Source organism: Rhodococcus sp. YL-1 (assembly GCF_001942025.1).
In the GTDB taxonomy this organism is placed as follows: domain Bacteria; phylum Actinomycetota; class Actinomycetes; order Mycobacteriales; family Mycobacteriaceae; genus Rhodococcus_F; species Rhodococcus_F qingshengii.
This window is the reverse complement of record NZ_CP017299.1, coordinates 3683083-4065000: the sequence shown is the minus strand read 5'-3', so window position 1 is coordinate 4065000 and position 381918 is coordinate 3683083. Positions and strand designations below refer to the sequence as shown.

Genomic DNA, 381918 nt, shown 5'->3' with positions numbered 1-381918 from the left:
CACAGGTGAATTACTGGTTGGCAGAGACCGTTTCGGACACGATGTTGTCCGGCGGTTGCTCGTGGGTGGATCGCTGACAAACTTGATCGTCGTACGGTTTCTCCTCTGTGGGAAACCGACGAACAATATATCGACATACTGTTGGGTCCTGAGAGAACACGCGAGTGTTTCCTCTCTAGGAAGTAACGACAAATGACTGCTGCAGTCATACCGCAAGAATTATTCGTGAGAGTGGTTTTTGTTGGTGTCTGCGTGAGGTGGTTGTTTGTGTGTTGTTTGAGAACTGCACAGTGGACGCGAGCATCTTTGTTGTAAGTAATGAAGAGCGTACGGTGGATGCCTTGGCACCAGGAGCCGATGAAGGACGTAGGAGGCTGCGATAAGCCTCGGGGAGCTGTCAACCGAGCTGTGATCCGAGGATGTCCGAATGGGGAAACCCAGCACGAGTGATGTCGTGTTACCCGCGCCTGAATATATAGGGCGTGTGGAGGGAACGTGGGGAAGTGAAACATCTCAGTACCCACAGGAAGAGAAAACAACCGTGATTCCGTGAGTAGTGGCGAGCGAAAGCGGAAGAGGCTAAACCATGGGTGTGTGATAGCCGGCAGGTGTTGCATTCGTGGGGTTGTGGGGTTCATTTTGTCAATACTGCCGTGTTGGCCAACAGTAAGAAATCACAGGGTTAGTGGAAGTGGTCTGGAACGGCCTGTCGTAGAGGGTGAGAATCCCGTACACGAAAACTTTGTGACTGTTGTAATGGAAACCCAAGTAGCACCGGGCCCGTGAAATCTGGTGTGAATCTGTCGGGACCACCCGATAAGCCTGAATACTCCCTGGTGACCGATAGCGGACTAGTACCGTGAGGGAAAGGTGAAAAGTACCCCGGGAGGGGAGTGAAATAGTACCTGAAACCGTGCGCTTACAATCCGTCAGAGCCTTCGAGCAGTTTACTGCTGGGGGTGATGGCGTGCCTTTTGAAGAATGAGCCTGCGAGTTAGTGGCATGTCGCGAGGTTAACCCGTGTGGGGTAGCCGTAGCGAAAGCGAGTCCGAATAGGGCGATCGTAGTGGCATGCTCTAGACCCGAAGCGGAGTGATCTACCCATGGCCAGGTTGAAGCGACGGTAAGACGTCGTGGAGGACCGAACCCACTTAGGTTGAAAACTGAGGGGATGAGTTGTGGGTAGGGGTGAAAGGCCAATCAAACTCCGTGATAGCTGGTTCTCCCCGAAATGCATTTAGGTGCAGCGTCGCGTGTTTCTCACCGGAGGTAGAGCTACTGGATGGTCTAGGGGGCCCACAAGCTTACCGAAATCAGCCAAACTCCGAATGCCGGTGAGTGAGAGCGCGGCAGTGAGACTGCGGGCGATAAGGTTCGTAGTCGAGAGGGAAACAGCCCAGATCGCCAGCTAAGGTCCCTAAGCGTGTACTAAGTGGAAAAGGATGTGGGGTCGCGAAGACAACCAGGAGGTTGGCTTAGAAGCAGCCACCCTTGAAAGAGTGCGTAATAGCTCACTGGTCAAGTGATCCTGCGCCGACAATGTAGCGGGGCTCAAGTACACCACCGAAGCTGCGGCATTCACGCAATAGCCCCCCTTCACTCTGCGGAGTGTTGGGCAGGTGTGTGGATGGGTAGGGGAGCGTCGTGTGGCCATGGAAGCGGCAGGGTGACCTAGCCGTGGAGGCCACACGAGTGAGAATGCAGGCATGAGTAGCGAAAGACGAGTGAGAAACTCGTCCGCCGAATGACCAAGGGTTCCTGGGCCAGGTTAATCCGCCCAGGGTGAGTCGGGACCTAAGACGAGGCCGACAGGCGTAGCCGATGGACAACGGGTTGATATTCCCGTACCCGTGTGAACGCGCCCATGGTGAATCAGTGATACTAACCATCCTGAAGCCACGAGAAGACCTTCGGGTCTCGAGTTGGTGGATGCATGGGACCTGATCTGGTAGTAGCCAAGCGATGGGGTGACGCAGGAAGGTAGCTGAGCCAGTCAGTGGTAATACTGGTGTAAGCGTGTAGGGCGTGACCTAGGCAAATCCGGGTCGCATACAAGCCTGAGACGTGATGCGTAGCCGATTGAGGCGAATTCAGTGATCCTATGCTGCCGAGAAAAGCCTCTAGCGAGCTTTCACACGGCCCGTACCCCAAACCGACACAGGTGGTCAGGTAGAGAATACTAAGGCGATCGAGATAACTATGGTTAAGGAACTCGGCAAAATGCCCCCGTAACTTCGGGAGAAGGGGGGCCCTGTCTGGTGACGACATTTACTGTCTGAGCTGGGTGGGGCCGCAGAGACCAGTGAGAAGCGACTGTTTACTAAAAACACAGGTCCGTGCGAAGTCGTAAGACGATGTATACGGACTGACGCCTGCCCGGTGCTGGAAGGTTAAGAGGACCGGTTAGTTCCTTCGGGAGCGAAGCTGAGAATTTAAGCCCCAGTAAACGGCGGTGGTAACTATAACCATCCTAAGGTAGCGAAATTCCTTGTCGGGTAAGTTCCGACCTGCACGAATGGCGTAACGACTTCTCAGCTGTCTCAACCGTAGACTCGGCGAAATTGCATTACGAGTAAAGATGCTCGTTACGCGCGGCAGGACGAAAAGACCCCGGGACCTTCACTACAGCTTGGTATTGGTGTTCGGTTCGGTTTGTGTAGGATAGGTGGGAGACTGTGAAACGGTGACGCCAGTTATCGTGGAGTCGTTGTTGAAATACCACTCTGATCGAATTGGACCTCTAACCTCGGACCATGATCTGGTTCAGGGACAGTGCCTGGTGGGTAGTTTAACTGGGGCGGTTGCCTCCCAAAATGTAACGGAGGCGCCCAAAGGTTCCCTCAGCCTGGTTGGCAATCAGGTGTCGAGTGCAAGTGCACAAGGGAGCTTGACTGTGAGACTGACAGGTCGAGCAGGGACGAAAGTCGGGACTAGTGATCCGGCACCGGCAAGTGGAAGCGGTGTCGCTCAACGGATAAAAGGTACCCCGGGGATAACAGGCTGATCTTCCCCAAGAGTCCATATCGACGGGATGGTTTGGCACCTCGATGTCGGCTCGTCGCATCCTGGGGCTGGAGTAGGTCCCAAGGGTTGGGCTGTTCGCCCATTAAAGCGGCACGCGAGCTGGGTTTAGAACGTCGTGAGACAGTTCGGTCTCTATCCGCCGCGCGCGTTAGAAACTTGAGGAAGGCTGTCCCTAGTACGAGAGGACCGGGACGGACGAACCTCTGGTGTGCCAGTTGTTCCGCCAGGAGCACCGCTGGTTAGCTACGTTCGGAAGGGATAACCGCTGAAAGCATCTAAGCGGGAAGCCTGTTCCAAGATGAGGTTTCTCACCCCCTCGAGGGGGTAAGGCCCCCGGCAGACCACCGGGTTGATAGGCCAGAACTGGAAGTGCAGTAATGCATGCAGGTGACTGGTACTAATAGGCCGAGGACTTACCACAAAGAAGCTACGCGTCCACTGTGCGGTATCTGAAACAACACACAGATACTGATGAGAAACCCTGTTTTCTCCATCCCCCAACACCAGAAACTGGTGTTGACGGGTGGTGAAACCAGGTGATCAGAAGAAGGTTACTGTGACAGTTTCATAGAGTTACGGCGGTCATAGCGAAGGGGAAACGCCCGGTCCCATTCCGAACCCGGAAGCTAAGCCCTTCAGCGCCGATGGTACTGCACTCGACAGGGTGTGGGAGAGTAGGACACCGCCGAACACACATTAGAGAAGCCCCCCAACCAGTACTGGTTGGGGGGCTTTCTCGTACCCAAAACACCCCACCCCGCCAACACCCGAATGCACCGCCGCCGGCACCCCCGACTTCGAGCGAACGGCACTTTCGTCGCCTCAGATCGACCGAACGTACCGTTCACACGATCAGGGGCGGGCACGCCGCCGGCACCCCGGCATGGAGTGAACGGCACTCTCACCCTCTTCAGCGAGGGGAACGGTACGTTCACACCATCAGGGGCGGGAACACGACTGAGGACGACAGGCGCTTTGCCCGGATCAGTCGATGCCGTCGGCGGTGGCAGTCGCATACTTCGGCCGGCCAGCCGGCAGATACCTCTGAATCGTCACGCCCTTTGATGTGGCTCGCGATTCGGCCAGCTCGAGTGCGATGTCCGGTCCGGTGTCGGGAAACAGTCGCGTGCCCTGGCCTACCACCACCGGAACGATCAGCAGGATCATCTCGTCGACAAGATCGTTCGCGAAAAGCCAGCGGCACAGGTTGCCACTGCCGTGCACCTGAAGCTCACCGCCGGGTCTGGCTGTCAGTTCGCCGAGAGCGATGGCGGTGTCACCTGAAAGGGCTGTCGTGTTCTTCCATTCCGGATCGGTGAGCGTCGTCGACGCAAGGTACTTGGGCCGCGAATTCAGTGCGCTTGCAATGGGGTTGACGTCGGGATTCTCGAACGCGCCCCAATAGCCGGCGAAGATCTCGTACGTGTGTCGCCCGAACAGGAACGCGTCAGCTCGCTGGTAGACCTGGACGAGATAATCCATGGCTTCGGTGTCCACCAATGGCGCGGACCAGCCGCCCCGCTCGAATCCACCTCGCCGATCTTCGTCCGGCCCACCGAGTCCTTGCATCACCCCGTCGAGAGTGACGATGGTAAAGGTCGTCAGTTTCATAGTCGTACCCATCTCCCAGGCGTCGTCGGATTTCCGCTGTGCCGATATAGACCGTCGAGAAGCGGGAAAGTCATCGAGCGAACGTGGCGTTGATCGCCTTGGATCGACCGAACGTGCCGTTCGCTCAGGGGGGCGGTGGGGTCAGGGCTGAACGGGCACGGAGTCTGACGGGCTGGTCTCGGACTCCAGGGCGTCGCGCGGAATCGCGAGCTCGGTCTGTTCGAGGCGGCCGCGAAGGGTGATGTTCTCGGTGATCGACCACTGTGCAGCCTCGGCGCTGTCAGCGGCAGCCACAGCCCGTCCGGATGCGGCGACGTTACCCGGAACCGTCTTGGCGACCTCGGACAGTCGCGCCGCTTCGTTGACGGGATCACCGATGACGGTGTACTCGAATCTCTCTCGCGCACCGACGTTCCCGGCTACGGCAACACCTGCGGCGACGCCGATTCCCGCGCTCACTTCCGGAACCTCGGCACGCAGGCGCTGCTGAATCTTGCGGGCAGCGGCGAGTGCGCTGCCGGCGTGATCGTCTAGTGTCGTCGGCGCTCCGAAGATCGCCAGCGCTGCGTCGCCCTCGAACTTGTTGACGAATCCGCCGTGTGCGTCGACCTCGTCGACGATGACGTCGAAGAAACGGTTGAGTAGAGCGACCACCGCCGTAGGGGAGTTGGTGGCCGCGATGGTGGTCGATCCGATGACGTCGACGAAGAGTACGGCAACGTCACGTTCTTCACCGCCGAGTTCCGGGTTTCGGCGAACCGCGTTTGCGGCAACCTCGTGTCCGACGTGGCGCCCGAAGAGGTCGCGTATTCGCTCTCGCTCGCGCAGACCCTCGGCCATGCGATTGAAGCCGGCCTGCAGTAGTCCCAGTTCCGTTCCGTCGTACACGACGACGGACGCGGTGAGGTCGCCACGGGTGACTTGTTCCATGCCTCGGCGTACGGACCGAATGGGAGCCGCGGCTGATCGGATGTTGATGTACGTCAGCCCGAGTCCGACGCACAGGGTGATCCCGCCGATGACGAGGATCGCGGTCGCGAGGGCTTGCCACGAAGCAGGCCGGATGAAGCTGAAGACCGCTACGAGCATCAAACCGGTGACGGGGACTCCGCTTCCGAGCAGCCAGACGAGGATTGTCCGGCCGGTCAGTCCGAGAACGGCAGCCTTGCGGGGTGCTCCGGATTCGAGTGCACGCGCAGCAATCGGGCGGAGTGCGAACTCGCTGAGCAGGTAGCAGAAGGCGCACGTGGTGATACCGCTGAAAGCCACGGTGAACAGAACTTTCGGAATGGTGTTGGGGTCGACGATTCCGTACATGGTCGTGAAGGTGATGAGCGCGGCCGTCCACAGGACGGCTTGCACTCGGGTCAGTCGCCACGGCCCGCGCAGCGCCGCGCGTTGATTCTGCTCTGTCGGTGGGTGATCCTCGGTGGCCCATCGAAGATCCCACATCAGCCGTTTGGTGCCCCACAGAAGTCCGATGAGAAAGACACACCCGATGAAGACGGGCACGGCAATGAAGTTGATCCATGCGAATTCGGGGTGGATGATCCCGGGGCCGGGAACCACGAATCCGATGAGCACGATCGCCAGTACCGCTCCGATCAGGTTTGTGACCAGGAGGGGGGCGGTGAGTAGTGCCTGGACGCGGATTCGACGGCGCCTGGGGCTTTCGTCGGTGGATCCGAGCAGCCACGACCCCAGGGGCGCACTCGGGACACGGCTTCGCTGCATAGTGTGTCGAGAGTAGTCGTAATGATCGCTTAGGGTGGTCCGGTGCGCCTAGTTATTGCTCGTTGCCGTGTCGACTATGTGGGACGCCTGACCTCCCACCTCCCTACCGCAAGACGACTGCTGTTGGTCAAAGCCGACGGCTCGGTCAGTATCCATGCCGACGATCGGGCGTACAAGCCGCTCAACTGGATGAGTCCGCCGTGCTGGTTGGTCGAGACCACCGGGGACAGCGACGACATCCTGTGGGTCGTCACCAACAAGGCGGGCGAGGAACTGCGGATCACTCTGGAAGAGGTCGAGCACGATTCGTCGTATGAACTCGGTCTCGATCCGGGATTGATCAAGGACGGTGTCGAGGCACACCTTCAAGAACTTCTGGCGGAGCATGTCGAGACGCTCGGCCCCGGCTACACGTTGGTGCGACGTGAGTACATGACGGCCATCGGGCCGGTCGACCTTCTGGTCCGAGACGCGGACGGTGCATCGGTGGCGGTGGAGATCAAGCGTCGCGGCGAGATCGACGGCGTCGAGCAGTTGACGCGCTACCTCGAATTGCTCAACCGCGATCCGCTGCTCGCGCCGGTCACGGGAGTTTTTGCAGCGCAACAGATCAAGCCGCAGGCAAAGACTTTGGCCAACGACCGTGGGATCCGTTGCCTGGTCCTTGACTACGAGGCCTTGCGGGGCACCGAAAGCACCGAGTTCCGTCTCTTCTGACGCTGTTTAGACTCGAACCATGCCGCGCCGCAAACCTTCGCCGAAGCAAACCCGTCGAACGGATACTCGGCGTGCTCGGGATTCGAGCGCGGAGTCGGCGTCACCAAGCGGTGTGTTGTTCGGCGGGGCGCTGGTCCGGGAGGAACCCGGGCCGGGCGGTGAAATGTACATGGTGAGGCCGATACCCGGCTTCAACGCGACGAAGTTCTATCGATGCCCCGGTTGTGATCACGACATCAGACCCGGCGTCGCTCACGTGGTGACGTGGCCTTCGGAACCGGGCGGCGCGAACGAGCGTCGACACTGGCATACCGGATGCTGGTCAGGCCGCGGTACGCGCAGCCTGACCAGACGGTGGTCCTGAGCGTCGATCAGTTCCTGGACTGGGCTCGCTGCTCGACGGCGCGGGTGTCGATCTCGGCGGTGTTCGTCTCGTCCGAGTCCTCGAGAACGTCGTCTTCGTCGATACTCGGTTCTGATTTGACCGGTTCTGCGTCGACCTTATCTGCGTCGGCCTTCTTGTCTTCGATCTCGAGATCTTCCTCGGCTTCGACGATGACCGGAGCGGGCGGTGCATCGAGGAGTTCGCTCTCCCGGTTGACCGATGCGAGCATAGCCGGAACCGAATCGAGTTGTCCGCGAATACCCAAGAGCTGAGCCAGGATTCGGCCACGGAGAACGCGCAGTTCTTCGGTGAGTTCCTTCGCGTGAGCGATCTTGCGCTCGGACTGATCAGTGGCGGCCTGCAGCCTGCGCTGAGCCTCGTGCGACGCATCGGCGAGTCGACGCTCGGCCTCTGCTTTGCTCGATGACTCCAGCTCGTTGACGGCGGCGACGACCTTGGCGCGGCGCTCCGACATCGAGATGTCGAAGTCTTCGCGGATCTGAGTGCGCTTGGCCTCGGACTCGGCAGCCAGTCGATCCCGCTCGGCCTGCGCGGCTTCGACGATCCGGGCGGCTTCGGTACGGGCCTGCGCCATGGTCTGCTCGTGCATGGTTTCCATCGCGTTGCGACGGTCCTCGAGTTCGGCGATCAGCGACTCGTAGTGACCACGAAGGCGGGCGCCGTCCTGTTCGGCGATGGAGGTCATCTCGGCTGCGTCGGCCTCGGCCTTCGCGCGCACCTCCGAGGCCTCGTCGGAGGCAAGGCGCAGCATGCGGCTGATGCGATCGCTCATGCCCTCCGCAGTGGTGGGCGGTACCGAGAGGCGGTCGACGTCCTTGCGGAGGTCGTCGATGTCGTCGCGTGCATCGTCGAGCTGCTTGGCGAGGTCACGGGCCTGCGCAGCGGCAGCATCACGATCTGCCGCGGTAACTCGCAGCTCCGCGTCGAATCGCTCGAAGTAGTTACGTACCTCGTCGCGGTCGTATCCCTTCCGTGCGATCTGGAACGGAAGTTGGATCGAACCGCGGTCCTGCTCGTATGCCATGGCGACAATCTACCTGGCATACGAGCTGGAGTCGGGTCTGCTAGTGGCTCGCGTCGGGTTCGACCAGTTCCACCAGGACGCCGCCGGCGTCCTTCGGGTGGATGAAGTTGATGCGCGAGTTGGCCGTACCGCGTCGGGGAGCGTCGTACAGCAACCGAACCCCGCGGTCGCGAAGCTCGGCGGAGATGGCGTCGATGTCGGTGACCCGGTAGGCGAGCTGCTGGAGTCCGGGGCCGCTTCGGTCGATGAACTTGGCGATGGTCGAATTCTCGTCCAGAGGCGCGAGCAGCTGAACGGCAGTGGATCCGGCGGGGGAGCCGACGACGGAGAGCATGGCCTCACGCACGCCCTGCGATTCGTTGATTTCCTCGTGGGTCGACACCATGCCCAGGTGCTGCGTGTACCACGCGATTGCCACGTCGAGATCGGGCACCGCGATTCCGACGTGATCGATCGCGACGACGAGGTCGGACGACAAAGGTGCGAGTGCAGAACTGGGGGAGGTCTGTGTCATACCTTTCACGGTAGCGCTACCGTTTGAGGAGTACACGTCGGGATGTGACTTGGCTCTTAGGCCGCACGGAACCGACGACTATCTCTCTTTTGCAGCCGGAGGAAATCGTGACCAGTTCTGTGATTGTTGCGGGAGCTCGTACCCCGATGGGTCGACTCCTCGGATCGTTGAAAGACCTCTCCGGGTCCGACCTCGGCGGCATCGCCATCAAAGGCGCCCTCGACAAGTCCTCAGTCGCCCCCGAACAGGTCGACTACGTCATCATGGGACAGGTCCTCACCGCCGGCGCCGGCCAGATGCCCGCCCGCCAAGCCGCCGTCGCCGCCGGCATCCCCATGAACGTCCCCGCCCTGAGCATCAACAAAGTGTGCCTCTCCGGCATCGACGCCATCGCCCTCGCCGACCAACTCATCCGCGCCGGCGAATTCGACATCGTCGTCGCCGGCGGGCAGGAATCGATGTCCCGCGCACCCCACATGCTCGAAAAAAGCCGCGAAGGCTTCAAATACGGCGACGTCACCCTCCGCGACCACATGGCCTACGACGGCCTCCACGACATCTTCACCGACCAGGCCATGGGCCTGCTCACCGAACAAGTCAACCAACAAGAAACCGCCCACATCACCCGCGCCGAGCAGGACGCCTTCGCCGCCGCCTCACACCAGAACGCGGCCCGCGCCTGGAAAGACGGCCTCTTCGACAACGAAGTCGTCCCCGTCTCCATCCCCCAACGCAAGGGCGAGCCCATCGTCTTCGCCCAGGACGAAGGCATCCGCGCCGACACCACCACCGAATCCCTCGGCAAACTGCGTCCCGCGTTCAGCAAGGACGGCACCATCACCGCCGGCTCCGCCTCCCCGATCTCCGACGGCGCCGCCGCCGTGATCGTGATGAGCAAAACCAAAGCCGAAGAACTCGGCCTGACCTGGATCGCGGAAATCGGCGCCCACGGCGTCGTCGCCGGACCCGACTCCACCCTCCAGTCCCAACCCGCCCGGGCCATCGCCAAAGCCTGCGCGAAGGAAGGCATCGACCCCACCGACCTCGACCTCGTCGAAATCAACGAAGCATTCGCCGCCGTCGGGATCGCCTCCACCCGCGAACTCGGCCTCGACCCCGCCAAGGTCAACGTCAACGGCGGCGCCATCGCCGTCGGCCACCCCCTCGGCATGTCCGGCGCCCGCATCGCCCTGCACCTCGCCCTCGAACTGCAACGCCGCGGCGGCGGCATCGGCGCAGCCGCACTCTGCGGCGGCGGCGGACAAGGCGACGCACTCATCGTCCGCGTCCCCAAGGCCTGAGTGTCTAAATACACCTGAACGAGCGCTCTCGCTCTGCGACGCCCCGTGGTTTTGCTCACACAACTACGGGGCGTCGTAGTTGTTCGGGCACAATGGCCTCATGGCGAACATCTTTGACGTATCCACTCCCGCGAAACGCTTCCGTGTGGTGGCGTGGTGGGAAGCTGTGACCTGGGCGGCCTTGCTGGTTGCCATGTTCTTCAAGTGGGTCCTCGGACACGAAGAAGCGATTCGCATCCCCGGAATGGTCCACGGAACCGCCGGCTTCCTGGTGTTCATCGTTGTTGCACTCCTGACCGCGTGGTCGCTCAAGTGGGACGTCAAGACCACGATCCTTGCGCTGATCTCGAGCGTTCCGCCCTTCGGCACCGTCATCTTCGAACGCTGGGCAGTGCGAAACGGCAAGCTCGGTGAGCTGTCCACGGAGTTCGAGGCGTCCAAGGGCAACGCGGCGCTCGTCTGAGTGCTGCATCCCTCTACGTAGCTTCTCGCAACTCGTGACAAACTGGGAGCCGTGACTCGACCAGGTTCCAGGCCCCCCGCGCGTTCGTCCGCAGTTGCTGCCGCCATGAGCGGCGCAGTCGACTTGTCCGCCTTCAAAGAGCGGGCCACGGCCCCACCACCGCCGCGTAACACCAGCGGCGACGGGGCCGTTTCTGCTGTCTCCGGGGCAGTGATCGAGGTGACCGAGGAGAACTTCGAAAGCGAAGTCCTGCTGAAGTCGAGCCAGGTGCCGGTGATCGTCAACATCGGTGGCCGCGCATACGAGCCCTCGGTCGTATTCACCGAAGTTCTCGAATCATTTGCAGCGCGAGCCGGCGGCAAGTGGATTCTTGCCAACGTCGACGTCGACGTGAGTCCTCGCATCGCGCAGGCTTTCGGCGTCCAGTCGGTGCCGACGGTTGTTGCCGTCGCGGCCGGTCAGCCGTTGGCCGATTTCCAGGGCGCTCAGCCGGAGGCGCAGCTCAGCCAGTGGTTCGACGCAGTCCTCCAAGCTGTCGAGGGCAAGTTGAGTGGGCCGGTCTCCGACGCGGACGAACCGGTGGAGGAGGTCGAGGATCCTCGCTTCGTGGCCGCTGAAACCGCGCTGGACGAGGGCGATCTCGACGCCGCCATCGCTGCGTACCAGGAAATTCTCGACGCCGAACCCAACAATGCGGAGGCCAAGAGCGCTGTCCGCCAGGTGAAGTTCATGGCTCGGGTTCAGGGTGTCGATCCCGAGTCGATTGCGGCCGCGGATGCTGATCCGTCCGATCTCGAACTGCAGTTCGCTGCGGCCGACCTGGAAATGTTCGCCCAGCAACCCGAGGCGTCGTTCGCGCGCTTGATCTCGGTGGTCTCGCGAACTGCCGGCGACGACAAGGCTGCCGCTCGGACGCGCCTGCTCGAACTGTTCGAACTGTTCGACCCGGCAGAACCGATCGTCATCGCGGCCCGTCGTAAGTTGGCTTCCGCTCTCTACTGACGTGTGGACCGGCAGTCGCTACTCCGTGTAGCGGCTGTCGCACACTTCCCGGCCACCGAGAACGCCGGTTCGGAACGCGTCGACACGTGCGAACCCGCTCGGAACCGTCTCACCGTTGACGTCACTGGCAGCCAGGCCGTCGGTCAGCAGCCCCGATACGGCTTCGTCGAGGTCGCCGGGGGAGAGTGTGACCTGTGCTCCGGACGCCGCGGCGTTGGTGGGACTGAGCGCTGCGGTGATGACGCCGGACAGGCAGGCGGCGCGCAGGGCAGTCTGCGGAGTGTCGAGCGATTGGCCGTTCTCCTTCTGCATCGCGAGGGTGTACCTCGACGCGAGCAGGACATAGGCGTTGTAGTCACCGGTGATGTTGGTCTGGATCAACTCGCGTCGCCCGACGCGACCCGGCGTGCCGCGCTCGGCAAGGTCGTCGACGCTGATTCCGATGGTGTTCGTCGACGGGCAGTACGAGACGGGTTCGGTCGCAACGGCATCGCTGCACCCGGTGTCTGCGCCGGTGAACACGACCTTCGGCGGCTCGGGTAGATCGAAGATCGCTTGGAAGGTCTTCACGAACTCGTCGAGAGTTGCCTCGGTGACGGGCAGTTCTCCGGAATCGTTGCCTTCGGCGAACTGCTGCGGGAGGTCTGCACGTCGTGACTCGATTTCGTCGGCGTCCATCTTCGCGCACGCACCGGCGCCGTCGGTGAAGCCGATCTGAGTGGCGGTGACGCGCTCGAACGCCGAACCATGGTGGCTCTCAGGATCATTAGGGTCTTCGTCGCGGATGGCGACCGCCGACGCCAACACCTTGTTGAGTCCGTCGGAGGTGTTCATCGTGAAGTGCGCGGCCTTGTCCTCGGCGACGTGCCGCAAGAAGGCGCCACCGAAACAGTCGGCTTGCTGTTCGCGCACCAGGGCTGCGTCTCGTTTACCGCCGACGATCCCGGCCTTGCGTTGAACGGCATGGCCGTACTCGTGCGCAAAGATGAACGCGACGGCCACATCACCGAACTTCTCCCGCACCTCGGGCAGCAGCAATTCACGATCCCAACCGATGGTGTGATCGATGCTGCAGTACCCGGCGTTGATGAGTTCTTCGGTGGTCTCCTCACAGAAGTCCGGGCCGTTCGATTCGGTGGGGTCCCACGAGATCAGCTCGTCGACCGGTTCGAAGGGCTTGTCGAACAGAGCCGGGTACTCGGCGGCCCAGTAGGTTTCGATGTCTGTGATGGCGTTGGCTGCCAGCGCGTCGATGTCCCCGCCGTCGGTGCCGGTGATTGCTCGGTCGGCGTTGGGGGCTCCCGGACGCAACCCACTTGGTCCTGCCGTTGCGTCGAGTCCGGCGACGCGGAAGGGATCGTGATAAATCGAGACGGCGTGGCCACTCGTTCCCTGGGCACAACCGGCGAGCAGTGCTGCCACTGCCAACAGTGACGACGTGACAATGACTACTCGCCGGCCGACCATCAACGCTCCAGACTTATCCAAATCGCTCCAGCAGCTGGCAGCGCCACCTGTGCGGAGGCTGGCCGACCGTGCCACGAATGCGACGTTGCTGTGACCGCTCCGAGGTTCCCGACTCCGGAGCCGCCGTACACCTCGGCATCGGTGTTGAGAATTTCCACCCATCGGCCGGGCTCTGGTAGCCCGACGCGGTAGCTCGAGTGCTCACTGCCCGAGAAGTTGAACAGGCAGGCGACAATCGAACCGTCAGTACCGTAACGCAGAAAACTGAGGACGTTGTTCTCGGTGTCGTTGGCGTCGATCCAGGAGTATCCACCGGGCGAGGTGTCGAGGGTCCACATGGCCGGATGACGTCGGTACGCGGAGTTGAGATCGCCGACCAGTCGCTGGACGCCGCGATGGAGAGTGCCGGTGTACTGATCGTCGAGCTGCCACCAGTCGAGGCCGCGTTCTTCCGACCATTCCGCACTCTGACCGAATTCCTGTCCCATGAACAGCAGTTGCTTGCCTGGATGCGCCCACATGTATGCAAGCAGTGAGCGCAGGCCGGACGCCTTGGCGAAGTCGTTCCCGGGCATCCGGGTCCACAGAGTTCCTTTGCCGTGCACCACTTCGTCATGGCTGATCGGTAGCAGGTAGTTCTCACTCCACGCGTACATCAGTGAGAACGTGATCTCGTGATGGTGGTAGGTCCGGTGTACCGGGTCGTGACCGAGGAACCCGAGGGTGTCGTGCATCCACCCCATGTTCCACTTCATGTTGAATCCGAGGCCGCCGACATTGGTCGCCCGAGTGACTCCGGGCCACGCCGTCGACTCCTCGGCGACGGTGACGACTCCTCGATGGTTCTTGTGGACGGTGGCGTTCATCTCCTGCAGGAACGCAACGGCTTCGAGATTCTCGCGGCCGCCGTGAATGTTGGGAGTCCATCCACCTTCCGGGCGTGAGTAATCCAGGTACAGCATCGATGCGACGGCGTCGACGCGCAGTCCGTCGATGTGGAACTCCTCGAGCCAGAAGAGCGCGTTGGCGACGAGGAAGTTTCGGACCTCGCGGCGACCGAAGTCGAATACGTATGTGCCCCAGTCCAACTGCTCGCCGCGACGCGGATCGGCGTGCTCGTACAGGGGAGTTCCGTCGAAACGAGCCAGGGCCCACTCGTCTTTGGGGAAGTGTGCAGGCACCCAGTCGACGATGACACCTATCCCTGCGGCGTGCAGGTGGTCGACGAACCAGCGGAAGTCGTCCGGGGTGCCGAAGCGGGAGGTCGGTGCGTAGTACGAGGTGACCTGGTATCCCCACGATCCACCGAACGGATGCTCGGAGACGGGCAGCAGTTCGACGTGGGTGAATCCGGTTTCGGTGACGTAGACGGCGAGTTGCTCGGCCATCTGCCGGTAGTCGAGCCCGGGACGCCACGATCCGAGGTGCACCTCGTACACGCTCATCGGGGACTGCGAAGGATCGACACCGGCGCGGGTTTCGAGCCAGGCCGCGTCGTTCCACTCATGCGAACTGGTGGTCACTCGCGATGCAGTCGCCGGCGGGACCTCGGTACCGAATGCCATGGGATCGGCCTTGTCGCGAACGGAGCCGTCGTGGCCGTGGACCCGGAACTTGTACAGCGAACCGACTGCGATGTCGGGCAGGAAGAGTTCCCAGACCCCAGTGGATCCGAGGACTCGCATGGGGGCGAATTGCCCACTCCACCCGTCGAAGTCGCCGACGACGGTCACGCCGCGGGCGGCCGGAGCCCAGACGGCGAACGAGGTGCCGTCGACGGGTCCATCCGGTGTCTCGTAAGAACGCGGATGTGCACCGAGGATGTCCCACAGTCGTTCGTGCCGACCTTCGCCGAACAGGTGTAGGTCGAGTTCACCGAGAGTAGGCAGGAACCGGTAAGGGTCGGCTGCGAGAACCGTGTGTCCACCCGGGTACGTCACGGAATAGCGATAGTCGATCAGGTCGGGGTAGGGGACCAGAGCCGCGAAGATTCCGTTCGAAACATGTTCGAGAGGAAAGTTTTTGCCGCCGATGACGGCGCTGACGGACTCGGCGTTGGGACGCAACGCTCGCAGAACGGTGCCGTCGGCGTGGGGATGGGCGCCGAGGACACTGTGCGGATCGTGATGTTCACCGCGCGCCAACAGCTCCAGATCGTGATTGTCCGGTGCGATACCCGAAGGGAACTTCTCGGTTGACATCACTTGCCTCCACCTGCGCGGTGCGCATTGCGTGCTTGGTAGGCCAGAGAGATCCGGGCCGGATACGGAACGGGTGGGAGCGCGAGGATGTGCGCCACCGAACGCCAGGGCTCGAGGCGGACGAAATTGGCTTGGCCCCAATTGAACTGCTCACCGGTTACCTCGTCGAGCACGGTCATGTGGTCGTGCCATTCGCGTCCGAGCGCCGGCATGTCCAACCAGACGGTGCCCTCTTCTGCAGCGAACGGGTTGAGGTTGATCACCGTCAGGACGGCGTCACCGGTCGAGGCGTCGAACTTCGAGTAGGCGATCAACGCGTCGTTGTCGATGTGGTGAAAGTGCAGGTTCCGCAACTGCTGCAGGGCCGGGTGTGCACGCCGGATGCGATTGAGTGCGGTGATCCACGGCTCGAGAGATTCGCCTCGCGCTGCTGCTTCGGCGAAACGGCGCGGCCGAAGTTCGTACTTCTCGGAGTCGAGGTATTCCTCGCTGCCGGGGCGAACGGCTTGGTGTTCGTAGAGTTCGTAACCGGAGTAGACGCCCCACGTCGGCGCCAGGGTGGCGGCGAGAGCTGCTCGTAGAGCGAACATTCCGGGCCCACCGTGCTGGAGGGACTCGTGCAGGATGTCCGGCGTGTTCACGAAGAGGTTCGGTCGGGCTTCGTCGGCCTTCGCCGCCAGCTCGTTACCGAATTCGGTGAGTTCCCACTTCGCAACTCGCCAGGTGAAGTACGTGTACGACTGCGTGAACCCGCGCCGGGCAAGGCCGTACATGCGCGCCGGACGAGTGAATGCCTCGGCGAGGAACAGGACGTCGGGGTCGGTCTTCTTGACCTCAGAGATCAGCGTCTCCCAGAAGTTCGGCGGCTTGGTGTGTGGGTTGTCGACCCGGAAGATCTTGACTCCGGCACTGATCCAGTGTCGGACGACTCGCAGGATTTCCTTGTCCAGACCGCGAGGATCGGTGTCGAAGTTGATCGGGTAGATGTCCTGATACTTCTTGGGCGGGTTCTCGGCGTAGGCGATGGTGCCGTCGGGAAGGACGTTGAACCACTCCGGATGCTTCTTGGCCCATGGATGATCCGGGGCGCACTGCAGCGCGAGATCCAGTGCCACTTCGAGATCGAGCTTGCGGGCCGCCGCGACGAAGGCCTTGAAGTCCTTGAGCGTGCCGAGTTGCGGGTGAACAGCGTCGTGCCCGCCGTCGACCGAGCCGATGGCCCACGGCGAGCCGACGTCACCGGGTTCGGGAGTGAGAGTGTTGTTGCGTCCCTTGCGGTTGATCTCGCCGATGGGATGGATCGGCGGAAGGTAGACGACGTCGAAACCCATTGCGGCGATGCGGGGTAGGTCTTCGGCCGAGGTTCGGAAAGTACCGTGTTGCGGCACCCCGTTCTCGTCCCAACCGCCCGTCGAGCGGGGGAAGAACTCGTACCACGATCCGAACAGTGCACGGTTGCGATCGACGACGACGGGGTGGGACTCGCCCTTGGTGACCAGTTCACGGAGCGGAGTGGCGCGGAGCAGTTCGGCGACGTCGGAGGCGAAGGCCGGCGCGACGCGAGCAGTCAGCGCCTGATCGCTGCGCAGCGACGCCGTGACGGCCTCGAGCCTGGACCTGTTGCCCCGCGGTACCTCGTGCGCGGCCTGTTCGAACAGGCGCGCACCGATTTCCAGGTCGTTGGCCAACTCGGCCGCCCCTTGCCCGACGGCGAGCTTTGCTTCCACGGCGTGCTTCCAGGTGGCGATGGGATCGCTCCACGCCTCGATCCGGAACGACCACATGCCTTCGGCGGACGGCGTGAACACCGCGTCGACGGTGTCCGGTTCGGTCCCGGGATCCATCGGAATGCGCAGCGGCTTGGTACCGCGCGGACCACGCACGACAAGAGTGGCGGAAATGGCGTCGTGGCCTTCTCGCCACACGGTGGCGTGCACTGGGAAGACTTCACCGACCACGGCCTTTGCCGGATAGTTACCCGAGATCTCGGGTACCACGTCGTCGATACCGAGGCGTCCTGACACGGGAAGCTCCATTTCTGGTGATGGATCGCGGTAAAACTTTCTTTCGCCGGGTTCAACCGTAGTGGGTGCGGCGCTGGAGTGCTGATAACGACGAATTCGGGTCTGTCGGTGGTCAGGTCGGCTCGGGCGTTCGGTTCCACCGGACAGAGTGCGAGGAACTCGACTAGGGTTCGCGGGGTGAAAGCCTTGCGTCGGTTCACTGTCCGAGCCCACCTTCCGGAGCGCCTCGCCGCGCTCGGCCCCCTGTCCACCAACCTTCGGTGGTCGTGGCATCCCGAGACACAGGATCTGTTCTCGCGACTCGACCCCGAACTCTGGCAAGCAGTCCAGTTCGATCCGGTCCGCATGCTCGGGGAAGTCGACCCCACCCGTCTCGACGAACTCAGCAGTGACGAGGCATTTCTCGGTGACCTCGACACTGCAGCAGCCGATCTCGATGCTTATCTGAGCACCCCGCGCTGGTACCAATCCCAGCAGGCCAAGGGCACATCGTTAGCCGGCGGAATTGCGTACTTCTCCATGGAGTTCGGAGTCAGCGAAGTTCTGCCCAACTACTCCGGTGGATTGGGCATCCTGGCGGGCGATCACCTCAAGGCCGCGTCCGACCTCGGGCTGCCGCTCATCGGCGTCGGACTGCTCTACCGATCCGGCTACTTCCGCCAGTCGCTGACCGCCGACGGTTGGCAGGCCGAGCACTACCCGCCGCACGACCCTCAAGGGTTGCCTCTTCGTTTGCTGACGGACGCAGGCCCGGCTTCCGAAGACGGATCGCCGGTCGTCATTCACGTCGCCATGCCCGGTGGCCGGGTGCTGCGCGCGCGAGTGTGGATCGCTCAGGTCGGACGAGTGCCGTTGCTGCTGCTCGATTCCGACATCGCCGAGAACGACGCGGATCTGCGCGGCGTCACGGACCGTCTCTACGGCGGGGACCAGGATCACCGCATCAAGCAGGAGATCCTCGCGGGTATCGGCGGCGTCCGCGCGGTGCGCGCCTACACCGCGGCGTACGGATTGCCCGATCCCGAGGTGTTCCACATGAACGAGGGGCATGCCGGATTCCTCGGCATCGAACGGATTCGGGAACTTGTCACCACCAGCGGTCTGGACTTCGATTCGGCTCTGGCCGCGGTCCGTGCCGGAACGGTCTTCACGACGCACACTCCGGTTCCCGCCGGAATCGACCGCTTCCCGGCGGATCTGGTCCGTCACTACTTCGGCGGAGCGAACGGCGAGAACGAATCGAGTCTGCTTCCCGGCCTGACCGTCGACCGCATCGTCGGGATGGGGCGTGAAGCCGATCCGTCGATCTTCAACATGGCGCACATGGGTCTTCGCCTGGGCCAGCGAGCCAACGGCGTCTCGAAGTTGCACGGCATCGTCAGCCGCGACATGTTCAACGGTCTCTGGCCGGGCTTCGACGCCGACGAGGTGCCGATCGGTTCGGTCACCAACGGTGTTCACGCGCCGACGTGGGCGGCGCCGGAGTGGATGGACGTGGCCAGGCGGATCGTCGGTCAGGAGCAACTCGAAGAAGCACGCGGGTGGGAGCGCCTGCACGAGTTGTCGGCAACCGAACTGTGGGAAACACGTAATGCGTTGCGCGGCAAGTTGGTCGACGAAGTTCGTCGTCGCGTCCGAGCGTCCTGGCTCGAACGCGGCGCGACCGAGGCCGAACTCGGCTGGACCACTGGAGTATTCGATCCTAACGTCTTGACAGTCGGATTCGCGAGGCGCGTTCCGACGTACAAGCGGTTGACGCTGATGCTGCGTGATCCCGAGCGTCTGCGTGCGATGTTGCTCGACGAGAAACGTCCGGTGCAGTTGGTGGTGGCCGGCAAGTCGCACCCCGCCGACGACGGCGGTAAGGCACTCATCCAGCAGGTCGTGCGGTTCGCCGACGAAGCGGATGTGCGTCACCGCATCGTCTTCCTGCCTGATTACGACATGTCGATGGCCCGCTACCTGTACTGGGGCTGCGACGTGTGGCTCAACAACCCGCTTCGCCCACTCGAGGCGTGCGGTACTTCCGGCATGAAATCCGCGCTCAACGGCGGCCTCAACCTCTCCATTCGCGACGGATGGTGGGACGAGATGTACGACGGCGAGAACGGGTGGGCCATTCCGACGGCCGACGGTGTTCTCGACGACGTGCGGCGTGACGATCTGGAAGCCAGCGCCCTCTACGAACTTCTCGAGCACGCGGTACTGCCGACGTTCTACGACCGTGATGCAGCCGATCTGCCGACGCGCTGGGTCGAGAGGGTTCGCCACACCCTCGAGAATCTGGGCCCGAAGGTGTTGGCATCACGCATGGTTCGTGACTACGCCGTCGACTACTACGCCCCTTCGGCGGAATCAGCTCGAGCGGTAGTGGCGGACGATTTTGCCGGCGCGCGTGAGGTGGCCGAGTTCCGTCGCCGTATCGAGTCGCAGTGGCCGTCGGTCGCCGTCGAGCAGGTTGACGGTTCCGGCCTGCCGGACACCCCGGAGATCGGTGCGACCATCTCTTTGAAAGCCAAGGTCCGCCTCGGCGGCTTGTCGGTCTCGGATGTGGAGGTTCAGGCAGTCCTGGGACGCGTCAGCCCAGGCGAGGAACTCACCGACGTGGTGACGTTCCCGATGACACATTTCGGAACCGAGGACGGTGCCGAGATCTTCGAAGCCGAGGTTGCGCTTCCGGTCTCCGGCTCCGTGGGTTACACCGTGCGGGTGTTGCCGCATCACCGGTTGTTGGTCGATGCCTCCGAACTCGGGTTGGTGACCACTCCGAGCGTCTGACGTAATACATTCTGCCCCGGTCCGTTCGGTCGGTACCGGGGCAGAATTGTGCCCGCGTGAGAACTGGGTCAGGGACGTGAGTCGCGGATGCGGGTGAGTGCCTTGCGGACGACTTCGGGGTTGGTCGTCTCCCAGAACGGAGGCAGTGATGCGCGAAGGTAACCCGCGTATCTCGCCGTGGCCAGACGCGGATCGAGCACGGCCACCACGCCCTTGTCGTCGGTGCTTCGAAGCAGGCGACCCACGCCCTGTGCCAGGAGCAGCGCCGCGTGATTGGCCGAGACGCTGAGAAAGCCGTTACCGCCATGGGATTCGATGGCTTGTTGGCGAGCCATCAACAGTGGGTCGTCCGGGCGTGGGAACGGAATCCGGTCCAAGATGACGAGGCTCAGCGATGGGCCAGGGACATCGACGCCCTGCCACAGGGACAACGTGCCGAACAGTGACGTGGGTTCGTCCTTGGCGAAGGCCTTGACGAGGGTGCCGGTGGCGTCGTCGCCCTGGCACAGGATGGGGGTGTCGAGGCGTTCGCGCATCGCCTCCGACGCGGCTTTGGCGGCGCGCATCGAGGAGAACAAGCCGAGGGTGCGTCCGCCGGCGGCCTCGACGAGTTCGGCGATCTCGTCGAGATAGACAGGGGAGAGGCCGTCGCGGCCGGGCGTGGGCAGGTGGCGGGCAATGTAGATGATGCCGGCCTTGGCATGGTCGAAGGGCGACCCGACGTCGAGTGAGTTCCAGCGGAAAGCCGAAGCGTCAGAAGGTGCTTCGGTGCCGATGGCGGTAGCCGAGTCGGGGCGCGCGGACGATTCCGCAGGAAGACCCCAGTTGACGGCGAGACCGTCGAACGATCCGCCGACGGTCAGTGTCGCGGAAGTGAGAACGACGGTGGATTCGGCGAACAGTCGCGAGCGCAGCAATCCGCCGACCGAGAGCGGAGCCATCCGGACGGAGCGCCGCACCGATCCGCGGAACTCGTCCGAGGACAGCCAGACGACGTCCTTGCGCTTGGCCGGGTCGGGTTCGTCGAAAGCGGTGAGAATACGCACTGCACTGTCGTGGACGTCGTCGACGGACGAGAGTGCGGCGTTGCGGGCCGCAGCGGCTTCGGGATCTGCAGCAGCCATACCCGGTTTGGCCGGACCGATAGCGGTGCGCAGCGACCAGGCCGCGTCGCGGATCGCAGCCAGTGCGGGTGCCGCCCCGTCCGGGAGGCCTTCCCAGCGACCTGGGCGCAATTCCTCGAGGAGTCCAGCCCACCCCTCGCCGGCAGCTTCGAGGCGATCGGCATCCTGTTCTTCGGCGATCTTGCCGCAACGCCGGGCCGCGGCACTGATCGAGGCGGGAGTGAGATCGGCCGTGGCGACGCCGGTGACGCGGTCGACCAACTCGTGGGCCTCGTCGATCACCACGACGTCGTGGTCAGGCAGGATCTGGATGCCGGTGATGGCGTCGATCGCGAGCAGTGCGTGGTTGGTGACCACTACGTCGGCCTTCGACGCCTCGACTCGGGCGCGCTCGGCGAAGCAGTCCTCACCGACCGGGCACTGGTTCTTACCGATGCATTCGCGGGAGGTGACACTGACCTGCCGCCACGCCTGATCGGATACGCCCGGCACCAATTCGTCCCGATCACCGGTTTCGGTGTCTGAGGACCATTCGGTGAGGCGGACGACCTCCCGGCCGAGACGCGAGACCGTGAACGGATCGAACAACTCGTCCTCGGGTGGCTGCTCGGACGCGCCGGTATGGATCTTGTTCATGCACAGGTAGTTGTTGCGGCCCTTGAGGATTGCGAACTCTGCGCGTCGGCCGAGTGGCTTCTTCAGGGCATCGGCGAGCCGAGGCAGATCTCGGTCGACGAGCTGACGCTGCAGCGCGATGGTGGCGGTGGACACGACCACGGTGCGTCCCGATTCGACCGCGTGGCGCAGGCTCGGAACGAGGTAGGCGAGCGACTTACCGGTACCGGTGCCGGCCTGGACGGCCAGATGCTCGCCGGTGTCGATCGAGTGCGCCACGGCGGACGCCATCGTCAGCTGACTGGTTCGTTCGGCACCGCCGAGCGACCGCACCGCTGTCTGGAGCAGTTCGGGAACGTTCGGGAGTTGATCGGCCACCCACGAAGGTTAATGGATCCCTACGTCAGAAACGTCCACGGATGATTCCCGGGGTAGTTCACCGGCATTCGAGTCTTCTTCCGGCGACGCCTCGTCTCGCCCGATCAGCTGCACTCCCGCCTCCCGCATCTGCACCAATGCCGACTCGATCGTGGCGGTCGACACACCAGCGGTGAAGGGGAGAAGGACAGTCGTGGCGAACCCCGCGCGCGCGGCATCGACGGCCGTGGCCTTGACACAGTGATCCGTGGCAATTCCGATCACGTCGACGTCGGTGATCTCGTGGGCGCGGAGCCAGTCCTCGAGCGTCGTTCCGTCCTCGGCTGCTCCTTCGAAACCGGAGTAGGCCGCGCTGTAGGCGCCCTTGGAGAAGATCGCCGACCCGGCGACGGAAGCGTCGAACGCCGGATGGAACTCGGCGCCGGCTGTCCCGACGACGCAGTGAACCGGCCAGCTGTCGATGAAGTCGGGATTCTCGGAGAAGTGCGCCCCAGGGTCGATGTGGAAATCGCGAGTCGCGACTACGGCGTCGTACTCGTGGGAGTTGACGAAATCGTTGACGGCTCCCGCAACCGCAGCGCCGCCGTCGACCGCGAGAGCGCCACCTTCACAGAAATCGTTCTGAACGTCGACAATTATCAGTGCTTTTGCGCTCACTGGTGCTCACCTCCGGTGAATCGAACGGGCACAGCCGAGTCTCCGCGCGAGAGTTTGAGGCCTTCCCACGGCAGGCTCACGAGCCCTGCCTTCAGAACTGCTCTGCTCTCTTCGAGCGTCGGCGCGCTGTCGACGACCTTGCCTTCGCGAACCAGCGGGATCAGCAGTTCGGTCGCGCCGTCCGCCTCGGAGACAGGTGACGGTGATCCGGCGGGGTAGATGACTTCTTCGACGATCGTTCCGGTCGGACGTACTACGCGCAGTGCCTTCTTTGCGCCGCCGCGAGATGCCTTGTTGGTGCTTCTCTTCTCGACCGCGATTCCGTCGACCTCGACAAGTTTGTAGACCATGCCGGCGGTGGGGGCGCCTGATCCGGTGACCAGGGAAGTGCCGACGCCGTACGAGTCGACGGGTTCGGCGCGCAGAGCCGCGATCGCGTACTCGTCCAGGTCGCCGGAGACGACGATGCGTGTTTTGGTAGCACCGAGATCGTCGAGTTGTTGGCGTACCTGACGAGCAAGAACGCCGAGATCGCCGGAGTCGATGCGAACCCCGCCCAGCTCGGGACCGGCAACGGCGACAGCCGTTTTCACACCCTCGGTGATGTCGTAGGTATCGACGAGCAACGTGGTGGATACGCCGAGTGCCGCGACCTGACCGCGGAATGCCGCTGCCTCGTCCGGACCGTCTTCGGTGGTGTGCAGGAGAGTGAAGGCGTGCGCGCTGGTACCTGCACTGGGTACGTCGTGACGCCGCGCGGCTTCGAGGTTGGAGGTGGCGTCGAAGCCGGCGAGATACGCGGCACGTGAAGCGGCGACGGCGGCCTGTTCGTGTGTACGACGCGAGCCCATCTCGATCATCCGTCGACCGCCCGCTGCGCTCACCATGCGGGCTGCGGCCGAAGCGATCGCGCTGTCGTGGTTGAGGATCGAGAGAATCAAGGTTTCGAGGATGACGCACTCGGCGAACGTTCCGCGGACCGAGAGGATCGGTGATCCGGGGAAGTAGAAATCTCCCTCGCGGTAGCCGTCGATGTCACCGGAGAATCGATAGTTGCGCAGCCACTCGACGGTCGTGTCGTCGAGAAATTTTGCAACGATCGCCAGTTCCGGTTCACCGAACCGGAACTGCTCGAGTGCGTCGAGAAGGCGCTCGGTACCGGCGACGACGCCGTAGCGACGACCGTCTGGCAGCCGCCGTGCAAATACCTCGAAACTGCAGTTGCGGAAGGCAGATCCGTCGGCGAGAGCCGCCGAGAGCATGGTCAGTTCGTACTGATCGGTGAGCAGTGCGGTGCTGGCACCGGCGTCGCGGATGTCGGAAATTTGCGTAGGCACGCACACAACTCTATGCGCGAGACGACGTGGGTGGGTGTTGTCGCCTCTCGTCGCGCCGTACCCTGGATACATGGTTTTCGGCGGCGCGACCGTGTCCGGCACTTACTCGGCGAACGTAACGATGAGAGGCGCTACGGCTTCTTCTCCTCAAGCCACGCCCGAGCAGTCGGAGGCTGTTGCGACCATCGAAGCCGCAGATCGGCCCTGGGTGACCATCGTCTGGGACGACCCGGTCAATCTCATGCATTACGTGACTTACGTGTTCCAGAAGTTGTTCGGCTACAGCAAAGCCAAGGCCACCGACCTGATGATGCAGGTCCATTCGGAGGGCAAGGCCGTGGTCTCGAGCGGTTCGCGCGACAAGATGGAGGCCGATGTTCGTCGCCTCCACGCTGCCGGTCTCTGGGCCACGATGCAACGCGACGACACCTGAGAAAAGCACTTTTTCGACCGATTTGTTCGCCTAACTCGTAGACGGGAGTCCGACGCGTGCGGACGTGGAGTAGGAAGAGTTCACTCGGCGGAGTGAAGTTCAAATCCGAGATGGACGGCCACGAGGCGGCGGTTCTGCGCTCGCTCGTGGAGTCGGTGACCGGGCTTCTCGACGAGCGCGCGTCTTCGGCGCCGCAAGACGAGCTCGCCGCGCTGACGGGTCTTCGTACCGGAAATTCGGAGCCGCCCGACAATCCGGTGTTGGCGCGTTTGCTTCCCGACTTCCAGCGCACCGATCCGGACAAGGTCGCTCCGGACAGTGACGATCTCGACGACGCCGGCGCCAATGTCAACGGCGCGCTGCGCAGTTTGCACGAACCCGAGATCATCGACGCCAAGCGTGAGTCCGCTCGCATGTTGTTGGCTTCGCTTCCGGAGGCCGGCGGCAAGGTCGTTCTCACGCAGGAACAGGCCGACGCCTGGCTGTCCTCGCTCAACGACGTCCGTCTCGCGCTCGGAACCAATCTCGGCATCGACGCCGACACACCGGAGAGCCTCGAACCCGACGACCCGCGAGCCCCGCATCTCGACGTCTATCACTGGTTGACGTGGATGCAGGACTCCCTCGTCCAGGCGCTCATGCCATGACCACAACGCGGACCGGGCCCACTGATTCACTGACAGATGTCGCCGGCCTCGCCGTCGGTCATCACCACAAGCTCGACGAGGGAGCCACTCTCGGAAGCGGCGCAGCCACCGGCTGCACGGTCGTGCTCGCGTCGGCCGGTGTGGTCGCCGGAGTCGACGTCCGGGGCGGCGGTCCGGGTACCCGCGAGACCGATCTGCTCGACCCGAGCCATTCGGTCCAGCAGGTCAATGCCGTGCTGTTGACCGGCGGTAGTGCCTACGGACTTGCCGCGGCCGACGGAGTGATGCGCTGGCTCGAGGAACACGATCACGGGATCGCGATGGGCGCTCCCGGCCAGGTGGTACCGATCGTGCCCGGCGCCGTGATCTTCGATCTGCCGGTGGGGGACTGGACCGTTCGTCCGACCGGCGATTTCGGATTCCTCGCTGCCGACACTGCTTCGCGCGAATTCGCCACCGGCACGGTCGGCGCGGGGGTAGGTGCCAGAGCCGGGGCGCTCAAGGGTGGGGTGGGAACGGCCAGCGTCGTGATCGTCGACGGCCCCGCCGAGGGGGCGACGGTCTCCGCCTTGATCGTGGCGAATCCGGTGGGTTCGGTCTTCGACCCCAGAACAGGCCTGCCGTGGGGCGTCGGCTCGGACGGCGCGGAGTCGTTCGGCCTCAGGCTCCCCGACGCGTCCGAACTCGCGGCGGCCAACGCCGTTGCAGCCAAGGGAACCGTCCTCAACACCACGATCGGTGTGGTCGCCACTGACGCCGCCTTGACGAAAGCCGGGTGCCGACGCGTCGCCGTCGCAGGTCATGACGGCCTGGCCCGAGCGATTCGGCCCGCACATTCGCCGCTCGACGGCGACACGATCTTTGCGCTCGCCACCGGTGATCACACTCCGAATTCGGAGATCACGGTTCCGGACGCTTTCCCGAACGATCTGCCGATACTCGACGCGGTGTGCGCGGCTTCGGCCCAGGTGGTCGAACGTGCGATCGTCACAGCGATTCTCGACGCCACGTCGGTAGCCGGAATCCCGAGCTACCGCGAACTCTTCCCGTCCGCATTTCTCTAGGCAGCACTCCTGGAATCGGCGGTAATCTCGAATTGAGCCTGGTCGCGAGTGACCGGATCAGAAGACCGGATCGACGGTGGAGGACGCACACGATGACGATGGATTTCAACAGTCCGGACTTCGGCACCCGGACGCCGGCACCGAAATCCGGTCCGCCCTCGGTGTGGAAGCAGTCGGCCGTGTTGGTGGGCGGCTTCGCGATCCTGCTCTACGTGATCGAGATCGTGGATGTCATCTCCGGTCAGAATGTCCAGAACGCCGGCGTCACCCCGCGCACGCTCGACGGCCTGTGGGGAATCCTGTTCGCCCCGGTGCTGCACGACGACTGGGGTCATCTGATCGCCAACACCATTCCGGTGCTGATCCTAGGATACCTCGTGCTGGTGTCGGGAATTGCGCGAGGACTCGCGGCGACCGGCATCATCTGGGTGATCGGCGGCGTCGGGACCTGGTTGTTCGCCGGCTCGAACTCGAATCACGTCGGTGCGTCCGTGCTGATCTTCGGCTGGGTCACCTACCTGTTGGTGCGCGGGTTCTTCACGCGGAGCTTCACACAGATCCTGATCGGCGTTGCCGTCTTCGTCGTGTACGGCGGAGTGCTGTGGGGCGTTCTGCCGAGCGATCCACGGGTTTCCTGGCAAGGACATCTGTTCGGAGCGATCGGCGGCGTGGTGGCCGCCTGGGCGCTCACGTCGGGGGAGAGGGCCAAGCGCGCCGGGTCGGCGCCGGCCGTTCGACCACCGAGTTTCTGAACGGACGTGGGTCACACCCTCACTGCGGTGTGACTTCGACGCGCCAAAACCACCAAGAGCTTTTTCCCAGACGGGTAGACGTGGCAGCATGACCGGTATGCGCATGACCGTCCTGGGGTGTTCCGGCAGCGTCACGGGTCCGGATTCACCGGCTTCGGGATACCTGCTCACGGCACCGGGAACTCCGCCGCTCGTGATCGACTTCGGCCCGGGAGTTCTTGGGGCGTTGCAGCGATACGCCGATCCGGGCGAGGTGACGATCCTGCTTTCGCACCTTCATGCGGACCACTGTCTCGACATGCCCGGCCTGCTCGTCTGGCGTCGCTATCACCCCAACCCGCCGGTCGGCCGTGCTCTGGTTTACGGCCCCACCGACACCGCGTGCCGCATCGGAGTGTCCTCCGCCGAGTGCGCCGGCGAGATGGACGACATCTCCGACACCATCGACGTCCGGCTCTGGGCCGAGAACGAGCCGGTGACGTTCGGTGAACTGAGCGTCGTCGCCCGCCGGATGAATCATCCACCCGAGGCTTACGGTTTCCGGATCACCGGCGCCGACGGCCGTGTCCTCGTCTATACAGGCGACACCGGTATGTGCGACAACGTCGTCGAACTCGCGCGTGGTGCAGACGTGTTGCTCTCCGAAGCGTCGTGGACCGACAGTCCGGATCGCCCCGAGGGAGTTCACCTCTCCGGTAAGGAAGCCGGCCGTGTGGCTGCGCTCGCCGGCGTCAAGGAACTTCTCCTCACGCACATCCCGCCGTGGACATCGCGTGAAGACGTGATCGCCGAAGCGAAATCCGAATTCTCCGGACCGGTCCATGCCGTCTCCGCCGGAAGTGTCTACGACATCTGATTCCCCTCACATTCGGTGCAGCGCTCACCGGGCGACCGCTAGGCTCACGAAGGTGACTACACGAGAAGACGGTAGGGCGGACGACGAGCTCCGCACGGTCAAGATCACCCGCGGGTTCACCAGTCACCCGGCCGGATCCGTTCTGGTCGAGTTCGGGAACACTCGCGTCATGTGCACGGCCAGCGTCGAAGAGGGTGTACCCCGCTGGCGCAAGGGCTCCGGCTTGGGTTGGCTGACAGCCGAATACGCGATGCTTCCCGCCGCCACGCACACACGCAGTGGCCGCGAATCGGTCAAGGGCAAGGTCGGCGGCCGCACGCAGGAGATCAGTCGACTCATCGGCCGATCACTTCGAGCGTGCATCGATCTCGCGGCAATCGGTGAGAACACCATCGCCCTCGACTGTGATGTCCTCCAAGCCGACGGTGGCACTCGCACCGCGGCAGTGACGGGGGCATACGTGGCCCTGGTCGACGCCGTGACGTACCTGCGCGCAGCCGACCTGCTCTCCGACCCACAGCCCATCTCGTGTGGCATAGCGGCCGTCAGCGTCGGCGTCGTGGACGGACGAGTGCGTCTCGACCTTCCGTACGAAGAGGATTCGCGTGCTGAGGTCGACATGAATGTCGTGGCCACCGATACCGGCACGCTGGTGGAAATTCAGGGAACCGGTGAGGGCGCCACCTTCCCACGCTCGACGCTGGACAAGCTGCTCGACTCCGCTCTGGCTGGTTGTGAGCAACTTTTCGAGATCCAGCGTCAAGCGTTGGCCGAGCCGTATCCCGGGGTGCTACCCGAACCGAAGAATCCGGAACCCAAGAAGAAGTTCGGTGCCTGAGCTGTGAGCGTACGAGTACTGGTTGCCAGCCGAAATGCCAAGAAACTGAAGGAACTTCACCGGGTGCTCGACGCCGCCGGAGTGAGCGGAATCGAACTGGTCGGGCTCGACGAGGTCCCGCCGTTCCCCGAAGCCCCCGAGACCGGAGCGACGTTCGAGGAGAATGCGCTCGCCAAAGCGCGTGACGGAGCAGCTGCAACCGGAATGCCCTGCATCGCAGACGATTCCGGTGTCGAGATCGACGCACTCAACGGTATGCCGGGTGTGCTGTCCGCGCGGTGGTCGGGTACTCACGGAAACGACGGCGCCAACACGGCTCTGGCCCTGGCTCAGCTGGGAGACGTGCCGGACGAGCGTCGAGGCGCGGCGTTCGTCTCCGCCTGTGCACTGGTGATCCCCGGCGGCGACGAGACCGTCGTGCGCGGCGAATGGCGCGGGGTGATCGGCCGCGAACCAGCCGGCGACGGCGGCTTCGGATACGACCCCATCTTCCGTCCGGACGGCGACACCCGCTCGGCCGCAGAACTCACCCCGGCCGAGAAGGATGCGGCGTCACATCGAGGGCGCGCGCTCGTACAGCTCGTTCCGGCTCTGGCGGCACTGGCCGGCTGAACCGAATCCGAAAAGTAGAGCCCTGAACGCGTCTGCGTTCAGGGCTCTACTTTTCGGAACTCTCAGAGCTGGTAAGCCTGCTTCACCTGGGCGGTTCGCTTGTGCTCGAACACGAACGACAGGAACGGGATCGTGCCGGCGAGCGCGGTGGCAACCGTCGTACCGGGCTTCCACCTGGCCTTGATCGCCAAGTCGATCGTGAACACGAGATAGAGCATGTAGAACAGGCCGTGGATCTGGCCGATGTAGAACAACCACGAGGGTGCGTCCGCCGAATTGTCGAGAATCAGGTACTTGTAGACCATCTCACCGGTCAGGAACAGCAGCCAGAGGCCGGTGATCCAGGCGAGAACGCGGTATCGGACCAGCGCCGACGCAACCTTCTTCTGCTTTTCTGCGTTGACCGCGGGGGTAGCGATGCTCGCTTCCGAACCGGTACTCACGTCGTGCTCCTATCGGACTCGCGAGCGGCGAGCTGCGCAAGGTAGTCGTTGTATTCCAGCATTTGGCGGGCTTCAGGGTCGTCGACGTCGAGGTTCACATCGTCGAACTCGGCCCGCGGGCGTTGCGGCAAGAGGTCGGCGGGAATCTCACGCGGCTCCGCGGCGGCTTCCTCGGCTTCGGCCTCTTCGGGGTCCACGTCTTCGAGCTGAACGAACTTGCGATACGCGTACACGACAAACGCCGCGAACAGCGGCCACTGGAACGCGTACCCGAGATTCTGTCCCGAGCCTCCGACGGCTTCGAAGCGCTCCCACTGCCACCAGCCGAGCGCGAGGCAGCCGGCAGCTGACACGATGACCAGCAGAATCAGCGCAGGTCGGCGTTTAGTAGCGTTCTTGGACACACTAAGACGGTACCTGAGAGCTATAGTGCCTCGCCCTGCGATCTCCGACACGGTGTCGTAGAAGCCGTTCCACAGCACCTGTGCGCTATGCCCATCCTCACCCGCAACGCCAGGGCTCTGAACACATTCTCCCGGCTGTGCTGCATCGATAACCTCGGCGCGTATTCGAAAGCAGGGGAGTGTTTCATGCACATCAGAGTGATTCGCCCGGTCATCGACACCACACTGACTCCGGCGGTGACAGCCGAGGTGGAGCACTGGGCGGCGCCCGGCACGACGGTCGACGTCGTTTCGCTGCCTACCGGTACGGTGAGCATCGAGTCCGAGTACGACGAGGCACTTGCCGGCCCCGGGATCGTGCAGCGGGTCGAGGAAGCGGCAGTCGACGGCGTGGACGGTGTGTTCATCACATGTTTCGCCGATCCCGGACTGCATGCCGCCCGAGAGGTCATCGACGCACCGGTGGTCGGCGGCTTCGAGCCGTCATTTCTGACAGCGATGAGTCTGGGCGATCGCGTCGGTGTCGTGACCATCCTGCCGAACGTCGTGCCGATGCTCCGATCGCTCACTCGGCGGTATGGGCTGGACAATCGGCTGGGCAGTATTCGAGTCGTGGACATGCCGGTGCTGGGCCTCACCGATCGGGAGGAACTGATCGATCGACTGGCCGCTCAGGCGTCTGCGGCAGTGGAGAACGGTGACGCCGACTCCGTCGTTCTCGGTTGCACCGGGATGCTCGGTGTGACCAGTGCGGTCCGAGACAGGCTGCATGGCAAAGGGATTCACGTTCCGGTTGTGGATCCGACGGCCTCGGCGATCACCTGGTTGGAGAGCTCGGTCCGTCTGGGGCTGACACCGAGTCGGACGACGTACATGACTCCACCGGTCAAGGATCGAAAGCGCTGACCTTGCTCACGAGAACCGAAAAAGCCCCGCCGGATCAGATCCGGCGGGGCTCTTCGTTGTGCGCGAGGGGGGACTTGAACCCCCACGTCCTGAGACACTGGAACCTAAATCCAGCGCGTCTGCCAATTCCGCCACTCGCGCGCGGAATTCAAAGGATACGCGAGTGGAATCGCTCGCGGGCACACCACCCTGGTCGGGATGCGCCCGCCCGCTCTCAGGCCGTTTCGGCGAGTGGATCCGCTGCGGGCGGCATGGTGGATTTCTTCGACCGGCGAGGTTGCTCGGCCGTGCGTTGATATCGCCACGCAGCGTGGGTGAGCGTTTGAACATCGACATCGAGATGTTCGGCAACCGCAACGAGCAACTCGGCTGCGTCGGTGCTCGACAACAATTTCTCGCTACTGCTTGCTTCGGTGGCGAACCGTGCAAGTAGATCTATCGAAGTTACCGTCAACTTCCCGGACAGGAACACCAGCGTCTCGAAGGTCCTGGGGCCGAGCCCCGGAACGGAGACAACTGCCGAACGGAGGCTTTCGGTGTCCTCGACGTCGGCACTGGACCGGCAACCGGATTCGACGAGCGCCTTGGCCGCGCGAGCCGCACCCTCGGCTTTGGTGAAGTAGTTGCCCGGCACGCGCTGGCGATTGCCGAGAATCGTTGAGAGCTCGTCGCCACGGTCGGTGAAGGCGGCGAGAGCGGGCAAGCTGTCGAGGCGATCGTCGGCGGCTACCGAGCGGTGTGTGCGCCAACGGTCGACGACGGCGCGGACTCCGGTCTTCGGTGTTCCATAGGCGGCGCGCGACGAGAAGATCGCATCGAGAAGGGCGGCTTCGGACTCGCGCGGCCATCCCTGATTCCAATGCGGCCACGCCTCGCGCGGAAGCTCGGCGCCGATGAATTCGGCCGCTCTGACTACGTCTGTGTCTTTCATGATTTCTCCCCCCGAGAAGTTGTCCGGTGTGGACGCGCTGAACGTAGCGAGGGAGTCCGACAGATTGTGGCCCGGAACGCACGGGATCGACCGTCCGTCAAGGAGGTCACGAATTGGTAACAATAAATATGAGGGGTTCCTCAGGTTTCTGAAAATCCCGGTAACAGTCCCAGGCAGGGCGTTCGCGACCTACTCGCGAGTCACTTTCTCGAAGTCTCGTGAGGAAGATCACGGCCCCGAAAGTCCAGATTTCCAGGGTGCCGACAAACGTGAGGAAATCCTCATGATTCTGTGTAAACCTTGTCTTGCACGAACGCCCTGACTCCGTCGATTCTCTCGACGAATTCGCGAGCACTTCAGCCGGGCAGCACACCGCAAATCCCACCTCGCCGCAGAGGTGACCAGGAGAGGACGTACGCGTGACGATCGATGACACGACACCTACAGGAAACGGACGCGACTCGAAGGGTGGACGCCGTTTCGGCGTCGATGGGGGACAGTCCCGCACGACCAGCAAAGGTGCCCTCGTCGATTCGCTGAACAACGGCGTTTCCTACGCAATCGCTTTCGGTGGACAGGGCGCTCCCTGGCTCACCTCGCTCGAGGAGCTCAGCCGTGACAACGGCCTGGAGCCCGTTCTGACCGATCTGGTCAATGACGCAGCCGCACGCCTCGCGCCCGTCGCACAGGATCTCCTCGTGGTTCGCCCGGTCGGATTCGATCCGATCGCGTGGATGCTCGAAGCCGAGATCGTCGACGAAGAAGAAGGTGAGAAGTCGGCCGGGCCTTCCGCTGCCGCGCTCACCGCAGCTCCGGTGTCACTCCCCGGCGTCTTCCTCACGCAGCTTGCGGCGTTGCGTGCACTCTCCGCTCAGGGTCTGGATGTAGCCGGTAACCCGCCGGCTGCCGTCATCGGCCACTCGCAGGGCCTTCTGGCCACGGCTGCCGTAGCCGCGCAGGGCAAAGACGACGGTGAACTCCTCGCCGTCGCACAGCTCGTCGGTGCTGCTGCCAGCTTGGTCGGCCGTCGCCGCGGCGTCATCGCCGGCGCCTCCGCGAAGCCGATGGTTGCGGTCTCGGGCGTCGATCCCGAGCGTCTCGCCGCCATCGTCGCCGAGCTTGCCGAGGGTGTGGCGCCTGAGCGCGCGGCTGTCCTCGCCATCCGCAACGGCCGTCGCCGCGTCGTTCTCGCCGGGCCGCCTGCTCAGCTGGCACGCGTGCAAGAGCGTTGCGAGCAGATCGAAGCCGAGGAAGCCCGCGAGCGTGAGGGTAAGAAGCGTGGCGGTTCCGTCTTCGCGCCGTCCTTCGATCCGCTCGACACCGAAATCGGCTTCCATCACCCCGCATTGACCGAGGCCGTCGAACTCGTCGGCAGCTGGGCGACCCGTTGCGGTCTCGACGCGGACCGTGCGCGCGAACTTGCGCAGGGTGTCCTCGTCGATCCGGTCGACTGGGTCGAGGCTGTCGACGGCGCAATCTCCGCCGGCGCCAAGTGGATTCTCGATCTCGGACCCAGCGATCAGCTGACCCGTATGACGTCCTCTTCGCTGCGTGGACAGGGCATCGGCATCATTGCCGCAGCCACCCGCGGCGGACACCGCAATCTGCTCACCCCCGGTGCAGCACCTGAGGTCTCACGTTCGTGGTCCGAGTTCGCTCCGAAGCCCGTTGCGCTTCCCGGCGGCCGTATCGGCGTCGAGACCGCGTTCACGAAGCTGACCGGTCGTTCACCCATCCTGCTCGCAGGTATGACGCCGACGACGGTCGACGCCAAGATCGTTGCCGCGGCAGCCAATGCCGGTCACTGGGCCGAGCTTGCCGGTGGCGGGCAGGTCACCGAAGAAATCTTCGAAGACCGTGTCGCAGAGCTGAAGATGCTGCTCGAGCCGGGCCGCGCGGTCCAGTTCAACTCCCTGTTCCTCGACCCGTACCTGTGGAAGCTGCAGCTCGGTGGCAAGCGCCTCGTGCAGCGTGCCCGTACCGCCGGTGCTCCCATCGACGGCGTCATCGTCACCGCCGGTATCCCGGAACTCGAAGAGGCTGTTGCCCTCATCGACGAGTTGTCCGAGATCGGCATCACCAACATTGCATTCAAGCCCGGCACCGTGGCGCAGATCCGCTCCGTGATCCGCATCGCCAACGAGGTTCCGAATTTCCCGGTCATCGTCCACATCGAAGGCGGCCGCGCCGGCGGACACCACTCGTGGGAAGACCTCGACGACCTGCTCCTCGACACGTACGCCGAGCTGCGTACACGCCCGAACCTGGTCATCTGCGTCGGTGGCGGCATCGGAACACCCGAGCGCGCAGCCGATTACCTGACCGGTCGCTGGTCTGCCGCAGCCGGTTTCCCGGCCATGCCCGTCGACGGCATCCTGGTCGGCACCGCAGCCATGGCGACTCTCGAGGCCACCACCTCTCCCGAGGTCAAGCAGCTCCTCGTCGACACACCCGGTACGCCGGACTGGGTCGGTGCAGGTACCGCTGAAGGCGGAATGGCCTCCGGCCGTAGCCAGCTCGGTGCCGACATCCACGAGATCGACAACGCGGCTTCGCGTACCGGGCGCCTCCTCGACGAGGTTGCCGGCGATTCCGAGGCAGTGGCCGAGCGCCGCGACGAGATCATCGCCGCCCTCGACGTCACCGCCAAGCCGTACTTCGGCGACGTCGAGACCATGACGTACGCACAGTGGCTGCGCCGCTACCTCGAGCTGACCGTCGGCATCGACGCGGCGAAGGAATTCGACTGCGGCGCCGATCTTCAGGACGCCATCGTCGAGGCGACGTCGAGCCCGTGGCTCGACATCACCTGGCGTGCTCGCTTCGGCGAGATGCTCCAGCGCACCGAGGCGCGTCTGCACCCGGTCGACCGCGGCCCGATCCCCACGCTGTTCGCTGACGCCGAGACCCTCGAGCGCCCCGAGGCTGCGATCTGCGCACTGCAGGCGTCGTACCCGGACTACTCGACCACCGTTCTGCATCCCGCAGACGTCTCGTTCTTCATCTCGTTGTGCAAGACGCCGGGCAAGCCGGTCAACTTCGTTCCCGTCGTCGACGGTGACGTGCGTCGTTGGTGGCGCAGCGACTCCCTGTGGCAGGCACACGACCCCCGCTACACCGCCGATCAGGTTTGCGTCATCCCCGGCACCGTTGCCGTCGCCGGCATCACCCGTGTCGACGAGCCGGTCGGTGACCTGCTCGATCGCTTCGAGAAGGCGACCTACGACGAATTGGTTGCTGCCGGAACCACTCCGGTTGCACTCGCGAGCCGTCGCCACCAGGATTCCGCACCCGGACTTCTCGACGCCGTTCTCTCGGCTCCTGACCTCCAGTGGGCCGGCCGCCTGACCCAGAACCCCGTCCGTCGTCTCGGCGACCTCGACGAGTGGAGTGCAGAGTCTGCCGACAAGGCAGTTCACGGCACCACCGGTTCCAGTCTGACCGTCGTCGATTCCTCGCACGTGCTGCTTTCGGTTCCGTTGGTGGCAGGCAAGTCCGTCGACATCACGATCACGATCCCCGAGTCCGTCGTCGACGGCGGCGCTCCGGTTGTCACCGAAGCCGATGCCGAAGGTGCGATGTCCGCGCTCCTGGCAGTTGCTGCCGGACAGGAACTTCCGACAGTCAAGAACGGCAAGGCTCGCCTCAACGTCGCGTGGGTTCCCGATCGCATCGCCGATCACGCCGGTGTCACCGGTTCGGGTCTGCCCACCACGCTCAGTGTCAGCGGCAAGGCTGTTCCGGACGTCGTCGTCGGAGCATGCTGGCCTGCAGTGTTCGCAGTCCTCGGCGCAGCCAAGCTCGACAGTCTTTCCGTTATCGAAGGCATGCTCGACCTGGTCCACCTCGACCACACCGTCGACTTCGTCGGTGAACTTCCCTCCGAGACAAGCATTCTCGTGGTCAATGCCGAGGTCGCCTCGGTTCTCGACACCGACCTCGGTCGTGTCGTCGAGGTCAAGGTCGAGGTCGGTGCCATGCTCGGCGAGGGCCTCGACGCCCCCGCAGTCGTCACCATGACCGAGCGTTTCGCGATCCGCGGACGCACCGGTGCAGGCGAACTCGCCGACCCGGCTCGCGCCGGTGGATCGATCAGCGATGCGGCTGTCGACACCTCGCGTCGTCGTCGCCGTGACGCGAAGATCCTCGCTCCGGTCAGCATGGGCGCGTTCGCTCAGGTTTCCGGTGACCACAACCCGATTCACACCTCCGACAACGCCGCTCTGCTGGCCGGCCTCGGAACCCCGATCGTGCACGGCATGTGGCTCTCCGCCGCAGCGCAGCAGGTAGTCACCGCAGTCGACCCGGCCGAGACCCGCGTCCCGCCGCGCCGCCTGACCGCCTGGACCGCCCGCTTCCTCGGGATGGTTCGCCCCGGCGCCGAGATCGACGTCCGCGTCGACCGTGTCGGCATCGACCAGGGCGCAGAAATCGTCGAGGTCGGCTGCCGCATCGACGGCGAACTGGTCATGGTCGCCACCGGCCGCACTGCCGCACCGAAGACCGTCTACGCCTTCCCCGGCCAGGGCATTCAGCGCCCGGGCATGGGCCTCGACGCTCGCGCACGCTCCAAGGCCGCCCGCGACGTCTGGGAGCGCGCGGACAAGCACACTCGTAAGGCACTCGGATTCTCGATTCTCGCTGTCGTGCGCGACAACCCGGTGACCGTCAAGGCCCGTGGTGTGGAGCACAGGCATCCCGACGGTGTCCTGCACCTGACTCAGTTCACCCAGGTGGCCATGGCCGTTCTCGGTGTTGCCCAGGTTGCCGAGCTGCGCGAATCCCGAACCTTCATCGAGGATTCCCTTCTGGCCGGTCACTCGGTCGGTGAGTACAACGCACTCGCTGCTGTCGCCGAGGTTTTCCCGCTCGAAGCACTTCTCGAGGTCGTCTTCCAGCGTGGCTCCGCCATGCACCAGCTCGTTCCCCGTGACGAAGCCGGACGCTCCGACTACCGCATGGCCGCTATCCGCCCGTCGCAGATCGGTGTTTCCGACGACGACGTGCAGGGCTTCGTCGCCGGTGTCGCCGAGACCTCCGGTGAGTTCCTCGAAATCGTCAACCTGAACCTGCGCGGCAGCCAGTACGCCATTGCCGGTTCGGTAGCCGGTCTCGACGCACTCGAGGTCGAAATCGATCGTCGCCGAGCAGAATTCGGTGGCAAGCGGGCATACATCCAGGTTCCCGGCATCGACGTGCCGTTCCACTCCACCGTCCTTCGCGGTGGCGTGGCGGACTTCCGCGTGTGCCTGCAGGACTTGCTCCCGCACGACATCGACCCGGACATCCTGATCGGCCGCTACATCCCGAACCTGGTTCCGAAGCCGTTCTCGCTGCGTCGTGACTTCGTTCAGGAAATCGCCGACCTGGTGCCGTCCGAGCCGCTGCAGGAAGTCCTCGCAGACTTCGACAGCTACGCAACGCGCACTCACGAGTTGTCCCGCATCATCCTGATCGAGCTGCTGGCTTGGCAGTTCGCCAGCCCGGTCCGTTGGATCGAGACGCAGGACCTGCTCTTCGGTGACGAGTCCGAAGGTGGACTCGGGGTCGAACGCTTCGTCGAGATCGGTCTCGGCGCTGCCCCGACCGTTGCAAACCTCGCGTCGCAGACCCTCAAGCTGCCGGGCCGCTTCGGCTACCCGGTCGAGGTTCTCAACGTCGAGCGCGAAGCCGCGATCGTCTACGGCACCGACGTCGACCCCGCTGTCGATGACGACGACGAGATCGAAGCGCCTGCCGCGCAGGCTGCTCCGGCCGCCGCGGCCGCTGCTCCGGTTGCCGCTGCCGCGCCGGCTGCACCTTCGGGTGGACCGCGTCCGGACGACCTCACCTTCAAGGCGCCCGACGCCACGAAGGTCCTGATCAGCCTGTGGACCAAGCTCCGTCCCGATCAGGTCGGCCCCGCGGACACGATCGAGGCACTGTGCGACGGCGTTTCCTCGCGTCGCAACCAGCTTCTGGTCGACCTCGGCTCCGAGCTCTCCCTCGGTGCCATCGACGGGGCCGCAGACGCCGACATGGGCTCCCTGGGGGCAACCGTCGACAAGCTCGCCCGTACGTACAAGCCGTTCGGACCGGTGCTCTCCGATTCGATCAACGATCACCTGCGTAAGGTCTTCGGCCCCTCGGGCAAGCGTCCCGGCTACATCGCCGACCGCGTCAAGAAGGTCTGGGAACTGGGCGACGGCTGGGCACACCACGTCACCGCAGCAGTGGCTCTCGGTACCCGTGACGGCGCCAGCATCCGCGGCGGCGACCTCGGTGGCCTGAGCTCCGGCGCACTGGCCGACGCTGCAGCAGTGGACGCAGTCATCGACAGCGCAGTTGCCTCGGTCGGGTCTGCTCGCGGAGTCAGCGTCTCGTTGCCGGCTACCGGCGGCGGAAGCGGCGGAACCGTCGACGCAGCCGCTCTGGGTGAGTTCACCGAGAACATCACCGGTCGCAACGGCGTTCTGGCCTCGGCCGCACGCCTGGTACTCGAGCAGCTCGGACTGAACGAAGAAACGGCAGTCGCGACGGTCGAGGACACCGAACTGGTCGACCTGGTCTCGGCTGAACTCGGCTCCGACTGGCCGCGTCTGGTTGCTCCGGCATTCGACGCGCAGAAGGCCGTTCTGCTCGACGACCGCTGGGCAAGTGCGCGTGAGGATCTCGCTCGCATTTGGCTCGGTGACACCGCGTTGTCGGTCGAGAACTTCATCGGTGCCGGCTCCACCGTCGCCGCACAGGCGAAGTGGTGGGCCACCCGTGCAACCGACGAAGGCCGCACCGCACTCGCCGAGGTCTACACCCGCATCGCTGATGCGGCTGCTGCGGCAGAATCCGACGCACCCGAGTGGGCAGGCGAGGTCGCAGTAGTGACGGGCGCCAGCAAGGGTTCCATCGCGGCAGCGGTCACGGGCAAGCTTCTTGCCGGTGGCGCAACGGTATTCGTGACCACCTCGCGACTCGACGGTCAGCGTCTCGGCTTCTACCGCGACCTGTACCGCGAGAACGCTCGCGCCGGTGCCGCCCTCTGGGTGGTTCCCGCGAACATGGCGTCGTACACCGACGTCGACGCACTGATCGACTGGATCGGCAACGAGGCCACCGAGAACGCAGGCGGCGCAAAGAAGCTCATCAAGCCGGCCATGACGCCGACGATGCTCTTCCCGTTCGCAGCTCCGCGTGTCGGCGGCGAACTCTCCGACGCCGGCGCTCGCGCCGAAATGGAAATGCGCGTGCTGCTCTGGTCGGTGGAGCGCCTCATCGGCGGTCTGTCGAAGATCGGTTACGACAGCGACGTCGACACGCACCTGCACGTGGTGCTGCCCGGTTCGCCGAACCGCGGAACGTTCGGCGGCGACGGTGCTTACGGCGAGGCCAAGGCTTCGCTGATCGCCGTGGTCAACCGCTGGAAGGCCGAGCGCAACTGGGCCGAGCGGGTCACGTTGGCACACGCGGTCATCGGTTGGGTTCGCGGAACCGGACTCATGGGTCACAACGATCCGATCGTCGACGCGGTCGAAGCTGCGGGCGTCCGCACCTGGTCCACCCAGGAGATGGCGACCGAACTGCTGAAGACGGCAACCCGCGAGTCGCGGCGCGCTGCAGCAGAGGCCCCGCTCGAGGTCGACCTGACCGGCGGACTGTCCGAGGCCAACCTGGATCTGGGTGCTTTGGCCAAGGAAGCTGCCGAGGTTGCCGAGATCGCCGAAGCTGTCGACGAAGCAGTGGACGAGTCCAGCATCCTGGCGCTGCCCGCGCCGGCTCGCATCGACGACTCGGTCAAGGCTCCGAGCTGGCCCGAACTGGACGTCACCCCCGCGGACCTCGTGGTCATCGTGGGTGCCGGAGAGCTCGGACCCTACGGTTCCTCGCGTACCCGCTTCGAGATGGAGGTCGACGAGCAGCTCTCTGCCGCAGGCGTTCTCGAATTGGCGTGGAACACCGGACTCATCGTCTGGGAGAACGACCCCAAGCCGGGCTGGTACGACGTCGAATCCGGTGACCTGGTACCCGAGGCGGAAATCGCCGACAAGTACCACGACGCAGTCGTCGAGCGTTGCGGCATCCGTCGCTACGTCGACGAGGGCGCGATGATCGACAACACCGCTCCGCTGCTCACCTCCGTGTTCCTGGACAAGGATCTGAGCTTCGTGGTCGGCAGTGAGGCAGAGGCTCAGGCCTTCGTCGAATCCGATCCGGAGAACACGACGGCGACGGTTTCCGCCGAGTCCGGAGACTGGACGGTCACCCGCCGCGCAGGCACCGAGATCCGCGTCCCGCGCAAGATGAAGCTGACTCGCAGTGTCGGCGGCCAGATCCCGACCAACTTCGACGTCACCAAGTGGGGCATCCCCGCCGACATGGCAGATTCGGTCGACCGCGTCGGCCTCTGGAACATCGTCGCAACGGTGGACGCCTTCCTCACCGGCGGCTTCACTCCGAGCGAACTGCTCCGCTGGGTACACCCGAGCCTGGTCGCCAACACGCAGGGCACCGGCATGGGCGGCATGACCTCCATGAGGAGCCTGTACATCGACACGCTGCTCGGCGAGAACCGTCCGAACGACATCCTGCAGGAAGCGCTGCCGAACGTCATTGCAGCGCACGTCGTTCAGTCGTACGTCGGCGGTTACGGTGCGATGGTTCACCCCGTCGCCGCCTGCGCCACGGCAGCGGTATCCGTCGAAGAAGGCGTCGACAAGATCCGACTCGGCAAGGCGCAGTTGGTTGTTGCCGGCGGGTTCGACGATCTGAGCACGGAAGGCATCATCGGCTTCGGCGACATGTCGGCCACTGCCAAGACCGAGGACATGCATGCCAAGGGCATCGAGGATCGCCGCTTCTCGCGGGCCAACGATCGTCGCCGCGGCGGATTCGTCGAGTCGGCCGGCGGCGGAACGATTCTCCTCGCTCGCGGTGACCTGGCACTCGAGATGGGTCTTCCCGTCCTCGGTGTGGTCGCCTGGGCCGGATCGTTCGCCGACGGTGTCCACACCTCGATCCCGGCACCGGGACTCGGAGCACTGGGCGCCGGACGTGGGGGAGCGGATTCACAGCTTGCACTCTCGCTCAACGCTCTCGGCGTGAGCGCCGACGACATCGCCGTGATCTCCAAGCACGACACCTCCACTGCCGCCAACGATCCCAACGAGGCAGAGCTGCACGAGCGCCTCGCCGGGGCATTGGGACGCAGTGAAGGCGCGCCGATGTTCGTGGTCTCGCAGAAGAGCCTGACCGGTCACGCCAAGGGTGGTGCCGCAGCCTTCCAGCTGATCGGGCTCTGCCAGGTACTGAGCCAGGGCATCGTCCCGCCGAACCGCAGCCTCGACTGCGTCGACGACAAGATGGCCGAATTCGAGCACCTCGTGTGGGCACGTCAGCCGCTCAAGTTCGGTGAGCATCTTCCGCTGCGCGCGGGCCTGCTGACCAGCCTCGGCTTCGGTCACGTCTCCGGACTGATCGCAGTCGTGCACCCGCAGGCATTCGTCGAGTCGGTTCCGGCCGACAAGCGTGACGCCTATGTTGCTGCGGCCCAGCAGCGGACGATCGACGGTCAGCGTCGCCTCGCGAAGGCGATGTGCGGTGGCGACAGCCTCTACGAGCGCCCGGCGGATCGTCGCCTCGGTGCCGACGGAACGCCGGCCAAGGCGTCGCGTCAGCTAGAAGCGGACATGCTGCTGAGCGAGGACGCACGACTCGGCGCAGACCAGGTGTACCGCTCGAATCTGCCCGGCTGCAAGTAGTAGTCACGGTATGGGAGTTCTGGGTATCGGTTTCGACCTCGTGACGGTGTCGGAGTTCGCCGAGCAATTGAACAGGCCGGGAACGGCAATGCTCGACAACTTCACACCGGGCGAGCGTCGAGACGCCGCTACCCGGAGCTCCGAACCGGCACGACATTTCGCCGCCCGGTGGGCTGCGAAGGAAGCAGTGATCAAGGCATGGTCAACTGCTCTCTTCGCCGGCCCACCGGTGCTGGGGGAAATGATCCACAATCAGATCGAGGTCGTCTCGGACGCCTGGGGGCGCCCCGGCATCCGGCTTCGCGGTGACGTGGCCAAACACCTGACCGGAGTGAAGATTCATATTTCGCTCACGCACGACGGGGACATGGCGGGCGCTTTCGCGGTCATCGAATCCGACCCGGAGTAGCACTGCCGCACACGAAAGAGCCGGTCTCCCAAGGGGAGACCGGCTCTTTGTCGTTCGACTAGTCCTTCGTGCGGGATTCCTTCTCGGCGACGAGGAGATACGCGATCATCAACCTTTTCAGTTCGGCGACGGCGTCGGCATGCGACTGACCGTCCTGAACCGAGAAATTGAGCATCGAATACACCACGTGGACAAGAACTTCCGCCATCATCAGGCGACGATCTCGCCGCGTACGAGGCGTCAACGGGCCGAGCATTTTCGCTACGGTCTCGGCGAACTGCTTTTCGTGAATGACTCCGGTTGCCCGCGTGGACGGCGTCGACTGCATCGCCAGCCAGACCTCGCGGCGCGACGGATCAGACGTCCACAGCCCGGCCATGTGATCGACGAAACTGTTCAGGAACCGCAACCAGTCGAGCGAGGGTACTTCGCCGCCGAACTGAGCAAGCTCGTGCTGGACCCCGACGAGGTCCTGGCGGTTCAATTCGCACACGATGACGTACTTGTTCGCGAAGAACTGGTAAAGCGTCCCAATCGGGACGTCAGCACGTGCCGCGACTTCTTCACAGGTGAACGATTCGAAACCGACATCGGTGAGGAGTTCCCGTGACGCAGCCAGGAGTGCGTCGAATTTACGCTGGCTGCGCTCTTGCGTCGGACGCTTGCGCGGCAGCAGTTCCTGCGGTTCTTCGAGGCTCTGGGGATTCTCCAGTGCTGGGTCGACTCGTCGCCGCGCGCGGTGACGAGTCGTGGGCTGCACGTCTTCCAGGCTATCGGTGTTTTCTGTCGAATTTGGGACTTGTGCATTATCCGGTGTCATCGGCCACCTACTTCGGCGGTCGTGATCGGTCGAAACGCACCGCGCAGGTGCGCGCACACGAGTCCCGATGCTGTTGCCACACCTCGATACTAGGTGACCAACTGTCCAGTAGCCGAAGAGGTTGCTGCGCGGTGTGGCGCAACGGCGATCCTGGCGCCTGCCTACGTCCGATTCGGGCAGACTGAGATTCTTCGGGCACACCGAGATTCGATGCCGAGGAGAGGGAGACGATGACGGAAGAACTGCGAACCGCGGTAGGTGAACTCATGCCGCGTGCCCGTGAGGATCTGAGTGCACTTGTGGCGATGAAGTCCGTTGCCGATGCACGGCAGTACCCGCCGGAAGAATGCGCGGCCGCTGCGCATTGGGTCCTGGAGGCATTCCGGGCTCAGGGTTTCGCCGATATCGAGGCGATCGAGACCTCCGACGGTTCGGCCGCGGTTGTCGGGCGTCGACCAGGCCCGGGCGGTGCTCCGACCGTTCTGCTGTACTGCCACTACGACGTTCAGCCGCCCGGAAACGAAGAGCTCTGGGGCTCCCCGCCTTTCACGCTCACCGAGCGCGACGGACGGTGGTACGGACGGGGCGCTTCCGACTGCAAGGGCAACGTCGTCATGCATCTGACAGCTCTGCGAGCGCTCGCCGCAGCCGGTGTGGATCCGAGCGTCCACCTGACGCTCGTCGCCGAAGGATCCGAGGAGATGGGCACTGGCGGTCTCGAGGATCTGGTGCGAGAGCGGCCCGAACTTTTTGCAGCCGACATGATCCTGATCGCCGATACCGGCAACACCGAAGTCGGGGAGCCGACGATCACGACGTCATTGCGCGGGATCGCGAACGTTGTGGTCCACGTGTCGACGCTCGAGGGTGAGATTCACTCCGGTGTCTTCGGTGGACCGGCGCCCGATGCGATCACCGCGCTGGTGCACATACTCTCGACGCTGCACGACAGCGCCGGAAACACCACTGTCGAAGGCTTGACCAACGACCAGGAGTGGGCGGGTGTCAGTTATGACGGCGATCAGTTCCGCTCCGACGCCGGGGTGCTCGAAGGGGTGCAGCTGACTGGTTCCGGTTCGGTCGCCGAGCAGGTGTGGGCTCGTCCGGCGCTGACCATCCTGGGTATCGACTGCCCGCCGGTCGTGGGTTCGGCGGCGGCGATCACGCCCCGCGCGTCGGCGCGCCTGAATCTTCGTGTCCCGCCTGGCACGGATCCGGCGCAGGCACAGAAGTTGTTGACGGACCACCTCCGCGCGGCGGCGCCGTGGGGCGTCCACATCGAGGTCGTTCCGGAATCGACGGGATCGCCGTTCTCGTCCTCGACGGAGGGTGCAGGTTTCGCGCAGCTGAAGTCCGCGCTCACCGATGCCTACGGCCGCGAAGTCGGATTTGCCGGCCAAGGGGGATCGATACCGCTGTGCAGTGCACTGGCCGAGCAGTTCCCCGACGCGGAGATCGCGTTGATCGGCGTCGAGGAACCGCAATGCCGCATTCATGCGCCCGACGAAAGCGTCGACCCGTCGGAGATCGAGAATCTCGCTTTCGCGGAGGCTCTGTTCTTGAGCCGGTACGGGAGTTAGACCGACAGATCGCGTCGTAGCTTGGCGACGTGACCGGTGGCCCGGACGTTGTACTGGGCCACCTCGATCTTGCCTTCCTCGTCGACGAGGAACGTCGAGCGGATGACGCCCTGGACGGTCTTGCCGTACATCTTCTTCTCACCGAACGCGCCCCAGGCTTCGAGCGTCGCCTTCTCGGGATCGGAGAGCAGCGGGAAGGTCAACTCTTCGGTATCGCGGAACTTCGCGAGTTTTGCGGGCTTGTCCGGCGAGATTCCGATGACTTCGAGGCCGGCGCCGTTCAGCTCGGCGAGGCTGTCACGGAAGTCGCAGGCCTGCTTGGTGCACCCCGGGGTGCTGGCCGCCGGGTAGAAGTACACGATGACCTTGCGGCCGCGGTAATCGTGAAGGGAAACCTCGTTGCCATCGGCGTCTGGGAGCGTGAAATCCGGCGCGACGTCGCCGGCGGACAATCTACTGTTCTCGGTCACGGGAATCGAGGTTAGTCGAGAAATTGCGCGGCAGGTGGGCGCGAGGGCATTCTGCTCCTCTACGGTAGAGCGAAGTGTCGGCGCGCTGCGTCCGCACAGCAGACCCGCACACAGAGCAGCAGAACACAGACAAGTTGGAGGACACGTGCCCAGGGACACCGAGAGCATCGAACGCGAGATCGAGAAGGCGCGTAACCAGCTCGCGAGCACACTCGACGAACTGACGGTCCGCACCAACCCGAAGCGGCTGGTCGAGAACACCAAGAAGACGGTGCTCGCCAAGCTCAACGAGCCGGCAGTGAAGTACGCGCTGATCGCAGTCGGTTCAGTGGTGGGACTACTCGTGGTCCGGAAGATCATTCGCTGACCCGAGTTGTCGAAGACAGAACATGAAGAAGGCCCCCACCTGGTGAGGTGGGGGCCTTCTTGCAAGTGCGCCCACAGGGACTCGAACCCCGGACCCAGTGATTAAGAGTCACTTGCTCTACCAACTGAGCTATAGGCGCTCGCTCTTGCGAGACAGAACATTAGCCGACAGGCTCAGGAGTTTGCAAAACGCGTGTTCATCGTGGTGACGATGGTTACATCGCTTCCGGAATTCACGAGTGTGGAGGGTGCGAATCCGGCCAGCGGACGGTGCTTTCCAACTGCTGTGCGACGGCGAGAATCGTCGGTTCACCACCGCTGCGCCCGACCAGTTGGACGCTCAGGGGGAGTCCGCGTTCGGAGAACCCGGCGGGCACAGCGGCCGCCGGGTTGCCGCAGACATTCCAGATCGAACAGTAGGCGGCGATCGGCAACGCCTTGCGGACTGCTGACAGAAGGCCGGTTCCTTCGAGTTGTCCGATCGGGCGTGGCAGCGCGGGCGTGGTCGGCATCAGGACCAGGTCGAAGGTGTCGAAGACCTGGTTGACCGTCGCTGCGATTCGCTCACCTTTGCGGTAAGCGAATTTCCCGACGCGCGCGGGAGCGGCTATCCGGCCGATCGACGCGAGTGCTCGTGTGCGCTTCTCGAGGAGCGCCGGATGATCGACGCGCAGTGCTTCGTCGCGGACGCCGCCGAGCACCTGGGGGAGAAATGCTGCAGTTGCGTCCGGGTACTCGGGATCGTGCTCTTCGACGTGATGTCCCAACGCGCTCAACATCTCTGCGATCGAATGCACCGCGGCAACGACCTCCGGGGACGGGCGGACGCCCCGGACCGGACTCCGGGTGGACACTGCAATGCGAAGCGGCCCGGGCGCCGACGCGGCTGACTCGGCAAAGCTGGTGCGGAGCGTTTCGGCTGTGTAGTCGTCGATCCCGGTGGTACCGGTTATCACGTCGTACACGAGCGCGCTGTCCTCGACGGAACGAGTGAGAGGCCCTAGTGTGCCGAGTCCGCGCCAGAGGTTTCGGTTCGGCGCGGTGCTCACCCGACCGCGCTGCGGTTTGAGTCCGAACAACCCGCAGAACGCCGAAGGCAGTCGGATGGAACCGCCGCCGTCGCCGCCGATTGCCGCTGCGACCATGCCCGACGCGACGGCCGACGCAGATCCTCCGCTCGATCCGCCCGTGGATACGCCGGTGTCCCAAGGGTTTCTGGTGTAGCCGTTTGCAGCAGTCTCCGTGAAGGGCCAGATGCCGAACTCGGGCATCGTCGTCTTGCCGACGATCACCGCGCCGGCCTCGCGCAACCGCCGGACGACCTCTGAATCGGCCGATGCGATGCGAGTTGCTGCCGCACCGCCGTACGTCGTCGGCGTTCCGGCGACGTCGTTCTCGTCTTTGATCGCGATCGGGACTCCGTGCAGTGGGCCCAGGCTGTGGCCGTCGGCCTGGCGCTGATCGAGACGTGTCGCTTCGTCGAGCGCTTCGTCTGCGAGAACCCGCACAAAAGCATTGAGCGTCGAATCGAGGCGTTCGATACGGCGAAGTGTGTTCTCGGTGAGCTCGCGGGCCGATAATTCTCCGGACCGGATCAGAGCGGCCTGACCCGCAACCCCGGCAAATGCCAGCTCGCTGCCCGGTGTGGTTTCGCGCTCGGTCATCAATCCTCCAGGCCGTGGTTCCGATAACTGTGAAGTCTATTCACCACAACCTGTCCACCACGACACAAAGAAAAATCCCCACCTTCCGAAGAAGGTGGGGACCTTTGCAAGTGCGCCCACAGGGACTCGAACCCCGGACCCAGTGATTAAGAGTCACTTGCTCTACCAACTGAGCTATAGGCGCTCGCTCTTGCGAGACAGAACATTAGCCGAATCGCCGGTTCGGGAGCAAATCGCCAGGTGGAGGCGTCACCGCTGTAGTCCGATCGGAGGAAATCCGCTGAAAGCGGTAACAAAACGGACGGTTCGGAGCGATTGATACTTGAACGTTACTGACGGCGTGGCCTTTCATGACCGTTGGTAACGAGCGCGCCTGGCATCATTGGTGCAGCGCAGTCATACCGCAAGTCCCACTTGCCTTCCGGTAAGTGGGATTCGCATGTGACGCGGAAGTTAGTCGGAGAAATTGTGAAGCGGAGTCGAACGATGAGTCGTCAAAGGTGGGGTCTGTCCGTGCGCGGGGGGAACGGTCGAGCGTCGAAGGGCGCGGCGATGATCGCGGCGTCTCTCGGTGCTCTCGTTCTGATGACCGCGTGCACGTCGGGCGGCAAGGACGTCAGTACCGAAGGGTCGGCGCCGATCGATTCCAATCCGCTCACCGAACTCATCAAGCCGAAACTCACCTCGACCGCTGCCGACGGCGCTGTCGGCTTCTCGCCGGGCGACCCGGTCAAGATCAACGTCGCTGACGGCGCTCTGTCCGACGTGACGATGGTCAATCAGGACGGCAAGGCAGTTGCCGGCGCGATTGCTGCCGACGGTGCGTCGTGGACCACCACCGAGCCACTCGGCTACAACCGCAAGTACAAAATCGAGGCCCGCGCATTCGGATTGGGTGGCGCCAGTACGACGGTCACGTCCTTCACCACCAGCGCACCCGGCAACGTCACCAAGCCGTACGTCTTGCCCAACGAGGGTGACGTGGTCGGCATCGGTCAGCCCATCGCGGTGCAGTTCGACGAGAACATCCCCGATCGCAAGGCTGCCGAAGCCGCGATCACCGTCACCACGACTCCGGCCGTCGAAGGTGCGTTCTACTGGGTCAACAATCGTGAGGTCCGTTGGCGTCCGGAGAACTACTGGGCACCGGGCACCAAGGTCGACGTGAGCGTCAACGTGTACGGGCGCAATCTCGGCAAGGGAGTCTTCGGGCAGGAAGACGCGAAGAGTTCCTTCACCATCGGTGATGCCGTCATCGCCACGGCGGACGACAACACCAAGCAGGTCACTTTCCAGGTCAACGGTGAGACCGTCATGACCATGCCCACCTCCATGGGCAAGGACAGCACTCCTACCGACAACGGCGTCTACATCATCGGTGACCGCTTCGCGAACATGATCATGGACTCGTCCACGTACGGCGTCCCGGTCACCTCGGCGCAGGGTTACAAGACCCCCGTCGACTGGGCGACCCGAATGTCCTACAGCGGCATCTTCTTCCACTCGGCGCCGTGGTCGGTCGGGCAGCAGGGCTACTCCAACACCAGTCACGGCTGCCTCAACCTGAGCCCGTCCAACGCCAAGTGGGTCTACGACAACACCAAGCGTGGGGACATCGTCGTCGTCAAGAACACCGTCGGCGGCACTCTCTCCGGCACCGACGGCCTCGGTGACTGGAACATTCCCTGGAGCGTCTGGAAGACCGGCAACGCGGACGTCTGAGTGCGTCCCTGAAGCCTTGAACGGCAGAATGCCCCCGACCGTCCGGTTGGGGGCATTCTGCATCTGTACACCTTTTGTGAGCGAAAGTGCCTCTCGGTCTATCTGAGGCGACGGGAGGTACGTTCGCTCGGTGTCAGCGTCGACCGAACGCGTCCACTCCGGTCATCTCAGCGGACAGTGTCCACAATCTGCGTGCGTCGGCGGGATCGGTAGCCCAAGGTTTCACTCCGCCGACGCTCATGTCATCGGTCTGCGCGACGTCCGCGATGTTGCAGTCCTGGAGATACGCGCCGGAGTGATCGGCGAGTATCGGTGCCGTCGCTGCCCACACCGTTGTAGCGGCGCCCTGGGAGGGAGTCTTGAACCCCGGCACGGCGTCGCCATTCGACGTCGTCCATCCGAGATCGTGTTTCTCCAATGTGGAGAAGTGACGTTGAAGCGGAGTGAGGATGCTCCCGGGATGGACGGAGAACGCACTGATACCGCGTGAAGCACCGGAGCTCGCCAGCTGTACAGCGAATAGAGCATTTGCAGTCTTGGCTTGACCGTACGCAAGCCAGCGGTCGTAACCGTTGCGGAAATGTATGTCATTCCAACGCACTCCCGACAGAAAATGTCCCGCCGACGAGACCGCTACGACGCGAGAGCCGTTTGCGGGCATGGCTGGCACAAGCAGGTTCACCAGTACAAAGTGCCCGAGGTGATTGATCGCGAATTGTGATTCCCAGCCGGAGCCGACACGGAGTTCCGGGCAGGCCATGACCCCCGCATTGCAGATGATGATGTCCGGAGTGATCCGGGATTCGAGAATTTCTCGCGCACACGATCTGACACTGCTCGGGTCCGACAGGTCGCACGCTCGCACTTCGATACCCGGAAGGTCGGCCACCGCGCTCCGTGCCTGTTCTGGTCGGCGGGCAAGAACTACAACTCGCGCCCCGACCGAAGAAAGTGACTGCGAAACCTCATATCCGAGTCCGGAGTACCCGCCAGTGACCAAAACCGTAGTGCCCGTTAAATCTTGTCCGGCAAGTACGTCGTCGGCAGTGGAGACTCGGGAGTATCCGGTGTTGATTTTGCGCTGGATGGAATTCATGACTGCGACCGTAAAATCTGGAGTGCACTCCAGGTCAAGGAAAGGTCGCCAGGCAATGCGCGAACTGTCAATCGGTGACGTCGCTGTCCAGACCGGAATCAGTATCGATTCCCTTCGATACTTCGAACGTGAGGAATTGCTCGTTCACGAGGTGGCGCGCTCGGCAGGTGGGCGTCGGGTGTACTCCGACAGCGATGTCTCTTGGTTGAAGCTGTGCAATCGCTTCCGAGACTCGGGTATGCCGATCGCCACGATCCGCGAATTCGCCGCTCTCGTCAGGTCAGGTCCAGGAAACGAGAAGGAGCGGCTTTCACTTCTACAAAAGCATGAGGAGTTGATTCGATCCAGGATCGCTGCGATGCAGGAAAACCTGAACGTCATCCACGACAAGGTTTCGGCATACGAGCGACACGTTCGCGAGGGGACCGTCGTAGGTGTCTGGGAGCCGGAACCGTCGCCCGAGTGATCGTCGGGTGGGTGATTTGCGGCCATTCCGGCCGCCCCGATGTAAGCGAAAGTGGCTTTCGGTCTATCTGAGGCGACGAGAGGTACGTTCGCTCAGCTCGGGCACGGGTTGCTCGGGAGCGCGCGATTTGTCGCGGTCGCCACCCCACCCACTTCGGGTGAACGTATCGCTGCCCCCGTCAGAGAAGGGGAGCGATACGTTCACCCGACTGTGGAAGGGGAGATTGCGGCTGGCGCACAAACCAAAAGAACCCCCGAAAATGTCTTCCGACATTCTCGGGGGTTCCGCTTGGGTGAGCGACGGGACTCGAACCCGCGACAGCCAGGATCACAACCTGGTGCTCTACCAACTGAACTACGCCCACCATTGCCTCGGCCACCGGTTTGACCCGGCTGCTTTGACGAAAGAGATACTAGCGCGAAAGTCGGTCAGGAAGCCAATCGGCAGGTCAGGCGGGACCCAAGCCCTCTACGACGGCTGCAATCTCTGCGCTCGACGGTCCGGGCGCCGCGACGAATGCAGTGCCGCGGTAGTACTTGAGTTCGCGGATGGATTCCTTGATGTCGGCGAGTGCCCGGTGGGCGAGACCTTTTTCGGGCTGGCCGAAGTAGATTCGCGGGTACCAGCGGCGGGAGAGTTCTTTGATGGAGCTGACGTCGATCATCCGGTAGTGCAGGTATGTGTCCAGCGCCGTCATGTCCCGCGAGATGAATCCGCGGTCGGTGGCGATTGAATTACCCGCCAAGGGAGCCGTACCGGCGACGGGAACGTGCTTGCGGATGTACGCGAGCACCTCTTTCTCCGCCTCGGCGAGGGTGACCGTCGACTTACGAACCTCTTCGGTCAGTCCCGACTTTGCGTGCATCTTCTTCACGACGTCGGGCATTGCAGCCAACGCGTCGTCGTCGGCGTGGATGACGATGTCCACACCTTCGCCCAAGATGTTCAAGTCGCTGTCGGTCACCAGAGCCGCAATCTCGATGAGTTTGTCCGACTCGAGTCGCAGCCCGGTCATTTCACAATCGATCCATACCAATTTGTCCTGCACCAGGAACACAGTAGTGCGCGCGGGCGCGGGATAAGGTCTGCGGTGGAAACTCGACGTGTGTGAGACGGCGTTCGGGTGATGACAAGAACTTCGCCGCATTGCAACGAGGAGGGCTTTTCGATGACCGTGGATCCGAAGGACGGAGCAGCGCCGCTGACGCCGGCGGAGAAGGCGAAAGCTGCCAAGGCTGCCGCTGCCGAAGCCGCTCGGATTGCAGCTGAAGCCGCGGCAGCAGCTGAGGAAGCAGAGAAGGAAGCGGCTGCCGCTGAGGCCGAAGCATCGGCCGGAGCCACCCCCGCTGCTCAGGCGCCCTCGGGTGCTGCCGCTGAAATCGCGGCGGGCTATTCATCTGAGGGGCGGGCACTCGAGCTCGGCTCGGTGGTGATCGACGGTGTGGCAGATCCCACCGCGCGGGTGCGGATTCCGTTGGCGACGATCAACCGTCACGGTCTGATCGCCGGTGCGACGGGTACCGGCAAGACCAAGACGTTGCAGGGCATCGCCGAGCAGCTGTCCGCCGCGGGTGTGCCGGTTGTGATGGCCGACGTCAAGGGCGATCTCTCGGGTCTGTCGAAGGCGGGGGATCCGAGCGAGAAGATGAAGTCTCGCGCAGTCGAGACGGGCGACGATTCGTGGACTCCCGCTGGGATGCCAGTCGAGTTCTTGTCGTTGGGAACGGACGGAATCGGTATCCCGGTGCGCGCGACCATCACCAGTTTCGGGCCGATCCTGCTCAGTAAAGTGTTGGGCCTCAACGAGACCCAGGAATCGACACTCGGGCTGATCTTCCACTGGGCCGACACTCAGGGCCTCGCCCTGCTGGACCTCAAGGATCTGCGTTCGGTCATCGCCCACCTGACGAGCGCTGAGGGCAAGGCCGATCTGAAGGGTATCGGCGGAGTTTCCTCGGCGACGGCGGGAGTGATTCTGCGCGCGTTGGTCAACCTCGAAGCAGATGGTGGTGACACCTTCTTCGGTGAACCAGAACTCGAAACCGAGGATCTGCTGCGTGTCGTCGGCGGTGCCGGTGTGATCACGCTGTTCGAACTCGGTGCCCAGGCGGCGCGCCCGGCAATGTTCTCCACCTTCCTGATGTGGGTGCTCGCGGACCTGTTCCAGACGCTGCCCGAAGAGGGAGATCTGGACAAGCCGAAGCTCGTGTTCATCTTCGACGAGGCGCACCTTCTGTTCGCGGACGCGTCGAAGGCCTTCCTGCAGCAGGTCGAACAGACGGTCAAGCTCATTCGTTCCAAGGGCGTCGGCGTGTTCTTCTGCACACAACTTCCGACCGACATTCCGAATTCGGTGCTGTCACAGTTGGGTGCGCGGGTTCAGCACGCCCTGCGTGCATTCACGCCCGACGATCAGAAAGCCCTCAACAAGACCGTCCGCACGTACCCGAAGACCGAGCACTACGACCTGGAAAAGGCACTGACTTCACTCGGCATCGGTGAAGCCATCGTGACCGTACTCTCGGAAAAGGGTGCGCCGACGCCGGTGGCCTGGACCAAGATTCGTCCTCCGAGGTCGCTGATGGACACCATCGGCAACGACGCGATCAAGGCGGCCGCGTTGTCGAGTCCCCTGAATCAGAAGTACGGCCAGACCATCGACCGCGAGTCGGCGTACGAGAAGCTGACGGCCAAGGTGGCCGGTGCTCCGACAGCGGATCAGTCCCTGGATCTTCCGTCGCTGCCCGATCTGCCGCCACCGTCGCCGGCCGAGCCGGAGGGCCCCAACATCGCCGAGCAGATCTTGGGCAACTCGGCTGTCAAGAGTTTCCTGCGCTCGGCGGCTTCGGCTGCGGGACGCGAGATTTCGCGAAACATCTTCGGCACCGGTAGTCGCCGCAGGCGCTGAGGCTCAGGCGCCCGCGAGGTCAGATGCCGACCTCGCGGGCCAGCAGGTCGTTGATCGATTCGCGCCTGATCAACGGCCGCGCAATCCCGCCCAGCACGGCGACGACCGGCGGCCGGCCGACGCTGTTGTAGGTGGAGGCCATGCTGTGGTGGTATGCGCCCGTACACGGCACTGCCAACAGGTCACCTTCATGTAGGTCGGCGGGAAGCCTTGCTCCGACGGCAATTTCGTCGCCCGATTCGCAGTGTCGCCCGGCGACGGTTACTTCCTGGAGCGGTGCGCGCGAATGCCGGTTCACCAGTTCGACGTCGTAGTGGCTGTCGTACAACGACACCCGAGGGTTGTCGCTCATCCCGCCGTCGACGGAGACGAAGGTTCGTCCCCCGCTGATCGACTTGATGTTCTGTACGCGATAGAGCGTGACTCCGGCCCGCGCAGCGATCGCTCGGCCAGGCTCGAGCACGATTTCGGGGCGAGGGAAGCGGTTTCGGGTGCACGCGTCGTCGAGAGTTTCGTCGATGACGTGAGCGAGGCGGGTCAGATCCAATTGGGCATCTCCCGGCACGTAGGCGATCCCATGGCCACCGCCGAGATCGAGTTCGGTGAGGATGATTCGATGCGTGCGTCGTATGTCGTCCATCTGTGCGATCATCGTCTCGATCGCGGGGCGGAAGAGTTCGGGATCGGTGATCTGGGAGCCGAGATGGCAATGCAGGCCGATGAGCTGCAGGTGCGTCGCGTTGGCGACGACGGATACCGTATGTTCCAGTTCTTCGGAAAACGCTGGTAGGCCGAACTTTTGGTCCACGATGCCCGTGGACACTGCCTTGTGTCCGTGTATGTCGATGCCGGGTGTGACTCTGACCAACACCTTCTGTCGGTGGGTGCACACCGACGCGAGCCGTACCGCTTCGCTGGGGGAGTCGAGGACGATCCGGCCGACACCCGCGTTGACCGCCGCCCTCAGTTCGGAAACCGATTTGGCATTGCCGTGCAGGATGATTCGGTTGGGGTCCACGCCCGCGGCAAGCGCGACGGCGAGTTCACCGGCGGAACAGACATCCACCCCGAGTCCCTCGTCGGAGACCCAGGTAGCCATCGCTCGAATCATCAGTGCCTTGCCGGCGTACACGATCTCCGAGTCGGGGAAGATCTCTCGATACGTGCGGCAGCGGTGCCGCACGTCCGCCTCGTCGACGACGTACGTCGGTGTGCCGTACTGGTCCGCGATCTCTTCGAGGGAGACGTCGCCGATGCAGACACGCCCGCTGTGGTCGTGGCGAGTACTGATGGGCCACAACGCAGGATCCATACGCGGTGTCATTGCGCCGCGTAGGGAGGGGAAGATTTCGAGTAGCGTCACGTCGATCTCCTGAAGGTGACCCGCCGTGTTGCGGGCTACTTTCAGATCTACTCCCGAAGATCACCGGTGGGGCGGATCTTGACGCTTACTTGACGCGCCGCCGAACGAGGTTGACGCGGCTCTGACGGCCTCGGCACTGTGCCCGTGGACTCACTGTGCCCGCCGCCGCCTCCATCCGAACCAACCGAGCACCGCGAGCAACGCCACCGCGGCGCCTCCGCCGATGACCGTCGATCGGTCGGCGGACACACCGACGGACGGAGTTCCGCCGGCACTCGGGGCGTAACCGGCGCCGTACACGGACTCGACCGCCGCTTGGATGTCGAACCCGGTTTCGGTAGCCGGCCCGCAGCTGTGCCCCTCGTGCTCGGCGTCGACGTCGTACGGCGCAGAAACGAACATCAGCTGCTCGGTGCCGAGCACGTAGCTTGTGCCACAACCGTTCCCGTTCGCGAGTGTCCCCACCGACGTCACCGATGCCAGATCGCCTTTGTAGACCCGGCTGACGTCGAACAGGTAGGTGTCCTCGAACCCGTCCGAAGTTTTCTCCGTCGGAGTCCCGAGGAAAACGGTGCTGGAGACGCTCACGGCTTCTTCCGGGGTAGCCGATGATGCGCACGAACATGCATTCGCTGCCGAGGGCAGCAGTAAGGGCAACCCTCCGGTCAAAAGAAGGATTGCCCCGACTGCCAGTGTTCTTCGCATCGCCATTAACCGACTATATGGTCTGCTATGGCCTGCTCTGAGAAGTTTGAGTGAATCAGCCGCCGAGCTTCTTGTAGAACGTGCCCACGATCGGCGCAACGACGGCACGCGGGCTGTAACCGCCCGCGACGGACATCGCCTTGCTCAAGATGCCCGGTACGACGCGCATCTTGTTCTCGGCCAGGCCGTCGAGCGAGACCTTGGCGGTGTACTCGCTCGAGATCCAGAAGAAGTCCGGGACGAGCTTGTCGACGATCGACGCTTCGGCCGGGTCCGGGGTTTCGGTGCGAACGGGGCCTGGCGCGAGCAGGGTGACGTTCACTCCGGTGCCCTTGAGTTCACCTCGCAACGATTCCGCGAAGGTGTTCACGAACGCCTTGGTGGCTGCGTACGTCGCGTTGTTGGGGATCGGCATGTTGCCGGCCGCGGACCCGACCATCAGGATGGCTCCGGACTTGCGCGCGAGCATGCCGGGCAGCACGGCCAGCGTGAGATCGTGCACTGCAACGGCGTTGAGCTCGACCTGGTCGCGCTCGTAGGCCGGGTCCAGCTCGGCGATCGGCCCGAAGGTGGCGATACCGGCGTTGTTGCACAGGATGCTGATGTCGCGGCCACCGAGTTCCTCGACCAGAACGGCACGCGCCGCGCTGTCGGAGAGGTCCGATGCACGGACCTCCACCTCGACGCCGTGCGCGGCGCGAAGCTTCTCGGCGAGGGCCTCCATGACCTCGCCACGACGGGCAACGAGGATCAGGGAGTGTCCGCGTGATGCCAGATCAGCGGCCAGTGCCTCTCCGATGCCGGAGGAGGCGCCGGTCACTACGGCGCGGGCTGTGGTTGTGGGTGTCGGCAGGCTCACGATCAGTCAGCGTAGCCGGTCAGATCTTCGCGGCCAGTCGTGTGCCCTGTTCGATGGCACGCTTGGCGTCGAGTTCTCCAGCGACATCCGCGCCGCCGATGATGTGGGTCACCACACCCGCGACGGTCAGTTCGTCCACGAGATCGCGAACCGACTCCTGCCCGGCGCAGATGACGATGGTGTCGACCTCGAGAAGTCGGGGCTTCTCGTGCTTCTCACCGAAGGTGATATGCAGGCCGGCGTCGTCGATGCGCTCGTAGTTGACGCCCGAGAGCTCGTGAACGCCCTTGTTCTTGAGGGCCGCCCGGTGGACCCAGCCGGTGGTCTTCGCGAGGCCGGCGCCGATGCGTCCTGGCTTGCGTTGGAGGAGGTAGACCTCCCGCTCGGAGAGCTCTGGTACCGGAGTGGTGAGAGCGCCCGGGGCCATTTCGGGTTCGGTGACGCCCCATTCCTGCTTCCACTCCTTGAGATGAAGAGTGGGGGAAGTGGGGTGCGTGAGGAATTCGCTCACGTCGACGCCGATGCCGCCGGCACCGATGACGGCGACGGACTTGCCGACGGGCTTGCCCTCTCGGACGACCTCGGCGTAGGTCAGCACCTTCGGGTTCTCGATGCCGGGGATCTTGGGAACCCGCGGCGTCACGCCGGTGGCAACCACGACTTCGTCGAAGGAGCCGATGAGATCTGCCGGTGCGACGCGGGTTTCGAGCTTGACCGTCACTCCGGCCACGTCCAGCATGCGGGTGTAGTAGCGAATGGTCTCGGCGAACTCTTCCTTACCCGGAATGAGCTGTGCGATCCCGAATTGCCCGCCGATCTTGTCCGAGGCCTCGAACAACGTGACCGAATGACCACGCTGAGCAAGATTGAGTGCTGCGGAAAGTCCGGCAGGACCGGCGCCGACGACGGCGAGATTCTTGGTCCGCCGAGTGGGGGAGAGGATCAGCGTGGTCTCACGGCCCGCGCGCGGATTGAGCAGGCAGGAGACCTGCTTGTGAACGAAGGCGTGGTCGAGGCAGGCTTGGTTGCAGGCGATGCACGTGTTGATCTCGTCGGACGCTCCGCGCTCGGCCTTGTTCACCCAGTCGGGATCGGCGAGCATCGGCCTGGCCATCGAAATCAATTGTGCGTCACCGCGGTTGAGGATCTCTTCGGCAGTCTCGGGCATGTTGATCCGATTCGAGGCGGCTACCGGAATGTCGACGTGCTTCTCGAGTTTGCCGGTGATGTCGACGAAGGCTGCTCGGGGAACCGAGGTGACGATGGTGGGCACCCGTGACTCGTGCCACCCGATGTCGGTGTTGATGATCGTGGCGCCGGCAGCTTCGACTTCCTTTGCCAATGAGACGATTTCATCCCAGGTCTGACCGCCCTCGACCAGGTCTGCCATCGACAACCGGAACACGATGATGAAGTTCGGGCCGACGGCCTTGCGTGTGCGTCGCACGATTTCGACTGCCATGCGTCGACGGTTCTCGGAACTGCCGCCCCACTGGTCGGTGCGCCTGTTCGTGCGCTCGCAGAGGAACTGGTTGATGAAGTAGCCCTCACCGCCCATGATTTCGACGCCGTCGTAACCCGCGGACTTGGCCAGACGCGCGCAGCGAACGTAGTTCCGGATCTGCCAACGCACCCCACGGCCGGTCAGCTTGCGCGGACGGAACGGATTGATGGGCGCCTTGATCGACGACGCGGAGACACTGAACGGCTGGTAGCTGTAGCGGCCGGCGTGCAGGATCTGCATGGCGATCTTTCCACCCGCGTCGTGAACCGCCTTGGTGATCCGGCGGTGACGGCGCGCTTCGATGCGGTTGGTCAGCTTGGCACCGAAGGGCAAGAGCCAACCGGTGCGGTTGGGCGCGTAGCCGCCGGTGATGATCAAGCCGACTCCGCCACGGGCACGTTCGGCGAAGTACTCGGCCAAGCGGTCGGTGTCCTTCGCGCGATCTTCGAGGCCGGTGTGGATCGATCCCATGACGACGCGGTTCTTCAGCGTCGTGAATCCGAGGTCGAGCGGTTCGAGCAGGCGGGGGAACTGTGTATCCGTCATGACTGAAGATGTCCTTCCGTGGCGTACTCGCCAGTGTCTTCGGTGGCGTACTCGCCAGTGGGCAGTGCGTCCAGAACTTCCTGGCACCAGTCGGTGAATCCTTCCTCGACGCGAATGCCGCCGCGAAGTACGAGGTACTGGTGCAGCGAAGAGCCGGAAAGCGCTGCTGGATTGGGGAAGTCACGCTTTTCGATGAGTCGGTAGACGTCGAGGCGGGCGGCGTGGCCGTCGCGGTGGCGAGCGACTTCGCGTCGTAGAGCGGGGAGATCGGCGTGCGCAGCGGCCCTGATCTTGATGGCCAACTCGTTGCGCAGGTGGTTCGGTTCGGACGGCTCTGCGATCCATCGGGTCAGTTCGGCGCGGCCGGCATCGCTGACGCGGTACATCTTCTTGTCCGGTCGGCCGTCCTGCGCGATGGCCTCCACCTCGACCCAGCCCGCCTCGTCCATTCGCTTGAGGACTCGGTAGATCTGCTGGTGCGTCGCGCTGTGGAAGAAGCCGATCGACTTGTCGAACCGGCGTGTGAGGTCGTATCCCGACGCATCCTGTTCGGACAGGGAGACGAGCAACGCATGTTCGAGTGCCATGGAAAAAGTATCTATGCACTCAGGTGCGTATGCAACTAAGTGCGTACTAACTCGGGTGCATAGAACGTCTTGTATGTCGACTTCGGAGAGAGACGCCGAGTCGCCCGCGCGCAGTTAGGCTTCGCCGTATGAGCGCCGAGTCCACGAGCACGCAGGCAGAGCCACCCGCAGGCATCGGCGGTGCGGCCACGAAGAGTCAAGTGTTCGCATGGGGGCTGTGGGATTGGGGTTCGGCCGCATTCAACGCAGTGATCCTCACGTTCGTCTTCTCGGTCTATCTCACCGACGCGGTCGGTGACGACCTTCCCGGCACGATTTCGGCAACTACGTGGCTCAGCTGGGCGCTCGGAATCGCCGGCTTCTTCATCGCGATTCTCGCTCCGATCACCGGACAACGTTTCGATGCGTCGGGTAAACGTAAACTCTCGCTCGCGATACTGACCGGCATCACCGTGCTCTCGATGGCGGGCCTCTACTTCGTCGAAGACAACTACCGCTATCTGTGGCTCGGATTGGTTCTGCTCGCAATCGGTTCGGTGATCTTCGAACTTGCCGGCGTTCCCTACAACGCCATGATGCGGCAGGTGTCGACACCGGAGAATCTGGGTAGAGTCTCCGGCTTCGGCTGGGCCATGGGATATTTCGGCGGAATCGTGCTGCTGTTGCTGTGCTACTTCGGGTTCATCGTCGGCGACGGCGACACTCGGGGATTCCTCGGATTGACCACCGACGGCGGCATGAACATCCGGATGGTGGCACTGCTGGCTGCAGTGTGGTTCGCGGTCTTCGCGATTCCGGTGTTCTTCAAGGTTCCCGAGTTGCCCAGCCCCGCGGTCGATCCGGGAGCGTCGAAGGCCGGGTTCCTCGACTCCTATCGGGTGTTGTGGCGCGATCTGCGCGAACTCTGGAACGTCGACAGGCGCACGATCTGGTACCTGATTGCGAGCGCACTCTTTCGTGACGGTCTGGCGGGCGTGTTCACCTTCGGGGCCGTGCTGGCTGTCAACGTCTACGGAATCAGCGCTGCCGACGTCCTACTGTTCGGTGTCGCGGCCAACGTGATTTCCGCAATCGGTGCATTGGTGGCCGGACGCTTCGACGATCGGATCGGACCGAAACAGGTCATCACCGTCTCGCTGGCGTCGATGATCGTGGTCGGCGCGATATTGATCGCGGTGTCAGGGCCGGTGATGTTCTGGATCTTCGGTCTCGCGCTCTGCCTCTTCGTCGGGCCCGCTCAGTCTTCGGCACGAACCTTCCTGGCGCGCATCACCCCGCCTGGGCGTGAAGGTCAGATGTTCGGCCTGTATGCGACCACAGGCCGAGCAGTGTCGTTTTTGGCACCGACACTGTTCGGCCTGTTCGCATGGCTCTTCGGTGCAGACCGTGCCGGCATCATCGGACTGCTGGTGGTTCTCGGCGTCGGTCTTGCCGCATTGTCGATGGTGAAGGCGCCGGAAGGGGACAGTGCGCTTCCCGTCAATCCTTGAAGTAGACCAACTGGTGTGTCGTAGCGAGCAATGCGCCGTCACTGCCCCAAATTTCGGCCGACTGATCGAAGTACCCGTTGCCGAACCGTTGGGTCCGCGCGGTTCCCAGCACGGAATTGTCTGCCTGTTCGGTCAGCGTCTGAGCGTCGGCGTGGAAGTAGATGGTCATCGAGACCGTCCCAGCCGGTGCCATCTTGCCTCGGCGCAAGAAAACTCGTGGGAAGAAGACATCGCACAGTGCAGTCAGCGACGTGAAGTCGAGAGCGCGAGCCGGCCGATCGCGCACCCAGAGCGTCGTGGTCGAGTCGGGATGCTCGCCCGACTCCAGGTCGGGGATTGCACCTTCGACAAAGCGCATCTCGTAGTTCTGTGCCCAGGCGATGAACTCGGGGAACGGCAGCAGCGCAACGTCTTCGGCCGACGGAACCTCCGGCATCGTGATTTCGGTCGACGACCAGGTTTCACGCCTGGTACCGAACACTGCCGTCGCGGTAGTGGCGACGGTTCCGTCCTGAGAAAGTTCGATGGACCAGTGTTGCGTCGAGCGGTTGGTGCGCACCGGCCGGGCGGAGATCTCGAAGGCGCCCTCGGTGATCGGACCGGCAAAGTTGACGGTCAACGACAGCGGATCGCCGAGGCGTTCGGGGTGCTTCAGTACGGATTCGAGCAACGTGGCAGCGGTGACGCCGCCGAACGGCCCGACCATGTTGTTGTACGCCGGATTGGTCTCGCCGGTCGACAGGCCGGCGGTGAGTGGCGTCAATCCGACAGCAGCGTCGAAAGGATGGGGTGGTGCAACGGTCTCGGTCATCGCAGAACTCCTGGTGATGGAATCAATTCGGCTCTATGTATGACAACATACATAGAGCCGAATTCGTCGCGGCGATCAGGATCCTGCACGTGCGAGGATCGCCTCGGCCAACTCTTCGGCTCGCTCTTCCGGAATCCAGTGACTTCCGCCGTCGAGCACGACGAACTCGTAGGGGGCGTCCACGAATTCGCCACAGCGTTCTGCGCCTGCGCGGCCGAGCGCTGTGTCGCCGGTGCTCCAGACGTACGTAGTCGGCACAGTGGTGCGATCGATGTCGCCGAAGTCGCGGGTCATCGCGCGGTACCAGTTCAAGGCGCCGGTCAGCGCGCCCTCCCCGCTCAGGACACGAATGTGCTCGTCGGCGAATTCAGGATCGATCTGGCCGTCGAACATGGCACGCAGCCGGCGAAAGTTGTCCTCCGACAACACTTCCTCGGCTTTTCCCTCCTGTCGGAGAAGTCCGATGTAGGACGAGCGTTGCTTCTGGTCCTCGTCCTCGCGGAGTGCCCAACCGAAGGCGGTGGGGTGGGGGACCGAGATCGCCGTCAGGCTGCGGATCCGGTTCGGATGGCGACCGGCGACCTGCCAGGCGACCGCCGAACCCCAGTCGTGACCGACAAGATGCGCGTCGGACAGGCCGAGCGCGTCGAGCAATCCGACGACGTCGGCTACCAGGTGCTCGATCTTGTAGGCATCCACCCCTTCGGGGCGTGCGCCGGCGGAGTAACCGCGCTGATTCGGTGCGATTACGCGGTAGCCCGCTGCGGTGAGTAGTGGTGTGACCTTGCCCCAGGATGCGGCGCTCTCCGGGAAGCCATGCAGCGCTACCAGCGGAATGCCGTCGTCCGGGCCCGAGATCAGTACGTCGAAGGTGAGGTCGCCAACGGGGATTTCGTATGTACTCGTGGAAGACATGACTCTCACCGTACGTCGAAAAGGTGAACCCGAGGTCAGTTTCGAGGTGGATTCCAGGTGGCCATTCCGAGCATGATGACTCGCAGTTGCTTCTCGGCTCGTGTGATGACGGCGGCTTCGTCGCGATACCCGGCGGTCCCGGCGTCCAGCAGTTCGACGACAGCACTGAACATCGTCGAGACGATCAGGTCGGCAGCCATTTCCAGATCGTCCGACGACCAGCTTTCCAGTCCGGCAATTCTGGAGAGGTCGATGGTCAGTTCGCTGACGAACAACCGCATTTCAGTGGCGATCGCACGTCGTACCGCACTGACGCCGCTGTAGCGTTCGCGGCAGAGGAACCGAAACTGTCGCTCGTGTGTATGCACTTGTCGCACAAGGATGCCCAGGGACGTAGCGGCGTCCTTGGTGCTGGGATTACGCCTTGCGTCGCGCAGCATCTGGCGCAACATACGCATGCTCTCTTCGACGAGGACGACACCGACGTCCTCCAGTGAAGCGAAGTGGCGGTAGAACGCCGTCGGAACGATCCCGGCTTCCCTGGCTACCTCTCGCAGGCTGATTCCGGCGAAGCCGCGATCGGCCGAGAGGTCCATGGCAGTGTCCAGGAGCGCTTGGCGTGTGCGTTCCTTCTTGGCGGCACGACTTTCCGGTTCCCTGTTGTCGGGCTCCCTGCGCTCTGGGTTCCCCGGTCCGGCCTTCGTCACGACGTCGAGTGTATGTACAGGCATTCCGGCTCCTTTCGGCAACTCGTGTAACTCGGATCACATTCTTGTTGACATGTACTTGTGTGCACCTGTCACACTATCTTCGGTGAACATTTGTACACTGAATTCACGCAGTCGGGGGAAGCTAGCCCAGCAATCGATACACCCGGCAATCGAAGTACGAGGAGGGTCATGACAATCGCATCTGCTCCTGAGAACACGACACCGAAGTCCGCACCTCGGCGCGGACTGTCCTTGGTGGGACTGATCGAAGCCATGGCTGCTCCACATCAGATCGATCGGTACCTCGAGCTGGTCAACCCGATGGCGACGGTTCGTGACATCCGCGCGCAGGTTGTCGCCGTCGACCATCCGACGGCTGACTCCGTCACTCTCACGCTGCGCCCGACTCGCCAGTGGCGCGGTTTTCAGGCGGGCCAGTTCGTGCAGTTGGGCGTGGTGATCGACGGTGTTCGTCACACTCGCTGCTACTCGCCGGCCGGGGGTGCGTCTACGCGCAGTGGGCTGATCGAGCTCACCGTGAAAGCGCATCCGGGTGGCCTGGTGTCGCAGTATCTGTACGCCAACGCGGCACCCGGACTCGTTGTCAGCCTCTCGCAGGCAGACGGCGTGTTCTCCCTTCCCGTCGACCGCCCGCGTCGGGTGTTGTTGATCAGTGGCGGCAGTGGAATCACCCCGGTCATGTCGATGCTTCGGACGCTGGTGGAGGAGCAGCACTCGGGCGAGATCGTGTTCGTGCATTACGCGAACACCGATGCCGACGTGGCGTACACGCGCGCGCTGAAGACCATCGCCGAGCAGAACCCGAACGTGAAACTGGTACTCGTGTACACCGAAAGCGGTGGAGGTGACCTCGAAGGTTTCTTCGATCGCGGGCACCTCGACGCGGTGGCTCCTTGGATCGCCGATCCGGACACGATCGACGCCCAGGCTTATCTCTGCGGACCTCCCGGACTGATGCGGGGAGTGCGTGAGGTGTTCCGTGAGGTCGACGTCGAGCACTTGCTCAACACCGAGGAGTTCGCGCCGGCGGTGGCCGAGCCGGGGGAGGCCGGCGGCGAGGTGTCATTCACCAAAAGTGGGGTGGCGGCCGAGAACTCCGGCGAAACACTTCTCGAACAAGCAGAAGCTGCGGGCCTCAATCCCGAGTACGGATGCCGGATGGGAATCTGCTTCTCCTGCACCTCCGTCAAGAAGGCGGGCCGTACCCGAAACGTGCGCACCGGTGAGACAGACGACGAGCCGGACAAGAAGATCCAGCTGTGCGTCAGTGCTCCCGTCGGCGACGTCACCGTCGACATCTGAAGTCCCATTTTCCACACGACTGTCTGGAGACCGACATGTTTGGACTTTCACTTCCCACCCTCCCGTTCCTCGGCAACGGTTCCGATGCGAAGGACGACGCTCCCGTCGTCCTGACGTACGAGCAGGTCGAGGAGATCGGCCGCGAGTTGGACGCATTGCGCGATCGCACCGTCGCCTCGCTCGGAGCGGAGGATCGGGAGTACATCTACAAGATCATCAAGGCTCAGCGCGGGTTCGAGGTCGCAGGTCGCGGCTTGATGTACCTCGGCTTCCTGCCTCCGGTGTGGCTCGCGGCAGTCGGTGCATTGAGCGTGTCCAAGATCCTCGACAACATGGAGATCGGCCACAACGTCATGCACGGTCAGTACGACTGGATGCGTGAACCAGGGCTCAATTCCGAAGTCTTCGAATGGGATACGGTGTGCCCGGCCGACCAGTGGCGTCACTCGCACAACTACATGCATCACACGTACACCAATATTCTCGGCAAAGACCGTGACATCGGATACGGCATCCTGCGTATCGACGACGCGCAGAAGTGGAACCCCTATTACCTCGGTAATCCGGTCTGGGCCTTCGCCTTGATGGTGCTCTTCGAGTGGGGCGTGATGATGCACGATCTCGAGATCGAGAACGTCATCCAGGGCAAACGCAAGTGGCACGACGTCAAGCCGCTCCTGAAGGGCTGGTGGAACAAGGCGGGCAAGCAGGTCCTCAAGGACTACGTCATCTTCCCGGTTCTCACGGGGCCGCTGTTCGTGACCACTCTCGCGGGGAATGTCACCGCCAACCTGGTCCGGAACGTGTGGACGTACTCGATCATCTTCTGTGGCCATTTCCCCACCGGTGTCCAGAGTTTCACCGAGGACGAGACGGCCGACGAGACTCGCGGGCAGTGGTACGTGCGTCAGATGCTCGGCAGCGCCAACATCGAGGGAAGCCCGCTCTTCCACATCATGTCCGGCAACCTCTCGCACCAGATCGAGCACCACCTGTTCCCGGACCTGCCTGCGCATCGTTATCCGGAACTCGCTCCCCAGGTGAAAGAATTGTGCGGGAAGTACGGTTTGCCGTACAACACCGGTGGGTTCTTCAAGCAGATCGGTTCGGTATGGGGCAAGATCTTCAAGCTCGCTCTTCCGCCCGGTTTGGTCAAGTCGACGACCCCTCCCGGTGTTATCGTCGAGCGCCAGCGAACTGCAGCCTGAGAGGCACACACTGATGGTCGGGAAATTCGAACGCCGCAAGGACACGGTCCAGGAACTGACCGAAAGTGCAGCCAACCACGTGGGCTCGATCGCGATGATCATCGCCGGGGCCGTTCGAGACGTGACGCGCGAGATCGGCGACTGGGTGTCCGACGGAATCGAGATGCGTGAAGCAGCGAAAAAGGCTGCAGCTGACGATCGTTCGGAGTCCGTGACCATCGAGCACGACGACAGCGATCCACCTGAAGACTGGCGTTGATTCACCGCGGCGGACGGCCTGATCGCGCAACCGCGAGCCGTCTCGCCTGAACGACCGCGTTGCCCTCCGTCACAGGTGACGGAGGGCAACGCGGGTTTCGTGGACTGCCTCGGCGGCCGAAGACGCGGATCGAACGCCGATCACAAGTGAGGTCCTAAGCAGCGCTGCCGAGGCTCGCCGAGTCGAAGCTGCCGAGCCCGGTGCTACCGAGACCGCTGCTACCGACTCCGCCCAGTGCGAGTGCATTGCTGCTGCCCGCGCTCAGTAGCTGGACGATGATGTTGATGACGATGGGGTCGCCGGTGAGCGGAATTGTAGGCACAGGGGGACCTGCTTTCTGTTTCGAGATGTGGTGAGAAGGTGAGCGGCGACGGGATCGTCGACGTGGTCAGGCGGGCTGTTTCAGCCACTTCCGGTGCTGCCGAGCGACACGATGGAGCCGTTGCCGAAGCCGAGTGCTCGGGAGAGTGAGCCGAAGTCGATGACCAGGCTGCCCAGGGTGTGCTGGTTTATCACGGTGGTTCCTGTCTGTGCCGCGACTGTGTGATGCGAGCGGGTAAGTCGATCAGGGAGCAGGCGTCGTGGGAGTTTCGCCGCCGCCGCCAATCGGAGAGTTGTCGGTGTAGAGGAAACTGCTGCCGGCGTTGAACATCTGTAGGACGGTGTTCAAAACGACGGCCAAAGCGCCTGTGGTTGGTGCGGCGATCATGTGCTTGCTCCTGGTTTCAGCGGTGGCGACGTGGTGGTCACCGTGGTCACCGCCATCACAGTGTCAGGCGGCTTGGAGCGGGCCCTGTGCGAGAGATTCTCTCGCACAGGGCCCGAGATTCGTCCTAGGAGACGCCGCCGCCATCCGTCGAGCCCGTGCCGGTGCTGCCCGCGTTGAAGAGCTGCAGGATGGTGTCGAAGAAGGCACCGAGGAGAGCGTTATCCTGGCCGTTGATCATGTGTTTCCCCTTAATTGTTACTGGTTTGCGCGGTGATTCGCACCACACTTTTATAGCCCGGTTCGGAGCGGAAAAGTGGGGTCCAGGCGCCACACGTGGACAGCTAATAGCGAGGATGTGAGTGTTCACATTTTCGCTGGACGATTGTCCACATCAGTGCTTGCGAAGGTCAGCGAGATCATGGCAGCGCGCAGTTTGAGCAGTTCAGAGGGCAGGGCCGGATCCAATCCGGTCAGGGTTGCGATGCGCTTGATTCGATTGTCGACGGTGTTGGTGTGCAGGCCGAGCGCCGACGCGGTGCGCTGACGATGCTGGCCGTTGGCGAGATGTATGGACAATGTCTGCAGCAGTTCCGGATTGCCGTCGAGTGGCTTGAGAAGATTGATCAAGCTGTCGCGGCCTGCGCCACCCCGAGTGAGTTGATACTCGAGCGCGAGGTCTTCCATTCGGTAGGACCGCGCCGGCAGTCTCAGGCGCCGCACGAGTTGCGCCAATTCGTGAGTGGTTGCTTGGGCGGCGGCGATATCTCGTACCGCGGCGTTCTCGGCGATTGCTGTGATCTCCACCCCGACCGTTGCGCGTGCGCGTTGGATGACCTCGCACACTGTTCCCCAGTCGGGTGTGCCCTCGATCAGGACCAGACCACGTTGCGGTGCAGGAGCTTCGAGCAGCGCCGACCCGAAGTGGGCCGCGATTTTCGATTGAGCGACGGAGAGGTCACGGTAGGCCTGTATGCGCTGGTGGTTGCCGTTGCGTGCTCCCGGGCGGATGGGCGGCAGGTTCACCAGGAGCCGCAGGACGAGATAGCGGGGTGCGAGTTCAACGCCCATCTGCAACGCAAGCTGGGTGGGATCGTCGCCGTCCAGCATGGCCTTCACGAGGGCGCCGGCGGAGTATTCCCCGAGTTGGGAACCGGCTGGAAGAGCCGAGAGATAGCTGATCGAGATGAACGAGTGAAGCCGCTGCGCAAGTGCGAACAAGAACTCGTTGAGATCCCCGAGATTGGCGGAGTCCTCGGCGTCGGCCCGGCTGAGGATGAGGGTGCGAAAAGTGCTGATGCCCTCGTTGGTCAAGTTGAGGATCGCGCTGAGTGGCACGCCTTTCAATGCTTGTTGGACGGTCATCGTGTGAATGCCGTCCAACTCTTGGTCGGTGGGAAGTTTGCGGTGATCCAGCAGCTGGATCCCCACTTGGAGCCCCTGCACGATCACCGCAATCAGTTCCCGACGAACTGCCTCCGTTTGGAGGGAAGTCAACGTCGGGTTGGCACGGGACAGGTGATCTACGAGATCGCTTGCCAGTGGGATGACGTCGTTGACCGCTGTGGAGGCGGGCTTGCCTCCCAACATGAGCGGTCCCGGGTTGTTCAGCAGCGCTGGGGACATGGGTGGCCTCCTCTAGACAGGTGCGTCGCCTGGCACAGGCACCCGGAGGCTCGGCGCGTTACGAAGCGGGGTACACGCTGAGGCCTTGTTCGGGGGCATACTCGCCGCTGAAATTTGCGGATCGAATTGCGCCAGGCGTTGTGATTTCTACCACATGAACGATCGTCCAACTGTGAAATGGACAAATGTGAAGATAAGTCCATATGCCCCACGCGCTGCGGACCTAAACAATCGTCCACTTACGGTGTTTTTCGACGTCAGAGCGGAAAACGGATTCGGAGGACACCACGAGTTCCGTCTGGGATCATTGCCGGCGCCTACGGTGCTCGTCGCGGGCGATTTGCTCAGATCAAGCTCGAGGGCCCTGGGTCCTCGCGGACCCAGGGCCCTCGAGGCCTAGGTATTGATTCGACCAGTCCGATGTACGGGAACCGGTTCAGGGTGAAATCACCCCTTTTTGTACTGCTGTCTGTGGTGCGGAAATCTCTAGATGACGCCCAGTGAAATCATGGCGTCGGCTACCTTCACGAAGCCGGCAATGTTCGCGCCGTGCACGTAGTCGCCGGGCTTTCCGTACTCGGCAGCGGTGTTGATGGTGCGCTTGTGGATGCCGCGCATGATTCCGGCGAGACGCTCGTCGGTGTACTCGAAGCTCCAGGAATCACGCGAAGCATTCTGCTGCATTTCGAGAGCGGAGGTTGCAACGCCACCGGCGTTGGCCGCCTTGCCGGGTGCGAAGGCTACGTTCGCGTCACGGAAGAGCTGGATGCCACCGGGGGTGGTGGGCATGTTCGCGCCTTCGGCAACGGCCTGAACGCCGTTGGCGATCAAGGTCTTTGCGGCATCTTCGTCGAGCTCGTTCTGAGTCGCGCAGGGGAGTGCGACGTCGCACGGCACGTCCCAGATGGAACCGTCGGCGATGAACTCGGCATGCGTAACTGCGTCGGCGTACTCGCTGATGCGGCCGCGGCGAACTTCCTTGATCTCCTTGAGGAGGTCGAGATCGATGCCCTTCTTGTCCACGATGTATCCCGAGGAATCCGAGCAGGCGATCGCGACGCCGCCGAGCTGGTGGATCTTCTGGATTGCGTAGATGGCGACATTGCCGGATCCGGAGATCACGACGTTCTTGCCTTCGAGGCCTTCACCCTTCGCCTTGAGCATTTCGGCGACGAAGTACGCGACGCCGTAGCCGGTGGCCTCGGTGCGAACCTGCGATCCGCCCCAGGTGATGCCCTTGCCGGTGAGGACGCCCGACTCGTACGTGTTGGTCAGCCGCTTGTACTGACCGAACAGGTAGCCGATCTCGCGACCGCCGACGCCGATGTCGCCGGCCGGAACGTCGGTGTATTCACCAATGTGACGCTGCAGTTCGGTCATGAAGGACTGACAGAAGCGCATGACCTCTGCGTCGGAGCGGCCCTTGGGATCGAAGTCCGAGCCACCCTTGCCGCCGCCGATGGGCAGGCCGGTCAGTGAGTTCTTGAAGATCTGCTCGAAGCCGAGGAACTTCACGATGCCCAGGTTGACGCTGGGGTGGAAGCGCAGGCCGCCCTTGTAGGGGCCGAGTGCACTGTTGTACTGAACGCGGAAGCCACGGTTGACGTGAACGTTGCCCTGGTCGTCGGTCCACGGCACGCGGAAGATGATCTGGCGTTCCGGCTCGCAGAGCCGCTCGATGAGTCCGGCGTCGGCGTAGCGGGGGTGGCGTTCGAGCACTACGTGAAGAGACTCGAAGACCTCTGCGGCGGCCTGATGGAACTCGGGCTCTCCTGCATTGCGAACCAAAACCTGATCGTAAATCTGCGCTACGCGGTCACGTACGGACACCGCTCACCTACCTCGTTGTGAGAACTCTTTTACATTTCCGTTACATACTAGGCGCCTTTATTGCTGTATCGGACAACTGTCCTGTGAAGGTGAAATCGGACACAGCTGTCACTTGTGTCAGTTGAAAGGGCGATTTATAACAATTTGCTCAGCTTTCACTCTCTTAACACAGTCCAAATGGTTTGCTTCTGCGGTCGGGGATCACTGTGCCTGTGGTCCGAACGGGAGTCGAAATGATCAGAGGGGCTGCACGTGCGTAAAAAACACTCCATGTCGGCGATGTTGTCGATAGGCGTCGTCACGATTGCCGCGACGATTGCCGCAGCACCGTCTGCGTCGGCGATCGGCGGACCGTGTGGGTCGGGAGGAAGTGGTTCCGCCGGATCGATGACGGGTTCGCTCGGCTCGCTGACCGGATCGCTCGGCAGTGGTTCCGCCGGTACCGGCTCCCTCGCCAACGCGCTGCCTTGGATCACCGGCGCCCCCAACGGTGCTCTGCCGGTGCTGACCGGCCGGACCAAGGCGATCGAAATGGTCACTGGCCCAGGCAGTCCCAACAACACCATCGAGCGGTTCAACGTGTCGGGTACCGACCTCGGAATCATGTGGGACAACGGTCTTTCGGGGCCGGATCACGACGTGCTGATGGCATTCGGCGACACGGTGGGCGACTGCGACACCCCGGGTGACGACTGGCGCAGCAACGTATTGTTCCGCAGCAACGACACCGCCATTGCCGACGGGATGAAGATCGACAGTTCTCCTTTGGACGGCCCCAATCATTCCAAGGAGATCATTCCGGGATTCGGCATTCCGGGTGAGTTCACCACCATCCCGACCGCTGGAATCTCTTACGGTGGTGTGCAGTACATCAGATTCATGTCCGTTCGGTCGTGGGACGAACCTGGAGCCTGGACCACCAACTACTCGGCTCTGGCTTTCTCCACGGACAACGGTGAGAACTGGGAACTCGATCCGGCGACAGTTCGCGCCAATACCGAAGGACTTGGCATTCCGGGGATTCCGGCAGTATCGCCGATCAATTCCAACTTCCAGCAGAGCGCCTTCCTCGACGGTCGGGACGGCTACATTTACGAATACGGAACTCCCTCAGGTCGTTTCGGTAAGGCGATCCTGGCGCGAGTGGCCGGCGCCGACATCAGAAATCTCGGCGCCTACGAATACTGGGACGGCTCCGGTTGGAGTCCGCGAGATACCGATGCCGTTCAGGTCATCAAGGCACCGGTCAGTGAACTCGCAGTGCAGTGGAACGACTACCTGAACAAGTACGTTGCCATGTACACCAGTGCCGAGGGCAACCTGGTGATCCGTCAGGCCGACCAACCGCAAGGCCCGTGGAGTGGTACGCAGACCCTGTTGAGTGGAATCACGTTGCCCGCGTTGTACGGCGGATTCATGCACCCGTGGGCGAGCGGACAGTTCCTCGAATTCGTCGCCACCACGTGGGACCGTTACAACGTCATCTACATGCGGACCGATTTGAACGGACTCCAGATGGCGTCGTCGGATTCGCGCGATCGTCCTGACCCCGCGACCACCGGTGAGGCTCGCGTACTCGAAGTCACGATGCCGGAAGACCGCTAGCCGAGCAAGATTCGACAACTATGGCCTGCAACTCGATCGAGTTGCAGGCCATAGTTCTGTGGGTAGTGATATTCGGGTGATACTCAGAGAATGAAGAGCATTTCCTGATACGTCGGGAGTGGCCAGTGATCGTCGGCGACGATGGTTTCGAGGAAGTCGGCCGCTGCACGTACCTCTGCCATGGCGGGCAGGAGTGCGTCCTGTGCGTGCTTGGCCTGATCGAATGGCGACTCGCCGGCGTCGGTGTCGATTGCTACGCGCAGGGCCGCGAGCGCTGTGCGCAGAGCCGCAACGGGCGCCGACACTTCTTCGAGCGGTGCTGAATCCGGTTCGAGGCCGGCGGACTTCAGTGCGACGAAGTTCTGCGCAACTTCCGTCTGGTGGCGCACTGCGGCCGGAAGGATCAGCGTCGTACCGATTTCGGCGGCCAGGCGTGCCTCGACGCCGATGCTCAGTGCGTACTGTTCGAGTCCGACCTCGTAGCGACTGTGCATCTCCCGGTGGTTGAAGACCTTGTACTTCTCGAAGAGTTCCATCGAGGACTCGGTGATCAGTTCAGGAAGGGCGTCCAGCGTCGTGCGAAGGTTCGGCAGGCCGCGAGACTCGGCCTCGATCTGCCAGTTCTCCGAGTACCCGTCGCCGTTGAAGACAACCGCACCGTGGTTGGTGATGATCTCGGTGAGCAGATTCTGGACGGCGGTGTCGAAATCGGCGCCGTCGGCGACCGCGGCCTCCAGTTCGGTGGCCATGTAGTCCAAGGCCTCGGCCATGATCGTGTTGATGGTGACCATCGGGCCGTTGACTGTTTGCAGCGATCCTGGCGCGCGGAACTCGAAACGGTTGCCGGTGAAGGCAAATGGGCTCGTGCGGTTGCGGTCGCCCGGGTCGGTCGGTAGGACGGGAAGGGTGTCGGCTCCGATCATCATGGTGCCCTTGTCCTTCGACGATGTCGCTGCGCCCTTGGCGATCTGCTCGAAGACGTCGGCCAGCTGATCGCCGAGGAAGATCGAGATGATGGCCGGGGGAGCCTCGTTGGCACCGAGACGGTGATCGTTGGTTGCCGATGCGACCGACGCGCGCAGGAGGCCGGCGTATTTGTGGACGGCCCGGATGACTGCGGCGCAGAATACGAGGAACTGGGCGTTGTCATGCGGATTGTCGCCGGGGACAAGCAAACTGCCGAGTTCGGAGTTGCCCAGCGAGAAGTTGACGTGCTTGCCGGAGCCGTTGACACCGTCGAACGGCTTCTCGTGGAACAGACATTCCATGCCGTGCTTCTTGGCGATTGTCTTGAAAGTGGTCATCAGCAACTGCTGGTGGTCCGCGGCGATGTTGCCTCGCTCGAACATCGGGGCGATTTCGAACTGGCCGGGCGCAACCTCGTTGTGCCGCGTCTTGGCGGGGATACCGAGTTTGAAAAGTTCCCGCTCGGTGTCCATCATGAATCCGAGCACACGTTCCGGGATCGCCCCGAAGTAGTGGTCGTCGAACTCCTGGCCCTTGGGCGGCTTTGCGCCGAAGAGTGTTCGGCCGGCGTTGAGGAGGTCGGGGCGGGCGAGGAAGAAGTGTCGATCGATCAGGAAGTACTCCTGCTCGGGTCCGCAGAACGACACGATGTGCTCGGGATCGGTATGGCCGAACAACTTAAGGATTCGTTCGGCGTGGAAACCCATTGCCTGTTGTGAACGCAGCAGGGGAGTCTTGTGGTCGAGCGCTTCGCCGGTCATCGAAACGAACACGGTCGGGATACACAGTGTGTTGCCGTTGGGGTTTTCGAGAACGTAGGCCGGGCTCGTGACATCCCAGCCGGTGTATCCGCGAGCCTCGAACGTGTTGCGCAGCCCGCCGTTCGGGAAACTCGAAGCGTCGGGTTCACCTTGGATCAAGGTTTTGCCGGCGAACTCCGCCAGTGCACTGCCGTCGCCGACCGGCTCGAGGAAGCTGTCGTGCTTCTCGGCGGTCAACCCGGTCAGTGGATAGAAGACGTGAGCGTAGTGGGTTGCGCCTTTCTCCAACGCCCAGTCCTTCATCGCCGACGCGACCGCGTCGGCGACCATGGGATCAAGCGGTTTGCCTTGCTCGATCGTCGCCATCACCGATTTGTAGACAAGCTTGGGCAGTCGCTTCTGCATGACCACCTTGTTGAAGACGTTGGCTCCGAACACCTCTCCGGGTGTCTCGTCGGTCGTGAAACTGACCACCGGAGGTGTGTAGGCCTCGACGTCCTTGATCGCTTGCAAGCGAACTGCATTTCCACTCATGTGCTTACCCCTCGCCCGGGCCCAGGGCTGCGCTGCTGATTGCGAGCCCGACTTCGGCAAACCCTACGAACCTCCGGTATCGGGGGTGTTTCGTAGATATTGCGCCTGTCCGCAAACTTCGAGTCACAACGGAAATGTCGATCTGTCGGAGGTCTACGGCAGAATTCGAGCGGAGGGGTCAACGCGGGTCAGACGAATCGGAGAGTCTTTGTGATCAGGGTTTTGGTGCCAACCACAGTGGAGCAGGGCGATCTCGCGGAAGTGCTTCGGTTGTACGACGAACTTGTCACCGAGACCCGAAAAGAGGTCGGCTGCATCAATTACGAGTTACTGCAGCGCACCGACAATCCCTGCGAGCTCGTGTTGGCGGAGGAATGGGAATCGCAGGAGCACCTCGACGCCCACACTCATACCGAGCACTTCGTCAGGTTGGTTGAGGCGCTGGACAAGCTCGAGACGGCAGCGCCGGCGCAGATCTTCACGAAGGTTCTGTAGCGGCGGGATCAGGGCTCAGCGCCTGCTCATCTTGTAGACGCGAACGAGCGTGCCGTCCAATTCGGGGGCCACGGTGCCGCAGTGAAAGCTGTGGGTTCGTCGAGGTACTGGACCCCGTGCCTTCCGCCGTGAAAAGAAGTTTGAATCGAATAACAGGCGGCTGTGACGTCGACTTCGAGTGAACCGTCGACCACTGACAACACCCAGGTGTCGAATTCTTCGAGCAGTACAGCGGACCCCCTGTCGCATCCGTCGCAGGCACAGTCAGGAATGGACGCCATCGCCACAGCCGGGTTGCCCGCGGCAATCGTGACATTGAACGGGTGGGCGCTGTCGACCGGAGTGTGCGTGGTCAGCACGAGCGGAACCGCACCGTCACTCGAAGGCTCCAAAACGGTGTCGGCCCCGCCGGACTCCAAGGGACGGAGCGCCCATCGCACAGGCGGTACTTCTCGTGCCCAGCCGCGATCGACGAGGACCTTTGTCCACGCTCGAGCTCTTGCCACCACGATCAGGAACTTCTCCGGATCGCTACAACGCTCGTACGAGTCCTTGCGGGGTTGGACGTCGCCGCTGTATGGGCTCAGCCACCCTGGTGTCTGCGCGCCCGTGATGGCGAACGCGGCAGCGACGTCATCGAGTAGGTCGCATAGTTCGCGAGAGAGCCTGGAATCGTCTTCGCTCCAGCCATTTTCGCGGGCGGAGAGGACGTTGTTGTTGTAAGTCTCCCACCACGGCCTCGTCGGGTCCGTAATCATGACGGCAACGCTACTGGCAACTCTGACGATCAGTCTCCGATATATCCGGTCTCCGGGTTGACCTTGCTGAGGAAGTCGCGGATCGACGCACGGTGTTCATCGATAGTTTCGGGCTGAATTTCGTTCGATGGACTGTTCGCTCGGTCGAGGACACTGTAGTAGGAAACACGGTGAAAACTGGAAAACCCGTACCCCTCGTTCGGCCCCGATTTCCAGTCGTAGTCGGACGCGCCCGGCTCCCCGGGGCGGACCGTCACCGTGAAGATTTCTCCATCGACTTCCAGCGTGAATGGCCCATCATCTGCGATCGGACGGCTTTTACATGTCGACTCGTCCTGTTCCTCGCACGTCATGTGTCGACCCTGTCACAAGGGAAGGGCTACAACGATTGGTCGGGTCCGGTCAACGAGGCGGGACCGGTAGTCGGTTGGTGTGCGCCGGTGAACCGCTCGACGACGGATACAACGACGATCGCGAGTGCCAGGATTCCAACGGTCCGGGCGAGTGACTTCAGGGTCTTCGGAAGTGCCTTCTTCATGCGAGGCAGATTACTGCGGACGGCACGTAATTTGTGGGCTAGGTTTCGGTCCGTATCGGACTGCTCTGCCCAGTGGCCGCTCGTCCACGCAGTGTGACTATCCGTGAATCAAATCTTGTGGTGCCCCCGGCAGGATTCGAACCTGCGACCAAGAGATTAGAAGGCTCTTGCTCTATCCCCTGAGCTACGGAGGCGCGTGGAACATCATACTCGAGGGTTCGGGATGTGACGCGCGCCGCCCAACTCCGACGCGTTGTCGTAGTCGGTTCGCGAAGGTCCTACCCTTGAGGTATGGCTACACCCGACCTCGCGCCGACAGATTCCCCACCGGAGTCCACACAGCACAGCGGTGCACCCGCTTCTTCGACCGCGATATTCGTGGTCAGCGGACTCATCGCAGGGCTCACTGCAGCCATCGTGGTGGGATTCTCCGCGTCGCAGGCACTGACTCTTCTGGGTATTCCGGATCCAGGCCCGATCACCACGTACGGCCTGCCCGCGATGCGGGCACTGGGGGAGATCGGCGCGGTCATCGCGATCGGGTCACTGCTGCTGGCCGCGTTCTTCGTGCCGCCGCAGAAGTCGGGCGTCCTCGACGTCGACGGCTATCGGGCAGTCCGAACTGCATCGCACGCCGCGATCGTGTGGGCGATCTGTTCGTTCATGATGGTGCCTCTGACGCTCTCTGACACGTCGGGTCAGCCGTTTGCCGAAGCGATCAAACCGGCGAACCTGTGGTCGGGACTCGATCAGGTCGAGATCGCCGGCGCTTGGCGTTGGACTGCGATCATCGCGGTTGTTCTGGCGATCTTGGCCCGACTGACACTGCGCTGGTGGTGGACCCCGCTACTGCTGCTGGTCGGTCTTCTCGGACTGATGCCGCTCGCTCTCACCGGTCACTCGTCTTCGGGCGGGTCGCATGACATCGCCACCAACAGCCTGATCCTGCACCTCGTGGCGGCTTCGCTCTGGGCCGGCGGCTTGTTCGCGCTACTGGCACACGCGCGGCGCGGCGGCGATTACACCGACGTAGCAGCCCGACGCTTTTCGACGGTCGCATCCATCTGCTTCGTCGTCATGGGATTCAGCGGCGTCATCAACGCGATTGTCCGTCTGCCTCTCGACGACGTATTCACCACGACGTATGGACGATTGATCGTCGCGAAAACAGTTGCACTGATCATCCTCGGGTTCTTCGGTTGGGCTCAGCGGAGTCGGGCGCTACCGGCGCTGGCGGAGAATCCGAAGAGTCGCTCTGCCCTGATTCGATTTGCCGGCGCTGAAGGCATCGTGATGGCGGCAACCATCGGCCTCGCGATCGGCCTCGGTCGTACCCCGCCGCCCCCGCCGCTGTCGATTCCCTCGATCCCCGAGGTCGAACTCGGTTACAACCTTCCGGACCCGCCGTCGTTCATGGCCTTCGTGACGGACTGGCGATTCGACCTCATGTTCGGCACCGCCGCGATCGCCGCGGCGATTCTGTACGGAATCGGTCTGCGCAAGCTGGCCAAGCGTGGGGATTCCTGGCCTGTCGGCCGAACCATCGCCTGGATGAGCGGTTGTGCGGTGCTCCTGATCGCCACGTCTTCGGGCGTCGGCAAGTACGCGCCGGCAGTATTCAGCGTTCACATGGGTGCGCACATGGCGCTGTCGATGTTGGGCCCAGTCCTGCTGGTTCTGGGTGCGCCGATCACTTTGGCTCTGCGGGCCCTGGATCCGGCAGGCAAGGACGGCGTGCCCGGCATTCGCGAGTGGATTCTGACCGCTCTGCACAGCCCGTTCTCGCGATTCATCACCCACCCGATCGTGGCGGCAGTTCTCTTTGTCGGCGGTTTCTACGCGCTGTATCTCGGCGGAATCTACGGTGCGACGGTCGACTCGCACAGCGCTCACCTGCTGATGAACCTGCACTTCATCCTCAGCGGCTATCTCTTCTATTGGGTGGCGATCGGAATCGACCCGTCACCACGTCAATTGCAGCCAGTGACCAAGCTGGCAATGGTCTTCGGCTCACTTCCGTTCCACGCCTTCTTCGGCGTGGCATTGATGAGCACCACCGCCGTCATGGGCGGCGCGTACTTCCGTTCGCTCGGCCTCGGCTGGAACAACGACCTGATCGGCGATCAGCAGCTGGGCGGCAGCATCGCGTGGGCGACCGGCGAGATCCCGCTCATGGTGGTCATGCTCGCGCTACTGGTTCAGTGGTCGCGCAGCGATGGCAGGACAGCGCGCCGAACCGACCGTGCGGCCGAGCGCGACCACGACGCCGACCTCGCCGCGCACAACGCGATGTTCGCCGAATTGGCCAGGCGAGACCGCGAAGGGTGGAAACCCCGTGAGGCTGCTGACGCGGAGACTGCAAGCGAGGACTCTGCGGACGAGACACCCAGCGAGAAGAAATCCGACGAATCCTCCACTAGCACTTAGCTCCGACACTGCCCGGGCCGTTTGGCTCGGGCAGTGCTGTTTCTCCACAGCTGTTCCACCGATGCACAGGTGGAAATCGAAGATCCCGAGCCACGCGTTTGTCGTTCCACAATCGAAACTGCCGACGCAGTGATCGGCCCCGCGGCAGTTGGCGGGTTCTGGAGTTCGAAGGGGGATCGGACATGTACGAAACGCATGCAACGGTTGTCGGAACCGTCATCACCAATCCGGTGAAGCGGCAGACCACCAATGGCGAAGAGGTGCTGAGCTTTCGGATGGCGAGCAACACGCGTCGCAAAGACGCGGTGACCGGAGAGTGGACGGACGGAGCGACCCTCTATCTCACGGTCAGCTGCTGGCGGCGGTTGGTCACCGGCGTCGGCGCATCCATCATGAAGGGTGATCCGGTCATGGTGGCGGGGGAGTTGCGCACCAACGAGTACACGACCAAAGAGGGTGTGCCTCGTTCCGATCTCGAGCTACGGGCGACTGCGGTAGGCGCGGACCTTGCTCGTTGCATCTCGAAGATCGAGCGTCAGAGCAAGCCGACGTCGGCGGAGAATGTCGAGGACGCAGTCGACACCGTCGCTGCGTGAGGACTCAGACCGAAGGTTTCGGGCAGTCGCGGGGCCGCGAGTCGTGCCCCGCGTCCACTCGCTCGAGAAGTTCGGTGAGAGTTGCTCGCTCCGATTCGTCGAGGTCGTCGAACACATCCGAAGATTCGCGTCGTTGAGCTTTTGCGACGTCGGCAGCGAGGGTAGCGCCGGCGTCGGTGAGCTCGAGTAACACGGCTCGCCGATCGTTCGGATCGGGAGTGCGGCGCACCCATCCGGCCTCTTCGAGGGAATCCACGACGTCGGTCGCCGACCGCGGAACGATGCGCAATCGCTCGGCAAGAAACCCGAGTCGAACCGGCTCGCCCACTCGGGTCAGTACTCGCAGCGCTCGGCTTTGCGACGGCGAGAGACCGAATGGTTCCAGCGCTGCCACCTGACGTCGGCGGATGAGCCGTGCCACGGACATCACGACGTCGGTGAGTTCGCGCTCTCGGGAATGCATAGCGTCAGTCTAGCGTTGTTGGTGTCAGCCTCATAGTGAGGTAACCTCATCAATATGAAACTAGGGTGAGAAAGCCTCCAGGAGGTAGAACGTGAAACCAGATCACATGCGAAACATCGAACGATCCGCTGTCGAGATCACTCCGGCGGAATCCGTACCGGCAAAACGCGTACTCGGACTGTTCGCGCCGTATCGAACTCAGATCGCCATCGTCACCGCGGTCATCACACTCAGTGCGATCGTGGCGCTGGGCAGCCCGCTGCTCCTACGCGAAATGCTCGACAAGGCGATCCCGGACAAGAACCTCGGACTCGTGAGCGTTCTGGCCATCGGCATGATCGCCATTGCCGTGATCACGAGCTGTCTCGGCGTGGCACAGACCTGGATGTCCAACAGCATCGGCCAGAAACTGATGCACCAACTGCGCGTGCGGGTCTACTCGCATCTGCAGAATCAGTCGCTCGGATTCTTCGCTCGAACCCGAACCGGAGAAGTTCAGTCGCGTATTGCCAACGACATCGGCGGTATGCAGTCGGTGGTCACCAACACGGCAACGTCCATCGCGCAGAATGCAACGACCGTGGCAGCCACCATTGTTGCTCTGTTCCTTCTGGATTGGCGGCTTGCCATCTTCTCGCTGGCGATCTTGCCGGTGTTCATCCGTATCGCACGCAAGATCGGTGACGAGCGCCGCAAGATCTCGGGTAAGCGGCAGAAGCTACTCAGTGATCTGTCGGTCCAGGTGGAGGAATCTCTCTCCGTCAGTGGCATTCTCCTCGGCAAGACGACCGGCGCGAAGTCGGCTCTGACGGATCGATTCACCGAGCGTTCAGCGGAAGTCGCAGACGTCGAACTCCGGGCCATGATGGCCGGCAAGTGGCGCATGGCGACCATGTCGATCACCTTCGCAGCCATGCCTGCACTGGTCTACTGGTTTGCCGGTTTCACTCTCGATCACGGCAACACCATCACCGTCGGCACCCTCGTCGCATTCACCACGCTGCAAACACAATTGTTCCGCCCCACCATGATGCTGCTCAACACGGGCGTCGAGGTGCAGAGCTCGATGGCACTGTTCAGTCGCGTGTTCGAGTACCTGGATCTGCCGATCGACATCGCGGATCCGGAAGAGTCGAAGAGCTTCGACCGCACCAAGATGTCCGGCGAACTTCGGTTCGACCACGTCGACTTCTCGTATCCAGGAACCGACAGCAAGACCCTCGACAACATCGACCTCACGGTCCCGGCCGGCGGAACCTTGGCGCTTGTCGGCTCCACGGGTTCGGGCAAGACCACTCTCGGATACTTGGCCGCACGTCTGTACGACCCGACTGCGGGATCGGTGAGAATCGACGACGTCGATCTGCGGGACCTCGATCTGGCGACGGTCTCCGACCTGGTAGGTGTGGTGTCGCAGGAGACGTATCTCTTCCACACGACGATTCGTGAGAACCTTCGGTTCGCGAAACCCGACGCCACGGACGCCGAGATCGAGCAGGCAGCGCGCATCGCGCAGATCCACGAGTTCATTTCCGGTCTCGACGACGGGTACGACACCATGGTCGGCGAGCGCGGCTACCGATTCTCCGGCGGTGAGAAACAGCGCATAGCGATCGCGCGCACAGTCCTGCGGAATCCGCCGATCCTTGTCCTCGACGAGGCGACGAGCGCCTTGGACAATCGCACTGAACGTGCGTTGCAGGACGCGCTCGACGAGCTGATGGTCGGACGCACCACTCTTGTTGTGGCGCACAGGCTTTCCACGGTTCGAGATGCGGATCTCATTGCGGTCCTCGACCAGGGCGTGGTTGTGGAAAAGGGCACCCACGACGAACTTGTGCAACAAGGTGGGCGATACGCACAGTTGCTTGCGGCCTCGGGTAGCGACGCCGTCGAACTCCCGTCGGAACTGCAGACCGTGTGAGTGTAAGAAATGTCGGCCATTTCACTTCCGCAAGTTTCTAGAACGTGTTCTACTTTAATGGTCGTTGGTCGACTATCAATGGAGGCGGAAGATCATGGGTCAGGTTCTGGACAACATCTCACAGTTCGCCGACGAGATCCGCGCCGACGGGGTCGAGGGCGACAAGCTGATGCGCTTGACGGACGGCAGCGCGAAGCGTTTGCGCGACGCCGGCGTCATCCGGATGTTGCAGCCGAAGGAGTTCGGAGGCCTCGAGGCGCATCCGCGTGAATTCGCCGAGACGGCAATGGCTATCGGTGCGATGGATGGTGCCACGGGCTGGGTCAGCGGCATCGTCGGTGTGCATCCGTGGGAGCTTGCGTTCTTCGACCGCAAGGCTCAGGAAGAGGTGTGGGGAACCGATCCTGATACGTGGATGGCGTCGCCGTATGCGCCGATGGGTGTGGCGAGGCCGGTCGAGGGTGGGTACATCCTCAACGGTCGTTGGTCGTTCTCCTCGGGTACCGATCATTGTGACTGGATCATGATCGGTGCGATGGTCGGTGACGAGTCCGGTAAGCCGTTGATGCCGCCGAAGATTCTGCACGTGTTGTTGCCGCGTTCGGATTACGACATCGACCAGGACAGCTGGAATGTCGTGGGTCTGCGCGGTACGGGGTCGAAGGATCTGATCGTCAAGGATGCGTTCTTGCCGACGTATCGGACTCTTGATGCGGGAAAGGTTTTCGACGGGACGGCGTGGAAGGAAGCGGGCCGTACGGAGACGTTGTACAAGTTCCCGTTCTCGTGCATTTTCCCGTTGGGGATCACTTCGTCGTTGATCGGTATCGCCGAAGGTGCGTTGGCGTGCAACATGGCGGCGCAGCGTGAGCGTGTGACGGTCAGTGGTGTTCCGATCAAGGAAGATCCGTACGTGCTGTTCGCGATCGGTGAGGCGGCGGCCGAGATCGCTGCTTCTCGGGCTGCGATCTTGGAGACGGTGGATCGTTTCTGGGACATGACGGAGAAGGGGCAGGAAGTTTCGTTCGAGCTTCGTGCGATCGGTCGCCGTACGCAGACTGCTGCGGCGTGGCGTGCGGTGCGTGCGGTGGACGAGATCTTTGCTCGTTCCGGTGGTGGGGCTTTGCAGTTGAACACGCCGATGCAGCGGTTCTGGCGTGACGCTCATGCCGGTCTCGCGCACGCGATCCACGTACCCGGTTCCATTTTCCATGCGTCGACGCTCTCGCAGCTCGGTGGCGAGCCGAAGGGCATCCACAGGGCAATGATCTGAGCCGTCCTGGGGACACCCGGAGGTGTCCCCATCGCGGTTTTCGTGGGGGTCGATGAGCATGTCGACGAATCTGGTCGATGACCTCGGACTGTCCGCAGAACCCGCATCGGTGTGAGCGCCAACGCGCAATGTGGGTTATAGGACAAACACCGATAGGCTGGCGGTCATGGCTGAGTTCATTTACACGATGAAGAAGGTGCGCAAGGCGCACGGTGACAAGGTCATCCTCGATGACGTCACGATGAGCTTTTACCCCGGCGCGAAGATCGGTGTCGTCGGACCGAACGGCGCTGGTAAATCCAGCATCCTCAAGATCATGGCCGGACTGGACCAGCCGGGCAACGGCGAGGCATTCCTGGCCCCGGGCGCGACCGTCGGCATCCTCATGCAGGAGCCGGAGCTCGACGAGACCAAGACCGTTCGCGAGAACGTCGAGGACGGTCTCGGAGAGACGATGGTCCAGCTCAAGCGGTACAACGAGATCGCCGAGCTGATGGCTACGGATTACTCCGACGAGCTCATGGAAGAGATGGGCGAGCTGCAGGAGAAGCTCGATCACGCAGATGCGTGGGAGATCGACTCGCAGCTCGAGCAGGCTATGGACGCCCTGCGCTGCCCCCCGCCGGAAGAGATGGTCACCCACCTCTCCGGTGGTGAGAAGCGACGCGTTGCGCTCTGCAAGCTGCTGCTGAGCAAGCCCGACCTCCTGCTCCTCGATGAGCCCACCAACCACCTCGACGCCGAATCTGTCCTGTGGCTCGAGCAGCATCTCGCTGCTTACCCCGGCGCAATCCTCGCCGTGACTCACGATCGCTACTTCCTCGATCACGTCGCGCAGTGGATCTGTGAAGTCGACCGCGGACGCCTGTACCCGTACGAGGGCAACTACTCCACCTACCTGGAGCAGAAGGCTGCACGCCTCGAAGTTGCCGGCAAGAAGGATCAGAAGCTGCAGAAGCGCCTCAAGGACGAGCTCGCATGGGTTCGTTCCGGCGCCAAGGCCCGCCAGGCCAAGAACAAGGCTCGTCTCGATCGCTACGAGGAAATGGCGAACGAAGCAGAGAAGACGCGCAAGCTCGACTTCGACGAGATCCAGATCCCGGCACCGCCGCGCCTGGGTGACGTGGTCGTGGAGGTCTCGAACCTCGACAAGGGCTTCGACGGTCGCGTGCTGATCAAGGATCTCTCGTTCACGTTGCCGCGCAACGGAATTGTCGGCGTCATCGGCCCCAACGGCGTCGGTAAGACGACGCTGTTCAAGACCATCGTCGGTCTCGAGGAGCCTGACGCCGGTGAGGTCAAGATCGGTCAGACGGTCAAGCTGAGCTACGTCGACCAGAACCGTTCCGGAATCGACCCCAAGAAGACGGTCTGGGAGACCGTGTCCGACGGGCTCGATTTCATCGTCGTCGGCCAGACCGAGTTCCCCTCGCGCGCGTACATCAGCTCGTTCGGTTTCAAGGGCCACGATCAGCAGAAGCCGGCCGGCGTCCTCTCCGGTGGTGAGCGCAACCGCCTGAACCTGGCGATGACGCTCAAGCAGGGCGGCAACCTGATCCTGCTCGATGAGCCCACCAACGACCTCGACGTCGAAACCCTCGGCTCGCTGGAGAACGCTCTCGAAGAGTTCCCCGGCTGCGCCGTCGTGATCTCGCACGATCGCTGGTTCCTGGACCGGACCTGTACCCACATCCTCGCGTGGGAAGGTGGCTTCGGCGACAACGAGGCAGCTTGGTACTGGTACGAGGGCAACTTCGAGGGCTACGAGGCGAACAAGGTCGAGCGACTCGGCCCCGACGCCGCACGCCCGCACCGCGTGACTCACCGCAAGCTCACCAGGGACTGATCCGGTGTCCGACGTATACACGGCGCAAATCCAGGTCCGGTGGGGCGATTCCGACCGGTTGGGTCACGTCAACAACACGCGTTACGTCGAGTACATGCAGGAAGCGCGCATCCAGTTCCTGGAAGCGAAACTGGCGCCGCTCGGCGGCCGGCCGGGATACCTCGTGGTTCGAAAGATGACCGTCGAGTTCCTCAAGCCGGTCACCGATCGGTCCGGTCCCTTGAATGTGGAGATCTTCACGACTCACGTCGGGACTTCCTCGTTCACGGTTCGGCACGTCATCCGTGACAACGCGGGTGTCGAATGCGCTTTCGGCGACGCGTTGATGGTCGGATTCGACACGGTGTCCGAAAAGTCCAGACCGCTGGCGGACAGCGAACGCGCGGTGCTCGAAGCATCGCTTGTTCAGATGACGACATCGTAGATTTCGTTTCTCAGTTCACCCTAGGTACTGGTTGCCGCGGCTAGTCTCGAGTCAGAGATTGGTCGCGGCGATCAGAACCCACAAGGATGTGAGCCAGCAATGACAGACCGTGTACGGCAGCAGGGCACAGGCCTCGACGAAGCGACGTTGTTGACGCGTCTTCGCGAGGCCTTTTTCACGCATATCGACGAGGGTGACAGCGACGACGTCATCAACGGTCGATCGGATCGAGTCCTGCTCGCGCATCTTGCGCTCGGGAGGCAGCGGACCCCGGGCACGGCCGTATGGCGTGTGTACCGCCCGTCAGGATCCGAGGGTCTCGGCGCTGCCGTCCAGATCGTCACCGACGACATGTCGTTGCTCGTCGAGTCCGTTACCGCGATGCTCAACCGACAAGGTGTGGGAATCAGTCAATTCGCCCATCCGATCCTGACGGTTGAACGCGATGACTCGGGCAATCTGATGTCCTTGGGCGACAGCGGTATCCAAGAATCCTGGATGCACGTCCAGTTGGACTCCGAAGTCGAGGATTCCGCTCTCGACGCGATCGAAGCACACCTCGGCAAGGTGCTCGCAGACGTCCGCCAGGTGGTTGGTGACACCCCGGACATGAAGGCGTTGCAACTGCGCGTTGCCGACGAGTTGGAGAGTGCCGCAGAAACTGCCTCCGGGAGGATCACCCCCGAAGAATTCTCCGACACCGCCCGGCTGCTGCGGTGGATGGCGGACGGAAACTATGCCGTGCTCGGATACCGGCGATTCGAGGGTACGAAGGACGGTTCACGCACGGTCGCCGGCAGTGGACTCGGCGTGCTGCGCTCCGACGCGGTCACCGAAGGCCCGATGAGTTTGCCTCCCGTCGCAGATCTCCCGGATCGACCGCTTCTGGTCCTGACGCAGGGATCGTTCCCCGCCACGGTGCACCGCGCCGTCTACCCGTACTTCGTGGGTGTCTCGATCCTCGACGACGAGGGAAACATCGTGGGGGAGCACAGATTCCTGGGTGTGTTCACCGTGGTCGCACTCCACGAGAACGTCCTCGCGATTCCTCTGATCGAGCGCCGCGTCCGCGAAGTCATCGCGCGTGCCGGTGTCGACCTGCATTCGTACTCCGGACAGGCGATGCTCGAGGTCATCCAGTCGTTCCCACGCACCGAGTTGTTCTCGAGCGACGCCGAGACCTTGTTCGAGACCGTCCACGCCGTGCACAGCATCGGGCTGCGTCGACAGGTGCGACTCTTTGTCCGCGAGGACACGTTCGGACGGTTCGTATCCTGCTTGGTGTACCTACCCCGCGACCGGTACACGACGCGGGTGCGACTGGCGATGCAAAACCTGCTGTGGCGCGAATTCGGACCAGGCACAGTCGATTACACCGCCCGGGTTACCGAGAACGATCTTGCGCTGTTGCACGTGACGATCCGGCGCGATCCGGACAGTGAGCCGGTTCATCTGGATGTCTCCGAGGCCAACCGCGAGCGAGTTCAGGCTCTGTTGACCGAAGTCAGTCGTAGCTGGGACGACCGCATCAACGACCTTGTTCGTGAAAGTCCAGGTGTGGATCCGGAACTGGTGCAGCGGTATTCGCGGGTGCTTCCCGATGGATACAAGGAGGACTTCGAACCGTCACGCGCGTTGGCCGACATCGCCAGACTCGAGGCGTTGGCGCCAGGCGCGATCGACGTACTGCTCTATCGTGCTGTGGACTCCGCGCCCGGTGCCTGGCGCTTCACGCTCTTCGTCGGCGGCGACGGTATCTCGTTGAGCCAGGTGCTACCGGTGCTGCAGTCACTCGGCGTCGAAGTTCTCGACGAGCGGCCGCACGTCGTGCAGCGACTCGACGGCGTTCAGTGCTGGATCTACGATTTCGGATTGTCGGTACCGGCGGATCTTCGGGCGTCGGTCGAGATCGACCTCGATGCGCAGGTGCCGCTCGAGACCAGTACCGCCCCGCTGACCGAGGTCCAGAAGCGATTCACGGCTGCATTCGGTGCAGTCTGGTTCGGCCGGGCCGAAGCTGACCGATTCAACGAGTTGGTGCTGCGGGCCGGAATGTCCTGGCGGCAAGCCGTGGTGCTGCGTGCTTACGCAAAGTATCTGCGCCAGGCCACATTTCCATACAGTCAGTTCCACATCGAAGGAATCGCGCTTACACACCCGCAGACCGCGTTTGCATTGGTGCAGTTGTTCGAGGCGATGTTCGACCCCGAGAAGCAGGACGACATTCGCGTCGCCGAATTGGACGAGCAGTTGCGTGCGTCCATCGACGAGGTACTCAGCTTGGATGCCGATCGCATTCTGCGTGGAATGTTCTCCTTGGTGAAGGCGACCTTGCGAACCAATTTCTACGTCGTCGACGCCGATGGCCGCTCTCGCGACTACCTGTCGGTCAAGCTCGATCCCTCACGGATCAGCGAGTTGCCCAAGCCGCGGCCGGCTTTCGAGATCTACGTGTACTCGCCCGAGGTCGAAGGCGTCCACCTGCGATTCGGCGCAGTCGCGCGCGGCGGGCTCCGCTGGTCCGACCGGCGCGAGGATTTCCGCACCGAGGTGCTCGGCTTGGTGAAGGCTCAGGCCGTCAAGAACGCGGTGATCGTGCCGGTCGGCGCCAAGGGCGGCTTCGTCGTGAAGAATCCGCCTCTGCCGACGGGTGATCCGGCCGTTGATCGAATGGCGACGCTGGAAACCGGCAAGGCCTGCTACACCACGTTCATCTCCGGATTGCTCGACATCACCGACAACGTGCACGCGGCTACCGGCGAAGTTGTGACGCCGGATCGAGTGGTGCGCAAGGACGATCAGGATCGCTACCTGGTGGTCGCCGCGGACAAGGGCACGGCGACGTTCTCGGATCTCGCCAATTCGGTTGCCGCCAAGTACGACTTCTGGCTCGGCGACGCGTTTGCCTCCGGTGGCTCCGTGGGATACGACCACAAGGGCATGGGTATCACCGCTCGCGGCGCCTGGGAAAGCGTCAAGCGGCACTTCCGCGAACTCGGGGTCGACACGCAGACGCAGGATTTCACGACGGTAGGCGTCGGCGACATGAGCGGAGACGTGTTCGGCAACGGAATGCTCCTCAGTCGGCACATCCGTCTGGTGGGCGCGTTCGACCATCGACACATCTTCCTCGATCCGAACCCGGATGCAGCGAGCTCGTTCGTCGAACGTCAACGACTTTTCGAGTTGCCACGGTCGTCATGGGCCGACTACGACAAGAGCCTGATCAGTGAAGGTGGCGGCGTCTGGGACCGCACGGTCAAGTCGGTTCCGATCGCCGAAAGCGTCCGGATCGCACTGGGTCTGGCCGAGGGGGTCACGAAGCTCTCGCCGCCGGAATTGATGCAGGCGATTCTGTCGGCACCGGTGGATCTGCTGTGGAACGGCGGAATCGGTACATACGTCAAAGCGTCGACCGAGACCAATGCGCAGGTTGGCGACAAGAGTAACGACGCCGTGCGTGTCGACGGTCAAGATCTGCGGGTCAAGGTGATCGGGGAGGGCGGCAACCTCGGCGTCACTGCTCTGGGAAGAATCGAGTTCAGCGCCAGCGGCGGTCACATCAACACCGACGCCATCGACAACTCGGCCGGCGTCGACTGCTCCGATCACGAAGTGAACATCAAGATTCTTCTCGATTCGCTCGTGCGTTCGCAGTTACTGCCCACGCAGGAACGGAATCCGTTGCTGGCGTCGATGACCGACGACGTGGCGGCGCTGGTGTTGGCGGACAACATTGCTCAGAACGCGCTGCTCGGAATCTCCCGCGTGACCGCTTCTCAGATGCTCGGTGTTCACCGCCGTCAGTTGACGGATCTGACCAAGGCACGTGGCCTTGACCGCAAGCTCGAGGCGTTGCCGACCGACAAGGAGATCGAGCGTCGACTCGAGGCCGGTGTGGGTCTGACGTCGCCGGAATTGGCGACGCTGACGGCGCACGTCAAGCTTTCACTCAAGGACGATCTGCTCGCAACCGAGTTGCCGGACAACGATTTCTTCGCCCAGCAGATCCCGCAGTACTTCCCGACCGCTGTTCGCGATCGGTTCGAAACGGAGATCAAGGCACACCCGTTGCGGCGGCAGATCGTCGCGACGATGCTCGTGAACGAAGTGATCGACAACGGCGGAATCACGTACGCCTACCGCTTGGCCGAGGAGACCGGAGCGAGCAGTACCGACTCGATCCGTGCCTACGCCGCTGTGCGAGAGGTGTTTGCGCTCGACGAGGTGTGGTCGCGAATCCGCTCGGCGGGCGTCAGTGCAGAGATCGAAAACGAGCTGATCGTGGAGTCGTGCCGCTTGCTCGACCGCGCGTCGCGGTGGTTCCTGGCCAATCGGCCCCAGCCGATCGCCGTCGGCGCCGAGGTAGCGCGTTACTCGGCGGCGTATCGGGCGACGGCACCTCTGGTTCCGGGGATGCTTGCGGGCCATCAACTCGACGATCTGCTGGTGCGGGCTCAATCGGTGATCGATCGCGGGGCTCCGGAAGCGTTGGCGCTGGACGTGTTCCGACTGCTCGACGTCTACTGCCTGCTCGACATCGCGGATATCGCCGACATCGCAGATCACGACATCACCGAAGTCGCGGAGCTGTACTACGCCTTGGACGCGCATCTGGGAATCGACTGGTTGCTGAGCGCTGTCTCGGGACTCGAGCGCGGCGATCGATGGCACTCGCTCGCGAGGCTCGCGTTGCGAGACGACCTCTACAGTTCGCTTCGGCAGCTGACGATGGAGGTTCTGGCCGGCGGCGAGCCGGGGGAGTCGCCGCAGGAGAAGATCGACGAATGGGAGTCGACCAACGCCTCGCGTCTGAGCCGGGCGAGGGCAGCTCTCGTCGAGATCTTCGAGTCTGGGACGCTTGACCTCGCGACGCTCTCGGTGGCGGCGCGTCAGGTTCGTAGCATGGTGCGCAGCATGGGCACCCGATCGGAGGTAGGACGTTGAGCGAAGGATTCCACGCCGAAGTTGTGGTTCGGTGGTCCGACATGGATGCCTTCCAGCACATCAACCACGCACGGATGGTGACGTTGCTCGAAGAGGCGCGGATTCCTTGGTTGTTCGAAGACTCGCGCCCGACGGTCACCCTGCGTGACGGGGCCGTGATTGCCGATCTCCATGTGCGGTACCGCGGCCAACTGCGGCACGACGATTCGCCGCTCGACGTCTTCATGTGGGTGGAAAAGGTGCGCGCGGTGGACTTCACCATCGCGTACGAGGTTCGCCCCCGCGGTGCGGATCTCAGTGTCCCGCCGTCCATCGTGGCGTCGACTCAGATCGCGGCCTTCGATATCGACACTCAACGTTTGCGTCGCCTCAGCGGGCCCGAGCGCGAGTACTTGGAGAGCTGGCAACGTGCATGAACGTGTACTGACCGTGCCCGAGGAGGCCGAGCGAAAGAACTTGGCCGGCTTCATCGGTCATGCCTTGCGTTTGGACGAGTCCACGGTCATCCGGATGCGTCGACGCGGAGATGCTCACCTGAGCGTTTGGGCGTCAACGGGTTTCGACGCTCTCGCTACGCGAACCGTGGCGGGCACCATCAACCCTGACGACACCTCGGCTGCCGGCGATCAGTTGCTCTCGGCGGTGGAGCAGGCGACAAGTGAGCTGATCGATCCGGGGTTCGCCATGGATTCGGCGTGGCGTGGGGCGTTGCCGCCGATGGACGGCTTCGAGCACCTGGACGACGTACCCGCCCGGGTGCTGATCGAACTGGCGCAGCGGGGCAACGCCTTGGCACTGGAGCATGGAAGTAGTCACGGTCCGCCGGCGTCGTTGCTCGATCAGGACGTGCTCGAGGTCAGTGGTCCGTCCGGCACGGTCGGGATCTCGATGCGGGTTATTTTTGCCTTGACCGCAATGGGATTCGTTCCGCACGCCGGGTCCGAGGCGATGACCGCCGACATCGACCTCGAGCAGATCGACGCCTCGGAACTGGTTCGGGTGCGGGCGAGCAAATCCTGGGTGCGGCTCGATGCACGGTTCGGTTCGATCTACCGTCACCGCGGTGGTTCGATACCGCTGATGGTCGCACGATAGGAGTTCAGGTGGCGGGTGCGTGTTCTCTCAGATCAGCCACGCCGCAGCGTTGACGGGTAGTTGACCGTCGACGAGTGGTGCGCTGCTCAACAGCAGCTGCCCGTTCGGCAGTGCGATCGGCACCTCCGTGGTGTTGAGAGCACAGATCAGACCACCGCGTCGACGGAAAGCGAGGCAGCCGGGGGGACTGCCGTACCAATCGATGTCGGCGCCGGAGAACTCCGGCCTGGCGCTACGAAGTTCGAGGGCGGCGCGATAAAGCGAGAGCATCGAGTCGACGTCCTCGATCTGCGCCTCCACCGTGAGTGTCGACCACTCGCGTGGCATCGGCAACCAGGTGCTCGCACCGGTGGTGAATCCGAACGGGGGTTCGCTTCCTTCCCACGGAAGGGGCACTCGGCAGCCGTCGCGTCCTCGCTCGGCATGTCCGGATCGTTCCCAGACCGGGTCCTGTAGTGCCTCGTCGGGCAGGTCGACGTTCGGCAGGCCGAGTTCGGCTCCGTTGTAGATGAAGCTCGCGCCCGGAAGCGCCAGTTCGACGAGGATCATCGCCCGTGCGCGTTGGGTTCCGATCTCACCCCCGCCGTAGCGCGTGACTTCACGTTCGACGTCGTGATTCGACAGCGTCCACGTGGGCACACCCCCGACCTCGGCGACGGCCGCAAGAGAGTTCTCCACGGCCTCCCGGACGGACTCGGCGGAGAATTCGGTTTCTGCAAGTCGGAAGTTGAATCCGAGATGCAGTTCGTCTGGCCGGATGTATTCGCCGAACTTCTGGTTGTCCTTCACCCAGATCTCGCCGACGGTCATCGCCTCCGGGAACTCGTCCATGACCTTGCGGATGCCGCGGTGGATTTCGTGAACTGCCGGGTTGTTGAACCGCGGGTCGTCGTCGGAATTGCGCATGAGCTCGTTGAGCTCCCAGTCGTGGTCCGGCAAACCGTCGGGCTTGGCCATTCCGTGGGCCACGTCGATGCGGAATCCGTCGATTCCGCGCTCGAGCCAGAAGCGCAGAGTCTTGGCGAGGTCGTCGAAGACCTCGGGGTTGTCCCAGTTCAGGTCGGGCTGTTCCTTGGCGAAGATGTGCAGGTACCACTGGCCGGGTGTTCCGTCGGCTTCGGTGACACGGGTCCACGCCGGGCCGCCGAAGATGCTCGGCCAGTTGTTCGGCGGTTCGTTGCCGTTCTCACCTTTGCCGTCTCGGAAGATGTAACGGGATCGCTCCGCCGAATCGGGCGCCGACGCCAGGGCTGCCTTGAACCACTCGTGCTGATCACTCGTGTGGTTCGGGACCAGGTCCATCGTGACCTTGATTCCGCGTTCGTGGGCTGACGTGATCAGCGAATCCATCGTCGCCAGATCGCCGAACAGGGGATCGATGTCGCGAGGATCCGAGACGTCGTAGCCGTGGTCTGCCATCGGTGACTTCATCACCGGGCTCAACCAGATTGCATCGATGCCGAGCAGTTCGAGGTAGCCGAGTTTCTCCTCGACTCCGCCGAGGTCGCCGATACCGTCGCTGCCCGAATCGGCAAAAGAACGCGGATAGATCTGATAGAAGACCGCCTCGTTCCACCACGGGGCTTCGGGCCGGCTTACAGAGGACGAATCCGCGGGGGTGCTCACAGCAGTTCATAGTGCCAAACGTCTGGCACTCTCACGACTTGGACACGGCAAAAGCGTGACTCTTTACCTAGCCTTGGTGTACTTTGCATTCACGCGGTGACACCATGTGGCAACTTTGGTGTTACTGCCGGGGGAGAAGTATTCGGGAATTCAACCAAGGGGGCTTGGCCTTGACTTTGTCGGCAATCGAAGCGGTCAGTTTGGATCATGTACTGCTCGAAGATGATCCCATCAACCGCGACTGGATAATCTTCGGCACACCGGTTGCACGGTCGGCGCAATGGTCGGCGAGTAAAGACGGGACCACGACTACACACGTCTGGGATTGCACGAAGGGGCGCTTCCGCTGGTACTTCCACGCGGACGAAATCGTGCACATCATCGAAGGGTCGGTCACCGTTCAGGCCGACGGAATCGCCGAGCGAACCCTGAGTGTCGGCGATGCCGCACTCTTCCGTGCGGGCAGTTGGTCGGAGTGGGAGGTCGAAGAGTACGTGCGCAAGCATGCAATCTTGAGTTCGCCCCTGCATCCCACGGTGTCGTTCGGGGTACGAGCAGTCCGCCGGGTCGCGCGCGTGGTCAGGCCGAAGGCTAGGTAGACGGTCAGATAGCGGAGTTCACCATGGACGCGGCAGCCATCTCCATGTAGTCGATCAACTGCTTGCGGTGCACCGGGCTCAGAGTCTTCTCGTCGATGGACGCGATGGCGACGTGCATGCACCGCAGCCACGCATCACGCTCGATCGGGCCGATCACGAATGGATTGTGGCGCATCCGCAGACGCGGGTGTCCACGCTCCTCCGAGTACGTGTGCGGTCCGCCCCAGTACTGCTCGAGGAACATCCGCATCCGCCGCTCGGCCGGGCCGAGATCGGCCTCGGGGTAGAGCGGGCGCACAACCTCGTCCTTCGCGACCTCTTCGTAAAATCGCGCGGTGAGCTTGTGAAACGTCTCGGCTCCGCCGACGGCGTCGTAGAAGGTCTGCTGCACGTCGTGCTGTACGTCATTCATGGCAAGTTCCATTGTGCCTGACGGCCGTAGTGGTCGGTTTCCGGGTCGACGACGGTTGTATCGAGTCGGAGTGCGTACCCATTCACCGGAAATTCACCGGCCGTCCTGGCAATTTTGTTCGAAATGGGAGTGCGTAACGCGATCATCCGTGGTCAACTTGGGGGCAGTCTCCCGGAGGTCGTATGAAGAACCGACATGCTGCACGCAATCACCGACAACTCCAGCCCACTAGCGCGCGGAACGACCACGCGTTAGGGGCTGTTCTGGAAGTTGTTCCTGACGGGTTCGCGCACACTACCGACCCACTCTTTTCCGACGCGCATTCTCACCTCGAGATGTTCCCTCCCGATCGCGTCGTCCCCGAGTGGGTGAAACGTCGGGTGCTACTGCTCAACGTCACGTACGAACCGCTGACCGCCCTTCCTGCCAGGCGCGCGGTCGTACTGATGGCCTGCGGCAAGGCCGATACCGTCCACGAGGACGAACAGGGCCCGGTAGTCCATTCCGCGGACTGGTCGGTGCAGGTTCCCTCGGTCATTCGATTGCGCACCTACGTGCGCGTTCCATATCGCGCCCGCATCCCCATGACTCGTGCCGCGCTGATGCATCGTGACCACTTCCGATGTGCGTACTGCGGAGCCAAAGCCGAAACCATCGACCACGTCGTTCCTCGCAGCAGAGGTGGCGGGCATTCGTGGGAGAACTGCGTCGCGTGCTGTGCCCCCTGCAATCACCGCAAGGCAGACAAGATGCTCAGCGAACTCGGATGGACCCTCCGTGCGGAATTGGTCCCGCCGTCAGGACCTCACTGGCGTCTGCTCGCGGCGACCAAGGAATTGCATCCGGCGTGGATGCCGTATCTCGGCGTGGGCGCAGCCTGAGCAATGTGTCGGCGTGGGCGCAGCCTGAATTGAGTTCTAGCGTCACCGAAACGAAATTGCCCGAGAATTTGTGGCCCTGACGCTTTCCTTCCTGGCGTTCTGGGCTACGTTATCTGGTGTGAGCATTCTCGAGGTAGTACTGATATACGTTGGGATTCCGGCCTTGATCACCGCGTTCTTCGCGGCTGCGTCCTTCCTCGGGAAGAAGACGCCGGGACCGGTTCCGCCGGCGTTCCATCTCGGTGAGTCGTGGGATCACGCTCCCGTGCTGTGGAGTGCTGTCGACGAGGTCACCGTTCGCGGTGGCCATCACGGCAGTGCACACGCAATCGAAGCCGGTTCGGCTGATCTGATCGGAGGGTCCGCAAGTGGCAAGTGGTGATCATTCGACCGCGCTCGCAGTAGCGCCCGAGGACCTGCCCGTCGGCAGCGTCGTCACGTCCAGTGGACGCGTATCCGGTGTGCATCGCATCGGCGAGCCGTTCACCGACGATCTTCCGTTCGAGACCATGGATCTGGTCGCGCTCGACGTCGCGATGACCGAAGCGACGCGGGCCACCAAGGTGCGGTTCAACGCGTACGTCGGTGATCTCGGTTCTGATCCGGCAGCGGGTGCCGACGCATTGTTCCCGACCACGCCCGAAGCCGAGCGTTCCGTCCTGATCGCCGTTTCGCCCAACCAGCGCACCGTCGAGGTTCGCAGCGGTCGGGCAATCGCCGATCGGGTCACCGATCGTGTTACCCAGCTCGGAGCAACGGCAGCTGTTGCATCCTTCAGTGAAGGCAACCTGATCGACGGACTGATCAGTGCCATCCGCGTTATGGCAGCCGCAATTTCAGCGCCGTAACTGTTTGTCAGACGCAGGCCGGTGCCCGCGCCGATTCGTGAGAATCGACGCGGGCACCGGCCTTTCGCATGTCAGCTCGCGTCGAACTTTCGTGCTGCGAGTGAACGAACCACGCCGGCCTGGCCTTCGACGACCAGGCGACGCAACGCGGGAGGGATGTCGCCTTCGAGGAACCGGTCTGCTGCCGCTACGGATTCGTCCGAGATCGACCACGACGGGTACAGCCCGATGACGACCGTCTGTGCCACTTCGCTGGAGCGTCGTTCCCACACCGCCGCGATATCGGCGAAGTAGCGGGAGACGAAGGGCTCGAGCAATTCGTCCTGGCCTTCGCGAGCGAACCCGCCGATGATCGATCGCGCGGTGATGTTGGGCACGGAGTCGTCGCCGACGACCTTTGCCCAGACCTCTTCCTTGACAGCGACCTGCGGACGTCCGGCCGCGGCCGCCGCGGCTTGACGAGCGCCCGCAGCGGTCGGGTCACGCTGAGCTTCGGCGTCGATGAACGGAGTTGTGGTTCCTTCGGCGTCGATCTCACCGGCGGCCGCGAGTGCCCCGACGATGCGCCAGCGCAGGTCCGTGTCGACGATCAGGCCGTCGAGCCCAACGGTGGAGGGATCGGCGTCGAGCAATTCGCGCAGTACCTCGGTGTGCCACGGGGAGAGTGCTGCGCCGGTGAGTGCGTTGACGAATGCCAGCTGGTGGTCGGACCCGGCCTCTGCCTCACGTGCGAGTTCGAGCAACCGATTGGCGAAGCTCGCCGCGCCTTCGGCCTCGGCCCAGGCCGGATCTGCGTAGGAGCCGATGGCGGTTTGGGCTTGGAGCAAGAGACGTTGCACCACACCGACTTCGGTCTCCGAACTGATGCCGCGCTCGACCAGCGCGACGAAGTCGCGTGCCTTCAGTTCGGCTTGACGGGTCATTTCCCACGCCGCCGACCAGACCAGGGTGCGGGGGAGTGAATCGGTGATGTCGCCGACCCGCTCGATCGCCGTCGCCAACGATTCGGGATCGAGTCGCACGGAGCCGTAGGTGAGATCGTCGTCGTTGACCAACACGAGTGCACCGCGGGCGACGCCGACAAGTTCGGGGACATCCGTGCTTTCCACAGCATCGAGGTCGAGTTCGACGCGATGGCTTCGCACCAACTTGCCGTCGACGTCGTCGTAGATGCCGATGGCGATCCGGTGGATTCGACGCTCGCCGGCGCCTGGTGCAGCACCGTCCTGCAGGACGGCGAAGCGGGTGAACTTTCCGTCTGCGTCGACATCGAAGTCGGGGCGCAGGATGTTGAGGCCGGTGGTCTTGAGCCACTGCCGACCCCAGTCGGAAAGGTCACGGCCCGAGGACTTTTCGAGTGAGCCCAGCAGATCGTCGAATGTTGCGTTTCCGAATGCGTGCTCACGGAAGTACTCACGCAGTCCGGCGAGGAACGGCTCGAGTCCGACGTATGCCACCAACTGCTTGAGGACGCTCGCGCCCTTGGCGTAGGTGATGCCGTCGAAGTTGACCTCGACGGCGGCCAGGTCCGGAATGTCCGCGGCAATCGGGTGCGTCGACGGCAACTGGTCCTGGCGGTACGCCCACGACTTCTCGACGTTGGCGAACGTCGTCCAGGCGTTCGTGTACTCCGTGGCCTCGGTCTGGCACAGGACCGAAGCGAAGGTCGCGAACGACTCGTTGAGCCACAGGTCGTCCCACCACGCCATCGTGACGAGGTCGCCGAACCACATGTGCGCCATTTCGTGCAGGACCGTTTCGGCGCGACGTTCGTACGAGTAGCGGGTGACCTTGGAGCGGAAGACGTAGTCCTCGAGGAATGTCACGGCGCCGGCATTCTCCATCGCGCCGGCATTGAATTCGGGGACGAAGAGCTGGTCGTACTTACCGAAGGCATAGGGAACACCGAAGTTGCGGTGGTAGAAGTCGAATCCCTGCTTGGTCTCGGTGAAGAGCCGCTCCTCGTCCATGAACTCGGCCAGTGAAGCGCGGCAGAAGATTCCGAGCGGGATGTCGCCGTGCTCGTCGGAGTAGTTGTCGGTCCACTGCGCGTAGGGACCGGCGATGAGCGCCACCAGGTACGTGCTCATCTTCGGGGTGGTCCGGAAAACGTGCTTGCCGGGATCGGCGGCGAGGGTCTCGACGACCGCGGAGTTGGAGATGACCTTCCACGACGTGGGAGCGGTGACGCGGACGTCGAACGTGGCCTTGAGATCAGGCTGATCGAAGCACGCGAACATGCGCTTGGCGTCAGCCGTCTCGAACTGTGAATAAAGGTAGACGGCGTCATCGGTCGGGTCGACGAATCGGTGCAGCCCTTCGCCGGTGTGGGAGTAGATGCAATCGGCCTCGATGACCAACTCGTTGTCGGCAGCGAGGTCCGGCAGGCTGATGCCAGTCGACTCGTCGTAGCCGGAGACGTCGAGCGCGGTGCCGTTGAGGACCGCGGAATGGACTCTGGCCGCGACGATGTCGATGAAGCTGCTTGCTCCGGCCGTGGCGGTGAACGTGACGGTGGTCTTCGAGGAGAACGTCTCCTCGCCGGGTGCGTCTTTGCCGTCGGTGAGATCGAGTTCGATCAGGTAGTTCTCGACGGTCAGGATTGCTGACCGTTGCGCTGCGGTTTCGCGTGTCAGGTTCGGTGCGACCACAAAGATCTCCTCGTAGATGGTGCGGATCTATTACGTCCATCCCATCACGAAGAGAACGACTTCACTCAAGCGGACACTTCTGCCAGCGGAATCTCCGGGTCGGCCAACCGCTCCGGATCGACGGGACGCGAAGACGCGACCAATTCCTTGATGGCGTCACCGGCATCCCAGATGTTCACGTTCATGCCGGCGAGCACCTTGTTCGCGGAATCGAGCCAGAATGCCAGGAACTCGCGCTTGTCGACGTCGCCGCGAGTGACGACACTCGAGTAGCCGCCGTGCGGTGCGTGACCTACGTATTCCATTCCGAGGTCGTACTGATCGGTGAAGAAATACGGCATGCGGACGTACTCGGCGGGCCGTCCCAACATGGTCTCTGCGGCCGTCTCGGGTTGGTTGAGTGCGTTTGCCCAGTGCTCCACCCGAATTCGTGCATTCAGAATCGGATGCTGTGCGGCCGCGATGTCACCCACTGCGACCACGTCGGGGTCGCTGCTCTGCAGACCGGCGTCGACGAGAACCCCGTTCTCGACGTCGATACCCGCCTCCGATGCCAACTCGGTGTTCGGCAATGCGCCGACAGCGATCAACACGGCGTCGGCCGGAATCACGGTTCCATCGCTCAAAGTGACGCCCGAGGCGTGACCGCCGTCGACAGAGATTGCAGTACCGTCCGTGCCGGTGCGTAAGTCCACCCCGTTCTGGCGGTGCAGCGCGGCGAAGACCTCACCCATTTCCGGGCCGAGGGTCGATTCGAGCGGAAGGCCGGCATGTTCGAGCACGGTGACCTCGACGTCGAAACCGCGAGCCGACGCGGCAATTTCGAGGCCGATCCAGCCGGCACCGACCACGACGAGCTTCTTGTCGGCGGCCAGGGTGCGCAGCAGCGCGGCGGCCTGATCGACTGTTCGCACGTAGTGAACGCCCTCGGCGTCGGATCCCGGGATGTCGAGGCGCCGCGACCGCGAACCGGTGGCCAAGGCGAGCTTGTCGTAGCTGATCGTGGAACCGTCCGGAAGTGACACGGTGTGCGCAGCGGGGTCGATGGCCGTTGCCGTCGTTCCCGGGCGAAGATCGATGCGATGGTCGCGAAACCACTCGCCGTCGTGGACGGTGAATTCGGGGAGTGTCTTCTTGCCGGCGAAGAACTCTTTCGACAGCGGCGGACGCTCGTACGGGAGGTGGTCTTCTTCACTCAATACGGTGATCTCACCGTCGAAATCTCTGTCACGCAGGGCTTCTGCGATCTTTGCGCCCGCGAGCCCGCCGCCGACGATCACGAATCTCCGGTTGGTGCTCATTACTGAACCACTCCTTCGTACTCGTTTCTTTTCGACACTACTGCGATCGGGAGGTGGTTCGGGGGAAAGCGCGGGAAGGATTGCGGGTTCATGATTGTTGGCAGAACGGGAGTATGTCCCCGAACTGATATGACCTGACCGACATGAACTGATAGGGAGTTTCTTCGTGAGCGCAACCTCGAGCAAGACCACGGACACTGCTGACTTCTGGTTCGATCCGCTCTGCCCGTGGTGCTGGATCACCTCACGCTGGATTCTCGAGGCCCAGCAGGTACGCGACATCGAGGCCAAGTTCCACGTGATGAGCCTTGCGGTTCTCAACGAGGGCCGTGACCTTCCCGACGAGTACCGGGAGATGATGACCAAGGCCTGGGGCCCGGTCCGTGTCGCCATCGCTGCAGCGCAGCTGAAGGGTGACGAGATCCTGCTGCCGCTGTACACGGCTATGGGGACGAAGATTCACAACGAGGGCAACAAGGACTTCGCCGACGTCATCAAGTCGTCCCTCGCCGAGGTCGGCCTGCCACCTGAACTGGCCGAGGCCGCCGACACCGACAAGTACGACGAGGCTCTGCGCGAGAGCCACCACAAGGGCATGGACGCCGTCGGACCCGACGTCGGAACCCCGACGATCCATGTCAACGGCGTGGCGTTCTTCGGCCCCGTGCTCTCACGCATCCCGCGCGGCGAGGACGCAGGCAAGGTGTGGGACGGCGCAGTCGCGCTGGCCGGCTACCCCCATTTCTTCGAGCTCAAGCGGACCCGCAACGAGGATCCTCAGTTCGACTGAGCGGCAGTGAGCGCCGGATTTCGGTAGAGCTGACCCGGCCGGAAGAACAGAGGCCCTGAGTGCGTGCGGTTGCGAAGTGCAGCCGCACGCCAGGTCAGCACCGGATGCGACGACAAGATGTTGACGAACCACGGGAAAAACCCGGATTCGAGTGTCGCCCGATCGGCCAGTTCGTCGAACCCGACCAGACCCACCAGATACTTTCCCGCGCCGAGGACGCCCATCGCGCCCGGTGCACCCTGCGGACGCATGTGAAAGCCGAAGTTGTCCGCCGTGTACTCCATGGAACGCGACAGTGAAGACCCGATCACCGGAATGTAGTTCGACGCGAACTGTCCCCACTGGCGCCAGTACGACGCATGCCCGGCAGCGATGTGGCCGACCTCGTGGCCGATGATGAATGCGAGCGCATCGGGCTCGCGTGCCTGCCCACCGACTTCGAACAGGTCGCTGTAGACGACGACGAAACGGCGAAATCCGTGCCCCGACGCGAACGCGTTGATCCGTCCGTTCCCCAGCACGACGTAGGCATCCGGCGGAGTTTTCATGCCGAACCGTGCCGCAGCCTCGGCAACCAGCTGATACCCCTCCGGAAACTGTGAAGGCGTCATCTTGATTCCGTTGACCTGTTGCGATCCGTACAGCTGACCTCGCGCGAGGAACAGCAGGATCGGAGCCGCGAGCACCACGAGGATCCACGTCGACAGATCACCCGCAGCGATCAGAACGATCGCCACCACATAAGTGACGACCGTCGTCAGCACCGCGAGCACGAGTAGCGGGATTTCCCACGGGTGGCGAACGGCGTCACTGCCCGGTGACACACGGAGGGCGGGTGCAGCGGCCTGGCCGTTGACGGGGTACATGGGCACCACGATAGGTGTGCTCGCGCGGCGATGCGTGTTCCTGAAAGTGTGACGTCGACCCGGGTGCGCCCGGCTGGTCGGGCCTGAGAGAATTGTCGCCATGCGCGTATACCTGGGTGCCGACCATGCCGGATTCGAACGTAAGAACGAGATCATCGAACACCTGAAAGCGAACGGCCACGAGGCCATCGACTGTGGTGCTCACGAGTACGACGCCGTGGACGACTACCCGGCTTTCTGCATCGAAGCCGCAAAGCGCGTCGTCGCCGACGAGGGCAGCCTGGGAATCGTCCTGGGTGGCAGTGGCAACGGCGAGCAGATCGCAGCGAACAAGGTTCCCGGCGCACGGTGCGCTCTCGCTTGGAGCGTCGAAACGGCGAAGCTGGCCCGCGAGCACAACAACGCTCAGCTGATCGGCATCGGTGGACGTATGCATTCCCTGGAGGAATCGCTTGCCATCGTCGACGCTTTCCTCGCCACCGCATGGTCGGGTGAAGAGCGCCACCAGCGTCGTATCGACATCCTGTCCGAGTACGAGAAGACCGGCGTCGCACCGGCTCTGCCGCAAGCCTGATCCGAAAGTTGTTTCGTGCCTGAAGGTCATACCCTGCACCGGCTGGCACGGTTGCATGCCCGCAAGTTCGTCGGTTCACCGGTCCGCGTCCTCAGTCCGCAAGGCAGATTCGCCGAGGACGCGCGCCTGGTGGACGGACACGTACTCACGTCCTCGGAGGCCTGGGGAAAGCACCTCTGGCACACGTACGACAACGGTCTGACAGTTCACGTACACCTCGGGTTGTACGGAAAGTTCACCGACGCCACCCTGCCGATGGAAGAACCGGTAGGCCAGGTCCGGATGCGAATGGTCGGTGCCGACTTCGGCACCGACCTTCGTGGTCCCACCGCCTGCGAAGTCCTGCTACCTCCTCAGGTCGCCGCGATCGAGGCCAGACTCGGGCCGGACCCACTGCGCCGCGACGCGGATCCAGAGAAGGCCTGGTTGCGAATCTCCAAGTCCAAGAAGGCAATCGGCGCCCTGCTGATGGACCAGGCGGTCCTGGCGGGTGTCGGCAACGTCTATCGCGCCGAACTTCTCTTTCGTCACGGAATCAACCCTGAACGACCGGGGAATCTCGTTTCTCACGGCGAGTGGACCGCCATGTGGGCAGACCTAGTCGAATTGATGAAAGTCGGCGTCAGACGGGGGAAGATGCACGTCGTTCGCGCCGAGCACGACAACGGAGATCCGGCGTACGCGAAGGATCGTCCGCGTACCTATGTCTACAGAAGAGCAGGATCGCCGTGCCGCGTGTGCGGCACACCGATCCTGCATTCCGTCATGAAGGCACGAAACCTGTTCTGGTGCCCGGTGTGTCAGTCGGCTTAGAAGTCGAAGCCGCCGAAGTCCCCGCCGCCCCCGAAATCCATTCCGCCTCCGTCGCCACCAGACCAGTCGCTTCCGCCGTCAGCGGTGTAGTCCGTGTTGTCGATACTTCCTTGGTCGGCGCCGGGATCACCGGCGTCCATACCCTGATCTCCCGAGTCACCGGAGCCTGTGTCGGCGCCGGGATCGCCACCCTGGGCGAAAGCCTCTGCGCCGTAAGGAACCCCGGCCATGCCGGAGAACATGGTCGAGAACAGCATCATCGAACCCAGACCCCAGGCGCCGGCGACGAGTGCAGGCTTCCACCAGGGTTCGGAGTACCAGCCGGCCGGGACCGGGCGTCCGGCGACTCGGCCACCGGGGTAGTAGTTGGGTGTGTGCGACGACGGATTGGGTGATGCGGCGACCTTGCGGCCCTCGAATTCGACCTCACGGTCTTCGGTGACCGAACCGGCAGCCTTCTGTCCGTCGATGGAAGGAACTTCCGGTCCCGGATCCATGCCCATCGCCACCCGTGCCGCGCGGATGTAGTAAAGCCCTTCCAGTGCAGTCTGTTTCGCGAGACGTGCTTGGACCGGCGTTGCGGCCTGATCGATCTGCGAGCCTGCGGCGTTGTACCGTTCGGCCGCGTCGGCGAGGGCTTGGCGCGACGCGTCGTCACTGCCGGTCAGGTTGTAGACCTGACCGCCGAGGCGTTCGATCGCCTGCCGGGCATCGGCTTTCGCATCGTCGAGTTGTGTTGCGCTGTGGCCGGAACCGCGTTGCTGGCTTTTCATGACCAGAAATACGACTACGGCCAGAACGACGAGTATGAGAAGAATCGTGGTCACGAGTGGCCTCCCGAGCAGAATCGATCCGGACAACTCCAGGATACGGACCGCAGGGGAGTGGTCTGAGTGGACAAAGTCGGAATACAAAAAATCCGCACCGGCTGGGCCGATGCGGATCTTTTGTGGAGTTTCCCTCCTGATGGAGGGGATGACGGGAATCGAACCCGCGTGATCAGTTTGGAAGACTGAGGCTCTACCATTGAGCTACATCCCCGTGCATACGACAACTCGGGATCGCCGTGTTCGTCGTCTGCGATACGAAACTGTACCCAATGCCCCACCGGATTTCATAATCGGGGGGTCGGAGAAGTTCGAGACCGTCGTTCACCTGGGGAATTGGCGAATTGCTCGGCGAGTCGGGGTGTCTCGGCCGCAGGCGCGACTTCTGATTCCGGCTCTGAATGGCAGTTGAGGCAAGGCTGTATGTGGCTGCCGTATGTGGCTGCCGTCGGATGACATACTGACGGGGTCGACAGCCGGGCCGTGTACAAATGGCGGTCGGGTTCGTGAGAGAGTAGTGAGCGCGATAGGGTTGTGCGCGGTCACCGATGGTGGCTGCCTTTGTGGCCCGCTGTCTTAGTGGCCTCGGATGGCCGTATCGTGTGTTTCATGTGATCGGAAACGGGATGTAGCGCAGCTTGGTAGCGCATCCGCTTTGGGAGCGGAGGGTCGCAGGTTCAAATCCTGTCATCCCGACAAGTACGTACATGGCACTTCACCTCCAGTAAGTCCGGGAGTGAAGTGCCGCGCCAGACAGCAGTACCGAACACACAGCACTACCGAACACACAGCAGTACCGATTCAACACAAGTTGTGAGCAAGACCAGACGAAGGAGCGAAGTTTCGTGAAGAGCACCGTCGAGCAGCTCAGCCCGACGCGAGTCCGTATCAACGTTGAGGTGCCCTTCGCGGAACTCAAGTCTGATTTCGACAAGGCCTACAAGGCCCTCGCGCAGCAGATTCGTCTCCCCGGCTTCCGTCCCGGCAAGGCTCCGGCCCGCCTCCTCGAAGCGCGTGTCGGTCGCGGCGCTGTGCTCGAGCAGGTCGTCAACGACGCTCTGCCGTCGCGTTACTCCGAGGCTGTCACCAGCGCCGGCGTGAAGGCCATCGGCCAGCCCGAGATCGAGGTCACCAAGATCGAAGACGGCGAGCTCCTCGAGTTCACCGCCGAGGTCGACGTGCGCCCCGAGATCGAGCTCCCTGACTTCAGCTCCATCAACGTCGAGGTCGATCCGATCGAGATCACCGACGAAGCTATCGAAGAGCAGTTGCTTTCGCTGCGTCAGCGTTTCGGTACCCTCACCGGCGTCGACCGCGCAGTCGAGGACGGCGACTTCGTCTCCATCGATCTGTCGGCCACCGTCGACGGCGAGAACGTTGCCGACGCAACCGCGAGCGGACTGTCGCACGAGGTCGGTTCGGGCCAGCTCATCGAGGGCCTCGACGAAGCCATCATCGGCCTCAAGGCGGGGGAGTCCAAGGACTTCACGTCGACGCTGGTCGCCGGCGAGTACGCAGGCAAGGAAGCTGTTGTCACCGTGACCGTGCAGACGGTCAAGGAGCGCGAGCTTCCGGCTGAGGACGACGAGTTCGCTCAGCTCGCCAGCGAGTTCGACACCCTGGAAGAACTGAAGGCTGACCTCCGTGAGCGCGTCGCACGCGTCCGCAAGGTCGAGCAGGCCGGTCAGATCCGCGACAAGGTTCTCGAGCAGCTGCTCGAGACCGTCGAGGTTCCGTTGCCGGAGGCTGTCGTCAAGGCTGAGGTCGACGCTGCACTGCACGACGCCGTTCACGGTCTCGATCACGACGAAGAGGCACTGAACAAGCTCCTCGAAGAGCAGGGCAGCAGCCGCGAAGAGTTCGACAAGGATGCACAGGAAGCCGCTGAGCGCTCCGTCAAGACGCAGCTCTTGCTCGACTCGATTGCCGATGCGGGCAACGTCACCGTCGGTCAGGACGAGCTCACCGAGCGCATCCTGTTCCAGGCGCAGCGTTACGGCATGGCTCCTGAGCAGTTCATCCAGCAGATCCAGCAGGCCAACCAGCTCGGCGCCGTCTTCGCAGACGTCCGTCGTGGCAAGGCTCTCGCGTCCGTCGTCGAGTCGGCTGGTGTCAAGGACACCTCCGGCGCAGTTGTCGACACCGCAGAGCTGTTCGGCAGCAGTGAGGCCGAAACCGAAGCGGACGAGTCTGATTCCGCCGAGAGCGAAGACAAGTAAAAACGCAGGCGGACGGGTGTTTTCACCACGATCGACTGCACTGAGTTTTCCGCTTTGAGCGAAGTAGGGCGGCACCGGGACTCCGGTGCCGCCCTACTTCGTTACTGTCTGTGTCAGTAGAAGTGTTTCGCATAGACGATCCACCGCACAAGTAGATCCACATAGAAGGCAGGTACCGTGACTTCCAATCACCTGGAGACTTTGCAGAGTCCCGCCATGACTTCAGCGACCGCTGGGTTGAACCTCAGCGACTCGGTGTACGAGCGCTTGCTGCGAGAGCGCATCATTTTCCTCGGTACCCAGGTCGACGACGACATCGCCAACAAGCTGTGCGCACAGATCCTGCTGCTCTCGGCCGAGGACCCGACGCGAGACATCTCGCTCTACATCAACTCGCCCGGTGGATCCGTGACCGCAGGTATGGCGATCTTCGACACGATGCAGTTCGCCGAGTGCGACATCGCCACCTTCGGCATGGGCCTTGCGGCGTCGATGGGTCAGTTCCTGCTCTCGGCAGGCACCAAGGGCAAGCGCTACGCACTGCCTCACGCCCGCATCATGATGCACCAGCCGTCCGCCGGCATCGGTGGTTCCGCCAGTGACATCGCGATCATGGCCGAGCAGTTCAAGCACACCAAGCGCGAAATGGCCGAGCTGATTGCTCAGCACACCGGCCAGACGGTCGAGCAGATCACCGCGGACTCCGATCGTGACCGTTGGTTCACGGCGAAGGAAGCTCTCGAGTACGGCTTCGTCGACCACGTCGTCTCCCGTGCGAATCAGGCCGGCGGCACCGGCAACTGAGCCGGTTCGCCCATCCTTTCGCTGCCCAATTCATACTTTGGAGAACTGATGACCAATCTTTTCGGAGCTAACTCGCTGGGCGGCCAGGCGCCGTCGGGCCCCCAATCGCGTTACATCCTGCCCCAGTTCACGGAGCAGACCAGCTACGGCGTCAAGACGTCCGACCCGTACAACAAGCTGTTCGAGGAGCGCATCATCTTCCTCGGCTCGCAGGTCGACGACGTGTCCGCCAACGACCTCATGGCGCAGTTGCTGGTTCTCGAATCGCAGGATCCGGACCGCGACATCACGATGTACATCAACTCGCCCGGTGGTTCTTTCACCGCGCTGATGGCGATCTACGACACGATGCAGTACGTCCGTGCCGACATTTCCACCGTCTGCCTCGGTCAGGCTGCTTCGGCAGCTGCCGTGCTTCTGGCCGGCGGTACGCCGGGCAAGCGCTTCGCGCTCCCCAACTCGCGCATTCTGATCCACCAGCCGGCTACGGGCGGCATCCAGGGTCAGGTTTCCGATCTGGAGATCCAGGCTGCGGAGATCGAGCGTATGCGTCGGCTCATGGAGAGCACGCTGTCGCTGCACACGGGTAAGGATCCGGAGACCATCCGCGTCGACACCGATCGCGACAAGATCCTCACGGCCGAGCAGGCCAAGGAGTACGGCATCATCGACGACGTGCTGGCTTACCGGAAGCTCAGCGCACAGAAGTAGTCGATTTCCGCCTCGTGTCGAGGATCTGTTACCCGATTCCCGACACGAGGCGGACACGTCGAGAAGTGCCTGGTGGAGCGCTTGTCAGGCTGAAATCTCGACTCTTTTCTTTTTTATCCGCAGACGAAACGCCGAGAACAGGTCGACCCCGTTCGGGATCTGCGGGTACCGTCACTTCACGGGCTGGTTCTCGACCGGCGTTCTGCGATTGTTCGACCAGATTTGTTCGATCAGTTTGTCTGATCTGACAACTACCGAAGTACTGCGGAGCGTCTCGACCGATCGAGTGGCGGCGAGTGCACGTACATGATGGAAAGTAGGGACCTCACGAGATGGCACGCATCGGCGACGGCGGGGATCTGCTCAAGTGCTCTTTCTGCGGTAAGAGTCAGAAGCAGGTCAAAAAGCTCATTGCAGGACCCGGGGTGTACATCTGCGACGAGTGCATCGACCTCTGCAACGAGATCATCGAAGAGGAATTGGCCGAATCGAGCGAGGTCAAGCTCGACGAGCTTCCCAAGCCTGCGGAGATCCGAGAATTCCTCGAGAACTACGTCATCGGTCAGGACTCCGCCAAGCGGACGTTGGCCGTGGCCGTCTACAACCACTACAAGCGCATTCAGGCCGGCGACAAGGGCCGTGACGCGCGGGGTGAGACGGTTGAGCTCGCGAAATCCAACATCTTGATGCTCGGCCCCACCGGCTGTGGCAAGACGTATCTCGCTCAGACTCTCGCGAAGATGCTCAACGTCCCGTTCGCCATCGCTGACGCGACGGCGTTGACCGAGGCCGGTTACGTCGGTGAGGACGTCGAGAACATTCTGCTCAAGCTGATTCAGGCTGCCGACTACGACGTCAAGCGCGCCGAGACCGGAATCATCTACATCGACGAGGTCGACAAGATCGCCCGTAAGAGCGAGAACCCGTCGATCACGCGTGACGTGTCCGGCGAAGGTGTTCAGCAGGCGTTGCTGAAGATCCTCGAAGGTACGCAGGCAAGCGTCCCGCCGCAGGGTGGCCGTAAGCATCCGCACCAGGAATTCATTCAGATCGACACCACGAACGTGCTGTTCATCGTCGCGGGCGCTTTCGCAGGTCTCGAGCGGATCGTCTCCGATCGTGTCGGCAAGCGCGGTATCGGTTTCGGCGCCGAGGTTCGGTCGAAGGCCGAACTGGATACGGTCGATCGTTTCGCCGAGGTCATGCCGGAGGATTTGATCAAGTTCGGTCTGATTCCCGAGTTCATCGGCCGTTTGCCGATGATCGCGTCGGTGACCAACCTCGACAAGGAATCGCTCGTTCAGATCTTGTCGGAGCCCAAGAACGCTCTCGTCAAGCAGTACCGTCGCCTGTTCGACATGGACGGCGTCGAGCTCGAGTTCACCGAAGAAGCGCTCGACGCTATCGCCGATCAGGCGATCTTGCGTGGAACCGGCGCTCGTGGCCTGCGCGCCATCATGGAAGAGGTTCTTCTTCCCGTGATGTACGACATTCCCAGCCGTGACGACGTCGAAAAGGTGGTCGTCACCGCGGAGACCGTCAACGACAACGTACTTCCGACCATCGTTCCGCGTAAGCCGGAACGTGGCGAGCGTCGCGACAAGACGGCGTAGAACTTCAAAACGACTGTGGCCCGGTATCTCTCGCGAGATGCCGGGCCACAGTCGTTCGCGCAACACAGTGGTTCGTGCAACACAGTGGTTCGTGCAGGATGTCTGTCGGGTATTCGGCTAGATCGGGTTGCCGAGTTCCTTGAGGGGAGTGCGGAACGTCTCCTTGGCGGTGAACGCCGAGAGCGCGCAGATGACGCAGGCCACCGAAGTCAGAATGGCAACGGGCATCCAGTGTGTCTTGTCGCCGCCCATGAGGGCGTTGCCGATGGCGGGGGCAAAGCCTGCGAGGGCGAAGCCGACCTGGGTGCCGATCGCAATGCCCGAGTAGCGGACCTTGGTGTTGAACATCTCGGAGTAGAACGACGGCCAGATGGCATTCGGGGCAGCGTAGAAGACGGACATCAATCCGATTGCGGCGAGGAAGATCATGGGAACGTTGCCGCTGGCGATTGCGCCGAAGTACACGTAGATGAACACCGCGCTACCGAGGGCGCCACCGATGAACAGCGGCCTGCGACCGATCCGGTCGGAGAGCATCGCCCAGGCGGGCTGACTGAGCAGGGCTACGGCGTTGGCTGCGATGGCAACCCAGAGCATGGTCGACTTCGGAATCCCCACTTCTTCGGTGGTGGCGAAAGCGAGACCGAAGACGGAGAAGATGGTCGAGACGACGGCGATGAAAGCGCAGCAGATCACGCGAATCAGATTTGCGCTGTGGGTGCGAAGAAGATCGGCAACAGGCAATTTGGCGACGGTCTTGGATTCCTGCTGCTCGGTGAACTCTTCGGGCTCTTCGAGCTTGAGACGCATGATGTATGCCGCGACCAGAACGATCAGGCTGCCCCAGAACGGGATTCGCCAGCCCCACGTGTAGAGGATGTCGTCGGGGAGCGCGGCGATGGGCAGGAATACGAGGCTGGCGAGGATGAAGCCGGCCTGGGTGCCGTTGAGGGTCCAACTGCAGAAGAACGCGCGTCGGCCTTCGGGGGCATGTTCGAGCGTCAGTGAGCTGGCGCCACTCTGTTCGCCAGCGGCGGAGATGCCCTGAGCGATTCTCATCAGGACAAGAAGGATCGGTGCAAGAACTCCGATCGAATCTGCGCTGGGAATACATCCGATGAGGAACGTTGCTGCGCCCATCATGATGAGCGTGAGCAGCATGATCTTCTTGCGGCCGACGCGGTCACCGAAATGACCGAGGACTACAGCGCCGAGGGGACGCGCGACGTACGCGACACCGAAGGTGGCCAGCGAAAGCAGAGCCGCATGTCCGCTGTCCGGGAAGAACACCGTGGGGAAGATGAGCGCAGCGGCGGAGGCGTAGATGTAGAAGTCGTAGTACTCGAGCATGCTGCCGAGAAACGACGATGTTGCGGCGCGCTTGACCTTGGTCGTATCCGGCCTTGCCAAGGATCCCGCCTCGGGCCCGGACGGTGTAACCGTGCTAGCTGACATGCTCATCTCCTGGGTGGAAGCGTCGTGGAGGCTCTACATCCGCCGATTGTGTTCGTATAAAGAACGTCTGTGCGGAGAGCGATACAAGGAATGTAACCGACGCCACAGCAACTACACAAGATTATTAACCAAATAGTTCATAAAAATCTACTGGCGGTCACTCCGCTCGTCGAAACCGCAGTTCAGGGAGTTAGGAGGCCGGCTGTGCTGCGGCCGCCACCAACTGCTCCACCTGTTCCTCGGTGATCCCGAGGCCGAAGGTGGCGAGTTTTCCGAGCGGCATCGAGCCTGCGAGTGCCATCATCTCGGGGCTGACCGCCTGTGCACCGTCGCCCGCTGCGGCAGCCATGGCGGCGCCGAGAACTGCGCTGCCGACGGGATGGGCGAGCCATTCGCCGATGGTCGACATGGCGTCGAGCGTGCCGACACCGACGTTCCCGGCCAGGGTGATCGTGTCGGTGGTTGCGATGTCCCGAGACGAGAAGCCGACGCGGATCTCGTAGTCGCCGACCTCGATCGCCCAGTCCTTTTCCGTGACAGACCAATAGGCAAATGCCCTGCTGTCGAGCGTGATGGTCACAGTCGCGGATTCGTCGGGGTCGAGGTGGACTTTGGCAAAGCCTTTCAATTCCTGCGCGGGTCGATCGATGCTTGCCGAGGCGTCGTGGACGTAGACCTGAACGACGCTGCTGCCCGATCGGTCGCCGCTGTTGCGCACGGTGACGGTCACTTCGGCGGAGTTTTCACCGGCCTCGACGGAGGTATCGGTGATGTCGAAGGTGGTGTAGCTCAGCCCGAACCCGAACGGGTACGCCACTTCGCGCAGCGCGGAGTCGTAGTAGCGGTATCCCACGTACAGGCCTTCGCCGTAGCGGACGTGCTGCTGTGATCCCGGGAAATGCAGATACGACGGATTGTCTTGGAGGCGAAGCGGAATGGTCTCCGTCAGGCGGCCGGACGGATTCGTGATGCCGAACAGAAGATCGGCAATCGCCGAGCCGCCCGCCTGGCCGAGTAGCCAGCCCTCGAGGATTGCGGCGGCATGATCCTTCCAAGGCTCGATCGAAACCACGCCGCCGTTGGCGAGCACGACGACCGTGTTCGGGTTCGCGCCGTGGACCGCTTCCAGCAGGGCGATCTGGTCAGCCGGCAGTTCGATGTCGGTTCGGTCGAATCCTTCGGATTCCGTGGCGGACGGTAGTCCGAGGAACAGCACCGCGACGTCGGCGCGGCGTGCGGCGTCGACAGCCTCGGTGACCATGTCGTCGTCCGGAGTGCCGTCGAAGGTGAAGCCCGGTGCGAAAGTGACGCGGTCGGCGCCTTCGAGGTCGAGGATTGCGTCCAAGGCATTGTCGAGCTTGGTCGGGACCACCTGTGAACTGCCGGCTCCCTGGTACCGCGGGCTGCACGCGAATTCGCCGATCACCGCGACGGTTTGCCCGCCGGGGGTCAGCGGCAGTAGTTCTCCGTCGTTGGCCAGCAAGACAGCGGACTCCGCTGCAGCGGTCCGTGCCAGTTCGTGGTGACGCTCGACGTCGTACGTGTGGCCCTCGGTGCGCGCGGCGGCGGTGCGTGCCACCAGCGTCGCCAGGCGCTCGGCGGCAGTGGTGAGCACTGATTCGTCCAGGTCGCCGCCGCGCACGGCGTCGACGATCTGGGTATCGGTTCCGGTCGGCGGCATTTCCAGGTCGAGGCCCGCGGCGAGTGCCGCCACGCGGTCGTTGACCGCTCCCCAGTCCGAAACGACGAGGCCGTCGAAGCCCCACTGTTCGCGGAGTACCTCGGTGAGCAGCCAATGGTTCTGGCTCGAGTACACACCGTTGATCTTGTTGTACGAGCACATGACCGTCGTCGGGGCCGCGGTCTTGACGGCGTATTCGAAGCCGGCCAGATAGATCTCGCGCAGCGTCCGTTCGTCGACGTCGGCACTGACTCTCATCCGGTCGTGTTCTTGGTTGTTGGCAGCGAAGTGCTTGAGCGAGGTTCCGACGCCGCGAGACTGGATGCCGGTGATCAGCGCTGCCGCGACGCGGCCGGAGAGGAATGGGTCCTCGGAGACGTATTCGAAATTCCTGCCACACAAGGGTGATCGTTTGATGTTGATGCCTGGGCCGAGGAGGACCGAGACCTGTTCGGCTTTGGCCTCGTCGCCCAGAGCCTCACCGACCTGGCGGATGAGGTCGAGGTTCCACGACGAGCCCAACCCGACCGCCGGTGGGAAACATGTCGCTGGAATGCTGTGGCCGAGTCCGAGTGCGTCGCCGCCCTCGGGTTGTTTCCGGACTCCGTGCGGACCGTCGGTCAGGAGTATCGATTCGATTCCGGGAACGGACTGGCTGTGCCAGAAATCCGAGCCCGACGTCAACGACGCCTTCTCCTCGAGTGAAAGCCCGTCTACGTAATTCTCGGTCACGTCATTCCTCCCGGTGGCAGCTGTGAGTTCCACTCACCACCGTAGGGGGATTTTTCGGACTTCGGGGTGGGTCAGGACGGCGCCTTCGAGGTCAAGAACGCAACAACCATGTCGCCGAGCATTGTTCGAAGATGCTCACGATGCGTCGAGTCGGTCAGGTCGCGGTCGAAGAGCGCTTTGAAGGTGTAACGATTGGCGATACGAAAGACGCAGTAACTGCTGATCAACATGTGAATATCGAGAGCATCTACGTCGGAGCGGAATGCTCCCGACTGCTGTCCGTCGTGGAGGATCTGCGAGACCAGGTCGGCGGCGGGGGCGCCGAGACCGCTGAGTAGCTCGGATTTCTCGATGTGCTCACCGCGGAGCATGTTCTCGTTGGCTACCAGCCGAATGAAGTTCGGGTGTTGTTCGTGGTGGTCGAAGGTGAGTTCGGCCAAGGCGCGGACTGCTGCCGTGGGTTTCAATCCCTCGAGGTCGAGTTCACGTTCCTGCGCACGAATGACGCTGTACGCGTGTTCGAGGACGGACTTGTACAGCCCTTCCTTGTCGGTGAAGTAGTAGTAGATCATGCGCTTGGTGGTGTGAGTCTTGGTTGCGATCTCGTCCACTCGGGCGCCGGCAAAGCCTTTGTCGGCAAACTCCTCGGTGGCGACGGCGATGATGTTCACCCTGGTCAGATCGCTGTTTCGGCGTCGTTTCTCCGGCTTCGACACCATGGAGTTCACTGACTGCTCGGAAACCATGTGCTCACTCTATCTGTCAGCGGTTTGTCGACTTTGCTTGTCGAGTTCGCGTCGGGGGAGTAACGTCCAGTGAACTAACTCACTAGTTCGTACATTAGTTTCGAGCGTCAACCCCGAGGTGCCCCTGATGACTCCATCTCTACCGGTTCTGGTCCTCAACGGACCCAACTTGAATTTGTTGGGCCAGCGCCAACCGGAGTTCTACGGGAGAGACACCCTGGACGACGTCGTTTCCCGCTGTGAAGCGGCGGCCGAGAAGTTCGGAGCGGTGGTCGAGGCAAGGCAGTCGAACCACGAGGGTCAACTGATCGATTGGGTCCACGAGGCCAGGGGAAATGTCGCGGGCATCGTCATCAATCCCGGTGGGTACTCGCACACCTCCGTTGCGTTGCGCGACGCTCTGGTCACACTCGATGCCCCCGTCGTGGAGGTGCACATCAGCAACATCCACAGTCGCGAAGATTTTCGTCACCACTCGTATGTCTCCGGCATCGCCGACGCCGTCATCTGTGGATTGGGAATCGACGGATACAGCGCCGCAGTCGAATTCGTCTGCATCCGTGAAGGGAAGAACTGATGAGCGATTCGATGCTCTGCGGTCTGATCGGCACCGGAATCGGAGCCTCTTTGACTCCGATCATGCACGAGGAAGAAGGGCGCAGGCAGGGTCTTCCGTACGTCTACCGCATCCTCGATCTCGACGTGATGGGCATGGCGCCGTCGGACATCGGTGAACTTCTCACCTATGCACGACGTTTCGGGTTCCGCGGCCTCAACATCACTCACCCGTGCAAGCAGTTGGTGATCGAGCACCTCGACGAGCTCTCGCCGGATGCGAGCCGGCTCGGAGCGGTGAACACGGTCCTCTTCGACGCCGGCAAGGCGATCGGACACAACACCGATTGGTCGGGCTTCGGCCGAAATTTCGACGACGGACTTCCCGGAGCACAGCTCGATCGCGTCGTGCAGCTCGGTGCCGGCGGAGCCGGTGCGGCGGTTGCCTATGCCGCGCTCACCCGTGGCGTCGGGACACTGACGTTGGTCGATTCGAGCCTGCCTCGCGCGCAGGAACTTGCACAAACCTTCGCGCAGCAGTTTCCGGCGCAGGTTGTCGAGGCGCGGCACACGAGCGACCTCGCCGAAGTGCTCGGCAAGGCAAACGGATTGATCCACGCGACGCCGATGGGAATGGCGGCTCATCCCGGAATGGCATTCTCGCCAAATCTGCTTCGCCCTGATCTGTGGGTGGCCGAAATCGTCTACCGCCCACTCGAAACCGAACTGTTGCGTCAGGCAAGGCTGATCGGAGCCCCGACGCTCAGCGGAGGCGGAATGACTGTCTTCCAGGCCGTCGACGCGTTCCGGATCTTCACGGGCATCGAGCCCGACAGTAAGCGGATGCTCGCGCACATGACGGAACTTGTACACGGCGAACAGACTGCGGCAGCGCTGTGAGTGCCCCGGTCCGGACGTCGATCGCGACGGTATCGCTCAGTGGCACTCTCGAGGAGAAGCTCGACGCCATCGCTGCTGCCGGCTTCGACGGCTTCGAGGTGTTCGAGCCGGATTTTGTTGCTTCGCCGTGGTCCCCGAAGGAATTACGAACGAGGGCTGCGGATCTGGGCTTGACCCTCGATCTGTATCAGCCGTTCCGTGACTTCGACACGGTGGACGAGGCCCAATTTGCTCGGAATCTTGTTCGAGTGCAACGCAAATTCGAGCTCATGGATCAACTGGGGTGCGAGACGCTCCTGGTGTGCTCCTCGCCCCTGCCGACCGCAAGTCACGACGACGGTCAGTTGACAGAGCAATTCGGAGCTCTCGCCGAACTGGCGTCCGAGCACGGCAAGAAGGTTGCCTATGAGGCGCTCGCGTGGGGTGCCCACGTCAACACGTACGGCCATGCGTGGCAGATCGTCGAGGGCGTCGACCATCCTTCGCTCGGTACCTGTCTGGACAGCTTTCACATCCTCTCGCGCGGTGACGATCCCGCCGGAATTCGCGAGATTCCCGGCGAGAAGATCTTCTTCCTCCAGTTGGCGGACGCTCCATTCTTGGCGATGGACATCCTCCAGTGGAGCCGGCATCACCGAAACTTCCCGGGGCAGGGCAGCTTCGATCTCAATGCGTTCGCTCAGCATGTCTACGCCACCGGTTACGACGGACCGTGGTCGCTCGAGATCTTCAACGACGTATTCCGCCGCGCCGACACCCAGCGGACGGCAATCGACGCTCATCGGTCGCTCCTGCATCTGGAAGAACAGGTCGCCGCCGCGAACCCTGCCGCCGGTGGACCCACGCTGTTCACCGCCCCGGAGCGCACACCGCTCGAAGGAATCGTGTCTCTGCGAATCGCGGCGGGTCCGGCGAAACAGGACCAGGTGCACTCGATGCTCTCCCGCGTCGGTTTTCATCTTGTCGGACGGCACCACGATCACGATTTGCAGTTGTGGCGGCACGGACCGCTCACCGTTGCCGTGGATGCGACTGCGGGCACGGTGTGGACGGCGCCCGGGCTGCCTGCGGATCTACCGGTTCTCACTCAGATCGGCATCCGGGCAACCGAACCCGAGGTGTGGGGAGAGCGCGCTCTGGCTCTCGAAGTGCCGGCGACGCGCGTGCAGTTGCCGGGGTCGAGCGACGAGAACTCCGAGGTACCGGACGTCGTACGCCTGAAGGTCACCGATGCGACATCGATCGACCTTCGTGGCCCCGGCAGCGCTGCAGCGTGGGAATCGGCATTCGAGATCTACCCGCTACCCGCCGAGCGCAATCGTGAACAGGGCGCAGTGTTCACCGGGATCGACCACGTGGCACTGGCAGTTCCGGCGGAGAGTTGGGACGGCATCATGCTGCTCCTGCGGTCCGTGTTCGAGATGCAACCGCACGAGGGGCAGGACGTCACCGATTCGGTCGGACTCATGCGGAGCCAGGCACTCACGCTCGTTCAGGACGGTGACGGACATACCCTGCGGATCTCACTGAACATGGTGGAGGGCAGTCGAAGCGGGCTGCCGACGGTCCGCCGCGGCGGCGTCAGCCACGTCGCTTTCGCGTGTGAGAACATCTTCGGTGCCGCTGCGTCCATGCAGGACTGGGGCTTTGCTCCGCTACCCATTTCCCCGAACTACTACGACGATCTGGACGCACGTTTCGGTCTGAATTCAGAACTGCTCGACCGGATGCGCAGCGCCGGAATCCTTTACGACGCGGACGCTCACGGCGAGTTCTTCCACCTGTTCACCCCGACCGTCGGGGGAGACCTGTTCTTCGAGGTCGTGCAGCGGGTGGGTGGATACGAGGGCTACGGGGAAGTTAACTCCGCTGTGCGACTGTCGGCTCAGTTGCGCGCGAGTTCGACGTGACCTCGACTCGGTGCGGGTGCGAGTAGATATTCATCGAATCGCCGCGGATGAAACCGGCGAGAGTCAGCCCGGACTCCTGCGCTAGTTCCACGGCCAGCGACGACGGCGCGGAGACAGCACCGAGGATCGGAATGCCGGCCATGACGGCCTTCTGGACGAGTTCGAACGACGCCCGACCGCTGACGATCAAGATCGTGTCGTAGAGGGGCACTCGGCCGTCGGTGATGGCCCAACCGATCACCTTGTCGACGGCGTTGTGACGGCCGACATCCTCGCGCAGTGCCAGGAGTTCGCCGGTGGCGGTGAACAATCCGGCCGCGTGCAGGCCACCGGTGCGCTCGAAGATCCGTTGGCTCTCCCGCAGTGTGACCGGCATGGCCGACAGGATGGTCGAGGTGACGGAAGTCGTGTCACCGACCAGCGGATGTCGCGTCGTGGTTCGGACGGCGTCGAGCGAGGTCTTGCCGCACACGCCGCACGCGGAACTGACGACGGTGTTCCGATCGGTGGTGTGGTCGGGCAACGGCACTCCGGGAGCGAGAGCGATGTCGAGGACGTTGTACGTGTTCGCACCGGATTCGTCGACGCCGTCGCAGTAGCGGACGACGCTCACGTCGTCGCGGGTGGCGATGACACCTTCGCTGAGAAGGAATCCGTGCACGAGGTCGACGTCGTTGCCGGGGGTCCGCATCGTCACTGCCAGCACCTGACCGCCCACTCTCATTTCGAGTGGTTCCTCGACGGCCAGCGTGTCGGGGCGCGTGACGACCCGATCACCCGAGATTCGAACGACCGGTGTTCGTGCGGTGACTCGTCCCATCTCAGGCGCCCGATGCTTCGAGTCGAACGGTGACGGCCTTCGACACCGGCGTGTTCGACTTGGCCGCAACGTGTTCGAGGGGAACGAGCGGATTTGTCTCCGGGTAGTACGCCGCAGCATTGCCGCGCGGGGTGTCGTAGGAGACGATGCGGAATTCCGTGACCCGACGCTCTTCGAGTGTGCCGTCGGGTGTTGTCCACTCGGACACGATGTCGACGAGATCGCCGTCACGGAATCCGAGCGCGGTGATGTCTTCGGCGTTGACGAGGATGACTTTGCGTCCGCCCTTGATGCCGCGGTATCTGTCGTCGAGGCCGTAGATCGTGGTGTTGTACTGGTCGTGGCTGCGCATCGTCTGCAGAATCAGGCGCCCACTCGGAGTGGGTATCCAGTGCAGGTCGTTCACGCCGAAGTTGGCTTTGCCGGTGTGCGTGCGGAACTCACGCGAGTCACGCGGCGGGTGGGGGAGTTGGAATCCGTCTGGCTCTCGAACGCGGGAGTTGTAGTTTTCGCAGCCTGGCACTACCCGTGAGATGGAATCGCGGATCAGGTCGTAGTTGCCCTCGAAGGCCGACCAGCGGACGGAGTGATCGTTGCCGAGTAGTTCGCGGGCGAGTTGGCAGATGATGGCGACTTCGCTACGCAGGTAGGGGCTGACCGGTGTGAGGCGTCCGCGCGACAGGTGCACCATGGACATCGAATCCTCCACGGAGACAAGCTGCTTTCCGCCGGCTTGGACGTCGAGGTCGGTGCGTCCGAGGGTGGGGAGGATGATCGCGGTCTGCCCGTGGACCACGTGACTGCGGTTCAGCTTGGTGGACACCTGCACGGTGAGTTCGCATTGACGCAACGCTGTTTCGGTCGCTGCGGTGTCCGGGCTTGCCTGGATGAAGTTGCCGCCCATCGCCATGAAGAAGCTTGCCTTGCCTGCGTTCATGGCGCGGATTGCGTCGACGGTGTCCCATCCGTGCTTGCGGGGACTCGAGATCGAGAACTCGGTGTCGAGCGCGGCCAGGAACTCTTCCGGCATCTTTTCCCAGATGCCCATCGTGCGGTCACCCTGGACATTGGAGTGTCCTCGCACCGGACAAACGCCGGCACCGGGTTTGCCCATCATTCCACGCATGAGCAGCAGGTTGACTGCTTCTTCGATGGTGGCGACTCCGTGTGTGTGCTGAGTGATCCCCATGGCCCAGCAGGTGACGGTTCGCTCGGATCGGGCAAGTGCGGCCGCCGTTTCCTCGAGCTGTGCCATCGACAGACCCGTTGCCTCGAGTACCGTGTCGAGATCGACCGCGCGGATGTGCTTCTCGTATTCGTCCCAACCGGCGCAGTACCGGTCGACGAAGGCACGGTCGACGACCGTCCCGGGAGCGCGATCTTCCTGCTCGAGCAGCAGCTTCCCCAGGCCTTGGAACAGCGCCATGTCGCCGCCCAGCCGGATCTGCAGGAACTCGTCCGCGATGTCGACTCCGTGCCCGATCACGCCGGACACCTTCTGTGGATCCTTGAACCTGCGCAATCCCGCCTCGGGCAGAGGATTGATGGCAATGATCTTGGCGCCGTTGCTCTTTGCCTTCTCCAGCGTCGAGAGCATTCGAGGGTGGTTGGTGCCGGGGTTCTGTCCGGCGATGAGGATGAGATCGGCGTTCTCGAGGTCGGGAACCGTCACCGAGCCTTTGCCGATGCCGATGGATTCGGTCAGTGCGCTTCCGGACGACTCGTGACACATGTTGGAACAGTCGGGCATGTTGTTGGTGCCGTAGCTGCGAATCATCAACTGGTAGAGAAACGCGGCTTCGTTGGACGTGCGACCGGAGGTGTAGAACACCGCTTCGTCCGGCGATGCGAGGCCGTTCAGATGTTCGGCGATCAGTGCGTACGCGCCGTCCCAGTCGATCGGCCGGTAATGGGTTGCTCCCGGCGTCAGGACCATCGGGTGCGTCAGTCGCCCCTGCTGTCCGAGCCAGTAGTCGGTCTTGCCTTCGAGATCGGCGATCGAGTGCTCCGCGAAGAATTCGGGTGTGACGGTGCGAAGCGTTGCTTCCTCGGCGACAGCTTTCGCTCCGTTCTCGCAGAATTCGGCGGGCTTGCGATGTCCGGGAGTCTCCGGCCACGCACACCCCGGGCAGTCGAAGCCGTGTCGCTGGTTGAGTCTGGTGAGCGTTCGGGCGGTCCGCAAGGCTCCCATCTGCTCGATTCCTCGTTGCAGCGACACCAGAACGGCCGGAACTCCGGCGGCGTAGTCCTTGGGGTGCGTGACTTCGAGATCCGATTCGTCGATGTCCTTCGAGGGGCCCTGGCGCGTCATGTCTCCATAGTGGCCCGAACGGCGCGGTACTGCCATCGAATGGGCCGGTCGAACTAGCCGGAATGAAGCTTTCATCGGCTAGCCTTACCTACCGAACCAGCAGACTTTAAGGGGTAGGAACATGGATCGAACGGACGCAGGTCGGCTGACCCGGCGCGGATTTCTGATCGGCACGTCGGGAGCGTTGCTGGCATTCGCCGCAGCCTGCTCCAGTTCGAACGACGAGGACACACCTCCCAGCGGTGACTCTGCGGAATCGATCACCCACAAGTTCGGGGCTACGGAGTTGCCCAAGGATCCGCAGCGGATCGTCAGTGTCGGATACAACGATCAAGATGCGATCCTGGCGCTCGGTGGGACCTTGGTCGGAACCTTCGACTGGTACGGCGATTACCCCTACGGAGTGTGGCCCTGGGCGCAGCCGCTGCTGAACGGGGCGACTCCCGAGATCATCGGAACTGCGGGCACCACCATTCAGATGGAGAAGGTCGCTGCCACGACACCCGACCTCATTGTCGGCACCTACTCCGGGCTCACTCAGGCGCAATACGACAAACTCAGTGCCATTGCGCCGACGGTGGCGCAGCCCAAGGAGTTCGCGGATTACGGAATCCCCTGGCAGAACCAGACGACCATCATCGGCGAAGCGTTGGGGCAGCAGGGTAAGGCCACCGAGCTGATCGCCGGCGTCGACCAGAAGTTCGCCGACGTGAAGACGGCCAATCCGGCGTTTGCCGGCAAGACCGTTCTGGTCGGCGCGTTGAAGGGGCCGGGGCAGTTCGGGGTCTACGGACCGGAAGACCCGAAGGTGCGGTTCTTCACCGAACTCGGATTCGTGAATCCGCCTGTCACCGATCAGATCACGGGTAACTTCGCCGAGATCAGCACCGAGCAACTCTCGCTCGCGGACGTCGATGTACTCGTCTGGTACGCCGGTGGCGGCTACGGCGACAAGCTTCGCGCGGAGCTGGACAAGACCCCGATCTACCAGGAACTCGACGTCGTGAAGGACGGCCGCGCGATCATTCTGGAAGACGCTGCTGCCGAAGCCATGACGTGGAGCACCGTACTGAGCTTGCCGTACGCGCTCGAACAGATTCCGCCGCGGATTGCGGGCTTGCTCGTCTGATCGGTTCAAGGACAGCGCTGTTCAAAGTCCAGTGATTCGGACAGTCGGCGGTACTCTCGCCTCATGGGTGTACACGTACGGCCGGCTGTCCGATCCGATATTCCGGCACTGTCGGCAGTGTTGGCCGAGGCGTTCGAAGATGATCCCTTGATGGCGTGGATGTTGCCGGACGAGGCCACCAGGGCTGATCGCCTGACGAAACTGTTTGCCGCAGAAGCTCGTTACCACCACCTCGCCGGGGGCGGCGTCGAGGTGGCCACCGACGACAACGGCCTGATCGGCGGGGCAACTCTGTGGGATCCGCCGGGGCGGTGGAAGCAGTCGTGGATTTCCGGGCTCGTGAGCCTGCCCGCAATGGTGCGTGTCTTCGGCAGGGGGCTTCGACACGCGGCCGAGGTCAGCTCCGTTCTCGAAGGAGCACACCCGAATTCGCCGCACTGGTATCTCGCGACCGTCGGGACCGGCAGCGCGGCGCGCGGTGGGGGATACGGCAAAGCGCTGCTGAACTCTCGGTTGGAGCGTTGTGACCGTCAACATGTCGACGCTTACCTCGAGAGCAGCAAGGAATCGAACATCCCGTACTACAACCGCTTCGGTTTCGAAGTGACCCGTGACATCGTCATGCCAGGCGGCGGGCCGACGATCTACGCAATGATGCGTCAACCGCGGGGCGCGTGATACGAACTAGTGGTGACCCAGATTCCCGAGCTCCACGCAGGCACACCGTTCGACGAACTCGACGACTACATCGCTCTGGCCAGGTTGTCCGGCCTGGTGTTGTCACCTGACGGCTCGCTGCTGATCTGCGCGCGCGCCGTTCTCGACGACAAGAGCGCCGAATACGTGTCCTCGTTGTGGGAGATCGACCCGGAAGGCCGGCGTCCTGCGCGTCGGTTGACCTGGGGTTCGACCAGCGAGTCCGGTGCTGCCTTCGCGTTCGACGGCGACGTGCTCTTCACTGCCACGCGAGCCGTGCCGGGCGAGAGTGATCCGCAACCAGCACTCTGGCGCCTACCAGCGGCGGGCGGAGAAGCTCAGCTGCTGATCTCGCGTCCCGGTGGTGTCTCGTCGGTATCAGCGGCGAAGGCGGCGCCGACGTTCGTGGCCCAGACGTCGGTCATGGCTTCGGCGATCAGCCTCGACCAGGACGATCAGGTGCGATCGGCGCGCAAGGACAAGAAAGTCACGGCGATGCTGCACACCGGTTATCCGGTGCGCCACTGGGACCACGACCTGGGCCCCGATCATCCGCATCTGGTTGTGGCCGAGACGGATTCGAAGGAATCCGTCGAGTTGCGGGACATCACACCGACGGCAGGCGCAGCGCTGCGGGAGACGTCGACCACGATTTCCGACGACGGTCTCTTCGTCGTGACCACGTGGACTGTCGGCGATGCGAGTGCCGCCCGCCGATCGACGTTGGTTCGGATCGACACGGTGACCGGTGACCGAGTCACGCTTGTCGACGAGGCCGACGCGGACGTCTACAACCCGGTGCTCTCGCCGGACGGAACCAAGCTCGCGTTCATCCGGGAGACACTCACCACACCGGAGTCCGCACCACGAATGACTCTGCAGCTCTACGACTTCGGATCCGGTGCCGTGACCGGCGTCGCCGACGGCTGGGATCGCTGGCCTACCTCACTTGCCTGGCTACCCGACGGATCCGGGCTGGTCGTCACCGCTGACGACGGCGGCCGCGGTCCGATCTTCACCATCGACCTGTGGGGCCAACCAGTGCGCCTGACAGCCGACGACGCGGCGTACACCGACCTTCGAGTGGCGCCGGACGGTGAGTCGATCTACGCGTTGCGAGCCTCGTACGAAGCGCCCCCGCACGTGGTGCGGGTCGATCTGCGATCAGGTGAGATCACCGCACTTCGTGGGCCCGACACTTTGCCGGAGCTGCCGGGAACACTGACCGAGATCACCGCGCGTGCCGAGGACGGTTCGACGGTGCGTAGCTGGTTGGCGCTGCCGACGGGCGCCGCGCCGCATGCACCGGTGCCATTGCTTCTCTGGGTCCACGGCGGCCCACTCGGTTCGTGGAACACCTGGTCCTGGCGGTGGAATCCGTGGCTGCTCGTCGCCAAGGGCTATGCAGTACTGCTACCAGATCCCGCGCTCTCGACCGGATACGGCCAGGACTTCGTCCAGCGGGGGTGGGGTCAGTGGGGCAAGGCGCCCTTCACCGATCTGATGGCGATCACCGATGCTGCTGTCGCCCAGCCCGAGATCGACCCCAAGCGAACCGGCGCGATGGGTGGTTCGTTCGGTGGTTACATGGCCAACTGGATTGCCGGACATACCAACCGTTTCGACGCCATCGTCACCCACGCGAGTCTGTGGGCACTCGATCAATTCGGCCCGACGACGGACGCTGCCTGGTACTGGCAGCGCGAGATGTCGCCTGAGATGGCCGTCGAGAATTCGCCGCATCTGTACGTCGCGGACATCACGACTCCGATGCTGGTCATCCATGGCGACAAGGACTACCGGGTTCCGATCGGTGAGGGCTTGCGACTCTGGTACGAACTGCTTGCCGAGTCAGGTCTGCCCGCCGACGACGACGGGAAAACGGACCATCGCTTCCTCTACTTCCCCGACGAGAATCATTGGGTGCTCAAGCCGCAGCACACCAAGATCTGGTACGAGGTGGTCACCGCGTTCCTCTCCGAGCACGTTCTCGGCGAAGATGTCGCGCTACCGGAGATTCTGGGCTGAACCCGCGCGTGCCTCGTTCGGATGAAACACCGAACGAGGCACGAGCGTCTTCGCGTGGATCCGGACCGGAATCAGGCGCCGGGGCAACGAACGGTGTACGACCACTCGGTGTGGTCAGGGCCCGTGACGCGAACCAGAACGGACGACGCCCCACCGGCGGGCACGTTGACGACAGCTGAACCAGTTCCCTCGTTGATGTTGTCGCCGATGTATCCGGTGCTGTGGATCAACCGACCTTCGTAGTACACCTCGATCAGGTCCGGGACGTTTTCGGTCTCGTAGCCGAGCACGAACGAGGTCGGGCCACCGCGGCCGAGTTCGTGCTTGGTGCTGGTGATTCCTGCGCCGCCCGAGACGGTCGAGGCGTCGCAGCGCTGCGTGGGCGCAAACGATCCGCCGCCGCCGCTGCCGCTGGCCAGGCCACTGAGAATGTCCCTGACGTTGCCACTGGCCAGGCCGTTGACGATGTCCGTCGCGCTGGTCGAGCCGGCGTTCAGGCCGCCGAGGACGTCGTTGAGGTTCCCGGTGGCGATCCCGCCGACGATGTCACCCACGCTGCCGCTGGCGATGCCGTTTGCGATGTCGTTCCCGATATCGCCGACGCTTCCGTTGATCGTGGCGCTGCCACTGTCGATGCTTCCTTGCACACTTTCTTCGATGCCGGGGGCAGCGGACGCAGTCGCCGGAAGCACGAGGGCAACCGCCGCTCCGATCGTCGCGGCCGCCGCCAAGGTTCGAACGCCGGGACGGCGAGAACTCCAGTTGTTCAACATATTTGCTCCACGGGTAGTTGGTCGGTCGTCCTTCAGAGCGATCCTGTCAGCCGAGCGGATCGGTGAATATCGTTTGTTCGGCTGACCCCGGACCGCGGGGCAGTCGTTCGTGTGCGCCGCGGCGGCCGACGGGCGAATTCGTTCACGACGGGGGAGTCATTAGGATCAAGTGGTGACCAGTGCAGCTCCAGAGAACCCCCAGACCCCCGCCGACGCCCTACCCAAGAGCTGGGACCCCAGCGCGGTAGAGGCCGATCTGTATCAAGGCTGGGTAGACGCCGGGTACTTCCAGGCCGACGCGACCAGCGACAAGCCCGGCTACTCCATCGTGCTGCCGCCCCCGAACGTCACCGGCAGCCTGCACATGGGCCATGCCCTGGATCACACCCTCATGGACGTGCTCAGCCGTCGCAAGCGGATGCAGGGCTACGAGGTGCTGTGGCTGCCAGGCATGGACCACGCCGGTATCGCCACGCAGTCCGTCGTCGAGAAGCAACTCGCTGCCGACGGAAAGACCAAGGAAGATTTCGGCCGCGAGCTGTTCATCGACAAGGTCTGGGACTGGAAGCGCGAATCCGGTGGAACAATCGGTGGCCAGATGCGGCGCATCGGTGACGGCGTCGACTGGAGTCGTGATCGTTTCACGATGGACGAGGGCCTCTCCCGCGCCGTCCAGACCGTCTTCAAGCGCATGTTCGACGAGGGCCTGATCTACCGCGCCGAGCGTCTCGTGAACTGGTCGCCGGTGCTGCAGACCGCGATCTCCGACATCGAGGTGAAGTTCGAGGACGTCGAGGGTGAGCTGGTTTCCCTGCGCTACGGCTCGCTCGACGACAACGAGCCGCACGTCATCGTCGCGACCACTCGCGTCGAGACGATGCTCGGTGACACCGCAGTAGCGGTCCATCCCGAGGACGAGCGCTACAAGCACCTCATCGGCACCACTCTCGATCATCCGTTCACCGGGCGTCAGATCCCGATCATCGCCGACGACTACGTCGACCCCGAGTTCGGAACCGGCGCTGTGAAGATCACGCCGGCTCACGATCCCAACGACTTCGAGATGGGCCTGCGGCACAACCTGCCGATGCCCACAATCATGGACAAGACCGGCAAGATTGCCGACACCGGAACCGAATTCGACGGAATGGACCGCTTCGAGGCTCGCGTCAAGGTTCGCGAAGCTCTCGCCGAGCAGGGACGCGTCGTCGCCGAGAAGCGCCCGTACCTGCACAGCGTCGGGCACTCCGAGCGCAGTGGCGAGGCCATCGAGCCTCGTCTCTCGTTGCAGTGGTGGGTCAAGGTCGAGACGCTCGCCAAGGCTGCGGGTGACGCGGTTCGCAACGGGGACACCGTCATTCACCCGGCGAGCCAGGAGCCACGCTGGTTCGACTGGGTCGACAACATGCATGACTGGTGCATTTCCCGTCAGCTCTGGTGGGGTCACCGCATTCCGGTCTGGTACGGCCCCGAGGGTGAAGTTGCGTGCTTCGGTCCTGACGAAACGGCGCCGGAAGGCTGGGTCCAGGATCCCGACGTCCTCGATACCTGGTTCTCCTCCGGACTGTGGCCCTTCTCGACGATGGGCTGGCCGGACAATACGCCCGAACTCGAAAAGTTCTATCCCACCAGCGTTCTCGTCACCGGCTACGACATCCTGTTCTTCTGGGTCGCCCGCATGATGATGTTCGGCACCTACGTGTCCGAGGACGAGTCGATCACCGCCGGTCCGGGTAAGTCCGGCGCGCAGATGCCGTTCAAGGACGTGTTCCTGCACGGACTGGTCCGCGATCAGTACGGCAAGAAGATGTCGAAGTCTCGCGGCAACGGTATCGACCCACTCGACTGGGTCGATCGTTTCGGCGCCGACGCCCTGCGATTCACACTTGCACGCGGCGCCAACCCGGGCAGCGACCTGTCCGTCGGTGAGGATTCGGCGCAGTCCTCGCGCAACTTCGCGACCAAGTTGTTCAACGCGACCAAGTTCGCTCTGATGAACGGCGCTGCTCCCGCGCCGTTGCCCGCTCGAAGCGAACTGACCGACGCCGATCGTTGGATCCTCGACCGTCTCGACACGGTCCAGGCCGAGGCGGACGCCGCATTCGATCGCTACGAGTTCAGCAAGGCGTGCGAAGGCCTGTTCCACTTCGCGTGGGACGAGGTCTGTGACTGGTACCTCGAACTCGCCAAGGTGCAGTTCGCCGCCGACGAGGCCGTCGCCGCGAACACCCGCGCCGTGCTCGGCAACGTTCTCGATGCACTGCTCCGCCTCCTGCACCCGGTCATTCCGTTCGTGACCGAAACCCTGTGGAAGGTGCTCACCGGCGGCGAGTCCGTGGTCGTCGCCGAATGGCCCGTGTTGTCCGGTGAGGCAGTCGACGCCCAGGCCGCAACCAGGATCGAAGACACGCAGAAGCTGATCACCGAGGTGCGACGATTCCGAAACGATCAGGGACTCAAGCCTTCCCAGAAGGTCCCGGCTCGTGCGTCCGGGCTCTCGGAGGCCGGCATGGACGGCCAGTTCGCCTACGTGGCGGCGCTGGCCAAGCTGACCGAACCCGAAGAGGGATTCACCGCGTCGATCTCCGTCGAGGTGCGCCTGAGCCAGGGCACCGTCACTGTCGACATCGACACCTCGGGCACCATCGACCTCGGCGCGGAGAAGAAGCGGCTCGAAAAGGACCTCGCGGCAGCGCAGAAGGAGCTCGTCACCGCTGACAACAAGCTGGCGAACGAGGCCTTCCTGGCGAAGGCGCCCGACGCCGTCGTCGACAAGATCAAGACACGTCGCCAGATCGCCGTCGAAGAGATCGAGCGCATCACGGGACGTCTGAAGGAGTTGGCCGACAAGTGAGTTCGTACGAACCGTCCCAATTCGACGCTCAGAGTTCGGTTCCGACTCCGGTCGACATCGCCGAACTGGCGCTGGTGGAAGCAGAACTCGACAAGCGTTGGCCCGAGACCAAGATCGAGCCGTCACTGACTCGTATCGAGGCGCTCATGGATGTCCTGGGCTCGCCTCAGCACAACTATCCGTCGGTGCACGTCACGGGAACCAACGGTAAGACGTCGGTGACGCGCATGATCGATTCGTTGATGACGGCTCTGCATCGTCGCACCGGGCGAACCACCAGCCCTCATCTGCAGATCGCGACCGAGCGGATCAGCATCGACGGTCATCCGATCTCGCCGCGGCTCTACGTGGACACGTTCCGCGAGATCGAGCCGTACGTGCAGATGATCGACGCACAGTCGGAGGAAGCCGGGGGACCGGCGATGAGCAAGTTCGAAGTGCTCACCGCCATGGCCTATGCGGCCTTCGCGGAGGCGCCGGTCGACGTCGCCGTGGTCGAGGTCGGCCTCGGCGGACGCTGGGACGCCACCAACGTGATCGACGGGCAGGTTGCGGTGATCACCCCGATCAGCCTCGATCACGCCGAGTACCTGGGCACCGACCTGGCCGGGATCGCGGAGGAGAAGGCCGGGATCATCAAGAAGGGCCGCGAGGACCTGGTTCCGGTGGACACCGTCGCGATCATCGCCGAGCAGACTCCCGAAGTCATGGAGGTATTGCTGCGGCGTGCTGTCGAGGTGGAGGCCGCGGTCGCTCGTGAAGGCTCGGAGTTCAAGGTGCTTGCTCGCCAGATCGCGGTGGGCGGACAGCAGCTCGAACTTCAAGGCTTGAGCGGTGTGTACACCGACATCTTCCTCCCCCTTCACGGTGAGCATCAGGCGCGCAACGCCGCGCTCGCGCTCGCTGCCGTAGAAGCGTTCTTCGGTGCCGGTCCGGATCGACAACTGGATCAGGATGCAATCCGCAACGGGTTCGCCTCGGTCGTCAATCCCGGTCGCCTCGAACGTGTTCGGAGTGCGCCGACGGTCTTTCTCGACGCCGCCCACAATCCAGACGGTGCTCGCGCTCTCGCGGCCGCACTGTCCGCCGAGTTCGACTTCCGCAAGCTTGTGGGAGTGGTCAGCGTCATGGCGGACAAGGACGTCGACGCCATCTTGACTGCATTCGAATCCGTCTTCGACGAGATCGTCGTCACCCACAACGGGTCACCCCGGGCGATGGACGTCGAAGAACTGGCGAACATCGCCGTCGCGAAGTTCGGCGACGAGCGCGTCGTCGTTGCGCCGGTGCTTGCCGACGCCTTGGAAGTCGCGATCGAAATCGCCGAGCAGGTCGCCGAACCCGGTGAGGCCGTATCAGGGGCGGGTGTGGTGGTGACGGGATCCGTCGTGACCGCAGGCGCCGCCCGCACGCTGTTCGGAAAGGACCCCGCGTGAGTACCCCGTCAGATGCCAATCCCGAGTCCGGAGACCACGAGCCCGGAGACACTGCCGGCGAGTTCGGGCCGCCGACCAAGGACCCGTGGAAAAGCTTCCGCGGAGTGATGGCCGGAACCCTGATCCTCGAGGCGATCGTCGTGCTGCTGGCTTTGCCGGTTGTCGCGGTCGTCGGCGGAGGCCTCACCGCGGCCTCCGCGGGATTCATCATCGGGTTGGCGGTACTGATGATTCTGGGTGCGGGCATCCAGGGCAAGCCGTGGGCGATGGGGTTCAACGTCGCGCTGCAGGTGATCCTTCTGTTCGGTTTCTTCGTCCACCCGTCGATCGCCGGTGTGGCGATCACCTTCGGGATCGTCTGGGGATACCTCGTCTACCTGCAGAGAGACATCAAGCGCCGGATGGACAAGGGCCTGCTTCCCGGTCAGCGGGACTGACCATTTAGGCTGTCCGCTGTGACTGAGCGCACCCTCGTACTTATCAAGCCCGACGCCGTTGCCCGTGGATACGTAGGAGAAATCCTCAGCCGTATCGAGCGCAAAGGCCTGACAATTGCAGCACTCGACCTCCGCGTAGCTTCCGAAGAGGTGGCTGGTAGCCACTACGCAGAACACGCCGAGCGTCCGTTCTACCCGAGCTTGTTGGAGTTCATCACCTCCGGTCCGCTGGTGGCCGCAGTGCTCGAAGGCCCCCGAGCCATCGCTGCTTTCCGTCAGTTGGCCGGCGGAACCGACCCGGTCGACAAGGCTCTTCCGGGTACGATCCGCGGCGACTTCGGACTCGAAGCGCAGCAGAACCTCGTTCACGGCAGCGACTCCGTGGAGTCGGCAGAGCGTGAAATCGCTCTGTGGTTCCCCGCGCTGTCGTCCATCTGAATCTCCGATCGGGCCTCTGGCCCACATGAACGGGCCTTCGGCCCACATCTCCACAGCGAATTCTCGGCACGTATCCCACATCGGTGCGCCCTTTGCAGTTGCAGGCGCGTTGGTGTGGGATACTGCTTTCAGTTGAACCGCAATTTGTTTTACGCACGTTCAACCGGATGACACCTAGGTTCGATGCCCTTTCATCGCTGCTCCAGGTCAACAGGAAATCCCTGGACCTCTGCACGCTGGATGATCAGGCGCTCGCGCACAGGACAACGGCCATCCAGCCAGGCACTTCATGTGCTCGCAGTGAATAACGGGCATTGCGGACCATGCGGAGCGAGACCTTACAATCTCGTACTCACTTCTGAGTGCGAGTACACACAGCACGCTCCCGCGTGGCCGCGTGACAACTCGACTTCTGGGTTGGACGCGCCCGGGGGCTGAGGAGACTTACGTGGCCGATCAATCCCCAACCGAATCAGATTCCAGCACCACCCCGGAATTTCCCGACAAGATGCGCGTACACGCGCTGGCGAAGTTGCTCGGCGTCACCAGCAAGCAGGTCCTTGCCGAAGCCGCAGCGCTCGGTACCGAATTGCGCAGCGCGCAGTCGAGTCTCCACCGTGACGTCGCTCAGCGGATTCATGCCTCGTTGGCTTCCGCGGCCGAGGCCATCGAGCCCGTCGTCGCCGAGCTCGACACCCTCATCGACCCGGTTGTCGAGGCGCCTGTTGTCGAGGAGCCTGCTGCAGAAGCTCCCGTGGAGGCTCCTGTTGCAGAGGCTCCGGCCGAGAAGCCTGTCAGGGCTCGTCGCACCCGCAAAAAGGTCGTCGTCGAAGAACCTGCAGCAGAAGAAACAGTGGATCCGGCTGTCGCCGAGATCAGCGCTGGACTCGACGCCGCTGCTGCGCTGCAGAGCAAGGAAGCCGAGCAGTCCGATCTGTTCACTTCCTTCGAGGCGCCGCAGACCCATCAGCCCGAGGTGGCTCCCGCCGCGCCGCAGGTCCCGCTGTTCCTGCAGCCGGATCTCGAAGCCGCCGAGGTAGCTCCGCGTCGCCGTCGCGCACGCCGCGAGCCTGCTGCACCGGCGGTCGTCGAAGAGAAGCAGACAACCGCGGAAGCCGAAACCGTCGTTCCCGAGGCAGCGCCGGTTGCAGTTCCTGCCGTCGAAGAGCCGGCTGTGACCGCACCGCAAACCGAGGGCGAGAGCGCCGAGTCCGAGGACGAGGACGACGATCAGCCGCGTCGCCGTCGTCGTGGACGCCGTGGACGTGGACGTGGTCGCGGTGAACAGGGTGGCGAGCAGGGTTCGGACGAAGAGTCGGATACCGCTACCGAATCGGAGCAGGAATCTGCCCCTGCGGCAGTCGAGAAGCAAACCGACGACGCTGCCGGCGAAGAATCCGGTGATAAGTCCGAGTCCACCGCTGATGCGGATTCCGAGAATGCCGACGATTCCGATCTCGATGCCGACGGATCGAGCCGCCGTCGCCGCCGTCGTCGTCGTCGCAAGACCGGCACCGACGGCGCCACCGACGCGACTGCGACGTCCGAGGACGATCCGCCGAACACCGTCGTTCACGAGCGCGAACCTCGCAACAAGACCCGCGTCAAGGACGAGGTCCAGGGCATCAGTGGTTCGACACGTCTGGAAGCGAAGCGTCAGCGTCGCCGCGACGGTCGTGACGCCGGCCGACGTCGCCCACCGATCCTGACCGAGTCGGAGTTCCTCGCGCGTCGTGAGGCCGTCGATCGCGTCATGGTTGTGCGCGATCGGGCAGACAGCGGTCAGCCGCATGCGACTACACAGGTAGCAGTCCTCGAAGACGGAGTGCTGGTCGAGCACTTCGTCACCAACTCGGCGTCCGCGTCGATGGTCGGCAACGTGTACCTCGGACGTGTCCAGAACGTGCTCCCCAGCATGGAAGCTGCGTTCATCGACATCGGACGTGGCCGCAACGGTGTTCTCTACGCCGGTGAGGTCAACTGGGAGGCTGCCGGTCTCGGTGGCAACTCGCGCAAGATCGAGCAGGCCCTCAAGCCGGGCGATCAGGTGCTCGTTCAGGTCAGCAAGGATCCGGTCGGTCACAAGGGTGCTCGACTGACCACACAGATTTCGCTTGCCGGTCGTTTCCTCGTCTACGTGCCCGGTGGTACGTCCACGGGTATCAGCCGCAAGCTTCCGGACACCGAGCGCAAGCGTCTCAAGGAAATCTTGCGCGACATCGTGCCCGCCGACGCGGGCGTGATCATTCGCACGGCGTCCGAGGGCGTCAGCGAAGAAGAGTTGGCGCGCGACGTGACTCGTCTGCAGGCTCAGTGGGCCGGCATCGAGGAGCAGGCTGCGGCTGCGGACACCGGTAAGTCCGGCAACCCGCAGGCGCTGTACGAAGAGCCTGACATGCTGGTCAAGGTCATTCGTGATCTGTTCAACGAGGACTTCTCCAAGCTGGTCATCGAGGGCGAGAAGGCGCACACGACGGTCGAGAACTACATCAACTCCGTTGCGCCCGACCTGCTTCCGCGGCTCGAGAAGTACACGCCGAACAACGGTATCGACGTCTTCGCGGCTCGCCGTATCGACGAGCAGTTGGCCAAGGCACTCGATCGCAAGGTGTGGCTGCCGTCCGGCGGCACCCTGGTGATCGACCGCACTGAGGCCATGACCGTCGTCGACGTCAACACCGGAAAGTTCACCGGAGCCGGCGGAAACCTCGAAGAGACCGTCACCCGTAACAACCTCGAAGCGGCCGAGGAGATCGTTCGCCAGATGCGCCTGCGGGACATCGGTGGAATGATCGTCGTCGACTTCATCGACATGGTTCTCGAATCGAACCGGGACCTGGTCCTGCGTCGGCTCACCGAATGCCTGGGTCGCGATCGCACGCGCCATCAGGTGTCGGAGGTCACGTCACTCGGGCTCGTGCAGATGACGCGCAAGAAGTTGGGCACCGGATTGGTCGAGGCCTTCTCGACCACCTGTGAGCACTGCCACGGCCGCGGCATCATCGTCCATTCCGAGCCCGTCGAGGTGAAGTCCTCGGACGACGGAGGATCGCGTTCGGGCTCGCAGCGCAGTGATTCCGGTACCTCGCGCAAGAACAAGCGTGGCCGCGGAGACAAGTCGGCTTCGACCGAGTCCAACGGACAGGAAGCTCCGGCGCCGGAGGTTCCGGCTGTCGACGCGACCGTCAAGCGGGCTCATCCGGTGGCATTGGCGATGGCCTCGCATCACCACGACGACGACGAGACCGTCGCGGCCGACTCGATCGAGTCTGATTCCGCCGGTACGTCTTCGGGGGACGATGCATCCAAAAGTGCCGATCGGCAACAGGATCGGCCGATCGATACTCCTGCTGCTTCTGAGCGCCATGACGTTTCTGTTGTGGACTCTGCTGCGGAAGAAGTATCCGCAGTGGACAACGAGTCGGCAGCACCTTCGACCGAAGCAGCTCCGCGAGGTCGTCGGCGTAGTCGCCGGGCGTCGCGGGCAGCGTCGGCACCGGTTGCCGAGGCAGCTCCCGAGGTGGGCACGGTCTTCGTGATTCCGACTCCGGAACCCGTGACAGAAGCGGTCGTGGAAAATGTTCCGGCTCCGGCCACCGAAGCTCCGGCTGAGGAAGAAGTTGTCGTCGTCAAGCGACCCCGTCGCAGGCGTTCAGCAGCACGTCCCGCAGGGCCTCCGGTAGACGGAGAGTAAGAACTACTGGCTTTCGGTCGGTTGGATGACTTCGCGATGAGCGAGGACATCCAACCGTTATCCGAAGTTTCAGCTGGTAGAAGCAGTACAGAGTAGTAAGCACCACCCCTCGGCGGGGCGGTTTGACCCTGACGGTTGCTTTCCCGTAACCTTGGAGGGTCGCCACCCGGCGGTAGAGATTCCGTGTGCCTAGAGTGTGCGTGAATGTCCCGGTACGTCAGTGCCGAGCCGAGGTGACATAAACCAGACCAGTCGCGATGCATTTGAAGCCTCAGGCAGCAGCGCGAGCAAGTTCGAAGAAGCAAGGGGTAGCCCTCCGATGGCAACGTACGCGATCGTCAAGACCGGCGGAAAGCAGTACAAGGTCGCTGTTGGTGACCTCGTCAAGGTCGAGAAGATCGAGGGTGAGCCCGGCACTGCTGTCTCGCTTGCTCCCGTTCTCGTGGTCGACGGATCCGACCTGACCACCGACGCGGCCAAGCTGGCCAAGGTCGCAGTCACCAGTGAGATCGTCGAGCACACCAAGGGCCCGAAGATCCGCATCCACAAGTTCAAGAACAAGACCGGTTACCACAAGCGTCAGGGCCACAGGCAGCCGATCACGGTGCTCAAGGTCACGGGCATCAAGTAACCAGTTCTTTCTAGCTAATTTCACCCGAGGAGGGTCAATAGCATGGCACATAAGAAGGGTGCATCCAGCTCCCGTAACGGTCGCGATTCAAACGCCCAGCGCCTCGGCGTGAAGCGCTTCGGCGGCCAGTCGGTCAGCGCAGGCGAAATCCTGGTTCGCCAGCGCGGCACGCACTTCCACCCCGGCGTCAACGTCGGCCGTGGCGGCGACGACACCCTGTTCGCTCTCGCTGCCGGTGCAGTCGAGTTCGGCCAGAAGCGTGGACGCAAGACCGTGAACATCGTTCCGGCCGTCGTTGCGGCTGAGGTCTAGTCTTTCTCGCTAGTTGTGCGTCATCGGTTCTACTTCGGTAAGCCGGTTCTGCTTTCGGTAAGAGAGTGACGCGTTCCAAGCTCCCGATAGGGGCGGACCAGGGTTGAAATAACCCGGTCCGCCCCTATCGTTTGTTTAAGCAGTACCCGTTTTGCCCCGAGCAACCCTGCTCACCAGAAGTTCAGCTCATCGCGTGAGACCCGCAATTGACTGAGGAAGGATCCGGCAGTCATGTCCCGATTCATTGACCGTGTTGTGCTGCACGTCAGCGCTGGAAAAGGCGGCAATGGTTGCGCCTCCGTACACCGCGAGAAGTTCAAACCGCTCGGCGGTCCGGACGGTGCCAACGGAGGTCGCGGTGGCGACGTCATCCTCGTGGTCGACGAGAACATCCACACCCTCCTCGACTTTCACTTCCATCCCAACGCGAAGGCGACCAACGGCAAGCAGGGCGCCGGCAGTAACCGCGAGGGTGCAAACGGTGAAGACCTCATCCTCAAGGTTCCGGATGGAACTGTGGTTCTCGATACCGACGGCAACGTGCTTGCCGACCTCGTGGGAGTCGGTTCACGCTTCGACGCCGCTCAGGGCGGCCGCGGCGGACTCGGCAACGCAGCACTCGCCTCGAAAGCCCGCAAAGCTCCCGGTTTCGCACTCCTCGGTGAGGACGGTGTCGAGCGTGACCTGGTTCTCGAACTCAAGTCGGTAGCCGACGTCGGTCTGCTCGGATTCCCCTCCGCCGGTAAGTCCTCGCTTGTGTCCGTTCTCTCTGCGGCCAAGCCGAAGATCGCCGACTACCCCTTCACCACTCTGGTCCCCAACCTCGGCGTCGTCTCGAGCGGTGACACCACCTTCACCGTCGCCGACGTGCCCGGGCTGATCCCCGGTGCCAGCGAAGGCCGCGGTTTGGGCCTGGACTTCCTGCGCCACATCGAACGCTGCGCCGTATTGGCGCACGTGATCGACTGCGCCACCCTCGATCCGGGACGTGACCCGATCTCCGACATCGACGCCTTGGAAGCAGAGCTGGCTGCGTACACGCCTGCGCTCTCCGGCGATTCGGGACTCGGTGACCTCGACAAGCGCCCGCGCGTCGTCATCCTCAACAAGACCGACGTTCCCGAGGCCGCCGAATTGGCCGAAATGGTCACGCCTGAGATCGAAGCTCGCGGATGGCCGGTCTTCACCATCTCGGCGGTGAGCCGAGAAGGATTGCGACCGTTGACATTCGCGCTGGCGAAGATGGTCCGCGACTACCGCGAAGCTCATCCGAAGCCCGAGCTGAAGCGCCAGGTCATTCGCCCGGTCAAGGTCAAGGATTCCAGCTTCACCATCGAGCAGGATCCCGATATTCCCGGTGGGTTCGTCGTCCGAGGCACCCGCCCGGAGCGGTGGATTCGTCAGACCGCCTTCGACAACGACGAGGCCGTTGGTTACCTCGCCGACCGTCTTGCTCGATTGGGCGTCGAGGAGGCATTGGTCAAGAAGGGCGCTCAGCCAGGAGCTTCCGTCACCATCGGTGACGTCAGCTTCGAGTGGGAGCCGATGACGCCGGCCGGTATCGATCTGACCCGCACGGGCCGTGGAACCGACCCGCGTCTCGATCAGGTGGAGCGCATCGGCGCGGACGAGCGCAAGCACGCGCGTCGTGTCCGCCGCGGCTTGCTCGACGAAGACGCCTGACCCACGCGATTTCAGGACGAAAACCGAAGAGAGGGAACGGGACTGTGCTCGGGTCCACCAGGGAGTCGATAGCGTCGGCTCACAGTATCGTCGTGAAGATCGGGTCGTCTGCGCTCACCAGTCTGGTGGCGGGACTCGATACTCACCGACTCGATCTGTTGGCCGATGCCATCGAGGCTCGCATGCGTGCGGGTTCCGATGTCGTCGTCGTCTCGTCCGGTGCCGTCGGCGCCGGACTGGCGCCGCTGGGACTGACCAAGCGGCCTCGCGATCTCGCGACCAAGCAGGCTGCGGCCAGCGTCGGTCAGTTGGCTCTGGCTCACGCCTGGGGTACGTCGTTCGCCCGTTACGGGCGTACCGTCGGGCAGGTTCTACTCACGGCTGACGACATCGCTCGACGGACGCAGCACCGCAACGCCCAACGGACACTCGATCGTCTACGGGCATTGCACGCGGTGGCGATCGTGAACGAGAACGACACCGTTGCCACCACCGAACTTCGATTCGGTGACAACGATCGGCTGGCTGCACTGGTTGCTCATCTGGTCGGCGCCGACGCGTTGATCCTGTTGTCGGATGTGGACGGACTGTACGACGGGGATCCCCGAAAGGGCGATGCCACACTGATTCCCGAGGTCAACAGTCCCGAGGATCTCGACGGTGTGGTTGCCGGTTCGGGTGGCGCCCTCGGTACCGGAGGCATGGCGTCGAAGCTCTCAGCAGCACGCCTGGCCGCTGATTCCGGCGTGCCGGTTCTGCTCGCGGCGGCATCGGACGCTGCGCAGGCACTCAGTGGTGCCGATGTCGGAACGGCATTTGCGCCCCGGCCGACGCGATTGTCGGCCCGCCGATTCTGGGTTCGTCACGCCGCTGACACATCGGGTGACCTCCACCTCGACGAAGGCGCCGTCCGCGCGGTCGTGTCCAAGCGTCGAAGCCTTCTGTCCGCTGGCATCGTCGGTGTATCCGGTGACTTCCACGCCGGCGACGTAGTGTCCCTGATGGGGCCGGGGGAGAAGCCCGTCGCCCGGGGTGTCGTTGCGTTCGACGCTGCGGAGATCGAGGAGATCCTGGGGCGCTCCACCACCGATCTACCGGCCGACATGCAGCGTCCCGTGGTTCACGCGGACGACTTGGTGGCGCTGTAGCTTTCGTGCTCGACGAGGGCGGAAAGTGCTTCAGCGCAACCGACTTCGAGCTTGAGGTCGGCGAATTCGTCGCCGCGAGTCGTGCCTCGATTGACGATGGCGATCGGCTTCCCGGTCTTGGCGGCATACCGGACGAAACGTAGGCCGGACATCACGGTCAACGACGACCCGGCTACCAACAGAGCGTCGGATTGGTCGACAAGGCTGTATGCACGGGCGACGCGTTCCTTGGGGACGGATTCGCCGAAGTAGACGATGTCCGGTTTGAGTAAGCCACCGCACACGGCGCAATCCACGACGCGAAAGTGTGCGGTGGATTCGATCACGGCATCTGCGTCGGGTGCGATTTCGACTCCTGTTGCAGCAGCGACTGTTTCGGCGAATCCGGGATTGGCTTCTTCCAGCCTCTCCGCGAGAGTGGTGCGGGAGATCAGCCGCTGGCAGCTCAGGCATCGAACCTGCGCGTAGGTGCCGTGGAGGTCGATGACGTTTCGCGCGCCGGCCTTGGTGTGCAGGAGGTCGACGTTCTGGGTGATCACGCCGACGGCTCGCCCTGTTCGTTCCAGTGCCGCGACGGCCCGGTGGCCCTGGTTGGGGCGGGAGCTGTCCATGTATCGCCAGCCGATGTGGTTGCGCGCCCAGTAGTGCCGCCGAAACGCCGGATCGCCGATGAACTGCTGGAACGTCATCGGATTGCGCGGGGGTGAATCAGGTCCGCGGTAGTCCGGGATTCCGGAGTCGGTGGAGATGCCGGCGCCTGTCAGAACTGCCAGGCGACGGCCGGCCAGGAGCTCGGGGAGGGCGTCGAGGCGGCTGTTGTCGGTAGGCACCGTTCCAGGATAGGCGCGTGTGCGAGACGGAGGCGCGGAGAAAGTCCGAAATGTTCAATAGAACACGTGTGCGATCGCCAATACTCGTACACATGAACACAGTGAACCCGATCCCTGCTGGTTACCGCACGATCACTCCCTACCTCGCGGTGCCGGACGGCCATGCCGCACTCGACTACTACAAACGAGCACTTGGAGCTGAGATAGTCGATGCGATGAACGCACCTGACGGCTCCCTCATGCATGCGGAGATCCGGATCGGCGATTCGATGCTGCAGCTCTCGCAGGAGATGCCGGACTTCGGTCTCAAATCACCGCAGGACGGCTGGGTGCATTCGTCAATCGTCGTCTACACCGAGGACACGGACGAGTTTGTCGCTCGGGCAGTCGCCGAGGGAGGCACGCTGGTCACGGCTGTGGCCGATACATTTTCGGGCGACCGGCATGGAGTGTTTCTCGATCCGTTCGGCCACAGGTGGGCAGTATGCACGAAGGTCGAGGATGTACCTGCCGAAGAGGTCGCTCGCCGGGCGCGGGCGCTCTTCTTTCCGGAGACGCAGTCGCCACAGTAATTTGTGGCAACCGTGGTCCGAGCATTCGAGCTTCGGCGGCGTGCTCAGTATCCGGCTACTGGGTCCACGAGGGCAGCCAGCGCCTCACCCTTCGCGAAGCGGGTCACGTTCTTGGAGACGTGATCCGCGAACGCGGCGGGGCGAACGCCTGGCGGATTGGAATCGTGGGGTGTGATGATCGCATTCGTCAGATCCCACAGTGGGTGACCGTCCGGGAGGGGTTCGGGATCGGTGACGTCGAGACCGGCGCCGCCGATCTGTTCCGACTCGATGGCCTCGACCAGTGCGTCGGTGTCGACCAGTGATCCGCGCGCGACATTGATCACCCAGGAATGGGGTTGCATCGCCGCCAACTGCGCACGGCCCACGAGGTGACGGGTGGCCGGGGTGGCGGGTGCAGCAATCACGAAGTGATCTGCGCGAGAATAGATTTCATCCATCCTGGATGCGGGGTACGTCGAGATCGCCCCGGGGACCGGGCTACCGGAACGATTGACTGCGATGCTGTCCGCCCCCTGCGCGGCCAGCATCGGAATCAGCGCGCGGCCGATACCGCCTGCGCCGATGATCGCAACCGTCGAGCCACGAAGGGTGCCGATCTTGGGAAAGAACTCGAACTGACGCCACGTTCGAGCCTCGATGTGTGCAGGCAAGTGACGAACTCCGGCCAAGAGAAGCATGAGTGCATGCTCGGCCACCGACGCCGAAAACGCACCGGCCGCCGAGGTCCACGTGATTTCTGTGTCCCTCGGAATCACACCGGAGTCGAACCAATCCTCGATTCCCGCCGACGGAAGCTGCACCCACCTGACCGACGCCGGTAACTCCGACGGAAAGGTCTCGGGTGAGCCCGCCCAGATCAGGGCGTCCGCAGTGTCGATCGGACTGATCAGACCACCGCCCCGAAGCACCGCGCTGTCGAGCAGTGCATCGGGGACGGGGCCGATCGCTACGCGTGGAGAGGTGTCAGTCGCCATGACTAGACGCTACGCGGGGACCTCCACCAGTGGGTAGACACCGTTCTCGTCGTGCACCTCACGCCCGGTGACCGGCGGATTGAACACGCACAGCATGCGCATCTGCGTGTCCGGCTCGACGCGGTGACGCTCGTGGCCGTTGAGCAGGTACATCGACCCCGGTGCGAGATCGTATTCCTTGTTGTTGTCGAGGTCGATCAGCTTGCCTGTGCCCTCGACGAGCCAGACAGCCTCGACGTGGTTGGCGTAATGGAACTCGTTGACCGAACCCGCCTTGATGGTGGTCTCGTGGAACGAGAACCCGACGCGGTCGCCGCCGAGGACGATGCGCTTGCTGCGCCAGTTTCCGTCCTCACTCGTGATGTCGCGGTCGGTGTCGGTGATCTCGGTGGTGGTGCGAACGATCATGGGAGAGTCCTTCCTCTAGCTGCAGACCTTGAGTGTCGCCTCGGCCAGAATGGAGAGGCCGTGCTCGAGCTCGTCGTCGGTAATCGTCAGTGCGGGAAGCAGTTTCACAACCTGGTCGGAGGGTCCGGAGGTCTCGGCGAGCAATCCCTCGTCGAATGCCAACTGGCAGACCTTGCCGGCGCGCTCGGGCTGTTCGAACACGAGGCCCTGAACCAAGCCACGCCCGCGGTGCGAGACCTCGCCGGGGAACTGATCGGAGAGGTTGGCGAAGCATTCGCTGATGCGTGCGCCCTTCTTCAACGTCGTCTTGGTGAGTGCGTCGTCGGACCAGTAGTGGTCGAGTGCCACCTTGGAGGTGACGAACGCCGGGTTGTTGCCGCGGAAGGTGCCGTTGTGCTCGCCCGGTCCCCAGACGTCGAGTTCACGCTTGAACAGCGTGAGCGCCATCGGCATTCCGTAGCCGCTGATCGACTTGGACAACGTGACGATGTCGGGAACGATTCCGGCCTCTTCGAAGGAGAAGAACGGGCCGGTACGGCCGCAACCCATCTGGACGTCGTCGACGATCAACAGGATTCCGCGATCCGAGCACAGTGTTGCCAGCGCCCGAAGCCATTCGGGGCGAGCGACATTGACGCCACCTTCACCCTGCACGGTTTCGACGATCACTGCCGCGGGGCGGTTGATTCCACTGCCGGAATCATCGAGAACGCGGGAGAACCACTGGAAGTCCTCGGTGACGCCGTCGAAGTAGTTGTCGAAGGGCATCGGTGTCGTGTGCACGAGGGGGACACCGGCGCCCGCGCGCTTCATCGAGTTGCCGGTCACGGAGAGTGCACCAAGTGTCATTCCGTGAAATGCGTTGGTGAAGTTGATGACTGCCGAACGTCCGGTGACCTTGCGGGCCAGCTTCAGTGCAGCCTCGACGGTGTTCGATCCGGTCGGGCCGGGGAACTGGACCTTGTAGTCCAGGCCGCGCGGCTCGAGGATGTTGCGCTGAAAGGTCTCGAGGAACTCACGCTTGGCGACTGTCGACATGTCGAGACCGTGCGTGATGCCGTCGCTCATGATGTAGTCGACCAGTGCGGACTTGAGCACCGGGTTGTTGTGGCCGTAGTTGAGGGCGCCGGCACCGGCGAAGAAATCGAGGTAGTCGCGCCCGTTCTCGTCACGAATCCAGGATCCGGATGCGCTGGTGAACACTGCGGGCCAGTCACGGCAGTAGCTGCGAACCTCGGACTCGAGGGTTTCAAAAATGCTTGCTTCGTTGATATTCATATCTTCTTTGTTCCTCCGGGGCATGCTGTATGCCGAGCGCGAAGTGCGCTAGGCGCCGATCGTGTAAAGATCTTCGGCTTCGTGTCCATCGGGAAAATCGTTGGGCGAGAACAAGGTCTGCCTGGTTATCGGTACTTCGCGCCGACGTGCGAGCGCGGTGAAGAGTGCGATCGAAGCCTCGTTGTCGGGGCTGATCGTGGTCTCCAGATGTGTAACACCCAGTGGGGCAGTGCGATCCATCAAGTCGGACAGCATGCGGGCAGCAATTGCCTTGCCGCGCTGGTCTTCGTCGACCGCAACTTGCCACACGAAAAGGGTTTCCTGCGCGCTGGGACGGGTATAACCGGAAACGAATCCGACTACGCGGCCGTCTACCTCCGCGACGATGGACGTCGCGCTGAAATCCCTGCACCACAACAGGTATGCATAACTCGAATTGAGGTCGAGCACCTTCGAATCACGTGCGATCTCCCAGAGCCGGACTCCGTCATCGATCTGTGGGCTTCTGAACAACACCGCGTCCGGCGCGGTGGTCGGGATAGCTCTCGTATCAACAGGCTTCATCGGTCATCTGAACGTAACAATCATTGCTGTCGAAGTCATGCAGATGTCCGTTTCGGGCCGTGTGGAACCCGTTGCGCCCCAGGTGAGGACATGAATGTGATGGTGCTCACATTATGTAACTTTTGCCGTTGTCGGAGCGACTATTTCGGGCAAAAACTCGCTATTTCGGGCTTGCGAGCGCCAACGGAAGTACAGAGTGAGCACCAGCCTGTCGAAGTGCGCGCGCGGCCATCGTGAAAGTCCAACCGGTATCGGCGATTGCGTCGACAAGAAGTATCGGTCCCTGGTGGATGCTCATGTCCGGGACTTCCCAAACATCGACCAGTCCGGACACGCGGTAGGCGGAGTTTGCTGCCGACACCGGAGGGTGGTCGGGGCGCAAGCGAAGAGTGCCCAGGTCGGTCAATCGCCCGACCTCGGCCAACTTGGCAGCCAGGCTCGACACCAACAAAGGATGCGTCGTGGATTCGAGGGCCATGACACCGGTGGGTCGCTCGGCCCAATTCCAGGCGGCCAGAACGCTGATACACGCGCTGACCACCGCATCGGGTACCTCGGCGTCGGGACCGTCGAAAAGCGCGCGGAGACGTTGACCCCAGCCCAGGTCCGACATCCGTCCGAGAATGCGCCCGGTTTCGGGCCCCTCGGTGATCTTCCCGGACAGCTTGACGCCCAGCTTGCTCAGGCCGGTCGGCCACATCTTGCGCGGCTCCAGGTCGAATCCGGGGCGCTGCAAGCGCGCCCGAGTCTCGTCGAGGGCGGCGGTGTCGACAGTGGTGTCGTAGCGATTGCCTGTGCAGTTGTCACAGCGACCGCACTGTGAGTTCTCCGAGGTCAGACCAGGATCGTCGAGTTGTTCACGCAGGAAGGTCATTCGACACGTCGTGATGCTCTGGTACTCGACCATTGCGGCCTGCTCGGCCTGGCGAGCGTCGTCGAGTCGCCCGTAGCGCTCGGCGTCGTACACCCAGGGTTCGCCGGTGCTGATCCACCCGCCCTTGACGCGTTTGACCGCGCCGTCGACGTCGAGGACTTTGAGGACCATCTCGAGACGCGTGCGATTGAGCTCCACCAGAGGTTCGAGTGCCGGTGTCGACGTGGCCTTTTCGGTGTCGAGGTGTTCGATGACGCTGCGGACCAGGTGCTCGCGGGGGAAGGCGACCGAGGCGAAGTAACTCCAGATCTGCTTGTCCTCGGCCCCCGGCAGGAGGATCACGTCTGCCCTGTCGGTGGAACGACCGGCGCGGCCCACCTGCTGGTAGTACGAGATCGGCGACGACGGTGCGCCGAGGTGGACGACGAACCCGAGATCAGGCTTGTCGAAGCCCATCCCGAGTGCCGAGGTGGCCACCAGAGCCTTGACGCGATTACCCAACAAGTCCTGCTCGAGAGATTCACGTTCAGTGGGATCGGTCTGGCCCGTGTAGGCGGCGACGGTATGGCCGCGCTCGGAGAGCAGGCTTGCGAGGTCGCGCGCGGCCGAAACCGTCAGCGTGTAGATGATGCCCGAACCCGGCAGCGTCTCGAGCATGTCGGCAAGCCAGGCAGCGCGCGCCGTCGCCTCCGGAATGTGGACTACAGAGAGGTGAAGCGACTCGCGTTCGAGCCCGCCGCGAAGGACGAGGGTTTCCTCACCGCCGACGCCGAGTTGGGCGGACACGTCCTCGACGACGCGGTTGTTGGCCGTCGCCGTGGTTGCGAGGACGGGAATGCCCTCGCCGAGTTCGGCGATCAAGGTCCTGATGCGGCGGTAGTCGGGACGGAAGTCGTGGCCCCAGTCGGAAACGCAGTGAGCCTCGTCGACTACGACCAGGCCGGCATCAGCTGCCAGGGCCGGGAGCACCTGATCGCGGAAGTCAGGGTTGTTCAGGCGCTCGGGGCTGACCAGAAGGACGTCGAGATCATTGGCTGCGACGCGGGCATGGATGTCGTCCCATTCGGTGACGTTGCCCGAATTGATGGTTGCGGCGCGCACTCCGGCACGTTCGGCAGAACTGACCTGGTTTCGCATCAGGGCCAACAACGGAGAGACGATGACGGTGGGGCCGTGGCCCGTTGCCCGGAGCAGCTTCGCCGAGATGAAGTAGACCGCAGATTTGCCCCAGCCGGTCCGCTGTACGACGAGCGCGCGTTTGCGCTGCACCACCAGCGCCTCGATGGCCGTCCACTGGTCCTCGCGTAGGCGGGCATCCGGCCCCGCGAGTTCGCGGAGCAGCCGCTCGGCTTCGTCGCGCATGGCTGGGGCGGTGGCGGTGGTCATGGACCCCATGGTGCACGACCCTGCCGACACGTGCGGGCTTCAGGCCTTGGCAACAGGTTCTTGCAGTTCGGTGACCCAGCCGTCGACATCCTCCGGGCACGCCAGCGTCACCTCACGGCTGGGGCCGGCATTGCGGTATCCCGCTGCGTCGATCCATTGGGCCAACGCCTGATAAGCGGGCAGGCAGTTGTCCATCGAACCCTTGTGCAGCAGCGAGGCCACGTGCTCTTCGGCCCGCAGGTCCACCACAGCGAACTCGTAGTCGCCATCGGGATTCGCGTCTACCGGTAGCGCCGCATGGACGACGACGTTCTCGTCGTCACCGGCATCCTCGTAGTAAGCGACAGCGGGTCCGATCGCGGCGATACCGGCACGATCCAAACCGGTACAAAGGCGCTCGTACAACCCGCGAACCACCGGGCCGATCGACGACGGATCCATCGTCTTGGCGGTACCGGTCAACTCCGCGACCCGCAGCGCCGGAACTGACTTGATCACAACCTCGTATGCGGACATCTGTCCCTCACTTTCGATGATCCGTAGGCGCGCCTGTACATGCGCCAGTCGCGCGGTGTCTTCCTGGATTCGGGTTTCGAGTTCTGCTCGGCGAAGCGTGAGCATCCCGCGGATCTCGTCGACGGTGACCGCCGACTCCACCACCTGCTGGACCTGGGCCAGAGTCAGGCCCAACTCCTTGAGAGCGACGATGCGGTTGAGCAGCGCCAACTGGCCCGCGGTGTACGAGCGATACCCGGTGGATGCGTCGACCCTCGCGGGTCTGAGCAGACCGATGGCGTCGTAGTGGCGGAGCATGCGCACCGACACACGACCTGCTCTCGCGAAGTCTCCGATGCTCAACATCCTTGCTCGCCCCGTTTCTCTCTCACAAACCCGATACCTACAGGTTTACGACCTCACACGGTGTCAGAGTCAAGCTGTCGGTTCAGGACTTTTTCGATCGCAGCGCGAGTGGGTGACGACACCGACGCGCCGCGGACCGTCGTCGCCAGACTTCCCGCCGTGGCAGCGAACTGCAGGGCGCGGTCCTGGCCCTGCACCCACTCCACGGCGAAGGCGCCGGTGAAAGCATCGCCTGCGCCAGTTGTATCCACGGGTGTCACGGCCGGGGAGTCGGCGTGGATTGTCTCCTCGCCCGACCGCAGATCCGCGCCGCCGGCCCCGAGCGTCGTGACGAGGTATCGGACGCGACCGGTGACCGCGGCCAACTGCTCCGACTCGGTCTGGTTGACGATCAGGATGTCGACAGACTCGATCAGGGCGCCCGGAAGGTCTTGTACCGGTGAAGGATTGAGGATGACAGTTGTTCCGTTGGCACGCGCGTGCCGGGCCGCTGTGGTGACCGTGTCGAGGGGTATTTCGAGTTGGCACAGGAGAACGTCGGCGTGTGCGATCGCGTCGAGGTCTACTTCGGACAACGAGGTGACCGAGGAATTGGCGCCCGGGACGACGATGATGTTGTTCTCCGCGTCCGCGCTCACGGTGATGGCGGCAACGCCGCTCGGGCCGTCGACACTACGAAGCAACGCGGTGTCGACCCCGGCGTCTTGCAGGGTCTCGCGCAATTGGGTGCCGAAACCGTCGTCGCCGACCGCGCCGACGAACGACACGTCCCCACCGGCTTTCGCGGCGGCGATGGCCTGGTTGCTGCCTTTGCCTCCCGCCGCGGTGGCAAAGGCAGTGCCGAGCAGCGTTTCTCCCGGAGCGGGGAATCTGGACACTGACGTGGTCAGATCCATGTTGATACTGCCGACGACGACGATTCGAGGCGTGCTCATACCTCGAGGTTATCGGCCTTCATTCGCTTTCGACGAACCTTGCGGATGATCCGACGTGCTTCCTCGTCGGTGGCGACGGAGGGCGGAGAGCCGTCGAGTGGCTTGCGTGCGGTCTCGGGGATCATCAGGACTGCGATACCGCCGATCACGGCGGCGATCATCATGTACATCGGTGCGACCAAGTTGCTGCCCGTTGCACTTTCGAGGGCGGTGAGCACCAGGGGAGTGGTCCCGCCGAAGATGGAGACCGCGAGGTTGTATCCGATTGCCAAGCCGCCGTACCTGATTCCGGTCGGAAAGAGTGCGGGAAGCACGGACGGGAACACTCCGACGAACAGCAGGAGCAAACCGCCGAGAATTGCGAGTCCCAGGAAGACCGTCACGTAGTTGCCGACGCCGATCAGAAGGTAGGCAGGTAGGGACAGGACGAAGAATCCGATGAAACCGCTGAGCAGCAAGGGTTTACGCCCGACGCGGTCCGAGAACTTTCCGACGTAGCTGATTCCCATCATCATCACGATCATGACGATGATCATCAGAACGAGTCCGTGGGATTCGTCGTAACCCAACGTGTTGGTCAGATACGTCGGCATGTAGCTGAGCAGGCCGTAGTGAGCGATGTTGTACGTGGCCACCAGGACGATGCACAGAACAAGCGGACGCCAGTTGTCGACGAGAGTTTCGCGTAGTTTCTTGCCTGTGGATTCATCTGCGAGGGAGCGCTCTTCGGCCTGCTCCATCATCTGGAATGCGGGAGTTTCCTCCAAACGCAGACGGAGGTACAGGCCGATGAGACCCAGAGGTCCGGCAATGAGGAAGGGGATGCGCCAGCCCCACTGGAGGAGGTCCTCGGCACTGACGACGGTCTGGATGATCGTCACGATGCCCGCTGCCGCCACATATCCTGCCAGAGTCCCGAATTCGAGGAAGCTGGCGAAGAAACCGCGGCGCTTGTCCGGTGCGTATTCGGCGACGAACGTACTGGCCCCGCCGTATTCGCCGCCGGTGGAAAAGCCCTGCAGTAGGCGTAGGAGTACCAGCAGGATCGGGGCGGCGATACCGATGGATTCGTAGCTCGGGATGAGGCCGATGGCGAAGGTGCTGCCGGCCATCAGAATGATGGTGGTGGCCAGGACTTTCTTGCGTCCGATGCGGTCACCGAGTGGACCGAAGAACAATCCGCCGAGTGGGCGGACGATGAAGGCTGCCGCAAAAATTGCAAAGGTAGAGAGGAGTTGAGCGCTGCCGCTCGCGTCCGGGAAGAACACTTTTCCTATAGTGGTAGCTAGATATGCGTAAACGCCGAAATCGAACCACTCCATGGCATTTCCGAGCATCGTTGCCTTGACAGCGCGCTTGACGGACGCATTGTCGGTGACGCAGACATCGGGTGATTCGGCCACTTCGAGAGCGCTGATCGAGTTCTCTGGTGTAGTCATGACATGCGCTCCCCAGCGCAATCATCGAACCGAGCGGGGCACGTACCTGATGCACGCATCTTTTCGTTGCCCACTCGCCGATGAGCCGGTCGGGAAATCGAGCGTCCGCGTGCCCTGTGGCTCGTTGCGACCCCCGTCGCACGGCTCTGGCCCGCGGCAGTGTCCGGAGCCCTCAGGGCTCCGGACTACCGGCAAGTAAGACGCTTACGCTATCAAAGTTGTGCGCGGGAGCCGATTTTCGGGCTAGAAGGCGCGGGCGTACTGCGACGGGATATGCGGTCCTACCTCGGCGTTCAGTTCACGGGCCGCCCGGCGCGCCCAGTAGGGATCTCGCAACAGTTCGCGGCCGAGGAGCACCGCCACTGCGCTTCCGTCTTCGACGATCTTCTCGGCCTGCTCGGGTTCGGTGATGAGGCCGACGGCGGCGGCCGGTAGCAGGCTCTCGTTCTGCAGGCGACGGGCGAACGGAACCTGGTATCCCGGCTCCACCGGAATCTTGGCTGCCGGTGAATTACCGCCGGTGGACACGTCGACGAGATCGACGCCGTAGTCGGAGAGGATGTTGGCGAGGGCAACGGTCTGATCCGCGGTCCAGCTGTCGACCTCGAGCCCACGTTCTTCCGTGAGCCAATCGGTCGCCGAGACCCGGACGAAGAGCGGTAGCTCGGCCGGCCACACCTCGCGGACTGCGCTCAGGATTTCGAGGAGCAATCGGATGCGGTTCTCGAAGCTGCCTCCGTAGCGGTCCGTTCGCTTGTTGCTCTCGGGGGAGAGGAACTGATGGATCAGGTATCCGTGGGCCGCGTGAATTTCCACGACCTTGAATTCGGCCTTCAATGCGCGGGTAGCCGCCGCTGCGAAGTCCGCGACGACCTTCTCGATGCCCTCCGTGGTGAGCTCGACCGGATCGGCAAGGTGACCGAACGGAACCGCGCTCGGGGCAACCGTCTGCCACGAGAGTCGGTCGTCGGCGGGCAGACTCTTGCCGCCGCGCCACGGAACCTGCGTCGACGCTTTGCGTCCGGCGTGGGCCAGCTGAATTCCGGGCACTGCGCCGAAGTACGCGAGTTGCGCGTTGATCTCGGCGAAGGCTTGCGCCTGCGTGTCGTTCCAGATCCCCAGATCAGCTGCCGATATGCGGCCTTCGGGATTGACGGCCGTCGCCTCGGTGAGAATCAGGCCGGTGCCGCCGATTGCACGGCTCACCAGATGCGTGCGATGCCACTCGTTGGGCACTCCGACCTGGTCGCCGATGACGTCAGCGGAGTACTGGCACATCGGTGCCATCCAGACGCGGTTCGGGATGGTGACGCCGCGCAGGGTCAAAGGCTCGAACAACACACTCACGGATGGCTCCTGACTCGAAGAAGAAGGTCGGTGGGTGCAACAGCGCCCCGCATCGGAATTGTTCCCCGGCGGTCCGCCGGAATGGTCCCGGGTGGTCACAGCCTCGTTCCGCCGAGCAGGCCGTCACGGTGGGTGGTTAATGTGTATTCATGACCGCTGTGACTTCCAACGCAGAAACCGTCGACTCGAACGCGTCCGACACCAAGTCCGTCGTGCACGACGCCGCACGCCGAGCCCGTAAGGCTTCGCGCGTCCTGGCTCTGCTGACCACCGCGCAGAAGGATGCTGCGCTCAACGCCGCAGCCGACGCGGTACTCGCGGCAAGTGATCGGATTCTCGCGGCCAACGCTCTCGATATCGACACCGCGAAGGCGGGCGGCACCGAGGAATCGCTGCTCGACCGTCTTCGTCTGACCGCTGAGCGGATCGAGGGCATCGCGTCGGGTTTGCGTCAGGTTGCCGGACTACCCGATCCGATCGGTGAAGTGCTTCGTGGATCTACTTTGCCGAACGGTTTGGAGCTACGCCAGCAGCGCGTTCCGCTCGGTGTCGTCGGCATGGTGTACGAGGCTCGCCCCAACGTTACCGTCGACGCTTTCGGGCTCACTCTCAAGTCGGGAAATGCTGCGCTGCTTCGTGGTTCGTCCTCGGCGGTCAAGTCCAACGAAGCGTTAGTGGCGGCTCTGCGCGCGTCGTTGATTGACCAGGGACTGCCCGAGGATTCCGTTCAACTTCTGCCGAGTGCGGATCGGTCGACGGTCACGCACCTCATCCAGGCCCGCGGCCTCGTCGACGTCGTCATCCCGCGCGGCGGTGCCGGCTTGATCAGCGCCGTCGTGCGTGATGCCACCGTGCCCACCATCGAGACCGGTGTCGGTAACTGCCACGTCTATGTTCACTCGGCCGCCGATCTACTGATGGCCGAGAAGATTCTTCTCAACTCCAAAACCCGTCGGCCCAGTGTGTGCAACACGGCAGAGACGGTGCTGGTCGACGCCGCTATTGCCGAGACGGCCGTGCCGAAGCTGCTCCAAGCGCTCCAGATGCACGACGTCGTCGTGCACGGTGATCTGCCGGGACTGGTTCCCGCGACCGAGGACGACTGGTCGAAGGAATACCTCACCCTCGACGTCGCCCTCAAGGTCGTCAAGGACCTGGACGCTGCCGTCGAGCACATCGACCAGTACGGGACCGGCCACACCGAAGCCATCGTGACGTCCGATCTCTCGGCTGCCCGCGAGTTCACCGCTCGAGTCGACGCTGCGGCAGTGATGGTCAATGCGTCGACTGCCTTCACCGACGGTGAGCAGTTCGGGTTCGGCGCCGAGATCGGCATCTCCACCCAGAAACTGCATGCGCGTGGCCCAATGGGGTTGCCGGAACTGACGTCCACCAAGTGGATCGTCTGGGGCGACGGGCACACCCGACCCGCCTGAAAAGTTCACCAGACTTGCCCCACCTCTCAAGGAGTTAACCGTGGACCGAGCACTTCCCGACACGACGCCGTTCTTCTCGACCGTCGACGACGTGATCGAACGGCTGGCCGAAACCGGCTATCTGTCCGACAAGGCCACCGCGACGGCAGTCTTCCTGGCCGATCGTCTGGGCAAGCCGCTGCTCATCGAGGGCCCGGCCGGTGTCGGAAAGACGGAACTCGCCCGCGCAGTCGCCCAGACCACGGGCGCAGAACTGGTGCGTCTGCAGTGCTACGAGGGCGTCGACGAGGCTCGTGCACTCTACGAGTGGAACCACGCGAAGCAGATTCTTCGGATTCAGTCGGGCGGGGCGAGCGGAGCGAGGGGTGATGTCGCGGTCGACCACAGCTGGGATTCGACGAAGGCGGATGTCTTCTCGGAGGAGTTCCTGCTCGCACGTCCACTGCTCAAGGCCATTCGCCGCGAGGACCCGACGGTGCTGTTGATCGACGAGACGGACAAGGCAGACGTCGAGATCGAAGGTCTGCTCCTCGAAGTGCTCAGCGACTTCGCGGTCACGATCCCCGAGCTCGGAACCATTACCGCCACCCGCAAGCCGTTCACGGTGTTGACCTCGAATGCCACTCGCGAACTCTCGGAGGCTCTGAAGCGTCGTTGCCTCTTCCTGCATCTCGACTTCCCGGACGCCGACCTCGAGCGTCGCATCCTCGCAAGCCGTGTGCCGGAGCTTCCTGAAGCGATTGCCGAGCAGCTGGTCAACACCATTCGTGTTCTTCGCGGAATGCAGCTCAAGAAGGTCCCTTCGGTATCCGAGACCATCGACTGGGGACGCACCCTTCTTGCTCTGGGCATGGACACTCTCGACGACGATGCCGTTCGCGCCACGCTCGGCGTGATCCTCAAGCACCAGTCGGACCAGGTGCGTGCCGCCGCTGAACTTCGGCTGAACTGAGGTCTGACATGGCTCCCGCAGCATCGACGTCGCCGCTCTCACCTGGCGGCCTGGCAGCGCCGCACGGGATTCCCGGTCACCTCGTCGATTTTGTCGAGGCTTTGCGACGACGCGGAATCATGGTCGGCCCGTCCGAGACAGTCGACGCCGGTCAGGTCATGTCTGTTCTCGACCTGCTCGATCGTGAAGCGCTTCGTGAAGGGCTGGCATGCTCGCTCCTGCGCAGGCCGACCCACCGGGCGACGTTCGACGCCGTCTTCGACCTGTGGTTCCCCAAGGCGATCGGTGACCGTGCGGTCGGCGACGTCGACGTCACACTGCCGCGCAAGCCAGACGGCTCGATCGACCTGCAGGCCTTGCGTGAGCTCATTGCCGAACTGCTGACAGACGGCAGTGACGAGGCGATGGAGATGACCGAACTCCTGACCGCCGCGATGGTCGAGGAACTCGGGCAGTACCAGTCGAGCAACGGCCCGTCGTTCTCCGCCTACCAGGCGCTGCGCGACGTCGCCCCGGAGACGTTGCTCAACAAGATCCTGCAGGGCCTGCTCGGCAACCAGGAGGGTTCCGGGTCAGAGGGCAAGGACAACTCCGACTATCAATCCGAGGTCGCCAAGCGCACGGCAGCGCAGCGCATCGCGGACTTCCGCAAGATGGTCGAGAAGGAAACGCGTCGACGCACAGCCGAGAATTTGGGCAAGGAGCGGGTCGCCACGTACGGCGTTCCGAAACTCGCCGAGGAAGTCGACTTCTTGCGAGCGTCCGATGCCGAACTCACCACGCTGAAGAAGAACGTCGCACCCCTGGCTCGCTTGTTGGCCAGTCGTCTCGCCGTGCGTCGCAGCCGCTCTCGCGCGGGTTCGATCGACCTACGTCGTACGTTGCGCAAGTCCATGTCGACGGGCGGAGTGCCGATCGATCTGGTGCAGCGCAAGCCGAAGCGGGCGCGGCCCGAACTTGTGGTGATGTGTGACGTATCCGGCTCGGTGGCGGGGTTCAGCCATTTCACTCTGCTGCTCGTGAACGCTTTGCGTGAGCAGTTCTCGCGCGTGCGGGTGTTCGCGTTCATCGACACGACCGACGAGGTCACGCGGTTCTTCGACTCGAACGCAGACCTCGGATCAGCGATGTCACGGATGGTGCGTGAGGCCGAACTGATCACCTACGACGGCCACTCAGACTACGGACACGCCTTCGGAGTGTTCCAGGAGAAGTTTGCGCAGTCGATCACCAGTCGCACGTCGCTACTGGTACTCGGCGACGGTCGCAACAACTACCGCGATCCCAACCTTCAGTCGCTGTCGCAGATGGTGGCAGTAGCCAAGCACGCGCACTGGCTCAACCCCGAGCCGAAGGGGCAATGGGGAACGGGTGACTCCGCGGCGAAGGTTTACAACGAGGTCATCAGCATGCACGAGTGCCGCTCGGCCCAGCAGCTTGCCGACGTCGTGTCCCGTCTGCTGCCGGTCTGACCCGTAAGCTCGACACTCGTGCAGAAGGGACTATCGGTGGAACGTGCTCGACGCCTAGGAGTGATGGGTGGCACCTTCGACCCCATTCACCATGGCCACCTCGTTGCGGCCAGTGAGGTCGCCGACCGGTTCGGACTCGACGAAGTGATCTTCGTCCCCACCGGGCGGCCCTGGCAGAAGCAGGGGAAGGGCGTCAGTCCTGCCGAGGACCGGTACCTCATGACGGTCATCGCCACCGCCTCCAACCCGCGGTTTTCCGTCTCTCGGGTCGACGTCGACCGTGAAAAAGTGACGTACACCGTGGACACGCTGCGAGACCTCCGGGCCTACCACCCTGACGCCGAACTCTTCTTCATCACCGGTGCCGATGCGCTGGCCAGCATCCTTTCCTGGCAAGATTGGGAAGAGTTGTTCGCATTGGCGAAGTTCGTCGGGGTATCGCGACCGGGTTTCGATCTCAATGCAGAGCACCTGGCCGGTCACCTCGACACCATGCCCGCCGACGCGGTCACGTTGATAGAGATTCCGGCACTTGCCATTTCGTCGACCGAATGTCGGCGTCGGGCAAGTGAAGACCGCCCCGTCTGGTACCTGGTGCCGGACGGAGTGGTGCAGTACATCTCGAAGCGGAACCTGTATCGACCTGTCGACGCGGAGCGCCGCGACGGAGCTACAACGATGTCGGAGCCCGCACCGGGGAAGTCGGAAGCCGTCCCGGGCGCCGAATCGAGCTAGCCGAGCACAACAAGTACTTTCTGAAGACGAAACTGGAGAACATCGAGTGAGCGCAAACACCGAAGCCATCGACATGGCACGCATCGCGGCCTTGGCAGCCGACGAGAAGCTGGCCACCGAAGTGGTGGTGCTCGATGTGTCCGAACAGCTGGTCATCACGGACTGCTTCGTCATCGCATCTGCGACGAACGAGCGTCAGGTCAACTCGATTGTCGAGAACATCGAAGACCGTCTCCGCGAAGCGGGACACAAGCCGGTCCGCCGTGAAGGCACCCGCGAGGGCCGCTGGGCACTGCTCGACTACGCCGACATCGTCGTCCACGTCCAGCATGACGAGGAGCGCAACTTCTACGCTCTCGATCGTCTGTGGAAGGACTGCCCGACGGTCGAGGTCGAAGGCCTCGGACAGAACCGTCCCGGCCCCGCCGACGCCAACACGGTGTTCGAGACCGACACGGTTTCCGAGCCGGACGCGCAGGATCCCTCGCTGTGACTTCGCCGGCGCCCAGTGCGGCGTCGAACCCTGTCCGCCGGCTCATCCTGCTGCGTCACGGACAGACCGAATACAACGCCGACTCTCGGATGCAGGGGCAACTCGACACCGACCTGTCGGAGTTGGGACGCACGCAGGCCAAGAGTGCAGGTCCGGTGATCGCCGATCGCAGGCCGTTGACGATCGTGTCCTCGGATCTGCGTCGGGCGTACTTCACGGCCGTCGCAGTCGGTGATGCCGCCGGACTTCCGGTACTCACCGACACGCGTCTGCGTGAGACACACCTGGGCGAATGGCAAGGCCTGACTCATCACGACGTCGACGAGCGCACTCCCGGTGTGCGATCTGCCTGGCGGGCGGATGCCACGTTGGCGCCGCCCGGCGGCGAAAGCCGAATCGACGTCGCGAATCGCAGCCTCCCCGTAGTTCACGAATTGCTCGAGACGCACCCGGACTGGGCCGAACGGCCCGTGGTTCTGGTGGCGCACGGAGGCTTGATCGCGGCACTGACAGCGGCATTGCTCGACCTACCCGTCGATCGCTGGGCCGTCCTCGGCGGATTGGGAAACACCAGTTGGGTGCAACTCAGCGGACACGGGGACGTCAAGTCGATCGAGTGGCGACTCGACGTATGGAATGCTTCTGCGAGTGTCGCAAATGACGTCCTCTGAAAGTGCCGACGGGCAGCGCCCCGTCCTCCTCGTACTCGCGGATTCGCTGTCGTATTTCGGCCCCAAAGGCGGCCTCGCGGCAGACCACCCACGGATCTGGCCCAACATCGTGGCCGACGAACTCGGCTGGGACGTCGAGCTGGTCGCCCGTATCGGCTGGACGTGCCGCGATGCGTGGTGGGCACTGACTCAGGATCCTCGTGTGTGGGCGGCGGTGCCGCGGGCAGGCGCCGTCGTGTTCGCGGTCGGCGGTATGGACTCGCTACCGTCTCCGCTGCCTACCGCGCTCCGCGAGACCATTCGCTACGTTCGGCCACCCGCGCTTCGACGCGTGGTGCGCGAGGGTTATCAATGGCTGCAGCCGCGGCTTGCACCTCTGGGCCGCCCGGTCGCACTTCCGCCCAAGCTGAGCGTCGAGTATCTGGAAAGCTCGCGAAATGCGTTGGAGTACATGCGGCCGGAACTGCCGATGATCGCGACCTTGCCGTCAGTGCATCGCAGCGATGCCTACGCGAGCGTGCATGCCGGACGACCTGCCGCGGTGTCCGCGATCACCGAGTGGGCTACGGAGAAAGGCGTTCCCGTAGTCGACCTTGCGGATGCAGTGCGTGACAACGTCTTTTCCGAGAACGGCAATCCTGACGGCATTCACTGGGGTTGGGACGGTCACGTCGGCGTAGCCCGCGCGATGATCGCTGCGATTCGCGGGGTCGAGGCGCAGAAAGTGGTTTCGCCGCAACTGGTATCACCGCCGAGCGAAGTCGGGTAGCAGAATGCCGGTCGTCGTCGTCACGGATTCCTCCGCCTGCATCCCGCAGGAGTCGGCCGACGCATGTGGCATTCAGGTTGTTCCGCTCCACGTGCTCCGTGACGGCTGCGACTTGCGTGAGGGTGTCGACGCAATGCCGAGCGACCTGTCGGGAGTGACAACGGCCGGAGCGTCGCCCGCCGAGTTGTCCGAAGCGTATGCACGCGCCCTGGACATGAGCGACGGTGACGGCGTTCTCGCCGTGCACATTTCACGGCAACTGTCGGGAACGTGGGAAGCCGGACGAGTCGCAGCCCAGGAATTCGGTGGCGCCGTCCGGATCGTCGATTCACAGTCCGCCGGTATGGGTTTGGGCTATCCGGCTCTCGAAGCTGCACGCTTGGCCGAGAAGGGCGCTTCACTCGAAGAGGCGTACGGCCGGGCGGTCGACGTAGCGAGCCGTGGGCGCTGCTACATCGTCGTCGACAAACTTGATCAATTGCGTAGGGGAGGACGAATCGGAACCGCGGCCGCACTGCTGGGCACTGCATTGGCGATGAAGCCGATCCTGCATCTGGTGGACGGCAAGCTCGTGCTCGGCGAGAAGACACGTACCACCACCAAAGCTCTTGCACGGTTGGTGGATTCGGCAGTCGAACGCGCCGGTCTCGGTCGTGTGGCGATAGCCGTGCATCACATGCGAGCGCGAGAGCGTGCGGACGGGATCGCGGAACAGTTGGCCGAGCGTATCCCCGATGTAGCGGAATCCGTGGTCACTGACTTCAGCGCGGTCATCGGAGCGCACGTCGGTGTCGGCGCGATCGGTGTGGTGGTGTGCCCGCTGCCGGACATCGACACGAGCGCCTGAGCGGTCTTGAACTATGCATTGTGGCTCGATCACTGTGCTGATGTCGATGCATCAAAACAAACCGATCGCGGAGAAGTTCGTTCGCTCGTATCATTCTCGATCGTGACCCGATAGCTCGAACTTCATCGTTACCGCTGTCGGAATGGGTCGGGGACGACTCTTCGCAGAGCATTCGGGGCGCAGGGGGAGAGAAGTCGCATGCAGATTGGCAACCTGGCGAGTTTCGCAGTTCTTTGCCTGGCGTTGTCGATATCGCCGGGTCCCGATTCACTACTGGTGATCAAACTTGCGCTTGAACGTCGATTGTTCGGGTTCATGGTGGCTGCGGGATCCGCAATCGGATCGATTGCATGGGCAGCACTTGTTGCGGTGGGAGCGGCAAGTTTCCTGGCGCACACTCCAATGGCGGCAGCAGCACTCCATGTCGCGGGTGGTCTGTATTTGATGTACCTGGGTGTCCGGGAGTTTCTCTATCGGGACACTTCCGACATCGAATTGGATTCAATTGCTCTGCAGGCACAATCAACTGGATGGCGTGCATTCGCTCAGGGCTTCGTTTCGTGCATCCTCAATCCGAAGGTCGGATTGTTCTTTCTACTCGTGGCGCCGCAGTATGCGCAGCCATTGACGGTGTACTCCGTTCTCAGTCTCGGAATTGTCGATGCCGCGGTGGCATTCGGATGGCTTGGAATTCTTGCATTTGGCGCAGCCTTCATGTCGAAGAAACTGAGCGACGCACGAATTCGACAGCGTGTCTTCAGGTCGATTGGCCTGGTGATCACAGCCGTCGGCGTCTATGTAGTACTGAGCGCTTTCGCCTAGGCATTCTCCAGCCGGATCACTCGGTGACCACAACCAACCGCGAGACGAATTCTCCACAACCCTCGAGTTCTCCACAGATTGAAATTGTTCGTCGTTGGCGGCGAGGTCTCTCGTTAGCGTCCAGTCATGAGGATCAGCGAGGAGCGCGAGCGGGCGCGTGATCGCCTCGCGGCGATGGACGGCAACTACAGGCGGCGACATGAGGACGTCGACGAATTCGAGGATTCAGCGTCTTTCGAGAGGTCCCCGCAGCCATTCGAGAGATCCCCCGAGTGGCTTCGGGACTTCGACGAGGACGACTACGAAGCTCAGCCCGACTCGTCACGGTTCGACCGATTGCCCGAACATTGGCGCGGTACACGTTGGCGCCCGAGTCGGTCGGCGACCTGGGTGTTGGCGATCGTTGCAGTTCTGGCCACGGGAATCGGCTTGTTCGCCGTGTGGTGGGATTCTCCGAGCATGCAGGCGGTCCCACCGTTGCCCTCGCCCCAGAATGTCACGGAGAAGAATGTGACTGCCGGCGATGGTGAATCAGCCAGTCCTGTACCGACCGGCGTCGTGGCAGAGCATCCGCCCGAGGCTGTGGTGGTCAGTGTCGTCGGGCTCGTGCGCACGCCTGGGCTTGTCAATCTTCATTCGGGCTCGCGCATCGCCGACGCGCTTGCTGCGGCAGGTGGCGTGCTCGACGGAGCGGAGACGGTGGGCCTGAATCTGGCTCAGAAACTTGTCGACGGCGATCAGATCGTGGGTTGGTGCGGCCGATCAGTCCGGTGGTGTTTCTTCGAGTACCACTGCAGGAGGGACCAGCCCCGCAGCTACGGGGGAATCCGGCGGGGCTGGGCTGGTGAACCTCAATACCGCCACCGAGGCCGAACTGGACGAGCTTCCCGGGGTAGGGCCGGTAACGGCTGCGGCGATCATCTCCTGGCGCACCTCCAACGGAAGATTCACGGACATAGAACAATTGGGGGAAGTCGACGGGATCGGCCCGGCAAGGTTGGCCAAATTGCGAGTGCTGGTGTCGGTGTGAACGAACCGGAAGCCTCGCCGGTCCTCGACGCTCGACTGCTTCTGTCGGCGGTCGCGGTGTGGGGGAGCAGTGCGGTGGGGATCCTGTTCGGCCCGGTCGCCGCGTGGGTACTGGCGGTGGCGTGTGCGGTTCCAGCGGCACTCCTCACTTACGTGGTTGTGCGCCGGACATCAGCGGGGTGGGTACGAATCATGTTGGTTGCATTGCTGTTCGGTGCCGGGTGTAGTGCCGTCGGCGGGTGGCGGGCGTCCGAGGCGGAGAGGCACCCACTGACCCGAGCTTCTCTCGAGGGAGCTTGGGTGAGTGTCGAAGTGGAACCCTCGGAGGATCCGCACGCGGTCTCCGGCGCGGTGGGTCAAGGTCAGGTCGTCTTCAGGGCAACCGTCAATTCGGTGACTGCCCAGAACCGCAGGTACTCCGGAGGCGGCTTGGTCACCATCCGGGCGCCCAGTTCGTCGTGGTTCGAAGTTGTTCCAGGGCAGAGCCTCACGGTTCGTGGCCGGGCGAGTCAGCCATGGCGTAGCGATTCCACGCTCGCCGTGATCACGTCCGAAGGGCCTCCCGTCGCGGTGGGAGAAGTGCCCTGGTATCAGCGATGGGCAAGTGTGGTGCGCATTCGTTTCGCCGCTGCGTGCTCGGCTGCACTCCCGCCGGATCAGGCGGGTCTGCTGCCTGGCCTCGTCGTCGGAGACACGTCGGCGTTGTCGCCGGTGGTGAAGGACAACTTCACCGTTGCCGGACTTTCCCATCTCACCGCGGTGTCCGGCGCCAACATCAGCATTCTGCTCGGGGCCGTTCTGCTGTTGGTCAGAGCCGCGGCGCTCAGTCCACGGGTCGGCGCCGCTTTGGCGGTGGTAGCCCTCGTTGCCTTTGTTGTCGTCGCGAGGCCGTCGCCGAGTGTTCTACGCGCGTCGGTGATGGGCTTGGTAGGCCTGCTCAGTCTGGTCACTGGTCGGCGCAAACAGGCGCTGCCTGCGCTTGCCGCCGCCGTCATCGTTCTGGTAGTCGTGAGGCCCGAGCTGGCCGTCGACTGGGGATTTGCGCTGTCGACTACTGCCACGGGCGCGCTGGTGATCATTGCTCCGGTGTGGGTGGACGTGCTTCGCCGAAGAGGCTGGCCCCGTTGGTTTTCGGAGATGACAGCTGTCTCGGGTGCTGCGTTTGTCGTGACTGCACCGTTGGTGGGCGCCATGGCGGGAACCTTCAGCGTGGTCACGATTGCCGCGAACATGGCGGTGGCGCCGGTGATCGGAATCATCACGGTGTTCGGTGCGGTGATTGCCTTGTGTGCGCTGATCTGTCCACCGATCGCGGTGTTCGTCGCGCCATTGGTGCGGCCGCCGATGGGGTGGCTGCTGTGCGTGTCCGAGCGGGCGGCGGCGCTTCCCGGAGCGTCGGTGGTAGTGCCGTCAGGACTCATCGGTGCTCTCGTCGTCGTGGGAGTCCTACTGGCCGCGGCCCTGACGCTGTGGAATCGGATTTCGAGATGGGTGCTCGGCGTTCTTGTTCTGGGAGTTGTTCTGGCCCTGATCTTTCAACACGTGTTCGGGGGTGGCCGTTTTGCTCCGGGGTGGGCGCTGGTGATGTGCGACGTCGGTCAGGGGGACGGTCTTGTGCTCTCGACTGGAGACGGCAGGGTGATCGTGATCGATGTCGGTCCTGATCCCACGTCGATGGATCGTTGCCTGAACATGTTGGACGTTAACGACATCGCGTTGCTGGTGATCAGTCATTTTCATGCCGATCACATCGGTGGATTGGAAGCAGTCCTGAGTGGGCGTTCGGTCGCTGCGATCGGAGTCGGGTCGATGTTGTTGCCGGAGTCAGGTTTTCGGGCGGTGAAGGATGCCGCCGACTCGCAGGCCGTTCCGGTTGTCTCGTTGCTCGCAGGTATGGAGTTGACGTTGGGATCGGTGAACGTGGAGGTTCTCGGTCCGTTGGTTCCAGCTCCCCGCGATTCCGTCGGTGCCGCAGATGCAGCCAACGATCAGTCGCTGGTGGTGATGGCGCACACGGGCGCGGGTCGAATTCTGTTGACGGGCGACGCCGAAGTTGCGGGGGAGGAGGCGATCCTCCGATCGGGAGCGGACGTGAAGGCCGATGTGTTGAAGCTGCCCCATCACGGTTCTCGGACCACGTCGTCGGCATTTCTGGAAGCGGTGCGTCCGAGGTTGACGATGATCAGCGTCGGCGTCGGCAACAGTTTCGGGCACCCGAATGCGGAGGTTCTCGATGAACTGGATTCATTGGGCGGGGCGGTGGTTCGGACCGACGTCGACGGCACCGTCGCTGTGTACGGCGGGGGCGGCGGGTCTGTGTCGATCGTGTCGGTTCCTCGTGGGACCATCTTCGGGTGAGTAATCCGTCTGGAGTCGATCCGCTGCATCTTGTTCTCGGGGACGACGAGTTCCTGATCGACCGCACGGTATCGCAGCTCATCAGAGCCGTCCGCGGTGACCGCGGCCAGGGTATTTCGGATCTCCCGGTGACCAAGATGCGTGCGGGCGACACCAATGCTCCCGAGTTGGCCGAGTTGCTCAGCCCTTCTCTTTTTGCCGAAGACCGTGTGATCGTCCTGGAATCGGCTGCAGAAGCAGGCAAAGATGCCGTAGCGCTTGTCCTGGAGGCTGCACGCGAGCCGGCAGAAGGTGTGGTTCTGATCGTCGTGCACTCGGGCGGCGGTCGCGCGAAAGCGTTGGCTCCGGCCCTCGAGAAGCTCGGCGCGACGGTTCACAACTGCGGAAAACTGAACAAGAGTCAGCTTGTCGACTTCGTCCGGGGTGAGTTCCGGACCGCAGACGTGAGGGTTGCGCCAGATGCGATCGCCGCGATGATCGAAAGCGTCGGCTCCAACCTCCGCGAACTCGCGTCGGCCTGCTCGCAATTGGCGGCAGATACGGGCGGCAAGATCGACGTCGATGCGGTCCACAAGTATTACTCGGGCAAGGCCGAGGTTTCCGGATTCGACGTGGCCGACAAAGTCATCGTCGGCGATACCCGGGGTGCGCTCGAGGCGCTCCGATGGGCAGATCAGATCGGAACAGCCCATGTTCTGCTTGCGGATGCCCTCGCTGACGCAGTCCACACCATCGCGAAGGTCGGCCCGTTTGCACGGGGCGGTGACCCGTTCCGGTTGGCGTCGGATCTCGGAATGCCGCCGTGGAAGGTCAAGAAGGCGATCAAGGAGGTCGGCGGCTGGGATCCCACGTCGATCGGCGCTGCGATGCAGATCGTCGCCGCCCTCAATGCCGACGTGAAGGGTGCCGCAGTCGACTCGTCCTTCGCCCTGGAGATGGCAGTGCGGAAAGTGTGCGCGTTGCGGAAGAACTGAGTACAACGTGGCCTACTGCGCGTCCGGCCAGAAGTAGTCCGACGACAGTGGCGGCCGTGGCCTCACCCGCCCGGTAGTCGAGGCGTTTCACGCAGGCTTGCTCCAACTGAGTATGCGGAATGGCCTGAGGCCGTGTCGTTGGTTCACCTGTTCTGATGTCGGTCACCCGTAGTGAGTCGTGCGACACCGGATTCACCACACTGCCCCGATTGAATACGCAAAATAGCCGCCTGGTCTTTCGACCCGGCGGCTATCGAGACGAACCAGTGTGACGGCGAACCGTCACAGTGGAAACGTCAGAGCTTGTTGGCAGCCTGCGAGAGTGCAGACTTCTTGTTGGCAGCCTGGTTGGCGTGAATGACGCCCTTGCTGGCTGCCTTGTCGAGCTTGCGGCTGGTGGAGACGAGGAGCTCGTTGGCCTTGTCCTTGTCACCGGCTGCCGCAGCCTCGCGGAATGAACGGATCGCGGTACGCAGCGAGGACTTCACCGACTGGTTACGGAGTCGGGCCGCCTCGTTGGTACGGATTCGCTTCACCTGGGACTTGATGTTGGCCACGCGTAAAATCCTTGTCGTCTTTAGCTGGTTACGGTCGAGAAAGCTGTGGGCGCACTGATGCACCGACTGGCAAGATTACCAGCCGAGGGCCCAAGAACCCAAACCGTCGCACGTTGCGTCTGTCGAGAAGGGTACACCGAGCGCCCGATTTCTCGCCGCGCTGCCGAATAGCCCCACTTGTAGCAGCATGTTGCCCTATGACGCCGCCGCCTTCGAAAAGTTCGAGTAAAACAGGTTCGACCACCACCCGAGCGCGTCCTGCCGCAGTGTTCGACGGATATTCAGACATCGGTCGCTACGAGTTGGCTTTCGACGAGATGTTCGAGCCCGACGGCTCGGTGCGTGGTCCGTACAAGGGTGTGTACAAAGCCCTGGCGCCGACGAGCAGCGCCGACCTCGCCGCGCGTGCCGACGCACTCGGACGCGCATTCATCGACCAAGGTGTGACGTTTTCGCTGTCCGGGCAGGAACGACCCTTCCCGTTGGATCTGGTGCCACGCGTCATCGCCGCCCAGGAGTGGTCGCGGCTGGAAAAGGGCATCAAACAGCGGGTGAAGGCGCTCGAGTTGTTTCTCGCGGACATTTACGGAGAGCAGCGAATCCTGCGCGATCACGTGTTGCCGCGCCGCCTGGTCACCTCGTGTGAGCACTTCCACCGTGAAGCGGCAGGCATCGTGCCGCCCAACGGTGTGCGAATTCACGTCGCGGGTATCGACCTGGTCCGAGACGAGGCGGGAGAGTTCCGAGTTCTCGAGGACAATCTGCGATCTCCGTCCGGTGTCTCCTATGTGATGGAAAACCGTCGCACCATGACTCGGGTGTTCCCGGATCTGTTCATGTCCCACAAGGTGCGGGCGGTCGGTGATTACGCAACACATCTGCTGAGGGCGCTGCGTGCGGGTGCTGCACTCAACGAAGCGGACCCGACAGTGGTTGTTCTCACACCGGGTATCGCCAATTCCGCCTATTTCGAGCATTCGTTGCTCGCTCGTCAGATGGGTGTGGAACTCGTCGAAGGTCGCGACCTGTTCTGCCGCGACAACATGGTGTATATGCGCACGACGGAAGGCGAGCGCCAGGTCGACGTAATCTATCGCCGCATCGACGACGAGTATCTCGACCCGATGCACTTCCGTCCGGATTCGATTCTCGGCGTCGCAGGCCTACTGAATGCGGCGCGGGCGGGCAACGTGGTGATCTCGAGCGCCGTCGGCAACGGAGTCGGTGACGACAAACTCGTCTATACCTACGTTCCGCAGATCATCGACTACTACCTCGGTGAGAAGCCGCTCTTGCAGAACGTCGACACGTTCCGCTGTTGGTTGGACGAGGAGTGCGAGCAAGTCCTCGACCGCGTCGCCGAACTGGTGATCAAGCCGGTGGAAGGGTCCGGCGGCTACGGAATCGTCTTCGGACCCGACGCGAGCCCCAAGGAACTGGCCGCGATCACCCGCAAGATCAAGGCAGACCCGCGCGGGTGGATTGCGCAGCCACTCGTGCAGTTGTCCACGGTGCCGACCAAGATCGACGATGTTCTCTCGCCGCGCCACGTGGACTTGCGGCCCTTTGCCGTCAACGACGGTGAGGACGTGTGGGTGTTGCCCGGCGGCCTGACCCGGGTGGCACTTCCGGAAGGTTCGCTGGTGGTCAACTCCAGCCAGGGCGGCGGAAGCAAGGACACGTGGGTGCTTGCGAGTCGCACCTCTGACGAAGACCCAGAGTTGTCAGGCGAGGAACTGGTGTCCGAGCCCCCGGAATCCGCGGAGCCGGTGCAGGGTCCCGAATTGAGCACCTCGCAGCAACAACAGCAGCAGCAACAGTGAACACCTCGGAAGTGCCCAGCTACCAAGAACTATCAGTGAACGGAGCGTGGTGACCGATGCTTGCTCGCAACGCAGAGTCCCTCTACTGGATCGGCCGCTACGTCGAGCGCGCCGACGACACTGCTCGGATCCTCGACGTCGCCGTCCATCAATTGCTCGACGACGCCACCGTCGACCCGGACCGCACGTCGCGTCTGCTCCTGCGTGTCCTCGGCATCGAGGCGCCGGAGGGCAAGCTCGACGTGCGCTCGCTCACCGATCTGGTTGCGTTCAGCCGCAACCAGGTTGGTTCGATCGTGGACTCGCTGGCAAGTGCTCGTGAGAATGCTCGCGGGGCGCGTGAGGTCACGTCGAGTGAGATGTGGGAGTGCCTGAACACCACGTACAACGGACTGGCCGAGCGTGAACGTGCCTCACGCAGGCTGGGGCCACACGAGTTCTTCCGCTATGTGGAGGAACGCGCAGCGATGTTCGCGGGCCTGGCGGATTCCACGCTCAGTCGCGACGACGGCTATCGGTTCCTTCTGCTGGGCAGGTCGATCGAACGTGTCGACATGATCGTGCGGATGCTTCTGGCGCGCGCCGGTGACCGCCCGTCGTCGCCGGCATGGGTCAGCGTTCTTCGCTCGGCGGGCGCACATGACACGTATCTGCGTACGTATCGCGGAGCACTCGACGCCAATCGCGTCGTCGAGTTCATCTTGTTGGACAGGCTCTTTCCGCGCTCGGTGTTCCACTCGATCAGGCAGGCCGAGAAGTGCCTGCAGGAGCTCGACCCGCAGCCGGGCAGTCGCGTCGGAATCCGGGCGGAGGCGCCGCGGCTTCTGGGCCGCGCACGCAGCGAACTCGAGTTCCTGCCGCAGGGCGTGTTGCTCGAGGATCTGCAGGGACGGTTGCTCGGTTGGCAGGAGACCTGCCGCGAACTGGGTGAGGCAATTGCATTGCAGTACTTCCACGCTGCGCCGTGGGTCGCGTGGACGGATGCCGGCGCCGCGTATGCGGAGTCGACGGTGGAGGGAGAGCTGTGAGCTGGCGAATGAGGGTCGTGCACACCACGGGATATGCGTACGACGCCCCGGTGACGTCGTCGTACAACGAAGCGCGATTGACACCTCGCGGCGACACCAGGCAGACGGTGATACTCACGCGCGTCGAAACCCAGCCGGCAACGCGTTCCTACCGATACACCGATTACTGGGGCACCGCGGTGACCGCCTTCGACTTGCACGCCCCGCATACGGAACTCGAAGTGACCGGACTGTCGGTGGTGGAGACGGAACCGTTTGTTCAGCCCGAGGAAACCGTCGACTGGGATGAATTGTCGGGAAACGCGATTAAAGATCGATTCAACGAACAACTGAGTTTCACGAGATATGTTCCGCGTGATCGTAAGCTGGCGACAATTGCCAAGGAATTGCGCAAAGATAAATCACCTGAAGATGCAGTAGTGGCTGCGTCGCAATGGGTTTACGGCGAAATGTCATATGTGCCGGGTACGACCGGAGTGCATACGTCGGCGGTCGAGGCGTGGTCGGCACGGAAAGGCGTCTGCCAGGACTATGCGCATCTGACCTTGGTATTGCTTCGAACGATGGGGATACCGTGTCGATACGTTTCCGGCTATCTCCACCCCAAACGTGATGCGGCAGTCGGGGACACGGTGGTCGGCGAATCGCACGCGTGGATCGAGGCGTGGACCGGCGCGTGGTGGGGATACGACCCGACCAATGTGATAGCTGTGAATGAACAGCATGTCTCGGTCGGAATAGGAAGGGACTATTCGGATGTGCCGCCTTTGAAGGGAATCTTTTCCGGTGGACGCTCCACAGATCTCGAAGTTGTTGTGGAGATCACCAGGCTTGCGTAAAGTCCGGCAAATCTAGGCGCGTGAGCATTACTACCGTTCGATGAGAAGAAGGTGGGAATATGTCTCCAACTGCACAGGAATTGACTGAGATCGAACCGATCTCGGATGTGAAGAAGTATGCGGCCGAAGCGGTGGGAACATTCGTGCTCGTGTTCTCCGCAGTCGGAACTGCCGTCTTTGCAGGTGCGAAAGTCGGCAATCTCGGAGTTGCCTTCGCATTCGGCCTGACCCTGCTGTTCCTCGTATATGCGATCGGACCGATTTCCGGTTGCCACGTCAACCCAGCAGTGACTCTCGGCCAATTCGTGATCGGGCGAATCTCAGCCGTCAATGCGGCGATTTACGTTGTCGCGCAAGCGATCGGCGGCTTGGTCGCAGGCGTCGTGATCTACACGGTGGCCAACAGTCTCCCGGCGTACAACCGTGCTGCTGACGGTTTGGGTGCAAACGGTTGGGGCGCACACAGTCCGTCTGCCGAGAAGAATCTTCTCGGAAACGTGGTTTCCGACGGCTACGGCATCGGTGCCGCCATGATCATCGAGATCCTGCTGACAGCACTGCTGGTATTCGTCGTTCTCGCGTCGACCGACCAGATCTCCGACGTGCCGCTCGCCGGGGTGTCCATCGGCTTCACCCTGGCCGTCATTCACCTGATCTCGATCCCGATCGACAACACCTCCGTCAACCCCGCTCGAAGCCTCGCTGTCGCGCCGTTCCAGGACGGTGCACTCGGTCAGGTGTGGTTGTTCATCGTGTTCCCGCTCATCGGCGGTGCGCTCGGTGCACTCATCTATCGAGCACTATTCGGACGGTTCAACCGTCTGGACAGCTGATCGATACTGTTTCCATCGTTCGGGTCGGCTTCAGCTCCAGCTGAAGTCGGCCCGAAGTTTTGCCGCGACCGCGTCGAACTTCTTGTGATCCATGACGGCGCCCTCGCGCCGGATCCCGCTCTCGGGAACGTCGAGCACCCGGTCGAGCCGGACCCAGCTGGGCCTTCCCTCTCCGTCCCATGGACCCGAACCGATTGCGAGCCAATCGCGCTCACCCTGGCGTTTACTCTGCGAAGACAACATCAGGCCGAGCAGCGTGTCGCCGTCGCGGCCGACAACCAGCACCGGGCGGTCTTTGCCCTGGGTCGGATCCTCCTCGTAGGCAACCCAGGTCCAGACGATTTCGCCCGGATCGGCCTTGCCGTCGAGGTCGGGGGAGTACTCGACCTTGCGGGCGCGATGTGCGGTCGGAGACGTTCGCGCGGCGATCGGGCGGCCGGACGGACCCGGCTTCGAGGCAGACTGGGACGTGGACGACTGCAGCTGGCGCAGCAACGCAGGGCCCTTCTCCACCGCGAGGGCGCCGAGGGTTCTGCCGATCTGCTTCCACATGCTTGCCATAGCGTTCGAGCATAATCACCCGCCCGTGGGAACCCCTGGTACGGCGGCGCCGAGGCTTGGATATCCTGAGGGTTGACAGTGGCCCGGATCCGGGCCGGTGCCGGTCCGACTAAGGGGTCTCCCATCAGCAGCTTCGCCGACAAGACGTTCACGGATCCTGCGCAGATCCGGAACTTCTGCATCATCGCGCACATCGACCACGGTAAGTCGACGCTGGCAGATCGCATGCTTCAGCTCACCGGTGTGGTCGAAGAGCGGGCGATGCGTGCGCAGTACCTGGACCGCATGGACATCGAGCGTGAACGCGGCATCACCATCAAGGCTCAGAACGTTCGTCTGCCCTGGACCGTCGACGGCGAAGAGTTCGTCCTCCACCTCATCGACACTCCCGGCCACGTCGACTTCACGTACGAGGTCTCCCGTGCGCTCGAAGCATGCGAGGGCGCAATTCTGCTGGTCGACGCTGCTCAGGGCATCGAAGCTCAGACGCTGGCGAACCTCTACCTGGCGATGGAGAAGGATCTCAAGATCATTCCCGTCCTCAACAAGATCGACCTCCCGGCCGCGGATCCCGACCGCTATGCCGAAGAGATCGCGCACATCACGGGCTGCGAGCCCGGTGATGTCCTGCGCGTCTCGGGTAAGACCGGCATGGGCGTCAAGGAACTGCTCGACGAGGTCATCAAGCAGGTACCTGCGCCTGTCGGCGATGCTGACGGTCCCGCCCGCGCGATGATCTTCGACTCCGTCTACGACGCCTACCGCGGCGTGGTCACCTACGTGCGTGTGGTCGACGGTCGGATCCGTCCCCGCGAGAAGATCACGATGATGTCCACGGGCACCACACACGAACTGCTCGAGGTCGGCATCATCTCGCCCGAGCCGAAGGCCAGTATCGGTCTGGGCGTCGGCGAGGTGGGCTACCTCATCACCGGAGTGAAGGACGTCCGCCAGTCGCGCGTCGGTGACACCGTCACCACCACCCGCAACGGCGCGACCGAACCGCTGGTCGGCTACCGCGATCCCAAGCCGATGGTCTACTCGGGCCTCTACCCGATGGACGGCTCGGACTACCCCGTGCTGCGCGATGCCCTCGACAAGCTCCGTCTCAACGACGCGGCCCTGGCGTATGAACCCGAGACGTCGGTTGCCCTCGGATTCGGCTTCCGCTGCGGCTTCCTCGGCCTGCTCCACATGGAGATCACCCGCGACCGCCTCGAGCGTGAGTTCGGCCTCGAACTGATTTCCACCGCGCCCAACGTCGTCTACCGCGTCGTGATGGAGGACGGGGCCGAGGTCATCGTCACCAACCCGTCGTACTGGCCGGAAGGCAAGGTTCGCGAGGTCTACGAGCCCGTCGCCAAATGCACCGTCATCGCCCCGAGTGAGTACGTCGGCGCCATCATGGAGCTGTGCCAGTCCCGTCGCGGTGAGCTCGGCGGCATGGACTACCTCTCCGAGACTCGCGTCGAACTGCGCTACGAACTGCCCATGGGCGAGATCATGTTCGACTTCTTCGACGCCCTCAAGTCCCGCACCAAGGGTTATGCCAGCCTCGATTACGAGGAGGCCGGTGAGCAGCAGGCCGATCTGGTGAAGGTCGACATCCTGCTGCAGGGCGAGGCCGTCGACGCGTTCTCCTCGATCGTGCACCGTTCCAACGCCGGCGCTTACGGCGGACGCATGACGTCGAAGCTTCGTGAGCTGATTCCTCGCCAGCAGTTCGAGGTTCCGATCCAGGCCGCGATCGGCGCGAAGATCATCTCGCGCGAGAACATTCGCGCAATCCGCAAGGACGTTCTCGCCAAGTGCTACGGCGGCGACATCAGCCGTAAGCGCAAGCTGCTCGAGAAGCAGAAGGAAGGCAAGAAGCGCATGAAGACCATCGGTCGCGTCGAGGTGCCGCAGGAAGCATTCGTGGCGGCCTTGACGTCGGAATCGGTCGGCGAGAAGCCCAAGAAGTAGGAGCGCATGGTCACCACCTGGTTGTCCCGAGAGTTCGGAATCGAAATCCCGGTTCTCGGGGCGCCCATGGGTGGTCGCGCGGGCGGCGCGCTCGCCGGAGCTGTATCGGCGGCCGGCGGGTTGGGGCTGCTCGGCGCGGCTCGGTACAACACACCGGAGTGGATCGAGGCCGAAGCCGAAGTGGCCCGCTCGATCGGCGGAAAATTCGGAGTCGGCCTGATGACGTGGTCGCTGCCCGAGAACGAGTTGATGCTCGACGCCGCGATTGCCGTCGAGCCGACCATGATCACCTTGTCGTTCGGTGATCCCGCCTCGTATGTCGGACGAATCCACGATGCGGGCATTCCCGTTGTGTCACAGATCAATACGCTCGAAGATCTTCGCATTGTCGAGGCCGCGGGTGTCGACGGCGTGATCGCGCAAGGCGGTGAGGCAGGCGGTCACACGGGCCGAATCGGAACCTTGCCGCTGCTGCAGGAGATCCTCGAAACGACATCACTTCCAGTACTGGCGGCCGGCGGAATCGGGACCGGCCGCGGTTTGGCCGCAGTCCTGGCGGCCGGCGGGGAAGGCGTGATGATCGGAACGGCGCTGCTCGCCAGCCCGGAGACGGTCGGGCCGGACTATGCCCGCGAGCGCGTCGTCGAAGCCGGAAGTGCCGACACGATTTACACCTCGGTGTTCGACCGAGCGCGCAGTCAACCGTGGCCGCAGCGGTGGGGTGGCCGCGCGGTGGCCAACGAGTTCACTGCCGCCTGGCACGGAGTCGACGCCGATGAGGAAATGCTGGCAAAGGCGTACGACCCGTCGGATCCCCACAGCGGAGTCGTCTACGCCGGAGAAGCTGTCGGACTCGTACACGGAACCCATCCGGCCGGCGACGTGGTTCGACGCATCGGCGCCGATGCGGAGCGTCTGCTCTCTCGTTTCGCCTGAAAGCAAGGTCGGACACAGCCGGGTCCCATATGAGAAGGTAAGCCTCTGCTAACTAGTGGAGGAGTATTTTCGTGCGTGCGATGAAGTTTTCGGCGGTAGCTCTCTTGGGAGCGCTGGTCGTAGGTATCAGCGGATGTTCGTCCTCGGACGCCGACGAGATCGCGGACGGTCGGGTGACCACGATCGACCACAAGTTCGGCGCCACCACGATCACCGGGACGCCGACGCGCATCGTCGCGGCCGACACCCAGTGGCTCGACGCTCTGCTCGAACTCGGAATCCAGCCGGTGGGGTACCTGGCTGCCGGCCCGATGGGCGACGAGCGTGGTCTGTTCCCGTGGGAGAGTGGCGTGGACGCGTCGGCGAAGGAACTCGATCGCTCGGCGATCCAGCAGTTCGGTGTCCCGCTCAAAGCTGAAGAAATTGCAGCCTTGGATCCCGATCTGATTCTCGGCGGGTTCTCCGTCGCCGATCAGGACGATTTCGACCAGTTGAGCAAGATCGCTCCGACAATTGCCGGTCTGTCCGACGTCCAGGTCGATCCGTGGCAGGACCAGGTGGAGATTCTCGGCCGGGTTCTCGACAAGGAGTCGCGAGCCGACGAGATCGTCGAGGCGACAAACGGGCAGATCGATGCGCTCGCACAGCGGTTGCCGGGGCTGAAGGGTAAGTCCGCTCTTTTGTCGCAGTACGTCTTCCCGACGTCGCAGTTGGTGATCGTCGCTGATCCCAAGGACGGTGCTTCGGGACTGTTCACGCGTCTGGGAATGTCGTTGCCGCCCAAGCTGGTCGACGAGGCCGGTGTGACCGGTGGCCGGCTGATACTCAGCCCGGAACGGGTCGACGCTCTCAGCGCCGACGTCGTGGTGCTGCTGCCCAACGGCGGGTCGCTCGACGACATGATGAAGCTGCCGGGGTTTGCCGACCTGCCTGCAGTCAAGGGTGGCGGATTGGCCATCGTCGACTATCCGACTGTTGCCGGCCTGAACACTCCGTCGTCGCTGTCGCTGAAGTACTCGCTCGAATCGATCACGCCGCAGCTCGAAGCGGTGGCCGGCTAGACCTGCTGTGCGCCTTTATTAACCGCGGGCGGTTAATAAAGGCGCACAGCAGGGGGTCTAGGTCGCGTTGTGCGCGGGCTGGAAAGCTCCGGCTTCGGCAGCTTCCTCGGCGCGGATCACGTGGACCACGGCGTTGATCAGCGCCAGGTGTGTGAACGCCTGCGGGAAGTTACCCAGATGGCGACCGGTGTGGGCGTCGATCTCTTCGGCGTACAGCTTGAGGGGGCTCGCGAACCCGAGCAGGCGCTCGCAGAGATGCTTTGCCCGATCCAGTTCGCCGATCTCGACGAGGGCGGACACCAACCAGAAGGAACAGATGGTGAACGTGCCCTCTTCTCCGCTCAATCCGTCGTCGGTGGTGTCGACGCGATAGCGCAGGACCAACCCCTCTTCGGTGAGCTCGTCGGCGATCGCCAGCACCGTCGCCCGGATGCGCGGATCGTCGGCCGGCAGGAAGCGCAGCAGCGGTGCCAACAAGAGCGACGCGTCGAGTGAATCGTGGCCGTACCGCTGTGTCAGAACTCCGCGCGAGTCGACACCGTGCGCGAGGATGTCGGCCTTGATCTCGTCAGCGATGGCGGTCCACTGCTGCGCAAAGCTCTTCTCGCCCTGCATCTCTGCCAGCTTGGCGCCGCGATCGAGTGCGACCCAGCACATGATCTTCGACGACGTGAAGTGCTGCGGTTCACCGCGCACCTCCCAGATCCCGCGGTCGGGCTGGCGCCAATGCTTGATCGCTTCCTCGACTTGCTTCTTGAGTAGCGGCCACAACGCCTCGGGGACGCGCTCGCGGGTACGGATGTGGAGGTACACCGAGTCGAGCATGGTGCCCCAGATGTCGTGCTGCTGTTGATCGAACGCCCCGTTGCCGATACGCACCGGACGGGCGCCGTCATAGCCGGACAGATGGTTGAGTTCGGATTCCTCGAGCGTGCGCTCGCCGCCGATGCCGTACATCACCTGCAAAGGATGCGGCTGACCGTTGTCCGAACTCGACACGTCGTAGATGAAGTTGAAGAAGTCGTTGGCCTCACGGTCCAACCCGAGCGTGTAGAGGCCCCACAGTGCGAAGGTGGAATCGCGAACCCACGCGTAGCGGTAGTCCCAGTTACGTTCTCCGCCTGGTGTTTCCGGTAGCGAGGTCGTCGAAGCCGCAAGCAGGGCTCCGGTCGGTGCGTAGGTGAGCCCCTTGAGTGTGAGCGCACTGCGCTGCAGGTATCCGCGCCACGGGTGATCGGGGAACTTGCCGATCGTCACCCACTCACGCCAGGACTTCGACGTCTGCCACATCTTGTCGGCGGCCTCGTCGAACGTCTGCGGCGCGGGAAGATCCGACCACGAGAGCGCGACGTACACGTTGTCGCCTTCGACCAGTCGCGTCCGGGCCCGTGCCTCACGACCTTCCAGACCCAATCGGAGATCGGTGGTCAAGCGCAGAGTGGGATGGTCGCCGGGCTTGGCGGAGCGACACGTTGCCGTTGCTTCCTCGTAGACCTTTCCGGTGTACTCCCAATTCGCCGTGCCACGGTGATAGTCGAACGCGGGCTCACAGCTCATCTCGAGTTCGACGGTGCCGCTGACGCACTTGACCGTACGGAGAAGGGTGTGTTCGGCATCCCAGTCGGTCGGTGTGCGCTTGTGCGTGTTCGATCGCTTGTCGACGTTGTGCCAGGGACCGAGAACCAGGGCGTCGCGTACGACGAGCCAGCCGGTCTCGGTCTGCCAGGTCGTTTCGAGAATGAGTCCACCCGGCAGATAGCGCCGAGCGGCCGGCACGTTCTGGCCGTAGGGGCCGATACGGAAATGGCCCGCACTGCGGTCGAGGATGGCACCGAACACGCTGGGGGAGTCCGGGCGGGGAACGCACATCCACTCGACAGATCCGTTACGGGCAATCAGGCACGAGGTTTCGCAATCGGAAAGAAACGCGTAGTCGTCGATAGGGGGAAAGTTGCTTCGATGGTGACCCGTGGAGGCGGGAGGAATAGTCTGCACCACTTCGTCGTCAGCACTCATTCGGCCATCATCCGGCCAGAATCGACACACGTCCAATCCACACGCTGTCGGGACCGTATCGTCCGAAGGATAGGGTGTTGGCGTGGATCGGATAGCGGATTGGTGGGACAGCTTCGAGCTGTGGATGGCGGGGCTCCCGTTCATCCCGCAGGTCGCGTTGGTCCTGATCGTCGTCGTTCCGCTGTGCCGCCTGGTGGCCATCGGTCTGGATCGCGTGTTGGCCGCCGTTCTCGCTCTGCCGCTCTTCGGCTGGTTGCGTAGGAATTCTCGAGAAGTAGAGGAAAGCTGATGCCCCGCTCACGGGTCACTCTCGCCCTGATCGCCCTGATTCTCCTCGTGATCGTCGCGTGGCTTCTCACCCGTTAGTTCTCTCGATTAGAGCGGGCGCCGGTGCTCTGCTAAAGTCCACCGCGTGTCCGAAGCAACAGCTCCCGTAATCCGCCACCAGTTGGCGTTGATTGCTGTCGGCATGCTCGACGTCGCTGACGTCGCCTGTTGTTGATTTCCTGAGTTCGACCTCTCCGGTGGTGCTGCGCACCCCACTCGAACTTCTCTGCGCGTAACTCGCGCCCCCGATTCAGGGCTCATCGCCCGTCGGCTCTCCATGTCTGAACATCCCGATGGAATCAGCCCCAGAGGTCTCGGACTTGTCGTTTGACCAACCCTCGTTTGTCAGTCCTTTCAGGAAGGTATCTGCAATGAAACGCCGTTCCCGCACACTTCTCACTGCTATCGCGACCATGGGGGCCGTGGTACTCACAGCGTGCAGTGGTGGCTCGAGCGACACCGTGGGTGGTGACAGCGCCGCCAGCGACGGTAGCGCCGGCACGATCAACCTGTTCGCCTACGCCGTGCCGAAGCCTGGCTTCGACAAGCTCACCGCAGCCTTCCAGGCGACCGACGAGGGCAAGAACGTCAACTTCAATCCTTCCTACGGCGCCTCAGGCGACCAGTCGCGCAAGGTGAAGGACGGTGCCGAGGCAGACTTCGTCAACTTCTCCGTCGAGCCCGACATCACCCGTCTGGTCGATGCCGGTCTGGTAGATCAGAACTGGAACCAGGACGCCTACAACGGAATTCCGTTCGGATCGGTAGTCACCATCGTGACGCGTCCGGGCAACCCGAAGGGCATCAAAGACTGGGACGACCTGCTTCAGCCCGGCCTCGAGGTCGTCACGCCGAACCCGTTCAGTTCCGGCTCGGCCAAGTGGAACCTCTTGGCGCCGTACGCCGCGAAGAGCGACGGTGGCAAGAACCCGCAGGCGGGTCTCGACTACGTCACCGCCTTGGTCAACGACCACGTCAAGATCCAGCCCAAGTCGGGACGCGAGGCTTCGGAAGCCTTCCTGCAGGGTAGCGGTGACGTTCTGATCAGTTACGAGAACGAGGCACTGTTCATCGAAGGCAACGGCGACCCGGTCGAGCACGTCACCCCGCCCACGACCTTCAAGATCGAGAACCCCGTTGCCGTGATCTCGAACAGCAAGGTCCTCGACAAGGCGACCGCGTTCAAGGACTACCTGTACACGACCGAGGGTCAGACGCTCTGGGCCGAAGCAGGATTCCGTCCCGTGGATCCCGCCGTCGCTGCCAAGTTCACCGACAAGTTCCCCGAGCCGACCAAGCTGTGGACCATTGCAGACCTCGGCGGCTGGAAGGCCGTGGACAGTGCTCTGTTCACCAAGGACACCGGTTCGATCGCAGTGATCTACGACAACGCGACCAAGTAAGACTGACGTGACTGACACTATTGACCCCACCCCCGTGGCTCGTCGGCGAAAACTCGCGCGGGTCACGGGGAGTGTGGGGCCGCTCGGAATCGGAGTGGCCACTTTGTGGCTCTCCGTGATCGTTCTGCTTCCGCTCGCCGCGTTGACCGCCACCGCGTTCGACGAGGGGATCTCCGGATTCTGGGACGCCGTCACCGCACCCGTCGCCTTGGCGTCGTTGCGCGTGACGTTGTTGGTCTCGGTGATCGTGGCATTGATCAACGTCGTGATGGGCACGATCATCGCGTGGGTGCTGGTCCGGGACGACTTCCCGGGCAAGCGCATCGTCAACTCGATGATCGATCTGCCGTTCGCGCTACCCACCATCGTGGCGTCGATCGTGCTGCTGTCGTTGTACGGCCCGCAGTCGCCGATCGACATCCACCTCAATGCAACTCAGCCCGGACTGATCGTGGCATTGGCCTTCGTGACCTTGCCGTTCGTGGTTCGCTCGGTGCAGCCGGTGCTGATGGAGGTCGACCGCGAAGTCGAGGAAGCCGCTGCGTCGTTGGGAGCTTCCAACTGGACGATCTTTCGCTCGGTTGTTCTCCCGACGTTGGCGCCTGCCGTCATCTCCGGTGCGGGCCTCGCGTTCGCCAGAGCGATCGGTGAATACGGCTCGGTCGTTCTGATCGGCGGCAACATCCCACGCGTGACACAGATGACGTCGCAGTACATTCAGCAGCAGATCGAGATCGATCGTCCGACCAACGCCGCTGCCGTCTCGGTAGCGTTGCTGGCCATCGCATTCGTGACGCTGTTCGTCCTGCGAATCTTCGCATCGCGCGGACAGCGACGTGAGGAGAGTTCCCGATGAATGTGTCCAGAGGATCGAAGATCGGTCTGCGGACCATCGCTCTCGTCTACCTGTTCGTGTTGTTGGTCGTGCCGATCGGTGTGATACTGACGCGAACGTTCGAGAACGGAATCGGCCCGTTTCTCGAATCGATCACGACGCCGGCAGCGATCTCCGCGCTGAATCTTTCGCTGATCATCGTGGCGATCGTGGTCCCGATCAACGTCGTGTTCGGTGTGGTCACCGCACTCGCTCTTGTCCGTGGTCGGTTTCCGGGCCGCGGAGTTCTGCAGTCGGTGGTCGACCTGCCCTTCGCAGTCTCGCCCGTCGTCGTTGGTGTGTCCTTGATTCTTCTGTGGGGTGCCAACGGTTGGTTCGGCGGAATCGAATCGTTGGGGTTCAAGGTCATCTTCGGTTTGCCAGGCATGGTGATCGCGACGATTTTCGTGACGCTCCCCTTTGTCGTCCGGGAAGTCGAACCCGTACTTCACGAGATCGGCGACGAGCAGGAACAAGCAGCCGCGACGCTCGGTGCCTCTGGTTGGCAGACGTTCTGGCGGATCACCTTGCCCGCGATCCGTTGGGGCTTGACATACGGAATCGTGTTGACGGTGGCGCGTTCGCTCGGTGAATTCGGCGCAGTCATCATGGTCTCTTCCGGCTTCCCGGGGGTATCCCAGACACTGACGTTGCTGGTGCACTCGCGATACATCGACGACCACAACACCTTTGGTGCGTATTCGGCGGCAACGCTGCTGATGGGCATCGCCATCATTGTCCTGTTGCTGATGACGCTGCTGGACCGTAAGAGGAGCACCACATGATCACAGTGACCGGGGCCCGCAAGAACTACGGTGATTTCGCGGCGCTCGACGACGTGACGGTCAACATTCCCTCGGGTTCGTTGACGGCATTGCTCGGGCCCAGTGGCTCGGGAAAGTCGACGTTGCTGCGTTCGATCGCAGGGCTCGAAGAACTCGATTCGGGAACCATCACCATCGCAGGCAAGGACGTCACCGGCGTGTCGCCGCAGAAGCGTGACATCGGTTTCGTGTTCCAGCACTACGCGGCGTTCAAGCACATGACGGTGCGGGACAACGTGGCGTTCGGGCTCAAGATCCGCAAGCGCCCGAAGCCGGAGATCGAGAAGAAGGTCAACGAACTACTGGGGATCGTCGGCCTCGACGGCTTTCAGCATCGGTACCCCGCGCAGCTCTCCGGTGGTCAGCGTCAGCGCATGGCGTTGGCGCGCGCTCTGGCTGTGGATCCACAGGTGCTCCTGCTCGACGAGCCCTTCGGCGCGCTCGACGCGAAGGTGCGTGCCGACCTGCGCACGTGGTTGCGTCGCCTGCACGACGAGGTGCACGTCACCACCGTCCTGGTCACCCACGACCAGGAAGAGGCTCTCGACGTCGCCGACCGCATCGCGGTGCTGAACAAGGGGCGGATCGAGCAGATCGGTGAACCTGCCGACCTGTACGACCGCCCGTCCAACGACTTCGTGATGTCCTTCCTCGGATCCGTCGCGAAGCTCAACGGGCAGTTGGTCCGTCCGCATGACATCCGTCTCGGCCGCGATCCGAGCATGGCTCTCGCGCAGGAATCCGGAACGGCCGAGTCGCTCGGCGTCACACGCGCAACAGTCGAGCGCGTCGTGTACCTCGGCTTCGAGGTTCGAGTGGACCTGCGCAACGAGGCAACCGGCGAGCTCTTCTCGGCTCAGGTCACGCGCGGTGACAGTGCAGCGCTGCACCTCGAGGCGGGGGAGACGGTGTACGCGCGTGCTACCCGGGTGCCGGATCTGCCGGAGACCCCGGTGTCGACGCCGGTGCAGGAGCCGGTCACGGTGAGCGTGGTCGGCCAGGTATGACCCGCTCGCCCTGTTCGACCTGTTGTACCCCCACTCCTGTTTGAGCGAACGGCACTTTCGGCCTCCTGATGGCGCCTAAAGTGCCGTTCGCTCAGAGTTGGGGGCCGGGCAACAGCGAGACGAGTTCAGCCCTCTCGGCAGACGAGGACCGGGCATTGGGCGTGGTGGATGAGGCTCTGACTGGTCGATCCGACTATCGACGCCATGAAGGGGCTGCGGCCGTGGCTACCGACGACTACGAGCTGCGCTTCCGCTGAATGCTCGAGCAGTGCTTTCATCGGTCCGCTGCGCTGGACACTGCGGGTGACTTCGACGTCGGGGTACTTCTCCGTCCAGCCGGCGAGGCACTCGGACAGCAGAGCATGCTCATGCTGCTCGTACGGACCCCAGTCGACGAAGCGCCTGGCTTCGGAGTACCCACCCAGCGAGGCGTGCTCGTTCCACGTGTGGACCGCAACCAAAGGTGCGCCGAGGAACGCGGCAAATTCGAAGGCATGCGCGACGGCGAGTTCGCTGAGCTTGCTCCCGTCGACGCCGACGACGATGGGCCTGGTATCGGCCATCGCGTGATCACCCGTACCTCGGAATACGGCCACGGGACAGTGCGCACGGTTGACCACCCGAATGGTGTCGGATCCGAGAAACACGGACTGCATTTCGCTGGTGCCGGCCTGACCCAGTGCAACGATGCGAGCCGACTTCGAGAGTTCGACGAGTGTGGTTGCGGGAGTACCAGTCACGAGGCCACGTTCGACGGTGACGTCGGTGTGATCATCGCGGATGGCGTCCTCGGCCTCGTCGAGCAGTTTTGCACCCTCGACGCGAAGGTGGTGGTCGAACATCTCTTCGTCGGTGACGTTGGTACCGCCACTGGACTCGGGTTGTCCTGGCAGCACGTGGGTCAGGCGAAGTGGTTCGTCGAATCTCTTTGCAGCCGATGCTGCCCACCTCGCGGCGTTGACCGCGCTTGCCGAGCCGTCGATACCGGCCACGATTCCGTGTCGAACAGATGCACTGGTCATGGAAGTCTCCTCGCGTCGCCTCCTTACCAGTGTGTCCCTGCTCACCCCCGGTTCGCTACAAACCGGTCAGCTCCCGTGGTGCGAGAACGTCGGTGGGCACTGCTGCGCGAGATCGACGCGGGCGCAACGACAACAGAGCGGTGATGAATCCGTTACCGGGCAGTGTCAGTTCCACGTTCTTCAACACGGTTCGGCGCATCAATGCGAGCAGGGCTGCGACGCCGGTGACGGCCATCCACATCGGCAGTGGGTACAGCGTCAGGCGTTCACCAAGGCCGAAGGTGAGGGTTCGTCCGAGAAGCAGTACGGCGCCGACGATTCCGGTAGCCGCGCACAGCCCTGACCACACTGCGATCCATTTGCTGTGCTTCCAGAATTGAATTGCCATGAGTACGAGAACGGCATGACGTGCGACGAAGCCGGGAAGTACGGCGGTCCAATGAACGAAGGTCCCGTCGTTGGCCGGGAAGAGGCCGGTGGCTGCGGTGCTCAATGCAACGACGACGGCCAGACCGAGAATCCACTTTTTTGCACGACCGTCCGGAATGTACTTGTGCAGCAAGGCCGCACCGAGGATGGTGAGCGCACCAAGGATCATGAAGGCCGCGTTCATGACGTCGTGCATCGGCGAACACGAATCCACGCTGCACGTCGTCACACCGAGCGAACTGATGGAGTCGCGCGCGAAGCTGTAGGGCGTCTTCCATGCTCCGGCTGTGAAGATTTCGACAAGCAGGTAGAGCACCGACAGGACCCATGCGATGCCGGCTGTGCCGAGGCGAAGATTGTGAGTGATGGTGTTCCCTCTCGCGGCGCTCTGAGGGGATTGCACCCAAAGATCTGTTTCGCAGGCGAAGGAGGTACCTTCGCGAGCTGGACAGATCCAACACTACGGTAACAATCTGATAACGGCCTGTGAAACCGGATCAGGCGGAGCGGACCAGACGGTCGGGTAGTGCATCAGCGACCTGTCGGTAACGGTCGATCATCGTTTCGATCAGTAGAGAGTGCCCACCGATCGTGTCGGCGAAACGCGCGCGCGGACATACCGTTCCTGCAGCAGCACTGAGTCGGTCGGTCAGTAGGCCGGGAGCCAAGAACCACGGTGCGACAACGATGCGTTCGGCGCCGTCCTGCTCGAGAGCGGAGATCGCCTGGGCAACTGTTGGTTCCGCAGACGTGGCGAAACAGATTCGAACACCCGACCAGTTGGTTCCGGTCAGGAGAGTGGTCGCCAGTTCTGCGGTCGCGGCGTTGGCGCGCGCGTCGGACGAGCCGACTGCCGCAAGGGCGATCCCGACGGACGGGTCGTCCGGATGAGCGCCTGTTTCGAGGATTCTCTCGCGCACCGCCTCGACCAATCGAACGTCGCGACCCAGCACGTCCGCTTGGGTCACGGTCAATTGCGGGTGGCGCAGCGCGGCAGCGGCCAAGAGTCCGGGCAGATCTACCCGGGCGTGGAAGGCATTGCCCAGCAGCATCGGAACAACAACGGCGTGAGTGTGGCCGTCGTGTGCAACTCCGTCCAGGACCTGATCGATGGACGGTGCATTGAGGTCGAGGAACGCCAGCCGGACATCGAGGTCTGGCCGGACTTCACGAAGAGCTGCCACAGCAGCCGCGATCACCCGAGCAGAACGGGGGTCACGGCTGCCGTGCGCAACAGCGATGAGCGGAACCATCGACTTAGACGCGCTCGCCCAATTCGACAGCGGAAATGACGTCGCCCACCAGGCCGGCTGCGAGAGTGTTTCCACCAGCGGGATCGATCAGCAGGAAGCTGCCGGTGTGGCGGTTGACGGCGTAGTCGTCAGCCACGATCGGCTCGGCCACCCGGATCGAGATCTTGCCGATCTCGTTGAGCTCGAGAGTGTCCGGACCCTGATCCGTGGTGAGGTCCTGCTCGTTGAAGCGTTCCACCAAGCTGCCCACGATGGCCTGCGTCGTTCGCGTGCCGTGCTTGAGCAGCAGACGTGCACCGGGGCGCAGCGACTTCTCGGCCAGCCAGCAGACAGTGGCGTCGAATTCGCCGATCGGCGCGGGTGCGTCGGACGGCGATGCGATGGTGTCGCCGCGAGAGACGTCGACGTCGTCGGCCAGGATCAGCGTGACGCTGCGTCCCGCGTGGGCGACGTCCAGTTCACCGTCGGCCGTGTCGATACGTGTGACGGTGGTGCGCGTACCCGAGGGCAGGATCACCACTTCGTCGCCGGGCACGACGGAACCTGCAGCGACCTGACCGGCGTAGCCGCGGTAGTCGAGGAACTCTGCGGTGCGGGGGCGGATCACGTACTGCACCGGGAAACGCAGACCGACGCGATGTGGCTCGGCGTCGACCGGAATCGACTCGAGGTGCTCGATCAGCGTGGGGCCGGTGTAGTACGGGGTCTTGTCGGAGCGGATGGCGACGTTGTCACCGTGCAGTGCCGACACCGGGATCTCGACGACGTCTTCGCTTGCCCAGCCAAGTGAGCTGGTGAGTTCGTTGAACTCGGCGGAGATCGAGGTGAAGACCTCTTCGGGGTTCTCGACGAGGTCGATCTTGTTCACGGCGAGAACGAGCTTCGGGACACCGAGCAACGCGAGAACCGCTGCGTGCCTGCGAGTCTGCGCGATGACGCCCTTGCGAGCATCGACCAGCAGGATCACGAGCTGAGCCGTCGAGGCACCGGAGACAGTGTTGCGGGTGTACTGCACGTGGCCCGGTGTATCGGCGAGCACGAAGGTGCGCTTGGGGGTCGCGAAGTAGCGGTACGCCACGTCGATGGTGATGCCCTGCTCACGCTCGGCGCGCAGTCCGTCCACCAGGAGCGAGAGGTCAGGGGTGTCGAGACCGCGGTCCACCGACGCACGGGTCACGGCGTCGATCTGGTCGGCGAGAACGGATTTCGTGTCGTACAACAGGCGGCCCACGAGGGTGGACTTTCCGTCGTCGACGCTGCCGGCAGTTGCCAGTCTGAGCAGATCGCTCATCAGAAGTAGCCCTCTCGCTTGCGGTCTTCCATGGCCGCTTCGGAAACTCGGTCGTCGCCACGGGTCGCGCCGCGCTCGGTCAAACGTGATGCCGCAACCTCGGCGAGGATCGCTTCGTTGTCGGCCGCATCGGAGAGAACAGCACCGGTGGTCGAACCGTCGCCGACGGTGCGGTATCGCACCGAAAGGGTCTGCAGCTCTTCGCCGTCAGCCGGCCCACCCCAGACTCCGGGGGTCATCCACATGCCGTCGCGCTGGTACACCGGACGCTGGTGGGCGTAGTAGATGCTGGCGAGCTCGACGTTGTCGCGGGCGATGTAACGCCAGATGTCCAGCTCGGTGAAGTTGCTGAGCGGGAAGACGCGTACCTGCTCGCCGGGGGAGTGGCGACCGTTGTACAGGTTCCACAGCTCCGGGCGCTGCTTCTTGGGATCCCACTGTCCGAAAGCGTTGCGCAGCGAGAAGATCCGCTCCTTGGCGCGGGCCCGCTCCTCGTCGCGGCGAGCGCCGCCGAAGACGGCGTCGAAACGGTTCTCCGAGATCGCGTCCAGCAACGGCACGGTCTGCAGCGGGTTGCGGATACCGTCGGGGCGCTCGGTGAGGCGACCGTCCGCGATGTACTCCTCGACGCTGGCCACGTGCAGGCGCAGGTTGTACTTGGCTACCACGTGGTCGCGGAAGTCGAGGACTTCCTGCAGGTTGTGGCCGGTGTCGACGTGCAGCAGGGTGAACGGCAGCGGCGCAGGCCAGAAGGCCTTGATCGCCAGATGCAGCAGCACCGTGGAATCCTTACCGCCCGAGAAGAGAATGACCGGGCGTTCGAATTCGCCGGCTACCTCTCGGAAGATGTGGATCGCTTCGGACTCGAGGGCGTCGAGAGTATCGAACTGTGTGCCGTCGAGCTGAGGCCGTGAAGGTGTCAAGTCAACTGTCATGATGCGTGCAACCCGCATTCTGTCTTGGAGGCACCGGCCCAACGACCGCTACGCGGATCGCTGCCGGGGGCTGGCTTGCTGGTGCAGGGTGCGCAGCCGATGGACGGATATCCCTCGTCGACAAGGGGATTGACGAGGATGGAATTGGTGTCGATGTAGTTCTGCATCTCCTCGTCCGACCAGGGAGCGATCGGGTTGATCTTCACGAGTCCGAAGGCTTCGTCGAAGGAGATCAGGGGAGCGTTGGCGCGGGTGGGCGCTTCGACGCGGCGGATGCCGGTCACCCACGCGCTGTACCCGGACAGTGTCTGCTTGAGCGGCGCGACTTTGCGTAGTGCGCAGCAGCGGTTGGGATCACGGGCGAACAGATCCTTGCCCTCGGCGACATCCTGCTCGGCGACGCTTGCCAGCGCACGAGCGTTGATGACGTTGACGCCGTACACCTGCTCGACCGCGTCACGCGTGCCGATGGTTTCGGGGAAGTGATAGCCGGTGTCGAGGAAGAGTACGTCGACGCCCGGATGCACCTGTGCGGCAAGGTGAACCAGCACTCCATCCTGCATGTTCGACGCCACAATGTACGAGTCGCCGAACGTGTCCTCGGTCCACTGCAACAGTTCCTGCGCGCCGGCTCCGTCGAGTTCTACGGCACCGCGCTCGGCGATGGACCGAAGCTCGTCGGCAGTTGCTCGCGAAATGTCCACTGTCATCGCAAATCTCCTTCGTCTGCGCGCACTGCCCATTCGGCGAACCGTTCACCTTCGTTGCGGTTCTTGACGAACTGACGTACGACGCGGTCGATGTAGTCACCCATCTCGACGCTGGTGACCTTGTGCTGGCGCAGCTTGCGTCCGAAGGCGCTGTCGAATCCGAGGCTGCCTCCCAGATGAACCTGGAAACCCTCGACTTGATTCCCCTCACCGTCGTCGACGAGTTGGCCCTTGAAGCCGATGTCGGCGATCTGCGAGCGAGCGCAGGAGTTGGGGCAACCGTTGATGTTGATGGTGATCGGCACGTCGAGCTGGCTGTTGATGTCGGCAAGACGCTGTTCGAGTTCGGGCACGAGCACCTGCGAACGCTTGCGGGTCTCGGCGAACGAGAGCTTGCAGAACTCGATGCCGGAGCAGGCCATCAGGTTCTTGCGCCAGTGCGACGGACGGGCGGGAAGACCCAGCGCGTCGAGATCGGCGATGAGCGGCTCGAGCGTCTCGTCGGCGACGTCGAGGATGATCAGCTTCTGGTACGGAGTGAAGCGGATCCGGTCGCTGCCGGCCTTCTCGGCGGCGTCGGCGACCTGAGCCAGGATGTCTCCCGAGACGCGGCCGGCGATCGGAGCGAAACCGACTGCGTTGTGGCCGTTGCGGGTCTTCTGGATACCGACGTGATCGATCGGGCGCTTGGGCTTCTCGGGCGCGGGGCCGTCGATGAGCGGACGCTTCAGGTACTCGGTCTCGAGAACCTCGCGGAACTTCTCGATACCCCAGTCCTTGACGAGGAACTTGAGCCTGGCCTTCGCGCGCAGACGGCGGTAGCCGTAGTCACGGAAGATCGAGACGACGCCCTCCCAGACATCGGGGACCTCGTCGAGCGGAATCCAGGCGCCGACGCGCTGCGCCAGCATCGGGTTGGTGGACAGTCCGCCGCCGACCCAGAGGTCGAGGCCCGGGCCGTGCTCGGGGTGGTTCACGCCGATGAAGGCGATGTCGTTGATCTCGTGAACAACATCCTGCTGACCGGAGATAGCGGTCTTGAACTTGCGCGGCAGGTTGGAGTACTTGGGGTCGCCGATGTAGCGGCGCACGATCTCGTCGATCGCCGGGGTGGGATCGAGGACCTCGTCGAGCGATTCGCCGGCCAGGGGAGAACCGAGGACGACGCGAGGGCAGTCACCGCACGCTTCGGTGGTCTTGAGCCCGACGGCTTCGAGGCGCTTCCAGATCTCCGGGACGTTCTCGACTTCGATCCAGTGGAACTGAACGTTCTCACGGTCCGACAGGTCGGCGGTGTTCCGGCCGAATTCCTTCGAGATACCGGCGATGGTGCGCAGCTGCTCGACGTTCAGAGCGCCGGCGTCGCAACGCACGCGCATCATGAAGTACTTGGCCTCGAGCAGGTCGATGTTCTCGTCGCCGGTGAAGGTGCCGTCGTAGCCTTCTTCGCGCTGGGTGTAGAGACCCCACCAGCGGAAACGGCCGCGAAGGTCGCCCTTGTCGATGCTGTCGAAGCCCTGCTTGGAGTAGATGTTCTCGATGCGGGCCCGAACGTTGAGCGGGTTGTCGTCCTTCTTGGCCTGCTCGTTGGCGTTGAGAGGCTCGCGGTAACCGAGGGCCCACTGACCTTCGGCGCGACGCTTGGCGGGACGCGCAGCGCGTGCAGGCCGGGCTTCGGCAGCTGCTGCCGAATCGGCGGGTGTGGCGGCGTCGGTGGTCGACGTCATCGATGAACTCCTGGATCTGGGCGGTTGATCGGCACGCGGCACGCACTATCGATGAACTGTGGCGGTGTCTGATCGGGACGCACCGGTCCGTGTCGGAAATCGAGGGGGCTGTCCTCGGTCTCGGAAAGCTCGCGGCCGGCAGGTGTGCTCACGAAAACGAACAGCTGGAGAAGCTGCGTCCCTGAAAAGGCATGTCTCTGCAGAGAGTGTTTCGGTGAAGCAGATGGAGATGAGCGGGAAAGGCTGGAAGATCAGTGAAAGATCAACAGCTACACAGGTGCAGACACGACGAGCTGCACACACGCTTGAAGTCGACATGGCGACGCGCCACAAGTCGCACTCCGAGTCCGGTCATGCGGACCATTGTGCCACGTCAACTCGATAATTCCGACTCGGGCGCATATTTCCACGAAAAACGGGGGAAATATCGAGTTCAAGCCACGCGCCGACCTGCATCGCAGGCTGAATAGGTGTGCGTTCCGGATGCTGGGACACTGGAGGCGTGAATGCCACCAGCACGACTCCCACTCGACAGAGCGAGGCGACGCCCTTCGCCTTGCCCGCGCGATCGCTCGAGGGTGTCGGGAAACGGCCGTTCGGGATCTACATCCACGTCCCGTTCTGTGCCACCAGGTGTGGGTACTGCGATTTCAACACCTACACGGCCGGAGAGCTCGGAACTTCCGCCTCGCCGCAGTCGTGGTTGGAAGGTCTGCGGCGCGAACTCGATCTCGCGGCCGAGATGACGGGCGCCCCGGCGGCGGAGACCGTGTTCGTGGGCGGTGGAACGCCGTCGCTGCTCGGTGGTGACGGATTGGCCGACGTGCTGTCGGCGGTGCGGAGCAGCTTCGGCCTGGCGTCCGGCGCCGAAGTAACCACGGAATCGAACCCCGAATCGACGTCGCCGGAGTTCTTCGGTGCTCTCCGCAGTGCCGGATTCACCCGGATTTCCCTCGGCATGCAGTCGGCCGCCCAGCACGTGCTGAAGATTCTCGACCGCACGCACACTCCGGGCCGCGCCGTCGCTGCCGCGAAAGAGGCTCGCGCAGCTGGTTTTTCGCACGTGAATCTCGATTTGATCTATGGAACCCCGGGGGAGCGCGATCAAGACCTGGACGCCTCACTCGATGCGGTCCTCTCCGCCGATGTCGATCACGTCTCGGCCTACGCGTTGATCGTCGAGGACGGCACCGCCATGGCTCGCAAGGTCAGGCGCGGCGAGCTGCCCGCCCCGGACGACGACGTGCTGGCCTCGCGGTACGAACGAATCGATTCACGCCTGTCCGAGGCAGGCTTGCGGTGGTACGAGGTCTCCAACTGGGCAAAGGCGGAAACCGCGGACTCCGGTGACACCCGGTGCCGTCACAACCTCGGCTACTGGGACGGCGGTGACTGGTGGGGTGCCGGTCCGGGCGCGCACAGCCACGTCGGCGGAGTGCGGTGGTGGAACGTCAAGCACCCGGCGCGGTACGCGGAACAGTTGGCGCTCGGCGAACTTCCCGTCGGCGGCAGCGAAGAACTGACCGCCGAGGACGAACACATGGAGCGAGTCATGCTGACCGCACGGTTGCGTACGGGACTTCCGTTGTCGGAACTGTCTGCATCCGAACGTCTTTCGGCCGAACAGGTGGTAGTCGACGGGTTGGCCGTGATCGAGAACGATCACGTGGTTCTCACCGACCGTGGTCGCCTGCTCGCCGATGCGGTGATTCGCACGATCCTGACCTGACGCGCCACCATCCTTCGCCGCGTAATGTGGCCGTGGTGGCCATCATTCATCGTGCGCAGCTGAATCCGTCCAAGAACGACCTGCTCCGAGCGTGGGTGCCCAAGCAGCCGTGGCTCGGGTCGGTCGACTGTTCGACGCTCGAACGCGTCGACGCCTATCGTTTCGACGACCCGGACGGTGAGGTCGGAATCGAGACGCACCTGATGCGCTCTGCCGACGGTCGAATTCTTCAGGTCCCGCTCACTTATCGTGGTGCTCCGCTGGACGGGGCGGAGACCGCGCTGATCGCGACCATGGATCATTCGGTACTCGGCGAACGGTGGGTGTACGACGCATGCTGTGATCCGGTCTACGTCAGCGCGGTGGCGACCGCGATTCTGACCGGTGGGGCCGGAGTCGAACTGGTCTTTGCGGACACCGCCGATCGCATCCCCGTGACGGCTCACGTAGTAGGCAGCGGTACGGCCGGCGCTTCCGTACCGGCAGTGGAATCCGTGACCTGCTCGACAGTCGGCACCGACACGATCATCCGCGCGGGAAGCCTGGAACTGACTGTGGCGAGAGTGATCGACGCAGATCGAGTCTCGGACTCGGAGACGCTCACCGGAACCTGGCCGGGGCAAACGACACCTGCGTTGCTCGTGACTATCGCCTGAGCGTCAGCGGACTCCCTCGATGACACCGGGCATCGCGTCGAAGTCGAAGACACGCGCGTGCAGCACGACGCGGTTTCGCAGGGCCGAACGAACCGCTCGGTGCAGACCGTCCTCGAGGTAGAGAGTGCCGCGCCACTGCACTGCGTGCGGGAACAGATCGCCGTAGAAGGTCGAGTCCTCCGACAGCAGGCGATCGAGTTCGAGGACCTTCGTGGTGGTCACGATCTCGTCGAGTCGAACCTGACGTGGAGGGAACTTCGACCAGTCGCGTAGAGACAGTCCGTGATCGGGATACGGTTTGCCGTCCATCACGCCTTTGAAGATCATGTGCCGCCTTGTCCATGGTTGTGCGATCGACCTTTCGCCGATCTCACTCCACAGTAAGGGCAACAGCCGTCTCTGGCGCTCGGGCGATTAGACTGCCAGTGGAAACCGATGTGTAAATGTCGGCGTTCGTTCTTTTCAGGAAACGGAGGTGGCAACGATGTCGAGTACCGACGACAGGCGTTTCGAGGTCTTACGTGCAATCGTGGCCGATTACGTCTCCACCCAGGACCCGGTGGGATCCAAGGCACTGGTCGAGCGTCACAACCTCGGAGTGTCGAGCGCCACTGTGCGCAACGACATGGCATTCCTCGAGGCCGAGGGCTACATCGCCCAACCGCACACCAGTTCCGGCCGCGTCCCCACCGACAAGGGATACCGCGAATTCGTCGATCGCATCGCCGACGTCAAGCCCATGTCCGGGCCCGAGCGTCGAGCGATCCTCGAGTTCTTGGAGTCGGGTGTCGACCTCGACGACGTTCTGCGTCGTGGTGTGCGACTGCTCGCGCAACTGACCCGTCAGGTCGCGGTTGTCCAGTACCCGTCGCTGTCCGCGTCGTCGGTTCGCCACCTCGAGGTGGTCGCTTTGACGCCGGCGCGCCTGCTTCTCGTTCTCATCACCGATTCCGGCCGCGTCGATCAGCGAATCGTCGAACTCGGAGACGTCCTCGAAGACGAAGACCTTTCCCGGTTGCGCACGCTTCTCGGCGGAGCACTGGAAGGAAAGCGCCTGGCCGCCGCGTCGATTGCCGTGGCGGAACTGGCCGACGAGTCTCCGGCCGACCTTCGCGACGCCGTGATCCGCTCGGCAACGGTTCTGGTCGAGACCCTGGTCGAGCATCCGGAAGATCGCCTCGTTCTGGGCGGAACCTCGAATCTCACGCGCAACGCCGCCGATTTCTCCGGTCTGGCCGGCTTCCCCGGTTCGCTGCGCGCAGTGCTCGAAGCACTGGAAGAGCAGGTAGTGGTCCTCAAACTGCTCGCTGCGACGCAGAACTCCGGCACGGTCACCGTTCAGATCGGTGAAGAGACGCAGGTCGAACAGATGCGCGGAACCTCCGTGATTTCGACTGGCTACGGCGCGGCCGGTACCGTTTTCGGTGGTGTCGGTGTGCTCGGACCCACTCGGATGGACTATCCGGGAACAATTGCATCGGTTGCCGCCGTTGCCAGATACATCGGCGAAGTTCTCTCCGAGCGATGACGGACGTCGACATTCGTCGGCACGCCTCCTCGCGAGGACTGAGGAAAACCTAGAAGTAAGAGAAGGACGAGAGACTCAACGTGGCACGGGATTACTACGGATTGCTCGGCGTCGACAAGAACGCGACAGACCAGGAGCTCAAGCGCGCTTACCGCAAGCTGGCACGCGAACTGCACCCGGACGTCAACCCTGACGAGGCGGCGCAGGCCAAGTTCAAGGAGATCTCGACGGCCTACGAGGTCCTGACCGACCCGGAGAAGCGTCGCATCGTCGATCTCGGCGGAGACCCGCTCGAGTCCGGTGGTGGCGGCGGTGGTGGCTTCGGCGGCGGATTCGGTGGCGGCGGCCTCGGCGACGTCTTCGAAGCATTCTTCGGCGGCGGTGGCGGCGCAGGTCGTGGGCCGCGCGGTCGCGTTCAGCCCGGAGCCGACTCGTTGCTTCGCACCAAGCTGACCCTCGCAGAATGTGCGACGGGAGTCAGCAAGCACGTGACCGTCGAGACGGCCATTCTGTGCGACAGCTGCACCGGAGCCGGAACCAACGGCGACTCCAAGCCTGTCCGCTGTGAGACCTGCAACGGTGCCGGCGAAGTTCAATCCATCCAGCGCTCGTTCCTCGGTCAGGTCATGACCTCGCGTCCGTGCCCGACGTGCCGCGGTGCCGGTGAGACCATCCCGGATCCCTGCCACAAGTGTGGCGGCGACGGCCGAGTTCGGGCCAAGCGTGACATCACCGTGAAGGTTCCCGCGGGCGTCGCCGGTGGCATGCGTATCCGTTTGACCGCGCAGGGTGAAGTGGGCCCGGGCGGCGGACACCCCGGCGACCTCTACGTCGAGATCGTCGAGCAGCAGCACGACGTCTTCGTTCGAGACGGTGAAGACCTGCACTGCACGATCCGCGTTCCGATGGTCGACGCAGCGCTCGGTACGACTGTCACCGTCGACACCATCATCGACGGCTCCAAGGAAATCACCATCGAGCCAGGCACCCAGCCCGGACACGTTGCTGTTCTTCGCGGTCATGGCATGCCGAAACTGCGGTCGGGAGTGCGCGGCGACGTGCACGCTCACCTCGAGGTGGTCATCCCGAGCCGTCTCGATCACAAGCAGTCCAAGCTGCTCAAGGAATTCAAGCTGCTCCGCGATCGTGACGAGGCCGAGGTTGTCTCGACGGCCTCGCAGAACAGCGGTGGATTGTTCTCGCGTCTTCGCGAAGCATTCAGCGGCCGCTGACGGTGGCCGCAACGGTCTTCTTTCTCGACCCGGTTCCCGGCGTCGGTGAAATCGCAGTTCTGGACGGACAGGAGGGTCGCCACGCGGCCACTGTCCGCCGGATCGGCGTCGGCGAGCGATTGGTGTTGGCTGACGGCCGTGGCCGGGTGGCCGACGCCGAGGTGACGAGCGTCGGCAAGGACCGCCTGGAACTGTTGGTCAGTGACGTTCAGGTTCTCGAGCAGCCCAAGCCGTTGGTGACCCTCGTTCAGGCACTTCCCAAGGCCGAGCGTTCCGAGTTGGCCGTCGAACTGGCGACCGAGGCGGGGATCGACGCGGTGATCCCGTGGCAGTCCTTGCGTTGTGTCGCCAAGTGGGAGGGCCCCAAGCTCGCCAAGGGCGTCGCACGCTGGCGAAGTGCGGCAGTGTCTGCGGCAAAGCAGTCCAGACGCGCGTTCGTCCCGGAAATTGCGGAACTGCACAAGACGCCGGCGGTGATCGCGTTGGTTCGTGACGCCGTTGCCCGTGGCGCTGTGGTTGCGGTGCTTCACGAATCGGCGACGACGCCGTTGGCCGGTTTGCCGCTGGCGAGCGCGGACGAGGTATTTCTGGTTGTCGGTCCCGAAGGTGGGCTCGACGATTCGGAGATCAGCGCGTTGTCGGAGGCCGGGGCCACTCCGGTGCTTCTCGGCCCGACGGTCCTGCGCACGTCGACCGCCGGGGCTGTTGCTCTGGGCGCGATCGGAGTGCTGACCGATCGCTGGGGACCACGGCCACTGCACTGATCTTGTTGTGATCCCGAGCTGAATCGGATCCGGCGCTCAGCGAAGTGTCAGATTTGCGCACTATCGTAAGGACGTCGGGGGTCGCCTTCGGCGTGAGTTGGTTCGGGGATTTCAGGAGGCCAGATGTTGTCACGTGCGCATATGCGAATCGTTGGAGCGGTGTGTGCCGCGGCGGCGTTGATGCTCGTCGCGGGGTGCACGGTCTCCACCGGAGACAACACGGGTTCCTCCAGCAGCGCCGTCACCACTACCCCGACCAGCGAGGCTCTCGTCACCGTCACACCGGCGGACGGCGGAACTCCGGTGAGTCCACTCGACCCCATCGAGGTCCAGGTCGCGAAGGGAACACTGACGACCGTCGCGCTGACCAATCCCGAGGGTAAGGAAGTCGCCGGTATCACCACGCCGGACAAGACGTCCTGGAAACCGAGCGAACCACTCGGATACGGCAAGACCTACAAGCTGGTCGTCGACGCCGTCGACGCGAATGGTGTTGCCACGACCAAGAACACGACGCTGACCACCGTCGCGCCGAGTAACCAGACCCGGGCGTACATCAACACCACCGGTGGCGCCTCGATATCGGACGGTGGCACGTACGGTGTCGGCACCGTCGTCGCCGTTCATTTCGACGAGTTGATCGGTGACAAGGCCGCGGCCGAGAAGTCTCTGCTGGTCACAACCAATCCGCCCGTACAGGGATCGTGGTACTGGGTCGACGGTCAGAACGTTCACTGGCGACCGCAGAACTACTACGCACCAGGCACGACGGTCTCGGTGAACGCGAACATCTACGGCAAGCAGCTCGGCAACGGACTGTACGGCCAGCAGGACGACACCGTGTCCTTCAAGATCGGCGACTCCCACGTCTCGGTCGCCGACGACAACACCAAGATGGTGACCGTCTACGAAAACGGTCAGGTGATCAAGGAAATGCCGACCTCGATGGGAATGGGCGGCACCGAGACGATCGGCGGCACGACGCTCTCGTTCTGGACCCAGCCCGGCACGTACACCGTGATGGACAAGGCCAACCCCGTCATCATGGATTCGTCGACCTACGGTCTGCCGATCAACTCGCGCCTCGGCTACAAGGAATCCATCAACTGGGCCACCCGCATCAGCACCGACGGTATCTATCTTCACGAGTTGGAGAGCACCGTCTGGGCGCAGGGAAACACCGACACCTCGCACGGTTGCCTCAATCTCAGTGCGGCCAATGCCAAATGGTTCTTCGATTTCTCGCAGCCGGGAGATGTCGTCGAGATCAAGAACACCGGCGGCGCTCCGCTGGAGGTGTGGCAGAACGGCGACTGGACCCTTTCCTGGGCAGACTGGGCCGCAGGCAGCGCCCTCGCCTGAGATAGATTTCCTCGGTGCCTCGATTCAAGATTCCGTACGGCCGACACGAGCAGCAGTTCGGGCATCTCTACGTTCCCGACGGAGTCGTTGACGGCCCGATCCCGGTCGTCATGCAGATCCACGGCGGCTTCTGGAGCGGGCAGTACGGATTGACTCTGGGCACCGCATTTGCTGTCGAACTCGCGCGGCACGGCGTCGCGGTGTGGAACATCGAATACCGCCGTCTCGGGGCGGGCGGTGGTTGGCCGGAGATGTCCGCCGACGTGAAAACGGCATACGACGAAATCCCCGGACTGGTTGCCGCGAAGTCCTCGGCCGAATTGGATCTGAATCAGATTCGCTTGCTCGGGCATTCGGCCGGAGGACATCTTGCAGTGTGGCTGGCGGGGGAGAAGGACACGTTCACCCGGCCTGAACGGGTCATCGCACAGGCGGCCGCACTCGATCTGGCGTCGGCAGGCGAGCGTGGACGACGGATCAGCTTCATCGAGGATCTGTTCGGCGTTCCGTTCGACGCGGACCCCGGTCTGTATCGCAGTGCGTCGCCGCAGCATCGATTGCCGATCGGCGTCCCCGTTGTGTGCGTCACGGGTGCGGACGATCTGCAGGTGCCGGCCAAGGTGAGCTCCCGGTACGCGAAAGCCGCGGAAGCGGCTGGTGATCCCGTGGCACTGCGTGTGATCGAGGGCGAAGGACACGACGCATTTCTCTCACCCTCGACCGAGTCGTGGCGGGTCTCCCGCGAGTTGGTTCTCGCCGAAGACCCGCTGGCTCCGAGCACGTCAGACTGACGCGGGGTCTACTTCCACAGGGGCCTTCTTGCCCGGCAGGATGAACGCCACGACAACTGCCCCCACGAACAGTGCAAGACCGCCCGCCCAACTGGCCGCCGAAATCGCGTCGGCGTAGGCACTGCCTGCGGCGTCGAGCAACGGCCCTGCCTGAGCTGCAGCCAACGGGTTGCCTGCCATCTCTTCGGCGACCAACGAAGCGCCGCCGACGGATTCGCCCGACACCTCCATCGCGTACGCGGCCTGTTGCGCAAGTTGGCCCGTCAACTGCGGAACCTGCATTCCATCGATGAATCCGGCAATCGAATCCTTGTAGCTCGCAGCGAGGATCGAGCCGAGGATCGCGATACCCAGCGAGCCGCCGAGTTCGATGGCGGTGTCGTTGAGGCCACCCGCAGCACCGAGATCGTCCTCGGAGAAGTTGTCCATGATGGCGTCGGTGGCCGGCGGTTCGCTGAGACCGATGCCCAGGCCGAGCAGGATCAGTGGGACTGCGAACATCCAGTAGCCCGAATCGCCGTCGACCTGCGTGAGAATCAGAACGCCGATCGCGGCGACCACCATGCCGCCGACGATGGATGCCCGGACGCCGATCAGCGGAGTGATCCGCCCACTGACAACGGCGCCGATCGAAACGGCAATTGCCAAGGGCAGCAGACGAACACCGGTTTCGAGTGCGCCGTAGCCGAGGATGAACTGGAACTGCTGTGAGATGAAGTAGATGGCGCCGAAGGCGGCCAGGAACAGCAGAAGTACGGCGAGCGTCGCGCCGCCGACCATTCGCTGGCCGAGTTTACGGACGTCGAGTAGTGGCTGCGGGTGACGCAGTTCCCAGACGACGAACGAGACGAGGCCGATCGCAGCGAGTACGGCGGCACCGATTGGTCCGCCGGTCCACCCGAAGTGGAATCCGTTGATGATCGAGTACACGAGCGAGCCGATGGTGACCACCGAGAGTGCGCCGCCGATCCAGTCGATCCGGCCCAGGTGCTCGGCCTTGCTCGGCGGCACCAGAATTACGGCGGCGACGGCAGCGACTGCGGCGATCGGGACGTTGATCAGGAAAGTGATGCTCCAGGAATGACTGTCGAGAATCCATCCGGCCAACAGCGGACCGAGTGCAATCGCGAGACCCGATGTCGCCGCCCACGCCGCGATGGCGCGTGATCGCTCCGCTTTGGGAAAGGTAGCGACCAGAAGCGAAAGCGTCGCGGGCATGATGATCGCGGCGCCGACGCCCATGATCATTCGTGCCGCGATGACGGCGTTGGTGGTGTCCGCGATGCTGCCGAAGACGGCGCCGCCGGCGAACACGGCGAGTCCGGCGAGAAGTGCGCCGCGGCGACTGTACTTGTCACCGATCACGCCGAACAGCAGCATCAATGCGGCGTAGGGAACGGTGTAGCCGTCGATGACCCATTGAAGTTGCGTGCTGGTGAGGCCGAGGTCTCTGGTCATGTCCGGCGCCGCGACGATCAGCGCGGTATTCGCCATCACGACGATCAGCAGACTCAGGCACAACACCCCGAGCGCGGCCCACCGCCGTGAGTACGGCTGGTCCATCTCCGAGACAGGTTTGCTCATGAGTGTCGTCATGACGCGACTCCGTTCCTGATGATCGAAGACACTCCTCGATCTATTTGCACACTGATGTGTAAGTTAATAACTTGCACACCGATGTGCAACTATGATTGACCTAGATCACAGTTGGGCAGTCGAAAGAGGTGGAACGCGCATTGACGCATTCGGGCACAGTCGTTTCGGGAACTGCCGAATCGGGCGGACGGCAGCGTCGTAGTCAGGCCGCGGCCAATCGCAATCGCATCATCGAGGCGGCGATCACGGCGTTCGCTGCTGATCCGGATGCGAGCATGGACGATGTCGCAAAGGCCGCCGGTGTGGTCAGGCGAACCGTGTACGCGCATTTCGACAGCCGAGAGGCGCTGATCAACGGCATCGTGGACGAGGCGTCGACCGATCTCGTAGCTGCGCTGAGCCAAGCCGGCGAGCCGCCCGAGCGCCCGGATCTGGCGACTGCCGTACTGGCATTGCTGTCATGGCCGGTCGGTGATCGCTTCCGGATGCTGCTCAGCTTTGCTCGCAAAGAGTTGGGGGAGCAGCGGATTCTCGATCTGATGGAGCCCGCGCGTGCCGTGAGTATCAGCGTCGTCGAGCGCGGTCAGCGTGACGGAACCTTCTCGAAATACCTGCCGGCGGAGACTCTGGTAGCGATGACCGAGGCGATCACGATCACTTTGTTCGATCAGGCCAACAGTGGGCTGATCACGGACTCGGGCGAATCCTTTGCCGCCGTGTGCCTGGTCATCGCGGGTATCAGTCCGGACAGAAGCTCCGAGATCGTCGCCGAAGCGTCGGAATGGATCCGCGAATCGCTGCCGTCCGGTCGCCGCGAGGATTAGGCCGGGACGATTAACAAGTGGGCCGTGTCCGACTCTGGCGCTAGACTTCGAAGTATCGAGGCTCACGAGTCGAGTGGGCTGATCGGACCAGAAAGCAGGCCATATTCACCACGTGAGTGAACACAGTGAACTCGACGGGAACCGTGTAACCACCATCACCGAGCGCGCTCTGCCCGCAGAGCGCACCGTCCGTTCGAGTATGGATCTGGCGCCGGAGACCGTGCGTCAAATCCTGGGGGCGACGGACGAGAATCTCACCGCGATCGAACGTGAGCTTCGTGCCGACATTCATGTACGTGGCGGAACCATCTCCTTGTCGGGGACGGCTGCAGACGTGGCGCTGGCAGAACGTGTGTTCAGTGAATTGGCGTCGCTGGCCGGTCGGGGGCAGCCCATTGCCCCGGACGCTGTTCGACGAACCATCGGCATGCTCACCAACGAGGTCGGCGAGTCTCCGGCCGAGGTGCTCTCCCTCGACATTCTTTCGCGTCGGGGCAAGACGATTCGGCCGAAGACCCTCAACCAGAAACGCTACGTCGACGCCATCGACGAGAACACCATCGTGTTCGGAGTCGGCCCGGCCGGTACCGGCAAGACCTACCTCGCCATGGCCAAGGCCGTTCAGGCGTTGCAGGCCAAGCAGGTCTCTCGGATCATCTTGACCAGGCCGGCAGTCGAGGCCGGGGAGCGACTGGGCTTTCTGCCCGGCACGCTGCACGAGAAGATCGATCCGTATCTCCGCCCGCTGCACGACGCATTGCACGACATGATGGATCCCGAGGCGATTCCGAAGTTGATGCAGGCCGGAGTCATCGAGGTCGCTCCGCTCGCCTACATGCGTGGCCGGACGCTCAACGACGCCTTCATCATCTTGGACGAAGCGCAGAACACCACGGCCGAGCAGATGAAGATGTTCCTGACCCGCCTCGGGTTCGGTTCCAAAATCGTGGTCACCGGAGACGTGACCCAGGTCGATCTGCCGGGCGGGGCCCGTTCGGGTCTGCGCGCGGCATCCGAAATCCTCACCGGGATCGACGATATTCATTTCGCCACTCTCGACAGCAGCGACGTCGTACGTCATCGGCTGGTCTCTCACATCGTCGACGCTTACGAGCGTCACGAATCGGATCGGTCCGGCGAGTTGGCGGTCGGAAACCGGGCGCAGCGCCGCGCTGCACATGCTCATTCACCGCGACGGTAGGCTGAGCGACGCATCAACCCCTACTTTTCCCAGGAAAGAGCGTCGCACATGAGCATCGAGGTCTCGAACGAATCGGGCATGGACATCTCCGAACCGGAGTTGATCAGCGTTGCCCGTTTCGTGATCGCTCGGATGGATGTCCATCCGGCGGCCGAGCTGTCGATGGTTCTCGTCGACTCCGCGACGATGGCGGATCTGCACGTTCGCTGGATGGACCTGCCGGGTCCGACCGACGTCATGTCGTTCCCGATGGACGAACTCGAGCCGGGTGGCCGTCCCGATTCCCCCGAGCCGGGGCCGTCGATGCTCGGCGACATCGTGCTGTGTCCGTCTTTCGCCGCGGATCAGGCTGACAAGGCCGGGCATTCACTGGCTCACGAACTTGCCCTCCTGACCGTCCACGGTGTGTTGCACCTTCTCGGCTACGACCATGCGGAGCCGGAGGAGGAGAAGGAGATGTTCGGCTTGCAGAACAGCCTCCTCGAAGAGTGGTACGAAGACCTTCGCCGTATCGACCGCGAAGCAGCACTGGCCGAACGCGATCAGAAGCTGCTCGGTAAGACCGGTTTCGTCGACGGAGTGGACCGATAACAGTTATCCGGGGGTTCTGTAGTGAGTAGCGCCATAGCGCTCTTTGTTCTGGCGATTGCTCTTGTCCCGGTCGGTGGTGTGTTCGCGGCCGTCGACTCGGCGCTCAACACCATTTCGTCGGCGCGGATCGACGAGATGGCAAAGGAAGAGCGAGCCGGCGCCGCGCGAGTGCAACGCATCCTGACCGATCGCCCGCGATACGTGAATCTGATGGTCCTGCTTCGCATTTTGTGCGAGATCACGGCCACCGTCGTACTCGTGGGCGGCCTGATCGACGTCCTCTCGCTGGGCTGGGCGCTGACCGTCACCGCGGTGATCATGGTTCTCGTCTCGTACGTGGTCATCGGCGTCGGACCGAGAACGCTTGGGCGCCAACATGCGTACTCCATCGCGATGGCCGCGTCGCTGCCACTGCTGTGGATCGGGGTTCTGCTCGGGCCGATCAGTCGCGTCCTGATCCTCGTGGGTAACGCATTGACCCCGGGTAAGGGCTTCCGCAACGGCCCGTTCGCGTCGGAAATCGAGTTGCGTGAACTCGTGGACATGGCGCAGGAACGTGGCGTCGTGGCCGACGAAGAACGCCGAATGATCCAGTCCGTCTTCGAACTCGGAGACACGTCGGCGCGCGAGGTGATGGTGCCCCGCACCGACATGGTGTGGATCGAGAACGACAAGAATGCCGGGCAGGCAACGTCGTTGGCCGTCCGCAGTGGTCACTCGCGCCTGCCGGTCATCGGGGAGAACGTCGACGACGTGCTCGGTGTCGTCTACCTCAAGGATCTGGTCAAGCAGACCTACCACCTGCCCGACGGCGGCCGGAACGTCAACGTCTGCGACGTCATGCGGCCCGCCGTCTTCGTTCCCGACTCGAAGCCGCTCGACAGCTTGCTGGCCGAGATGCAGCGCGACCGCAACCACATGGCGATACTCGTCGACGAGTACGGCGGAATCGCCGGGCTCGTCACGATCGAGGACGTCATCGAAGAGATCGTCGGTGAGATCGCCGACGAGTACGACGAGGACGAGACGCCGCCCATCGAGGATCTCGGTGACGGAATGTTCCGCGTATCCGCGAGACTTCCCATCGAAGACCTCGGTGAATTGTTCGATCTCGAACTCGAACTCGACGAGGTGGAGACCGTCGGCGGGCTGATCGGATACGTACTCGGCCGAGTGCCACTTCCCGGTTCCGAAGTGGAGTACGACGGTTTGATCCTGCGCGGCGAGGGAACCAATACGGGCCGAGGCCGGGTACGCATCAGCACGGTGTTCGTGCAGCGCATCCCGCCGTCCGAAGACGAAGAGACAGAAGACACCGATGACTGAGCGAGAGTTCAGCGAGGAGCAGTTATGAGCAAGAACGAATTCCGGTCAGGCTTCGTGTGTTTCGTGGGTCGACCCAATACGGGCAAGTCCACGCTGACCAACGCGTTGGTCGGCAGCAAGATCGCGATCACGTCCTCGCGCCCGCAGACGACGCGCCACACGATTCGCGGCATCGTTCACCGCGAGCATGCGCAGCTGATCCTGGTGGACACCCCTGGACTGCACAAGCCCCGCACTTTGCTCGGGCAGCGCCTCAATGACCTGGTTCGCGACACGTACTCCGAGGTCGACGTCATCTGCCTGTGCATCCCGGCCGACGAGGCCATCGGGCCCGGAGACCGCTGGATCGTGCAGCAGGTCCGTCAGATGGCGCCCAAGACCAAGCTTGTCGGCATCGTGACCAAGATCGACAAGGTCAGCCGCGACGCCGTCGGAAAGCAGTTGCTCGCGCTGTCCACCCTGCTCGGCCCCGAATCCGAGGTCGTTCCGGTGTCCGCGAAGTCGGGTGAACAGGTCGAGATCCTGGTCGACGTCCTCGCCGGTCTGATGGACGAGGGCCCGGCCTTCTACCCGGACGGCGAATTGACGGACGAGCCCGAAGAGGTGCTCATGGCCGAACTGATCCGTGAGGCTGCGCTCGAGGGGCTCGGCGAAGAATTGCCGCACTCTCTGGCTGTGGTGATCGAGGAGGTCATCCCGCGTGAGGGTCGCACCGAGAAGCAGGGCGAGATGCTCGACGTGCATGCGTTGCTCTACGTCGAGCGGCCCAGTCAGAAGGGCATCGTCATCGGTAAGGGCGGGGCGCGTCTGCGGGAAGTCGGTACCAGTGCGCGCCTGCAGATCGAGAAGCTGCTCGGTGTGCGGATCTTCCTGGAGCTGCACGTCAAGGTCGCCAAGGACTGGCAGCGCGACCCGAAGCAGCTCGGCCGGCTGGGCTTCTAGGGCCGGAGGACCCTGAGGATCGCCGCGCCGATGTCCTGCTCGTCGACGCCGGTGGCCAGGCGTCGGAGTTGGAGGCCGGTGATGACGGCGACGAGCGTCGATGCAATCGACTCCGGATCAGGTACACCGAGTGCCGTCAGAATCGTGACGGTCAAATCGTCGTAGGCGGCGAAGCATTCGACGGCGACTTCGTGGAGTTCGTGGTCGCGCCCGGCGGCGATGTACATCTCGAACGGCGCGATCCGCTCGGCCGAGAACGAAAGATCTCGCGTCACCTTTTCGGCTATTGCCGCGGCGTCCTCGACGCTCAGACCTTTGTCGCGGTACTCCTCGGCCAAGGCGCGCAGGCGCGTCGTCTCGTCGGTCACGAAACGAGACAGCGCGGCCCGCAGCATGTCCGACTGGCTGGCGAAGTGATACGTGATCGATCCGAGTGAGACGCCGGCCTGCGCGGCGATGCGCCGGTTGCTCACACCCGGGATGCCGTCGGTACCGACGACGTGCAGAACGGCGTCGAGTATTCGCTCGCGAACGTCCCGGTTACTCATCGGGTCACCACCACGGCTCGGGTCGGACCTGATCCCAACGCAGGACCGATTCCAACTGTGAAGCGAGGGAGACCAACAGAGGTTCGGTGTTCTCGTTGCCCATCAACTGCGCACCGATGGGCAGGCCGGCCTTGCTGAATCCGGCCGGCACGTTGACCGAGGGCCAGCCGAGGACGTTCCACGGCCACGCGTAGGGGCAGGCGCCGGTCATGACCTTGTCGGTGTCCCAGCCACCGATGCCGTCGATCGCGGTCGCCATGATCGGTGGAGTTGCCGTCGTGGGTGCCAGGACGACGTCGTAGGTGTCGAAGATCGCTCCGATCCGCTTTCGCATCCGCGGCTCGGCCGCGCGGGCCGCGCGCAGAGGTGCGCCGCGAAGTAGCTTGCCGTTCTGGGCATTTCCGCGTGTTCTGGCATCGACCAGTTTCGGGTCGGGAACGCGTCCGAGCCAGTCGTGGACCCCGACGAGCGAGCGGGGCAGAAAGTTCAGGCCGAAGATCAGGCCGTATGCGGGATCGTCGACGACGACATGGTGTCCGACTTCCCGCAGCGTTTCGGCGATCGAATGCACGGCCAGGCGCACTTCCGGGTCCAGCTTCACGGGAGTGGCGGTGAACGGATTACGAAGGGAAAGAGCGATTTTCAGCTTTCCGGGGTCGCGTCCCACCGCGTCGCTGACCGTCACCGGTGTCGGCTTGTGGAGGTCGCCGTCGTGGTTGCCGGCAGCGACGTCGAGCAACAGTGCCGCGTCGGCGACGGTGCGAGCGAGCGGTCCGTTGACCGTCAGGCCGTAGAACGCTTCGGCGTCGGGCCAGGTTGAGATGCGCCCGCGCTGCGGTTTGATTCCGACGAGGTTGGTCCAGGCCGCGGGGATTCGGATGGAACCGGCTCCGTCGGAACCGATTCCGGCGCTGACCAATCCGGCGGCGACGGCCGCGGCGGTGCCGCCCGACGATCCGCCTGGAGTGTGGTGACGCGACCACGGATTGCGCGTGTAACCGAAGGCTGAACCGCTCGTGAGCGGCCACTGGCCCAATTCCGGGCTGTTGGTCTTGCCCACGATCACTGCGCCGGCGTCGCGGAGGCGTCGAATCATCTCCGAGTCCTCGGTCTTGGCCGGGAAATCGCCAGGGCAACCGAAGGCCGTGGGTTCGCCGGTGATGTCGACGTCGTCCTTCACTGCGATCGGCACGCCGAGAAGAGGTAGGCGCTCGCCGAGTGCGAGACGCCTGTCGGCCTCGGCAGCTTCCTCGAGTGCCTTCTCGCGCCGCACGATCTTGAACGCATTGAGGTGAGGCTGAGTGGCCTCGATCCGGCTCAGCGTTGCCTCCGTGGCCGCGACGGACGAGGTGGCGCCCGAGGCCAGACTCGCAACCTGGTCGACAAGACCGGGGGCGAGATCGTGGTCGGTTCGAGAAGTCATCAGGTTCCCTTCGCAAAACTGTTCGTTCGAACGAACAGTAACTTGTTTCAGTATTAGTGAACTTCGGATTCGCGTCAAGATCGCGTCAAGACGCCAGGTCAGTGCGTAAGCGGATCGTCAGAGACGCGGAATCGGCCTTTCCGGAGGTCGAAGCTGAGAGAGCGCATCCGGTCGAGGGCGACCGCGCGTCATGGCTGCGATGCACAGCAGCACGGCAAAAGATTTCGAAGAGGGAAGCTCATGGCCGATCTGGCCTACGTTGCTCTGATTCTCGGCGGTTTTCTCGTGTGCGCGCTGGTACTGCGCGCCCTACAGGCGAGCGCTCCCAAATGACGGTTGCCGGTGTGGTCAGCGTGGTTCTGATCGCCGTCGCCGCGGCATTGGTCATTTACCTGCTCGTTGCACTCGTAGATCCTGAGAGGTTCTGATGTCGCCCGCTCTTGCAGCCGGCCTGCAGATCGCTTTTGTCCTCGTCGTTCTGGCAATTGCCTACGTTCCGGTGGGCGACTACATGGCGCGTGTTTACTCGTCGACGCGAGATCTTCGGGTCGAGAGTGTGATCTACCGTGTCGGTCGGATCGACTCCAGGGCCGAGCAGACGTGGTACGGCTACGCCGCAAGCGTTCTCGGATTCTCGCTGGCCAGCGCATTGTTCCTGTACTTCCTGCAACGGATTCAGGGAGTACTGCCGCTGAGTGACGGTCTGTCCGGGGTCAGTCCTGCCGTAGCGTTCAACACCGCGATTTCGTTTGTGGCGAACACCAACTGGCAGTCGTACACGCCGGAAACGACGATGAGCAACTTCGTTCAGCCCGTCGGTCTGGCGGTGCAGAACTTCGTCTCGGCAGCGGTCGGCATGGCGGTGGCCATCGCATTGGTTCGCGGCTTCATTCGGGTGGCCAGGGGCGGCGAGATCGGCAACTTCTGGGTCGATCTGACGCGTGGTTCTCTGCGCATCCTCCTCCCGTTCTCCTTCGTGATCGCCCTGATCCTGTTGAGCCAGGGTGTGATCCAGTCGTTCCACAGCGGTTTCGCCTCCACCGGCCTCGACGGCAATGCGGTGACCAATGCACTGGCCCCCGTCGCGTCCCAGGAAGCGATCAAGGAACTCGGCACCAACGGTGGCGGGATCTTGGCTGCCAACTCGGCGCACCCGTTCGAGAACCCCACCCCGTTGAGCAATGTCGTCGAGATTCTGGCGATCCTGTTGATTCCGGTCTGCCTCACCCGAACGTTCGGAACTCTCGTCGGGGATCGTAGGCAAGGCCTCACCCTGCTGGCAGTGATGGGAATCCTGTGGAGCGGGCTGCTCGCAGTCACGCTCGCTGCCGAATCCGGCGCACGCGGTGTTGCCGCCACAGCAGCTGGTTCGATGATGGAGGGCAAGGAAGTTCGCTTCGGAATCCCCGGATCGGCGTTGTTCGCGGTGGCAACCACGGGAACGTCGACGGGCGCGGTGAACTCGGCCCACGACAGCATGTCCCCCCTCGGCGGCGGCGCGGTCCTGCTCAACATGTTGCTCGGCGAAATTGCGCCAGGTGGAGTCGGAACCGGCCTCTACGGGATTCTTGTGCTGGCATTGATCGCAGTGTTCGTCGGCGGACTGCTGGTCGGTCGCACGCCCGAATATCTCGGCAAGAAGTTGGGTCGACGCGAGATCACCCTTGCGGCGCTGTCGATTCTGGTCATGCCCGCGCTGGTCTTGATCGGTACCGCCATCACCGTCATCCTCGGTTCGACCACCGGTTATCAAGGCAACGGGGGAGATCCGGGTACGCCGGGATCGATCCACGGGTTCAGTGAGGTGCTTTACGCGTTCGCCTCCGCCTCGAACAACAACGGCAGCGCCTTCGGCGGTCTGACGGTCACCAGCGACTGGTTCCAGTCGTCTCTCGGAATCTGCATGCTTCTCGGCCGATTCCTGCCGATCATCTTCGTTCTCGCTTTGGCCGGTGCTCTTGCCTCGCAGAAGAAGGTGGCGCCGACGGCCGGCACCCTCCCGACGTCCGGACCGATGTTCACGGGTTTGTTGACCGGCACCGTCGTTCTTGTTGCTGCACTTACATTCTTCCCGGCCCTCGCGCTGGGCCCGCTAGCGGAGGCTCTTCAATGACCGTGCGTATCAGTGAGAAACCCGTGGTAGCGCAAGACGCTGCCGACAAGGTTGATCCAGGGCAGTCCCGTCAAGTACACGCAGGCGTTTTCAACCCGCGGCAGATGATCACCGCGTTGCCGGGGGCCGTGCGCAAACTCGACCCACGCCACCTCGCCCGCAACCCGGTCATGTTCGTGGTGTTCGTCGGTTCCGTCATCACCACTGTCATGGCGATCGCCGATCCCTCGGTGTTCTCCTGGGTGATCACCCTGTGGCTCTGGTTCACGGTGATCTTCGCGAACCTCGCCGAATCCGTGGCCGAAGGGCGCGGCAAGGCGCAGGCGGCGAGCCTGCGAAAGGTGAAGCAGGACACCACAGCACATCGGATCACGATGAGCGGTGCGATCGAATCGGTTTCCGGCACCGAACTGGTGGTCGGCGATCGGGTGATAGTGGTTGCCGGCGAGGTCATCCCCGGCGACGGCGACGTGGTCGAAGGTATTGCCTCCGTAGACGAATCGGCGATCACCGGTGAATCCGCGCCGGTGGTCCGTGAATCCGGTGGTGACCGGTGCGCCGTCACCGGTGGTACGACGGTTCTCTCGGACCGCATCGTCGTGGAAATCACCGCAGCACCGGGCAGTTCGTTCGTGGACCGGATGATCGCGCTCGTCGAGGGTGCTTCACGTCAGAAGACACCCAACGAGATTGCGCTCAACATCCTGCTCGCGTCGTTGACCGTCATCTTCCTCCTCGCCGTCGTAGCCATCGGCCCGATGGGCTTGTACGCGGGGCACGAGCAGGATCCGATCAAGCTGATCGCACTTCTCGTCTGCCTGATCCCGACGACCATCGGAGCGCTGCTCTCGGCGATCGGTATCGCGGGCATGGACCGCCTCGTCCAGCGCAACGTTCTCGCGATGTCGGGGCGCGCGGTGGAAGCTGCGGGCGACATCGACACCCTGTTGATGGACAAGACCGGAACCATCACTTTCGGTAACCGCCGGGCCACCGCACTCCATCCGGCGCCCGGTGTATCCGCCGACGATCTTGCTGCGGCAGCTCGCTTGTCGAGCCTGGCCGACGGAACTCCCGAGGGACGGAGCATCGTCGAGCTGTGCGCAGCGGAGTTCGGTCTCGCTGCCGAGCCGACGCTGGACGAGGAACGCGCCGAGTTCGTTCCGTTCACGGCACAAACCCGGATGAGCGGACTCGACCACTCCGGACGCCAAATCCGAAAGGGTGCAGCAGATGCGGTGATGAACTGGGTCGTCAGTGGCGGTGGACACGCGGAGAGCGCGGTGACCGACACCGTGGGCGACATCGCCCAAGCGGGCGGAACGCCGCTGGTAGTTGCCGTCAAGCATGGTGAGAGTACCTCGATCCTCGGCGTGATCGCGTTGTCCGACGTCGTCAAGCCGGGAATGGCTGACAGGTTCGCCGAACTCCGGGCGATGGGTATTCGCACGATCATGATCACCGGCGACAATCCGTTGACCGCGAAGGCGATTGCCGACGAGGCGGGCGTCGACGACTTCATGGCGGAGGCCACCCCGGAAGACAAACTGGCCCTGATCCGGAAGGAACAGGAAGGCGGACGTCTCGTCGCGATGACCGGTGACGGGACCAATGATGCTCCCGCCCTTGCCCAGGCCGATGTCGGGGTCGCGATGAACACGGGAACCTCGGCAGCCAAAGAGGCCGGTAACATGGTCGATCTCGACTCCGATCCCACCAAGCTGATCGAGGTGGTGGAAATCGGCAAGCAATTGCTGATCACCCGCGGCGCGTTGACCACATTCTCGTTGGCGAACGACCTGGCGAAGTATTTCGCAATCCTGCCGGCCTTGTTCAGCGGCATCTACCCGCAGCTGGACGCGTTGAACATCATGCGTCTCGCCACCCCCGAATCGGCGATCGTCTCGGCCGTGATCTTCAACGCCTTGGTGATCATCGGTTTGATTCCGTTGGCACTCAAGGGTGTTCGATACCGACCGTCGACGGCATCGCAGTTGCTCGGACGTAACTTGCTCGTCTACGGTCTCGGCGGTGTGATCACACCGTTCGTCGGTATCTGGTTGATCGATCTCGTCGTACGTTTGATTCCTGGAATTGGGTGACCTGACATGCGTTTCACTATCGGTTTTGCCAAACAGGTGTGGGCGGGTTTGCTCGTATTGCTCGCGCTCACCGTCGTTCTCGGTGTGGTCTATCCCGCCGCGGTGTGGGGTGTCAGCCGGATCAGTTCCGGATCTGCCGAAGGCTCACCGGTCACCGATGCCGCCGGTTGCGTGGTCGGCAGTGCCTGGGTGGGTGTCGATCCGCAGGTCGCCGAAGGGCAGCAGGACCCGTTCTTCCACAATCGTGTTGTCGGATCCGTTTCGGACGAGGATCCGTTTGCCACCGGTGATCCCGCGGCGGCACTGCCGTCCAACCAGGGGCCGAGCAGCGAGATTCTGGCCGGATTCGTCATCGAGCGCCGGGCAGCCATCGCGGCACGTGAGGGCGTCGACCCGGCATCGGTTCCCGTCGACGCAGTCACCGGTTCGGGCTCGGGTATCGATCCCCACATCAGTCCGGCGTACGCCGAACTGCAGGTCGCGAGGGTGGCGGCCAACAACGGCATCTCGGAAGACCAGGTGCGGGACTTGGTGGCCGAGCACACCGACGGTCGGCAACTCGGATTTCTCGGAGCCGAGCGAGTCAACGTCCTGGAATTGAACCTGGCACTCGGATTGACGGCACCTACGTGTGCTGCGCCGACGACTGGTGGATGATTGTCACGTGAGTTCTTCGGAGAAGGTCGGTCAATCTTTCGGTAGGGCACGCAAACGTGGTGAATTGCGTATCTACCTCGGCGCTGCGCCCGGCGTCGGAAAGACCTTCGCGATGCTCGGTGAGGCTCATCGGCGTCGAGATCGTGGCTGTGACGTGGTCGCGGCCGTCGTGGAGACACACGGCCGCGCCCGCACCGCGGCGCAGATCGGAGACCTCGAAACAGTGCCGCCCAAGCTGGTGGATTATCGCGGAACACGGATGCCGGAACTGGACGTCGAGGCCGTGTTGGCTCGGCGTCCGGCCCTTGTCCTGGTGGACGAGTTGGCACATACCAACACGCCAGGGAGCAAGAATCACAAGCGCTGGCAGGACGTACAGGAACTGCTCGAAGCCGGGATCGACGTTCTGTCCACGGTCAACGTGCAACACCTCGAAAGCCTCAACGACGTTGTCGCGCACATCACCGGCGTGGTTCAGCAGGAGACGGTTCCGGACGCGGTAGTGCGTAGTGCGGCGCAGGTCGAGCTGGTCGACATCACCCCGGAGGCGCTGCGCCGCAGACTTTCTCACGGAAACGTGTATTCACCGGAACGGGTCGATGCGGCCTTGGGCAATTACTTCAGACGCGGAAACCTCACGGCGCTACGCGAACTGGCACTGCTGTGGGTGGCCGATCAGGTGGACGCCGCACTGGCGAAATACCGGGCCGAGAACAAGATCACCGATACCTGGGAGGCGCGCGAGCGTGTCGTCGTTGCCGTGACCGGGGGACCGGAGTCGGAAACCCTGGTACGACGCGCATCTCGAATCGCGTCGAAGTCGAGCGCCGAGCTGATGGTGGTCCACGTCGTACGCGGTGACGGACTCACCGGCGTCTCGGCCCCAGAGATGGGCAAGGTGCGCGCGTTGGCTGTCGGAGTCGGCGCCACGCTTCACACCGTTGTCGGTGACGACGTACCGTCGACGCTCCTCGAGTTCGCGCGTGAGGAGAACGCCACACAGTTGGTGCTGGGAACGTCGCGGCGTTCCCGCCTGGCTCGCATCCTCGACGAGGGGATCGGCGCTGCGGTGGTTCAGCAGTCCGGTGGTATCGACGTTCACATGGTCACGCACGAGGAAGCGACGGCGCGACGACGCATTTCGGTGCTGGGGCGCTCGGAGCGCCGGGTCCTGTCGTGGATTGCGGCGATCGTCGTGCCTTCGCTCGCGGCCGCGATCATGGGTCTCGTCGACCGAATCTCCGGGGTCAACGGCGAGAACGCGCTGTTCTTCGTCGTGGTCGTTCTGGTCGCCCTCCTCGGCGGCGTCGGCCCGGCGATATTGTCGGCCCTGATCTCGGGACTGCTGCTCAATTACTTCTTCACCGATCCGCGGTACAGCTTCACCATCGCCGAACCTGACAACTTCATCACCACTGTCGTGCTGTTGATCGTGGCTGTGGCAGTTGCCGTTCTGGTCGACGCCGCAGCAAAGCGCGCCCGCGAGGCGAAGCGCGCATCCGAGGAAGCCGAACTGCTCACACTGTTCGCGGGATCAGTTCTCCGCGGAGCGGATCTGTCGACACTTCTGGCGAAGGCACTCGAAATCTATCGCCAGCGAGGGGTTTCCGTCATTCATCACGACGACGGAGTCATCGCCGCCGTGGGTACGCAGCCGCCGACCACGGACGACGAAGCGGATACGGTCTGTGAGGTCAACGACGGGGAATACGCGCTGTTGTTGGCTGGGCCCGACCTGAGTGCGCGGGATCGACGAGTGCTGACGGTGGTGGCTCACCAAGCAGTTGGGATGATCCGCCAGGAGAAACTGACAGTCGAGGCGAGCAAGGCTGCCGCGCTCACCGAGGCTGATCAACTGCGTCGAGCCCTGCTGTCAGCGGTAAGCCATGACCTGCGAACGCCTCTCGCCGGAGTGAAGGCGGCGGTGTCGAGTCTGCGCAGCGACGACATCGAGTTCTCGGCCGAAGACACCGCTGAATTGTTGGCAACCATCGAGGAGTCGGCGGATCAGTTGACGGCGCTGGTCGGGAACTTGCTCGACTCGTCCCGACTTGCCGCCGGGGTGGTGAAACCCACGCTGCGGCCGGTGTATCTGGACGAGGTGGTTCACCGCGCGTTGCTGGGCCTCGGCATCGGTGGACGCTCGGATTCGCGGGCTCGAAGTGTAGTCGTCGACGTGGGTACCGTTGCAGTGCAAGCAGATCAAGGTCTGCTCGAGCGGGTGATTGCGAACATCGTCGACAACGCTCTGCGCTACGGGGGAGAAACCCCGGTGCGCGTCGGGGCGGCGCAACTCGGTGATCGTGTGGTGATCAGTGTTGCCGATACGGGCCCAGGTGTTCCGCGAGGTGAGGCCGAAACGATGTTCCAGCCGTTCCAACGGATGGGAGATCGCGACAACACCGGCGGAGTGGGCCTCGGACTTTCCGTGGTGCGCGGATTTGTCGATGCGATGGGCGGAACGGTCAGCGCCACAGACACACCTGGTGGGGGATTGACGATGATCGTGGAGTTGGCTGCGGCCGGTACGAATGGGAATGGATCATGAGTCGAATCCTGGTAGTGGACGACGAACCGCAGATTCTGCGAGCTCTGCGTATCAATCTTTCGGTGCGCGGGTACGAGGTGGTGACCGCGTCGACGGGCGCCGGTGCCTTGCGGGCTGCTGCCGAGCGTCCACCGGACGTCGTGGTACTCGATCTCGGACTGCCCGACATGGACGGCACCGAAGTGCTTGCCGGCCTGCGTGGCTGGTGCACGGCGCCGGTCATCGTGCTGTCGGCGCGCACGGATTCCGCGGACAAGGTCGAGGCTCTCGACGCCGGTGCGGACGACTACGTCACCAAGCCCTTCGGGATGGACGAGTTTCTGGCCCGCGTGCGCGCTGCGGCGAGGCGGGGAACCTCCGCGGCGGACACTTCGGAACCGTCGGTCGAGACCGCGTCCTTCACGGTGGACTTGGCTGCGAAAACAGTGAGTCGGCGCGGTGAACAGGTGCATCTGACTCCGACCGAGTGGGGCATGCTCGAGATGCTTGTGCGCAACCGCGGAAAGCTGGTCGGGCAGAAGGAGTTGCTTCGGGAAGTGTGGGGACCGGCGTACGACACCGAGACCCACTATCTACGTGTCTACCTGGCTCAACTTCGTCGGAAGCTCGAGGATGACCCGGCGAACCCCAAGCATCTGATCACCGAGGCAGGAATGGGTTATCGATTCGTGGTGTGAGAAGCCAGGTCAGAGCACAACTACCAATTTGCCACGTGCCGTACCGGCTTCCATCTTGGCATGTGCTCGCGCGATGTCCTCGAACGCGAACACCTCGTCGATCGGTACCACCGCCTCGCCTGACGCCACAGCGGAGAGGAAGTCTTGCAGTACGTCGGCAGGCAGGTCGGACGCGTCCCCACCGTACGAGGTCAATCGCACTCCGCGTGGAATGTAGTCGATCGGATAAAAGTCTTTGACTGTCCACTCGTTGGACAGCATTCCCGTGAAACACACGGTGCCGTGAACGCGGGTCGCGCGCAACGTGTCGGGAAGTGTTGGTGTTCCGACCAATTCGAGGGCCAGATCAACACCGCCCGGGAGGATGTCTCGAACCTGGCCGGCCACAGCACCGTCGTCGACGATAACGTGGTCAACCCCGATCGCGGTCAACGACGACGCTTTGTTCGCATCTCGGGTGGTCGCAAGGACAGTGAGTCCCCACTGCTTCGCCAGGACTGCGGTTGCCATGCCGACCGAGGAGGTTCCTCCCCGGATCAACAGGGATTGACCGGATTTCGCGTCCAGTCCTACCGTCAGCGAGCCGTAGGACGTTTGCAGCATCTCGGGAACAGCTCCCACTGTCGACCAGTCCAGTTCGCTCGAGAAGGGAACGACCTGACTGACGGGAACGCACGTGTACTCGGCATAACCGCCGTCGAACGTCCTCCCCATCCCACCCATCATGGCGGCGACTTGCCGGCCTTCGGTGAGCTCCCCGCCGGGGCAGTTCACCACTTCGCCGACGGCCTCGATGCCCAGCACCCTCGGGAATGTCACGCCTTCGGCGAGGCCGAGGCGGGTGTGAAGTTCGGATCGATTGAGGCCGAATGCCTTCACCCGGACCAGTACCCAGCCCGCAATCGGCACGGGTATCGGAATCACTTTGATAGTCAATGCTTCTGGCGGGCCGGGGGCGTCGAGCACGATTGCGCGCATTGTGTCGGTCATGCTTTTTCCTTCGTGGTCGGTGTCAGGTTTCGATTGGCTTCACGCAGCGTGGCCAGTGTGGCGCCGAATCGATCGAGAGCGTCGGGCGTCAGCACGGAACCGAGACGGCGCTCCAATTCGCCGTCGAACGTTGCCTTCGCCCGCCGCAACAGCTCATTGCCCTCGGGAGTCAACTCGATGAGTGAGGATCGTTTGTCGGTGGGATTGGATTTTCGACGGCAGTGTCCAGCCGCTTCGATTCGATCCACCAGCTTGCTCGTGCCACCGACGGTGATCGCGAGGGCCTCGGCGATGTCGAAGACCCGACAGGAGCCGAGCCTGTCGATGATCTGCATCGGCTCGAATCGACTCAGTGGCAGGTCGTGCTCGATTCGGAGTCGCTGGTCGACGGCCGTCCACAGTTCGGTTTCGAAGCGGACGAGGTTGTCGAAGTGCCTGCTCAGGGCTGATCTGGTCACGAGCAGACTCCGAACCGATATGCATTCCGTGGAATCATTTTCTCACCGTACGCCCGATTCGTGATTAATTCCATGGAATCTATTTGCGGCCTTTCATTGTGTCGGTGGCGCATGGGAACATATGTTCGTGTCGCATGAACCGCTGGATCAAGAAACGCCAGGTAATCACCCTGGCGGTGCTCGTTCCGGCGGTAATCATTCTGGCGGTAGTCGGTCCACAGGTGACGCAACAATCCTGCATGCGGATCTCGATTCGTTCTACGCATCAGTCGAGCAACGCGACGACCCGACTCTGGCCGGCAGGCCGGTCATCGTCGGTGGTGGGGTGGTCTTGGCGGCAAGCTACGAGGCCAAGGCGTTCGGGGTTCGCACAGCCATGAGCGGTGGTCAGGCCCGATCACTGTGTCCTCAGGCGATAGTTGTCCCTCCGCGAATGTCGGCGTACTCGCAGGCGAGCAAAGACGTGTTCGACGTCTTTCACGACACGTCGCCGCTGGTCGAAGGAATCTCCATAGACGAGGCCTTTCTCGAGGTCGGCGGGCTCGCCAAGATCGTGGGAAACCCGCTGCAGATCGGAGCCAACCTCAGACGCGATGTGGCCGAGCAGGTCGGACTACCGATCACGGTCGGAATCGCACGCACCAAGTTCCTGGCCAAGGTCGCCAGTGCATTCGCGAAACCCGACGGATTGCTGCGAGTGCCGCCGGAGGGCGAGACCGAGTTCCTGCATCCCTTGCCGGTCGAGAAGCTGTGGGGCGTCGGCAAGATCACGGCCCAGAAGCTGCGAAACTTCGACATCGTGACGGTGGGTGACATCGCTCGGCACGACGAATCCTCGATCGTCTCGATTCTCGGGGGCGGCGCCGGTCGCCATCTCTACGCACTCTCACACAATCGAGATCCGCGCCCCGTCCGCGCCTACCGTGGCCGCAGTTCGATGGGTGCTCAGCATGCGCTGGGTCGCGGATCCCATCCCCGCGCAGAACTCGATGCGTCGTTGATGTCCCTTGTCGACCGTGTCAGTCGACGCATGCGTTCGGCGCAGCGGACGGGGCGCACGGTCACGCTCCGGCTCCGCTTCGCGGATTTCACGCGGGCAACTCGATCTCACACGCTGCGCCGGTCCACCGCCGACACAGCGGAATTGCTGAGCGCCTCGATGGTGCTGCTGGACGAAGCGATACCGATGATCGCGGACAAGGGCATCACGTTGATCGGTGTCGCTGTCTCCAACCTGGATCGGGACGGCGCCGAACAACTCGAATTGCCCTTCGACGGTCCAGGATTCGCGGGTCCGGACACTGCCGCCCTCGACTCGGCAATGGACAGTGTCCGGAAGAAGTTCGGCTCCGCGGCCCTCACGAGGGGAGTGCTCCTGGGACGCGATCCGGACCTGTCGGTGCCGCTACTGCCGGACTAGGTGAGGTTTTCTCGCAGAGTCGCTCCCTCGTATTCGCGACGGAACAACCCACGCGCCTGCAGCACCGGAATCACGTGATCGACAAAATCTTCCAGACCCCGCGGATAGGTTGGCGGCATCAGATTGAAACCGTCGGCACCGCGGCCGTTCAACCAGGATCCCATCTCGTCGGCAATCGACTCCGGTGTTCCGATCATCGTTGCGTGACCACCACCCGCAGCGAGCGTCCCGAGGAGCTCCCGCACAGTCGGTGCGTCCTTCTCGACGATCCGCAAAATAGTGGCGTAGCGTCCCTGCGGCCCTGTGAACGCTTCGAGTGGAGGCAACGGGGGCACGGGCCCGTCGAGATCCCAGTTCTCGCAATCCTGTCCGGTGAACAACGAGAGTTGGCGTATCGACTGTTCGGTGGGCAGCAGGAGATCGAGTTCGGCCTTCTTCGCCCTGGCCTCGGCGACGGTGCTGCCGACGTAGGTGACCAGTCCCGGCATCACGGCGACAGAGTTCGAATCCCGGCCGGCTCGCTCGATTCTCGATTTCACGTCCGCGTAGTAGGCCTGTGCGCTGGGTAAGTCGTAGGCAACCGAATAGATTGCCTCGGCGCGACGCGCCGCCAGATCGCGGCCCTGCTCGGACGCCCCGGCCTGGAACAACACCGGCCGGCCTTGCGGGGAGCGCGGAACCGTCAACGGCCCGTCCACCCGAAAATGTTTGCCGTCGTGATCGATTCGAGAAATCCTGTTTGCGTCGGCAAAACGCCCCGACCGGTCGAGAATCAGCGCGTCTTCCGACCATGAATCCCACAATGCGAGGGCCACTTCGACAAATTCGTCGGCTCGTTCGTATCGGGATGCGTGATCGGGCATCGCCTCGAGTCCGTGGTTGCGCGCCTCCTGGTCGAACATCGAGGTCACGACGTTCCAGCCGGCCCGTCCGCCGCTGATGTGGTCGAGCGAGGCCAACAGTCGCGCCGCGTGAAACGGCGTGTAGAAAGTGGTGGAAATGGTGGTCACCAGGCCGATGTCCGCTGTCGCTCGTGCCATGGCAGTCAATGCGGTGATCGGCTCGAGAAACCACGACGCACCCGACTCGGGTTCGCGAACACTGTGACCGTCAGCGAAGAAGACGGCGTCCAGCTTGCCGCGTTCGGCGATCTGGGCGAGCGACTCGTAATACGTGATGTCGCCGAGACTTTCGACCGGTGAGTCGCGATGACGCCATGCCGCACTGTGATGTCCGCAACCGAGCAGGAACGCACCTATCCGCAGCTGTGCGCCCATCAGTTCTTGACGAGTCCGCCGTCGACAACCAGGTTCTGGCCGGTCACGGCCCGTGACCATGGTGAGGCGAAAAAGAGTGCAGCGTCGGCAAATTCGTCCGGCGTCGTGACTCGGCGCAGGGGAGTGCTTGCCGCGATCATGTCGAACACGGCTTCCGGTGTCGCGGCACTCGCATCGGTGGTGCGGAGCAAGCCGCCGGAGACCATGTTGACTGTGATCCCGTCCGGACCGAGGTCGGCGGACAGCGTCCGTGTCAGTGCCAACAGTGCGGCCTTGGCAGCGGTGTAGTCGTGGTACGGAACTACCGGATTCTGGACCAGATTGGTTCCGACAGTGATGATTCGGCCGAAGCCGAGTTCGCGCATGCCTGGTAGCGCTGCCTGGGTGGTATTGAGTGTTCCGGCAACAGCTCCGCGTAGTTGAGACTCGAAGTCGGCCCAGGTGATCGTGTCCGCGTTCGGCCGTGCATCGCCGTTGAACGAGAAGTCGACCAGTGCATTGTCGACCACGGTCGAGATCGGTGCGTCGAATCTCTCGCGTGCAGCGGAGAACAACTGGTCGACGGAACTGCGGTCCGTCACGTCCGCCTGGACTGCGAAGGTGCGATCCTCACCCAGTTCGGCGACCAGGGCCTCGGCGGCATCGCGGCTCTTGTTGTAGTTCACAATTACGCGGGCGCCCGAGCGGGAGAATGCTCGGCTCAGTGCGGCGCCTAGCCCGCGGGCGCCACCGGTGATCAGAACGATCTGCTCGTCGAGGTTCAATGCGCGCTGAAATTGCTGTTCGGTCACGTCGACATCCCTCCGCCAGTGCTAACTGGTCAGGTTCATCGGGTCTGATCTCAGCCGACTTTTTCGGCACCCCGTGTCACCGTCCATCAGACCACGTGAGGTGAATCGTCCTGAACGCCGGGTGCGTTGTAACGGCCGGCGCGATGAGTTTTCGATCGCGCGGGAGTCGTAATTGCAAGCGAAGTGGCAACCGGCCGCTCGCCTTCGCCCCAGGAGATTCCGATGACCACCCAGCCCGTCCACAACGAAACTGTTTCCGGTAACGCCACGACGACGACACCTTCGGCCACGGCTCGCAAGCTCGGATACGTCCTGAGTGGGCTGTTCGTCGTTTTCATGCTCTTCGACGGCATCATCCACATTCTCAACCTTCAGACAGTCAAGGATGCGTCGGCTGAACTTGGGTTGCCGGACTCGCTGGCATTGACGGCTGGGGTGGTGCAACTGATCTGCCTTGCGCTGTACGTGATTCCGCGAACGTCGATACTCGGCGCGATTCTGCTCACCGGTTACCTGGGGGGAGCGGTGTTGACCAACCTTCGAGCTGAACAGCCTCTGCTGAGCACGACCCTGTTTGCCGTCTACACCGGAATCGTCATGTGGGCGGGACTGTATCTCCGGGACGAGAAGGTTCGCGAGATCATCCCGCTGCGTCGGGCCTGAAATAGGCCCCCGAGGGGGTTGCGTGGGACGCGGTGTCCCATTATGTTTGACCTCATTCAAGTCCGTCGACTGCAATCGACGGACTGGCCGTGAGGAGACACCGATGGCTCGGTCAGCGTCGATCGAAGTGGAAAAGCCGTACCACCAGGTACTGCAGACTTTGTCCGAGGGCTCAGTTGCCCGCAGTTTCGATCCCTATCTCGACATCGACTGGGATTCACCAGAGTTCGCGATCGATCCGCATGATCCGAGATGGGTGCTCTCGTCCGTGTCGGACCCCCTCGGGGCGACGCAGTGGTACCAGGATCAGTCGTTGGAGCGTCGAATCGCCATGGGAATGTGGCGTCAGGCGAACGTGACCAAGGTGGGTTCGGCCTTCGAGAGCATCTTGATCCGGGGAATGCTGCAATACATCATGGCGCTACCCAACCAGTCGCCTGAGTTCCGGTACTGCCTGCACGAGATGACCGAAGAGTGCAATCACATCCAGATGTTCCAGGAACTCGTCAATCGCATGGACATCGACGTGCCGGGTATGCGTCCGATGTTCCGGCGACTGTCGCCGATCATCGGAGTGCTGGGAGCAAAGTTCCCGGTCATCTTCTTCATCGGCATTCTGGCTGGTGAAGAACCGATCGACCACTTCCAGAAGGATCTCATCCGTGAGGGTAAGGACACGCCGCCGGCGATGCTCCGCACCATGGAGATCCACATCGCCGAAGAAGCGAGACACATCTCGTTTGCTCACGAGTTCCTGCGCAATCACGTCCCCAGACTCAGTCGTACGAGTCGAGCCATCACATCGGTCGCCTTCCCCGGCGCGATGCGTTGGCTTGCGGGTGAAATCATGTCACCGCCAAAGGAATTCGCCGAAGAATTCGGAATCCCGGACGAGGTGATGAAGAGCGCCTTCTGGGGGAGCCCGCATTCACGCCGCATCCTGGGTAACTACTTCGGCGAAATGCGAGCCCTGGCAGACGAACTCGGATTGATGAATCCGGTGTCGAAGCGTGCGTGGCGAAAGCTGCGCATCGACGGCGACTACGCCCGCTACCGCGGCGAGCCGAAGCGTTCCGACAAGACCCGGATCTAGTCCGGCCGCGAAGTTCCTCCGTCGGAGGACACCAGCTCGGCTATGAGCGTGGACAATTCGACATGGGGATCGATCTGTAGTCCGCTCGAGCGGGCAACGCCGTCGAACATGTACCAGGTGTATTTCGCGAGGTCGGCGACGATCTCTTCGCGGCTCGGTTTCGGATCGGTGCTTCGGACCCAGTGGGTGAGCGTGCCCTCGACCATTGTCACCACTGCGAACGGTAGTGAATCGAAGGGTGAGGAGTCGATCCCCACGGATCGACCGACTTCGGTGATAGTGGTGCGGGCGGAGTCGGCGATTGTGGCCTTCAGACTGCTGATCGCGTCGATGCTCTCGTCGTCGTAGTCGGTGGGGCCGGTACCCATGAACTCGTGAATCCGCGGATGCTCGGTGATCCACTCGGCGACGGCGCTGATGGTTCGGGTCAGGATCTGGTCGAGAGTGCCTACCGAAATGCTCATCGAAGCATCCAGGGCCGCCGCAAATTGGCCGAGCACGAACGCTCGCACTCGTCGATCGAGGTCGTCTCGGCCGCTGAATTGGCGGTACACCACCGACTTGGCGAGGCCGGCACGATCGGCGATCTGCTGGACGGACACCTCGGCACCTGCCGCACGCTCTTCGATCAGTTCGACCGCCGAGGTGAGTATCCGTTTCTGACGCTCGGAGTTGTGTCGCTCCCACCGCGCTTCGCGACCGGTCAACTCTGCAGTGACAGGTTGCACAATTGCGTCGCTCGGCATCGCGCCAGTCTATCCGGACGGACCTGCCGTGTTTCCGACTTGTCATCGGGCGCGGCATCGGGATCGGTCGTCGGTACAACGTGGGACACTGGTCGAGTGAGGTTGTATCGAGACACGGCGGTGGTGCTGCGCCTGCACAAACTGGGCGAAGCCGACCACATCGTCACGTTGCTCACCCGTCAGTTCGGGTTGGTACGTGCCGTGGCCAAAGGTGTCCGCCGAACCACCTCCAAATTCGGTGCCAGACTCGAACCGTTTGCTCACATCGACGTGCAACTACTTCCGGGCAAGAATCTCGACATCATCACTCAGGTGCAGACGGTCGACGCATTCGCCACCGACATCGTCGACGACTACAGCCGGTACACCACGGCCTGCGCCGTACTCGAAACTGCCGAGCGGTTGGCCGGCGAGGAACGCGCGCCGGCCCCGCAGCTTCAGCGATTGACGGTGGGAGCACTGCGTGCGATCGCCGAGCAGGCACGACCGGTCGAGTTCGTGCTCGACGCGTTCTTGTTGAGAGCCATGGGCTATGCGGGTTGGGCGCCTGCCCTCGAAGAGTGCGCCCGCTGCAGTGCTCCTGGACCGCACCGGGCCTTTCATGTCGCCGCAGGCGGAGCCGTGTGTACCTATTGCCGCCCGGCGGGTGCTGCGACGCCGTCGCCCGGAGTGCTCGACTTGATGGAAGCCCTGCTCCGAGGGGAGTGGGAGGGTACCGATTCGGCGCCCGCGACGCTGCGGACGCAAGCCAGCGGACTGGTCGCGGCACACCTGCAGTGGCATCTCGAGCGCCAATTGCGGACGTTGCCGCTGATCGAGCGTTCGAGGCCGCATGCAGCCGTCGAGGTCGACTTGCCCGTGAGGCAGGATGGAACACGTGATTCGACGACGCGAACCGCGAACTCCGCTTGATTCTGCTGCTGACCGGGTGATCCGACCACCGGACCCACATCCGTCCGGGGCGACCCCGCCGATCCTGCAGACCGAACTGATCCCGCGCCACGTCGCTTTGGTGATGGACGGCAACGGACGATGGGCGCAGGAGCGCGGTCTGCCCCGAACCGCCGGGCACGAACGCGGCGAAGCTGTCCTGATGGACACCGTCTGCGGGTGCATCGAGATGGGTGTCGAGTGGCTCTCCGCTTACGCCTTCTCCACCGAGAACTGGAAGCGCAGTCCCGACGAGGTTCGATTCCTGATGGGCTTCAACCGTGATGTCATCCGCCGTCGACGCGACGAGATGAACGAAATGGGTGTGCGTGTTCGCTGGGCCGGTCGTAAGCCACGCCTGTGGGCCAGCGTGATCAAGGAACTCGAGATCGCCGAAGAACTGACCAAGAACAACACCGTCATGAACTTGACCATGTGTGTGAACTACGGCGGCCGGGCCGAAATTGCCGATGCGGTAAAGGAAATCGCGAAGCGTGTCGCGGCCGGTGAGATCAATCCGGACAAGATCACCGAGGCGACCGTTGCCAAGTACCTCGACGAACCCGACATGCCCGACGTCGATCTCTTCCTGCGTCCGTCGGGGGAACAGCGGACGTCCAATTTCTTGATCTGGCAATCCGCCTACGCCGAAATGGTGTACCAGGAGAAGCTGTTTCCCGATTTCGACCGCCGCGACCTTTGGGCCGCCTGCGTCGAGTACGCCTCACGTGACCGTAGATTCGGTGGCGTCAAATGACAGGGGAGAACATGACCGACACCACCGACGAAGCAGCCCGCCTACAAGAACGCGCGGCCGCCTCGCTGGCGCATTTCGTGACGGTCGATGTGGCTGCCGACGGATCACTGGGTTTCCAGTACTCCGGCGCGCTGTGTTCCATCCAGGCGATGAATCTGTCCGAGGGTCTGGACGTGCTGTCCATGACGTGTGTTCTCGCATGGGACCGACCGGTGAGCGCGGCACTGCATCGCAAGGTGGCCGAGCGGAATCGCACCATCCAATTCGGCTCCATCGCGGTGTTCGGCCACGGCAGTCTGGCGGACGTCATCCTGCGTTACACGTTCCCTGCCGCCGGACTGGACGACGAGGCACTGACCACGATGTTGCTACTGGCGCTCACCGGTGCCGATACCGCCCGGCAGGGTTTGATTCCCTGACGCTCTCAGGCGGCGGCGCAGTCGCGGCAGGTGCCGAAGATCTCGACGGTGTGACTCACTTCGGTGAAACCGTTGTCCTCGGCGATGGTCTGTGACCACTGCTCGACCGTCGGGCCCTCGACCTCGACGGTGAATCCGCAGTTGCGGCACACCAGGTGATGGTGGTGCCCGGAGGAGCAGCGTCGGTAGACGGACTCACCTGTGTCGGTGCGTAGGACGTCGATGGTTCCGGCGTCGGAGAGTGCCTGCAGCGTGCGGTAGACGGTGGTCAGGCCGATGCCTTCACCTCGCTTGCGCAGTTCGTCGTGCAATTCCTGTGCCGACTTGAATTCGTCGATGTCGTCGAGCAGGGCGGAGATGGCGCTGCGCTGTTTCGTGGAACGAACGCCGACTGTGGCCGGTCCACGTTTCGAGGTCGTACTGCCCGGGGTGTTCATGCGGTGGAATCTCATCCTTCTTCGGCGTGGGCGACAGCGTCGACGACGATGTGTGCAAGGTGATCGTCGACGAGTCGATAGAGAACTTCTCGTCCGTTGCGCTCGCCGCGGACGACGCCCGCTGCTTTGAGTACGCGCAGATGCTGGCTGATGAGTGGCTGAGTGACACCGAGAGCTCCGACGAGTTCGTGAACGCAACGCTCCGACTCGTGCAACTGAAGCACGATCGCGATCCGAACGGGTGCAGCGAGCGCCCGCAGAATTTCGCCGGCTGCCGCCAGGGTTTCCTTGGGCGGCACGGGCGCGGGCGGTGCGGCTTCGAACGGGTCGTGCGTGTGTCCGAGGTCGGAATGATCATGGCTTTTGTGGAGATCGCCGGTATCCGCAATGCTCACAGCGAGGCTCCTTCGAGGGGTAGATCATGATGTCCGGGCATAGCCATCTCACCACATTATTGCAAATCACTTTCATTTTGATATGCACAAGTATGCATGTCAACCTTGGACGGAAGTGCGTGGCAGCCGCCAGATAGGCTGATGGTGCGAAAAGCGCACGAAAATCATGCATCTATTACCCAGATGGAGAGCAATCGAGTGGCACCCAAGTCCAAGATCGAAGCCGTTGTCAATCTCGCCAAGCGGCGAGGCCTGGTCTACCCGTGCGGTGAGATCTACGGCGGTACCAAGTCCGCATGGGACTACGGCCCATTGGGTGTCGAGCTCAAGGAGAACATCAAGCGCCAGTGGTGGCGCAACATGGTCACCAGCCGCGAGGACGTCGTCGGCCTCGACTCGTCGGTGATCCTGCCCCGCGAGGTGTGGGTCGCGTCCGGTCACGTCGGTGTCTTCAACGACCCGCTCGTCGAGTGCCTCAACTGTCACAAGCGTCACCGTCAGGATCACCTGCAGGAGGCGTACGCGGAGAAGAAGAAGCTCGACAACCCGGACGACGTCTCGATGGATGTCATCGGTTGCCCCGACTGCGGCACCGTCGGCCAGTGGACCGAGCCGCGCGACTTCAACATGATGCTCAAGACGTACCTCGGCCCCGTCGAGAGCGAAGAGGGTATGCACTACCTTCGCCCCGAGACCGCACAGGGCATCTTCGTGAACTTCGCCAACGTGCTGACCACCTCGCGTAAGAAGCCGCCGTTCGGCATCGGCCAGATCGGCAAGAGCTTCCGCAACGAGATCACCCCCGGCAACTTCATCTTCCGCACCCGCGAGTTCGAGCAGATGGAGATGGAATTCTTCGTCAAGCCGGGCGAGGACGAGCAGTGGCATCAGTACTGGATCGACTACCGCCTTGACTGGTACACCGGCCTCGGTATCAACAAGGACAACCTGCGTCTGTACGAGCATGCGCCGGAAAAGCTTTCGCACTACTCGAAGGGCACGACCGACATCGAGTACCGCTTCCACTTCCAGGGCAGCGAATGGGGCGAGCTCGAGGGCATCGCGAACCGTACCGACTTCGATCTCTCGACGCACTCCAAGCATTCGGGCACCGAGCTGAACTACTACGACCAGACGACGGGCGAGCGGTACACGCCGTACGTCATCGAGCCGGCGGCCGGTCTCACGCGTTCGCTGATGGCCTTCCTGGTCGACGCCTACACCGAGGACGAGGCGCCCAACTCCAAGGGCGGCGTCGACAAGCGCACAGTGCTCCGCCTGGATCGCCGACTCGCTCCCGTCAAGGCTGCCGTTCTGCCGCTCTCGCGTAACGCGGACCTGACGCCGAAGGCCAAAGATCTTGCAGCGCAGCTGCGTCAGAATTGGAACGTCGAGTTCGACGACGCCGGCGCCATCGGTCGTCGTTACCGTCGCCAGGACGAGATCGGCACACCGTTCTGCATCACGGTCGACTTCGACACTCTCGAAGACCAGGCTGTGACGGTGCGTGAGCGTGACTCCATGGCGCAGGAACGCGTCGCCCTCGATCAGGTGGAAAGCTACCTGGCCGCACGGCTGATCGGCTCCTGATTCTCGTTCGAAGCTGACGGGCGGTCCTTCTCAATCGAGAAGGACCGCCCGTTTTCTCTTTCCCCGATGGTCCTTCAGGCGCAGGATCGAAGTTATGAGAAAACTCAGCGTGACCAACAGCGTGACTCTCGACGGTGTCATGCAGGCGCCCGGTGGGCCGGACGAGGACCGTCGTGGCGGATTCGAGCACGGTGGGTGGGCAGCACCCTTCAACGATTCCGTCATGGCGCAGAAGATGGGGGAGGGGATGGCGAAGAAATCGGCGTTGCTGTTCGGTCGCAGAACTTACGAAAACTTCGCCTCGTACTGGCCGTTTCAGACCGACAATCCGTTTACCGAGGTGCTCGACAACACGCAGAAGTACGTAGCGTCAAGGACTTTGGGTGAACCGCTGCCGTGGAAGAACTCGACCTTGTTGAAAGGTGATGCCGCCGAAGCGGTCGCCACGCTCAAGGAAAGTGAGGGCCCGGATCTGGTGATTCTGGGCAGCGGCGACTTGATCACGTCCTTGGCCGAGCGACGTCTCGTCGACACCTACACTCTGCTGATACATCCGCTGGTTCTCGGAACCGGGCGCAGATTGTTCCCCGACGGAGCTGCGCTCGCTCAGTTCACCCTCACCGACAGCGTCCCCACGACAACAGGCGTCATCATCGCGACGTATCAGTTGAGCTGAACGCAGTTGAGCTGAACACAGTCGAGCTGAGTACATCAGGGAACTCGCCGAAATGCCGAATCTGCCAGCGCTGAGTTCTGACTGCTTGCGCGCTGGTCGGCGTAACCCAGGGCGCATAGACCCGGACAGCGCGCTTACCGCCGGAGAAGTTCGTCGAGACGATGTCGTGTTCGACGAGGGTTTCGACGGGAAAGACGAAGTGCCCCGAATGCTCTTCGTCGTATACCTTCACCACGAACAGCATCACGCGGTCGCTGGCGTCGAATGGGCGGATGGGCCCGGCCTCGGATCGGCGCCACAGTGTGACGAACTGACCGAGCTTGGTCGGCGTCGTCTTGGCGGTTCGATAGACGGTGGGAAGGCCGTTGACGGTCAGCGTGTGAGCGTCGTACTCAGCACCCTCGGACTCGGGAATCGGTGTGGACCAGGTAAATCCGTCGGCGTTCATCGGCACCGATGATGCCACGAACCACCGACAGCCTTCGTGACGAACGCTGTCGGTGGTAGTCCCGATTCAGGCCGAAGGCACCTTGTCGAGGAACCCGAGGACAAGCGTCACCCGGCCGTCGTCGTCGCGTTCGAGTACGTCGAATCCGTCGATCAGTGACTCGGCCCCCGACGGGCCGAGAGCCCAACCGAATCGGGCCTGTCGGTGATGCGCGTCCACCGGTCCGACGAGGGTGAAGTGCATGCCCGGAAATTGTTGCTGCACAGCGTTGATCATCGCGTCGATCTGATCGTGTCCGGTGACGTCCGCGAGCGGATCGGTGTAGCGACCGCCGGGTGCGAACAATTGCTCGACCCGTGCTTTACGGGCGGTGGTATCGGTTTCGTTCCACATGTCGATGTAGGCGTCGGCGATTGCGTCGAAGTCGCTCATGGTCGCTCCCTTGATCAGTTTCCGGTGGTGAATGTCCGGCGGCCTCGCCGGCTGAGACCACTGTTCCTCCGAAACTGCTTCGGGTCGATTACCTCTGAGGTCATGGCCTCGGCTACCTCGGGTCGCTAACTTGAAAGAATGACCTTCGAGACGATGGACGTGGGCTCCGAACTCAAGCGGTGGCGGGAGCGGCGAAGGCTCACTCAGTTGGGTCTCTCGGCGGCGGCAGGAGTGTCGACCAGGCATCTGAGCTTCATCGAAACCGGCCGCTCCAAGCCGAGCCGGGACATGATTCTTCACCTGTCCGAATGTCTGGATGTTCCTCTACGACAACAGAACACGCTTCTGCTGGCAAGTGGCCACGCGCCGGAGTACTCGCAGAAGTCGTTGGCAGAAGCGCCGATGTCAGCGGTGAGTGAGGCCATCGATCGCATCATCGACGCGCATGACCCGTATCCGGCCGTGGTGGTCGATCAGCAGTGGGAGATGGTCGCCGGGAACCAGGCCGTGGGAATTTTGACCGCGGGCGCCGCTGATTTCCTCCTGGAACCACCGGTGAACGTATTGCGTCTGAGCTTGCATCCCGAGGGCATGGCGCCGCGGATCGTGAACCTCGCGCAGTGGCGGGCCCACCTGCTCACAAGGCTGGCTCGGGAAGTGGAGGTCAGTGCGGATGCGCAGCTGTCGTCGTTGCTCGACGAGCTGCGCGCCTATCCCAGCGGCGGAGACTGGCACGACGACCGCGCGAATTCCCTGCTGGTTCCGTTGCGTCTACGCGTCGGCGATACCGAACTGGCGATGTTCAGCACCACCACCGTGTTCGGTACGCCGCGCGACGTCACGCTCGCAGAGATTGCGATCGAATCGTTCTACCCGTCGGACACGCAGACGGCCGACTACTTTCGATCGGCCGCCGAGGTCACAGGGACTTCTTGCCGAACTTGAGCTTCCACGGCACCAGTGCAGACTCCAACTGAACCGAGAGACTCATCTTGGAGACGCCTTCGGTGCGCTCCTCGAAGCGGATGGGCGTTTCGGCGATCTTCATGCCGCGCTGAACAACTCGGTAGTTCATCTCGACCTGGAACGCGTAGCCGTTGCTCTGCACCGATTCGACGTCGATGTCGCGCAAGGTCTTTGCATGCCACGCCTTGAAGCCGGCGGTCGCATCCTTGACGTGCAGTCGCAGAATGGCGTTGACGTAGAAGTTCGCCCAGGCGGACAAAGCCTTGCGGTGCCACGGCCAGTCGCCGGCGACTGCGCCGCCTTCGACATAGCGGGAGCCGAGAACGACTGCCGCATCGGTAGTGGTGAGGATCTCGATCATGGCGGGGATCGCCTCGGACGGGTGCGAGAGATCTGCGTCCATCTGAATGACGATGTCTGCGTTCTCCGCCAGAGCCCGGCTCATGCCCGCGACGTAAGCACGGCCGAGTCCGTCCTTGACCGTGCGGTGAAGCACTCCGACCGGGATGGGACCGTCGATACCCAACTTGTCCGCAACCTCACCCGTGCCGTCGGGGGAGTTGTCATCCACCACGAGGACGTGCAGGTTCGGGATCTTCAACGCGGCGAGGCGATCGACGAGCTTTGGCAGGTTCTCACGCTCGTTGTATGTAGGTACAACGACGGTTATCTGCGGGGCGACGCTTTCCATAACACCTTCGTATGATCTGTGATCCCGACTTGCCGGATGAAGCGTACGACGAGTGCGGTCGTGAACAAAGTAGGGATTTTACTACCTCGACGGGATCCGTCAGAACCGGCCGCCGCCGCCTCGACTGGTTCGGCCGCCGCCCCCGCCGCCGAAACCACCGCCGCCGCCACCGCGACCGGAGCGTCCGCTGCTGCTCGGTCCGCCGTACGAGCGGGGCCCGCCGCCACCTCGCAGAATGCTGTTGATCAGGATGCCGCCGAGGATCGCTCCCGTCGCATCGCCGCCGCCACCGCGGGGTCGTTGGTTTGCTTCCCAGGTGTTGACGTCGTTCTGCGCGGCGCGAAGTGAGTGCGTCGCCAAGGTGGTCGCGGCCTGGGCGTGTTGCAGTGCCTTCGACGGATCCGAGGTCTGCAATTGCTGGGCCGCCTGCAGGTGCCGCTGAGCCTCGGCGTAGCGAGTGCGCGCCTCCGCCCCGATCGCCCCGCGCCTGGTTCCGAGGAAGTCGCCTGCAGCGGTCACCTGAGCCTGTGCGGCCAGAATGTCCTGGGCGAGGCGCTGCTGTGCACGTTCGAGCTGCTGCTTCTGCTCCTGAGCGTCGGCAAGAAGCGCGTCGAGTTGGGCGTCGGCTGCGACGATCTGGTTGAAGGCTGTCAGCGGATCGCTGTCCTTCGACGTCTGAGCATTCGCCAACGCTGCCTGGGCTGCGGCCTTCGCGTCCGCCAACTTCTGCCCGCCTTGCGCCAGGTAAGCGTCCGCAGCGGTGATGCCCTGCTGGACGTCGTCCATCGCGGACGGAAGTGTCGCGATGGCGTTTCGGATGTCGTCGGCGGCGTGATCGACGCCGTCGAGTAGTTTGCGTGCCTGATCGAGGGCGGCTTCGGCGGTGCGAATCGCAGTGACGGCAGCGCCTTGCTTACCGGCCGGCAGTGCCGTCGCGTCTCGTCCTTCCTCGATCGACTTCTCGGCGAGCGTCAGGCGCTCACTCGCCATCGTGACGTTGTTCACGACAGATGCCAGCGTCGGCGCGGGGAATTGATCCTTCAATTTGGTCAGAATCGCCTCGGATTCGGGCAAGCGCACGCTGAGAGAAACAACACTCTGCGTCAACGCATCGAGACGGGCGGGGGCGTTGATGAGAAGGTCGCGAAGCCCGTCGAACTCCTCGACGCGAGCTTCGAGTTCTTGGTCGGCTCGACCGCACGAGGAAATGATGTCGATCAGCATCTGGCGGCGTTGATCGGGAGTTTCCGGGATGGCGTCGTCGAGTCGCTGCCTGATCGCGAAGGCTTCGGCGAGGGTGGCCTTGGCCTTGTCGAATGCTGCCGAGAAGGGTGCGACGGCGGAATCTCCGAACTCGCTGCGGGCCAGATCGAGTTCCTCCTGGCTGCCGGCGATCGCGTTGTCCGTCTCGACGAGGATCTCCTTCGCGCGTTCGTCGAGCGTTGGCAGCGGGAGTGCATTGAGGCTGGCGATGTCGTCGGGGGAGATGTTCTTCGCGGCTTCGACGCTTGCCTTGTTCTTGTCGTTCTTGCGCTTGCGTGAGTACAGGACCACGCCGCCCGTCCCGACCACCACAGCGCCGCCCGCGATGAGGAGTGTTCCGACTCCCATTCCGCCGCTCGTGTTGTTCGCGTCGCCGAGTGCGCCGGCCGCGGCAATCGCCGCGCCGGTCCAATCATCCTCGGCGAGAGCCGGTTCCACCGCGTCGGTATTGATCGATTCGATGTCGGAATCCGTGATGTTGCGCAGCTCGGCCGGGACGTCGAGGTAGTAAGCACGCTCTGCCGTGGCAACTGCAAGCAGGACGGACTTCGTGCTCAGCGTCGACTTCGTGGCTGTCTGCTGTGCCCACGCCTGGCCACCCAGGTTGTTGAAATCGGGGACGAACGCGACCCACAGATCGATCTGGTGGTCCTCGCCGAGTTGATCGATCGCGGCTTGTATATCGCTGCGTTGCCCGGAATCGAGGACCCCGGAGGTGTCGGTGATGTGATTCGGCAACACCATCGGTGCGTCCGCCGAGGCGAGCGCAGGACTGAAGACGAGCGCCAGCAGAGCGAAAATCGCAGCGACGGCGGCGGCGCTTCCCCGACGCCGAACGGGTCGGGTGGTTGTCCGACTCTGCTCTACCGAGGACAACTGCGCGAAGTGTGGTGCGAGGGCCATGACGCAAATCTATCCGTTGTGGCGCGTCGGCATCGGAGGTGATCGCCGCGAACTGGCAGAATTGCGGGAGTGAAACCTGCTTTCGGTAACCGCCCCCACGACCCATCACCCTCACGGGCGGGCGGCTTCGGGGCAGGATTGGCTCGCTGGACGCGCCGACTGATCGCCGGTGCCGTGTTGATGGCCGTGGTTCTGGTCGGGGGTACTGCGTTCCGGGTGTGGCAGGTGGCGCGCATCGACGACACGCGGCCGGCCGACGCGATAGTCGTTCTGGGCGCGGCTCAGTATTCCGGCACTCCGTCGTCCGTCTTCGAGGCCCGACTCGAGCAGGCGTACAAGCTGTACAAGCGCGGAGTGGCGCCGCAGATCATCACTGTCGGCGGCAAACAAGAAGGTGACGAGTACACCGAAGCGGCGTCGGGAAAGATGTATCTGACCGATCGCGGAATTCCTTCGAGTGCGATCACCGCGGTGGAGACCGGTTCGGACACACTGCTCAGTATCGACGCGGTGAGCGCCGAGATGTCCTCGCAGGGAATCAATTCCGCTGTCCTGGTCAGTGACCCGTGGCACTCCTTGCGAACGCGGACGATGGCCCGCGACACAGGACTCCAGGCGTGGACCGCACCTACTCGTCAGGGCCCGGCTGTCTTCACCCGCGAATCCCAGTTGCACGGAATCGCTCGCGAAACCGGCGCGCTGCTCTGGTATCAGCTCACGCACTTCTCGGCAGACTTCCCCTACACGGCAGGGCAATAGAGACCATGACAGCTCACACCACCTACGGAGGCGGCACCTACTCCGAACACGACCTCGAACGTCGTGTCGTCGAGGCGCCGAAGCGAGCGGGGTTGCCGGGTTCGCAGATCGCAGCGGCGCAGCATCGTTCGGACTTCTCGCGAGATCGGGCGCGTGTCCAACACTCCGCGGCTTTGCGGCGCTTGGCCGACAAGACCCAGGTTGTCGGCCCGCGCGACGGTGACACACCTCGCACGCGGTTGACGCACTCGATGGAGGTCGCACAGATCGGGCGAGGGATCGCCGACGGACTCGGTTGCGATCCGGACCTGGTGGACCTCGCCGGTCTCGCGCACGACATCGGGCACCCACCGTACGGTCACAACGGCGAGAAGGCCCTCGACGAAGTCGCCAAGGACTGCGGAGGTTTCGAGGGCAATGCGCAGAATCTGCGGATCTTGACCAGCCTCGAACCCAAGATCCTGCGCCCCGACGGTCTGAGCGCAGGCCTCAATCTCACCAGGGCGTCACTCGACGCAGCCATCAAGTATCCCTGGACCCGCCCTGAGCCCGGCGCGAAGTTCGGGGCATACGACGACGACGCAGAGGTGCTCGCCTGGGTTCGCGAGGGAGCGCCCGAGCGTCGGCAATGCCTGGAAGCTCAGGTCATGGACTGGGCCGATGACATCGCCTATTCCGTGCACGACGTGGAGGACGGGGTGATCGCAGGCCGCATCGACCTTCGCTCGCTTGCCGATCCGTCCGAGCAGCGCGCACTGGCAGAACTCGGGGCCTCCGAGTTTCGCGGATTGGTAGTCGACGATCTGATCGAAGCCGCCCAACGGCTGTCCGAACTCCCCGTCGTACGCGGGGTCGGAAGTTTCGACGGAACACTCGGAAGTTCCGTCGCGTTGAAGAATCTGACGAGTGAATTGGTGGGACGCTTCGCCACCGCGGCGATCGCCAGCACCCGGCTGACACACGGTGACCGACCCCTCTCGCGCTATCAAGCCGACCTCGACATACCCGAGGCCGTCGCATCCGAGGTGGCATTGCTCAAGACCGTGGCGCTGTACTACGTGATGTCCGACGCCGGACACAAAGCGCGTCAGGATCGGCAGCGTGATCGTGTTCATCGCGTCGCGGAATGGCTGCTGGCAACTGCGCCTGCCGGGCTCGATCCGATCCTGCTGCCCGCGTGGGAACGCGCCGCGGACGACGGTGCTCGGGTCCGGGTAGTGGTGGATCAGATCGCGTCGTACACGGAGAGTCGGCTCGAACGGGTGGACAAAGCGAGCCTGGGCGCGCAGGCCAGCTGGGGCTGAGCCACTTACGCCCTCAGCAAGTCATCCGCGTCGACGGGTCGGTAGTGGTATCGAGCCACTTGCCGTAAGCGTCGCCACCTGCTGCGCGAACGTCCTTGCAGATCTTCGACTCGGTGTTCCCGGATTCGCGATACACCGTGTAGATCGCCGTCCCCGAATCGGAGACTTGACGCAGTGACGGGCAGGACTGGTCTGTGCGTAGGTATTTCGAGCCGGGGAACGCGTCGAGGTAGTTCTGAATCTCGCTGGCGTACGTTGCCGGATCGGTGGCATTGGCCAACACCACGATTCCGGTTCCTTTGCATGAGGGGACGGTGATCGGCTTGCTCACCCCGAGGTCGCCATTTCTCGCGGACGGGTTCGACGCCCGGGTGGTCGTGGTCGCCTGCAGTCCGGCGGTGGGTAGCGGCTCGAGCTTCGGCGTTCTGACTGGATCCTGAATGGGTGCCGGTGCCGACGTGGCGGTGGAAGCTGCTACAGCGGTTGGTGATTCGGGGCCCGAATTCCCCAGCGTCACCCAGGCCGCCGTGCCTCCTGCGGCCAGAACGAGTGCAATTCCAGCCGCACCGATCGCGATCGGTGCTCGGTTTCGCTTGGTCTTTGTCACGATGTGCGTGTAGTTCCCGTGAGCGGGATTCGCCGTGGTGTAGGTGGGCTGCCCGACGATCGTGGGTTGCAATCCGCCGGCGGCACCGGGGGCGTGGGTCGTCGAGAGGGCCTGCCGCGCTTGGAGTGCGAGCGCTCCCGTAGTCGGATAGCGGTGTGCGGGATCCTTTGCCATGCCGCGAGCCACGATGGCGTCAAGGCCTTGCGGGAGCGACGGAACCGCCAGTGTGGGGCGTGGCGGCGGAGCGTTCAGGTGCGAATTGACCAGATGCTCGATGCTTGTGGTGTTGAAAGGTGTTGTTCCGGTGAGTGATTGGTAGAAGACACAAGCCAGGGAATAGACATCCGCTGCGGCCGTCGGCGTTTCGATTCCGAACCGCTCCGGCGCCATGTATGCATACGAACCGACTGCGCTTCCCTCGGTGGTGATCTTCGTGTCCGTCTGTGAGTATGCGATTCCGAAGTCGACGAGGTAGGCGAAGCCGTTGTTCGTGAGAATGATGTTGTCTGGTTTGACGTCACGATGGATGAGCCCGCGGGCATGGGCGGCGTCCAACGCCGACGCGATTTGCGAGACGATGTCGACGGCTCGTACAGGCGTGAGTCGGCCGAATTCGGTCAACTCGGCTCGCAATGTGTGGCCTTCGACCAAACGCATGTCGATGAAGAGGACTCCGTCGATCTCGCCCCAGTCGTGCACCGGGATCACGTGCGGTTCGTTCAGGGCGGCGGTGGTGCGAGATTCTCGGCGGAAACGAGCTTGGAATGACGGGTCGGCCGCAAGCTCTCGATGGAGCAACTTGAGAGCGACCAGGCGATCCTTCGAGGTGTCGTACGCCTCGTACACTTCACCCATTCCGCCTCGGCCGAGGAGGCTACGCAACTCGTACACGCCGAATCGGGTTCCTGATCGCCCTTCGTGCGCGCTCGAGGCGTTTTCAGTCATCGTCGGTCCCATCGCTGCGTTGCAGAGTCGGCCATCAACATATCGTTGTCAGGAGGTGCCGGGGGACCGCCTAGACTGATGTACGTGGCGGGCCGAATTTCTGACAGAGACATCGCGGCCATTCGCGAACGCACTCGCATCGAGGACATCGTCGGTGAATACGTTTCACTCAAGCGTGCCGGTGGCGATTCGATCAAAGGTCTGTGTCCCTTTCACGACGAGAAGTCGCCGTCGTTCCACGTGCGACCCAACCACGGCCTCTACCACTGCTTCGGCTGCGGTGAGGGTGGTGACGTGTACTCGTTCCTGCAGAAGATGGATCACATCAGCTTCGTAGAGGCCGTCGAGCAGTTGGCGGATCGACTCAGCTACACGATTTCGTACGAGGGCGGCGGACCGTCCGTTCAGCGCGATCGCGGCACCCGTGCACGCTTGATCGCAGCAAACGCGGCGGCTCAGGAGTTCTACGCCGCTCGTCTGCGCGAACCCGATGCCCAGGCGGCTCGCGACTACCTCACCGAGCGAAACTTCGACGGTGCAGCGGCCCTGCAGTTCGGGTGTGGATACGCGCCAGAAGGTTGGGACACTCTCACAAAACACTTGATGTCCAAAGGTTTCGAGTTCAAAGAACTAGAAGCAGCCGGGCTGTCCAAAGAAGGCCGGCGAGGTCCGATCGACCGGTTCCATCGCCGACTTCTGTGGCCGATCCGCAGCGTCGCCGGTGACGTCATCGGCTTCGGTGCCCGCAAGCTCTTCGACGACGACACCATGCCGGGTAAGTACGTCAACACGCCGGAAACGATTCTCTACAAGAAGTCTCAGGTCCTGTTCGGCTTGGACCTCGCCAAGCGCGACATCGCCAAGGGACACCAGGCGGTAGTCGTCGAGGGCTACACCGACGTCATGGCGATGCATTTGGCCGGCGTCAAGACCGCCGTCGCTTCGTGCGGAACCGCCTTCGGTGAGGAGCACCTTGCGATGCTCCGTCGACTCCTGATGGACGACAGCTACTTTCGCGGTGAAATCATCTACACCTTCGACGGTGATGCCGCGGGGCAGGCCGCTGCGATGAAGGCGTTCGAGGGTGATCAAAAGATGGCCGGGCAGACGTTCGTCGCCGTCGCGCCCGACGGAATGGACCCGTGCGATCTGCGTCTGAAGTCTGGTGATGCCGCCGTTCGCGACCTCGTGGCACGGCGCACTCCGATGTTCGAGTTCGTGGTGAAGTCCATCCTCACCGAACATGATCTGGAGACCGCTGAAGGTCGCGTCGAGGCACTGCGTCGTACCGTGCCCGTCGTTGCGCAGATCAAGGAATCAACTCTGCGCGACAGCTACGCGAATCTGTTGTGCGGATGGGTCGGTTGGGACGATCTTCCGTCGGTTCGACGACGCGTGCGTGACGAAGCTCGCAAACGGGCGTCGACGCGCGGATCGTCACCGGCGCCCAAGCGTCGTCAGGTTGTCGACCAACCTGCTGCCGATGCGCTTGCGCTGCCGATCGGAATCTCCAGGCCCCGGCCCAACGATCCCGCGCTCTCGACGCAGCGAGCTGTCCTCAAGGCCGCATTGCAGCACCCTGGCATCGCCGGCAGTGTCTTCGACTCGTTGCCGCCCGAGACGTTCACCCACCCCGCCTACGTTGTCATCAGACAGGCAATGGCTGACGCCGGTGGAACGAGCAAGGGACTCGGCGGCGCCGAGTGGATCGAAGTCGTCACCAAGGGCGTCGAAGACATGACGGTGGCCTCGGTTGTATCTGAGCTGGCCGTCGAACCGATGCCGTGTGACGAAGACACGGTTCCGCGCTACATCAACGGAGTGCTCGCACGACTGCAGGAAGCGTGGGTGGGCGAGCAGGTTGCCGACCTCAAATCCAAGCTTCAGCGCGTTTCACCTGCTGCAGCCCCCGAGGAGTACAACTCACTGTTCGGCGACCTCGTGGCGCTGGAGCAGTATCGCCGACAGCTGCGTGAGCAGGCTGTCGGCGACCAAAGCGTCTGACCTAACGGTTTTTCTTCAACTGGTCGTGGGGGACCAGAATCGTAGTCTCCTCGTTGATCGGCTTCATCGGCTCGAGCTTGGGCTGAGTACTCAGTGAGTCGGCCAGCTTCTGCCGTGACGCGTCCAACACCTTCTTGGTGGCCGGACTGGTGGCCACCGCCTTCGCGGCCCGGCTGATCTGCTCGTATCGTGCGCGGCCCGCTTTGGTTCCCAGGACGTACCCAGCTGCAACACCGATCAACAAACGCATCATTCCTGCTTCCCTCCAGCACCGATCGTCCTGACTCCATCCTGCCTGATGACTCGCTGGGCAGGCGATTTGGTACTTCGGTGAAGGATTCGCTACAGTTTCTCAGGCAACGCCGGAACGGGCGAAGCGAGCAAGACAATCCCCTGTAGCTCAATTGGCAGAGCTTCCGACTGTTAATCGGACGGTTGCTGGTTCGAGTCCAGCCGGGGGAGCGTTAGAAAGAGTCCCTGATCTGCAGAAATGCGGGTCGGGGATTTTTTCGTTTCTAGGAAGATTTCGGTTCGTTGTCACGGATTGTCACAAGCGATCCCAAACTCGTCGCAGCAGCAGCAAGCGCGTCGGTCTGCGAGTGCGTGTAGGTCCGCATTGTGAACGAACTGTCGGCGTGACCAAGCCACGCTGCGATGACCGCAATCGGGACTCCCTGGAGGTGCATGAGGGTTCCGCAGGTGTGTCGGGCATCGTGGAGCCGAACCTGAGCGACGTCCAAATCTGCGAGGATCGATTTCCATCGCTTGGTGAGGGTGTCGGGGTGCAGAGGTTGTCCGGCTTCGTTGCAGGCGACATATCCGCCGTCGCCGTAGCCTTCGCCGAATGCCAGCTTTTCGGCCGCTTGTTGTCGTTTCGCGGCTTTGAGTTCGTCGGCGAGTGGTTGAGGCAGAGGCAAGGTTCGGCCCGATGCGGTTGACTTGGCGTCCTCTTGGTCGATGGCTTCGCCGCCAGCCGACACTCGAGTGGGTCCGATCCTGAGTGTTCTATTCTCCAGGTCCACATCAGCCCATCTCAATCCTCCGAGTTCGCCGCGTCTAAGCCCTGACAGTGCGAGGTGCCAAACGTGCCGCAGGCGATCGTTCTTGATCGCGCCGAGAACGACCTGAACTTCGTCGGCGGTGAGCGTCTGGAGTTGTTTCCGTGTCTGCGGAACGTGGTCGACGAGCGCGGCTACGTTTCGGACGAGTTGGCCTTCCTTCACGAGCTGCTCAAGAACTTGAGACAAGGTGCCAACCATGAGGTTGCACGTTCGTGGGCCCCATTTCTTTCTGGAGTGTCCTGTCGATCGGGTGAGCTTTCCCTCTCTCAGTTCTTTGATGAGTTTGTCGATGTCTAGGCGAGTCAGCTTCTGAACGGAGATGTCGCCTAGTTCTGATCGGACCGGCTTTAGGACGTCTTCGTATCCGACCTTCGTCGTCGGCTTAATTCCGTGTCGCGATAGGAGCCAGTTCGCGCAGGCTCGCTCGACTGTGAGATCGATTGAGTGAACGAATGTTCCACGCTGCACTTCGTTTTGAATTCTTGCGAGTTCGTCACGCGCGTCAGCTTCGGTGGTGAATCTCTTTCTTAACTGTTTTCGGCGGCCGGTGATCGGATCGACCCCGGTGTCGACCGTCAGCTGGTATCTGATTGCGTTTTTGCCGCGTTCTTTTTTCGCGAGTTCGATCTTTTTGATCTGCGGAGGCAGTTGTTGTCGGGCCATTTTTTGTCCTTTCTGTGCCAGAGGTCTCGCCATACGTGGATGAGTTCCACGGTCACTTTCAGTTCGTGTGCGATGCCGGCGAAGTGTGCACCGTGCATTCGTTCTGCTTTTCGGTAGGACTCTTCGGAGATGAGAAGTCGTGCCGCGTACTCGTCAGCTTGGCGTTCTTGGAAGTAGTGAATCCGGGCATCGGGTGTCGACATGTCGTGGTGATGTGTGGCATGTCCGAGTTCATGCCCGAGGGTGGTGCGTGTGTAGTCGAGCGGCATTCCTGCTTGCAGGACGATGATTCGCGGTTCCGCATACCAGCGGCCACGTTCCTTGCCTGGCAGGTTGCCTTCGACTATCGCGATGCCGTTAGCGCCTGCCAGGTCTTCGAGTTCTTTCAATTACGCGTCCCAACCGTGGTCATCTTCCGGAAGGGGCTCGGAACTGGTGTTTGCGGCGTAGGGTTCGTCGCTCTCGATCAGTGCCTGTACATCGACATCGGCAACCCTGTGGGCTTGACCTAGCGAAGTCAACGGATAGACGTTGTCTTCCATGGGGATCAGACCGAGTGCTTGCGCCTTAGCTAGTTGCTTCTCGACCTCCGCTCGAGTCATTCCTTCGGTGAGACTGATTGTCACGTCGGGGCGTCGCGATCGTGCGGCGAGAAGATCTGCGAGTTGGGGTGTTGTCAGTGAACGATCGACTAGCTCGAGGATGAGGGCTTCTTGATCGGCGGTCGCGAGCAGCTGGCCGTCTGAGTCGACGAAATTCATTGTCTCCTCGACTGTTACGAACCCCAACTCAACTAGTGCGTCAACGGGGTTGACCTCTACTGCACGGCAAATAGAGATGACGTCGCTGGCGTTGAGGCCGTCGGCCAGGCGCTTGCGTGCAGTCTTCTCGGTTACGTCGAGTATCTCGCCGATTTCGACTGCTGTCAGACGCCTGCCTGCCAGGTGTTCGAGAACTGTCTTTTGCTCACTCATGAATCTGAGGCTAACCGGTAACTTTCTTCCGGTCAACCCACGTTTGACGTGCAGTTACGGTCAAATTGGTCGACGCTACCGGTAAATGTTGTTGACTTCGACCGGAGAACCGGTAAATATCTTCCATGTAACTTACGAACAGCGGAGGAAACCGGAATGTTTCTACTGAGTCTGGATGAGATGGAGCGGGTGAAGCGTGTCCACGCACTCCGAAGCTTCGTCGCTATGGAGGAGCGGACACACGTATCTGAGCGGACATGGAGGACGGCCTTCAAGTCGCGTCGGCCGACGCCCCAGGTCCTGGATGCACTCGGGGCGTTAGGCGCTCGGAGCAGCAAGATCCTGATCTGGGATGAGCCATCTTCGCTTACGGGTCCGACAATTCGTCAGCAGGTGCCGGCATGAAACCGACACGTCTACTCACTGCTGTTCAAGCCGGAGAACTGCTCGGAGTTGATGAGACCACAGTCCGCCAGATGTGGCGCGAAGGTGAGCTTAAGTGCGTGCACATCGGGCGCGGTCGCAAGGTCTCTGATGCCGAAATCTCGCGCTACATCGAGGAAAACGAGCAGTTTGCGCCCACCGCATGAAGAAACCGCCACCTGTTCCAGCAGATGACGGCTTCACTCCAATCCCCAAGCAAGGAATCTGATGACTGACCATACTGCACAACTCGCCACCATCCCAGTTGTCGGCACCGCGGGAATCCTCGGCGCCAAGGTAGGTGGGAAGGCGATCGCGGCGTTCCGTCCGATCGTCGAAATGCTCGGGATGGCCTACTCTGCGCAGCTCCAGAAGCTGAAGTCAAAGTCATGGGCAGTTGTGTCGAAATTCGACACAACTGGTGCAGACGGCAAGACCTACGAGATGGTCGGCGTTGACCGCAAGACATTGACGATGTACCTCGCGACACTTGATGAGAACCGCGTCAAGGAGGAGGTTCGACCAGTCTTGGTCGCACTTCAGGCGGAGGCGGCCGACGCATTGGATGCCTATTTCCACGAGGGTGGCGCGATCAATCCGGATGCAACCGTTGATCAGCTCGACGCTCTTGCGATGAAGGCAGCGCAACGGCTCCAGTTGCTCTCGCTTGCCAAGGGGATGGTCGACGACTCCTGGCTTGAGACCAAGGTTCGTCATCAGTTGGCAGTTGGGCTCGGTGAGGAGCCGGATATTGAACCGCTCAAGCGAACGCTGACAGTGTCGGACTTTCTTGACGGTAAGGGTGTGAATGATCGGGGGCAGCGCAAGTTCGCGTCATCGATGGGTGCCCTGGTGAAGAAGTCGTACCGGGAGTTGCACAACACGGAGCCAGGTCAGGCGATCCGGTTCATCAACGGTGCTGACCGGCCCGTCGCGGCTTACACCGAGCGCGACCGTGCGTTGTTCGAAAAGGCTTGGGCGATACTCGGATCTGCGATCGAGCCCGAGTTTTTCACGAAGGGATTGGTTGCCTCATGACTGAGCGGGAGCTTGCTGACAATCGGGATTCGATGTCGTTGGCGGAGCGTGTTGAGGCTCGCCGGGTGCTGGATGAGGCTGCCGGCGTCAAGTACGGACTGCCGTCTGAGCAGGGCTTGAAGCGTTTGGCTCGGATCATGGGTCCTGGCCTTCGTCGGATCAGTGATCGGAAGGAGGGTGATGATGGACGTCAAGGTTAATGAGGACCTGCTTCGTTCGGTGATGGACCACATTGAGACGTGGCCGAACTTGTTGGATCAGCAGCAGTGGCGTAATGGCACGGCCAGGGATTTCGCTGGTTGGACTGCGGAGTTGTGTGGGGCTGTGTGGGTTTCGCATTCGTTGGACACTGGTCGGGTTGAGACGGTTACTGGTCCGCATTGTGCAGCGTTTGTTGTTCGGGCGCAGTCGGGGGAGCTCTGGCATGTGGAGGACTTCGCTCGTGTCTCGCTCGGGCTAACTGACAGGGCCGCTGATGATCTGTTCGCTGGCTGTAACGCGATCACCGAATTGCGTGAGATGGTCGAGAACCTTTGTGATTTCGGCACCACCTACGATGCCGCACCGAAGACGCGGGCGGAGGTGACGGCACCGTGAATGCAGAGAAGATGCTGCAACTTGCTCGTGAAATCAAAACTCTCGACGACCAGATCGAATGCCCTCAAGCGCCGCGAACCACCAAGCAGCACATGGCTTTACTGGAGCAGGTACGAGGTCGCGCAGTGGCTCTCGCCGCTATCGTCGCCTGACTCTCTTGAACTCCCGGTGGTGTCACCACTGTAAGACCGTCGCCCGGTCCAGATGGCCGGCACCCTAGGCGCCACCGGGCCCAATCTTCCCACCATCCATTTTCTCCTGCGAAGGACATTTCGTGATGACCCATACCCAAAACACGCCCCTCGACGTCCCCGGATATGTCGGCCGCCACCGCGTCGACGACGCGATCTTCAAGACCGCCGACGACGCTCACGACGAACTCGTTGAGGAAGCAACAGAACTCACTTTCATCGAGCAGGTCCGGATCAACGTGTGGGCGATCGTGATCCTCACGCTGCTTGCAGGGTTCGTCGGTGTCGTCCTGTGGTTGATCGCGGTGACCGCGTGAGCCCACACGATCCGTTGCAGGATCCCGTGACCCGCGACGACTGGTATGACACCGAACCCGGCTTGTTCGACCTCGCTGACCACCACTACGACCGCTTCAAAGATGTGAACGGAGAACAGAATTGAAATCCTCAGCTCGGCTTCCTTTGCAGCGTGACGAGAAGTTGTGGGAAGCGTTCAAGGAAGACCGTGAAGCGTGCCAGCGTCGTGCTGGTTCGGGGGCGGGTCGGCGTCGTACGTCGCGGCCTACGAATTGTGTCGAGTGTCAGCGGCCGATGCGGCCGTCGAAGGCGTTGCTTGCTGACTATCCGAACACGGTGCGGCATCACAGCCGCGGGATTTGCGGGACGTGTGCCCACCGAAACAGGAAGGCATCCCAAGCATGAGTACAGCTCAGGTGGCGGAAGCCATCCAGGAAATCGTCAAACGTGATGCGGAACTTACTCGCGAACTTGAGCGACTTTCGAATTGGCACAGCTACGACGGGCCCGCTCTGCACGCTCGTGACGAGTTCCGGCGCAGCACATTCGAGCGCCTGCTCGGTCTGGCATCCGAGGCGGTGAAGTGACGCATCTTGAGATGGGTGTGGACCCATTCTCTGAGGAGTGCCTTCCCGCAGAACCTGATCCCTTCCACGAACACGACCCCCGCGACGACCTAGAGGAGTGGCAGCGATGAGTGAACACCTCGACGGATTCAACAAGACCGTCATCACACAAGAGGGTCAGCGTATCCGTATCGACGGATTCATTGACGGCAAACATGTTTACAGCGCAACACATTCCGCAGTCGCAGTTGTCGACGCGATCGAAAAGGATGACCAGTGACCGCACCAACCTTGATTGAACTCCCTGACCTCGAGCAGGGGTCGGAGGAGTGGCATGCGCAGCGGCGGGGGATTGTCACGGCATCTGTTGTCGGGCAACTCGTCACGACCAAGACCCTCAAGCCCGCAAGTAACGACGTATCGCGTGGGCTCACCAGGCTTCTCGTGGCCGAACGCATCACTGGTTGGACCGATCCGATGTACGTCAGCGATGACATGCTGCGTGGCATCGAGGATGAGCCGAAAGCGCGCGACAAGTATTCCGAGCACTACGCGCCGGTCACTGAAATCGGATTCATGATCCGCGAGGACCACGACGTGAAGATCGGTTACTCCCCGGATGGTCTGATCGGTGACGATGGGCTGATCGAGGTGAAGTCGCGCCGGCAGAAGAAGCACCTGGAAACGATCCTCGCCGACGAACCACCTGCCGAGAACCTTGCGCAAATGCAGTGCGGGCTACTGGTTTCCGGTCGCGAGTGGTGTGACTACATCTCGTATTGCGGGGGCATGCCGCTCTGGGTGAAGCGTGTCTTCCCTGACCAGCGCTGGTTCGACGCCATTCTCGCTGCAGTCGATGCCTTCGAGGAGAACGCCGCCGAAATGATCCGTCTCTACGACGAGCGGACCGTCGGACTTCCCATGACCGAACGAACCGTCGAAATGGAAATGGTGATCTGACCATGGATCTCACAGAAACGATTGCCCCGAAGTCCGACCAACTCAACGCTGACGATCTCCTCGCCGGCCCGCGGAACGTCACGGTCGAGAAGGTGACCCTAGGGTCTTCCGAACAGCCCGTGAATATCCACCTCGTGGAGTTCCCAGGAAGACCGTTCCGCCCGAGCAAGACGGTGCGGCGAATCCTCGTCGCAGCGTGGGGTGTTGAGGCGTCGGCGTACGCAGGCCGACGAATGAGGATATACACCGACCCTACTGTCCGCTTCGGAGGACAGGAGGTGGGCGGGATACGGGTCAGCCATATCTCGCACATCGAGAAGCGGCTGACGCTAGCGCTCACCACAACGCGGGGCCGGCGCGCTCCGTACATCGTGGAACCGCTGCCTGATGGGCCGCCGGTCATCACGAATGAGCAGGCCGACGAGATCGCAGAAGGGATTTCGAAGGCTGCAGATCGTGCCGACCTCGACGGTATCGCTGCACAACTGAAGACGTTCGAACTAGCTGACCACCGCGACCGCCTACTCGGTCTGTGGAAAACCAGACTTGCCGAACTCGACACCGCTCCATCCGACTGATCCACATCCGGGCCGTCGACATCGGCGGCCCGGTCGATGCACAGGAGTTATCCACATGAGTGACGACATCGATTGGCGCGCACGCGCCAAGTGTCGCGATCACGATCCTGAGCTGTGGTTCCCGAACCAGGTCCACAACAGGAAGGCACGTCGTGACGCGAGCCTCACAGCGCGCGCGATCTGCTTCGAATGCCCCGTCCGCGAGCAATGCCTCGAATGGGCCATCGGAGTGGGCGAGAAGTGGGCTGTCGCAGGGGGCCGCGACTTCGGGGTGCAGAGCGCGAAGAAGGCGTCAGCGAGCGATGTTCGGGCCGGTGGTGGGCGTTCCCCGGACGAGATCTCCGCTCCGTAGTTAGCCCGAATGGACACGAAAGACAGCGAAAGGAGGCGATAGGCGATGATGATTGACCCGATCATTCAGGAGGAAGCACGATGGCAGTCTCGAAGCGCGTCAGGTTTGAGGTTCTCCGGCGTGACAACCATGCATGTCGATACTGCGGTGCCACTGCTCCGGACGTCCGCATCACACTCGACCACGTCGTGCCGACCGCGCTCGGCGGCGACGACAGCCCGTCGAACCTTGTCGCGGCATGCGGCGACTGCAACAGCGGTAAGACCTCGACCAGCCCATCTGAGGTCATCGTTCAAGATGTCGACGAGCGGGCCATTAAGTGGGCTGCCGCAATGGCTCAAGTTGCTAACGAGCGGCGTGCATCCAGAGAAGTGCTCGCTCAGCGGTACGAGGCATTCGAGGCGGAGTGGAATCGTTGGGGTTGGACTGACTGGCGAGGAGATCGCCACACCGAAGAGTTGCCGGGAGACTGGAAGCAGTCCGTGGACCAGTTCTACGCTGCCGGGCTTGATCATTCAGACCTCGAAGAACTCATTGAGGCCGCCATGCCAAAAAAGAAGGTCAAGGACACGTGGCGATACTTCTGTGGCTGCGTTTGGACCCGCGTCAAGCAGAACCAGGAACGTGCGCTCGAAATCGTCGGTGTGGACGAGGACGACGCCATTGCCGACGAGCCTCAGTTCACTGAGGAGATCGCAGAACATCTGCTCGAAGTGCTATCCCAGCGTTGGTGGGGGATCACTGGGCAGCATGTCCCAGATTGCTTCTGTGTCGCAGGCGATCCTCGCCGTGAGTACTGCGGGGAGGTTGCTTGCCGCATGTACATCATCGGAATGTTTCAGTCCGATTACTACCGACATATTGAAAATCAACCAGAGGGCGTCACCGCCGACGAATCGACAAGTATGGAGTAGGACCATGGCCCGCATCCGGTCAATCAAGCCCGAGTTTTGGATCGACCGGAAGCTGGCCCGACAGCTCTCCCGCGATGAGCGGATGCTGTACATCGGGCTGTGGAATCACGCGGACGAGCATGCCCGAGCTCAAGGTGACGCCCGCGTGATTCAGGGCCAAATCTTCCCGTATGAGAGTGATTTGACGGTCGAGAAGATCGATTTGATGCTCGACCACCTCGAGGAAGCGAAAGTTATCCACAGGTACGTTGTGGATAGTGACCCATACCTGTTCTTGCCCAAGCTTTCTGAGCATCAGCGGCTTGAGCCATCGCGAGTCAAGTCGAAAATACCTGCCCCACCAGCGGTTTCGGTGGCGTTCGAGAATGGTGCAGGCACACCTGCGTTCGGTTCAGACTCCGTGCAAGTTTTCGCAGACAAGTCCGCGCCCGGTGACAATCCTCATTCGCTTCTTTATGTAGCAGGGAGCATGGAGCATGGGGCAGGGGCGAACGGCGCACACGCGCCAACCCTCGCACCCCCGCCCCGTTGCCCGAAACATCTGAACGACCCAAACCCGCCACCCTGTCGACCATGTGGGGACGCCCGAGTAAAACGCGAAGCATGGGACAGAGATCAAATCGAAGCCGCAAAACGTGACGCATCCGAAGCAGCGAAACAGCGAGCGAAATTCATCCAGGACGCCATCGACGAGTGCGGACTGTGTGACGACCGCGGTTACTTCGGGACCACCGTCTGCAACCACGATCCGAACATCGTCGACACCGCGAAACGCGGAATGGCTCAAGTCCGCGCAGTCCTCGCCAAAACAGCCCAGGAGAAACCATGACCCGCAACCGATCATCCGCAAAAGCAGCCGGATCACGATTCGAACGCTCCATCGCGGACGGACTTGCTCAAGCACTCAACGACGACCGCATCGACCGCCGAGTCAAAACCGGAGCCAAAGACCGCGGCGACGTCGGAGGAGTCCGCATTCACGGCCAGAGGCTCGTAATCGAAGCCAAGGACTGTTCACGCCAAGAGCTACCTAAATGGACGCGAGAGGCGCAACTGGAGGCCGGAAACGATGACGCCCTGGCCGGGGTAGTCGTAGCGAAACGCAGAGGAACCACAAACCCGCTCGATCAATGGGTCCACATGACCGTCAGAGACCTCGTCGCACTCATCACCGGACAACGACAGGACACGAAATGAGCGCCCCGAAGCGTATCCAGCGAAAACGAACCAAAGGCTGGAAGATGCCCGAAGGAGCCATCTACGTCGGACGGCCCACAAAGTGGGGCAACAAGTTCACGCTTGGTGGCGCCAACGGACTCGCCTGCGTACCCGGCGCAATGACGGGAGCCGAATGGGAATTCGAAGATCGCATCTCAGCGGCCGGAATCAGTCACGACTTCTTCCACGGCGACGGACGCATTACTCGATGCACAATCCGCAACCTCACTCGCGAGGAAGCCGTCAGCCTGTATCGCGAGGTACTGACCCGCGAGACAGTGCACCTGCGCGATCCCCGGTACTACCGTGTTGGGTACCGCGACAACCCAGTGACGATCGACATGATCCGCAACGAACTCGTCGGCAAAGATCTCGCGTGCTGGTGCCCACTCGACCAGACCTGTCACGCAGACGTGCTCCTCCAAGTCGCCAACAACACATCACCAGCAAATCGGTAGATACACTCGACAGTGCCTACCGAAATGAATGACACAAAGACGGATGACAAACACACCAAACACCCCAGACGGCACCTGGCCCGAAGACCTAGACCGCCGCCAAACCGCGATCGAAGCGATGAAGCTCCGACGCGACGGTAAAACGTGGGACGAGATCGCTCAGTTGGTCGGCTATTCGAGTCGTCAGGCCGCCCACAAAGCGGTCAAACGCGTCCTCGAGCGGGTGGAAGGTGAGACCGCCGAGGACTACCGGGAAGTCATGGCAGCCCGATACGAAGCCCTGTATGCGAAGGCATGGGATTCGATCGCTGCGGCCGAGGAGGAAGGGCAGTTGGTGGGGAAGTCGCAGCTGATCGCGTCCGCTCGGGGTGTTGTGGACAGTCAGGTGAAGTTGTTGGGTTTGCAGGCTGTTTCGAAGTCTGAGGTCACTGTGGTGACTCGGGGGCAGATGGATGCGGAGATCGAAGTTTTGTTGGGCCATGGCGGCATTTCGGCCGGCACGGAATCAGATTCAGAGTCGCGGGAGAGCGAATGAAGGTCACTGTATTTACGAAGCCTGGTTGTCCGCCGTGTGATGCGACGAAGCGGAAGCTCGACAAACTCGGCGTCTCGTACGAGGTGCGGGATGTCACCGTCGACGCTGATGCGTTGGCGCGGGTGAAGACATTGGGCTACAACGGCACACCTGTCGTCGAGTGCGGCGACGTGCACTGGCAGGGGTTCAGCCCCGACAAATGCACGCAGCTCGCTGACAACCTCACTGCCGCACAACCCGTCGACGAGCAGGCTGCCCGCGAATACCTCGAGGAGACCGCGGTCAATGGGTGACGTCGTTCCGTTCCGCACACCGGAGCCAGTGGCCGCAAACAACATGTGCCCTTGCGGCAGCGCGTGGTTCACCGCCACCGTGTGCCTGAACGGAACGGCCATCACCGGCTACCAACAGCCCCTCCACTGCGCACACTGCGGAAACGAATACGCGCCATGAGCATCCTCGAATCCGGGGCGTGGCGTGCCCTCCCACCAGCCGAAAAAGAACACCTCCGCAACCGGCTCGCAGAAAAGCACGCCCGTAACGGAAACCCCATCGGCGGACCCCCCACACCCGGCGCACTCGCAGTGCGGCACGAACCGAACATCCAAGTGCAACGCCCACACCTTGACCTCATCGACCAAGCGCTCACCTGGGTGAAAGACACACCCAACGCGAAACTCATGATCTGGACGCCACCGCAGATCGGAAAATCCGTACGAGTCTCCAGATGGCTCCCATTCTGGTGGCTCACCCACCGCCCCCAAGACCGCATCCTCATGGCCTCCTACGCTGCCAGCCTCGCCGAAACACACGGCGCAGCATGCAGAGACCTCATCTCCGCCTACGGCGCCCGCTACGGCCTCCAACTCAAATCCGACGAAAACACCCGATCAGACTGGTCACTCACCGCCGGCGGAGGACTCCGCTCACGCGGCACCAAAGGCGGCATCACCGGCCAGTCAATGAACCTGGGCATCATCGACGACCCCTACGCCGACCGCGCTTCCGCTGACTCATCGACAATCCGCAAGGCAGTGTGGGAGTGGTACTCGAGCGCGTTCATCTCCCGACGTAGCCCTGGCGCCAGGCAGATCGTCGTTCACACCCGCTGGCATCAGCAGGATCTGTCCGGGATGCTCCTCGAGAGGGAGGGGCGCGTCGAAGACGGCGGGGAGTGGAAGGTCGTACACCTCCCTGCGATCGCGACGGCCCCGGACCCGGAGCGCGGATTCCGTGAGGACTCGCTCGGCCGCGCACCAGGGGAGCCGTTGACGCATCCCCTGATCGACTCCGACGACACCGCAGCGTTGAACGATCACTGGGTCCGCCAGAAAGCGTCCGTCACAACACGTGACTGGGCTGCCATGTTCATGGGCTCACCTGTCACCGCCGAGGGCGCGCTACTGAGCGCAGAGAATCTGAAGAACGCAACAACGAAAGACGTTCCCGCACCACGTCGCACAGTCGTCGGCGTCGACCCGTCCGGCGGAGGACGTGACACCGCCGGCATCATCGGCGGACATTTGGGCACCGACGGTCGCATGTACTGGACCCACGACCGCACCGCACAAATGTCATCCGACCAGTGGTCCCGCGCAGCATGCCAACTCGCCCACGACATCGACGCCGACTGTGTCGTGTTCGAAGCGAACTATGGCGGGGACATGGCAGGCACCCTCATCAGGCAGGCATGGGACGCCATGCAAAATGAGGGCGCCATCGACCGGCGAGCGTTGTGCCCGCGCATCAAGAAGGTGACGGCCCGGAAGTCGAAGTTCCTTCGCGCTGAACCGATCGCACAAGCCGTGCTCACGCAGCGTGCATGGTTCTCCGCCGACCACAGCCTCGCGGGGTTGAAGTCCGAGTGGGAATTATGGGAACCGGATTCGACATGGTCACCAGGCGCTCTGGACGCCGCCGTCTACGTGGCCTACGAACTTCTCCCGCCCATCAACGCGGGATCTTCGGTCTCGTCGGCAGCGAAGCGTTCGCGTTCATCTGTCACGGGCACAAGCAGTTTGGCGGCACGACGTACTCGCTGATTTTTAAACCGGGGACACAGTGACACTGTATCCGTGCAATACTCTGTGTCATGCCCCCAACACATCCATCGCAGGCTGACGCCGCCGCCGCGTACCGCACACTCATCGCCCACGAAACAGAGCCCAAAGAGCAGGACTTCTACCGCTCCCGCCTCCAACGGTTAGAGCTGACAACAGAACCCGTGTGCGAGTTCGACTGCCGTAGTCGAGTTGCTGCCGCTGGTGTTGGGGTTTACTGCCCGCAGTGCTCGGTGAAGTGTGCCGACACCGAACTCGCCACCCAACTCGCGAAGGCGATCCGTGCCGCCTGGGTGGACAGACTTGACTGGGATGAGCTAGCCCAAGGCGCCCTCGAATTCCTCACCTCCACTGGCCGTCTCATCCCTGCCGGCGGTATGGCACTCACCGCCGAACAGGTGGAAGACGTGCGGACGGCGGTGTGGAGTGAAGGCGACATCACAGACGCGGCATTCAACCGTCTCCGCGCCCTGTTCCCGGCAACCGAACCCGCCAACAACCAGCCTCCGACTTGCCTTATCGGCGCTGATGAGCGCGAATGCGCAGAGCGGCTGAGTCAAGCACCAATCGGACCACGATGCGATGCCTGCCCACCGTTCCCAAACCAGGAGGATGCCACGGCTTGGTGTGACCATCCGAAATGCCACTGGACAGGTGAAATCATTCGCAGGCACCCACGGGTAGCTAGTTGTCCAATCGATTTGCCCGTCCCAGCCGAACCCGCCGAGGAGGAGACGAAAGCGGAACTGTGCGCGGTGCGTCTGTGCGTACTCCCCGCTAGACATTCCGGCGTCCACGCCGACCGCGAAGGTCTCAGGTGGAACAACCCCGCCTCCTCGCCGGTTGTCCCTACCTCCACCGAAACCGAGTGGCAGACATTGGATGCCGTGCCCGCCGAGGTACGCACGGTGTGGGACAAGTCAGGCACGGAGTGGAGACGTCGCAAGAATGGTGGCTGGAAATGGGGTCTCTCCACGGGCGGATGGTTCAAGGTCGCCCGCCCGTCCGACTTCGACGAGTACGCCCCGTTCGTTGCGGCCGAGGAGAGGTGAGCATGAGCCTCACAATGACTGACCTCTTCTCCGGCGGCGGTGGCAGCTCGGAAGGCATGACACAGGCCGGTATCCATGTTCAGGTCGCCGCGAACCACTGGGATACAGCGATCGCCACCCACCAGAAGAACCACCCCGACACCGAGCACATCACCGCGAACCTGTCCGAGGTCGACTGGCGCACATTCCCGAAGTCGAACATCCTGTGGGCGTCACCGTCCTGCGTGTGGCACGCACGATCCGGTGGACGGAAGCAGCCGCCCGCCGAGGAAGAACTGCGCCGCGCTGACGCCGGATCCGTGGACCGGGCAACAGCGTTCGCAGTGATCGCAGCCACCGAGGTTCACCAATACGACGCGGTGATCGTCGAGAACGTGCCCGAGTTCCAGGCATGGAGTCTCTACAACTGGTGGCTCGACGGGATGCGAGCACTCGGCTACCGGCAACAGGTGATCTTGCTCGACGCCGCCGAAGTCGGGGCCGCGCAACGCAGAGTCCGGTACTTCGCCGTTTTCACCCGCGACGGCAACGTGGACCTGACCATCCGCGAGCCGAAGCACACTACTGCGTTGAGCATCCTCGATCCGAACCCAGGCAAGCTCGTCACCCGCAAGCTGTACGTCGCAGACCAGATCGAGCAGATCACCGCGCACGACGTGCCGCATCTGGTGACCTACCGCCGCAACGCGAAAGCTCGCCGAGCCGACGCACACCCGCTCGCAACGATCACCGCCGGCGGCAACCACCACGGCATCGCCACACTCACCGACGAAGGGCCAAGGTTCCGAATGCTCAACAATCGCGAATGTGCTCGCGGCCAGGGATTCCCGGACTCCTACGAGTTCGTGGGCAACGCGAAGGACGTGAAGAAGCAGATCGGCAACGCGGTCTCTGTTGACGCTGCTCGCTGGATTGGTGGACGCGTCACGGCTGCGTTGGGGGCGGCGGCATGACAGCGCCTGATCCCGTCGAATGCCTTTGCTGGCCAGTCGAAAACCCCTGGTCGTACTACGGGATTGTCGAGCCCGGTGGAGCGATGGAACCAAACCCTCACTGCCCCCAGCACTTCCCCGCCGAATCTTTGGAGACACCATGAGCAACTACATCACGATCCGCGTCGAACTCGACGACGGCACTGTCGCCGAAAAGCGTGCAGAGATCGAGCGAATCGGCAATCGTCGGTTCCTTGCATACGAGACCCTCACTGCCGCTGAGTCACTCACTGGCGATGTAGTCGAGATGCTGATCGCCAACCATCCCGCCCAGATCAATCCTGCCGAGGTGTCGTCGTGACCGCGCCTGATCCGGGGCTGACCGACCTCATCGCAGCGCACACGCGACTCGGTGCCGCAATGGACAACAAGTGCGTATGCAGTTGCTCGTGGATCGGCCACTACGTTGACCATCCCACGCATGTGGCGTTGGTGGTGGAGCAGCACACCAACGGGCGGGTAACGGAACTCGAAGCCACGATCGCCAGGGTGGAGAAGGCCCTCAAAGGTGTTTGTGACAGCTGCGATTACACCGACCTCCGCGCAGCTTTGGAAGGGGGCGAGTGATGGCGCACTGCGGGAAATGCCTCCGATCACTGGCCGAAAACCAATCCAGCCTCGGATGCCCCTGCCGAATCAAAGACGGCATCCGAATCAGCGAGACATCAAAGGCCGCATGGGATCGCCGCGCAGCTTTGGAAGGGGAACAGCAATGAGCGAGAGCAAGATTCATGTCCTGGCGACGTACGGCGACAACCTGGCCTGCCCCGGCTGCGGTGAAACGCTGACCCTCGACCAGATGGACGGCTGGAGAAACGACAACGGACTCACCTGCGTGGGTCGAACAACGCACTCAGATCACATCACCACGGAGTTGCGATGAGCATCCTGGCAAGCATCGTGATCGGACTGGTAATCCCTCCCGTGTTTCTGCTGATCGTCCAGTTCCTCGTGGGTGACCCGAACATGCTCAAAGACGCGTGGGAGTGCAGGCGTCGACCATTCAACCGCAAGCCTTCTGAGGAGTCGTTGTGAGTGAGATCCGATCACAGGCCACACCCGTGAGGGACGAACTGGCCGAGAAGGTGTTCGACCTACTTACGCGAGTCGCCGAGGTAGGGACATCGGACCGCAACGTCATAGCCCACGGAATCGCAATGGGCCTGGAAGACGCTGGTTGGTCGAAGCCTCGCACGGTGACCAGCGCGGCCGAGTTGAAGGCCTTGCCTACATGCAGCCTGATCCGAGGGCTTGAACGCGAAGGCCAGCGGTCAGGTGACGTGTTCGAGAAGGTTGGCCCCGATCACTGGCTTTGCCTCGATCCAGGCGACCGATTCGACGGCGAGGAAACAACTCCATCGCACGCAATCGTCCTCATCTACAAGGCGGGCATCCGCGTCCTCTTCACTCCGGGGGAGGCGGGATGAGCGCGGATCCGATGCCGGCGCCAGACACTGTCCGCATCTACCAGGACTCGCTGGGGGAGTGGCGGTGGATCCGCCGCACACCGACCGGCCGCACCGTCAACGAATCAACGGCAGGGTTCCCCACTCGCGGGGCAGCGAACGCCGACAACAGTTTCTGGAACCAAGACACCCCCAACTATCTCCTCGAACAGGCACGAACGTGAACCCGTACTTCCTCGCCGCCGTCGCGCTCACCGTCATCGTCGCAGCATCCGCAGCGATCGGCGTACTCCTCTACCTAGACCTCAAGGACACCGAATGACCAGCGTACGAATCTCAGTCGACAGCCCGGCCGGGGACATCGACGTCACTGTCGAAGAACCCAGCTTCTTTGGCAGAACGAACGTACCCGAACAGATCGCGGAACTGGTCGCCAACGCCACCCTGAAGGTGCTGCGCGCTTACGACTACAAGACCGGGGACACCAAATGACACCCGAACAGATCCGTGAAGAAGCAATCGAACGCATCGCAGTCGGCGCCTACAACGCTGACCGCGAAGGGGGCGACCCAGATTGGGCCGATACGGATCCTGTCGGTCGCGAAGCTGCGCTCGAATGGGCCACAGGAATAGTCGACTTCCTCGGTGATCTTCTCCCCACTGGTGGAATCCGTTATGCCGTCGCGCATCCCGTGACCGGAAGCAGTGACCCGCGCTTCGTCGGATTCGAGCTCGAAGAATGCAAAGAATTCGCCACCGAATACGACACCCACATCATCGAACAGCACCTCACCGAATGGACCACCCATGAGTGACGTCACCGCATTCCTCCGCGCACGACTCGACGACGACGAGAAGATCGCAAACACCGCGATCGGCCGGCAGCCCGAATATGCGGATTGGGCGTACGAGGGTGACGAGGTGTTCGCTCCTCGCCTTGGTGAGCGCGGCGACCGCTGGAACGTGACCTGCGACAGCGAAGGACTCCGCCCAGCAGTCGAGGAGAAGGACGGGCCGCACATCGCCCACTACGACCCGGCTCGAGCGCTCCGCGATGTGGCTGCGAAGCGCGGTGTGGTTCGCGAGATGGAAGCAGCCCGAACCAATCTCGAAGAACGCGGCATCAACGTCCCGTTCTTCATCACCTGGACTCTTTGGCACCTCGCATCCGTGTACTCCGACCACCCCGACTACCGGCAGGAATGGGAACTGTGAGTAATACGCACTATGCCGTGATCGTGTTCGATGGCGACTTCGACAACGACCACCCCGACGAAGAGTTGCGCGGGCATGCGCCGAGTCTGTCCCTGATCGGCTGCGGGCCAGAGGAGTTCTGCTGGGAAGCGGTCCGCAAGTGGACCGAGAAGCACCCGTTACGTCGGAACGAGACCGTCGAAGTTCTCACCCGCACCCTGCCTGCCGAACACTTGGAGCCTCACACATGAGCGACAGCAAGCCCTACCGCAGTGGACCGCCCCTCAGAACCGGTGACCGCATCGCGTTCGTCTGCGGTGATCGGCGCATCGAAGGCACCGCGCGCGTCGAGGGAGATGCCCGCGAACAGAGCATCACGATCATCCCCGACGGCGAACCCATGCAGTACGGCCGTGACTTCACCCTCGGTGACCGCCATGTCTGCGACGACACCTGCAGCGTCGGGCCGTTCGCCCCCATCCCGCCAGATGAAGCACTCACCCACTCGCAGATCATTCATCGGCGCATCTACGCCCGACTTCACGAGTCGGGTGTGCTACCCGTCTATCCGTTGCCGGACATCCCGTTCGAAGAGGCGTCGTCGGATGCTGATCGCGGCGGAATCATCCAGGGCGGGAAACTCCCCGCGTGGATGGTCGACATCGGTCTTGCCGAACCTGAACCCGAGACCCCAAAGCAGCGAGCCCTTCCCCGCCCATCCACAACACCACCACCATGGGCCGACAACCCAGCCGGCCAGCGCCGCCCCACCAAAACTCGCAACCACCGGAGAGTGAAATGACGAAGCGGCGCGAGGTCGACAAAGCAGCCATCGACCAATTCGAAATCGAGCAACCACGCACCGAAGAAACCACCGAACCATCCAGCCACGGCAAACCGGAATACAGCCAGGACACCGAACTCGTCCGCCGCGTCATCACCGGCACCCTCGCCGACGACATCCGAACCAAACTCGGCGCCCCACCCGACGCCGAGGTAACAGTCACAGAACGCAACCACGTTTGGGGATACTCCACCCTCACACAGGACACCGACTTCGACGCGCTCATCGAATGCGCCGGCATCTCGAAAGAGCTGTACAGCCACTGGGGCGAATGGAACTCCCTTCCAACAATCATCGAGTGGCTCACCGAACCCGAACAGCAGCCCACGAAACCGACAGCCCCGGCCGTTGTGCCAGCAGCATTCCAATTCCCTAGGAGGGCAACAATATGGATGACGAACTAGCGCACCTTGACTTCGCGCCGACATGTGCGCTGTACGACGTCCGCACCAACACACCCTGCGAGCGGCCGGCCACCCACATCGCCGACATCCACATGCACGAACACAACACCATGCCCCGCATCGCCCTCTGCGCAACCCACCTCGCCGGATACAGGGCAATGGAAGCCCAAATCGAACCCGGACGAGGACTAGCCCTCTGCAGCGTCTGCGAACAACCAATGCACCCCGGCGACTTCATCCGAAACGAAGAGACACTGTGAGGGTCTGTCCAGAAAACGGTGTAATTGATTGGTTTCTAACTACTTTCGTCCGGCAGACAGCCGTCCGTCGAACGTTATCTCGAAGGCATTCAGTGCTGCCTTCCATCGGTTGGACCAGCGCCTGCGGGCGGTGCCTTTGGGATCGAGGCTCATGATGGCCAGATACACGCATTTCAAGGCCGCGGCCTCGGTCGGAAAGTGTCCACGGGCCTTGACAGCCCTGCGGATTCGAGCGTTGACACTCTCGATGGCGTTGGTCGTGTAAATGACCTGCCGGATGGCGTTGTCGAATTGTAGGAACGGCACGAACTCAGCCCAGGCGTTAGTCCAGAGCCTGATGATCGCGGGATAGCGTTTCTCCCATTTGTCACTGAACTCTGCGAATCGGTCGAGCGCGGCCTGCTCCGACGGAGCCGTGTAGACGGGTTTGAGGTCCTTGGCGATCTCGGACCAGTCCTTGCGGGAGGCATAGGCGTAGGTGTTACGGAGAAGATGGACCACACAAGTCTGCACGATGGTCTGTGGCCACACTTGCTCGATCGAGTCGGGTAGATGCTTGAGACCATCGCACACGACGATCAGAACATCCTGCACACCACGGTTTTTCAGCTCGGACAACACCCGAAGCCAGTACTTCGCTCCCTCCCCGTCGCCGTGCTCACCGACCCACAATCCGAGGATGTCGCGGGTGCCGTCGACAGTCACCCCCATCGCGACGTAGATCGGCCGGTTAGCGACGTTGCCCTCGCGGATCTTGACGTGGATGCAGTCGATGAACAACACCGGGTACACAGGATCCAACGGCCGGTTCTGCCACTCGGCCATGCCTTCCATCACCCGCTCGGTGATCGTCGAGATCGTCTGCTTGGACACATCAGCTCCGTACACCTCGGCCAGGTGTGCAGCGATCTCACCGGTCGTCAAACCCTTGGCCGACAATGAGATCACCATGTCCTCCACGCCTGAGAGCCGACGCTGCCGCTTGGCCACGATCTTCGGCTCGAAGGAGGAATCCCGGTCACGGGGCACCTCGAGTTCGACCGGGCCGGCCTCGGTCAACACGTTCTTGGCTCGTCTGCCGTTGCGGGAGTTGCCGCTGCCCCTGCCTGCCGGGTCGCTCTTGCCGTATCCGAGGTGGTCGTCCATCTCGCCTTCGAGCGCGGACTCCACGACTAGCTTGGTCAGCTTCGACAGCAATCCACCATCTCCGGTCAACTGCAGCCCTTCGGCTCGCGCCTGCTCGACCAGCTCTTTGAGCCGCGCATCGCTGATACCCGGCTGAGCCGAGTTCGTCTCTGTCTCACGTTCAATCACGTCAGTCATAGTGGCGTATCTCCTTTCAGAGTTACACCGTTGTTCTTACAGTCCCCACTGTGACGGTGGCGGTGTCCGTGCGGTGAGATAACGTGCGCAGAACAATCGAGCGAAGCAGAGGCATATGAAGGTCTGGCTTAAGACAACAGGTTTGGACTGGGGCAAGAAGTACGGACCGTGGGTGGGCGGATTCGTTCTCGCATTCATTGCCGGAATGATTGGCTCGGCAATCACAAGTTATGGGATTGGTACAGCTGAGTTTTGGGACGTTGCGGCGCAACCGATTGCGACAGCCACGGCTGGCGTACTTGCAATAGGTGCCGCAACCATCGCGTTTCTCGGGGTTCGCTACGCGCAGAAGGTTGCAATCTCTACGGCAAAAGCGCAATTGCGACAGCAAGGGCTTGCGCAGAATCGCCAGGCGGCCAACCAGCAGGCGCTAGTCGATCTTCAGTTGGATGCTCAGCGCGCCCAAGTGAAACAACACAATGAACAAATGAGTCAACAAGAAGCCAATCAGATCAACCAGGGCCGTCAATCGTTCAATCAGATCACAGCACTGCATGACATTGAACGCGACAAGCATCGTAGGCAAGTCACCTTCGATGCTCTTGTGAGAGCGAATCGAGCGCTCGTCGACTTGCAGGCCGCTTTTGTGCTGATCGACAAAGCGATTACCGAAGACAAATCCGACCCAATACAGTCCTTGCCAAGTAAAGAAGATGTTGCTCGGGATGTCTGTGTCGCGAGGCTTAGTGACTGTGTAGACGCAGCGTCACTGCTACTGCTTCTTGATGTGCAGGAGCCGTACAAGGCCATTCTGGAGGTGACGCAGTTCGTTCGCGAGCGAATGGCATTTCAACGTGGTATCGAGATGGAAATACATCAAGTACAAAAGTTCTCTGAGGTGTGGACGCTTGCGGTCGGATCGTTGGTTGGCAAATACGACACCATAGGTGAGCGCACCTAGAAACATCCAACGGAGCGACGTTCTTCCGACAGACCTTCTATCACGGTAGATACACTCAACTCTGTCCATCGGAACAGAGGAGCTGCACACCGTGTCGATCACGATCTTCCTGCTGACGCTCGGTGCCGCCGCGCGCATCGTCCGCTTCATCAACAGCGACTACCTCGCACGAGGAGTCCGAGCATTCTTCATCCGCCGCCTCGGCCCAGACCACGACATCCCCTACGCGCTCACATGCGCTTGGTGCCTGTCGATCTGGGTCGCAGGCGGCCTCTTCACTCTGTCGTGGTTTTACGGTGAACACCCCGGATTCATCGTCCCCGCCATGGCACTGACAGCGTCGTACATCATCGGCCTCGCCGCATCCAACCTCGACCCCGCCGAGGTGGACTGATGCGCACCCGCCGCCCCGACAGCAACGCACACGCCATCGCCCAGAAACTCGCAGGTGGCGCACCGCCGCACCCCGGCCGCCCCAACCGCGCCGAACGCCGCCTCCGCAGAGCCTCCATTCATCGCGGGCCCGTCGTCGGCAACTACGTCACCCCCTCCACTTCACGCCGACTGCCGCCGCAAACCGTCACCGCAGCCGCCGAAGTCGTCTACGGCAAAAGCCTCGCCCGACAAAAGAAACGCCCACCCGTCGCCGGCTGGCAAAACGAAGCGTGGGAACTCCGCGGGCAAGTACCCGAGTTCCGCTTCGCCGGCGACCGCGTCGCACGCGGCGCATCCCAATACAAACTGTTCGCAGCGAAACGACCCGAAGCCAGCAACGACGAACCAGAACGCGTCGACGACGGCCTCGCCTTCGAACTGTGCTCCGAGATGTTCGGCGACACCGCCCGCACACAACAAGCCCTTCACCGCGGTGGACAGCAACTCGCCTTCAACGGCGACAGCCTCCTCGTCGTCAGCGAAGACGAGAACGGACTGTCCTGGGCGCCGCACTCCGTCAACGAACTCACCGGACAAGGCAAGTCCTGGAAACTCAACGACGGCATCGAAACCCGCAACCTCACCGAAGACGACGTCGTCATTCGCTGCTGGAAGCCCGATCCCCAGTTCCAGGCGCTGGCGGACTGCCCCGCGAAAGCTGTTCTCCCCATCGCCCGCACACTCCGCGCGCTGGGGAAACGAACCGCCGCCGAAATCGACTCACGATTGGCCGGCGCGGGCATCCTGCTCGTCCCCTCCGAGATCACCCTCGCCGTCCGACGCGAGAGCGACGACCCAGACGAAGACCCGTTCGTCGAAGAACTCATCGAGAACATGCTCACCCCAATCCAGGACCCGGACTCCGCAGCGGCCGTGGTCCCGATGGTCGCAAAAGGTCCGGGGGAGCATCTCGACAAGGTGAAGCACATCAGCTTCTCCACACCCCTCGATGAGAATCTGCCGGAGATGGAAGCGACGTCCATCCGCCGTATCGCGCTCGGTATGGACTCGCCGCCCGAGACGCTCCTGGGCATGGGGACAGCGAATCACTGGACAGGCTGGCTGATCTCGTCCGAAGAGGTCACCCTCGTCCTCTCACCGACTGTCGCCACGATCTGTCATGCCCTCACCGTCGGTTGGCTGCACCCGATGCTCGAGGCGTCTGGTGTCGAGGACTGGGCGGACTACCTGATTTGGTTCGACGCGTCCGAACTGGAGTTGCGGCCGGACAAGTCGTCGGACTCGCGCGAACTGCACGCCAAGGAAGTGCTGTCCGATGCGGCGATGCTGCGGGAGAACGGATTCAGCGAGAAGGACGCACCGACACCGGAGGAGACCCGACGTCGACTGCTCACAAAGCTGGTACTCGCCGACACGACACTCGCAGCGAAGATCCTCCCCGAGTTGGGTATCGACCTCGGCCTCGTCGAGCCCGCGCAAGCACCCGAGAATGCCGGCGCGACCGTCCCGCCACCGCCGCCCGAACCGAAAGCCGAGCAGACCATCCCAGAGAAACCCACCGAGCAACCAGACGACAACGTCGAGACAGGACCTGGCGAATGACAGTGGCATCGTTCCAAGCCGAAACCCTGGCCTGTGAAATCGCGGTGCTCCGCGCGCTCGAGGTGGCGGGGAAGAAGTCTCTCCGCCGGTGGGACCGCACATCCTCGCCGACAGTGCCTGCTCACCTGCTGCACACCCGACTGAGAATCGCATCCACCCACGAGGATTGCGACAAACTCCTCGTCGGCGCGTGGGATCACATGACGATCGTGCTGCCGGAGTCGACAAAGCTGCGGGAGTTGTGCGACTGGTATGTGCGGGAGCTGATCGTGACCCGTCGCCCGCATACGCGAGCGGATCTGGAACGAGTGCTGGCAGTCGCACATGAGTAGGCCGAAGCGGTGGTGGCCGTTCAGGGGTGGCGCTGTACCGCAAGCGATCGCGAAACCGTACACCGGTCCTGTCCCGCCTCCACCTAAAGGTGGCAGTGGCCAGAGTCGTCGAGCACCCCAAGGTGGCGGCGGAGAAGGCTGCGCATGCTGCGGACGGTGCTGCCGATGATCCTCGATCTGATCGAAGCCGCCCTGGTTGTGTGGGCGCTGCTCAAGTTCTGGGTGTTCTGATGGCCAGGCCGGATCCGTGGTTGTCGGAGCGGATGCGCGCGGACGCACGGATCCGCCGCGGCGAACGCAACATCTACCAGGCCGTCATCACCGCGATGACCATCTGGCTCGACACCACCCGTCAACTCATCCTCGGACAACCCGTCCCAGCGCTCACCGCCGCCGCAGACGACCCAATCCCCGACATCGACGCCGCACAAGCATCATTCGCAGCCTGGGCACGCGCACTCGAGAACCATGTCGAACCCGCCATCGCCGAAGCATTCGGTGAAGCATTCGCGGCGCAGTCCCGCGCCGCCAACATCTCACCAGTGCACTTTCAAGAACACCACATGGCCACCGTCCATGACCGCTTGAAGATCTGGCCTGAAGGAGCATTCGAAGAACTCCGCCCCGAACTGTTGGAGGCGATGCAGCAGAACGAATCCATCGAGGACATCACCGACCGCATCGGACGCATCCTCGGCATCGACGCACCGTCTCGCCGCATTCGCGCCGACATCTCCGCCATCGACGCACAAATCGCCGACCCCGCAACAGATCGCGACGAACTGCCATTCCTGCGTGGGAAGCGCCGGCGCCTGTGGAATCAGCACGACGAGTCGCAGCAGCAGTGGAAGTGGTTGGCGCGCCGTATCGCTCGCACCGAGATTCAGGGTGCAGTCGAGGGCGGATCGTTGGCGTCAGCTCAAGCGACCGCGGAGGCCACCGGTGAGGAGATGTACAAAGCCTGGCTGTCCACCTCCGATGAGCGCACTCGGGCATCCCACAACGTCGCCGACGGGCAGATCGTGAAACTGGCCGAACCTTTCCGCGTCGGCGTCGCACTACTGCCGCATCCCGCATTCCCTGGCGGCCCCGCACACGAAGTCATCAACTGCCGCTGCACCATGCGGATCCTCACCTACAGCGAGATGCAAGCAGAACTGCAAGGCCTGTGGGGTGGCCGCGGAGTCTCACCAATGGGCGCCCGACTCGGCCCCGACGACGAAGCCGACACCGCCACCGCGATCGACCGACTGAACCGCGAACGCCGCGGCGAAATCTTCGACCCCATCGAACGCACAGAGCCCGACGTTCAAGAGACCGTGAACGTCGACGACGACGTTCAAGCAAATCCCGATCTGCTTGAACCTGAGGACGAACCGTTCACCACCCCACACGACGACCTCCCCGACCTCGAGGACGACATTCCCGATGATGAACTTCACGTGGCAGACGAAGAACCGGACCTGGACACTGACGACGAAGAGCTACCAGATCACCCTGCAGTCGAAGGAGATCCAACCGACGACAGCGACAACGAAACCGAACCTGACGACGATCAGCCGGACCCTCATCCTGCCGACATCCCTGAGGTGGCAGAAGAACCCGAAGTAGTCGAACGAGCCACCGGTGGCCCGACTCCCGAGGACGCGGAAGCCCTCGCCGAACAGTTCGACCAAGACTTCGCCCAACCGATCAACCAACTCAGCGACGAGGAACACGCGGCAGTGCGCCGCTGGCAAGGAATGGACCGGTTCTATCGCCGAATGCAAGACGTTGTGCGCAACGAAGCCGAGGACGAGGAAGCTCAGGACGTCATCGACGCGCTGCTGCCCCTGATCTCCGGCAACGCAGTGCAATCGGACGTCGTCCTCTACCGCGGAATCCGAAACGTCAGCACCCTCATCCGGCGAACCAACTCCGACCTCGAACGGTACATCGGACAAACCATCCCGACACCGGGATTCCTCGCGGCGTCCACCTCGCGCGAGCAGGCGACCAGCGGCTTCACCCGACCATTCGTCGGCGGCGGACCGGTACTGTTCGAACTCACCGTCCGCGCCGGCACACCCGCATTCTGGATTGCCGGCGCAGGAGATCCAGCGATGGCGGACCAAAGGGAACTGTTGATGGACGTGACAATGTCGCTGCTAATCGTCGGTGTCAACTACAGTGGAAATGTCCCCACAGTGCAGGCGGAGGTGATCTGAGCATGGAAATCAACGAACGGTTCTACGACGACAGTGCCTTCCTGCCTATCGGATCGCCGATGCCGCCGCCGTCAACGGCCGGCCTTCTCCTGCACAAGCTCGGTCTCACACTCGCTGATCGCGACGCGCAGATCGCTGGTATTCGCGAGTGGCTCAAGACGAATGAGCCGACGCCCGGGTTGGTGCGCAACCTCAATCGCCGAGGTTTCGGCGACGTCTTGACTGACTGAACCCACCTTCGGGCCGTTGCCGTAGCCCTCTGATTAGAACTTCGGTAGATACAGTTATCTCTGTCTACCGTTCAGAGGAGCTTAGGATGACTGCACCAACTACCCCTGCGGGGGACAAGCCGCTGCCCACCGGATGGCGCGGGCCCGTGCTGCCGTTGAACACACCGTCAGGTGACATGCGGCAGTTCATGCTCGCCGACGGCGCGGAACCTGCGATCCGGCCGCTGCCAGTCGCTCTCTCCGCGCAGGACGAAATGTGGGACAACCATGACGGTTCCCGCGTCGTCGGGCTCGTCACGCGAGCCTGGGTCCAGGATGGACATCTGTGGGCTGAAGGGCCGTTGGACCTAGAAGACGAGTTCGGCGCCGCGTACGCCCGCAAACTTGGCAACGGGTTCGCAGGCTGGGTATCCGCCGACCTGTCCGACATCTCACTCGAAGAAATCCCCCTGCGGTCAGACAAATCGGAGTGGGAGCCAAACGAACTCGCAGCAGCGTACGCAGCATTCGATGAAGGCACCGGTGACGAGCCGGACGTCGCCGGCCAACTACTCCGAGTGCACGAGTGGAAGTTGATGGGCGTTACCGGCGTCTCTTCACCCGCCTTCGAAACATCCCGGATCGAGCCGGTGTACGGCGAAGAGTTCGGTTTCGGAACAAGCAGTGCAGTGGAGGCTCTCGCTGCATCAGCCGCGAAACACTCGGGAGCGATGATCGCACTCGTCCCGTCGGCCGAGGATTGCGCACGGCTCGCGATCGACGACTACGAACCAGCCGACGTCCTGCACACCACATTGGTGTTCCTCGGCGACGCCGCGAATTGGTCTCCGGAGCAGCGGGACGCGCTCGAGCAATCAGTCCGAGTCCTCGACTTCACGAGTCCTCTGTCCGGAACTGTCATGGGGCACGCGCAGTTCAACCCCGCAGGAGATGAGCCATGCGCCGTGTATCTCGTCGAGGCGCGCGGGCTCAGCGCAACGCAATCGTGCACGTACGGCGCCGTCGCCGACAACGTCGACCTACCGCCGATCCCGGAGCCGTACGACACCTTCCTGCCTCACATCACAGCAGGGTATGGGCTCGACGTCAGCAAACTGGCCGAAGTCGGGCCGATTCGTTTCGACCGGATCCGCCTGTCGTTCGCCGACACCGATGTCCGCGACATCCCACTCGAGCCAGTCACAGCGGGGCTCGTTGCCAGCTCCGTCGTCTACGACACCGCCGACTTCACGATGCCCGAACCCGACGAGCTCACCGCGCTCACAGTCACCGACGACGGCCGCGTCTACGGGCACCTCGCCCAAGCTGATTCCTGCCACATCGGATTTGCCGACGTCTGCGTCAGCCCACCCACCAGCGCAACCGGATACGCCTACTTCCATCAAGGCGAAATCTCCACCACTGATGGACCACTTCCCGTCGGAAAGCTCACCCTCGGAACTGGACACGCCGGAATGCGGCAAGCAGCCTGCGCCGCTGCCGAGCACTACGACAACACCGGTACCGCTGTCGCCGTCGTCCGATGCACCGACGGACTCTGGGGGCCATGGCTTTCGGGCCGCATCCTCCCCGGAATCGACGACGCCCGCATCGACGAACTCCGCCGATCCGGAGTATCCGGAGACTGGCGCAGCATCCAACGAGGATCCAACAAACTCGAACTGGTCGCAGTCCTCGCCGTCAACGTCCCCGGATTCCCCGTCCCGCGCACCCGCGCACTCGCCGCCTCAGGCATGCGATCCCTCATAGCCGCCGGCATCCCTCCCACACGAAAGCGACATGACCGTCCAACAGAAACGAAGAAATCCATCGACATCACGCAAGTCCGTGCGACTGCGCTTCGAAAGAGCCGTAGCCAGACGGCTGCCCAACGTGTCCGGTCGGCGCGCCTGGCAGCAGCTACTCGACGAGTAGAACGCCTCGGGAAGGAACGCCGCGTCCGAACACCAGACGGCGAGAGGAGGTACGGGCAACCCATCGAGTCGGTCATCAGGGGACGAGGCAGACTGCCCTCCGCACCGGGCAATGGAGGAAGTTCCGACCCTGGTGGCGGCGATGCCGAACACGCTCCTGAGGCCGTCGAGCGGCAGCGCGTACTTCCCGAAGGGATTGTGATCGACGACGTCACTCCTGGCGGGCGGCCTTCCGATCGAAACCGCAAGACCCCCGATGAGCTCCGGTCGCTGGGATTAGTCGCTCCGGATGACGACAAAGACATGCACTTCTCTGATGAGGAGCGCGCCGCGGCCGACTGGCTGAGGAATCAAGGGATCGACGTCACGTCCGTCTCCACCGCAGACGGAAAGTTCGGAAAAGTCGCAGACGCCTTGTTCATCACTGATGATGTGACAGTAGAAATAAAGACCGTTTCGAAGAATGATGACAACAATTCGAACGCCATCGAGAAGGCAATTCGTCGTGGCACCGACCAATCCGACCGAATATTCATTGATGCTTCGGAGTCGGGGCTCTCACGAGAGGTGCTCGAAAAGGCTGTGCGTTCGTCAGTGCGGATGCGGGGAGTGAATCTTCAAGAAATCTGCATTCGTGGAGGTCCAGATAATTCCGGGTCGGGAACAGGGAGTGTCGTTGTATCATGGTCGCTATGACAGAGATCTCGGTGTACGTGGCGGCGGGTGCCGACAAGGACACCGTTCGCGATCTCGTTGAACCTCTGCTTCCTTCTGACTACTCCGCGTGGGGAGTCGACGACACGGCTGCGGAATATCCCGGATACGTGATGGCAGTCGACCTTCACCACAGGCCCGAGGCTGAACTGCTGCGCTGGGCTGAGGCAATCAAGGCCGTCGTGAAGAAGGACCTCGGTGTCGATGCTGAACTCGACACTGTCTTGGATCGGATTGACGCGAAAAGCATCTGAGTGTGCACGTCCTATCCTGTTGGTAGCCGGTGTATTTGTCGCCGGGTATGTGATTCAGGAGGCCAACATGGGCTGCAATTGTGGTGGGGGAGCGAAGCGAACGGTTCATCAGGTTCGCCGATCTGACGGAACTGTGAAGCGCTATGCGACAGAGGCTGAGGCTAAAGCAGCCGCATCCCAGCCAGGCGCCACCTACACCAAAATTGAGCGCTGACACCTAGCTTCACCACTCATCCCCAGCACACGGGATAGAGTGTGCGTAGATCGCCGCTGGCTATGGGCCGGGCACCAAATGCGAGTTTCACGCAGGAGGCCCCCGGTGGACCCCATCACTCTTCAGGATCTGATCAACGCGGCGCAGGGCGAGGACGGTAAGCCGCCCGCCGACCCGGCGAAGGCTGTGGCCGAGTATCTCGCCGCGCACCCCGACGCAGATGTAGCCGCTCTGCAGGCAGAGGCAGTTCAGTCGTTCGCCGAAATCAGTGCTGCCGGTGCCGATTCCGACGACTCTCTCGCCGCTGTCGAAGCTCTCGCCGACGTGATCGACGGCGTCAAGGTCGAGCAGGAACGCATCGACGCGGCAGGTGAGGAAAAGCGCGCGAAGCTCGCTGCTCTTTCTGAGCGCGTCAAAGCCGCAACAGGTTCCGAAGCCGAGGGTGAGGACAACGCGGATGCTGACGCGACTGCCGAAGCCGAGGTTGTCGCCGAAGCTGAGGCTGTTGCAGTGGACGCTGCTGGGGCTGACGCGAATGTGGATGCCGCCGCTGCCGTCGAAACTGTTGCTGCCCCGGAGGCTGTCGCGGCGTCTGCTGCGAAGCCGGTGAAGCGTGTTCGACTTTCTCAGATCCCCCGAAAGACGGTAGTCATGCCCGCCGAGAACACCGTCGACAACACCCCCCGCGCGGCGATCATCGCCTCCGCTGACGTCGCAGGTTTCGCGACCGGACAGAACCTGTCGACCCGGGAACTCGCCGATGCGGCGAACGTCAAGCTGCAGTCCCTCAGCGCATCTGGTGGCAAGGCATCCGCATCGGTTGCCCGCATCCACGTCCCGTTCGACGAGGAACTGACGGCCGACGGCCGCAACGATCAGGACGTCATCGACTATGCGGCTGACACGAGCCGTCTGGACGGTGGTTCTCTTGTCGCGGCAGGTGGTTGGTGCGCACCTTCGGAGACGCTGTACGAACTCGGCGGCATCCTCGCCGACGCCAACGCCGGCCTGATCGACCTGCCCGAGGTGAAGGCCGCTCGTGGTGGTCTCCGATTCACGGAGGGGCCGGATTACGCGGCCCTTTACGGTGATCCGAAGATCGGGTTCATTCAGACCGAGGCTCAGGCCGCCGCCGGTTCCGGGTTCACCAGTCCGACTGGTGCAACGATTGCCGGGACGGAGAAGCCGTTCTTGCGGGTTCCATGCCCGGACTTCACCGACGTCCGCGCGGAGGCTGCGGGCCTGGGTATCGTCGCCGGCATCCTCGCGAACGACGCCTACCCGGAGATGACCCAAGAGATTGTCGAGCACGCACTTATTGCGCACTCGCACCGCATCAACACCCGCACGCTGAACCGTCAGGTCTCACTGTCGGGTACCGCGATCTCGCTCTCGCTCGGCCCGTCAGCGACCACGTCCGTTCTCAACGCGGTCGGCATCCAGATCGTGGACTACCGCTACGCAAACCGCATGGCCCCCGAAGCGGAACTTGAGATCGTTCTGCCGCTGTGGCTCAAGGAACTCGTCCGCGCCGATCAGTCGGTGCGCAACGGCTCCAACGTCACCGAGGCATTCGAGGTCACCGACCAGAAGATCGACGCCTGGTTCAAGGCCCGCAATGCTGTACCTCGCTGGGTCTACGACTGGCAGGACGCGTTCTCCGGTGTGGCGGGCGGGTTCGGTGCCGCAACTGCGATCACCGCGTGGCCCACCACTGTCGACATCATGATCTACAAGGCGGGCACGTTCGTTCGTGCACGCGGCGAGGTCATCTCCGTCGACGCCATCTACGACCCCACCTCGCTGAAGCAGAACGACTTCCACCGACTCTTCGTCGAGGAGAAGTTGCTCGTCATCAAGCGTCGCTGGAAGTCCCGTCTGGTCCGTGTCCCTCTCGCAGTGAACGGTGCCGTCGGCGCCGCTCGTGAACTGGATGCACAGGGCAAGATCGTCGTCACCACCCCGTAGTCCATCACCGGGCACACCTGCAGACCTCTTGCGGTGTGCCCGGTGATGTTCCACTGACCCCACAATCTTCTGGAGGCTACGGTGGCTGTCGCACCGGCTCTATACGTCGCAGCGCCGACGCTCACACCAACTCGATTCGGACTCGTCTCGGCCGGGGATTTGGTGGTTCCCGAGGACCCACGATTCGTCAACGGCGTTCAGTTCGAAAGCAATCCGTCCGGGCCCGCGAAGTTGGCGCCCACGGAATGTGAAGACCAGCAAACCCGCGCTGTCGTTGACGGCATTGAGGTCATCGAAGCGGGTCCGATCATCGTGTACAACGGATTCACCTGCCGCGCTGTCGGTGTCGACGAATCCGAAATGCTGGACCGCGCCCGCAAAGCCCTCACCGGTGGCGAATGGACCGGTGTCGAGAAGGCGCTGCCCTTGATGAACGCCGAAACCGATATCCTCACCACCGCGGCTGTGTCGCTGGTGAAGGGCATCGGTCTGCTCGAGGATCATCTCACCGAGCAGTACGGCGGTGTTGGTGTCATCCACGCACCCCGCCATGTCGCGATGTTCGCTGCTGAGCGCCGGCAGGTTGACGTCGAAGCGGGCCGCAAGGTCACTGTGCTCGGTACGCGCTGGTCGTTCGGCAACTACCCGAACACTGATGTCGAGGGTGATCCGGCGGCTGTCGATACTGCGTGGCTTGTCGCCACCGGTGCTGTGCAAGTCCGGCGCGGTGATGTCAAGCAGCGGCCGACATCATTCGCGGAGGCATTCAACTACGCCACCAACGAGATACAGGCGATCGCCGAACGAACGTACGTCGTGTCATGGGAAGCGGTCCAAGCCGCTGTCCTCGTCAACCTCACCAGCAGCTAGGAGCACTGTTATGCCTTCGATCATCCCCACCTCACCTGACCAGGTCCAGGACATCGCTCGTGCCCTTCTCGAAGCGGCTGATTCGCCTGACGAGGTCCGCACCGACACCTCCGGTCCGCGGCTGGCCTTCGTTGTGTCCGACGAACTCGCCACCAAAGCCGGCTTCGGCGAGTACGACGACGACCCGGAACCACTTCCCGAGTCCGAGTCTGAGCCCGAAACCGTGGAAGAGCCGCCTCGTAGTGGCAAAGGCTCCGGCGAAGAAGCCTGGAAGAAGTTCCTCACCGATCAGAAATTCGAGTTCGATCCAAAGCTCGAGCGCAACGAACTGATCGCACTCTGGGACGCACACACCGGCGGCCAGTAATGACATTGACCCTGCGTCGACTGCGCATCGAGATCACCTCCCTGCCTGCAGAACTCCTGCAGTTGGGTGCTCTCGTTGTCGCAGTCGCGCGCGGTCTCGACTACATCCGACTCCCAACTGACCTCACGCCGGATTCGCTGTCGGTGATCGAGGCTGCGCTCCCGTTCGATGTGTGGGGATGGATCTTCCTCACCGCCGGAGCCGTCGGACTACTCGGCATCTTCGTACCCCGCATCCCTATGACCGCGTTGGCGCACGGGGTGCTGTTCGGCCTGTATCTCGTGTTCGGTATCGGTGCGCTCGCCGAACTGGCTGACCGAGACTTCCTGTACGGCTGGAGAACTGCTGTCGGGTGGGTGCTCGGTGCGGCAGCGGTGCACCTGGTTTTGGCTGACGCGTCGATAGATGGTTGGAGGCGGACACGTGCCCGATGATGTTGCCGCGCTCTTGCAGGGGCATCCCTGGTTGTTGTTGGTAATGCTGGTGGCGATCGTCATCAGGTATGTAGGACAGCTTCTGTCGGAGGCGTCGGAATCGTGGGCGAAAGTGCTGGGGCCGTTGGGGAGACGTTGGCGTTCGAAGGCTGAACGTCGCCGGTTTGTGGAGGCAGCGGATCTCGCGGATCTTCGCCGGCAGGTCGACAACCTCGCGCCGCGGGTGGAGTCGATGACCGAGAAGGTCGCGATGTACGACGACTATCTGCAGTACGACGCGAACTGGCATCGCGACATCAACCTTCATGGCGCGGAGCGGGGCTGGGAGTTCCCGCCGCCGGAGCACATTTCGTTTCTCGCATTCATGCGGCAACGCCAGCAGGCAGGGGATTTCTGACAATGAGTGTGATCAGTGAGGATTTCCGCCGGTTGGATGGGGTTGCTCCGTTCCCGGCGGATTTGGCGTTCGTGTATTTCACGGTCCCGCGGCGTCGCGAGAACGCAGCCGGTACATGGGTTGTGGTGCCGGTCGAGGTGAAATGCCGGCTCGTGGCAGGGAAACTGACATCTCCGAACCTGGATCCGGGGGAGGCGACGGTGCGGATCGGGCCTCACGGTCCGACGTACAAGATCATCATTCCGGCGACTGATGCCCGGTTGTGGGATCTGATCGAAATGTACGAGACCCCCGACCCTCCGGTTGTCTCGCTGGTGAAGCAGTACCTGGAGGACACGAAGGAAGCGCGCGATATCGCCGTCGCAGCAGCTGAGGGTGTTGCCGGTATCGGTGAGGACCTCGAGCAGATTGCGCAGGATCGAGCGGCGGCAGAGCTCGCACGTGACAAGTCGATCGAAGCGCAGGGACACTCGGAGAGCTCTGCCGGTTCGGCGGGCGACTCGGCAACCAATGCCGGAAACTCCGCCCGCGATGCGAAGGACTTCCGCGACGGCGCCGAGGAATTTGCGACCGCAGCGGACGGAAGCGCCACGGCAGCTGGCCAATCCGAAGAAGCCGCAGCGCAACACAAGGTTGCTGCCGAGGCTGCCGCTGAACGGTCCGAGCAGGTCGCCGCAGGAATTCAGGACGTCGCCGCCGATGCTGCGCAGGTAGCCGAGGATCGGTTGGCGGTGGAGTCCGCTGCCGCGGCAGTCGCGACAGATCGTCAGACGGTCACCGATGCGCGCGGTGTCGTGGTCACCGCGAAGGGTGACGTCGAGCAGATCCAGACCGATATCCATCAGACGAAGGTCAGCATCGAGAACACGGCCAACCTGGTTGATCAGACTCTCGAGCAGTACGGCGCACAGTTCGTCGCAGATCGGGAGCTGTCTCAACAGGCCGTGACGGATGCGACCTTGCAGGCTCAGCGGGCCGAGGACGCAGCCGAGGGCATCATCGCTGGTTCTGTGCTCGACAACGCGGTCACGACACCAAAACTCGCCGACGAGGCAGTCACGAAAGCGAAGACATCGCCCGCCGTGCAGGCCTCGCTCGACAAGGCCGACGGGTCGGTGCAAGGGGATGACCCACGCCTGACCAACCCCCGCACGCCGACCATACACACGCACACCGAAGCCCAGGTCACCGGGCTGACTGCCAAACTCGCTGGGCTGCAACCAGTGAGCGAGAAGGGACAGGCCAACGGGTACGCACCCCTCGACGCGAACGGGAAACTCGCAGCGGCTTACCAGCCGTCCTACGTCGACGATGTCCTCGAGTATGCGAATGTCGCAGCGTTCCCGACGACGGGTGAGACCGGGAAGATCTATACGTCCCTCGCGAACAATCGCATTTACCGGTGGTCCGGTTCGGTGTACATCGAGATTGCACCGTCGCCGGGATCGACAGATGTTGTCGCTGAGGGCGCGACGAACAAGTATTTCACCGACGCCCGCGCTCAGGCGGCTCTCGCTGCGGCTCTCGCATTGCTGGCTCCGAAGGCGAATCCGGTGTTCACCGGTCCGGTCAAGGGTGTTCCGTACCCGATCGGTTATGTCGCGGCGCTCGGGACGCGTGCCGTCGGATACTTGGAATTGCCTGGGGGACTGACAATTCCGGATGCATGCACAATCACCAAGATCGTCTACAGTTTTGATATTCCGGACGCGTCGGGTTCGACCACGGCGGAGCTCCGCAAGAACGGTGCGACCATCTCAGGCACGTCGTTGGCGGTGACTGCATCCAACCAGGCCGGCGGATCCGCGACCGTTGCGGCTCGCACAGTTTCGGGGCTCAGTGTGGCCCTGGCTGAGGGTGACGTCCTGAACGTGTATGTCTCCGGAATCGGCACCACTCCTGGCAGGGGTTTGACCGCGAATATCAAGGCGGTGACGAGTTGATCATCGTGCGCCCCAGCGCGAACCTGTTTCCACCTGTCGGCATGTATCGAACTGCGACCGCCAACATGGAATCCACTACGTACATTCCGATCCCGAGCATGGCCGCTAACCCCAACTTGCTTGGGTCCGTGGTCTCGAGTAACGCGCTCGTATGTCAGTCGGCGGGCGAGGTTCGTGTTGCCTTTTCTGCTGTGATGAAACCTGGCGACAGCGCCGTTCAGTACGTATCGGTATTCAAGAACGGCGTACCAGTCTCCGGCTCCGAGGTCTCCGCTGCGGGCAAGTACAACGGGGCATCCGTGTTCTTCGGATCGGTGGTCACCACGGTGAATTCAGGAGACGTCATCGACCTCCGATGGAGAAAATCCACTGGAACCTGGGCCGTCTCCATGCTGGCGGATTACACCAGAATGAACATCACCTCGTCCTCAATCCTCCCAGCCGGAGCGACGACCACGGCAGCGTTCTCGCCGTCCGCCGGTTGGACTGATGTACCGAACATGTCCGCCGACTCAGGCACGACTCTGAATGGCAACTCCCTCGTCGTTCCCTCCACAAATCCAGGGGCAATCCTCGCGGCGTCCACCCCTGCGAACGTCAACGACACCACGGCTCTACGCTTCTTGATCAATGACGTCGTCGCCTACACGGGACCGACCATCCCGGCGTATGACCAAACGATCTGGGCAGTGGCTTCTGTTGCGGTAAACGCGGGCGACTTGGTCAGGGTCCAGTACAACCGTGGATCCTTTGCTGCGTCGATAGCCGCAGGGTTCAGATTCATGGTCCTTTGACCGCACGACAAAGCCCCCGCCTTACGAGGCGGGGGCACTTCGGCTTTTATCGAATTTTATCGAATACGTCGATGGCCGAGCGGCACGCCAAACGGCTGAGACAGCAGTCGAGAGGTAACCGCCCGCTGGAGCAGTACCCCGGCAAACATCGAGACTGAAACTATTGCGAAGCGCTTCAAGAATCCTCCACTCAGAACTGACCGGCGATCAGAGATCGCCCTAGCGGAATGAAAGGTTACTACACTTGTGCTGTCAGATTACTGTGAATCGGCTATCTGAATCAGTTCAGGCAAAACTAGAAGTTATTGCACGTTGTGGCCCCAGTTTTGGTGTTGCTCAATCTTCGCGGTTTGCATGCTGCGCATCAACGGGGCCGAGATCGGCGACGACGGCCACAAGCTGTTCGGCAAATGCTTGGGAATCAACAATGGGTCCCGGTCTTGTCGCAACTGTCGCGGTTACGGTGTCGCCAAGTCCGATGAAGTTGACAGTCAATCGATCGTTGGGCCGAAGGGTTGGGATCGAGGATGCGAAAACTGCTGGTGATCCGCATAGAGTCAGATCCTTGGGGCCGACGCTGTAGCTGGTGACTTTGAAACGATCAATCGTGTCGTGGGCGATCGTGTTGCGAGCGGTCGCAGCTTTCTTTGACACGCCACGCACCAGGAAAGCGGGGGCGCCATCCAACAATTTGAAATGTGCCGTGCCGGTTGCACTCCGGGCGTGAGCAATGGCTGTACGCATTCGATCTCGGATCTCGGTTCCATAATCACTTAACGACTCGCCGCTCAGCGTTGGGATGTCGATCAGTACGTTATCGAGAGCGTTTGCAGATCCTTCGCGCACACCTGGCGGCGCCGCTATCGGCAGCTCGCACTGGTAGGTTCGTCCAACCTCGGTGGGAAGTGAGGCGCCTGTTGCAATCAAGGCAGATTCAGTGACTGTGAATCCGGAGTTTTTCAGCGCACTGCTTGGGATCAGAACGGTGCTGATCGTAGTCGGCCCTTCGTCACGAATGCATTCTGAAGTCGTGTTGGGATCTGCGCTGGAGGGAAGATTCTCGTGCGAGGATGCGTGAGCCGTGCGCCAAACAGTCCGCGCCAGAGCCCCAATTGTGCCCAAGATTTCGATTCCGCTGTGAACTAGGGTCGGCGCACTGCCAAGGCTTGCCGCTTCCACCCGTCCGGGTGCGGTGGAGAGGATTCCTCGCAGGATGCGCGCGGTGCCACGACCATCAGCGAAACTGTGATTGAGCTGCAGTGTCACGAGTGTCGACAGTGGACTCCCACCAGGCGCACCTGAAACATTGCGAAAGACATGCACGCGACCACTCTGCACGAATGGATCAACTTTGTGTTGCGTGAGTTCGACCAAGGTGGCGAGCACTTCGTCGAAAGAGCAATTGGTTCCCGCTTCGACAATAAGCGATTCAGGTGTGGCGTCAACTGACACCCGATATGGAAACCCAACGCCGAGCGGGTCGGACGAAAGGCGTGTAGCAAGGATTGAGCCCAAGGAAATAGAGCGCCCCAACTGGTTCCGAATTTCATCCATCGATGGCGATCGTTCACCCTTGGGGACACTAAAGGCGACGGTACTCAGGATATCGGGGCAAGCGCTTCCGAGCAGCAGGGTGTCAGCGGGTGACAATCGCGCAGATTTGGCAGCATTGATGAACTCGACCAGTCGCATGTGTCGATGATAGGGATGATTGGAACTGCAAACGAACTGAGCGCAGCCTGCTACCTAGATGAACAACGTTCTCTCGCGGATGCTGCCTTGCACCTTGCCTGCGAAGAATCCGGCATGCGTTACCCATTTGCCACGCGGCATCTTCGTGACGGATTGCGGCAAGGCCGGATTTAGAAGGGTGAGCCCTGCGATCTCAGTAAGGAGTGCACGGCCGGAAGGCTTCTTGAACCCGTGCCCCTTGTACTTCTTGTGCAGCATCGCCGAAGCGCTGCCGTACATACGCATCTGCTTCCACGCGCTGGCGATCTCTGACCTGAGCCGATACGCAACGACAGCCTTGGGCTCGTGCGCAAAAGTCATTCCCGCCATCTGTGCTCGCCAACAGAAGTCGATGTCGTCGCCAGCTGCGGTCATGGACTCGTCACATCCGCCGATCGATTGGTACTGGGTTTTCCATGCCCCGAAGTTCGCCCCGAATGCGTATGGCAGGAACGAGCCGTATGTATGCGGAGTTTCACTGGGGACGAACTCCCTCCAGCTGTTGACCAGGGGAGTGTTGATCGACGCAGTCTCCAGCCCTCCGCCAACGACATCGGCGGTTTGAGCGGCCGTCGCCATGTGTTGTAGCCACTCCGGATGGACGCGGTCGTCAGCATCGCAGAAGGCGACGAATTCGCCTGCCGCATGCTCTACCCCGACGTTGCGTGCATGCGAGACGCCGCGCACCGATGACGAGTCGACCCATCGCAACCGAAGCGCTTCACCGAGAGGGTGACTCTCGATGTAGCTACGTAGGCCGTCCGTCGAGCCGTTGTCGCTGACAATGACCTCGAACGCGCCGTCATATTTCTGGGCGTCGAGGGCCGTGAGTTGCTCACCAATGAGATCGACGGCATTGAAAGTGGGGATGACGACTGAGAGGAGGTTGATCGTCCGTGAAGGATGGGCGCTCATGCCTCTATCAAACCAGACCGACCGTTCGCGCCGTACCGCCAAGGTGCCCACCGAAGCTGAGCGTGACCGCAGCTCGGTGGGCGGCGCGCTCGAACTGTCGGGGACGGGCGCGCGGTCTGGGTGGTCCGCCGACGTCAGGTGCGAACATCCAGTCGGCGGACCATGCGTGTCGGGACCGATGAAAGTTCGACACGCAGATCGGAGGCCCGCCGAAACAAGGGGGTTCGTGCCGGCGGGCCAAATCACTATTGCCCCGGCCGTTCGCTTTGCAAACATGGGCGGTCCGCCCGTTCGCTAGTCAGCAACGACCGGGCGGACCAGATTGGTTGCCTCACTCGACTTGCGCGTGACCACATTGTGGGTGAGGCGTGCATCGACGTTGGAGGCCGGATGCCGATCTGACTTTACCGAAGGAGGGGCGAGCCCGCTGATCATCGAGGAGGTGCCCACCGAGCATTTCTTGTGCCGCAACTCGGTGGGCTCGCGTGTCGTACCGCTCCCCAGTCTCGACACGCAGTTCTCGGTAGCCCGCCCGATCGCTCGTCAGTAACAACCAGGCGGGCCGTGTGCGCCCAAATCCGACTAAAGAAAAGACGCACAGTCCATAGGTGGCCCGCTCGAACTAAATCGGGGGGACTCGTCGAGCGGGCCGGGTACGCGTCGCGGGGGGTGCAACGCGCACCGCGCAAGGCTACTTCGGCGCGCGATCCGGTGCATGTCTGAGCGCGGCCGAGCTGGTCTTCCCCCTACCCTCCGACTCCGCGGGGCGGACTGTAGGCGCGGGGGGAGAAGGACCTCGGACTGTCGGAATGATGTTGTTTGCGTGGGGACCCGGCCTGGCCAGGTGTGGCCGGGTCCCGTCGAACGCCATCCGCGTTGAGCACACAACGCGGAATGACCAACCACTTGCCGGATTCGACCCCTCGATTAAATCCGACCCCTCGAACGTATTCGGCAAGCATCAGGCAAACACGCAAATCGGACAGAAATCCACCAAACGAACGAAGGCGGCCCCCAACCTCGGGAGGAGGATTGGGGGCCGCTCTCGACGTTGAGGGGGAGGGCCCACCCCCGGCGGGTGAACAGCCGGAGGGCAGGCCTTGCGCGGCTGAACTGACCACTCAGAATCGCCGCAGCAACGGAATGATATCCGCTTTTCGGGCGGCGCAAACGCATCGGTTGGCGGGGCCGAGTTGGTCTTCCCTTACCCTCCCGACCCCGTGGTGATGAAGATAGCAAACATCGAACACGTGTGCGAATATTTGGGTATGCCCAGCTACGAACGGCCACCGAAACAATGCCCCAACAGGCACCCATTCGGCCCCAACACATGCCTCGTCGGCTGGGAAGTCTGCGCCTGCACCACCGCCCACAACGGCGGCCACCGCACCCACTACTGCCGACAATGCGGAGAAACCGTTCGCACTCCACCCTGTGCCGGCGCCAAACCTCAAACCGACCGGTGGACCAACAAACCCGCACGCATCCCGCCCCCACCGGCAGACAACGACTATCCTCACCTGTAGAGAGCTGCTGGCTATGGGCCGGGCACACACCATCCTTGCTCGGAGGCTCTTATGCCCACCACTGTTTGGCCCAGCATCCGCTCCCACGTCGTCCGCGCCACCAAGAACGATGCATGCGGCGCACCCGTCATCGGCCCCAAGTCGACGATCGTGTCCGACGGCCACATCTCCATCAAAGTCTCGCCACAGTTCGAAGATGGTGAGGAAACCGCACCCAAGAACGCCGCCGGCAAGATCGCGTTCGTCGACAAGGCGCAGGACGAACTGAAGTACCTGAACGTCGAGATCGCGTTTCTGAAGGTCGATCCCGAGCTGTTCAACATGGTGACTGGTCAGCCGATCGTCCTCGACCATGCCGGCAATGCCACCGGTATCCGTATCGGTGCGACGATCCGATCCAACTTCGGCATCGAGACGTGGTCCGACGTTCCCGGTACCGCGTGTGGTCCCGACGGGAAGCTGTACGGGTACGCACTTCTGCCGTGGCTCAAGGACGGCCGACTGGGAGACTTCTCCTTCGAGAACGCGCTCGCGAACTTCACGATTACGGCGCGTACCGAGGCGAATTCGCCGTGGGGTGTGGGTCCGTACGATGTGGTGCTCAATGCTCCGGTGTCTCCGTCGACGACGCCGCTCGCCGGTCCGCTGCTCACCCCGATCGCGGCGGATCAGCACATCCATATGGAGCCGACTCCGGTGATTTACCCGGCGCCGACGGCCGGCGCAATCCCGCTCGCTGCGTGATCGATCTGTTCGTGTGAGATGGCGGGCACCAATTCCGGTGCCCGCCATACCCGTATCTACAGAAGGGCATGTTGTGAGCGGACCGCGTGAGTGGCCGGTGCAGTCGTCGGCGAAGGAATGGACCGACGCCACGGATGACGAGAAGGTGACGCCGAGCGCATTGGCGACGAACATCTTGTGGGCGTTGACTGGTCGGATGTTCGGGCTGTCTGAGGTGACGGTGCGGCCGTGCTTCAGTCCCACTGACTATTCGACCTACCGCGGGCGGTCAGGTTCGGGCGCCGACTGGTTCCCAGGGCTGGTGTCGGGTTCGTGGATGCCAGGCTCGTGCGGCTGCGCTGACGGATGCAACCACCCGTCCGAGGTCGCATTACCGGGCCCGGTGCATTCGATCGTGCAGGTGACGATCGACGGCGAAATCCTCGACCCGTCGGAGTACCTGATCCGCAACAATCGTTGGCTTATCCGCACAAATGCTGGGGTGTGGCCACAGAATCAGAACCTCACCGTCCCCGACGACGCCGAGGGCGCGTTCACGGTGACGTACAAGCAGGGCATCGAGGTTCCGCTCGCCGGGCAGTTGGCGGCCGGTGATCTCGCAGTCGAATTCTTGCGGGCCCGCAAGTGGGGTACGTGCAAGCTCCCGGATCGGGCACAGCACGTTTCCCGTCAAGGCGTGGATATCCAGTTGATTGACGCAGCAGTGCTGTTCGAGCAGGGCTTGACCGGTGTCTCATCGGTAGACCAATGGATCGCCGCGACCAATCCGCACAAGTTGAAGTCTCAGTCTCGGGTCTACTCGCCCGATTCGCCACGAGTCGCGAGGATCCGCTGATGGACGTCTACGGCAAAGCCACCCAACTGCTGAACGAACTGACCTCGCGACTCGAGTCGACGCGCGCCGGCCAGGTCGAGTACGCGGCAGTGCATCCCGGGGACATGGTGCCGGCGTACGGGTGTGAGACGGCATTCGTTCGACCGGGACAGATCTACCCGACGGTCGCGTTTCCTGCGCCATTGAATCCCGCACAGATCGACGCGTCGCAACCTGTCCTGTACGTGGCAGACCTCGAGGTGGTGGTGTTTCGTTGTTACCGCGGCACGTCAGACAATTCGATGCCTCAATTGCAGGAACTGGATTCGCTCGCACGCGACGCACTCGATGACGCACGAGCGATGATGCGGGCAGTGTCCTGCGCGTTCGATCGTGGCACTCAATTCTTCTGCGGTCCGTGGATTCCGCGAGGCCCGTCGGGTGGTATCCACGGCGGTTCGATGACGGTCACTGTTGGTGTGGACTTGTGGTGCTCGTGCGATGCGGTGATCCCCGAATTCGATTCCGTGTTCGCACCCTTGGACGGCGATCCTCGCATCGATTAATGATCGGTAGGCACAGTTAAACTGTGTCCGCCGTATGATCTGGTTCATGACCACTGTGCATGTTCGTGCGAATCAGACCACAGTCGATTGGGCGGAGGGCGCCGAGTTCGTGTGCGAGCGCACTCCGTTCGTCGACAACCTCATCCAACATGGAGGACTTACAGAACTCGGGTTGGCGCTTTCCGCCGCCGACGTCGCCGGCCTAGGTCGCGGGGCTCTCGATGCCCTGAACGCTGCTAGCGATCCCAGTAAGCCGTACGTACAGTATGCGGAGGGTGGGGTCGTTGACGCCCAAGACACCGTGCCTGACACGGACATCGCGGAAGGTACCGACCCCGGCACCGAACCGCAGAAGGCTCCGCGCACTCGGAGAAAGAGCAGCTGATGCCCGCCCACGTGGTGATGTACCGGGAACGGATGGAACAAGGACTCGCGCACGACGCCATGGCGCGCATGAACGACATCGGTCGGCAAGTCGTCAACCACGCGCGAGCTGACTGTCCCGTCGACTCCGGGCAGCTCCGCTCGTCCATCACCCATCACGTCACCCTCGTTGGCCGAACCGCACGGATGCGGGTCGGTTCCCCGCTCAAGCGGGCGAAATGGATCCACGAGGGCACCGGCATCTACGGCCCGCACAAGAAGCCGATCGTCCCGGTGTCGGCGAAGGCGTTGAAGTTCCCGACGCCCAAGATCTTCGGGCCGATGCCACGCGGCATGTCCCGCAGCCCAGGCGGGTTCGTGTTCGCGAAGTCCGTCAAGGGAATCCCACCGAATCCGTTCCTCACCGAAGCACTGAAGACAGTTCTCGGCACGACCAGCGTCACCATCCGCCCCGTCACCAGCTAAGGAATCCGAATGCCTCCACGCGCACGCAAAACTGCTACCAAGCCTTCACGGGCTGACGGCAACCCCACCGTCGCCGAAGTCGAAGCAGCAGTCGACATCCTCGAAACCCCGGACGTTGAACTCGACAAGCTCGCCGCGGTCAAGGACGACGAGAACCCGATTCCCGAAGAGCTGCAGTTCACTACCAAGGGCCGGACTGCGCCGGCGCGGGACAAGTCGGACTCCGAAGTGCTTTCCGTCGACGGCACAGAATTGATCGCATTCCGGCCCGAACCAGCAGCGTGGAACCTTCTGATCGGTGCAATGTCGAAGTCCTCCAACGCAGCTGACAAGGCTCACGCGGTGTGGCGTCTCATCACGCACGTCTTCGACGACGCGTCGTTGATGTACATCGAGGATCGGTTGATGGCGCCGGGAGATGATTTCGACCAGGCAATCCTGGAGAAGATTGTCCTCGCACTGATCGATCGTTGGACTCCGCAGTTGAACCGAGCGCAGCGTCGTGAGCTCGCCGGACGCAACCGCCGCTAGATAGTGGCTGAACCGTGGGGCTCTGACCCCACAGCATGGAAATTGGATGGCCGGGTCATGCACGTGACCCGGCCTCCGCTCGTGCAGTTGGTGAGTCTTTTGATGGCACACAGCCCGATTCACGTTGTCTTCGGAACACTCGAGCATTCAGAAGACGAGAGGTTCTTGTACGAGCAGGTAATGGATTTCGAGTCACCGGTCGGGAACGACTTGCTCAACGACGTCGCCGATCAGCTCGTAGCGGCCTGGTTCGGAATGCCGCGATGGACAGTGCAGGAAATCTGGTGGCGGGTGCTCGGTGCCTGGGCCGAGATCGACGGAGAGCTGCAGATGCGCGGCGTTGATCTGATCTCGCTGCCACCTGCGACGGCAACGAACACAGCGAAATCTGTCCTCACGAAGTGGGTTTCGGGGGACGAGGACAAGCGTGCCGCGTTCTACTCGGACCTCACCACTGAACCGCCTCGCATCTTGCTGAAGTCCCGAACCGACGAATCAACCCCCGAAGCGAACGAGGCTGAGGGCTACGACTTCATGGCTGCGCTTGAGTTGGCGAACCAACACCAGCGGTGACTTTCCGCTAAACCTGCCGGGTACAGATACCCTGCATATAGAACTTTGCTGCTGGCTATGGGCCGGGCATCACCACTGTGTGATCCCGAGGAGCCCCCGGCGTGACAGCCCCGTACGCAAAAGCCGTTGTCGAAGCTGAGCTTCGCTGGGGCAACGTCGGCTCTGAGTTCGAGCGTCGTGTCCGTGTCGCTGCGGAGAAAGCAGCGAAAGCAGCGCAGAAGCATTTCGACCGGATCAAACTCGCTGCGAAGGTCGATCTCAAGGCTGATACAGGTCTGTTCGCGCGGGAGACGCGGGAAAAGCTCAAGGCGATGAAGTTCGCCGCAGATGTCACACTGCGCGCGGATACTGCCCAATTCCATGCTGACGTACGGCGAGCCATACGCAACCTTCCCGAAGCGAATGTGACTGTAACTCTCGATTCGGGGAGCGTTCAGACGTTCGTTGCCGGTATAGAGGAACGCCTCCGCGCAGCGCGGATTACGGCGCCAGTTTTCCTTGAGGTGGCGAACGAGGCTGAGTTCCGTGCCTATCTCGCGTTTTTAACCCGTCCGGTCACCCAGGACGTGATTATCCGAACGATCGGTGGGGGCAACGGATCCGCTGACAGTGTGAATCGTCTGGACTTCTCGCTCGGCAATGTGGCGAAGAAGAGTTTGAAGCTAGCGGGTATCGCGACGCTGATTGGCGCTATCGGTGGCGCTGCGGGTATCGCGGCCGGCGCTGTTGGCGCGCTTGTTGCCGGTCTGGGTGCTGTCGGGCTCGCAGGTGCTGCGGGGTTGGCCACGACATTGGTCGGCATGAAGGGCATCGGCGACGCGTTCTCCGCGTTCAGCGCTGAAACAGAATCCGCCACCGCTGACGCCGAAGCTCAAGCGAAGAAGGTCGCTTCCGCACGCAAGGGAGTCGAGCAGGCGAACCGTGGTGTCGAGCAAGCCAACCGAGGCTTGGAGTCTGCAGAGAAGACCGTCGCGCGTGCGAACAAGGACTCACAGCGAGCGCAGGAAGACCTGTCGCAGGCTCGTGAGGACGCGGTTCGTCAGATCGAGGATCTGAACTTCGCACTCAAGGGCACCGCGATCGACGAACGGGATGCGGAACTGGCTCTTGCTCGCGCACGTGAGGCGTATGACAAGACGTTCGCTGATCCCGCTGCGTCCGCGCTTGACCGTGCCGACGCTGCTCTCGGAGTCGACAAGGCTCTGCGTCGCCAGGAAGAGACGATGCGGCGCAACGCCGACATCGAGAAGGAAGCGCGGGAAGCGTCTGAGAAGGGTGTCGAGCAGTCCGATCAGGTTGTCGCGGCGAAGGAAAAGGTGATCGACGCTGCGGACCGGGTGAAGGACGCCGAGCAGGGTGTTGCCGACGCTCAAGTGGGTGTGGCGGATGCTCAGCAGGCCGTTGTGGAGGCGCAGGCGGATCTGCAGGAGGCGATGGATTCCACGTCCAGCGCGGCCGACAAGACTGCGCAGGCGTTGGCGAAGCTGTCGCCGAATGCGCGGGCGTTCGTGTTGGCGATGCGCGAACTTGGTCCGGAGTGGGAAGCGGTCCGTAAGTCCGTTCAGGACAACATGTTCGCTGGCCTTGACGTGACATTCACGAACCTCGCAACGACGTCGATGCCGATGCTCAAGGAAGGCATGGGGCAGGTCGGTACTGCGATCAACGGGGCAGCGAAGGAGTTCGCGGCGTTCTGGGGATCGTCAGGTGCACAGGACAGTCTGCGAAACATCTTCGCAGGCACCGCCGACCTGATCACGGCCATGCAGCCAGGATTGGCGGCACTGACAACCGGCATCCTCGACATCGGCAATGCCGCAGCACCGGTGATGGGGCAGCTCGGCGATTCATTGGGCAATCTGTTGGGCAGTATCGGTGAGGCCTTCACCGAGGCTTTCGCTGACGGATCGTTGACGGAGCTGATCGGTCACTTCTCGACGATGATGGATGGCCTCGGCGGCGGCTTGAACGCGCTGCTCGGTGGGCTCATCGATTTCGGGAACATCGTCGGACCTGTTCTCGGGCCGCTGTTGCAGACGTTCGGTGAGTCGATCGCGATGCTCGCCCCGTCACTGGGGGCGTTGGGTGTCTCGTTCGGGAATGCGCTGATCGAGATCCTCCCAACATTGTCGGAGTTCATCTCCTCACTCGCTGACGGTCTGGCACCGGTTATGCCGGTGATCGCGGACTTGCTGAAATCGCTCGGTGCCGCGCTCACGCCGCTGATTCCGCCGCTGTCCCGGATTCTGCAGACCGTCGGGACCGCACTCGTGGGCGCGATCGATGCCCTCGCGCCAGCCATCGGTCCACTCGGCGAAGCCTTCGCGTCGCTGGTCGACGCGCTTGCGCCGATACTTCCCATGGCCGCGGAAGTGATTTCCGTTCTGGTGCAAGCCCTTGCGCCTGCGCTGAAGACGATCTTCGACGCACTCGGACCGGTCATCAAGCAGTGGCTTGACGGGATGAAGCCGGTGCTCGAGCAGTTGGCACCAATCCTCGCTGAAGTGGCAATGCAGTTGGGGCAGGCGATTGCTGACGCGTTGATCCAGTTGATGCCGGTCCTTCCGACGTTGATCGATTCGTTCTCTCAAATCGTGTTGGCGATCGCTCCGTTCATTCCACAGTTGGTGCAGATCGCGGCGGAGCTACTGCCGAAGTTGATCGACGTCATCGTGTGGCTGGTCAACACGATTCTGCCTCCGTTGACGACAGCGATCGTCTGGATCGCCGAACACGTCCTACCGCTCGTGATCGAAGGGATCCGGAACTTCGCACAAACGTGGGGGGACAAGCTCACCGAAGCCAAAGATGCGATGCAGAAAGCGAAAGACTTCCTCTCCGATCGATTCGAGGACGTCAAGTCAGCGCTCACGAGCCTGAAGGAATTCTTCAGCACGGTCGTCGACACCATCGGAAACATCTGGGACGGGCTGAAGGAGAAGGCCGCCGGGCCGATCAATTGGATCATCGACAACGTCATCAACGGCGTCCTGAAGGATGCTTGGAACGCCGTAGCTTTCGTCATTCCAGGGCTTGAACGGTGGGATGGCATTGCACGCCATGGCAAGGCTGATACAGGACCAAACCTCGTGCAGCGGTACGCCACCGGCGGTCATGTTCTCGGCGCCGGTGGTCCGACCGACGACCGTATCCCCGCGATGCTGTCCAACGGCGAATTCGTCATGCGCGCTTCGGCGGTGAACACCATCGGCGTCGACAACCTCAAAATGCTGAACAGCAATCCCCAGGTCGCCAAGGGGAAGGTGCTGACCGAGGGGATGTTCACCGGCATCCGCATGAAGGTCGGCGGCTCGGTTGACGAGGCTGTCGCTCGAGCTAAAGGCTTCATGGAGCACGAGCACGGAAAGCCATACCAGTACGGCGGCGTCGGCGATCCTTCCTGGGACTGCTCGGGACTCTGGTCTGGCATTGTCAACGAGTTGTCGGGGCGCCCAGCCACTTCGGGACGCCTGTTCAATACGGAGTCCGACTTCGAGTCGATGGGCTGGAAGTCCGGCCTGAACGGGCGTGTGACGGTCGGCATCATGCGCGGCGGTGGCGGCGAGAACTCACACATGGCCGGCACAATCGACGGTAAGAACGCGGAGTCGTCCGGCGACAACGGAGTTCAGTGGGGTGGAGCTGCCCGCGGTTCGGACAACTCGATGTTCGGACTGCAATACACCCTGCAGGAACTCGCAGGACAGTTCTCCAGTGGAGGGTCCGGCGCCGGCATCGGCCGGGCACTCCGCAGTGTCCTGAACACCGTCTACAAGCCCGCGGCAGCCGCATTTGACCTGGCAACCTCGACCATCGGATCGGGCATCCCGGACTTCGGGCCGTCCATGATGGGGCAACTACCGAAATCGATGTTCAACGGCATCACAGCTGCAATGAAGAATGCCGTCCAAGGCGCCCTGAACGCTCAAGCAAGCACCGAATCCGGTAGCTCGTCGTTCGAGCCAGGCGCGGGTGCTGAGCAGTGGCGTCAGATGATGATCGACGCCTACAAGAACCAGGGCTACGATCCAACACCCGAGAAGATCGACGCTTGGGTCCGGCAGATTCACACAGAATCCGGTGGCGATCCCAACATCGCTCAGCAGATCGTCGATGTGAATGGCACGGGCGAAGCCGCCGGTGTCGGTCTGGGGCAGATGATTCCGGAGACGTGGCAGGCATTCCGAGACCCCGCACTGCCGGACAACCGCCGCGACCCGTGGGCGATGACGAACGCGATGGTGCGTTACGGCGAGCAGAAGTTCGGTGACAACCTGCTCAATGTCATCGGCCAGGGTCACGGCTACGACCAGGGTGGGATCGCGAACGGTATCGGTGTGATGCCGAAGTTCACGTTGCAGCCTGAGCGGGTCCTATCTCCTGAGATGACTGCTGATTTCGAGCGGCTGATCTCGGTGCTCGAGCGGCCGGACTTCATCGACGTGCTCCGTCAGATCACGAGCGATGCAGTGACGAACGCGGCGACAGAGGCGTCGGTGTCGAGTGGTGTGACTGCTCCTGCGCCGGAGGTGAATATCGCGGCAGCTGCGTCGGGTCCGTCGACGGCGTTCGATCCGAACAACACCGGATACGACGACACGTACTACAACGACACCGTCGCACGCGGAGGGAAGGAAGGCGCCGACGCATGGCTCGCGCGTCAGGACTTCGGCCCGCAGATCCGCACGTGGGGGATCAACGCGCTCAAGGAGATCGGCGGCGAGTTCGCATCACCCCTCGGTCTGGAACGGCGCTGGGGTGAGGCAGTCGATCAGGGCGCGAAGGACGCGATGCGCGCCGCCAACAGCGGCGGCGGCAACACCTACAACATCACGCAGGAATTCCACGGCTACAACGGCACACCGCAACAGTTCGCCGCCGAGATGGAACGCGCTGCCCGCCAGGGTCTCGCGACACTGACGCCGGTCTAGGGGAATGGATTATTGATGAACAACTGTGACCCCGACTTCAACGGCGGTTATCCCGTCCTGTTGATCATGCGCGACTTCGATCCTAGGAGTCCGACGTTCGAGCAGGACATCGTCACCGTGCCGATCTTTGGACCGAACTTTGTGGGACAGGGCATTTCGCTGCTCGAAGGGTATTCGGGTTTCTATCACACCCCGATCACCCAGATCCGGGAGAACTACGCGTACCAAGCTGGGTCAACAGCTTCGGACTATCCGCGCGTGGAGGAACGGATCCTCGACTGCGACATAGGTGTACAAGGCCGGAACTGGGCAGAGTTCGTGCAGGTCGAAACCTTGCTGTGGAAGATCATGAAGCCGCCGAAGGGGAAGCGCCCGGACTTCGTGTTGCGCTTCTACTTCGGTCCTGGCGAGGATGATTGGCGCGAGATCACCGTCCGTTTGGAGCGCACCCCGAAGGACCTGTTCAGTCGCGGCCCGGGTCTGACGACGAAGTACAAGTGGTCGTTGACGTTGCTGGCGTGCGACCCGTACTGGTACTCACGGACATTGCAGGACACCGTCACTTTCGACAGCGGTACCGGTACGGGCGCAAACCGGATCAGTCAGCGGACGTTGGTGATCGACAACATGGCAGACCAGGAGTGCTGGCTCGAGTACGCCTCGAACGAGCTCACCACGACGTCGACCTTTAGGTTGCCCGATGCGCTGGGTGTGTACCCGAAGTGGCACACCTCGGCCGGTCAACGCATCTACGTGCCGATGCCTCCACTCGGGGTGGGGAAGTCGTTCCACGTCCAGACGAACCCGATGCAGATTGCACTCGAGACGCTCGACGACAGTCAGGAAGTCGCGAATCTGCAGGGCGACTTCAACAACGCGCTGCCACCTCACACCGTCGGCGCTGAGCTGCCGGTGACGCTGAAGGGCGGGACCGCGCAGACACAACTGAGCGTGTACGCGGTGCAGCAGTGGGACCGGTACTTCGGAGGCGAGGCTTTGTGATCTCGATATCGGTACACAGAGACAACTACGCCTACCGTGATCAAGGCGGATGCTGATGCCCACCACGTTGATGACACCAGACGAAGTTCGGAAGGCCATTCGGCAACGAACCATCGAACGCATCTCGATCATGCGTTCGCGCCCGAAGATCACCCTCTACGACAAGAACTGGCGCAACCCCGTTCCGATCATGGGGGAGGTCACCGCTTCTTTCGAAGAGAAGCTGAACGACACCGGTGAAGGTGACCTCACGCTCTTCGGCAATCACAAAGTCCGCGAGTGGATCATCGAAGAACTCGGCGACGACGAGGACCTCCACATCCGCGTGCAGATGGCAGGCAAGGAGTGGACAGGCAAGGCCGTGTCGATCACCAACCGCGGTGACGACAAGGGGTTCGAGTACATCGACATCAAGTTCCAGCACGAGTACCAGCACTGCAAGCGGATCACCTGCTACTCGAACCCGCTGTTGCCGGCGGAGCTACAAGCCCCGAAGATCTGGGCGTACGCAGGCCCGTCGATCTTCGGAATCAAGACCCTGATCTTCCTGAACCTGCTGCGCCGCTTCGGGCCATTGTGGGGACTGCCGGAGAACCTGTTCGATCCGTCGTCGTGGGCGTCGAACTTGAATCCCGCGAACTGGCCGATCGTCGTCATCCCCGGCGACTTCTTCGGCGACACATCGATGTGGCAGGTCATCACCACCAGATTCGGGAACCTGCACGACGTCATCGCACCGGTCCTCGCGGACGCGGGCCTACAGGTCGTCGTGAAGCGCTGGTTCCCGGGAATGCCGCAACCGGCGCCGAACCACTTCATCCTGACCGAGCCGACGCTCACCATCGACGTCGTCGACAAGTCCGGCTACCGCGGCAAGAACGGCAACATCTTCGACGGCCTGCTGCACCTGGTGACCGACATCGCCGACGACCTGATCAACGAGGTCGTCACCGAGGTCACCGGCGCACCGAACCCGCCCGAATACTCACTGTCAGGGCACCTGGGCACGAACCCGCAACGCCCGTTCGTTACCTGGCGCAACGCGCAACGCACCGGCGTCTCGGGTATCGGGCAGTGGCAGGCGACAGTGCACAAGGCGTTGGCTGGTGCGATCGTGACCGGCGGCCACTCACCTGACTGGGTGAACGCTGGTCTGAAGCTCATCGCAAATGCGATCCTCGGCTACATCGGGGCGATGTTCGGTAACGCCGGCCTCGCGCTGGGAATCTTCGATTCGGTGATCGAAGACGTCGTGCTCGCGTTCCATCGGATGGCGAATCCAATGCGGCAGAACAGGATGGGCATCCGCGGTCCGGGCTATGGCGAGTGGTGGGAAGCATCCGGCGGCACCGGTGCGTCCTTGTCGGCGTTGATGGCTATCCGTGCCGGCTTCGACAAGACGAAGGCGTACCGCTCGTACAAGGTGTCGGTGGTCAACTTCGCACCGTGGCGCGTCGGTGAGCATTTCGATCTCGGTGACCGGACCGCGGTGGAGATCGGTAAGCGCGGCACGTACTACATCGACCATGTGTACGGGCTGAAGTTGTCGTGGAGCCGAGATCAGGATCCGCGGTACGACATCGCGATTGGCGATGATCGGAAGGAGCAGACACCCGGGGCGATGTTGTCGCGGCAGGTTGAAGGGTTGAAGGCGATGCTTCAGGCAGTGGGAGTTTCTTCGTGAGTTTTAAAGCGGTAGATACAGTGGACAGTGACTACCGTAAGGAGGGTGGCTGTGGCAAAGGCTGACAAGGACGGGATCATCCGGGATCGCCGGACGGGGATCGTGTTGGCGCGTAAGGACCGGCATCCGCTTGCGGACCTGTTCAAGGACATTCCGATGGGGGAGGGTCTTCCCGGTTTGCATATGGGTTTGCCGGAGGTGGAGCACCTCATGGCGATTCATGTGTTCGACAACCTTGGGTGCTCGCCGCCACAGGAGCCGTTGTACAAAGCGGTTCCTGATCGCGAGAGTCTCACGGCGACAGGTTCCGATCGCGTGTTGTGGGTCCCCGTCGCAACGCCGGATCCCGTTCCGGTAGAAGAAGCGGACGAACAGATCTTCGTTGCCGACATCTCCGATTACAACGCGGATCAGATGGCGGCGTTGGAGTTTCAGATGCAGCAGAAGAAGATCGCCGACAAGATGCTCGAGCAGGCCGACCCGCATGTACGTGGGGAGGGTGAACTCTGATGGCGTGGGACGTTCCGAAAGACCCCTCTCTCGTTCAGGGCTATGTTCCGCAGAAGGCGTACACGAAGAGCACTGTTCACAGTCTCCAGAACGTCGACCCATACAACTTCAGCGGCGGTCGGAATCGCGAAATCCGTGATGCCGCTGAAGGTGCGCGAGGAAACCTCCTTACTCGTCTGCTCGGTGGGTTTTTCAACATCGGACAGGTTCTGGACAACATCGCGACAGCCATTTTCGGCGGCGGACCGTTCGACCCTTCCTCAGCCCTGGGGCGCATCAGCGATAAGTCGATGGCGGACAAGGCTGTCATCACCGATATGCAGAACCGCCAACAGATTCTCGAAGGCATCATCGGCTACGGCTCGTGGGTGGCGTCCCAGAATCTGTTTCTGTCGATCGACCAGAACAACGCAGGCGCTCGGACGATGTCGTTCGATCGTCAGGTTGGCCCGAGTGTCGGTGTGACGTTGGTGTCGGATCCGGCGTTGGCGAACAAGAAGGTTCAACGGCTGGATTCGAAGGGGCTGTGGCAGGTCCTGGCACAGACCCGTTCTCGACGAACGATTTATTCGGGAACCGCGAAGGTGTATCTGGACATCGTCGTCAAGGACCCGAACGGCAACGAGTATTACCGACGTTCGATGGATCAGTCCGCGATCTCGAGCGAGGGCGGTGACGGCGAGATCACGATGCTGGGCAACGTCTTCTTCACCACCCCAGGACCTGGTTACACCGTGCGAGTGGACTTGTTCTCGGGGCAGTGGCGCTGGTTTTACGGGGGCTCTCAGTGGTCCGGCCTGAGCATTCTGAAGCACTCGTCGGAAGTACAGAACCCGGGAACGGTCGACCCCGGAACCCCGCCCGTCGCTGGCTAGCAAGCGGCCCAATGTCAGGAGAAGAGATGACAGGCAAGGTTGTTCCCATCAAGGGCGGCTCCGTTGGTTCGGGCTACCGCAGTGCAGACCGGCCGGACCACCGCGGTGTGGACTTTCCAGCCTCATTCGGCACCCCGATATACGCGGCGGCCGATGGCTTCGTCGTGCGATCCGGTCCCGCAACCGGTTTCGGCAACTGGATCGTCCTCGACCATCAGCGTGAACTCGGCGTCGACACCGTGTACGGACACATGGCGGCACGCGACCTCCTGGTCCGAGCAGGCGACACCGTCACGGCGGGCCAGGTCATCGCCCGCGTCGGGTCGGAAGGCGAATCCAGCGGGCCTCATCTGCATTTCGAGGTGTGGGGTCCACCGGGCCGATTCGGCGGCACCGACCAGAACCCGTCCACCTGGCTACGAGATGCCCGACAACCGGGTACATCGGCACCCGCGCCGCTCCCTCAGACGAAGGGTGACAAGCAGCTCATCGCCGACGTCACCGTGCTCACCCGCAACGACTCCGGCTGGCGCGACCCGAACACCTGCACACACATCTGCCAGCACACCAACGAAGGCCCGGCATTCGGTTCACTCGAGGGCCTCCTCGATTGGTGCGCAAATCCCATCTCCGAAGCCTCCTATAACCTCATCGTCCACGGCGACGGCCGCATCGGCCGATCCAACGACGACGACTACATCCCGTGGGCGGCAGGCCCCATCTCCAACCGCAAAGGCCTCCACGTCTGCGCCATGGGATACGCCGCAGAGACACGCGAGCAATGGCTTTCCAGGCCAGCGCAACTCGACTCCCTCGGCGAGATCTGGGCCGACTGGGCAGTGCGGCACTACATCGCCCTCCAGAAGGTCGATGGCAATCAACTCCGTGCCGGCGCCGAAGGAGTCTGCGGACACGGAGACACCGCCCGAGCGTGGGGCGAAACGAACCACACCGATCCCGGTGTCGGGTTCCCGTACGACGTCGTGCTGCAGATCGCGCGCGACAAGATCAACCAGGAGGACGGTTTGAGCGCCGCAGACGCAGACAGGGTTGTAGCGAACCTGACTGAATTCATCAAAGGCTATCTCGCCCCGGTTATCTCGGACGTCAAAGACCTCCGAGAGCAGGTCACCGGATCGAGGGACCTCCATTACAAGGACCCGGAGCGCAAGGTCGTGGATCCTCAGAAGTCCTACCCGGGCTTGAAGATCCTCGGAAACCGGACCCTCCCCGACACGGTCGCCGCACTCGCACAGGCAGCCGGCATCAAAGGCACCATCGACCCGAAACCAGGAGCATGAACATGACCCACCACGAATCCATCTCGCCCACAGTCGCGCTCGGCAGCATCAACGCCCGATCCTTCTGGCTCGACGTCCTCGACCGGACCAGCAAGACGTTCATCCAGAACCTGCTGATCTTCTTCGGTGCCGGTGTCACCATCACTTCGGTGTCGTGGCCGGCGCTACTCGGGTCTGCGGGCCTCGCGGCACTCGTGTCGCTTGTCCTGGCGATATCGACGGCGACCGCGATCACGTCGGGCAACTTCGTCATCGACCTCGCTGACCGGGCGCTCCGAACCGGCGCAGGTTCGTTGGTTGCGGCGATCCCTTTGACTGGCAGTATCGCGGACATCAACTGGTCTGAATCGCTGACGATTGCTTTGACTGCTGTGGTTGTGTCGGTGCTGACGTCGTTGCTGACGATCAATCTGGGTTCGGCAAAGGGCCTTCCCAGTGTCGCGCCGGTGGTGCCTCCGGTGCTGAACCCGACAGGCTCGTTCACGGAGTTCCGCGGCTGAGATAGTCGACTGAGTGAGGGGCGGGGCCGTTGTGGTCTCGCCCCTTTCTCATGTCCGCTACAGTTGCGGTAGATACAGTGAATGAAGGGGACACAGTGAGTCGTGCATACGGTTGGACAGAGACGAGTGACGCCACCATCGACGAGGAAGCAGAAGTCATCCGCATGATGGCCACCACCCTCCTCGACGGCGGCTCACTCCGGGGACTCGTCGACCACCTCGAAACCGAAGGCATCTCCACTGTCTCCGGCAAAGCGTGGAAACCGATCACTATCAAACGCGCACTCACCAACCCCCGCATGATCGGGAAGAAGCAGAGCGGCGACAAACTTGTCGCCACCACCATCCCGCCGATCCTGCAGCCCCGAACCTATAAGCGGCTGTGCGAACTGCTCCTCGATCCGGAGCGCGCGAAGTACACCGGCGACCGCACCCAAGTAGCACTCCTCGGTGGTGGGCTCGCACGGTGCGGAGGCTGCGGCCGACCCATGTACGCGGCATCCACCGTCGGCCGCCCCACCGTCTACGCCTGCTCCACCCGCAGCAGCGACTGCCCCTCCATCGTGTCTGTCCAAGCTGAATTGCTCGAGGCGGACGTCATCGAGCGAGTCCTCGCGCGGTTGTCGTCACCGAAATACCGGAAGGCGTTGACGAAGTCGATCAACGAACTCGGCTCCCGCGAGGAAGGCGAAACCCGGGTAGCCGAACTCAACGCCCGATTTACTGCTCTGGGGGAGGACTTCGCCGACGGACTCATCGACCGCGAAACAATGCGCGCCGGCACCGACCGCGTACGCGCGAACATCGCCGCAACCGAACTGAAGATGGCACAACGGGAAGTCCTCATCGACCTCCCCGAACCATCAGCGGAGGACATCGTGAAGTGGTGGGAAGAAGCGGACAAACGCCGGCGCCGCGATGTCGTGTCGATCGTCGTCGACCACCTCACCGTCAAACCCACCGACCGACGAGGCCGCGACGGACTCGACCCACACCGAGTCGACTATGTCTGGAAAACACAATGAGATTCGTGTTTCATTCGGTGCTATAAAATCGCGAGCACGCTATTTTATAGCGCCCAAATCGACACCCGGAAGCAGAGAAGGCCCCACCGTTTGGTGGGGCCTTCGGTGACGCTGTGGTGTCTTTAGTTGAAGTTGATACGTGCGCCGCCGGAAAACATCGAGTCGTGGACTTCGATCGCGACTGGGACTGCGCCAACTGGGATGTCGAATACCACTCGAGTGGATCGAGTAATGCCTGGGTTAATGTCGCCCGCACCTTTGTCGTCGCCTTCGAGGCCGAACTCCGCTGAAAAGTTGTTCGTGAACTCTCGGCCCTGATCGTCGATCAGAACTTGATTCGAACTCGCGTAGTACTGCGACTTGTTCGACGTGTTCGTCACGTCGACGTAGACAACTACGAACTGGCCCTCTGCTGTTTCACTGAACCACGATGATTCTTTTCCGATCGTCGCGAGTCCGGATTCAACTTTGGTGACGACGAAGCCGAACTTTCCGTCCCTCACTTCGGTGCCGAATCCTGTCGCGACTTGCTCTTGCTTTGTCGTGGTTGTGGGGGTCGTGGTTCTCGATTCTGGTGCCGCTTTGTCAATGGCAGCGGCGGGTGCACGGGTGGTGGCAGTTATGCGGGTGGCCGTCGATGTTGATTTGTCGTTGCCGCTTAGTGCTGAAACGAAGATTCCGAAGCCGAGAATTGATAGTCCGATGATGAGCAGTTTCACCCCAGTGCCCATCGGCTTCTTCGGGGGCATGCCGGGCTGGAATTGAGGAGCTCCAGCCATGGGGGTCGGGCGTGTGGCGTCTGACCACTGCAATCCGTTCCAGTACCGCTGGAGGCCTTGAACTTGTGGGTCTGGATACCAGCCGGGCTGTGAGTTCATCGTCGCGTCCTTGCTCGGCCCCGTGGTGGGGAAGTGTCAGCAATACATACCAGACAGTCCGGACACTGTGGAACTAAACCCTGGCGCCCTTCGCTAGATTGCACGCCCGGCACAAGAGTTGAACATTGCCTTCAGTGCTCGCGCCTCCTCTGGAAAACGGAATGATGTGATCGTATTCAAGGTAGGAATTCGCGCCGCATTCCACGCAAGCCCCACGGTCTCGTTGAAATACAGCAGATTTGACGTGCGCCGGGATGTGTCGCGACGGGCGGTCCCCGTTGTCCGGTAGGAGGATTCGGCGATCGATCCGAAGTGCGGTGTCCACCAGGATGGATGCGTATTCAGCATCGGGAACCGAGAAGCGCCCGCTGAGTGACCGTGCTGTCGACTCGATGAGCACGGTGGTCCGGTCGAGGTATGACACTCGCTGCACCTTGCCTAGTGGGATTTCGCCGCCGTGCTGCTGAGCGATGAATCGGATCTTGCGGTTGGTGATCGCTAGTTGTCCCTGGGACGGGGTGGGGCCAGCTTGGAGGTCTCGCCAGCGAGTTGCGCCGGCGACCATGTAGCAGTATTCGTCGGTGGGCAGATGGAGTCCTGGGATTTGAACGGTTGGTAGGCGGCCTTGGCGGATCTCACCGAGTATCTGCTCCCTGAGTAGTTGAGATTCGATGTGGGTGACCGCGCCTGGTTCTAGTTCTAGAGCGAGGGCTGCTTGTCGGAAGGTGGCAAGTTCGTCGTCGGTGATGATGCCGTCACTGAGCGCGTACGTGGCGTATTTGTTGAGCCAAGAGAGTGCATCCACACGAATGGTGTCGAGTGCATGTTTCCGGGGGATGCGCGCGCCATACAGCCATTCATGCAATGTGATCCATTCAGGTCCAAGGGGGCCTGAGTGTGCCAATACGTTCCTCGCCGCTGCGGAGTACTGCGTGAGCGTCGAGTTCACAAAAGCTTTGCACTCGGGGCAATAGCTCTGGAGCAATCGAGTTTTGGTGCCGCATCGTGCGCAGCCATCGCCTGCCGACCGAAAGGCTCTGAGCCACTTGTCTGCCATGGGAGATACATACCAGACAGTCCGGACGCCGGTAGGGCAGTGCCCACGCTTCACTCGACAAGAAATTGTCACGTAGTTGTCACAAGTCGTGCACCGGCTACCACCGACGGCTCCCGTTTACCCCCGGCATTCCTAGATTCCCCCGGCTAGTCCCGCCCCAGTGCGCCTTTTACCTGGACTGTTAATCGGACGGTTGCTGGTTCGAGTCCAGCCGGGGGAGCAGTGAAGCCCCTCACCTGAGAAATCGGGTGGGGGGCTTTCTTGTTGTGGTCTGACCTTGTTTTTGTCTGACCTAGTGCGCTCGCAGCAGACCCACCGATCGAAGTGCCGATTCGACGTCTGCCGCCTTGTTTGCTTGTTCGCCGCGAATTCCCAGCCGTCGAGCGCTGAGGACGTTCACCGGGTTGTCGTCGACGAAGAAGGTCTGCTGTGGACGCGCATCGAGCAACTCCAGCGCAGCCAGGAAGGCCGCAGGTTCGGGTTTGGTAGCTCCGAGCATGCAGGAGAAAACATGCTCGTCGATTGCCGATGGAGTTACGACACTCTCGATGGCGGCCAAGAGAACAGGTCCGTTGTCGGAGAGTGTGGCGACCACGACCCCCTCGCTTCGAAGCGCGATTGCGAGATCGATGACCGCGCGGTCCGGGATGAAGGCCTTGGCCCAGGCTCGGCGTAGCTCGTCGCGGTCACCAGGAAACCCGAGTCGTCGAAAGCGTTCCAGGATCGCTGTTTCGGAGTGAATGCCGAGATCGCATTCCTGGTCGAACCCGGACGCGAACACGAGGGCATGAATCTCGTCTTCCGTGACGCCGATGGCCGCAGCCAGTTCTGCGGCGCGACGGTCAGGCTCGAATCGACACAGCACACCGCCCAGGTCGAACAACACGAGTTCAGGTGGTCCGCTGTCGTTCGCCAAGTCGCAGAGGATAGGCGGCATCAGCATCAGTGAACGCGAAGCGAAGATGATGGCGGCGGAGATGCGAAAAGCCCGACGCAATACTCTGCGTCGGGCTTTCGGCGGAACCGTCGAACTGTTCGGCCGGTGCGCCTACTTCGCTGCGCGATCCGACGGCTCGAACAGTCGGACGATGTGGCTGGGGTTGATGTAGTAGACACCATTCGGAGAATTGAGAACGAGAGTGTCTTCGGTGAAATCGGTGACGGTGCCGTTCAGCTTCGCGCCGTCGGACATGATGATCCGGATCGTGGCCTTCGAGTTCTTGAATTCGGTCAGTGCAAGCTTCATGTGGTGATCCTGTTCCGTGGGGTGTGCACTCCCACGGTATCGGCTCATCGCGCCTGTGCCGACCAACCTTGGAAGACTCGACTCGAAAGAGTGCAACGCGTCACCGCCTGCCCGATTGTGATCCGCGTCGGATGTGCCGGTAACATTCGGATTCGCCGCGATGCATCGCATCCGGATGGGGCGGTAGCTCAGTCGGTTAGAGCCGTGGACTCATAATCCATTGGTCGCGGGTTCGAGCCCCGCCCGCCCCACATTCAGTTGCCGTGAGCCCGCAGGTCAGACCCAATGACGTTTGTCGAAAGTCATGCTGCCGACGATCGCAACGGCGACAAGTGCGCAGAGTGCAATCAACAGGGCAGTTGCCCACAGGTAGTTGGTGCAGTCGCCCACACGTAGTTGGTATTGAATCGCACGCAACGCGCATGCGGGTACGGCTGTGATCCTTCGTGGCTACACAAGTAAATGTCGTACCGCGATCGTCGATCTCGGACGAGGTGAAAGTCTCGGATCCCGATACCCAATCCTCGACAAGTATCGGGAGCGCAGTGCAATTGGGCGCAACCGAGCGAGCGACGTGCCGGACGTGAAGGAAAAGTAGGTACCTATCCGGGTATTTCAGCGTATGTGCTCGACGTACAGAAGTGTCACGCTTTAGACGTGCCTACCGGTGTAGGTACAAGGCAGTCGAGCCGTCCCCCCCGCGACTCGGCTGCACCCAAATGTTGACGCGCTGACCGGCAGCCGACTGTCGGAAACGACTCTACGCAAGGAACGGCAACGATAGTGGGCCCCGCAACTGCGGGGCCCTTTCCCTGTCTGAAAAGCGCTGTCGGACTTGGGTCATCACCATTGAGGACTTCGTGCTCGATCACTGGAAATGAGAGCCAACGAGGGCTGTCTCGCCGTCCTTGTCTGCGTCGGATCCATTTTGCCGAGCTTCGTGAATTGCAGAATCCGCAGCCCGCGAGAGCTCAGTAGTTACCTCGATCGGGTGCAAAACCGGGCAATCGGAACAAAACGCTTGTCGATGCGTTACAACTATTGTTAAAGTGTAACGACGAACTGCAAGTGAACAGCAACTTCAAGGTCTCGCTACCGGAAGCCGATGGACGCCGGGGGAGATTCGTCTGCTGTCGATGGACGCGACGCCGTTGGGCGGCACGGATAAAGGCTCTGCGAATTGCGCCGGGTCGCACCCCTGATCAACCTGACAGACCAACGTAACGGAGAACATACTGTGACAATCAAGAACTCGATCGGGCCTGGTGTCGAAGCCGGTCATGGAAACAGGCTGTTCGGCAACACTATTCGATCAGCTGAAGGTGAGGAACTGGTCCAGCGGCTGAATGCCATGTTCGAGCGAGCGAACAGCGCAGGTCAGGTGGTGAATCAACGAGAACTCTCGACCGTGCTTTCTGTGCGGAGGTCCGAGGGTTCGCCGGTCGACCGGTCGATTCCGGCGCCTGACAGGCTGATGCATGCGATCGAGGGACTCTCGTACGAATCCCTTTCCCTGTTGATTTGTGCGGCCGAGCATTTACTGCGTTCGGAAGGGGTACATGTCGACTCGACGCCCTTCACGTGAGGGGCGACGAGACCCGTCGAGGAAATCGAAGTGATCGGTCCGTCGCCGACGAACGAGTATTTTGTCACGAACGGAATGACGTAGTTACGTCGTCGTTTGTAATTCTGTTGTGCGACCGGCGAATCAGGCCTCCGGCGTTGCTCGGTCGCACGATCCCGATTTCGCTGCTTCGAAGGCTTCTTGGGTGCGCTCACGCGCCTCAGCGTCGAATCCTCTTCAGTCGTCGTGCGGTCCGCTCGTGTCATCGCGGACTCGATCGATCGGCGACGTGGAATCAGTCGGAGTATGTCCAGTTCTTCGGCCGATCCGAGTATCGACCGGCAAATCTTGTCGACGGAGTCAGATGCCGGATACCGGCACCGAAATACGGATCAACATTCACCTCGGGAAGCCGCATGAAGTGAATTGACTATCGCAGTCTGCTGTTGTGGTGTGAACGCTGCCCAGGCGCTGGCGGAACCCACGAGTTCAGGGACATCGTTCCATCCAGGGCTCTGTAGCCGGGCCAACGCCGCCTCGGCCGTCCCGAAAACTTCGAGGTACGCATGTGCGTCGTCGCATGTGAAGGCGAGTTCGTGGGGTTCCGCGTCGCCCACGTCCCCGCCACACGAAGTAAGCATCAGCACGAATGGAGTCGCAATAGCGATCATGATTCGCTTCATCGGCCAATCGAAGCAGACTGACCCCGCCCTGGCGGACTATTCTCGATCCATGCCGACTACCCCGGATACAAAGAACTGGACCTGGGTCCTCGAACGCCCATGCGCCGAGTGCGGGTTTGATTCGTCCGCTGTGGCGTTCGCGGATGTTCCAGATCTTGTGCGTAGCAATGCCGTCTCGTGGGCCGAGGTACTGGAGCGCGAGAATGTGACGGAGCGACCGGACAGCGAAACATGGTCAGCGCTGGAGTATTCCGCCCACGTACGCGACGTGTTCCGGATCTTCAAGGTGCGGTTGGAACAGATGCTCGAATTCGACGATCCGCGATTCGAGAACTGGGATCAGGACGCAACAGCCGAGGCCGAGCGGTACAACGACCAAGATCCGGCAACGGTGGCATCGGAATTGTCCGACGCCGCGGCGGAGGTCGCGAATGCCTTCGAAACCGTGCCAGAGGGTAGCCGCCAACGACGGGGTCTCCGCAGTGACGGATCGGCGTTCACCGTCGAATCGTTGGCGGCCTACTTCATTCACGATCCGATCCATCACCTGCACGACGTCTCGGTGTAGTCAGAGCCCGCGCACCTCCTCGAGGGTTCTTCTGGCTCCGACGGAGTGCAATGAGTCGAGGGTCTTTCGGAAGCTTGCGACAAATCGGCGATCGTCCACGAGATCGCCGAACACTTGTCGGAACCCGATGAAGGCCAACGGGTCGCTCGACTGTTTCTGGGCGAGCGGCACCAGAGTGTCCGACAGCTGATCGACGACGGTGATGGGATCTCCGTTCTCGTCTGTGCCCTCGGCGTAGCGGGCCCAGCTGGCGACAATTGCGGTGGACAGGTTGATCGACCCACCGGTGTCGAGTTGGGTCCGGATGACGGGCAACAGCCACTTGGGAATTCGATCGGACGACTCGGCGCACAGACGTGCAATCGTGTCGCGGATCTGGGGGTTCGAGAATCGTTCGATGAGGGTCTTCTTGTACTGATCGAGGTCGACGCCGGGTACCGGGTCAAGGGTCGGCGTCGCTTCGAGATTCATGTAGTCGAGCAGGAACCCCGACAAGAGTTCGTCCTGGCATGCCTCGTGGACCAGGCGGTATCCGGCAAGGTAGCCGAAGTACGCGATGCCTTGATGGCCGGCATTGAGAAGGCGCAGTTTCATCAGTTCGTACGGGCGAACATCCGGCACGAGATTGACGCCGGCATTCTCCAGAGGTGGCCTGCCTGAGGTGAACTCGTCCTCGAGGAACCACGCGGTGAACGGCTCAGCCGCGACCGGCCACTGATCTTCCACGCCAAACGTCTCGGCGATCTCGGTGGTCACCTCGGCTGTCGTGACGGGTGTGATCCGGTCGACCATGGAGTTGGGGAAGGCGCCGTTCTCGTCGATCCACTCCGCAAGTTCGGGATCCTTCAGGGCGGCGAACGCTCCGACTGCCGTCCTGGCGACCGATCCGTTGCCTTCGATGTTGTCGCAACTCATGATCGTGAACGGGGCGAGGCCCCGGTCGCGACGGAGTGCGAGTGCCGCACAAATCAGACCGAAGGTGGTGTGGGGGAGTGTTCCCGGCTCGAGATCGTGCATTACATCGGGATCGGACGCGTCGAACTCACCCGTAGTGTGCGAGATGTTGTATCCGCCCTCGGTGATGGTGAGAGATACGATTTTCGTCGATTCGGATGCCATCTTTTCGATCACCGCCTCCGGATCCTCCGGAGCGAACAGGTACTCGACGATCGACCCGATGACCCGGGCCTCGAGGGTTCCGTCAGAATGCTTGAGCGCCAGCGTGTAGAGGCAGTCCTGCGCGCGGAGAGCGTCTTTCATCCGCTTGTCCGACGGCATCACTCCCACTCCGCAGATTCCCCAGTCGAAGCCCTCACCGCGTCGCAGGAGATCATCGATGTACATGGCCTGGTGTGCACGGTGAAAGCCTCCGACACCGAAATGCACTATGCCAGTAGTGACTTTGCTCCGGTCGTAGTTCGGCACTTCGAGTGCAGCATCGAAGTCGAACAGGGTCTTCGTATTGAGTTCCATGAAAGTACTAGTCTCCTTCGGCGACGATGACTACGGCTTTGATGCTGCCGAGAATGCGATCGGCCACCAGGGCCTCTTGCGACTGTTCGAGTGAAAAGCGTGCTGTGACCATCGAGTCCAGATCGACGCGCCCGGCAGCGACCAATGCGGCGGCGATCGGCCACGTGTTGGCGTACCGGAACACTCCGGTCAGCATCAGTTCGCGATTCTGAATGATCGGGACCGGCAACGGTATCTCGTCGGCACCCATTCCGACCAGAACGACGGTTCCAGCGGGCCGAACTGCGTGAATCCCGTCGATCACTGCGGCCGTGGCACCCGACGCGTCGATGAATGCGTCGACGGCCAGCGAGCGTACGTCGCTCTCACGTGGATCAACGACGGTTGTTGCGCCGAATTTCAGTGCCACATCACGCCGGGCCGCGTCGATGTCCGAGACGATGACTTCCGTCGCGCCGAATGCCTTGGCCACCTGCGTCGTCACGATTCCTACCGGGCCGGCGCCGGCGATCAACACCCGAGAGCCGGCAGTGATCCCCGCCTTCTGGGCTGAGGCGATCCCTACGGAAAGTGGCTCGAACAGCGCAGCTGCCTCGTAGGACACGGAATCTGCGATGGGATGGGCGAAGTCGGCACCGATCGTGACGTAGTCGGTCAGCGCACCGTCGATCGGCGGCGTCGCGAAGAACTCCATATGAGGGCAGAGGTTGTATCTGCCTGCCTTGGATTCGGGACTTGTCGGATCGGGCTTCTGAGGCTCGATGGAGACACGCTGCCCGATGCGTCTTGGGTCGACGCCGTCACCGACCGCAGCGATGCGTCCCGATGCTTCGTGTCCGAGAACGAGCGGTGAGTTGACTACGTAAGGGCCGATGCGACCTTCGTGAAAGTAGTGCGCGTCCGACCCGCACACGCCCACGGCATGGATGCGAACGAGGACTTCACCCGCCTTCGGGAACGGTCGTGGTCTCTCGACCATCTGCATCTTTCCGGTCTCGACGAGGACATTTGCCCGAATTGTCGCAGGTAGATCGACGGATTCTCCGGAAACTGTTGTGTGCGTCACAACGTAGATGTTAGCTTAATGAGCATAAGAACATCTAGTGAGCATTTGCTCACGATCGAGAAACTTTGAACCTGATGCACAAGGAGACCGTGTGAACCAGTCGGCTCAGCCCACAGGACTCAAGACGTCGAAGTTGCCCGCTTCCGAAGATGTGCGGCTCGCCTTGCGGGCAGCGACCATGTATCACCTCGAAGGTGCCACTCAGGCTGAGATTGCAGCGAAGTTGGGCGTCTCGCGGCCGACAGCCGGGCGACTGTTGGCCAGGGCGCGGACGCAAGGTTTGGTCAGGGTCGAGATTTTGGTACCGCCGGAGCTCGAAGGTTCGGTGAACACGGAGTTGGAATCGAAGCTGGAGAAGCACTTCGGGTTGGCCGAAGTGTTGATCGTCCCCGAAGCGATTTCGGATGCGGACGACCCGGACTTCGACGCACTCGGTCGAAGAGCAGCGGAAGTTCTGGTTCGTCGTCTGCAGCCGTCGAGCGTTCTCGGGTTTACCTGGGGTCCGGAAACCGTTGCGGTAGCAGGATCTTTGCCAGACAAGGCCGCGAAGTGCTCGGCTGTGGTACAACTTGACGGCTCCATGACGGTGACCGACTACCAGACCGGTGTCGACTTCACCATCGGCCGATGTGCACAACAGTTGCAGGCCAATCCTATTCGTCTCAACGCTCCGCTGTATGCCGACCCGGCGACTGTGGAGTCGATGCGAAACGACTCGGTGATCTCGAAGGCGCTGCAAGCCGGAACTGATTCCGACATCATGGTTTTCGGAGTTGGTGCCGTCTCGACTGCCACGACCTTGTTTGCCGATAGCTTCGTCGACTCGACCATGCTGGACGAGTTGGAAAGTCGAGGCGCTGTCGGTGAAATCGGCGGCCGTTTCTACACGATCGACGGCAATCCAGTGGAGGGGCCACTGCCTGAGCGAACGGTCTCCGTATCGCTCGACGCAGTGAAATCCTGCGATCAGACGATTCTGATTTCGGGGGGAACACACAAACGCCAGGCCGTTCTGGGCGCATTGCGCGGAGGTTTGGCAAACGTACTCGTCACCGACGTCGAGTGCGCCCAGTGGCTGCTCGAAGGCTAGCGATCTCACGAGTTTCGCGGTCCGAGCGCGCGACTGACACGCAAGTGTGAAGGAAGGTAATCCGTGAAAACAGGAAGACGAGTGTGGGGCGCTGCCGCGGTGGCGCTCTGCCTCCTGGTGTCGGGATGTGCGGGCGCTGGTGCGCTCGGTGGTTCCGGCGAACGAACAGTCACCATCGCGATGGTGTCGAACTCGCAGATGCAGGACGCCATCAAACTGGCGCCGGCTTTCGAAGCCGAGAACCCTGGCATCGACCTCAAATTCGTCAGCCTTTCCGAGAACCAGGCGCGCGCCAAGATCACAGCGTCGACGGCAACCGGCGGCGGTGAGTTCGACGTCGTGATGATCAGCAACTACGAGACACCTCAGTGGGCCGCAAACGGTTGGCTCACGAACCTGTCCGACTATGCAGACACGACGCCCGGTTACGACGAGGACGACTTCGTACCGTCGATCAAGACTTCTCTGTCGTACGAGGACAGTTTGTACGCGGTCCCCTTCTATGGGGAGTCGTCGTTCCTGATGTACCGCAAGGATCTGTTCGATCAGGCGGGGATTACAGTTCCCGAAGACCCGACGTGGCAAGAAGTTGCAGGTTGGGCAGCACAGTTCGACAACCCGGACGCCAAGATGGCGGGAATCTGCTTGCGCGGAAAGCCTGGCTGGGGTGAGGTACTCGCACCGCTGAACACCGTGATCAACACCTTCGGTGGACGCTGGTACGACGAGAATTGGAATGCGCAGTTGACCAGTCCGCAGGTCGAGGATGCGGTTCAGTTCTACGTGGACACTGTCAAGGAGCACGGTCAGCCGGGTCCTGCCACAAGCGGATTCGGTGAATGTGCAACACAATTCGCGCAAGGCAACACGGCGATGTGGTACGACGCGACCTCGGCTGTGTCGGTGCTCGAAGATCCCGCCTCGTCGAAGGTGGTCGGCAAAATCGGATATGCGAAGGCCCCGAAGGTCGAGAAGTCCGATCCTGGTTGGCTCTACACGTGGGCGCTCGGAATCCCGGAGTCGGCACAGAACAAAGATGACGCCTGGAAGTTCATTTCCTGGATGACGAACAAGGACTACATCCAGAAGGTCGGAACCGAACTCGGCTGGTCGAGAGTTCCTCCGGGAAGTCGCCTTTCGACCTACGAGATTCCGGAATATCAAGAGGCTGCTCAGGCATTCGGTCCGATCACCCTCGAATCGATCAACAATGCAGATCCGAAAAACCCGACAGTGCAACCGGTTCCGTACACCGGCGTCCAGTTCCTCACCATCCCTGAGTTTCAGGACCTGGGCACTCGCGTCAGCCAGCAGATCAGTGCGGCCATCGCGGGTCAGAAGAGCGTGAAAGAAGCACTCGAACAATCCCAGCAGTATGCCGAGGTGGTCGGCAAGACCTATCAGGAGAACCGATGACTACGGTTGCCGAGCCCAGAACTACGGTGGACGACGCGCCACCGGTCCGTGTCGAAAAGAAGATCTCCCGCGCCGAGGGTTGGCGTCGTAGAGGTCCCCTGTTGCCGGCGTTGATCTTCTCGATCGTCGTCACTCAGATTCCGTTTCTGTTCACCCTCTACTACTCGACGCAGTCGTGGAACCTTGTCCGGCCGGGATCGCGGCACTTCAACGGGTTCGACAACTACATAGAGGTTTTCAAGGACAGTCAGTTTCGGGAAGTCGCGGTCAACACGGTCATCATGATCGTGGGTACGGTCATCGTTTCGGTGATCCTCGGACTCGCGCTGGCGCTGCTGCTCGACCGCGCATTCCTTGGTCGGGGCATCGTCCGGACACTGCTGATCACGCCGTTTCTCATCACTCCCGTCGCCGGCGCATTGCTGTGGAAGACAACAATGTTCGACCCGGTGTTCGGTATCGTGAACTTCGTACTCCAGCCTTTCGGCGTCGGCCAGGTCGACTGGGTCAGTAAGTTTCCGCTCGCCGCCGTCATGATCAATCTGATCTGGCAGTGGACGCCCTTCATGATGCTGCTCATTCTGGCCGGTTTGCAGTCCATGCCCCGAGACGTTCTCGAAGCCGCACGGGTGGACGGAGCCAAGCCGTTTGCGATGTTCCGCGAACTGACGTTGCCGCACCTGCGCCGCTTCATCGAACTCGGTGCAGTTCTGGGTGCGATCTACCTCGTGAACACTTTTGACGCGGTGTACATGATGACCTCGGGTGGGCCCGGCGTGGCCAGCTCGAACCTGCCGTTCTACATCTACCAGCGCGCGTTCCTCGGCTTCGACGTAGGTCAAGCTGCGGCGATGGGTGTCGTGACAGTGATCGCGACGATCATCGTGTCGACACTTGCGCTCCGATTGATCTTCAAGAGCTTCACCGGCAACGAGGAGGCGGCGTGATGACTGCCGTAGAGACGACAAGCGCGACGACCGACAAACCCGTCGTCAAGAAAAAGAAGAGCAGCAAGTTCAGTCCGTGGTCGGTTGTGGCGTGGATCGCCGCTCTCGGATTCTTCTTCCCGGTCTTCTGGATGGTCCTCACCGCGTTCAAGACCGAGGCAGACGCCTACACGGATCCGCCGAAGCTGTTCTTCACTCCCACCCTCGAACAGTTCCGTGCCGTCCTCGACTCCGGTCTCGGCACGACGCTGGCAAACTCCGCATTTGCGACGGCCATGTCGACGATTCTTGTTCTGCTACTGGGTGTTCCGGCTGCGTTTGCATTGTCGCTTCGCCCGGTAGCCAAGACTCAGGACGTTCTGTTCTTTTTCATCAGTACCAAGATGCTCCCAGTCGTCGCTGCAATCGTGCCGCTGTACGTGATCGTCAACGACATCGGATTGCTCGACAACATCTGGGCGCTGGTCATCTTGTACACATCGATGAATCTGCCGATCGCAGTGTGGATGATGCGTTCGTTCTTTCTCGAAGTCCCCGGCGAACTTCTCGAAGCTGCCAGCATGGACGGCGCGAGTTTGTGGACCTCGGTTCGCGAGGTGATCCTCCCGCTGATCTCGCCCGGAATTGCTGCGACTGCGCTGATCTGCGTGATCTTCTCGTGGAACGAATTCTTCTTCGCCGTCAACCTGACAGCTGTTCAAGCACAGACGATTCCGGTCTTCCTGGTCGGGTTCATCACCGGCGAGGGCCTGTACTGGGCTCGGCTCTCCGCGGCAGCGACCATGGCGGCATTGCCCGTCATCCTGGCCGGTTGGTTCGCCCAGAACAAACTGGTGCGCGGCCTGTCCTTCGGTGCAATCAAATAATTCTCCTCACCCTCTCAGGAGTTCGTCATGGCTGAAATCTCGTACCAGAAAGCGTCTTGCATCTACGAAGGTGCCGGGACCCTCGCTGTCGATTCACTCGATCTCGACATCAACGACGGGGAGTTCATCGTGCTCGTCGGTCCGTCAGGTTCCGGAAAGTCCACGGCCCTGCGCATGTTGGCAGGGCTCGAGGACATCGATTCCGGCGCGATCACCATCAACGGCAAGGACATGACCGATGTCCCGTCCAAGGATCGCGACATCGCAATGGTCTTCCAGAATTACGCGCTGTACCCCAACAAAACCGTCGGGGAAAATATGGGGTTCGCGTTGAAGATGCGCGGTGTGCCCGTTGAGGAGCGTAAGAAGAAAGTGGCCGAAGCGGCCAAACTGCTTGACCTGACTGACTATCTCGACCGCAAGCCGGCCAAGCTTTCCGGTGGTCAACGGCAGCGAGTTGCCATGGGCCGAGCTATCGTTCGTGAACCGCAAGTGTTCTGCATGGACGAGCCGCTCTCCAACCTCGACGCAAAGCTACGCGTCCAGACCCGCACGCAGATCGCGGCGTTGCAGCGTCGTCTCGGAACCACCACCGTCTACGTCACGCACGATCAGGTGGAAGCGATGACGATGGGTGATCGCGTGGCAGTGCTCAAGGGCGGCAAGTTGCAACAATTCGCTTCTCCGACCGAACTTTACGATCGGCCGGCCAATGCGTTTGTTGCAGGCTTCATCGGATCTCCAGGTATGAACTTGGTAACGGCGCCGGTCAGTTCGGGTGGGGTGCGTTTCGGCGACGTCGAGGTTCCGCTGGACCGCGAGCAGATGGCGGCAATCGCCGCGGCCGGTCTGGCTTCGGTCACAGTAGGAATTCGGCCCGAGCAATTCCAGGTGGTCGCTGCCGGAGACGGAATCGCAGCTCAGATCGACCTGGTAGAGGAACTGGGCAACGAGTCGTACATCTACGCACACGTGCCTGGTACCGAAGCCGACCCGATCTCGCTCGTTGCACGCACCGGCGGGCGATCGAAGCTGCAGTACGGCCAGACGCTGGGCTTCGAGCGGGTGGACGGCCTTGTTCACCTCTTCGACCCGGCTACGGGCGAGCGTGTGGGTAGCTGAATCCCATCACAATCGTGACCTGCTCGGCACCCGAACTCGTTCGTGCCGAGCAGGTCACATCCATCTTCGACTGGTGAGAAGGTTAGGGTCTACCGATGAGTGATACACGCGAACGATCCGTCGTGGTGTGTGGTGAGGGACTGGTTGATCTGGTTCCGGTGGGGGAGAACTTCTCACCCAAGTTGGGCGGTGGACCGTTCAACGTTGCGATTGCACTGGGTCGACTCGGATCCGACGTGGGATTCGTCTCTCGCTTGTCCACAGACGCTTTCGGAGATCGGATGATCGACTCGCTGGCCGCGTCCAATGTCGACACAACTGGGGTCGAACGTGGGCCCGAGCCGACAACTCTGGCCGTCGTGAACCTTGCAGCGGACGGAGGTGCGCGGTATTCCTTCTACCTCGAGGGAACGGCGGATCGACAGTTCGCGCTGCCGAAACTTCCCTCTGCCCGGGCATTCTCGTTCGGAACGCTGTCGCTGGTGCTCGAGCCCGGGGCCTCTGCCTACGAAGCTTTGCTGCACGAAGCACACGCCCGCGGTCGACTCACCATGGTGGACCCCAACATTCGTCCGGCGGTGATCTCCGACCCGGACGCGTATCGACGACGGTTTCGTTCGTGGTTGCCCGCCATCGATATTCTCAAAGTGAGCGACGACGACGCGAAGTGGTTGGGTTCGGTCGACGGCGCCGAGTGGCTCCACGAAGGCGTCGGCGCCGTCCTGCTCACCCGTGGTGGTGACGGGTTGCGGTTGATCACCGAGGAACTCGATGTTTCGGTGCCGGCGCCCGCGGTTGACGTTGCGGACACGATCGGTGCGGGCGATACCGTTCACGGAGCCCTGTTGGCCTACCTTGATCGTCACGACGCACTCGACGTCGCTGTTGTGCGTGCGTTCACCGAGGCAGATTGGTCGGCCGCGTTGACCTTTGCCGCACGCGCGGCAGCCGTCACCGTGTCACGTCCCGGGGCGGATCCGCCGTGGTCGAGGGAGTTGGGCCGGCCCGTCTAGCACTGGGGACCACCGCCCTACTGCGAGCGCAGTACGTCGAACTGCCTACCTGTGCACGATGTGCGACGGGGTCGTGTATCGGCACAGTGACACGCATGTCGATATTCCTGTACAAACTCTCGCGACTCGCGTTTCGGCGCCGTTGGGCAATGGTGGGCTTCTGGGTCGTCCTGCTGGTGGCGGGCGGAGTAGGCGCAGCAACGCTGTCCGGTCCGACCGTCAATACGTTGTCGATTCCGGGCACCGAATCACAAGCGGCGCAAGATCTTCTGGCTGAAAGATTTCCGCAATCGTCCACCGACGGAGCCAGTGCTCGCATCGTCTTCGAATCTCCGGCGGGCACGACGCTCACCGATCCGGCGATTCGACAATCCGTCAGTGACTTGGTCTCTGCGCTCGGGAAGGATCCTGAGATTGCAGCGGTATCGGATCCGTATGCCTCCGGCGGAGTGTCGCCGACTGGGACGATCGGATACATGCAGGTCTCCTATACCGCCGACTCGATGGACTTACCGGACAGTTCGAAAGAACTGCTCGAGTCCGCCGTCCACGACGCCGCGGATTCAGGGCTGGCAGTCGATGTTGCCGGCAACGTGCTGATGGAAAGCAGCGCCGAATCGATGGGCGAAGTGATCGGCGTCGCGATCGCCGCTGTGGTCCTGACGGTCACTTTCGGTTCGTTGGTGGCAGCAGGGCTTCCCTTGATCAGCGCGTTGATCGGCATCGGCATCGCGATCTGCACGATCACTATCGCAACTGGTTTCATCGAATTGGGTTCGAGCACAACCGTCCTGGCAATGATGCTTGGGCTCGCCGTGGCGATCGACTATTCGCTCTTCATCGTCTCGCGCTACCGCTCCGAACTACGTGACGGACATGATCCGGAAATTGCTGCGGGCCGCGCAGCGGGGACGGCGGGTTCGGCCGTAGTGTTCGCGGGGTTGACGGTGCTCATCGCATTGGCAGGACTGTTCGTCGTGAACATCCCGTTCCTGACGAGCATGGGTCTGGCTGCAGCATTCGCAGTTGCTGTTGCAGTGGTGATTTCACTGACGCTGCTGCCCGCCACACTCGGATTTGCAGGGTCGCGCGTCATGAGTCGGTCTGATCGTCGACTGCTGGCGTCCGGCGGTGAACTGACACACCGGAAACAGTCGGAGGGGGCGGGCTCGCGATGGGCCAAGTTCGTGATCCGGCGTCGAGTTCCGGTTTTGCTCGCGTCAGTCCTCGGGCTGGGATTGCTGGCGATCCCCACATTCGGAATCAACCTGAGTTTGGCGAGCCCACCAGTGCCCGACACAACTGCCGCCAGGGCTACCGACCGACTATCCGAGGGGTTCGGTGCCGGGTTCAGCGGTCCGCTCATGGTGGTCGTCGACGTTGCCGACGCCGCAGATCCGGCAGCGGCATTGAGCGGCGCCCAGGAAAAGCTCGGCGCTCTGCCCGACGTAGCGGCAGTGACGCCGCCAGCACTCAATCAGGCCGGCGATACAGCAGTCATCACGGTGGTTCCCTCGAGTGGCCCGGAAACCGAGGCAACAAAGGCGCTCGTCGCAGATATACGTGAGGTCGCCGGATCACTGACCGACGAGACCGGAGCCACGATGTCGGTCACCGGTCAGACAGCGTTGACGATCGACGTTTCGGATCGCCTGGCCGACGCCCTGGTTCCCTACCTCGCATTGGTCGTCGGCCTCGCCTTCATCCTCCTGATGTTGGTGTTCCGCTCGATCTTGGTACCACTCAAGGCAACTCTCGGATTTCTGCTCTCGATCGGTGCGACGTTCGGTGTGCTGGTCGCGATCTTCCAGTGGGGTTGGTTCGCCGGCATTCTCGGAATCGAAGGTCAAACCGGATCAGTTGTGGCGATGTTGCCCATCTTCATGATTGGCATCGTCTTCGGGTTGGCGATGGACTACCAGGTGTTCCTGGTGACCAGAATGCGTGAAGCGTTCGTCCACGGTGAGGGACCGGATGAAGCAGTCGTGAAGGGCTTCGACCAGGGCGCGCGAGTGGTCACGGCCGCGGCGCTGATCATGATCGCCGTTTTCGCGGGCTTCATCTTCGGCGGCGACGCCTTCATCATGCAGATCGGACTCGGACTCTCGTTCGCGGTTCTGTTCGACGCCTTCGTGATCCGTATGACCGTCGTACCGGCCGTCATGTCCCTGTTGGGCTCGAGGGCATGGTGGTTCCCCTCATGGCTGGACCGGTTGGTCCCGAACGTCGATGTCGAGGGGGAGCAGTTGACTGCGCTGCTCGCAGATTCGAAGGAATCCAGTGAACCCACGAGCGACAAGTTGTCGGTGTGACCCGGATACGGTAGATCGATGACTTCGACATCGACGTGGGGTCGATGGTGTGCGGAACACCCGCGCACCATCGACCTGGCACTGGCGATTCTCGTGCTCCTTGCCACGTGGACGGCGCACCGCATCGCGCTCGACGGCAATGACACCCGCGAGGTCACGGTTGTGGGAGTGCTTGTAACAGCGATCGCAGCGGCAACCATCGTGTTCCGAAGGCGCTATCCGTTCTCGGCACTGGCGGTGGCAGTACTCCTCGGCGTATTGATGATTGCACTGTCAGCGCCGCCGAATGCCGGCACAGGTTCCGCAGCGATGGTGTGCCTCTACTACGTTGCCAGCACGAGTGACCGCCGGAGGACCTTCTTCGCAGCGGCGAGCACAGTCAGCTCGCTGATGCTCGTCACGATCTTCCTGGGAGTGGGGAACAATCTCCTGCAGGAGGCACTGGGGTTGTTGGCTTGGTTGCTGATGGCAAGTTTTGCCGGCGCCGAGGTCCGTTCTCGCCGAGCCTATCTGGAGTCCGTCGAGGCGCGCGCGGTGCAAGCGGAAAGAATGCGCGAGGACGAGGCCCGACACCGCGTCGTCGAAGAAAGGATGCGGATTGCGCGAGACCTGCACGACGTTGTCGCGCACCACATTGCCTTGGTCAACCTGCAAGTCGGGGTCGCGTCGCACTTGATCGGGAAAGACCCGGAGAAGGCGACGACTGCACTACGCGGAGTGGAGGAAACGTCCAAGGCGGCACTCGATGAAATTCGGGCCACGGTCGGAGTTCTCCGTGATGCTCAGGACGGTGATCGCTCGATGAAGCCGGCTCCGGGGCTTTCGGATCTACCGGCACTGGTGGATCAATTCGTCAGTGCGGGAATGGAAATCGAAGTGCGCGCTGTGGGTTCGCTGCGCCCTCTCGGGCCAGCAGTAGACCTCACGGCGTACCGAATTATCCAGGAAGCACTCGTGAATGCGAGCAAGCATGCGTTGCCAGGGGCCGTCACCGTGTCGTTGTCGTACGAAGCCGAGGTTCTGGTGCTGTCGGTCGAAAACTCCGGAACGGCAGTGCCTTCGACGTCACCGCCCGGGTACGGACTGCTGGGAATGAAGGAGAGGGCACAGGCAATGGGAGGCGAGGTCTCAGCAGGATTCCGCGCGGACGGGGGATTTCGTGTGGACGCCCAACTGCCGCTTGTCTCGGTGTCCAGGGGTTCGGAGAGTGGGGAGTCGTGAGTATTCGGGTGGTAGTGGCAGACGATCAGGCGCTCTTCCGTCAAACGCTTGCGCTGCTGATCGGTTCGGAAGAGGACATGGAGGTGGTCGCCGAGGCGGCAGACGGAGAGCAGGCATTCCAGGCGGCGATCGAGCACCGACCCGACGTTGTATTGATGGACATTCGAATGCCAGGCACCAGCGGAGTCGAAGCGACCGCCATGATTGCCGATCATCCGGATTTGACCGACGTGCGCGTGTTGATCCTTACCACCTTCGAAGTGGATGAGCATGTGGCACAGGCGATCCGGGCTGGAGCCAGCGGCTTCATCGGCAAAGGAATCCGAGCGGAGGATCTACTCGATGCTGTTCGGACGGTCGCAGGTGGGAACTCTTTGCTGTCGCCGATTGCGACCAGCGCGTTGATTTCTCGGTTCCTTTCCACTCCGTCGCGGGCCGACTCGACTTCTGGGATTTTCGGTCAATTGACACCACGCGAACTCGAAGTGGTAACCCTCGTTGCCCTCGGGATGTCCAACGACGAAATCGCCGCGGAATTGGTGATCAGCGCGGTCACGGCAAAAACCCATGTGAATCGGGCGATGACGAAACTGGATGTCCGCGACCGCGCGCAACTGGTGGTTCTCGCATATCAATGCGGTGTGGTGATTCCGGGACGCTCGGTGGATTGACTCGAAAAACTCTTGACTCGAACGGGTGTTCGAGTATGATATGGGGAGGGGATCGGGGGATTCAATGAGTGTCTTGTTGTCGGATGTGGTGTCTGGTTCTGCGGTGGGGTTACGTGGACGTCTGTGGCGGTTGACTGCTGCGGAGTTGCGCGCTGCTGCTGTCGAGGCGAGTGCGGAGATTCTGCGCCTGGAAGCCGTTCGTGTTGCGGTGGTCGACGAACTCTCGTTGCGCCCGGATGATCAGGTGATTGCGAGCCGCGGTGTGGGGTCCTGGTTGGCGGCGAACACGATGTTGCAGGTTCGGGACGGGAAGAAGATCGCCGCGTTGGGCGCGGCTTTGCGGCCGCTTCCGGGTGTGGCGGCTCGGTTCGGTTGTGGGGATTGCTCCTTCGATCATGCCGTGTTGATCGTGGCGTTCTGTGAATCACCACCGAAGGGGATGCCGGAGGAGGCGCTCCCGAAGTGCATCGATTTGTTGCTCGCTGCTGCGTCGGGTGTGGAGGCGACGACGACGAAGGTGCGGAACGTGATCGCGACGTTGGAGCGGTTGTTCGAGTCGGATGAGATTCCGCCCGCCGAGGATGTCGATCTCAACGAGTTGCGGATCGCGTCGACGCTCAATGGTCGGGTGGTGGTGCGTGGGGATTTCGACGCCCTGGCCGGTGAAATGTTGTTGTCGGCGTTGTCGAATCTGACGATGCCGACCCCCGCTCCGGATGGAACCCCGGATTCTCGGTCGGCGGCGAAACGCACTGCGGACGGGTTCACCGAACTGATCCGCCGTTACCTGGACTGCGCCAAAACAGGCACAGACGGTGGTCAACGCCCGCACGTGAACGTGCACATCAACGCTGGGGATCTCGCTGAGCATCGGGACTGCGCCGCGACACCCTCCACTGCTGATGACGGAATGGCTGTATCGGATCTCGATGTCGGGCACATGCCCTGGCTCGGACCGCTGTCGGTGTCGCAGACCAGGCTTCTCGGGTGTGATTGTTTCCTGTCCACGGTTCTGCTCGACGATCACGGCGCACCGCTCGATGCGAAACCCGGAAAACGATTGGTCACCCCCGAACAGCGAGTGGCGTTGATCGCCCGAGACAGGGGCTGCGCGTTCCCGGGGTGTTCATGTGTGCCTGCCTGGACGGATGCGCACCATATCCGGCACTGGGCCAACGGTGGCCCGACGGTGATGAACAACCTTGTCCTGCTGTGCCGTTCGCACCACCGGTTGATGCACCGGAAATCAGGGTTCGTCGGGAAGTGGGCGATTCGGATCGGTGTCGACAACAAACCCTGGTTCATCCCACCACCCTCGATCGACCCCGGCCAGCAACCGCGGCCGGCGAACACCACCTTCAAAACCTGAGGACGAACCTCAGATGCACCAGAACATGCCCAGGTCTGTTTCAGACCCGCTGCTCTGTGTCCGACCGATTGGTGGGGGGTGGAGTCGAATGGTTGCGTGCTTTCGGGGCGGCTCTACTTTCGGGTGCCCGTGTGGCCTGTCCCACTCAGTGGGTCATTATTCCGTTGTTGCCGCGCCGGTTGTGCCAGGTCATTTGGACGTCTGACCTGCAGTGCAAAATCTTTCGTTAGAACACGTTCCAATTTCGCAGATTTGTGGCTATGGTCACAGAGATAGATGCGGGTGTGCGAATGAAAGGGTGAAGTGACGTGAAGACCAAGGGTGCAATCCTGTGGGGCCTCAATGAAAAGTGGTCCGTCGAGGAGATCGAGATCGGTGAGCCGGTAGCCGGCGAAGTTCAGATTCGCATGGAAGCGGCCGGAATGTGCCACTCCGATCACCACATCGTCACCGGCGCGACCCCGATGCCGTCGTTCCCCGTCATGGGTGGGCACGAGGGTTCGGGCGTCATCACCAAGCTCGGCCCGGAGGTCAAGGGTCTGGAGGTCGGCGACCACGTCGTTCTGTCCTTCATTCCGGCTTGTGGAACCTGTCCGGCGTGTTCGGCCGGTCATCAGAACCTGTGTGACCTCGGGATGGGCCTCCTCAGCGGCCAGGCCATCAGTGACGGCACTTACCGGATCCAGGCTCGCGGCGAAAACGTGATCCCGATGTGCCTGCTAGGGACGTTCTCGCCCTACATGGTCGTGAACCAGTCGTCAGTGGTGAAGATCGACAAGGACATTCCGTTCGAGGTTGCCGCACTCGTCGGTTGCGGCGTTCCGACCGGTTGGGGATCGGCAACCCACATCGCCGATGTGAAGCCCGGCGAAGACGTTGTGATCATGGGTGTCGGCGGCGTCGGTATCAGTGCGCTACAGGGTGCAGTTGCATCGGGCGCCCGGTACATCTTTGCCATCGACCCCGTGCCGTGGAAGCGTGAGCAGGCTCTGAAGTTCGGCGCAACGCACGCTTTCGAAAGCGCTGCCGCTGCCATTCAGCCGATCATCGACGCCACGTATGGCCGCATGGCACAGAAGACGATCATCACCGTCGGCGAAATGAGGGGTGAGTACGTCGAAGAAGCGATGATTCTGACGGCAAAGGCCGGCCGTTGTGTCGTCACCGCAATGGGGCACCTGACGGACATGGATGTGAAGCTGAACCTGTTCCTGATGGCGATGCTTCAGAAGGACCTTCAGGGCAACATTTTCGGCGGTGGCAACGCTCGCCAGGACGTGCCGAACCTCCTCGCGATGTACAAGGCAGGCAAGCTGAACCTCGACGACATGGTGACTCGGACCTACACGCTCGAAGGCGTGAACGACGGCTACCAGGACATGTTGGATGGCAAGAACATCCGCGGCGTCATCCGCTACACCGAAGCTGACTGGTGATCGGAAGCGCAACTCTTGTGCCAGTAGTCTGATCGGGTGCCCAGTACTCACAGTCTCGACGTAATCCAGCAGTGGCCGGTCGACAATGCGGCAGCGGTCGTCCTCTCCGGGAAGAATCCCGGTGAGGGCGACCGCATTCGTGGTTTCAGTGGCGACCAGGCGCATGTTTTCCCCCTGGCTTCGGTGACAAAACTGTTGTGCGCCTACGCGATTCTCGTGGCAGTGGAGGAGGGGGCGGTCGAGTTGGATGGGCCGGCCGGGCCTGAGGGGTCGACCGTTCGTCATCTCCTCGCGCATGCTTCGGGATTGGCATTCGCCGAACGTGTTGTTCAGGCGCCGGTGGCGTCGAAGCGGATCTACTCGAGTGCGGGGTTCGAGGTGCTTGCCGAGTTGGTTTCCCGGGAGACCGAGATCGAATTTGCCGACTATCTGGCCGAGGCGGTGTTCGCGCCGTTGGCGATGACCAGCGCGGCTCTTGTCGGTCCGGCCGGTCACGGTGCGCAGGCATCGGCAGACGACTTGGCCAAGTTCGCGGCTGAACTGCTCTCGCCGACTCTGGTCTCGGCGCAGACGTTCGCAGAGGCGACAACTGTGCAGTTCCCGGGGCTCAACGGAATTCTTCCGGGTTACGGCTCTCAGCGCCCCAACGACTGGGGGCTCGGATTCGAAATTCGGGGCGACAAGCGTCCGCATTGGACGGGTCTCGAGAACTCGGCCGCTACCTTCGGTCATTTCGGCCAGTCCGGGACGTTCCTGTGGGTCGATCCCACGATCGATACTGCGTGCGTCGTGCTTACCGATCGCGATTTCGGTGATTGGGCCAAGCCTTTGTGGACCGAATTGTCGGATGGCGTGGTCGGTGAAGTTTCGCGGTAGAGCACAAATTTCTCTCCTTCCACTGGCGCAACACGGGTAACACAAGGCACACTGTTCAATCGAGCGTGCTGCACGAACTCGACAGAGGTCGTTGGGGAAGACGTCCCTCGTCGAAGCAGGAGGCTCGAGTGCGCGAAATGAATCAATTCGCGGACGTGACGACTGGTGTGGTTTACATCCACTCGTCGCCCGCGGCGCTGTGCCCGCACGTGGATTGGGCTTTGTCCGCCACGTTGGACAGCCCTGCCAAGCTCAGATGGACCTCACAGCCTGCCTACGACGGGCTTCTGCGTGCGACGACGGACTGGACGGGTCCCGTCGGAACCTGTGCCCGCCTGGTCGACTCGCTACGCGCGTGGCCGATGTTGCGGTTCGAGGTCACCGAGGACCCGAGTCACGGCGTCGACGGCGAACGGTACAGCCATGTGCCCGGTCTGGGCCTGTGGCGCGGATCCACCAGTGCGAACGGTGATGTCGTCGTAGGGGAGATGAAACTGCGGTCCATCATGAATTCCGGTGGAGACATCGCCGCGGAAATCGATCGGGCGATAGGTACACCGTGGGACGAGGAACTCGAACCCTTCCGGAGTTCAGGCGAAGGTGCCGAAGTGACATGGCTGCGAAGGCGTGTCAGCTGACCGAGGTCCATCCTGAACCCGGAGTGCTCTCGCGGCTTGAACGACAAAGACTTGAATGACAAAGGTGGGCCCCGCCGTATCGGCGAGGCCCACCTTGCTGTCCAGGGTTGTCAGAGCGGAATGTTCTTGTGCCGCGCGCGGACAGATGGTGCAGACGCGAGGGCAGCGGTCACGATGCTGCGAGTCTTCGCCGGGTCGATTTCCTCGTCGACGACGCCGATTTCGACCGCGCGGTCGACGCCGCCCGCGATTGCCTCGTGCTCGGCAGCGAGTCGGTCGTGCAATGCTTCACGCTCGTCGTCCGGTGCAGCTGCGAGGGCCCGCTTGTGCAGGATGCCGACAGCAGCCTTCGCACCCATCACGGCTACTTCGGAGTTGGGCCAAGCGAATACGGCCGTGGCTCCCAGTGCTCGCGAGTTCATCGCGATGTAGGCGCCGCCGTAGATCTTTCGAGTGACGACGGTGACGCGGGGGACCGTTGCCTCGGCGAAGGCGTGAAGTAACTTCGCTCCGCGTCGGACAACGCCTTCCCACTCCATCGAGACGCCCGGCAAATACCCGGGAACATCGACGACGACCACGAGCGGCACGCCGAATGCGTTGCACAGTCGCACGAATCGAGCGGCCTTCTCTGCACTTTCGGAGTTCAGGCACCCCCCGAGTCGCAGTGGGTTGTTCGCAATGACGCCAACGGTGCGTCCGGCCATCCGGCCGAAACCGGTGACGATGCTCCGAGCGTAATTGCCTTGCAGTTCTTCGAAACTCGACTCGCCTTCGACGTTGTCGAGCATTTCGTGAACGATCGGACGAACGTCGTACGCGCGTTTCGCGGAGGCAGGCATCATGGCGCGCAGATCGCTGTCGCCGAGTTCCGCTGCCCGCTGATCGAATTCGCCCTGCTCGCACATCATCGAGACCAGGCGGCGCGCGCGGTGCAATGCGTCGGCCTCGTCGTGTGCGGCGATGTGCGCGACACCCGACTTCTTGGTGTGTGTGTCCGGACCGCCGAGTGACACCATGTCGACCTGTTCGCCGGTGACACTACGAACTACGTCTGGCCCGGTGACGAACACTCGGCCTTCCGGCGCCATGATCACGACATCGGTGAGGGCTGGACCATACGCTGCTCCGCCAGCGGCAAAGCCGAGCACGACGGAAATTTGAGGTATGAGACCCGACGCGCGGACCATGGCCTCGAAGACCAGTCCGACGGCGTGGAGCGCCTCGACGCCTTCAGCCAGACGCGCGCCACCGGAGTGCCAGAGGCCCACGATGGGGGACTCTTCCTCGATAGCGGTATCGATGGCTTTGACGAGGTGTTTGCAACCGTCGACGCCCATGGCGCCACCCATGACAGTGGCGTCGGAGCAGTATGCGATGGTGCGGACGCCGTCGATGTTTCCGGACGCGGCGAGCACACCGGACTTGTCACGGGCGTGGAGCGGCACTGTTGTGCCGGGGTCGAACAGATTTTCCAGGCGCGCAAGAGGATCGCGCGGGTCTGTCGATGATTCGGACTTTGTCACGGGGGCCAGGATGGTCATCGCGTCCTCCTTCAGTACGAGCCTTGGGTGGAACGAAAGGTCGGTGTTGTCCGCGGGTGACGTTGTGTTGCAACGACACCCGCGGACAGGTGCAAACCGCGGTTCGGGCTAGGCCCGACCGAAGGCGAGCGCGACATTGTGCCCACCGAAACCGAACGAGTTGTTCAGTGCGAAATCGAAAGAGCCGGTTCGGGGTTCACCCTTGACGACATCGAGATCGATTTCTGGATCCTGGCTGTCAACGTTGAGCGTGGGCGGGATGATCCCGTCACGCACTGCCAGAACCGTGAGGACTGATTCGAGGGCGCCGACAGCGCCGATCGAGTGTCCCAGCGCGGATTTCGGGCCGTACACCGCAGCGTGATTGCCGACCGCTGCGTTGATTGCCTTTGCCTCTGCGATGTCACCGATCGGCGTCGCAGTGGCGTGGGCGTTGATGTGCTTGATGTCGGACTTCGTCAGTCCGGCCATCTCGATTGCTCGGGTCATGGCTCGCGCCGCGCCCAGGCCTTCCGGATGCGGTGCCACGATGTGGTACCCGTCCGAAGTGATTCCGGAACCAAGCAGGCGGGCGTGAATCGTTGCCCCGCGTGCCTTGGCGTGCTCCTCGGTTTCGAGGATCATCAGGGCGCCGGCTTCGCCGAAGACAAATCCGTCGCGGTCCTTGTCGAAAGGACGTGAAGCTGCGGCCGGATTGTCGTTGTTGGTGCTCATCGCACGCATCATGGCGAAGCTCGCGATCGGAACGGCGTCGATGAAGCTCTCGACTCCACCAGCCACAACCATGTCCGCGTCACCCATGACAAGCATGCGGTGAGCGTGAGCAATTGCCTCGGAACCTGATGAACATGCCGACACCGGAGTGATGACGCCACCGCGGGCCCCGAGTTCGAGTCCGACCGTTGCGGCCGGTCCGTTGGGCATGACCATCTGCACCGAGAACGGGGACACCTTGCGGTATCCGCCGCCACGGAGCTTGTCGACGGCGTCGATGAGCGTGTCGCCGCCGCCGAGTCCGGTGCCGATGACAACGGCCAGGCGGTCCTGATCGACTTCAGGGCTGCCGGCGTTGCTCCAGACCGTGCGACTCAACGTGAGGGCAAGGCGTTCCACCCAGCTCATCCGTCGAATTTCGACGCGGGACAAGCCCTCGTCCGGTGAAACCTTCAGGTGCCCGCCGATGCGAATGGGAAGGTCGAACTCGTCGATGAACGGGTCATCGAGGATTCCGATGCCGCTTTCGCCGGCGAGGAGCGCCTTCCACGTGCCATCCACATCACCAGCCACCGAGGTCGACGTCGCGAGGCTCGTGACGACGATGTCGGGGAATTTCCCTTTGCGGGTAGAAGCGGAAGTCACGGTCGGCTCACTCTGCGTTCTTGGCTTCGGCGCCTTCGGCTTCGAGCTTCTGGATGTACGCGACGATGTCGCCGACGGTGCGCAGACCTGCAAGATCCTCGTCGGGGACCTTCACGCCGTACTTGTCTTCGGTCTGAACGGCGATCTCGACCATGGACAGGGAGTCGATATCGAGGTCGTCCACGAAGGACTTGTCAACGGTGACCTCGGAAGGCTCGATACCGGTGACCTCCTCCACGATCTGGCCGAGTTCCGCGATGATTTCTTCCTGAGTGTGGGCCACTGGTGTGGCTCCCTTCTTGATCGATTGAGGTGGGGTGAAACGTCCGGCCGCCGTTCGGGCTGATCGGCCGGGTGGGCGTCCGAGCTAGGTCAGCTCGGACAGTGCGGAGATATCCTCCGGGTTCTTGAGGGCCACCGTCGGTGTGCCACGCATTTCACGCTTGGCAATTCCGACGAGGGTTCCGGCCGGCGGGAGTTCCACGATCGCGCTGACTTCTGCTGTCCGCAACGACGCGGAGCAGAGGTCCCAACGAACGGGGCGGGTTACCTGCGCGGCAAGCTTGGTGAGGGCGTCGGCGCCCGAGGAGACGGGTGCGCCATCCGAGTTGGAAAGCAGCGTGCGCGTCGGATCGGAAGGGGTGATCTTGGCGGCAGCAGCTGCGACGGCGTCCTGCGCCGGCGCCATGAAGCGGGTGTGGAAAGCTCCGGCGACGGGTAGTGCGCGGACTCGGGCCTTTTCGGGTGCGTTTGCTGCGAGTTCTTCGAGCGCGGTGAGCAGTCCGGCCGCCACGATCTGGCCGGCCGCATTGCGGTTGGCTGCTTCCAGCCCGAGTTCTTCGATTCGTGCGAGCACTTCGGCTTCGTCTCCACCGAGAACGGCTGACATGCCCGTGGGCTCGAGCGCACAAGCCTTGGCCATCTCGGCGCCACGGAGGGCGGCAAGCGCGACCGCGTCGTCAGCGGAGATAACACCGGCGACCGCAGCAGCGGCAAGCTCACCCACCGAATGGCCGGCAGCGATGACGTCGGCGCCGAGGAGCCCACGTGATTCGATTTCCTCGTATGCCAGCAGAGCAGCGGCAACGACGAGGGGCTGGGTTACCGAGGTGTCGGTGATTTCTTCGGCGGTCGCGGTCGTGCCGAGTCGGACGAGGTCCAGGCCGGCTGCCTTCGACCACACTTCGAGGCGGTCTTGTGCTCCGGGCAGTGCCAGCCAGGGGCTGAGCATGCCGGGTGTCTGAGAGCCCTGTCCCGGGGCGAGCAACGAAATCACTTATTAAGAGAACACCGCCGCGAGCGACCTGCGAGATGTCGGTCGCGATGAACTCTGGCGAAGTGTTTTGTAGGATTCCCACAAAATCCCACGTCGCGCTCGGCCATCGAAATTGGACGCTCAGGGGTTACAGGTTTGTTTGTCCGGATGTTAAAGATGTGACTGAAGTAACCGAATTGTTCGATTTGAGATCGATTTGTGTCAATCGGCCCACGGTAGCGGCGATCCGTAGTACATACGCGTCGCGTGGATTCGTTGGATCCCGGCCGGTAACTTCCGCGATTCGCTTCAAGCGGTACCGAACGGTATTTGGATGAACAAACAGAAGACGTGCACAAGTCTCAACCGCACCTCCACAGTCGAGATAACTGTCTAAAGTATCGGTCAAGACTGTGCCGGATTCAGCTAAAGGTGCGACGAGGAAATCGCGAAGAGCCTTCACGGCAGCGGCGTCTCCCAGTAGTGCCCGTTCCGGGAGCAGTTCAGTCGCGAAAACGGGACGAGGTGCGCCGCGCCACCCGGCAACAGCCTTGATTCCCGCCAGAGCTTCGGACGCACTGAAGTGCGCTGCGCTCAACGAGGGTGTCGTCGGGCCGATCACCACCGGCTCGTCGGCGAAACTCATGAGCAGGTCTTGAAGGAATTGGCTGCCTTCCGTCTTACTGCTCAGCTCGCCGCTGACGATCATCACCAGTCGCGGACCCTGCACCACGGCGAGAACAGCGCGCCCGTGCGCGGCGGCAGTCGCGTGGACGGTGCCGGCAACCGAGACCCGCTCGTCCGGCGGGGGAGACCCGACGATGACGGTGGCCGGAGCCGTGGCATCCCAGTTCAAGGTGGCGGCGCGAGAGAGCATGTCCGAGCCGGTGTCTCCCTGCACGACGGCGTCGACGACGAGCGCTTCCAGTCGCGTGTCCAGGGCACCCCGCGACTCGGCAGCGCTTGCGTACACCGTCGCTGCTGCGAAACCGAGTTCACGCCCGTAGCGCAGGACGGCTTCTGTCAGCGCGATCAGCTGCTGATCGTTGCGGGCGAGAGCCGGCAGCCATTTCTCGAAGAACTCCATCGCCACCCGGACCATGTCGACGGTCTGGCGCAGCGTGAGCTGTCGAGCAAGATCCTGAGGGATGACCGGAAACGACTCGTATCCGAAGCTGATCTCCGAGTCGAGTTGCCGCAGCCATTCCAGGAAATTCACCACCGACGTCTGCACCAACAGTTGAACGTCGGCGCGTTGCGAAGCGTCGAGACTGTCGAAGAACGGAAGCTGCTCCTCCATCACGGTCACGGCCTCGGTGGAGAGCCGGCCGGAGAACTGTTTGACGCGGCGGAGCAAGGCTTCTGGAAGTGGATCGCGAACCTGACGACGGCGGGCGAGTACAGCCTGCAACCCGGACGACTGTGGTCGAGTGCGGCGTACGCCCTCTTCGGGTTTCTCGGGATCAGGTTCGGGCATGAGAAAAACCTACGCCCATCGCCGCAGCGGATGTCGAGATGACACCCGCGGCGATGGGCGCAGGTCTGTTTTCGATCGCTGGGACTGTTGCCCTACGACTTAGGCGCTACCGGTGTCCCCGGTCTGCTCGGGAGCAGCATTCACGTCGTCGATGCGGTATCGGCTCGCTGCTTCGACGGCCTTCGACCGCTCGATCGATCCTTCCTTCGCCAAACCGATCAGCACGGCAACGACGATGGACTCGGCATCGACGTTGAAGTAGCGACGCGCTGCAGTGCGGGTGTCGGAGAACCCGAACCCGTCCGTGCCGAGCGTGGTGTAGTCGCCGGGAACCCACTGACGGATTTGATCCGAGACCGCCCGCATCCAGTCCGAAGCCGCGACGACGGGGCCTTGGGCCGAGGACAACGCCGTGGTGACGAAGGGAACCGGAGCATCCTCGGACGGATTGAGCAGCGCCTGACGTTCGCACTCGACGCCTTCGCGGCGCAGCTCACCCCAGGACGTGACCGACCAGACGTCGGCCGAGACGCCCCATTCGTCGGCAAGCAGCTTCTGCGCGCGCAGCCCCTCGGGCATCGCGACACCGGAGACGAGGATCTGTGCCTTCGGGCCCGATGCTTCGGACGTCTTGTAGAGGTAGATGCCCTTGAGCAAGCCCTCGACGTCGAGACCTTCGGGCTCCGCCGGCTGAACGTACGGCTCGTTGTAGATGGTCAGGTAGTAGAAGATGTTCTCGCCACCGAAACCGTCGACGCCCTCGGTGCCGCCGTACATGCGGCGCAAGCCGTCCTTGACGATGTGCGCCAACTCGTACGAGAACGCGGCGTCGTACGTGACAGCTGCGGGGTTGGTGGATGCCAGGAGCAGCGAGTGTCCGTCGGCGTGCTGGAGACCTTCACCGGTCAGAGTTGTACGACCGGCGGTGGCGCCGAGAACGAATCCCCGAGCCATCTGGTCGGCAGCCGCCCACAGGCCGTCGCCGGTGCGCTGGAAACCGAACATCGAGTAGAAGATGTACAGCGGAATCATCGGTTCACCGTGGGTGGCGTACGACGTGCCGACTGCGGTGAACGAAGCCGTCGAACCGGCCTCGTTGATGCCCTCGTGCAGGATCTGGCCGATCGGGCTCTCCTTGTAGGCGAGCATGAGTTCGGCGTCGACGGAGGTGTAGAGCTGCCCGTTGCGGTTGTAGATCTTCAGCGACGGGAACCACGAGTCCATACCGAACGTGCGAGCCTCGTCCGGGATGATCGGCACGATGCGCTTGCCGATTTCCTTGTCGCGCAACAGTTCCTTGAGGATGCGCACGATCGCCATGGTGGTGGCGACTTCCTGCTTGCCCGAACCCTTGCGGATGACGTCGTACGTCTTGTCCTCGGGGAGCTTGAGCGGCGCCGCATCGGTGTTGCGGGAAGGCAGGAACCCGCCGAGTGCTTTACGACGGTCGAGCATGTACTTGATCTCGGGAGCGTCCGCGCCCGGGTGGTAGTACGGAGGCAGGTACGGATCCTTCTCGAGCTCGGCATCCGAGATCGGGATGTGCTGCATGTCGCGGAACGCCTTGAGATCGTCCAGCGTCAGCTTCTTCATCTGGTGCGTGGCGTTGCGGCCCTCGAAGTGCTTACCGAGGGTGTAGCCCTTGATGGTGTGCGCCAGGATGACCGTCGGCTGGCCCTTGTGTGCCATGGCCGCTGCGTAGGCGGCGTGGACCTTGCGGTAGTCGTGGCCACCGCGCTTGAGGTTCCAGATTTCCTGGTCTGTGAGGTCCTTGACCAGTTCCTTGGTGCGGGGGTCACGTCCGAAGAAGTGATCGCGTACGAACGCGCCGTCGTTGGCCTTGTACGTCTGGTAGTCACCGTCCGGCGTCACGTTCATCAGGTTGACCAGTGCGCCGTCGCGATCGGCGTGCAGCAGCGCATCCCACTCGCGACCCCAGACGACCTTGATGACGTTCCAGCCGGCACCGCGGAAGAACGATTCCAGTTCCTGGATGATCTTTCCGTTGCCGCGGACCGGGCCGTCGAGGCGTTGGAGGTTGCAGTTCACGACGAACGTGAGGTTGTCGAGGCCTTCGGTTGCCGCGACGTGAGCGAGGCCGCGTGACTCGGGCTCGTCCATTTCGCCGTCGCCGAGGAACGCCCACACGTGCTGATCGGTGGTGTCCTTGATGCCGCGGTCGTTGAGGTAGTGGTTGAACCGGGCCTGGTAGATGGCGTTCATCGGGCCGAGGCCCATCGAGACCGTCGGGAACTCCCAGAAGTCGGGAAGCAGCCGTGGGTGCGGGTAGGACGGCAGTGCGCCGCCGAAGTCGGCGTGGGACTTCTCCTGGCGGAATCCGTCGAGCTGTTCCGCGGGGATGCGGCCCTCGAGGAAGGCGCGTGCGTAGATGCCGGGGGAGGCGTGACCCTGGATGAAGATGTGGTCGCCACCGCCCGGGTGGTCCTTGCCGCGGAAGAAGTGGTTGAAGCCGACCTCGTACAACGCTGCCGAGGATGCGTAGGTGGAGATGTGACCGCCGACGCCGACGCCCGGTCGCTGAGCGCGGTGGACCATGATCGCGGCGTTCCAACGGATCCAGGCGCGATAGCGGCGCTCGACCTCTTCGTCACCGGGGAACCACGGCTCGTTTTCGGTCGGAATCGTGTTGACGTAGTCGGTCGAAGTGAGCGCGGGGAGTGCGACGTGCTTCTCGCCGGCGCGTTCGAGCATGCGGAGCATGAGGTAGCGGGCACGCGTGGGTCCGGATCGATCCAGAAGTCCGTCGAATGATTCGAGCCATTCGGTGGTCTCGTCCGGATCGATGTCCGGCAGGTACGACGCAACACCTTCGCGAATGACGCGAACGCGACCGTCGGTTCCCCCCGGCGTATTCGACGCGGGCGAACCCGACTCGCCGGCGGCGCCGGAATCGGCGTTCTGCCCGGACGCGGGACCCTGGATCAGGTCAGACAACGTGTGCTCCTCATTGGTTTGGGGACGCGTGGTGGGGCGTCCTTACATAGGTGATCGAGGCCTTGTTAGGTCCGACGCACTTCCATCGTGAATATGGCGCGTACCTCATCTTTCACCATCCCGGTCGGTCCGGCACACCTCGCCTCTGGTTACTCTCGGGTAGCGTTTTTCGGCGTGACGCAGGGGTGTGATGGTTCCCCGTAGTCACAGGCTTGGGGGATCGATCGGAACGTATGAAGGGGTGGGAAAAAATAAACAAAGAAATCAATTACGGCAGGGTCGGGGCGTGGGTCTCGGTCGGATCGATCGCAGTGGGACTGTCGGTGATCGTGGGATGTTCGGCGGCGGTGACCGGATCGGCAGTACCCAATGAAGCGCACGTGGCTGCATACCAATCCGAGGTGAGTATTTCGATGGCCGCCGCATCCTCGTCGAAAGCGGCGGCAGATGCGGCAGAGGCGGCGTTCGCGATCTGTGAGGAAGCGGTCTCCCGATCGAAAAACGACGTGGTCGCGTTCAATGCCTACGTCGACGCCGGAAATCATGGTGAGACCGACCTGAGAGCCGAAGCAAGCGCTGCTGCTTCCTCGGCAAGGGAGACGGCCTCGTGGTTCGACTCGGTCTCGAGTGAACTTCCGACGCAACTTTCCGGACTGTTCGCCGAATTGGCCGCGAACCTACGTTCATCTGCTGTCGTGATCGAGAGTGATCATTCGGCCGATGAAATCAATTCGATCAGCGATACGAGCAATTCGATTCGTAAGTCGATCTTCGATGAATGTGGATCCCTGTGACCTGCGGTAATCCGCAGGCGTAAGGTTCGCCGTGTGTCAGAAGACGATCTTTGGTGAAAGTTTTCGGCGTGGTCGGCTTGCGCTAACGCCTCAGACCATGTTCGCTTTCCCTAATTGATCGTCAAACGGTAGGTGTGCGGGGTCGCCACACACCATCAACAAAAGGAGGACCCCACCGTGGTCGCCGCGGCGGATGCCCAGAACTACGCTCAGAAACTCGGGATTACCACTGACATGGTGGTGCAGGAACTGGGCTGGGATGAGGATACCGACGACGGCATTCGTGCCGCGGTTGAGGAAACCATCGGCGGGGAAATGCTCGACGAGGATTCCGACGAGGTCATCGACGTCGTGCTGCTGTGGTGGCGCGACGAGGACGGTGACCTGGTGGACGCCCTCATGGATGCCATCGGGCCCCTCGCCGACGAAGGCTTCGTGTGGGTTCTCACTCCCAAGACCGGTCTCGACGGACACGTCGAGCCCAGCGAGATCGCCGAATCGGCGCCGACTGCCGGCCTGACGCAGACATCGGCAGCCAACCTCGGTGACTGGTCGGGAAGTCGACTGGTTCAGCCGAAGGCTCGTCCGGCCAACAAGCGCTGACCCGGTCCTTTCCGCACTTTCCCAAGGAATCGCACATGCCTCTCGAAGTTGGTGCCCAGGCACCGGATTTCACCTTGAAGGACCAGAACAACCAGGAAGTTTCGCTCGCAGATTTCCGCGGTAAGAAGAACGTTCTGCTGGTCTTCTATCCGTTGGCCTTCACCGGGACTTGTCAGGGGGAACTCTGCAAGGTCCGTGACGAGCTTCCGAAGTTCGAGAACGACGACACCGCCATTCTCGCGATTTCTGTCGGTGCTTCGCCGACTCACAAGATCTGGTCGGCCGAGCAGGGATACACATTTCCCTTGCTGTCGGACTTCTGGCCGCACGGTGAGGTCGCTCAGAAGTACGAGGTGTTCAACGACAAGTTGGGCTTCGCGAATCGTGGCACCTTTGTCATCGACAAAGACGGAATCATTCGTTTTGCCGAGATGAACGGCCCCGGAGAAGCCCGTGACCACGGACTTTGGGCAAATGCGCTTGCCGCGCTAGAGTCTTAGAGCACTCCCGGTGAGGGTCTCACCGGGAGTTCGGGCGTGTAGCTCAGTGGTAGAGCTCTGGTTTTACACACCAGCGGTCGGGGGTTCGAAACCCTCCGCGCCCACCGAAGAATTCAAGCCCCGATCTGCGTCGACGCAGATCGGGGTTTTTTCATTTTCGGCAACGAATTGTCCGCAATACGCCATTCTGGACGCATGTCCAGTTCTGTGATCGAAGTAGCCGTCGACCCGACGCGCGTGCATCCCACCCGTCCGCACATACACATCGCCGAGATGCCCAGTCTCAGTGTTGCGTTGTTCGCGGGGCAGACGATCCGGGTTCGTTCCCAGAGCGACGCACTGGCGACCGGGATTGCCCGTGTCTGGGAAATCAACCGAATGCACCGCTTGATCTACCTGACGATCGACTGGGACGGGTAGAGATCGGCTCGTGCAGACACGTGACGGTTGGCCAGAGAACGAGCGTCGCTGCTACAACTACGCTCGTGCAGATTTCGGTTCGTTCGTCCCAATCTCGATTCAATGCGCGAGCTGCCGGGCTTCTCCTCGGCTTCGTCGCGGATCGGGCATTCGCCGATCCGGGGCGGTTCCATCCGGTTGCCGGCTTCGGAACCGCGGCTATCGCGCTGCAGAAGATGTCCTACCGGGACTCGCGAGCGGCCGGAACACTTCATGTCGCTGTGCTCTTGGCCGGCACCGCTGGACTTGGGCTCGCAGCCGAAGCAGCGTCGCGCCGGGCCGGTTGGGTGGCCGTCACGGGTACGACGGCGATAGCTACCTGGGCCGTGCTCGGCGGGACGTCGCTTGCACGCACCGGCATCGATATGGCCGCTCGATTGGAGGCGTCACAGGTCGATCGCGACCTGACGAAAGCGCGTGAGCTACTTCCTTCACTCTGTGGACGCGATCCATCGGTGCTGGGCGAGGAGGGCCTCACGCGTGCAGCGCTGGAGTCGGTCGCCGAAAACACCTCGGATGCAAGCGTCGGTGCAATGTTCTGGGGTGCAATTGTGGGCGTGCCGGGTCTGTTCGTCTACCGCGCTGCCAACACACTCGACGCGATGATCGGCTACCGCTCCGAGAAATACCTCAGATTCGGGTGGGCTGCGGCGAGGTTCGACGACCTGGTCAACATCGTCCCCGCTCGGCTGACCGGTGCGCTGACGGCTGCGTGTGCACCGGTGGTGGGCGGCTCGGTTCAGGAATCACTGGCAGCGTGGAAACGCGACGCAGCGGCTCATCCAAGCCCCAATGCGGGCGTCGCGGAAGCGTCGGCGGCAGGGGCGTTGGGCATTTCGTTGGGTGGTCGGACCGAGTACGCGCACGGGGTGGAGATGCGTCCCGTCCTCGGCCGCGGGCCTGTGCCGACGCCGAACGATCTGCGCCGCGCGGCGAGGCTTTCGTCGGCGGTGCAGATCAGTGCAGTTGTGGTGTCAGCGGGTATTTCAGCGGGTATTGCCGTATCGATCGGCAAGTTTGGCTTCCTGCGCCGTCAGCGGCACTGATTCCGGCTCCGGCTTCTTGCGACGGCTGAAGGTACGAGTCGGTTCGGCGGGGGGTGCGGCAGGCGCGGATACCGGCGCTTCCGGGGTCGTCTCGGTAGCGGCGTCGTCGGCTGCGAAGCCGTCGACAGCTGCTTGAGCTGCCTTCTCCTTGCGACGTTCGCGCCACTCCGCGCGAATGAAGTAGGCCAGTCCGAGCGGCGCCATGATGCCGAACGCCAGCCATTGGAACCCGTACGAGAGATAGGGGCCTGCATCGAGTTGGGGGAGAGGGATCGTCCCCAGGCCGCCGGGCTGGTCGGGTTCGAGTTGGATGTACGCGTCGATCAGGTCCGTTCCGATGAACTCGCCGATAGGTTGTGCGTCGATCGAGTAGACCTGTTTCGCGCCGTCCTCGAACATCGGAACTCGGCCGGGCGCGGTGCCTTCCGACAGACGCACGCGACCGTTGAGAGTGACCGGATCGGTCGGCGGCGCGGCGATGGGCGGTGCCTCGGCGCCGTTGATCGGCCGAACGTATCCGCGATTGACGAGGATCGTGCGGCCGTCGTCGAGAAGGAAAGGCGTCAGGATCTCGTACGACGGTGCGCCCTCGATGGACTGCAGTCGAACGAGGATGTCGGCGTCAGGCAGATAGGTGCCTGCCGCGGTGATGTTTCGCCATTCGTCGTCCGGTGCGATCGTCGAATCGGCGATGACGTCACCGATCGGCACGGTCTCCGCGTTGATCGAGTTCGAGATCAGATCATTGCGGTGCTCGGTCTTTGTGTTCTTGCCGAGTTGCCATGGGGCGAGCACGGTGAAGCACAGGTAGGCGAAGAGCCCGACCACAGCTGCCAGTACCAACCAACCGGGCCGCAACAGGAATTTCAGTCTTCGCACACGTCCACGGTATCCGTTGCCCGAACGGGAGTGAATTTTGCTCCGGGTTCAGGCCCGCTCGCGGATCCAGTCGAGTATGTCGGGAATGGCTGCTTCGATCTGGTCTCGCACCAGTTCGAAGTCCTCCTGATCCCCGTAGTACGGGTCCGGAACCGATTCTCCGTCAGCCTCGGGGTCGAACGATCGCAGTAGGCGCCGACGCTCGGTTGGCACGCCGAGATGAGCAAGCTCACGTTCATGGCCGGTGTCGAGGGCGACGACCAGATCGGCCGCGAGATGATCTGCATTGACCTGCGCGGCACTGTGGCCCGTCGGATATCCGGCCGCTCGGAGCACGACGTTGGTCCGCTCGTCGGCCTCGCTACCGGTGTGAAACCCCTCGGTACCTGCACTGCTGACACGGACTCGGTCGGCGAGGCCTTCACGGTCCAGATGCGCGAGCAAGATCTTTTCGGCCATCGGTGACCGGCAGATATTGCCGGTGCACACAAACGTCACATGAAGTGGTTCAGTCACGTGGAGTGGTTCAGTGGCGGCCATCGAGAAGTCCTCCCAGTTCGGATGCCGACGATACGGAGCGAAACGCTTGCCGCGCTTCCTCGGCGGAACCGTAGCCCCATTCGACGACGACGGTGGGGATGCCGTACTTCGCGGCGCCGAGCACGTCGTGATCACGGTCGCCGATCATGAGAACGTCGGGGGTTCCGCCGTCGGATGCGAGGACGGGAGTGATCCCGAGTGAGGTCAGCGAATGCGCGATCACATCGGGTTTCGCCCGACGAGTTCCGTCGTCACTCGCGCCGCCGATGAACTCGAAGTGCTCGGCCAGGCCGAAATGCTCGAGGATTCGAATGGCGAATCGCTCCGACTTGGAGGTGGCGACGGCCAGTCGGGTGCCGCTCGCGCGAGCCTTACCCAGGACGACGTCCATGCCTTCGTACACCGAGTTCTCCTGCCACCCGGTCGCGTCGTAACGCTCGATGTACGCGGCGATCGCCCGATCCACGTCCGCCGGGGCCATACCGAGTGACCTGAAGGTATCGACCATCGGCGGGCCGATCACCGATGCCAACATCGCTTCCGTCGGCTCCGGATGGCCGACAGTTGCCAACGCGTGTCGGAAGCCGCCGTGAATGCCGGGAGCGGAATCGGTGATGGTGCCGTCCAGATCGAACAGAACTACGGGAAAGCGGTCGAGCGGTGGTGTCGTCACGGCACTCATTGTCCCGGACGGCAGGGGTGATGTCCGCGCACGGTGCTCGACCGTAGGCTGACCGGGTGAGTACCGGAACGGTTGACCTGGAGAGCTTGCGACATCACGGCGATGTCGAAGCGGAGCCCGGGTTACTCGATTTTGCCGTCAACGTTCAAGGCTCCGGCCCGCCGAAGTGGTTGCGGGATCGGCTGGCCGCAGGGCTGGCGACGCTTGGTTCGTACCCGTCGGCCGCAGCGGAACTGAAGGCTCGCGAAACGGTCGCGCAGCGGCACGGGCGCCGGCCCGAAGAGGTGTTGTTGCTCTCGGGCGGTGCCGAGGGATTCGCGATGCTGCCGCGCCTGGGCGCTCGTTCGGCAGCGCTGATCCATCCGTCGTTCACCGAGCCGGAACTGGCACTGCGAGAGGCCGGTGTGCCGGTGACTCAAGTGATTCTGGAGCCTCCTTTCGAGCTTCGGACCGCGCAGGTACCCGAATCCGCGGACCTTGTCGTTCTGGGCAATCCGACCAACCCGACGTCCGTGCTTCACCCCAAGGCCGATGTGTTGGCATTGCGTCAGCCGGGCCGGATCCTGGTGGTGGACGAGGCCTTCGGCGACGCGGTCCCCGGCGAAACGGAGAGCATCGCCGGTGTCGAGTCGGCGGATGTACTGGTCCTTCGGAGCCTGACCAAGACGTGGGCGCTCGCCGGATTGCGGTGTGGATACGCGATCGGCTCTCCCGATCTTCTGGCTCGACTCAGTCACGGCCGAGCCCACTGGCCATTGGGCAGTCTGCAGATCGAGGCCATCACGGCGTGCTGCGAACCGTTCGCCGTCGAGCAGTCGAGGATCAAAGCCGACGCGATTGCCGCAGACCGCCAAGACATGTCCCGGCGACTGACCGAGATCGGGATTGCCGTGCACGAACCCGCTGCGGGGCCGTTCGTGCTCATCGACGTCCGCGACGGCGCCTCGATGCGAGAGCACCTGCGTGCCCGCGGTATCGCCGTCCGCCGGTGCGACACCTTTCCCGGACTCGGGCCCGATCAGTTGCGCGTTGCCGTCCGTCCAGCCGAGCAGGTCTCGGTACTGATCGAAGCGATGAAGGAGATCTTGTGAGTGGCCCAACCCTTGCGGACGTCATAGCCGTGCTGGAATCCGCGTATCCGCCGGCCCTGGCGGAATCGTGGGACTCGGTCGGCCTGGTCTGCGGCGATCCGGCCGACGCTGTGACGAGAGTGGTTTTCGCGGTGGATCCGACCGAGGCAGTGGTCGACGACGCCATCGCCTCCGGTGCCGACCTTCTGGTCGTTCACCATCCACTTCTGCTGCGTGGGGTGGACACCGTCGGTGCTCACACACCCAAAGGTGCGTTGGTTCACAAGCTCATCAAGGCGGGGTGCGCGCTGTTCTCGGCGCACACCAATGCGGACTCGGCCGACCCCGGAGTGTCCGACGCGTTGGCGCAGGCTCTGGGCCTGACCGTGCTGCGCCCGATCGAACCCAAGCCGACGCAGCCGCTCGACAAGTGGGTCGTCATGGTTCCGGTGGAGAATGCATCGGCCGTGCAAGATGCACTTTTCGAGGCCGGGGCTGGGCGGATCGGTGACTACAGCCAGTGCAGTTGGACCGTCACCGGTACGGGTCAGTTCCTGCCCGCCGACGGAGCGAATCCGACGATCGGGACCGTCGGCGCTGTGGAGCAGGTTCGCGAGAATCGTGTGGAGGTGATTGCCCCTCGCGGAAAGCGAAGCGCAGTGCTGGGCGCATTGCGTGCCTCCCATCCGTACGAGGAACCGGCCTTCGATGTCTTCGAACTCGCAGCGTTCCCCAGTTCACTCGGACTGGGGCGGTTGGGTGAGCTCGACCACCCCGAAACCTTGCGGGAATTCACCGCGCGAGTGGCGCGCTCACTGCCCTCGACCGAGTGGGGTGTTCGCGCGGCCGGAGATTCAGACGCGACCGTTCGTACCGTGGCGGTGTGCGGCGGTTCCGGCGACTCGTATCTCGACGTGGTGGCGGCACTGGGCGCCGACGTCTACGTCACTGCGGACCTGCGGCATCATCCCGCGGACGAGCATCTACGCGCCGGTGGCCCGGCTCTGGTCGACGTCGCGCACTGGGCGAGTGAATACCCGTGGTGCGCACAGGCGAAATCGGTGCTCGACGCCGCGTTTGCCGACAATCCGGAGTGGGAAAGCCGGGTTTCGACAATTCGCACCGATCCGTGGTGTTTGAGTGCGCATTAGTGCAGCGCTCTGCAAGGTACGGTTGCACGAACAATTCAAGAGCAGTTCTTCGAGAGCCGTCCTTCGCGAGCACTGCCGACATCGGACTTACAGCAGGAGTTATACAGCGTGAACGTCGAACCACAGGTGCAATCCAAGCTTCTCGACCTCGCCGGGGTGGATGCTGAGCTCACTCGGATCACCCACCGACGCGGAGCGCTTCCCGAGCAGCAGGAAGTCGAACGTCTCGAGGCCGAGCGAATCAGCCGTAAAGACGCGTCCGTAGCCGTCGAAATCCAGATCGACGACATCGATCGCGACATTCGCAAGCTCGAAGGCGAGGTCGACGCGGTTCGTCAGCGCGAGGATCGTGACCGCACACTCTTGCAGAGCGGGTCGGTCGGGGCGAAGCAGCTCACCGAACTCGAACACGAACTCGGCAGCCTGGTCCGGCGTCAGGGGCTCCTCGAAGACGAGTTGCTCGAAGTGATGGAGCAGCGTGAGGCGTTGCAGGCCGATCACGATCACGCCGGTGCCCAGCTGTCCCAGGCCGAAGAAGAGCTGATCGACGCCAAGCGTCGCCGCGACGATGCCGTCGCTGATCTGGACAAGGCGCAGGAGCGTTGCGCCGCCGATCGTGAACGACTCGTCGGTGAATTCCCCGCCGATTTCCTTGCTGTCTACGAGAAGCAGCGCACCCTGGGCGGACCGGGCGCGGCGCTTCTGCAGGCACGCCGATGCGGCGCTTGCCGGATCGAGATCGACCGCGGCGAGATCTCCCGAATCGCCGCGACACCGGCCGACGTCGTAGTTCGTTGCCCAGAGTGCAATGCAATCATGGTGCGTACCAAGGAGTCCGGTCTGTGACTCCCACGCAGGTCATCGTCGAGGCCGACGGTGGATCGCGGGGCAATCCCGGTCCGGCCGGCTACGGAGCGGTGGTGTTCGACGCCTCGCGCTCGGTGTTGGCCGAACGCAAGGAAAGCATCGGTATCGCGACCAACAACGTCGCCGAGTACCGCGGACTGATCGCCGGGTTGACCGCTGCCGGTGAACTCGGCGCGTCGAAGGTCGACGTCCGCATGGATTCCAAGTTGGTCGTCGAGCAGATGTCCGGGCGCTGGAAGGTCAAGCACCCGGACATGATTCCGCTGCAGCGGCGCGCTGCCGAGCTGGCGACGCAGTTCTCGCGAGTGACCTACACGTGGATTCCTCGCGGCGAGAACTCTCATGCCGATCGTCTTGCCAACGAGGCGATGGACGCGGCTGCCGGCATCGAAACCGGCCCAGTCGCACCTTCGGCCCCCGCACCTGCTGCACCTGCCGCGCCGTCCGAAGAGACGTCGGAGCCGCAGATCGCCGGCTCTCCGGGATGGATCGCCACCACCGGCAAGCCGACACGAATGTTGTTGCTACGTCACGGACAGACAGCGATGTCGGTCGATCGCCGGTACTCCGGACGCGGGAATCCGGAGCTCACGGAACTGGGCCGCGCGCAGGCTGCCGGCGCAGCCGGACGCTTCGGGAACCGAGGCGGTATCGACGCCATCGTCTGCTCACCCCTCGGCAGAACCCGTGAGACGGCAGAGGCATCGGCCCGCGTGCTCGGTTTACCCGTCGTCGAGCACAAGGGTTTGATCGAAACCGATTTCGGCGACTGGGACGGACTCACGTTCCGCGAGGCAGCCGAGCGTGACCCGGACCTGCATCGCGAATGGCTCTCGGACACTTCGGTGCGTCCACCGGGCGGCGAGAGTTTCGACGAGGTACGCGAACGAGTCGTCGCCGCGCGTGACGACCTGATCTCGACCTACGGCGGCGCGACGCTGTTGGTCGTCTCTCACGTCACCCCGATCAAGACTTTGGTGCAGCTGGCCCTCGATGCCGGGCCGTCGTTGCTGTATCGGTTGCATCTGGATCTGGCGTCGCTGAGTATCACCGAGTTCTATCCCGACGGGGGAGCCTCGGTCCGGTTGGTCAACGACACGTCACACCTTCGCTGAAAGAGCCCCGACGGCTGATCAGCCTCTGATCAGATCACCAACCACAGGGCACTCACGGCGGCGAGCAATGTCAGTGGCGTCGTGATGACCCCGAGCAGAGTGAATGTCGCCAGCGTGGGCGGTGCGCCCGCGCTGGTGGCGACTCGTCGCCAGAGCATCGTTGCCAGTGAGCCCACGTAGGTGAGGTTGGGGCCGAGGTTGACGCCGATCAACATTGCAAGCACCAGAGCTGGAGGTGCCGCCGTTCCGAGCGCTGCGATCATCAGCAAGGTTGCCGGCAGGTTGTTGACGAGATTGGACGCAACCGCCGCTACCGCGGCGACAAAGAGCAGTGAGCCGTAGCTGGTGTCGCCTGGCAGGATCTGCGCAATCCATTCACCCACCGGCCCGTTCGCGACTCCGGCGACGATGATTCCGAGAACCAGGACGAACGCGCAGAACCAGAGGTCGGCAGCGTAGAGCATCTTGGCGGCGGTCGTACGGTGCCGAGACAGAGCGATCGCTCCCAGGACACTCGCACCCACCACCGCGATCCAGGCGGGCTCGATCCCGAAGAAACCCGAAACCGCGAAACCGAGCAGCGTCATTCCGATCACCGTCAGCGGCAGAATCGGCGCAGGCGCAGATCTGGCTGCCACCGGCGGTTCGGCGCTGTCGCCCCGCGCGAGTTCCGAACGGAAGAACAGTCGAAAAATCAGGTACTCGACAGCGATCGTCACAACCCACGGCAACGCCATCAACGCGGTGAAATGTAAGAACGTCAAACCTGTTGCAGCAAACGCGATGAGGTTGGTCAGATTCGACACCGGCAGGAGCGTCGACGCCGAGTTCGACAGGTGCGCACTGGCATAGGAATGGGGCCGCGTACTTGCTCCGATGGATCGTGCGGCCGCGATCACCGCGGGTGTCAACAGCACGACGGTGGCGTCGAGGCTCAGGACCGCCGTGGTCAGGGCAGCGGCGCCGAAAACGTAAATCAGCAACCGGTGTGGATCCGCGAGGGATCTTTGCTGCAGGATCTGGCTGACCCAGCGAAAGACGCCGAGAGCGTCCGCGGCATGAGCGAGAACCAGCACGGCAACCAGGAAGACGACGGTGGGTGCCATGCTCGTCAGTTCTTCGCGGGCTTCGTCGAGAGTTACGACGCCGGTCAGGAGAACGATGACGGCTGCCGGCCCGGCGATGACGATCTCGGGAAGCCCGCGTGGACGCACTATCGCGAAGACGAGGACGAGGGCGACGAGCAGGATCGGTAGAAGAGTCACGCGTTGGTGCTCCGTGTCGGGGCGAGCGTCATTTGAGCAGTTTGTAGAGCGTGTTCAGGTTTCGGGTTGTGGTGAACGCCTTGAACTTCGGTTTTCCGGTGTTCCTGCCGAACGCGCTCTTGACGGTCTGCCCCTTCTCGACCTCCCAGTACAGGACTCCGTCGCCTGCCGCCACACGCTCGACCGAGGCATCGAGTTGCGCTGCCGCAGTGCTCAATTCCTCCAGGATTTCCGGCTCGGAGGCAACCATCGCATAAGCATGCCAACCCTCGCGTTCGCGCTCGAACGGGTAGTTGTCCACGATCGCCTGCAGTGTCGGAAGGTCGAGGACGAACACCCAAGCCTCGTAGCCGAACTCGCGGGCAAGGGCGGATTCGATCTGTTTCTTCAGCGTCGGGATGTCGGTGCTCGGACTGTCGAACAGAACGTTGCCTGAGGCCAACACGGTTTTCACCCCTTGGAATCCGAGGTCACCGAAGACTCTCGCCAGGTCCGCCATCTTGATGTTGATGCCGCCCACGTTGATACCGCGTAGCAGGGCCACGTACCGAGTCATACGGTGACCATAGTGCCGGCCACCGACAGGCGCCCGGTAGCATACGGGGGCGGACGAGTTGGCCGGGCGGCCGCGGCTTCTGGAACCAGCGCGTATCGCGCACAGGCCTGGGGCCGAGGAAAGTCCGGACTCCACAGAGCAGGGCGGTTGTTAACGGCAACCCGAGGCAACTCGCGGGACAGTGCCACAGAAAACAGACCGCCTGCCTTTCGAGGCAGGTAAGGGTGAAACGGTGCGGTAAGAGCGCACCAGCACCTCGGGTGACCGGGGTGGCTAGGTAAACCCCGCCCGGAGCAAGGTTGAAGGTCGCATCGCTCGCGGTGCGGCTGCGCAGGTGTTCGAGGGCTGCTCGCCCGAGCCTGCGGGTGAACCGCTCGAGGCACCCGGCGACGGTGTGCCCAGATGGATGGTCGCCACTCGGCACTTCGGTGCCGCAGGACAGGATCCGGCTTACACGCCGACTCGTCCGCCCGCGATCTGCACAGTGAGAAAAAGAAGACCCCCACCGGATCGGTGGGGGTCTTCTTTGTTCGAAAAGCTGTCAGACAGGCTTGATGACCAGCAGCGTAGCCCAGTACGTTGCCGCGTCATGGCCCATGAGCGGGAGGAGGTAATCGTAAAGAATTGCGGACATGCGCACTCCATTTTCTGTTCGTAGCTTGTGTTGGGCATTCAAGCAGAACTCACCGTTCGAATGTCCGGTTCTCACCTGCCAGGCCAAGTAGAAAGAATATCAGTCTCACAGCGATCTACAAGCTTCTATCTCACTCTGATGTCACACTGTGGATATGACTGATGAAGATCGACTCTGGTACTTCGACGTGTCCGACGGTTCCGTCACGCAGGGAAAGGGTGCGTCCTCGCTGACGAGGATGGGGCCGTACCCTGATCGGGACTCTGCCGAGCATGCATTGAAGATCGCTGCCGAACGCAACAAAGCCGCCGATCGGGCAGACGAAGACTGGAACAACTGAGCCTTGGAATAACTGAGCCTTGGAACAGTCGGGACTCGAACAACTGGGACCGGTACTGCTGCTACACCGGCCCGAACCGATCATGGAGGATGCGTGCCCGCAAGTCGAATGATGGTGCAGGGAATCGACTTCGGAGTGGTTCGGGCGGAGTTCGACTTGCCAGGAGCATTCTCGGCTGCGGCGCAGGCCGAGGCCGAGAATGCCGTGGATCGTTTCGGTGCCGGGCGTGTCGACGAAACGGGTATCGCCTTCGTGACCATCGACCCTCCCGGATCGATGGACCTCGACCAGGCAGTGCACATCGAGAAGATCTCGACCGGGTACGTCGTGCACTACGCGATCGCCGACGTCGCGGCGGTGGTGACGCCGGGTGGCGCTCTCGACATCGAAACCCGCAAGCGGGGCCAAACCTTCTATCTCCCGGACGGTTCCGTCCCGCTGCATCCCCGAGCGTTGTCGGAGGGATCGGCGAGTCTGCTGCCGGACGTGGTTCGTCCCGCCGCGCTGTGGCGGATCGAACTCGACGCGCAGGCCGAGCCGACGTCGTGGCAGGTGAGACGCGCTCTGGTGAAATCGGTGGCACGTCTGGACTATTCGACCGTGCAGCGCGATGCCGACGCGGGAACCTTGCATCCGTCCATCGCCGCACTACCGGAGTTCGGACGATTGCGCAGTGTCTCGGCGGTTGCCAGGGGTGCCATCGAGCTGAAACTGCCCGAGCAGTCTGTGGTTCGGGATCAGCCGGAGGACGAGTCCTCGGCTCGCTGGCGGATCGAACTGGAGCCACGCACCGAAGCGGACGACTGGAACGCAGAAGTGTCGCTGCTGACCGGGATGTGTGCCGGCCGCATGATGATCGACGCAGGTATCGGGTTGCTTCGCACGCTGCCACCGGCCGAGGAGTCCGCGGTTCGGACCTTGCGGAGAACTGCAGTGGCGCTGGGTATCACGTGGCCGGAGGGGCAAAGCGTCGGGCAGATTCTTGCCGGACTCGATTCCAACGAGCCGTCGACTATGGCGCTGATGTCGGTTGCGCCGTCGTTGCTGCGCGGGGCAGACTACGCGGCCTTCGACGGCCGACTACCGGAGTTGACGGTGCATGCGGGGATCGGAGCGCCCTACGCTCACGTGACTGCTCCGCTGCGCCGGCTGTCCGATCGTTTCAGCACCGAGGTGTGTCTGGCGATCACAGCTGGTACGCCGGTACCGGAATGGGCGCGCACTGCACTTCCCGAGCTGCCCGACATCATGAGTGGGTCCGACTCGCTGGCGAACAAGGTCGACCGTGCGTGCATCGATCTGACCGAGTCCACGCTGCTCGACGGCCGGGTCGGCGAGGTCTTCGACGCAGTGGTGATGCGCGCCAAGGACGGAAAGCGCTCGGCGGAAGTGTTTGTCCCGTCGGTCGCCGTGATTGCGAAATGCGTCGGAACGCCCGACGACGGTGAGCGCGCAAAGGTGCGACTCACCGCCGTCGACACCGTCAAACGGACGGTGGAGTTCACGTTCCCGGCGTAGCGAGCTACCGGTAAGAATCGGTGGCTTCCACCAAGTGATGTGCGATGCCGGGCTCCATCGCGGAGTGTCCGGCGTCGTCGACGATCACGAGCTTGGATTCGGGCCACGCCTTGTGCAGCGCCCACGCGCTGGTGGCGGGGCAGACGACGTCGTAGCGGCCCTGGACGATCGTCCCCGGAATGCCGTGCAGTGCGGAGCTTTTGCGTAGGAGCTGACCCTCGTCGAAGAATCCGCCGTTGACGAAGTAGTGGTTCTCGATACGGGCGAAAGCCAAGGCGAATCGGGTCTCGGAGTTCTGTTCGATCTTGTCCGCCTGTGGGTACAGGTAGCTCGTCGATCCTTCCCAGGCCGACCAGGCGATCGCTGCCCGGGCTGCGACGTCGGGGTCTTCGGAATGGAGCAGTTGGTGATAGACCGCGACGAGGTCTTCGCCGCGCTGCGCCTCGGGTACCGGTTCGAGGAATTTGTCCCAGCGCTCCGGGAAGATGTTTCCCGCGCCGCCGTTGTAGTACCAGTCGATCTCGCTACGACGCAGGAGGAAGATCCCGCGCAGGACCAGCTCAGTGACGCGCGTAGGAAACGTTTCGGCGTAGGCGATGGACAGCGTGGAACCCCAGGACCCGCCGAAAACCATCCACTTGTCGATCGAAAGATGTTCGCGCAGGGCTTCGATGTCGGCCAGCAGCTTGTCCGTCGTGTTCACCGACAGGTCGGCGCCGTCGGCAACGTGAGGGGTGGACCGCCCGCAGCCGCGCTGGTCGAGTAGAACGATGCGGTATGCGGCCGGATCGAAGAACTGGCGTACCGCCGGTTGCGCACCACCGCCGGGGCCACCGTGCAGGAACACCACCGGCTTGCCGTCCGGATTTCCGCTGACTTCCCAGTACATGCTCTGGCCGTCACCGACATCGAGGAAGCCGGTGACAAAGGGCTCGATCGGGGGATACAAACTCCGGAGAGCCGACGGCTGCCCTGAAGTGGCTGACGTGTCGGTCATCAGAAGCCCACCAGGCCGGAGGCGAGATCGGGGATCTCGAGTGCGGAAATCGCGCCGCTCCGGACGTCGGGGCACGCGGCTGAGGTTGCCGCGTCGATGCTTTCGCGGTTCTGAGCGAGATCGAGCAGGTTGATGCCGTTCTGCGTCGCCCACGTGATGACGATCGTGTTCAGTCCGCCCTTGCCGAGCGTCGGGGTGACGGTCCGCCAGTTCTGCAGCTGCCCTTCCATATCCGAGCACAACTGCTGGACTTGAGCGTCGGTGAACGTCGAACCGGACGCGGTTGTTGCCGGCGCCGTCGTGGTGGAACTCGCGGGCGTAGTGCTGCTGGGCGCGGGAGAGTTGGTGGACCCTCCCGCGCATCCGCTCAGCACCGTGACGAGAGCTGCCGCGCCGACTACAGCTGCGGCAGTAGAACTTCGACGGTTACCGATCATTGAACGCACCCCTGGCTGGTTGAGAGACAGGCGGCGTTCGCCGGTCTCGGATCAGAAACTGTGTTCTGCGGCCGGGAAAGCGCCAGTGCGAACTTCTGATGCATAGGCTGCGGCTGCGGAACGCAGTTCGTCACCGACGTTACCGAAACGCTTGACGAACTTGGCTGTCTTACCACTCGTGTAACCCGCCATGTCCTGCCAGACGAGTACCTGAGCGTCGCATTCGGAACCGGCCCCGATGCCGACGGTGGGGATGGTGAGTTTGCGGCTGACCTGGCCCGCAATCTCGGCCGGAACCATTTCCATGACGACGGAGAACGCCCCGGCTTCCTGGACTGCAATGGCGTCCGCCACAAGCTGCTCGGCCGCGTCGCCGCGACCCTGGACGCGGAATCCGCCGAGCGAGTTCACGCTCTGCGGGGTGAATCCGACGTGAGCCATGACGGGGATGCCGGCCGAGGTGATAGCCGCGATCTGCTTACTCATCCGCTCGCCGCCCTCGAGCTTGACGGCGTGCGCGAGGCCTTCCTTCATGAACCGCGTCGCAGTCGCCAGGGCCTGCTCGGCGGAACCCTCGTAGGTGCCGAAGGGGAGGTCGGCGACGACGAGTGCGTGCGGCGCGCCGCGAACGACGCCACGCACGAGCGGGAGCAGTTCGTCGACGGTGATCGGCACGGTGGTGTCGTAGCCGTAGACGACGTTGGCGGCAGAGTCGCCGACGAGCAGCACCGGGATGCCTGCGTCTTCGAAGATGCGTGCCGTGGAGTAGTCGTAAGCGGTGAGCATCGACCAGCGTTCGCCGTTCTGCTTCATCTCGGCGAGGTGGTGAATGCGCGTCTTACGCTTCGGTGCATCGGTAGAGCTTGCAGTGGGTACAGAAACTGCACTGGGTACAGAACCGTAGAGAGGTGTTTCGGACATCGTTGTCCCTTTCTGGCCTCGAGGCCCTGAGCGTTGATCGCCTTCGGGTCCCCGGGTGTGGGTGATGACGTGTTCAGTCTGCCACCGGACATCGCCGACACGAATAGTTGACGGGGTGCAATGGGTCACATCACCGCGCGCGTATCAGGTAGGTGCCGAGACGAGGCGAACCGCTGGCTATCGCGGTTTCCTGGCACCATCGATGGCATGTCGAAGTTCGTTCGCCTCTCCGGTGCCCTCGCCGGAAGCGCAGCAGTGCTCGTGTTGGTTGTCGGTTGCACCAGTTCGGAAGGCACGCCCGAATCAGTGGAACCTGCTGGTTCTGCCGCGTCCGCGGTGCCGTCCGGCCTCGAGAAATTCTACGAGCAGACGCTCGACTGGGGTTCGTGCGACCAATTCGTCGAAGAAGGAACTGCGCCGCTGGGGCGTGGGGTCGACTGCGCCGAGGTGAGCGTTCCCGTCGACTACGCGAATCCGAACGGCGACACCGCGAAGGTGGTGATCTCGCGTTCGAAGGCAACCGGCGACCGCATCGGCTCACTGTTGCTGAACCCCGGCGGGCCGGGTGGGTCCGGGCTGTCGATGGCGACCTCGGGTTCGGGCACCGAATTGCAGGAACGTTTCGACATGATCGGCTTCGATCCGCGGGGGATCGGGGCGTCGACCCCGCAGGTTCGGTGTTTGACGCCGGAGGAGACCGACGCGGAGCGTGCGGAGGTCAACGTCGACATGACGCCGGAGGGCATCGCTCTCGCCGAGGCGGACAGCAAGGACTACGCCGCCAAGTGCGCTGAGCGGACCGGTACGGAGTTCCTCGCTCATGTCGGTACCTACGAGGTGGTGCGAGATATGGACGTCATTCGGGGCGTTCTCGGCGATCCGAAGATGAACTACCTCGGGTTCTCGTACGGGACCCGGCTCGGATCCACGTACGCGGAAACCTTTCCGCAGAACGTCCGAGCGATGGTCCTCGACGGCGCGCTCGACCCCGAGCAGGATCCGGTCGACGAAGTGGTCTTGCAGGGGCAGGGCTTCCAAGGCGCGTTCGACGCCTTTGTCGCCGACTGTGTCTCGCGAACGGATTGCCCGCTGGGTGATGATCCGGCGCAGGCGCAGGCACGCTTTCAGGCACTCGTCGATCCGTTGATCGAGAAGCCGGCACAGACCACCGATCCGCGCGGGCTGAGTTATTCCGACGCGATCACGGGCGTGCAGCAAGCTCTGTACTCGCCACAGTTGTGGACGCCGCTGCGTGGGGGTCTGTCGAGTCTGGCCGACGGACGCGGCGACTCGCTGCTCAATCTCGCCGACATGTACGAAGGCCGTGAGGATGACGGCAGCTACTCCAACATCAACGACGCGTTCAACGCCATTCGCTGCGTGGACGATCCGGCAACCACCGACCGCGCCGAGGCCGGCGAATCCGACACTCGGTACCGCGAGGCGGCGCCGTTCCTCGACGACGGCCGCGGGACGGGTCAAGCGCCGCTCGACCTGTGCGCGTTCTGGCCCGTTCCGGCTACCGGCAGCCCTCACGCGCTCGACCCCCAGGCGCTCGCCGATGCCGGCCTGCCTCAGTTGGTCGTCGTCTCCACGACGCAGGATCCGGCAACGCCGTATCAGGCCGGAGTGGATCTCGCGAAGCAGTTGGGCGCTGCTCTGATCACGTTCGACGGAACCCAACACACGGTGGTTCTGGACGGAAACTCGTGCGTCGACGATGCCGTCGTCGACTACTTCGTTTACTTGAAGGCTCCGGAAGAGGGTCTGACATGTTAGCCGGCGCGGCGCCGTACGCTGCGCCTATTCGATGGTGACCAATCACTCTGTTAGCCGGGACCACTGATGTAACACAGATTTAACGTGGCTTGCTTAGTCTCGCGTGCATGGATCGCCAAAAAGAATTCGTGCTTCGTACCCTGGAAGAGCGCGACATTCGGTTTGTCCGCTTGTGGTTCACCGATGTTCTCGGGTACCTCAAATCGGTGGCGATCGCCCCCGCCGAACTCGAAGGCGCTTTCGAGGAGGGAATCGGATTCGACGGTTCCGCCATCGAGGGATTCTCACGAGTCTCCGAAGCCGACACCGTCGCTCGGCCCGACGCCTCGACATTCCAGATCCTGCCGTGGGCGCACAAGGACGGTGCGCAGCATTCCGCTCGCATGTTCTGCGACATCACGATGCCCGACGGTTCGCCGTCGTGGGCCGATCCGCGCCACGTACTGCGTCGCCAGCTGAGCAAGGCCAGCGACTTGGGCTTCAGCTGCTACGTCCACCCGGAAATCGAGTTCTTCCTTCTGGAGAACGGCCCGATCGACGGCACTCCGCCGATCCCGGCCGACTCGGGCGGATACTTCGACCAGGCCGTGCACGATTCGGCTCCGAATTTCCGCCGCCACGCCATCGACGCACTCGAGTCGATGGGCATCTCGGTCGAGTTCAGCCACCACGAGGCCGCGCCGGGTCAGCAGGAGATCGATCTGCGCTACGCCGACGCACTCTCGATGGCCGACAACGTGATGACGTTCCGGTACGTCGTCAAGGAGGTCGCGATCGGTGAAGGCGTCCGGGCGAGCTTCATGCCCAAGCCGTTCAGCGATCAGGCCGGCTCCGCGATGCACACCCACATGAGCCTGTTCGAGGGCGACACCAACGCCTTCCACAATCCGGACGATCCGATGCAGCTCTCCGAGACCGGCAAGGCGTTCATCGCCGGCATCCTCGAGCACGCCAACGAGATCAGTGCGGTCACGAACCAGTGGGTCAATTCGTACAAGCGACTCGTCCACGGGGGAGAGGCACCCACTGCTGCGTCGTGGGGCCCGTCCAACCGATCGGCTCTCATTCGCGTCCCGATGTACACGCCCAACAAGGCGTCCTCGCGCCGCGTCGAGATCCGTAGCCCAGACTCGGCTTGCAACCCGTACCTGACTTTCGCGGTCCTGCTTGCTGCCGGTCTTCGCGGCATCGAGAAGGGCTACACCTTGCCGCCCGAGGCAGAAGACGACGTGTGGTCGTTGACCTCCGCCGAGCGCCGCGCCATGGGTTACAAGGAACTGCCGAGCAACTTGGACAGCGCTCTGCGCGAGATGGAGAAGTCGGAGCTCGTGGCCGAAGCACTCGGCGAGCACGTCTTCGATTTCTTCCTGCGCAACAAGCGTCGTGAGTGGGAGGAATACCGCAGCCACGTGACGCCGTTCGAGCTCAAGACCTACCTCGGTCTGTGACGGTGAAACCGCCCGCTGCGAGATCAGCAGTTCCAGGACCGGGTCGACTCGGGCTGGTCGAGCCCACCGCTGCCGACGAGTTGCGTCAGCTCGGTTGGGTCGACGCCGAGAGCATCGAACTCTTGTGGTCGCTTTCGCGTGCCGCGAATGCCGACCTCGCTCTGCGCACCCTTGTGCGGATCAAGGACGGGCTCGGCGACGGGTGGCGCGAACTCGCTCAGGTCCTGCGCAAGGACAAGAGCCTGCGCGGCCGTTTGTTCGCACTGGTGGGTGCTTCGTCGGCCTTCGGCGACCACCTGGCCGCGGATCCGATCGGCTGGAAACTGCTCGACGGCACCGCTCTGCCGACCAAGGACGAGGCGACTGCAGCGTTGCTCGAGGTCGTGGGTGCAACTGTCGACGAGGGTGCCACCGAAGGTTCATTGACCTACCGCGCCACGGTGACCGGGCCGGAAGCTGTTGTTGCTCTGCGTAAGAGCTACAAGGACCAGCTGATGCTGCTGGCTGCGGCTGATCTTGCGGCGACCGTCGAGAACGAGCCGGTGGTGCCGTATCAGACTGTGGGGCACCAGCTTTCCGATCTGGCCGACGCCGCGCTGACCGCTGCACTTGCGGTGGCCATCGCAACGGTGTGTCCCGAGGGCAGCTGTCCGATCCGGCTCGCCGTGATCGCCATGGGCAAATGTGGTGCGCGCGAGCTGAACTACGTCTCCGACGTCGACGTCGTGTTCGTCGCCGAACCGGCCGATGCGACGGCCAGTCGCGTTGCCGGTGAGATGATGCGTATCGGTACCTCCGCATTCTTCGAGGTCGATGCTGCGCTGCGGCCCGAAGGCAAGCGCGGAGAATTGGTTCGCTCCCTCGAATCCCACATCACGTACTACAAGCGCTGGGCCAAGACCTGGGAGTTCCAGGCACTGCTCAAGGCTCGTCCGATGACCGGCGACATGGAGCTCGGTCGCCAGTACTCCGAGGCGATGAGCCCGATGGTGTGGATCGCCTCCGAGCGCGAGGACTTCGTCCCCGAAGTCCAGGCCATGCGTCGACGCGTCGAGGAAATGGTTCCCCCCGAACTGCGTGAGCGCGAACTCAAGCTCGGCCGCGGAAGTTTGCGCGACGTCGAATTCGCCGTCCAACTCCTGCAATTGGTGCACGGGCGCGCCGACAGTTCGTTGCATGTCCAGAGCACCGTCGATGCACTGACTGCATTGGCGGCGGGTGGATACGTCGGCCGCGACGACGCCGCCAACCTGACTGCGTCGTACGAATTCCTGCGTCTGCTCGAGCACCGTCTGCAGTTACAGAAGCTCAAGCGCACACACACCCTGCCGCCGCCGGACGACGAGGAAGCGCTGCGTTGGCTGGCCCGCGCCGCGCACATGCGACCCGACGGTCGTCTGGATTCCCTGGGAGTCCTGCGCGCCGAGATCAAGCGGAATTCGCATCGGATTCGCCGCCTGCACGCCAAGTTGTTCTACCGCCCGCTTCTCGAATCGGTGGCGCGGATGGACAAGGAAGCACTGGTCCTGGGGCCAGAAGCCGCGGTTCGCCAGTTGGCCGCTCTCGGTTACACGGCACCCGAGCATGCTCTCGGGCATCTGACTGCACTGACGAGTGGCGCTTCACGCAAGGGTCGCATTCAAGCGCTCCTGTTGCCGACTCTGCTCGAATCACTCGCGGACACACCGGATCCCGATGCCGGGCTGCTCGCTTACCGCAGGCTCTCGGACGCGCTCGTCGACCAGACGTGGTTCCTGCGCCTGCTCCGCGACGAGGCTGCGGTGGCCGAGCGTCTGATGACCGTGCTGGGCTCGTCGGCGTACCTACCCGACCTGCTCATCAAGGCTCCCGACGTGATTCGCTTGTTCGCGGATTCGCCGAGTGGACCGCGCCTGGTCGAGCCGAAGCCCGAGGATGTGGCTCGCGGGATCCTCACCGCCTCCGGTCGACACAGTGATCCGAATCGTGCTGTTGCCGCGGCCCGCTCGCTGCGCCGACACGAACTTGCCCGCATCGCTTCGGCCGACATCCTCGGCATGCTCGATGTTCCCGCCGTCTGCAAGGCGCTGTCCTCGGTGTGGGCCGCGGTGCTCAATGCATCGCTCTCCGCGGTGATCAAGGCCAGCGTCACCGAACTCGGGACCGAGGCGCCGGCCAGTTTCTCCGTCATCGGCATGGGCCGACTCGGCGGCGGCGAACTCGGCTACGGATCCGATGCGGACGTGCTGTTCGTGTGCGAACCCCGCGAGGGCGTCGACGAGACCGTTGCGGTCAAGTGGGCCAACAGCATTGCCGACAAGGTGCGCAAGCTCCTCGGGGCACCGAGTACCGATCCACCGCTCGAGGTCGACACCGGACTGCGCCCGGAAGGTCGCAACGGACCGATGGTACGAACCCTGGAGTCTTACGACGCGTACTACGCGAAGTGGGCTCAGGCGTGGGAGATTCAAGCACTCCTTCGTGCGCACCCGGTGGCCGGTGATCCTGAATTGGGACTGCGGTTCCTGCACATGATCGACAAGACCCGCTACCCCGAAGGCGGCGTCAGTGACGCGGCGGTGCGCGAGATCCGGCGCATCAAGGCGCGAGTCGATTCCGAAAGGCTTCCTCGCGGAGCCGATCCGGCAACGCACACCAAACTGGGTCGCGGCGGTCTGGCCGACATCGAGTGGACTGTGCAGTTGCTGCAGCTGCGGCACGCCGACAAGATCGAGTCGCTGCACAACACGTCGACGCTCGAGACTCTCGACGCCATCGGCGCCGCGGAACTGCTCAGCGAAGGTGACGTCGAACTGCTGCGTGACGCCTGGATCACCGCGACGAAGGCACGCAACTGCCTCGTTCTGGTGCGGGGGAAGCCGACCGATCAACTTCCCGGCCCGGGCCGTGTTCTCGCGGCGGTGGCGCAGGTCGCCGGATACGGCGACGACGCAGGGGAGTTCCTCGACAATTATCTGCGCATCACGCGACGGGCAAAAGCTGTGGTGGAGAGGGTGTTCGGCGGCGAGTAGCGCTCTCGCTCAGTCTTGGCGAACCGGCGCATTCGCGGCGAACTTACGCACTTCGGCGTCCTGCCACACGTGGGCGGGAACGCCGCCGCCGAGGAGCTCGCGCGCGAGCGCGGGTTGCCCGCCGATCGGTACGTCGCTGCCCGCGATGATCATGTTGCCGTAGCGACGGCCCTTGAGCATCGCGGGATCGGCGATGATCGCCATGTGTTCGAACTGCGCACCGATCGTTGCGGCTTCACTGCGCGCGCCCTGAAGATCCGGGGTGTCGCCGCAGTTGACGATGTAGATACCGCCCGGTGCCAGCACGCGTCGTGCGTGCGTGGTGAATTGCGCCGTCGTCAATGGTGTCGGAGTTGTGCTGCCGGCGAAGACATCTCGAATCACGATGTCCCGGGTGGACTCGGTGAGAGTTTCGGTGACGGCGCGGGCTTCTCCGACGCGGATGCGCAGAAGAGGCGCGCGCGGGAGGTCGAACCAATCGCGTACAAGTTCCGCCAGAGCACCGTCGATTTCGACCACCACTTGACGCGCGTCAGGGTAGGTGGCGGCGAAGTATCTGGCCATAGAGCAGGCGCCACCGCCGAGATGAAGCACCCGCAGGCGCTCGGCCTTGTCACGTTCGGAATCGACCAGATGCGCGATCCACCGCATGTACTCGAAATCGAGCACCGTGGGATCCGCGACGTTCACGTGGGAACTGGGCACTCCGTTGATCTGGATGATCCAACTGTCATCGGAGTACTGATCGCGGACTAGTTCGCACGTCCCGGTATCGATCGGAAAAGTGCCGGCGACGGGACCGGACTCGCCTCGCTCGGGAGCACTGCTGCGAGTTCTGGTCTTGCGAGTTCCCTTGGCCACTGTGTCCATGTTAGCCGTGCGCCTTTTTGGTAGTGCCCACTACCAAAAAGGCACACGGACCGACGGTATTCTCGGGCTACTTCAGGCACACTCGTACATGGAGTGTGATCGGCGACACAAATGCCGGCGCGTTCTTTCGTCGTCCGTGCATCACGAAGAATTTCGAGGAGTGCAGGTGAAGGTCAAGGCAGCGGTAGTCAAGGCGCCAGGTCAGGCGTGGGAGATCGAAGAGGTCGAGCTGGGGGACCCGGTCTCGGGTGAGGTGCAGGTCCGACTCGCCGCATCGGGGCTGTGCCATTCGGACGAACATTTGCGTACGGGCGCCAGCCCGCTGCCCTTCTACCCGGCCCTGGGCGGGCACGAAGGAGCCGGAGTGGTGACGAAGGTCGGACCGGGTGTCGCGAGCGTCGAAGAAGGCGACCACGTGGTTCTCGCCTTCATCCCGGCGTGCGGACGTTGTCCGTCCTGTGCGAAGGGTCTGCAGAACATCTGCGACGAAGGAGCCGGCCTGTTGACCGGGCAGGCGATCTCCGACAAGACGTACCGCGTCACCCTCGACGACGAGCCGGTCATCCAGATGTGCCTGCTCGGAACATTTTCGCCGTACGTGACCGTCAACGAGGCGTCGGTGATCAAGATCGAGAAGGACATCCCGCTCGACAAGGCGGCCTTGCTCGGCTGCGGTGTTGCCACCGGTTGGGGATCGGCCACCGCGATCGGTGGAGCCAAGGTCGGCGACACGGTGGTGGTCGTCGGCGTCGGCGGCGTCGGAATCAACTCGGTGCAGGGTGCGGCGTCCGCCGGAGCACGATTTGTGATCGCGATCGATCCCGTCGAGTTCAAGCGCGACAAGGCAAAGGAATTCGGCGCCACACACACTTTTGCCTCCCTCGAGGAAGCGCTACCGGTGATCGGCGAGATCACCTGGGGCAAGATGGCCGACGTCACCGTGATCACCGTGGGCGAGATTCACGGCGACATCATTCAGCCCGCGCTCAGCGCGACGGGCAAGGGTGGCCAGGTCGTGGTCGTCGGAATGGGGCATTACGCAGATTCGCAGGTGACGCTCAGCCTCTTCGAGCTGACCCTTCTGCAGAAGCGTTTGCAGGGAGCCATCTTCGGCGGGGTAGGGCCACGGTCCCAGATTCCCAAGTTGCTCGATCACTACCGAAGCGGCGCACTCAAACTCGACGAGTTGGTGACCAAGACTTACAAGCTCGAGGAGATCAACGAGGGGTACGCCGACATGCTCGAAGGAAAGAATCTGCGCGGGATGATCGTCTACACGGAGGACGATTACTGATCATTTCCCTTTGACTGAAGGCTCCGGCCCGGCACCACGCTTCGTGGTGTCGGGCCGGAGTCTTCTGCCCCCACGCACATTTCTGTCGATCGATGAGTCGACTGCCCCCGTAGTGGGCACTCGCAGAGTGAGGAAACCGGGCACCGTGTCCGGATCTCAGTCCACGACTCGACAGAGAAGAGCAGAGCATGCCCTACATCACCACCTCCGACGGAACCGAGATCTACTACACCGAGCACGGCGTCGGCCGGCCGATCGTCCTCAGCCACGGGTGGCCGCTGAGTTCTGACGCGTGGCAGGTCGAGATGAAGTTGTTCGCCGACGCCGGATACCGGACCATCGCGCACGATCGTCGAGGACACGGTCGCTCGTCGAAGACGTACACCGGCAACGACATGGATACATATGCCAAGGACCTGGCTGAGCTGATCGACACACTCGACCTGAAAGACCTGGTCCTGGTTGGCCATTCGACCGGCGGCGGGGAAGTGGTCCGGTACGCGGCGCAGCACGGCAGAGGGCGCGTGGCGAAGGTGATCACCGCCGGCGCCGTACCGCCGATCATGGTCAAGTCGGACAGCAACCCCGAAGGCACACCGATCGAGGTCTTCGACGGCATCCGTGAGGGAGTTCTGCGAGACCGATCGCAGTTCTACAAGGATCTCAGCGAGAGCTTTTACGGCGCGAACCGCGAAGGTGCCGACGTCTCGCAAGGGGCGAAGGACGACTTCTGGCGGCAAGGTATGTTGGTCAACCTCGCCGCGGCCTACGACTGCGTCAAGGCATTCTCGGAGACGGACCAGACCTCCGATCTCGAAGCCATCGACGTTCCGTTCCTCATCGCTCAGGGCGACGACGATCAGATCGTGCCGATCGGCGCAGCGGCCGAGAAGGCGATCAAGCTGGTGAAGAAGGGCACGCTGAAGGTGTATCCGGGCGCACCTCACGGCATCTACGGCTCATATCAGAAGACACTGGACCAGGACATTCTCGCGTTCATCGAGGACTGACGTCAGCGAGGCGGAAGGACCGGAGTCGAAAGGACCAGAGTGGGAAGGATAAAATTGCCATGTCTACACACGTTGCCTCACTACGCAATGGCCCCAGTGTCTTCGAGAACGAACTTGGGTCGATCTCGCAGCTCGACACGAGTTCGTTGCCGATCCTGTCCGGTCTGTCGATCAAACGAATTGTTCTCGGTCCCGGCGCGATCCGTGAACCACAATGGAACGTCAACGCGAACCAGATCGCCTACGTCACCAGCGGAACCGTGCTCGTCTCGATGTTGGGCAATGCTGACGAGTTCGCCAGTTTCGTGGTGCGAGCGGGGCAGATGTATCACGTCGAATCCGGCGCGATTTATCACATCGAGAATGTCGGAGAGGAGGAGGCGGAGATCATCGCCGCCCTGCGTACTTCTCTGCCGCAGCACTTTTCGTTGCAGAGTAGCGTCAGCGCAATGTCGAACGCGGTGCTCGGCAACACGTACGATCTAGCCGCATCGGCCTTCGACGTCTTCGGTAGAGCCGATGCGTCCCAGATAGTTCGGCGGGACGGCGCCGCCGTCGTTCCCGATACCGCCGGCCTTCCCAACGCGCATCTCTTCGATCTCGAAGGCCAGATCGCGCCTCTCGCATATCCGTACGGACAGGCGAAAGTGGCGCGAAAGCAGTATTGGGCGGCGCTGGAGGATCTTTCGATGTACTCGTTGACTATTCGCGAGAGTGGGATGCGTGAGCCACACTGGCATCCCGTCACTGCCGAAATGGGATACGTGCATCGTGGTCACGGGCGGATGACGGTCCTCGATCCGGACGGTTCGCTCGACACCTACCTACTGGAGCCCGGTCAGGTGTATTTCGTTCCGCGTGCCTATCCCCATCACATCGAGGTTCTAGGTGACGAGGACATCAACTTCCTCATCTTCTTCGACCAGCCGACGCCGGGCGACATAGGCTACCGTGCAACGGCTTCCGCGTTCTCACGCGGCGTTCTCTCGGCCTCGTTCGGTGTTCCGGAACGCGATCTGCCGCACTTTCCTTTCACCCCGATCGATCCGCTCATCGTCTCGCGGATCAATCCGATCGACCGCCAGCACTGACCGGCAAGGACGCCCATCATGACCACCACGCTCACCGTGACCGATCACGGGACGACGCTCGACTTCACGCACGAGGATGCTCTGCGCTATCACGGTCCGCAGGCCCCGGGCGGCGTGGCCCATGCCTACAAGGTTCTCGAGCGCGCTCTCGGTGTGTTCGGCGCGGAGGGCTCCGTCGAGCGTCGCGAGTTGGTCGTCACCACCGCACACGGCGGACCAGGAGTGCGCGATGCGTTCGAGTTGGTCACGCGCGCGGTGACCGAAGGGCGGTACACCGTTGACAGATCCTTGGCCAGGCGTGAACGTGGAAATACGCTCGCGCTGTATGTATTTCGGATCACCTATCGCGGCGCGAGCGTCACGCTGACTGTTCGGGAGGGGTTCGTCGTCGACGAGTTCATTACTCTGTCCCGTAAGTCCGACCGGACGGCCGAAGACGAGTCACGGCTGACAGAGCTCAAGCAGGAGATGGCGGATCGAGTGATGTCGAGCCCGGCCGAGAGCGTGTACGACGTCGACACCGGCACGCTCCCCGTCTGAGCGACGGCGGCGCAGGCGTCAGTGTGCAGAAATCTGGGCTGTCTGAAGTCAGCGGCTGGCGAACATCCTTATTCGTTGGTCGCGGCTGCGCTCGAGATGGTTGCGCATGTGACCACGTGCGGACGATTCGTCCCGGGCGCGGATGGCGTTCAGGATCTCTTGATGCTCCGAATTGAGCAGGTCAGGTTCGCCGTAGTTCGACGGCGGGCCGCTGTCGTAGATTCGCAATTGGGTGGTGAGGCGGATCAGCAATGAGGTGATCGTGGAATTGTGGGCGGCCTGCCAGAGGGCCTCGTGAAACTTGAAGTTTCCGGCACGAACCTCGGTGCCTTCTGTTGCAGTGCAGCAGAACTCGTGCAATCCGTCCAGGCGGGCAAGGTCGAGATCGCTGTGGCGGAGTGCGGCGGCGCCGGCGGCTTCCGATTCGAGGGCAACCCGCGCTGCGTAGATTTCGATGACGTCCTCGGGTGTGCCGGAACGGACACGAAAACCGCGGGCGGCTCGTTCGAGTAGACCGTCGTGCGCGAGCCAGTTGAGTGCCTCGCGGATCGGGGTACGCGATGCGCCGTACGATTCGCACAATTGAGTCTCGTGCAGCGGAGAGCCCTGGGGAAACTTGCCGGCCAGGATGTCGGCTCGCAGGCGCAGGTACTGCCGCGAGGTCTGATCGGACCGGCCCAGCGCAGCCTCCGGCACCAGCAGATCGGTGGTGCTCGTATCGGCGTCGAGATCCATGTGTCCTCATTCCTGTGCATGCAAGTAGAGCGCGTTCGATTATGCCATCGGCGACGAGTGAGTACTTGCGTATACGCTAGTACTCATTTAGGTTCGTGCTTGTTCGTTTCCGAGGGAGAGGGTCTGAAGTGGCTGGAGAGACCGCGTCGCCGCTGGTGAGTGCTGCTGAACTCGACGCGATGCTGCGCGAGGGAGGCGTCGCTGTGCTCGACGCGACGGTTCATTTTCCTCCCGCGCGATTCGACGGCGACTATCGCCCGGAGTCCGGGTACGACGGCTGGGTTTCCTCGCACATCCCGGGTTCCCGACACGTCGACCTCATGGACGTCTTTTCCGAAAGGGAAGCGGCGCTGCATTTCACACGCCCGTCAACGGAGCAGTTGATGTCCGATCTCCAATCCAGTGGTATCGAACCGGGTGCGACAATCGTGATCTACGACCAGGGTTCGACCACTTGGGCATCACGGCTCTGGTGGGTGTTTCGCAACGCCGGCATCGAAGCAAGGGTCCTCGACGGTGGCCTCGCCGAATGGACTCGATGCGGCTTCGCCCTCGCGAGCGGCGACGACGTCACCCACACGTCGGCGTCGAAGCGTTGGAGTGTGACGGACCTCGGCCTGTGGGTCGATCTACCTCGCGTTGCCTCACTGTCCTCAGGAGAAGAAGCCGGAACGCTGGTGTGCGCGCTGGCGCCTGAGCAGTACGAGGGAACGGAGAAGACGCGATATTCGCGACGCGGACATATTCCGTCAAGTGTGAATCTGTCTGCGAAGGGTCTTCTCGACGCCAATGCCCGGATCCTTCCGGCGGACGATGTTCGGTCGAAATCTGCTGACGTTCTACCAGTCGTCGCTGAACCTGTCGTGATCTATTGCGGCGGTGGAGTTTCGGCGTGCCTGACAGCACTCGCACTGATCCGCGGCGGCTATGAGGACGTCAAGGTCTATGACGGTTCGTTGGAGGAATGGACTGCAGATCCGACTTTGCCGATGGTTGTCGGCGGTGAGCCCGGCGGCGCGCTTGCGGATGTTCGATGTCCGCGGTCCTGAATCGCCGCAGTCCTCAATTACCTCCCGTCCTGAAGGAATTCTCATGTCTGACACTGTCTCTGTCGAAACCGTCGCGTCGGCGATCGACGCACTCCGCGATCAGGTACCGCTCGTCCAGTCGCTGACCAACATCGTTTCTGCGAACTTCTTGACCAATGTTCTGCTCGCCGCCGGCGCAAGCAACGCTCACATCGACAACGTCCACGAAGCGGGTGGGTTCGCTGCCATCGCCGGGGGAGTGCTCGTCAACCTCGGAACGCCGGACGACGGGACAGCCGAAGCTTTCCTGATAGCAGCAGAAGCGGCCCGAACTGCCGGTACGCCATGGGTTTTGGATCCCGTCGGTGTCGGCGGACTACCCTGGCGGAGCGGTATCGCTGTGGATCTGCTGCGCTTTCACCCCAGCGCCATCCGCGGGAACGCATCGGAGATCATCGCTCTGGCCGGACTCGGCGGTGACACCCGCGGCGTCGACAGTGCCTCCGATTCCGCCGACGCGGTGCCCGCCGCTCTGTCACTCTTGAAGCATGCCGATGCCGTGTCGGCATCCGGACCGGTCGACTACATCGTCGGCCGCGATGCGGGCGGTGGCACCCGGGGCGTCCGAGTCTCCGGCGGCAGCGCTCTGTTGCCGCGCGTGACCAGTACCGGTTGCTCTCTGGGAGGCCTGGTCGCTGCCTACCTCGCCGTGACGCCGACCGCGCTGGACGGATTGGTTGCCGCGCATACGCATGTTGCCGTGGCATCGGAGATCGCCGAGGAAAATGCCTCAGGTCCTGGTTCTTTCGCGGTCGCGTACCTCGACGCGCTCTACAACGTGAATGCGGACACCATCCGCTCACGTGCCCGAATCGAATCGTTCGACCTGCCGGCTGGAGTGCAGAACTGATGGGCATCAAGACATTCTGGTATCTCACCCAGGCCGACGGGGACTACCCGTGGAGCCCCGGTGGGCTGTTCCCCGTGGACGGGGCCAGGCAGATCGAGCTCGCGAAGACCATCGACGACGGCGGATTCGAAGGTGCGCTTGTTGCCACCTGGCCGAACGATCCGTTCATCTCGGCGACGTGGGCGGCAGCGCACACCACGCGCATGAAGTTCCTCGTCGCTGTCTACGCGAACATGACGCCGGCGCGACTGCTGGCGGAGAAGGCATTGACTTTCGACGCCTTCAGCGGCGGCCGACTGTTGATCAACTCGGTCAACGGACGCGAGAACATCCTGACCAAGTACGACATGAACGTGCCCCACGACGAGCGTTACGAGTTGGGGGAGCAGTACTGGGCGGACTTCCGCCGCATCTACGCCGAAGGCACGGAGTCGAACTTTCCCAACACACCACTGCGTATCGATGCGCCCGCTGGGCATCAGGTTCCGCTGTGGGGTACCGGTGATTCGCCTGCAGGCCTGGCGAATTCAGGCAAGGTGCTCGACACCTACTTGGCGATGCTGCGCGAGACTTCGTTCATCGAAGACAAATTCTCTGCCGCACGGGCGGCGGCGGAGGCAGCCGGGCGCGAGTTCACCGACTTCGGTGCGCTCACCGGTGTGATCGTTCGCCCCACCAAGGCGCAGGCGCACGACCGGTTCCGTTCGTTGTTCGAGAAGACGGGCGTCGAGCAGATCGCTCATGTCTTGGACAACGCAGTGCGTCGTCGTACTCAGGGGAAGCAAGACCTCAAGACCTTCACCGCCCGCGACGCTCAGCGACAGGGTTGGGCGGACAAGATTGCCTCCGGCCGACTTCCGGAACCGGAGGAGTTGTACGTCGGTGACGGGCTGTACGCGGGTATCACGGCGTGGTCACCCCTCGACATCTTCGGCACCGGGTCATCGGCCGTGTACTACGTCGGCGATCCGGATTCGATCACGGACTCGGTACGCACGCTTCGCAGCCGAACCGGTTTGACTGCACTGATCCTGGCAGGTTGGCCTCTGATCGAGGAAGCGAAGTGGGTTGCGGAGCATCTTGTTCCGCGATTCGACGAACTCAGCTGACGGCGCGCCGCAAGACAGTGGCACCGAGACCTAGAACGTCACGGAGAAATATTGTGGCAGTGTCGATTTCAGGCGCAGTACATTCGAGAAGGATCTTGACTTCCACGTCCTTCTTGACGATGTCGGCAACAACGGCCACGGCGACAACACCGTTGCCGACGGCCGAGCCTCGGAACAGATCGATCCCGTCGCCGTCCGCGCTGACCGTGCCGTCGAGATAGCCGTAGTCGAGCGGATAGATCGCATCGGGGTACCGCGGGTGTGCCGACCCTCGGGGGCGATCGATCACGACAGCTGACGTGGCAGCCAGGTGATCGAGGGCGGCGAACAGTTCTTCGCTCATCGTTACCGGTGCTCACGCAGTAGCTGAGTCGGTGTCAGACCTGCCAGTGCACGCGTATCGCGTGCGAGGTGGGCTTGGTCGGCGTAGCCGGCGCGACCGGCCAGCGACGACAGCGTGAGTTTTGCGCCGCGGCTGAGAGTCAACACGTCCTGCATTCGTTGCACCTTCTGAATCAGTTTGGGGGACAGCCCGACCGCTGACGTGATCGATCGTCTGAAATGACGTTCGGAAACACCGAGGTCTGCAGCAATCTCTCGTATCGGCGTGGAAGGGGAGGAGATGAGCGCGGAGTAACCACGCTCGATTCCGTGGTCGGGTTCCAGTCCGCGCCACAACTGGCCCAGTAGGTGAGCGTCGACTGCCTCGTGGCTCAGGGCGTCGGCAAGTACCCGCGCTTGTCTGGAAGTGAGGATGTCGTCGAAGGCGATCTTCGAATCCTGCACCGCGTCGGCAGCTGTGCCGAGCAGGCTCCGCAGAGCCGGTGGATTGATCCGGATGCCCCACATGGTTGTACCGGCGGCGACCGAAACCAGATCGGCACCGGTGGCAGGTCCGACGAGCCACGACTTTCCGGTGCTGTCGACGATGAAGTCGGCGCAGAGATCGGGAAGAATCCGCTTTGCTTCCGTGGGCGTATGGGCTTCGCTGGTGCTTTTCCACGTGCAACTGAAGAGGCCGGCCGAACCGGTGATCCGAGTCTCGACATAGGTGTGGCCGTTTTGTTCAAGACTCGACGCTACCGTCCGACTACCGTCGAGAGCGAGGGTGTCAGTGCCGGTCATCAGATCATCGTCACACACTCGCCGATCACTTCTCGACCCGAAACAGGAGAAATACCGTGTCCGTCTCTCCGAGACTCGATCTCGTCGGAATCGTCACCAACGATCTCGCGCGTTCCCTCGCGTTCTACCGAACCCTCGGGCTCGACATTCCGGAAACACCCGCTGACGCTCCGCATGTGGAGTTCACTTTCGACGGTGGGCTTCGGCTGGCCTGGGACGCGCTGTCCACCATCGCGAGCTTCGATCCGGACTTCGCTGTCGGGGAAGGTCGACACCCCGTCGCTTTGGCCTTCGATTTCGGGACTCCCGCCGCAGTAGACGAGGCGTATCAGCGCATGACAGCCGACTTCCCCGGGCACAAGGCGCCCTTCGACGCCGTATGGGGGCAGCGTTACGCCGTTCTTCTCGATCCCGACGGCAATACCGTGGATCTCTTTGCCGCGCTCTGAATTCGAACGACGCAGGCCCCGAACGAATATCGGTCGGGGCCTGCGGTTGTCGGTGATCGAGTCGTTGTCAGTTCACCAAGCGTTCAGGGTGTCGAGGATCTGGCCTCGGGCCTTCCACAGTTCTGCACCCCAGTACGGCCACGAATGAGTGCCGTTGGCCGGGAAGCTGTACGTTGCCGGAATTCCCAGGGAGTTCATGCGCAGTTGGAATGCCCGTGAGTTCATCAAGGCAAGGGCCTCGAGCCCGATGGCACTACCGGTATTCACGAAGTCGACGGGCCGACGCGGTTGATCGAACTGCCCGGGCAGGCCGCTCGCAGCGGATATGTACAGCGAGAGCCCAGCCAGTTCGGGTGCAAACACGAAGGGATCGTTGCGGAGCCAAGCGGGGTTCCACGGCGGTCCCCACATTGCATCGACATTGAAGGACCCGGCGCTGACCATGGCCACCCGGATCGCCTCACGCATGCCTGGAGCTGAGATGTTGAGGTATCCCGAGAGCGAACCGGCGAACTTGAACTGATCGCGGTGGTAGGCGGCTAGCGTCAGTGCCGCGCTGCCACCCATGGACAGTCCGAGCACGCCGTTGTTGGTTCGGGAGACGCCGCGCGATTCCAGATAGGCGGGAAGTTCCTGGGTGAGGAAGGTTTCCCATTTGTACGTGACCGGCTGGCGATTCAAATTGCTGTTCGCATACCAGTCGGAGTAAAAGCTGGACTGCCCGCCGACCGGCATGACCAGGGTGACGTTGTCGCCGCGATACTGCTCGAGAGCGTTGGTCTCGAAACTCCATGCGTTTCGGTCGTCGCGTGCTCGTAGGCCATCGAGAAGATAGAGCGCCGCGTTGCCGCCGCGCGAAGCCCACTGGATCTGAACCTTGATCGGTCCCATCGACGAGTCGACGAACACTTCCTCGTAGCCACCGGCCGGGGCGGTACGCGCGGGCGCTGCGGTCGCTACCGATCCGCTGATCAGGCCTGCGGTCAGGGGGAGTGCGAGTGCTGTCGCTGCGAGGCCCAGGATCCGACGCTTGATTCGTTTCGAAATACGGTTTCTCGAAAGATCCGGGTTCGAAATATCTGGGTTCTTCGCCAAATCTGTGTGAGCCTCGTGCATGTATCACTCCCGCCCCAAAGGTGCTTGCACACCGAAATCCGACCGAGCCCCCCGAGGCGCGGAATTCCTTATGACACTAAGTGGTCTGTATTGACCTCGACGGCACCGTTACCGGTTCGTTATCAAACTGGTCCGATTTACCGTAATGCCGTCAGGCGTCGTCGACCGGAGGTTGTGCCACGATTTGCCAACCTCCACGAATCAGGTGTTCACGTACCCGAGCGACGTCCGATTCGTGCGGAATATCGTCGGTGACCTTGGTGATGAGGACGCCGATGTCGATCGGATCGACCGAACCGGGAAAGTCCATCGGATCGACCGGAAGCGGAAAGCCGGCGACGAGATCGTCAGCAAGAACGGCGATCTCGTCGTCGGACAGTTGTCGCCGGAGCAGGGCCATCAAAGGGACGTAGTCCTGCTCCGGCACACCGTTCGGATACCCGGCACGCAGCCAGCCGAGTATCGAAGCCAGAAGTGGTGGAAGACTCAACGAATCGAGCTTCAGTGGTTGTCGAGATCAGCGAGGGGCCACCCGGCGGCAGCAAGGACGGAGGCAACGCGCGCGATGTCCTCGTCCGAGGGAGTCTGGCTCGTCAGATCGGCGATCTGAGCGCTGATCTCGTCGCTCGAGATCACCTGGTCGCTGTTGACGTCGCTCAGTTCTGCGAGTGCAGCGCCGATGGCAATGTCTCGAATTTGCGCGTCCGAGAGTTTGCGTCGTAGCAATGCGACCAGCGGAATGCGGTCCTTGGGCGGTATGCCTTCGGGGTAGCCGGCGCGAAGCCAGTCAAGAATGGATTGAGGAAGGGATGGAGTCGGTGCAGTCACGGTGATGTCTTTCCGCTCGTGAGGGTGCACGGGATCAGAAGATCTCGATGCCGAATGTGTGGCTGAGGAAGCCCTGCATGATGAAGAGGATTCCGGTGACGATCGCGATGAGCACGACCGCGAAGCACACCACTGCGCCTGCCACGGCCAACGGACTGCGAGCCGCGACGGCAGTGCTCCCGCCGCCACTGCCACGTTGTCCGGCGTCGAGCGACTTCAGGCCGATTGCGAAGATCGCCGGTAGTCCGGCGCCCAGCAGGAGGCCGACCAGTACGACCTGCCAGAGCGAGTCGACGGTGTTTTTCAAGATATCCATGTCGATTCCCTCTTTCAGGCTTTGACGTCGGTGGTGACGCGGGCGTCCGGACCGGGGACCTCTGCGGGTACCAGGCCGCCGTCCCACTCGGCGTTGACGTTGCTCGGATCGATGGGCTCCTTGCGGGAGCGCAGGTACATCCAGCCGGCCAACGCGATGAGCACGGCGAAGACGACCAGGACACCGGGCAGGCCGCCGACGATGTTGGCCAGTCCCCAGCACAGAGCGCCGACGATTGCAGCGGACGGAAGAGTGATCAACCAGGCGACCGCCATACGTCCGGCTACGCCCCAACGAACTTCGGCGCCCTTGCGTCCCAGACCGGTTCCCATGATGGAACCCGTCGCCACATGGGTGGTGGAGAGCGGAAGGCCGAGGTGGCTGGAGGTGAGAATGATTGCAGCAGAGGATGCTTCGGCTGCCATGCCTTGTGGTGCGGCAATCTCGACAAGTCCCTTGCCGAGAGTGCGGATGACTCGCCAACCGCCGAGGTAGGTTCCGGCAGCGATCGCGAGCGCACAGGTGAGCTTGACCCAGAACGGCATGTCCGCGTCGGCGGAAATGGTTCCGTGGGCGACCAGGGCGAGGAAGATGACGCCCATGGTCTTCTGAGCGTCGTTGGTGCCGTGTGCGAGGGAAACGAGTGAAGCCGAACCGATCTGGCCGAGTCGGAAACCTTTGTCCTTGGTTTCTTCTCCGACGTTGGAGGTGATGCGGTAGATGAGCCAGGTGCCGGCCGCGGCAACCAAGCCGGCCACGACGGGAGCGAGAACTGCGGGGATGACAACCTTGCTGAGGACGCCGCTCCAGGCGACACCGCTCATTCCGAGGGACGCGATGGCGGCGCCGATCAGTCCGCCGAACAGCGCGTGTGAGGAACTCGAGGGGATGCCGAGCAACCACGTTGCCAGGTTCCAGATGATGCCGCCGACAAGGCCGGCGAAGACGATGGTGAGCAGCGCTTGGCCACCCACATTTCCGAGGTTCACCACGCCCTTGGCCACGGTGGCAGCAACCTCTACCGAGAGGAAAGCTCCGACCAGGTTCAAGGAAGCAGACAGAGCGACTGCCACCTTGGGCTTGAGGGCGCCGGTTGCAATCGACGTGGCCATAGCGTTGCCAGTGTCATGAAAACCGTTGGTGAAGTCGAACCCCAGAGCGGTTACGACGACGACGAGGAGAACGATGAGTTCCGCATTCACGAGAAGTCATGTTCCAACACCTCCGGGCCTCAAATCGACCTCAGACGTGGTCGTTCCGCGACATTTCCACCACTCGGCACCTGTTGTTCACCTTCGTCCGAATAATTGTCCGTTTTGAAACTCCTGGGGTAGAGAAAATTCATTCGCGTGCATGGTCGTGGAGGTTGTGGAGGCATACGCTCGTCTCATGTCCCTGGGCGAAGAGAAGACGATCTCGGTCACCACATTCCGTAAGAGCGGTGACGGCGTAGCCACGCCGACGTGGGTCGTGCCTCTGCCTGACGGACGTATCGGCTTCTGGACTTCCTCGAAATCGGGTAAGGCCAAGCGGCTGCGAAACAACCCACGCGTCACCGTAGTGCCGTGCAACAACCGCGGAAAGGTTGCCGACGGTGCGTCGCCGGTCACCGGGACCGCTCAGTTGGTGAGCGGTGGAGCTGAATTCGACGAGATCCGCAGCAAAGTCAAAGCGAAATACGGTGTGATGGTGCCTATTTCGAAATTCTTCAACACCCTCGGTCACATCGGTAATGGTCCGTTCCCGTACGGCGACACCGGCGTGATCATTTCCGTCGATGCGTAGTCGGGATTGCGTAGCGGAGTAGTCTGAAGGTATGGAACCCACGACCGGGCACCTCTGCCTGACGGTTCCACGAATCCTCCGTCAAGGAGCCTCGTCATGGCGCACATCAGCACTCTCGACTATGCAATGGAAGCGCCGCAGCGCCATGTCGGGCAACCTTTCCCGTCGCCGACGCGGACTCCGCGATTCCTGCTTCGTGGGCAAGGTGCCGTCAAGGCATCGGTTGACGGCGCGTGGTTCCCGTGGACCACGAACGTCACGGCGGAGCTTCACGATCTGATATCCGCACTTTCGCTGAGGTTGGGGCCGATCGCGCGGGTTGCGTTCGACTGGAACACGATCAGCAGCGCGCAGCGTCGTATCGACGAGGTCGACGGACTGGAAGTGCGGGGTCCGTACCCTGGCCAGCCCCACGATTTGATGTATCTCGACGACATCTATGGTCGTCAACTCGTTCTGATGATGATTCCGCCGTACACGGATCCGGACCGCGCGTACGAGATCATGCGGCGGTTGGTTGATCCTGGCCGCAGCGAAACCTATCGGGTGCAGTGAGATCTTTCTGACGTGCGGGGGTCGAATCTCGCGATTCCTGAACATGCGTCCAGTTTGTCTGGTTTGATGGTTCTCGTAACCACGATCTCAGGCGCATTCCCTCAGGTCAGCGCTTGGGCGCGGCAGCTTGACTCCCTGCCGTGTCGTCGGTCCGGCATGTCCACCACCCTCCCACTGTGCGTGAGCGCCGGACCAGAGGAAGCCCCGCCCTCCCCACGGGGGTGGGGCTTCTACTCTGTTCGGGCTGAGCGGCGTTCGCATCGCCGAATCCGCCCGCTTGTTCGGCAGTTCGGGACGCCCTGGCCCGTAGCATCGCCACCGTGAACATTTCCCTACTCGGTGCGGCTGGGCTTCATGACTGCGCCGACAGTGGAATGGACTGCATGGACGGATTCGAAGCATTCTTTCTTCTGTACGGCGGCGGATTCATTCTCGCCTTGATTTGGCTTTCCCTGTGTCTTGTCGGAACGGCCGATGTGGTTTCTGTGTCCGGGCGAGTCGGTGTGTGGCGCGCTGTCGCCTTCTCTGTCGGGATTTGGCTTGTGCCCATCGTCGGGTTGAGTGCATGGTTTGTTTACCGACGCTCTCGCCAAATCTCGAAGAAGGTCGGTCAGGATCAAGCCCCCTACTGGACTTGAATGAGACTGACATTTTCACTGAGACCGCACCTAGCCTTGAAACTATGTGGCATCCTGCCGCTGCAGCCAGTTCAAGATCGCTTGGTTGGTCTCTTCGGGTCTTTCTTGTTGGATCCAGTGACCGCAATCGAGATTGACTACTTCCACATTGGGCACGAACTCTGTCAGGTTCTCAGCTCTCGCGATCGCGTCACGGTCGCCGTAGATCATGAGTGTGGGCTGTTGGATGATCGGGTCCACCTCCGCCAGCAGATGCCAGTTGCGGTCAAGGTTCCTGTACCAGTTCACACTGCCCGTGAATCCTGTCGATTCGAAGGCGGAGACGAAAACGGCCAATTCTCTATCGCTCATCAGGGGCTCACCGAGTGGTGTCTCTGCTTTGGCGAGATCGATCAGCGCCATACCCGGCTGAGGTTCCCTGAGGGGTTCGTTCTTCCGGTACAGGTTGCGGAGGAACCGGAAGGTGTTGTCTTCGAACACCGCGTCCGCGACGCCCGGCTGTCGATTGAAATGGACGAAGTAGAAATCACCGCCAAGCACGGCTTCCATGAACTCAATCCACGGCTGCTCTCCGCGATCCTGGTAGGGCAGGCTCAGGTTGATCACTTTGTTTACCCGGTCCGGGTGCAACAGGGTAAGGCCCCACACGACAAAGGCACCCCAATCGTGACCGACAAAGGTGGCATCGTCGTAGCCGTAGTGATCGAGAAGTGCGATGAGATCACCCGCCAAATGTTCGATGTCATAGTCCGTCACTTCGGTCGGACGTGACGAATTGCCGTAGCCGCGTTGGTTCGGGACGATGACGTGGTAGCCCGCCTCGACAAGGGCGGGCACCTGGTATCGCCAGGAATAGGCGTGCTCTGGCCATCCGTGACACAACACGATGGGTTTCCCGGCATTGTGTCGCCCTGCTTCGAAGACTTCAAGTTCCACGCCGTTCACTGGGATGAGGACGGGCCTGGGGAAGTCGGATGGATTCACGGATGCTCCTTTGAGTCGAGTACCGATCTCGTGTCTGGATCGACCGGTTGCTCCGACGATAGGGAGCATCGTGGACACATAAAGTCCTAGATCGCTGGCAATCTGAAGAAATGCGGAACGATCCCACAGGCCGAGCACTGCAACTGCTCTCGCTCCTTCAGACCCATCGCTTCTGGCACTGTGCCGAACTTGCCGCACGACTCGATGTCACGCAGCGGACGGTACGTCGCGACATCGATCGCCTACGCGACCTCGGCTATCCGGTCGATTCCACGTCCGGAAAATACGGGGGCTACCGACTTGCAACGGGGGCGCACGTGCCGCCCCTGATCCTCGACGATGACGAGTCCGTGGCCGTAGCCGTCGGACTGCGCTACGCCGCCGAGGCCGCCATCGGCGGCATCGAAGAAACGTCGCTGCGCGCGCTGACGAAGATCGAAACACTCCTGCCCCATCGACTTCGCCGACGTGTGTCGGCATTGCATTCGAGCGTCAGTTCCATACGGCGGGCAGATGACGACATCGTCGATCCCGAAGCACTCAGTGTGCTCGCTGCGGCATGTCGTGACCACGAGCACGTTCGTTTCGACTACCGGCGAGGTGATGGCGAGAGCAGCAGACGGCTCGTCGAGCCGCACCGCCTTGTCACGGCGGGACGTCGTTGGTATCTCGTAGCATGGGACCACCATCGTTCGGATTGGCGAACATTTCGACTGGACCGGCTCTCGGAGCCCTGGCTGGCAGGCAGTCATTTCACGCCACGCGAGATCCCGGGCGGTGACGCGGCAGGCTTCGTCGCGAGATCAGTCGGCTCGCCACCCCGTCACCACGATGCAAAACTTGCCATCGAAGCCACGTTCGCCGACCTCGAGGGCGTACTCAGATGGATTGACCACACACCGATCGAGGTGGCAGCGGACCGCTGCCTTGTCCAGATCCGCAGCGAAGATCTCGGCAGGCTCGCCATGACGGTTGCGCGCATTGCGCTCACCGCCCCAGTGGTCGTCATCGAACCAACCGAGCTTGCCGACACCGTCAGTCGGCTCGCCCTTCACCTCAGGGTCTCGCCACCATGACAGTCAGAAGAGGATTGCGCGACAAGACCATTCACGTCCAAGTTGCCGCGGGGACGTGTTCCCTGCGCAGGCCCCTCGTCTATCGAGACACGTATCCGATTCCCTCTAGGCTTGGAGAGTAAGTGACCGATTCGAAATCATCGCCGCCGGCTTCCGTCCACCCCCCGACGTGGAAGTTCGACTACCCGATCATCCACGCCGAGACTCGCGAACAGTGGCGAACTTGGTTGACGGACAATCACACGTCAGGCCGCGGAGTGTGGTTGTGCTCCTGGCGCACCACCACCAGCCGACCACGCTGCCCCTACCCTCAGGCCGTTGAGGAAGCGATCTGCTTTGGGTGGATCGATTCCACCAACACCGTCTTCGACGAAGAGCGCAATTTGCAACTGTTCACACCGCGGAGACGCAAGAGTTCCTGGACCCGACTCAACCGCGAACGCGCAGCTGATATGGAGGCGCGTGGCCTCATGACCGCTGCTGGTCGTGGTGCCATTGCTGCCGCGAAATCCACTGGTTGGTGGACGATTCTCGACCAAGTCGAAGACCTCGAGGAACCATCTGACTTGCAGGCGGCGCTGGACCTGGACACGCAAGCGCGAAGCAACTGGGACAGTTTTCCGCCCAGCGCCCGCAAACAGATGCTGTGGTGGATCGTCAGTGCCGCTCGAGACGCAACACGGGCAGGTCGAATCGCCCATATCGTCAACAATGCGGCCATCGGTCAACGTGCCCGCGGCTGATCCGCGATTCGACCGCGTCCGGTATGAAGGCCGGTCATCATCTGTCCGAGGGGTTTCCCTCGGACCGAAACAAGTCCACCCGCCCCGCAGAAGCGGGACGGGTGGACTCGGTACTCGCAGGTCTGACTTACGTCAGGATGCGGATCACACGTCGTAGTAGAGCTCGAACTCGTACGGGTGCGGACGCAGGTTGACCGGAGCGATTTCCTGCTCACGCTTGAGCGAGATCCAGGTCTCGATCAGGTCGGTGGTGAAGACGCCACCCTCGGTCAGGTACTCGTGATCGGCTTCGAGGCGGTTGATGACCGTCTCGAGGCTGGTCGGAGCCTGCGGGATGTTGCGAGCCTCCTCCGGGGGAAGCTCGTAGAGGTCCTTGTCGACCGGAGCCATCGGCTCGATCTTGTTCTTGATGCCGTCCAGGCCGGCCATCATCTGTGCAGCGAAGTTGAGGTACGGGTTACCCGAGGAGTCGGGTGCGCGGAACTCGAGACGCTTTGCCTTCGGGTTGTTCCCCGTGATCGGGATACGGACAGCTGCCGAGCGGTTGCGCTGGCTGTACACGAGGTTGATGGGGGCTTCGTAGCCCGGCACCAGACGGTGGTACGAGTTGATCGTCGGGTTGGTGAAGGCCAACAGCGACGGAGCGTGGTGCAGGATGCCGCCGATGTAGTGGCGAGCCATGTCCGAGAGGCCTGCGTAGCCGGACTCGTCGTGGAAGAGGGGCTTGCCGTCCTTCCACAGGGACTGGTGGACGTGCATGCCCGAGCCGTTGTCACCGAAGAGCGGCTTCGGCATGAAGGTTGCGGACTTGCCGTGCTGCCAGCAGGTGTTCTTGACGATGTACTTGAACAGCTGCAGGTCGTCAGCAGCTGCGAGCAGCGTGTTGAACTTGTAGTTGATCTCCTGCTGTCCGCCGGTGCCGACCTCGTGGTGGCCGCGCTCGAGCTCGAAGCCTGCGTTGGTCAGGTTGGTGGAGATTTCGTCGCGCAGGTCCACGTAGTGGTCGTACGGAGCGACGGGGAAGTAGCCACCCTTGGCGCGAACCTTGTAGCCGAGGTTCGGGGAGCCGTCGGCGTTGGTCTCTGCGCCGGTGTTCCAGGAACCGGAGATGGAATCCAATTCGTAGAAAGCGGAGTTCATGCCGGAGTCGTAGCGAACCGAGTCGAAGATGTAGAACTCGGCCTCGGCGCCGAAGAATGCGGTGTCCGCGATGCCGGTGCTGACCAAGTACTCCTCGGCCTTGCGGGCAACGTTGCGCGGGTCGCGGCTGTAGGACTCACGGGTGAACGGGTCGTGCACGAAGAAGTTGATGTTGAGGGTCTTCGCCTTGCGGAAGGGGTCGATCTGCGCCGTGGTGACGTCGGGAAGCAACATCATGTCGGACTCGTGGATCGACTGGAATCCGCGGACCGAAGATCCGTCGAATGCGAGGCCGTCCTCGAACACGTCCTGGTTGAAAGCAGACGCCGGGATCGAGAAGTGCTGCTGGACGCCGGGCAGGTCGCTGAACCGAATGTCGACGTACTCGATGTTCTCGTCCGCGATGTACTTGATGACCTCTTCGGCCGTGGTGAACGCCACGCTTGTGCTCCTTAAGTCGCTTCAGCCAAGTGATGTCGGTTGAATCCGTCGAGGCAGACGGTAGGGAGCTGGTGTTGCCCGCTCGTCAACCCTTTGTTTCGGCAGTGTTACGCGTCGCAGCATCCTGGGGATTTCCGAAGTCCATGTGACCGGCCACACAGTTAAAACCCGGCAAATCTGGACTACGGTGCTGCGACGCCTATCCTGGACAGCATGGCACGTATCACCGGAACTTGGCTCTCTGGGCCGCAAGCAGCTTTGCCGAAGAGCGCGGACGGCCGTGAGCAGTCGTACCGTGGCGAGCTCCTCGGTTTCCCTCAGGAGGGTCCGGGTTCGCTGGTCGGTTCGGGCCGTCGTATCGCGGCACTGTTGGTGGATTGGGTGATGGCTGTGGGAGTGGCCTCGCTCATCACCGGCGACTTCTTCGACGGTATGACCTCGACTGTCACGCTGATGGTGTGGTTCGCCGTCGGTGTCGTCACCGTGGCTCTGTTCAACTTCACCCCGGGGCAGTTCGTCCTCGGACTTCAGGTTGCGCGTATCGAAGGCCCGATCCGAGTGGGCTTCGTGCGCGCGCTCGGACGTCAGGCACTGCTTGTGTTCGTGATTCCCGCGACCATCACCGACATCGACGGTCGCGGTATGCAGGACCGCGCGACCGGCACTTTGCTCGTGAAATCGCGCTGACACAAACTTCTCGAACGAAGAAAGACCCGGGTCCGTATGGGCCCGGGTCTTTCGTTTGCTGTGGGGGAGTGTCAGCGACGACGAATGGTTCGCTGCATTCCCTTCATCTTCGCGCCTCCGGGCATCGGGCCCTTGGGAAGCGCTGCTCCGCCGCCGCGTGCGCTCAGTGCAGCGAGGCGACCCTCGATGTTGTCCATGCGCTTGGTGTCGATGTTGCGGGGCAACTTGTTCAAGTAGCGCTGGAGCTGCGAGAGCGGAACCTGGCCCTCGTCGTTTCCGATGATGATGTCGTAGATCGGGGTGTCGCCGATGAGGCGGGCAGTCTTCTTCTTCTCCTGCGCGAGGAGGCCCTTGACGCGTTGCGGCGAACCCTCGGCGACGAGGATGACACCCGGCCGTCCGACGACGCGGTGAACGGCATCGAGCTGGGTAGTGCCGGCGACGGCATTCGTGACGCGCCACGCACCCTGCATGTTGTCGAGCGCCCACGCAGCGGCACCGGCCTGACCTTCAGCCTTCTTGTACACCGATTTCTGGACGCGACGACCGAAGATGATGAAGGCGCCGAGGAGACCGAGAACGATGCCGATCGGCAGCAGGAACCACTGAAGGCCCCAGATGAGACCGACCAGGAAGAAGACCAGAGCCGCACCGACGAGGGTGCCGATCATCAGCGGCAGGAGGAGCTTGTCGTCCTTGCGCTGCATCTGGAATGCCTGCCAGAGCTGAGTTCTACGTTCCTTGGAAGCCTGCTTGCGGGCAGCCTTCGCTGCAGCCTTTGCCTCTTTGGTGGGTTTGCCCTTACCGGATTTGCTGCCGTTCGCCATGTACCCAGGATACGTCCATTGCTGTGCGCCTTTACTAACCGCCCGCGGTTAATAAAGGCGCACAGCAAAAAGTGGATCAGCGATTCAGGCGCGCCATGAGTGAGCTGGCTTCCTGGGAAGCGTCGCCGCCCTCGGTCAGATGACGCTGCGCCTCGGGAAGTTCACGGCCGTGATGTGCCATGGCCTGCGCATACAGGCGGCCGGCGCGGTACGACGAGCGAACCAACGGACCGGCCATGACGCCGGCGAAGCCCATCTCTTCTGCAGCCTTCGAGTGTGCGACGAACTCCTCGGGCTTGACCCACCGCTCGACGGGGTGGTGCCGGGGCGAGGGTCGAAGGTACTGGGTGATGGTGAGGATGTCGCAACCGGCGGCGTGGAGATCTGCCATCGCCTCGGTGACCTCTTCAGGGGTTTCGCCCATTCCGAGGATCAGGTTGGACTTGGTGACCAGTCCGTAGTCGCGTGCTGCGGTGATGACGTCGAGGCTGCGCTGGTACCGGAATGCCGGACGGATCCGCTTGAAGATGCGGGGGACGGTCTCGAGGTTGTGTGCGAGGACCTCGGGGCGTGAGGCGAAGACCTCGTCGAGCAGTTCGGGCTTGCCGTTGAAGTCCGGAACCAGGTTCTCGACGCCGGTGCCCGGGTTGAGTTCGTGGATCTTGCGGACGGTCTCGGCGTAGAGCCAGGCGCCGCCGTCGGGGAGGTCGTCGCGGGCGACGCCGGTGATCGTGGAGTATCGAAGGCCCATGGCCTGAACGCTTTCCGCGACGCGACGGGGCTCGTCGCGGTCGAGGGCTTCGGGCTTGCCGGTGTCGATCTGGCAGAAGTCGCAGCGGCGTGTGCACTGCTCACCGCCGATCAGGAACGTGGCTTCGCGGTCTTCCCAGCACTCGTAGATGTTGGGGCAGCCCGCTTCCTCGCAGACGGTGTGCAAACCTTCACGCTTGACCAGGCCCTTGAGCTCCGTGTACTCGGGGCCCATCTTTGCTCGGGTCTTGATCCAGTTGGGTTTGCGTTCGATGGGCGTCTCCGCGTTTCGGATCTCGAGACGGAGCAGCTTACGTCCTTCTGGGGCGATAGTCACGACAGTGATCCTACGCCCGGTGATTACTGCAACGGGGTTCGGGCGAGCCCGTCAGCTGTACTGAACGGTAGTAAAAGTCGGAGTAGGCGAGGCGCTTTCGAAGGTGACGCGCTCGACGTTCCGTTCGGTGACGGGCATGGTTCCGTCGAGAGCAGCGATCACTGCCTCGGTCACAGCGGGAGTGACTTCGTCCACGGTGACGTCGCGACCGAGTTCCTGCGACAGCGTCGTGACCCCGGCGTCACGGATGCCGCAGGGAATGATGTTGTCGAACCCGGTCAGGACCGAATTGCAGTTCAGGGAGAAGCCGTGCAGTGCCACGCCCCGTTGGACGCGCACGCCGATGGCTGAAACCTTGCGCTCGGGCTTCCATTGCCCGTTTGCGAGTTCGGCGGGCAGCCAGACGCCGGAGCGGCCGTCGATGCGCCCGCAGTTCAGGCCGAGGTCCGTGCACACCGTGATCAGTGCTTCCTCGATGCGTCGGACATACCGCACCACGTCGATGGGCTCCGCCAGTTTCACGATCGGATATCCCACCAGCTGGCCGGGGCCGTGCCAGGTGATCTTCCCGCCGCGGTCGACGTCGATGACAGGCGTGCCGTCGACGGGTCGATCTTCGGGTTCCGTGCGTCGTCCTGCCGTGTACACCGGCGGGTGTTCGAGGAGCAGTAGCGTGTCCGGTCCGATGTCGTCCGCCCGCGCAGCCGCGAGCTCACGCTGGCGGTCCCACGCGGCGTTGTAGTCGATCGAACCGAGTTGTTCGACGGCGATCGGCAGTTTCGAGAACCGGGCGGAAACGGCAGCGCTGCTCATGGACGTAGAGATTACGCCCGACTTCGGAATCAACCGAGTGCGGCCGCCAGCGCTTCGCCGATCGTGTTGTGGCGGAAAGAGAATCCCGCCCTTTCCAAAGCTGCGGGAATGGCGCGCTGGCCACCGAGGATGCCGCTCTTGGCGAATTCTCCGATCAACGCTTCGAGTGCGAACCCGGGAACGATCCAGGGAGCCGGTCGGTGGACCGCACGGGACATGGCGTCATTGAACTGGGCATTGGTGACAGGGGCCGGACCGGTCAGGTTGACGGGACCGGAGAGTTCGGAATTCGTGAGCGCGAACTTGATCGCGTCGCACTCGTCCTCGAGTGAGATCCACGGAAAGTACTGGCGACCGTTGCCCAGTCGCCCGCCGAGGCCGAACGAATAAAGGCGCCGAAGCCGACCGAGCATGCCCCCATGAGGTGAAATCACGACGCCGGACCGCAGATTGACGACGCGGGCACCCGCCGCACGCGCCGGTTCGGTGGCAAGTTCCCAATCGCGACACGTCGTGGCGAGAAAGTCTGTGCCTGCCGGCGAATCCTCGTCGACGATCTTGTCGCCGGTGTCGCCGTAATAGCCGACGGCGCTCGCGTTGGCGAGGACGGGAACCTTCTGACTCGCGACCGCTTCGGCCAAGACGTCGGTCGCGACGATGCGGCTGTCACGGATCGCTTGCTTGTAGGAACCCGACCACCGTTTGTCGCCGATGCCGACGCCGCAGAGGTTCACGACGGCGTCGGCGCCCTGCAGGACGGAGAGGTCCAGACGGTCGTGGTCCGGGTCCCAACGTGATTCGTCGGGGCCGGCGGTCGAGCGTCGCACCAGACGCACCACGTCGTGGTTGTCGGAGCGCAACGATGACACCAAGGCCGTTCCGATCAAACCGGACGAGCCGGCGATGACTACTCGCATTCGGAAAGCCTCCTTCGATTCAGCGTGCTTCGATATCCGAACGTATATCTCCGACCGTACTGAAAAAGCCGGGGCGCCACCTCCTGATGGAGATGACGCCCCGGCCGGCCGAGCAGTTGCTTACAGGCCCAGATCAGCTTCGAACGAGGCTTCTTCCAACCGCTGCTTCACAGTGGTGAGGAATCGGCCGGCGTCGGCGCCGTCGACCAGACGGTGATCGTAGGTCAGCGGCAAGTAGATCATCGAGCGAACGCCGATGGACTCGTTGCCGTTCTCGTCGGTGACCACCATCGGGCGCTTGACGATCGCGCCGGTTCCGAGCATGGCCGCCTGCGGCGGTACCAGGATCGGGGTGTCGAACAGCGCGCCCTGGCTGCCGATGTTGGTGATGGTGAAGGTGCCACCCGAGAGCTCATCCGGCTTCAGGCCACCCGAGCGTGCACGCTTGGCGATGTCGGCGATGGCGCGGGCCAAGCCGGCCAGGCCGAGATCGCCGGCGTTGTGGATGACGGGGGAGAGCAAGCCCTGATCGGTGTCCACTGCGATGCCGAGGTGCTCAGCGTCGTAGTAGGTGATCTGCTTGGCAGCCTCGTCGTAGCTGGCGTTGATGTTCGGGTGCGACTTCAGCGCCTCGACGACTGCCTTGGCGAAGAACGGAAGGAACGTCAGGTTGACGCCTTCGCGCTCGATGAAGCCGGCCTTGGCACGGGCCCGCAGGGCGACGATCTTGGTGACGTCCACCTCGAAGGTCTGCGTGAGCTGAGCGGTGTTCTGCAGCGACTCACGTGTCTTGGTGGCCGTGATCTGCCGAATACGGTTGGCCTTCTGCGTGGTTCCACGCAGGTGTGCCAGTTCGGGTCGGACGCCTGCGGCTGCGGTGGCGGCCGGTGCGGCCGCGGGTGCTGCAGCAGCAGGAGCGGCGGCGGGAGCCTTCTTGGCCTCCGCAGCGGCGAGCACATCCTGCTTGCGGATGCGGCCGCCGACGCCGGTGCCGGTGACGGTCGCGAGGTCGACGCCGTTGTCCGTGGCGAGCTTGCGCACGAGCGGGGTGACGTACGGGCTGCTGTCACCGGAAGCTGCGGGTGCGGCCGCCGGTGCGGGAGCCGCAGCAGGCTTCGGAGCGGGTGCGGCCGGTGCGGCAGCAGGCTTGGGTGCCTCGGCCTTGGGTGCCTCAGCCTTCGGTGCTTCAGCCTTGGGGGCAGGGGGTGCGGCCGGTGCTGCGGGAGCGGCCTTGGGTGCCGGAGCCGCGGCGGGTGCGCCGGAGCCGACGACGGCCAGCTGGCCACCGATCTCGACGGTGTCGTCTTCCTGCGCATTGATCTCGAGCAGGATTCCGGCGACGGGGGACGGGATCTCTGTGTCGACCTTGTCGGTCGAGACTTCGAGCAGCGCCTCGTCGACGGCAACCTCGTCGCCGACAGCCTTGAGCCAACGGGTGACGGTGCCTTCGGTGACGGACTCGCCGAGGGCGGGCATCGTCACGGCGGTACCTTCAGCGGAACCGCTCGAAGCGGCGGGTGCCTCGGCAGCGGGAGCTTCTTCAGCGGGAGCTTCGGCAGCCGGCGCTTCCTCGGCGGGAGCTTCCTCGGCGGCGGGGGCGGGTGCCTCTGCCGCGGGTGCTGCGGCTTCGCCGGCTTCACCGATCTGGGCGAGCTCGCCACCGATTTCCACGGTGTCGTCTTCCTGCGCGACGATCTTGGTCAGGACGCCGGCGACGGGAGACGGAATCTCGGTGTCGACCTTGTCCGTGGAGACTTCGAGCAAGGGTTCGTCGACTTCGACCGTGTCTCCTTCCTGCTTGAGCCACCGTGTGACAGTTCCCTCGGTGACGCTCTCACCTAGGGCTGGCATCTGGACGGAGAAGGCCATGTCTTTTGACTCCTCGACAGTTGTGTTCGGGTTGTTGAATTTTGTCGACTTGTGGTCGTAATGCATTGTGCTCGAGTGGCGCGCGACGTGCGGCTACTTGTAGCTATTTTGCCGATGTCGACGCGCGGGCGCGGCGTCACCGTCGTTCATCTTTCCATTGATACGCCGGGCGTGTCCGATGAGGGGGATGCCGTCCGTTTCGGGTGTGTCGGCTACTGGCGAGTAGGTATGCGTCGGGGGTCCGGCTGTAACGTCGTAAGCGGACCAAACGGTATGTCGTGCGCAGGCACAACGGACATCGCCTGGCAAACTTGACATATCGCCGGGGTGCATCCGCGGCGTCGGTACCGAGGAGGGTACGACCGTGGGACTGTTCGATCGTTTCAAGCGTCCGCCGAGTGCGGCTCAGGCCGCAGCGCAAAGTGATGCGGATCATCTGGCGAATTGGGCGCACTCGCACGAAGGCGTCGAAGCCTATGTGGAACCGCAGACGACGGTGACCGAGGTGACCGTCGTCCTGGTTGCGAAGGACGGGGAGTGGACTCGTCGTCGTGTCGGCGGCGAACGTGGCGCCCGCAAATTGGGACAAGACTTGAAGATCCCGGTCTACGACGTCCGCAAGACGGGATATCCGCAGCGTATGCGCGATCACGACGAACGTAAGCGAATCGAACGCAAGCGGGCCCGAGAGCAGGAATTGCGCGACGGCGCCTGAACTGCTGTGCGCCTTTATTAACCGCGGGGGGTTAATAAAGGCGCACAGCAAGGGGTCAGCCGTTGACCGCGATGTCCTCCAGGACCGAGATCATCGTGCGAACGGGAACGCCGGTACCGCCCTTGCCGGTGTAACCCCACGGCCCTGACGTGTTGTAGGCCGGCCCCGCGACGTCGATGTGCGCCCACTGGACACCCTCGGGAACGAATTCCTTGAGGTAGTGAGCTGCGACCAGCATGCCGCCCCAGCGGTGCGGGGTGACATTGGCCATGTCGGCGACCTTGGAGTCGAGATCTCCGCGCAATTCCTCCGGCAGCGGCATGGCCCAGCCGTTCTCGCCGACGCTCTGCGAGATGGAGGCGACGCGGTCACGGAACTCGTCGGTGCCCATGACTCCGGGGGTGCGGTTGCCGAGCGCGACCATCTGCGCACCGGTGAGGGTGGCGGTGTCGATCATGTAGTCGGGATTGTCCTCACCCGCGCGAACCATCGCGTCGGCAAGAATCAAACGGCCCTCGGCGTCGGTGTTGACGACCTCGATGGTGATTCCGCCGTACTGGGTCAGCACGTCGCCGGGACGCTGGGCGGTCGCGGACGGCATGTTCTCGGCCATCGGTACGTATGCGACGACGTTGACGGGCAGGCCGAGCTTGGCGGCAAGCACGACGGTGGAGATGACGGCTGCGGCGCCGCCCATGTCCGAGGTCATGTTCTCCATACCGGCGGCGGGCTTGATGGAGATTCCGCCGGTGTCGAAGGTGATGCCCTTACCCACCAGTGCGACCTTGCGGGCACCACGCTTCTTCGACGCGTATTCGAGGCGGACGAGACGCGGCTGGCGTGACGAGCCCTTGCCGACGCCGATGATTCCGCCGTAGCCACCCTTCTCGAGTGCCTTCTCGTCGAGAACCTGGACGGTGAGCCCGGCCTCGACGCCCAGTGCCTTCGCGCGCGCGGCGAACTCGGCGGGGTAGAGGTGGCTCGGGGGAGTGTTGACGAACTCGCGTGCGGTGGCGACGGCCTCGGCGATGGCAGCCGACCGTGCCAGCGTCGCTTTGGTCTCCTTCGTGCGCGGCGACGGCACCAGCAGTTCGACGCGGGCCAGTGGCTGCGAATCGGGACCGGGAGCCGTCATGGACGACTTGAATTCGGTGAAGCTGTACGCGCCCAACGCAAATCCCTCGGCGGCTGCACCGAGGTCGAGGATCGAGAGCGTGGTTGCGACGGTGTCGATGCCGGACAACGAGCGAGCTGCGGCGCCGGCGGACTTACGGATCTGCTCGCTGCCGAGCTTGTCGGCAGAGCCGAGTCCGACGGCGAGAACGCTGGTGACCGACAGTTCGCTCGGTGCCGGGACACGAGTGAGCTGCTCGGGCTTGCCCGTGGCGCCGACGGCGATGAGGCTGTCGAGGATCTCGGCGAGTACGTCTTCGGCGACGATGCCTTCGCTGAGTGCGATTTCGGGGCCGTCCGGACCCGACGTCAGACCGACGACCAGTATCTCTGCGCGCTTGGCGACTGTGCCGGCGAGAACGAGGTCGGGTCCCAACGATCGGGCTGTGCGAGTGCTCAAGGTGTCTCCTGTGAGGTGAGTGTGCGATGCGTCCGGTTCTGGCGGATGCCTGAGTCGATGTTAGGCCCTTTGCAGTTTGCGGACGGGCGATCGTCACGGCCGGGTGAGCTCTCGCTGCGGACATGTTTCGATCGGCGAAGTCCGATAGGTTGTGGGCCATGACCGACGAACAACTGTTGCAGGGCCCGATCCACCCCGTCCACGTCGAACTCGGCGCGACGTTCGCGCCGTTCGGGGGGTGGCAGATGCCGGTTTCGTACGCCGGCGTCGTGGCCGAACACACCTCTGTGCGTGAGAATGTCGGACTCTTCGACGTCAGTCACCTCGGCAAGGCCGTCGTGCGTGGCGCGGGCGCCGCGGAATTCGTGAACTCCGCACTGACCAACGATTTGAACAAGATCGGGCCGGGTAAGGCTCAGTACACGTTGTGCTGCAACGAGTCCGGTGGTGTCATCGACGACCTCATTGCGTACTACGTCAGCGACGACGAAATCTTCCTCGTCCCGAACGCAGCCAATACCGCGGACGTCGTTGCGGCTCTGGTCGCCCTCGCACCGGACGGAATCACCGTCGAGGATCAGCATCGTGCCTACGGTGTGCTGGCTGTGCAGGGTCCGAAATCGGTGGCGGTTCTGACCGCTCTGGGACTTCCCACCGAGATCGAGTACATGGCGTACGAAGATGCGGAATGGAACGGCGTGCCTGTTCGTGTGTGCCGCAGCGGTTACACCGGTGAGGTCGGCTACGAACTCCTGCCGCGGTGGGAGGACAGCGAGCCGTTGTTCCGCGCGCTTCTCGAGGCAGTGCGCGCCGAGGGTGGGCAGGCCGCCGGACTCGGCGCCCGTGACACTCTTCGTACCGAGATGGGGTATCCGCTGCACGGGCATGAGCTTTCGCTCGAGATTTCTCCGCTCGAAGCGCGCTGCGGATGGGCGATCGGTTGGAAGAAGCCGACATTCTGGGGCAAAGAGACCTTGACCGACGAGAAGGCTGCCGGCCCGGCTCGCAAACTCTGGGGGATCAAGGCTCTCGATCGCGGCGTGCTTCGTGCCGGCCTCGGTGTTCTGCGTGACGGCGAGGCAATCGGCGAGACCACCTCGGGGACGTTTTCGCCCTCGCTCAAAGTGGGAATTGCGTTGGCGCTCCTCGATTCCGGTGCCAATGTCTCGGCCGGCGACGAGATCGAAGTCGACGTCCGTGGTCGTGCTCTTCGGTGCGTCGTGGTGTCTCCTCCGTTCGTGGAGACCAACACCAAGTAGAGAGCTTTTTCACGTTCGATAGGATTGCGCCCATGACAGGTGCCGCCGATTTCGTTCGTGTTCAGAGCTCGTCCCCGAAGTCCGACGCCGAGCGCCGTGACATTTTGGCGGCGCCCGGCTTCGGGCGGCACTTCACCGACCACATGGTCTCGATCGACTACACCGCGGGCAAGGGCTGGCACGACGCCCAGGTGTTGCCGTACGGAAACATCGAGCTCGATCCGGCCGCAATGGTTTTGCACTACGGACAGGCCATCTTCGAGGGCCTCAAGGCATACCGTCAGCCGGGTGGCGAGATCAGCTCGTTCCGCGTCGAGGCCAACGCCGAGCGTTTCGCGGCATCTGCGCGCCGTCTGGCCATGCCGGAGCTCCCGTCGCAGATGTTCATCGATTCCATCACCGAACTGATCGACGTCGATCTCGACTGGGTTCCCGCAGCCGGTGGCGAGGACGCGCTCTACCTCCGTCCGTTCATGTTCTCCACCGAAGCCGGACTCGGTGTCCGTCCCGCCGACGAGTACCGCTACCTGCTGATCGCCTCGCCTGCCGGTGCGTACTTCCCGCGCGGCGTCAAGCCGGTCAGTGTGTGGCTGTCCACCGAATACGTTCGCGCGGCCCCCGGTGGTACCGGCGCGGCCAAGTTCGCCGGCAACTACGCCGCTTCACTCCTCGCCCAGGCGCAAGCCGCCGACGAGGGTTGCGACCAGGTGGTCTGGCTCGACGCCATCGAGCGCACGTACGTCGAGGAAATGGGTGGAATGAACCTGTTCTTCGTCTTCGGCTCGGGCCCCGACGCTCGCCTCGTGACGCCGTCGCTGTCCGGTTCGTTGTTGCCAGGCATCACGCGCAACTCGTTGCTCGCCCTTGCCGCCGATTCCGGTTTCGCCGTCGAGGAGCGCAAGATCAGCACCGACGAATGGCGCACCAAGTGCAAGAGCGGTGAAATCACCGAGGTCTTCGCTTGCGGCACAGCAGCAGTCATCACCCCCGTCGGACGCGTCAAGTCCGCCGAGGGCGAGTTCACCATCGCCGACGGCGAGCCGGGTGAGGTGACGATGGCACTGCGCGACACCCTCACGGGTATCCAGCGCGGAACCTTCGCCGACACCCACGGCTGGATGACGAAACTTCACTGATCGCTGGTTCGTTCCGCGAGCAATCGCTCCCGGAAGAACTGCAGAATCTCGTCTCGTGCGACGGTGGTGGGCGATCCCGCCTCGTCGACGAGATGAGCCGTCACCACGCTGTGTGGATTGGCAATGACGTGTTCGAAGAACGGCGACGTTGTCGCGTTGGCCGCTTCGTTGGGTAGTACCTTCCCGACGAAGCGCTCGCCCAAGGCCTTCGAATAGGCGGCGAATCGTTGTGCGCGGCAGAACGAGTCACCTCGAAAGCGGTATGCAAGCACCGTGAGGTCTTCGGCCTCGAGTCTCGAGCGCACGGCTTCGAGTTCTTCGGGCCCGCTGTCGGTTTCGTCCGGTCGATCGAGCGGTAACGACGGTTGGGCGAGAACCGGCGCGATGACCGAGGGTTCGAGCATCATCGACAACGCGAAGTTACCGGTGAAGCACATTCCGATCACGCCGACGCCAGGTCCGCCGCTCTCCTCATGGGCGGAAGCGGCGAGTGAACGCAGCCAACGGACCGCCGGACTCGGTTCATCGGCAGCGAGGGCGCGGAATTCTGCACTGACGCAGGCTCTCTTGAATACCGTCAGCCCCTCGTTCACTGTGGGGACCGCGCCGTCGTGCCCGAACAGTGACGGAACGAAGACAGTGAAACCGGCGTCGCGCACCCAGCGGGCGAATCGCGCTACATGCGGGCTGATGCCCGGCATCTCCGGCATGACGATTACTGCGGGACCGGTGCCGGCCACGTACACGGACTTCGCCACTGCGTCGATGGTGATCGTTCGACGGTCGAAGTCTTCGAGCGGATCGTCTTCGGTCATGCTCCGGTTCGGCACGGTGAGCCCTCTCAGTAGTCGAAACAATTCCTCTGCACAGTCTTTCGGCGCGGGATCGACTACAGAAGAGGGCGGTTCGCCATGTTTTCGGGCGGGCTCGCCTCGCACCTATCCGGCGCCGCCGTTGCGGAATCGCTTTCGGTAGTCGGCCGGGCTGATGCCGACGCGGTCGGTGAACAGGCGACGGAAGGTTCCAGGATCCTGATAGCCGATGTGCCCCAGAATCTTTCCGAGAGGCCAGTCGGTCGATTCCAACAACCGTTTCGCTTTTCGGATCCGTGCACGCTGCAGATAACTGCGCGGCGATTCCCCGGTCTCGTCCTTGAACTTCCGAAGCATGGTTCGGGTGCTGAGGTGAAAAGCACTCGACAGCAGATCCAAGTCGTAAGGTTCCGCCATCCGTTCGACCAGCCACCTTCCGACGTCGTCGGCAAACTGTGTGTGTTTGGCGGGCAGCATCGAGTCCAGGATGTACGGAGCTTGACTGGTTCGGTTTTCGGGCGCCAGCGTAATTCTTGCGGTCGTACGCGCAATCTTGTCGCCGAGATGCTCGCGCACGAGTGCTGTTGCGAGGTCGAGCGCGGCGGTGAACGCAGCAGTGGTGGTGACGCCGTCGTCCTGGACGATCAACGAGTCGGTTCGAACCGTCGCACCGGGGTAACGACTCGCGAGGTCCGCACCGTACAGCCACGACGTCGTACATCGGCGTCCGTCGAGCAGTCCCGCCTCGCCCAGCAGATACGCGCCGACGCAGACCGACGACACCCGAACGCCGCGCGCCTCGCACGCACGGATGAACTCGATTTCTCTGTCCCACAGCGACAAACGCGTCGCAGGGTCTTCGGACGGCACGAGTTCGAACCCCGGCACAACCAGGTGATCGATGTCGTGATGCCCCTCCTGCACGCCGAGCGAAAATCCACCTGCCGCAACGACGGGCGTGCCGGACGCTGCGATGACCGATACCTCGAAGGGGTCGGCGGGCGCTCCATCAGCGACGCGATTGGCGATCAGGAGAAGGTCGGTGAAAACGAAGATCTCGGCCGCGAGGCAACCTTCGTACGCAAGGACACCTACTCGCACGACGTCGGATCACAGTCCGAGAGTGAGGCCGACGGCCGTAAGCGTCACAGTGAGTTCGAGTGCGAATCCGAGAACGTCTCCGTTGAGTCCGCCGAATCTACGGACGCAGTGACGCACGCACAGCACACTGATCACCAGCGCCGACGCGGTCACGAGAGGGCCGAGCCACCACCGGTCGGTGGCAAAGCCGGAAGCGGCGATCAGCGGAACCGACCACACGATTGCGGCCCACAACGGTTGTGAATCGGCGACGAGCGCACCGAATCCGCTCGGGCCAGACGCGAGAATACCTCGGCGGCAGGCAAAAACGACGGCCACACGACCCGCAGCGACAGATACGAGAACGGCGATCCACTGCGTGGGGGAGTCTGCAACAGCGAGGACGCCGAAGGAGACCGATTGCAGCCCAAGGAAGATGAACAGCGCCGCGACCCCGAACGGTCCGGCACCGCCGCTGTGCATGACCTCGCGGGCGCGCTCCGGTGGACCGTAACAACCCAGTCCGTCGACGGAGTCTGCCAGTCCGTCCACGTGCATCCCGCGTGTCCCGAGAGCGAGCGCACCTACCGTCAGCAAGCCTGCGAGATAGGGATTCAGGCCGACACTGGTTGTGCTCCAGAGCAGAAACGTCGCGGCAATGCCGAGAGCGATCCCGGTGAGCGGAGCTGCCGCGATGGCGCGACGGCCGGCAGTTCGGTCGATGTCGGAGGGACCACGAACCGGAAGGACCGTCAGCCACGAGAAGGCCAGTGGCACTCCGGACAGCGGGCCCGCCACGCTCACTCCGCCGTATCGGTCTTGGTCAGGTCGATCGACTCGGGTTCGTCGACAGGTGCGCTGCCCTGAGTGCTGACACCGGCTTCGGAGAATGTCGCCATCTTGCCCAGGATTGCCACTGCGCCCTGAAGAATCGGGAGCGCTGTGACTGCGCCTGAACCTTCACCGAGACGCATGTCGAACTCGACGATCGGGTCGAGACCCATGCGGGTCAATGCGATGGTGTGGGCGGGTTCGGTGGAGCGGTGTCCGGCGACCCACCATTCACGTGCGCCGAAAGCCAGTTCGTCGGCAACCATGGCGGCTGCGGTGACCACTACGCCGTCGAGGATCACCGGCGTGCGACGCGAAGCTGCCTGGGCCAGAAAGCCGGCCATCGCGGCGAGGTCGGCACCCGAAGACGTGCGCAGCAGCGCGACTGTGTCGCGAACGTGCGGACGGGCACGCCGGAGAGCGTCGCGAATCGCTGCGGTCTTGCGGATCCATCCGGCGTCGTCGATACCGGTACCTCGACCCACGACCGCGACGGGTTCACTGTCCGTGAGTGCGGCGATGAGTACGGTTGCGGGCGTCGTATTGCCGATGCCCATGTCGCCGGCGATGAGAAGATCTGCGCCCCCGTCGATTTCCTCGTCCGCGATCGCTCGGCCGGCGGCGATGGCCTGAAGGGTTTCCTCGTTCGACATGGCGTCTTCGCGGTCGATGGACCCGGAAGACCTGCGCACCTTGTGGTTCGAGACGGACGGATCGGTATCGCCGGCCACTGCGATGTCGACGACGCGTACCGTGGCGCCGGCAACCTCGGCGAGGACGTTGACTGCCGCGCCGCCCCCGAGGAAGTTGGCGACCATCTGTGCGGTCACTTCCGGCGGATAGGCGGAGACGCCGTTGCGGGCGATTCCGTGATCACCCGCGAACACGACGACGCGAGGCCGAGCGAAAGCGTGTGGGGGACAAACTCCTTGGCAGGCTGATGCCCAGCCGGCGAGAGCCTCCAGTCGGCCCAGCGAACCGGCCGGCTTGGTCAGATCACGCTGACGCGCATCGGCCTGCGCTCGCACCTCGCGGTCGGGCGGGGTGACGGGTTCGAAGTCGGCGCTACTGACTGGCGCGACGTCAGGGTTGGCATCTGGATTCGCCCCTGAAATGGCCCCTGGATTGGCCTCGGTACTCACATCGTGCCTTCCGGTTGTGCAGCAGTATCTTTCAAGATGAGCGGTAACCCTGCAACCACTAGTACGACACGATCGCACACCGCGGCGATACGAGCGTTGAGAGTGCCGATCTCGTCGCGGAACAATCGTCCGGACCGCGTCTCGGGGATGACGGCCAAACCCACTTCGGGGCTGACCAGCACCAGGTGTCCGCGGTAGTTCTCGACACTGGCGACCAGGCTGTCCGCCGCGGGCGTGACGGTGCCGCGCGGTGCGTCCCAGGCGCCTTGCCGATCGAGTTCCGCGGTCAGCCACGTTCCCAGATCGTCGACCAACGTCGCTGTGTGTGAATCGCTTTCGAGCTGCGCCGCGAGGTCACCGGCAGCTGCGGTTTCGACAGTCGACCAATGAGAAGGCCGTCTGTTGCGGTGCTGGTCGATCCGGCTCTCCCAGTCTGCGTCGGAGACATCACGTCTGGCTGTCGCCAGGTACCGGATCGGTGCCGAACTTTCGGGTAAGTGGCCTGCACAAACCAAATCCTCGGCGTGCGCGGACTTACCAGACCGCGCGCCGCCGAGGACTAAAGTTCTATACGTGTTCGTCACGCTCAGATTGCGTCGCCCGGCCCCACACGAGGCTTCGGTGCGCGCAGCTTACGGATCTGCGACGCGCGAACGAACGCGTACCAGCCGAGCTTGAATCCGCCGTCGGTGCTGTCGGGGAAGCGCTCGGCGACGCGGTTGTTGATCATGCGACCGAGCCAGATGCCTTCACCGACCATGAAGAGCATCATCACGAGCATTGCCAGCGTGACGATCTGCTGGAGCGCGGGCGTGACGAACATCGTCATGATGAGGATCAATGCGAGCGGCATGAACAGCCCGACGAGGTTGCGGCGAGCGTCGATGAAATCACGGACGTAGGCGCGAACCGGTCCCTTGTCGCGGGGGAGCAGGTACTTGTCCTCGCCGGCGAGCATGCGGGCGCGGCGGTCTGCCGACGATGCGCGACGCTCGGCGGCTTCGGCCTTGCGGTCCTCCTTGGAGCCGCGGGTCGCCTTACGGCGGGCGCGGGCTTCCTTCGCGGTCAGCGGGGCAGGGGCAACGGGGCCACGCCTCTTCGCCTCGGCGTCACGACGCTTGGGTGTGGGGCGGCCCTTGCCCACCTGCTCGATGGGCGCCTCTTCGGAGGCCGAGGATGCCTCAGTGCCCTCGACGTCACGTTTGTCGGAGTTGTCTGAGTCACCGCGGCGTAGCAATTTCACACCTCCAGGCTATTGGATAAGTGCACGGTCTGGGAAACCGACCTCGGTCTTTCTGAAAAACCCGATCGCCCGAGGCACTGAAACGCGCGAGATCGTGAAACATCGGGGTCATTCGGGACTCTTAGACTTCGGCTATGCGGGTAATAGTTGCTCCAGATTCGTTCGGTGAGACGTTGACGGCCGTCGAAGCGGCCGAATCCATTTCTGCCGGTTGGCGACGTGGCCGACCCGAAGACGACGTCGTCACCGCGCCACAATCCGACGGTGGTCCGGGATTCGTCGACGTCTTGGCCACGGCCGGGGGCGACATCCGGACTGCACGGGTGTCCGGGCCTTTGACCGCCGCCGTCGACGCCACGTGGCTGTTCGATTCGGACACGGCATACATCGAGTCCGCCGAGGCCGTCGGGCTCGGCCTGCTCGGAGGTCCGCCGACGCGGGACACTGCACTCTCCGCGCACAGTCTCGGTGTGGGAGAGCTGATCGCTGTCGCGCTCGAGGCAGGCGTGAAGACGGTTGTCGTCGGACTCGGTGGGAGTTGCTGCACCGACGGGGGACGTGGACTGGTGGAGGCGCTGGGCGGCCTGGAGGTTGCAGCGGCGGCTACGGCAGGCACTCAGTTGGTCGCCGCCACCGACGTAGAACACGTACTTCTCGGCGAGCACGGTGCGGCAGCGGTGTTCGGCCCGCAAAAGGGCGCCGACGCCGAAGCCGTCGCTGTCCTCGAAGCGCGGAACGCGAGATGGGCCGAACAGTTGGAGTCCGCCACCGGAAAACGAGTGTCGGATTTTCCGGGTGCCGGCGCCGCGGGTGGTATCGGTGCCGCGCTCTTTGCGCTCGGTGCACAGCGGCGATCCGGGGCCGACGTCGTCGCGGATCGCACCGGACAGGCCGCGCTACTGGCTTCCGCTGACCTGGTGATCACAGGCGAAGGCAAGTTCGACCACCAATCTCTGCGCGGCAAACTCGTCACAACGCTCGCTTCGGCGGGGGCAGCGCACGGCGTTCCGACGCTCGTCTTTGCCGGCCAGGTGACGCTCGACGAGGCGGACTATGCGTCGACCTCGATAGTCGCGGCGAAGTCGGTGACGGATTTCGCCGGGTCGGTGGAACGTGCGATGGAGGAAGCGTCGGCGTGTCTCGAGGGACTCGCCGAACACACGGCGCGCGAGTGGAACTTCTGGCGCGGCGTCCGGAGCTGAGGATCCACAAGCGTCGACGCGCCGTTGCCGTGTCGGGAAGACCGGATAGGATGAAGACGAATCGCACCCGGTAAAGGACTGGCGGGAATAAGTCGGCAGCGGCGTACCGTTGAAGCGTTCACGGGTTGGTACGAACATTAGGGAGAGCCCATGACTGTGCAGAACGAGACCGCCACCCACGGCGTCAAGATGACCGAGGCCGCGTCCGCCAAGGCGAAGGCACTCTTCGATCAGGAGGGTCGCGACGACCTCGCGCTGCGTATTGCAGTGCAGCCCGGCGGCTGTGCCGGACTGAAGTACCAGCTGTTCTTCGACGACCGCACGCTCGACGGTGACCTCACTGTCGACTTCAACGGCGTCAACCTGGTTGTCGACCGGATGAGCGCGCCGTACGTCGAAGGTGCGTCCATCGACTTCCTCGACACCATCGAGCAGCAGGGCTTCTCGATCGACAACCCCAATGCAACAGGCTCCTGCGCCTGCGGTGACTCGTTCAACTGAGTCTGTCGATCACAACTCAATTCACGAACAACTGACGCGGAACCGACATTCGGTTTCGCGTCAGTTGTTTGTGGTGACTCGTACGTAGACCGTTCCGATCCGACAGCTCGGGCGCCGATGACGGCGCTACGGGCGGTAACGTGAACTTTTGCTCCTCTTTCATTCTTGTACTCACTTCGCTGAAAGGCCACGATCCGTGACTATTGCGGTAACCGGTTCCATCGCCACCGACCACTTGATGCGCTTCCCCGGCCGCTTCGCCGATCAGCTCCTCGCCGATCAGCTCGCCCACGTTTCGCTGAGTTTCCTGGTCGACGATCTCGTGATTCGCCGCGGTGGTGTCGGCGGCAACATCGCTTACGCCATGGGCGTGCTCGGTGGGTCCCCGCTACTCGTCGGCGCAGTCGGTGCCGACTTCGCCGAGTACCGCACGTGGCTCGAGGACAACGGCGTCGACTGCAGCGCGGTCCGTATCTCGGACAAGGCACATACGGCGCGTTTCGTGTGCACCACCGACGAGGACATGGCGCAGATCGCGTCGTTCTACCCCGGTGCGATGAGCGAGGCTCGCGAGATCGAACTCGCGGCAGTGGCCAAGACTGCAGGCGCAGTCGAGTTGGTGCTGATCGGCGCCAACGACCCCGAGGCCATGGTTCGCCATACCGACGAATGCCGTCTGCTCGGGATTCCGTTCGCAGCGGATCCGTCGCAGCAGCTTGCCCGCCTGTCCGGTGACGAGGCCAAGGCGCTCATTCACGGCGCGAAGTACTTGTTCACCAACGAGTACGAGTGGGGTCTGCTTCAGCAGAAGACTGGTCTGAGCGAGGAAGAGATCCGCGCGCAGGTCGGCATCCGTGTCACCACCCTCGGCTCCAAGGGTGTGGAAATTGTTGACGCCGAAGGTAATTGGGTGCGCGTCGACGTAGTGCCCGAGACCGGCAAGGTGGATCCGACGGGCGTTGGCGACGGCTTCCGCGCCGGGTTCCTGCTCGCACACGGCGCCGGTCTGAGCTTCGAGCGTGCTGCACAGTTGGGATCTTTGGTCGCTGTGTTGATTCTCGAGACCGTGGGAACGCAGGAGTGGGTGTTCAATCGCGACGAGGCACTCAAGCGCCTTACCGACGCATACGGCAGCGCGGCAGCGGACGAGATCGCGACGATCCTGCCGAAGTAGGGCTCCGCCCCGTGAGTGGTTGAGGAGTTCGGAGACTCCCTAACCGCTCACGGGGCCGAAGGCCTAGATATTGACCGGGTACACCGGCTCCTGGATCTGCGGCACGATGCGCTTCTCCACGAAGATTCCGTGCCAGACCATGAAGGTCAGGACGGTCCAGAGGCGTCGGCTGTGGTCGGACACGCCCTCGCGGTGATCGTTGAGCATCTTCACGACGGCCTGCTTGTCGAAGATGTGGTCGGTTCCCGACTCCTCGATCTGCAGATGTGCCCAGTCGAAGAGTTCGGTGCCGCGCAGCCAGTGGCGCAGGGGAACCGGGAATCCGAGCTTCGCGCGGTGCAGAACATGGTGCGGCACAATGCCTTCCAGGGCCTGGCGCAGTGCGTACTTGGTCGTGTCCTTCGTGATCTTCTGATCGAGCGGTACGCGTGACGCGACGTCGAAGACCTCGGGATCGAGGAACGGCACACGCAGTTCCAGCGAGTTGGCCATCGTCATCTTGTCTGCCTTGACGAGGATGTCGCCGCGCAGCCAGGTGAACAGGTCGAGATGCTGCATCCGCGCAACCGGATCCCAGTCCCGTGACTGCGCGTAGATCGGCGCAGTGACGTCCTGGTGAGTCCACTCGGGGCGGAAATCGCGCAGGACGGCGCGGAGCTGAGCGTCGTTGAAGCTACGAGCATTTCCGTAGTAGCGCTCCTCGAGCGTCAAGGAACCGCGGTTGAGCAGACTCTTGCCGCGAGTGCCGTCCGGGATGCGTTCGGACAACTTGCCGGCAGCCCGACGCAGTCCCTTGGGGAGGTACTCGAAAGGCTTGAGCGACAACGGCTCACGGTAGATCGTGTAGCCGCCGAACAGCTCGTCGGCACCCTCGCCGGACAGCACGACCTTGACGTGCTTGCGCGCTTCCTTCGCGATGAACCACAGCGGAATCAATGCCGGATCGGCTACCGGGTCGTCGAGGTACCAGACGATCTCGGGAATGGCAGCGGCGAACTCGGCG

363 protein-coding genes, 10 tRNA genes, 2 rRNA genes, 1 other RNA gene and 1 riboswitch (1 of these 377 only partly in view) are annotated in these 381918 nt (G+C 62.7%); of the genes, 235 read left to right on the top strand and 141 right to left on the bottom strand.

Annotated features, from left to right (window positions below; all coding sequences use genetic code 11):
• Window positions 1-309 precede the first annotated feature (309 nt).
• Together BH682_RS18830 and rrf are read left to right on the top strand one after the other, a co-directional pair.
• Window positions 310-3445, top strand: a 23S ribosomal RNA gene (locus tag BH682_RS18830).
• Window positions 3446-3598: 153 nt separating this feature from the next.
• A 5S ribosomal RNA gene (gene rrf / locus BH682_RS18825) occupies window positions 3599-3715 on the top strand.
• A gap of 293 nt (window positions 3716-4008) precedes the next feature.
• On the opposite strand, the gene BH682_RS18820 is transcribed toward rrf, so the two are convergent.
• Both BH682_RS18820 and BH682_RS18815 read right to left on the bottom strand, forming a co-directional pair.
• Window positions 4009-4635 carry a dihydrofolate reductase family protein gene (locus BH682_RS18820; RefSeq protein WP_047269842.1) on the bottom strand — a complete coding sequence of 209 codons (627 nt, stop codon included), beginning with the start codon at window positions 4633-4635 and terminating at the stop codon, window positions 4009-4011.
• A gap of 141 nt (window positions 4636-4776) precedes the next feature.
• Window positions 4777-6369: an adenylate/guanylate cyclase domain-containing protein gene (locus BH682_RS18815; RefSeq protein ID WP_075833709.1), complete on the bottom strand. Its 1593-nt coding sequence runs from the start codon at window positions 6367-6369 to the stop codon at window positions 4777-4779.
• Between the two features lie 42 nt (window positions 6370-6411).
• Between BH682_RS18815 and nucS the strand changes: the two genes are divergently transcribed.
• Together nucS and BH682_RS36745 are read left to right on the top strand one after the other, a co-directional pair.
• Window positions 6412-7086, top strand: coding sequence for an endonuclease NucS (gene nucS, locus BH682_RS18810; protein ID WP_003945160.1), 675 nt, complete (start codon window positions 6412-6414; stop codon window positions 7084-7086).
• Between the two features lie 19 nt (window positions 7087-7105).
• On the top strand, window positions 7106-7450 hold the full coding sequence (locus BH682_RS36745) for an ATP/GTP-binding protein (protein ID WP_075833708.1): 345 nt from the start codon (window positions 7106-7108) through the stop codon (window positions 7448-7450).
• A gap of 7 nt (window positions 7451-7457) precedes the next feature.
• Here the strand turns inward: BH682_RS36745 and BH682_RS18800 are convergent, their stop codons facing one another.
• On the bottom strand, window positions 7458-8516 hold the full coding sequence (locus BH682_RS18800; RefSeq protein WP_003945156.1) for a hypothetical protein: 1059 nt from the start codon (window positions 8514-8516) through the stop codon (window positions 7458-7460).
• A gap of 40 nt (window positions 8517-8556) precedes the next feature.
• Window positions 8557-9030, bottom strand: a complete 474-nt coding sequence (mce, locus tag BH682_RS18795; protein WP_037131968.1) for a methylmalonyl-CoA epimerase — start codon at window positions 9028-9030, stop codon at window positions 8557-8559.
• A gap of 107 nt (window positions 9031-9137) precedes the next feature.
• Here mce and BH682_RS18790 point away from each other — a divergent pair, with 107 nt between their 5' ends.
• From BH682_RS18790 to BH682_RS18780, 3 genes are all read left to right on the top strand, one after another.
• Window positions 9138-10331, top strand: coding sequence for an acetyl-CoA C-acetyltransferase (locus tag BH682_RS18790; protein WP_007733254.1), 1194 nt, complete (start codon window positions 9138-9140; stop codon window positions 10329-10331).
• Window positions 10332-10431: 100 nt separating this feature from the next.
• Complete coding sequence (locus BH682_RS18785; protein ID WP_075833706.1) at window positions 10432-10794, top strand: DUF3817 domain-containing protein; 363 nt, start codon at window positions 10432-10434, stop codon at window positions 10792-10794.
• A gap of 105 nt (window positions 10795-10899) precedes the next feature.
• A complete protein-coding gene (locus BH682_RS18780) occupies window positions 10900-11796 on the top strand; it encodes a tetratricopeptide repeat protein (RefSeq protein ID WP_030537899.1) in 897 nt (298 codons plus the stop codon).
• An 18-nt stretch (window positions 11797-11814) separates the two neighbouring features.
• On the opposite strand, the gene BH682_RS18775 is transcribed toward BH682_RS18780, so the two are convergent.
• The 3 genes from BH682_RS18775 to BH682_RS18765 are packed head-to-tail and all read right to left on the bottom strand — an operon-like array spanning window position 11815 to window position 17488.
• A complete protein-coding gene (locus tag BH682_RS18775; protein ID WP_058038867.1) occupies window positions 11815-13263 on the bottom strand; it encodes a neutral zinc metallopeptidase in 1449 nt (482 codons plus the stop codon).
• The gene (gene glgB, locus BH682_RS18770; RefSeq protein ID WP_003945366.1) at window positions 13263-15464 is read right to left on the bottom strand and encodes a 1,4-alpha-glucan branching protein GlgB; all 2202 of its coding nucleotides are present in this window, start codon (window positions 15462-15464) and stop codon (window positions 13263-13265) included. The genes BH682_RS18775 and glgB overlap by 1 nt, the downstream gene beginning before the upstream one ends.
• Window positions 15464-17488 (bottom strand): alpha-1,4-glucan--maltose-1-phosphate maltosyltransferase, encoded by a 2025-nt coding sequence (locus BH682_RS18765; RefSeq protein ID WP_030537901.1) that lies wholly within the window; start codon window positions 17486-17488, stop codon window positions 15464-15466. The genes glgB and BH682_RS18765 overlap by 1 nt, the downstream gene beginning before the upstream one ends.
• Before the next feature lie 177 nt (window positions 17489-17665).
• On the opposite strand from BH682_RS18765, the gene glgP reads away from it, so the two are divergent.
• Window positions 17666-20266, top strand: coding sequence for an alpha-glucan family phosphorylase (gene glgP / locus BH682_RS18760; protein ID WP_030537902.1), 2601 nt, complete (start codon window positions 17666-17668; stop codon window positions 20264-20266).
• 68 nt (window positions 20267-20334) lie between these two features.
• Here the strand turns inward: glgP and BH682_RS18755 are convergent, their stop codons facing one another.
• Genes BH682_RS18755 through BH682_RS18745 form a run of 3 tightly spaced genes read right to left on the bottom strand, consistent with a single transcriptional unit; the run spans window position 20335 to window position 24377 of the window.
• Window positions 20335-22383, bottom strand: coding sequence for an ATP-dependent DNA helicase (locus tag BH682_RS18755; protein ID WP_075833704.1), 2049 nt, complete (start codon window positions 22381-22383; stop codon window positions 20335-20337).
• 9 nt (window positions 22384-22392) lie between these two features.
• Window positions 22393-23040, bottom strand: a complete 648-nt coding sequence (locus BH682_RS18750) for a nicotinamidase (RefSeq protein WP_063316261.1) — start codon at window positions 23038-23040, stop codon at window positions 22393-22395.
• Window positions 23037-24377, bottom strand: coding sequence for a nicotinate phosphoribosyltransferase (locus tag BH682_RS18745; protein WP_030537905.1), 1341 nt, complete (start codon window positions 24375-24377; stop codon window positions 23037-23039). The genes BH682_RS18750 and BH682_RS18745 overlap by 4 nt, the downstream gene beginning before the upstream one ends.
• 121 nt (window positions 24378-24498) lie before the next feature.
• Between BH682_RS18745 and clpS the strand changes: the two genes are divergently transcribed.
• From clpS to rdgB, 7 genes are all read left to right on the top strand, one after another.
• The gene (clpS, locus tag BH682_RS18740; protein WP_029255695.1) at window positions 24499-24810 is read left to right on the top strand and encodes an ATP-dependent Clp protease adapter ClpS; all 312 of its coding nucleotides are present in this window, start codon (window positions 24499-24501) and stop codon (window positions 24808-24810) included.
• Between the two features lie 56 nt (window positions 24811-24866).
• Complete coding sequence (gene aosR / locus BH682_RS18735) at window positions 24867-25457, top strand: oxidative stress transcriptional regulator AosR (RefSeq protein WP_042925785.1); 591 nt, start codon at window positions 24867-24869, stop codon at window positions 25455-25457.
• Window positions 25454-26521 (top strand): P1 family peptidase, encoded by a 1068-nt coding sequence (locus BH682_RS18730; protein ID WP_075833702.1) that lies wholly within the window; start codon window positions 25454-25456, stop codon window positions 26519-26521. Before aosR ends, BH682_RS18730 begins: the two co-directional genes overlap by 4 nt.
• 92 nt (window positions 26522-26613) lie before the next feature.
• Window positions 26614-27273 (top strand): rhomboid family intramembrane serine protease, encoded by a 660-nt coding sequence (locus BH682_RS18725; protein ID WP_007733273.1) that lies wholly within the window; start codon window positions 26614-26616, stop codon window positions 27271-27273.
• 97 nt (window positions 27274-27370) lie between these two features.
• A complete protein-coding gene (locus tag BH682_RS18720) occupies window positions 27371-28129 on the top strand; it encodes a cyclic nucleotide-degrading phosphodiesterase (RefSeq protein WP_007733274.1) in 759 nt (252 codons plus the stop codon).
• 52 nt (window positions 28130-28181) lie between these two features.
• The gene (gene rph, locus BH682_RS18715; protein WP_003945332.1) at window positions 28182-28967 is read left to right on the top strand and encodes a ribonuclease PH; all 786 of its coding nucleotides are present in this window, start codon (window positions 28182-28184) and stop codon (window positions 28965-28967) included.
• 3 nt (window positions 28968-28970) lie between these two features.
• Entirely contained in the window at window positions 28971-29579 is a 609-nt protein-coding gene (gene rdgB, locus BH682_RS18710) for an RdgB/HAM1 family non-canonical purine NTP pyrophosphatase (RefSeq protein WP_075833700.1), read from the top strand.
• Window positions 29580-29641: 62 nt separating this feature from the next.
• Here the strand turns inward: rdgB and BH682_RS18705 are convergent, their stop codons facing one another.
• Together BH682_RS18705 and BH682_RS18700 are read right to left on the bottom strand one after the other, a co-directional pair.
• Window positions 29642-30022 carry a DUF3817 domain-containing protein gene (locus BH682_RS18705; RefSeq protein ID WP_003945334.1) on the bottom strand — a complete coding sequence of 127 codons (381 nt, stop codon included), beginning with the start codon at window positions 30020-30022 and terminating at the stop codon, window positions 29642-29644.
• Entirely contained in the window at window positions 30019-30426 is a 408-nt protein-coding gene (locus BH682_RS18700; protein ID WP_020970031.1) for a hypothetical protein, read from the bottom strand. The genes BH682_RS18705 and BH682_RS18700 overlap by 4 nt, the downstream gene beginning before the upstream one ends.
• 186 nt (window positions 30427-30612) lie before the next feature.
• Here BH682_RS18700 and BH682_RS18695 point away from each other — a divergent pair, with 186 nt between their 5' ends.
• Window positions 30613-31332 (top strand): aspartate/glutamate racemase family protein, encoded by a 720-nt coding sequence (locus BH682_RS18695; RefSeq protein WP_075833698.1) that lies wholly within the window; start codon window positions 30613-30615, stop codon window positions 31330-31332.
• A 59-nt stretch (window positions 31333-31391) separates the two neighbouring features.
• Here the strand turns inward: BH682_RS18695 and BH682_RS18690 are convergent.
• Together BH682_RS18690 and BH682_RS18685 are read right to left on the bottom strand one after the other, a co-directional pair.
• Window positions 31392-31473: transfer RNA gene (locus BH682_RS18690), tRNA-Leu, on the bottom strand.
• Window positions 31474-31546: 73 nt separating this feature from the next.
• The gene (locus BH682_RS18685) at window positions 31547-32263 is read right to left on the bottom strand and encodes a hypothetical protein (RefSeq protein ID WP_075833696.1); all 717 of its coding nucleotides are present in this window, start codon (window positions 32261-32263) and stop codon (window positions 31547-31549) included.
• Between the two features lie 419 nt (window positions 32264-32682).
• Here BH682_RS18685 and BH682_RS18680 point away from each other — a divergent pair, with 419 nt between their 5' ends.
• Window positions 32683-41994: a type I polyketide synthase gene (locus tag BH682_RS18680; protein WP_075833694.1), complete on the top strand. Its 9312-nt coding sequence runs from the start codon at window positions 32683-32685 to the stop codon at window positions 41992-41994.
• Between the two features lie 10 nt (window positions 41995-42004).
• Window positions 42005-42403, top strand: a complete 399-nt coding sequence (gene acpS, locus BH682_RS18675) for a holo-ACP synthase AcpS (protein WP_003945362.1) — start codon at window positions 42005-42007, stop codon at window positions 42401-42403.
• Between the two features lie 58 nt (window positions 42404-42461).
• On the opposite strand, the gene BH682_RS18670 is transcribed toward acpS, so the two are convergent.
• Window positions 42462-43163 carry a TetR family transcriptional regulator gene (locus BH682_RS18670; protein ID WP_003945379.1) on the bottom strand — a complete coding sequence of 234 codons (702 nt, stop codon included), beginning with the start codon at window positions 43161-43163 and terminating at the stop codon, window positions 42462-42464.
• A 290-nt stretch (window positions 43164-43453) separates the two neighbouring features.
• Between BH682_RS18670 and BH682_RS18665 the strand changes: the two genes are divergently transcribed.
• Window positions 43454-44803: a dipeptidase gene (locus BH682_RS18665; protein WP_007733289.1), complete on the top strand. Its 1350-nt coding sequence runs from the start codon at window positions 43454-43456 to the stop codon at window positions 44801-44803.
• Here BH682_RS18665 and bcp read toward each other — a convergent pair.
• A complete protein-coding gene (gene bcp / locus BH682_RS18660) occupies window positions 44800-45273 on the bottom strand; it encodes a thioredoxin-dependent thiol peroxidase (RefSeq protein ID WP_007733290.1) in 474 nt (157 codons plus the stop codon). The genes BH682_RS18665 and bcp overlap by 4 nt on opposite strands.
• A gap of 145 nt (window positions 45274-45418) precedes the next feature.
• Here bcp and BH682_RS18655 point away from each other — a divergent pair, with 145 nt between their 5' ends.
• A complete protein-coding gene (locus BH682_RS18655) occupies window positions 45419-45640 on the top strand; it encodes a DUF3618 domain-containing protein (protein WP_003945299.1) in 222 nt (73 codons plus the stop codon).
• Window positions 45641-45706: 66 nt separating this feature from the next.
• Here BH682_RS18655 and BH682_RS18650 read toward each other — a convergent pair.
• The 3 genes from BH682_RS18650 to BH682_RS18640 all read right to left on the bottom strand — a co-directional run bounded on the left by BH682_RS18650 (window position 45707) and on the right by BH682_RS18640 (window position 47487).
• Window positions 45707-45779, bottom strand: a tRNA-Lys gene (locus BH682_RS18650).
• A gap of 93 nt (window positions 45780-45872) precedes the next feature.
• Window positions 45873-47303: an amidase gene (locus BH682_RS18645; protein WP_058227149.1), complete on the bottom strand. Its 1431-nt coding sequence runs from the start codon at window positions 47301-47303 to the stop codon at window positions 45873-45875.
• Between the two features lie 111 nt (window positions 47304-47414).
• Window positions 47415-47487 (bottom strand) — tRNA-Lys (locus BH682_RS18640).
• 368 nt (window positions 47488-47855) lie between these two features.
• Here BH682_RS18640 and BH682_RS18635 point away from each other — a divergent pair.
• Window positions 47856-49025 carry a L,D-transpeptidase gene (locus BH682_RS18635; protein ID WP_125052658.1) on the top strand — a complete coding sequence of 390 codons (1170 nt, stop codon included), beginning with the start codon at window positions 47856-47858 and terminating at the stop codon, window positions 49023-49025.
• A gap of 133 nt (window positions 49026-49158) precedes the next feature.
• Here the strand turns inward: BH682_RS18635 and BH682_RS18630 are convergent, their stop codons facing one another.
• Entirely contained in the window at window positions 49159-50121 is a 963-nt protein-coding gene (locus BH682_RS18630) for an oxidoreductase (protein ID WP_075833692.1), read from the bottom strand.
• Window positions 50122-50176: 55 nt separating this feature from the next.
• Between BH682_RS18630 and BH682_RS18625 the strand changes: the two genes are divergently transcribed.
• Window positions 50177-50587: a MerR family transcriptional regulator gene (locus BH682_RS18625; protein ID WP_075833690.1), complete on the top strand. Its 411-nt coding sequence runs from the start codon at window positions 50177-50179 to the stop codon at window positions 50585-50587.
• Between the two features lie 291 nt (window positions 50588-50878).
• Here BH682_RS18625 and BH682_RS18620 read toward each other — a convergent pair.
• Window positions 50879-50951 (bottom strand) — tRNA-His (locus tag BH682_RS18620).
• An 84-nt stretch (window positions 50952-51035) separates the two neighbouring features.
• Window positions 51036-51635: an oligoribonuclease gene (gene orn / locus BH682_RS18615; protein ID WP_024487359.1), complete on the bottom strand. Its 600-nt coding sequence runs from the start codon at window positions 51633-51635 to the stop codon at window positions 51036-51038.
• Window positions 51636-51755: 120 nt separating this feature from the next.
• Here orn and BH682_RS18610 point away from each other — a divergent pair, with 120 nt between their 5' ends.
• The gene (locus BH682_RS18610; protein ID WP_075833688.1) at window positions 51756-53495 is read left to right on the top strand and encodes a helicase HerA-like domain-containing protein; all 1740 of its coding nucleotides are present in this window, start codon (window positions 51756-51758) and stop codon (window positions 53493-53495) included.
• A gap of 19 nt (window positions 53496-53514) precedes the next feature.
• On the opposite strand, the gene lysA is transcribed toward BH682_RS18610, so the two are convergent.
• From lysA to BH682_RS18585, 5 genes are all read right to left on the bottom strand, one after another.
• The gene (gene lysA, locus BH682_RS18605; RefSeq protein ID WP_047270266.1) at window positions 53515-54858 is read right to left on the bottom strand and encodes a diaminopimelate decarboxylase; all 1344 of its coding nucleotides are present in this window, start codon (window positions 54856-54858) and stop codon (window positions 53515-53517) included.
• Window positions 54859-55008: 150 nt separating this feature from the next.
• Window positions 55009-55446, bottom strand: a complete 438-nt coding sequence (locus tag BH682_RS18600; RefSeq protein ID WP_063316250.1) for a hypothetical protein — start codon at window positions 55444-55446, stop codon at window positions 55009-55011.
• Between the two features lie 172 nt (window positions 55447-55618).
• Window positions 55619-56422: a mycolate reductase gene (gene cmrA / locus BH682_RS18595; protein WP_007733327.1), complete on the bottom strand. Its 804-nt coding sequence runs from the start codon at window positions 56420-56422 to the stop codon at window positions 55619-55621.
• Window positions 56423-56441: 19 nt separating this feature from the next.
• The gene (locus BH682_RS18590; protein ID WP_075833687.1) at window positions 56442-58472 is read right to left on the bottom strand and encodes an NADPH-dependent 2,4-dienoyl-CoA reductase; all 2031 of its coding nucleotides are present in this window, start codon (window positions 58470-58472) and stop codon (window positions 56442-56444) included.
• Window positions 58469-59059, bottom strand: a complete 591-nt coding sequence (locus BH682_RS18585; protein ID WP_054826999.1) for a PadR family transcriptional regulator — start codon at window positions 59057-59059, stop codon at window positions 58469-58471. The genes BH682_RS18590 and BH682_RS18585 overlap by 4 nt, the downstream gene beginning before the upstream one ends.
• Window positions 59060-59187: 128 nt before the next feature.
• Here BH682_RS18585 and BH682_RS18580 point away from each other — a divergent pair, with 128 nt between their 5' ends.
• Window positions 59188-60549, top strand: a complete 1362-nt coding sequence (locus BH682_RS18580) for an MFS transporter (protein WP_007733331.1) — start codon at window positions 59188-59190, stop codon at window positions 60547-60549.
• Here the strand turns inward: BH682_RS18580 and BH682_RS18575 are convergent.
• The 3 genes from BH682_RS18575 to BH682_RS18565 form a co-directional block, all read right to left on the bottom strand.
• On the bottom strand, window positions 60539-61360 hold the full coding sequence (locus BH682_RS18575) for an acyl-CoA thioesterase (protein WP_003945359.1): 822 nt from the start codon (window positions 61358-61360) through the stop codon (window positions 60539-60541). The genes BH682_RS18580 and BH682_RS18575 overlap by 11 nt on opposite strands.
• 75 nt (window positions 61361-61435) lie before the next feature.
• A complete protein-coding gene (locus tag BH682_RS18570) occupies window positions 61436-62275 on the bottom strand; it encodes an alpha/beta fold hydrolase (protein WP_003945355.1) in 840 nt (279 codons plus the stop codon).
• Between the two features lie 35 nt (window positions 62276-62310).
• The gene (locus tag BH682_RS18565) at window positions 62311-63006 is read right to left on the bottom strand and encodes a TetR family transcriptional regulator (protein ID WP_083954688.1); all 696 of its coding nucleotides are present in this window, start codon (window positions 63004-63006) and stop codon (window positions 62311-62313) included.
• 168 nt (window positions 63007-63174) lie between these two features.
• On the opposite strand from BH682_RS18565, the gene BH682_RS18560 reads away from it, so the two are divergent.
• The 3 genes from BH682_RS18560 to BH682_RS18550 are packed head-to-tail and all read left to right on the top strand — an operon-like array spanning window position 63175 to window position 65775.
• Window positions 63175-64308, top strand: coding sequence for a ferredoxin reductase (locus BH682_RS18560; RefSeq protein ID WP_075833685.1), 1134 nt, complete (start codon window positions 63175-63177; stop codon window positions 64306-64308).
• A gap of 35 nt (window positions 64309-64343) precedes the next feature.
• Window positions 64344-65516 carry a fatty acid desaturase family protein gene (locus BH682_RS18555; RefSeq protein WP_003945297.1) on the top strand — a complete coding sequence of 391 codons (1173 nt, stop codon included), beginning with the start codon at window positions 64344-64346 and terminating at the stop codon, window positions 65514-65516.
• 13 nt (window positions 65517-65529) lie between these two features.
• On the top strand, window positions 65530-65775 hold the full coding sequence (locus BH682_RS18550; protein ID WP_003945295.1) for a hypothetical protein: 246 nt from the start codon (window positions 65530-65532) through the stop codon (window positions 65773-65775).
• A 154-nt stretch (window positions 65776-65929) separates the two neighbouring features.
• Here BH682_RS18550 and BH682_RS36400 read toward each other — a convergent pair whose 3' ends face one another.
• From BH682_RS36400 to gdhA, 4 genes are all read right to left on the bottom strand, one after another.
• Window positions 65930-66097, bottom strand: a complete 168-nt coding sequence (locus tag BH682_RS36400) for a hypothetical protein (protein WP_003945367.1) — start codon at window positions 66095-66097, stop codon at window positions 65930-65932.
• Between the two features lie 243 nt (window positions 66098-66340).
• On the bottom strand, window positions 66341-66484 hold the full coding sequence (locus tag BH682_RS36395) for a hypothetical protein (protein WP_003945326.1): 144 nt from the start codon (window positions 66482-66484) through the stop codon (window positions 66341-66343).
• A 363-nt stretch (window positions 66485-66847) separates the two neighbouring features.
• On the bottom strand, window positions 66848-68107 hold the full coding sequence (locus BH682_RS18545) for a PucR family transcriptional regulator (RefSeq protein WP_003945374.1): 1260 nt from the start codon (window positions 68105-68107) through the stop codon (window positions 66848-66850).
• 486 nt (window positions 68108-68593) lie between these two features.
• Window positions 68594-69937, bottom strand: coding sequence for an NADP-specific glutamate dehydrogenase (gene gdhA, locus BH682_RS18540; protein ID WP_075833683.1), 1344 nt, complete (start codon window positions 69935-69937; stop codon window positions 68594-68596).
• A 270-nt stretch (window positions 69938-70207) separates the two neighbouring features.
• Here gdhA and BH682_RS18535 point away from each other — a divergent pair, with 270 nt between their 5' ends.
• Window positions 70208-71542: a DUF4185 domain-containing protein gene (locus BH682_RS18535; protein WP_007733338.1), complete on the top strand. Its 1335-nt coding sequence runs from the start codon at window positions 70208-70210 to the stop codon at window positions 71540-71542.
• Window positions 71543-71625: 83 nt separating this feature from the next.
• On the opposite strand, the gene BH682_RS18530 is transcribed toward BH682_RS18535, so the two are convergent.
• Window positions 71626-73803: a glutamine synthetase III family protein gene (locus tag BH682_RS18530; RefSeq protein WP_075833681.1), complete on the bottom strand. Its 2178-nt coding sequence runs from the start codon at window positions 73801-73803 to the stop codon at window positions 71626-71628.
• Between the two features lie 225 nt (window positions 73804-74028).
• On the opposite strand from BH682_RS18530, the gene BH682_RS18525 reads away from it, so the two are divergent.
• On the top strand, window positions 74029-74298 hold the full coding sequence (locus BH682_RS18525) for a putative quinol monooxygenase (protein WP_223257903.1): 270 nt from the start codon (window positions 74029-74031) through the stop codon (window positions 74296-74298).
• Window positions 74299-74324: 26 nt separating this feature from the next.
• Here BH682_RS18525 and BH682_RS18520 read toward each other — a convergent pair whose 3' ends face one another.
• The 4 genes from BH682_RS18520 to BH682_RS18510 all read right to left on the bottom strand — a co-directional run bounded on the left by BH682_RS18520 (window position 74325) and on the right by BH682_RS18510 (window position 75788).
• The gene (locus BH682_RS18520; RefSeq protein WP_063316247.1) at window positions 74325-75056 is read right to left on the bottom strand and encodes a DUF6226 family protein; all 732 of its coding nucleotides are present in this window, start codon (window positions 75054-75056) and stop codon (window positions 74325-74327) included.
• A 29-nt stretch (window positions 75057-75085) separates the two neighbouring features.
• Window positions 75086-75409, bottom strand: coding sequence for a hypothetical protein (locus tag BH682_RS18515; RefSeq protein ID WP_063316246.1), 324 nt, complete (start codon window positions 75407-75409; stop codon window positions 75086-75088).
• Between the two features lie 26 nt (window positions 75410-75435).
• Window positions 75436-75594, bottom strand: a complete 159-nt coding sequence (locus BH682_RS36390) for a hypothetical protein (RefSeq protein WP_003945304.1) — start codon at window positions 75592-75594, stop codon at window positions 75436-75438.
• Window positions 75595-75712: 118 nt separating this feature from the next.
• Window positions 75713-75788, bottom strand: a tRNA-Arg gene (locus BH682_RS18510).
• A gap of 97 nt (window positions 75789-75885) precedes the next feature.
• Here BH682_RS18510 and BH682_RS18505 point away from each other — a divergent pair.
• Both BH682_RS18505 and ssb read left to right on the top strand, forming a co-directional pair.
• A complete protein-coding gene (locus BH682_RS18505) occupies window positions 75886-78021 on the top strand; it encodes a cytochrome c oxidase assembly protein (protein WP_075833679.1) in 2136 nt (711 codons plus the stop codon).
• Window positions 78022-78203: 182 nt separating this feature from the next.
• Complete coding sequence (gene ssb, locus BH682_RS18500; protein WP_007733347.1) at window positions 78204-78617, top strand: single-stranded DNA-binding protein; 414 nt, start codon at window positions 78204-78206, stop codon at window positions 78615-78617.
• A 4-nt stretch (window positions 78618-78621) separates the two neighbouring features.
• Here ssb and BH682_RS18495 read toward each other — a convergent pair whose 3' ends face one another.
• Window positions 78622-79080 (bottom strand): MarR family winged helix-turn-helix transcriptional regulator, encoded by a 459-nt coding sequence (locus BH682_RS18495; RefSeq protein WP_003945320.1) that lies wholly within the window; start codon window positions 79078-79080, stop codon window positions 78622-78624.
• 106 nt (window positions 79081-79186) lie between these two features.
• On the opposite strand from BH682_RS18495, the gene BH682_RS18490 reads away from it, so the two are divergent.
• The 7 genes from BH682_RS18490 to BH682_RS18460 all read left to right on the top strand — a co-directional run bounded on the left by BH682_RS18490 (window position 79187) and on the right by BH682_RS18460 (window position 90589).
• Complete coding sequence (locus BH682_RS18490) at window positions 79187-81004, top strand: ABC transporter ATP-binding protein (RefSeq protein ID WP_054801009.1); 1818 nt, start codon at window positions 79187-79189, stop codon at window positions 81002-81004.
• Window positions 81005-81098: 94 nt separating this feature from the next.
• On the top strand, window positions 81099-82277 hold the full coding sequence (locus BH682_RS18485) for an acyl-CoA dehydrogenase family protein (RefSeq protein WP_064074815.1): 1179 nt from the start codon (window positions 81099-81101) through the stop codon (window positions 82275-82277).
• A 166-nt stretch (window positions 82278-82443) separates the two neighbouring features.
• Complete coding sequence (gene ettA / locus BH682_RS18480; RefSeq protein WP_007730925.1) at window positions 82444-84123, top strand: energy-dependent translational throttle protein EttA; 1680 nt, start codon at window positions 82444-82446, stop codon at window positions 84121-84123.
• Between the two features lie 4 nt (window positions 84124-84127).
• A complete protein-coding gene (locus BH682_RS18475) occupies window positions 84128-84547 on the top strand; it encodes an acyl-CoA thioesterase (protein ID WP_003944475.1) in 420 nt (139 codons plus the stop codon).
• Between the two features lie 99 nt (window positions 84548-84646).
• On the top strand, window positions 84647-89494 hold the full coding sequence (locus BH682_RS18470) for an NAD-glutamate dehydrogenase (RefSeq protein WP_075833677.1): 4848 nt from the start codon (window positions 84647-84649) through the stop codon (window positions 89492-89494).
• Window positions 89491-89910: an acyl-CoA thioesterase gene (locus BH682_RS18465; RefSeq protein ID WP_003944573.1), complete on the top strand. Its 420-nt coding sequence runs from the start codon at window positions 89491-89493 to the stop codon at window positions 89908-89910. The genes BH682_RS18470 and BH682_RS18465 overlap by 4 nt, the downstream gene beginning before the upstream one ends.
• On the top strand, window positions 89903-90589 hold the full coding sequence (locus BH682_RS18460; RefSeq protein WP_007730934.1) for a hypothetical protein: 687 nt from the start codon (window positions 89903-89905) through the stop codon (window positions 90587-90589). The genes BH682_RS18465 and BH682_RS18460 overlap by 8 nt, the downstream gene beginning before the upstream one ends.
• Before the next feature lie 27 nt (window positions 90590-90616).
• Here the strand turns inward: BH682_RS18460 and BH682_RS18455 are convergent, their stop codons facing one another.
• On the bottom strand, window positions 90617-92215 hold the full coding sequence (locus BH682_RS18455; protein ID WP_075833675.1) for a glycoside hydrolase family 13 protein: 1599 nt from the start codon (window positions 92213-92215) through the stop codon (window positions 90617-90619).
• A gap of 170 nt (window positions 92216-92385) precedes the next feature.
• On the opposite strand from BH682_RS18455, the gene BH682_RS18450 reads away from it, so the two are divergent.
• Window positions 92386-92814 (top strand): cupin domain-containing protein, encoded by a 429-nt coding sequence (locus BH682_RS18450; protein ID WP_223304541.1) that lies wholly within the window; start codon window positions 92386-92388, stop codon window positions 92812-92814.
• Between the two features lie 4 nt (window positions 92815-92818).
• Here the strand turns inward: BH682_RS18450 and BH682_RS18445 are convergent, their stop codons facing one another.
• The gene (locus BH682_RS18445) at window positions 92819-93226 is read right to left on the bottom strand and encodes a globin (RefSeq protein ID WP_003944464.1); all 408 of its coding nucleotides are present in this window, start codon (window positions 93224-93226) and stop codon (window positions 92819-92821) included.
• A 182-nt stretch (window positions 93227-93408) separates the two neighbouring features.
• On the opposite strand from BH682_RS18445, the gene BH682_RS18440 reads away from it, so the two are divergent.
• From BH682_RS18440 to BH682_RS18430, 3 genes are all read left to right on the top strand, one after another.
• The gene (locus BH682_RS18440) at window positions 93409-94107 is read left to right on the top strand and encodes an HNH endonuclease (RefSeq protein ID WP_190287618.1); all 699 of its coding nucleotides are present in this window, start codon (window positions 93409-93411) and stop codon (window positions 94105-94107) included.
• A 118-nt stretch (window positions 94108-94225) separates the two neighbouring features.
• Window positions 94226-94489 carry an aa3-type cytochrome oxidase subunit CtaJ gene (gene ctaJ / locus BH682_RS18435; protein WP_007730943.1) on the top strand — a complete coding sequence of 88 codons (264 nt, stop codon included), beginning with the start codon at window positions 94226-94228 and terminating at the stop codon, window positions 94487-94489.
• Complete coding sequence (locus BH682_RS18430; RefSeq protein ID WP_003944512.1) at window positions 94476-94955, top strand: DUF5130 domain-containing protein; 480 nt, start codon at window positions 94476-94478, stop codon at window positions 94953-94955. The genes ctaJ and BH682_RS18430 overlap by 14 nt, the downstream gene beginning before the upstream one ends.
• A 71-nt stretch (window positions 94956-95026) precedes the next feature.
• Here the strand turns inward: BH682_RS18430 and pepN are convergent, their stop codons facing one another.
• Window positions 95027-97606, bottom strand: a complete 2580-nt coding sequence (pepN, locus tag BH682_RS18425; RefSeq protein ID WP_075833671.1) for an aminopeptidase N — start codon at window positions 97604-97606, stop codon at window positions 95027-95029.
• Between the two features lie 65 nt (window positions 97607-97671).
• Window positions 97672-98907, bottom strand: coding sequence for an NAD(P)/FAD-dependent oxidoreductase (locus tag BH682_RS18420; protein ID WP_075833669.1), 1236 nt, complete (start codon window positions 98905-98907; stop codon window positions 97672-97674).
• A gap of 166 nt (window positions 98908-99073) precedes the next feature.
• Here BH682_RS18420 and BH682_RS18415 point away from each other — a divergent pair, with 166 nt between their 5' ends.
• Window positions 99074-99697, top strand: coding sequence for a DsbA family oxidoreductase (locus BH682_RS18415; protein WP_003944541.1), 624 nt, complete (start codon window positions 99074-99076; stop codon window positions 99695-99697).
• On the opposite strand, the gene BH682_RS18410 is transcribed toward BH682_RS18415, so the two are convergent.
• The gene (locus tag BH682_RS18410) at window positions 99685-100563 is read right to left on the bottom strand and encodes a M48 family metallopeptidase (RefSeq protein ID WP_075833667.1); all 879 of its coding nucleotides are present in this window, start codon (window positions 100561-100563) and stop codon (window positions 99685-99687) included. The two genes, BH682_RS18415 and BH682_RS18410, sit on opposite strands and share 13 nt — an antisense overlap.
• A gap of 100 nt (window positions 100564-100663) precedes the next feature.
• Here BH682_RS18410 and BH682_RS18405 point away from each other — a divergent pair, with 100 nt between their 5' ends.
• Window positions 100664-101137, top strand: coding sequence for a ribose-5-phosphate isomerase (locus BH682_RS18405; RefSeq protein WP_003944571.1), 474 nt, complete (start codon window positions 100664-100666; stop codon window positions 101135-101137).
• Between the two features lie 15 nt (window positions 101138-101152).
• A complete protein-coding gene (locus BH682_RS18400; protein WP_075833665.1) occupies window positions 101153-101950 on the top strand; it encodes an Fpg/Nei family DNA glycosylase in 798 nt (265 codons plus the stop codon).
• Here the strand turns inward: BH682_RS18400 and BH682_RS18395 are convergent.
• Together BH682_RS18395 and BH682_RS18390 are read right to left on the bottom strand one after the other, a co-directional pair.
• Window positions 101947-102723 carry a hypothetical protein gene (locus BH682_RS18395; RefSeq protein ID WP_050654637.1) on the bottom strand — a complete coding sequence of 259 codons (777 nt, stop codon included), beginning with the start codon at window positions 102721-102723 and terminating at the stop codon, window positions 101947-101949. The genes BH682_RS18400 and BH682_RS18395 overlap by 4 nt on opposite strands.
• Window positions 102724-102917: 194 nt before the next feature.
• Window positions 102918-102991, bottom strand: a tRNA-Gly gene (locus BH682_RS18390).
• A gap of 408 nt (window positions 102992-103399) precedes the next feature.
• Between BH682_RS18390 and BH682_RS18385 the strand changes: the two genes are divergently transcribed.
• The 5 genes from BH682_RS18385 (at window position 103400) to clpX (ending at window position 108124) form a co-directional block, all read left to right on the top strand.
• Window positions 103400-103473, top strand: a tRNA-Pro gene (locus BH682_RS18385).
• A gap of 149 nt (window positions 103474-103622) precedes the next feature.
• Window positions 103623-104996, top strand: a complete 1374-nt coding sequence (gene tig, locus BH682_RS18380; protein WP_075833663.1) for a trigger factor — start codon at window positions 103623-103625, stop codon at window positions 104994-104996.
• Window positions 104997-105212: 216 nt separating this feature from the next.
• Window positions 105213-105800 (top strand): ATP-dependent Clp protease proteolytic subunit, encoded by a 588-nt coding sequence (locus tag BH682_RS18375; protein WP_007730960.1) that lies wholly within the window; start codon window positions 105213-105215, stop codon window positions 105798-105800.
• A gap of 48 nt (window positions 105801-105848) precedes the next feature.
• Window positions 105849-106511: an ATP-dependent Clp protease proteolytic subunit gene (locus tag BH682_RS18370; RefSeq protein WP_003944539.1), complete on the top strand. Its 663-nt coding sequence runs from the start codon at window positions 105849-105851 to the stop codon at window positions 106509-106511.
• Window positions 106512-106843: 332 nt separating this feature from the next.
• Complete coding sequence (gene clpX, locus BH682_RS18365) at window positions 106844-108124, top strand: ATP-dependent Clp protease ATP-binding subunit ClpX (protein ID WP_003944582.1); 1281 nt, start codon at window positions 106844-106846, stop codon at window positions 108122-108124.
• A 117-nt stretch (window positions 108125-108241) separates the two neighbouring features.
• On the opposite strand, the gene BH682_RS18360 is transcribed toward clpX, so the two are convergent.
• The 3 genes from BH682_RS18360 to BH682_RS18350 form a co-directional block, all read right to left on the bottom strand.
• Complete coding sequence (locus BH682_RS18360; RefSeq protein WP_075835353.1) at window positions 108242-109579, bottom strand: MFS transporter; 1338 nt, start codon at window positions 109577-109579, stop codon at window positions 108242-108244.
• Window positions 109580-109769: 190 nt separating this feature from the next.
• Window positions 109770-111992, bottom strand: coding sequence for a glycoside hydrolase family 3 C-terminal domain-containing protein (locus BH682_RS18355; RefSeq protein WP_075835351.1), 2223 nt, complete (start codon window positions 111990-111992; stop codon window positions 109770-109772).
• Between the two features lie 71 nt (window positions 111993-112063).
• Window positions 112064-112738, bottom strand: a complete 675-nt coding sequence (locus BH682_RS18350) for a TetR family transcriptional regulator (protein ID WP_075833661.1) — start codon at window positions 112736-112738, stop codon at window positions 112064-112066.
• A 127-nt stretch (window positions 112739-112865) separates the two neighbouring features.
• Here BH682_RS18350 and aroQ point away from each other — a divergent pair, with 127 nt between their 5' ends.
• Genes aroQ through BH682_RS18335 form a run of 3 tightly spaced genes read left to right on the top strand, consistent with a single transcriptional unit; the run spans window position 112866 to window position 116103 of the window.
• A complete protein-coding gene (gene aroQ, locus BH682_RS18345; protein ID WP_075833659.1) occupies window positions 112866-113315 on the top strand; it encodes a type II 3-dehydroquinate dehydratase in 450 nt (149 codons plus the stop codon).
• Window positions 113315-114193, top strand: coding sequence for a shikimate dehydrogenase (locus BH682_RS18340; RefSeq protein WP_003944523.1), 879 nt, complete (start codon window positions 113315-113317; stop codon window positions 114191-114193). Before aroQ ends, BH682_RS18340 begins: the two co-directional genes overlap by 1 nt.
• Entirely contained in the window at window positions 114190-116103 is a 1914-nt protein-coding gene (locus tag BH682_RS18335; protein WP_073512179.1) for a sugar phosphate isomerase/epimerase and 4-hydroxyphenylpyruvate domain-containing protein, read from the top strand. The genes BH682_RS18340 and BH682_RS18335 overlap by 4 nt, the downstream gene beginning before the upstream one ends.
• On the opposite strand, the gene fdhD is transcribed toward BH682_RS18335, so the two are convergent.
• Both fdhD and BH682_RS18325 read right to left on the bottom strand, forming a co-directional pair.
• Window positions 116054-116923, bottom strand: coding sequence for a formate dehydrogenase accessory sulfurtransferase FdhD (gene fdhD / locus BH682_RS18330; protein WP_064113167.1), 870 nt, complete (start codon window positions 116921-116923; stop codon window positions 116054-116056). The genes BH682_RS18335 and fdhD overlap by 50 nt on opposite strands.
• Before the next feature lies 1 nt (window position 116924).
• Entirely contained in the window at window positions 116925-119234 is a 2310-nt protein-coding gene (locus BH682_RS18325; protein ID WP_030536640.1) for an FdhF/YdeP family oxidoreductase, read from the bottom strand.
• 121 nt (window positions 119235-119355) lie between these two features.
• Between BH682_RS18325 and BH682_RS18320 the strand changes: the two genes are divergently transcribed.
• The 3 genes from BH682_RS18320 (at window position 119356) to BH682_RS18310 (ending at window position 123087) form a co-directional block, all read left to right on the top strand.
• A complete protein-coding gene (locus tag BH682_RS18320) occupies window positions 119356-120363 on the top strand; it encodes an iron-siderophore ABC transporter substrate-binding protein (protein ID WP_030536639.1) in 1008 nt (335 codons plus the stop codon).
• A gap of 63 nt (window positions 120364-120426) precedes the next feature.
• On the top strand, window positions 120427-121041 hold the full coding sequence (locus BH682_RS18315) for a GNAT family N-acetyltransferase (RefSeq protein ID WP_042450225.1): 615 nt from the start codon (window positions 120427-120429) through the stop codon (window positions 121039-121041).
• Window positions 121042-121053: 12 nt separating this feature from the next.
• Window positions 121054-123087, top strand: a complete 2034-nt coding sequence (locus BH682_RS18310; protein WP_050654660.1) for a S9 family peptidase — start codon at window positions 121054-121056, stop codon at window positions 123085-123087.
• Window positions 123088-123158: 71 nt separating this feature from the next.
• On the opposite strand, the gene BH682_RS18305 is transcribed toward BH682_RS18310, so the two are convergent.
• Entirely contained in the window at window positions 123159-123860 is a 702-nt protein-coding gene (locus BH682_RS18305) for a hypothetical protein (RefSeq protein WP_019749074.1), read from the bottom strand.
• Window positions 123861-124032: 172 nt separating this feature from the next.
• Here BH682_RS18305 and BH682_RS18300 point away from each other — a divergent pair, with 172 nt between their 5' ends.
• The 9 genes from BH682_RS18300 to proB all read left to right on the top strand — a co-directional run bounded on the left by BH682_RS18300 (window position 124033) and on the right by proB (window position 136493).
• Entirely contained in the window at window positions 124033-126714 is a 2682-nt protein-coding gene (locus BH682_RS18300; protein WP_064074827.1) for a valine--tRNA ligase, read from the top strand.
• Window positions 126711-128150: a bifunctional tetrahydrofolate synthase/dihydrofolate synthase gene (gene folC, locus BH682_RS18295; protein ID WP_030536635.1), complete on the top strand. Its 1440-nt coding sequence runs from the start codon at window positions 126711-126713 to the stop codon at window positions 128148-128150. Before BH682_RS18300 ends, folC begins: the two co-directional genes overlap by 4 nt.
• Window positions 128147-128587 carry a DUF4233 domain-containing protein gene (locus BH682_RS18290; protein WP_003944448.1) on the top strand — a complete coding sequence of 147 codons (441 nt, stop codon included), beginning with the start codon at window positions 128147-128149 and terminating at the stop codon, window positions 128585-128587. The genes folC and BH682_RS18290 overlap by 4 nt, the downstream gene beginning before the upstream one ends.
• Before the next feature lie 18 nt (window positions 128588-128605).
• Complete coding sequence (gene ndk / locus BH682_RS18285; RefSeq protein ID WP_003944527.1) at window positions 128606-129025, top strand: nucleoside-diphosphate kinase; 420 nt, start codon at window positions 128606-128608, stop codon at window positions 129023-129025.
• A 448-nt stretch (window positions 129026-129473) separates the two neighbouring features.
• Window positions 129474-132719: a translation initiation factor IF-2 N-terminal domain-containing protein gene (locus BH682_RS18280; RefSeq protein ID WP_075833657.1), complete on the top strand. Its 3246-nt coding sequence runs from the start codon at window positions 129474-129476 to the stop codon at window positions 132717-132719.
• Between the two features lie 319 nt (window positions 132720-133038).
• Window positions 133039-133350, top strand: a complete 312-nt coding sequence (gene rplU / locus BH682_RS18275; RefSeq protein ID WP_003944533.1) for a 50S ribosomal protein L21 — start codon at window positions 133039-133041, stop codon at window positions 133348-133350.
• 42 nt (window positions 133351-133392) lie between these two features.
• Window positions 133393-133662: a 50S ribosomal protein L27 gene (rpmA, locus tag BH682_RS18270; protein ID WP_003944532.1), complete on the top strand. Its 270-nt coding sequence runs from the start codon at window positions 133393-133395 to the stop codon at window positions 133660-133662.
• Window positions 133663-133893: 231 nt separating this feature from the next.
• Window positions 133894-135345, top strand: a complete 1452-nt coding sequence (obgE, locus tag BH682_RS18265) for a GTPase ObgE (RefSeq protein WP_075833655.1) — start codon at window positions 133894-133896, stop codon at window positions 135343-135345.
• Window positions 135346-135389: 44 nt separating this feature from the next.
• Window positions 135390-136493 carry a glutamate 5-kinase gene (proB, locus tag BH682_RS18260; protein ID WP_003944552.1) on the top strand — a complete coding sequence of 368 codons (1104 nt, stop codon included), beginning with the start codon at window positions 135390-135392 and terminating at the stop codon, window positions 136491-136493.
• Here the strand turns inward: proB and BH682_RS18255 are convergent.
• On the bottom strand, window positions 136466-137323 hold the full coding sequence (locus tag BH682_RS18255; protein ID WP_007730998.1) for an NAD-dependent protein deacetylase: 858 nt from the start codon (window positions 137321-137323) through the stop codon (window positions 136466-136468). The genes proB and BH682_RS18255 overlap by 28 nt on opposite strands.
• Window positions 137324-137373: 50 nt before the next feature.
• Between BH682_RS18255 and BH682_RS18250 the strand changes: the two genes are divergently transcribed.
• Complete coding sequence (locus BH682_RS18250) at window positions 137374-137895, top strand: VOC family protein (protein WP_081377472.1); 522 nt, start codon at window positions 137374-137376, stop codon at window positions 137893-137895.
• A 44-nt stretch (window positions 137896-137939) separates the two neighbouring features.
• On the opposite strand, the gene BH682_RS18245 is transcribed toward BH682_RS18250, so the two are convergent.
• The 9 genes from BH682_RS18245 to BH682_RS18205 form a co-directional block, all read right to left on the bottom strand.
• Window positions 137940-138872, bottom strand: a complete 933-nt coding sequence (locus tag BH682_RS18245; RefSeq protein WP_030536631.1) for a D-isomer specific 2-hydroxyacid dehydrogenase family protein — start codon at window positions 138870-138872, stop codon at window positions 137940-137942.
• 9 nt (window positions 138873-138881) lie between these two features.
• The gene (locus tag BH682_RS18240) at window positions 138882-139280 is read right to left on the bottom strand and encodes an ectoine synthase (RefSeq protein ID WP_003944463.1); all 399 of its coding nucleotides are present in this window, start codon (window positions 139278-139280) and stop codon (window positions 138882-138884) included.
• A gap of 15 nt (window positions 139281-139295) precedes the next feature.
• The gene (gene ectB / locus BH682_RS18235) at window positions 139296-140558 is read right to left on the bottom strand and encodes a diaminobutyrate--2-oxoglutarate transaminase (protein WP_007731008.1); all 1263 of its coding nucleotides are present in this window, start codon (window positions 140556-140558) and stop codon (window positions 139296-139298) included.
• A 48-nt stretch (window positions 140559-140606) separates the two neighbouring features.
• Entirely contained in the window at window positions 140607-141122 is a 516-nt protein-coding gene (ectA, locus tag BH682_RS18230) for a diaminobutyrate acetyltransferase (RefSeq protein WP_003944572.1), read from the bottom strand.
• A gap of 160 nt (window positions 141123-141282) precedes the next feature.
• Complete coding sequence (locus tag BH682_RS18225; protein WP_030536630.1) at window positions 141283-143382, bottom strand: RecQ family ATP-dependent DNA helicase; 2100 nt, start codon at window positions 143380-143382, stop codon at window positions 141283-141285.
• Between the two features lie 39 nt (window positions 143383-143421).
• Window positions 143422-144243 carry a MerR family transcriptional regulator gene (locus BH682_RS18220; protein ID WP_007731010.1) on the bottom strand — a complete coding sequence of 274 codons (822 nt, stop codon included), beginning with the start codon at window positions 144241-144243 and terminating at the stop codon, window positions 143422-143424.
• Between the two features lie 53 nt (window positions 144244-144296).
• Window positions 144297-145178, bottom strand: a complete 882-nt coding sequence (locus BH682_RS18215; RefSeq protein ID WP_075833653.1) for a ribokinase — start codon at window positions 145176-145178, stop codon at window positions 144297-144299.
• Window positions 145175-146617 (bottom strand): MFS transporter, encoded by a 1443-nt coding sequence (locus BH682_RS18210; protein WP_003944479.1) that lies wholly within the window; start codon window positions 146615-146617, stop codon window positions 145175-145177. Before BH682_RS18210 ends, BH682_RS18215 begins: the two co-directional genes overlap by 4 nt.
• 243 nt (window positions 146618-146860) lie before the next feature.
• Window positions 146861-147964, bottom strand: coding sequence for an NADH:flavin oxidoreductase/NADH oxidase (locus tag BH682_RS18205; protein WP_042924054.1), 1104 nt, complete (start codon window positions 147962-147964; stop codon window positions 146861-146863).
• Window positions 147965-148113: 149 nt separating this feature from the next.
• Between BH682_RS18205 and BH682_RS18200 the strand changes: the two genes are divergently transcribed.
• The 11 genes from BH682_RS18200 (at window position 148114) to holA (ending at window position 160522) form a co-directional block, all read left to right on the top strand.
• On the top strand, window positions 148114-149400 hold the full coding sequence (locus BH682_RS18200) for a glutamate-5-semialdehyde dehydrogenase (RefSeq protein WP_063316232.1): 1287 nt from the start codon (window positions 148114-148116) through the stop codon (window positions 149398-149400).
• A 40-nt stretch (window positions 149401-149440) separates the two neighbouring features.
• Window positions 149441-150352 (top strand): AAA family ATPase, encoded by a 912-nt coding sequence (locus BH682_RS18195; protein ID WP_003944506.1) that lies wholly within the window; start codon window positions 149441-149443, stop codon window positions 150350-150352.
• 8 nt (window positions 150353-150360) lie between these two features.
• Window positions 150361-151824 carry a vWA domain-containing protein gene (locus BH682_RS18190; protein ID WP_007731020.1) on the top strand — a complete coding sequence of 488 codons (1464 nt, stop codon included), beginning with the start codon at window positions 150361-150363 and terminating at the stop codon, window positions 151822-151824.
• 18 nt (window positions 151825-151842) lie between these two features.
• Window positions 151843-152559 carry a nicotinate-nucleotide adenylyltransferase gene (gene nadD / locus BH682_RS18185; protein WP_003944462.1) on the top strand — a complete coding sequence of 239 codons (717 nt, stop codon included), beginning with the start codon at window positions 151843-151845 and terminating at the stop codon, window positions 152557-152559.
• Between the two features lie 46 nt (window positions 152560-152605).
• Complete coding sequence (gene rsfS / locus BH682_RS18180; RefSeq protein WP_003944502.1) at window positions 152606-153052, top strand: ribosome silencing factor; 447 nt, start codon at window positions 152606-152608, stop codon at window positions 153050-153052.
• Window positions 153049-153723, top strand: coding sequence for a histidine phosphatase family protein (locus BH682_RS18175; RefSeq protein WP_075833651.1), 675 nt, complete (start codon window positions 153049-153051; stop codon window positions 153721-153723). The genes rsfS and BH682_RS18175 overlap by 4 nt, the downstream gene beginning before the upstream one ends.
• A complete protein-coding gene (gene octT, locus BH682_RS18170) occupies window positions 153710-154492 on the top strand; it encodes a diglucosylglycerate octanoyltransferase (protein ID WP_075833649.1) in 783 nt (260 codons plus the stop codon). The genes BH682_RS18175 and octT overlap by 14 nt, the downstream gene beginning before the upstream one ends.
• Window positions 154493-154496: 4 nt before the next feature.
• Entirely contained in the window at window positions 154497-155339 is an 843-nt protein-coding gene (locus tag BH682_RS18165; protein WP_075833647.1) for a DegV family protein, read from the top strand.
• Between the two features lie 198 nt (window positions 155340-155537).
• Window positions 155538-156161, top strand: coding sequence for a LysE family translocator (locus BH682_RS18160; RefSeq protein WP_075833645.1), 624 nt, complete (start codon window positions 155538-155540; stop codon window positions 156159-156161).
• A gap of 126 nt (window positions 156162-156287) precedes the next feature.
• On the top strand, window positions 156288-159548 hold the full coding sequence (locus tag BH682_RS18150) for a ComEC/Rec2 family competence protein (protein ID WP_442971961.1): 3261 nt from the start codon (window positions 156288-156290) through the stop codon (window positions 159546-159548).
• Window positions 159545-160522: a DNA polymerase III subunit delta gene (holA, locus tag BH682_RS18145; RefSeq protein ID WP_003944476.1), complete on the top strand. Its 978-nt coding sequence runs from the start codon at window positions 159545-159547 to the stop codon at window positions 160520-160522. Before BH682_RS18150 ends, holA begins: the two co-directional genes overlap by 4 nt.
• 296 nt (window positions 160523-160818) lie before the next feature.
• Here holA and rpsT read toward each other — a convergent pair whose 3' ends face one another.
• Entirely contained in the window at window positions 160819-161079 is a 261-nt protein-coding gene (gene rpsT / locus BH682_RS18140; protein ID WP_003944567.1) for a 30S ribosomal protein S20, read from the bottom strand.
• Window positions 161080-161276: 197 nt separating this feature from the next.
• Between rpsT and BH682_RS18135 the strand changes: the two genes are divergently transcribed.
• Genes BH682_RS18135 through BH682_RS18120 form a run of 4 tightly spaced genes read left to right on the top strand, consistent with a single transcriptional unit; the run spans window position 161277 to window position 165602 of the window.
• Window positions 161277-162902 carry a circularly permuted type 2 ATP-grasp protein gene (locus BH682_RS18135; RefSeq protein WP_003944471.1) on the top strand — a complete coding sequence of 542 codons (1626 nt, stop codon included), beginning with the start codon at window positions 161277-161279 and terminating at the stop codon, window positions 162900-162902.
• A 56-nt stretch (window positions 162903-162958) separates the two neighbouring features.
• A complete protein-coding gene (locus tag BH682_RS18130; RefSeq protein ID WP_003944483.1) occupies window positions 162959-163930 on the top strand; it encodes an alpha-E domain-containing protein in 972 nt (323 codons plus the stop codon).
• A gap of 8 nt (window positions 163931-163938) precedes the next feature.
• Window positions 163939-164769 carry a transglutaminase family protein gene (locus BH682_RS18125; protein WP_075835349.1) on the top strand — a complete coding sequence of 277 codons (831 nt, stop codon included), beginning with the start codon at window positions 163939-163941 and terminating at the stop codon, window positions 164767-164769.
• Window positions 164770-164828: 59 nt separating this feature from the next.
• The gene (locus BH682_RS18120) at window positions 164829-165602 is read left to right on the top strand and encodes an aquaporin (protein WP_075833641.1); all 774 of its coding nucleotides are present in this window, start codon (window positions 164829-164831) and stop codon (window positions 165600-165602) included.
• Window positions 165603-165632: 30 nt separating this feature from the next.
• On the opposite strand, the gene BH682_RS18115 is transcribed toward BH682_RS18120, so the two are convergent.
• Window positions 165633-166163, bottom strand: a complete 531-nt coding sequence (locus BH682_RS18115; protein ID WP_075833639.1) for a type II toxin-antitoxin system PemK/MazF family toxin — start codon at window positions 166161-166163, stop codon at window positions 165633-165635.
• A gap of 72 nt (window positions 166164-166235) precedes the next feature.
• Here BH682_RS18115 and lepA point away from each other — a divergent pair, with 72 nt between their 5' ends.
• The 3 genes from lepA (at window position 166236) to BH682_RS18100 (ending at window position 170125) form a co-directional block, all read left to right on the top strand.
• Window positions 166236-168128 carry a translation elongation factor 4 gene (gene lepA, locus BH682_RS18110; protein WP_003944564.1) on the top strand — a complete coding sequence of 631 codons (1893 nt, stop codon included), beginning with the start codon at window positions 166236-166238 and terminating at the stop codon, window positions 168126-168128.
• A gap of 6 nt (window positions 168129-168134) precedes the next feature.
• Window positions 168135-169064: an NAD(P)H-dependent flavin oxidoreductase gene (locus BH682_RS18105; protein WP_047270792.1), complete on the top strand. Its 930-nt coding sequence runs from the start codon at window positions 168135-168137 to the stop codon at window positions 169062-169064.
• A gap of 80 nt (window positions 169065-169144) precedes the next feature.
• A complete protein-coding gene (locus tag BH682_RS18100; RefSeq protein ID WP_202426799.1) occupies window positions 169145-170125 on the top strand; it encodes an ABC transporter substrate-binding protein in 981 nt (326 codons plus the stop codon).
• A gap of 57 nt (window positions 170126-170182) precedes the next feature.
• Here the strand turns inward: BH682_RS18100 and BH682_RS18095 are convergent, their stop codons facing one another.
• On the bottom strand, window positions 170183-172141 hold the full coding sequence (locus BH682_RS18095; RefSeq protein WP_003944557.1) for a glycoside hydrolase family 15 protein: 1959 nt from the start codon (window positions 172139-172141) through the stop codon (window positions 170183-170185).
• Window positions 172142-172223: 82 nt separating this feature from the next.
• Here BH682_RS18095 and BH682_RS18090 point away from each other — a divergent pair, with 82 nt between their 5' ends.
• From BH682_RS18090 to BH682_RS18070, 6 genes are all read left to right on the top strand, one after another.
• A complete protein-coding gene (locus tag BH682_RS18090) occupies window positions 172224-172430 on the top strand; it encodes a hypothetical protein (RefSeq protein WP_007731042.1) in 207 nt (68 codons plus the stop codon).
• A 123-nt stretch (window positions 172431-172553) separates the two neighbouring features.
• Window positions 172554-172643: an Ms4533A family Cys-rich leader peptide gene (locus BH682_RS37195; protein WP_309599318.1), complete on the top strand. Its 90-nt coding sequence runs from the start codon at window positions 172554-172556 to the stop codon at window positions 172641-172643.
• A 196-nt stretch (window positions 172644-172839) separates the two neighbouring features.
• Window positions 172840-173871: a sulfate ABC transporter substrate-binding protein gene (locus BH682_RS18085; protein WP_003944569.1), complete on the top strand. Its 1032-nt coding sequence runs from the start codon at window positions 172840-172842 to the stop codon at window positions 173869-173871.
• Window positions 173872-173878: 7 nt separating this feature from the next.
• On the top strand, window positions 173879-174727 hold the full coding sequence (gene cysT, locus BH682_RS18080; protein ID WP_030536617.1) for a sulfate ABC transporter permease subunit CysT: 849 nt from the start codon (window positions 173879-173881) through the stop codon (window positions 174725-174727).
• Window positions 174724-175530 carry a sulfate ABC transporter permease subunit CysW gene (cysW, locus tag BH682_RS18075; RefSeq protein ID WP_003944503.1) on the top strand — a complete coding sequence of 269 codons (807 nt, stop codon included), beginning with the start codon at window positions 174724-174726 and terminating at the stop codon, window positions 175528-175530. The genes cysT and cysW overlap by 4 nt, the downstream gene beginning before the upstream one ends.
• Window positions 175527-176576 carry a sulfate/molybdate ABC transporter ATP-binding protein gene (locus BH682_RS18070; RefSeq protein WP_007731046.1) on the top strand — a complete coding sequence of 350 codons (1050 nt, stop codon included), beginning with the start codon at window positions 175527-175529 and terminating at the stop codon, window positions 176574-176576. Before cysW ends, BH682_RS18070 begins: the two co-directional genes overlap by 4 nt.
• A gap of 125 nt (window positions 176577-176701) precedes the next feature.
• Here BH682_RS18070 and BH682_RS18065 read toward each other — a convergent pair whose 3' ends face one another.
• From BH682_RS18065 to BH682_RS18035, 7 genes are all read right to left on the bottom strand, one after another.
• On the bottom strand, window positions 176702-177598 hold the full coding sequence (locus tag BH682_RS18065) for a universal stress protein (protein WP_075833635.1): 897 nt from the start codon (window positions 177596-177598) through the stop codon (window positions 176702-176704).
• 55 nt (window positions 177599-177653) lie between these two features.
• On the bottom strand, window positions 177654-178430 hold the full coding sequence (locus tag BH682_RS18060; RefSeq protein ID WP_054801921.1) for a DUF998 domain-containing protein: 777 nt from the start codon (window positions 178428-178430) through the stop codon (window positions 177654-177656).
• Window positions 178431-178524: 94 nt separating this feature from the next.
• On the bottom strand, window positions 178525-179280 hold the full coding sequence (locus BH682_RS18055; protein ID WP_075833633.1) for a sirohydrochlorin chelatase: 756 nt from the start codon (window positions 179278-179280) through the stop codon (window positions 178525-178527).
• A 4-nt stretch (window positions 179281-179284) separates the two neighbouring features.
• Window positions 179285-180571, bottom strand: a complete 1287-nt coding sequence (locus tag BH682_RS18050; RefSeq protein ID WP_075833631.1) for a sulfate adenylyltransferase subunit 1 — start codon at window positions 180569-180571, stop codon at window positions 179285-179287.
• Window positions 180571-181506: a sulfate adenylyltransferase subunit CysD gene (gene cysD / locus BH682_RS18045; protein WP_007731054.1), complete on the bottom strand. Its 936-nt coding sequence runs from the start codon at window positions 181504-181506 to the stop codon at window positions 180571-180573. Before cysD ends, BH682_RS18050 begins: the two co-directional genes overlap by 1 nt.
• On the bottom strand, window positions 181503-182216 hold the full coding sequence (locus BH682_RS18040; protein ID WP_003944488.1) for a phosphoadenylyl-sulfate reductase: 714 nt from the start codon (window positions 182214-182216) through the stop codon (window positions 181503-181505). The genes cysD and BH682_RS18040 overlap by 4 nt, the downstream gene beginning before the upstream one ends.
• Window positions 182213-183943, bottom strand: a complete 1731-nt coding sequence (locus BH682_RS18035; protein WP_042450188.1) for a nitrite/sulfite reductase — start codon at window positions 183941-183943, stop codon at window positions 182213-182215. Before BH682_RS18035 ends, BH682_RS18040 begins: the two co-directional genes overlap by 4 nt.
• 502 nt (window positions 183944-184445) lie before the next feature.
• Here BH682_RS18035 and hemW point away from each other — a divergent pair.
• Together hemW and BH682_RS18020 are read left to right on the top strand one after the other, a co-directional pair.
• On the top strand, window positions 184446-185672 hold the full coding sequence (hemW, locus tag BH682_RS18025; RefSeq protein ID WP_054831429.1) for a radical SAM family heme chaperone HemW: 1227 nt from the start codon (window positions 184446-184448) through the stop codon (window positions 185670-185672).
• Between the two features lie 35 nt (window positions 185673-185707).
• Window positions 185708-186328 (top strand): CG0192-related protein, encoded by a 621-nt coding sequence (locus tag BH682_RS18020; RefSeq protein ID WP_075835347.1) that lies wholly within the window; start codon window positions 185708-185710, stop codon window positions 186326-186328.
• A 3-nt stretch (window positions 186329-186331) separates the two neighbouring features.
• Here BH682_RS18020 and BH682_RS18015 read toward each other — a convergent pair whose 3' ends face one another.
• Window positions 186332-186655, bottom strand: coding sequence for a type II toxin-antitoxin system VapB family antitoxin (locus BH682_RS18015; protein ID WP_003944521.1), 324 nt, complete (start codon window positions 186653-186655; stop codon window positions 186332-186334).
• 157 nt (window positions 186656-186812) lie between these two features.
• Here BH682_RS18015 and hrcA point away from each other — a divergent pair, with 157 nt between their 5' ends.
• From hrcA to BH682_RS17990, 5 genes are all read left to right on the top strand, one after another.
• Window positions 186813-187856 (top strand): heat-inducible transcriptional repressor HrcA, encoded by a 1044-nt coding sequence (gene hrcA, locus BH682_RS18010; protein ID WP_003944583.1) that lies wholly within the window; start codon window positions 186813-186815, stop codon window positions 187854-187856.
• An 80-nt stretch (window positions 187857-187936) separates the two neighbouring features.
• Complete coding sequence (gene dnaJ / locus BH682_RS18005; protein WP_075833629.1) at window positions 187937-189088, top strand: molecular chaperone DnaJ; 1152 nt, start codon at window positions 187937-187939, stop codon at window positions 189086-189088.
• A gap of 2 nt (window positions 189089-189090) precedes the next feature.
• Window positions 189091-189852, top strand: coding sequence for a 16S rRNA (uracil(1498)-N(3))-methyltransferase (locus BH682_RS18000; protein WP_003944495.1), 762 nt, complete (start codon window positions 189091-189093; stop codon window positions 189850-189852).
• 123 nt (window positions 189853-189975) lie between these two features.
• Entirely contained in the window at window positions 189976-191214 is a 1239-nt protein-coding gene (locus BH682_RS17995) for a L,D-transpeptidase (RefSeq protein ID WP_003944568.1), read from the top strand.
• A 14-nt stretch (window positions 191215-191228) separates the two neighbouring features.
• Window positions 191229-192005 (top strand): alpha/beta hydrolase family protein, encoded by a 777-nt coding sequence (locus BH682_RS17990; RefSeq protein ID WP_075833627.1) that lies wholly within the window; start codon window positions 191229-191231, stop codon window positions 192003-192005.
• Here the strand turns inward: BH682_RS17990 and BH682_RS17985 are convergent.
• Window positions 191997-193601: an MFS transporter gene (locus BH682_RS17985; protein ID WP_075833625.1), complete on the bottom strand. Its 1605-nt coding sequence runs from the start codon at window positions 193599-193601 to the stop codon at window positions 191997-191999. The two genes, BH682_RS17990 and BH682_RS17985, sit on opposite strands and share 9 nt — an antisense overlap.
• Window positions 193602-193729: 128 nt before the next feature.
• On the opposite strand from BH682_RS17985, the gene BH682_RS17980 reads away from it, so the two are divergent.
• The 5 genes from BH682_RS17980 to era all read left to right on the top strand — a co-directional run bounded on the left by BH682_RS17980 (window position 193730) and on the right by era (window position 198485).
• Window positions 193730-194425, top strand: a complete 696-nt coding sequence (locus BH682_RS17980; RefSeq protein ID WP_007731067.1) for a TetR/AcrR family transcriptional regulator — start codon at window positions 193730-193732, stop codon at window positions 194423-194425.
• Window positions 194426-194537: 112 nt separating this feature from the next.
• On the top strand, window positions 194538-195626 hold the full coding sequence (locus BH682_RS17975; RefSeq protein ID WP_003944580.1) for a PhoH family protein: 1089 nt from the start codon (window positions 194538-194540) through the stop codon (window positions 195624-195626).
• Between the two features lie 48 nt (window positions 195627-195674).
• Window positions 195675-196217 (top strand): rRNA maturation RNase YbeY, encoded by a 543-nt coding sequence (gene ybeY / locus BH682_RS17970; RefSeq protein ID WP_003944525.1) that lies wholly within the window; start codon window positions 195675-195677, stop codon window positions 196215-196217.
• 21 nt (window positions 196218-196238) lie between these two features.
• On the top strand, window positions 196239-197543 hold the full coding sequence (locus BH682_RS17965) for a hemolysin family protein (RefSeq protein ID WP_003944509.1): 1305 nt from the start codon (window positions 196239-196241) through the stop codon (window positions 197541-197543).
• A 24-nt stretch (window positions 197544-197567) separates the two neighbouring features.
• The gene (gene era / locus BH682_RS17960) at window positions 197568-198485 is read left to right on the top strand and encodes a GTPase Era (protein ID WP_003944451.1); all 918 of its coding nucleotides are present in this window, start codon (window positions 197568-197570) and stop codon (window positions 198483-198485) included.
• Here the strand turns inward: era and BH682_RS17955 are convergent.
• On the bottom strand, window positions 198482-199033 hold the full coding sequence (locus BH682_RS17955; RefSeq protein ID WP_030536607.1) for a TetR/AcrR family transcriptional regulator: 552 nt from the start codon (window positions 199031-199033) through the stop codon (window positions 198482-198484). The genes era and BH682_RS17955 overlap by 4 nt on opposite strands.
• A 4-nt stretch (window positions 199034-199037) precedes the next feature.
• Window positions 199038-200456, bottom strand: a complete 1419-nt coding sequence (locus BH682_RS17950) for an amidase (RefSeq protein WP_075833622.1) — start codon at window positions 200454-200456, stop codon at window positions 199038-199040.
• A gap of 329 nt (window positions 200457-200785) precedes the next feature.
• Here BH682_RS17950 and kdpF point away from each other — a divergent pair, with 329 nt between their 5' ends.
• The 6 genes from kdpF to BH682_RS17920 are packed head-to-tail and all read left to right on the top strand — an operon-like array spanning window position 200786 to window position 208553.
• A complete protein-coding gene (gene kdpF, locus BH682_RS17945) occupies window positions 200786-200884 on the top strand; it encodes a K(+)-transporting ATPase subunit F (protein ID WP_007731078.1) in 99 nt (32 codons plus the stop codon).
• The gene (kdpA, locus tag BH682_RS17940) at window positions 200884-202569 is read left to right on the top strand and encodes a potassium-transporting ATPase subunit KdpA (RefSeq protein ID WP_003944472.1); all 1686 of its coding nucleotides are present in this window, start codon (window positions 200884-200886) and stop codon (window positions 202567-202569) included. The genes kdpF and kdpA overlap by 1 nt, the downstream gene beginning before the upstream one ends.
• Complete coding sequence (kdpB, locus tag BH682_RS17935; RefSeq protein ID WP_007731079.1) at window positions 202566-204671, top strand: potassium-transporting ATPase subunit KdpB; 2106 nt, start codon at window positions 202566-202568, stop codon at window positions 204669-204671. Before kdpA ends, kdpB begins: the two co-directional genes overlap by 4 nt.
• Before the next feature lie 6 nt (window positions 204672-204677).
• Window positions 204678-205328: a potassium-transporting ATPase subunit C gene (locus tag BH682_RS17930; RefSeq protein WP_007731080.1), complete on the top strand. Its 651-nt coding sequence runs from the start codon at window positions 204678-204680 to the stop codon at window positions 205326-205328.
• A gap of 7 nt (window positions 205329-205335) precedes the next feature.
• The gene (locus BH682_RS17925; RefSeq protein WP_058227192.1) at window positions 205336-207876 is read left to right on the top strand and encodes a sensor histidine kinase; all 2541 of its coding nucleotides are present in this window, start codon (window positions 205336-205338) and stop codon (window positions 207874-207876) included.
• Window positions 207873-208553 (top strand): response regulator, encoded by a 681-nt coding sequence (locus BH682_RS17920; protein ID WP_003944545.1) that lies wholly within the window; start codon window positions 207873-207875, stop codon window positions 208551-208553. The genes BH682_RS17925 and BH682_RS17920 overlap by 4 nt, the downstream gene beginning before the upstream one ends.
• Before the next feature lie 9 nt (window positions 208554-208562).
• On the opposite strand, the gene BH682_RS17915 is transcribed toward BH682_RS17920, so the two are convergent.
• Window positions 208563-209543 carry a zinc-binding alcohol dehydrogenase family protein gene (locus BH682_RS17915; RefSeq protein ID WP_030536604.1) on the bottom strand — a complete coding sequence of 327 codons (981 nt, stop codon included), beginning with the start codon at window positions 209541-209543 and terminating at the stop codon, window positions 208563-208565.
• Entirely contained in the window at window positions 209540-210001 is a 462-nt protein-coding gene (locus BH682_RS17910; RefSeq protein ID WP_007731082.1) for a MarR family winged helix-turn-helix transcriptional regulator, read from the bottom strand. The genes BH682_RS17915 and BH682_RS17910 overlap by 4 nt, the downstream gene beginning before the upstream one ends.
• Before the next feature lie 121 nt (window positions 210002-210122).
• Here BH682_RS17910 and dinB point away from each other — a divergent pair, with 121 nt between their 5' ends.
• Window positions 210123-211421: a DNA polymerase IV gene (gene dinB, locus BH682_RS17905; RefSeq protein ID WP_007731083.1), complete on the top strand. Its 1299-nt coding sequence runs from the start codon at window positions 210123-210125 to the stop codon at window positions 211419-211421.
• Here the strand turns inward: dinB and BH682_RS17900 are convergent.
• Entirely contained in the window at window positions 211418-212698 is a 1281-nt protein-coding gene (locus BH682_RS17900) for an LLM class flavin-dependent oxidoreductase (protein ID WP_058039414.1), read from the bottom strand. The two genes, dinB and BH682_RS17900, sit on opposite strands and share 4 nt — an antisense overlap.
• Window positions 212698-213462 carry a 3-oxoacyl-ACP reductase gene (locus tag BH682_RS17895; protein ID WP_007731086.1) on the bottom strand — a complete coding sequence of 255 codons (765 nt, stop codon included), beginning with the start codon at window positions 213460-213462 and terminating at the stop codon, window positions 212698-212700. Before BH682_RS17895 ends, BH682_RS17900 begins: the two co-directional genes overlap by 1 nt.
• Before the next feature lie 17 nt (window positions 213463-213479).
• Window positions 213480-213573: riboswitch (TPP riboswitch) on the bottom strand.
• A gap of 138 nt (window positions 213574-213711) precedes the next feature.
• On the opposite strand from BH682_RS17895, the gene BH682_RS17890 reads away from it, so the two are divergent.
• Both BH682_RS17890 and BH682_RS17885 read left to right on the top strand, forming a co-directional pair.
• On the top strand, window positions 213712-214152 hold the full coding sequence (locus tag BH682_RS17890) for a DoxX family protein (protein WP_003944516.1): 441 nt from the start codon (window positions 213712-213714) through the stop codon (window positions 214150-214152).
• Between the two features lie 103 nt (window positions 214153-214255).
• Entirely contained in the window at window positions 214256-215245 is a 990-nt protein-coding gene (locus tag BH682_RS17885) for an AurF N-oxygenase family protein (RefSeq protein ID WP_003944493.1), read from the top strand.
• Here the strand turns inward: BH682_RS17885 and BH682_RS17880 are convergent.
• Entirely contained in the window at window positions 215242-215991 is a 750-nt protein-coding gene (locus BH682_RS17880; protein WP_003944575.1) for a TetR/AcrR family transcriptional regulator, read from the bottom strand. The two genes, BH682_RS17885 and BH682_RS17880, sit on opposite strands and share 4 nt — an antisense overlap.
• A 96-nt stretch (window positions 215992-216087) precedes the next feature.
• On the opposite strand from BH682_RS17880, the gene recO reads away from it, so the two are divergent.
• From recO to BH682_RS17865, 3 genes are read left to right on the top strand one after another with little or no spacing between them, the layout of a single operon-like run.
• Window positions 216088-216903 (top strand): DNA repair protein RecO, encoded by an 816-nt coding sequence (recO, locus tag BH682_RS17875; protein WP_029255636.1) that lies wholly within the window; start codon window positions 216088-216090, stop codon window positions 216901-216903.
• The gene (locus BH682_RS17870; RefSeq protein WP_003944543.1) at window positions 216860-217678 is read left to right on the top strand and encodes an isoprenyl transferase; all 819 of its coding nucleotides are present in this window, start codon (window positions 216860-216862) and stop codon (window positions 217676-217678) included. The genes recO and BH682_RS17870 overlap by 44 nt, the downstream gene beginning before the upstream one ends.
• Window positions 217675-218097 carry a YbjN domain-containing protein gene (locus BH682_RS17865; RefSeq protein WP_019749000.1) on the top strand — a complete coding sequence of 141 codons (423 nt, stop codon included), beginning with the start codon at window positions 217675-217677 and terminating at the stop codon, window positions 218095-218097. The genes BH682_RS17870 and BH682_RS17865 overlap by 4 nt, the downstream gene beginning before the upstream one ends.
• 5 nt (window positions 218098-218102) lie before the next feature.
• Here BH682_RS17865 and BH682_RS17860 read toward each other — a convergent pair whose 3' ends face one another.
• Entirely contained in the window at window positions 218103-218534 is a 432-nt protein-coding gene (locus tag BH682_RS17860) for a Fur family transcriptional regulator (RefSeq protein ID WP_003944514.1), read from the bottom strand.
• An 11-nt stretch (window positions 218535-218545) separates the two neighbouring features.
• Window positions 218546-218929: an ArsR/SmtB family transcription factor gene (locus tag BH682_RS17855; RefSeq protein WP_003944457.1), complete on the bottom strand. Its 384-nt coding sequence runs from the start codon at window positions 218927-218929 to the stop codon at window positions 218546-218548.
• A 198-nt stretch (window positions 218930-219127) separates the two neighbouring features.
• Here BH682_RS17855 and BH682_RS17850 point away from each other — a divergent pair, with 198 nt between their 5' ends.
• Both BH682_RS17850 and BH682_RS17845 read left to right on the top strand, forming a co-directional pair.
• Entirely contained in the window at window positions 219128-220519 is a 1392-nt protein-coding gene (locus BH682_RS17850; RefSeq protein ID WP_003944491.1) for a glycine--tRNA ligase, read from the top strand.
• Window positions 220520-220613: 94 nt separating this feature from the next.
• Window positions 220614-221195: a dihydrofolate reductase family protein gene (locus BH682_RS17845; protein ID WP_064074761.1), complete on the top strand. Its 582-nt coding sequence runs from the start codon at window positions 220614-220616 to the stop codon at window positions 221193-221195.
• Here BH682_RS17845 and BH682_RS17840 read toward each other — a convergent pair.
• Window positions 221170-221661 carry a MepB family protein gene (locus BH682_RS17840; protein WP_058227198.1) on the bottom strand — a complete coding sequence of 164 codons (492 nt, stop codon included), beginning with the start codon at window positions 221659-221661 and terminating at the stop codon, window positions 221170-221172. The genes BH682_RS17845 and BH682_RS17840 overlap by 26 nt on opposite strands.
• 48 nt (window positions 221662-221709) lie before the next feature.
• Complete coding sequence (locus BH682_RS17835; protein WP_054781579.1) at window positions 221710-222075, bottom strand: nuclear transport factor 2 family protein; 366 nt, start codon at window positions 222073-222075, stop codon at window positions 221710-221712.
• Window positions 222076-222213: 138 nt separating this feature from the next.
• Between BH682_RS17835 and BH682_RS17830 the strand changes: the two genes are divergently transcribed.
• The gene (locus BH682_RS17830) at window positions 222214-223020 is read left to right on the top strand and encodes a helix-turn-helix domain-containing protein (protein ID WP_042924110.1); all 807 of its coding nucleotides are present in this window, start codon (window positions 222214-222216) and stop codon (window positions 223018-223020) included.
• Here the strand turns inward: BH682_RS17830 and BH682_RS17825 are convergent.
• Entirely contained in the window at window positions 222995-223732 is a 738-nt protein-coding gene (locus BH682_RS17825; RefSeq protein WP_003944487.1) for a polyprenol monophosphomannose synthase, read from the bottom strand. The two genes, BH682_RS17830 and BH682_RS17825, sit on opposite strands and share 26 nt — an antisense overlap.
• 99 nt (window positions 223733-223831) lie before the next feature.
• Window positions 223832-225898: a TPM domain-containing protein gene (locus BH682_RS17820; protein ID WP_075833620.1), complete on the bottom strand. Its 2067-nt coding sequence runs from the start codon at window positions 225896-225898 to the stop codon at window positions 223832-223834.
• 69 nt (window positions 225899-225967) lie between these two features.
• On the opposite strand from BH682_RS17820, the gene BH682_RS17815 reads away from it, so the two are divergent.
• Window positions 225968-226657: a YdcF family protein gene (locus BH682_RS17815; RefSeq protein WP_007731109.1), complete on the top strand. Its 690-nt coding sequence runs from the start codon at window positions 225968-225970 to the stop codon at window positions 226655-226657.
• Window positions 226658-226662: 5 nt separating this feature from the next.
• The gene (locus BH682_RS17810) at window positions 226663-227961 is read left to right on the top strand and encodes a deoxyguanosinetriphosphate triphosphohydrolase (RefSeq protein WP_003941643.1); all 1299 of its coding nucleotides are present in this window, start codon (window positions 226663-226665) and stop codon (window positions 227959-227961) included.
• A gap of 13 nt (window positions 227962-227974) precedes the next feature.
• On the opposite strand, the gene BH682_RS17805 is transcribed toward BH682_RS17810, so the two are convergent.
• Window positions 227975-229525, bottom strand: a complete 1551-nt coding sequence (locus tag BH682_RS17805; RefSeq protein WP_075833618.1) for a serine/threonine-protein kinase — start codon at window positions 229523-229525, stop codon at window positions 227975-227977.
• A gap of 72 nt (window positions 229526-229597) precedes the next feature.
• On the opposite strand from BH682_RS17805, the gene dnaG reads away from it, so the two are divergent.
• Window positions 229598-231517 carry a DNA primase gene (gene dnaG / locus BH682_RS17800; RefSeq protein WP_030536590.1) on the top strand — a complete coding sequence of 640 codons (1920 nt, stop codon included), beginning with the start codon at window positions 229598-229600 and terminating at the stop codon, window positions 231515-231517.
• A gap of 1 nt (window position 231518) precedes the next feature.
• Here the strand turns inward: dnaG and BH682_RS17795 are convergent, their stop codons facing one another.
• The gene (locus tag BH682_RS17795) at window positions 231519-231770 is read right to left on the bottom strand and encodes a hypothetical protein (protein WP_003941570.1); all 252 of its coding nucleotides are present in this window, start codon (window positions 231768-231770) and stop codon (window positions 231519-231521) included.
• A gap of 136 nt (window positions 231771-231906) precedes the next feature.
• Here BH682_RS17795 and BH682_RS17790 point away from each other — a divergent pair.
• Window positions 231907-231979 (top strand) — tRNA-Asn (locus BH682_RS17790).
• A 53-nt stretch (window positions 231980-232032) separates the two neighbouring features.
• Here BH682_RS17790 and BH682_RS37310 read toward each other — a convergent pair.
• The 3 genes from BH682_RS37310 to BH682_RS17775 are packed head-to-tail and all read right to left on the bottom strand — an operon-like array spanning window position 232033 to window position 234215.
• Window positions 232033-233241: a tyrosine-type recombinase/integrase gene (locus BH682_RS37310; RefSeq protein ID WP_075833615.1), complete on the bottom strand. Its 1209-nt coding sequence runs from the start codon at window positions 233239-233241 to the stop codon at window positions 232033-232035.
• The gene (locus BH682_RS17780; RefSeq protein WP_075833613.1) at window positions 233154-233630 is read right to left on the bottom strand and encodes an ImmA/IrrE family metallo-endopeptidase; all 477 of its coding nucleotides are present in this window, start codon (window positions 233628-233630) and stop codon (window positions 233154-233156) included. Before BH682_RS17780 ends, BH682_RS37310 begins: the two co-directional genes overlap by 88 nt.
• A complete protein-coding gene (locus BH682_RS17775) occupies window positions 233631-234215 on the bottom strand; it encodes a DUF4148 domain-containing protein (protein ID WP_075833611.1) in 585 nt (194 codons plus the stop codon).
• 401 nt (window positions 234216-234616) lie between these two features.
• Here BH682_RS17775 and BH682_RS17765 point away from each other — a divergent pair, with 401 nt between their 5' ends.
• The 15 genes from BH682_RS17765 to BH682_RS17705 all read left to right on the top strand — a co-directional run bounded on the left by BH682_RS17765 (window position 234617) and on the right by BH682_RS17705 (window position 241807).
• Window positions 234617-234805, top strand: a complete 189-nt coding sequence (locus tag BH682_RS17765; RefSeq protein WP_075833607.1) for a helix-turn-helix domain-containing protein — start codon at window positions 234617-234619, stop codon at window positions 234803-234805.
• A gap of 61 nt (window positions 234806-234866) precedes the next feature.
• The gene (locus BH682_RS17760) at window positions 234867-235676 is read left to right on the top strand and encodes a phage antirepressor N-terminal domain-containing protein (protein WP_075833605.1); all 810 of its coding nucleotides are present in this window, start codon (window positions 234867-234869) and stop codon (window positions 235674-235676) included.
• 180 nt (window positions 235677-235856) lie between these two features.
• Entirely contained in the window at window positions 235857-236273 is a 417-nt protein-coding gene (locus tag BH682_RS17750; RefSeq protein ID WP_047272556.1) for a hypothetical protein, read from the top strand.
• Entirely contained in the window at window positions 236270-236425 is a 156-nt protein-coding gene (locus BH682_RS35925; protein ID WP_157127655.1) for a hypothetical protein, read from the top strand. Before BH682_RS17750 ends, BH682_RS35925 begins: the two co-directional genes overlap by 4 nt.
• Before the next feature lie 125 nt (window positions 236426-236550).
• Complete coding sequence (locus BH682_RS17745) at window positions 236551-236781, top strand: hypothetical protein (protein ID WP_075833600.1); 231 nt, start codon at window positions 236551-236553, stop codon at window positions 236779-236781.
• Window positions 236778-236906, top strand: a complete 129-nt coding sequence (locus BH682_RS37085) for a hypothetical protein (RefSeq protein ID WP_263284143.1) — start codon at window positions 236778-236780, stop codon at window positions 236904-236906. The genes BH682_RS17745 and BH682_RS37085 overlap by 4 nt, the downstream gene beginning before the upstream one ends.
• Before the next feature lie 256 nt (window positions 236907-237162).
• Window positions 237163-237348, top strand: a complete 186-nt coding sequence (locus BH682_RS17740) for a hypothetical protein (RefSeq protein WP_075833598.1) — start codon at window positions 237163-237165, stop codon at window positions 237346-237348.
• 106 nt (window positions 237349-237454) lie between these two features.
• On the top strand, window positions 237455-237607 hold the full coding sequence (locus BH682_RS35920) for a hypothetical protein (RefSeq protein WP_157127654.1): 153 nt from the start codon (window positions 237455-237457) through the stop codon (window positions 237605-237607).
• Window positions 237604-238287: a lambda exonuclease family protein gene (locus BH682_RS17735; RefSeq protein ID WP_075833595.1), complete on the top strand. Its 684-nt coding sequence runs from the start codon at window positions 237604-237606 to the stop codon at window positions 238285-238287. The genes BH682_RS35920 and BH682_RS17735 overlap by 4 nt, the downstream gene beginning before the upstream one ends.
• A 2-nt stretch (window positions 238288-238289) precedes the next feature.
• Window positions 238290-238865, top strand: coding sequence for a hypothetical protein (locus tag BH682_RS17730; protein ID WP_075833593.1), 576 nt, complete (start codon window positions 238290-238292; stop codon window positions 238863-238865).
• Window positions 238866-238920: 55 nt separating this feature from the next.
• Window positions 238921-239217, top strand: a complete 297-nt coding sequence (locus BH682_RS17725; RefSeq protein WP_075833591.1) for a WhiB family transcriptional regulator — start codon at window positions 238921-238923, stop codon at window positions 239215-239217.
• An 80-nt stretch (window positions 239218-239297) separates the two neighbouring features.
• Window positions 239298-240131 (top strand): HNH endonuclease, encoded by an 834-nt coding sequence (locus BH682_RS17720; protein WP_075833590.1) that lies wholly within the window; start codon window positions 239298-239300, stop codon window positions 240129-240131.
• Between the two features lie 4 nt (window positions 240132-240135).
• On the top strand, window positions 240136-240960 hold the full coding sequence (locus BH682_RS17715) for a hypothetical protein (RefSeq protein WP_075833587.1): 825 nt from the start codon (window positions 240136-240138) through the stop codon (window positions 240958-240960).
• Window positions 240957-241328: a hypothetical protein gene (locus BH682_RS17710; protein WP_075833584.1), complete on the top strand. Its 372-nt coding sequence runs from the start codon at window positions 240957-240959 to the stop codon at window positions 241326-241328. Before BH682_RS17715 ends, BH682_RS17710 begins: the two co-directional genes overlap by 4 nt.
• Entirely contained in the window at window positions 241325-241807 is a 483-nt protein-coding gene (locus tag BH682_RS17705; protein ID WP_075833581.1) for a DUF4326 domain-containing protein, read from the top strand. Before BH682_RS17710 ends, BH682_RS17705 begins: the two co-directional genes overlap by 4 nt.
• On the opposite strand, the gene BH682_RS37305 is transcribed toward BH682_RS17705, so the two are convergent.
• Window positions 241790-241918: a hypothetical protein gene (locus BH682_RS37305; RefSeq protein ID WP_442971967.1), complete on the bottom strand. Its 129-nt coding sequence runs from the start codon at window positions 241916-241918 to the stop codon at window positions 241790-241792. The two genes, BH682_RS17705 and BH682_RS37305, sit on opposite strands and share 18 nt — an antisense overlap.
• A 420-nt stretch (window positions 241919-242338) precedes the next feature.
• Here BH682_RS37305 and BH682_RS17695 point away from each other — a divergent pair, with 420 nt between their 5' ends.
• The 17 genes from BH682_RS17695 to BH682_RS17630 all read left to right on the top strand — a co-directional run bounded on the left by BH682_RS17695 (window position 242339) and on the right by BH682_RS17630 (window position 250554).
• Window positions 242339-242635 carry a glutaredoxin family protein gene (locus BH682_RS17695; RefSeq protein WP_075833576.1) on the top strand — a complete coding sequence of 99 codons (297 nt, stop codon included), beginning with the start codon at window positions 242339-242341 and terminating at the stop codon, window positions 242633-242635.
• A 156-nt stretch (window positions 242636-242791) separates the two neighbouring features.
• Entirely contained in the window at window positions 242792-244384 is a 1593-nt protein-coding gene (locus BH682_RS17690; RefSeq protein ID WP_075833573.1) for a terminase large subunit domain-containing protein, read from the top strand.
• Window positions 244385-245103: 719 nt separating this feature from the next.
• The gene (locus BH682_RS35915) at window positions 245104-245454 is read left to right on the top strand and encodes a hypothetical protein (RefSeq protein WP_143542552.1); all 351 of its coding nucleotides are present in this window, start codon (window positions 245104-245106) and stop codon (window positions 245452-245454) included.
• A 2-nt stretch (window positions 245455-245456) separates the two neighbouring features.
• Window positions 245457-246407: a DNA cytosine methyltransferase gene (locus BH682_RS17680; protein ID WP_075833569.1), complete on the top strand. Its 951-nt coding sequence runs from the start codon at window positions 245457-245459 to the stop codon at window positions 246405-246407.
• A 139-nt stretch (window positions 246408-246546) separates the two neighbouring features.
• Entirely contained in the window at window positions 246547-246747 is a 201-nt protein-coding gene (locus BH682_RS17675) for a hypothetical protein (protein ID WP_075833567.1), read from the top strand.
• Window positions 246744-247013, top strand: coding sequence for a hypothetical protein (locus BH682_RS17670; RefSeq protein ID WP_075833565.1), 270 nt, complete (start codon window positions 246744-246746; stop codon window positions 247011-247013). Before BH682_RS17675 ends, BH682_RS17670 begins: the two co-directional genes overlap by 4 nt.
• Before the next feature lie 145 nt (window positions 247014-247158).
• The gene (locus BH682_RS35910; protein ID WP_157127653.1) at window positions 247159-247329 is read left to right on the top strand and encodes a hypothetical protein; all 171 of its coding nucleotides are present in this window, start codon (window positions 247159-247161) and stop codon (window positions 247327-247329) included.
• On the top strand, window positions 247326-247481 hold the full coding sequence (locus tag BH682_RS35905) for a hypothetical protein (protein ID WP_157127652.1): 156 nt from the start codon (window positions 247326-247328) through the stop codon (window positions 247479-247481). Before BH682_RS35910 ends, BH682_RS35905 begins: the two co-directional genes overlap by 4 nt.
• Entirely contained in the window at window positions 247478-247873 is a 396-nt protein-coding gene (locus tag BH682_RS17665) for a hypothetical protein (RefSeq protein WP_075833563.1), read from the top strand. The genes BH682_RS35905 and BH682_RS17665 overlap by 4 nt, the downstream gene beginning before the upstream one ends.
• Window positions 247870-248076 carry a hypothetical protein gene (locus BH682_RS17660; RefSeq protein WP_075833561.1) on the top strand — a complete coding sequence of 69 codons (207 nt, stop codon included), beginning with the start codon at window positions 247870-247872 and terminating at the stop codon, window positions 248074-248076. The genes BH682_RS17665 and BH682_RS17660 overlap by 4 nt, the downstream gene beginning before the upstream one ends.
• Before the next feature lie 94 nt (window positions 248077-248170).
• Complete coding sequence (locus BH682_RS35900; protein ID WP_157127651.1) at window positions 248171-248344, top strand: hypothetical protein; 174 nt, start codon at window positions 248171-248173, stop codon at window positions 248342-248344.
• The gene (locus BH682_RS17655; protein ID WP_075833559.1) at window positions 248341-248667 is read left to right on the top strand and encodes a hypothetical protein; all 327 of its coding nucleotides are present in this window, start codon (window positions 248341-248343) and stop codon (window positions 248665-248667) included. The genes BH682_RS35900 and BH682_RS17655 overlap by 4 nt, the downstream gene beginning before the upstream one ends.
• Window positions 248660-249067 carry a DUF6221 family protein gene (locus tag BH682_RS17650; RefSeq protein WP_075833557.1) on the top strand — a complete coding sequence of 136 codons (408 nt, stop codon included), beginning with the start codon at window positions 248660-248662 and terminating at the stop codon, window positions 249065-249067. Before BH682_RS17655 ends, BH682_RS17650 begins: the two co-directional genes overlap by 8 nt.
• Window positions 249064-249297: a hypothetical protein gene (locus tag BH682_RS17645; protein WP_143542553.1), complete on the top strand. Its 234-nt coding sequence runs from the start codon at window positions 249064-249066 to the stop codon at window positions 249295-249297. Before BH682_RS17650 ends, BH682_RS17645 begins: the two co-directional genes overlap by 4 nt.
• Window positions 249294-249848: a hypothetical protein gene (locus BH682_RS17640; RefSeq protein ID WP_075833555.1), complete on the top strand. Its 555-nt coding sequence runs from the start codon at window positions 249294-249296 to the stop codon at window positions 249846-249848. Before BH682_RS17645 ends, BH682_RS17640 begins: the two co-directional genes overlap by 4 nt.
• Window positions 249845-250294 (top strand): hypothetical protein, encoded by a 450-nt coding sequence (locus BH682_RS17635; protein WP_075833553.1) that lies wholly within the window; start codon window positions 249845-249847, stop codon window positions 250292-250294. The genes BH682_RS17640 and BH682_RS17635 overlap by 4 nt, the downstream gene beginning before the upstream one ends.
• A complete protein-coding gene (locus BH682_RS17630) occupies window positions 250279-250554 on the top strand; it encodes a hypothetical protein (protein WP_075833551.1) in 276 nt (91 codons plus the stop codon). The genes BH682_RS17635 and BH682_RS17630 overlap by 16 nt, the downstream gene beginning before the upstream one ends.
• A gap of 39 nt (window positions 250555-250593) precedes the next feature.
• Here BH682_RS17630 and BH682_RS17625 read toward each other — a convergent pair whose 3' ends face one another.
• Window positions 250594-251877 carry an IS256 family transposase gene (locus tag BH682_RS17625; RefSeq protein WP_075832375.1) on the bottom strand — a complete coding sequence of 428 codons (1284 nt, stop codon included), beginning with the start codon at window positions 251875-251877 and terminating at the stop codon, window positions 250594-250596.
• A 115-nt stretch (window positions 251878-251992) separates the two neighbouring features.
• Between BH682_RS17625 and BH682_RS17620 the strand changes: the two genes are divergently transcribed.
• The 15 genes from BH682_RS17620 to BH682_RS17550 all read left to right on the top strand — a co-directional run bounded on the left by BH682_RS17620 (window position 251993) and on the right by BH682_RS17550 (window position 267473).
• Complete coding sequence (locus tag BH682_RS17620; RefSeq protein WP_075833549.1) at window positions 251993-252838, top strand: hypothetical protein; 846 nt, start codon at window positions 251993-251995, stop codon at window positions 252836-252838.
• A gap of 91 nt (window positions 252839-252929) precedes the next feature.
• The gene (locus tag BH682_RS17615; RefSeq protein WP_075833546.1) at window positions 252930-253232 is read left to right on the top strand and encodes a hypothetical protein; all 303 of its coding nucleotides are present in this window, start codon (window positions 252930-252932) and stop codon (window positions 253230-253232) included.
• Window positions 253232-254836: a hypothetical protein gene (locus BH682_RS17610; protein WP_075833543.1), complete on the top strand. Its 1605-nt coding sequence runs from the start codon at window positions 253232-253234 to the stop codon at window positions 254834-254836. Before BH682_RS17615 ends, BH682_RS17610 begins: the two co-directional genes overlap by 1 nt.
• Entirely contained in the window at window positions 254833-255168 is a 336-nt protein-coding gene (locus BH682_RS17605) for a hypothetical protein (protein ID WP_054780919.1), read from the top strand. Before BH682_RS17610 ends, BH682_RS17605 begins: the two co-directional genes overlap by 4 nt.
• Before the next feature lie 95 nt (window positions 255169-255263).
• Window positions 255264-257375 carry a phage minor head protein gene (locus tag BH682_RS17600; RefSeq protein WP_143542545.1) on the top strand — a complete coding sequence of 704 codons (2112 nt, stop codon included), beginning with the start codon at window positions 255264-255266 and terminating at the stop codon, window positions 257373-257375.
• A gap of 2 nt (window positions 257376-257377) precedes the next feature.
• Window positions 257378-257605, top strand: a complete 228-nt coding sequence (locus tag BH682_RS17595; RefSeq protein ID WP_075833538.1) for a hypothetical protein — start codon at window positions 257378-257380, stop codon at window positions 257603-257605.
• Between the two features lie 86 nt (window positions 257606-257691).
• Entirely contained in the window at window positions 257692-260214 is a 2523-nt protein-coding gene (locus tag BH682_RS37080; protein ID WP_143542544.1) for a hypothetical protein, read from the top strand.
• Window positions 260211-260486: a hypothetical protein gene (locus BH682_RS17585; RefSeq protein ID WP_075833533.1), complete on the top strand. Its 276-nt coding sequence runs from the start codon at window positions 260211-260213 to the stop codon at window positions 260484-260486. The genes BH682_RS37080 and BH682_RS17585 overlap by 4 nt, the downstream gene beginning before the upstream one ends.
• A gap of 319 nt (window positions 260487-260805) precedes the next feature.
• Window positions 260806-262668 (top strand): major capsid protein, encoded by a 1863-nt coding sequence (locus tag BH682_RS17580; protein ID WP_075833531.1) that lies wholly within the window; start codon window positions 260806-260808, stop codon window positions 262666-262668.
• Between the two features lie 81 nt (window positions 262669-262749).
• Window positions 262750-263538: a hypothetical protein gene (locus BH682_RS17575; protein WP_075833528.1), complete on the top strand. Its 789-nt coding sequence runs from the start codon at window positions 262750-262752 to the stop codon at window positions 263536-263538.
• 10 nt (window positions 263539-263548) lie between these two features.
• The gene (locus BH682_RS17570) at window positions 263549-263905 is read left to right on the top strand and encodes a hypothetical protein (RefSeq protein ID WP_054780909.1); all 357 of its coding nucleotides are present in this window, start codon (window positions 263549-263551) and stop codon (window positions 263903-263905) included.
• Entirely contained in the window at window positions 263905-264339 is a 435-nt protein-coding gene (locus tag BH682_RS17565; protein WP_075833526.1) for a hypothetical protein, read from the top strand. Before BH682_RS17570 ends, BH682_RS17565 begins: the two co-directional genes overlap by 1 nt.
• Entirely contained in the window at window positions 264329-264736 is a 408-nt protein-coding gene (locus BH682_RS17560) for a hypothetical protein (RefSeq protein WP_075833524.1), read from the top strand. Before BH682_RS17565 ends, BH682_RS17560 begins: the two co-directional genes overlap by 11 nt.
• A 2-nt stretch (window positions 264737-264738) precedes the next feature.
• Window positions 264739-266679, top strand: a complete 1941-nt coding sequence (locus BH682_RS17555) for a hypothetical protein (RefSeq protein ID WP_075833522.1) — start codon at window positions 264739-264741, stop codon at window positions 266677-266679.
• Between the two features lie 41 nt (window positions 266680-266720).
• Window positions 266721-267473 (top strand): hypothetical protein, encoded by a 753-nt coding sequence (locus BH682_RS17550; RefSeq protein WP_157127650.1) that lies wholly within the window; start codon window positions 266721-266723, stop codon window positions 267471-267473.
• A gap of 336 nt (window positions 267474-267809) precedes the next feature.
• On the opposite strand, the gene BH682_RS17545 is transcribed toward BH682_RS17550, so the two are convergent.
• Both BH682_RS17545 and BH682_RS17540 read right to left on the bottom strand, forming a co-directional pair.
• Window positions 267810-269165, bottom strand: a complete 1356-nt coding sequence (locus BH682_RS17545; RefSeq protein ID WP_143542540.1) for a hypothetical protein — start codon at window positions 269163-269165, stop codon at window positions 267810-267812.
• A gap of 54 nt (window positions 269166-269219) precedes the next feature.
• Window positions 269220-270119 (bottom strand): glycosyltransferase family 2 protein, encoded by a 900-nt coding sequence (locus tag BH682_RS17540; protein WP_075833516.1) that lies wholly within the window; start codon window positions 270117-270119, stop codon window positions 269220-269222.
• Window positions 270120-271696: 1577 nt separating this feature from the next.
• Here BH682_RS17540 and BH682_RS17535 point away from each other — a divergent pair.
• From BH682_RS17535 to BH682_RS17465, 15 genes are all read left to right on the top strand, one after another.
• Entirely contained in the window at window positions 271697-272389 is a 693-nt protein-coding gene (locus tag BH682_RS17535; RefSeq protein ID WP_075833514.1) for a hypothetical protein, read from the top strand.
• A gap of 73 nt (window positions 272390-272462) precedes the next feature.
• Window positions 272463-273224: a hypothetical protein gene (locus tag BH682_RS17530; protein ID WP_087503819.1), complete on the top strand. Its 762-nt coding sequence runs from the start codon at window positions 272463-272465 to the stop codon at window positions 273222-273224.
• Window positions 273224-273769, top strand: a complete 546-nt coding sequence (locus tag BH682_RS17525; RefSeq protein WP_075833512.1) for a hypothetical protein — start codon at window positions 273224-273226, stop codon at window positions 273767-273769. Before BH682_RS17530 ends, BH682_RS17525 begins: the two co-directional genes overlap by 1 nt.
• 46 nt (window positions 273770-273815) lie before the next feature.
• The gene (locus BH682_RS17520) at window positions 273816-274154 is read left to right on the top strand and encodes a hypothetical protein (RefSeq protein WP_143542539.1); all 339 of its coding nucleotides are present in this window, start codon (window positions 273816-273818) and stop codon (window positions 274152-274154) included.
• Entirely contained in the window at window positions 274154-274618 is a 465-nt protein-coding gene (locus BH682_RS17515) for an HK97 gp10 family phage protein (protein ID WP_075833508.1), read from the top strand. The genes BH682_RS17520 and BH682_RS17515 overlap by 1 nt, the downstream gene beginning before the upstream one ends.
• A 9-nt stretch (window positions 274619-274627) precedes the next feature.
• The gene (locus BH682_RS17510) at window positions 274628-275149 is read left to right on the top strand and encodes a hypothetical protein (protein ID WP_075833506.1); all 522 of its coding nucleotides are present in this window, start codon (window positions 274628-274630) and stop codon (window positions 275147-275149) included.
• Window positions 275150-275251: 102 nt separating this feature from the next.
• Window positions 275252-275722 carry a hypothetical protein gene (locus tag BH682_RS17505; protein ID WP_143542538.1) on the top strand — a complete coding sequence of 157 codons (471 nt, stop codon included), beginning with the start codon at window positions 275252-275254 and terminating at the stop codon, window positions 275720-275722.
• A 101-nt stretch (window positions 275723-275823) separates the two neighbouring features.
• Window positions 275824-280653: a hypothetical protein gene (locus BH682_RS17500; protein WP_075833502.1), complete on the top strand. Its 4830-nt coding sequence runs from the start codon at window positions 275824-275826 to the stop codon at window positions 280651-280653.
• A gap of 15 nt (window positions 280654-280668) precedes the next feature.
• Window positions 280669-281655: a hypothetical protein gene (locus BH682_RS17495; RefSeq protein WP_075833500.1), complete on the top strand. Its 987-nt coding sequence runs from the start codon at window positions 280669-280671 to the stop codon at window positions 281653-281655.
• Between the two features lie 55 nt (window positions 281656-281710).
• The gene (locus tag BH682_RS17490; protein WP_143542537.1) at window positions 281711-283339 is read left to right on the top strand and encodes a Gp37-like protein; all 1629 of its coding nucleotides are present in this window, start codon (window positions 281711-281713) and stop codon (window positions 283337-283339) included.
• A 51-nt stretch (window positions 283340-283390) separates the two neighbouring features.
• Window positions 283391-283849, top strand: a complete 459-nt coding sequence (locus tag BH682_RS17485; RefSeq protein WP_075833496.1) for a hypothetical protein — start codon at window positions 283391-283393, stop codon at window positions 283847-283849.
• On the top strand, window positions 283849-284724 hold the full coding sequence (locus BH682_RS17480; protein ID WP_075833494.1) for a hypothetical protein: 876 nt from the start codon (window positions 283849-283851) through the stop codon (window positions 284722-284724). The genes BH682_RS17485 and BH682_RS17480 overlap by 1 nt, the downstream gene beginning before the upstream one ends.
• Window positions 284725-284750: 26 nt before the next feature.
• Window positions 284751-286025: a peptidoglycan DD-metalloendopeptidase family protein gene (locus BH682_RS17475; RefSeq protein WP_223304515.1), complete on the top strand. Its 1275-nt coding sequence runs from the start codon at window positions 284751-284753 to the stop codon at window positions 286023-286025.
• 2 nt (window positions 286026-286027) lie between these two features.
• A complete protein-coding gene (locus tag BH682_RS17470; RefSeq protein ID WP_223304514.1) occupies window positions 286028-286525 on the top strand; it encodes a holin in 498 nt (165 codons plus the stop codon).
• A 95-nt stretch (window positions 286526-286620) separates the two neighbouring features.
• On the top strand, window positions 286621-287550 hold the full coding sequence (locus BH682_RS17465; RefSeq protein ID WP_075833488.1) for a recombinase family protein: 930 nt from the start codon (window positions 286621-286623) through the stop codon (window positions 287548-287550).
• A 122-nt stretch (window positions 287551-287672) separates the two neighbouring features.
• On the opposite strand, the gene BH682_RS17460 is transcribed toward BH682_RS17465, so the two are convergent.
• The 4 genes from BH682_RS17460 to BH682_RS36710 form a co-directional block, all read right to left on the bottom strand.
• Complete coding sequence (locus BH682_RS17460; RefSeq protein WP_075833487.1) at window positions 287673-288428, bottom strand: DUF4352 domain-containing protein; 756 nt, start codon at window positions 288426-288428, stop codon at window positions 287673-287675.
• 73 nt (window positions 288429-288501) lie between these two features.
• A complete protein-coding gene (locus BH682_RS17455; RefSeq protein WP_075833485.1) occupies window positions 288502-289233 on the bottom strand; it encodes an HNH endonuclease in 732 nt (243 codons plus the stop codon).
• Window positions 289234-289777: 544 nt separating this feature from the next.
• Window positions 289778-290401, bottom strand: a complete 624-nt coding sequence (locus BH682_RS17450; RefSeq protein WP_223304513.1) for an HAD-IA family hydrolase — start codon at window positions 290399-290401, stop codon at window positions 289778-289780.
• Window positions 290402-290533: 132 nt separating this feature from the next.
• Window positions 290534-290731, bottom strand: coding sequence for a hypothetical protein (locus tag BH682_RS36710; protein WP_223304512.1), 198 nt, complete (start codon window positions 290729-290731; stop codon window positions 290534-290536).
• A 177-nt stretch (window positions 290732-290908) separates the two neighbouring features.
• On the opposite strand from BH682_RS36710, the gene BH682_RS17440 reads away from it, so the two are divergent.
• From BH682_RS17440 to BH682_RS17420, 3 genes are all read left to right on the top strand, one after another.
• Window positions 290909-290982 (top strand) — tRNA-Ile (locus BH682_RS17440).
• 986 nt (window positions 290983-291968) lie between these two features.
• Window positions 291969-292316, top strand: coding sequence for a hypothetical protein (locus BH682_RS17435; protein ID WP_075833484.1), 348 nt, complete (start codon window positions 291969-291971; stop codon window positions 292314-292316).
• 711 nt (window positions 292317-293027) lie between these two features.
• Window positions 293028-293546, top strand: a complete 519-nt coding sequence (locus tag BH682_RS17420; RefSeq protein ID WP_075833480.1) for a DinB family protein — start codon at window positions 293028-293030, stop codon at window positions 293544-293546.
• On the opposite strand, the gene BH682_RS17415 is transcribed toward BH682_RS17420, so the two are convergent.
• Together BH682_RS17415 and BH682_RS17410 are read right to left on the bottom strand one after the other, a co-directional pair.
• Complete coding sequence (locus tag BH682_RS17415) at window positions 293547-295019, bottom strand: mannitol dehydrogenase family protein (RefSeq protein ID WP_063316185.1); 1473 nt, start codon at window positions 295017-295019, stop codon at window positions 293547-293549. It lies immediately after the preceding gene.
• 7 nt (window positions 295020-295026) lie between these two features.
• On the bottom strand, window positions 295027-296037 hold the full coding sequence (locus BH682_RS17410) for an NAD(P)-dependent alcohol dehydrogenase (protein ID WP_063316289.1): 1011 nt from the start codon (window positions 296035-296037) through the stop codon (window positions 295027-295029).
• A gap of 139 nt (window positions 296038-296176) precedes the next feature.
• On the opposite strand from BH682_RS17410, the gene BH682_RS17405 reads away from it, so the two are divergent.
• The 13 genes from BH682_RS17405 (at window position 296177) to BH682_RS17345 (ending at window position 311062) form a co-directional block, all read left to right on the top strand.
• Window positions 296177-297175: a sugar-binding transcriptional regulator gene (locus BH682_RS17405; RefSeq protein WP_075833478.1), complete on the top strand. Its 999-nt coding sequence runs from the start codon at window positions 296177-296179 to the stop codon at window positions 297173-297175.
• Between the two features lie 63 nt (window positions 297176-297238).
• The gene (locus BH682_RS17400) at window positions 297239-298591 is read left to right on the top strand and encodes an ABC transporter substrate-binding protein (RefSeq protein ID WP_075833476.1); all 1353 of its coding nucleotides are present in this window, start codon (window positions 297239-297241) and stop codon (window positions 298589-298591) included.
• On the top strand, window positions 298588-299538 hold the full coding sequence (locus BH682_RS17395) for a carbohydrate ABC transporter permease (protein ID WP_058227205.1): 951 nt from the start codon (window positions 298588-298590) through the stop codon (window positions 299536-299538). The genes BH682_RS17400 and BH682_RS17395 overlap by 4 nt, the downstream gene beginning before the upstream one ends.
• Window positions 299538-300404 (top strand): carbohydrate ABC transporter permease, encoded by an 867-nt coding sequence (locus tag BH682_RS17390; protein ID WP_050657016.1) that lies wholly within the window; start codon window positions 299538-299540, stop codon window positions 300402-300404. The genes BH682_RS17395 and BH682_RS17390 overlap by 1 nt, the downstream gene beginning before the upstream one ends.
• Before the next feature lie 27 nt (window positions 300405-300431).
• Window positions 300432-301526, top strand: coding sequence for an ABC transporter ATP-binding protein (locus tag BH682_RS17385; protein ID WP_042450146.1), 1095 nt, complete (start codon window positions 300432-300434; stop codon window positions 301524-301526).
• A 95-nt stretch (window positions 301527-301621) separates the two neighbouring features.
• On the top strand, window positions 301622-302539 hold the full coding sequence (locus BH682_RS17380; protein ID WP_058227207.1) for a carbohydrate kinase family protein: 918 nt from the start codon (window positions 301622-301624) through the stop codon (window positions 302537-302539).
• A gap of 95 nt (window positions 302540-302634) precedes the next feature.
• The gene (locus BH682_RS17375) at window positions 302635-304851 is read left to right on the top strand and encodes an MMPL family transporter (RefSeq protein WP_064689215.1); all 2217 of its coding nucleotides are present in this window, start codon (window positions 302635-302637) and stop codon (window positions 304849-304851) included.
• An 18-nt stretch (window positions 304852-304869) separates the two neighbouring features.
• Window positions 304870-306072: a sensor histidine kinase gene (locus BH682_RS17370; RefSeq protein ID WP_030536577.1), complete on the top strand. Its 1203-nt coding sequence runs from the start codon at window positions 304870-304872 to the stop codon at window positions 306070-306072.
• Complete coding sequence (locus tag BH682_RS17365) at window positions 306069-306743, top strand: response regulator (RefSeq protein WP_042921920.1); 675 nt, start codon at window positions 306069-306071, stop codon at window positions 306741-306743. The genes BH682_RS17370 and BH682_RS17365 overlap by 4 nt, the downstream gene beginning before the upstream one ends.
• A 64-nt stretch (window positions 306744-306807) precedes the next feature.
• Window positions 306808-308112 (top strand): HNH endonuclease signature motif containing protein, encoded by a 1305-nt coding sequence (locus tag BH682_RS17360; protein WP_075833474.1) that lies wholly within the window; start codon window positions 306808-306810, stop codon window positions 308110-308112.
• A gap of 308 nt (window positions 308113-308420) precedes the next feature.
• On the top strand, window positions 308421-309548 hold the full coding sequence (locus BH682_RS17355; protein ID WP_007735481.1) for an NDMA-dependent alcohol dehydrogenase: 1128 nt from the start codon (window positions 308421-308423) through the stop codon (window positions 309546-309548).
• Between the two features lie 36 nt (window positions 309549-309584).
• Window positions 309585-310424 (top strand): serine hydrolase domain-containing protein, encoded by an 840-nt coding sequence (locus tag BH682_RS17350; RefSeq protein ID WP_007735479.1) that lies wholly within the window; start codon window positions 309585-309587, stop codon window positions 310422-310424.
• Window positions 310425-310552: 128 nt separating this feature from the next.
• Window positions 310553-311062: a DUF3145 domain-containing protein gene (locus tag BH682_RS17345; protein ID WP_042445731.1), complete on the top strand. Its 510-nt coding sequence runs from the start codon at window positions 310553-310555 to the stop codon at window positions 311060-311062.
• A 110-nt stretch (window positions 311063-311172) separates the two neighbouring features.
• Here the strand turns inward: BH682_RS17345 and BH682_RS17340 are convergent, their stop codons facing one another.
• The 6 genes from BH682_RS17340 to aceE form a co-directional block, all read right to left on the bottom strand.
• Complete coding sequence (locus tag BH682_RS17340) at window positions 311173-312606, bottom strand: acyl-CoA carboxylase subunit beta (protein WP_003941597.1); 1434 nt, start codon at window positions 312604-312606, stop codon at window positions 311173-311175.
• 108 nt (window positions 312607-312714) lie between these two features.
• Window positions 312715-313965: a KasA/KasB family beta-ketoacyl-ACP synthase gene (locus tag BH682_RS17335; protein ID WP_003941591.1), complete on the bottom strand. Its 1251-nt coding sequence runs from the start codon at window positions 313963-313965 to the stop codon at window positions 312715-312717.
• Between the two features lie 7 nt (window positions 313966-313972).
• Window positions 313973-314248, bottom strand: a complete 276-nt coding sequence (acpM, locus tag BH682_RS17330) for a meromycolate extension acyl carrier protein AcpM (RefSeq protein ID WP_003941649.1) — start codon at window positions 314246-314248, stop codon at window positions 313973-313975.
• A gap of 84 nt (window positions 314249-314332) precedes the next feature.
• On the bottom strand, window positions 314333-315241 hold the full coding sequence (locus tag BH682_RS17325) for an ACP S-malonyltransferase (RefSeq protein WP_064689135.1): 909 nt from the start codon (window positions 315239-315241) through the stop codon (window positions 314333-314335).
• Window positions 315242-315368: 127 nt separating this feature from the next.
• The gene (locus BH682_RS17320; protein WP_003941635.1) at window positions 315369-316697 is read right to left on the bottom strand and encodes a PucR family transcriptional regulator; all 1329 of its coding nucleotides are present in this window, start codon (window positions 316695-316697) and stop codon (window positions 315369-315371) included.
• A 99-nt stretch (window positions 316698-316796) separates the two neighbouring features.
• Entirely contained in the window at window positions 316797-319652 is a 2856-nt protein-coding gene (gene aceE, locus BH682_RS17315) for a pyruvate dehydrogenase (acetyl-transferring), homodimeric type (RefSeq protein WP_042445740.1), read from the bottom strand.
• A 380-nt stretch (window positions 319653-320032) separates the two neighbouring features.
• Between aceE and BH682_RS17305 the strand changes: the two genes are divergently transcribed.
• The 6 genes from BH682_RS17305 (at window position 320033) to BH682_RS17280 (ending at window position 323054) form a co-directional block, all read left to right on the top strand.
• Entirely contained in the window at window positions 320033-320446 is a 414-nt protein-coding gene (locus tag BH682_RS17305; RefSeq protein WP_223304496.1) for a hypothetical protein, read from the top strand.
• Window positions 320447-320623: 177 nt separating this feature from the next.
• Window positions 320624-321049 (top strand): DUF3052 domain-containing protein, encoded by a 426-nt coding sequence (locus tag BH682_RS17300; RefSeq protein WP_003941575.1) that lies wholly within the window; start codon window positions 320624-320626, stop codon window positions 321047-321049.
• Window positions 321050-321084: 35 nt separating this feature from the next.
• Entirely contained in the window at window positions 321085-321549 is a 465-nt protein-coding gene (locus BH682_RS17295; RefSeq protein ID WP_003941619.1) for a peroxiredoxin, read from the top strand.
• A gap of 32 nt (window positions 321550-321581) precedes the next feature.
• A tRNA-Val gene (locus tag BH682_RS17290) sits at window positions 321582-321653 on the top strand.
• 91 nt (window positions 321654-321744) lie between these two features.
• Window positions 321745-321969 (top strand): hypothetical protein, encoded by a 225-nt coding sequence (locus BH682_RS17285; protein ID WP_050656439.1) that lies wholly within the window; start codon window positions 321745-321747, stop codon window positions 321967-321969.
• Between the two features lie 65 nt (window positions 321970-322034).
• Entirely contained in the window at window positions 322035-323054 is a 1020-nt protein-coding gene (locus BH682_RS17280; RefSeq protein ID WP_075835342.1) for a cobalamin biosynthesis protein, read from the top strand.
• Here BH682_RS17280 and BH682_RS17275 read toward each other — a convergent pair.
• Genes BH682_RS17275 through BH682_RS17265 form a run of 3 tightly spaced genes read right to left on the bottom strand, consistent with a single transcriptional unit; the run spans window position 322995 to window position 325155 of the window.
• A complete protein-coding gene (locus BH682_RS17275; protein WP_042445745.1) occupies window positions 322995-323933 on the bottom strand; it encodes an SURF1 family cytochrome oxidase biogenesis protein in 939 nt (312 codons plus the stop codon). The genes BH682_RS17280 and BH682_RS17275 overlap by 60 nt on opposite strands.
• Window positions 323934-323981: 48 nt before the next feature.
• Window positions 323982-324473: a low molecular weight protein-tyrosine-phosphatase gene (locus tag BH682_RS17270; protein WP_007735468.1), complete on the bottom strand. Its 492-nt coding sequence runs from the start codon at window positions 324471-324473 to the stop codon at window positions 323982-323984.
• The gene (locus BH682_RS17265; RefSeq protein ID WP_042445748.1) at window positions 324460-325155 is read right to left on the bottom strand and encodes an HAD hydrolase-like protein; all 696 of its coding nucleotides are present in this window, start codon (window positions 325153-325155) and stop codon (window positions 324460-324462) included. Before BH682_RS17265 ends, BH682_RS17270 begins: the two co-directional genes overlap by 14 nt.
• A 56-nt stretch (window positions 325156-325211) precedes the next feature.
• Here BH682_RS17265 and cobC point away from each other — a divergent pair, with 56 nt between their 5' ends.
• The 4 genes from cobC (at window position 325212) to BH682_RS17245 (ending at window position 329358) form a co-directional block, all read left to right on the top strand.
• Entirely contained in the window at window positions 325212-326246 is a 1035-nt protein-coding gene (gene cobC / locus BH682_RS17260; protein WP_075833472.1) for an Rv2231c family pyridoxal phosphate-dependent protein CobC, read from the top strand.
• Complete coding sequence (locus tag BH682_RS17255) at window positions 326243-327376, top strand: Nif3-like dinuclear metal center hexameric protein (RefSeq protein WP_075833471.1); 1134 nt, start codon at window positions 326243-326245, stop codon at window positions 327374-327376. Before cobC ends, BH682_RS17255 begins: the two co-directional genes overlap by 4 nt.
• A gap of 108 nt (window positions 327377-327484) precedes the next feature.
• The gene (locus BH682_RS17250; RefSeq protein ID WP_019748955.1) at window positions 327485-328222 is read left to right on the top strand and encodes a zinc ribbon domain-containing protein; all 738 of its coding nucleotides are present in this window, start codon (window positions 327485-327487) and stop codon (window positions 328220-328222) included.
• A complete protein-coding gene (locus BH682_RS17245) occupies window positions 328219-329358 on the top strand; it encodes a bifunctional RNase H/acid phosphatase (RefSeq protein WP_042445757.1) in 1140 nt (379 codons plus the stop codon). The genes BH682_RS17250 and BH682_RS17245 overlap by 4 nt, the downstream gene beginning before the upstream one ends.
• A gap of 29 nt (window positions 329359-329387) precedes the next feature.
• Here BH682_RS17245 and BH682_RS17240 read toward each other — a convergent pair whose 3' ends face one another.
• Window positions 329388-330623, bottom strand: a complete 1236-nt coding sequence (locus BH682_RS17240; protein WP_075833469.1) for an SLC13 family permease — start codon at window positions 330621-330623, stop codon at window positions 329388-329390.
• A gap of 28 nt (window positions 330624-330651) precedes the next feature.
• Window positions 330652-331179, bottom strand: coding sequence for a DUF1697 domain-containing protein (locus BH682_RS17235; RefSeq protein WP_007735458.1), 528 nt, complete (start codon window positions 331177-331179; stop codon window positions 330652-330654).
• A gap of 54 nt (window positions 331180-331233) precedes the next feature.
• Between BH682_RS17235 and rnpB the strand changes: the two genes are divergently transcribed.
• The 3 genes from rnpB (at window position 331234) to BH682_RS17220 (ending at window position 333671) form a co-directional block, all read left to right on the top strand.
• Window positions 331234-331648, top strand: an RNA gene (rnpB, locus tag BH682_RS17230) — RNase P RNA component class A.
• Between the two features lie 319 nt (window positions 331649-331967).
• Entirely contained in the window at window positions 331968-332153 is a 186-nt protein-coding gene (locus tag BH682_RS17225) for a hypothetical protein (protein WP_007735457.1), read from the top strand.
• A gap of 108 nt (window positions 332154-332261) precedes the next feature.
• On the top strand, window positions 332262-333671 hold the full coding sequence (locus BH682_RS17220) for an RNB domain-containing ribonuclease (RefSeq protein ID WP_007735456.1): 1410 nt from the start codon (window positions 332262-332264) through the stop codon (window positions 333669-333671).
• A 4-nt stretch (window positions 333672-333675) separates the two neighbouring features.
• Here the strand turns inward: BH682_RS17220 and pip are convergent, their stop codons facing one another.
• Genes pip through panB form a run of 3 tightly spaced genes read right to left on the bottom strand, consistent with a single transcriptional unit; the run spans window position 333676 to window position 336026 of the window.
• Window positions 333676-334668 carry a prolyl aminopeptidase gene (gene pip / locus BH682_RS17215; protein ID WP_075833467.1) on the bottom strand — a complete coding sequence of 331 codons (993 nt, stop codon included), beginning with the start codon at window positions 334666-334668 and terminating at the stop codon, window positions 333676-333678.
• Window positions 334668-335105 carry a hypothetical protein gene (locus tag BH682_RS17210; protein ID WP_007735455.1) on the bottom strand — a complete coding sequence of 146 codons (438 nt, stop codon included), beginning with the start codon at window positions 335103-335105 and terminating at the stop codon, window positions 334668-334670. The genes pip and BH682_RS17210 overlap by 1 nt, the downstream gene beginning before the upstream one ends.
• 51 nt (window positions 335106-335156) lie before the next feature.
• Complete coding sequence (gene panB, locus BH682_RS17205; RefSeq protein WP_007735454.1) at window positions 335157-336026, bottom strand: 3-methyl-2-oxobutanoate hydroxymethyltransferase; 870 nt, start codon at window positions 336024-336026, stop codon at window positions 335157-335159.
• Between the two features lie 207 nt (window positions 336027-336233).
• Between panB and BH682_RS17200 the strand changes: the two genes are divergently transcribed.
• The 3 genes from BH682_RS17200 to BH682_RS17190 all read left to right on the top strand — a co-directional run bounded on the left by BH682_RS17200 (window position 336234) and on the right by BH682_RS17190 (window position 342264).
• Entirely contained in the window at window positions 336234-337805 is a 1572-nt protein-coding gene (locus BH682_RS17200) for an alpha/beta hydrolase (RefSeq protein WP_030537557.1), read from the top strand.
• A gap of 107 nt (window positions 337806-337912) precedes the next feature.
• The gene (locus BH682_RS17195) at window positions 337913-339253 is read left to right on the top strand and encodes a glutamine synthetase family protein (protein WP_003941637.1); all 1341 of its coding nucleotides are present in this window, start codon (window positions 337913-337915) and stop codon (window positions 339251-339253) included.
• The gene (locus BH682_RS17190) at window positions 339250-342264 is read left to right on the top strand and encodes a bifunctional [glutamine synthetase] adenylyltransferase/[glutamine synthetase]-adenylyl-L-tyrosine phosphorylase (protein ID WP_075833465.1); all 3015 of its coding nucleotides are present in this window, start codon (window positions 339250-339252) and stop codon (window positions 342262-342264) included. The genes BH682_RS17195 and BH682_RS17190 overlap by 4 nt, the downstream gene beginning before the upstream one ends.
• A 9-nt stretch (window positions 342265-342273) precedes the next feature.
• On the opposite strand, the gene BH682_RS17185 is transcribed toward BH682_RS17190, so the two are convergent.
• Entirely contained in the window at window positions 342274-343134 is an 861-nt protein-coding gene (locus tag BH682_RS17185) for a spermidine synthase (protein WP_075833463.1), read from the bottom strand.
• Between the two features lie 166 nt (window positions 343135-343300).
• Here BH682_RS17185 and BH682_RS17180 point away from each other — a divergent pair, with 166 nt between their 5' ends.
• From BH682_RS17180 to BH682_RS17165, 4 genes are all read left to right on the top strand, one after another.
• Window positions 343301-344428 carry an NDMA-dependent alcohol dehydrogenase gene (locus tag BH682_RS17180; RefSeq protein WP_003941634.1) on the top strand — a complete coding sequence of 376 codons (1128 nt, stop codon included), beginning with the start codon at window positions 343301-343303 and terminating at the stop codon, window positions 344426-344428.
• 188 nt (window positions 344429-344616) lie between these two features.
• Window positions 344617-345438 (top strand): alpha/beta fold hydrolase, encoded by an 822-nt coding sequence (locus tag BH682_RS17175; RefSeq protein ID WP_075833461.1) that lies wholly within the window; start codon window positions 344617-344619, stop codon window positions 345436-345438.
• 59 nt (window positions 345439-345497) lie between these two features.
• Window positions 345498-346529: a cupin domain-containing protein gene (locus tag BH682_RS17170; protein ID WP_075833459.1), complete on the top strand. Its 1032-nt coding sequence runs from the start codon at window positions 345498-345500 to the stop codon at window positions 346527-346529.
• 18 nt (window positions 346530-346547) lie between these two features.
• Entirely contained in the window at window positions 346548-347069 is a 522-nt protein-coding gene (locus tag BH682_RS17165) for an FmdE family protein (protein ID WP_064689147.1), read from the top strand.
• A gap of 48 nt (window positions 347070-347117) precedes the next feature.
• Here the strand turns inward: BH682_RS17165 and BH682_RS17160 are convergent, their stop codons facing one another.
• Window positions 347118-347804 carry a GntR family transcriptional regulator gene (locus BH682_RS17160; RefSeq protein WP_003941581.1) on the bottom strand — a complete coding sequence of 229 codons (687 nt, stop codon included), beginning with the start codon at window positions 347802-347804 and terminating at the stop codon, window positions 347118-347120.
• A gap of 128 nt (window positions 347805-347932) precedes the next feature.
• Here BH682_RS17160 and BH682_RS17155 point away from each other — a divergent pair, with 128 nt between their 5' ends.
• The 3 genes from BH682_RS17155 to BH682_RS17145 are packed head-to-tail and all read left to right on the top strand — an operon-like array spanning window position 347933 to window position 350851.
• Window positions 347933-348853, top strand: a complete 921-nt coding sequence (locus BH682_RS17155; RefSeq protein WP_075833457.1) for a sulfurtransferase — start codon at window positions 347933-347935, stop codon at window positions 348851-348853.
• A 43-nt stretch (window positions 348854-348896) separates the two neighbouring features.
• Window positions 348897-349742: a hydroxyethylthiazole kinase gene (gene thiM / locus BH682_RS17150; protein WP_075835340.1), complete on the top strand. Its 846-nt coding sequence runs from the start codon at window positions 348897-348899 to the stop codon at window positions 349740-349742.
• The gene (locus BH682_RS17145; RefSeq protein WP_007735443.1) at window positions 349742-350851 is read left to right on the top strand and encodes an LLM class flavin-dependent oxidoreductase; all 1110 of its coding nucleotides are present in this window, start codon (window positions 349742-349744) and stop codon (window positions 350849-350851) included. The genes thiM and BH682_RS17145 overlap by 1 nt, the downstream gene beginning before the upstream one ends.
• Here the strand turns inward: BH682_RS17145 and BH682_RS17140 are convergent.
• The gene (locus BH682_RS17140) at window positions 350844-351194 is read right to left on the bottom strand and encodes an inorganic pyrophosphatase (protein WP_042445785.1); all 351 of its coding nucleotides are present in this window, start codon (window positions 351192-351194) and stop codon (window positions 350844-350846) included. The genes BH682_RS17145 and BH682_RS17140 overlap by 8 nt on opposite strands.
• A 2-nt stretch (window positions 351195-351196) precedes the next feature.
• Window positions 351197-351976, bottom strand: coding sequence for a helix-turn-helix domain-containing protein (locus BH682_RS17135; protein WP_223304497.1), 780 nt, complete (start codon window positions 351974-351976; stop codon window positions 351197-351199).
• Between the two features lie 56 nt (window positions 351977-352032).
• Here BH682_RS17135 and BH682_RS17130 point away from each other — a divergent pair, with 56 nt between their 5' ends.
• Window positions 352033-352425 carry a VOC family protein gene (locus tag BH682_RS17130; RefSeq protein ID WP_003941628.1) on the top strand — a complete coding sequence of 131 codons (393 nt, stop codon included), beginning with the start codon at window positions 352033-352035 and terminating at the stop codon, window positions 352423-352425.
• 72 nt (window positions 352426-352497) lie between these two features.
• Here BH682_RS17130 and BH682_RS17125 read toward each other — a convergent pair whose 3' ends face one another.
• The 5 genes from BH682_RS17125 to BH682_RS17105 form a co-directional block, all read right to left on the bottom strand.
• On the bottom strand, window positions 352498-353541 hold the full coding sequence (locus tag BH682_RS17125; protein WP_172827113.1) for an alpha/beta hydrolase: 1044 nt from the start codon (window positions 353539-353541) through the stop codon (window positions 352498-352500).
• A 151-nt stretch (window positions 353542-353692) separates the two neighbouring features.
• Window positions 353693-354031 carry a DUF3349 domain-containing protein gene (locus BH682_RS17120; protein WP_042445790.1) on the bottom strand — a complete coding sequence of 113 codons (339 nt, stop codon included), beginning with the start codon at window positions 354029-354031 and terminating at the stop codon, window positions 353693-353695.
• Between the two features lie 11 nt (window positions 354032-354042).
• Window positions 354043-354369 carry a DUF3349 domain-containing protein gene (locus tag BH682_RS17115; RefSeq protein WP_003941653.1) on the bottom strand — a complete coding sequence of 109 codons (327 nt, stop codon included), beginning with the start codon at window positions 354367-354369 and terminating at the stop codon, window positions 354043-354045.
• 34 nt (window positions 354370-354403) lie between these two features.
• Window positions 354404-354685, bottom strand: coding sequence for a hypothetical protein (locus tag BH682_RS17110; RefSeq protein ID WP_003941641.1), 282 nt, complete (start codon window positions 354683-354685; stop codon window positions 354404-354406).
• A 14-nt stretch (window positions 354686-354699) separates the two neighbouring features.
• A complete protein-coding gene (locus BH682_RS17105) occupies window positions 354700-355887 on the bottom strand; it encodes an inorganic phosphate transporter (protein WP_003941590.1) in 1188 nt (395 codons plus the stop codon).
• 187 nt (window positions 355888-356074) lie between these two features.
• Between BH682_RS17105 and BH682_RS17100 the strand changes: the two genes are divergently transcribed.
• The 3 genes from BH682_RS17100 (at window position 356075) to BH682_RS17090 (ending at window position 357663) form a co-directional block, all read left to right on the top strand.
• Complete coding sequence (locus BH682_RS17100; protein WP_042445944.1) at window positions 356075-356470, top strand: PPOX class F420-dependent oxidoreductase; 396 nt, start codon at window positions 356075-356077, stop codon at window positions 356468-356470.
• 96 nt (window positions 356471-356566) lie between these two features.
• Window positions 356567-357025, top strand: coding sequence for a DUF5994 family protein (locus BH682_RS17095; RefSeq protein WP_003941615.1), 459 nt, complete (start codon window positions 356567-356569; stop codon window positions 357023-357025).
• Window positions 357026-357345: 320 nt separating this feature from the next.
• The gene (locus BH682_RS17090; RefSeq protein ID WP_223304498.1) at window positions 357346-357663 is read left to right on the top strand and encodes a hypothetical protein; all 318 of its coding nucleotides are present in this window, start codon (window positions 357346-357348) and stop codon (window positions 357661-357663) included.
• A 42-nt stretch (window positions 357664-357705) separates the two neighbouring features.
• Here BH682_RS17090 and BH682_RS17085 read toward each other — a convergent pair whose 3' ends face one another.
• Complete coding sequence (locus tag BH682_RS17085) at window positions 357706-358647, bottom strand: alpha/beta fold hydrolase (protein WP_054826291.1); 942 nt, start codon at window positions 358645-358647, stop codon at window positions 357706-357708.
• A gap of 110 nt (window positions 358648-358757) precedes the next feature.
• On the opposite strand from BH682_RS17085, the gene BH682_RS17080 reads away from it, so the two are divergent.
• Both BH682_RS17080 and BH682_RS17075 read left to right on the top strand, forming a co-directional pair.
• Window positions 358758-359723 (top strand): helix-turn-helix transcriptional regulator, encoded by a 966-nt coding sequence (locus BH682_RS17080; protein WP_075833455.1) that lies wholly within the window; start codon window positions 358758-358760, stop codon window positions 359721-359723.
• A 122-nt stretch (window positions 359724-359845) separates the two neighbouring features.
• Complete coding sequence (locus BH682_RS17075) at window positions 359846-360466, top strand: YdeI/OmpD-associated family protein (protein WP_065456320.1); 621 nt, start codon at window positions 359846-359848, stop codon at window positions 360464-360466.
• A gap of 144 nt (window positions 360467-360610) precedes the next feature.
• On the opposite strand, the gene glnA is transcribed toward BH682_RS17075, so the two are convergent.
• Window positions 360611-362047: a type I glutamate--ammonia ligase gene (gene glnA / locus BH682_RS17070; RefSeq protein ID WP_003941609.1), complete on the bottom strand. Its 1437-nt coding sequence runs from the start codon at window positions 362045-362047 to the stop codon at window positions 360611-360613.
• A 213-nt stretch (window positions 362048-362260) separates the two neighbouring features.
• Here glnA and BH682_RS17065 point away from each other — a divergent pair, with 213 nt between their 5' ends.
• On the top strand, window positions 362261-362734 hold the full coding sequence (locus tag BH682_RS17065) for an RDD family protein (protein WP_003941579.1): 474 nt from the start codon (window positions 362261-362263) through the stop codon (window positions 362732-362734).
• A gap of 71 nt (window positions 362735-362805) precedes the next feature.
• Here the strand turns inward: BH682_RS17065 and BH682_RS17060 are convergent, their stop codons facing one another.
• The 5 genes from BH682_RS17060 to sucB all read right to left on the bottom strand — a co-directional run bounded on the left by BH682_RS17060 (window position 362806) and on the right by sucB (window position 368247).
• The gene (locus BH682_RS17060) at window positions 362806-363561 is read right to left on the bottom strand and encodes a DUF4191 domain-containing protein (protein WP_003941625.1); all 756 of its coding nucleotides are present in this window, start codon (window positions 363559-363561) and stop codon (window positions 362806-362808) included.
• Window positions 363562-363637: 76 nt separating this feature from the next.
• The gene (gene lipA, locus BH682_RS17055; RefSeq protein WP_003941610.1) at window positions 363638-364648 is read right to left on the bottom strand and encodes a lipoyl synthase; all 1011 of its coding nucleotides are present in this window, start codon (window positions 364646-364648) and stop codon (window positions 363638-363640) included.
• A 51-nt stretch (window positions 364649-364699) separates the two neighbouring features.
• Window positions 364700-365461 carry a lipoyl(octanoyl) transferase LipB gene (gene lipB, locus BH682_RS17050; RefSeq protein WP_007730040.1) on the bottom strand — a complete coding sequence of 254 codons (762 nt, stop codon included), beginning with the start codon at window positions 365459-365461 and terminating at the stop codon, window positions 364700-364702.
• Between the two features lie 29 nt (window positions 365462-365490).
• Window positions 365491-366378 (bottom strand): TIGR01777 family oxidoreductase, encoded by an 888-nt coding sequence (locus BH682_RS17045; protein ID WP_030537054.1) that lies wholly within the window; start codon window positions 366376-366378, stop codon window positions 365491-365493.
• 120 nt (window positions 366379-366498) lie between these two features.
• The gene (gene sucB, locus BH682_RS17040) at window positions 366499-368247 is read right to left on the bottom strand and encodes a 2-oxoglutarate dehydrogenase, E2 component, dihydrolipoamide succinyltransferase (RefSeq protein WP_075835335.1); all 1749 of its coding nucleotides are present in this window, start codon (window positions 368245-368247) and stop codon (window positions 366499-366501) included.
• 364 nt (window positions 368248-368611) lie between these two features.
• Here sucB and BH682_RS17035 point away from each other — a divergent pair, with 364 nt between their 5' ends.
• Window positions 368612-368962 (top strand): hypothetical protein, encoded by a 351-nt coding sequence (locus BH682_RS17035; RefSeq protein ID WP_003941713.1) that lies wholly within the window; start codon window positions 368612-368614, stop codon window positions 368960-368962.
• Window positions 368963-369017: 55 nt separating this feature from the next.
• Here the strand turns inward: BH682_RS17035 and BH682_RS17030 are convergent, their stop codons facing one another.
• Window positions 369018-370535, bottom strand: a complete 1518-nt coding sequence (locus BH682_RS17030; RefSeq protein ID WP_007730044.1) for a leucyl aminopeptidase — start codon at window positions 370533-370535, stop codon at window positions 369018-369020.
• Window positions 370536-370693: 158 nt separating this feature from the next.
• Here BH682_RS17030 and gcvT point away from each other — a divergent pair, with 158 nt between their 5' ends.
• Together gcvT and BH682_RS17020 are read left to right on the top strand one after the other, a co-directional pair.
• Entirely contained in the window at window positions 370694-371794 is a 1101-nt protein-coding gene (gcvT, locus tag BH682_RS17025) for a glycine cleavage system aminomethyltransferase GcvT (RefSeq protein WP_003941726.1), read from the top strand.
• Window positions 371795-371826: 32 nt separating this feature from the next.
• Window positions 371827-372930: a branched-chain amino acid aminotransferase gene (locus BH682_RS17020; RefSeq protein ID WP_003941766.1), complete on the top strand. Its 1104-nt coding sequence runs from the start codon at window positions 371827-371829 to the stop codon at window positions 372928-372930.
• Here BH682_RS17020 and BH682_RS17015 read toward each other — a convergent pair.
• The 6 genes from BH682_RS17015 to BH682_RS16990 all read right to left on the bottom strand — a co-directional run bounded on the left by BH682_RS17015 (window position 372924) and on the right by BH682_RS16990 (window position 378038).
• On the bottom strand, window positions 372924-373745 hold the full coding sequence (locus BH682_RS17015; protein WP_083954683.1) for a dienelactone hydrolase family protein: 822 nt from the start codon (window positions 373743-373745) through the stop codon (window positions 372924-372926). The two genes, BH682_RS17020 and BH682_RS17015, sit on opposite strands and share 7 nt — an antisense overlap.
• A gap of 123 nt (window positions 373746-373868) precedes the next feature.
• The gene (locus tag BH682_RS17010; RefSeq protein ID WP_019748916.1) at window positions 373869-374843 is read right to left on the bottom strand and encodes a GlxA family transcriptional regulator; all 975 of its coding nucleotides are present in this window, start codon (window positions 374841-374843) and stop codon (window positions 373869-373871) included.
• A 9-nt stretch (window positions 374844-374852) separates the two neighbouring features.
• Window positions 374853-375620, bottom strand: a complete 768-nt coding sequence (locus tag BH682_RS17005; protein WP_083954682.1) for an adenosylcobinamide-GDP ribazoletransferase — start codon at window positions 375618-375620, stop codon at window positions 374853-374855.
• Between the two features lie 2 nt (window positions 375621-375622).
• Window positions 375623-376768 carry a nicotinate-nucleotide--dimethylbenzimidazole phosphoribosyltransferase gene (gene cobT, locus BH682_RS17000; RefSeq protein ID WP_075835331.1) on the bottom strand — a complete coding sequence of 382 codons (1146 nt, stop codon included), beginning with the start codon at window positions 376766-376768 and terminating at the stop codon, window positions 375623-375625.
• Window positions 376769-376791: 23 nt separating this feature from the next.
• Window positions 376792-377379 carry a bifunctional adenosylcobinamide kinase/adenosylcobinamide-phosphate guanylyltransferase gene (gene cobU / locus BH682_RS16995; RefSeq protein ID WP_019748913.1) on the bottom strand — a complete coding sequence of 196 codons (588 nt, stop codon included), beginning with the start codon at window positions 377377-377379 and terminating at the stop codon, window positions 376792-376794.
• 2 nt (window positions 377380-377381) lie between these two features.
• Window positions 377382-378038 carry a DUF3043 domain-containing protein gene (locus BH682_RS16990; RefSeq protein WP_007730051.1) on the bottom strand — a complete coding sequence of 219 codons (657 nt, stop codon included), beginning with the start codon at window positions 378036-378038 and terminating at the stop codon, window positions 377382-377384.
• 134 nt (window positions 378039-378172) lie between these two features.
• Between BH682_RS16990 and BH682_RS16985 the strand changes: the two genes are divergently transcribed.
• The 3 genes from BH682_RS16985 (at window position 378173) to BH682_RS16975 (ending at window position 380915) form a co-directional block, all read left to right on the top strand.
• Window positions 378173-379240, top strand: coding sequence for a glycerate kinase family protein (locus tag BH682_RS16985; protein ID WP_075833451.1), 1068 nt, complete (start codon window positions 378173-378175; stop codon window positions 379238-379240).
• A 150-nt stretch (window positions 379241-379390) separates the two neighbouring features.
• The gene (locus BH682_RS16980) at window positions 379391-379741 is read left to right on the top strand and encodes a HesB/IscA family protein (protein WP_007730053.1); all 351 of its coding nucleotides are present in this window, start codon (window positions 379391-379393) and stop codon (window positions 379739-379741) included.
• A 196-nt stretch (window positions 379742-379937) separates the two neighbouring features.
• On the top strand, window positions 379938-380915 hold the full coding sequence (locus BH682_RS16975; RefSeq protein ID WP_003941700.1) for a carbohydrate kinase family protein: 978 nt from the start codon (window positions 379938-379940) through the stop codon (window positions 380913-380915).
• Window positions 380916-380978: 63 nt separating this feature from the next.
• On the opposite strand, the gene asnB is transcribed toward BH682_RS16975, so the two are convergent.
• Window positions 380979-381918, bottom strand: partial view of an asparagine synthase (glutamine-hydrolyzing) gene (gene asnB / locus BH682_RS16970; RefSeq protein WP_003941790.1) — the 3' portion only. The gene runs 986 nt beyond the window's last position; the window shows 940 of its 1926 coding nt (coding positions 987-1926); its start codon lies off the right edge, out of view; its stop codon occupies window positions 380979-380981.

Coding starts and splice junctions, on each gene's coding strand:
- BH682_RS16985 (WP_075833451.1), top strand. CDS start 378,173: ATGCGGGTAATAGTTGCTCCAGATTCGTTCGGTGAGACGTTGACGGCC.
- BH682_RS17920 (WP_003944545.1), top strand. CDS start 207,873: ATGAGTCGAATCCTGGTAGTGGACGACGAACCGCAGATTCTGCGAGCT.
- BH682_RS17695 (WP_075833576.1), top strand. CDS start 242,339: ATGAAGGTCACTGTATTTACGAAGCCTGGTTGTCCGCCGTGTGATGCG.
- BH682_RS17535 (WP_075833514.1), top strand. CDS start 271,697: ATGCCCACCACTGTTTGGCCCAGCATCCGCTCCCACGTCGTCCGCGCC.
- BH682_RS17610 (WP_075833543.1), top strand. CDS start 253,232: ATGCGCACCCGCCGCCCCGACAGCAACGCACACGCCATCGCCCAGAAA.
- hrcA (WP_003944583.1), top strand. CDS start 186,813: ATGTCGAGTACCGACGACAGGCGTTTCGAGGTCTTACGTGCAATCGTG.
- BH682_RS18565 (WP_083954688.1), bottom strand. CDS start 63,006: ATGCCTGTACATACACTCGACGTCGTGACGAAGGCCGGACCGGGGAAC.
- BH682_RS17605 (WP_054780919.1), top strand. CDS start 254,833: ATGACAGTGGCATCGTTCCAAGCCGAAACCCTGGCCTGTGAAATCGCG.
- BH682_RS17375 (WP_064689215.1), top strand. CDS start 302,635: ATGTCGATATTCCTGTACAAACTCTCGCGACTCGCGTTTCGGCGCCGT.
- BH682_RS17715 (WP_075833587.1), top strand. CDS start 240,136: ATGGCCCGCATCCGGTCAATCAAGCCCGAGTTTTGGATCGACCGGAAG.
- BH682_RS17210 (WP_007735455.1), bottom strand. CDS start 335,105: ATGATCGGTAACCGTCGAAGTTCTACTGCCGCAGCTGTAGTCGGCGCG.
- BH682_RS17390 (WP_050657016.1), top strand. CDS start 299,538: ATGACTGCCGTAGAGACGACAAGCGCGACGACCGACAAACCCGTCGTC.
- BH682_RS17950 (WP_075833622.1), bottom strand. CDS start 200,456: ATGACTTCTCGAACCGACCACGATCTCGCCCCCGGTCTTGTCGACCAG.
- BH682_RS18395 (WP_050654637.1), bottom strand. CDS start 102,723: ATGAAAAGCCAGCAACGCGGTTCCGGCCACAGCGCAACACAACTCGAC.
- BH682_RS18720 (WP_007733274.1), top strand. CDS start 27,371: ATGCGCATGACCGTCCTGGGGTGTTCCGGCAGCGTCACGGGTCCGGAT.
- BH682_RS17020 (WP_003941766.1), top strand. CDS start 371,827: ATGACAGGTGCCGCCGATTTCGTTCGTGTTCAGAGCTCGTCCCCGAAG.
- BH682_RS17265 (WP_042445748.1), bottom strand. CDS start 325,155: ATGAGTGCCGTGACGACACCACCGCTCGACCGCTTTCCCGTAGTTCTG.
- fdhD (WP_064113167.1), bottom strand. CDS start 116,923: ATGGGACGAGTCACCGCACGAACACCGGTCGTTCGAATCTCGGGTGAT.
- BH682_RS18200 (WP_063316232.1), top strand. CDS start 148,114: ATGACCGCTGTGACTTCCAACGCAGAAACCGTCGACTCGAACGCGTCC.
- BH682_RS18220 (WP_007731010.1), bottom strand. CDS start 144,243: ATGTTGAGCATCGGAGACTTCGCGAGAGCAGGTCGTGTGTCGGTGCGC.
- BH682_RS18420 (WP_075833669.1), bottom strand. CDS start 98,907: ATGAGCACCAACCGGAGATTCGTGATCGTCGGCGGCGGGCTCGCGGGC.
- BH682_RS17235 (WP_007735458.1), bottom strand. CDS start 331,179: ATGACTCGGTACGTGGCCCTGCTACGCGGTATCAACGTGGGCGGCATC.
- sucB (WP_075835335.1), bottom strand. CDS start 368,247: ATGGCCTTCTCCGTCCAGATGCCAGCCCTAGGTGAGAGCGTCACCGAG.
- BH682_RS17750 (WP_047272556.1), top strand. CDS start 235,857: ATGATGGACGTCAAGGTTAATGAGGACCTGCTTCGTTCGGTGATGGAC.
- BH682_RS18405 (WP_003944571.1), top strand. CDS start 100,664: ATGCGCGTATACCTGGGTGCCGACCATGCCGGATTCGAACGTAAGAAC.
- BH682_RS18320 (WP_030536639.1), top strand. CDS start 119,356: ATGGATCGAACGGACGCAGGTCGGCTGACCCGGCGCGGATTTCTGATC.
- BH682_RS17510 (WP_075833506.1), top strand. CDS start 274,628: ATGCCTCCACGCGCACGCAAAACTGCTACCAAGCCTTCACGGGCTGAC.
- rplU (WP_003944533.1), top strand. CDS start 133,039: ATGGCAACGTACGCGATCGTCAAGACCGGCGGAAAGCAGTACAAGGTC.
- BH682_RS17185 (WP_075833463.1), bottom strand. CDS start 343,134: ATGGACACAGTGGCCAAGGGAACTCGCAAGACCAGAACTCGCAGCAGT.
- BH682_RS18105 (WP_047270792.1), top strand. CDS start 168,135: ATGGTCACCACCTGGTTGTCCCGAGAGTTCGGAATCGAAATCCCGGTT.
- BH682_RS18815 (WP_075833709.1), bottom strand. CDS start 6,369: ATGCAGCGAAGCCGTGTCCCGAGTGCGCCCCTGGGGTCGTGGCTGCTC.
- BH682_RS17415 (WP_063316185.1), bottom strand. CDS start 295,019: ATGGAACTCAATACGAAGACCCTGTTCGACTTCGATGCTGCACTCGAA.
- BH682_RS18350 (WP_075833661.1), bottom strand. CDS start 112,738: ATGGTTTCCGAGCAGTCAGTGAACTCCATGGTGTCGAAGCCGGAGAAA.
- BH682_RS18505 (WP_075833679.1), top strand. CDS start 75,886: ATGGCTACACCCGACCTCGCGCCGACAGATTCCCCACCGGAGTCCACA.
- BH682_RS18780 (WP_030537899.1), top strand. CDS start 10,900: ATGAGCGGCGCAGTCGACTTGTCCGCCTTCAAAGAGCGGGCCACGGCC.
- BH682_RS18225 (WP_030536630.1), bottom strand. CDS start 143,382: ATGACCACCGCCACCGCCCCAGCCATGCGCGACGAAGCCGAGCGGCTG.
- BH682_RS18190 (WP_007731020.1), top strand. CDS start 150,361: ATGGCTCCCGCAGCATCGACGTCGCCGCTCTCACCTGGCGGCCTGGCA.
- BH682_RS18085 (WP_003944569.1), top strand. CDS start 172,840: ATGAAACGCCGTTCCCGCACACTTCTCACTGCTATCGCGACCATGGGG.
- BH682_RS18055 (WP_075833633.1), bottom strand. CDS start 179,280: ATGGTTCCGCTCATCGCTGTTGCGCACGGCAGCCGTGACCCCCGTTCT.
- BH682_RS17885 (WP_003944493.1), top strand. CDS start 214,256: ATGGCTCGGTCAGCGTCGATCGAAGTGGAAAAGCCGTACCACCAGGTA.
- BH682_RS37310 (WP_075833615.1), bottom strand. CDS start 233,241: ATGGCCCGACAACAACTGCCTCCGCAGATCAAAAAGATCGAACTCGCG.
- BH682_RS17140 (WP_042445785.1), bottom strand. CDS start 351,194: ATGAGCGAAGAACTGTTCGCCGCCCTCGATCACCTGGCTGCCACGTCA.
- BH682_RS17585 (WP_075833533.1), top strand. CDS start 260,211: ATGACAGAGATCTCGGTGTACGTGGCGGCGGGTGCCGACAAGGACACC.
- BH682_RS18305 (WP_019749074.1), bottom strand. CDS start 123,860: ATGTTGAACAACTGGAGTTCTCGCCGTCCCGGCGTTCGAACCTTGGCG.
- BH682_RS18560 (WP_075833685.1), top strand. CDS start 63,175: ATGACAATCGCATCTGCTCCTGAGAACACGACACCGAAGTCCGCACCT.
- BH682_RS18070 (WP_007731046.1), top strand. CDS start 175,527: ATGATCACAGTGACCGGGGCCCGCAAGAACTACGGTGATTTCGCGGCG.
- BH682_RS17515 (WP_075833508.1), top strand. CDS start 274,154: ATGCCCGCCCACGTGGTGATGTACCGGGAACGGATGGAACAAGGACTC.
- BH682_RS18775 (WP_058038867.1), bottom strand. CDS start 13,263: ATGGTCGGCCGGCGAGTAGTCATTGTCACGTCGTCACTGTTGGCAGTG.
- kdpB (WP_007731079.1), top strand. CDS start 202,566: ATGACCGTGCGTATCAGTGAGAAACCCGTGGTAGCGCAAGACGCTGCC.
- BH682_RS17480 (WP_075833494.1), top strand. CDS start 283,849: ATGGCGTGGGACGTTCCGAAAGACCCCTCTCTCGTTCAGGGCTATGTT.
- BH682_RS17490 (WP_143542537.1), top strand. CDS start 281,711: ATGCCCACCACGTTGATGACACCAGACGAAGTTCGGAAGGCCATTCGG.
- BH682_RS18040 (WP_003944488.1), bottom strand. CDS start 182,216: ATGACAGTGGACATTTCGCGAGCAACTGCCGACGAGCTTCGGTCCATC.
- BH682_RS18245 (WP_030536631.1), bottom strand. CDS start 138,872: ATGGCGACTGACACCTCTCCACGCGTAGCGATCGGCCCCGTCCCCGAT.
- clpS (WP_029255695.1), top strand. CDS start 24,499: ATGAGAGGCGCTACGGCTTCTTCTCCTCAAGCCACGCCCGAGCAGTCG.
- BH682_RS17955 (WP_030536607.1), bottom strand. CDS start 199,033: ATGAGTAACCGGGACGTTCGCGAGCGAATACTCGACGCCGTTCTGCAC.
- BH682_RS17385 (WP_042450146.1), top strand. CDS start 300,432: ATGGCTGAAATCTCGTACCAGAAAGCGTCTTGCATCTACGAAGGTGCC.
- BH682_RS17820 (WP_075833620.1), bottom strand. CDS start 225,898: ATGGCCCTCGCACCACACTTCGCGCAGTTGTCCTCGGTAGAGCAGAGT.
- BH682_RS17680 (WP_075833569.1), top strand. CDS start 245,457: ATGAGCCTCACAATGACTGACCTCTTCTCCGGCGGCGGTGGCAGCTCG.
- lipB (WP_007730040.1), bottom strand. CDS start 365,461: ATGAGCAGCGCTGCCGTTTCCGCCCGGTTCTCGAAACTGCCGATCGCC.
- BH682_RS17080 (WP_075833455.1), top strand. CDS start 358,758: ATGCGGAACGATCCCACAGGCCGAGCACTGCAACTGCTCTCGCTCCTT.
- BH682_RS17475 (WP_223304515.1), top strand. CDS start 284,751: ATGACAGGCAAGGTTGTTCCCATCAAGGGCGGCTCCGTTGGTTCGGGC.
- BH682_RS17860 (WP_003944514.1), bottom strand. CDS start 218,534: ATGAACACCCCGGGCAGTACGACCTCGAAACGTGGACCGGCCACAGTC.
- BH682_RS36710 (WP_223304512.1), bottom strand. CDS start 290,731: ATGAAGCTTGCACTGACCGAATTCAAGAACTCGAAGGCCACGATCCGG.
- BH682_RS17095 (WP_003941615.1), top strand. CDS start 356,567: ATGGCGCACATCAGCACTCTCGACTATGCAATGGAAGCGCCGCAGCGC.
- BH682_RS17985 (WP_075833625.1), bottom strand. CDS start 193,601: ATGACGACACTCATGAGCAAACCTGTCTCGGAGATGGACCAGCCGTAC.
- acpS (WP_003945362.1), top strand. CDS start 42,005: ATGGGAGTTCTGGGTATCGGTTTCGACCTCGTGACGGTGTCGGAGTTC.
- BH682_RS18520 (WP_063316247.1), bottom strand. CDS start 75,056: ATGATTACGGACCCGACGAGGCCGTGGTGGGAGACTTACAACAACAAC.
- BH682_RS17620 (WP_075833549.1), top strand. CDS start 251,993: ATGAAGGTCTGGCTTAAGACAACAGGTTTGGACTGGGGCAAGAAGTAC.
- BH682_RS17220 (WP_007735456.1), top strand. CDS start 332,262: ATGATGGTGCAGGGAATCGACTTCGGAGTGGTTCGGGCGGAGTTCGAC.
- BH682_RS17060 (WP_003941625.1), bottom strand. CDS start 363,561: ATGGCGAACGGCAGCAAATCCGGTAAGGGCAAACCCACCAAAGAGGCA.
- BH682_RS18630 (WP_075833692.1), bottom strand. CDS start 50,121: ATGAATTCCATCCAGCGCAAAATCAACACCGGATACTCCCGAGTCTCC.
- BH682_RS18685 (WP_075833696.1), bottom strand. CDS start 32,263: ATGAAAGACACAGACGTAGTCAGAGCGGCCGAATTCATCGGCGCCGAG.
- BH682_RS35905 (WP_157127652.1), top strand. CDS start 247,326: ATGAGCATCCTGGCAAGCATCGTGATCGGACTGGTAATCCCTCCCGTG.
- BH682_RS18590 (WP_075833687.1), bottom strand. CDS start 58,472: ATGACGGATACACAGTTCCCCCGCCTGCTCGAACCGCTCGACCTCGGA.
- BH682_RS17655 (WP_075833559.1), top strand. CDS start 248,341: ATGACACCCGAACAGATCCGTGAAGAAGCAATCGAACGCATCGCAGTC.
- BH682_RS17805 (WP_075833618.1), bottom strand. CDS start 229,525: ATGGGACCGACGATGACTGAAAACGCCTCGAGCGCGCACGAAGGGCGA.
- BH682_RS18165 (WP_075833647.1), top strand. CDS start 154,497: ATGCCGGTCGTCGTCGTCACGGATTCCTCCGCCTGCATCCCGCAGGAG.
- BH682_RS18585 (WP_054826999.1), bottom strand. CDS start 59,059: ATGGCACTCGAACATGCGTTGCTCGTCTCCCTGTCCGAACAGGATGCG.
- BH682_RS18050 (WP_075833631.1), bottom strand. CDS start 180,571: ATGAGCGATCTGCTCAGACTGGCAACTGCCGGCAGCGTCGACGACGGA.
- BH682_RS17745 (WP_075833600.1), top strand. CDS start 236,551: ATGACCCATACCCAAAACACGCCCCTCGACGTCCCCGGATATGTCGGC.
- BH682_RS17295 (WP_003941619.1), top strand. CDS start 321,085: ATGCCTCTCGAAGTTGGTGCCCAGGCACCGGATTTCACCTTGAAGGAC.
- BH682_RS17380 (WP_058227207.1), top strand. CDS start 301,622: ATGAGTGATACACGCGAACGATCCGTCGTGGTGTGTGGTGAGGGACTG.
- BH682_RS17540 (WP_075833516.1), bottom strand. CDS start 270,119: ATGAGCGCCCATCCTTCACGGACGATCAACCTCCTCTCAGTCGTCATC.
- BH682_RS17900 (WP_058039414.1), bottom strand. CDS start 212,698: ATGGGCGCACAGCTGCGGATAGGTGCGTTCCTGCTCGGTTGCGGACAT.
- obgE (WP_075833655.1), top strand. CDS start 133,894: ATGTCCCGATTCATTGACCGTGTTGTGCTGCACGTCAGCGCTGGAAAA.
- BH682_RS17640 (WP_075833555.1), top strand. CDS start 249,294: ATGAGCGACAGCAAGCCCTACCGCAGTGGACCGCCCCTCAGAACCGGT.
- glgB (WP_003945366.1), bottom strand. CDS start 15,464: ATGTCAACCGAGAAGTTCCCTTCGGGTATCGCACCGGACAATCACGAT.
- BH682_RS36395 (WP_003945326.1), bottom strand. CDS start 66,484: ATGATCGCCGCACCAACCACAGGCGCTTTGGCCGTCGTTTTGAACACC.
- pip (WP_075833467.1), bottom strand. CDS start 334,668: ATGACCGACACGTCAGCCACTTCAGGGCAGCCGTCGGCTCTCCGGAGT.
- BH682_RS18495 (WP_003945320.1), bottom strand. CDS start 79,080: ATGCATTCCCGAGAGCGCGAACTCACCGACGTCGTGATGTCCGTGGCA.
- BH682_RS18360 (WP_075835353.1), bottom strand. CDS start 109,579: ATGTCAGCTAGCACGGTTACACCGTCCGGGCCCGAGGCGGGATCCTTG.
- BH682_RS18785 (WP_075833706.1), top strand. CDS start 10,432: ATGGCGAACATCTTTGACGTATCCACTCCCGCGAAACGCTTCCGTGTG.
- BH682_RS17370 (WP_030536577.1), top strand. CDS start 304,870: ATGACTTCGACATCGACGTGGGGTCGATGGTGTGCGGAACACCCGCGC.
- ettA (WP_007730925.1), top strand. CDS start 82,444: ATGGCTGAGTTCATTTACACGATGAAGAAGGTGCGCAAGGCGCACGGT.
- BH682_RS17870 (WP_003944543.1), top strand. CDS start 216,860: ATGGAACACGTGATTCGACGACGCGAACCGCGAACTCCGCTTGATTCT.
- BH682_RS18135 (WP_003944471.1), top strand. CDS start 161,277: ATGACGCCGCCGCCTTCGAAAAGTTCGAGTAAAACAGGTTCGACCACC.
- BH682_RS17830 (WP_042924110.1), top strand. CDS start 222,214: ATGACCTTCGAGACGATGGACGTGGGCTCCGAACTCAAGCGGTGGCGG.
- BH682_RS18065 (WP_075833635.1), bottom strand. CDS start 177,598: ATGACCAGTGCATCTGTTCGACACGGAATCGTGGCCGGTATCGACGGC.
- BH682_RS17110 (WP_003941641.1), bottom strand. CDS start 354,685: ATGGATATCTTGAAAAACACCGTCGACTCGCTCTGGCAGGTCGTACTG.
- BH682_RS17200 (WP_030537557.1), top strand. CDS start 336,234: ATGTCGAAGTTCGTTCGCCTCTCCGGTGCCCTCGCCGGAAGCGCAGCA.
- BH682_RS18240 (WP_003944463.1), bottom strand. CDS start 139,280: ATGATCGTTCGCACCACCACCGAGATCACCGACACCGACCGCGACATC.
- BH682_RS17170 (WP_075833459.1), top strand. CDS start 345,498: ATGTCTACACACGTTGCCTCACTACGCAATGGCCCCAGTGTCTTCGAG.
- BH682_RS17760 (WP_075833605.1), top strand. CDS start 234,867: ATGACTGACCATACTGCACAACTCGCCACCATCCCAGTTGTCGGCACC.
- BH682_RS35920 (WP_157127654.1), top strand. CDS start 237,455: ATGAGTGAACACCTCGACGGATTCAACAAGACCGTCATCACACAAGAG.
- clpX (WP_003944582.1), top strand. CDS start 106,844: ATGGCACGCATCGGCGACGGCGGGGATCTGCTCAAGTGCTCTTTCTGC.
- BH682_RS18575 (WP_003945359.1), bottom strand. CDS start 61,360: ATGACCGAGACCGTTGCACCACCCCATCCTTTCGACGCTGCTGTCGGA.
- aroQ (WP_075833659.1), top strand. CDS start 112,866: ATGACTCCATCTCTACCGGTTCTGGTCCTCAACGGACCCAACTTGAAT.
- BH682_RS17775 (WP_075833611.1), bottom strand. CDS start 234,215: ATGAGTGAGCAAAAGACAGTTCTCGAACACCTGGCAGGCAGGCGTCTG.
- BH682_RS17630 (WP_075833551.1), top strand. CDS start 250,279: ATGGATGACGAACTAGCGCACCTTGACTTCGCGCCGACATGTGCGCTG.
- BH682_RS18410 (WP_075833667.1), bottom strand. CDS start 100,563: ATGTACCCCGTCAACGGCCAGGCCGCTGCACCCGCCCTCCGTGTGTCA.
- BH682_RS18445 (WP_003944464.1), bottom strand. CDS start 93,226: ATGAATGACGTACAGCACGACGTGCAGCAGACCTTCTACGACGCCGTC.
- BH682_RS17930 (WP_007731080.1), top strand. CDS start 204,678: ATGCGTTTCACTATCGGTTTTGCCAAACAGGTGTGGGCGGGTTTGCTC.
- BH682_RS17555 (WP_075833522.1), top strand. CDS start 264,739: ATGAGTGTGATCAGTGAGGATTTCCGCCGGTTGGATGGGGTTGCTCCG.
- BH682_RS17470 (WP_223304514.1), top strand. CDS start 286,028: ATGACCCACCACGAATCCATCTCGCCCACAGTCGCGCTCGGCAGCATC.
- BH682_RS18130 (WP_003944483.1), top strand. CDS start 162,959: ATGCTTGCTCGCAACGCAGAGTCCCTCTACTGGATCGGCCGCTACGTC.
- BH682_RS17525 (WP_075833512.1), top strand. CDS start 273,224: ATGGACGTCTACGGCAAAGCCACCCAACTGCTGAACGAACTGACCTCG.
- BH682_RS18530 (WP_075833681.1), bottom strand. CDS start 73,803: ATGAGTGGAAATGCAGTTCGCTTGCAAGCGATCAAGGACGTCGAGGCC.
- BH682_RS18490 (WP_054801009.1), top strand. CDS start 79,187: ATGCGAAACATCGAACGATCCGCTGTCGAGATCACTCCGGCGGAATCC.
- BH682_RS17545 (WP_143542540.1), bottom strand. CDS start 269,165: ATGCGACTGGTCGAGTTCATCAATGCTGCCAAATCTGCGCGATTGTCA.
- mce (WP_037131968.1), bottom strand. CDS start 9,030: ATGACACAGACCTCCCCCAGTTCTGCACTCGCACCTTTGTCGTCCGAC.
- kdpA (WP_003944472.1), top strand. CDS start 200,884: ATGTCGCCCGCTCTTGCAGCCGGCCTGCAGATCGCTTTTGTCCTCGTC.
- BH682_RS17570 (WP_054780909.1), top strand. CDS start 263,549: ATGCCTTCGATCATCCCCACCTCACCTGACCAGGTCCAGGACATCGCT.
- BH682_RS17650 (WP_075833557.1), top strand. CDS start 248,660: ATGAGTGACGTCACCGCATTCCTCCGCGCACGACTCGACGACGACGAG.
- BH682_RS18725 (WP_007733273.1), top strand. CDS start 26,614: ATGACGATGGATTTCAACAGTCCGGACTTCGGCACCCGGACGCCGGCA.
- BH682_RS18550 (WP_003945295.1), top strand. CDS start 65,530: ATGGTCGGGAAATTCGAACGCCGCAAGGACACGGTCCAGGAACTGACC.
- BH682_RS18695 (WP_075833698.1), top strand. CDS start 30,613: ATGCACATCAGAGTGATTCGCCCGGTCATCGACACCACACTGACTCCG.
- era (WP_003944451.1), top strand. CDS start 197,568: ATGAGCAAGAACGAATTCCGGTCAGGCTTCGTGTGTTTCGTGGGTCGA.
- BH682_RS17720 (WP_075833590.1), top strand. CDS start 239,298: ATGGCAGTCTCGAAGCGCGTCAGGTTTGAGGTTCTCCGGCGTGACAAC.
- BH682_RS17810 (WP_003941643.1), top strand. CDS start 226,663: ATGACAGCTCACACCACCTACGGAGGCGGCACCTACTCCGAACACGAC.
- BH682_RS17135 (WP_223304497.1), bottom strand. CDS start 351,976: ATGACCGGCACTGACACCCTCGCTCTCGACGGTAGTCGGACGGTAGCG.
- BH682_RS36745 (WP_075833708.1), top strand. CDS start 7,106: ATGCCGCGCCGCAAACCTTCGCCGAAGCAAACCCGTCGAACGGATACT.
- BH682_RS18440 (WP_190287618.1), top strand. CDS start 93,409: ATGAAGAACCGACATGCTGCACGCAATCACCGACAACTCCAGCCCACT.
- BH682_RS17675 (WP_075833567.1), top strand. CDS start 246,547: ATGAGCAACTACATCACGATCCGCGTCGAACTCGACGACGGCACTGTC.
- BH682_RS18250 (WP_081377472.1), top strand. CDS start 137,374: ATGTTCAATAGAACACGTGTGCGATCGCCAATACTCGTACACATGAAC.
- BH682_RS18610 (WP_075833688.1), top strand. CDS start 51,756: ATGACCGTGGATCCGAAGGACGGAGCAGCGCCGCTGACGCCGGCGGAG.
- BH682_RS17100 (WP_042445944.1), top strand. CDS start 356,075: ATGTCCCTGGGCGAAGAGAAGACGATCTCGGTCACCACATTCCGTAAG.
- BH682_RS17915 (WP_030536604.1), bottom strand. CDS start 209,543: ATGACCGACACAATGCGCGCAATCGTGCTCGACGCCCCCGGCCCGCCA.
- BH682_RS17795 (WP_003941570.1), bottom strand. CDS start 231,770: ATGATGCGTTTGTTGATCGGTGTTGCAGCTGGGTACGTCCTGGGAACC.
- BH682_RS17660 (WP_075833561.1), top strand. CDS start 247,870: ATGAGCGCGGATCCGATGCCGGCGCCAGACACTGTCCGCATCTACCAG.
- dinB (WP_007731083.1), top strand. CDS start 210,123: ATGTTCGTGTCGCATGAACCGCTGGATCAAGAAACGCCAGGTAATCAC.
- BH682_RS17765 (WP_075833607.1), top strand. CDS start 234,617: ATGAAACCGACACGTCTACTCACTGCTGTTCAAGCCGGAGAACTGCTC.
- BH682_RS18800 (WP_003945156.1), bottom strand. CDS start 8,516: ATGGCATACGAGCAGGACCGCGGTTCGATCCAACTTCCGTTCCAGATC.
- BH682_RS17145 (WP_007735443.1), top strand. CDS start 349,742: ATGGGCATCAAGACATTCTGGTATCTCACCCAGGCCGACGGGGACTAC.
- BH682_RS18115 (WP_075833639.1), bottom strand. CDS start 166,163: ATGGCAAGCATGTGGAAGCAGATCGGCAGAACCCTCGGCGCCCTCGCG.
- BH682_RS18470 (WP_075833677.1), top strand. CDS start 84,647: ATGACAGACCGTGTACGGCAGCAGGGCACAGGCCTCGACGAAGCGACG.
- BH682_RS17160 (WP_003941581.1), bottom strand. CDS start 347,804: ATGGATCTCGACGCCGATACGAGCACCACCGATCTGCTGGTGCCGGAG.
- BH682_RS17320 (WP_003941635.1), bottom strand. CDS start 316,697: ATGCCCGAACCTGATCCCGAGAAACCCGAAGAGGGCGTACGCCGCACT.
- BH682_RS17690 (WP_075833573.1), top strand. CDS start 242,792: ATGAGCATCCTCGAATCCGGGGCGTGGCGTGCCCTCCCACCAGCCGAA.
- BH682_RS18820 (WP_047269842.1), bottom strand. CDS start 4,635: ATGAAACTGACGACCTTTACCATCGTCACTCTCGACGGGGTGATGCAA.
- BH682_RS18535 (WP_007733338.1), top strand. CDS start 70,208: ATGTCGGCGATGTTGTCGATAGGCGTCGTCACGATTGCCGCGACGATT.
- BH682_RS17165 (WP_064689147.1), top strand. CDS start 346,548: ATGACCACCACGCTCACCGTGACCGATCACGGGACGACGCTCGACTTC.
- rpmA (WP_003944532.1), top strand. CDS start 133,393: ATGGCACATAAGAAGGGTGCATCCAGCTCCCGTAACGGTCGCGATTCA.
- BH682_RS17195 (WP_003941637.1), top strand. CDS start 337,913: ATGGATCGCCAAAAAGAATTCGTGCTTCGTACCCTGGAAGAGCGCGAC.
- BH682_RS18120 (WP_075833641.1), top strand. CDS start 164,829: ATGTCTCCAACTGCACAGGAATTGACTGAGATCGAACCGATCTCGGAT.
- BH682_RS16980 (WP_007730053.1), top strand. CDS start 379,391: ATGACTGTGCAGAACGAGACCGCCACCCACGGCGTCAAGATGACCGAG.
- BH682_RS17340 (WP_003941597.1), bottom strand. CDS start 312,606: ATGACCATCCTGGCCCCCGTGACAAAGTCCGAATCATCGACAGACCCG.
- BH682_RS17045 (WP_030537054.1), bottom strand. CDS start 366,378: ATGCGAGTAGTCATCGCCGGCTCGTCCGGTTTGATCGGAACGGCCTTG.
- BH682_RS17710 (WP_075833584.1), top strand. CDS start 240,957: ATGACCCGCAACCGATCATCCGCAAAAGCAGCCGGATCACGATTCGAA.
- BH682_RS18340 (WP_003944523.1), top strand. CDS start 113,315: ATGAGCGATTCGATGCTCTGCGGTCTGATCGGCACCGGAATCGGAGCC.
- BH682_RS18095 (WP_003944557.1), bottom strand. CDS start 172,141: ATGAGTGCTGACGACGAAGTGGTGCAGACTATTCCTCCCGCCTCCACG.
- BH682_RS17505 (WP_143542538.1), top strand. CDS start 275,252: ATGGCACACAGCCCGATTCACGTTGTCTTCGGAACACTCGAGCATTCA.
- BH682_RS17015 (WP_083954683.1), bottom strand. CDS start 373,745: ATGACCGAAGACGATCCGCTCGAAGACTTCGACCGTCGAACGATCACC.
- ybeY (WP_003944525.1), top strand. CDS start 195,675: ATGAGCATCGAGGTCTCGAACGAATCGGGCATGGACATCTCCGAACCG.
- BH682_RS18570 (WP_003945355.1), bottom strand. CDS start 62,275: ATGTCTTCCACGAGTACATACGAAATCCCCGTTGGCGACCTCACCTTC.
- BH682_RS17865 (WP_019749000.1), top strand. CDS start 217,675: ATGACAGGGGAGAACATGACCGACACCACCGACGAAGCAGCCCGCCTA.
- BH682_RS18515 (WP_063316246.1), bottom strand. CDS start 75,409: ATGACGTGCGAGGAACAGGACGAGTCGACATGTAAAAGCCGTCCGATC.
- BH682_RS17845 (WP_064074761.1), top strand. CDS start 220,614: ATGAGAAAACTCAGCGTGACCAACAGCGTGACTCTCGACGGTGTCATG.
- gcvT (WP_003941726.1), top strand. CDS start 370,694: ATGACCGACGAACAACTGTTGCAGGGCCCGATCCACCCCGTCCACGTC.
- BH682_RS18645 (WP_058227149.1), bottom strand. CDS start 47,303: ATGACCGAGCGCGAAACCACACCGGGCAGCGAGCTGGCATTTGCCGGG.
- cysD (WP_007731054.1), bottom strand. CDS start 181,506: ATGACAGTTGACTTGACACCTTCACGGCCTCAGCTCGACGGCACACAG.
- BH682_RS18635 (WP_125052658.1), top strand. CDS start 47,856: ATGATCGCGGCGTCTCTCGGTGCTCTCGTTCTGATGACCGCGTGCACG.
- BH682_RS37080 (WP_143542544.1), top strand. CDS start 257,692: ATGACTGCACCAACTACCCCTGCGGGGGACAAGCCGCTGCCCACCGGA.
- BH682_RS17995 (WP_003944568.1), top strand. CDS start 189,976: ATGTTGTCACGTGCGCATATGCGAATCGTTGGAGCGGTGTGTGCCGCG.
- BH682_RS17125 (WP_172827113.1), bottom strand. CDS start 353,541: ATGCACGAGGCTCACACAGATTTGGCGAAGAACCCAGATATTTCGAAC.
- BH682_RS18100 (WP_202426799.1), top strand. CDS start 169,145: ATGAAGTTTTCGGCGGTAGCTCTCTTGGGAGCGCTGGTCGTAGGTATC.
- BH682_RS17635 (WP_075833553.1), top strand. CDS start 249,845: ATGACGAAGCGGCGCGAGGTCGACAAAGCAGCCATCGACCAATTCGAA.
- BH682_RS17595 (WP_075833538.1), top strand. CDS start 257,378: ATGGAAATCAACGAACGGTTCTACGACGACAGTGCCTTCCTGCCTATC.
- BH682_RS17065 (WP_003941579.1), top strand. CDS start 362,261: ATGGCACGTATCACCGGAACTTGGCTCTCTGGGCCGCAAGCAGCTTTG.
- BH682_RS17550 (WP_157127650.1), top strand. CDS start 266,721: ATGTATCGAACTGCGACCGCCAACATGGAATCCACTACGTACATTCCG.
- BH682_RS17225 (WP_007735457.1), top strand. CDS start 331,968: ATGACTGATGAAGATCGACTCTGGTACTTCGACGTGTCCGACGGTTCC.
- BH682_RS17420 (WP_075833480.1), top strand. CDS start 293,028: ATGCCGACTACCCCGGATACAAAGAACTGGACCTGGGTCCTCGAACGC.
- BH682_RS18015 (WP_003944521.1), bottom strand. CDS start 186,655: ATGATCTTCAAAGGCGTGATGGACGGCAAACCGTATCCCGATCACGGA.
- BH682_RS18210 (WP_003944479.1), bottom strand. CDS start 146,617: ATGACTACACCAGAGAACTCGATCAGCGCTCTCGAAGTGGCCGAATCA.
- cysW (WP_003944503.1), top strand. CDS start 174,724: ATGAATGTGTCCAGAGGATCGAAGATCGGTCTGCGGACCATCGCTCTC.
- ssb (WP_007733347.1), top strand. CDS start 78,204: ATGTACGAAACGCATGCAACGGTTGTCGGAACCGTCATCACCAATCCG.
- BH682_RS18580 (WP_007733331.1), top strand. CDS start 59,188: ATGAGCGCCGAGTCCACGAGCACGCAGGCAGAGCCACCCGCAGGCATC.
- BH682_RS35910 (WP_157127653.1), top strand. CDS start 247,159: ATGAGCGAGAGCAAGATTCATGTCCTGGCGACGTACGGCGACAACCTG.
- BH682_RS18730 (WP_075833702.1), top strand. CDS start 25,454: ATGACCACAACGCGGACCGGGCCCACTGATTCACTGACAGATGTCGCC.
- ectA (WP_003944572.1), bottom strand. CDS start 141,122: ATGAAGCCTGTTGATACGAGAGCTATCCCGACCACCGCGCCGGACGCG.
- BH682_RS18325 (WP_030536640.1), bottom strand. CDS start 119,234: ATGACGCGCCAGGGCCCCTCGAAGGACATCGACGAATCGGATCTCGAA.
- BH682_RS17270 (WP_007735468.1), bottom strand. CDS start 324,473: ATGGCCGCCACTGAACCACTCCACGTGACTGAACCACTTCATGTGACG.
- BH682_RS18625 (WP_075833690.1), top strand. CDS start 50,177: ATGCGCGAACTGTCAATCGGTGACGTCGCTGTCCAGACCGGAATCAGT.
- BH682_RS17495 (WP_075833500.1), top strand. CDS start 280,669: ATGAACAACTGTGACCCCGACTTCAACGGCGGTTATCCCGTCCTGTTG.
- BH682_RS18315 (WP_042450225.1), top strand. CDS start 120,427: ATGGGTGTACACGTACGGCCGGCTGTCCGATCCGATATTCCGGCACTG.
- BH682_RS17725 (WP_075833591.1), top strand. CDS start 238,921: ATGAGTGACGACATCGATTGGCGCGCACGCGCCAAGTGTCGCGATCAC.
- BH682_RS17740 (WP_075833598.1), top strand. CDS start 237,163: ATGAGTACAGCTCAGGTGGCGGAAGCCATCCAGGAAATCGTCAAACGT.
- BH682_RS17730 (WP_075833593.1), top strand. CDS start 238,290: ATGGATCTCACAGAAACGATTGCCCCGAAGTCCGACCAACTCAACGCT.
- BH682_RS17880 (WP_003944575.1), bottom strand. CDS start 215,991: ATGCCGAGCGACGCAATTGTGCAACCTGTCACTGCAGAGTTGACCGGT.
- BH682_RS18485 (WP_064074815.1), top strand. CDS start 81,099: ATGGGTCAGGTTCTGGACAACATCTCACAGTTCGCCGACGAGATCCGC.
- thiM (WP_075835340.1), top strand. CDS start 348,897: ATGTCTGACACTGTCTCTGTCGAAACCGTCGCGTCGGCGATCGACGCA.
- BH682_RS36390 (WP_003945304.1), bottom strand. CDS start 75,594: ATGAAGAAGGCACTTCCGAAGACCCTGAAGTCACTCGCCCGGACCGTT.
- BH682_RS17825 (WP_003944487.1), bottom strand. CDS start 223,732: ATGGAAAGCGTCGCCCCGCAGATAACCGTCGTTGTACCTACATACAAC.
- BH682_RS18125 (WP_075835349.1), top strand. CDS start 163,939: ATGAGGGTCGTGCACACCACGGGATATGCGTACGACGCCCCGGTGACG.
- BH682_RS18545 (WP_003945374.1), bottom strand. CDS start 68,107: ATGTCCCCAGCGCTGCTGAACAACCCGGGACCGCTCATGTTGGGAGGC.
- BH682_RS17175 (WP_075833461.1), top strand. CDS start 344,617: ATGCCCTACATCACCACCTCCGACGGAACCGAGATCTACTACACCGAG.
- BH682_RS18150 (WP_442971961.1), top strand. CDS start 156,288: ATGAGGATCAGCGAGGAGCGCGAGCGGGCGCGTGATCGCCTCGCGGCG.
- BH682_RS17285 (WP_050656439.1), top strand. CDS start 321,745: ATGTCCAGTTCTGTGATCGAAGTAGCCGTCGACCCGACGCGCGTGCAT.
- BH682_RS18555 (WP_003945297.1), top strand. CDS start 64,344: ATGTTTGGACTTTCACTTCCCACCCTCCCGTTCCTCGGCAACGGTTCC.
- BH682_RS17460 (WP_075833487.1), bottom strand. CDS start 288,428: ATGAACTCACAGCCCGGCTGGTATCCAGACCCACAAGTTCAAGGCCTC.
- BH682_RS17835 (WP_054781579.1), bottom strand. CDS start 222,075: ATGAGCGACTTCGACGCAATCGCCGACGCCTACATCGACATGTGGAAC.
- panB (WP_007735454.1), bottom strand. CDS start 336,026: ATGTCCGAAACACCTCTCTACGGTTCTGTACCCAGTGCAGTTTCTGTA.
- BH682_RS17705 (WP_075833581.1), top strand. CDS start 241,325: ATGAGCGCCCCGAAGCGTATCCAGCGAAAACGAACCAAAGGCTGGAAG.
- BH682_RS35900 (WP_157127651.1), top strand. CDS start 248,171: ATGACCAGCGTACGAATCTCAGTCGACAGCCCGGCCGGGGACATCGAC.
- kdpF (WP_007731078.1), top strand. CDS start 200,786: ATGACGGTTGCCGGTGTGGTCAGCGTGGTTCTGATCGCCGTCGCCGCG.
- octT (WP_075833649.1), top strand. CDS start 153,710: ATGACGTCCTCTGAAAGTGCCGACGGGCAGCGCCCCGTCCTCCTCGTA.
- BH682_RS18375 (WP_007730960.1), top strand. CDS start 105,213: ATGACTTCAGCGACCGCTGGGTTGAACCTCAGCGACTCGGTGTACGAG.
- BH682_RS18035 (WP_042450188.1), bottom strand. CDS start 183,943: ATGACGTCGACCACCGACGCCGCCACACCCGCCGATTCGGCAGCAGCT.
- BH682_RS17395 (WP_058227205.1), top strand. CDS start 298,588: ATGACTACGGTTGCCGAGCCCAGAACTACGGTGGACGACGCGCCACCG.
- BH682_RS17360 (WP_075833474.1), top strand. CDS start 306,808: ATGAGTGTCTTGTTGTCGGATGTGGTGTCTGGTTCTGCGGTGGGGTTA.
- BH682_RS17520 (WP_143542539.1), top strand. CDS start 273,816: ATGACCACTGTGCATGTTCGTGCGAATCAGACCACAGTCGATTGGGCG.
- ectB (WP_007731008.1), bottom strand. CDS start 140,558: ATGAATATCAACGAAGCAAGCATTTTTGAAACCCTCGAGTCCGAGGTT.
- BH682_RS17890 (WP_003944516.1), top strand. CDS start 213,712: ATGACCACCCAGCCCGTCCACAACGAAACTGTTTCCGGTAACGCCACG.
- BH682_RS18370 (WP_003944539.1), top strand. CDS start 105,849: ATGACCAATCTTTTCGGAGCTAACTCGCTGGGCGGCCAGGCGCCGTCG.
- BH682_RS17565 (WP_075833526.1), top strand. CDS start 263,905: ATGACATTGACCCTGCGTCGACTGCGCATCGAGATCACCTCCCTGCCT.
- BH682_RS17625 (WP_075832375.1), bottom strand. CDS start 251,877: ATGACTGACGTGATTGAACGTGAGACAGAGACGAACTCGGCTCAGCCG.
- BH682_RS18160 (WP_075833645.1), top strand. CDS start 155,538: ATGCAGATTGGCAACCTGGCGAGTTTCGCAGTTCTTTGCCTGGCGTTG.
- BH682_RS18665 (WP_007733289.1), top strand. CDS start 43,454: ATGACGGAAGAACTGCGAACCGCGGTAGGTGAACTCATGCCGCGTGCC.
- BH682_RS18215 (WP_075833653.1), bottom strand. CDS start 145,178: ATGAGCACGCCTCGAATCGTCGTCGTCGGCAGTATCAACATGGATCTG.